The sequence below is a fragment of the Streptomyces sp. NPDC018263 genome (assembly GCF_055562575.1).
Map to the genome: position 1 here is coordinate 622631 of NZ_JBVHFA010000002.1, position 327003 is coordinate 949633.

General features: G+C 72.2%; 266 protein-coding genes, 6 pseudogenes and 1 riboswitch (1 of these 273 running past the window's edge). Of the genes and pseudogenes, 137 read left to right on the forward strand and 135 right to left on the reverse strand.

Annotated elements, in window-relative coordinates; all coding sequences use genetic code 11:
- From ACZ3HQ_RS07750 to ACZ3HQ_RS07760, 3 genes are all read right to left on the reverse strand, one after another.
- Positions 1 to 80 carry the 5' portion of a MurR/RpiR family transcriptional regulator gene (locus ACZ3HQ_RS07750; RefSeq protein WP_467508801.1) on the reverse strand. Its footprint begins 862 nt before the window's first position, so only the first 80 of its 942 coding nucleotides appear in the window; it begins with the start codon at positions 78 to 80; its stop codon lies beyond the left edge, outside the window.
- Positions 81 to 126: 46 nt separating this feature from the next.
- Entirely contained in the window at positions 127 to 1800 is a 1674-nt protein-coding gene (locus tag ACZ3HQ_RS07755; protein WP_467508802.1) for an ArnT family glycosyltransferase, read from the reverse strand.
- A gap of 165 nt (positions 1801 to 1965) precedes the next feature.
- Positions 1966 to 2631: a nucleoside/nucleotide kinase family protein gene (locus ACZ3HQ_RS07760; RefSeq protein ID WP_467508803.1), complete on the reverse strand. Its 666-nt coding sequence runs from the start codon at positions 2629 to 2631 to the stop codon at positions 1966 to 1968.
- Positions 2632 to 2735: 104 nt separating this feature from the next.
- Between ACZ3HQ_RS07760 and ACZ3HQ_RS07765 the strand changes: the two genes are divergently transcribed.
- The 3 genes from ACZ3HQ_RS07765 to ACZ3HQ_RS07775 all read left to right on the forward strand — a co-directional run bounded on the left by ACZ3HQ_RS07765 (position 2736) and on the right by ACZ3HQ_RS07775 (position 6965).
- Positions 2736 to 3476, forward strand: coding sequence for a beta-phosphoglucomutase family hydrolase (locus ACZ3HQ_RS07765; protein ID WP_467508804.1), 741 nt, complete (start codon positions 2736 to 2738; stop codon positions 3474 to 3476).
- On the forward strand, positions 3473 to 5824 hold the full coding sequence (locus ACZ3HQ_RS07770; RefSeq protein ID WP_467508805.1) for a glycoside hydrolase family 65 protein: 2352 nt from the start codon (positions 3473 to 3475) through the stop codon (positions 5822 to 5824). Before ACZ3HQ_RS07765 ends, ACZ3HQ_RS07770 begins: the two co-directional genes overlap by 4 nt.
- 172 nt (positions 5825 to 5996) lie before the next feature.
- A complete protein-coding gene (locus tag ACZ3HQ_RS07775; protein WP_467508806.1) occupies positions 5997 to 6965 on the forward strand; it encodes a lysylphosphatidylglycerol synthase domain-containing protein in 969 nt (322 codons plus the stop codon).
- A gap of 7 nt (positions 6966 to 6972) precedes the next feature.
- Here ACZ3HQ_RS07775 and ACZ3HQ_RS07780 read toward each other — a convergent pair whose 3' ends face one another.
- Positions 6973 to 7179: a hypothetical protein gene (locus ACZ3HQ_RS07780; protein ID WP_467508807.1), complete on the reverse strand. Its 207-nt coding sequence runs from the start codon at positions 7177 to 7179 to the stop codon at positions 6973 to 6975.
- Positions 7180 to 7323: 144 nt separating this feature from the next.
- Between ACZ3HQ_RS07780 and ACZ3HQ_RS07785 the strand changes: the two genes are divergently transcribed.
- On the forward strand, positions 7324 to 9162 hold the full coding sequence (locus ACZ3HQ_RS07785) for a glycoside hydrolase family 15 protein (protein ID WP_467508808.1): 1839 nt from the start codon (positions 7324 to 7326) through the stop codon (positions 9160 to 9162).
- Positions 9163 to 9171: 9 nt separating this feature from the next.
- On the opposite strand, the gene ACZ3HQ_RS07790 is transcribed toward ACZ3HQ_RS07785, so the two are convergent.
- The 5 genes from ACZ3HQ_RS07790 to ACZ3HQ_RS07810 all read right to left on the reverse strand — a co-directional run bounded on the left by ACZ3HQ_RS07790 (position 9172) and on the right by ACZ3HQ_RS07810 (position 17296).
- Positions 9172 to 11910 (reverse strand): SpoIIE family protein phosphatase, encoded by a 2739-nt coding sequence (locus tag ACZ3HQ_RS07790; protein ID WP_467508809.1) that lies wholly within the window; start codon positions 11908 to 11910, stop codon positions 9172 to 9174.
- Between the two features lie 158 nt (positions 11911 to 12068).
- The gene (locus ACZ3HQ_RS07795; RefSeq protein WP_467508810.1) at positions 12069 to 12359 is read right to left on the reverse strand and encodes a YkvA family protein; all 291 of its coding nucleotides are present in this window, start codon (positions 12357 to 12359) and stop codon (positions 12069 to 12071) included.
- Positions 12360 to 12473: 114 nt separating this feature from the next.
- Positions 12474 to 13664 (reverse strand): hypothetical protein, encoded by a 1191-nt coding sequence (locus tag ACZ3HQ_RS07800; RefSeq protein WP_467508811.1) that lies wholly within the window; start codon positions 13662 to 13664, stop codon positions 12474 to 12476.
- Positions 13665 to 13890: 226 nt separating this feature from the next.
- Positions 13891 to 15255: an FAD-dependent oxidoreductase gene (locus tag ACZ3HQ_RS07805; protein WP_467508812.1), complete on the reverse strand. Its 1365-nt coding sequence runs from the start codon at positions 15253 to 15255 to the stop codon at positions 13891 to 13893.
- A 115-nt stretch (positions 15256 to 15370) separates the two neighbouring features.
- The gene (locus ACZ3HQ_RS07810; RefSeq protein WP_467508813.1) at positions 15371 to 17296 is read right to left on the reverse strand and encodes a C40 family peptidase; all 1926 of its coding nucleotides are present in this window, start codon (positions 17294 to 17296) and stop codon (positions 15371 to 15373) included.
- Positions 17297 to 17762: 466 nt separating this feature from the next.
- Here ACZ3HQ_RS07810 and ACZ3HQ_RS07815 point away from each other — a divergent pair, with 466 nt between their 5' ends.
- On the forward strand, positions 17763 to 19718 hold the full coding sequence (locus tag ACZ3HQ_RS07815) for a DUF1996 domain-containing protein (protein WP_467509061.1): 1956 nt from the start codon (positions 17763 to 17765) through the stop codon (positions 19716 to 19718).
- A 46-nt stretch (positions 19719 to 19764) separates the two neighbouring features.
- On the opposite strand, the gene ACZ3HQ_RS07820 is transcribed toward ACZ3HQ_RS07815, so the two are convergent.
- The gene (locus ACZ3HQ_RS07820; protein WP_467508814.1) at positions 19765 to 20406 is read right to left on the reverse strand and encodes a class I SAM-dependent methyltransferase; all 642 of its coding nucleotides are present in this window, start codon (positions 20404 to 20406) and stop codon (positions 19765 to 19767) included.
- Between the two features lie 110 nt (positions 20407 to 20516).
- Here ACZ3HQ_RS07820 and ACZ3HQ_RS07825 point away from each other — a divergent pair, with 110 nt between their 5' ends.
- The 7 genes from ACZ3HQ_RS07825 to ACZ3HQ_RS07855 all read left to right on the forward strand — a co-directional run bounded on the left by ACZ3HQ_RS07825 (position 20517) and on the right by ACZ3HQ_RS07855 (position 27133).
- Entirely contained in the window at positions 20517 to 20969 is a 453-nt protein-coding gene (locus ACZ3HQ_RS07825; RefSeq protein ID WP_467508815.1) for a flavodoxin family protein, read from the forward strand.
- Between the two features lie 213 nt (positions 20970 to 21182).
- Positions 21183 to 23267 carry an acetoacetate decarboxylase family protein gene (locus ACZ3HQ_RS07830; RefSeq protein WP_467508816.1) on the forward strand — a complete coding sequence of 695 codons (2085 nt, stop codon included), beginning with the start codon at positions 21183 to 21185 and terminating at the stop codon, positions 23265 to 23267.
- A 22-nt stretch (positions 23268 to 23289) separates the two neighbouring features.
- Complete coding sequence (locus ACZ3HQ_RS07835; protein ID WP_467508817.1) at positions 23290 to 23607, forward strand: hypothetical protein; 318 nt, start codon at positions 23290 to 23292, stop codon at positions 23605 to 23607.
- A 110-nt stretch (positions 23608 to 23717) separates the two neighbouring features.
- Positions 23718 to 24971: a beta-ketoacyl-[acyl-carrier-protein] synthase family protein gene (locus tag ACZ3HQ_RS07840; RefSeq protein WP_467508818.1), complete on the forward strand. Its 1254-nt coding sequence runs from the start codon at positions 23718 to 23720 to the stop codon at positions 24969 to 24971.
- 52 nt (positions 24972 to 25023) lie between these two features.
- Entirely contained in the window at positions 25024 to 26013 is a 990-nt protein-coding gene (locus ACZ3HQ_RS07845; protein ID WP_467508819.1) for an acyl-CoA desaturase, read from the forward strand.
- A gap of 56 nt (positions 26014 to 26069) precedes the next feature.
- A complete protein-coding gene (locus ACZ3HQ_RS07850) occupies positions 26070 to 26567 on the forward strand; it encodes a hypothetical protein (RefSeq protein WP_467508820.1) in 498 nt (165 codons plus the stop codon).
- Between the two features lie 95 nt (positions 26568 to 26662).
- A complete protein-coding gene (locus ACZ3HQ_RS07855; RefSeq protein ID WP_467508821.1) occupies positions 26663 to 27133 on the forward strand; it encodes an SPW repeat protein in 471 nt (156 codons plus the stop codon).
- Positions 27134 to 27226: 93 nt separating this feature from the next.
- Here the strand turns inward: ACZ3HQ_RS07855 and ACZ3HQ_RS07860 are convergent, their stop codons facing one another.
- Genes ACZ3HQ_RS07860 through ACZ3HQ_RS07870 form a run of 3 tightly spaced genes read right to left on the reverse strand, consistent with a single transcriptional unit; the run spans position 27227 to position 29119 of the window.
- Positions 27227 to 27643, reverse strand: a complete 417-nt coding sequence (locus ACZ3HQ_RS07860) for an arsenate reductase ArsC (RefSeq protein WP_467508822.1) — start codon at positions 27641 to 27643, stop codon at positions 27227 to 27229.
- Entirely contained in the window at positions 27636 to 28739 is a 1104-nt protein-coding gene (gene arsB, locus ACZ3HQ_RS07865; RefSeq protein WP_467508823.1) for an ACR3 family arsenite efflux transporter, read from the reverse strand. Before arsB ends, ACZ3HQ_RS07860 begins: the two co-directional genes overlap by 8 nt.
- Positions 28736 to 29119, reverse strand: a complete 384-nt coding sequence (locus tag ACZ3HQ_RS07870; RefSeq protein ID WP_467508824.1) for an ArsR/SmtB family transcription factor — start codon at positions 29117 to 29119, stop codon at positions 28736 to 28738. Before ACZ3HQ_RS07870 ends, arsB begins: the two co-directional genes overlap by 4 nt.
- A gap of 80 nt (positions 29120 to 29199) precedes the next feature.
- On the opposite strand from ACZ3HQ_RS07870, the gene ACZ3HQ_RS07875 reads away from it, so the two are divergent.
- Entirely contained in the window at positions 29200 to 29643 is a 444-nt protein-coding gene (locus ACZ3HQ_RS07875; protein WP_467508825.1) for an ArsI/CadI family heavy metal resistance metalloenzyme, read from the forward strand.
- 52 nt (positions 29644 to 29695) lie between these two features.
- Here the strand turns inward: ACZ3HQ_RS07875 and ACZ3HQ_RS07880 are convergent, their stop codons facing one another.
- From ACZ3HQ_RS07880 to ACZ3HQ_RS07910, 7 genes are all read right to left on the reverse strand, one after another.
- Positions 29696 to 30685, reverse strand: a complete 990-nt coding sequence (locus ACZ3HQ_RS07880; protein ID WP_467508826.1) for an aldo/keto reductase — start codon at positions 30683 to 30685, stop codon at positions 29696 to 29698.
- A gap of 159 nt (positions 30686 to 30844) precedes the next feature.
- On the reverse strand, positions 30845 to 32071 hold the full coding sequence (locus tag ACZ3HQ_RS07885; protein WP_467508827.1) for a cytochrome P450 family protein: 1227 nt from the start codon (positions 32069 to 32071) through the stop codon (positions 30845 to 30847).
- On the reverse strand, positions 32068 to 33288 hold the full coding sequence (locus tag ACZ3HQ_RS07890) for a cytochrome P450 (protein ID WP_467508828.1): 1221 nt from the start codon (positions 33286 to 33288) through the stop codon (positions 32068 to 32070). The genes ACZ3HQ_RS07885 and ACZ3HQ_RS07890 overlap by 4 nt, the downstream gene beginning before the upstream one ends.
- Entirely contained in the window at positions 33288 to 33869 is a 582-nt protein-coding gene (locus ACZ3HQ_RS07895; RefSeq protein ID WP_467509062.1) for a GTP-binding protein, read from the reverse strand. The genes ACZ3HQ_RS07890 and ACZ3HQ_RS07895 overlap by 1 nt, the downstream gene beginning before the upstream one ends.
- 13 nt (positions 33870 to 33882) lie before the next feature.
- Positions 33883 to 34230: a DUF742 domain-containing protein gene (locus tag ACZ3HQ_RS07900; RefSeq protein WP_467508829.1), complete on the reverse strand. Its 348-nt coding sequence runs from the start codon at positions 34228 to 34230 to the stop codon at positions 33883 to 33885.
- Positions 34227 to 34634: a roadblock/LC7 domain-containing protein gene (locus tag ACZ3HQ_RS07905; RefSeq protein ID WP_467508830.1), complete on the reverse strand. Its 408-nt coding sequence runs from the start codon at positions 34632 to 34634 to the stop codon at positions 34227 to 34229. Before ACZ3HQ_RS07905 ends, ACZ3HQ_RS07900 begins: the two co-directional genes overlap by 4 nt.
- Positions 34631 to 36142 (reverse strand): ATP-binding protein, encoded by a 1512-nt coding sequence (locus ACZ3HQ_RS07910; RefSeq protein ID WP_467508831.1) that lies wholly within the window; start codon positions 36140 to 36142, stop codon positions 34631 to 34633. The genes ACZ3HQ_RS07905 and ACZ3HQ_RS07910 overlap by 4 nt, the downstream gene beginning before the upstream one ends.
- A gap of 282 nt (positions 36143 to 36424) precedes the next feature.
- Between ACZ3HQ_RS07910 and ACZ3HQ_RS07915 the strand changes: the two genes are divergently transcribed.
- Both ACZ3HQ_RS07915 and ACZ3HQ_RS07920 read left to right on the forward strand, forming a co-directional pair.
- Positions 36425 to 37279 carry a hypothetical protein gene (locus ACZ3HQ_RS07915; protein WP_467508832.1) on the forward strand — a complete coding sequence of 285 codons (855 nt, stop codon included), beginning with the start codon at positions 36425 to 36427 and terminating at the stop codon, positions 37277 to 37279.
- Between the two features lie 76 nt (positions 37280 to 37355).
- The gene (locus tag ACZ3HQ_RS07920) at positions 37356 to 40730 is read left to right on the forward strand and encodes a pyruvate carboxylase (RefSeq protein WP_467508833.1); all 3375 of its coding nucleotides are present in this window, start codon (positions 37356 to 37358) and stop codon (positions 40728 to 40730) included.
- Between the two features lie 63 nt (positions 40731 to 40793).
- On the opposite strand, the gene ACZ3HQ_RS07925 is transcribed toward ACZ3HQ_RS07920, so the two are convergent.
- Together ACZ3HQ_RS07925 and ACZ3HQ_RS07930 are read right to left on the reverse strand one after the other, a co-directional pair.
- Positions 40794 to 41243, reverse strand: coding sequence for a hypothetical protein (locus ACZ3HQ_RS07925; protein ID WP_467508834.1), 450 nt, complete (start codon positions 41241 to 41243; stop codon positions 40794 to 40796).
- A gap of 253 nt (positions 41244 to 41496) precedes the next feature.
- Positions 41497 to 42717 carry a carbohydrate-binding protein gene (locus tag ACZ3HQ_RS07930; RefSeq protein WP_467508835.1) on the reverse strand — a complete coding sequence of 407 codons (1221 nt, stop codon included), beginning with the start codon at positions 42715 to 42717 and terminating at the stop codon, positions 41497 to 41499.
- 288 nt (positions 42718 to 43005) lie between these two features.
- Between ACZ3HQ_RS07930 and ACZ3HQ_RS07935 the strand changes: the two genes are divergently transcribed.
- The 3 genes from ACZ3HQ_RS07935 (at position 43006) to ACZ3HQ_RS07945 (ending at position 46995) form a co-directional block, all read left to right on the forward strand.
- A complete protein-coding gene (locus ACZ3HQ_RS07935) occupies positions 43006 to 44097 on the forward strand; it encodes a GNAT family N-acetyltransferase (protein ID WP_467508836.1) in 1092 nt (363 codons plus the stop codon).
- A gap of 200 nt (positions 44098 to 44297) precedes the next feature.
- On the forward strand, positions 44298 to 46454 hold the full coding sequence (locus ACZ3HQ_RS07940; protein WP_467508837.1) for a discoidin domain-containing protein: 2157 nt from the start codon (positions 44298 to 44300) through the stop codon (positions 46452 to 46454).
- 304 nt (positions 46455 to 46758) lie between these two features.
- Positions 46759 to 46995, forward strand: a complete 237-nt coding sequence (locus ACZ3HQ_RS07945) for a chaplin (RefSeq protein WP_350902580.1) — start codon at positions 46759 to 46761, stop codon at positions 46993 to 46995.
- 61 nt (positions 46996 to 47056) lie between these two features.
- Here the strand turns inward: ACZ3HQ_RS07945 and ACZ3HQ_RS07950 are convergent, their stop codons facing one another.
- The gene (locus ACZ3HQ_RS07950; protein WP_467508838.1) at positions 47057 to 48217 is read right to left on the reverse strand and encodes an acyltransferase family protein; all 1161 of its coding nucleotides are present in this window, start codon (positions 48215 to 48217) and stop codon (positions 47057 to 47059) included.
- A gap of 343 nt (positions 48218 to 48560) precedes the next feature.
- On the opposite strand from ACZ3HQ_RS07950, the gene ACZ3HQ_RS07955 reads away from it, so the two are divergent.
- The 3 genes from ACZ3HQ_RS07955 to ACZ3HQ_RS07965 all read left to right on the forward strand — a co-directional run bounded on the left by ACZ3HQ_RS07955 (position 48561) and on the right by ACZ3HQ_RS07965 (position 52049).
- Positions 48561 to 49001, forward strand: coding sequence for a Fur family transcriptional regulator (locus ACZ3HQ_RS07955; RefSeq protein WP_467508839.1), 441 nt, complete (start codon positions 48561 to 48563; stop codon positions 48999 to 49001).
- Between the two features lie 36 nt (positions 49002 to 49037).
- Positions 49038 to 51278 (forward strand): catalase/peroxidase HPI, encoded by a 2241-nt coding sequence (gene katG, locus ACZ3HQ_RS07960; RefSeq protein ID WP_467508840.1) that lies wholly within the window; start codon positions 49038 to 49040, stop codon positions 51276 to 51278.
- Between the two features lie 168 nt (positions 51279 to 51446).
- On the forward strand, positions 51447 to 52049 hold the full coding sequence (locus ACZ3HQ_RS07965; RefSeq protein ID WP_467508841.1) for an Rv1733c family protein: 603 nt from the start codon (positions 51447 to 51449) through the stop codon (positions 52047 to 52049).
- Here the strand turns inward: ACZ3HQ_RS07965 and ACZ3HQ_RS07970 are convergent.
- On the reverse strand, positions 52030 to 52197 hold the full coding sequence (locus ACZ3HQ_RS07970) for a hypothetical protein (RefSeq protein ID WP_467508842.1): 168 nt from the start codon (positions 52195 to 52197) through the stop codon (positions 52030 to 52032). The two genes, ACZ3HQ_RS07965 and ACZ3HQ_RS07970, sit on opposite strands and share 20 nt — an antisense overlap.
- A 53-nt stretch (positions 52198 to 52250) precedes the next feature.
- Here ACZ3HQ_RS07970 and bla point away from each other — a divergent pair, with 53 nt between their 5' ends.
- From bla to ACZ3HQ_RS07985, 3 genes are all read left to right on the forward strand, one after another.
- Positions 52251 to 53159: a class A beta-lactamase gene (gene bla, locus ACZ3HQ_RS07975; RefSeq protein WP_467508843.1), complete on the forward strand. Its 909-nt coding sequence runs from the start codon at positions 52251 to 52253 to the stop codon at positions 53157 to 53159.
- Between the two features lie 267 nt (positions 53160 to 53426).
- Positions 53427 to 54353, forward strand: a complete 927-nt coding sequence (locus tag ACZ3HQ_RS07980; RefSeq protein ID WP_467508844.1) for a hypothetical protein — start codon at positions 53427 to 53429, stop codon at positions 54351 to 54353.
- 188 nt (positions 54354 to 54541) lie between these two features.
- Entirely contained in the window at positions 54542 to 54724 is a 183-nt protein-coding gene (locus ACZ3HQ_RS07985; RefSeq protein ID WP_467508845.1) for a hypothetical protein, read from the forward strand.
- A 12-nt stretch (positions 54725 to 54736) separates the two neighbouring features.
- On the opposite strand, the gene ACZ3HQ_RS07990 is transcribed toward ACZ3HQ_RS07985, so the two are convergent.
- Positions 54737 to 55708, reverse strand: coding sequence for an aminoglycoside phosphotransferase family protein (locus tag ACZ3HQ_RS07990; RefSeq protein ID WP_467508846.1), 972 nt, complete (start codon positions 55706 to 55708; stop codon positions 54737 to 54739).
- Positions 55709 to 56473: 765 nt separating this feature from the next.
- On the reverse strand, positions 56474 to 57613 hold the full coding sequence (locus ACZ3HQ_RS07995; protein ID WP_467508847.1) for an ROK family protein: 1140 nt from the start codon (positions 57611 to 57613) through the stop codon (positions 56474 to 56476).
- 91 nt (positions 57614 to 57704) lie between these two features.
- Here ACZ3HQ_RS07995 and ACZ3HQ_RS08000 point away from each other — a divergent pair, with 91 nt between their 5' ends.
- Positions 57705 to 58973, forward strand: a complete 1269-nt coding sequence (locus tag ACZ3HQ_RS08000) for a DUF1479 domain-containing protein (protein ID WP_467508848.1) — start codon at positions 57705 to 57707, stop codon at positions 58971 to 58973.
- 7 nt (positions 58974 to 58980) lie between these two features.
- Here ACZ3HQ_RS08000 and ACZ3HQ_RS08005 read toward each other — a convergent pair whose 3' ends face one another.
- A complete protein-coding gene (locus ACZ3HQ_RS08005; RefSeq protein ID WP_030813130.1) occupies positions 58981 to 59757 on the reverse strand; it encodes an isoprenyl transferase in 777 nt (258 codons plus the stop codon).
- A gap of 114 nt (positions 59758 to 59871) precedes the next feature.
- On the opposite strand from ACZ3HQ_RS08005, the gene ACZ3HQ_RS08010 reads away from it, so the two are divergent.
- Complete coding sequence (locus ACZ3HQ_RS08010; protein ID WP_467508849.1) at positions 59872 to 60840, forward strand: TAXI family TRAP transporter solute-binding subunit; 969 nt, start codon at positions 59872 to 59874, stop codon at positions 60838 to 60840.
- On the opposite strand, the gene ACZ3HQ_RS08015 is transcribed toward ACZ3HQ_RS08010, so the two are convergent.
- The 4 genes from ACZ3HQ_RS08015 to ACZ3HQ_RS08030 all read right to left on the reverse strand — a co-directional run bounded on the left by ACZ3HQ_RS08015 (position 60819) and on the right by ACZ3HQ_RS08030 (position 65186).
- Positions 60819 to 62204, reverse strand: coding sequence for a HAMP domain-containing sensor histidine kinase (locus tag ACZ3HQ_RS08015; RefSeq protein ID WP_467508850.1), 1386 nt, complete (start codon positions 62202 to 62204; stop codon positions 60819 to 60821). The two genes, ACZ3HQ_RS08010 and ACZ3HQ_RS08015, sit on opposite strands and share 22 nt — an antisense overlap.
- Entirely contained in the window at positions 62201 to 62872 is a 672-nt protein-coding gene (locus tag ACZ3HQ_RS08020) for a response regulator transcription factor (RefSeq protein ID WP_467508851.1), read from the reverse strand. The genes ACZ3HQ_RS08015 and ACZ3HQ_RS08020 overlap by 4 nt, the downstream gene beginning before the upstream one ends.
- 72 nt (positions 62873 to 62944) lie before the next feature.
- On the reverse strand, positions 62945 to 64297 hold the full coding sequence (locus ACZ3HQ_RS08025; RefSeq protein WP_467508852.1) for an MFS transporter: 1353 nt from the start codon (positions 64295 to 64297) through the stop codon (positions 62945 to 62947).
- Positions 64298 to 64427: 130 nt separating this feature from the next.
- Complete coding sequence (locus ACZ3HQ_RS08030) at positions 64428 to 65186, reverse strand: GNAT family N-acetyltransferase (protein WP_467508853.1); 759 nt, start codon at positions 65184 to 65186, stop codon at positions 64428 to 64430.
- A 122-nt stretch (positions 65187 to 65308) separates the two neighbouring features.
- Here ACZ3HQ_RS08030 and ACZ3HQ_RS08035 point away from each other — a divergent pair, with 122 nt between their 5' ends.
- Both ACZ3HQ_RS08035 and ACZ3HQ_RS08040 read left to right on the forward strand, forming a co-directional pair.
- Positions 65309 to 65935: a helix-turn-helix transcriptional regulator gene (locus ACZ3HQ_RS08035; protein ID WP_467508854.1), complete on the forward strand. Its 627-nt coding sequence runs from the start codon at positions 65309 to 65311 to the stop codon at positions 65933 to 65935.
- Positions 65936 to 65966: 31 nt separating this feature from the next.
- Positions 65967 to 66935, forward strand: coding sequence for a threo-3-hydroxy-L-aspartate ammonia-lyase (locus ACZ3HQ_RS08040; RefSeq protein ID WP_467508855.1), 969 nt, complete (start codon positions 65967 to 65969; stop codon positions 66933 to 66935).
- A gap of 57 nt (positions 66936 to 66992) precedes the next feature.
- Here ACZ3HQ_RS08040 and ACZ3HQ_RS08045 read toward each other — a convergent pair whose 3' ends face one another.
- The 6 genes from ACZ3HQ_RS08045 to ACZ3HQ_RS08070 form a co-directional block, all read right to left on the reverse strand.
- Positions 66993 to 67484: a peptidylprolyl isomerase gene (locus ACZ3HQ_RS08045; RefSeq protein ID WP_467508856.1), complete on the reverse strand. Its 492-nt coding sequence runs from the start codon at positions 67482 to 67484 to the stop codon at positions 66993 to 66995.
- 200 nt (positions 67485 to 67684) lie between these two features.
- Positions 67685 to 68929, reverse strand: a complete 1245-nt coding sequence (locus tag ACZ3HQ_RS08050; protein WP_467508857.1) for a cytochrome P450 — start codon at positions 68927 to 68929, stop codon at positions 67685 to 67687.
- Positions 68930 to 69073: 144 nt separating this feature from the next.
- Positions 69074 to 69229: a DUF6131 family protein gene (locus ACZ3HQ_RS08055; RefSeq protein WP_135784581.1), complete on the reverse strand. Its 156-nt coding sequence runs from the start codon at positions 69227 to 69229 to the stop codon at positions 69074 to 69076.
- A 128-nt stretch (positions 69230 to 69357) separates the two neighbouring features.
- A complete protein-coding gene (locus ACZ3HQ_RS08060; protein WP_467508858.1) occupies positions 69358 to 70431 on the reverse strand; it encodes an NAD(+)/NADH kinase in 1074 nt (357 codons plus the stop codon).
- Positions 70432 to 70519: 88 nt separating this feature from the next.
- Positions 70520 to 71359 (reverse strand): CAP domain-containing protein, encoded by an 840-nt coding sequence (locus ACZ3HQ_RS08065; protein ID WP_467508859.1) that lies wholly within the window; start codon positions 71357 to 71359, stop codon positions 70520 to 70522.
- 451 nt (positions 71360 to 71810) lie between these two features.
- Positions 71811 to 72656: a helix-turn-helix transcriptional regulator gene (locus ACZ3HQ_RS08070; RefSeq protein WP_467508860.1), complete on the reverse strand. Its 846-nt coding sequence runs from the start codon at positions 72654 to 72656 to the stop codon at positions 71811 to 71813.
- A gap of 87 nt (positions 72657 to 72743) precedes the next feature.
- Here ACZ3HQ_RS08070 and ACZ3HQ_RS08075 point away from each other — a divergent pair, with 87 nt between their 5' ends.
- Positions 72744 to 73535 carry an SDR family NAD(P)-dependent oxidoreductase gene (locus ACZ3HQ_RS08075; RefSeq protein ID WP_467508861.1) on the forward strand — a complete coding sequence of 264 codons (792 nt, stop codon included), beginning with the start codon at positions 72744 to 72746 and terminating at the stop codon, positions 73533 to 73535.
- A 54-nt stretch (positions 73536 to 73589) separates the two neighbouring features.
- Here the strand turns inward: ACZ3HQ_RS08075 and ACZ3HQ_RS08080 are convergent, their stop codons facing one another.
- Positions 73590 to 74369 carry a DUF1206 domain-containing protein gene (locus tag ACZ3HQ_RS08080; RefSeq protein ID WP_467508862.1) on the reverse strand — a complete coding sequence of 260 codons (780 nt, stop codon included), beginning with the start codon at positions 74367 to 74369 and terminating at the stop codon, positions 73590 to 73592.
- 200 nt (positions 74370 to 74569) lie between these two features.
- Between ACZ3HQ_RS08080 and ACZ3HQ_RS08085 the strand changes: the two genes are divergently transcribed.
- A complete protein-coding gene (locus ACZ3HQ_RS08085; protein ID WP_467509063.1) occupies positions 74570 to 75694 on the forward strand; it encodes an MFS transporter in 1125 nt (374 codons plus the stop codon).
- A 253-nt stretch (positions 75695 to 75947) separates the two neighbouring features.
- On the opposite strand, the gene ACZ3HQ_RS08090 is transcribed toward ACZ3HQ_RS08085, so the two are convergent.
- From ACZ3HQ_RS08090 to ACZ3HQ_RS08100, 3 genes are read right to left on the reverse strand one after another with little or no spacing between them, the layout of a single operon-like run.
- Complete coding sequence (locus ACZ3HQ_RS08090) at positions 75948 to 76607, reverse strand: hypothetical protein (RefSeq protein WP_467509064.1); 660 nt, start codon at positions 76605 to 76607, stop codon at positions 75948 to 75950.
- A 41-nt stretch (positions 76608 to 76648) separates the two neighbouring features.
- Positions 76649 to 78229 carry a glycerol-3-phosphate dehydrogenase/oxidase gene (locus ACZ3HQ_RS08095; protein WP_467508863.1) on the reverse strand — a complete coding sequence of 527 codons (1581 nt, stop codon included), beginning with the start codon at positions 78227 to 78229 and terminating at the stop codon, positions 76649 to 76651.
- Entirely contained in the window at positions 78226 to 78825 is a 600-nt protein-coding gene (locus ACZ3HQ_RS08100; RefSeq protein ID WP_467508864.1) for a TetR/AcrR family transcriptional regulator, read from the reverse strand. The genes ACZ3HQ_RS08095 and ACZ3HQ_RS08100 overlap by 4 nt, the downstream gene beginning before the upstream one ends.
- Positions 78826 to 78905: 80 nt before the next feature.
- Here ACZ3HQ_RS08100 and ACZ3HQ_RS08105 point away from each other — a divergent pair, with 80 nt between their 5' ends.
- The 4 genes from ACZ3HQ_RS08105 to ACZ3HQ_RS08120 are packed head-to-tail and all read left to right on the forward strand — an operon-like array spanning position 78906 to position 83529.
- A complete protein-coding gene (locus ACZ3HQ_RS08105) occupies positions 78906 to 80498 on the forward strand; it encodes an FAD-binding oxidoreductase (protein WP_467508865.1) in 1593 nt (530 codons plus the stop codon).
- A gap of 21 nt (positions 80499 to 80519) precedes the next feature.
- Positions 80520 to 81431 (forward strand): YegS/Rv2252/BmrU family lipid kinase, encoded by a 912-nt coding sequence (locus ACZ3HQ_RS08110; protein WP_467508866.1) that lies wholly within the window; start codon positions 80520 to 80522, stop codon positions 81429 to 81431.
- Positions 81432 to 81472: 41 nt separating this feature from the next.
- Entirely contained in the window at positions 81473 to 82738 is a 1266-nt protein-coding gene (locus ACZ3HQ_RS08115) for a glycosyltransferase family 4 protein (protein WP_467508867.1), read from the forward strand.
- A complete protein-coding gene (locus ACZ3HQ_RS08120) occupies positions 82735 to 83529 on the forward strand; it encodes a transferase (protein ID WP_467508868.1) in 795 nt (264 codons plus the stop codon). The genes ACZ3HQ_RS08115 and ACZ3HQ_RS08120 overlap by 4 nt, the downstream gene beginning before the upstream one ends.
- 8 nt (positions 83530 to 83537) lie before the next feature.
- Here ACZ3HQ_RS08120 and ACZ3HQ_RS08125 read toward each other — a convergent pair whose 3' ends face one another.
- Positions 83538 to 85463, reverse strand: a complete 1926-nt coding sequence (locus ACZ3HQ_RS08125; protein WP_467508869.1) for a glycoside hydrolase family 5 protein — start codon at positions 85461 to 85463, stop codon at positions 83538 to 83540.
- Positions 85464 to 85573: 110 nt separating this feature from the next.
- On the reverse strand, positions 85574 to 87646 hold the full coding sequence (locus tag ACZ3HQ_RS08130; RefSeq protein ID WP_467508870.1) for a SpoIIE family protein phosphatase: 2073 nt from the start codon (positions 87644 to 87646) through the stop codon (positions 85574 to 85576).
- 106 nt (positions 87647 to 87752) lie between these two features.
- Between ACZ3HQ_RS08130 and ACZ3HQ_RS08135 the strand changes: the two genes are divergently transcribed.
- Together ACZ3HQ_RS08135 and ACZ3HQ_RS08140 are read left to right on the forward strand one after the other, a co-directional pair.
- Positions 87753 to 88340, forward strand: coding sequence for a DsbA family protein (locus tag ACZ3HQ_RS08135; RefSeq protein ID WP_467508871.1), 588 nt, complete (start codon positions 87753 to 87755; stop codon positions 88338 to 88340).
- A gap of 94 nt (positions 88341 to 88434) precedes the next feature.
- On the forward strand, positions 88435 to 88821 hold the full coding sequence (locus ACZ3HQ_RS08140; protein WP_467508872.1) for an NUDIX hydrolase: 387 nt from the start codon (positions 88435 to 88437) through the stop codon (positions 88819 to 88821).
- Here the strand turns inward: ACZ3HQ_RS08140 and ACZ3HQ_RS08145 are convergent, their stop codons facing one another.
- The 3 genes from ACZ3HQ_RS08145 to ACZ3HQ_RS08155 all read right to left on the reverse strand — a co-directional run bounded on the left by ACZ3HQ_RS08145 (position 88822) and on the right by ACZ3HQ_RS08155 (position 93615).
- Positions 88822 to 89172 carry a thioesterase family protein gene (locus ACZ3HQ_RS08145; RefSeq protein ID WP_393597576.1) on the reverse strand — a complete coding sequence of 117 codons (351 nt, stop codon included), beginning with the start codon at positions 89170 to 89172 and terminating at the stop codon, positions 88822 to 88824.
- A 76-nt stretch (positions 89173 to 89248) separates the two neighbouring features.
- Complete coding sequence (locus ACZ3HQ_RS08150; RefSeq protein ID WP_467508873.1) at positions 89249 to 91759, reverse strand: ATP-dependent Clp protease ATP-binding subunit; 2511 nt, start codon at positions 91757 to 91759, stop codon at positions 89249 to 89251.
- 101 nt (positions 91760 to 91860) lie between these two features.
- Positions 91861 to 93615 carry an FUSC family protein gene (locus ACZ3HQ_RS08155; protein ID WP_467508874.1) on the reverse strand — a complete coding sequence of 585 codons (1755 nt, stop codon included), beginning with the start codon at positions 93613 to 93615 and terminating at the stop codon, positions 91861 to 91863.
- A gap of 113 nt (positions 93616 to 93728) precedes the next feature.
- Between ACZ3HQ_RS08155 and ACZ3HQ_RS08160 the strand changes: the two genes are divergently transcribed.
- Positions 93729 to 94370 (forward strand): DUF1345 domain-containing protein, encoded by a 642-nt coding sequence (locus ACZ3HQ_RS08160; protein ID WP_467508875.1) that lies wholly within the window; start codon positions 93729 to 93731, stop codon positions 94368 to 94370.
- Here the strand turns inward: ACZ3HQ_RS08160 and ACZ3HQ_RS08165 are convergent, their stop codons facing one another.
- From ACZ3HQ_RS08165 to ACZ3HQ_RS08195, 7 genes are all read right to left on the reverse strand, one after another.
- Positions 94371 to 94814, reverse strand: coding sequence for a molybdenum cofactor biosynthesis protein MoaE (locus ACZ3HQ_RS08165; RefSeq protein ID WP_467508876.1), 444 nt, complete (start codon positions 94812 to 94814; stop codon positions 94371 to 94373).
- A gap of 57 nt (positions 94815 to 94871) precedes the next feature.
- A complete protein-coding gene (locus ACZ3HQ_RS08170; protein ID WP_467508877.1) occupies positions 94872 to 95147 on the reverse strand; it encodes a MoaD/ThiS family protein in 276 nt (91 codons plus the stop codon).
- Positions 95148 to 95195: 48 nt separating this feature from the next.
- Positions 95196 to 96407: a molybdopterin molybdotransferase MoeA gene (locus ACZ3HQ_RS08175; protein ID WP_467508878.1), complete on the reverse strand. Its 1212-nt coding sequence runs from the start codon at positions 96405 to 96407 to the stop codon at positions 95196 to 95198.
- Entirely contained in the window at positions 96404 to 96685 is a 282-nt protein-coding gene (locus tag ACZ3HQ_RS08180) for a DUF6457 domain-containing protein (RefSeq protein ID WP_467508879.1), read from the reverse strand. Before ACZ3HQ_RS08180 ends, ACZ3HQ_RS08175 begins: the two co-directional genes overlap by 4 nt.
- 33 nt (positions 96686 to 96718) lie before the next feature.
- Positions 96719 to 97741, reverse strand: a complete 1023-nt coding sequence (moaA, locus tag ACZ3HQ_RS08185) for a GTP 3',8-cyclase MoaA (RefSeq protein ID WP_467509065.1) — start codon at positions 97739 to 97741, stop codon at positions 96719 to 96721.
- A gap of 359 nt (positions 97742 to 98100) precedes the next feature.
- Positions 98101 to 99129: a cytochrome d ubiquinol oxidase subunit II gene (gene cydB, locus ACZ3HQ_RS08190; protein WP_467508880.1), complete on the reverse strand. Its 1029-nt coding sequence runs from the start codon at positions 99127 to 99129 to the stop codon at positions 98101 to 98103.
- Positions 99130 to 99152: 23 nt separating this feature from the next.
- Positions 99153 to 100718 (reverse strand): cytochrome ubiquinol oxidase subunit I, encoded by a 1566-nt coding sequence (locus ACZ3HQ_RS08195; protein ID WP_467508881.1) that lies wholly within the window; start codon positions 100716 to 100718, stop codon positions 99153 to 99155.
- 313 nt (positions 100719 to 101031) lie between these two features.
- Between ACZ3HQ_RS08195 and ACZ3HQ_RS08200 the strand changes: the two genes are divergently transcribed.
- The 3 genes from ACZ3HQ_RS08200 (at position 101032) to fdhD (ending at position 105603) form a co-directional block, all read left to right on the forward strand.
- Complete coding sequence (locus tag ACZ3HQ_RS08200) at positions 101032 to 103332, forward strand: FdhF/YdeP family oxidoreductase (RefSeq protein WP_467508882.1); 2301 nt, start codon at positions 101032 to 101034, stop codon at positions 103330 to 103332.
- 167 nt (positions 103333 to 103499) lie between these two features.
- On the forward strand, positions 103500 to 104678 hold the full coding sequence (locus ACZ3HQ_RS08205; protein ID WP_467508883.1) for an MFS transporter: 1179 nt from the start codon (positions 103500 to 103502) through the stop codon (positions 104676 to 104678).
- An 88-nt stretch (positions 104679 to 104766) separates the two neighbouring features.
- Positions 104767 to 105603: a formate dehydrogenase accessory sulfurtransferase FdhD gene (fdhD, locus tag ACZ3HQ_RS08210; RefSeq protein ID WP_467508884.1), complete on the forward strand. Its 837-nt coding sequence runs from the start codon at positions 104767 to 104769 to the stop codon at positions 105601 to 105603.
- A gap of 45 nt (positions 105604 to 105648) precedes the next feature.
- Here the strand turns inward: fdhD and ACZ3HQ_RS08215 are convergent, their stop codons facing one another.
- Positions 105649 to 106584 carry a LysR family transcriptional regulator gene (locus tag ACZ3HQ_RS08215; RefSeq protein WP_467508885.1) on the reverse strand — a complete coding sequence of 312 codons (936 nt, stop codon included), beginning with the start codon at positions 106582 to 106584 and terminating at the stop codon, positions 105649 to 105651.
- Positions 106585 to 106898: 314 nt separating this feature from the next.
- Here ACZ3HQ_RS08215 and ACZ3HQ_RS08220 point away from each other — a divergent pair, with 314 nt between their 5' ends.
- The 4 genes from ACZ3HQ_RS08220 to ACZ3HQ_RS08235 all read left to right on the forward strand — a co-directional run bounded on the left by ACZ3HQ_RS08220 (position 106899) and on the right by ACZ3HQ_RS08235 (position 113837).
- A complete protein-coding gene (locus ACZ3HQ_RS08220; RefSeq protein WP_467508886.1) occupies positions 106899 to 108659 on the forward strand; it encodes an FUSC family protein in 1761 nt (586 codons plus the stop codon).
- A gap of 190 nt (positions 108660 to 108849) precedes the next feature.
- A complete protein-coding gene (locus tag ACZ3HQ_RS08225) occupies positions 108850 to 109821 on the forward strand; it encodes a Dyp-type peroxidase (RefSeq protein WP_467508887.1) in 972 nt (323 codons plus the stop codon).
- A 115-nt stretch (positions 109822 to 109936) separates the two neighbouring features.
- Entirely contained in the window at positions 109937 to 111376 is a 1440-nt protein-coding gene (locus ACZ3HQ_RS08230) for a glutamate decarboxylase (protein WP_467508888.1), read from the forward strand.
- A 163-nt stretch (positions 111377 to 111539) separates the two neighbouring features.
- The gene (locus ACZ3HQ_RS08235) at positions 111540 to 113837 is read left to right on the forward strand and encodes an FdhF/YdeP family oxidoreductase (protein ID WP_467508889.1); all 2298 of its coding nucleotides are present in this window, start codon (positions 111540 to 111542) and stop codon (positions 113835 to 113837) included.
- Positions 113838 to 113912: 75 nt separating this feature from the next.
- Here the strand turns inward: ACZ3HQ_RS08235 and ACZ3HQ_RS08240 are convergent, their stop codons facing one another.
- Positions 113913 to 114356 carry an Hsp20/alpha crystallin family protein gene (locus tag ACZ3HQ_RS08240; RefSeq protein WP_467508890.1) on the reverse strand — a complete coding sequence of 148 codons (444 nt, stop codon included), beginning with the start codon at positions 114354 to 114356 and terminating at the stop codon, positions 113913 to 113915.
- Positions 114357 to 114559: 203 nt separating this feature from the next.
- Here ACZ3HQ_RS08240 and ACZ3HQ_RS08245 point away from each other — a divergent pair, with 203 nt between their 5' ends.
- Entirely contained in the window at positions 114560 to 117196 is a 2637-nt protein-coding gene (locus ACZ3HQ_RS08245) for an ATP-dependent Clp protease ATP-binding subunit (RefSeq protein WP_467508891.1), read from the forward strand.
- A gap of 19 nt (positions 117197 to 117215) precedes the next feature.
- Positions 117216 to 117506 carry a hypothetical protein gene (locus ACZ3HQ_RS08250; protein ID WP_467508892.1) on the forward strand — a complete coding sequence of 97 codons (291 nt, stop codon included), beginning with the start codon at positions 117216 to 117218 and terminating at the stop codon, positions 117504 to 117506.
- A gap of 69 nt (positions 117507 to 117575) precedes the next feature.
- Here ACZ3HQ_RS08250 and ACZ3HQ_RS08255 read toward each other — a convergent pair whose 3' ends face one another.
- Together ACZ3HQ_RS08255 and ACZ3HQ_RS08260 are read right to left on the reverse strand one after the other, a co-directional pair.
- Positions 117576 to 118052 (reverse strand): GreA/GreB family elongation factor, encoded by a 477-nt coding sequence (locus ACZ3HQ_RS08255; protein WP_467508893.1) that lies wholly within the window; start codon positions 118050 to 118052, stop codon positions 117576 to 117578.
- Between the two features lie 43 nt (positions 118053 to 118095).
- Positions 118096 to 119511: a glucose-6-phosphate dehydrogenase gene (locus tag ACZ3HQ_RS08260; protein ID WP_467508894.1), complete on the reverse strand. Its 1416-nt coding sequence runs from the start codon at positions 119509 to 119511 to the stop codon at positions 118096 to 118098.
- Between the two features lie 224 nt (positions 119512 to 119735).
- Here ACZ3HQ_RS08260 and ACZ3HQ_RS08265 point away from each other — a divergent pair, with 224 nt between their 5' ends.
- Positions 119736 to 119813, forward strand: a complete 78-nt coding sequence (locus ACZ3HQ_RS08265) for a 50S ribosomal protein bL37 (RefSeq protein ID WP_370454205.1) — start codon at positions 119736 to 119738, stop codon at positions 119811 to 119813.
- Between the two features lie 69 nt (positions 119814 to 119882).
- Here ACZ3HQ_RS08265 and ACZ3HQ_RS08270 read toward each other — a convergent pair whose 3' ends face one another.
- On the reverse strand, positions 119883 to 121328 hold the full coding sequence (locus ACZ3HQ_RS08270; protein ID WP_467508895.1) for a sugar porter family MFS transporter: 1446 nt from the start codon (positions 121326 to 121328) through the stop codon (positions 119883 to 119885).
- Positions 121329 to 121568: 240 nt separating this feature from the next.
- Between ACZ3HQ_RS08270 and ACZ3HQ_RS08275 the strand changes: the two genes are divergently transcribed.
- The gene (locus tag ACZ3HQ_RS08275; RefSeq protein WP_467508896.1) at positions 121569 to 122573 is read left to right on the forward strand and encodes a cation diffusion facilitator family transporter; all 1005 of its coding nucleotides are present in this window, start codon (positions 121569 to 121571) and stop codon (positions 122571 to 122573) included.
- Between the two features lie 7 nt (positions 122574 to 122580).
- On the opposite strand, the gene ACZ3HQ_RS08280 is transcribed toward ACZ3HQ_RS08275, so the two are convergent.
- On the reverse strand, positions 122581 to 123870 hold the full coding sequence (locus ACZ3HQ_RS08280) for a YhgE/Pip domain-containing protein (protein WP_467508897.1): 1290 nt from the start codon (positions 123868 to 123870) through the stop codon (positions 122581 to 122583).
- 240 nt (positions 123871 to 124110) lie between these two features.
- Between ACZ3HQ_RS08280 and ACZ3HQ_RS08285 the strand changes: the two genes are divergently transcribed.
- From ACZ3HQ_RS08285 to ACZ3HQ_RS08295, 3 genes are all read left to right on the forward strand, one after another.
- Positions 124111 to 125466, forward strand: a complete 1356-nt coding sequence (locus ACZ3HQ_RS08285) for an NAD-binding protein (protein WP_467508898.1) — start codon at positions 124111 to 124113, stop codon at positions 125464 to 125466.
- Positions 125467 to 125571: 105 nt separating this feature from the next.
- Positions 125572 to 126108 carry a DoxX family protein gene (locus ACZ3HQ_RS08290; RefSeq protein WP_467508899.1) on the forward strand — a complete coding sequence of 179 codons (537 nt, stop codon included), beginning with the start codon at positions 125572 to 125574 and terminating at the stop codon, positions 126106 to 126108.
- A gap of 299 nt (positions 126109 to 126407) precedes the next feature.
- Positions 126408 to 128711, forward strand: a complete 2304-nt coding sequence (locus ACZ3HQ_RS08295; protein ID WP_467509066.1) for an FdhF/YdeP family oxidoreductase — start codon at positions 126408 to 126410, stop codon at positions 128709 to 128711.
- Positions 128712 to 128774: 63 nt separating this feature from the next.
- Here ACZ3HQ_RS08295 and cydB (ACZ3HQ_RS08300) read toward each other — a convergent pair whose 3' ends face one another.
- Entirely contained in the window at positions 128775 to 129776 is a 1002-nt protein-coding gene (gene cydB, locus ACZ3HQ_RS08300) for a cytochrome d ubiquinol oxidase subunit II (RefSeq protein WP_467508900.1), read from the reverse strand.
- 12 nt (positions 129777 to 129788) lie between these two features.
- Positions 129789 to 131324, reverse strand: a complete 1536-nt coding sequence (locus ACZ3HQ_RS08305) for a cytochrome ubiquinol oxidase subunit I (protein WP_467508901.1) — start codon at positions 131322 to 131324, stop codon at positions 129789 to 129791.
- A 213-nt stretch (positions 131325 to 131537) separates the two neighbouring features.
- Between ACZ3HQ_RS08305 and ACZ3HQ_RS08310 the strand changes: the two genes are divergently transcribed.
- Entirely contained in the window at positions 131538 to 132971 is a 1434-nt protein-coding gene (locus ACZ3HQ_RS08310) for a phytoene desaturase family protein (protein WP_467508902.1), read from the forward strand.
- On the opposite strand, the gene ACZ3HQ_RS08315 is transcribed toward ACZ3HQ_RS08310, so the two are convergent.
- The 3 genes from ACZ3HQ_RS08315 to ACZ3HQ_RS08325 form a co-directional block, all read right to left on the reverse strand.
- Positions 132956 to 133540, reverse strand: coding sequence for a hypothetical protein (locus ACZ3HQ_RS08315; protein WP_467508903.1), 585 nt, complete (start codon positions 133538 to 133540; stop codon positions 132956 to 132958). The genes ACZ3HQ_RS08310 and ACZ3HQ_RS08315 overlap by 16 nt on opposite strands.
- Positions 133541 to 133592: 52 nt before the next feature.
- The gene (gene gap / locus ACZ3HQ_RS08320) at positions 133593 to 134588 is read right to left on the reverse strand and encodes a type I glyceraldehyde-3-phosphate dehydrogenase (RefSeq protein WP_467508904.1); all 996 of its coding nucleotides are present in this window, start codon (positions 134586 to 134588) and stop codon (positions 133593 to 133595) included.
- A 94-nt stretch (positions 134589 to 134682) separates the two neighbouring features.
- The gene (locus tag ACZ3HQ_RS08325; RefSeq protein WP_467508905.1) at positions 134683 to 135639 is read right to left on the reverse strand and encodes a GlxA family transcriptional regulator; all 957 of its coding nucleotides are present in this window, start codon (positions 135637 to 135639) and stop codon (positions 134683 to 134685) included.
- A gap of 108 nt (positions 135640 to 135747) precedes the next feature.
- On the opposite strand from ACZ3HQ_RS08325, the gene ACZ3HQ_RS08330 reads away from it, so the two are divergent.
- The 5 genes from ACZ3HQ_RS08330 (at position 135748) to ACZ3HQ_RS08350 (ending at position 141660) form a co-directional block, all read left to right on the forward strand.
- Complete coding sequence (locus ACZ3HQ_RS08330) at positions 135748 to 138504, forward strand: AfsR/SARP family transcriptional regulator (RefSeq protein WP_467508906.1); 2757 nt, start codon at positions 135748 to 135750, stop codon at positions 138502 to 138504.
- A 222-nt stretch (positions 138505 to 138726) separates the two neighbouring features.
- Positions 138727 to 139461, forward strand: coding sequence for a DUF4232 domain-containing protein (locus tag ACZ3HQ_RS08335; protein ID WP_467508907.1), 735 nt, complete (start codon positions 138727 to 138729; stop codon positions 139459 to 139461).
- 246 nt (positions 139462 to 139707) lie between these two features.
- On the forward strand, positions 139708 to 139929 hold the full coding sequence (locus ACZ3HQ_RS08340; RefSeq protein ID WP_030813308.1) for a CbtB domain-containing protein: 222 nt from the start codon (positions 139708 to 139710) through the stop codon (positions 139927 to 139929).
- Between the two features lie 21 nt (positions 139930 to 139950).
- Complete coding sequence (locus tag ACZ3HQ_RS08345) at positions 139951 to 140706, forward strand: CbtA family protein (RefSeq protein WP_467508908.1); 756 nt, start codon at positions 139951 to 139953, stop codon at positions 140704 to 140706.
- A gap of 147 nt (positions 140707 to 140853) precedes the next feature.
- Positions 140854 to 141660 carry an ASCH domain-containing protein gene (locus ACZ3HQ_RS08350; protein WP_467508909.1) on the forward strand — a complete coding sequence of 269 codons (807 nt, stop codon included), beginning with the start codon at positions 140854 to 140856 and terminating at the stop codon, positions 141658 to 141660.
- Here ACZ3HQ_RS08350 and ACZ3HQ_RS08355 read toward each other — a convergent pair.
- From ACZ3HQ_RS08355 to ACZ3HQ_RS08365, 3 genes are all read right to left on the reverse strand, one after another.
- Complete coding sequence (locus ACZ3HQ_RS08355; protein ID WP_467508910.1) at positions 141620 to 142201, reverse strand: histidine phosphatase family protein; 582 nt, start codon at positions 142199 to 142201, stop codon at positions 141620 to 141622. The genes ACZ3HQ_RS08350 and ACZ3HQ_RS08355 overlap by 41 nt on opposite strands.
- Positions 142202 to 142272: 71 nt before the next feature.
- A complete protein-coding gene (gene metE / locus ACZ3HQ_RS08360; RefSeq protein ID WP_467508911.1) occupies positions 142273 to 144585 on the reverse strand; it encodes a 5-methyltetrahydropteroyltriglutamate--homocysteine S-methyltransferase in 2313 nt (770 codons plus the stop codon).
- Between the two features lie 164 nt (positions 144586 to 144749).
- Positions 144750 to 144967: riboswitch (cobalamin riboswitch) on the reverse strand.
- 70 nt (positions 144968 to 145037) lie between these two features.
- Positions 145038 to 146366 (reverse strand): amidohydrolase, encoded by a 1329-nt coding sequence (locus tag ACZ3HQ_RS08365; protein ID WP_467508912.1) that lies wholly within the window; start codon positions 146364 to 146366, stop codon positions 145038 to 145040.
- A gap of 185 nt (positions 146367 to 146551) precedes the next feature.
- On the opposite strand from ACZ3HQ_RS08365, the gene ACZ3HQ_RS08370 reads away from it, so the two are divergent.
- Complete coding sequence (locus ACZ3HQ_RS08370) at positions 146552 to 146725, forward strand: thiazolylpeptide-type bacteriocin (protein ID WP_031179489.1); 174 nt, start codon at positions 146552 to 146554, stop codon at positions 146723 to 146725.
- Between the two features lie 111 nt (positions 146726 to 146836).
- On the opposite strand, the gene ACZ3HQ_RS08375 is transcribed toward ACZ3HQ_RS08370, so the two are convergent.
- From ACZ3HQ_RS08375 to ACZ3HQ_RS08415, 9 genes are all read right to left on the reverse strand, one after another.
- The gene (locus tag ACZ3HQ_RS08375) at positions 146837 to 148768 is read right to left on the reverse strand and encodes a TOMM precursor leader peptide-binding protein (protein WP_467508913.1); all 1932 of its coding nucleotides are present in this window, start codon (positions 148766 to 148768) and stop codon (positions 146837 to 146839) included.
- Complete coding sequence (locus tag ACZ3HQ_RS08380; protein WP_467508914.1) at positions 148765 to 149517, reverse strand: ABC transporter permease; 753 nt, start codon at positions 149515 to 149517, stop codon at positions 148765 to 148767. The genes ACZ3HQ_RS08375 and ACZ3HQ_RS08380 overlap by 4 nt, the downstream gene beginning before the upstream one ends.
- A complete protein-coding gene (locus ACZ3HQ_RS08385) occupies positions 149514 to 151775 on the reverse strand; it encodes an ATP-binding cassette domain-containing protein (RefSeq protein ID WP_467508915.1) in 2262 nt (753 codons plus the stop codon). The genes ACZ3HQ_RS08380 and ACZ3HQ_RS08385 overlap by 4 nt, the downstream gene beginning before the upstream one ends.
- A complete protein-coding gene (locus tag ACZ3HQ_RS08390) occupies positions 151772 to 152890 on the reverse strand; it encodes a lantibiotic dehydratase C-terminal domain-containing protein (RefSeq protein WP_467508916.1) in 1119 nt (372 codons plus the stop codon). Before ACZ3HQ_RS08390 ends, ACZ3HQ_RS08385 begins: the two co-directional genes overlap by 4 nt.
- Positions 152887 to 155619, reverse strand: coding sequence for a lantibiotic dehydratase (locus tag ACZ3HQ_RS08395; RefSeq protein WP_467508917.1), 2733 nt, complete (start codon positions 155617 to 155619; stop codon positions 152887 to 152889). Before ACZ3HQ_RS08395 ends, ACZ3HQ_RS08390 begins: the two co-directional genes overlap by 4 nt.
- 64 nt (positions 155620 to 155683) lie before the next feature.
- The gene (locus ACZ3HQ_RS08400) at positions 155684 to 157270 is read right to left on the reverse strand and encodes a SagB family peptide dehydrogenase (protein WP_467508918.1); all 1587 of its coding nucleotides are present in this window, start codon (positions 157268 to 157270) and stop codon (positions 155684 to 155686) included.
- Between the two features lie 95 nt (positions 157271 to 157365).
- Positions 157366 to 159282: a TOMM precursor leader peptide-binding protein gene (locus tag ACZ3HQ_RS08405; protein ID WP_467508919.1), complete on the reverse strand. Its 1917-nt coding sequence runs from the start codon at positions 159280 to 159282 to the stop codon at positions 157366 to 157368.
- Positions 159272 to 161503 carry a TOMM precursor leader peptide-binding protein gene (locus tag ACZ3HQ_RS08410; RefSeq protein ID WP_467508920.1) on the reverse strand — a complete coding sequence of 744 codons (2232 nt, stop codon included), beginning with the start codon at positions 161501 to 161503 and terminating at the stop codon, positions 159272 to 159274. The genes ACZ3HQ_RS08405 and ACZ3HQ_RS08410 overlap by 11 nt, the downstream gene beginning before the upstream one ends.
- Positions 161504 to 161536: 33 nt before the next feature.
- Complete coding sequence (locus ACZ3HQ_RS08415) at positions 161537 to 162688, reverse strand: AfsR/SARP family transcriptional regulator (RefSeq protein ID WP_467508921.1); 1152 nt, start codon at positions 162686 to 162688, stop codon at positions 161537 to 161539.
- A 269-nt stretch (positions 162689 to 162957) separates the two neighbouring features.
- Here ACZ3HQ_RS08415 and ACZ3HQ_RS08420 point away from each other — a divergent pair, with 269 nt between their 5' ends.
- Entirely contained in the window at positions 162958 to 163149 is a 192-nt protein-coding gene (locus tag ACZ3HQ_RS08420) for a hypothetical protein (protein WP_467508922.1), read from the forward strand.
- 21 nt (positions 163150 to 163170) lie between these two features.
- Here the strand turns inward: ACZ3HQ_RS08420 and ACZ3HQ_RS08425 are convergent, their stop codons facing one another.
- Complete coding sequence (locus ACZ3HQ_RS08425; protein WP_467508923.1) at positions 163171 to 164148, reverse strand: DUF5996 family protein; 978 nt, start codon at positions 164146 to 164148, stop codon at positions 163171 to 163173.
- A gap of 289 nt (positions 164149 to 164437) precedes the next feature.
- Here ACZ3HQ_RS08425 and ACZ3HQ_RS08430 point away from each other — a divergent pair, with 289 nt between their 5' ends.
- From ACZ3HQ_RS08430 to ACZ3HQ_RS08445, 4 genes are all read left to right on the forward strand, one after another.
- Positions 164438 to 165544: an LLM class flavin-dependent oxidoreductase gene (locus ACZ3HQ_RS08430; protein ID WP_467509067.1), complete on the forward strand. Its 1107-nt coding sequence runs from the start codon at positions 164438 to 164440 to the stop codon at positions 165542 to 165544.
- Positions 165541 to 166146, forward strand: coding sequence for a CE1759 family FMN reductase (locus tag ACZ3HQ_RS08435; RefSeq protein ID WP_467508924.1), 606 nt, complete (start codon positions 165541 to 165543; stop codon positions 166144 to 166146). Before ACZ3HQ_RS08430 ends, ACZ3HQ_RS08435 begins: the two co-directional genes overlap by 4 nt.
- Positions 166147 to 166324: 178 nt before the next feature.
- Positions 166325 to 168184, forward strand: coding sequence for an arabinofuranosidase catalytic domain-containing protein (locus ACZ3HQ_RS08440; protein WP_467508925.1), 1860 nt, complete (start codon positions 166325 to 166327; stop codon positions 168182 to 168184).
- Positions 168185 to 168369: 185 nt separating this feature from the next.
- Positions 168370 to 169164: an SDR family NAD(P)-dependent oxidoreductase gene (locus ACZ3HQ_RS08445; protein ID WP_467508926.1), complete on the forward strand. Its 795-nt coding sequence runs from the start codon at positions 168370 to 168372 to the stop codon at positions 169162 to 169164.
- On the opposite strand, the gene ACZ3HQ_RS08450 is transcribed toward ACZ3HQ_RS08445, so the two are convergent.
- Positions 169140 to 169760: a GNAT family N-acetyltransferase gene (locus ACZ3HQ_RS08450; RefSeq protein ID WP_467508927.1), complete on the reverse strand. Its 621-nt coding sequence runs from the start codon at positions 169758 to 169760 to the stop codon at positions 169140 to 169142. The two genes, ACZ3HQ_RS08445 and ACZ3HQ_RS08450, sit on opposite strands and share 25 nt — an antisense overlap.
- Before the next feature lie 199 nt (positions 169761 to 169959).
- Between ACZ3HQ_RS08450 and pgm the strand changes: the two genes are divergently transcribed.
- Complete coding sequence (pgm, locus tag ACZ3HQ_RS08455) at positions 169960 to 171600, forward strand: phosphoglucomutase (alpha-D-glucose-1,6-bisphosphate-dependent) (protein ID WP_467508928.1); 1641 nt, start codon at positions 169960 to 169962, stop codon at positions 171598 to 171600.
- 25 nt (positions 171601 to 171625) lie between these two features.
- Here the strand turns inward: pgm and ACZ3HQ_RS08460 are convergent, their stop codons facing one another.
- Positions 171626 to 172525: an SGNH/GDSL hydrolase family protein gene (locus tag ACZ3HQ_RS08460; RefSeq protein ID WP_467508929.1), complete on the reverse strand. Its 900-nt coding sequence runs from the start codon at positions 172523 to 172525 to the stop codon at positions 171626 to 171628.
- A 186-nt stretch (positions 172526 to 172711) separates the two neighbouring features.
- On the opposite strand from ACZ3HQ_RS08460, the gene ACZ3HQ_RS08465 reads away from it, so the two are divergent.
- From ACZ3HQ_RS08465 to ACZ3HQ_RS08480, 4 genes are all read left to right on the forward strand, one after another.
- Complete coding sequence (locus tag ACZ3HQ_RS08465; protein WP_467508930.1) at positions 172712 to 173368, forward strand: maltokinase N-terminal cap-like domain-containing protein; 657 nt, start codon at positions 172712 to 172714, stop codon at positions 173366 to 173368.
- Positions 173369 to 173583: 215 nt separating this feature from the next.
- Positions 173584 to 175440 (forward strand): M1 family metallopeptidase, encoded by a 1857-nt coding sequence (locus tag ACZ3HQ_RS08470; RefSeq protein ID WP_467508931.1) that lies wholly within the window; start codon positions 173584 to 173586, stop codon positions 175438 to 175440.
- Positions 175441 to 175556: 116 nt separating this feature from the next.
- Positions 175557 to 176408, forward strand: a complete 852-nt coding sequence (locus ACZ3HQ_RS08475) for a lysozyme (protein WP_467508932.1) — start codon at positions 175557 to 175559, stop codon at positions 176406 to 176408.
- Between the two features lie 234 nt (positions 176409 to 176642).
- Positions 176643 to 177242, forward strand: a complete 600-nt coding sequence (locus ACZ3HQ_RS08480; protein WP_467508933.1) for a hypothetical protein — start codon at positions 176643 to 176645, stop codon at positions 177240 to 177242.
- On the opposite strand, the gene ACZ3HQ_RS08485 is transcribed toward ACZ3HQ_RS08480, so the two are convergent.
- The gene (locus ACZ3HQ_RS08485; protein ID WP_467508934.1) at positions 177239 to 178417 is read right to left on the reverse strand and encodes an AI-2E family transporter; all 1179 of its coding nucleotides are present in this window, start codon (positions 178415 to 178417) and stop codon (positions 177239 to 177241) included. The two genes, ACZ3HQ_RS08480 and ACZ3HQ_RS08485, sit on opposite strands and share 4 nt — an antisense overlap.
- Before the next feature lie 274 nt (positions 178418 to 178691).
- Here ACZ3HQ_RS08485 and ACZ3HQ_RS08490 point away from each other — a divergent pair, with 274 nt between their 5' ends.
- The 7 genes from ACZ3HQ_RS08490 to hypE all read left to right on the forward strand — a co-directional run bounded on the left by ACZ3HQ_RS08490 (position 178692) and on the right by hypE (position 186688).
- The gene (locus tag ACZ3HQ_RS08490) at positions 178692 to 180401 is read left to right on the forward strand and encodes a hydrogenase maturation protein (protein ID WP_467508935.1); all 1710 of its coding nucleotides are present in this window, start codon (positions 178692 to 178694) and stop codon (positions 180399 to 180401) included.
- Positions 180398 to 180985, forward strand: coding sequence for a hydrogenase maturation protease (locus tag ACZ3HQ_RS08495; protein WP_467508936.1), 588 nt, complete (start codon positions 180398 to 180400; stop codon positions 180983 to 180985). The genes ACZ3HQ_RS08490 and ACZ3HQ_RS08495 overlap by 4 nt, the downstream gene beginning before the upstream one ends.
- Positions 180986 to 181044: 59 nt before the next feature.
- Complete coding sequence (gene hypB, locus ACZ3HQ_RS08500; RefSeq protein WP_467508937.1) at positions 181045 to 181794, forward strand: hydrogenase nickel incorporation protein HypB; 750 nt, start codon at positions 181045 to 181047, stop codon at positions 181792 to 181794.
- Complete coding sequence (gene hypF, locus ACZ3HQ_RS08505) at positions 181791 to 184142, forward strand: carbamoyltransferase HypF (RefSeq protein WP_467508938.1); 2352 nt, start codon at positions 181791 to 181793, stop codon at positions 184140 to 184142. The genes hypB and hypF overlap by 4 nt, the downstream gene beginning before the upstream one ends.
- 47 nt (positions 184143 to 184189) lie before the next feature.
- Positions 184190 to 184480, forward strand: coding sequence for a HypC/HybG/HupF family hydrogenase formation chaperone (locus ACZ3HQ_RS08510; protein WP_467508939.1), 291 nt, complete (start codon positions 184190 to 184192; stop codon positions 184478 to 184480).
- Positions 184477 to 185622 (forward strand): hydrogenase formation protein HypD, encoded by a 1146-nt coding sequence (hypD, locus tag ACZ3HQ_RS08515; protein ID WP_467508940.1) that lies wholly within the window; start codon positions 184477 to 184479, stop codon positions 185620 to 185622. Before ACZ3HQ_RS08510 ends, hypD begins: the two co-directional genes overlap by 4 nt.
- Before the next feature lie 76 nt (positions 185623 to 185698).
- On the forward strand, positions 185699 to 186688 hold the full coding sequence (gene hypE / locus ACZ3HQ_RS08520) for a hydrogenase expression/formation protein HypE (RefSeq protein ID WP_467509068.1): 990 nt from the start codon (positions 185699 to 185701) through the stop codon (positions 186686 to 186688).
- Positions 186689 to 186744: 56 nt separating this feature from the next.
- On the opposite strand, the gene hypA is transcribed toward hypE, so the two are convergent.
- The 9 genes from hypA to ACZ3HQ_RS08565 form a co-directional block, all read right to left on the reverse strand.
- Positions 186745 to 187092 (reverse strand): hydrogenase maturation nickel metallochaperone HypA, encoded by a 348-nt coding sequence (gene hypA / locus ACZ3HQ_RS08525; protein ID WP_467508941.1) that lies wholly within the window; start codon positions 187090 to 187092, stop codon positions 186745 to 186747.
- A 7-nt stretch (positions 187093 to 187099) separates the two neighbouring features.
- A complete protein-coding gene (locus ACZ3HQ_RS08530; RefSeq protein WP_467508942.1) occupies positions 187100 to 187300 on the reverse strand; it encodes a hypothetical protein in 201 nt (66 codons plus the stop codon).
- A gap of 20 nt (positions 187301 to 187320) precedes the next feature.
- Positions 187321 to 187527 (reverse strand): hypothetical protein, encoded by a 207-nt coding sequence (locus ACZ3HQ_RS08535; RefSeq protein ID WP_030813382.1) that lies wholly within the window; start codon positions 187525 to 187527, stop codon positions 187321 to 187323.
- 37 nt (positions 187528 to 187564) lie between these two features.
- Complete coding sequence (locus tag ACZ3HQ_RS08540) at positions 187565 to 188149, reverse strand: DUF5947 family protein (RefSeq protein WP_467508943.1); 585 nt, start codon at positions 188147 to 188149, stop codon at positions 187565 to 187567.
- On the reverse strand, positions 188146 to 188718 hold the full coding sequence (locus ACZ3HQ_RS08545; RefSeq protein ID WP_467508944.1) for a NifU family protein: 573 nt from the start codon (positions 188716 to 188718) through the stop codon (positions 188146 to 188148). The genes ACZ3HQ_RS08540 and ACZ3HQ_RS08545 overlap by 4 nt, the downstream gene beginning before the upstream one ends.
- Complete coding sequence (locus ACZ3HQ_RS08550; protein ID WP_356431705.1) at positions 188711 to 190504, reverse strand: nickel-dependent hydrogenase large subunit; 1794 nt, start codon at positions 190502 to 190504, stop codon at positions 188711 to 188713. The genes ACZ3HQ_RS08545 and ACZ3HQ_RS08550 overlap by 8 nt, the downstream gene beginning before the upstream one ends.
- 65 nt (positions 190505 to 190569) lie before the next feature.
- Positions 190570 to 191661 (reverse strand): NADH-quinone oxidoreductase subunit B family protein, encoded by a 1092-nt coding sequence (locus tag ACZ3HQ_RS08555; RefSeq protein WP_467508945.1) that lies wholly within the window; start codon positions 191659 to 191661, stop codon positions 190570 to 190572.
- A gap of 51 nt (positions 191662 to 191712) precedes the next feature.
- Complete coding sequence (locus tag ACZ3HQ_RS08560) at positions 191713 to 193221, reverse strand: hypothetical protein (protein WP_467508946.1); 1509 nt, start codon at positions 193219 to 193221, stop codon at positions 191713 to 191715.
- 128 nt (positions 193222 to 193349) lie between these two features.
- Positions 193350 to 194018: a DedA family protein gene (locus ACZ3HQ_RS08565; RefSeq protein ID WP_467508947.1), complete on the reverse strand. Its 669-nt coding sequence runs from the start codon at positions 194016 to 194018 to the stop codon at positions 193350 to 193352.
- A 211-nt stretch (positions 194019 to 194229) separates the two neighbouring features.
- Between ACZ3HQ_RS08565 and ACZ3HQ_RS08570 the strand changes: the two genes are divergently transcribed.
- Positions 194230 to 195744, forward strand: coding sequence for a hypothetical protein (locus tag ACZ3HQ_RS08570; RefSeq protein WP_467508948.1), 1515 nt, complete (start codon positions 194230 to 194232; stop codon positions 195742 to 195744).
- Here the strand turns inward: ACZ3HQ_RS08570 and ACZ3HQ_RS08575 are convergent.
- On the reverse strand, positions 195711 to 196736 hold the full coding sequence (locus ACZ3HQ_RS08575) for a LysR family transcriptional regulator (protein ID WP_467508949.1): 1026 nt from the start codon (positions 196734 to 196736) through the stop codon (positions 195711 to 195713). The genes ACZ3HQ_RS08570 and ACZ3HQ_RS08575 overlap by 34 nt on opposite strands.
- Positions 196737 to 196944: 208 nt before the next feature.
- Here ACZ3HQ_RS08575 and snpA (ACZ3HQ_RS08580) point away from each other — a divergent pair, with 208 nt between their 5' ends.
- Both snpA (ACZ3HQ_RS08580) and snpA (ACZ3HQ_RS08585) read left to right on the forward strand, forming a co-directional pair.
- Positions 196945 to 197604, forward strand: a complete 660-nt coding sequence (gene snpA, locus ACZ3HQ_RS08580; protein WP_467508950.1) for a snapalysin — start codon at positions 196945 to 196947, stop codon at positions 197602 to 197604.
- 223 nt (positions 197605 to 197827) lie between these two features.
- A complete protein-coding gene (gene snpA, locus ACZ3HQ_RS08585) occupies positions 197828 to 198499 on the forward strand; it encodes a snapalysin (protein ID WP_467508951.1) in 672 nt (223 codons plus the stop codon).
- A gap of 64 nt (positions 198500 to 198563) precedes the next feature.
- Here the strand turns inward: snpA (ACZ3HQ_RS08585) and ACZ3HQ_RS08590 are convergent, their stop codons facing one another.
- Positions 198564 to 199433, reverse strand: coding sequence for a DMT family transporter (locus tag ACZ3HQ_RS08590; RefSeq protein WP_467508952.1), 870 nt, complete (start codon positions 199431 to 199433; stop codon positions 198564 to 198566).
- Positions 199434 to 199630: 197 nt separating this feature from the next.
- Between ACZ3HQ_RS08590 and ACZ3HQ_RS08595 the strand changes: the two genes are divergently transcribed.
- Positions 199631 to 200404: a LamG domain-containing protein gene (locus ACZ3HQ_RS08595; protein ID WP_467508953.1), complete on the forward strand. Its 774-nt coding sequence runs from the start codon at positions 199631 to 199633 to the stop codon at positions 200402 to 200404.
- 108 nt (positions 200405 to 200512) lie between these two features.
- Here the strand turns inward: ACZ3HQ_RS08595 and ACZ3HQ_RS08600 are convergent.
- Positions 200513 to 200618 (reverse strand): annotated as a pseudogene (locus ACZ3HQ_RS08600) (IS481 family transposase); the annotation flags it as partial.
- Positions 200619 to 201958: 1340 nt separating this feature from the next.
- On the opposite strand from ACZ3HQ_RS08600, the pseudogene ACZ3HQ_RS08605 reads away from it, so the two are divergent.
- Positions 201959 to 203049: pseudogene (locus ACZ3HQ_RS08605) on the forward strand (IS630 family transposase).
- Between the two features lie 1451 nt (positions 203050 to 204500).
- Here ACZ3HQ_RS08605 and ACZ3HQ_RS08610 read toward each other — a convergent pair.
- Positions 204501 to 204740: a hypothetical protein gene (locus ACZ3HQ_RS08610; protein ID WP_467508954.1), complete on the reverse strand. Its 240-nt coding sequence runs from the start codon at positions 204738 to 204740 to the stop codon at positions 204501 to 204503.
- Between the two features lie 241 nt (positions 204741 to 204981).
- On the opposite strand from ACZ3HQ_RS08610, the pseudogene ACZ3HQ_RS08615 reads away from it, so the two are divergent.
- Together ACZ3HQ_RS08615 and ACZ3HQ_RS08620 are read left to right on the forward strand one after the other, a co-directional pair.
- A pseudogene (locus ACZ3HQ_RS08615) lies at positions 204982 to 205312 on the forward strand (transposase); the annotation flags it as partial.
- 4 nt (positions 205313 to 205316) lie between these two features.
- Positions 205317 to 205463, forward strand: a pseudogene (locus ACZ3HQ_RS08620) (IS5/IS1182 family transposase); the annotation flags it as partial.
- 93 nt (positions 205464 to 205556) lie between these two features.
- Here the strand turns inward: ACZ3HQ_RS08620 and ACZ3HQ_RS08625 are convergent.
- Together ACZ3HQ_RS08625 and ACZ3HQ_RS08630 are read right to left on the reverse strand one after the other, a co-directional pair.
- Positions 205557 to 208007, reverse strand: coding sequence for a beta-glucosidase (locus tag ACZ3HQ_RS08625; protein ID WP_467508955.1), 2451 nt, complete (start codon positions 208005 to 208007; stop codon positions 205557 to 205559).
- A 2-nt stretch (positions 208008 to 208009) separates the two neighbouring features.
- Complete coding sequence (locus ACZ3HQ_RS08630) at positions 208010 to 209263, reverse strand: MFS transporter (protein WP_467508956.1); 1254 nt, start codon at positions 209261 to 209263, stop codon at positions 208010 to 208012.
- A gap of 152 nt (positions 209264 to 209415) precedes the next feature.
- Here ACZ3HQ_RS08630 and ACZ3HQ_RS08635 point away from each other — a divergent pair, with 152 nt between their 5' ends.
- Entirely contained in the window at positions 209416 to 209994 is a 579-nt protein-coding gene (locus ACZ3HQ_RS08635) for a TetR/AcrR family transcriptional regulator (protein ID WP_467508957.1), read from the forward strand.
- A 25-nt stretch (positions 209995 to 210019) separates the two neighbouring features.
- Here ACZ3HQ_RS08635 and ACZ3HQ_RS08640 read toward each other — a convergent pair.
- The 8 genes and pseudogenes from ACZ3HQ_RS08640 to ACZ3HQ_RS08675 form a co-directional block, all read right to left on the reverse strand.
- A pseudogene (locus ACZ3HQ_RS08640) lies at positions 210020 to 210432 on the reverse strand (EamA family transporter); the annotation flags it as partial.
- Positions 210433 to 210829: 397 nt separating this feature from the next.
- Entirely contained in the window at positions 210830 to 212308 is a 1479-nt protein-coding gene (locus ACZ3HQ_RS08645; protein ID WP_467508958.1) for a glutamate-cysteine ligase family protein, read from the reverse strand.
- Positions 212309 to 212392: 84 nt separating this feature from the next.
- On the reverse strand, positions 212393 to 214465 hold the full coding sequence (locus tag ACZ3HQ_RS08650) for a SpoIIE family protein phosphatase (protein WP_467508959.1): 2073 nt from the start codon (positions 214463 to 214465) through the stop codon (positions 212393 to 212395).
- A gap of 110 nt (positions 214466 to 214575) precedes the next feature.
- On the reverse strand, positions 214576 to 215400 hold the full coding sequence (locus ACZ3HQ_RS08655) for a ribonuclease BN (RefSeq protein ID WP_467508960.1): 825 nt from the start codon (positions 215398 to 215400) through the stop codon (positions 214576 to 214578).
- Complete coding sequence (locus ACZ3HQ_RS08660; protein WP_467508961.1) at positions 215397 to 215945, reverse strand: DUF488 domain-containing protein; 549 nt, start codon at positions 215943 to 215945, stop codon at positions 215397 to 215399. Before ACZ3HQ_RS08660 ends, ACZ3HQ_RS08655 begins: the two co-directional genes overlap by 4 nt.
- 38 nt (positions 215946 to 215983) lie before the next feature.
- Positions 215984 to 216844: a Rieske (2Fe-2S) protein gene (locus tag ACZ3HQ_RS08665; protein ID WP_467508962.1), complete on the reverse strand. Its 861-nt coding sequence runs from the start codon at positions 216842 to 216844 to the stop codon at positions 215984 to 215986.
- A gap of 150 nt (positions 216845 to 216994) precedes the next feature.
- Positions 216995 to 217219 carry a hypothetical protein gene (locus tag ACZ3HQ_RS08670; RefSeq protein ID WP_467508963.1) on the reverse strand — a complete coding sequence of 75 codons (225 nt, stop codon included), beginning with the start codon at positions 217217 to 217219 and terminating at the stop codon, positions 216995 to 216997.
- Positions 217220 to 217279: 60 nt separating this feature from the next.
- Positions 217280 to 217522, reverse strand: a complete 243-nt coding sequence (locus ACZ3HQ_RS08675) for a hypothetical protein (RefSeq protein WP_467508964.1) — start codon at positions 217520 to 217522, stop codon at positions 217280 to 217282.
- Between the two features lie 379 nt (positions 217523 to 217901).
- Between ACZ3HQ_RS08675 and ACZ3HQ_RS08680 the strand changes: the two genes are divergently transcribed.
- The 6 genes from ACZ3HQ_RS08680 to ACZ3HQ_RS08705 all read left to right on the forward strand — a co-directional run bounded on the left by ACZ3HQ_RS08680 (position 217902) and on the right by ACZ3HQ_RS08705 (position 224011).
- On the forward strand, positions 217902 to 218549 hold the full coding sequence (locus tag ACZ3HQ_RS08680) for a fasciclin domain-containing protein (RefSeq protein WP_467508965.1): 648 nt from the start codon (positions 217902 to 217904) through the stop codon (positions 218547 to 218549).
- Between the two features lie 96 nt (positions 218550 to 218645).
- Positions 218646 to 219902, forward strand: a complete 1257-nt coding sequence (locus tag ACZ3HQ_RS08685) for an NAD(P)/FAD-dependent oxidoreductase (protein WP_467508966.1) — start codon at positions 218646 to 218648, stop codon at positions 219900 to 219902.
- Entirely contained in the window at positions 219896 to 220627 is a 732-nt protein-coding gene (locus tag ACZ3HQ_RS08690; RefSeq protein WP_467509069.1) for a DUF1365 domain-containing protein, read from the forward strand. The genes ACZ3HQ_RS08685 and ACZ3HQ_RS08690 overlap by 7 nt, the downstream gene beginning before the upstream one ends.
- The gene (locus ACZ3HQ_RS08695) at positions 220624 to 221904 is read left to right on the forward strand and encodes a class I SAM-dependent methyltransferase (RefSeq protein ID WP_467508967.1); all 1281 of its coding nucleotides are present in this window, start codon (positions 220624 to 220626) and stop codon (positions 221902 to 221904) included. The genes ACZ3HQ_RS08690 and ACZ3HQ_RS08695 overlap by 4 nt, the downstream gene beginning before the upstream one ends.
- Positions 221901 to 223214 carry a class I SAM-dependent methyltransferase gene (locus tag ACZ3HQ_RS08700; RefSeq protein ID WP_467508968.1) on the forward strand — a complete coding sequence of 438 codons (1314 nt, stop codon included), beginning with the start codon at positions 221901 to 221903 and terminating at the stop codon, positions 223212 to 223214. Before ACZ3HQ_RS08695 ends, ACZ3HQ_RS08700 begins: the two co-directional genes overlap by 4 nt.
- Positions 223211 to 224011 carry a DUF1295 domain-containing protein gene (locus ACZ3HQ_RS08705; RefSeq protein WP_467508969.1) on the forward strand — a complete coding sequence of 267 codons (801 nt, stop codon included), beginning with the start codon at positions 223211 to 223213 and terminating at the stop codon, positions 224009 to 224011. Before ACZ3HQ_RS08700 ends, ACZ3HQ_RS08705 begins: the two co-directional genes overlap by 4 nt.
- A 72-nt stretch (positions 224012 to 224083) precedes the next feature.
- On the opposite strand, the gene ACZ3HQ_RS08710 is transcribed toward ACZ3HQ_RS08705, so the two are convergent.
- The 5 genes from ACZ3HQ_RS08710 to ACZ3HQ_RS08730 all read right to left on the reverse strand — a co-directional run bounded on the left by ACZ3HQ_RS08710 (position 224084) and on the right by ACZ3HQ_RS08730 (position 227056).
- Positions 224084 to 224827 (reverse strand): anti-sigma factor, encoded by a 744-nt coding sequence (locus tag ACZ3HQ_RS08710; RefSeq protein WP_467508970.1) that lies wholly within the window; start codon positions 224825 to 224827, stop codon positions 224084 to 224086.
- Positions 224824 to 225408 carry an ECF RNA polymerase sigma factor SigK gene (locus tag ACZ3HQ_RS08715; protein WP_164195040.1) on the reverse strand — a complete coding sequence of 195 codons (585 nt, stop codon included), beginning with the start codon at positions 225406 to 225408 and terminating at the stop codon, positions 224824 to 224826. The genes ACZ3HQ_RS08710 and ACZ3HQ_RS08715 overlap by 4 nt, the downstream gene beginning before the upstream one ends.
- Before the next feature lie 130 nt (positions 225409 to 225538).
- The gene (locus ACZ3HQ_RS08720; RefSeq protein ID WP_467508971.1) at positions 225539 to 225889 is read right to left on the reverse strand and encodes a hypothetical protein; all 351 of its coding nucleotides are present in this window, start codon (positions 225887 to 225889) and stop codon (positions 225539 to 225541) included.
- Entirely contained in the window at positions 225882 to 226511 is a 630-nt protein-coding gene (locus tag ACZ3HQ_RS08725) for an Asp23/Gls24 family envelope stress response protein (protein ID WP_467508972.1), read from the reverse strand. The genes ACZ3HQ_RS08720 and ACZ3HQ_RS08725 overlap by 8 nt, the downstream gene beginning before the upstream one ends.
- Positions 226508 to 227056 carry an RNA polymerase sigma factor gene (locus ACZ3HQ_RS08730; protein ID WP_467509070.1) on the reverse strand — a complete coding sequence of 183 codons (549 nt, stop codon included), beginning with the start codon at positions 227054 to 227056 and terminating at the stop codon, positions 226508 to 226510. The genes ACZ3HQ_RS08725 and ACZ3HQ_RS08730 overlap by 4 nt, the downstream gene beginning before the upstream one ends.
- Before the next feature lie 335 nt (positions 227057 to 227391).
- Here ACZ3HQ_RS08730 and ACZ3HQ_RS08735 point away from each other — a divergent pair, with 335 nt between their 5' ends.
- The 6 genes from ACZ3HQ_RS08735 to ACZ3HQ_RS08760 all read left to right on the forward strand — a co-directional run bounded on the left by ACZ3HQ_RS08735 (position 227392) and on the right by ACZ3HQ_RS08760 (position 231026).
- On the forward strand, positions 227392 to 227895 hold the full coding sequence (locus ACZ3HQ_RS08735; RefSeq protein ID WP_467508973.1) for an Asp23/Gls24 family envelope stress response protein: 504 nt from the start codon (positions 227392 to 227394) through the stop codon (positions 227893 to 227895).
- A 75-nt stretch (positions 227896 to 227970) separates the two neighbouring features.
- On the forward strand, positions 227971 to 228156 hold the full coding sequence (locus ACZ3HQ_RS08740) for a hypothetical protein (protein ID WP_086694531.1): 186 nt from the start codon (positions 227971 to 227973) through the stop codon (positions 228154 to 228156).
- The gene (locus ACZ3HQ_RS08745) at positions 228153 to 229106 is read left to right on the forward strand and encodes a DUF6286 domain-containing Asp23/Gls24 family envelope stress response protein (RefSeq protein ID WP_467508974.1); all 954 of its coding nucleotides are present in this window, start codon (positions 228153 to 228155) and stop codon (positions 229104 to 229106) included. The genes ACZ3HQ_RS08740 and ACZ3HQ_RS08745 overlap by 4 nt, the downstream gene beginning before the upstream one ends.
- Complete coding sequence (locus ACZ3HQ_RS08750; protein WP_467508975.1) at positions 229106 to 229678, forward strand: hypothetical protein; 573 nt, start codon at positions 229106 to 229108, stop codon at positions 229676 to 229678. Before ACZ3HQ_RS08745 ends, ACZ3HQ_RS08750 begins: the two co-directional genes overlap by 1 nt.
- Positions 229668 to 230564 (forward strand): YihY/virulence factor BrkB family protein, encoded by an 897-nt coding sequence (locus tag ACZ3HQ_RS08755; protein WP_467508976.1) that lies wholly within the window; start codon positions 229668 to 229670, stop codon positions 230562 to 230564. Before ACZ3HQ_RS08750 ends, ACZ3HQ_RS08755 begins: the two co-directional genes overlap by 11 nt.
- Before the next feature lie 153 nt (positions 230565 to 230717).
- Complete coding sequence (locus ACZ3HQ_RS08760) at positions 230718 to 231026, forward strand: hypothetical protein (protein ID WP_030813481.1); 309 nt, start codon at positions 230718 to 230720, stop codon at positions 231024 to 231026.
- Between the two features lie 22 nt (positions 231027 to 231048).
- Here ACZ3HQ_RS08760 and ACZ3HQ_RS08765 read toward each other — a convergent pair whose 3' ends face one another.
- Entirely contained in the window at positions 231049 to 233436 is a 2388-nt protein-coding gene (locus tag ACZ3HQ_RS08765) for an RICIN domain-containing protein (RefSeq protein WP_467508977.1), read from the reverse strand.
- A 74-nt stretch (positions 233437 to 233510) separates the two neighbouring features.
- The gene (locus tag ACZ3HQ_RS08770; RefSeq protein WP_467508978.1) at positions 233511 to 236156 is read right to left on the reverse strand and encodes a PA14 domain-containing protein; all 2646 of its coding nucleotides are present in this window, start codon (positions 236154 to 236156) and stop codon (positions 233511 to 233513) included.
- Between the two features lie 151 nt (positions 236157 to 236307).
- Here ACZ3HQ_RS08770 and ACZ3HQ_RS08775 point away from each other — a divergent pair, with 151 nt between their 5' ends.
- From ACZ3HQ_RS08775 to ACZ3HQ_RS08795, 5 genes are all read left to right on the forward strand, one after another.
- Positions 236308 to 237345, forward strand: a complete 1038-nt coding sequence (locus ACZ3HQ_RS08775) for a LacI family DNA-binding transcriptional regulator (protein ID WP_467508979.1) — start codon at positions 236308 to 236310, stop codon at positions 237343 to 237345.
- A gap of 158 nt (positions 237346 to 237503) precedes the next feature.
- On the forward strand, positions 237504 to 238598 hold the full coding sequence (locus ACZ3HQ_RS08780) for an ABC transporter substrate-binding protein (protein WP_467508980.1): 1095 nt from the start codon (positions 237504 to 237506) through the stop codon (positions 238596 to 238598).
- Positions 238599 to 238666: 68 nt separating this feature from the next.
- Positions 238667 to 240232: a sugar ABC transporter ATP-binding protein gene (locus ACZ3HQ_RS08785; protein WP_467508981.1), complete on the forward strand. Its 1566-nt coding sequence runs from the start codon at positions 238667 to 238669 to the stop codon at positions 240230 to 240232.
- Positions 240225 to 241190 (forward strand): ABC transporter permease, encoded by a 966-nt coding sequence (locus ACZ3HQ_RS08790; RefSeq protein WP_467508982.1) that lies wholly within the window; start codon positions 240225 to 240227, stop codon positions 241188 to 241190. The genes ACZ3HQ_RS08785 and ACZ3HQ_RS08790 overlap by 8 nt, the downstream gene beginning before the upstream one ends.
- An 80-nt stretch (positions 241191 to 241270) precedes the next feature.
- A complete protein-coding gene (locus ACZ3HQ_RS08795) occupies positions 241271 to 242212 on the forward strand; it encodes an ABC transporter permease (RefSeq protein WP_467509071.1) in 942 nt (313 codons plus the stop codon).
- A gap of 16 nt (positions 242213 to 242228) precedes the next feature.
- On the opposite strand, the gene ACZ3HQ_RS08800 is transcribed toward ACZ3HQ_RS08795, so the two are convergent.
- On the reverse strand, positions 242229 to 244073 hold the full coding sequence (locus ACZ3HQ_RS08800; RefSeq protein WP_467508983.1) for a glycoside hydrolase family 76 protein: 1845 nt from the start codon (positions 244071 to 244073) through the stop codon (positions 242229 to 242231).
- Between the two features lie 279 nt (positions 244074 to 244352).
- On the opposite strand from ACZ3HQ_RS08800, the gene ACZ3HQ_RS08805 reads away from it, so the two are divergent.
- Positions 244353 to 247634: a TIM-barrel domain-containing protein gene (locus tag ACZ3HQ_RS08805; protein WP_467508984.1), complete on the forward strand. Its 3282-nt coding sequence runs from the start codon at positions 244353 to 244355 to the stop codon at positions 247632 to 247634.
- Positions 247635 to 247723: 89 nt separating this feature from the next.
- On the forward strand, positions 247724 to 248002 hold the full coding sequence (locus ACZ3HQ_RS08810; RefSeq protein WP_467508985.1) for a glutaredoxin domain-containing protein: 279 nt from the start codon (positions 247724 to 247726) through the stop codon (positions 248000 to 248002).
- Here ACZ3HQ_RS08810 and ACZ3HQ_RS08815 read toward each other — a convergent pair.
- The 4 genes from ACZ3HQ_RS08815 to ACZ3HQ_RS08830 form a co-directional block, all read right to left on the reverse strand.
- Positions 247986 to 249011 (reverse strand): LacI family DNA-binding transcriptional regulator, encoded by a 1026-nt coding sequence (locus ACZ3HQ_RS08815; RefSeq protein WP_467508986.1) that lies wholly within the window; start codon positions 249009 to 249011, stop codon positions 247986 to 247988. The two genes, ACZ3HQ_RS08810 and ACZ3HQ_RS08815, sit on opposite strands and share 17 nt — an antisense overlap.
- A 57-nt stretch (positions 249012 to 249068) precedes the next feature.
- A complete protein-coding gene (locus tag ACZ3HQ_RS08820) occupies positions 249069 to 249905 on the reverse strand; it encodes an ATP-binding cassette domain-containing protein (RefSeq protein ID WP_467508987.1) in 837 nt (278 codons plus the stop codon).
- Positions 249902 to 250897, reverse strand: coding sequence for an ABC transporter permease (locus ACZ3HQ_RS08825; protein WP_467508988.1), 996 nt, complete (start codon positions 250895 to 250897; stop codon positions 249902 to 249904). Before ACZ3HQ_RS08825 ends, ACZ3HQ_RS08820 begins: the two co-directional genes overlap by 4 nt.
- A gap of 115 nt (positions 250898 to 251012) precedes the next feature.
- The gene (locus ACZ3HQ_RS08830; RefSeq protein ID WP_467508989.1) at positions 251013 to 252035 is read right to left on the reverse strand and encodes a substrate-binding domain-containing protein; all 1023 of its coding nucleotides are present in this window, start codon (positions 252033 to 252035) and stop codon (positions 251013 to 251015) included.
- Positions 252036 to 252443: 408 nt separating this feature from the next.
- On the opposite strand from ACZ3HQ_RS08830, the gene ACZ3HQ_RS08835 reads away from it, so the two are divergent.
- On the forward strand, positions 252444 to 254993 hold the full coding sequence (locus tag ACZ3HQ_RS08835) for a GH32 C-terminal domain-containing protein (RefSeq protein WP_467508990.1): 2550 nt from the start codon (positions 252444 to 252446) through the stop codon (positions 254991 to 254993).
- A gap of 107 nt (positions 254994 to 255100) precedes the next feature.
- On the opposite strand, the gene ACZ3HQ_RS08840 is transcribed toward ACZ3HQ_RS08835, so the two are convergent.
- Positions 255101 to 255655, reverse strand: a complete 555-nt coding sequence (locus ACZ3HQ_RS08840) for a DinB family protein (protein WP_467508991.1) — start codon at positions 255653 to 255655, stop codon at positions 255101 to 255103.
- A 169-nt stretch (positions 255656 to 255824) separates the two neighbouring features.
- Here ACZ3HQ_RS08840 and ACZ3HQ_RS08845 point away from each other — a divergent pair, with 169 nt between their 5' ends.
- The gene (locus tag ACZ3HQ_RS08845) at positions 255825 to 256745 is read left to right on the forward strand and encodes an oxygenase MpaB family protein (protein ID WP_467508992.1); all 921 of its coding nucleotides are present in this window, start codon (positions 255825 to 255827) and stop codon (positions 256743 to 256745) included.
- Here ACZ3HQ_RS08845 and ACZ3HQ_RS08850 read toward each other — a convergent pair.
- Complete coding sequence (locus tag ACZ3HQ_RS08850) at positions 256742 to 257653, reverse strand: EamA family transporter (protein WP_467508993.1); 912 nt, start codon at positions 257651 to 257653, stop codon at positions 256742 to 256744. The genes ACZ3HQ_RS08845 and ACZ3HQ_RS08850 overlap by 4 nt on opposite strands.
- A gap of 39 nt (positions 257654 to 257692) precedes the next feature.
- On the opposite strand from ACZ3HQ_RS08850, the gene ACZ3HQ_RS08855 reads away from it, so the two are divergent.
- Positions 257693 to 258223 (forward strand): MarR family winged helix-turn-helix transcriptional regulator, encoded by a 531-nt coding sequence (locus ACZ3HQ_RS08855; RefSeq protein ID WP_467508994.1) that lies wholly within the window; start codon positions 257693 to 257695, stop codon positions 258221 to 258223.
- Positions 258224 to 258305: 82 nt separating this feature from the next.
- Positions 258306 to 258845, forward strand: coding sequence for a hypothetical protein (locus ACZ3HQ_RS08860; protein WP_467508995.1), 540 nt, complete (start codon positions 258306 to 258308; stop codon positions 258843 to 258845).
- 63 nt (positions 258846 to 258908) lie between these two features.
- Here ACZ3HQ_RS08860 and ACZ3HQ_RS08865 read toward each other — a convergent pair whose 3' ends face one another.
- From ACZ3HQ_RS08865 to ACZ3HQ_RS08875, 3 genes are all read right to left on the reverse strand, one after another.
- Positions 258909 to 259328, reverse strand: coding sequence for a hypothetical protein (locus tag ACZ3HQ_RS08865; RefSeq protein ID WP_467508996.1), 420 nt, complete (start codon positions 259326 to 259328; stop codon positions 258909 to 258911).
- 69 nt (positions 259329 to 259397) lie between these two features.
- Positions 259398 to 260372 carry an SDR family NAD(P)-dependent oxidoreductase gene (locus tag ACZ3HQ_RS08870; RefSeq protein WP_467508997.1) on the reverse strand — a complete coding sequence of 325 codons (975 nt, stop codon included), beginning with the start codon at positions 260370 to 260372 and terminating at the stop codon, positions 259398 to 259400.
- Between the two features lie 89 nt (positions 260373 to 260461).
- Positions 260462 to 261979, reverse strand: a complete 1518-nt coding sequence (locus ACZ3HQ_RS08875; RefSeq protein WP_467508998.1) for a catalase — start codon at positions 261977 to 261979, stop codon at positions 260462 to 260464.
- A 220-nt stretch (positions 261980 to 262199) separates the two neighbouring features.
- Between ACZ3HQ_RS08875 and ACZ3HQ_RS08880 the strand changes: the two genes are divergently transcribed.
- From ACZ3HQ_RS08880 to ACZ3HQ_RS08925, 10 genes are all read left to right on the forward strand, one after another.
- Entirely contained in the window at positions 262200 to 262352 is a 153-nt protein-coding gene (locus tag ACZ3HQ_RS08880) for a hypothetical protein (protein WP_467508999.1), read from the forward strand.
- Positions 262353 to 264699: 2347 nt separating this feature from the next.
- Positions 264700 to 264891 (forward strand): hypothetical protein, encoded by a 192-nt coding sequence (locus ACZ3HQ_RS08885; protein ID WP_467509000.1) that lies wholly within the window; start codon positions 264700 to 264702, stop codon positions 264889 to 264891.
- 1689 nt (positions 264892 to 266580) lie between these two features.
- Positions 266581 to 267765 (forward strand): cupin domain-containing protein, encoded by a 1185-nt coding sequence (locus tag ACZ3HQ_RS08890; protein ID WP_467509001.1) that lies wholly within the window; start codon positions 266581 to 266583, stop codon positions 267763 to 267765.
- 1457 nt (positions 267766 to 269222) lie between these two features.
- Positions 269223 to 270425 (forward strand): cupin domain-containing protein, encoded by a 1203-nt coding sequence (locus tag ACZ3HQ_RS08895; RefSeq protein ID WP_467509002.1) that lies wholly within the window; start codon positions 269223 to 269225, stop codon positions 270423 to 270425.
- Between the two features lie 16 nt (positions 270426 to 270441).
- Positions 270442 to 272103, forward strand: coding sequence for an MFS transporter (locus ACZ3HQ_RS08900; protein WP_467509003.1), 1662 nt, complete (start codon positions 270442 to 270444; stop codon positions 272101 to 272103).
- Positions 272100 to 274118 carry a M13-type metalloendopeptidase gene (locus ACZ3HQ_RS08905; RefSeq protein WP_467509004.1) on the forward strand — a complete coding sequence of 673 codons (2019 nt, stop codon included), beginning with the start codon at positions 272100 to 272102 and terminating at the stop codon, positions 274116 to 274118. Before ACZ3HQ_RS08900 ends, ACZ3HQ_RS08905 begins: the two co-directional genes overlap by 4 nt.
- Before the next feature lie 39 nt (positions 274119 to 274157).
- Entirely contained in the window at positions 274158 to 275714 is a 1557-nt protein-coding gene (locus ACZ3HQ_RS08910; protein ID WP_467509005.1) for a tetratricopeptide repeat protein, read from the forward strand.
- Between the two features lie 161 nt (positions 275715 to 275875).
- Positions 275876 to 276481, forward strand: coding sequence for an LOG family protein (locus tag ACZ3HQ_RS08915; protein WP_467509006.1), 606 nt, complete (start codon positions 275876 to 275878; stop codon positions 276479 to 276481).
- A 476-nt stretch (positions 276482 to 276957) separates the two neighbouring features.
- Positions 276958 to 278895 (forward strand): S9 family peptidase, encoded by a 1938-nt coding sequence (locus tag ACZ3HQ_RS08920; protein ID WP_467509007.1) that lies wholly within the window; start codon positions 276958 to 276960, stop codon positions 278893 to 278895.
- Positions 278896 to 279394: 499 nt separating this feature from the next.
- Complete coding sequence (locus ACZ3HQ_RS08925; protein ID WP_467509008.1) at positions 279395 to 280675, forward strand: allantoate amidohydrolase; 1281 nt, start codon at positions 279395 to 279397, stop codon at positions 280673 to 280675.
- A gap of 69 nt (positions 280676 to 280744) precedes the next feature.
- On the opposite strand, the gene ACZ3HQ_RS08930 is transcribed toward ACZ3HQ_RS08925, so the two are convergent.
- The gene (locus ACZ3HQ_RS08930) at positions 280745 to 281746 is read right to left on the reverse strand and encodes a LuxR C-terminal-related transcriptional regulator (protein WP_467509009.1); all 1002 of its coding nucleotides are present in this window, start codon (positions 281744 to 281746) and stop codon (positions 280745 to 280747) included.
- Between the two features lie 314 nt (positions 281747 to 282060).
- Here ACZ3HQ_RS08930 and ACZ3HQ_RS08935 point away from each other — a divergent pair, with 314 nt between their 5' ends.
- The 5 genes and pseudogenes from ACZ3HQ_RS08935 to ACZ3HQ_RS08955 all read left to right on the forward strand — a co-directional run bounded on the left by ACZ3HQ_RS08935 (position 282061) and on the right by ACZ3HQ_RS08955 (position 285158).
- Positions 282061 to 282366, forward strand: a complete 306-nt coding sequence (locus tag ACZ3HQ_RS08935) for a hypothetical protein (protein WP_467509010.1) — start codon at positions 282061 to 282063, stop codon at positions 282364 to 282366.
- A 292-nt stretch (positions 282367 to 282658) separates the two neighbouring features.
- The gene (locus ACZ3HQ_RS08940; RefSeq protein ID WP_467509011.1) at positions 282659 to 283222 is read left to right on the forward strand and encodes a nitroreductase family protein; all 564 of its coding nucleotides are present in this window, start codon (positions 282659 to 282661) and stop codon (positions 283220 to 283222) included.
- Between the two features lie 97 nt (positions 283223 to 283319).
- A complete protein-coding gene (locus tag ACZ3HQ_RS08945) occupies positions 283320 to 283604 on the forward strand; it encodes a helix-turn-helix transcriptional regulator (RefSeq protein WP_467509012.1) in 285 nt (94 codons plus the stop codon).
- Positions 283601 to 283738 (forward strand): annotated as a pseudogene (locus ACZ3HQ_RS08950) (hypothetical protein); the annotation flags it as partial. The gene ACZ3HQ_RS08945 and the pseudogene ACZ3HQ_RS08950, both read left to right, overlap by 4 nt.
- 568 nt (positions 283739 to 284306) lie before the next feature.
- Positions 284307 to 285158, forward strand: coding sequence for a hypothetical protein (locus ACZ3HQ_RS08955; RefSeq protein ID WP_467509013.1), 852 nt, complete (start codon positions 284307 to 284309; stop codon positions 285156 to 285158).
- On the opposite strand, the gene ACZ3HQ_RS08960 is transcribed toward ACZ3HQ_RS08955, so the two are convergent.
- From ACZ3HQ_RS08960 to ACZ3HQ_RS08975, 4 genes are all read right to left on the reverse strand, one after another.
- Complete coding sequence (locus ACZ3HQ_RS08960) at positions 285124 to 285897, reverse strand: AAA family ATPase (RefSeq protein WP_467509014.1); 774 nt, start codon at positions 285895 to 285897, stop codon at positions 285124 to 285126. The two genes, ACZ3HQ_RS08955 and ACZ3HQ_RS08960, sit on opposite strands and share 35 nt — an antisense overlap.
- On the reverse strand, positions 285894 to 287489 hold the full coding sequence (locus tag ACZ3HQ_RS08965; RefSeq protein ID WP_467509015.1) for a transposase: 1596 nt from the start codon (positions 287487 to 287489) through the stop codon (positions 285894 to 285896). The genes ACZ3HQ_RS08960 and ACZ3HQ_RS08965 overlap by 4 nt, the downstream gene beginning before the upstream one ends.
- A 497-nt stretch (positions 287490 to 287986) precedes the next feature.
- Complete coding sequence (locus tag ACZ3HQ_RS08970) at positions 287987 to 291199, reverse strand: AAA family ATPase (protein ID WP_467509016.1); 3213 nt, start codon at positions 291197 to 291199, stop codon at positions 287987 to 287989.
- Positions 291196 to 292440 (reverse strand): metallophosphoesterase family protein, encoded by a 1245-nt coding sequence (locus tag ACZ3HQ_RS08975; protein WP_467509017.1) that lies wholly within the window; start codon positions 292438 to 292440, stop codon positions 291196 to 291198. Before ACZ3HQ_RS08975 ends, ACZ3HQ_RS08970 begins: the two co-directional genes overlap by 4 nt.
- A 125-nt stretch (positions 292441 to 292565) precedes the next feature.
- Between ACZ3HQ_RS08975 and ACZ3HQ_RS08980 the strand changes: the two genes are divergently transcribed.
- The 5 genes from ACZ3HQ_RS08980 to ACZ3HQ_RS09000 are packed head-to-tail and all read left to right on the forward strand — an operon-like array spanning position 292566 to position 297778.
- Complete coding sequence (locus tag ACZ3HQ_RS08980) at positions 292566 to 292856, forward strand: hypothetical protein (RefSeq protein ID WP_467509018.1); 291 nt, start codon at positions 292566 to 292568, stop codon at positions 292854 to 292856.
- Positions 292857 to 292872: 16 nt separating this feature from the next.
- Positions 292873 to 293712, forward strand: coding sequence for a hypothetical protein (locus ACZ3HQ_RS08985; protein WP_467509019.1), 840 nt, complete (start codon positions 292873 to 292875; stop codon positions 293710 to 293712).
- Between the two features lie 51 nt (positions 293713 to 293763).
- Positions 293764 to 294906, forward strand: a complete 1143-nt coding sequence (locus tag ACZ3HQ_RS08990; protein WP_467509020.1) for a hypothetical protein — start codon at positions 293764 to 293766, stop codon at positions 294904 to 294906.
- A complete protein-coding gene (locus tag ACZ3HQ_RS08995; protein ID WP_467509021.1) occupies positions 294903 to 296417 on the forward strand; it encodes a hypothetical protein in 1515 nt (504 codons plus the stop codon). The genes ACZ3HQ_RS08990 and ACZ3HQ_RS08995 overlap by 4 nt, the downstream gene beginning before the upstream one ends.
- Entirely contained in the window at positions 296414 to 297778 is a 1365-nt protein-coding gene (locus ACZ3HQ_RS09000; protein ID WP_030327095.1) for an AAA domain-containing protein, read from the forward strand. The genes ACZ3HQ_RS08995 and ACZ3HQ_RS09000 overlap by 4 nt, the downstream gene beginning before the upstream one ends.
- 65 nt (positions 297779 to 297843) lie before the next feature.
- Here the strand turns inward: ACZ3HQ_RS09000 and ACZ3HQ_RS09005 are convergent, their stop codons facing one another.
- The 5 genes from ACZ3HQ_RS09005 to ACZ3HQ_RS09025 form a co-directional block, all read right to left on the reverse strand.
- A complete protein-coding gene (locus ACZ3HQ_RS09005) occupies positions 297844 to 299019 on the reverse strand; it encodes a hypothetical protein (RefSeq protein WP_467509022.1) in 1176 nt (391 codons plus the stop codon).
- Entirely contained in the window at positions 299016 to 304280 is a 5265-nt protein-coding gene (locus tag ACZ3HQ_RS09010) for an AAA family ATPase (RefSeq protein ID WP_467509072.1), read from the reverse strand. Before ACZ3HQ_RS09010 ends, ACZ3HQ_RS09005 begins: the two co-directional genes overlap by 4 nt.
- A 242-nt stretch (positions 304281 to 304522) precedes the next feature.
- On the reverse strand, positions 304523 to 307243 hold the full coding sequence (locus ACZ3HQ_RS09015; RefSeq protein ID WP_467509023.1) for a TerD family protein: 2721 nt from the start codon (positions 307241 to 307243) through the stop codon (positions 304523 to 304525).
- Positions 307233 to 309299, reverse strand: a complete 2067-nt coding sequence (locus ACZ3HQ_RS09020; RefSeq protein ID WP_467509024.1) for a DEAD/DEAH box helicase family protein — start codon at positions 309297 to 309299, stop codon at positions 307233 to 307235. Before ACZ3HQ_RS09020 ends, ACZ3HQ_RS09015 begins: the two co-directional genes overlap by 11 nt.
- Positions 309296 to 309721, reverse strand: coding sequence for a hypothetical protein (locus ACZ3HQ_RS09025; protein ID WP_467509025.1), 426 nt, complete (start codon positions 309719 to 309721; stop codon positions 309296 to 309298). Before ACZ3HQ_RS09025 ends, ACZ3HQ_RS09020 begins: the two co-directional genes overlap by 4 nt.
- Positions 309722 to 310394: 673 nt before the next feature.
- Here ACZ3HQ_RS09025 and ACZ3HQ_RS09030 point away from each other — a divergent pair.
- The 7 genes from ACZ3HQ_RS09030 (at position 310395) to ACZ3HQ_RS09060 (ending at position 318255) form a co-directional block, all read left to right on the forward strand.
- Entirely contained in the window at positions 310395 to 310658 is a 264-nt protein-coding gene (locus ACZ3HQ_RS09030) for a hypothetical protein (protein ID WP_007387413.1), read from the forward strand.
- Position 310659: 1 nt separating this feature from the next.
- The gene (locus tag ACZ3HQ_RS09035; protein ID WP_467509026.1) at positions 310660 to 311622 is read left to right on the forward strand and encodes a hypothetical protein; all 963 of its coding nucleotides are present in this window, start codon (positions 310660 to 310662) and stop codon (positions 311620 to 311622) included.
- A 1437-nt stretch (positions 311623 to 313059) separates the two neighbouring features.
- The gene (locus ACZ3HQ_RS09040; protein WP_467509027.1) at positions 313060 to 314928 is read left to right on the forward strand and encodes a DnaB-like helicase C-terminal domain-containing protein; all 1869 of its coding nucleotides are present in this window, start codon (positions 313060 to 313062) and stop codon (positions 314926 to 314928) included.
- Positions 314929 to 315549 carry a hypothetical protein gene (locus tag ACZ3HQ_RS09045; RefSeq protein WP_467509028.1) on the forward strand — a complete coding sequence of 207 codons (621 nt, stop codon included), beginning with the start codon at positions 314929 to 314931 and terminating at the stop codon, positions 315547 to 315549.
- Positions 315550 to 315668: 119 nt separating this feature from the next.
- Positions 315669 to 316166, forward strand: coding sequence for a hypothetical protein (locus ACZ3HQ_RS09050; RefSeq protein ID WP_467509029.1), 498 nt, complete (start codon positions 315669 to 315671; stop codon positions 316164 to 316166).
- Positions 316163 to 317848 (forward strand): hypothetical protein, encoded by a 1686-nt coding sequence (locus ACZ3HQ_RS09055; RefSeq protein WP_467509030.1) that lies wholly within the window; start codon positions 316163 to 316165, stop codon positions 317846 to 317848. The genes ACZ3HQ_RS09050 and ACZ3HQ_RS09055 overlap by 4 nt, the downstream gene beginning before the upstream one ends.
- 110 nt (positions 317849 to 317958) lie before the next feature.
- Positions 317959 to 318255, forward strand: a complete 297-nt coding sequence (locus tag ACZ3HQ_RS09060) for a hypothetical protein (protein ID WP_467509031.1) — start codon at positions 317959 to 317961, stop codon at positions 318253 to 318255.
- Positions 318256 to 318498: 243 nt separating this feature from the next.
- Here the strand turns inward: ACZ3HQ_RS09060 and ACZ3HQ_RS09065 are convergent, their stop codons facing one another.
- Positions 318499 to 318996: a GNAT family N-acetyltransferase gene (locus ACZ3HQ_RS09065; RefSeq protein WP_467509032.1), complete on the reverse strand. Its 498-nt coding sequence runs from the start codon at positions 318994 to 318996 to the stop codon at positions 318499 to 318501.
- 107 nt (positions 318997 to 319103) lie between these two features.
- The gene (locus ACZ3HQ_RS09070; protein ID WP_467509033.1) at positions 319104 to 319325 is read right to left on the reverse strand and encodes a hypothetical protein; all 222 of its coding nucleotides are present in this window, start codon (positions 319323 to 319325) and stop codon (positions 319104 to 319106) included.
- Between the two features lie 144 nt (positions 319326 to 319469).
- Between ACZ3HQ_RS09070 and ACZ3HQ_RS09075 the strand changes: the two genes are divergently transcribed.
- The 4 genes from ACZ3HQ_RS09075 to ACZ3HQ_RS09090 all read left to right on the forward strand — a co-directional run bounded on the left by ACZ3HQ_RS09075 (position 319470) and on the right by ACZ3HQ_RS09090 (position 323099).
- A complete protein-coding gene (locus tag ACZ3HQ_RS09075) occupies positions 319470 to 320087 on the forward strand; it encodes a hypothetical protein (RefSeq protein ID WP_467509034.1) in 618 nt (205 codons plus the stop codon).
- A 124-nt stretch (positions 320088 to 320211) separates the two neighbouring features.
- Entirely contained in the window at positions 320212 to 320358 is a 147-nt protein-coding gene (locus tag ACZ3HQ_RS09080) for a hypothetical protein (protein ID WP_381099385.1), read from the forward strand.
- The gene (locus ACZ3HQ_RS09085; protein WP_467509035.1) at positions 320355 to 321737 is read left to right on the forward strand and encodes a hypothetical protein; all 1383 of its coding nucleotides are present in this window, start codon (positions 320355 to 320357) and stop codon (positions 321735 to 321737) included. The genes ACZ3HQ_RS09080 and ACZ3HQ_RS09085 overlap by 4 nt, the downstream gene beginning before the upstream one ends.
- Before the next feature lie 351 nt (positions 321738 to 322088).
- Positions 322089 to 323099 carry a hypothetical protein gene (locus ACZ3HQ_RS09090; RefSeq protein ID WP_360997448.1) on the forward strand — a complete coding sequence of 337 codons (1011 nt, stop codon included), beginning with the start codon at positions 322089 to 322091 and terminating at the stop codon, positions 323097 to 323099.
- A 243-nt stretch (positions 323100 to 323342) separates the two neighbouring features.
- Here ACZ3HQ_RS09090 and ACZ3HQ_RS09095 read toward each other — a convergent pair whose 3' ends face one another.
- The 3 genes from ACZ3HQ_RS09095 to ACZ3HQ_RS09105 form a co-directional block, all read right to left on the reverse strand.
- Positions 323343 to 324926: a pentapeptide repeat-containing protein gene (locus tag ACZ3HQ_RS09095; RefSeq protein WP_467509036.1), complete on the reverse strand. Its 1584-nt coding sequence runs from the start codon at positions 324924 to 324926 to the stop codon at positions 323343 to 323345.
- A 242-nt stretch (positions 324927 to 325168) separates the two neighbouring features.
- Positions 325169 to 325567: a hypothetical protein gene (locus tag ACZ3HQ_RS09100; RefSeq protein ID WP_467509037.1), complete on the reverse strand. Its 399-nt coding sequence runs from the start codon at positions 325565 to 325567 to the stop codon at positions 325169 to 325171.
- A gap of 17 nt (positions 325568 to 325584) precedes the next feature.
- Positions 325585 to 325992, reverse strand: coding sequence for a replication/maintenance protein RepL (locus ACZ3HQ_RS09105; protein WP_467509038.1), 408 nt, complete (start codon positions 325990 to 325992; stop codon positions 325585 to 325587).
- Positions 325993 to 327003 lie beyond the last annotated feature (1011 nt).

Consider the following 327003-nt stretch of genomic DNA (forward strand, 5'->3'; position numbering starts at 1 on the left):
GGCCCGCCCGAGGTGATCGCTGATGCCTGGGCGCGTGCCTGCTGCGGCGAGGACGCCGGACCGTCGACTTTGTCTCCCACGACGCATCAACATAGCTCACCGTCCGTGGTCGCCCCGCGTGTCGGGTCAGCGCCGGTACACCGTGACCGAGTGCCCCACGTCGTCGACCGGCCGGCTGGTGCGGATCAGTTCCGCCAGCCGCCCCCGCGCCTTGGCCGCGGCCGAGTCCGACACCACCAGCAGCCCGCGCACCCGCTCCGGCGGCACCGCCAGCGGCGCGCCCGCGTGGATGCGGTAGTACGCCGGGACACCGCTGCCCTTGTACACCAGCCACACCCGCTCGCCCGGGTACCGCTCCCGCAGCCGGTCCGCCAGCGCGCCGAGGTCCTGCCCCCAGTCCACGTTGGAGTCGTGCAGCAGCCGGTGCGTGTGGGCGGGCCCGCCGAACGCCTCGTTGGCGTAGGGCAGGTAGTACGGGAACGTCCGCAGCGAACTCACCGCCACCCACAGCACCAGCACCCCGGCCGGCGCCCTCACCCACCCGCGCCGCCAGAGCGTGACACAGCCCCCGGCCAGCGCCAGGAACACCGGGACGAACAGCGCGTACCGGGTGCCGAAGTTGCGCGCGCCGGTCGTCGCCACCGCCAGCAGCAGCGCGGGCGGCAGCAGCAGGTACGGAGCGGCGGGGCGCAGCCGGGGCACCGCCAGGACGGTCACGGCGCCGGCCGCGCCCAGGGCGAGCAGACCGAGCGGCGTCTTCACCAGGAGGGCCACCGGCAGGTAGTACCAGAGGGAGCCGGTGTACACCCGGCCGAAGAGGAAGCCCTCCCACGGGTAGTACTCCATGGCGAACTGCGCCCGCATCCCGGCGCCGTAGGCGGGCGGCAGCGGCAGCAGACCGCTCACCAGCGCCCGCTTGCCGGCCAGCGGCGGGATCGGCTGGGCGGGCGCGAACCCGAGGCGGGGGTCGACCACCAGATAGGCGGCCCAGACGACGGCCGGCGCCACCAGCAGCACCGTGCCCGCGCTCCGGAGCACCGACAGCACCCGGTGCCGCCGCCCGGCATCCGCGTGCGCGTGCCACACCGACCAGGCGGCCAGCAGCACCAGCAGCGGGACCGCGGGCAGCGCGCTCATCTTCGTCGCCACCGCCGCGCCCAGCGCCGCACCGGCCGGCGGCACGTACAGCCGGGGCCGGTCCCGCGCCCGCCAGGCCAGCCAGACCGAGGTCAGCAGGAAGACGGTCATCGGCAGGTCCAGGGTGGCCAGCGAGCCGTGCGCGACGACGTCGGGGCAGAAGGCGTACAGCGCGAGCGCCACCGGACCGGCCGCCCTCCCGGCCAGGTCCCGTGCGAAGGCGAACACCACCAGCCCGCCCAGCAGCGTCAGCGCGATCACCGGCAGCCGCGCCCACAGCATCAGCCGGCCGGGGTCGTTCCCCGACTCGTACAGCAGATGGCGGCCCGCGTCGCCCTGGGTGCCGGGGAAGGCGGGATCGTAGTGCGGGGCGGCCACCGCGACGCCGGCCGAGATCAGGAGCTTGCCGAGCGGCGGGTGCTCGGGGTTGTAGCGCAGCCGGTGCTCGTGCAGGTAGTCGGTGGCCGTGACCACGTACACCGGCTCGTCGATGGTGGGCGTCTGCCGGACGGCCGTGGTGACCATCGCCGCCGCCATCTGGGCCAGGAGCAGCGCCACCAGCAGCGGCACCAGCCACCGGCGGCCACGGGGGCGGGGGAGCGGTGGTGCCGGAGGCGCCGGTGCGGGGATCGTCCCGGTCCCGAGGTGTTCGCTCGCCATCATCCGCCCCACGGTGGCACGGTCCGCACCGGTCCCGGTGCCGGTCAGCCCCCCCTCGGGGCCGTGTCCGCGCACCGTTCCCGCGACCGGCGGTGCCACCGCCCGCCGGTCGATCCCGGCGGACCCTCCGCCGCGCACCCACGGATACGCGCCCCGGCGGGCGCCGGTTCAGCCCCGGCCGGACACGGGCAGCGCCGAGGCCGGTATCACCAGGTCCGCCCGGTCCCGCGTGGTGGCGATCAGGTCGGCGTTGCGCTGGTCGGTGCCGTGCACCCAGGCGACGGCCGCCGTGTGCTCCTTGCCGAACTCCACATGCCGGGCCACCAGCCGCCGTACCCGCTCCGTCTCCTCGACCTCGCAGTACCAGACCTCGTCCAGCAGCGGCCGTACCCCGGCCCACGAACCCTCTTGCAGCAGAAGGTAGTTGCCCTCGGTCACCACCAGCCGGGCCGACGGCTGAACCGGGATCGAGCCCGCCACCGGCTGCTCCAGGTCCCGCTCGAAGGCGGGCGCGTACACCACCTCGTCCGCGTCGGCGGGCGTCTCGCGCAGGCGCCGCAGCAGGGCCGCGTACCCGGCCGCGTCGAAGGTGTCCGGGGCGCCCTTGCGGTCCCGGCGGCCCAGCCGGTCCAGTTCGGCGTCGGCCAGGTGGAAGCCGTCCATCGGGACGTGCGCCACCCAGGGCGGGCCGTCCGCGTTCAGGGCGCGCACCAGGTGTTCGGCCAGGGTCGTCTTGCCCGCGCCCGGACCGCCCGCGATGCCGAGGATGGCGCGCCGTCCGTCCCTGACCAGGCCGCGGGCGCGGAGGAGAAGATCGTCGAAGGTCGGCGGCATGCAGCAGAGTGTGCCACCGGGCGTGCGCGGGGCGGCCGCCGGGCGCCCCATTTCCGCTCCGGACGGCGTGATCGCCGCGCCCGATCCGGGGAAGGGAGCAGGGTATGACTCAGCTCGGACTGCCCGACACCATCCAGGCGTGTCTGTTCGACCTCGACGGAGTGGTCACCAAGACGGCCGTCGTGCACGCTGCCGCCTGGAAGGAGACCTTCGACGCCTTCCTCCGCGACCACGAGGGCCCGGAGGCGCGGCCGTTCGACGAGGTCGCCGACTACGACGAGTACGTGGACGGCCGCCCCCGCGCCGACGGCGTCCGCTCCTTCCTGAAGTCCCGCGGGATCGAACTCCCCGAGGGCGGTCCCGACGACCCGCCGGACGCGGCCACCGTGCACGGCCTGGGCAACCGCAAGAACGAACTGCTGCTGGAGAAGATCCGCACCGACGGCGTCGAGGCGTACGAGGGCACGCTGCGCTATCTGGCCGCCGTACGCGCGGTCGGCCTGGCCACCGCCATCGTCTCCTCCAGCGCCAACTGCCAGGACGTGCTCCGCTCGATCGGCGCCGAGGACCTCTTCGACGTACGGATCGACGGCGTGGTGGCCGCGGAACGGCACCTGCCGGGCAAGCCGGAACCCGACACCTTCCTGGCCGCCGCGAAGGACCTCGGCGTGCCCCCGGAACGGGCCGCCGTCTACGAGGACGCGCTCGCCGGGATGGACGCGGGCCGTGCCGGAGGCTTCGGATACGTGGTCGGTCTCGACCGCACGGGGCAGGCCGACGCGCTGTACGCGCACGGCGCGCATATCGTCGTGAAAGACCTCGCCGAGCTGGGAGGGAAGCAGTGATCACTGAGCGGGCGTACACCGTCGAGCCCTGGCACGTGCGCGAGACCACCCTGGATCTGGACGTGCTGGCCCAGAGCGAGTCGGTGTTCGCGCTGTCCAACGGGCACGTCGGCTGGCGCGGCAACCTCGACGAGGGCGAGCCGCACGGCCTGCCCGGCAGCTACCTCAACGGCGTGCACGAGGTGCATCCGCTGCCGTACGCGGAGGCCGGCTACGGCTACCCGGAGTCCGGGCAGAGCGTCATCGACATCACCAACGGCAAGATCCTGCGCCTGCTGGTGGACGACGAACCCTTCGACCTGCGCTACGGCCGTCTGGTCTCCCACGAACGCGTCCTCGACATGCGGCGCGGGGTGCTGGAACGCACCTGCGAGTGGACCTCGCCGGCCGGCTCCACGGTCCGGGTGCGCTCCACCCGTCTCGTCTCCCTCACCCAGCGCGCGGTCGCCGCCGTCGCCTACGAGGTGGAGGCCGTCGGCCGCCCCAGCCGGGTCGTGATCCAGTCCGAACTGGTCGCCAACGAGAGCCTGCCCGAGCCCAATGGCGACCCGCGCGCCGCGATGAGCCTGCGCTCGCCGCTGGAGCAGGAGGACGGCTTCGCCTCCGGGGAGCGGCTGCGGCTGGTGCACCGCACCAAGCGCAGCGGCCTCAGGGTCGCGGTCGGCGCCGACCACGTCGTCACCGGGCCCGGCCGCACCACCAGCCGCAGCGAGAGCGGCATCGACGTCGCCCGGCTCACCGTCACCTCCGTACTGGAGCCCGGCCACACCCTCAGGGTGGAGAAGCTGGTCGCGCACGGCTGGTCGGGCACCCGCTCCCTGCCCGCCATGGCCGACCAGGTGGACGCGGCGCTCGCCGCCGCCTCCCACGACGGCTGGGAAGGACTGCTGGCCGCCCAGCGCGAGGCCCTCGCCGACTTCTGGGCCCGCGCCGACGTCGAGGTGCACGGCGACGAGGAGATCCAGCAGGCCGTACGCTTCGCCCTCTTCCACGTCTTCCAGGCAGGCGCCCGCGCCGAGCAGCGCGCCATCCCCGCCAAGGGCCTCACCGGCTCCGGGTACGACGGGCACGCCTTCTGGGACACCGAGATGTTCGTGCTGCCCCTGCTCACCCACACCGCGCCACGGGCCGTCGCCGAGGCGCTGCGCTGGCGCCACAACACCCTGGACGCCGCCCGCGAACGCGCGGCCCAGTTGGGGCTCGGCGGCGCCGCCTTCCCCTGGCGGACCATCGAGGGCTCGGAGGGCTCGGCGTACTGGCCCGCGGGTACCGCCGCCTTCCATGTGAACGCCGGCATCGCGGACGCGGTCGTGCGGTACGTGGAGGCCACCGGCGACCTCCGCTTCGAGCGCGAGGTGGGGCTGGAGCTGCTGGTGGAGACCGCCCGGCTGTGGCGCTCGCTGGGCCACCACGACCACCACGGCGCCTTCCACATCGACGGCGTCACCGGGCCCGACGAGTACAGCGCGGTCGCCGACGACAACACGTACACCAACCTGATGGCGCGGCAGAACCTGCTCGCGGCCGCCGACGCGGTGGAGCGCTACCCGGAGGAGGCGCAGCGGCTCGGCACCGACGAGGAGGAGAGCGCGGCCTGGCGGGACGCGGCCGAGGCGATGAACATCCCCTACAACGACGAACTCGGCGTCCACGAGCAGAGCGCCGGCTTCACCCGCTACCAGCGCTGGGACTTCGCCGGGACCCGCCCCGACCAGTACCCCCTGCTGCTGAACTTCCCGTACTTCGACCTCTACCGCAAACAGGTCGTCAAACAGGCCGACCTCGTCCTCGCCATGTATAGCTGCGCGTCCTACTTCGACGACGAGCAGGTCGCCCGGAACTTCGCGTACTACGAGCCGCTGACCGTCCGCGACTCCTCCCTGTCCGCCTGCTGCCAGGCCGTCATCGCCGCCCAGGCGGGCCATCTGCGGCTCGCCTACGCCTACACGACCGAGGCGGCGCTGATGGACCTGCACGACCTGGAGCACAACACCCGCGACGGACTGCACATCGCCTCGCTGGCCGGGACCTGGATGGCGCTGGTCGCCGGGTTCGGCGGCATGCGACGCGTGCTGGAGGGCCCGGCCGGGATGAGTTTCGCGCCCCGGCTGCCCGAGCGGCTGCGCAAACTCGCCTTCCACCTCCAGTTCCGGGGGCGGCGGCTGCGCGTGGAGATCAGCGGGGACAAGGCGACGTACACGCTGCTCGAAGGGCCGCCGCTGATCATCCAGCACCACGGGGAGACCGTCATGCTGGAGACCGACGAGCCCGCCGTGCGGACCGTACCCCCGCCCACCCCGCGCCCGGCGCCGGAGCAGCCGCCGCACCGGGTGCCGAAGGGGCTCTGAGCCCGCCGGGCACCCCGCCGTCCCCTCGCCGCCCCCGTACGGTCACGGCCGTATGGCCGTACGGGGGCGGCGGTGGTGGTGATTCCGCGTTAGTTTGACCTTGATTTCGCTGTGGCGTCCGGTTTCCCCGGGCGTCGGCGACGGGTGCTTCCGTGGAGGGGGAGGGGTGCCGATGACCCAGGACGCTCCCGAGGTGCTCCCCGTACCGGCCGGCCGTCCGGGGCCGCGTCCGCGGGGCCTCGTCTGGCAGGTGGGCCTGCTCGTCTGCGTCCTGCTCGTCCTCGCCTACCTCACCCAGCGGTACTGGCCCACCGTGCGCGGCGGGGCGGTGCGGCTCACCGAGGCCGATCCGGGCTGGCTGTCGGCCGGTGCGGTCGCCGCCGTGGGCACCTGGGCGGCCTCCGCGCTCGCCCAGCAGGGGGCCGTCGTCGAGCGGCTGCCCGGGGTACGGCTCGTCGCGGCGCAGTTCGCCGCCTGCGCCGCCAACCACCTGCTGCCCGCCGGGATCGGCGCCGGGGCGGTGAACCTGCGGTTCCTGCTGCGCTGCGGGCTGCCCATGAGCCGCTCCGCCGGTGCGCTGGCCGTCAAGGGCGGCGCCGGGGGCGTGTCGAAGCTGCTGCTGATCGCGGTGCTGGTGCCGTTCTGCCCGGGGCTGCTGCGCGTGCCCGAACTGCCGCTGGTCTGGCTGACCGGCGCGCTCGGCGCGGCACTGCTGGTCACCGCGGTCGTCGCCGGGCCGCTGTGGCCGCGCTGCCGCCGGGCTCTCGGCGCGGTGATGGCCGACGTACGGGCCGTGCACGCCCGGCCGGCGCGCGCTGCGGCCCTGTGGGGCGGCTCGCTCGGCTTCGCCGCGCTGCACTGCGGAGTGCTCGTCGCCGTCTCACGCGCCGTCGCGCTGCCGCTGCCCGCGCCCGAGGTGGCCCTGCTCTACCTCGCCGCCAGCGGCGCGGCCGCCCTGCTGCCCACGCCGGGCGGGCTCGGCTCGCTGGACGCGGCGCTCGTCCTCGCGCTAGCCACGTCCGGCGCGCCCGCCGCGACGGCCGCCTCCGCCGTGCTCGGCTACCGCATGCTGACCGTCTGGCTGCCGCTGCCGCCCGGCCTGCTCACCCTCGCCGTGCTCCTGCGCCGCAAGGCGCTGTGAGAGCGCTCTAGGGCAGGAGCTTCTCGATCGCCGCCGTGCCCTCCGTCTCCAGCTTGCGGCGGGCCCAGTCCAGGCTCTTCGGGGTGACGTCCCTGCCCGCCGCCATCACCAGGTCCTCCGGGGTGACGTCCCTGGCCGGGGCGGTGTGCAGCAGGGCGTCGGGCGTGCAGTGGTCGTCGATCGACCGGGACTCTTCGGGCGTGGAACTCGACATGATGCCTCCTCCTCCGGATGGGCGCATCCGTGCCGGTGCCGCCGAACGGGGCACCCTCTCACCATCGGCCGCCGGGCGCCCACGCGCATCCCGAGCGGCCTACGCTGGACAGGCAGCCGCACACCACATTGGGAGGCCGCAGCGATGGCCGAGACGCCCTTCCAGCAGGAGACCCGGCGGAGCCACCGGTACCTGCCGATCGCCGAGCACGGCCTCATCGGGGACCTGCGCAGCGTGGCGCTGGTCGGCAGCGACGGCACCATCGACTGGTACTGCTCCCCGGCCTTCGACGCCCCCAGCGTGTTCGCCGCGCTGCTGGACGCCGAGCGCGGCGGCCGGTTCGAGCTGGCGGCCTCCGTCCCGGCGCACACCAAGCAGTTCTACTTCCCCGACACCAACGTGCTGATCACCCGCTTCTTCACCGAGGAGGGCGTCGGCGAGGTGCAGGACTTCATGCCGGTCGGCACCGCCCGCCCCGGCGAGGCGGGGCGGCACCGGCTGATCCGCCGCGTGGTCTGCGTACGCGGCACGGTCCCCTTCCGCGCCCTGGTCGCACCCCGCTTCGGGTACGGCGCCGCCCCGCACACCCTGCGGGAGGAGGAGGGCCTGCTGCTGTTCGACGCCGGGGAGCGCGCCCTCACGCTCACCGCCACCGTGGCCATGGAGTGCGACGAGAAGGACGCGCGGGCCGAGTTCAAGCTCGGCGAGGGCGAGAGCGCGGTGTTCGCCCTGGACCAGGCGGGCGGCGAGATCGCCCCGCGCGGCTGCGCGCACGCCGAGGCCGAGCACGAGTTCAACGCCACCGTCGACTACTGGCGCCGCTGGCTCGCCCAGTCCCGCTACCGGGGCCGCTGGCGCGAGATGGTGCACCGCTCCGCCCTCACCCTGAAGCTGCTCACCTACGCCCCCACCGGCGCCATCGTCGCCGCCCCCACCACCAGCCTGCCCGAACAGCTCGGCGGGGAGCGCAACTGGGACTACCGCTACGTCTGGGTCCGCGACGCCGCCTTCGCCGTCTACGCCCTGCTCCGCCTCGGCTTCACCGGCGAGGCCGAGGCGTTCATGCGCTTCCTCACCACCCACATCAGCCCCGGCGACGGAGCCGTCGAGGGCCCGCTCCAGATCATGTACGGCATCGACGGCCGAACCGAGCTGCCCGAGAGGGAACTCCCGCACCTGGAGGGCTACTTGGGCTCGGCGCCGGTCCGCGTCGGCAACGCGGCGGCCCCGCAGCTCCAACTCGACATCTACGGCGCCCTGATCGACTCCATCTACCTCTACGACAAGTGGGCCCAGCCCATCTCCAGCGCCCAGTGGGACGACGTGTGCCACCTGGTGAGCTGGGTGTGCGACCACTGGGACCAGCCGGACGAGGGGGTGTGGGAGACGCGGGGCGGCCGGAAGAACTTCCTGTACTCCCGGCTGATGTGCTGGGTCGCCATCGAACGCGCCATCCGCCTCGCCAACCGCCGCGGCCTGCCCGCCGACCTGCCCCGCTGGCGCCGCTGTCGCGACGACATCTACCGCCGCATCATGGACCGCGGCTGGTCCGAGCAGCGGGGCGCCTTCACCCAGTGCGAGGACAGCGACGTCCTGGACGCCTCCCTGCTGATGATGCCGCTCGCCAAGTTCATCGCGCCGACCGACCCCAAGTGGCTCTCCACCCTCGACGCCCTCACCGAGGACCTGGTCTCCGACTCCCTGGTCTACCGCTACGACCCCGAGGCCAGCCCCGACGGCCTGCGCGGCGACGAGGGCACCTTCTCCATCTGCTCCTTCTGGTACGTCGAGGCCCTGGTCCGCGCCGGCCGCGTCGACGAAGCCCGCCTGGCCTTCGAGAAGATGCTCACCTACGCCAACCATCTCGGCCTCTACGCCGAGGAGATAGGCCGTACCGGCGAACAACAGGGCAACTTCCCCCAGGCGTTCACCCACCTCGCCCTGATCAGCGCGGCCTTCAACCTGGACAAGGCGCTGGGCTAGGGCCCTAGGTCACGGCAGCGGCTGTTCCGCCCAGATGATCTTGCCGGTCGGGGTGTAGCGGGTGCCCCAGCGGTCGGAGAGCTGGGCGACGAGGAAGAGGCCGCGGCCGCCCTCGTCGGTGCTGGCGGCGTAGCGCAGGTGCGGGGAGGTGGTGGTGCCGTCCGAGACCTCGCAGATGAGGGCCCGGCCGCGCAGCAGGCGTACCCCGATGGGGCCGCGCCCGTAGCGGATGGCGTTGGTGACCAGCTCGCTGAGGATCAGCTCCGTGGTGAAGGTCAGCTCCTCCAGGTCCCAGTCGGCGAGCTGGCGGGTCACCTTGGCGCGGATCTCCGAGACGGCCGCCGGGTCGGCCGGCACCTCCCACGTGGCGACCTGGTCCTCACCCAGGACGCGGGTCTCGGCCACGATCAGCGCGACATCGTCCGTCGGGCGCACCGGCAGCCGGTCCAGGACGATCCGGCAGGTCTCCTCCGGCGAGGCGCCCGGCGCGTGCCGCAGCGCGTCGCGCAGCAGGTCGAGCCCCTCGTCGATGTCCCGCTCCCGGTCCTCCACCAGCCCGTCGGTGTACAGCACCAGCCGGCTGTCCTCGGGCAGCTCCAGATCGGCCGTCTCGAACGGCAGCCCGCCCAGCCCCAGCGGGGGACCGGCCGGGACGTCGGGGAACTCCACCGTGCCGTCCGGCAGCACCAGCGCGGGCGGCAGATGCCCGGCCCGCGCCATGGTGCAGCGCCCAGAAGCCGGGTCGTACACCGCGTACAGACAGGTCGCGCCGGTGACGGCGGCCGCGCCGTCCTCCGGGGTCTCGTCCTGGTCGAGCCGGGCCACCAGCTCGTCCAGCAGGCCCAGCAGCTCGTCCGGAGGCAGGTCCAGCGAGGAGAAGTTGTGCACCGCCGTACGCAGCCGGCCCATCGTCGCCGCCGCGTGCAGCCCGTGCCCGACCACGTCACCCACCACCAGCGCCACCCGCGCGCCCGGCAGCGGCAGTACGTCGAACCAGTCGCCGCCCACCCCGGACTGGGCGGGCAGATACCGGTAGGCGATCTCCAGGGCGTCCTGCGCGGGCAGCGTGCGCGGCAGCAGGCTGCGCTGGAGGGTCACCGCCATGCTGTGCTCACGGGTGTAGCGGCGGGCGTTGTCGATGGACACCGCCGCCCGTGCCACCAGCTCCTCCGCCAGCGCCTGATCCTCGGAGTCGAACGGCTGCGGCTTCTCCGAGCGCCAGAAGTTCGCCACCCCCAGCACCAGGGTGCCCGCCCGCAGCGGCACCGTGATCAGCGAATGGATGCCGTACTCGATGATCTGCTCGGTACGCTCCAGGTCCTGCGCCTGCCAGCCCGGCGCCTCGCGCAGATCCGGTTCCACCACGGACTGCCCGGTCGCCAGGCTGCGCGCCTGCGGCGAGGTCGGCACGAACCGGATGCGCTCGCCCAGCGGATACAGCGGCGCGTCCTTGCGGATGCCGCTGAAGGCCGCCCGCCGCAGCTCGGTGCCCGGCTTCGGCTCCTCGCCCTTGAGCACCGGCTCGAACAGGTCCACCGTGACGAAGTCCGCGAACCTGGGCACCGCCAGCTCGGCCAGCTCCTCCGCAGTACGGCTCACGTCCAGGCTGGTGCCGATGCCCACCCCGGCGTCGTACAGCATGTTCAGCCGCTCGCGGGCCACCTCGGCGCGGCCGGACAGGGCGCGCAGCTCGGTGGAGTCGCGGAGCGTGGTGACGCTGCCGGGCGGGCCGCCGCGCAGGTCGGTGGGGCGCTGGTTGATGGCCAGCAGCCTGTCCTTGACCAGATGCACCTCGTCCGTGGCGACCCGACCCGAGGCCAGCAGCCCGGCCGTCTCGTCGTCCAGCCCGAGGTCCAGCACGCTGCGCATCTCGGCGTCCTCCGGCAGGTCCAGCAGCCGGTGCGCCTCGTCGTTGGCGAGCAGCAGCTTGCCGCCGTCACCGACAATCAGCACACCCTCCCGGACCGCGTGCAGCACCGCGTCGTGGTGCTCGTACATCCGGGTCATCTCGTAGGGGCCGAGGCCGTGGGTCTGGCGCAGCAGGCGCCGGCTGACCAGCGCGGTGCCCGCCGTGGCCAGTGCGAGCGCCGCCGCGGCCGCCGCGAGGAGGAGCGGTAGCTGCTGGTCGGCGGCACCGCCGACGTGCGCGGTGGTGATGCCGGCCGAGACCAGGCCCACCACCTTGCCGTCCGCGGCCCGCACCGGGACGACCACCTGGACCAGCGGACCTATCGTGCCGGTCAGCTCCTCGACCACCGTCCCCCCGTGCAGCGCGGGCCCGATCGTCCCCACGAACTTCTTGCCGATGCGGTCCGGGTCGGGGTGGGTGTAGCGGATGCCCCGGGTGTTCATCACGACGATGAAGTCCACGTGGGTCGCCTTGCGGGCCGCCTCCGCGCTCGGCTGGAGGATCGCCGTCGGGTCCGGCGAGCGCAGCGCGGCCGCCGTACCGGGGGCGTTGGCGAAGGAACCGGCGGCGGACAGGGAGCGGTTGCGGGCCTCCAGGCTGCTGTCGTGACGTACCTGGAGCACCTGGGCCACCACGGCCGACACGACCAGCAGCACCACGATCACCACCTGGAGCAGGAACACCTGCCCCGCCACGCTGCGCCCCGTCGCCGCGGCACGCAGAACACCAGGCGGACCGCCTTCGCCGTCACCGCCCGGAGGCCGCGCGCCCCAGGGCGCGCGCGGATGCCCGAACGAACGGGGCGCCCGCGTGTCGGGTCGGCCGGGCAGTCGCACCATGTGCCCATGTCTACACTGCCGCGCTCCGTCAGGCGAGGCCGTACCCCGAGGTGAGGGGCGTGATGGGGCCGATCCGCGCTCACCTGCGCCGATGGCCGCTCACCCGGTCGGTGGAAACCCGTACGGGATCACCCGAACCGCACCGGGCCGCCGGATGCTCAGAAGTCGCCGGGCCTGTCCGGCAGCGGGCGTGTCGCGGCGCGCATGCTGCGCAGGGCGAGCAGCAGGACGCCGATGTCGTCGAGATAGACCGGGTCGGGGAGCAGATCGGTCGGCAGCACCAGATAGAGGACGGCGCCCCAGAACACCCAGCGCGGCCCGGTGGGCAGCCCCGCGTCGCGCAGCGAGCGCCGGGCCCTGACCAGCCGCACCAGCAGGGCGACGGCGAACCCCAGCACCACCAAGGCCGCGACGGCCGCGAGCACCAGCACGATCGTGGAGTTGTCCATGGGCCCCGTCCCCTCCCGGCGCGCGGCCTGCCCGCGCCCTCTTGCTTGTGCTTCCTGCTGTTTCCTTCTGCTTCCCTCTGCTTCTGCCCGCTGCGGCGCCCGGCAGCCGCCGGGTCACACCCGGTCGCTGCCCTCTCTCTCGCGCTCCGGGTCGCGGGCGGCCTCAGGGGCGGCCCCGGAGGCGGTGTCGGGGGTCTCGGGCCGCTGCCCCCACGCCGGGAGCCGCAGCCGCTCGAACGTCCGGGTGAGCTGCTGCAACGGCGACTGGCCACGGGCCGAGGGCCGCTGCCGGGGCAGCACGGGCAACGGGGTGTCGCGGTACGCGGCCAGCGCCTCGTGGGCCTGCTCGGCGGCCTCCCGGTACAGATCCCGCGACTTCGTCATCGCCTCCAGTGCCTCCCGGTACCGCTCGACCCGGCGCCGCTCCCGCTCCAGCTCCTCCTGCGGGGTCATCAGCGTCCAGTTGTCCCGCAGACCCGCCAGCGCCTCCCCGAGCCCCTTGGGGCGCGGCCGGGACAGTGCGACGAAGTCCCGCAGGGCGGTGAGCAGTTCGGCCGGCTCGGAACCGTCCAGGAAGACGCTGCGCACGGCGTGCGCCTGCCGGTCGTATCCCGCGGGCGCCGGGTCAGGGGGCAGCAGTACGGCACCGCCGCGCGGCACCTCCACGCCGAGGTCCTTCAGCGCCCAGTTGACCGCCCGGAACTGCTGCGGGGTGGCCCGGTGCTCGATCACCCGGTGCCGCAGTCCCGGCGGCAGCAGCCGGGTCAGCGGCAGCCTGCCGCGCTCGTCCGGCGTCATCGCCTCGTGCACGACCAGATTGACGCACCATGCCTCACGGGCCGCGTCCCGCAGCCGGCGGCGCATCTCCTTGTCGTCCAGCGGCAGCGCGTTGACCTGCCGGAACCGCAGCCCCTGCACGGTCGGGTGGTGGTCCCACTCGCCGTCCTCGGACGCCGAGCCGGACTCGGGCCAGAACAGGGTGGCCGGTGAGGGCCACGCCTCCTCCCACAAGCGCTCGGCCTCCGCGACGAGCGTCCACTCGTGCCCCGGCCGCTCCGGCACGGAGACCAGGGTGAGCCGGGCCCGCACGGTGATCGTGCCCCCGGCGCGCCAGCGCGCCTCGAAGACGCGGTCGGTGGAGCCCTCGGGGACGGGCGGCTCCGAGAAGTCGTCCAGATCCCCGCTCGCCCGGCGCTCTCTCAGGGTGCGGCGTACGACGTCCTCGGGGGTGGGACCGGTGTGTCGGCCGCGGGCCGCCCAGATCGTCTGCGGGACGGGGGCGCGGTCGGTGGCGGAGTTCGACATGGGCCAATCTGCTGGTGGGGGCCGGTGCGCGTTCCAGTATCACCGGTATGCCCCGTCATCGGGGCGCCGGGTCCGGGGGCGGCGCGTCGGGCGGGGGCGCGCGCGGTCGCGTACGCCCCTGGTGCGCCTCGCGCGCGCCCCTTGGGGGCCGGGTGCGCGAAACCCCGACGAAGGCCGGGGTACGGCCCTGTCGGGGTCTCGTCGTCGTTCGGCGAGCGCTGTGAGATCAGGCGCCGCTCTCCCGGAGCATGTCCTCGCGCTCCACGAGCTTCACGCGCTCGCGGCCGTGCGGCTCACCGAGGGCGCGCTCGGCGGCGTCCAGCTTGTACCAGCCGTCCCACGTGGTGAAGCGGACTCCCCGGCCGGACAGGAAGGCGTACACGGCCTCCGGGTCCGGGGCGGACGGGGTGTGCAGCCGGCCGCTCGCGTGGTCGTCCAGCAGGTTCGCCACCGTCTCGTTGGCGTCGCCCTTGGTGTGACCGATCAGACCGACCGGGCCGCGCCTGATCCAGCCCGTGACGTAGGTCGACGTCAGGTGGGCGCCGCTCTCCTCGATGACCCGGCCGCCCTTGTCCGGGACGGTGCCCGTCTCAAGGTCCCAGGGCAGCTTGGGGAGCTTCTCGGAGAGGTAGCCGACCGCGCGGTACACCGACTGGACGTCCCAGTCCTTGAACTCGCCGGTGCCCTTGACGTTGCCGGTGCCGTCCAGCGCGGTGCGCTCGGTGCGCAGGCCGACGACCTTGCCGTCCTCGCCGAGGATCTCCACCGGGGACTCGAAGAAGTGCAGGAAGAGTTTGTGCGGGCGGTCGCCGACGTCGCGGATCGCCCAGTTCTCCAGCGTCTTGGCGACCATGTCGGCCTGCTTGTTGCCGCGCCGGGTCTCGATGGAGCCCGCGTCGTAGTCGATGTCCTCGGGGTCGACGATGACCTCGATGTTGGGGGAGTGGTCCAGCTCGCGCAGCTCCATCGGGCTGAACTTCGCCTGCGCCGGGCCGCGGCGGCCGAAGACGTGGACCTCCAGGGCCTTGTTGGCCTTCAGACCGTCGTAGACGTTCTGCGGGATCTCCGTCGGCAGCAGCTCGTCCGCCGTCTTGGCGAGGACGCGGGCCACGTCCAGGGCGACGTTGCCGACACCGAGGACGGCGACCTTCTCGGCCTCCAGCGGCCAGGTGCGCGGCACGTCGGGGTGGCCGTCGTACCAGGACACGAAGTCCGCCGCGCCGTAGGAGCCGTCCAGGTCTATGCCGGGGATCGACATCTCGCGGTCGGCCATCGCGCCGGTGGAGAAGATCACCGCGTCGTAGAAGGCACGCAGGTCGTCCAGGTTGATGTCGCGCGGGTAGTCGACGTTGCCGAAGAGGCGGATCTGCGGCTTGTCGAGCACCTGGTGCAGGGCGGTGATGATGCCCTTGATGCGCGGGTGGTCGGGCGCCACGCCGTAGCGGATCAGGCCGAACGGGGCGGGCATCCGCTCGAAGAGGTCGATGGACACGCCCGGATCGGCGGCCGTCTCGGACTTCAGCAGGGCATCGGCGGCATAGATCCCGGCGGGGCCGGCTCCGACGATGGCTACCCGCAGGGGGCGCGGCATGATCAGGTTCCCTTCGAGCGTGGACAGGCGACTCGATCAGGAAGCCTAAGTTAAGGCAGCCCTAAGTTAGTACTCGGGTCCGGTCTATGGGCTCATAAACAGCTTTTATGGGCGGTCAGGCGGGCCTGATCACCCGGTGGATCGCGGCCTCTCCGGCGCCGTAGACCGACTCCTCGCGGATGGCCGCGCCCGGACCCGGCGCGTGGATCATCGTGCCGTTGCCGACGTACAGGCCCACGTGCCGGTCGTCCTCGAAGAAGAGCACCAGGTCGCCGGGGAGCGCGGCGGCGAGCGCCACCTCCGTACCGGCCGCCGCCTGCTCGTGCGCGGCCCTCGGCAGCTCGACCCCGGCGGTGCGCCAGGCGCCCTGGGTGAGGCTGGAGCAGTCGAACGAGTCGGGCCCGGTCGCCCCCCAGACGCACGGCTTGCCGACCTGGGCGGCGGCGAAGGCGATCGCCTTGGCGGCACGGACGGCGTGGGCGGACTCGGTGGTGGGGCGGGGGGTGAAGGTAGTGGTGTTGAAGGTGCCGGGTTCGGGGGCGGCGATCGGGGCTTGGGCGGGTACGGGGCCTGCGGGCTGGAAAGCGGGGGCCGGTGCCGGGACCGCCTGGGCCGCAAGAGGCGCTGCCTGGAAGGCGGGTGCCGGAGTCGCGGGGGCTTCCGCCGGGGGCGTGGCCTGGGAGGCGGGGGCCGGGGGTGCGGGCTGGAATGTGGCGGTCGCAGCCGGGGCGGGCGACGCGGGCTGGAATGCGGGGGCCGGTGCGGGGGTTGCCTGGGCCGCAGGGGGCGCCGCCTGGAAGGCGGACGCCGGGGTGGCGGGGGCCGGGGCCGCCGGGACTGCCAGCGGCGCGGCCTGGACGGCAGGCGCATGTGCGGGAGCCGCCGGGGGCGGGGCCTGGAACGACGGGGCCGCCGGGAACGCGCCCGTTCCGTACGTCGGCGCCGGGGCCGCCTCGGCCACCGGAGGTACGGCCGGGAACGCCCCGGTGTCGTACGTCGGGGCCAGGGAGGCCGCCGCCGGGAACGCTCCCGTCTCGTAGCCCGGTGCGAACGCGCGCGTGTCGACGGCCGGCAGTGTGCCCGTGTCGGTCTGCGGTGCCGGGGCCAGATAGCTCAGTCCGCCGGTGTCGCTCAGCGGGCCGGGGATCGGGTAGGGCAGCGAGCCGGTGTCACCGAGCGCGTCCGGCATCGGGTACGTCAGCGGGCCGGTGTCCGTGACGGAGTCCGGTGCCGTCCACTGCCCCATTGCGGCGGCCGGTGCCTGCGCCGCGCCGGAGCTGGCGATCCCCGGCGCGGCAGTCTGTGGGGCGCCCGGGGCGGGCGCCTGCGGGGTGTCCCATGCCTGCGCCGGGGCGGCGTTCCAGGAGTGGCGGGACAGCAGGTCCCTGGCGGAGCCCAGCTTGCGGCGGTTGTCCGCCTTGAGGTCGGCGGGGGAGCGGCGGCTCGGCCCGGTGGCCCCCACCGGCAGCACTCCGGGGGCGCCACCGGGCGGTGTCGCCGCGGGAGGACCCTGGAGGACCGGCATACCGGAGCCGCCGGGGTCGGGTCCACCGACCGGCAGGGCGGGGGTGCTCGACGGGGGCGCGGCCGGCAGCGCCGCCACGGGCGCGGCCGGGGGAGGCGCCGCCGTCGCCGCCTCCAGTGCCGGGGCGGACGGCGTACCGCCCGTCAGCTCGGCCACCGGACGCTGCGAGGAGCCGGCGGGCAGTGCGGGCCTCTCCGGCTCGACGCTGGGCAGGCCCAGCTCGGCGGCGGTCCAAGTCCGTTCGACGGCAGGGCCGTTGTCGGGCAGGCGGTCGGCGGGGAGCGCCGCGGGCACGGTCGGTCCCGCCTTGGCACGGGCCGCGTCGAACCACTGGCGGGTCACGGCGTCGAGGGCGGGGTCCGGGCGGCTGCCGGCGCGCTTGGCGAGGGGGACGCCCCGCCTGCGCGTCGCGGCCGCCATCGCGCGGGTGGCGTTGTAGTTGCCCGTCGCGTTCTCGGCCCGTGCGTAGAGAGAGTCGATCCGCTGCCGAACCTCTTCGTGACTCTCCGGCGCCATGGCGGACGACTCCTTCCTTGCCCCGCAGGGCAGTTGGGCCGGCGCGCCCGGAAGGCGGTCGAACTCCCGCACCGGACGGGCGCTGGGGACTCCTGGGGACGGGGGAGCCGGGCGGCCTGCGGTCAACCTAGCCAACTTGTGTCACTCGTGTGAAGGTCACCGGGTGGAATGTCCGATACGTATTTGTGATGTTCGCCGCCGTGTTCGGATGGGCAGACTAGGCGCCCACGTGCCCAACTCCCCCCTACGGGTGCGCGCGTGGTCCCGCGTGCCTCATGTGGCCCCGTTTTCTTGAGAGTTCGCCATGAAATCCGGGACGGGCTGAACATATGGACGCCGCCTCGCGTACGGGTGTGGGGCGCCACATGCCCCCACCGACCACGACTCGCAGGGGACGATCTTGGAACCGAACAGGCGCAGGCGCCCGACCGGCGCACGACGCGTGACCCTCGCCGCGGTCGCGCTGATGCTCGGCGGCGGCGGCCTCGTCGCGGCGAACGTCTACGCGTCGGCCGGCGAAGGCGGCTGGAGCGGACAGGGTCCCGGCGACGCGACGGGCGCGTCTCTCCGGTCGGCCGGCATGGCCACCATCGACTGCCCCGACGTCGGCGCCCAGTTGACCGACGTACCGGAGGCGGCACGGGGGGACGTCGACCGTGAACTGGCCACGCTGGACCAGCAGATCGCGGAGGCGTACCAGCGGCTCCAGCAGTCGGCGGACGCGCTCCGCCAGGACCCCAGGGCCGCCGACGACTCGGTGATGAACCCGCTGAAGGACAAGCGGACCGCGACCCTGGGCCGGATCGCCGACGCCATCGGCCGGGCCGGGAACCGCCCCGACCAGCTCGACGCGCTCGCCCCCTGCACCCTGCGTCCCGCCGAGGCGGCGCCCGGCGGCGAGTCCGCCGCGCCCTCCACGGGCGGGGAACAGAACCAGGGCCAGGAACAAGGTGGCCAGGGTCAGAACGGCGGCACCGGTCAAGGCGGCAACGGCCCTGTCGCCGCCGACTACGCGGACATCAACTCCGTACAGCCCAACGCACCCGAGGCACCCCCCGGCGGCACCTTCCGCACCGAGTGCGGGGTCAACGAGAACGGCCTGTTCAACTCGGACAACGTGATCGTGGCCCCCGGTGTCTCCAACGGCGCCCACCACTTCCACGACTACGTCGGCAACCAGTCCAACACCGCCTTCGCCAGCGACCAGGACCTCGCGAACGCCAGGACGAGCTGCGCCGACCAGGGTGACAGGTCCACGTACTACTGGCCGGTGCTGCGCCTGCAGAACGGCACGCAGGAGCGGGACGCCGGGGCGCCGGGCGGCGGTACCGAGGGCAACGCGGGCCAGATCGTCACGCCCAAGGAGGTCACCCTCACCTTCGTCGGCAGCCCGAGCGGCAAGGTCACCGAGATGCCGCGGCTGCTGCGCATCATCACCGGTGACGCCAAGGCGTTCGTCAACGGGCCCGCCAACGCCAACGCCTCCTGGAGCTGCACCGGGTTCGAGGACCGGCAGCTCAAGGACAAGTACCCGCTGTGCCCCCCGGGCAGCGACGTGGTGCGCAGCTTCCGCTTCCAGAGCTGCTGGGACGGCCGTAACGCCGACAGCGCCAACCACCGCACCCACGTGGCCTTCGCCGACGCCCGGGGCAACTGCCCCGAGGGCTTCGAGGCCATCCCGCAGCTCGTCCAGCGGATCGTCTACGACGTGGACGCGCCGAGCCTGGGCGACGGCGGGAAGAGTACCCCGCTGTTCGCCGTCGACTCCTTCCCGGAGCAGCAGCACAAGCCGGTCACCGACCACGGCGACTTCATCAACGTCTTCGACGAGGGCCTGATGCGCACCATGGTCGACTGCATCAACTCCGGCCGTGAGTGCGGCCCCGGCGACGACGGCAAGGGTGACGACGGCGCGGGCGAGTCGTCCGAGCCGAGCGAGCGGCCCGGCGGCGGTCAGGCCACCGCCGAGCCGAGCGCGACCGCCGAGCCCGAGAAGCCGGCCGAGTCCCAGCCGGAAAAGACGGAGCAGCCGGAGAAGACGGAGCAGCCGGGTAAGACCGAGCAGCCCGGCAAGCCCGCCGACACCGCCCCGGCCGAGCAGCCCGCGCAGTCCGACCCCGTCGAGGCCCCCCGCGTCGACGCCACGACCGCGCCCGCCAACACCACCAAGAACCAGGGCGGCGCCCCCGAGCGCGACGAGTCCAGCGCCCCGGCTACGGCCGCCGCGCCCCAGGTCTCCGAGTCCGCCCCGGCGCAGGCCGCCGCCGTCACCACGCCGCCGCCCGCGAACCTGGAGCCGCAGGCGGTCGGCAGCGGTGGCCTCGCCGAGACCGGTGCCAACCTGTGGCCCGCCGCCCTCGGCGTACTGCTGGCCGCCTCCGGCCTGGTGATGCTGCTCCGCGCCCGGCGTCTGCGGTACTGACCCGAGCGCGGCCCGAGCCCCCGGTTCCCTTCCAGGGACCGGGGGTTCAGTGCGCCGTACGCCGGCAGTACAGGAAGAGATGTGGCTCCGGCCCGGCGTCGGCGTGGGCCGGTACGAAGGTGGCGTGCGCCTCGGACAGCACGGAGAACCCGGCGTCCGTGGCGAGCCGGGCGAAGTCGTCCGGGGAGAAGCTGCTCACCCGCACCGGCTGCCCCATGAACTCGGTCTCCGCGTCCGCCACGTCCACCGGCACCGTGGCGAGCACCGCGAGACCGCCCGGCCGCAGCGCCCGCGCCAGCGAGGTGAGGACGTCCCGCTGTTCGTCGCGGGACATCTGGAGCAGCGAGAAGTACACGCAGAGCGCTTCGAACGACCCTTCCTCCAGGTCCAGTTCACGGATGTCGGCCACCTGGAACTCGGCGTCCGGCACCTGGCGCTCGGCCAGCTCGACCATCACCGGCGACACGTCGACACCCAGCACCCGGTGCCCGGCCCGCGCGAGCGCCTCCGCGGTGGGCCGGCCGGTGCCGCTGCCCACGTCCAGCACCCGGCTGCCCGGCATCAGATGGTCCACCAGCCAGCTCAGCGAGGCCAGATGCGGCCCGGAGGCGGCGAACGCCTGCTCATAGGCGATGCCCAGCGTGTCGAACACGACCGCCGCCGGTGCCCGCTGCTCTTCCTCTGCCAAGACGGCTCCTCTCCACGTTCCCTACCGGTGCCCGGCATCATCGCAGCCACACCCGCGCTTCGGGCAGCCCTGTTTGCGGACCGTGGTGCGGGCAGGGCAGGGTGCGGGGCGTGCCCACCTTGCTGATCGTCCACCACACGCCGTCGCCGAACTGCCAGGAACTGTTCGAGGCCGTCGTCTCCGGGGCCACCGCGCCCGAGATCGAGGGGGTCCGCGTGATCCGGCGGGCCGCCCTCGCAGCGACCGCCTCCGACGTGCTGGCCGCCGACGGCTACCTCCTCGGCACCCCGGCCAACCTCGGCTACATGTCCGGCGCCCTCAAGCATTTCTTCGACCAGATCTACTACCCGTGCCTGGACGACACCCGGGGCCGCCCCTTCGGGTTCTGGGTGCACGGCGGCAACGACGTGACCGGCGCCGTCCGCGCGATCGAGACCGTCACCACCGGCCTGGGCTGGCGCCGCGCCGCCGAGCCGGTCACCGTCACCGGCGCGCCGGGCAGGGCCGACACCGAGGCGTGCTGGGAACTCGGCGCCGTCCTCGCGGCGGGCCTGGCCGGCTGACGCGGGGGTCGCCCGTTCGGCGGCGCCCGCGCACACCCCTCGCGGTCCCCGCCCCGCCCGGCGCCGGACCGGAAAGTCGCTGGTCCCTACACCCGGTACCGGCCGGACGAAGGTGCGGGCGCGGGACCCCTGGCCGACGATGGGCACGAGGCCGCATCCCGCCGGACGCGGTCGCATCCCGTCGTACGTCGTCTGAAATCGAGGGAGCCTCGGATGCGAGCGGACGGCCACGCACCCGGACGGCCCGCGCCCGGCGGGCAGGACGCCGACCAGCGCACCACCGAGCGACTCCTGCGCGACGGCGCCCGCGAGGTCGCCGAGGTCGCCGAGGGCGTACGCGCCGTCGCCGAACGCACCGCGGGCGCGCTGCTCGCCCCACCCCACAAGCGGGCCGCCCGCCACCCCCGTACCGGACTCACCGCCCGCTGGGCGCTGCTGCGCACCCTGACGGACCCGCGCGGCCTGGGCGCCCCCGCCGGGGCGGCCCGCAGAAGAATCGCGCGGCTGCTCGGCGCCCGCCGGGGCGGGGAGCCGCTGGCCGCGCTGATGGCCGTCACCTCGCTGCGGCTGCGCATCGCCGCCGTGCTCGCCGGCCACCCCGAACTGGCCCGCGACCCCGGCATGCGCCGCCTCACCGAGGCCCTCGGGACCAGGGGCGACCGCGAGGCCGTGCGCGCCCTGCACACCCTCTTCCAGGACCCCGGCGCCCAGCGCGCCCTCGCCGCGCTGACCCCCGTACTGGACGAACTCCTGCGTGTGCGCGCCCTGTTGGACGCCGAGCCGCCCGCTCCCGCAGAACCGGAGACCGCAGGGGGCCAGCGCACCGCCGAGGCCGTCGGCCTCACCGGCCGGGAGAAGCAGACCCTCGCCACCGAGGGCTCACTCCTCGGCTTCCTCCGCAACATCGACACCCTCGCCCCCGAGGGCCGCGTCCTCATCCAGAACGTGCGCGGGCCCGACGGAGTCGTCCGGTACGTCGTCCAGGCGCCCGGCACCAGCTCCGGGCGCCCCCGGCACGGCTCCCCGCACGATGTCGTCGGCGCCTGGCGGGAGCAGCTCACCGCCGACTCGCCGTACACCCGCGCGCTCCGGCCCGCCATCGAGGAGCACGGCATCCCGCGCGGCGCCGAACTCGCCCTGATCGGGCACGGCGAGGGAGGTACCGCACTGCTCAACCTCGCGCGGGACGCCGGGTTCTGCCGCGCCTACCGGCTCACCCACGTCATCGCGGTCGGCGCGCCGGACCCCGCCGGACGCCCCGCCGACCCCCGCACGTGGGTCGGCCACGTCACCAACGAGCACGACCTCGTCCCGGCAGCCGCCCCCGCCGACCCCCACCCGAACCGGTACGACGCCCGCTACACCGGGCCGACCCGCGCCTTCCCCGAGTCCCACCTGCTGCGCGAGTACATCGGCCATCTGCGCACCGTCGCGCCCGAGGCCCGCGCACACCTCGACGAGGCCCTCGCGCCGTACCGGGGGCCCGTCGTGCGCAGCCAGGCGTACCAGCTCAAGGACCCGGCGCGGCCGCCCGAGGGCCACCCCTTCCTCACCCTGCCGACCTCCTCGGTGCCGACGACCACCGGCCCGGTCGGCGTGCCCGTGCGCTACCAGGACAGCGCCGCCGCCCACCTCTGCTTCCCGGTCGACACCGAGGCGGTACGGGCCCTGCTGCCCGACGTGCCCTGGATACGGCCCAGCGGGATCGGCCGGCGCACCCTCGCCGTGCTCTCGCTGTACGAGCACCGCTGCTCCACCCTCGGCCCGTACACCGAGATCGCGCTGTCCGTGCCGGTGGACGACCTGTGGCGGCCCCACCCGGCCGACTTCGCCACCGACCTGCTGCGCCGCGCCGACCTGCGCCGCACCGGCCGTCATGTCCTCTCCCTCGCCGTCACCACCGAGGAGGCCCGCGTGGCCGCGCGTGAGCTGTGGGGACTGCCCGCGATACGCGCCGCCGCCGAGGTCCATCTCACCGGCCCCCGGCTCCGGCTCAGCGCGCCCGGTCTCGGCATCGCCGTCCTCGGCCGCCTCGGACCCGGAGTGCGCTGCCCCGAGCCGGACTGGGCGCTGTACGGGCGGCGCGGCGACAGCACCGTACGCACCGCGATCCGTACCTCCGGGCGACCCCGGCTGCACGCCGGGGCGGGGGTGCGGCTGCGGCTGGACACCGCCGCCGCCGAACCCATGGCCGGGCAGTTGCGCAGGCTCGGCATCGACACCGCCCGGCCGCTGTTCGTCGTGGCCTGCCCGCAGTTCATGGTCCACCGCGCCGCGGGTGCCGTCCTGCCGCGCTGAACCTCCGCCACCGGGAGCCGTCATGGTGAGCCACTCCACGCCCGCCCACCCGATCGCCGCCGAACTCCTCGACCGCATCACCCAGTTGCGCACCGACGCCGACCTGATGGACGGCTACGCCCGCCGTCTCCTCGCCACCGCCGCCGCCCTGAACGGCCGGGTCGCCGCCCCGGAGTGGGGCAGACCCACCCTCGCCCGCCAGGCCGCCGCCTGCCGCACCACCGCCCGCCAACTCCGCCTCGCCGCCGAGGCGTTGCTCAGCCAGAGCGGTCCCGGCCGGTCCCGGCCCCGCCGCCGGGCGGCCGCGCCCGCCGCGCTCCCGGCCACCGGCCGGAAATGACGCGGTACGTCAAGGACGTTGGGGCATCCGGGTGGTAGCCCGTGGCGTCCTGGGCCGAACGGGTCGTGGCGGGCGGGGGAGTACCCGGAGGGTCCGGATAATCACCGCTCATGCAGCTCGTGAACGCAGGTCAAGCGACCCGGCGCGCCCCCGTGGCCGTCACCGGACTCGGACTGGTCACCCCAGCCGGCGTCGGACAGGCGGCCGCCTGGGAGGGGCTGTGCGCCGGGACCTCCACGGCCACCGCCGACCCCGGACTCGACGGCCTGCCCGTGGCGTTCTCCTGCCAGGTGCCCGACCTGGACGCACCCCGGCTGCTCGGCCACCGGCTCAGCCGCCGCCTGGACCGCTTCACCACCTTCGCGCTGCTCGCCGCCCGTGAGGCGGTCGCCGACGCCGGACTCACCCCCGGCGACTGGGACGGCCCGCGCATCGGCATCGTCATGGGCGTCGGCACCGGCTCGATGCAGGGCTGGCAGGGCGAGTTCGACCGGCTCGCCGCCCGCGTCCCCGACCGGGTCTCCCCGCTCGCCCTGCCGCGCAGCGTGCCCAACATGGCCGCCGCCGAGATCGCCCTCGACCTCGGCGCCACCGGGCCCAACCTGGTGGTGAGCACCGCCTGCGCCTCCGGCACCAGCGCCATCGGCCTCGCCCGCGACCTGCTGCTCTCCGGCGCCTGCGACCTCGTTCTCGCCGGTGGCAGCGAGTCCGCCCGGCTGCCGATGACCGCCGCCTGCTTCGCCCAGATGCGCGCCCTGTCCCGCCGCGCCGACGCCCCGCACGAGGCGTCCCGTCCCTTCGACCGCGACCGCGACGGCTTCGTCCTCGGGGAGGGCGCCGCCGTCCTCGTCCTGGAACGCACCGCCGACGCCCGCGCCCGCGCCGCCCGGCCCACCGCCCTGGTCGCCGGGTACGGCGCCTCCTGCGACGCGCACCACTTCACCTCCCCGCACCCCGACGGCGACGGCGCCGCCCGCGCCATCCGCAGCGCCCTCTTCGACGCGGGGCTCGCCCCCGAGGACGTCGACCACGTCAACGCGCACGGCACCGCCACCCCGCAGGGCGACCTCGCCGAGCACAACGCCCTCCACCAGGTCTTCCACCGCCCGCCCCCGGTCACCGCCGTCAAGGGCGCCATCGGCCACGCGATCGGCGGCGCCGGTGCCATCGAGGCCGCCTGCACCGCGCTCACCCTGCGCCACCAGCTCATCCCGCCCACCGCCAACCTGCACACTCAGGACCCGGCCATCGACCTCGACGTCGTCGCCAAGTCCCCCCGTGCCACGCCGATGCGTGCCGCCATCAGCAGCTCCTTCGGCTTCGGCGGCCAGAACGCCGTACTGGCTCTCACCGCCGCCGAGTAGCCACCCCCGTCGGGCCCACCCGGCGCCCGAGCCCAGCCGAAAGGTCCCGCCCGTGCCGGAAGTCCCGGAAGCGCCGCAGATCCCGGACGCCGTACCGCCCCTCGGCCGGACGTGGTCCTGGCCGAACGGCGAGCAGATCCTCATCGGGGTCTTCGTCGCCGTCCCCTTCCTCGCGCTCCTCGCCGCCGTCCCGCTGGCCTGGCGCAACGGGCTCAGCCCCGCCGACGTCGTGCTCGCCGCCGTGTTCTACCTGGTCAGCGGGCTCGGCATCACGGTCGGGTTCCACCGGTACTTCACCCACGGCTCGTTCAAGGCGCGCCGCCCGCTGCGGATCGCGCTCGCCGTCGCCGGAAGCCTCGCCGTGCAGGGGCCGCTGTTCACCTGGGTCGCCGACCACCGCAAGCACCACCGGTACTCCGACCGCGACGGCGACCCGCACTCGCCCTGGCGGTACGGCCGCACGCCGGGCGCGCTCGCCAAGGGCATGTTCCACGCCCACCTCGGCTGGCTCTTCGACACCGACCACGCCTCTACGGCCCAGTACGCGCCCGACCTGGAACGGGACCCGGCGCTGCGGCTGATCTCGCGGGGCTTCGGGGCCTTCGTGGTGCTCTCGCTGGCGCTGCCCGCGCTGTTCGGGCTGCTGATCACCGGGACCTGGGCGGGCGCGGCGACGGCGTTCTTCTGGGCCGGGCTGGTGCGGATCTGCCTGGTGCACCACGTGACCTGGTCCATCAACTCCATCTGCCACGCGGCCGGTTCACATCCGTTCCGCAGCCGGGACCGCTCCGGCAACGTGTGGTGGCTGGCCCCGCTGTCGTTCGGCGAGTCCTGGCACAACCTCCACCACGCGGACCCGACCAGCGCCCGGCACGGTGTCCTCACCGGGCAACTGGACGCCAGCGCCCGGCTGATCCGCTGGTTCGAGGGCCTCGGCTGGGCCTACGACGTGCGCTGGCCCGACGCCGGCCGGGTGCGGGCGCGACGCAGTGCGGCCAAAGCGCCGGAATCGGGAACCGGGGCGCGAGAATTGCGCTCTTAGGCACCGTCAACGACCGGGATCGGCCCGGTCGCGTGGAATACGGGGAATCGAGACACATGTCCATCCGCATTCGTACGACTCCGCTGACCGTCGTCGCCCTCGCCGGGGGCCTCGCCCTGGCCGCCGTCACCCCGGCGCTCGCCGGAACCACCACCGCCCCGGCCCGGCCCGCCGCCGCGACCTCCGTCCAGGGCGACCCGCGCAACGTCACCCAGCGGGTCACCGACTTCTACGGTGCCTACATCGACGCCGTCTGGGACACCGAGGACCCGGCGAGCGGCGCCGGCGCCAAGGCGCTGCGCGACTTCTACCTCTCCGCCTCCGCCCGTAAGAAGGTCGCCGCCTGGGAGAGGAAGAACCACGCCGACGGCATCCTCTTCGCCCAGAACGTGCCCGTGAAGTGGAAGGTCGCCTACACCGGCTCCGGGATGGGCCACGCCACCAGTAGGGTCACCCTGACCTGGAGCGACGGCAAGCACCCGGAGGTCACCCGGATCGACGTCCAGTCCGACCTCACGACGCGCAAGATCACGGATCTCAAACCGGCGGAGTGAGTCCCGTTTCCCCGGGTGTGCGGCGTTTTCGGGGGGTACTCGGGTCGTGTCAAATCCACATAAAGACGTGGAGCTCCTACTCAGGAGGCGTGATCATGACGGAACGAACGCACACCTCGATGGAGACGCACCCGGACGTCCTGGAGATGCGGGAGCGCTTCGTGCTCGCGGAGCGGGCCGCCGCGACGCAGCAGGGACAGGCCGTCGAGGCGATGGCCCTGATCACGGGGCTGTACATGGCGGCCTCCCCGTGGATCGCGGGTTTCAACGGCTTCACCACCCTCGCGGTGAACAACCTGATCGCGGGCGTCGCCTACGCCCTGCTGATGAGCGGCTTCGGCCACGCCTACGAGCGCACCCACGCCCGCGCCTGGGCCGCCGCCCTCATCAGCATCTGGATGATCATCTCCCCCTGGGTGGTCGCGGGCAATGTCAGCACCACCCGCACGATCATCAGCAACGTCGTGGCCGGAGCGGTGGGTCTGTGCCTCGCCCTGATGGCAACCGCGGCGAACCGTGCCGGCGGACGCCGGGGCAACCGGGCGGCCGCGATGATGGGCCGCTAGGAGAACACACCGGCCGGGACTCGTCCGAGTACGGGTCCCGGCCGGGCGCCGTCGGGCGCTGCGGAGCGGCTATGGGGTCTCAGCGGGGGCACTTCACCGCGTAGGCCGGATGCCGAGTTCGCCGAGCAGACCGCGGATGCGTCGCTCGATGTCGTCGCGGATGGGACGGACCGCGGCGACGCCTCGGCCGGCGGGGTCGTCGAGGGTCCAGTCGAGATACCGCTTGCCGGGGAAGACCGGGCAGGCGTCGCCACAGCCCATGGTGATGACGACGTCCGAGGCGCGCACGGCGTCGGTGGTCAGCATCTTCGGGGTCTGCGCGGAGAGATCGATGCCGACCTCGGCCATCGCCTCGACGACGGCGGGGTTGACCGCGTCGGCGGGGGCGGAGCCGGCGGACCGGACCTCGACGCGGTCCCCCGCGAGATGGGTGAGGAAGGCGGCGGCCATCTGCGAGCGTCCGGCGTTGTGGACGCACACGAACAGGACGGAGGGCTTGGTCTCAGGCACGGACGGTGTCCTTCGGGGCGGGAGTGGCGGCGGTGCCGGGCTGGGGAAAGCGATCGCGGACGGCGAGGGCGACATGGACCAGGCCGATGAGGACGGGGACCTCGATGAGGGGGCCGACCACGCCGGCGAGGGCCTGACCGCTGGTGGCGCCGAACGTGGCGATGGCTACGGCGATGGCCAGTTCGAAATTGTTGCCGGCGGCCGTGAAGGCGAGGGTGGTGGCCTTCGGGTAGTCCAGGCCGACGGCTCGTCCCAGTCCCATCGACCCGGCCCACATCAGCGCGAAGTACACCAGCAGCGGCAGCGCGATGCGGGCGACGTCCAAGGGCCGGGAGGTGATGGCGTCACCCTGGAGGGCGAACAGGACGACGATGGTGAACAGCAGCCCGTACAGGGCGAACGGTCCGAGCCGGGGCAGGAATCGTGCCTCGTACCAGGTGCGGCCCCTGGCCCTCTCGCCCAGGCGGCGGGTGAGGAACCCGGCGAGCAGCGGGATGCCCAGGAAGATGAGCACCGAGCGGGCGATCTCCCACGCCGACACGTCCAGTGCGGTCTGCTCCAGGCCGAGCCATCCGGGCAGGACGGTGAGGTAGAACCAGCCCAGCACGCCGAAGGCGAGCACCTGGAAGACCGCGTTGAGAGCGACCAGGACGGCGGCGGCCTCGCGGTCGCCGCAGGCCAGGTCGTTCCAGATGACGACCATGGCGATGCAGCGGGCCAGCCCGACGACGATCAGCCCGGTGCGGTACTCGGGCAGGTCGGGCAGGAACAGCCAGGCCAGCGCGAACATCAGGGCCGGCCCCACGATCCAGTTGAGGACCAGGGAGGGCACGAGCAGGCGCCGGTCGCGGGTGACGGCGTCCAGGCGGTCGTAGCGGACCTTGGCCAGGACGGGGTACATCATCACCAGCAGGCCGAGCGCGATGGGCAGGGAGACGCCGGTGACGGTGACCTTCGCCAGGCCGTCGCCGAGGCCCGGTACGAGGCGGCCGAGTCCCAGGCCGGCGGCCATCGCGGCGATGATCCACACCGCGAGGTAGCGGTCCAGGAAGGACAACCGCACGGCGGGCACGGCGGGTCGGGGCTGCACGCTCACGAGGCGGCCCCGGCGGGCGGCTGAGCGCCGGGGCGGGTGAGGATCGCCGCGAGACGGTCGGTCATCTCCGGCAGCAGGCGGTAGTACACCCACGTCCCGCGCCGCTCGGAGTCGATGAGGCCGGCCTGCTTGAGCAGCTTGAGGTGGTGGGAGATCGTCGGCTGCGACAGGTCGAACGACGGGGTCAGGTCACAGACGCACACCTCGCCGCCAGCGCGGGAGGCGATCATCGACAGCAGTCGCAGCCGTACCGGGTCGCCCAGTGCCTTGAACACCGTGGCCAGCGTGTCGGCCTGGTCCTCGTCCAGCGGTGCGGTGAGCAGGCCGGGGCAGCACTCCCCGGCGCTCCGGCCGAGCACCACAAGCTCTTGTTTCGACATGCTTCTATGTTGACGTTTTTCGATTCAAGGCGCAAGGTTGCATCGACAGACATCGATACAGCCTGATCGGGGAGACCGGTATGTCCCGTGTTCAGCTCGCCCTCAACGTCGCCGACCTCGAAGCCTCGGTGACCTTCTACTCCAAGCTCTTCGGAGTGGAACCCGCCAAGCGCCGCCCCGGCTACGCCAACTTCGCCCTCACCGAGCCCCCGCTCAAGCTCGTCCTCATCGAAGGCGAACCCGGCCAGGACACCCGCCTGGACCACCTCGGCGTCGAGGTCCCCACCACCGACGAGGTCAGCGCCACGACCACCCGCCTCAAGAACGCCGGACTCGCCACCTTCGAGGAGGCCGACACCTCCTGCTGCTACGCCCTCCAGGACAAGGTCTGGGTCCACGGCCCCGGCAAGGAACCGTGGGAGGTCTACGTCGTCAAGGCCGACACCGACGACCTCACCAAGAGCGCCGACACGGCACCGGAGGCGTGCTGCGGCACCACCTCCGGTGCCTCCCTCGGCGAGTAGGCCGACCCGAGCAGACGGGTGGGCCGACCCCGGCCTCGGGCCGGCGCGTGCGTCAGCGGTTCACCGCTCGCATCCCCGCCTCGTCGTAGCGTTCGCCCGAGACCTCGGGCAACTCGGCGTCGATGGCGGAGAGTTCCTCGGGGGTGAGGGTGATGTCGACGGCGGCGGCGTTCTGTTCGAGGTAGGAGCGGCGCTTGGTGCCGGGGATGGGGACGATGTGCTCGCCCTGGGCCAGGACCCAGGCCAGGGCGAGCTGGGCCGGGGTGACGCCCTTCTTCTCGGCGATCTCCTTGACCTTGGCCGCCAGGCGCAGGTTGGCCTTCAGGTGCTGGTCGGTGAAGCGGGGGCTGCTGCGCCGGTAGTCGTTCTCGTCCAGCTCGTCGGGGGAGGAGAACCGGCCGGCGAGGAAGCCCCGGCCCAGCGGCGAGTAGGCGACGAAGCCGATGCCCAGCTCGCGGCAGGTCGGCAGCACCTCCGCCTCCACGTCCCGTGACCACAGCGAGTACTCGCTCTGCACGGCCGTGATCGGGTGCACCGCGTTGCCCCGGCGCAGCGTCTCCGCGCTCGCCTCGCTCAGCCCGATGTGCCCGATCTTGCCCTCGGCGACCAGCTCGGCCAGCGCGCCGACCGTCTCCTCGATCGGCACGTTCGGGTCGACCCGGTGCTGGTAGTACAGGTCGATGTGGTCGGTGCCGAGCCGCTGGAGCGAGCCCTCCACCGAGGCCCGGACATGCTCGGCCGAGCCGTCCTGGCGGCCCACGCTGGACATGTCGCCCGGTACCGCGTCGTCCATCCGGTAGTTGAACTTGGTGGCCAGGACGTACTGGTCACGGTGGCCCCGGATCGCCTCGCCGACCAGGGACTCGTTGGTCAGCGGCCCGTACATCTGGGCCGTGTCCAGGAAGTCGATGCCCAGCTCGCGGGCGCGCCGGATGGTCTCCACGCCCTCGTCCTGGTCGGCCGTTCCATAGAAGGCCGACATTCCCATACAACCCAGGCCGATCGCGGAGACTCGCAGGTCACGCAGGCTGCGCTGTCGCATGTGGGATTCCAACCTTTCGCACGCGCTCGATCGTCCGCAAGGACGACTTGGGCCCCTTCATCCATCTAGCGACGGATCTGGCCGCCCGGCATCCCGTGAGGGACGCCGGGCGGCCGGAGCGCTTGCGACGTTACGAGCTGAAGCGCGCTCGAAGTCAAGTCACCCGTTCAGGCGGACCGGAAGCTCGAACAGGTCGTTCTGGGTGACCACCGGCTTGTGGCGCAGCTCGGCCGCCGGGACCGCCAGGTCCAGGTGCGGGAAACGGGCGTACAGCGCGGGCAGCGCGACCCCCGCCTCCAGTCGGGACAGCGCCGCGCCCGGACAGACGTGCGGGCCGTGGCCGAAGGAGATGTGCCGGTTCCTGGTCTCCCGCGTGATGTCGAACTCCCCGGCGCTCGGCCCGTGCGCCTCCTCGTCCCGGCCGAGCGCGCCGTACGACACGATCAGCGCGTCCCCGGCCGGGATGACGCGGTCGCCGACCGGTACGTCCTCGGTGGCGAAGCGGATCAGCACGTGCGAGGTCGGGGTGGACCAGCGCAGCGTCTCCTCGACCACCGCCGACCAGTCCGCCTGCCCGGACAGCACCAGGTCCCGCTGGCCGGGGTGGGTGGAGAGGTTGACGACGGCGTTGACGATCAGCGAGATCGTGGTCTCGTGCCCGGCCGCGATCATCAACTGGAGGGTGGCGACGATCTCCTCGTCGGTGAGGTGGTCGCCGTCCGCCGAGGCGAGGATCAGCGCGCTGGTGAGGTCGTCGCCCGGCTCGGCACGCTTCGCCGCGACGGTCGCCGCCATCATCCCGGCCAGCTCGGTCAGGGTGGCGATGACCTCGGCGGGCGGGGTCTGGGTGGAGAAGAACTTCTCGAACAGCACCTTCAGCCGGGGCAGCAGCGCCTCGTCGATGCCCATCAGCTCGGCCACCACGTACATCGGCAGCGGATAGGCGAAGGCCGCCTTCAGGTCGACCACCCCGCCGTCGGCGGGCAGCGCGTCCAGCAGGTCCTGGGTGAGCTTGCCGATCCGCTCCCGCATCAGCTCCACCCGGCGCGGGGTGAGCGCCTGCGCCACCAGTGTGCGCATCCGGCGGTGGTCCGCGCCGTCCACGGTGAGCATCGAACGGCCCGGATTGGCCAGCCCGATCAGCGGCCAGTCCGCCGGTATCTCGCCGCGCCGCCAGGCGCCCCACACATTGATGTCCTTCACCAGGCGCGGGTCGGTCAGCAGCGCCTTGGCCTCGGCGTGCCGGGTGACGGCCCACACCGGCACCCCGCCGGGCAGCTCCACGGCCGCCAGCGGTCCGGCCGCGCGCAAGGCCGCGCTCTCGCCGTCCAGGTCGGTGACGAAGGGGTCGAGGGCGATACGGGGAATCCCGGTATCGGTGGTCATCGTGACGTGCCTCCCAGGGCAGGGGTCGAAGTGAACCGCACGGGCAGCTCGGTCAGCCCGCGCAGCCAGGGCGAGGGCCGACGGGTGAGGGACCCGGCGGGCACCGCCAGGTCGATGTCCGGCAGCCGGTCGAGGACGACCTCGATGCCGGTGCGCGCGATGACCTCGGCGACCTCCTGCGCCGGGAACGGGCAGCGGTGCTCGCCGTGCCCGAAGGAGAAGTGCGCATTGTTCCCGCCGGTCAGCGCGGAGGCGTCGGTACGCACCTGGGGGTCGGAGTTGGCGCCCTGGAGACCGAGCAGCAGCAGGTCGCCGGCGCGGACCCGGCGCCCGCCGAGGTGGGTGTCGCGCGCGGCCCAGCGGCCCGCCACGTTCTGCGTGGGCGTGTCCTCCCACAGCACCTCGTTCATCGCCTCCGCGACACTGTTGCGGCCGCCGAACAGGGAGGCCGCGAACCGGTCGTCGGTCAGCATCAGCCGCAGCGAGTTGCCGATCCAGTCGGCGGTCGGCTGGTGCCCGGCCGCCATCATCACCATCAGGTCCTGGACGATCTCCTCGGCCGTGAACCCGCTGTCGTCCGCCAGCATCCGCGAGACCACGTCGGCGGCGGGCTGCTCACCGCGCTCCGCGACCAGCCGGGCCATGGAGGAGGCGAGGTGGGACTGGCCGGCCAGCGCCCGCTCCCGGCCGTCGATCATGTCGTTGAGCGCGGTGACCAGCTCCGGCCCCTCGTCGTCCGGGAAGCCGTAGAGGTGCGCGAGGACCCGTACGGGCAGCAGGGACGAGTACTGGGCGACCAGGTCGGCCTCGCCGGAGAGGCAGACGGTGTCGATCAGCTCGTCCGCGAACCGCTCGGCCTGGCGCCTGAGTTCGAAGGGGTCGACCGACTCCAGCGCGTTGCTGATCATCGCCGCGCGCTGCCGGTGCCGTTCCCCGACCGTGTAGAGGATGGAGGGCTGGCGGTGCCCGATCATCGGCAGCAGCGGCCAGTCCTCTGGGATGTTCTCCCACTGGTTCCACAGCTCGGAGTCCCGGCTGAACAGCACCGGATCGCCGGTGACTTGGTGCAGCTCGCGGTAGCCCAGCACCAGCCACGCCGGGATGCCGCCGTCCAGCTCCACCGGGACGACGGAGCCGTGGTTGCGCCGCATCTCCCGGTACAGGCAGGCGGGTTCGGTCTGGAAACGGGGTCCGCCGAGCGGAACGGCCTCGGACATCACACCAGTTCCCCTCTGACCCCGGCGGCCGTGGCGTACCGGGCCTGCACATGGCGGACCAGGGTGATCAGGACCTCCTTGGCCGACTCACGGGACCGCGCGTCGCAGTCGACGAGCGGTACGTCCGGATCGAGATCGAGCGCCTCGCGCACGTCCGCGCCCGCGTGCACCGGGCCGCCGAAGTCGTTGCAGGCCACGATGAACGGCGTGCCGTGGTGCTCCAGGCGGTCGATGGCGTACCAGGAGTCGTCGATGCGCCGGGTGTCGACCAGGACGACCGCGCCGAGCGTGCCGGAGAACAGCCGGTCCCACAGGAACCAGAACCGCTCCTGGCCAGGCGCGCCGAACAGGTACAGCACGTTGTGCGCGTCCAGGGTGATGCGGCCGAAGTCGAAGGCGACGGTGGTGGCCGTCTTGCCGCCCACCTGCGCGATGTCGTCCACCGCCTCGCCCGCCTGCGTCATCGTCTCCTCGGTGTTGAGGGGACGGATCTCGCTGACCGAGCGGACCAGCGTGGTCTTGCCGACGCCGAAGCCGCCCACGACGACGATCTTCAGACCGTTGTCGGCGGAGGCACCCAACGGGGTGCGCGCGTCAGAGATTGCGGAGTCCAACGAGCACCTGCTCCAGGATGTCGGGGTCGGTGATGGCGGGGCGGCGCGGATGGCGGGCGCTGACATGGCCGGTGGCCAGCAGGTCGGACAGCAGCACCTTGGTGATGCTGACGGGCAGGCGCAGCTCGGCGGCGATCTCCACCACCGAGGTGGGGAACTCCGTCAGCCGCAGGATGGCCACGTGCTCGGACTGCATGCCGGTGGCCGCCGCCGACTCGGCGACGATCAGCGTGACCAGGTCCAGCGGGCCGCCGGCGCCGGTCCCGAGCCGTCCCCGGGTGATGGTGTAGAGACGGTCGGGAGCGTCGTCCCTGCCCGGTCGGCTCATGAGGAGCGGGGCGGCGCGGTCAGGTGCTCGCCGAGCTGCTCCACCAGTTCGCTCATCGTGTGGCCGACCACGCCCGGGTCGGCGTCGTCGCTGGTCACCACGGCCAGGTGGGCGCCCTCGCCGGCCTCGACGATGAACAGCACCCCGCCGTAGAACTCGGCCATCGCCGAGCGGACGCCGCCGCTGCCGTCGCCGAACTCCACGGACGCGCCGTGCGACAGCGACTGGATGCCGGCGGCGATGGCGGCGAGCTGGTCCGCCTGGTCGACGGACAACTCCGGGGTACGGCACAGCTTGAGGCCGTCGCGGGAGAGGACGAGCGCGTGCCGGGCGCCCGGAGTCTTCTCCAGCAGGCCCTCGAGGAGCCAGGTGAGCGTGTCGTCCGCGGTGGTCGGGCCGGTCATGAAGTGGTGTCGCCTTCCAGGTGCGTGTGCGGTTCGTTGGGGGGACGGTGGTCAGCGGGGGTGCCGGCCGGGTCACCGTCGCGCGGTTCGCCGGGCCGGGTGTGCGGTGCGTCGCCCCCGGGGGTCGCGCCGGGGCGTACCGCGTTGCGGAAGCTGCTGAAGCGGGCCGCGCGGACCTTGGCCTCGTCGGGACCGGGTGCGGGCCGGTCGGTGCCGCCCGGCGAGGCCGACCGGGACCGCTCGGCCTCGGCCAGCGTCCGGCCCCGACGGCGCTTGGGCAGACCGTCCACCTCCTCGGCGGGCGGCGCGGGGGCCTCGCGCACCGGGGCGGGCGGCGCGGCGGGGCGCTCGGGCGCGGGCGCGGGGGTGACGGGGGCCGCGGGTGCCGGGCTGGTGAGGATCTCCTGCGGTACGAGCATCAGCACACCGGTGCCGCCGCGCGCCGAGGGCCGGAACGACACCTTCAGCCCGTGCTTGCGGGCCAGCCTGCCGACCACCGCGAGCCCGAGCCGGGTACCGGTGAGACCGCCCAGCCCGGAGACGTCACCGCTCACCGCCTTCTCGGCACGCCGCAGTTGGACGTCGCCCATCACCAGGCCGCTGTCCTCCACGGAGACGATGACCCCGGCCGGGACCTCCTCCACGTAGACGTGGACCTCGGCGGTGGGCGGGGAGAAGTTCGTGGCGTTGTCCAGGAGTTCGGCGAGCGCGTGCATGACGCCCTCGGCCGCGTGCCCGGCGACGGCGACCTCGCTGACGGAGTGCACCCGCACCCGGCGGTAGCCGCCGATCCGGCCCATGGCACCGCGCAGGATGGACTCCATGGCGATGGGCCGCGCCCAGCGCCGTCCCGAACGCGCCCCGGTCAGCACGGCGATGGAGTCCGCCAGCCGGCCCGCCTGCGCCGTGCGGTGGTCCAGATGCAGCAGGTCGGCGAGCACGTCCTCGTCGCTGTGCCGCTCCTCCATCGCCCGCAGGTCGGCCAGGGTGGCCGTGGCCAGCGCCTGCATCCGGCCCGCCGTGTTGGAGGTGGCCGACACGGCCGCCGCCCGCTCGCGCCGGGCCTTCTCCAGCTCGCCGGAGAGCCGCAGCACCTCACGGCGCAGCCGCTCCGCCTCCCGCGCGCCCTCCTTCTCGATCCGCGCCTGCTCGGCGCTGAACTCGGCGCGCTGCGCGGCCAGTTCATCGATGAGCCGCTGCTGCTCCCTGCGGGTCTCCTGGACGTCCGAGGTCCGCTGCCGCTCCAGCCGCTCCACATCTGCCAGCGCGCTCTCCAGCCGCAGCCGGGCGCGCCGTGCGGTACCCCGGGCATGGGCGGCCACGGTCACCGCGGCACAGAGCACGACCGCTGCCGAACCCCCGGCCCACAGCAGCGCGTCGCGCGCCGGATGCGGGGCCACCGCCACGACCGCGCCGAGCGCGAGCGCCGACAGGACGGCGGCCGCGGCCAGGGCGAGAGCGGGCGTACGGAGGGCTGGGCGGTCGCCGGGGGGCGTGGGCGCGGTCATCGGTCCGGTCTGGTCCTCGCGGAAATCGGGGGTGGTCGGGAGACGAGAAACGACAAGAAACACCGTCTGGGGTGAACCGGCGGTCACTATACGAGAGTTGATGATCAAAATGGAAAGAAAGCAGCGGCCTTCCATGAAGTGGACGTGCAAACCGTGGCGTTGGCCGTGAACCGGGCGCCGGTCGCGTATCGGCCGAAGCCGTAGATCTTGACTCCCGGTTCCCGGCCCGCTGAACTGTGACCGCCCGTCCCGGCGGGCCATCGGGTGAAGGGGGAGCGGCACGTGGCGGGGGAACCGGGGGCGCGGAGCCTCCTCGTGCGCGCGGCCCGGTTCACCGGGCGCACCCTGCGCGGCGAATGGCACGCCATCGTGGTGGACCCGGTACACCGCCTCGCGCACCGCGGGCTCTCCGGGCTGCTCCTCGCCTTCGTGGCCGCGTCCGGCGTCATCTTCTTCCACGACCTGGCCCAGCACCCCGTAGGCGCCACCTGGGTCCGGCGGCTCGGCGGCGTCACCGCCGACCTCCCCCTCTGGCTCTCCCTGCTGCGCACCCCCGTCTCGCTGTACGTCCCCGCGCTCGACCTGCCGGTGTGGGCGGGCATCACCCAGTTGTTCCTGGCCTTCGCCCTCGCCGAACTCGTCCTCGGCCGCGCCCGCACCCTGGCCATCGCCTACGCCACCACCCTGGCAGGCACCCTCACCGCCCGGCTGATGATCGCGCTGGGCCCCGGATGGTGGGGGTTCGGGCTGCCCGCCGAGTGCGGAACCGTCCTCGACACCGGCCCGTCGGCGGCCGTCGTGGGCCTGTTCACCTATCTGGCCGTGGTCCGGCGCGCCCCCGTGGTTTTCACCCTGACAGGCGGATCGATGGTGTGGGAGTCCGTCGCCGTACCCAACCTCGCCGGGCGCGAGCACCTCGTCGCCGTCTCCGCCGCCCTCGTCCTCGGCCTGCTGCGCGGCCGCCGCCTCCGCCTGCCGTACGCCCGCGCGTCCGGGCCCGCACCGGCGCCGGCGCCCCCTGCCCCGCCCGCACTGCCCGTCCCTGCCCCCCGCGCCTCCGCCGTGATCCCGGCCGACCTGATGCGCGCACGTCAATGTGACGGTTTTCGCACTTCGACCGGGGCGCGCACCCCCTAGTGTTTCCGCGGAGTACGGGGGCAGTACGTGGCTGACACCATGGTGTTCGTCGCCGGCAGGCTGAAGGGAATCCCAGATGTTCCGCAAGGTGCTGGTAGCCAACCGCGGAGAGATCGCCATCCGCGCGTTCCGGGCGGGCTACGAACTCGGCGCGCGCACGGTGGCCGTCTTCCCTCATGAGGACCGCAACTCGCTGCACCGGCTCAAGGCCGACGAGGCGTACGAGATCGGCGAGCCCGGTCACCCCGTCCGCGCCTATCTCTCCGTCGACGAGATCGTGACCGCCGCCCGCCGCGCCGGTGCCGACGCCGTGTACCCCGGCTACGGCTTCCTGTCGGAGAACCCCGACCTGGCCCGCGCCTGCGAGGAGGCCGGGATCACCTTCGTCGGCCCCAGCGCCGACACCCTCGAACTCACCGGCAACAAGGCCAGCGCGGTCGCCGCCGCGCGTGCGGCCGGGGTGCCCGTGCTCGGCTCGTCCGCGCCCTCCAACGACGTGGACGAACTGGTGCGCGCCGCCGACGAGATCGGCTTCCCCGTCTTCGTGAAGGCGGTCGCGGGCGGCGGCGGCCGGGGCATGCGCCGGGTCGAGGAACCCGCCCAGCTCCGCGAGTCCATCGAGGCCGCCTCCCGCGAGGCCGCGTCCGCCTTCGGCGACCCGACCGTCTTCCTGGAGAAGGCCGTCGTGGACCCCCGCCACATCGAGGTCCAGATCCTCGCCGACGGCGAGGGCAACGTGATCCACCTCTACGAGCGCGACTGCTCGCTCCAGCGCCGCCACCAGAAGGTCATCGAGCTGGCGCCCGCCCCCAACCTCGACCCCGAGCTGCGCGACCGGATCTGCGCCGACGCCGTGCGCTTCGCCCGCGAGATCGGCTACCGCAACGCGGGCACCGTGGAGTTCCTCCTCGACCGGGACGGCAACCACGTCTTCATCGAGATGAACCCCCGCATCCAGGTCGAGCACACGGTCACCGAGGAGGTCACCGACGTCGACCTCGTCCAGGCCCAGATGCGCATCGCCGGCGGAGAGACCCTGGCCGACCTCGGCCTCTCCCAGGACCGGATCACCCTGCGCGGCGCGGCCCTCCAGTGCCGGATCACCACCGAGGACCCCGCCAACGGCTTCCGCCCGGACACCGGCCTGATCAGCGCGTACCGCTCGCCCGGCGGCTCCGGCATCCGGCTCGACGGCGGAACCACCCACGCCGGCACCGAGATCAGCGCCCACTTCGACTCCATGCTGGTCAAACTCACCTGCCGGGGACGGGATTTCCCGGCCGCCGTCGGCCGTGCCCGGCGCGCGGTGGCCGAGTTCCGTATCCGGGGCGTGGCCACCAACATCCCCTTCCTGCAAGCCGTGCTGGACGACCCCGACTTCCGCGCCGGACGCGTCACCACCTCGTTCATCGAGGAGCGCCCGCATCTGCTGACGTCCCGTCACTCGGCCGACCGGGGCACCAAGCTGCTCACCTTCCTGGCCGACGTCACCGTCAACAAGCCGCACGGCGAGCGTCCCGAAGTCCTCGACCCCGTCAGCAAGTTGCCCGCGCTCCCGGCGGGCGGGCCCCCGGCGGGCTCCCGGCAGCGCCTGGTCCACCTCGGCCCCGAGGGCTTCGCCCGCGAACTGCGCGAGTCCCCGGCGCTCGGCGTCACCGACACCACCTTCCGCGACGCCCACCAGTCCCTCCTGGCCACCCGGGTACGCACCAAGGACCTGCTCGCGGTCGCCCCCGTCGTCGCCCGCACCCTGCCCGAACTGCTCTCCCTGGAGTGCTGGGGCGGTGCCACCTACGACGTGGCGCTGCGCTTCCTCGCCGAGGACCCGTGGGAGCGGCTGGCCGCCCTGCGCGAGGCGGTGCCCAACATCTGCCTGCAGATGCTGCTGCGCGGCCGCAACACCGTCGGCTACACCCCGTACCCCACCGAGGTCACCGACGCCTTCGTACGGGAAGCGGCCGCCACCGGCGTCGACATCTTCCGCATCTTCGACGCGCTGAACGACGTCGACCAGATGCGGCCCGCCATCGACGCCGTGCGCGAGACCGGCACCGCCGTCGCCGAGGTCGCGCTCTGCTACACCGCCGACCTCAGCGACCCCGCCGAGCGGCTCTACACCCTCGACTACTACCTGAGGCTCGCCGAGCGCATCGTCGAGGCCGGCGCCCATGTCATCGCGATCAAGGACATGGCCGGCCTGCTGCGCGCCCCCGCCGCCGCGAAGCTGGTCACCGCGCTCCGGAGCGAGTTCGGGCTGCCGGTGCATCTGCACACCCACGACACGGCCGGCGGCCAGCTCGCCACCTACCTCGCCGCGATCCAGGCCGGCGTCGACGCGGTGGACGGCGCGGTCGCCTCCATGGCCGGAACGACCTCGCAGCCCTCGCTGTCCGCCCTGGTCGCCGCCACCGACCACTCCGAGCGCCCCACCGGCCTCAGCCTCCACGCCGTCGAGGAGCTGGAGCCGTACTGGGAAGGCGTGCGCAAGGTCTACGCCCCCTTCGAGGCGGGTCTCGCCTCCCCGACCGGCCGGGTCTACCACCACGAGATCCCCGGCGGCCAGCTCTCCAACCTGCGCACCCAGGCCGTCGCGCTCGGCCTCGGCGACCGCTTCGAGGAGATCGAGGCGATGTACGCGGCCGCCGACCGCATCCTGGGCCGCCTGGTCAAGGTCACCCCGTCGTCCAAGGTGGTCGGTGACCTCGCCCTGCACCTGGTCGGCGCGGGCGTCTCGCCGGACGACTTCGAGGCCGACCCCGACCGCTTCGACATCCCGGACTCGGTGATCGGCTTCCTCCGCGGCGAGCTGGGCACCCCGCCCGGCGGCTGGCCGGAGCCGTTCCGTACCAAGGCGCTGCGCGGCCGCGCCGAGGCCAAGCCGGTGCGGGAGCTGTCCGCCGAGGACCGCGAGGGGCTGGAGAAGGACCCGAAGCCCACGCTCAACCGGCTGCTGTTCCCCGGCCCGACCGGCGAGTTCGACACCCACCGCCAGGCGTACGGCGACACCAGCGTCCTGGACAGCAAGTCGTTCTTCTACGGCCTGCGCCCGGCCAAGGAGTACGCCGTCGACCTGGAGCCCGGTGTGCGGCTGCTGATCGAGCTGCAGGCGGTCGGCGAGGCGGACGAGCGCGGCATGCGCACGGTGATGTCGACCCTCAACGGCCAGCTCCGGCCCATCCAGGTCCGCGACCGCTCGGCCGCCACCGACGTCCCCGTGACGGAGAAGGCCGACCGCTCGAAGCCGGGCCACGTGGCGGCGCCGTTCGCCGGGGTGGTGACGCTCGCGGTGGAGGAGGGCGCCGAGGTGGCGGCCGGGGAGACCGTGGCCACCATCGAGGCGATGAAGATGGAGGCGACGATCACCGCGCCGAAGGCGGGCCGGGTGTCCCGGCTGGCGATCAACCGCATCCAGCAGGTGGAGGGCGGAGACCTGCTGGTCGAGCTGGCCTGAGCCGCCCGCGTCCGCTCCGGCCCCCATGCACGGGGGGCCGGAGCGGAGCGCGTACGGGCGGGATCAGCTCCAGAGCGGGTAGACCATGGTCTGCGTGAAGCCCTTCGGGCGCGCGTCGTCGTACGTGACGCTCATCCGGGTGTAGCGCTTGACGTCCGGGTTCTTCTCCCACTGGGCCGGGCGGTCCAGGCGCACGGTCACGTGGTAGGAGCGGAAGACGCCCCTGGCGCAGTACGGGTCGCAGTCGTTGACCATGTTCACACCCTCGGCCACGGCCGACTCCGAGTCCCACTTCACCCACTGGAGCCCGCCGAGCCGGCTGTTGCCGTCGCCGCAGGCCAGGATGAAGTCGGCAGGGCGCACGTTCTTCTTGAACTGGCAGTCGACGAGCACGGGCGCGGTCCGGTGTGGCACGGAGGCCGTCGGCGGGCTGGCCGACGCCGTCGTCATCGCCGCGGTGAGCAGGGCCCCCGCAGCCAGGGTGACCGTCGTTCCCACCAGTGATCCGCGCATGGTCGCTCCCACCTGTCGTGCTGTGTCCGACCGTGTGCCGACGCTACGACCGTTCGCCCGAATGCACCACTCGCGCAGGTGGGAGCGCGGGTCACCCCGTGCTGGACGGTCAGCCCGCAGAACGCGACACGGGCCCCCGCCGGGCCGGATGCGTTCAGCATGCTGAACGCCGAACGCATCCTTGGACGCCGATGACCCGTGAAGCCAAAGGTCCGGTCCAGGCCCGTCAAGAGGCAGGCACGTTCTCATGCGATCAGCACGAGCCCTCGTCCTGCCACGGGCCCCAGTCGGAGCCGTTCGGGGTCTCGTTCTGGGTCCACCACTTGGCCTTCCAGTTGTGGTGGTTGTAGGACGCCTCGTCCCCGGCGACGTACACGGCCGACGAACTCCAGGCGGCCTTGCAGGAGTTGCCGGGGTTCGGGGGCGTCGGGGTCGGGGTGGGTGTGGGGGTCGGGTTCGGCGGGGTGGCGCCGGCGAACTTCACCGAGAACTTGGCGAAGTCCCAGGCGCTCTGGGCCACGCTGGAGCACGTGCCGGACGTACGGCCGCCGTTGTCGGCCGGGGTGCACTGGCGGTCCCGGTTCAGCGACCAGAAGGTGAAGCGGTCCATGTGGTGGCTCGTGGCGAAGTCCAGCACCGTCTGGAAGTCCGCCTGGGAGAAGTACTCCCCGGTGTCGCTGCGGCCGTTCATCCCGGAGAAGCCCTCGTGGGCGTAGGCCGTGGCCTCGTCCCAGCCGAAGGTGGAGCGCAGGACGCCGTTGAAGGCGGCCAGTGCGGCGGTCTGGCTCGCCGCACCGTTGAAGCCGCCGTCGAACGGCATGATGGAGAAGTTGTTCGGGGTGAAGCCCTGGGACTTCGCCTCCAGCAGCATCTGCTTGCCGAACCATCCGGTGCCGTCCGCCGTGCCGGCCGTGGTGACCGAGACGTACAGGCCGGGGTTGTTCTGCTGGAGGATCTTGGCCGCGCCGATCTCGTTGTGGATGGCCGCCGTGTTCTCGTACTCCGGCTCCTCCAGGTCGAAGTCGATGGCGTGCAGGCCGTACTTGGAGATGACCTGCTGGTAGGCCGCCGCCGTGGCCGCCAGGTCGGCGCAGGTCTGGCCCAGCTTGGTGCCGCCGTACCCGCCGATCGAGATGGAGACGTCACCGCCCTTGGACCGGATGGTGTTGATCACGGACTGCACGGCGGTGTCCGAGGAGACCGGCGAGGTGCCGCCCCAAGTGGGCGAGCAGCCACCGCCGTTGGGCGCCAGCACGAATGCGAGCTGGAACGCCTTGAGGCCGGTCGCGTCCATGATGGCGGCCGCGTCCGGCGGGTCGTTGTCCGTCGGCATCAGATACGGGGCCGCCGCGTACCAGCGGTTGTCGAGTGCGCTCGTGGCGCCGGACGCGCTGCCCGCGACCAGTGCCGTCGTGCCGGCCGCGGCCAGCGTGACGGCGGCCGCCGCGCCCAGACATGCCCGAAGTCGTCTCACTGCGAGCCTCCAGAGGGGGTGGGGGATGGGGGAGGGCCAGACTCGTGGACGGCGCCCGGCTTGGTCTAGTCCAATGCGCGTCTTTGGACTGGACCAAACCGTCTCTTTACACGGCGGTAAGTGAACGGCCGCCCTGTGCGGGGGACTTGTCGGACTCGGCGATCTGCGCGGAACCGTGGCGGACCGTCCGTCCGGTGAGGCACCCTGGACGCTGTGCGTACTGTTTCGCCACGTTTGAGCGGCGGTGCGCGAGGGGGAGCGATCACATGAAGGGCGGGGCGAACCACGGTGGAGATCACCATTCACAGACCCGGCGAACTGACCTCCGCGCTGCGCGGGGCCTGGCACCGGGCGATGGACGAGTCACCCGAGTACGCCAACCCCTTCCTCGCACCGGAGTTCGCCATCGGAGTCGGCCGCCATCGCGGCGGCGTACGCGTCGCGGTGCTGCGCGAGGACGGTGAGCCGGTCGGCTTCCTCCCGTTCGAGCGCGGGCCGCTCGGCACCGGACGGGCCATCGGGCTCGGGCTCTCCGACTGCCAGGCGCTCGTGCACCGGCCCGGCGTCACCTGGGACGCCGCCGAACTGCTGCGCGCCTGCGGGCTCAGCATCTTCGAGTTCGACCATCTCGTCCAGGAGCAGCGGCCGTTCGCCCCGCACCTCACCGGCACCTTCGCCTCCCCGGTCATCGACGTGAAGCCCGGCGACGGCACCTACGCCGAGTGGCTGCGTGCAACCTATCCGGGGCTCGCCAAGACGACCCTGAAGAAGGAGCGCCGGCTCGGCCGGGACATCGGCGAGGTGCGCTTCGTCTTCGACGAGCGCGACCCGAACATGCTGCGCACCCTGATGCGCTGGAAGTCGGCCCAGTACCGCCGGACCGGCCGCATGGACCGGTTCTCCCGCCGCTGGATCGTGGACCTGGTGGACCACCTCTTCCACGTCCGCGAGGAGCACTTCACCGGCGTGCTCTCCGTGCTGTACGCGGGTGACCGCCCGGTCGCCGCCCACTTCGGCCCACGCTCCAGCACCGTCCTGGCCGCCTGGTTCACCGCCTACGACCCCGAACTGCACTACTACTCGCCGGGGTTGATGATGCACCTGCGCACCGCCGAGGGCGCCGCCCGCAGCGGGGTGACCCTGGTCGACCTCGGGCGGGGCGACAAGGAGTACAAGGACTGGCTCAAGACCCGCGAGCTCCGCGTCGGCGAGGGCTTCGCGTCCCGCCCCCATCCCGTCTCCGTGGCCCAGCGGGTGTGGCGCCGGCCGGTGCGCGGACTGCGCAACACCGTGCTGGCCCATCCCCAACTGCTGGCGCCGGCGGATCGGTTGCTGAAGACGGTCGGTCAACTGCGCACCCAGGGACGGCCGGGCCGCTGACCTCACCGGGCGGGGCTGTCGGGACCAAAGCACATGGTCCGGACAGCCCCGCCCCCATGTGAACGGCCGCTCCGTGTGAACGCCCTTGTGCGCGAAGGATTTGGCTTCCGAAGGCTTGCGCCCGCTTGGTTCATCCCTTAAATCAAAACATGAACTAAGCAGGGGCCGGTCTCCCGGTCCCGCAGTCGCAGGGAGCCGCAATGAGACTGAGATCCCTGGGGACAGCGCTCGCCGCCACGGCAGCACTGCTCGCCCTGCCCACCCTCCAACCACCGGCCGTCGCCGCCACGGACGCCGCCCAGGCCGGCTGCAACACCGCCAACGCCGCGCAGGGCAGGCCCGCCACCGCCTCGTCCACCGAGAACGCGGGCACCCCGGCCTCCGCCGCCTTCGACGGCGACACGGGTACCCGCTGGTCCAGCGCCTTCGCCGACCCGCAGTGGCTGCGCGTCGACCTCGGCTCGGTACAGGACCTGTGCGGCATCGACCTGAACTGGGAAGCCGCCTACGGCAAGGACTTCCAGCTCCAGAGCTCGACCGACGGCGCCAACTGGACCACCCTCAAGACCGTCACCGGCGCCACCGGCGGCACCACCTCGTACGCGGTCAGCGGGTCCGGCCGGTACGTGCGCGTCAACGGGACCGCGCGCGGCACCGCCTACGGCTACTCGCTGTGGGAGATGGCCGTGCACACCGGCACCACCGGTGTCCCGCCGGTGCAGGGCGGCGGCGACCTCGGCCCGAACGTGATCGTCGTCGACCCGAGCACGCCGAACCTCCAGCAGAAGTTCGACAGCGTCTTCGCCGGCCAGGAGTCGAACCAGTTCGGCTCCGGCCGCTACCAGTTCCTGATGAAGCCGGGCACGTACAACAACATCAACGCCCAGCTCGGCTTCTACACCTCGGTCTCCGGCGTCGGGCTCAACCCCGACGACGTGCAGATCAACGGCGACATCACCGTCGACGCGGGCTGGTTCAACGGCAACGCCACGCAGAACTTCTGGCGTTCGGCGGAGAACCTCGCCATCCGCCCGGTCAACGGCACCGACCGCTGGGCCGTCGCCCAGGCCGCGCCGTTCCGCCGCATCCACGTCCAGGGCGGGCTCAACCTCGCGCCCAACGGCTACGGCTGGGCCTCCGGCGGCTACATCGCCGACTCGAAGATCGACGGCACGGTGGGACCGTACTCCCAGCAGCAGTGGTACACCCGGGACAGCTCGGTCGGCGGCTGGACCAACGGCGTCTGGAACATGGTGTTCAGCGGGGTGCAGGGTGCGCCCGCGACCAACTTCGACAGCGGCCCGTACACCACGCTGGACAACACCCCGGTCTCCCGCGAGAAGCCGTTCCTCTACCTCGACGGCTCCACGTACAAGGTGTTCGTCCCGGCCAAGCGCACCAACGCGCGGGGCGTGTCCTGGCCGGCCAACGCGGGGACCTCGCTGCCGCTCGACCAGTTCTACGTGGTCAAGCCCGGCGCCACCGCCGCCACCATCAACACCGCGCTCGCCCAGGGCCTCAACCTGCTGTTCACGCCGGGTGTCTACCACCTGGACCGGGCGATCGAGGTCACTCGCGCCAACACCGTGGTCCTCGGTCTCGGCCTCGCGACCATCGTCCCGGACGGCGGCGTCGACGCCATGCACGTGGCCGACGTGGACGGTGTGAAGCTCGCCGGCTTCCTCATCGACGCGGGCAGCGCCAACTCCGACACCCTGCTGCGGATCGGCCCGGCCGGCTCCACCGCCGACCACTCGGCCAACCCCACCTCCATGCAGGACGTGTTCGTGCGCATCGGCGGTGCCGGACCCGGCCTCGCCACCAACTCGGTCGTGGTCAACAGCAACAACGTGATCATCGACCACACCTGGCTGTGGCGCGCCGACCACGGCAGCGGCGTCGGCTGGGACACCAACCGCGCCGACTACGGCCTGCGCGTGAACGGCAACGACGTCCTGGCCACCGGCCTGTTCGTCGAGCACTACAACAAGTACGACGTGTACTGGGCCGGCCAGCGCGGGCGCACCATCTTCTTCCAGAACGAGAAGGCGTACGACGTGCCCAACTCCGCCGCCATCACCCATGACGGCATCGTCGGCTACGCGGCCTACAAGGTCGCCGACTCGGTCACCTCGCACGAGGCATGGGGTCTGGGCAGTTACTGCAACTTCACCACGGACTCCTCCATCGTCCAGGCGCACGGCTTCCAGGTCCCGGTGAACTCCGGGGTCAAGCTGCACGACATCCTGGTGATCTCACTGGGCGGCAAGGGCCAGTACGCCCACGTCGTCAACAACACCGGGGCCCCCACCTCGGGGTCGGACACCATCCCGTCCAAGATCACGCAGTTCCCGTAGTGCGCGGGCGCGCGGCCCGGAAGGCGGGCTTCGCGGGCCGGGCCTAGGGTGACGTGCACGGCGGGCCGCGCGGCCCGCCGTGCACGGTCCCCGGCCCGGTCAGGCGTCCGAGCGGCCGGCCGTCCAGGTCAACCCCTGGGCGGCCGGGCCGACTTCACCCACCGGGAGCCTCCCGCTCCCGCCTCGGACCACCCCGGACCGGGGGCCACCGCCCGAACGGAGTACCACGGCGGGCGCACCGCCCGACCTGCCGCTGTGATGGAGGGGTCCCCAACCTCGATTTCAGTGAGGCAACCTCATGCGTATGCGCAAGCTTGCTGCAACGGCCGTTCTCGCGGGCGCCCTTGCCCTCTCCGGCGCCACGGCGGCCCAGGCGGCCGACCCCGACCCGACCACCGGTGTCGCCGCCAACAGCCCCGGCGTCGCCTCCGGCAACGTCATCCAGGTCCCGGTGGAGATCCCGGTCAACCTGTGCGGCAACACGATCGACGTCGTGGGCCTGCTGAACCCCGCGTTCGGCAACATCTGCGCCAACTCCTGACGGCGTATGCGAAGGGTGCCGGTCCCTCTCCAGTGAGGGGCCGGCACCCGGCTGCCGCGGGTCAGTCGGCCGCGACCGGCTCCTTCTGGACCGAGGGCCGCTCCTTCGGCCGCCCGCCCCGCAGCAGCAGGCGGCGCACCGGGCGCTCCACCCCCTCGAACAGCGCCCAGGACAGCCCGAGCGAGATCGCGAACGCGGCCGCGGTCACCCCGATCCCGGCCACGGCGCCGAAGCGGGGCTTGTCACCCAGGACCGAGATGCCCGCGCGCAGCACCAGCAGATGCACCATGTAGAACGCGAACGACAGCTCCCCGAGCCGCACCAGCCGCCGCCCCCGCCACAGCGTCGGCACCCCGCGCAGGTCGGCCACGGCCGCCGCCGGGATCAGCAGGGTGAACCCGGCCAGGGTGCAGGACGTGGCCGCGTAGCCCGGCGCCACCTGGGGGACGAGGAAGTAGCCGAGGATGGCCAGGGCGAGCGAGCCCTCCAGGCCGGGACCGCGCCAGCGGCCGAGCAGCACCAGCCGCGCGGTGACCGTGCCGAGCACGAACTCCGGCAGCCGGGCCAGGGGCAGCGAGTACATCGGCTGGTTCAGCCAGTGATGGGCGTCCGCCCAGGCCAGCAGCAGGGCGATCACCGCCGCGCAGCCGCCGAGGACCAGCGTGCCGCGCGCGCCCAGGCGGCGCAGCAGCCAGAAGAGGGCCGGGAAGAGCGCGTAGAAGAACGCCTCGCAGGCCAGTGACCAGCTCACCGGGTTGAGCGTCTGCCACCAGGGCTGCCACCAGGAGTGCACCAGCGACACGTTCGCCAGGGTCTGCTTCCAGGTGGGGAGCGCCGGCTTGCCCATGGCGAGGGCGATGGCGACCGCGAGCAGGGCGGTGGCCAGGTGGACCGGGTAGACGCGGGCGATCCGCCGCCGCCAGAAGCCGGGTGCCTTGTCGCCGGGCCGGGCCGACCAGGTGAGCACGAACCCGGACAGGATGAAGAAGAACGACACCCCCGTGCCGCCGGGGGTGAAGGCCCAGGAGACCAGGCGTCCGGCCTGGCCGCCGAGGTAGCCGAAGTTGTTGATGTGCAGTCCGAACACCAGCAGGGCCGCCACCCAGCGCAGTCCGGTGAGCGAGGGCAGCGCGGGTCTGATGCCGTCCGGTGGGGCCGGGGCGGTGGTCGCGTCGGGCCGTGCGGGCGGCGTCCGGGGCGTCCGGGTCGTCGCCGTGGTCATCCAATCACCTGCCGCTGGAGGTTCGCGTGGGGCATGAAGGGGACTGCTGCCCTCCGGCACCCCGACATTCACGTCATGCCGGAAACCTCACACTGCTGCCGAACGAGAGAGCCTCCGCCCTGCCACGGATGGCGGCCCCGGAGCACCCGGACGAGTGAGCGCCGCCCTGGCGGGGAACCACCACCTCGGGTTTCCGTTTTGTCTGGTACATCCCGATGCTTTGTCTGGTGCGTACCGATGCCGGCCGGTCACCTCGAGGAGTCGGACAGTCACGTTGAGAAGTCTCAGACTTGTAAGCCTCGTTTTCTTGAATCTCTCGTGTTTATGGCGGTAGGTTTCTCCCATGACCGCATCCCAGCCCCCGACCACCGCCGCCGCGGAACTGCGCGGTGCGGGCCTCCGCGTCACGGCGGCCCGTGTCGCGCTGCTGGACACCGTCCGCGCGGGCGACCACCTAGCCGCCGAGGCGATCGCCTCCCAGGTCCGCGAGCGAGTGGGTCACATCTCCGTACAAGCCGTCTACGAGGCCCTGCACGCGCTCACCGCCGCTGGTCTCATACGCCGCATCGAACCGGCCGGCAGCGCCGCCCGGTTCGAGGGACGCGTCGGCGACAACCACCACCACGCCGTGTGCCGCTCGTGCGGTGCCGTCGCCGACGTCGACTGCGCGGTGGGCCACGCGCCCTGCCTGACCGCCTCCGACGACCGGGGCTTCGTCATCGACGAGGCCGAGGTCGTGTACTGGGGGGTCTGCTCCGACTGCTCCACCGGCCGCAGCTCCTAGCGCCGCTATATCCCGCCTTTTTCCGGAAGGATCGACATGCCTCACAACGAAGACGCGATCGTCACCGACCCGAAGCCCGAGGAGAGCGGCGGCTGCCCCGTCGCGCACGGTGCCAGTGCCACCTCCCTGCACCCGGCGCTCGGCAGCGGCAACGACCGCTGGTGGCCCAAGCAGCTCAACCTGAAGGTCCTTGCCAAGAACCCGCCCGTCGCCAACCCGCTGGGCGAGGAGTTCGACTACGCCGAGGCGTTCCTCAGCCTGGACCTGCCGGCCGTGAAGCGGGACCTCGCCGAGGTGCTCACCACCTCCCAGGACTGGTGGCCCGCCGACTTCGGCCACTACGGGCCGTTCATCATCCGCATGGCCTGGCACAGCGCCGGCACCTACCGCACCCTCGACGGCCGCGGCGGTGGCGGCAGCGGCCAGCAGCGCTTCGCCCCGCTCAATAGCTGGCCGGACAACGCCAACCTGGACAAGGCCCGCCGGCTGCTCTGGCCGGTGAAGCAGAAGTACGGCAAGAACATCTCCTGGGCCGACCTCATGATCCTCGCGGGCAACGTCGCGCTGGAGACCATGGGCTTCAAGACCTTCGGCTTCGGCGGCGGCCGCGTGGACGCGTGGGAGCCCGACGCCGACGTGTACTGGGGCCCGGAGACCACCTGGCTCGGCGACGAGCGCTATACCGGCGACCGTGAGCTGGACAAGCCCCTCGCCGCCGTCCAGATGGGTCTGATCTACGTCAACCCGGAGGGCCCCAACGGCACCCCGGACCCGATCGCCGCGGCCCGCGACATCCGCGAGACCTTCGCCCGCATGGCGATGAACGACGAGGAGACCGTCGCCCTGATCGCGGGCGGCCACACCTTCGGCAAGACCCACGGCGCGGGCCCGTCGAGCGACGTCGGCCCCGACCCGATGGACGCCCCGATGGAGCAGCAGGGCCTCGGCTGGAAGAGCAGCTACGGCACCGGCAAGGGCCCCGACACCATCACCTCGGGCCTGGAGGTCACCTGGAACTCCACCCCGATCACCTGGGACGTCAACTTCTTCGCCACCCTCTTCGGCTACGAGTGGGAGCTGACCGAGAGCCCCGCCGGCGCCAAGCAGTGGAAGCCGAAGGACGGCGCGGGCGACGGCACCGTGCCCAGCGCCTTCGACCCGGACAAGAAGATCGCGCCGAACATGCTCACGACGGACCTGTCGCTGCGCTTCGACCCGATCTACGGGCCGATCTCCCGCCGGTTCTACGAGCACCCGGAGGAGTTCGCGGACGCCTTCGCCCGCGCCTGGTACAAGCTGACCCACCGCGACATGGGCCCGAAGTCGCTGCTGCTCGGCCCCGAGGTGCCCGAGGAGACGCTGCTCTGGCAGGACCCGCTGCCGCAGCCGGTCGGGGAGCCGATCGACGCGGCCGACGCCGACGCGCTCAAGGGCAAGATCCTCGACTCCGGTCTCACCGTGGCCCAGCTCGTCAGCACCGCGTGGGCGTCCGCGTCCACCTTCCGCGGCAGTGACAAGCGGGGCGGTGCCGACGGCGCCCGGGTCCGCCTGGAGCCGCAGCGCGGCTGGGAGGTCAACGACCCCGACCAGCTCGCCCTGGTGCTGCGCACGCTCGAGGGCATCCAGGAGGAGTTCAACGCCTCCGCCGGTGCCAAGCACGTCTCCCTGGCCGACCTGATCGTCCTCGGCGGCGACGCCGCGGTGGAGAAGGCCGCGAAGGACGGCGGCTTCCCGGTCGACGTGCCCTTCACGCCGGGCCGCGTGGACGCGAGCCAGGAGCAGACCGACGTCGAGTCGTTCGAGGCGCTCAAGCCCGCCGCCGACGGCTTCCGCAACTACGTCGGCAAGGGCAGCAACCCCGGCCGCGCCGAGTACGCGCTCGTCGACCGCGCCAACCTGCTGACCCTCAGCTCCCCGGAGCTGACCGTCCTCATCGGCGGCCTCAGGGTCCTGGGCGCCAACTACCAGGACTCCGACCTGGGCGTCTTCACCGAGACGCCGGGCGTGCTGACCAACGACTGGTTCGTCAACCTGCTCGACCTCGGCACCACGTGGAGCTCCACCTCCGAGGACCAGTCCACCTTCGAGGGCCGGGACGCCTCCACCGGCGCCGTCAAGTGGACCGGCACCCGTGCCGACCTGGTCTTCGGCTCCAACGCCGAGCTGCGCGCCGTCGCCGAGGTGTACGCCTCCGACGACGCCAAGGAGAAGTTCGTCAAGGACTTCGCCGCCGCGTGGCACAAGGTGATGAACCTGGGCCGGTTCGACCTCGCCTGAGTTCCCGCAGCACCCGGGAGTGCCCCCGAACCGGCCGGTTCGGGGGCACTCCCTTGTCCGCGGCACCCCGTCCCGCCTGCGGTTCTTCCACCCCGGCCGCCCGTACTGCGGGCTGGTCGGGTCAGGTGCACGATGGTGGTGTGGGCAGGCGAGAGGAGGCGGCTGCCGATGACTCGGACACCTCCGGAAACGATCACCCCGGTACGACTCTGGCGCTGGCGGCGCAATCCGCTGCGCAGACACGGCGACCTCGTCGAGGCGTGGGTCGTGCTTCTCACCTGGATCTTCGTCGTCCTGGGGGGTGCCCTCGCGGGCTGGGCCGCCGCGAGTTCCGTGGACTCCGCGCTCGCCGAGCGCCGCGACCAGGTGCACGAGGTCCGCGCGGTCCTCACCGGCCCGGCGCCGAAGACCCCGCCCTCGCGTGGCGGCTACGACGACGAACGGGTGTGGGCCAAGGTCCGCTGGACCGACGGCAGGGGAGCCGTGCACACCGACAAGGCCAAGGTGAGCCCCGGCACTCCGGCCGGGACCTCCGTCGTCCTGTGGACGGACGGCTCCGGACGTGCCGTGCCGCCGCCCGCCTCTCTGGCCGAGTCCCTGCTCCAGACCGTGCTCACCGGCGTCCTCGTCGCCCAGATCACCGGCACGGCCGTCTGGGCCGGCGGGCGGCTGGCGTGCGGCACGCTCGTGCGGCGCCGGCTCGCCGAATGGGACGAGGAGTGGAGCCGCGTCGGCCCGGAGTGGCGGCGGCTCAGCGGCGGCAGGGGCTGACGCCCGGCCTGGCGTCGGCCGGCGGTGTCCAGCTCGCGCCGTGCTGCCGGGCGAACGGCTCCGCGCACAGCAGCCGCGCCCGCCCGGCCTGGTCCAGCCGGTGGGCGCGCTCTTGGACATGAGCGGTGTCCTGCTGTTTCGCTGTCACCTGTCGGTAATCCAATTGGTCCGACGGACCAACTCCCGTGGAGGGAACCACACATGACCCGTGCCACCCCCGTCCCGCGCCGCACCCTGCTTTGTGCGGGCGCCGCCCTCACCGCCACTGCCGCCGCCACCTCCGGCGCGCCCGCCTTCGCCGCCTCGAACGGCCCGGCCACGCCGCGCCCCGAGCTGGCGGCGCTGGAGAAGCGGTACGGCGCGCGGCTCGGCGTGTACGCGCGCAATCCCCGCACCGGCGCGACGGTGGCGTACCGCGCCGACGAGCCGTTCGCCATGTGCTCGACGTTCAAGGCCATCGCCGCGGCGGCCGTCCTGCGCGACCACGGGGGACGCGCCGCGCTCGGCGAGGTGATCCACTATCCGCCGGCCGACATCCTGGCCAACTCCGAGCACACCAAGGCCCGTCAGGAGACCGGGATGGCGCTGGGCGACGTGTGCGCGGCCGCCATCCAGTACAGCGACAACACGGCCGGCAACCTCATGCTCCGCCGGATCGGCGGCCCGGCCGGGCTCACCCGCTTCTTCCGCTCCCTCGGTGACCGGGTGAGTCGGCTCGACCGGTGGGAGACCGACCTGAACACCGCCGTACCCGGTGACCCGCGCGACACCACCACCCCGCGCGCGCTTGGCCGCACTTTCGAACTGCTCACGCTGGGGCGGGCGTTGAGCGACGGCGACCGGGAGCAGCTCGTCGGCTGGCTGCGCGGGAACACCACCAGCGGCAAGCGGTTCGGCGCCGGGCTGCCCTCGGACTGGGTGCTGGCGGACAAGACCGGTACCGGCTCCTACGCCACCGCCAACGACCTCGGCGTGGCCTGGACGAGCAAGGGCACGCCGCTGCTGCTGTCGGTGCTGTCCACCAAGCCGGCGCCCGACGCGCCCGTGGACGAGGCGCTGATCGAGGAGACGGCACGCCTGCTCGCGGCCACCCTCGCGCCAGGGGAGTGACCCGCCGGTGACCGGCGGGGCCGACCGGCGCAATTCGGGGATGTCGGGTCCCGTACCGAAATCCGCCATCCGTGCTGACCTGCGCATTCGGTTCCGGCGCGACTGTGATGATGCTCAACTCATGGAAAATTGACGGGAGTTGTAAAGGCGACAAGACTCTGACCGTCCTCGCTTCCGCCTCGGGCGGGCGAAGGGACACGGGGCGCCGCGCGCCGGTTGGCGCGCGCCCTGCCACCTCCCACACCTTTGAACGGACAGAGGCTCACCTTGGCACGCTCGCAACCAGCCAGATTTCTCGCCACGGCCGCCGCGGCCTTCCTCGCGGCGACCGTCGCGCCGCTGATCGGCGCCATCGCCGCCCACGCGCAGGAGGGCGGCGACTGCTCTTCCGCCACCGTGCAGTACCGCCTGGTCGACGCCGACGGCAAGGTCGTCGGCGCCGACTGGTCCTCGCAGGGCGGGTTCCACCAGTGGGACACCGTGCCCGGCACCGTCGAGGTCCGCCTCGCGCCCGGCCAGAGCGTCGGCGCGGGGTGCAGCTACCCCGTCTCGCTCGCCGAGTACACCACCGAGGGCCCCGACTGGGCCTCCTCCGGCCGCCAGGAGATGATCGACAAGGCCACCGTCCACCTCACTGCGAAGGATGTCGCGGGCAAGGACGACGACGGCCGCGCCTGGCAGAAGCTCAGCGTCAAGGCGCCGAACTGCTTCGGCCAGATCGACCTCTACGGCGAGGACACCGCCTACGACGGCAAGGAGGGCGAGGGCCACGGCCCGCTGCCCGACGTGCGCGCCGGCGTCCTCACCCCGTATCACCTGATAGCCGCCTGGAACGGCGGGGACAAGCGGTGCGAGGCCGGTACGCCGGAGTCGGCCACCCCGAGCCCGTCCGCGCCGGAGAACTCCGCTAGCCCGGCGCCTTCCGCGCCGCCCGCCGGGGGTGCGCCGAGCGCGCCCGCCGAGGGCACCAAGCCTCCGGTGAGCCCGAAGCCCGGCGCGACGCCGTCCACCGACGCGGACGTGCCGCCGGTCCAGTCCAGTCCGCCCGCTCCCAAGTCCTCGCCCAACGGCGGTAATCCGCCGCTGGCGGAGACCGGTGCGGGTGCCCCGGTCGGCATGCTCGCGGGTGGGGCCGCGCTCGTGCTGGCCGTGGGAGCCGGAACGGTGTACGCCTCGCGCGCACGCCGTTCCTGACCCCTCCCGCGTCACCGGCGCGGAAAGGGGAGGCAGGAGGGGGAGCCGTCGGCGGACGGTTCCCCCTTTTCGGCTCCGCACGGGCTGGTTTCCCAGTACCGGCAGTAACATGATGATCTTTCTCCGGAAGTTACTCACCAGTCAACCAGGCGTCGTCCGCGCGGGCGCGCCCTCTTCCGGAGATGACCATGTCCGCTGTCGACGAGGCGTTGGAAAACGCCCGTACCACCTATGAGCAGCACGTACAGACCTGCCGCCAGTGCCGTGCCGACGGCGCGGCCTGCGCCGTGGCCAAGGTGCACCTGCGCACGTACAACAACGCCCGCCGCGACCATCTCCGGGCCACGGGCGGCGCGGCGCACAGAGGCTGAGGCTTCCGGGGCTCAGAACGGGGGTGCGTCCCCCGTCTCCAGCAGTGAGTGGCTGCTGTTCGCCGTCTCCGTCGCGGACGGGAAGAGACGGGTCCACGCGCGGACCCGTCCCAGTGCGCCCAGTCGCCAGGCGAGCCGGGCCGCGCGGCGGAGTTCCGCCGTCGAGAGCCCCAGGTCGGTCCAGGGGTCGAGGTAGGCGTCGCGCAGGCGCGGGAGCACGTCGGGTCCGTAGCGCTCGGCCGCCCGCTGGGCCGGGATGCGCAGGCTGGCGAAGGGGTGCGAGACGATGGCGTCTCCCCAGTCGAAGTAGGTGAACCGGCCCGGCTCCGGGTGGAAGAGCTGACCCTCGTGCAGGTCGGCGTGGTCGAGCGAGTCGGGCACGCCGAGCGCGTCCAACTCCGCGCACCAGTCGACGAGTCGGGGTCGCAGAGCATCGAGCCGGGCCCGCTGCTCCGGGTCCAGGGCCCGGTTACCGGCCCCCAACCGGTCGAAGGATGCGGGCACTTCGCGCACGCGCAGCCTCGGCACGCCGAGCGCGGCCAGTTCGCCGACGCGTGGCACCAAGTCCCGCTGCATCCTGGCGTACCCGCCGAGCAACTCTTCCCAGGCCCGCGGCCCCACCTCCATCTCCCGGAACAGCGGCCCTCCGTCCGGCAGCAACGACCACCCCCGGTCGCCGTCGACGGCCAGCGGCCGCAGCACATACTCCGGCACCCACCGAGCCAACGCGGCGGTCAACGGCCCCTCGAAGACACTGCCAGGCGGATTGGCCTTGAACCACACGACGGCCCGCCCACCCACCGGCACCCGCATCAGCACCGACCAGGGCCGCACCCGAACCCTGGGCACCCCCGTCACCCGCAGCCCATGCCGCGCGAGTTCCCCCTCGACCCACCCGAAGACGCCCTCCCGCCACGCCTCCTCCTCCCAAGGCGTCACCACCTCGGGGTACACCCCCCGATCCACCTCAACCATGCGCTCCATCAAGCAATCCCAGCACGACGCCCGCCCCCCGGCCAGGGAATTCCCCCGCCCGTTCCGCGCTACTAGCGCCAGACGGTGCGCTGCCCGCGCACGAGCCGCCGGTAAAACGGGGAGTTCTCCACGCGGCGCCCACCCGTTCAACTCCCGCAACTCCGCCGCCGCCCGCCCGGGCAAGCCTTGGTCATCGCCCGGACGAGGCGGGAGTCGCAGGTCTATCGCCGGTTTCTCGCCGCGCAGGCCCCACAACCACCTCCCGCCGCTCCGCCAGCACCTGCTCGCGCGGCGGGGGGCTGGCGTCCCGGCCGCCACCTGAACGGGGCGCGGCACTGCCGGTCGATCCAGCGGTTGTCGCCGCGCGGCCCGAGCGGGCAGTTTCGCACCACTCGCTCGTGCATGGCCGTCAGCCGACCGTCGCGGTCCTCCCGGACGGGATGTGGCCCGTGCGCGGATCGCAGGCCGAGCCGTGAGTTCCTAGCGCCCAGCCCGCACCCCCAGCCCTCGCGGCTCTGCCGTCGCTTGCGCCGCCGCCAGCCTGGATAAGGCTCGGCCCCCACCCGGGCGTGAACCGCCGGGCGACCTCCGAGTTCTCGGCGTTCTGCCCCCACGACCAGCTTCCGCGGCTCCGCCACCGCCCGCTCGCACGTTGTCCCTCAGCAAGTCGCGACCACGGTCCAGACGCAGCGGGAGCCGCAGGTCGATCCCCGGCGTCACGTCGCGCAGGCCCCACGACCCCCTCCGCGTCGCCGTCAGCTCGGTGAGCCTTGGTCATTGGGCGGGCGGGGCGGGAGTCGCAGAGCCATCCCCGCCTGCTCGCCGCGCGTCCCCCACAATCAGCTCCCGCAGCTCCGCCATCGCCCGCTCCCGTGCCGCAGTGAGTTCCGGGGAGGCGACCGTCGCCTCCACCGCCCCGACCGGGCGCGGTCCCTGCGCGAGTTGCCGGTCGATCGCCGTGCGCATCGCCGGAAGGCGCCCCCACTCGCCGCCCAGCACGATCAGTGCGGGGTCTGCCAGGGCCACGGCCGCGCTCAGTACGCCGCCCACCGCGCGCGCCAGTGTCTCCGCAGCGCCGGCGTCGGAGGTGATGGCCGCCTCCAGGGCCGGTACGTCGATGGCCGTCGAGTCCGGCCGGCGCAGGCCGAGCGCGGCGAAGACCTCGGTGAAGGGCATCGCCGTGCCGTCCGGGCCGGCGGTGCACACGTGGGCGATCTCGCCGGCCAGTCCCCGGTGGCCGCGGCGGACGGTGCCGTCCGTCACGACGGCGCAGCCGAGGCCCTCGCCGAGGTGGAGGTAGACGAAGTCGTCCACGCCCACGGCCGCGTGCTCGGCGTGGGCGGCCCAGTTGACGTCGTTGTCCACGAGGACGGGGCCGGTGACATGCGGGGCGAGGACGGCGGCGGGGTCGAGGGCGCCGACCAGGAAGGGGGCGTCGGGGAGGCGGACCAGGCGGCCGGTCGCGCGGTCGACGGGGTCGGCGGCGCTGACGACGGCGAGGCGGAAAGGGCCGGTGAGCCGGGCGGCCGCCTCGGCCAGCGCCCTTGCCGCCTGGTGCTCGCCCGCGTTCCGCCCGAGGTCGGCATGGGCGCGCCCCACGGTGTCGCCGAGGGCGTCCACCGTCTCGGCCCGCACGCCGCGCGGCGAGATGCTCGCCACCAGCGCGGTGCCGAGCCCCGGCGCGAGCGCGTAGTACGTACCCGAGCGTCCGCGCCCCGTCGTGCGCTCCCCGGTGTCGACCAGCAGGCCGGAGGCCGCGAGGCGCTGCACGGCGTCGGAGATGGTCGGCTTGGAGATGCCGGTGCGGGCCGCGATCTCCGCGCGGGTCAGCCGCCGGTCGGCCATCAGGGCGCGCAGCACGTTCTCGTCCGTGAGCGCGCGCAGCATCTCCAGCGAGGGCTTGGCGGGTGTCATGCGCGCCAGTCTAGTAAGGACTCTTGCCCAAAGGGGCGGCCCGGCCTACCGTGGATTTGGTAAAGAGCCCTCACCAAAGGAGCCGGGCGTCATGACCCTCACCCGCACCGACCTGCCGCACTGGGAGACGATCCCCGCCGACCTCCCCGCCGCGATCCGCGAGATCAAGGCCGCCCTGCGGGCCCGCATCGAGGCGTCCGGCCGCAGCGTGGAGGACGTCTTCGCCGCCGTGGAGCGACGCGTCGCCGCACGCGTCGCGGAGATCGAGGCGGCCGGGGACGACGTGTGGCCGGTGGTCGAGTACGCCGACATCGAGAACGGCACCGTCACCCCCGAGCAGTCGGCCCGCATCAGCGCCCGCGGCTGCCTCGTCGTACGCGGCCACTTCCCCCGCGAACAGGCGCTCGCCTGGGACGCCGGGATCGTGGACTACGTCGAGGGCAACCGCTTCTTCGAGAACTACTCCGGCCCCGGCGACGACTTCTTCGGCAGCGTCGGCTCCAAGCCGGAGATCTACCCCGTCTACTGGTCCCCGGCCCAGATGGAAGCGAGGCAGAGCGGGCGCATGGCCCGCGTGCAGTCGTTCCTCAACTCCTTCTGGCGGCACACCTCCGACGGCGTCCAGTGGTTCGACCCCGACCGTGACGCCCTCTACCCCGACCGCATCCGCCGCCGCCCGCCCGGCACCGACTCCGCCGGCCTAGGCACCCACTGCGACCCCGGCACCCTCGACCTGTGGATGACCAGCGCGTACCAACAGGCGTTCCGTCACCTCTTCGACGGCACCGTGGAGGAGTACGACCCCTGGGACCCGGCCCACCGCACGTCAGGCCCCCAGTACCCCGGCTCCACCATGTGCTCGGCGTTCCGCACCTTCCAGGGCTGGACCGCGCTGTCCGACATGGACCACGACCAGGGCGTCCTGCACACCGTGCCGATCCCCGAGGCCATGGCCTACCTGATGCTGCGCCCGCTGCTGCCCGACGTGCCCGAGGACGACATGTGCGGGGTCACCGTCAACCAGGTCTTCCCGGCGAGCGAGCAGTGGCACCCGCTGATCGTGAAGGCGCTCTCCGGCATCCCCGACGTGCGCGCGGGTGACTCCGTCTGGTGGCACTGCGACATGATCCACAGCGTGGCCCCGGTCCGGGACCAGCGGGGCTGGGGCAACGTCATGTACATCCCCGCCGCCCCCTGGTGCCCGCGCAACGAGACGTACGCCTCCTCGGTGCGCGAGGCGTTCCTCACCGGCTCCAGCCCGGCCGACTTCCCCGAGGAGCACTACGAGCGCACCTGGCCCGACCGCTTCCCGGCAGACAGTCTCAACGCCACCGGCCGCCGGGGCCTCGGCCTGGACTGACGCCCGCTCAGCGCCCGTAACGCCGCTCGCGGGCCGCGTACGAGCGCAGTGCGCGCAGCAGGTCGATCTGGCGGAACGCGGGCCAGAGCACGTCCACGAAGTGCACCTCCGCGTACGCCGACTGCCACAGCAGGAACCCGGAGAGGCGCTGCTCGCCGGAGGTGCGGATGACGAAGTCGGTGTCGTGCCCGGCGGGGGAGTACAGGTTGTCGGTGATGTGCTCCAGATCGAAGTCGGCGGCCAGGTCGCGCGGGTCGCCGCCGGCGCGGATGTGCTTGTCGAAGGCGGCCCGGACCGCGTCCACGATCTCCCGGCGCCCGCCGTAGCCGACCGCGACGTCGACCTTCAGACCGCCCCGGCCGGTCGTCGTGGCGGCGGCCTCCTTCAGCACCCGCGCGGTGTCGCCCGGCAGCAGGTCCAGCGCGCCGATGATCTCGATCTCCCAGGGAGCGTCGGTCGCGCAGACCCGGCGCACGGTCTCCTCGATGATGTCGAGCAGCGGGCCGAGTTCGGCGGCCGGCCGGTGCAGATTGTCGTCGGACAGCATCCACAGGGTGACGTGGCTGATCTCGGCGTCGGCGCACCAGTGCAGGAAGTCCGTGACCTTCGCGCCGCCGACGCGATAGCCCTCACGGACGTCCGTGTGCCCCGCGCCGCGCGCCCAGCGCCGGTTGCCGTCCAGCATGATCGCCACATGCCGGGGCCGGGGCAGGCCCTCCAACTTGCGGTTCAGCCGCCGCAGATACACCGCTTCCAGCGCCGAGCGCAGTGCCTTCCATGCCACGCCGAGATCCTTCCAAGGCCGGGGGGTGAGGTCGCAAACGATAGCGGCATTCGCCGGGGGTGTTCCGCCCGGCCGCCCTCCGGCCGCTCCCGGCAGGGGCGTTACGCTGCCGCGGTGACCAAAGGGCCGATCAGCCGACGCGGGCTGCTGCGCTCCGCCCTGCTGGGCGGACCGGCCCTCGCGCTGCCCGGCTGCGCCCGGGACGACGGCCCGCACCGGCGGCTCACCCTCGCCACGGGCGCCCCCGGCGGGCCCTACCACGCCTTCGGACACGCCCTCGCCGCCGAGGCCGCGCGCACCCCGCCGTACCCGCTCATCGCACCGGTGAGCACGGCCGCCAGCGTGGACAACCTGCGCCGGCTGGCGGCCGGTTCGGCGGACCTGGCCCTCGCCATGGCCGACGCCGCCGAGCAGGCATCGCACGGAGCGGCGCCCTTCACGGCCCCGGCCCGCGTCACCGCGCTCGCCCGCGTCTACGTCAACTACACGCATCTGCTGGCCCGTGCCGACGGCCCGGTGCGCTCCGTGGCCGACCTCGTGGGCCGCCCGGTCGCCACCGGCGCCACCGGCTCGGGGGCTCAAGTGCTCGCCGGGCGGCTGCTGCGGGTGGCGGGGCTGACGGGCGGGCACGCGGTACGGGAACGGCGGCTCGGGCTCGCGGAGTCGGTGGCCGCGCTGCGCCGGGGCACCGTGGACGCCGTGGTGTGGGCGGGCGGGGTCCCCACCCCGGCCCTGTCGACACTCGCCCGGCAACTGGATTTGCGCGTGCTGTCGTTGGAGATTGAGGCGCAGGCGCTGCGGGCCGAGTACGGGCCGGTGTACTCGGCGGTCACCCTGCCGGCGGGGGTCTACGGACTCACCGCGCCGGTCACCACCGTCGGCGTCGGCAACTATCTGCTGGCCCGCCCCGAGGTGCCGGACCGGGACGCGCGGGACGTGCTGCGGGTGGTGTTCGACCGCTGGCGGGTGCTGCTGCGCGAGGTGACCGCGGGCGCGCGCCTGGAACCCCGCTTCGCCGTCGCCACCGGCGATCTCCCGCTGCATCCGGGGGCGGTGGCGTACTACCGGTCGGTGTACGGCTGACCCGGCAGCCACAGCTCCACCAGCAGCCCGCGCGGAGTCCCGGCCCGCACGGTCAGCCGCCCGCCGCTGAGCCGGGCAATCTCGTCCGCGATGGCCAGGCCCAGGCCGGTGCCGGGCACGTTCTGGTGCTCGGGCGCCCGCACGAAGCGCCGGGTGAGCAGCGGGAGTTGGTCGTCGGGGACACCGGGACCGTCGTCGGCCACCCGCACCACCACCTGGCCGTCCCCGGCGACTTCCGCCGACACGGTCACCCGCCCGCCGGACGGTACGAACTTCACCGCGTTGTCCAGCGCCGCGTCCAGCACCCGCCCCACCGCGTCCGGCACCGCCCGCACCCGCGGACCCGGCGGCACGCCGGCCGCGGTGAGAGTCAGCTCCGAGGCGTCGAACACCGGCCCCCAGGCCGCGACCCGGGCCGCCACAGCGCCGGAGAGATCCTGCTCGATCCGCTCGGCGGAACCCGACTCCACCCGCGCCAACGCCAGCAGTCCGTCGAGGAGTTCGGCCAGCCGCTCCGCCTCGTCCAGCGCGCGGGTGTGCTCCTCGCGGCCGGGTCCCGCCGCCAGATGCGGTTCCACGTTCTCCAGTTGCAGCACCAACGTGGCCAGCGGATTGCGCAACTGGTGCGAGGCGTCCGCGACAAAGGCGCGCTGCCGCCCGATCGAGTCCGCGACCGCCTCCGCCATCGCGTTGAACTGCTCGCGGAGGCTGCGGAGTTCGGGCGGGCCGGTGTCCGACACCGCCCGCGCCTCCAGCCGGCCCGAGGCCAGCCGCGCCACCGCCCGGTCCAGATCGCGCACCGGACGCATCAGCCAGCGGGTGATCCCGGCCGCGACCAGGCCCGCCGCCGCGAAGGCCGCGAGCGCGCCGCACGCGATCAGCAGCCAGCGCACGGTCACGTCCCGGCGCGCCGCCCCGGTCGGCACGGCCATCAGCACCGCTCCGCTCACCCGCTCGTCCCGGCCCACCGGCTCGGCCAGCACCAGCCGGCGCGGGCCCCACGGCCGGACCGTCGGCAGCCGCTCGGTGGACCGGCCGGTCAGCGCCCGCCCCAGCGCCTCCCGCGCCGCCGCCGACGGCACCGGCGCCCCCGCCCGCGCGACCGTCCTGCCCGCCGTGTCCGACACCGCGACGGAGGCGCCGTACAGCCCGGCGTACCGGCGGATCTCCGTGGACAGCTCGGCGCGGTCGGCGGGGGAGCGGACCCGGTCCGCGAGGTCGGCGAACCGGACAGCGTCCGCCCGGCGTTGGAGCAGCAGATGCTCGGTGCGCCCGGCCGCATAGGACTCGGCCAGCGGGACGGACAGCAACAGGGCCGCCGCGCCCATGAGCACCATCAGCACGGCCAGCAGCCTGCGCCTCATCGCGGGCCCAGTTGATAGCCGAAACCCCTTACCGTACGCACCAGTTCGGCCCGGCCGGTCTTGGCGCGGATGCCGGCCACATGCACGTCCAGCGAGCGGGACGCGGCGAGGAAGGCGTCACCCCAGATCCGGTCGAGGATCTCCTCGCGGGAGTGCACCTCCTCCGGGCGGGCGGCCAGCATCGCCAGCACATCGAACTCCCGCCGCGTCAGCCGTACTTCCGCCCCCGCGACGGTGACCGTTCGGCCCGCCAGGTCCACCTCCACGTCCCCGGCGCGCACCGGGCCGGGACCGGCGTCCGGGCGTGGCGCCAGGGCGCCGGTGCGGCGGCGGACGGTGTCGATGCGGGCCATCAGCTCGTTCATCCGGAACGGCTTGACCACGTAGTCGTCCGCGCCCGCCCGGAGCGCCTGCACGATGTCCCGCTCCTCGCAGCGGGCCGTCACCACGATCAGCGGTGCCGAGCACACCGTGCGGAGCCGCCTGAGCAGTTCCAGCCCGTCCAGGTCGGGCAGCCCCAGGTCCAGCAGCACGAACTCGGCCTCCCGCACGTGCCGCAGCGCGTCCAGGGCGCGGGCGGCCCGGCGCACGGTGTGGCCGCGCTGGGCCAGGGCCGTGGTGAGCGCCTGGGCCATCCGGTCGTCGTCCTCGACGAGCAGGGCGTGCATGGGAAGTCCTCGTGCCGGGTGCTGACCTGGGCCGCAGCCTATGCGGCGACCCGGGTCCGGTACGGTACCGGGTCAGCCGGCCGTCTTCGCCGGGGCGAGCCCGGCACCGGTCTCCGCGTCGGCCTCGGCCCGGCTCAGCGCCGCGTCACGGGTGTCCGGCATCAGCACATAGGTGACCAGGGAGACCAGCGCGCACCCCGAGACGTACCAGAAGAACATCTGCTCGTGGCCGGCGTCCTTGAACCACAGCGCCACATACTCCGCCGTACCGCCGAACAGGGCGTTGGCCAGCGCGTACGGCAGGGCCACGCCGAGCGCGCGCACCCGCGTCGGGAACAGCTCCGCCTTCACGGCCGCGTTGATCGAGGTGTACCCGGTGACGATCACCAGCGCCAGCAGGGACAGCCCCAGCGCCGACCAGTACGAGTGCGCCGACCCGAGCGCCGTCATGATCGGGTACGTGCCCACCGCGCACCCCACCGCGAAGGTGATCAGCAGCGGCCTGCGGCCGATCCGGTCCGACAGCATCCCGGCCAGCGGCTGGATCGCCGCGAACACCGCCAGCGCGGTGAAACTCACCAGCGTGGCCGTCGACTTGGCCATGCCCGCGCTGCCGATCAGATACTTGGTGAGATACGTGGTGTACGTGTAGTAGGCCACCGTGCCGCCCAGGGTCAGCGCCATCACCAGCCCGGCCTGCCGGCGGTGCTCCCACAGCGCCTTGAGCGAGCCGCGCGCGGTGTCGGCGCCGCCGCCCGTCTCCTCGGTGAACGCCTCCGTCTCCGTCAGCCGCCGCCGCAGCCAGAACACCACCAGCGCGAACACCGCGCCCAGCACGAACGGCACCCGCCAGCCCCAGCTCTGCAACTGCTCCGTGGTGAGGGTGTGCTGCATCGTGATCAGGATCGCCAGACCGAGCAACTGCCCGCAGGTCATGGACACATACTGGAAGGACGAGCCGAGCCCGCGCCGGTTCCGGGCGGACGCCTCGGTCAGATAGGTGGCGCTGGCCGCGTACTCCCCGCCGATGCTCAGCCCCTGGAGCAGCCGCGCCAGCAGCAGCACCAGCGCGCCGAAGTAGCCCGCCTGGCCGTAGGTCGGCGCCACGGCGATCAGCAGGGCCGCGACCGACATCATGGTGACGGTGAGGGTCAGCGCGCTCTTGCGGCCGTGCCGGTCCGCCGCCCGCCCCAGCACCCAGCCGCCGACGGGGCGCATCAGGAAGCCGACCGCGAAGATGCCGGCCGTGTTCAGCAGGTTGGTCGTCGGATTGTCGCCGGGGAAGAAGGAGTCCGCGAAGTAGATCGCGAAGCTGGCGTAGACGAACCAGTCGTACCACTCCACGAGATTGCCCAGCGAACCGCCGATCAGGGCGAAACGGCGGGCGGCGGGGGTCACCGTGGGCGGTGCGGCGGACGCGGACATGGCGGCTCCAGACGAGACCGGACAGCAGGGGACGGGGCCCGCCGTCGTGGGACGCCGGACCCGGATGCCGCCCGAGCATGCGCCGCGCACCCGCCCCGGACAAGGGACGACGCGCAGATCTAACACGCCGCTAAGGAAGCGGCGCGGCCAGCCGCAGATACAGCCGGGTGCCGCCCGGCCGGAAGCCGACCCGCTCGTACACCCGCCGGGAGCCCTCCCCCGAGGACTCCAGCCACACCGACTCCGCGCCCCGCTCGAACAGCACCCCGGCCAGCGCCGAGGTGACGGCCGCCGCCACACCCCGCCCCCGGTACGCGGGCCGCGTGCCCACCCCGGCGAGTTCCGCCGTGCCCTCGGCGGGCGCCGAGCAACTGGCCGCCCCGGCGCAGCGGCCGTCCTCCGCGCGCACGAACCGCACGGCCCCGCCCCGCTCCTGCGTCCGCCGCAGCAGCGACGCCCCGTCGGCGGGCGCGGGGAACTCCGCGCCGAACGCCTCGGTCAGGGCGGCGTCGATCTCCGCGAACTCCGCGTCCGTGCAGGGGGTTTCGGTCGGAGGCAGCCCGGCGGGGAAGGTGAGGGTGGCCGGGGTGCAGACCAGGTACTCGTGCACCGCCTCGGTGGTGAAGCCCGCCCGGCGCAGCGCCGGTTCCACCTCCGGTGCCGCGTCCGGGGCGAACTCCAGCCGGGGGAGCAGTCCGCGCTTCTCGAACTCGCCCACCAGGGCGGCCACTTCGGCGTCCGTAGGGGCGATTCCGGGCAGCGGGGTCGCGTAGTTGACGTAAGGGCTGGCCGTCGCGGGGTCGAAGCCCGCCACGAAGCCGCCGGTCCGGACCGGCTCCGGGCGGCGCAGCAGGTTGGCGGCGGCGAAGTTCTGCACATCGAGGGGCACGGCACCGCACGCTGCCACAGCGAGTCCGCCCGGCCAACCGAATTCGGCCCTGGTGCCCGGGCCGGTGTAGAGGTATCGTCCAGAACTGGAAAACCCGTCCAGCGGCTACGGAGGCGGTGCCGGTGAGTTCCGAGGACGAGCATCTGCTGGCCGAGGCCGAGAAGGTCGCCGTCGCGCTGGGGCGGATGTTCCCGGGGTTGTGCGAGGTCGTGCTGCACGATCTGCGGGACCCGGACCACGCGATCCGGGTCATCGAGAACAACCTCTCCGGCCGCGCCCCCGGCGACCCCGCGACCGAGCTGGGCCTGGCCCGCATCGCGGACCCCCGCTATCCGGACGTCGTGCAGAACTACCCCAACCGCTTCCCCGACGGCCGGCCCGCCAAGAGCACCTCCATCGGCATCCGGAACAGCGGGGGCGAGTACATCGCCGCCCTCTGCCTCAACCTGGACGTCTCCGTGCTCTCCCCGGTCGCGCTCGCCCTGGCCAACCTGGTCGCCACCGGCACCGAACACGGCGCCGAACCGCCCGAGACACTGCGGGACCGGCGCGCACGGGAGCTGCGCCGGACCGTGGAGGAGCTGGCCGCCCGGCGCGGGGCCACCCCGAGATCGCTGGGCCGGGACGCCAGGCGCGAGCTGGTACGGCACCTGTACGACAAGGGCTGGTTCGACGCGCGGGACGCCGCCCGGACCATCGCCGACCTGCTCGGAGTCTCCCGAGCGACCGTCTACAACTACACCAAGTAAGCGCCCGAACCACACCCTGGGGGACCCCACCATGCCCGCCGAACCGCGCCTCACCCTCGACGACGTCCGCGCCGCCGCCGCCCGCCTGGAGGGCGTCGCGCACCGGACTCCCGTGCTCACCTCGCGCACCCTGAACGCCCGCGTCGGGGCGGAGGTGTTCATCAAGTGCGAGAACTTCCAGCGGGTCGGCGCCTTCAAGTTCCGGGGGGCCTACAACGCCGCCGCGCAGTTGCCGCCGGACCAGCTCGCCAAGGGCATCGCCGCCTTCTCCTCGGGCAACCACGCCCAGGCCGTGGCGCTGGCCGCCCGGGAACTCGGCACCACCGCCGTCATCCTGATGCCCGAGGACGCGCCCGAGTCCAAGAAGGAGGCCACCCTCGGCTACGGCGCGGCGGTCGTCACCTACGACCGCTACACCGAGGAGCGCGCCGCGCTCGGCGAGGGCCTGGCAAAGGACCGGGGGCTGGCGCTGATCCCGCCCTACGACCACCTCGATGTCATCGCGGGCCAGGGCACGGCCGCGCTGGAGCTGCTGGAGGAGACCGGGGAGCTGGACGCGCTGGTGGTGCCGGTGGGCGGGGGCGGGCTCATCGCGGGCAGCGCCGTCGCGGCGAAGTCCCTGTACCCGGCGGTGCGGATGATCGGCGTGGAGCCGGAAGCGGGCGACGACACCAAGCGCTCACTGGAGGCGGGGGAGCGCGTCACCATCCCGGTACCCCGCTCCATCGCCGACGGGCAGGTCCTGCCGAGCCCCGGCGAGATCACCTTCGCCCTCAATCAGCGGCTGGTCGACGCCATCGCGCTGGTCAGCGACGAGGAGATCGTCGACGCCATGCGGTTCGCCTTCGAACGCCTGAGGATCGTCCTCGAACCGAGCGGTGCCACCCCGCTCGCGGCCCTGCTGTCCGGGCGGGTCGAGAACCTTCCGCCGCGGGTCGGCGTCATCGCCTCGGGCGGGAACATCGACACCCGGCGCTTCGCGGAACTCACCGCGGGCTGAGCCGGGCACGGCCGCCGTGCCCCCGGCGTGCGGGGGCACGGCGCATGGCGGGGCGGGTCAGACGGTGCCGCTCGCGGCGACCGAGACCTTGGCCTTGGGGGCGCCGCTGCCGGTACCGAGGGACTCGATGCGGTCCACGATGTCCTGGCCCTCGACGACCTCGCCGAAGACGACGTGCTTGCCGTCGAGCCAGCTCGTGACGACCGTGGTCACGAAGAACTGCGAGCCGTTGGTGTTCGGGCCCGCGTTCGCCATGCTCAGCAGGTACGGCCGGTCGTGCTTGAGGTCGAAGTTCTCGTCGGGGAACTTCTCGCCGTAGATGCTCTTGCCGCCGGTGCCGTTGCCCCGGGTGAAGTCGCCGCCCTGGAGCATGAACTGCGGGATGACCCGGTGGAAGGGGGAACCGGCGTAACCGAAGCCGTGCTCGCCGGTGGCCAGCTCGCGGAAGTTCTTGGCGGTCTTGGGCACGACGTCGTCGAAGAGACGGAACACGATCCGGCCCGCCGGCTCGTCGTTGATGGTGATGTCGAAGTACACGTTGTCGCTCATGTAGATCAACCTACCGTCGCTCGGCCCCGGACGTTCGCCGGAGCGGGTCACCGCGGAGCGAGGGCGTACGGGCCGTCCAGGTCGACTCATGGCATGATGTGCGTCCGCAAACGTCGCTTAGGTGTACAAGTAGGTGCTATTGGCGCGATGTTGACCAGGTCGAGGCGCCTCGGGTGCGCGAGAGCAAACCCCGCTGGGCGCTACCAGGTCACCGGCAGGGTTCGCGGACCGCGAATCAGCCCGTCCCGCTGGAACTCGACCTCCTCGGCCGGTACGGCGAGCCGCAGCTCGGGGAACTCCGTCATCACGGCCTCGATCAGCACCTCGGCCTCCATCCGCGCCATCAGCGCGGCCAGGCAGAAGTGCGGGCCGTGCCCGAAGGCGACGTGCCCCGCGCCGGTGCGGTCGAAGTCCAGCAGATCCGGGGTGGGGAAGGCGGACGGGTCGCGGTTGGCGGCGACGTAGGCGTTGTAGACCACGTCCCCCTTGTGGATCAGATGGCCGCCGATCTCCACGTCCTCGGTGGCGATCCGGGGGATGCCGACGCCGTTGCGGTGCGGGACGAACCGGAAGAGTTCCTCCACCGCCTTCGGCAGCAGCTCCGGCTCCCGGCGCAGCCGCTCGAACTGATCCGGGTGGGTGAGCAGGGCGTACATCATGGAGCCGCTGTTGTTGCGCACGGCGTGCCCGCCGCTGACGTACACGGCCATGGCCAGCGAGATCGCCTCGTCCTCGGTGATCTCGCCGCTCGCCGAGGCCGCCGCCAGCACCCCGGCGAGGTCTTCGCGGGGCTCGGTACGGCGGCGCTCCAGCAGCGCGACCACCCGGCTCCGGGTGTCCTGCCGGGCCGCCCGGTTGCGCTCCTTCGCGTTCGCCTTGGTCAGCAGCGCCTCCGAGTTGCCGGCCCAGTTGCGCCAGTCGTCCTCGTCGGCGCCGAGGAAGGCGCAGACCACGGCGATCGGGAACGGCGTGTACAGGTGCTCCATGAGGTCGCCGGGCGCGCCCGCGCGCCGCATCCCCCGGAGCATCTCGCGGGCGGTGCGCTCGGCCCGCGGCCGCAGCCGGGCCATGCTCTTCGCGGTGAACGCCCGCGCCACCACCCGGCGCAGCACGGTGTGCCGGGGCGCGTCGATGTACTGGAGTCCGGCCGTCTGCGAGGCCACCGTCTGCGGCGCCATCGTCGTCACCGAGCGGCCCAGCAGCTCCGCGCGGGAGAAGCGGGGGTCGGAGGTGACGAAGCGGACGTCCTCATAGCGGGTGACCAGCCACGCGTGGCCCTCCCCGTAGGGCAGGCGGATGCGGGTGACCGGCTCGTCGCGCAGCAGCGAGTCCAGGAACGGGTCGGGGTCCAGCGCGGGCAGGTCCTCGACCAGCCAGGGCCGCACGGGCGGCGGAGGCGGGGAGGACGGGGGTACGGGCTCGACGGACGCGGAGTCGAAGGTCATGGCGGGTCCCTTCTCCAGCAGTGTCCGTCAGCCTCCCGCAGCCCCGTGCGTCCCGCATGCGGGGTTCCGCCACATCAGCGGTCCCCCTGGCGCACCGGAGTGCATCAGGGGGACCGCTGGGGCCGGGAGGTCACCACCGACGGGTCACCAGTAGTGCCGGCGACCGGCGACCGCGTGACCGGTGGCGCCGAGAATCCACAGGACGGCGCCGATCACGGCGAGAATGATGCCGATGGTCCACAGGATCGAGATCCCGGTGAGAAAGCCGATGATCAGGAGTATGACGCCGATCGCGAGCATGGTGTGCCTCCAGCCGTAGGAGTAGTACCTGCTCTTCTAGTGCCCCGATGCGGGACACATTCTCACCCCGGAGCCGGAAACCTGGACATCCATTCGAGCTGCTCCGTACCGCAGGGCGTTTCCGCTGGTCAGTGGTGTGGCGGGGGCTCGTCGGGGGAGCTGGGCAGCGCCAGATGACCCAGGTCGCCGGGTGGCGCCGAGCGCACCGGCCACAGCGGGGCCGCCTGTCCGTCCGCGACCGCGGCGGGGGCGTCGGTGAGGTTCATGCGCTCGCGCAGCCGCCCGTAGAAGTCCATCGGGCCCAGCCGCACCGCCCGCAGCCGCCGGGGCGAGGCGTACACGCCGATCCAGTCGCCGGGGTTCAGCACCCCCCGCACCTGGCCGTCGATGCTGACGGCGGCCTGCCCGGAGCGCTCCAGCACCCGGAACGCGATCGGCTCGTCCGGCGCCGCCAGCACCGAGCGGTCGAACGTCATGTGCGGGGCGACCGGCGTGAACAGCAGCCCCTCCATGCGGGGCGAGACCACCGGACCGCCGGCGGCGAAGCTGTACGCGGTCGACCCGGTCGGGGTGGCCACCAGCAGCGCGTCGGCGGAGTACGAGGCGAGGAGCTGGCCGGCGATGTACACGCCGACCGACACCTGCCGGTCCCGGGTCAGCTTCTCCACGACCACGTCGTTGAGCGCGGTGACGTTCAGGGCCACGCCCCAGTCGTCGCCGACCGCGCACTCCCCGCGCACCCGTGGCGGGGGCAGCATCGGGCCGCGTCCGTAGCGCACCAGGTCCGCCATGTGCGCCGGCACGCCCAGCGGGCAGGAGGCGCGCATGGTGAGCAGCATCCGGCTCTCCACCTCGTACCGGCCCTCGTACACCGCGTCCAGCGCGTCCCGCACGGCCGGGGCGGGCACCTCGGTGAGGAAGCCGACCCGCCCGAGGTCGACCCCGAGCACCAGGGCGTCGTTCTCGGCCGCCAGGCGGGCGCCGCGCAGGAAGGTGCCGTCGCCGCCCAGGGTGACGATGAGGTCCGGGTCGCCCGCGCTGTCGACCTCCTCGCGGGCGCTGTGCCGGGCGCCCTCCTGCCAGACGTCGATGTCGGCACAGCCCACGCCGTGCGCGGCGCACCACTCGCGCACCGCGTCCGCGGCGGCGAGGGCGGCCGGGCGCCCGGCGTGCACGACCAGACCGATACGGCTCACCGTCATCCCGACACCCGCCTCCAGCCGACCCGCACGAGAGCCCCATCCTCACCGGGCGGCGGACACGCGTACGGGACGCCACGCCGCCGGGGTGTCACCGGGCGGTGCCGAAGTCCTGGGTCCAGTAGCTGCCGGGCTGGGCGAGGCCCACGCCGATCTCCTTGTACGAGCAGTTGAGGATGTTCTCCCGGTGGCCGGGGCTGTCCATCCAGCCGGCCATGACCTGCTCGGGCGTCGCGTAGCCGTAGGCGACGTTCTCGCCGTAGGCGCTCCACCGGTAGCCGGCGGCGGTGAGGCGCGAACCGGGGTCGGAGCCGTCGGAGCCGGTGTGCGACATGGTGTTGTGCGCGGCCATGTCGGCGCTGTGGTCCTGCGCGGCCTTGGTCAGCGTGGAGTTGAGCTTGACCGGGGAGCAGCCGACCTTGGCGCGCTCGGCGTTGACCAGTTCCACGACGCGGGCGACATCGCCGGAGGCGGTCGCGGCGGGCTGCGGGGTGCCGGTCGCGGCGGCGGTGGCGGTCTGTACGGGGCCGGGCTGGGTGAAGACCGGGCGCGGCGTGGGGACCGAAACGGGCTTCGCGGAGGCCGGCTTGGCGGTGACCGGCTTGGCGGGCTGGGCGGCCGCGGTGGTCTTCGTCGCCGTGGGGGCCGGGCGCGCGGTGCGGTGGTGGGCGGGCGCCTGGGCGGGTCGGTGGTGCGCGGGACGGGTGCTCGGGGAAGCGGAGGGGGTCGCGGACTCCGTCCGCTTCTCCACCGGGTGCGGGGCGTGACGGGGGCTCTGCTCCGTCTGCCAGGCGGTGGCCTCGGTCTGCCGGCCGGAGTCGTCCTTCCAGTCGACGCAGGCCGCGGCGGCGGTCGGTACGCCCACCGCGCCCACGGCGACGGCGGCTATGAGCACCCGCCGGTACTGCTGGTCCTTGCGGTGCTTTCCCATGCGTGAAACCTCATTCGGTAGGCGCCGGGCGCCGCCGCGCGGCTTCCTCTTGCTGGAACCCGCCTCCCGAACAGCAAAAGACGCCCTGCGAGTCGTCATTCTTAGGACGGTCACACAAGGCGTGCAAAGAGACGCTCGCACTACCGCGCTTCGTAGACCTGGGAGCCCCTTGCCAAGGTCACGCGGGCGTGCCGACCCGGCGGCAACGGCTTCCGACGACTGCTGTGGGGCCGTCAGAACCCCTCATGATTTGCGAAAGCGAGGGTCCTGGGTGGGTGGATCGGCTCCTTCTGAGGACAGCATGATCCAAATACCCGCCAAGACGGACAAAGCGCACTTGTCGTCACGGCTCGTCACCTACTAAGGGGGACCCGTAGGTCACCGGAGCCTGTGAGGGATGTCACGGAGCGCGGACGCCGGTCACGACATCCGCCGGGGACGAGGCGCAGGCTCAGCCCGACACGTCCATCCGCTGGGTCCCCACCACCGACAGCAGGCGGAGCGACTCCTCCGACGCGGAGCCCGGCGCGGCGGTGTACAGGACGAGCCGCTGGTCCCGGTCCGGGACGTGCAGGGCATCGCAGTTGACGGTCAGGGTGCCGACCACCGGATGGCGGAAGGTCTTGGCCAGGGTCGGCAGCACGGACACCTCGTACTCCTCCCAGAGCCGGGCGAACTCCTCGCTGCCCGCCAGGAGTTCGGCCACCAGCCCGGTCACCTCGCGGGAGTCGGGGTAGCGGGCGGAGGCGGCGCGCAGCCGCTGCGCCGAGTCGCGGGCGAACTCGCCCCCGTCCGAGACGCCGTACAGCCCGCCCGGGGACGAGTCGAGGAAGACGCGGCGGATCAGATTGCGGTCGCGGCGCGGGAGCGCGGAGAAGTCCTCCATCAGGGCCGCCGCCAGGTCGTTCCAGGCGAGCACCTCGCCGATCGCCGACGTGACGATGGCGGCCGTTCCCGGCAGCCGGGTCAGCAGGTCCAGGATGCTCTGGCGCACCTCGCGCGGGGGACCGGGCGGCGGGGCCGGGGGCGCCCCGGCCAGGTGGTGCAGGTGGTCGCGCTCGGCGTCCGTCAGCCGGAGCGCCCTGACCAGGCCGGACAGCACCTCGCGGGACGGGCGCGGGCCGCGCGCCTGCTCCAGCCGGGTGTAGTACTCGGTGGAGATGAACGCCAGTTGCGCCACCTCCTCGCGCCGCAGCCCCGGCGTACGGCGGCGCGGCCCGGCGGGCAGCCCCGCCTCGGCCGGCCTGATCCGCTCGCGCCTGCCGCGCAGGAACGCCGCCAGTTCGTCTCGGTCCACGCCTCCAGTCTGCTCCGTACCGGCGACGCCGAGCCAGGTACCGCCTGTGCCTGGATGAGCGGGGCCGCGCGGCGCAGGCTCGACCATATGAACCCCACAGCGAACGACACTTCCGCCACCACCGGGCTGCTCTCCGGCAAGGCCGCCTTCGTCACCGGCGCCGGACGCGGGATCGGCGCCGCCTCGGCCCGGCTCTTCGCCCGCGAGGGGGCGCGGGTCGTGCTGGCCGCCCGCAGCGAGGACCAGCTCAAGGCGGTCACCGAGGAGATCCGCGCCGAGGGCGGCACCGCCGACTTCGTGGTGTGCGACCTGGCCGACGGGAACGCGGTGCGCGCCGCCGTCGACCGGGTCGTACAGCTTCACGGGCGTCTCGACATCGCCTTCAACAACGGGGCCGCGGGACAGGCGCCCGGCCCGCTGGACGAGCTGTCCGAGGACGAGTTCGACCGGCTCTACACCGTCAACCTCAAGGGTCAGTGGCTCGCCATGAACGCCGAGGTGGCGGCGATCCGCGCCACCTCCGGCACCGGGGCCGTCGTCAACAACTCCTCCGTCGGCAGCCTGCGCGGCAACCCCGAACTGCCGGGCTACGGCGCGATGAAGCGGGCCCTGAACAGCCTCACCGAGTCGGCCGCCGTCACGTACGGGCCCGAGGGCATCCGTGTCAACGCCATCGCGCCCGGCAACACGGCCACCGAGATGATGCGGGCCTGGGAGGAGAAGTCGCCCGGCCTCCAGGAGCGGCTCCAGGCGCACACCCCGCTGCGCCGGGACGCCCGGCCCGAGGAGATCGCGGAGGCCGCCGCGTGGCTGCTGAGCGACCGCGCCTCCTTCGTCACCGGCGCGGTCCTCCGGGTGGACGGCGGCGCCCTCACCTGAGAAGGCGGGGCGCCGGGGTCGTGGTCGGAAGGAGAGCCGGGGTCGGCGGGAGGGTCACACCTTGCGCCACCGGGCGCTGCACCAGGAGAACGCGCCGAAGGCGACCAGGCCCACCGCGATCAGCGCCAGCAGCCAGGGCCCGGCGGGCAGGTCCCGGAACGACCGCAGGGTGTCGTCCATCCCCTTGGCCTTGCCCGGCTCGTGCTGGACGGCCGCGATCAGCGCGAACACCCCCGCCACGGCGAAGACGACGCCGCGCGCCGTGCCGCCGCCCACGCCCAGGACGTCGACGATCTTCCGCACGGTTGGCGACATCTCCCCGGTGCGCAGGTGCTTGCGGAACTTCCGCATCACCGCGCGCGCCGCGATGTACACGCCCGCGCCGATCACCACCAGCCCGGCGGCCCCGACGATCCACTGGCCGCCGGGCCACTTCAGGGCCATCGCCGTCACGTCGTCGCTCTGCTGGTCCGAGGAGCCGCCGCCGCTGCCCCTCCGCCCGGCCGCGTAGGACAGCACGGAGTAGGAGACGAACGCGTAGAACACCGCGCGCGCCGCGGACATCGCCCGCTTCGACGCCTTGGTGCCGTCCGGTCCGGCGCTGCCGACCACCGCCTCCGACAGCCGCCACAGGGCCATGCCGGCCAGCGCGACGCCGACGACCCACAGCATGGCGGCGCCGAACGGCTTGTCCGCCAGCTCGGAGAGGGCGCCGCCGCGGTCGGCCTGCTTGCCGCCGCCGTCACCGCCCAGGGCTATCTGAAGGGCGATGACGCCCACGAGCAGGTAGATCAGTCCACGGGCGACGAAGCCCGCCTTCGCCGCCGCGGTCATCGCCGGGCTGTCGGCCGCTCGCCGGGCCTGCCCCCGACCGCGCTGTGCCAGAACGCTTGAGTCCATGACACACCCGATGCCCCGGCGTGTCCGCGTCACGCCCGAGCGGCGCCGACGTGCCAAGGTGAGGTGTGATCGACTCCTCCCGGCGGCGCCCCGGCCCCGGCTACCTCGCCGCGGCGGGCGTCTTCGCCGTGGGCATGATGGGCACCACGCTGCCCACCCCCCTGTACGGGCTGTACCGGGAGCGGATCGGGTTCTCCGAGCTGATCGTGACCGTGGTGTTCGCGGTCTACGCGGTCGGCGTCATCGTCGCCCTGCTGCTCGCCGGGGGCGCCTCCGACGTGCTGGGACGGCGGCCCGTGCTGGTCGTCGCACTGGTGCTGTCGGCGCTCAGCGCGGTGTGCTTCCTGCTGGAGGGCGGGCTGCCGCTGCTCTACCTCGGGCGGGTGCTGTCCGGCTTCTCGGCGGGCCTGTTCAGCGGCACCGGTACGGCCGCCGTCCTCGACCTCGCGCCGCCCGGGCGCCGGGGACGTGCCGCGCTCGCGGCGACCGCCGCCAACATGGGCGGACTCGGGCTCGGGCCACTGGTCTCCGGGCTGCTCGCCCAGTACGCGCCCCGGCCGCTCATCCTGCCCTTCCTCGTCCACCTCGCCCTGCTCGCCGTCGCCCTCGTCCTCACCCTGCTGCTCCCCGAGACCGTCCACCACGACGGAGCCCGGCCACCGCTCCGGCCGCAGGGGATGCGGGTGCCGCCCGAGGTGCGCGGGGTGTTCGGGCCCTGCGCGCTGGCCGCGTTCGCCGGGTTCTCCCTGCTCGGCCTGTTCACGGCCGTCGCGCCCGCCTTCCTCACCGAGACCCTCGGCGAGCACAACCTCGCGGTCACCGGCGCCGTGGTCTTCAGCGTGTTCTGCGCCTCCACCGGCGGCCAGATCCTCATGGGCCGCATCGGCGCCCGCGCCGCCCTGCCGTGGGGCTGCGCCGTACTCGCCGCCGGCCTGATCCTGGTCGGCACCTCCCTCCTCGTGGAGTCCCTCCCCCTCCTCCTCATCGGCGCCCTCACCGGCGGCACCGGCCAGGGCATGGCCTTCCGCGCCGGCCTCACCGCCGTCGGCGCGGCCGCCCCCGAGGAACACCGGGGCGCCACCATCTCCGCCTTCTTCGTCGTCGCCTACCTCGGCATCTCCCTCCCGGTCGTCGGCGTCGGCGCCCTCACGCTGGGCCTGGGCGTACGCGGGGCGGGGTTGGTGTTCACGGCCTGCGCGATCGTGCTGGTGGTGGCGGTGGGGGCGCGGGTACGGGTGCGTCCGCCGAGAACGCCGTAGCTCACGCTCGGCTGCGGGGCCGCAGGCCATTGGGCGCGTCCCGATCGCGGGGCCGGCCATCGCCGACTTCTACTCGCCCGAACCCTTCGCCATCCCCCGCCTGTTGCTCTTCGTCACCTCCAAGGAGGCGTCTTTCGCCACGGGCTCGGAGTTCGTCCTCGACGGGGGCCTGCTGCTCGGCCCGGCGCTCCAACCCGAATCCGGCATCGCGGCCTGAGCCGGCGTCGCGGTACGGGGCGTGCGGTCGCGTGCCTCATCGTCCCGGCGCCGGTTTCGGGACGCGCACCGTCGTCGTCACCCTGACCTGGCACGGCATGCGCGGAGTCGAGCCGAAGCCGAAGCGGACGGGTGGGTCCACCTGGACGAGCGGGCCCAGGTCGCGGCCGTCGAAGGTGGCCGTCGCCGCCGTGAGCCGGTGCAAGTCGCGGGCGCCGTACCACTCGTACCGGTTGTTGCCCGCGGAGCCCCGGGTGTGTACGCCCATCAGCAGGCGGGCCACCGGGTCGGTCAGGGCGGCGAAGGCGGGCCGGGAGGTGACCGGGGCCGCCAGGTGGAGCAGGGTGCCCAAGGCGCCCCGGCGGCCGACGGTGAAGCACAGGTCGAGCACCGCACCGGCGGCGACGGTCCACCGCGCCCCGGCGATCCGCACCTCCACCGGCACCACCCGCACCTCGTCGAAGGCGTACGTCCCCGCGATGAACTCCGCCACCCGCCGGGTCGGCGCCAGCAACGTGCGGTGGCCGTCGGCGCGTTCCAGCATCACGTCGCTGAAGGGGCCGAAGGGGGAGCGGGGCCAGTGGCCCAGGACCAGGCGGGTGCCGGAGGCCGTGCCGATGCCCGTGATCCAGCCGTCGAAGCGGAGGTCGACGGAGGTGTGCGCGGGTGGGGGCGGGGCGTTGGAGCCGGGGGGCATCACGTGCGACGGATGCCCCTGGCGGAAAGCGGTGAAACAGGTCAGACGCCCGATGGGGTGGCCCGCGACAGGATCTCGGCGGCGACGGCGAGCGCCTCGGCACGGTCCTCGGGGACCAGGCCGATGCGGGTGCGGCGGTCCAGGAGGTCGGACGGGTCGAGGGCGCCCTCGTGACGGGCGGCCCAGAGGAGTTCGGCGCGGGTGACCGGATGCCCGGGGAGCACCGGCTCGGCGAGCGCCGGGTCCCGCTCGGCCAGGGCGAGGACGGCCGGGGCCTCCGTGCCGTACCGGCGCACCAGCCGGGCGGGCGCGGGGAGGTCGCGCAGGCGCTCCGGGGCGGCGGCGCCGACCAGGGGGAGCGCGGCGGTGGGGGAGGGGACGGAGGTGAGACCGCACGCGTCCACCGCGTCCTGTGCCATCCGCCGGTACGTCGTCAGCTTGCCGCCCACCACCGTGACCACCCCGTGCTCCGAGGTCAGCACCGCGTGCCGCCGCGAGATGTCCGACGTGCGGGTCGCGGAGGGGGCGCCCGGCACCGAGGTGTCCAGCAGCGGGCGCAGCCCGGCGAACGCGCCGTCCACCTCGTCCCGGCGCACCGGCGCGTCCAGCACGGAGCCCAGCACGTCCAGCAGGAAGCCGATGTCCGTCTCCGGCACCCCGGGCACGTCCGGGATCGCGCCCTCGACCGGCTCGTCCGTGAGGCCCACATAGGTACGGCCGTCGCCCTGCGGGAGCACCAGCACGAAGCGGTTGGTCTCGCCGGGCACCGGTATGTGCAGCCCGGCCGGGAGCGCGCCGAGACGCTCGGAGCGCAGCACCAGATGGGTGCCGCGCGAGGGCCGTACGCGAAAGCCGTCGACCAGGCCCCCGGCCCATACGCCGGCCGCGTTGACCACGGCACGCGCCCTGATCTCCCCTTCCTCGCCGGTGAGTTCGTCCCGGACACGGGCGCCGGTGGAGCCGAGTGACAGGGCGCGGACGCGGGTGAGGACGCGCGCGCCGTGTGCGGCGGCGGTGCGGGCCAGGGCGGTGACCAGGCGGGCGTCGTCGGTCACCTTGCCGTCCCAGGACAGCAGGCCGCCGCGCAGCCCGGACGCGCGCACCGAGGGCGCCAGATGCCGCGCCTCGGCCGAAGTCAGCCGGCGCGGCACCGGCAGCACCTGGCGCGGGGTCCGGGCGGCCATCCGCAGCATGTCCCCGGCCCGGAACCCCGCCCACGCCAGCGACGCCTGCCCCCGTGACACCAGCGGGGTCAGCGGCAGCACGAAGGGTTGCGCGGACACCAGGTGGGGGGCCGTACGCGTCATCAGCACGCCCCGCTCGACCGCGCTCTCGTGCGCCACGTCGAACTGCCCGGCCGCCAGATAGCGCAGGCCGCCGTGGATCAGCTTGGAACTCCAGCGGGAGGTGCCGAAGGCGAGGTCGTGGGCGTCGATCGCGACCACGTCCAGACCGCGCGCCGCCGCGTCCAGGGCGACGCCCGCACCCGTGGCGCCGAGGCCCACCACCAGCAGGTCGGCCGTGCCTTCCCCGGCCGCCGTGGCCAGCTCGCGGGTGCGGCGGGCGGCGTCGAGCGACGAGCCCGGTGCCACCGTACGGTCGGCGCGGTCGCGGATGCTCATGGGGTGAGGGTCCTCTCCAGAAGGGTGCGCAGCTCGCCCAGGAAGGCGGCGGCGTCCAGCTCGGCGTCGTCCTCGTCGGTCATGGTGCGCAGCGACAGCGCGAAGGACTGCACCAGCAACAGCACGGCGCGGGCCTGGCGTCCGGGGTGCGTCACGCGTACCGAGCCGTCCGCGTGGCCCTCGCGCAGCGCGTCGGCCAGGAGCGCCAGCAGGGCCTCCTGGGTGGCGCCGCGCCTATCGAGGACGTAGGGGAGCAGCAGTTCGGGGTCGACGTCCAGGATCTTGTGGAACAGGGGATGGTCCCGGAACTCGGTGACGCCCGCGACCAGCCCGGTCACGATCCGGGCGCGGGTGTGGGGGCCCTGTGACGCGTCGGGCATCGCGCGGGTCGCCACCGCGAGCCACTCGCGGGTCATCAAGTCACCCACCAGCGTGCGCAGATCGGGCCAGCGCCGGTACAGCGTCATCCGGGAGACCCCGGCGCGGCGGGCCACGTCGGCGAGCGTGGTGCGGCGGACACCTACGGCCAGGACGCAGTCGCGCACCGCGTCGAGCACGGTGTCGGCGTCCGAACGGTTGTGACGGATGGACGTCATGTGTAACAGTGTAACGCCCCGGCGGCCGGGGGGAGATGGCGCCGCGCACACCGAACCGACCTGCTGAGGACGACCGTTCGATGGACATGCTGTGGAACGGCTGGGGCGACCCGGCTAAGGCGGCCCCCCTGCCCGACGCGGTGGCCGGACTCCTGCACGACCTGCTCGGCGTCCGCCCGAGCCCCTCGACTCCGGTCGCGCTCGCAGAGCTTGAGCTGCCCCGCCCCACGCTCGCCCCGGCCGCCCTCAAGGACCTCGCCGACGCGGTGGGCTCGGCGGACCACGTCCGCACCGACACCGAGAGCCGCGTCCGGCACATCCGGGGAAAGTCCACCCCCGACCTGCTGCGCATCCGCGCGGGCGACGTCACCGACGTACCGCAGGCCGTCGTCCTGCCCGCCTCCCACGACGAGGTGCTCGCGGTGCTGCGGGCCTGCGCCGAACACGCGGTGGCCGTCGTCCCGTTCGGCGGCGGCACCAGCGTCGTCGGTGGACTCGCGCCTCAGAAAAGGGAGTTCATCGCGCTCGACCTGCGCCGGATGGACGCCCTGCTCGACCTCGACCCGGTCTCCCGCACCGCGGTCCTCCAGCCCGGCCTGCGCGGCCCGCAGGCCGAAGCCCTGCTCGCCGCACAGGGGTTCACGCTCGGCCACTTCCCGCAGTCCTTCGAGTGGGCCACCGTCGGGGGCTTCGCCGCCGCCCGCTCCAGCGGCCAGGCGTCCGCCGGGTACGGCCGCTTCGACGAGATGGTCCTCGGCCTCACCCTCGCCACCCCCGAGGGCACCGTAGAGACCGGCCGTGCCCCGCGCTCCGCAGCCGGACCCGACCTGCGCCAGCTCGTCCTCGGCTCCGAGGGCGCCTTCGGCGTCATCACCTCCGTCACCGTCCGGGTACGGCCGCGGCCGGAGCAACGCCTGTACGAGGGCTGGCGGTTCGCCTCCTTCGCCGAGGGAGCCGCCGCGCTGCGCAGGCTCGCCCAGGACGGGCCCCGGCCCACCGTGCTCCGGCTCTCCGACGAGACCGAGACGCTGGTCGGCCTCGCCCAGCCCGACGCCATCGGTGCCGCCCTCGCCGACGGCGGCACCGGCTGCCTCGCCGTCACCGGCTACGAGGGCACCCCCGCCGACACCGACCGCCGCCGTGAGGAGGCGGCCGCCGTCCTGCGGGAGTGCGGCGGCACCCTGGTCGGCACCGAACCCGGCGAACGCTGGGCCCACGGCCGCTACGAAGCGCCCTATCTGCGCGACGCCCTCCTCGACGCCGGCGCCTTCGCCGAGACCCTGGAGACCGCCGCGTTCTGGTCCCGGATACCCGAGCTGTACACCGCCGTGCGCACCGCCCTCACCGACACCCTGACCCGCGCCGGCACCCCGCCCCTGGTCATGTGCCACATCTCCCACGTGTACGAGAACGGCGCGTCCCTCTACTTCACCGTCGTCAGCGCCCAGGGCAAGGACCCCGTCGCGCACTGGACCCCCGCCAAGCACGCGGCCAACGAGGCCGTGCTCGCGGCGGGCGGCACCATCTCCCACCACCACGGCGTCGGCACCGACCACCGCGACTGGTACGTCCGCGAGGCCGGGCCCCTCGCCGTCGACGCGCTGCGCGCCGTCAAGGCCCGGCTCGACCCGGCCGGGCTGCTCAATCCCGGCGTCCTGCTCCCCACCGACTGACCCGCGCCCGGAGGCACACCGATGCGAGAGTTCACCGCCGTGGTCAACCCGACCGCGGGCGCCTCCACTGGGGCCGCCACGCTGCTCCAGGTGGCCCGGCACCTCCGCGAGGCCGGCGCCGGCCTGGAGACCGAGTACAGCCACAGCCTCGCCCACGCCCGCGAGACCGCCCTGCGCGCCGGGGAGAGGGGCCGGATCGTCCTCGCCGTCGGCGGCGACGGCATGGCCGGCGGCATCGGGGGCGCGCTCAGCGGCACCGGCGCGGTACTCGGGCTCGTACCCGCCGGACGCGGCAACGACTTCGCCCGCGCCCTCGGCCTGCCCGCCGACCCCGCCGCCCTCGCGAAGATCCTGCTGCACGACGGGCCCCGGCGCGTCGACACCATCGAGGTCGAGTCCGCCGTCCACCCGCGCACCGTCGTCCTCGGCAGCGTCTACGCCGGCGTCGACGCCCTCGCCAACCGGTACGCCAACCAGTCCCGTCTGCTGCGCGGCGCCGCCTCCTACTACGCGGGCGGCCTGCGCGCCGTGGCCACCTGGCGCACCGCCGACTACCGGATCACCGTCGACGGAGAGGAGCAGCGGCACCGGGGCTACACCGTCGTCGCCGCCAACTCGCCCTACTACGGCTTCGGCCGCGCCATCGCCCCCGCCGCCGAACTCGACGACGGCCTCCTCGACATCGTGCTGATACGCGAGGCCCCGCGCCGCCTCTTCTTCACCCTGATGAACGAGCTGAAGACCGGCGCCCACGTCCGCCGCCCCGAGGTACGGGTCCTGCGCGGCCGGGAGCTGCGCATCGAGGCCGACCGGCCCGTGCCGTACGGGGCCGACGGCGAGGTGGAGGCCGCCCTCCCCGTCACCGTCCGGGTCCGCCCCGCCGACCTGGCCGTGCTGGCACCTTCACCCGGTCCTGGGGACACGAAGCGGTAACGTCTGGCAACCGCGCCCGTGTCGGAAGGGTCTGGACCGGCATGAAGATCTCTTTCCTGCTCCACAACGCGTATGCGATCGGAGGGACGATCACGACGACCTTCAACCTGGCCGGAGCGCTCGCCGAACGGCACGACGTGGAGATCGTGTCCGTACTCCGCAGCCGCGAACGCCCCCCGCTCACCCTGGACCCCCGCGTCCGGCTGCGGCCCCTGGTCGACCTGCGCGAGGAGCAGGAGCATCCGGCCCACCGCGAACCCGCGCGGGTCTTCCCGGCCGCCGAGGGACGCCACCGCGAGTACAGCAGGCTGACCGACGAGCGGATCGCCGCCCATCTCACCGGCACCGACGCCGAGGTCGTCATCGGCACCCGCCCCGGCCTCAACGTCCACCTCGCCCGCCAGGCACCCGACCGCGTGCTCCGCGTCGGCCAGGAACACCTCACCTGGGACCACCACTCGCGGCGGCTGCGCACCGTACTGCGCCGTGCCTACCGCGACCTCGACCTCATCACCACCGTCACCGACGCCGACGCCCGCGCCTACCGGCGCGGCACCTGGCTGCCCGGCGTCCGGGTGGAGGCGCTGCCCAACAGCGTGCCCGACCCCGGACTCCCGCCCGCCGACGGCGAGTCCCGGCTGATCGTCGCCGCGGGACGGCTCGTCCCGATGAAGGACTACGACACCCTGATCCGCGCCTTCGCGCACGTCGCGGCCGCCCGCCCCGACTGGCGGCTGCGCATCTACGGCAGAGGCGAGGAGCGCGACCGGCTGCGCGCCCTCATCCAGCGGCTCGGCCTCAGCGACCACGCCTTCCTGATGGGCGCCGCCGTGCCCATGGAGTCCGAGTGGGTGAAAGCGTCCATCGCCACCGCGTCCTCCACCTTCGAGCCCTTCGGCATGACCATCGTCGAGGCGATGCGCTGCGGGCTGCCCGTCGTCAGCACCGACTGCGCCCACGGGCCCGGTGAGATCATCCAGGACGGGGTCGACGGACGGCTCGTGCCGGTCGGTGACCCGGACGCCTTCGGCGCGGCCCTGCTGGACCTGGTCCGCGAAGACGAACGGCGCCGCGCCATGGGCAAGTCCGCCCTGGAGAACTCCCGCCGCTACGCCCCCGAGGTCGTGGTGGCCCGCGCCGAACGCCTGCTGGCCGACGCCCTCGCCGCCAAGCGGGCGGGACAGCGGCCACCCGGCGAACCGGGTGCCGGACGCAGGCGGCTGACAGCGGCCGGGCAGAGCGCCCACGACCTCGCCTACACAGCCGCCGCCAGTGCGGTGCGCACCGTGCGGGGGTGGCGGCGATGAACCCCGCGATCCGCACGGCCTGTGTGGTGGACGCCGACGGCCGCGTCACCTTCCACATCCCCCTGCCCGCACCGGACTCCGCGCACCTGCTCCTGAAGGCCCGGCCCCGCAAGGGCGTTGACGACCCCGCCGCACGCCGGCTCCCGCTGGAGCCCTCGGGCGACGGGCGGGCCCTCGCCGTGCTGGAGCCGCTGCCCGCGCTGGAGGAGGGCCGCTGGGACGCCTTCCTGGTCCGCGAACCGGACGCCGAACCCCAGCAGTTGACCTCCGGCGTGCTGGATCTGCGGGTCCTGGTCGACGGTGCCCGTGCCGACCGGCCGTCCCCGGTGGCCGTCCGCATCCCGTACCGCGCGCTGGACGGCTTCCTCGCCGTACGGGCCTGGTTGCGGCCCGCGCACGCCGAGGCCGGGCCGATCGAGGTCGGCGACCGGGCCACCACCGTCACCGCCCGCCTGCACGGCACCGAGCTGGGCGAGGGCGCCGTCGTCCGGCTGCGCGGGCGGCACAGCAGCGAGGAGCGCACCCTGACCCCCGGCGTCGACGCGGACGGCCGCGGGTTCCGGTTCACCGTCGGCCACGCCGACCTGACCGGCGTGGACGTCCGCTACTGGGACGTTCACGTCCTGCCCGCCGCCGACGCGGCCCCCGTCCGGGTGGGCCGCGTCCTGGACGACGTACCGGACCGCAAGAACTCCTTCGTGTACGCGGCCGGCACCGCCGGCGGCCGCCTGGTCCGCCCCTACTACACCGTCGACAACGACCTCTCCTTCGAGGTCACCGACCCCGGCTGAGCCCGGTGCTACGGCAGGGTCCGGCACAGCAGTGCCGCCGGGCCCTGCCGGGCGCCGAACCGGGTGGTGAAGGCGACCCCGGCCGCGTACTCGTCCACCGCGCACTGGCCTTTGTACGCGCCCTCGGCGAACTCGCCGCCCGCGCCGCCCGCGCCGTCAGGGGGCCGGTTGTCCGAGCGGTCGAACCACACGGTGCGCCCGCTGCCCGCCAGCGCCGAGCGGCCCGGTGCGCACAGCGCCGCCGACACCCGCTCGCCGCGCAGGCTGTAGCCGATCAGGAACGCGCCGGACGGACACTGCAACTTGGTGTACCCGGACGCCCAGTCGCCGCCGGAGACGAACCGCTCGTCCTTGACGACGCTCTGCGCCCCGTCCGCCGCGCGCAGCCCGGCCGCCCCCGCGTCCGTGCACAGCCCGCGCCCACCCGTGCCGCTCAGCCCGGCCAGCCGCAGCCCGTCCGGGCAGGCCGCCTTGTACGCGCCCGAGTCCCAGTCCCCGGTGCCGCGCACCCGCAGCGACTCCACCGCGTCCCCGTGGTCGGTGTTCAGCATCTTCCACACGGCGGCCGCCGGCACCGGCCCGGACTTCCCCGGTGTGTCCATCAGGTGCCGCCAGGCCGGGGCCCGCCAGTCGCCGGAGTCGAGGAGCCCGGAGCGGCGGCCGCCCTCGTCGTAGCGGAGCAGCGCCCAGTCGTCGTGCCCGTCGAAGCCGACCAGCGGCCAGTACGCGAAGTCGGCGTCGTGATCGGCGAAGTAGCCGGTGATGTTGCCGAACCAGGCGCGGGTCGCCGGGTTGGTCTCCCCGGCGCCGGCGCCGAACTCGCTGATCCACACCGGCGCGGTGTAGTGGCGGCCGGACTCCGCCACGAAGAACGCCTCGTCGGTGAGCGCCGCGTTCAACTCGTCGCGGGACAGGTCCTGGTAGCGGGCGTCGTGCGTCTCGCCGATACCGGTGGCGCCGCTGTGCCGGGGGCCGGTGTAACCGTAGAAGTGGGCCGAGTAGACCAGCTTGTGGGAGTCGACCAGGGTGTGCGAGAGGGTGCGGGCCGGGGTCAACTGCGGGCGTCCGTGCGGGAGTCCGTCGACCGGGACACCGGTCCAGTTGATGCCCTCGATCACGATGAGCAGCCTGGGGTTGGCCTCGGTCAGGATGCGGTCGCCTGCCGTCCGGGCCGCCGCGTACCAGTCGTGGGCGTCGCCCAGGCCCCAGTTGGGGTCGTCCAGGATGTCCCGGCGGACCTCGTTGTAGAGGTCGGCGCCGACCACACCGGGCACATCGGCGTAGCGGCGGGCCATGAACACCCAGTCGTCCGCCCACGCCTGAGTGGACTGGCTGCTGTTCCAGCGTTCGTTGCCGTCGATGCCGCAGCACCAGCGGGAGGTGTTGGTGTGGTTGTTCAGGATCACGGCGAACCCGGCCTGGCTGAGCGCGTCCACGACCGTGTCGTACACCTGGAGCGGGGTCTTGCCGCGCAACTGCGGGTTGGCGGTCACCGCCGCGTCCGGGACGGGGGCCGTGCGGTGGACCAGCTCGTTGGAGAAGGGCAGCCGGATGGTGTTGACGCCCAGCTCGCGGAAGTCCAGGAGCAGTCGGGCGATCGGTACCCGGTCGAGGCCGAGCGGGATGTCGTGCGCGTTCTGGCCGGCGTGGTGGTTGGCCGGGTCGTCCACGCTGCCGCTGCCGTTCCAGGAGCCCTGTGCGCCGTCCCAGTTGGCGGCCCTGAGGCGGAAGCGGTCGCCCCGGCTGTCCACGATGTACCGGCCCTGCGTCGACAGCGGGGCCGACCAGTCGGCGGCCGCCTGACTCGCGGTGTGCACCGTTGCCGAGGCCGGTGGCGGTACCGGTGCGGCATGGGCCGTGATGGTCATGCTGGAGGCGAGCAGCAGCCCGGCGGTGGTGGCGGCCAGGCGCAGGGAACGGGGAGCGGTCGGCATGGAGGCGGCCCTCGGCTGTGATGGGGGTGGAAGCGAAGTGTCCACCACGGCAGAGCCGTCACGGAAGGCGCCGGACGGCCGCTCCCGTCACAGCCGTTCACACCCAACTCTCAAGTGTGCACGGCGAGTTCGGCCCAGATGGTCTTTCCCCGGTGCTCCCGCCGGGTGCCCCAGCGCTCCGTGACCTGGGAGGTGATCGTCAGCCCCCGCCCGTGCTCGTCGTCGTCCTCGGCCTGCCGCAACTGCGGGGCGGTGCTGCTGTCGTCGGTGACCTCGATGATCAGGGCCTGGTCGCGGACCAGCCGCAGCCGGATCGGCCCCTCGGAGTAGCGGACCGCGTTGGTCACCAGCTCGCTGACCACCAGGGTCGCCGTGAACGCCAGGTCCGCCAGATGCCAGTGCCCGAGCCGTTCGTCGGTGCGTTCGCGGGCCAGCGAGACCGTCCGCGGCTCGTTCGGCAGCGACCAGGACGCCACCTGGTCGGCGCCCAGGGCGAGGGTGCGGGCGACCAGCAGCACCCCGTCGTCGGCCGGACGGTGCGGCGCCAGATCGTGCAGCAGGGCGTCGCAGATGTCCGGCAGGGGCCGGTCCCGCGGCTGCAACGCGCGGGTCAGCCGGGTCAGTTGGTCCCCGGCGTCCGGGCTCGCGTCCCGCAGTACGGCCGGGTTGCACAGCACCATCAGCGTGCCCGCGGGCACGTCGAAGTGCCCCGCGCGGTAGCGGGGCGCACCCCGGCCCAGCGCCGGGCCGACCGGTATCCGCGCGAAGGTCACCGGCTCGTCGGGCCGGGCCACGGCGGGCGGCGGATGACCCGCGCTGGCCACCGTGCACCGGTGCGCCACCGGGTCGTAGACCGCGTACAGACACGAGGTGCCCGCGCGCAGGCTGTCCAGGGACTCGTCCGGATGGCGCGACTCCTCCGCGTCGAGGCGGCCCACCAGGTCGTGCAGCCGCTCCAGCAGCTCCTCGGGCGGCAGGTCGAGCGAGGCCAGCGCGCCGATCGCGGCCCGCAGCCCGCCCATCGTGACGGCGGCCCGGATGCCCCGCGTGGGCGGCTCCCCGACCACCAGCGCCACCCGCGCCCCGGACAGCGGGATGATGTCGAACCAGTCCCCGCTGGTACTGCTCGGCAGATAGCTGTGCGCGGTCGCCACCGCGCTGTGCCCCGGCACGTGCGCGGGCCGCAGACTGAGCTGGAGGATACGGGCCACCGACCGCTCCCGCGTGTACAGCCGGGCGTTGTCCAGGCACAGCGCGGTGTGCCTGGACAGCTCGGTGGCCAGGCGCAGGTCGTCCTCGGTGAACGGCGCGGTGCCCCGGCCCCGGTAGAACCGCGCCAGACCCAGCACCCCGCCCCGCGCGGCCAGCGGCACCGCCATCCTGGAGTGCGCGCCGTTCGCCTGCGCCACCTCCTGCCCGCCCTGCCCGACGGGCGCCGTCTCGTGCTCGGCGACGAACACCGGGCGCCCTTCGGTCAGCACCTCCTTGTACCGTGAGGTGAGACCCGGCTCCATCACACAGCCGATCTCCGCCGCCCGGTGCCCGTTCGCCGCCCGCACCGACCGGAACCCGGCACAGCGCAGCAGCAGATCGCGGCCCAGTGACTCCACCGGCGGCACATCACCCCGCAGCACCGCGTCCAGCACGTCCACCACGATGGTGTCGGCCAGGTCCGGCACGCCGATGTCGGCGAGTTCCTGCGCGGTGCGCACCGTGTCCAGGCTGGTGCCGATCCGGGCGCTCGCCTCCCGCAGCACGCTCAGCCGCACCTGCGCCCGGTGCCGCTCGGTGGCGTCCACCACGCTGAGCGCCACCCCGGGCAGCCCGCCGTCCGCGTCCCGCAGCCGGAACGCCGACAGCGCCAGCACCCGGTCCGGCGCGTCCGGCGTGGCCCCGCCCGCCACCTCCACATCCCGCTGGGGCTCCCCGGTGGCCAGCACCTCGCGCAGCATGGCCTGCACCGGCTCCTGGTGCAGCCCGGCCGCCCAGTGCGTGAACGGCTGCCCCAGCGCACCGGCGAGCGGCAGCGCGCCGAACCTCCCGGCCGCGTCGTTGAAGCCCACCAGCCGCAGCGTGCCGTCGAGCACGTACAGCGGATGCGGCGAGTCGGCGAACAGCGCGTCGAGCACGGCCATGTCCAGGTCACGGCCTCGGTCCGGAGCCCTGTCGTGCGATGAGTCCACCCCTCCAGACTGCGCCGTGAGCCCCGTCGTGTCGTGCCGACCGGACCCCTCCCACCCGCCGACCGCACCGTTCGTGCCCCGCGCCCATCTGTGCCAAGCTCGGAACATGACTCCCGCGAACACGACCGGCAACGAAGGCACCACGCTGTACTACGGCGACCTGTCCGCGCCGCACGTGCTCCAGGTGTTCCTGGAGATGCGCGACCGTGCCTCCGCCCGTATGGCCAAGACGCTCCTGGACACCATCCGCAAGGGCGCCGACGACGGAAAGTACGTGGTGAAGTTCCACTTCGCCGGGACGATGGACGACACCGTGGGCGGCAACGGCGACCAGAAGGCGCTCGGCGCGCTGGCCGCCGCGAGCGACGAGGGGCAGCGGCAGTTCATCGAATACCTCGGCGCCCTCTTCGACAACCAGCCCTTCCCGCCCGCCGAGGACAAGTTCTCCCAAGGCTCGGTGCTGCTGTCGGTCGCCGGTGACGTGGACGGCCTGCGCTCGGCCGACTTCGACCGCAAGGTCTCCGACGACACGTATCTGACCTGGGCCGGCGAGTCCATCTCCACCTTCGAGACCTTCGGCCTGCCCGGCACCCCGGCCGTCTGGTACGACAAGGAGAACATCCCGGTCACCACGGTCGAGGGCGAAGTGGACACCGACCCGCAGAAGTTCCTCGCCGCGATCAAGACGTCCTGACCCGGCCGGGTGCGCGGCCCGGCCGCTGGGTAGGGAACGACCGTCCGGCCATCGGGCCGGGCGGTCGACGCGGGTGCGGGGAGGGGACGGAGCGATGACTTCCGAGCAGGAGGCCGGCGGCCGGGTGCTGGCGGTCGCGGTGTACGACGGACGGCTGCTGCTGGTGACCCAGGGGGACGGCGGCCCCTGGACGCTGCCCTCCGGCACCGCCGAACCGGCCGAGACCCCGGGCGCGACGGCCGAGCGGGTCGTCTACGAACTCACCGGGTACCTCGTCGACGGCACCGAGCCGCTCGGGCCGGCCGACGGTGAGTCCCCGGACGCCGTCCCGGCCGTGGTGTGCCAGTTGCTCACCGACTCGCCCTCCGGCGGGGCCTCGCTGCCGGCCGAACAGATCCGCTGGGTCGCCTTCGAGGAGGCCGAACGGGACGCGCTGCCGTCGGCCGTGCGCGCCTACCTCCAGGGCCACAGCCCGGTCTGATCAGCCGCCGAGGAACTTCTCGCGGTCGACCACGGCGCGGTCGATCTCGCCCTCCGCGACCGGCGCGCCCGAGCCGTCGACGGCCCGCACCACAAAGGTGAGCCGGCCGCCCGACGTGCCCGGCGCCGGTTCGGCGGAGACCGTCACGCGCCCGCCGACGGGCGTGGCCCGCAGATGCCGTACCCGTACGGCCGTGCCCACCGTGGTCCGGCCCGGTCCGGTGAACGGCTCCGCCGCCCGCACGGTCGCCGCCTCCAGCCACGCGATCAGCCGCGGCGTCCCCAGCACCGGCACGTCCCCGCTGCCCAGCGCCACCGCCGTGTCCGCCTCGGTCACCTCGTACTCAGCCATCCGACCACGCTAGCGGCCGCACACACGACAGGGGCGGTACGGAGAGATCCCGTACCGCCCCGTCAGCCGCGCGGTGTCACTCGGCGGACGGCGCCTCCTCCGGCTCCGGGTGACGGACGCTCAGGTGCAGCGAGTCGTCCCGCACGTCGGCGACGATCGTGTCGCCCTTCTCGACGCCGCCGGACAGGACCAGTTCCGCGATCCGGTTGTCCAGCTCGGTCTGGATCGTGCGGCGCAGCGGACGCGCGCCGAACTCCGGCTTGTAGCCGTGTGCCACCAGCAGCTTCTTCGCCGCCTCGGTGACCTCCAGGCCGATGCCCTGCGCCCGCACCCGCCGGGCGCTGCGATCCAGCAGCAGGTCGATGATGCGACCGAGGTTCGTCTCGCTGAGCGCGTGGAAGACGATCGTCTCGTCGATCCGGTTGAGGAACTCCGGCGGGAAGTGCCCCTGGAGCACCGACTCCAGTTCGCCCCGGATCTCGTCCACCTTGCCCTGGTGGGCGAGGATCAACTGCGAGCCGATGTTGCTCGTCAGGATGACCACCGTGTTGCGGAAGTCCACGGTACGGCCCTGCGAGTCGGTCAGCCGGCCGTCGTCCAGCACCTGGAGCAGCGTGTGGAAGACGTCCGGGTGCGCCTTCTCCACCTCGTCGAACAGCACGACGCTGTACGGCTGGCGGCGCACCTTCTCGGTGAGCTGGCCGGCCTCGTCGTAGCCGACGTAGCCGGGCGGGGAGCCGACCAGACGGGAGACCGTGTGCTTCTCCTGGAACTCGCTCATGTCGAACCGGATCAGCCGGTCCTCGTCACCGAAGAGCAGCTCCGCGAGCGCCTTCGCCAGCTCCGTCTTGCCGACACCCGTCGGACCGAGGAACAGGAAGGAACCCACCGGGCGGTCCGGGTCGCCCATGCCCGCCCGGTTGCGGCGCACCGCCTGGGCGATGGCGAGGACCGCCTCGTCCTGGCCGACCACGCGGTCGTGCAGCGCGTCCTCCAGCTTGAGCAGGCGCTCCTTCTCGCTCTCCGTCAACTGCGCCACCGGGATGCCGGTGCGGCGGGACACGATCTCCGCGATGTCGTTCTCGGTGACCGCGACCACGCCCTCGCGGCGCTCCTCGATCTGCGCGAGTTCGGTCTCGATCTCGGAGATCTTGTGCTTCAGTTCCTTGGCACGGTCGAACTCCTCGGTGGCGACCGCCTCGTCCTTCTCCCGGTTCAGCCGGGCGAGGGTGTCCTCGCGGTCCTGCACCTCCTTGGACTTGCCGCGCGAGCGCAGCCGCACCCGGGCGCCGGCCTGGTCCAGCAGGTCGATCGCCTTGTCGGGCAGGAACCGGTCCGCGATGTACCGGTCCGACAGCTCGGCCGCCGCGACCAGCGCCGCGTCGCTGAACCGGACCTGGTGGTGCGCCTCGTAGGCGTCGCGCAGCCCCTCCAGGATCTGGACGGTCTCCTCGACGGTGGGCTCGGGCACCTTCACCGGCTGGAACCGGCGCTCCAGCGCGGAGTCCTTCTCCACGTACTTGCGGTACTCGTCCAGGGTGGTGGCGCCGACGACATGCAGCTCGCCGCGGGCCAGCGCGGGCTTGAGGATGTTCCCGGCGTCCATCGAGCCCTCGCCGCCGGAACCGGCGCCGACGACCGTGTGCAGCTCGTCGATGAAGAGGATCACGTCCTGGGAGGCGGACGTCACCTCGTCGATGACCTTCTTCAGCCGCTCCTCGAACTCGCCCCGGTACTTGGCCCCGGCCACCAGACCGGCGAGGTCCAGCTCGACGACCCGGCGGCCCTCCAGCGTGCGCGGTACGTCGCCGGAGATGATCCGCTGGGCCAGGCCCTCCACGATGGCGGTCTTGCCGACACCGGGCTCGCCTATGAGCACCGGGTTGTTCTTGGACCGGCGGGACAGGATCTCGATGGTCTGCTCGATCTCCTCGCCGCGCCCCACCACCGGGTCGAGCTTCCCGGCGCGGGCGTCGGCGGTCAGATCCCGCCCGTACTCGTCCAGCGTGGGCGTGCTGCTCGGCTCCTGGCGGCCCTCCGCCTTCGCGGCTGAACCGGCGTCGCGGGCCACCTTGTCGGTGTCCACGCCCAGATTCCGGGCCACCGAGGCGGCCTGGTCGTTGCCCGGGTCGAGCAGCGCCTGGAGGATGTGCTCCGGCCCGATGTACGAGGCGCCGGTCGCCTGCGAGCGGGCGTGCGCGCCGATCAGCACGCGCTTGGCGGCCGGGGTCAGACCCGGCTCGGCCGAGGGGGTGCCGCTGCCCGAGGGCAGGGCCGCCTCCAGCTCCTTGGCCAGGTTGTCCGGGTCGGTCCCGGAGCGGGCGAGCAGCGTGCGGGACGGTTCGACCTGGGTGGCCGCCCACAGCAGATGCTCGGTGTCGAGGTCCTCGCTGCCGTCCTCGGCGGCGCGCTGCGAGGCGCGCGCGATGAGTTCACGGGCGGAGTCGGTCAGCAGCCGGCCGACCGGTACGCGCTGCACCGCCGGTGGCGAGGACGCCGTGGACATACCGAAGAAACGATTCAGTAGGTCGGAAAACGGGTCCGATGATCCGAAAGACCCGAACGCACCCATAGGTGGCACTGACATATGCGCATCAGCCTCCTCTGTCTGTCCCTCACGGGAACCCCACCTAATCACAGAGGAGTTGCGAAAGTCGTCGGCTACGGCACATCGAACTGCCGCCAGGATCAATGGTGGAGAAGCCGCGCGAGCAGCAGATACGCGCGCTGTTCGGCCGCGGCCAGGGCCGCCGGGTCGATGCCCGCCGACAGCAGCTCGCCCGCCGCCGCGTCGTCCGCCTCGCGCAACTCGACCACGCTGACGGCGAGATGGACCGGGATCACCGGATGCGGCGGCCGGGACCGGAAGGCCAGCGCCCGCTCGGCGCGCTCGGTCGCCTCGGTGCACTGCGCCAGCGCCCGCTCCACCCGTACCGCCGCCCGGTCGTGCACCACCAGCAGCGCGCACACCAGCCCGATGACGATGCCGAGCAGCGAGCCGAGCCCCCGGTCCACGACCAGCTCCTCCGGCGACTCCGGGTCGGCCAGATCGCTCAGCAGCAGCGCCAGCGGGGTCAGGAAGACCACGCCCAGGCCGTAGTTGCGCACGACCATGTACTCCATCAGGAACTCCAGCGCCACGATCACCAATGCCAGCAGCACCGGCGCCGGATGCCCGGCCAGCACCCCGAGAGCGATCATCAGCCCGAGCGCCGTGCCCAGGGTGCGCTGCACGGCCCGCTGGACCGTGGTGCGGACGTTCACCGAGTGCAGCACGGCCGCCGCCGAGATCGCCGCCCAGTAGCCGTGCCCCAGACCGAGCGCCAGCGCGGCACCGCCCGCCGCCAGCGTGCCCAGCACCATCCGCAGCGCCGGCACCAGCAGCACCGACACCGGCTTGCGCCCGCCGGGCCGCCCCCGCACCAGCACCCAGGCCCGCCGCGCCCCCGGATCGTCCGGTACCGGCGCCCGCGGCGAGAAGCGGCGGCCCGGCTCCCGGGGCAGCGAGGAGTACGCGGCCAGGTCGGCCAGCACCTGCGGATACCGCTGGTGCCGGTCGGCCAGCATGCCCGCCTGGGCCCGCAGCAGCCGGGCCAGCTCCGACGGGTCCTCCGGCGTGCCACGGGTGGAGTCGATCAGCAGCGACCAGGCCAGATCGGTCAGCCGGACACAGGTGTTGTCCTCACCCGGCCGCTTGGAGGTGGTCGGCGGCGCAAGCCCCAGCGAGTCGTACGCCTGGAGCACCGCGGCCGTCGCCCGGTGCCGGGAGCGGCCCACCCCGCCGCGCGCGGCGTCCAGCAGCTCGGCGAGCTGACGCAGCGCGGCGGCCACCGACAGGCGCTGCGGCCGGTCGGGATGGACCAGACGGCCCAGCAGCGCCAGCGCCCACGCCATCAGCGAGCCCGCCGCGGCCATGCCCGTACGGGGAAGCACCTGGCCCGGCGCGGTCGTGGCGTTGGCGGCCACCGCGAAGGAGAACAGCAGCAGGATCGCGCCCAGCCCGCCGAGCCCGGTCGCATCGCACACGTACTTGCACACGCCCGCCACCAGCGCCGTCGCCGCGACCACCACCGCCGCCCCGGCCACACTGGACCAGGGATGCGCCACCGACGCCAGCGCCGAACCGAGACCCACACAGGCCGTCATGGCGAGCGCCACCCACGCCAGCACCCATGCCCGGCGGCGGTAGGGCAGATTCCGGCCGAACGTGGTGGTGAACGCGCCGAGCATCCCGTACACCGCGAGGTCGGGCCGTCCTGCCAGCACCACCGGCAGGCCCGCGAGTGCCATGGCCAGGGCCGCGCGCACCGCGAACAGCAGCGCGCCGTCCACCCGCTGGAGGGCCAGTACCCCGCGCGGGAACAGCACATGCCCGAGGCCGGAGGTGTCCCACCGGCGCCCGCCGCCACTGCCGGCGGGGGAAGAACGGTGCGAAGGGGGCATGTTCGGTGTATACCACCTGGCCCCGCCGCAGTCCTGATCGACTTGTGGGGGCCATGGGCGGGGGATGTCATCTGCCGGGCCGGAAGCGGCGGACACGGCTAGGGTATGGCCGTATGAGCATGTGGCTGCCGTTGTCCGCGGTTCCCAGGCTCGGCGGCTGCCTCGCCGTCGGAGCGATCGTCGGCCTTGCTGTCGGCCTGACCGGCAATCCGGCGCCGCTGGCCATCCTGTCCGGCATCGCCGCCGTCGGCACCGTCTTCGTGGTCACCGGCTGGATCGTGCTGTGGCCCATGGACGCCGAGACCACCCGTGCCGACGCCCGCCGCGAGGACTTCCGGCCCGCCGTGGACGAACTGGTGGTGGTCGGCGTCTCGCTGTGCGGGCTCGGCGGCATCGTGCTGATGCTGGTCGCCCACCGCTCCGGCGCCGACACCGGGGCCGCCGCGGCCATCGCGCTGCTCGGCGTCCTGATGGCCTGGGCCGCGCTGCACCTGATGTACACGGCCCGCTACGCCTACCTGTACTACGGCCCGGCGCAGGGCGGCATCGACTTCAACTCCGATACGAAGCCCGCCTATCCGGACTTCTTCTACTTCAGCTACAACCTCGGCATGACCTACCAGGTCTCCGACACCAGCGTCTCCCACCCGCTGATCCGGGCGGTGGTGCTGCGGCACTGTCTGCTGTCGTACCTGTTCGGCATCAGCGTGCTGGCCACCACCATCAACCTGGTCGCGGGCGTCGTCACCGGCTGATCAGCAGGCGCCGACCCATTCCGTGGCGCCGTCCGTGAAGATCTGCCGCTTCCAGACCGGCACCTCGTGCTTGAGGGTGTCGATCAGCTTCCGGCACGCCGTGAACGCCTCGGCCCGGTGCGGGCAGGAGACCGCGGTGATCACCGCGACGTCCCCGATCGCCAGCAGACCCGTACGGTGCACGGCGGCCAGCGCGCGCACCGGGAACTCGGCCGCGATCTCCTCGGCCACCCGGCGCAGCTCGGCCTCGGCGGAGGGGTGCGCGCTGTACTCGAGGGACGACACTGACTTGCCGCCGTCGTGGTCGCGGACCGTGCCGACGAACAGCGCGGTGCCGCCCGCCGCGTCGTCACCGACCGCGCCGTACACCTCGTCGAGGGAGAGCGGGGTGTCGCGCAGGCCGAGCAGGCGGATGGGGGAGGGGAGCAGGGTGGGGAGCGACATGGCGTGATCCGGTTTCCGGGAGCGGGGGAACGTGAGGGTGGGCGGACGCGGGGCCGGTCAGCCGCCGGCGAAGGGCGGGAGCACCTCGACCGTGGCACCGTCCCGCAGGGTGACCGAGTGGTGGTCGCGGACGCCGACCGGGTCGCCGTCCACCAGGAAGGAGCAGACCTCCAGCACCTGCGCGAAGCGCGGCTCGTCCGCGTGGCGGGAGCGGGCCTGCTCCAGGGCCTGGGCGAGGGTTCCCGCCCGGTAGGACTCCTCCGCCGTGCCGGCCGCGCCCTTGGCCGCGGCCCAGTAGCGGATGGTGCCCGTGGATGCCGTCTTCGTCTCCATGTCCTTCGCCTTCTCGGGTGGGTCGTTTCTGAGGTGGTCGGGGGTGGGTCAGCCGGTGGGCAGCGGCAGCAGCTCCACCGCGTCCCCGGTCCCGGCGCCGCCGGGCGGGACCACGGCCAGCGCGTCGGCCAGGGCCAGCCCCCGCAGCATCGCCGGGCCGTCGTACGGCAGCGGCGCCACACCGGTGCCCGCCGTGCGCACCGGCAACAGCCGGGTGTCGCGGGGGTGGCCGGGGAGCGCCTCGGCCGTCACGGCGCTGCGCGGCTCCGGGTCGGTGTGGCCGCCGAGGGCGCGCAGCAGGGGCGCGGCCAGGGTGGCCGTACCGGCCACGGCGGCCAGCGGGTTGCCCGGCAGTCCCACCAGGTGGCGGGCGCGGCCGTCCGCCGTGGCGGGCAGCCCGGCCAGCAGCATCGGGTGGCCCGGCCGTACCGAGACGGAGTCGACCACCAGCGGGGCGTGGATCAGCCGCAGCGTCTCGTGCAGGAAGTCCACGGGCCCGGCCGCCGTGCTGCCGGTGGTGATCACGACGTCGGCGGGGGAGTGGGACACCGCCTCCCGCAGCTCCTCCAGCCGGTCCGCCACCCGGTGCCGGCCGATCACCTCGGCGCCCAGACCGCGCAGCCAGGACGGCAGCAGCGGGCCGAGCGCGTCGCGGACCCGGCCGCCGCGCGGCACCCCGGCGTCCAGCAGCTCGTCGCCCAGGACGAACAGCTCCACGCTGGGCCGCCGGTGCACCACCAGCCGGTCGTAGCCGCTCGCCGCCGCCAGGCCCAGTACGGACGGGGTGACAGTGGTCCCGGCCCCGAGCAGCGGCTCGCCGCTCGCGCACTCCTGCCCGCGCGGGCGCACGTCGTGGCCCTCGGGCAGCGGGCCGGGGGCGGTGGCGGCGAGGTGGAGCAGGCTCGTGGACCGCTCCACCTCGCCGTGCTCGCGGCGCAGCACGGCGCTCGCCCCCGGCGGCAGCGGCGCGCCGGTGGCGATCGGCACGGCGGTGCCGGCCGCGAGCGGTTCCGGCCGCTGACCGGCGAGCACGCCCCGCTCCCCCAACTGCCAGGGGCCCGGCCCGGACACGGCCCAGCCGTCCATGGCGGAGGTGGCGAACGGCGGCAGATCGGTCAGCGCCGTCAGCGGCCCGGCCAGGGCATGGCCGAGCGCGTCCTCAAGGGCGCGCGGCACACCGGGCAGCGCGCGCCCGGCGGCGGCCCGCGCCAGAGAGCGGGCCCGCTGCCAGGACGGGTGGTGCGCCGGGAGGACGGTCACAGCGCCGCCGCGCCGTTCTCATGCTCGGCGGCCCACTGCTCGGCCAGCTCGGTCACCTTGCGGTTCGCCTCCGACACCGCACCGGCGCCGCCGGCCTGGAGCCCGGCCGCGTAGCCGACCAGGAAGGAGGTGAGCGGGGCGGCCGGGCGGGCCACCTCGTGCGCGACCACCTTCGTCATGTCCAGCAGTCCGGCGATGTCGACATCGAGGTCGATGCCCAGCTCGGCCTTGGCCGCCGCGATCCATTCGTGCATCCGGTTCACTTCGTCGGTCCTCACTCGTGGTGTCGGTACGGGGTGTCGGTACGGTTCTCAGCCGCCGATGGCCGACATGGGCCGGTCGGGACGGCGGAAGTCTTCGCTGTTGATGGCGTGGCCGGGGCCCTTGACGGCGATGCAGGAGCGCCAGGCGGCCTCCAGCGCGTCGTCGTCGGCGCCCGCGCGGAGCAGGGCGCGCAGGTCGGACTCCTTGGTGGCGAACAGGCAGTTGCGCAACTGCCCGTCGGCGGTGAGCCGTACCCGGTCGCAGTTGCCGCAGAACGGCCGGGTGACGCTGGCGATGACACCCACGTACGAGTCCGTGCCGTCGATCCGCCACTCCTCGGCCGGGGCGTTGTCCTCGCGGGGTACGGGGGTGAGGGTGAAGCGCTCGCCGATCCGGTCCAGGATCTCGGCGGCGGTGACCATCTTCTCCCGCTCCCAGGCGCCCTGGGCGTCCAGCGGCATCGACTCGATGAACCGCATCCGGTAGCCGTTCTCCACGGCGAACGCGGTCAGGTCCGCGATCTCGTCGTCGTTCACCCCGCGCACCGGCACCGCGTTCACCTTGACCGGGTCCAGTCCGGCGGCGCGGGCCGCCCGCAGCCCCTCCAGCACGTCGGAGAGCCGGTCGCGCCGGGTGATGGCGGCGAACCGCTCCGGGCGCAGGGTGTCGAGGCTGACGTTGACCCGGCCGAGCCCGGCCTCGCGCAGCGCGACGGCGGTACGGGCGAGCCCGATGCCGTTGGTCGTGATGGACAGCTCGGGCGCCACTGGAAGCGCGGACAGCCGGGCGATCAGACCGGGCAGGCCCCGGCGCACCAGGGGCTCACCGCCGGTCAGCCGGACCTCGGTGATGCCGAGCCGCCCGGTGGCGATGCCGACCAGGCGGACGATCTCGTCGTCGCTGAGCAGCTCGTCCTTGGGCAGCCAGGCCAGGCCCTCGGCGGGCATGCAGTAGGTGCAGCGCAGATTGCAGCGGTCGGTCAGGGACAGGCGCAGGTCGGTGTGGACGCGGCCGAAGCGGTCCACGAGCGGCTCCGGGGCGGGACGCCGACGCGTACCGGTGACGGCGATGTCGCTGTGCTGGTCGGTGAGCGGTCGGGACACGGGCCTGCCTTCTTCCTGTGCTGCCGGTCGGCGGTCGTACGGTGTGCGGTCTCCCCGCACCGCGAGGCGGTGGCGTGCTCCGGACGGGCGTGCGGTGCGTACCGGCCGCCCGGCGCCGGGGACGCCGCCCGGCTCCACCAGGCGGAGCCGCGGCGAGACGCGTCCGCGACGCCGGCGCGGCCGGGACCCACTGCGATGATCATCACGGTCGGCGGCCCGGCCCCCGGACATCGCCACGCCGTCGGCCGCCGCCCCCCGGCCCGCGCGCTCGGCGCGGGCACGGGTCAGGCGGCGCAGGGCGCGGCATGTCATGGCGCGTCGGGTGTTCACGGCGCTACGCGGTGGACCGGCGCGTGGACGGTGACCGGGATGTGCTGCACACCGATCCGCTTGCGGAACACCCAGTAGGTCCAGCCCTGGTAGAGCAGCACCAGCGGGGTGGCGAACCCGGCGACCCAGGTGATGATCCCCAGCGTGTACGAGCCGGCGGCCGCGTTGGTCGCGGTCAGGCTCCAGGCCGCGTTCAGGCTGGACGGCATCACCTGCGGGAACAGGGCGAGGAAGAGCATCGCGGTGGACGCCACCACGCTCAGCCCGGAGGCGATGAACGCCCGTCCCTCGCGGGCGCCGAAGTTGAAGCCCAGCGACACCAGCACCGCGAGCACGGCGACGGCCTCCGCGATCAGGCTCCGTATGTTGCCGGTGTCGAGCTGGGTCCAGGTCAGGAATGCCAGCAGGAGCAGGACGGTGAGCACACCGGCGTTCTGGGCCAGGTGACGCGCCCGGCGCCGGATGCTGCCGACCGTCTTCAGCGAGGCGAACACCGCGCCGTGGAAGGTGAAGAGCACGGTGGTGGTCACGCCGCCCAGCAGCGCGTAGGGCTGGACCAGTTCGGCGAGGCCGCCGTGGTACTCGTGGTCGGCGCCGATCGGCAGGCCGTGGACCATCGCGGCGAACAGCACGCCCCACAGGAAGGCCAGCACCAGCGAGGTGACGAAGACGATCGCCTCCCAGTTGCGCTTCCAGCGCTCGCCGTCGCGCTTGTGCCGGTACTCGAAGGCCACACCGCGCAGGATCAGACAGAGCAGGATGACGAACATCGGCAGGTAGAAGCCGCTGAACATCGTGGCGTACCAGTCGGGGAAGGCGGCGAAGGTGGCGCCGGCCGCGGTGACCAGCCAGACCTCGTTGCCGTCCCAGACGGGGCCGATGGTGTTGAGCAGGACGCGGCGCTCGGTCTCCCCGCGGGCCAGCACCCGGGTCAGGATGCCCACGCCGAAGTCGAAGCCCTCCAGGAAGAAGTAGCCGACCCACAGCAGGGCTATGACGAAGAACCAGAGGTCATGGAGATGCACGGTTCCGGACTCTCTCTAACTGATCAGTAGGCGAAGGCGAGCGGCTTGTCGGCGTCCCTCGGGGAGCCTTCGAGCGTGGAGTCGCCGCCGAGCTTGATGTCCCTCAGCGGTGGCCGCTCGGAGGTGACCGGTCCGCCGCCCGCGTACTTCACCAGCAGCTTGAGTTCGACCACGGCGAGCGCGATGTACAGCAGGCTGAAGCCGATCAGCGTGATGAGCTGCTCGGTCAGCGAGACGTTCGGGGAGACCGCGTCCACGGTGCGCAGCAGACCGGTGACGGCCCAGGGCTGACGGCCCATCGCGGTGAAGATCCAGCCGAAGGAGTTGGCGATCACCGGGAAGGCCAGGGTGAGGATGCCGGCCCGCCAGGCCAAGCCGCTGGCCATCGCGCCCAGTTCGCGGTTCTTGGTGAGCATCAGCCGGGGCACGTCGAAGGAGCCGGTGCGGTGCTCGGGGGCGACCCAGAACTTCCGCCGCGTCAGCCAGAGTCCGGCCGCGCCGAGGGTGAAGGAGGTCATGCCGAACAGGATCATCGCCCGGAAACCCCAGTACGTCATGGGGACGTTCGGGATGTACTCGGCCGGTGAGCCGCCGTACGCGGCCGCCTCCGCCTTGGCGGTGTCGTTGATGCCGGGGACCGCGGAGTGGAAGTCCTTGTGCGCCAGGAAGGAGAGCAGGCCGGGGACCTGGATGTCGACACTGTTGCGCTGGTGGGCGACGTCCGGGACGGAGAAGGCGGAGAAGGGGGCCGGTGCCTCCTTGTCCCACAGCGCCTCGGCGGCGGCCATCTTCATCGGCTGCTGCTCGAACATCACCTCGCCGAGCTTGTCACCGCTGATCGCGGTGCCCAGACCGAAGACGACGGCCAGCACCAGGCCGAGCCGCAGCGACGTGCGCATGGCCGCGACCTGCTTGAGGTCGGTGGGCCGGCCCCTGCGCTGGAGCCGGGCGGCACGCCACAGGTGGATGGCGGAGATGCCCATCACGAAGGCGGCGCCGGTGAGGAAGGCGGCCGTCAGGGTGTGGGCGACCACCACCAGGTTGAGCTTCTGGAAGAGCACCGCGCCGATGTCGGTCAGATGCGCCTTGCCGTGCGCCTTGTCCAGGCTGTAGCCGACCGGGTTCTGCATGAAGGAGTTGGCGGCGAGGATGAAGTACGTCGACAGGATCGTGCCGATCGAGACCATCCAGATGCACGCGCAGTGGATCTTCTTGGGCAGCTTGTCCCAGCCGAAGATCCACAGGCCGATGAAGGTCGACTCGAAGAAGAAGGCCAGCAGGGCCTCCATGGCGAGCGGTGCGCCGAAGACGTCGCCCACGAAGCGGGAGTAGGCGGACCAGTTCATGCCGAACTGGAACTCCTGCACCAGCCCGGTGACGACACCCATGGCGATGTTGATCAGGAAGAGCTTGCCCCAGAACTTGGTGGCATGGAAGTACTTCGTCTTCCCCGTGCGGACGTACGCCGTCTCCAGGCCCGCCGTGATCGCCACCAGGCTGATGGTGAGGGGCACGAACAGGTAGTGGTAGACGGTGGTCATCCCGAACTGCCATCGCGCGATGGTGTCCGGGGCCAGTGCCAAGTACACGGCAGGTCTCCTGAATGTGAATTCTTGCTCGGTGTTCGTCGGCCAGCGTCCGTCAATTTCCTGACCGAGTCAAAGAGGGGCGGTCGATCGGGTAATAGGCGGTAGTTATCCTCGCCTCGACGGGGGCCGCGTCGCCCTCATCATGCCTGGTCAACGCCGTACGGGGAAATGTGCGATGCTTCGGACGGCGAGCGGAACCGAAAGATAAGCGGTACCTATCGCGTGATCGACACGGCCTCTTTGACTTTCCTTCGCGGAATCAAAGAAAATGCCGTTCGGCGGGATTCGTATTCACGAAAGAGGCAGACACACCATGAGCAGCAGCATCGAGGACCCGATCGACGAACTGACGGTCACGCCTCCCAAGACGTGGGCGACGGGTGTCCCGGCCGTGACGCACGCGCTGGAGTACTCGCTCAGCCAGACGTCCCCGCGGCGCACCATGCTCACGCTGCTGAACATCAACCAGGTCGACGGCATCGACTGCCCCGGCTGCGCCTGGCCCGAGGACAAGAAGCGGCACTTCAACGAGTACTGCGAGAACGGCGCCAAGCACATCAACGACGAGGCCACCTCGCGCCGCGTCACCCGTGACTTCTTCCAGCAGTACTCGATCGCCGAGCTGGACTCGAAGTCCGACTACTGGCTCAACCAGCAGGGCCGGCTCACCGAGCCCATGGTGAAGTGGCCCGGCGCCACCCACTACGAGCCCATCACCTGGGAGAAGGCGTTCGAGGTCCTGGCGAAGGAGCTGAAGCAGCTCACCTCGCCCGACGAGGCGATGTTCTACGTCTCGGGCCGCCTGAACAACGAGGCCGCCTTCCTCCTCCAGCTCTTCTCCCGGGCGTTCGGTACCAACAACCTCCCCGACTGCTCCAACATGTGCCACGAGTCCACCGGCTGGGGTCTCGGCGCCGCACTCGGCATCGGCAAGGGCAGCGTCTCGCTGGACGACATCCACCACTCCGACCTGATCTTCCTGGTCGGCCAGAACCCCGGCACCAACCACCCGCGCATGCTCGCCGCGCTGGAGGAGACCAAGCGCAACGGCGGCGAGGTCGTCGCGGTCAACACCCTCCCCGAGGCCGGCCTGATGCGGTTCAAGCACCCGCAGAAGGCGCGCGGTGTCCTCGGCAACGGCACCCAGATCGCCGACCAGTTCGCGCACATCCGCGCCGGCGGCGACATGGCCCTCTTCCAGGGCCTCAACAAGCTGCTGCTCGACGCCGAGGACGCCGCGCCCGGCACCGTGCTGGACCACGCCTGGATCAAGAAGAACTCCCGCGGTTTCGAGGAGTTCGCCGAGAACGTCCGCAAGATCTCCTGGGACGACATCCTCCTCGCCACGGGCATGACCCTGGACGAGATCAAGGAGATCCACGAGCGGGTCATGAAGAGCAAGAGCGCCATCGTCTGCTGGGCGATGGGCGTGACCCAGCAGAAGCACGGTGTCGCCACCATCCGCGAGATCGTCAACTTCCTGATGCTGCGCGGCAACATCGGCAAGCCCGGCGCCGGCGTCTGCCCCGTCCGCGGCCACTCCAACGTGCAGGGCGACCGCACCATGGGCGTCTGGGAGCAGATGTCCGACGAGTTCCTGGACGCGCTCGGCCGCGAGTTCGGCTTCGAGCCGCCCCGCCACCACGGCTACGACGCCGTGCAGGGCATCCGCGCGATGCACGAGGGCAAGGCCAAGTTCTTCCTCGGCGTGGCCGGCAACTTCGTCCGCGCCACCCCGGACAGCGAGTACACCGAGCAGGCCATGCGCAACTGCTCGCTGACCGCGCACATCTCGACCAAGCTGAACCGCTCCCACACCGTCTGCGGTGACACCGCGCTGCTGCTGCCCACCCTGGGCCGCAGCGACCGGGACATGCAGAACGGCGTCGAGCAGTGGATCACCGTCGAGGACTCGATGAGCGACGTCCACCGCTCGCACGGCAAGCTGCCCCCGGCCTCCAAGCACCTGCTCAGCGAGGTCGCCATCATCAGCCGCCTGGCGATCGCCACCCTGGGCGACAAGTACGGCATCCCCTGGAAGAGCTTCGAGGCCGACAACGACAAGATCCGTGACCGGATCTCCCGCGTCGTGCCCGGCTTCGAGAACTTCAACGCGCGCATCCGGCAGCCCGGAGGCTTCAACCTCCCGAGCCCGGTCAACAGCGACACGTTCCCGACCCCGAGCGGCAAGGCCGAGTTCTGGGCCAGCCGGTTCGAGATGCCGCACGTGCCCGCCGGCCACCTGCTGCTCCAGACGCTGCGCTCGCACGACCAGTGGAACACCATCTGGTACGCGCCCAACGACCGCTACCGGGGCATCCACAACGCCCGCCGCGTCGTCATGGTCAACCCGGCCGACCTGGAGCAGTTCGGCTTCCGGGACGGCGACATGGTCGACCTGGTCAGCGTGTGGACCGACAAGGAGCGCCGCGCGGAGTCCTTCAAGGTCGTCGCCTACCCGACGAGCCCCGGCTCCGCCGCCGCGTACTACCCGGAGACCAACGTCCTCGTCCCGCTGGACAGCGTCGCCGACATCAGCAACTGCCCGACCTCCAAGGGCGTGCTGATCCGGCTGGAGCCGTCCCGCATCCCGGCCCCCGGCCTCGCCGGCTGATCCGGCCCCCGGCTCCCCTCCCGACGGTCCGGGAGGGGATGTGTACCGCGGATGGCCCGGTACCCGCTTCCCCGGCGGGACCGGGCCATCCGTGGATGCCACCCGCACCCCGCGCCACCCTGTTGCCCAATCGCGTGACACACGCGTACAGAAAGGCACTTCACGGCATGCCCGCTTCCCGCACCGCGCACGGCTGGCTCCCGGCGGCCGGCGCGGTGTTCGCCGCAGGTTGGGGCGCGAACCAGTTCACCCCGCTCTCCTCGGTCTACCGCACACGCGAGCACTGGCCCTCCCTCCAGGTCGCCCTGATGTTCACGACCTACCTGGCCGGTTTCCTGCCCGCGCTGCTCACCGGCGCCCTCGCGGCGGGCCGGGTCGGGCGCCGCCGCGTCGTACGTCCCGCGCTGCTGCTCTCCGCCGCCGCCAGCGCGCTGCTCGCGGCCGCGGCCTTCGCCCGCCCGGCCGTCTACGCCAGCCGGCTCGCCACCGGCGTCGCGGCCGGACTGCTGCTCTCGGTGGGCAGCGCCTGGCTGCGCGAACTGTCCGCCGGCGCCGGACCCGCCCGCGCCGCCCGCCGGGTCACCTGGGCCACCGGCTCCGGCTTCGCCGCCGGCGCCCTCACCGCGGGCGTGCTCGCCCAGTGGTTCCCGCACCCCCTGATGCTGCCCTGCCTCCTGCACTGCCTGCTCGCCCTCACCGTCCTCCTCGCGCTGCGCCGCACACCGGAGACCGCGCCACCGCCCGTACGGGACGACCCCGAGGGGCCCTGGCCGGCCGCCGTCACCCACCCCCGCTTCGTCCGCGTGGTGCTCCCGGCGGGGCCGGCCGTCTTCGCCGCCTCCACCGTCGCCTACGTGGTGCTGCCCCCGCTGGTGGCCGAACGGACCTCCGGCTACGCACCCCTGTTCAGCGGACTGGTCACCGCCCTGACGCTGCTCACCGGGCTCGCCGTACAGCCGCTCGCCGAGCGCATCGACCACGCCCACAGCGCCCGCGCCACCCTCACCGCCATGGTGACCGTCATCTGCGGCCTGCTGCTCAGCGCCCTCGCCGTCCAGCACGGCTCCATGGGCCTGGTGCTGCTCGCCGCCGTCCTCCTGGGCGCGGGATACGGACTCACCCTCGCCTCCGGACTGCGCGAGATCGAACGGCTGACCAGGGCGCGCGCCAGTCCGTCCGCCCTCTCCCTGTACCACGGTGTCACCTACAGTGGATTTCTCACACCACTGCTGCTCGCCGTGACCGCAGGAGCCGCCCCCTACCCCGCCCTGCTGGCGGGTCTGGCCGCCATCGGCCTACTGTGCCTGATGATCACCGCGTGGCACAGCCGCCGGCATCTTCCCTGACACCCCGCCGACCCCACCCGACCGGCAGACACTGGCTCCAGCGGCGACGACAACCCCCGGCCCGGAGCCCGAGGAGAGGAACAAGACCATGGGACGAGTGACCGTGCGGCGTCGCGTGCTCCGCATCCGCGACGGCGCGTCCTCGCACCGCCCGGACACCCTGGCCGCGGAGGAGCCGATGGAGATCCGCGTCGGCGGCCGCCCCCTGACGGTGACCATGCGCACCCCAGGCGACGACTTCGACCTCGCCGCCGGATTCCTGGTCAGCGAGGGCGTCGCCCACGCCGAGACCGACGTGGCCGGCATCCGCTACTGCCTGGGCGCCACCGACGACGGCAGCAACACCTACAACGTGGTCGACGTCGTTCTCGGCCCCGGTGTCGAGGCCCCCGACGCCTCCCTGGAGCGCAACTTCTACACCACGTCCTCCTGCGGCCTGTGCGGCAAGGCCAGCCTGGACGCGGTACGCACGGTCGCCGCGTGGTCGGTCGCCGAGGACGATCTGCGCATGAGCCCGGAGATGCTGGCCACCCTGCCCGAGAAGCTGCGCGCCGCGCAGAAGGTGTTCGACAGCACCGGCGGACTGCACGCGGCCGGGCTCTTCTCCTCCGACGGTGAACTGCTGTGCCTGCGCGAGGACGTGGGCCGCCACAACGCCGTCGACAAGGTCGTCGGACACGCCCTGCGCTCCGGGATGCTCCCGCTGCGCGGCTGCGTCCTGATGGTCAGCGGGCGTGCCTCGTTCGAGCTGGTGCAGAAGGCGGTCATGGCCGGCATCCCGATGCTGGCGGCCGTCTCCGCGCCGTCGTCGCTCGCCGCCGACCTCGCCGCCGAGAGCGGGGTGACCCTGGTCGGCTTCCTGCGGGGCGACTCGATGAACGTCTACACCGGCGCCGAGCGCCTGGAACCGCAGCCCGTCGCCTGAGCCGTCCCGTTGGCCGCGCCCGAAACGGCGCGGCCACGGCCGGCGCTACGCGACCGGCAGCGCGGGGCCGCCGGGCAGCCGCTCCAGGGCGGCGGCCACGTCCGTATCCGTGGCGACCTCGGTCAGCGCGCGGGCCATCACCGACCCCGGCTGCTGGGACGTCGTCACCAGGCCCACCGGTACCGTCCAGTCCGGCTCCACCAGCGGCACCGCCCGCATGCCGTGCGGCACACCGAACACGTGCAGCCAGGCGTGCGGGACGACGCTCGCCCACCGGCCGGTCCTGACGTGCGCGAACAACGCGGCGACGGAGTCGGTCTCCACCCGGGGCGTCGGCTTCGCCCCGGCCTTGGCGAACACGTCGTCCAGCACCCGCCGGCCCTGCATCGACTCGTTCAGCAGGCACAGCGGGAGCCGGGCGGCCTCCGCCCAGGTCGCCGTCGACCGATGCGCCAGACCGTCGGCCGCGGTGATCAGCAGCACATAACGTTCTTCATAGAGCGGAATGGCGTGGAAATGCCCCGAAAGTTCTTCCGGGAGATACGTGATTCCGGCGTCGATCTCGAAATTCTGGAGCTGCCGGAGAATGTCCTCCGACTGGAGATCCGCTATCACTTCCACGGTGACCAGCGGATGCTCCGTGCAGAACGGACCGGTCAGCAGCGAGACGGCCGCGGACGCGGTCGGCACCGACCCGATCCGCATCCGGCCGCTGAGCCCGCAGCGCAGGGCGCCGACCTCGTCCCGCAGCGCGTCACGGTCCGCGAGAATCCGCTGCGCCCACACGACGATGCGCTCGCCCTCCGGGGTGAGCCCCTCGTACTTGCGGCCGCGGCGGACCAACGGCACGTCAAGCTCGTCCTCCAGCTTCCGGATCGCCTCGGAGAGCGCGGGCTGGGAGACGGAGCACGCCTGGGCGGCGCGGGCGAAATGGTGCTCCCTCGAGAGAGCGACGAGGTATTCGAGTTGGCGAAACAGCACGTCATGGGTGTACCCGACCGCTGACCGAAAAGCCAATCGGCGCAGCGGCCCGGCCGGCCCCGGCCCGCCCCGCCGACGGCCTCCGGGCCGCGCGGAGTGGGCTTGTGGGCCGCTCGCGCCGCATGCGGACCGTATGCGAATTCACACCGTGCCGGACTTCCCTTCGGTAATGTTCCGGCAATTCACCGAGCGTAATGCGCGAGGGCACTCGGCCCTCCTCGATTTGCTAGAGTTAGTGATCTATGAAGCGCGGTAACACCTCTCAGCTCATCGCTGGACTGGCCCGTGTTCTCTCGCCACGTGGCTCATTCGCCATGGCCAAGGTCAGCGGGGCGCTCCCTTTCGCGCTGCGGGCCGCGCTCACCATGGCGCTGCCCACCCTGCCGCTGGTGCTGCTCGGTCACCCGAACCTCGCCGTCTTCCCGGCCCTGGGCGCCTTCACCATCACCTTCGAGCGCAGCCTCCCGCTGCGCCGCCGCAGCCGGCTGTGGGTGCTCGCGCTGGTCGCCGCGGCGATGACGGCCGCCGCCGGGCTCGGCTCGCTGCTCGCCGTGTGGGTGGGCCCCTCCGGCCCCTGGAACCAGGGGCTGGCCGCCGTGGTGGGCATGGCCGCGGTCGCCGGACTCGCCAAGTTCGGCTGTGACTACGCCGGGCTGCGTGGCCTGGGGGCCGTACTGATCCTGGTCGCCTTCGCCATCACCGCCGAGGGCACGCCCGCCCTCACCGACGTACTGCCGCACACCGCGCTCACCGCGCTCGGCGCGGCCATCGCCTGGCTGGTGTGCCTGCCCAACTCCCTCCAGCCGCAGCGGCTCCAGCGGCTCGCGCTCGCCGACGCCCTGGAGTGCTTCGCCCGCGCCCTGGAGGCCGCCGGGCCGATCGAGACGTCCAAGGCCCGCCACCAGGCCATCGTCGCCGCCCTGCGCGCCTACCACGCGCTCAACGACCCAGACGACAGCGACGGCGTCCTCGGCCTCACCCGCCGTACCCCCGGACGCCCCGCCACCACCGGCTACTCCGCCGACTACGTGTGGGCCCTGCTGACCACCGACACCTGGCGCGACGCCGAGGGCGACACCGTCGCCCGGCACCTGCGCGAACAGGCCCGGATGCTCGCCGACCGCCGCTGGCACACCCTGCTGCCCCTGCCCGAGGAACTGCTGCAGCCGCACACGGACGACAACGCGCCCGGACGCCCCGCCACCGTCGTCCCCGCCCCGCCCGAAACCCGGCCGCCGACGCCCCGCACCCCGCCCGCGCACCCCGGCGGCAGACCGGCCGGGCCGCGCGGACGGCGCCGCCGCCGGGCCGCCGCCCTGCTGCCGACCGCCGTACGGACCTTCGTCGGCACCGCCGCCGCGGGCGGCATCGCCCTCTTCCTCGGCGTCGGCCACAGCTACTGGGCCGCGATCTCCGCCGCCGCCGTGCTGCACTCCATCAACGTGTGGAGCACCATGCAGCGGGCCGTGCAGCGCACCCTCGGCACCGCCATCGGACTGCTCCTGACCAGCGCCGTCCTCGTCCTGCACCCCGGCCCGGTGGCGATCGTCTGCCTGATCATCGTCTTCGAGTTCTTCCTGGAGTACGTCGTCGCCCGCAACTACGGCCTGGGCGTCGTCTTCCTCACCCCGCTCGCCCTGCTGCTGAGCGAACTCTCCTCGCCCGTCTCCGCCTCCCGGCTGCTGCACGACCGCGTGATCGGCAGCGGCATCGGCATCAGCGTGGGCCTGGTCTGCGCCCTGCTCCTGGTGCACGGCCGGGCCGCCGTCCGCATGCGGGAGGCGCTGCACCTGTGCACGGTCGTCTCCGACCAGGCCGAGCACGCCCTGCACAGCACGGCCGCCCGGCGCCGGGTGGCCCAGGTGCAGTTGGCCGCGTCCGCCGTGGAGCTGTACGAGGCGAAGGAGGCCGCGAGCGGCGAACTGCGTCCCACCGGCGTCGACCCCGCCGCCGTCGCCGCCGCCGAGCACCGCGCGTACGACCTGCTGGGCCGGCTCAGCCGCGCCGTGCTCGCCGACGACCGGGCCAGACGCGGCCGGGGGCGCAGACGCCCCGGAGCGGCCCGTCCCACCTGAGCCGCAAAGGCTCAGCTTTACTTCCCCAAACCCCTCTGCGCGGCGCCCGCGCAATGTGCGGCGCGGCGAATTCGCGGGATGCGGCGCGGCCGAAGTGAACAGGCCGCGCCGTCGGCGCGAATCCGCGCGACAAGCCGCCCGGAGCGTCTATGTTCGTCTCGCGTGCACGCTGATCAGAAAGCAGGTTTCCATGACCGAGACACAGCCTGTCGTCGTTCCTCCGGCCAGGGCGGCGGTGTTCCTCGTGGTCACCATCGACGAGGGCGGCGAGGACACCGTACGAGGCTTGCTTCAGGACGTGCAGTCGCTGCGCCGCTCCACCGGATACCGCGATCCCGACGCCCAGTTGAGCTGCGTCGTCGGCATAGGCTCCGCGGCCTGGGACCGGCTCTTCACCGGGCCGCGCCCCGCCGGCCTGCACCCCTTCGTCGAGCTGGAGGGCGAGCGCCACAAGGCTCCGGCCACCCCGGGCGACATTCTCTTCCATGTGCGCGGGCGCCGCATGGACATCGTGTTCGAGCTGGCCCGGCAGTTCGCCCAGCGGCTCAAGGGCGCCGCCACGGTCGTGGACGAGGTGCACGGCTTCAAGTTCTTCGACGACCGCGATCTGCTCGGCTTCGTGGACGGCAGCGCCAACCCCGAGGGGGAGCGCGCCGCCGACTCGGTGTACGTCGGCGACGAGGACCCGGACTTCCAGGGCGGCAGCTACGTCATCGTGCAGAAGTACCTGCACGACATGGACGCCTGGCACGCCCTGTCGACGGAGGAGCAGGAGCGCGCCATCGGCCGGTCCAAGCTCGCCAACATCGAGTTCCCGGACGACGTGAAGGCCCCCGACTCCCACGTCATGCTGAACACCATCGAGGGCAAGGACGGCCGCGAACTGAAGATCGTCCGCGAGAACATGCCGTTCGGCACGATCGGCGACGACGAGTACGGCACCTACTTCATCGGCTACGCCCGTACGCCCGACGTCACCGAGCAGATGCTCCGGAACATGTTCCTCGGCCGGCGGCCCGGACAGCACGACCAGATCCTCGACTACTCGCGGGCCGTCACCGGTTGCCTCTTCCACGTGCCGACCGTCACCTTCCTGGACGCGCTCCCGGACGCTCCGGAGAAGAAGGCGGCCGAGCGGGACATAGCCCTCAACGCCTCATAGCCTCGACCTCGCCTGAACGGACGGCACCGGCCCTCTCTCAGGGCCGGTGCCGTCCGTTTTCCCGGCCTGCCCCAACCCCCTGCCAGCGGACGCTGATCGGACCCAGGAAGCACTCATGTCGCCTCTCTCGCACGGCACTTCCCAGCAGCAGCCCGACGAATCCTCTCTCGCCGTCAACCCGTTCTCCGGGCAGGCGAACCCGGTCAGCGGAATGACCGAGGACCCGCCCAAGCACCGCCTGGCGGAACGGCCGCTGGCCCCCGACACCGCCTACCAGGTCGTCCACGACGAGCTGATGCTCGACGGCAACGCCCGGCTCAACCTCGCCACCTTCGTCACCACCTGGATGGAACCGCAGGCCGGGCGGCTGATGGGGGAGTCCCGCGACAAGAACATCATCGACAAGGACGAGTACCCGCGCACCGCCGAGCTGGAGCGCCGCTGTGTGGCCATGCTCGCCGACCTGTGGAACGCGCCCGACCCCGCGCGGGTCGTGGGCTGCTCGACCACCGGCTCCAGCGAGGCGTGCATGCTCGCCGGGCTCGCCATGAAGCGCCGCTGGACCCAGCGCAACGCCGACCGCTATCCCGGCAGTGCCCGCCCCAACCTGGTCATCGGCATCAACGCCCAGGTCTGCTGGGAGAAGTTCTGCAACTACTGGGAGGTCGAGGCCCGCCAACTCCCCATGGAGGGCGACCGGTACCACCTCGACCCGCACGAAGCCGTCGAGCTGTGCGACGAGAACACCATCGGCGTCGTCGGCATCCTCGGCTCCACCTTCGACGGCTCCTACGAGCCCATCGCCCAGCTCTGCGCCGCCCTCGACGCCTACCAGGAGCGCACCGGCATCGACATCCCGGTCCACGTCGACGGCGCCTCCGGCGCGATGATCGCCCCGTTCCTGGACCCCGACCTCGAATGGGACTTCCGGCTCCCGCGCGTGGCCTCCATCAACACCTCCGGCCACAAGTACGGGCTGGTCTACCCCGGCGTCGGCTGGGCCCTGTGGCGGGACAAGGAGGCGCTGCCCGAGGACCTGATCTTCCGGGTCAACTACCTCGGCGGCGACATGCCGACCTTCGCCCTCAACTTCTCCCGCCCCGGCTCCCAGGTCATCGCGCAGTACTACACCTTCCTGCGCCTGGGCCGCGAAGGCTTCCGCGCGGTCCAGCAGGCCACCCGTGACGTCGCCATGTCGCTGGCCCGAAAGGTGGCGGAGATGGGGGACTTCAAACTGCTCACGCGCGGCGACCAGTTGCCGGTGTTCGCCTTCACCACCGCCGACCACGTCACGTCCTACAACGTCTTCGACGTCTCCCGCCGGATGCGGGAGACCGGCTGGCTGGTGCCCGCGTACACCTTCCCGCCCAAGCGGCAGGACCTCGCCGTGATGCGGGTGGTGTGCCGCAACGGCTTCACCCGCGACCTCGCCGACCTGTTCGCCCAGGACCTCGCCCGGCTGCTGCCCGAACTGCGCGACCAGCCGCACCCGATGGTCCCGGACCACCAGGCCGGGACCGGGTTCCACCACTCGGAGAGCCGCGCGGAACGGTAACCGTCAAAAAGCTGCTCCGTACAGGCATTTGACCGTCGCCCCACGCCGCCGCGCGCCGTGGGGCGACGCCGTTCCTGGTCACCGGCGTGCCGAAGTGACCTAGGCTGGGCCCCACTCGCGTCAAGTGCACGCAGCGAGTCGGCCTGGAGCACAGGGAGTTGTGATGAGCCAAGACACGTCGGGACGGCCCACCGAAGACGCCGAGAAGCGGGCCCCGGAGTTCCAGCCCTACCACCACCCGGCGGCCGGCTGGGGAGCGGCCAAGAGCGTCACGCGCTTCCTCATACGCGAGCGCGAACTGCTCGAAGGCCCGAAAGCCATCCAGAAGATGAACCACGAGGGCAAGGGCTTCGACTGCCCCGGCTGCGCCTGGCCGGACGACCTCAAGGGCCTCAGGCTCGACATCTGCGAGAACGGCATCAAGCACGTCACGTGGGAGATGACCCACAAGCGCGTCGGCCCCGCCTTCTTCGCCGCCCACACCGTCAGCGAACTCGCCACCTGGAGCGACGCCGCGCTGGAGGACCAGGGCCGCCTCACCCACCCCATGCGGTACGACGCGGAGACCGACACCTACGTCCCCATCTCCTGGCAGGACGCCTTCGAGCTGGTCGGCAGCACCCTGCGCGGGCTCGACAGCCCCGACCAGGCGTCGTACTACACCTCGGGCCGGCTCGGCAACGAGGCGACCTTCCTGTACCAGTTGATGGCACGCGAGCTGGGCACCAACAACCTGCCCGACTGCTCCAACATGTGCCACGAGGCCAGCGGCCGGGCCATGCAGGCCGCGCTCGGCACCGGCAAGGGCACCGTCGACCTGGAGGACTGGGAGAAGACCGACGCCCTGTTCATCATCGGCGTCAACGCCGCCTCCAACGCCCCCCGCATGCTCACCTCGCTCGCCGAGGCGTACAAGCGCGGCGCGAAGATCGTGCACATCAACCCGCTGGTGGAGGCCGCCGCCACCCGCACGATCATCCCGCACGACTTCGTGGACATGGCGCTCAACCGCGCCACCCCCACCAGCTCGCTCAACCTCCAGCCGCGCATCGGCGGCGACATGGCCCTGCTGCGCGGCATGGCCAAGGCGATCTTCGCCGAGTCGGAGACCAACCCCAAGGCGCTGGACCAGGAGTTCATCGACCGGCACACCTCGGGCTTCGCCGAGTACCGCGCCGTCGTGGAGGCCACGCCCTGGGAGGAGCTGGAACTCCAGTCCGGGCTCAGCCGCGCCGAGATCGAGTCCGCCGCCCGCATCTACTGCGACGCCGACCGCGCCATCTTCAGTTGGTGCCTGGGCGTCACCCAGCACGAGCACGGCGTCGACACCGTCCGCGAGATCATCAACGTCCTGCTGCTGCGCGGCAACCTGGGCCGAGAGGGCGCCGGCCCGTCGCCGGTGCGCGGGCACAGCAACGTCCAGGGCAACCGCACCTGCGGCATCGACCACCGGCCGTCCAAGGAGTTCCTGGACCGGCTGGCGGAGGTCTGCCAGATCGACCCGCCCCGCGAGCACGGCCTGGACACCGTCAACACCATCGAGGCCATGCACACCGGCGATGTGAAGGTGTTCGTCGGCATGGGCGGCAACTTCGCCCTCGCCGCGCCGGACAGCGTCTACACCTTCGACGCGCTGCGCAAGTGCGAGCTGACCGTGCAGGTCAGCACCAAGCTCAACCGCAGCCACCTGGTGCACGGCAAGCAGGCGCTCATCCTGCCCTGCCTCGGCCGCACCGAGAAGGACAAGCAGGCAGGCGGCGAGCAGGGCACCTCCGTCGAGGACTCGATGTCGATGGTCCACCTCTCCGTCGGCATGAAGCGCCCCGCCTCCGAGCACCTGCTCTCCGAGCCCGCGATCATCGCCGGGATGGCACGGGCCGCACTGCCCGACAGCGCCACCCCCTGGGAGTGGTACGTCGAGGACTACGACCGCATCCGCGACACCATGGCCAAGGCGCTGGAGGGCTTCGAGGACTTCAACCGCCGGGTCCGGCTGCCGCTCGGTTTCCGCATCAAGCAGCCCGCCCGCGAACTCGTCTTCCGCACCCCCTCGGAGCGCGCCGAGTTCTCCAGCGCGGGACTGACCGACGTCATCCCCGAGACGGGCATGCTCAAGCTCGGCACGATGCGCTCCCACGACCAGTGGAACACCACGATCTACTCGGACGACGACCGCTACCGAGGGGTCAAGAACCTGCGCACGCTGATCTTCATGAACCAGGAGGACATGGCCGAGCGCGGGCTGAAGCTCTTCGACGAGGTCGACATCACCAGCATCGCCAAGGACGGCAGCAAGCGCAGCGTCCACGGCTACAAGGCGATCCCATACGACATCCCGCGGGGCTGCGCTGCCGGGTACATGCCGGAGATGAACGTGCTCTGCGCCATCGGCGACTACAGCACGCAGAGCGACCAGCCGCTGATGAAGAACGTCAACGTCGTGGTGACGCCCGTCGCTTAGCAGCCACGCCCGGAATGCACACCGAAAGCGGCCGGCCCTTTTCGCGGGGCCGGCCGCTTTCGGGTGTACGGCGCCTCAGGAACCGATCTCGATCGAGCGCCGGGTGGCCGCCTGGGATTTCGGCAGCCGGACCGTCAGTACGCCGTCGGAGAGATCGGCCTGTACGCCCTCGACATCGACGTCACCGGGTACCCGTACCCCGTAGGAAAAACTGCCGTCCCTGCGGCGCAGCGCGTTTCCGCCGGTGTTCTCGTCGAGCGCACCGTGAATATGCAGTTCGCGGCCGTCGACCTCGATGTTCACGCTCTCGCGGGGAATGCCCGGCAATTCGGCGCGGATGAGATAGGCGTCGCCCGCGTCCTCCTCCTCCACCAGCGGCATCCAGTGCCGGGCCGGCTCGGCCGGCTGCGCGGACTGCTCCACCAGGCGGCTGACCTCGCCCCACAACTGCTGGAGTTCCACCACGGGATCGTGGCCGGCCCACCAGGCCGACCTCGCAACGCCCGCACGTTCGCTCATGCCCGGACTCCTCTTCTCCTCGTGTGCCTCATATCGCGTGCATATAAGGAGTGTGCACAACACCGGCGTGAGCGGCAGCAAGGCTCCGGCAAACGGGTGGGGAAAGCCCGCAAAACCCTTGCGGGAGCTTGCTTCCTCGGGTTGCGAGGCCCTGGACATCGCGGTTCAGTGAAAACCTGATCCGTCGCGCACCAGGAGCTGCCATGTCGATGTCGTTCGGTTCACCGTTCGGTTCCTCCGACCCTTTCAGCGACCTGCTGAACCGGTTCTTCGGCATGTCACCGGCGTCATCGCCCCCTGCTGTGCAGCGAGTTCCCATCGGACGGCTGCTGACCGAGTCCTCGCAGGAACTGCTCAACCTGGCCGCGCAGAAGGCCGAGGAGGACGGCACCTCCGACCTCGACACCCAGCACCTGCTGTGGGCCGCGACCAAGGTCGAGCCCAGCCGCCGCATCCTCGCGCAGGCCGGGGTCGACCCCGACAAGCTCGCCCAGACGATCAGTGAGGTGCTGCCCGGCGAGTCCGGCACCCCCTCCGCCGAGCCGGGCCTCACCCCGGCCGCCAAGCGCACCCTCGCCGACGCCTTCGCCCAGTCCCAGGCGGCCGGCAACTCCTACATCGGCCCGGAGCACATCCTCGCCGCGCTGCTGGACGACGCCGAATCCGGCGCCGGACGCCTGCTGTCCGCCGAGGGCGTCGACGGCAAGAAGCTGGCCTCCCGCACCGAGCAGGCCGCCCGGCAGGACCAGGGCCGCGCCGGGGGAGGGCCGACCAGCACGCTGGACGAGTTCGGCCGCGACCTCACCGAGGAGGCCAAGCAGGGCAAGCTCGACCCGGTGGTCGGACGTGCCGACGAGATCGAGCAGACGGTGGAGATCCTCTCCCGCCGCTCGAAGAACAACCCGGTCCTCATCGGCGAGCCCGGCGTCGGCAAGACCGCCATCGTGGAGGGCCTCGCCCAGCGCATCGTCATCGGGGACGTCCCCGAGACCCTGAAGGACAAGCGGGTCGTGGCCCTGGACATGTCCGGCCTGGTGGCCGGCGCCCAGTACCGCGGGCAGTTCGAGGAGCGGCTGAAGAAGGTCATCGAGGACGTCCAGGCGTCCGAGGGCGAGATCATCCTCTTCATCGACGAGCTGCACACCGTCGTCGGCGCTGGCGCCACCGGCGAGGGCTCGATGGACGCGGGCAACATCCTCAAGCCCGCCCTCGCCCGCGGCGAGCTGCACGTGGTCGGCGCGACCACCATCGACGAGTACCGCAAGTACGTCGAGAAGGACGCCGCCCTGGAGCGCCGCTTCCAGCCCGTCATGGTGCCGGAGCCGAGCGTCGCGGAGACCGTGCTGATCCTCGAAGGGCTGCGCGACGCCTACGAGGCCCACCACCAGGTCCGCTTCGAGAACTCCGCGCTGGAAGCCTGCGCCGGGCTCTCCGACCGGTACATCACCGACCGCTTCCTCCCCGACAAGGCCATCGACCTGATGGACCAGGCCGGTGCCCGGGTCCGGCTGCGCAGCGCGGCCCGCTCCACCGAGGTCGTCGCCCGCGAGGACAAGATCGCCAAGCTCCGGCGGGAGCTGGACGAGGCCGTCGCCGGCCAGGACTACGAGAAGGCGAACGACCTCAAGGGCAAGATCGCCGAGGTCGAGGCCGAACTCGCCGGGATCGAGGAGCGCCGCGAGGGCGTCGTCACCGTCACCCCGAACGACATCGCCGACATCGTCTCCCGCCGTACCGGCATCCCCGTCTCGCAGCTCACCGCCAGCGAGAAGGACCGGCTGCTCAGGCTGGAGGAGGAGATGCACGCCCGCATCGTCGGGCAGAACGAGGCCGTCACCGCCGTCTCCCAGGCGGTGCGCCGCAACCGCGCGGGCATGGGCGACCCCAACCGCCCGGTGGGCTCCTTCCTCTTCCTCGGCCCCACGGGCGTCGGCAAGACCGAACTCGCCAAGGCCCTCGCCGAGCTGCTGTTCGGCGACGAGGACCGCATGATCCGCTTCGACATGAGCGAGTTCCAGGAGAAGCACACCGTCTCCCGCCTGGTCGGCGCGCCCCCCGGATACGTCGGCTACGAGGAGGCCGGACAGCTCACCGAGAAGGTCCGCCGCCAGCCGTACAGCGTGATCCTCTTCGACGAGATCGAGAAGGCGCACCCGGATGTCTTCAGCACGCTGCTCCAGATCCTGGACGACGGCCGGCTGACCGACGGCCAAGGCCGCACCGTCGACTTCCGGCACACCGTCATCATCATGACGTCGAACATCGGCGCCCATCTGATCCTGGCGCACCAGGGCGACGTGTCCGAGATCAAGGACGAGCTGCTGGAGGAGCTGCGCGGACGGTTCCTCCCGGAGTTCCTCAACCGGATCGACGACATCATCATCTTCCACAGCCTCACCGAGGACGACCTCTCCGAGATCGTGGACCACCTGCTGGACCAGACTCGGCGCCGGGTGAAGGCGCAGGGGATGCACCTGGAGGTCACCGAGGCGGCGAAGAAGCTGCTGATCGCCCACGGCCACCAGCCCGAGTTCGGCGCGCGGCCGCTGCGCCGCACGATCCAGTCCGAGCTGGACAACCGCATCGCCGAGCTGCTGCTCAGCGGCCAGGCCGAGCCCGGAGACACGATCGTCGCCGACGTGAAGGACGACTCGCTGCACGTCACCGTGCGCGGCTCGGGCGACACGAAGTCCGAGAAGGGCGACGAGTCCGCGGGGAAGGGGAAGAAGGCGGCGGCCAAGAAGACCGCGTCCGGCGGCAAGAAGAAGGCCGAGTCCAAGGACGCCGGTACCGAGGACGCCGACGCCGGCACCGAGGACGCCGACGCGAAGAAGGACTGACGGCGGCAAGGAGAAGCCCATGGCGCACCACCACAAGTCCAACAAGAAGGTCGAGGGCGACCCCGACCGCGGGCACGGCCGCGGCATGCCCCGCCGCCCGGACGAGACCGAACTCCAGGAACGCACCCAGGAGGACCGGCGCGACGTCGGCCTGCCGGTCCGGGAGCAGGAGAGCCCCGAACGGAGCTACGAGCAGGAGCGCGCCGAGATCGACCGTCAGGTGGACCGGGGCGAGGTGGAGACGGGTGACCTGACGCGCCGGCAGCGCGAGCAGGAGGAACCCTTCCCGCCGTCCCACTACGACGGCTGACCCCGCCGACGGCAGGAGCCCGGTCGGGCCGGACACGATGTCCGGCCCGACCGGGCTCCCGTGTTGTGCTCAGCCCTTGTCGCCGGGCGTGCCCAGGGAGACGACGACCGCGGTGGCCTCGCCGTCCGGGGCGTCGTAACTGACGGAGTCGCCGGGTGCGCGGCCGAGGAGCGCGCGGCCCAGCGGGCTGTCGGAGGTGACCAGCTTCGGGTCGCGGGCATCGGCGATCTCGCCGATGTGCAGCGTGTCCGTGGTGCCGTCCGCGAACCGGACGGTCACCGTCGTGCCCACGCCGACCTTGTCGGTGGGCACCGGGCCCGCGATGTCGGCCTGGCGCAGCCGGTCCTCGACCCGGCCGATGCGCTCGTCGAGCCGGTTGAGCTGGTCGGCCCGCTGGATCTCGTCGGCCTGGTCGGCACGGTCGCCGACCTCGTCGGAGTCCTTCAGCGTGGCGGCGACCGTCTTGCGCTCCTCATGCAGATCGGACAGTTCCTGCTCGAGCGCCTTGCGGGCGTCGGCGCTGATCGGCTCGGGGTCCCCGGTCATTCCTGCTCCAGTGCTACAGACGAAAGTGCTGGACAGAAGCACCCTACTGGCGCGAGCCCGGTGCCGGGGGAACCTCGGGCACCCAGGGCCGCTGCCACGGCGGGCTGCCCGCCACCAGCGCGTCGGCCTGGGGCGGCCCCCAGGAGCCGGGCGGGTAGGGGTGGACCGGCGGGGGATAGGTGAGGAGGGGCTGGATGATGCGCCAGCACTCCTCGACCGCCCGCTGCGGGGCGAAGTACTTGTCGTCGCCGGTCAGGGCCGCGTAAAGAAGGCGCTCGTACGGGGCCAGGGGCTTGCCCAGTTCGCGGGCGAAGATGGTGTCCAGCGGGACCAGCCGCCAGGCCGACTGCTCGTCCAGGGCGCAGAGTTGCAGACGCATGCCCGCCTCGGGGTCGATGCGCAGCACGATCTGGTTGGGGGCGACCCGGCCGGGGTCCGGGAGGAAGGCGAGCCGGGGCGGTTCGCGCAGGATGAGCCGTACCTCGGTCACCCGCACCGGGAGCCGCTTGCCCGCGCGGATGAAGACCGGCACCCCGTCCCAGCGGGAGTTGTTGATCTCCAGCCGGAGCGCCGCGTAGGTCTCCACGGTCGAGTCCGGTGCCACGCCGGGGAGTTGCTGGTAGCCGATGTACTGGCCGCGCACATACGCGTGCACATCGGCCTCCGGCATCGCGCGCAGCACCTCGATCCGCTTGTCCCACAGATCGGTCGCGCTCGGGCCGGCCGGCGGGTCCATCGCCACCAGCGCCAGCACCAGCAGCAGGTGATTCTGGATCACATCGCGCAGCGCGCCGACGCCGTCGTAGAAGGCGCCGCGGTCCTCGACGCCGAACTCCTCGGCCATCGTGATCTGGATGGCCACCACGCTGTCCCGGTGCCACAGCTCGGCCAGCGCGGAGTTGGCGAACCGCAGGTACTCCAGCTCGATGACGGGTTCCTTGCCCAGGAAGTGGTCGACCCGGAGGATCTGGTTCTCGTCCAGCACCGCCGTCAGCTTGCGGTCCAGCGCGCGGGCCGAGGCGAGATCGTGCCCGAAGGGCTTCTCCAGCGCCACCCGCGCCTGCCCCAGCAGCCGGGCCGAGGCGAGCTGGTCCACGATCGGCGCGAACAGCGCGGGCGGGGTCTCCAGATAGAACAGCGGCCGCCTGCGCCGCCCCAGCTCCTGAGCGAGCCGCACATAGGTCTCGGACGCGGTGAGGTCTCCGGCCACATAGGTGAGCCGCCCCGCCAGCCGCTCGAACACCGCCCGGTCGACCGACCCCTCCGCCTCCTCCACCGCGGTACGGACCAGGCCGGCCAGCTCCTCGTGGCTCATCTCGCGCCGGCCGACCCCGATCACCGGGCAGTCGAGCAGCCCTCGTCCCTCCAACTTGTACAGCGCGGGGAACGTCATCTTCCGCGCGAGATCCCCGGTCACCCCGAAGATCACCAGGGCGTCGGCTTCCCAGGTTCCGGCCATCGGCTGATGCTCCTCACCCCGGCGGCGGGCGCCCACGACGAACGGCGCTCCCCTTTCCCGGTCCCTCGTATCGTCCGTGCCCCGCACCCGGCGCGCGACTCGGGGCGCGCGCCCCGGCGGCTGTGCTCGCGGGGCATACCCGCATGTATGGTGTGCGGACCGCGGGGCAGGCGATCATCCGTCCCCGCGCCGAACGTGTCCGACCACGCCAGAAGGAGGCCCGCATGTCCTCGAAGCGACGCCGGAAGAAGAAGGCCCGCCGCAAGAACGGCGCCAACCACGGCAAGCGGCCCCAGTCCTGAACGACGGCCGTACCGGGCCCGGTCACCCCACCACGGGGCGGCCGGGCCCGGCCCGTTCCCCGGGCTCCCTCAGATCCGGCTGCGGTCCCCGGACCGGCGGCCGGTGTCCTTTCCGGCCGGGCCGGAGCGCCCGAACCGGGCCTGGAGGGCCGCGTCGACCTCCTCGAAGGAGCGGTCCTTCGTCTCCGGCACGAACCGGGCCACGAACAGCAGCCCGCAGAAGCAGATCGCGGCGAAGACCAGGAACGTCTCGCCCTGCCCGATCGCGGCCGCCAGCGGCAGGAACGCCTGGCTGACGGCGAAGTTGGAGATCCAGTTGGTGGTCGTAGCCGTACTCGACCCCAGCGCCCGCACCGCCGGCGGGAACAGCTCGCCGACCAGCACCCAGAAGATGGGCCCGAGGCCGCCCGCGTAGGCGGCGATGTACAGGATCATGAACAGCAGGGACAGCTCGGAGTTCCAGCCCGCGATGAAGCTCAGGCCCAGCAGCGCGACCAGCACCGCCATCCCGGCCAGCGAGACCAGCAGCAGGGTGCGCCGGCCCGCCCGGTCGATCAGCTTCGTCGCCACGATCGTCATCAACAGGTTGATGACCCCGATGAACACCGAGTAGAAGATCGAGTTGGAGGCGCTGAGCCCGGTCTTCTCGATGATCGTCGGCGCGTAGTAGATGATCGTGTTGATGCCGCCGAACTGCTGGATGACGGCCATCGTCACGCCCACGATCAGCGCCGGGCGCACCTGGGGGCCGAGCAGCGTCCGCCAGCCGGGCCGGGGGGTGTGGCCGCCGTCCCGGTGCCGCAGCCCGGTCACCACCCGTTCCGCGTCGTCCTTGGGCAGCACCAGCGTGAGCACCTCACGGGCCTCGGTCCAGCGGCCCTTGCGCACCAGCCACGGCAGCGACTCCGGCACCACCAGCAGCGCGCACAGCGTCAGCACGGACGCCGGGACCGCGCCGAGCGCGAACATCAGCCGCCAGTCACCGCTGCCCGAGAAGGCCAGGTCGACCAGGTACGACACCAGGATGCCCACCGTGATCATGAGCTGGTTGGCGCTCAGCACCCGGCCCCGGATCGCGGTCGGGGAGATCTCCGAGAGGTACACCGGCACGGTCGCCGAGGCCGCGCCCACCGCGAGCCCCAGCACGACCCGGCCGACCAGCAGTTGCCAGTACGCCGGCGCGGTCGCGGCGATGGCGGTGCCGACGATGAAGACGGCGCCCTCCAGGGCCACCGCCTTACGCCGCCCGATGCCGTCCGCGAGTCTGCCCGCGAGCAGTGCGCCCGCCATGGCGCCGATCAGCAGGACGGAGACGATGGTGCCCTGCTCGGCGGCGGAGAGGTGGAAGTCGTCGGTGATGAACAGCAGGGCGCCGGAGACCACCCCGGTGTCGTAGCCGAAGAGGAAGCCGCCGACGGCGATCATCGCGGCCCAGCGGTAGATCTTCCGCAGGCCCTCCGGGGGAACCTCGGTGACCGGCCCGTGCGTGCCCGGTTCGCGGGAGAAGCCCTGCATGTGCACGTCCTGTCGTCGTCGGTGACCAGCCGCGGCCGGCACAGCGCGGCGCGGGCAAGGTGTTCCGCGCGCGGCCCCGGCGCAAACGGCGCCCTCACCCGCGCGGCACCCGAATCGCCCGTACGGACGGCAGCGCTGGCCGGTGCCCGGCGGGCGGCGGAGGCTGGAACGCGGCACGCCGCGATCCCGGTCACGGAAGAGGGTTACTGTCCGGCTATGAGCGAACAGGGTGAACCCGGAATGGAACGACGGACGAACGCGGGCAAGGGCCCCTATCTGGACCCCCGCGTGGGCTCCGCGGGCGGTCCCGGCGCGGGCGGGTCGACCTTCACCGTCCTCGTGGCGGCCGCCGCCAACTTCGGCGTCGCGCTCGCCAAGGCCGTCGCCGGTGTGCTCAGCGGCTCCAGCGCCATGCTCGCCGAGGCCGGGCACTCGGTCGCCGACACCATGACCGAGGCCCTGCTCTTCGTCGCCCTCAAACGCAGCAAGAAGCCCGCCGACGAGGACCACCCCCTCGGGTACGGCCCCGAGCGGTACATCTGGGCGCTGCTCGCCTCCGTCGCCACCTTCGTCGGCGGCGGCGTCTTCGCCGTGTACGACGGCATCCACGCCCTCACCCACGACGAGAAGCCCGGCAACCCGCTGATCTCCTACATCGTGCTCGCCGTCGCCTTCGTGCTGGAGGGGCTGTCGCTGCGCACCGGCTGGCGGCAGGCCACCGGCCGGGCCGAGCACTTCCGGGTACCGATCCTGCGCTACCTCCAGCACACCCCGGACACCGCCGTGAAGGCCGTCGTCATGGAGGACTCCGCCGCGCTCGTCGGCCTGGTGCTCGCCGCCCTCGGCCTGCTGGGCGGACAGCTCACCGGCTCCGGGATCTTCGACGGCATCGCGTCCATCCTCATCGGTGTGCTGCTGATCGTCGTGGCGTACGTCCTCGGCCGCGCCAACACCGAACTCCTCGTCGGCCGTGCTCTGCCCAAGCCGATGCGGGAGGCCGTACGCCGGGAACTGCTCTCCGTGGAGGCCGTCCAGGACGTGATGGAGCTGACCACGCTGGTGCAGGGGCCGGGGGAGATCCTGATCGCCGCCAAGGTCGACTTCCGCGACGTCTCCACCTCCGCCCAGATCGAGTGGGCCTGCGAGGAGGCGGAGACCCGGCTGCGCACGCTGATCCCGGCGGTCAAGCGGGTCTATCTGGACCCGACCCCGCCCCGTACGAGCCCGCCGAGCGTCCCCGAGTAGCGCGCGGTCAGCCCGGCTGGGGCACCATCCGGGACAGGCCCCGGCGGTCGTAGTAGCGGGTCGCCGCGAAGCCGAACGCCAGGGCCACCACGAAGCCGATCGCGATCATGATCCAGCCCCGCCCCAGCCCGGCGTCGGCGCGGGCGTCGAAGTAGAGGATCGCCCGTACCCCGGCCGCCAGTTGGCGCATCGGCTCGAAGGCGCCGAGGAACCGGTAGAAGCCCGGCACCGCCTCCAGCGGCACGGTGGCGCCGGAGGACGGCAGCGCGAATGCGATGAAGACGAACATCGACACGAGCTGGCCCAGGCTGCCGAAGGCCGCGTTGATCGCCTGCACCCCGAGCCCGACCGTCAGCACCGCGCAGTACGAGAACACCCACAGCAGACCCGCGTGCGGGGCGTCCATGCCCAGCACGGCGATCGTCGCCAGCATGATCAGCGAGGTGGTGAGCAGCGAGAGGCCCGCCGTCATCACCATCTTCAGCACCAGCGTCTGGGTCCGGTTGATGTGGACCGTCGGGCGCCGCGAGTGCCAGGGGCCGATCTCGGTGTCCGCGTAGCCGAGCGAGCTGTCGACGCCGTTGTGGATGATGTTGCCGCCGATGAACCCGGCCAGCACCAGCAGCAGCGCGTAGTAGAAGGCGCTCAGCCCCAGCCCGCTGTGGGCGCCGATGGGATGGCCCACCTGGGTGCGCACCTCCACCGGGTCGGCGATCAGCACGCGGGTCGCCGCGCTCGCCTGCTTCACCTCGGGGGTCGCCGACAACTGCCTGCCGACCGAGACCGACACCTGGTGCGCCGCGTTCTGCGTGATCCGGCCCGCCAGCGAGGAGGCCAGGCTGCCGACGCCGGGGTTGGTCAGCACGGTCAGCGCCGGACGCGACTTCGCGTCCGCCGTGGCCAGCGCGCCCACGGTCGTGGTGAAGTCCGCCGGGATCACCAGCGCGCCGTACACCCGGCCCGACGCCAGCTCGTCCTGGGCCTTCGCCCGTGACATCGGGCGCCAGCGGACCCGGTCGTCCGAGGAGCCGGAGGAGAGGATGGAACGGGCGGCCTGCGTGCCGAGGTTGGCCTTCTGGCCCGGCAGCGGCTTGCCCTCGTCCTGGTTCACCAGGGCCACCGGCATCCGGTGCAGGCTGCCCTCCGGGGTGAGGATGCCGCCCATGTAGAGCAGTGACAGCACCAGCGCGACCAGTGAGCTGAGCACGGCGGGCATCAGCCACAGCTTCCACCGCCCCAGCAACTGCGCCGCGCTCACCCACGGTCCGGACGCGTGCGGGGGCATCCCGGAAGCCATACCACTCCAAGAGGTGCAGTCGGCGGCAACCGCCGAATGGGCTGCGGCGACGGGCCCGCACCAGCACGTTCGGCCGTCGGACCGCACCGCCTGCGGACGCAAGCCGACGATAGATCCCTGACGCCGAAACGTCCCGCCACGACACCGGCCATCTGCTCCGGATGACCGCGGGGCCCGGACCTCGTAAGGTGTCCCCCTCCAGCGCACCCGTTCCCTCCCACCGAAGGGACCGCCGCCTCCGTGATCCCAGAACACCGCCCGTACGTCGTCATCGGCGGCACCAACCTCGCCCGGCGCGTCTGCGCCACGCTCCAGGACCGCGGCCGCGCGGTCGCCCACCTCATTGCGCCCGGCGACACCGAACTGCGCGCCGCGCTGCGCGAGAGCCCCGACGGCGTCGCCATCCTCCTGCACGACGACGTGGCCGCCCTGCGCTACGCCCTCGCCGTCGCCCACCTCGCGCCCGACGCGCCCATCGTCGCCACCGTCTTCGACCGCACCGTCTCCGACGAACTGGAACGGCTGCTGCCCCAGTGCGACGCGACCTCGCCCGCCGAACTGGCCGCCCCCGCCCTCGCCGGCCCCTGTGTCGACGTCGGCGACCTCGCCCTGCGCCGGTGCGGCGACGGCGTACGGGCCGTACGGGCCCGCGGTGAACTGCCCTGCGTGGAGCAGTGGCTGCCGGACCGGCGCGGGCCCTGGCGCCGGCTGGAGAAGCTGTCCGCCCAACTGCGTCCGCACGACGCGGGCGCCCGGCTGCTGCTGATCGGCCTCTGCGGCATCCTCACCGTGCTGCTCGCCGACTGGTCCTGGATGTTCGCCCACGGCCACCCGCCCGCCGAGGCGTTCTTCCACGCCGCCCGGGTCGTCGCCGGGGTCGGCCCGGCCACCGCCGGGGAGGACGAGACCGGCTACCAGATCGCCTCCGGCCTCGCCATGCTCGCCACCCTCGTGTTCAGCGCCCTGTTCACCGCCGGGGTCATCGAGCGGATGCTGAGCCCCAAGCTGATCGGGCTCATCGGACCCCGCACCCTGCCCCGCTCCGGCCATGTCATCGTCGTCGGCATGGGCCAGGTCGGCATGCGGCTGTGCACCGAACTCCAGGCGCTCGGTGTCCCCGTCGTCGGCGTCGAACGCGACCCGCACGTCACCACCGCACGGCTCGCCCGCTCCCTGGGCATCCCCGTCATGACCGGCCACGGCGGCGACCGAGCCGTCCTCGAACGGCTCCGCCTCGGCCACGCCCGCGCGCTGGCCGCCGTCGGCTCCGACGACCTGGACAACATCGCCGTCGCCATCGCCGCTCACGGCGTCTCGCCCGCCACCCGGATCGTCGTACGGGCGGGGGAGCACGAGGCCATCGCCGAGACCCGGTCCCTGCTGCCCATGGGCACCGTCCGGGACGTCACCAGCCTCGCCGCCGCCTACGTACTCGCCCGGCTGCTGGGCGAACCGGTCACCGGGGTCGTCGCGCACGAGAACGGCATCTGCCTGGAGACGGAGGGAGAGACCTTCGTGCCCTGGCCGCTGACCGCCCGCGAACGCTGCGCGCACGTCCAGGGCGACACCGCGTCCGCCGCCGAGCCCTCCTGGTGACGGTGCCGTTCGGGGGGCGCACCGCCCCGTTGGTCGCTAGCGTGTTGCGCAGTGTCGCTAGCGTGTTGCGCAGTTCGGACCGTTCCGCCGACGGAAGGACCTCCCATGGGCCGACGCAAGGATCTCGGACTGCTGGCCGTACGCCTGGGCACCGGCGGTGTACTGGCCGCCCATGGCGCGCAGAAGCTGCTCGGCTGGTTCGGCGGCGGAGGCATCCGCGGCACGGGCGCGTTCATGGAGTCCATCGGGTTCCGCCCCGGCAAGGTGAGCGCCATCGCGTCCGGTTCGGCCGAACTGGGCGGCGGGGTCCTGCTCGCCCTCGGTCTCGCCACGCCCGCCGCCGGTGCCGCCGTGGCCGGGGGCATGGGCGGCGCCGTCTCCGTGCACCGCCCCAACGGGTTCTTCGCGACCGCGGGCGGATACGAGTACCCGGCCTACCTCGGCTACATCGCCACCTGCATCGGCGTGACCGGGCCCGGCCGCTACTCCCTGGACCGGCTCATCGGCTACCGGCTCGACCGGCCCCGGCTGGTCCTGCTCTCCTTCGCGCTGAGCGCCGCCGGCACGGCGGTCGTCGTCGCCCGCCGGGAGCAGGTGCTCGCGGCACAGCGGCGAGAGGAGACGGCACCGGTGGCGCCCTGACGGAGTCGCACATGCGGGCTTGATCCTGATTACCGCCTGGAGAATGCGGCACGGAACTCGGTCACACGACCGGATTCCGTGCCGTTCCGTGTTATCGGGGTGTCGGGGTTGTCGGGAAATCTTTTCCGGGAAGCCTTGTGAAAGAATTCCCGATTCGGGTTCGAAAACCGCGTTCGCCCTTTGTTTTCAAGGGTTGCGCGTCGCGTGGCGGGTGCTGATACCCCGACATACTCTGGCCTAAAGCTCCATACAGCGGAAGGGTGAGAGCCTTGAGCACCTTGGACGAAGAACAGTCACGGATGATGGAGGCGGAGTCGGATCTCGAGCCCCGCGTGGGCCCGATCCCCAAGGGGGAGCCGTACTTCCACCCTTACCACCACCCCGCCGCGGGATGGGGCGCCGCCAAGAGCGTGACCAAATTCCTGCTGGACGAGGGAACGCTGATCGAGGGCCCGCGGGCCATCATGAAGATGAACCACGAGAACGGTGGATTCGACTGTCCCGGATGCGCGTGGCCCGATGACACCAAGGGCCTGAAGCTCGACATCTGTGAGAACGGAATCAAGCACGTCACGTGGGAACTGACGCACAAGCGGGCCGACCGCGAGATGTTCGCGCGCCACACGGTGAGCGAAATGCACGAGTGGAGCGACTTCAAGCTGGAGGACCAGGGCCGGCTCACCGAGCCCATGGTCTACGACGCGGCCACCGACCACTATGTGCCGATCTCCTGGCACGACGCCTTCGAACTCGTCGGACGCCACCTGCGCAACCTGGAGAACCCCAACCAGGCGTCGTACTACACCTCGGGCCGGCTCGGCAACGAGGCGACCTTCCTGTACCAGTTGATGGCACGCGAGCTGGGCACCAACAACCTGCCCGACTGCTCCAACATGTGCCACGAGGCCAGCGGACGCGCGCTGACGGCGGCCCTCGGCACCGGCAAGGGCACCGTCGACCTCAAGGACTGGCAGGCCACGGACGCCCTGTTCATCATCGGCGTCAACGTCGCCTCCAACGCGCCGCGCATGCTCACCTCGCTGACCGAGGCGTACGACCGGGGCGCGCAGGTCGTGCACATCAACCCGTTCATCGAGGCGGGCGCCACCAAGGCGATCATCCCGCACGACTTCCTGGACATGGCCACCTTCCACGCCACCCGGACCAGCACCCTGGACCTCCAGGTGCGGGTCGGCGGCGACATGGCGCTGCTGCGCGGCATGGCCAAGGCGGTGCTGGAGCAGGCCAAGACCGACCCCAAGGCCATCGACAGCCAGTTCATCAACCGGCACACCGTCGGCTTCGAGGAGTACCGGGCGCTGTGCGAGGCCACCTCCTGGGAGGAACTGGAGCGCCAGTCCGGGCTCAGCCGCGCGGACATCCTCAAGGCCGCCCGGATCTACACCGACGCCGACCGCTCCATCATCAGTTGGTGCCTGGGCGTCACCCAGCACGAGCACGGGGTGGACACCGTCCGCGAGATCGTCAACCTGCTGCTGCTGCGCGGCAACCTGGGCCGTGAGGGCGCCGGTCCGTCGCCGGTGCGCGGGCACAGCAACGTCCAGGGCAACCGCACCTGCGGCATCGACCACCGCCCCGAGCCGGAGTTCCTGGACCGGCTGGCCGAGGTCTGCAAGATCAACCCGCCGCGCGACCACGGCCTCGACACCATCGGCACGCTCCAGGCGATGCACCGGGGCGACGTCAAGGTGTTCATCGGCATGGGCGGCAACTTCGCCCTGGCGGTGCCCGACTCGCCGTTCAGCTACGAGGCGCTGCGCAACTGCGACCTCACCGTCCAGGTCAGCACCAAGCTGAACCGCAGCCATGTCGTCCACGGCAAGGAGGCGCTGATCCTGCCCTGCCTCGCCCGCACGGACAAGGACCACCAGCGGGGCGGCGTGCAGAGCATGTCGGTCGAGGACTCGATGTCGATGGTGCATCTGTCGGTCGGCATGAAGCGGCCCGCCTCCAAGCACCTGCTCTCCGAGCCCGCGATCATCTCCGGCATGGCGCGCGCGGCGCTGCCCGCGAGCCCCACGCCGTGGGAGTGGTACATCGAGGACTACGACCGCATCCGCGACACCATGTCCGAAGTCCTGGACGGCTTCGAGGACTTCAACCGCCGGGTCCGGCTGCCGCTGGGCTTCCGCATCAAGCAGCCCGCCCGTGAGCTGATCTTCCTCACCGAGTCCGGGAAGGCCGAGTTCTCCAGCGCCAAGCTGCCCGACGTGGTGCCCGCGCCCGGCATGCTGGCGCTGGGCACGATGCGCTCGCACGACCAGTGGAACACCACGATCTACTCCGACAACGACCGCTACCGCGGCATCAAGAACCTGCGCGAACTCGTCTTCATGAACGAGGACGACATGCGCGAGCGCGGGATCTCGGAGTTCGACCCGGTGAACATCGTCGCCACGGCGAAGGACGGCAGCCACCGCTACCTCGACGGCTACCTCGCCATCCCGTACGACATGCCGCGCGGCTGCGCGGCCGGGTACATGCCCGAGATGAACGTGCTGATCGCGCTGTGCGACTACAGCACCCAGAGCGACCAGCCGCTCATGAAGCACGTCAAGGTGCACATCACCGCGGCGACCTGACCGGGCCCCGGCGCACGAAGGCGGGCCCCCTCCGGCCGGAGGGGGCCCGCCTTTCGGTGCGGCTCAGTGGCCGGCCGGGATGTGGTGCACCGCGATGCGCTTGCTGAACACCCAGTACGTCCAGCTCTGGTAGATGATGATCAGCGGGGCGAAGATCGCCGCGACGATGGTCATCACCGTCAGCGTGTAGGACGCGGACGAGGCGTTGGCCACCGTCAGCGACCAGGCCGGGTTCAGCGTCGACGGCATGACCTCGGGGAACAGCGTCAGGAACAGCATGGCGAACGACGCGACCACCGTGAGCGCCGAGAAGACGAACGCCCAGCCCTCGCGGCCCAGTTGGTTGAAGAACAGGGCGACGGGCAGCGCCACGAACGCCACGATCATGACGCCGAGGCTCTGGCCGTTGCCCGAGTTCGCCTGCGTCCACAGCAGGAACGCCAGCAGCAGCAGGAGGGAGGCCAGGCCCAGCACCGGCACCAGCTTGCGGGCCCGCCGGCGGATCTCGCCGTCCGTCTTCAGCGCCGCGAAGATCGCGCCGTGGCAGGTGAACAGCACCAGCGTGGCGAAGCCGCCGAGGATCGCGTACCCGTTGAACAGGTCGCCGGGGGAGCCCACGTAGGACTTCTGGCGGTCGATGGCGATGCCCTGGACCATGTTGGCGAAGACGACGCCCCACAGGAACGGGATGATCACCGAGGTCCAGAAGGTGACCTGCTCCCAACTGTGCTGCCAGCGCAGGCTGTCCCGCTTGGCCCGGTACTCGAAGGACACCCCGCGGCCGATCAGGCAGAGCACGATGATCAGCAGCGGGATGTAGAAGCCGCTGAACAGGGTGGCGTACCAGTCCGGGAAGGCGGCGAAGGTGGCGCCGGCGGCCGCGATCACCCAGACCTCGTTGCCGTCCCAGACGGGGGCGATGGTGTTGATGAGGACGCGCCGCTCGGTGCTGTTGCGGGCCATCGTCTGGGTGAGGACACCCACCCCGAAGTCGAACCCCTCCAGGAAGAAGTAGCCGACCCACAGGAGGGCGATCAGGATGAACCAGAGATCGTAGAGATGCATGGTGATCCGTCCTCAGTAGGCGATGGAGAGCGGCTTGTCCTGGTCGTCCGGGGACATGCGCAGGGTCGGGTCCTTGGTGGGCGGCCGCTCGTCGACATCGGGCCCCGGTTTGGAGTACTTGACCATCAGGCCGCCCTCGACCACCGCGAGGATCGCGTAGACCACGCTGAGCGCGACCAGCGAGCCGACCTGGGTGCCCACGCTGACATTGGGCGAGACGGCGTTCTCGGTCTTCATCAGGTGGAAGACCACCCACGGCTGACGGCCCATCTCGGTGAAGATCCAGCCGAAACTGTTGGCGAGCAGCGGGAAGCCGAGAGTCAGCGCGACGATCCGCCAGCTCCACTTGGTGAAGAAGTCGTTCATCCGGATCTTGTCGGTGATCATCAGGTTCGGTGGTTCGTCCTCACCCGTGCGGAACCTGGGTTTGACCCAGAACTTCTTACGGGTGAGGTAGAGACCGAGCAGGCCGATGGTGAAGCTGGTCATGCCGAAGAAGATCATCAGGCGGAATCCCCAGTACGTCATGAAGACGTTGGGGATGTAGTCGGTGCGGGTGCCGCCGAACTGCCGTACCTGTTCGTCCGCCCGGGTGTTGATGCCGGGGACGGCGGAGTGGAAGTCGCTCTTGGCGAGGAAGGACAGCGCGCCGGGAATCTCCAGCGCGACGTCGTTGCGGCCCTCGCCGACATTGCCGATGGAGAAGATCGAGAAGGGGGCCGGCGCTTCCGTGTCCCACAGGGCCTCCGCCGCCGCCATCTTCATCGGCTGCTGCTGGAACATGACCTTGGCCAGGCGGTCGCCGCTGAGCGCGGTGAGGATGCCGGCGACCGTGCAGACGATCAGGGCCAGCTTGAGCGAGCTGCGCATGGCCGCGATCCGCTTGCGGTTGGTGTCCTTCCCCCGCTTGGCCCGCCACAGGTGGTAGGCGGAGATGCCCATGACGAAGGCGGCGCCCGTGATGAACGCCGCCGTCAGGGTGTGGAACACCTGCACCAGGGTGGTGTCCTGGAACAGCACCCGCCAGATGTTGGTGAGCCGGGCCTTGCCGTTCGCCGGGTCGATGCGGTAGCCGACCGGGTGCTGCATGAAGGAGTTCGCCGCCAGGATGAAGTACGCGGAGAGCAGGCTGCCGATGGTCACGACCCAGATCGTCGCCAGGTGGATCTTCTTCGGGAGCCGGTTCCAGCCGAAGATCCAGAGCCCGATGAACACGGACTCGAAGAAGAACGCGACCAGAGCCTCCATCGCCAGCGGGGCGCCGAAGACGTCACCGACGAAGCGGGAGTAGCTGGACCAGTTCATGCCGAACTGGAACTCCTGGAAGATGCCCGTGACCACACCCAGCGCGATGTTGATCAGCAGCAGCTTTCCCCAGAACTTGGTGGCGTGGAAGTACTTCTCCTTCCCTGTCCGCACCCAGGCCGTCTCCAGACCGGCGACGATGCCTCCCAGGCCGATGCTGAGCGGGACGAAGAGGAAGTGGTAGACGGTCGTGACACCGAACTGCCACCTGGCAATGGTCTCCTGAGCGATTGCTAGTTCCACTACGTCCTTCTCTCGCTCGATCCGGCCGCAATCTGGATAAAAGGTATCTCCAGTGCATAGTCGCGTCGACTCGGGGAAGGGGCGCTCGGCGCCGGAATACATGCGCATTTCTTAATTGCCTCGGGCGTCGTTCCGGAGTGGACCCGGCCATGCGCGCCGGTAAGGCAGACTCGGTCCCATGACATCCGCGACACGGCCCCCGGACAGCGCCTCATGACCACGGCCGTGGTCGTCGGCGGCGGCCCCAACGGGCTCGCCGCGGCCGCGCTGCTCGCCAGGGCGGGTCTCGACGTCACGCTCCTGGAGGCGGCCGACGAGGTCGGCGGCGGCACCCGCAGCTACGAGGCCCTGCTTCCCGGCCTGCTGCACGACCACTGCTCCGCCATCCATCCCATGGCCGTGAACTCACCGGCCCTGCGCGAACTGGAGCCGGCACGGCACGGACTGCGCTGGCTCCTGCCCGACGTCGACTGCGTCCACCCCCTGGACGACGGCACGGCGGGCGTCCTGCTGCGCTCCGTCACGGAGACCGCCCGCCTGCTCGGTCCCGACGGCGACCGCTACCGGGCCCTGATCGAACCGTCGGTACGGCACTGGGACGCGCTCGCCGGAGAGGTGATGGGCCCGCTGCTGCGCGTCCCCTCCCACCCGCTGCTGCTCGCCCGCTTCGGCCTGCCCACCACCCTGCCCGCAACCGTCCTGGCCCGCCTCTTCCGTGCCCCGCGGACGCGCGCGCTCTGGGCCGGGATCGCCGCCCACGCCTTCCGCCCGCTGGGCCGCCCGCTCACCTCGGCCATCGGCCTCGGCATCCTGGTCTCGGGGCACGCCGCCGGATGGGCCGTGGCCGAAGGGGGCTCGCAGTCCATCGCCCGCGCGCTGGAGAGGGCACTGCGCGAGCACGGGGGGCGGATCGAGACGAACGTCCGCGTCACCGACCACCGTCAGCTCCCGGCCGCGGACGTGACCCTGCTCGACCTCGACCCCGCCCAGGCGGCTGCCGTCTACGGCGACCGGCTGCCCGCCCGGACCCGGTCCGCCTACCGGCGCTTCCGGCGGGGCCCCGGCGCCTTCAAGATCGACCTGGCGGTCGAGGGCGGGCTCCCCTGGACCCACGAGAGGGCCCGGCACGCCGGGACCGTCCATCTGGGCGGCACGCTGGAGGAGATCGCGCGGGCCGAGCGGGACGTCACGGCCGGCCGCATGCCCGAGCGGCCCTTCGTCCTGGTCGGCCAGCAGTACCTCGCCGACCCCGGCCGCTCGGTGGGCGACGTGCACCCGGTCTGGGCGTACGCGCATGTGCCGTACGGCTACACGGGGGACGCCACGGAGGCGATCCTGCGGCAGATCGAACGGTTCGCCCCCGGCGCCCGCGACCGGATCGTGGGCCTGCGCGCCACCACCCCGGCCGGGTTCGCCGCCGCCAACGCCAACTTCGCGGGCGGCGACATCCTCACCGGCGCGAAGACCGTCCCCCAGCTCATCCTGGGCCCCCGCCCGGCCCTCGACCCGTACGCGACCGGCCTGCCCGGTGTCTTCCTCTGTTCGGCCGCCACCCCGCCCGGGCCGGGAGCACACGGCATGTGCGGGGCGGGGGCGGCGGCCTCGGCACTGCGGTATCTGGGGGCCGCCCGTCAGATACCGAACTGAGCCTCGCCCAGGACCTCGCCGCCTATGTGGGCGGCGAGCTTCTGTGCTCTGGGCAGGTCGCCCCCGTTGCTGACGTGGACGAAGACCGTGTGGTGCTCGGTCCAGCGATCCGCCTGCGCCCGGTCGCCGTGGAACACGACCTGGACGCCGTCGTACTTCGCCGAGCCGTGCTGGTCCGCGTCCGGGTCCTCCGGCCACGAGCCCGACCACTGGACGGAGGCGGTGCCCTCGCCCAGAGCCGTCAGGAAGCGCTGATCCGCGCTCTTGGCCGGGTAGAACTCCCCGATGTTCAGCGGCAGATGCGGCTGGAGTTCGGAGTCGGCCGCCGTCGTCGGATCGAGGTCGGCCCAGACGGACTCACCCGAGGGGTCCGTCCGCACCTCCACGCGGACCGTCGTGCCGGGCAGGGCGGCGGCCATCTGCCGGACGTCCGCGACCGTCAGCAGATCGGCGGTGAGGAAGACCTCGTCGTCCCGCCGCGCCAGCAGCGTGCACAGGCGCACGGCCTGTGCGAACGCCGTCGGCTTGTCGGTGGTCCGGAACACGGGGTACGCCCTGGAGTTGCCCATGCACCGAACCGTCACACGTACCCGCCGGCCCAGGCCAGCGAGTTTCCCCCGGTCACCGCGCGAGCAGCTCCAGCGTGTCGATCACGCGGTTCGAGAAGCCCCACTCGTTGTCGTACCAGGCGACGACCTTGACGTGGCGGCCGTCGACGCGGGTGAGGGCGGAGTCGAAGATCGAGGAGGCAGGGTTGCCGACGATGTCGGAGGAGACCAGGGGGTCCTCGGAGTACTCCAGGACACCGGCGAGCGGGCCCTCGGCGGCCGTGCGGTAGGCGGCGAGCACCTCCTCGCGGGTGACGTCGCGGGCGACCGTGGTGTTCAGCTCGACGATCGAGCCGACCGGCACCGGGACCCGGATCGAGTCGCCCGACAGCTTGCCGTCGAGGTTCGGCAGGACCAGGCCGATCGCCTTGGCCGCGCCCGTGGTCGTCGGCACGATGTTCACGCCGGCCGCGCGCGCCCGGCGCGGGTCGCGGTGGGGGCCGTCCTGGAGGTTCTGCTCCTGGGTGTAGGCGTGCACGGTGGTCATGAAGCCGTGCTCGATGCCCGCCAGGTCGTCCAGTACGGCGGCCAGCGGGGCCAGCGCGTTGGTCGTGCAGGAGGCGTTCGAGACGATCGTGTGCAGGGCCGGGTCGTAGGTGTCGCTGTTCACCCCGTACGCCAGCGTCACATCGGCGCCGTCCGAGGGGGCGCTCACCAGCACCCGCTTCGCGCCCGCGTCGAGGTGGGCGCGCGCGGCCTTCGCCGAGGTGAAGCGGCCGGTCGCCTCCAGCACGATGTCCACGTCCAGCTCGGCCCAGGGAAGCTGCGCCGGCTCGCGTTCGGCGAGCACCTTGATGCGGCGGCCGTCCACCACGAGGGTGTCGCCGTCCACCTCCACCGGGCGCCCGAGCCGTCCGGCCGTCGAGTCGAAGGCCAGCAGCCGGGCCAGCCCCGCGGGTTCGGTGAGGTCGTTGACCGCGACGACCTCGAGGTCACTGTCGCGTTCGAGCAGAGCCCGCAGCACGTTGCGTCCGATGCGGCCGAATCCGTTGATGGCGATGCGCGTCATGAATGGTGTCCCTTCCGTTCGCCACCAGGTTCGCGGGCGGGGACCGTACGCGGCAGTGGCAGGAGCGCCACGGTTCACAAGGATCGCGCCAGGGCTACTCGCCCCGCGCGAACGTCCGCCGGTAGTCGCTCGGCGTGGTCCCCAGCACCCGCTGGAAGTGCAGCCGGAGGTTGGTGCCGGTGCCGAGCCCGACCTCGGCGGCGATCTGCTCCACGCTCCGCTCCGAACGCTCCAGCAGCTCGCGCGCCAGGTCGACCCGCGCCCGCGTCACCCACTGCATCGGCGTGTACCCGGTGTCCTCCGCGAACCGCCGGGAGAACGTGCGCGGCGACACCGCCGCGTGCCGGGCCAGCGACCGCAGACTCAGCGGCTCGCCCAGCCGGTGCAGCGCCCACTCCCGCGTCGCGGCGAACCGCTCGCCCAGCGGCTCCGGCACACTGCGCGGCACGTACTGCGCCTGGCCCCCGCTGCGGTACGGCGCCGCGACCAGCCGCCGGGCCGCGTGGTTGGACGCGGCCACGCCCAGTTCGCCGCGCAGCATGTGCAGGCACAGGTCGATGCCGGACGCGGCCCCGGCCGAGGTCAGCACGCTGCCCTCGTCCACGAACAGCACGTTCTCGTCCACCCGGATCAGTGGGTAGCGGGCCGCCAGGGCGCGCGCGTAGTGCCAGTGCGTGGTGGCCCGTCTGCCGTCCAGCAGACCGGTGGCCGCCAGCGCGAACGCCCCCGTGGAGATGGCCGCGAGCCGCGCGCCCCGCCCGTGCGCCGCGACCAGCGCCGCCACCACCGAATCCGGCGGGTCCTCCCGGTCCGGGAAGCGGTAACCCGGCACGAACACCACGTCCGCCCACTCCAGCGCCTCCAGGCCGTGCGCCACGTGGTACGACAGACCGTCGCCGCCCGTCACCAGCCCCGGCGCCGCCCCGCACACCCGCACCTCGTACGGCATGCTCGCGCGGGTCGTGAACACCTGCGCCGGGATACCCACGTCGAGCGGCTTGGCGCCCTCCAGGACGAGAACGGCGACACGGCGGAAACGGGAGGACGGCACGGGCAGCAGCGTACGCAAAGGCCGGCGTGAATCCCGCGCGGGGCGCCGGACAACCCCCCTATATGCTGCTGTTTTCTCCTGTACCGGCCGCCTCGGAAGGACCGCCCCGTGGAGTTCCGGCTGCTCGGCACCGTCTCCGTCGACACCCGCCGGGGGCCGCTGCCGCTCGGCCCCGCCAAGCGCCGCAGCCTGCTCGCGGCGCTGCTGCTGTCGGCGAACACCCCCGTGCCGATGGGCCGGTTGACCGCCTGCCTGTGGGACGACGAGCCGCCGAGCCAGGCACGCGGTGTCATCCAGGGCCATGTGTCCCGGCTGCGCGCCCTGCTCGCCGAGGGCGACGCGGAGGCGTACGGCGTCGAACTCCTCACCGCCGGGGACGCCTACGCGCTGCGGCTGCCGGAAACCCTGCTCGACGCCCAGCGGTTCGAGGAACTGCTCACCCTCGCCCGTGAACAGCGCGACCCCGCCGACGCGGTGCTCATGCTCGGTGACGCCCTCGCGCTGTGGCGCGGCCCCGCGCTCGGCGGCGCCTTCGCCGGACCGCCGCTCCAGGCCGCCGCGCACTCGCTGGAGGAGTCCCGGCTCTCCGCCGTGGAGCACCTGGCGCTCGCTTACGGCAGGTTGGGGGAGCATCACCGGGCCGCCGCCGTCCTGCGCACCGAGGCCGTCGCGCATCCGCTGCGCGAGTCGCTGTCCGCCGCGCTGATGACCGCCCTGTACCAGGCGGGCCGGCAGTCGGAGGCGCTCGACTGGTTCCACCGCACCCGCAGACTCCTCGCGGACGAACTCGGCATCGACCCCGGCCGTGAACTCGCCGACGCCTACGGGCTGATCCTGCGCGGCGACCCGGTACCCGAGCTGCTGGCCGCGCGTCCGAAGCCCAAGCCCGAGGCCGAACCGGTGCGGCCGCCCGTACCGCCGCGCCCCGCTCTCGTGCCCGCCGAGGCGCACGCCGACCTGCTGCCCCGCGCGCCCCGCGGCTTCCACGGGCGGGGCGCGGAACTCGCCGCGCTCGGCCGGGCCGCCGCCGGGGAGGCGCCGGTGTGCCTGGTGACCGGACCCGCCGGGGTCGGCAAGACCGCCCTCGCCCTGTGGTGGGCGCACCGCAACGCCGACGCCTTCCCCGACGGGCGGCTCTTCGCCGACCTGCACGGCTTCAGCGACACCGGCGAGCCGGCGGTGACCGAGGTGCTGCGCGAGTTCCTGCTCGCCCTCGGGGTGCCGCCGCGCCGGATACCGGAATCGGCCGCGGCCGCCGCCGCGCTCTTCCGTAGCCTCACCGACCGGCTGCGGCTGCTGGTCGTCCTCGACAACGCGCGCGACTCCGCGACCGTCCGCGCCCTGCTGCCCGGGGGCGCCGACTGCGTCACCGTGGTCACCAGCCGCCACCGCCTGGAGGGGCTCATCGCCTCCGACGCGGCCCGGCCCGTCCCCCTCGGCATGCTGGACGCGCAGGACGGTACGGCGCTGCTCGCGGGCGTCCTCGGTGAGGAACGGGTGGCCGGGGAACCGGTGGCCGCGCGCAGGCTCGCCGCACTCTGCGGGGGGCTCCCGCTGGCCCTCCGGGTCACGGCGGCCCGGCTCGCGGGCCGCCCGCAGTGGAGTCTCGCCCACCTCGCGGACGAACTCGCGGACGAGCGCGGCCGGCTGGCCCAGCTCGCCGTCGACGACACCGGGGTGCCGGCCGCCCTCCGCCTGACCGTGCAGCACCTCCCCGGCGAGGCCGCGCACCACTTCGGCCGGCTCGGCCACCATCCCGGAACCCACTTCGACCCCTACACGGCCGCCGCCCTCTCCGGCACCGACCCCCTGGCCGCCGCCCGCGCCCTCGAACGGCTCGGCGCCGCCCACCTCGTCACCGAGACCGCGCCCGGCCGCTGGGAACTCCACGACCTCGTACGCCTCTACGCCCGCGACCTCGACCCGGCGGCCGGCCCCCAGGCGCTGACCGGCGTCCTCGACCACTACATCGCCACCGCCCTCGCCGCCGCCGAGACGGCCCAGCCCGGCGGCGAGCCCTGCTTCTCGCTGCCCGGGGACTTCCGGCGCCCCTTTGCTGTGCGGGACTTCGCCGACCGTGCCGAGGCGATGGACTGGCTGGCCGCCGAGCGGGAGGACCTGGCGCGCGCGGTGACCGCCGCGCGGGCCGCCGGACTGGACGACCGGGCCTGGCGGATCATCCTCCTCCAGTGGCCCCAGGTGGTGTGGCGCTCGCGGGACAACTGGGTGCCGCTGCTGTACACGGCCCTGGAGTGCGCCGAGGCCGTGGCGGACCCGTACGCCGAGTCCCGCGTCCGTACCCTGCTGGGCTGGGTCCTCAGCGAGGAGGGGCGGCTCGCGGACGCCCTCACCCTCCTCGAACCCTCACCCGCCCTGGCCCGCCGCACCGCCGACCGCCTGGGCGAGGCCACGGCCCTCGTCAACCTGGCCGTGGTCCAGTCCGCCCAGGGCGACCTGGACGCCGCCCTGGCCAACTGCGCCCGAGCCGCCACCCTGGCCCGCGAGGAGGGCAACCCCCACACCGAGATGCTCGCCCTCCTCCACCTCTCCCGCGCCCACCTCACCTCCGGCGCCCCGGACGAGGCTCTCCACGTGGCCCGCACCGCCCTGGACCTCGGCCCCGAACACGAGGAAGCCGCCCGCACCTCCCTCCTCCACACGGTGTGCGGCGAGGCCCACCTCGCCCTCGGCCAGGAACCCGAAGCCCTCCACCTCCTGGAACGCGCCGCCGACGAAGCGGAATCCGCCGGCTTCGACGAGGGCGCGGTACGAGCCCTGGAGGCGTTGTTGCGGGTGAGCGGCCGGTCGGACCACCGGAAACGCCACGAGGAGGCGGTACGGAGGCTGGCGGGGGAGAACCTGTAGGACCGGCTGTCGCGGGATGGCCGGTGGTCGCCGCGATGCTGGTGAGGGCCGATCCGCCGACCCCCTCCGGCAGCGGGCCCGGTTCGGCGTCAGAGGGGCGTCAGCGGGACGTCAGCGGGACGGCAGCGAGGGCGGTGAGAGTGGAGATGTCAGCAGGTCAGTGGCTGGCCGGCGGTCCGGAAGGGCCGTTGTCGACGTTTCACCTCTCGGGGGAAAACCACCATGAACGCTTCGCGCCGTACGGCACTCTTCTCCGTCGCCGCTTCCGCCGCGCTCGCGCTGTCCTTGACCGCCTGCCAGAGCGGGGAGGGCACCAAGACCGAGGGGGCGTCCGCGCCCGTCGCCGGGAACACGGCCTCCGCCGCCGCTTCCGCGCCCGCCGCTGCCACGAGCACCGGCACCGGTGGCGCTGCCGCCGTGGGGACTGCGCACACGTCCGGCTCCGGTTCCTCCGGTTCTGCCGGCTCCTCCGGTGCTTCCGGTGCTTCCGGTTCCTCCGGCTCTTCCGGTTCCTCCGGGGCGAAGAAGGGCACCACCACGCCCCTCTGCCGTGCGCAGGACGTCAAGGTCAGCTCCGAGCGGCAGGACGGGCCGCCGTACACCCACATCATCCTGACCGCGCGGAACACCTCCAACCACCGTTGCGAGATGGCCGGGTTCCCGCACATCCAGTTCCTGGAGAGCCACAAGCAGGACGTGCCGTCCGTGGCGAAGAGCAAGCCGGCCGTGCCGACGGTGCTGAGCCCCGGTGACCCGGCGTTCGTGCTGGTCAAGCTGTCCGACGGCGGTGTGGACGAGGACAACGGGCTGGTGAACGCCTTCCAGTTGATCCTGGAGGGCGACTCCACCGTCATCGCGGTGGACTCCTCGGCCGGCGGCGGCCTCGCCGTCGACCCGGCCAAGGCGCTCACCGGCTACTGGACGACCGAACTGCGCAACGGGGCCGACGACTTCTGATCCGTACCCCGTGAGGACGCCCCCTCGGGAGAGGAAGATCACCCGTGGGGGCGCGGTCTTGGCCCGGCAGGGCGCACGCGGTACCGTCGGGGCGATATCGACGACGGCGAAACGGAAGCCGGTGGGAAACCGGCACGGTCGCGCCACTGTGTGCGCGCTCCCGCGAGGGACCGCGCGAGTCAGACCCGTGGCCGTCGTCCTGTGCACCACCGAGATGGGACGCGAACTCCCAGAGGAGGTACTGCCATGGCGCAGTCCGTCGCTCAGCCGACAGCCGGAAACCCCGCCGTTCCCGCCAAGCTGCCGCTGAAGGAGATAGCGCCCTGGGCGGTCTTCTTCGGTGTCCTCATGCTGGTCCTGCTGTACTTCGTCGGCGCCGAGCAGGGCGCCACCTCCGTGTTCAACGGCACGGACGTCCACGAGTGGGTGCACGACGCCCGCCACCTGCTCGGCTTCCCCTGCCACTGACGCGAGGGACGCCGCGCACCCATGAACTCCGCAACCGTGAGAAACCTCCTCGTGCGGGGCATGCTCGCCGGCCTCGGCGCCGGAGTGCTCGCCCTGATCGCCGCGTACTTCCTCGGCGAACCCGACGTGGACAGCGCCATCAGCTTCGAGGGCCACCACTCCCACGAGCACGAGGTCGAAGTCGTCTCCCGCTCGCTCCAGTCCACCGCCGGACTGGCCACCGGCGTCCTCGTCTACGGGGTCGCCTTCGGCGGCATCGCCGCGCTCGCCTACTGCTTCGCGCTCGGCCGCGTCGGCCGCTTCGGGCCCCGGGCGACGGCGCTGCTGCTGTCCGGCACCGCGCTGCTCGCCGTGTACGTGGTGCCGTTCCTGAAGTACCCGGCCAACCCGCCGTCGGTCGGCGACGCGGACACCATCGGCAAGCGCACCACGCTGTACTTCCTGATGATGCTGCTCAGCGTGCTCCTGGCCATCGGCGCCACCCTGCTCGGCAAACGGCTCGCCCCGCGCCTGGGCAACTGGTACGCGACCTTCGCCGCCGTGGCCGGCTTCGCCGTGGCCATCGGCCTGGCGTACGCCTTCCTGCCGGTCGTCAACGAGGTGCCGGAACACTTCCCGGCCACCCTCCTGTGGCGCTTCCGTCTCTCCGCACTGGCCATCCAGACAGTGCTGTGGGCCGGATTCGCCCTCCTCTTCGGCGAACTGGCCGAACGCCTGCTGAACCCCCGCCCCACGACGGAGCGCCCTGCGCCCCAGGCGGTCGCCGCCTCCCACTGAGCCGGTGACGTGACGATGAGAGGGGCCCCGGAGAAATCCGGGGCCCCTCTCATCGGCCCGGTCGAGCCAAGCCGAAATCCCGTGGAGCCCATCCACGTGGGATGGAATGATCTTCGGCGACCGCTGACGACGGGGAAGGCCGACACCGTGTACGTACCGCCATCCGCACGAGCTCTCGATGATGACGAGCGTGAACTCGTGGAGCTGGCGCGCCGCACCATTGACGCGCATACCGACGCCGGGCCCGACGAGGACGGGATTCACACGATGGGCGCCGCGGTCATGGCTGCCGACTACCGGGTGTTCGCGGGCGTGAACCTCTACCACTTCACCGGCGGACCCTGTGCCGAACTCGTGGCTCTGGGAGCCGCACGGGCCCAGGGCGCCCGCCAGATGCGCTGCATCGTCGCCGTGGGAAACCACGGGCGCGGGGTCGTCGGCCCGTGCGGGCGCGACCGGCAGGTGTTCGTGGACTACTACCCCACCATGCGCGTCATCGTGCCCACCCCTGCGGGGCTCCGGTCCGTGCTCGCCGCCGACCTGATGCCGCTGGCTCAGCAATGGACCCCGGAAGGCATGAACGGTCTCGACCCGTCGCTCGGCCAGGACCCCGAGACGGCTGGTCCCTCGATCATCCGGTTCCACCCCCGCTACCTCGAAGACGTCCGCTCCGGCGCCAAGACCAGGACCACCCGCTTCCGGGACCCGGCCCAACTCGGCCCCGCACGGCTGGTGTTCGAAAGCGACCCCGAAGTCGTCCTGCCGGCGGAGGTGACCGGTATCAGGCACTGCCCGGCCGGCGACCTCACCGACCAGGACGCCCGAGCCGAGGGACTGACGACCGCGGCCGAACTCCGGAAAGCCCTCGCGAGCCACTACCCGGAGCTGGCGGGAACCGACGAGGTCGACGTCATCACCTTCCAGGTCGACGACAGGACAGGCTCTCACCCGTGAGCGGGCGTCCCAGTCGTAGGTTCCAGCGGCCGGATCGTCCCGACAGCTCCGTTGCGGTGAGCGGGGGCGCGTCCAGGCGCCAGAACGTCTCGGCGGGCAGGTTCAGGGCGTGTACCACGGCCGCGCGGATCACCTCGGGCTCCGCGACGGCGGTTGTGCGGCCCTCGGGGAGTGAGGCCAGCCAGTGGCCGACTCGTGTGCACACCTGGTGGACCGACTCGCCGTCGGGTGCCGGGTGGTCGGGGTCGGTCAGCCAGCGGGTCAGCGCTTCCCGTTCCGTCGTGGAGACCTCGGCCAGTGTGCGTCCGCGCCATTGTCCGGCGTCCAGCGGGGCGAGTTCGGCCGCCGTCACGCCCCGCAGTCCCAGCGCCTCGGCCGTGGCCCGGCACCGTGCGCCGGGTGACAGCACCACGTGTGCCGCCTTCGGGAGTGCCCCGTTCGCTGCGGGCGCCTCGTCGATGGAGGAGGAGCCGTCGTAGAAGCGGGCTTCTCGCAGGGCGGGGCCGATGGCGGGGGAGATGAGCAGCAGGCGACTGGTCATCCGGGGAACCTCCTGATCACATGGGTTCGTCCCGGCCCCGCAGCGGGGGCCGGGACGAACGGGCAGTCGGGCTAGCGCAGTTCACCCCGCACGGTACGGGCCGCCGCCACCAGGTTCTCCAGTGACGCCCGGGTCTCCGGCCAGGCGCGGGTCTTCAGGCCGCAGTCCGGGTTGACCCACAGCCGCTCGGCGGGGATCGCCTTGAGCCCGGTACGCAGCAGCTCGGCCGCCTCCTCGGCGCTCGGCACGCGCGGGGAGTGGATGTCGTACACGCCCGGACCCGCCTCGCGGGGGTAGCCGTGCGCGGCGAGTTCGCGGGCCACCTGCATGTGGGAGCGGGCGGCCTCCAGGCTGATGACGTCGGCGTCGAGGTCGTCGATGGCCTGGACGATGTCACCGAACTCGGCGTAGCACATGTGGGTGTGGACCTGGGTCTCCGGCCGGACGCCCGCCGTGCTGAGCCGGAACGCCTGCGTGGCCCAGGCCAGGTAGGCGGGCCGGTCGGCGGCGCGCAGCGGGAGCGTCTCGCGCAGCGCGGGCTCGTCCACCTGGATCACCGAAGTACCCTCCGCCTCAAGGTCGTTCACCTCGTCGCGCAGGGCGAGCGCGACCTGCCGGGCGGTGTCGCCGAGCGGCTGGTCGTCGCGGATGAAGGACCAGGCGAGCATGGTCACCGGCCCGGTCAGCATGCCCTTGACCGGCCGGTCGGAGAGGGACTGGGCGTACGTCGTCCAGCGGACCGTCATCGGCTCGGGGCGGGAGATGTCGCCGGCCAGGATCGGCGGGCGGACGTAGCGGGTGCCGTAGGACTGGACCCAGCCGTGCTGGGTGGCGAGGTAGCCGGTGAGCTGCTCGGCGAAGTACTGCACCATGTCGTTGCGTTCGGCCTCGCCGTGTACCAGGACGTCCAGGCCGGTCTTCTCCTGGAAGGAGATCACCTCCTGGATCTCCGTCTTGATGCGCTGCTCGTACCCGGCCGTGTCGATCCGGCCCGCGCGCAGGTCGGCGCGGGCGGTGCGCAGCTCGCCGGTCTGCGGGAACGAGCCGATCGTGGTCGTCGGCAGCAGCGGCAGGCGGAGATGGGCGCGCTGGGCGGCGGTCCGCTCGGGGTACGCCTGCGCGCGGCGGGCGTCGGCTTCCGTGACGGCTTCCGCCCGCGCCCGCACGGCCGGGTCACGGGTGATGGGGGACCCGGCGCGGGACGCCAGGTCGGCCCGGTTCGCGGCGAGTTCGGCGGCGATCGCGTCCGTGCCGTGCGCCAGGCCCTTGGCCAGAGTGACGATCTCGGCGGTCTTCTGCCGGGCGAAGGCCAGCCAGCGCAGGATCTGCGGCTCGATGCCCCGCTCGGGGGCGGTGTCCAGCGGCACGTGCAGCAGGGAGCAGGAGGCGGCCACGTCGACCCGGTCGGCCAGCCCGAGCAGCGTGCCCAGGGTGGCGAGGGACTTCGACAGGTCGTTGACCCAGATGTTCCGGCCGTTGACCACACCGGCCACCAGCCGCTTGCCGGGCAGCCCGCCGACGGCGGCGAGCGCGTCCAGGTCGGCGGCCGCGGCCTCGGTGAAGTCCAGCGCCAGCCCCTCCACCGGGGCCTTCGCCAGCACCGGCAGGGCCTCGCCAAGACGGTCGAAGTAGGAGGCGACCAGCAACTTCGGCCGATCGGGGAGCGCGCCCAGATCACGGTAGGCCCGCTCGGCCGCGTTCAGCTCGGCCAGGGTGCGGTCCTGCACCAGCGCGGGCTCGTCGAGCTGGACCCACTCCGCCCCGGCCGCGCGCAGATCCGCCAGCACCTCGGCGTACACCGGGAGCAGCCGGTCCAGCAGGGTCAGCGGGTCGAAGTCGGCGGGGACACCGGGCGCGGGCTTGGCCAGCAGCAGGTAGGTGACCGGGCCGACCAGCACCGGCCGGGCGGTGAGGCCCAGAGCCAGGGCCTCCTTCAGTTCCGTGACCTGCTGGGCGGAGTCGGCGGAGAACACCGTGTCCGGGCCCAGCTCGGGCACCAGATAGTGGTAGTTGGTGTCGAACCACTTGGTCATCTCCAGCGGCGCGATGTCCTGCGTACCGCGCGCCATGGCGAAGTAGCCGTCCAGCGCGTCGGTCTCGACGGCCGCCCGGTGCCGCTCGGGGATCGCGCCGACCATCACGGTGGTGTCCAGCACATGGTCGTAGTACGAGAAGTCGCCGGTGGGGACCTCGTCGATACCGGCCTCGGTGAGCGCCTGCCAGGTGGTGCGGCGGAGGTCCGCCGCGGTGGCCCGGAGGGCGTCGGCGGTGACGCGGCCCTTCCAGTAGCCCTCGATCGCCTTCTTCAGCTCCCGGTCCTGGCCCTGACGCGGGTAGCCGTACACGGTGGACCGTGCTGCCGCGGCTGCGGACTTCGGTGTCACGGAGATCTCCTTCACGAGATGAATCCCTGAGGTCCCGGCGACGGGACGAGCACGTGAAGGGGTGACGGCCAGCCGGGCCCGGCCCGCGCGCCGCGGCGCGGTGGTCCGTCTGGTTGCGTACGCCGACCCGCCCTCGAGGTCACCGGAACTCCGTACGCGAGCGGGTCGCGCACGGGCAGTTGGCAGGTCTTCGGACTCGCGGGCGCGTCCTCCCAGGAGGACACCTACTGACCGTCGCTTCCCAGCTCCGTACGTCGGACCCAGTGCGTATGACGGCGGTCGTTCCCGCTCACCGCTGCGGGGCAGTCCCGGATTCCCACCGGGTTCCCTCTTGCGACACCCCGCCTGGCGGACGGGGCGAACCAGCTACGGGGACCAGCCTACGGGCCGTGACCGCGCGCCGCCGGTGCCGTCCGGCATCCGGATGGTGATCCGGGCCACGCGGGCCGGACTCACCTCCCCGCCGGGTCCAGTTGGGCCAGCGCGGCCGTGACCAGGGCGGCCGTGCCGGTGCCCAGGGTGAGGCGGACGCTCGGGAGATAGCGCGGGGAGTGGTTATGGGGGAGGCCGCGGAACTTCTCGGCGGGCCCGGTGCCGGGCGCCGCCGCCCACTGGGTGGGGCCGACCGAGCCGAGCATCCAGTAGGCGCCCCGGATGCCGGGCCGGCCGTGCAGATGGCCGCCCGCGCCGGTGAGCAGCGGGAAGTCCTCCGTCGCCGACGACGCGGGCCAGCCGGTGACGCGGGCGGCGCCGAAGGCGGCCTGGTGGGCGGCGCGCACGGCCGCCGTGACACCAGGGTCGGGGCGGGTGACGCCGGAGCGGGCCAGCTCGCGCACGGTCACCCGGGGTGCCGGCGCGGCCGAGGCGGCCTCCGCGCGCACCACCCGCTCCACCGCCGCCGTGCCGCGGACCAGCGCCGCCTCCGACAGGGCGCGGACGGTGACCCGCAGCTCGGCGCGGGTGGCTATGACGTTCCCGGTGCGCCCGGCGTCCCCGGCGCGCAGCGAGGACGCGGTGACCAGCAGCCGCTCCGCCGGGTCCGTCTCCCGGGCGGCGACGGCCGGGAGCCGGGTCACCGTCCCGGCCGCCGCCAGCAGCGGATCGGCCGTCAGATGCGGGGTGGCCGCGTGTCCGCCGTCCCCCTCGAAGACCACCTCCATGGTCACGCTGCCCGCCATCAGCGGCCCGTCGGCGTGCGCCACCATCCCGGCCGGGAAGGCGGCGGTGTGCTGGGCGAGGACCACGTCGGGGGCGGTGATCCGGTCGTACAGGCCGTCCTCCAGCATGGCGCGGGCACCGCTCAGCGTCTCCTCGGCGGGCTGCCCGACCACCAGCAGCGTGCCGCGCCAGCGGTCCCGGTGCTCCGCGAGCCAGCGGGCCGCGGCCGCCGCGCAGGCCAGGTGGGCGTCGTGCCCGCAGGCGTGCATCACCGGCACCGGCCGCCCGTCCGGGCCGGGCGCGGTCGCGGTGCTGGCGTACGGTACGCCGGTCTCCTCGGCCACCGGCAGCGCGTCCAGCTCGGCGCGCAGCAGCACGGCCGGGCCGTCGCCGTTGGCCAGTTCGGCGGCGACGCCGTGCCCGCCGACCCCGCGCAGCACGCGGAAGCCGTCGCCCGCGAGCCGCTCCGCGAACCGGGCGGCGGTGCGCTCCTCCGCCCCGGACAGCTCAGGGTGCCGGTGCAGGTCGAGGTACAGCTCGGCGGTGGACGGCAGCAGGGCGTCCAGACCGGGCGGCACACCACCGCACGCGGTCACGGAGGGACGGGACTGGTCGCTGCTCACGGCGGGGGGCTCCAGGGGGTCGTCGTACGGGTGTCAGCGAAGTGACAGCCATCGGTCAGGGAGTTGATGTCGGACGCGCGTAGAAAGGGAGGTGTCGGGGGGCACGCTCCTCCGGCTGGTTCAGCGCACCACCGGACGGGGCCGTCCCGGCCGGCCGCAGGTCACCTGACCCGGAAGGAGCCACCATGGCTGACAACACCCTCGCCTCCCTCGCCCAGGAGATCCTGGACCTGGAGTCGGAGACCTTCGAGATCACCGACTACTCGGACGCCAGCGAGGTCATGCTCGGTTCGTCCACGAGCTGTTCCTCCACCAGCACCTGCTCCAGCACCACCAGCACCACCTCCTGCACCGCCTGACCCAGGCGTCCGCACCCACGGTCCCCGGTCCGCCTCGGCGCGCCGGGGGCCGCCGGTGTGCGCGGGCCCCTGAGACGGCCCGCGCGCCGACGAGCAGAACGCCTGCCCCGCTCACGGGAACGGATGCGGCACCCGCCGCAACTCCTCCTCCCCCAGCGGCGCCGGGACCATTCCCGCCCGGTACGGCGCGGTACGCAGCCTCGGCATGGCCAGGGCCCGCTGCCGCAGCCAGCCGAAGTCGATCGGCAGCAGCCCCGGAGCCAGCGTGGCCACCGTGCGCAGCCCCATCCGACGCTGCTCGGGCGTGGTCTGGTCGACGGCGATCACCTCGCAGCCCGCCTCGCCCAGCAGGTCCCGCACCAGCAGTAGATCGTCGCGGAGATCGCCGGTGCGCGGGCGCCGCTCCTCCCAGCCGGCGAACAGTTCCTCCGGCAAAGCCGTGCGGGGCGGCTTGAGATAGCCGGTGGCGTGGACCCGCATCGCGGGCAGCCCGAACAGCGCCGCGTGGTCCGGCAGGCGCTTCACCAGGTCGAAGTCCTCGGCCATGGCCGCGAGTTCGGCGGGCCGCTCGGCGACCTGGCCGGGCAGGTGGGGGATGTAGGTGAGGATCTCGGAGACCGCGGACTCCACGGCCGTCTCCGGGTCGAAGGAGGCGCCCGCCGCGAAGGCCAGGGAGCCCGGCGCGTCGTCGCGGCGGACCGCCAGCCCGGTGACCACCGGTACCGGGAGGTCCACCCGGTTGTCGAAGACATGCACGTCGTAACCCTGGAGCGCGGCCCGCGCCACCATCGCCCGGACGCCCGGTGAGCGCACCGCGTCCAGGTCGATCTCGGGGAGCGGGAGGTCGCCGTACCAGCCGAGCAGGAAGGCGTCCCGCTCGATGAGTTCGAGCAGGCCGAAGAAGGCCGCCTCCTCCCAGGTGCTGCCGGTGGCGCAGCCGTTGGAGCACTCGAAGACGAAGTTGTCGGCGGCCGTGCCCGCGCTGTAGTAGACGAGCCTGGCCGGGACCAGCACCGGGCGGCCGTCCCGCAGCGACCAGCCGGTGACCCAGGGGATCGGCCGGGCCGGGTCGAAGGGCTCGACCATCGGGTCCTCGGCATAGGTGCGCGGACCGTACAGCCCGCACGTACGAGGGTCCAGGGCGCGGTCGCCCAGCTCCTCCAGCGAGGCCGTCACCACCGGTGCGCGGTGCCGGCGGTGGGTGCCCGCGTACCGCTCCAGGCCCTCCAGGAAGGCCAGGTCGCGGCTGTGGGCGAAGGAGTTGGCCTGGCCGCTCCAGGTGACGTCGGTGAGACCGGCGTACCCCCGCATGAAGACGCTGCCCGCGACCGGTGCGGTGGTGGGGGAGGTGACGTCGATCCAGGTGCCGCCGCCCAGCACCCCGCACACCGGGTTGGCCAGCGCCTTCACCGGCAGCGGATGGTCCGACGCCGGGCGCAGCCGGTACGAGCCGGGGCGGGGCCGGGGCAGCGGGCCCGGCGCGGGCAGCGTGGCCTCGGCCGCCGCACGCAGAGACGCCTCCTCGGTGAACGGACGGCAGCGCGGGCACATCGGCTCCGGCAGCAGCGGGAACGTCCGCACCCGCAGCGTCTCCAGGTCCAGCTCCGTGACCTGCGGCAGCTCGGCGTCCGGACCCTCTGCGGTGTGCCGGGCGGCGCCGGTGGCGATCAGCCGGTGCAGCGACCACACCGCGTCCACCGTGTGGTCCGGCAGCACCGGCCAGGCACCGGCCGCCGTGGTCTGCGTACCGGTCTCCAGCGCCTCCCGCTCGGTACGGGTGCGCAGCCGCTGGCGGCGCATCGCGAGGCAGGTCCCGCAGGCCGGACCGGCCGCCGGGGTGCCGCCCCAGGGGCCGAGCAGCACGGCCTGCGCGGTCAGGTGCACGGCGGCCGCGTCGGCGGGATGCCCGGTCTCGCCGAGCACGTTGGTGTCGCCGATCCGGGAGACGGCGGGCGCGGGCAGCCCGGCGGCGGTGGCGCGCGCCGCCAGCCGGGAGTGGAGGTCGGCCCGCGCGGCCTCCAGTGGGGTCATCGTCGTCGTCATGTCCGGTTGCTCCAGCGGAAGATCCGGGTGGCGACCGCCCCGAAGACCAGGGCGAACACGGCGAGGCCCGCGCAGTCCAGCGCGATGTCCCCGAGGTCGCCCCGGCCGCCCATGGCGTCGGTGAGACCGTCGTTGAGATAGTGCAGCGGCAGCACCTTGGCGGCGGTGCGCAGCCAGCCCGGCATCAGGTCGTCCGGGAAGAACGAGCCGGACAGGAACGCCATCGGCACCATCACCAGGTTGGCGATGGCCGCGACCGCCTCCGGGGTGTCCGCCAGGCTGCCGACCACCAGGCCCATGGCGAGGAACGCGGTCACCCCCAGCACCAGCAGCGGCAGCGCCGCCCACCAGGGGCCCATCAGCCTCAGCCCGAAGAACGGCAGCAGCGCGACGGCGGTGAAGAGCGCGGTCTGCGCCACCGCCACCCCCATCGCCACCGTCCACCGCGAGGCGAGCAGCGTGCGCAGCGGGGTCGGGGTGCGCCAGATCAGCCGGAGCAGGTCGTCCCGGCGCCACTGCATCAGGGCGAACGCCACCGAGAACACGGCCGCGTTGCCCACGCCCCAGGACAGCACGCCCGGCGCGATGTAGTTGATGGAGGCCAGCCCGCCGTCGACCTTGTCGCCCTGGAAGATCAGGCCGAACAGCACCAGGAAGGCCAGCGGGAAGGCGAAGGTGAAGAAGAGGGTCGTCCTGTCGCGCACGCTCGCGACATAGGTGGCCCTGGTCAGTGCGGCGTAGGCGCTCAACGGTGGTGCTCCGATCCGGTGCCGGTCAGCGAGAGGTAGGCGTCTTCGAGGGTGGGGGTGCGCACGGAGACCGAGTCGATGTCCACCAGGTCGCCGAGCGCGGGCAGCACCCGGTTGGGCACCGTCGTCTCGATGACCAGGTCACCGCCCTGCACGGTGGCCTGATCCACGCCCGCCAGCGCGAGCGCGGCTCCGGGGGAGAGCTTGTCGGCGGGCACCAGCAGGCGGGTCGGCGCGGCCAGGGCGCGGATCAGGCTGCGGGGCGAGTCCAGTGCGACGACCCGGCCCCCGGCGATGATCGCCACCCGGTCGCACAGCGCCTCGGCCTCGTCCAGGTAGTGGGTGGTGCAGATGATCGTCCGCCCCTCCGAGCGCAACGACCGCAGCAGCTCCCAGAGTTCACGCCGTGCCTCCGGGTCGAGGGCGGCGGTCGGCTCGTCCAGGAAGATCAGCTCCGGCTCGTTGAGCAGCGCGGTGGCCACCGCGAGCCGCTGCCGCTGGCCGCCGGAGAGGTGGTCGATCCGCGCGTTCTCCTTCTCGGTCAGCCCGACCCGCTCCAGCGCCGTCCTCGCGGCCTCCGGCGCCATGCCGTACAGCGCGGCCACCGTGCGCAGATGCTCGCCCGCCGTCAGCCGGGCGAAGAAGGCCGACGCCTGCGTCTGGACGCCGATCCGGGCCAGCAGGGCGATGTCGCGGGGCCAGGGGCTCTGCCCGAACACGGTGACGTGGCCGGAGTCGGCCTCCCGCATGCCCTCCACGATCTCCACCAGGGTGGTCTTGCCCGCGCCGTTCGGCCCGAGGATGCCGAAGAACTCACCGTGGCGCACCTGAAGGGAGACGCCGTCGAGCGCCGTCACCTCCCCGTAGCGCTTGCTGACGCCGTCCAGGGCGACGACGGTCTCGGTAGCGGTGCCGCGCGGGGCGGACTCCGTCCTGCTGTCGGGTGCGCTCATCTCGCCTTTCCTCAACTGAGTTGCCGCGGACGGGGTTTGCTGCCCCGGCTCGGAGGTGGGGGAGGCGGTCGCAGCCGCCCCGGAAGTACGCCGGTCCCGCAGGCGCCGGCCGAGCCCGCCCAGCGCCCACAGCAGCAGCACGGCGGCGAGCAGCGCGGGCGGCAGCGACCAGGCGAGCACCGCCAGATCGTCCGGCAGCATCGTGCGCAGCGCCGCCCCGCACAGCACCAGCAGCGCCGCGCTCTGCACCGCCGTCAGCAGCGCGAACCCGCCGTACAGCAGCCGCAGGCGCGGCGGGTACGCGGCGAGGCCCGGACCCCGCCGGAACAGCGCCCGCACCGCGAGGCCGGTGAACGTGCGGGCGCTCTCGGACAGGGCGGTGACACCGAGGGCGTGCCCGAGCGCCTTGTAGCCGTCCAGCGGGGGCAGCGGCAGCAGGTTGGCCACCCCGAGGACCGTGCCGAGCAGCAGCAGCGCCCCCAGCGCGGGGCGCGCCTCGGCACCGGAGGGGAGCAGCGCCCACACGGCGTAGAACGGCACCAGGAACAGCAGGTTGGCGAAGACGCCCGCGCACGCCGTGGCCACCTTCCGGGCCCGGCTGCCGAGGAACTGGACGTCTTCCACCTCGCAGTACAGATACGTGGCGAAGCAGATCCAGCGCAGACCGATCTCCGTGACCCGCCCGCCCCAGGCCCGCGCGAACAGCCCGTGCGCCAGCTCGTGCAGGGCCAGCCCGCACCACAGCACACAGCCGACGGCGAACAGCAGCACCGGTTGCCGTGAAGTCTCCTCCGTCTGCCGCCACAGCGTCCCGGCCTGCACCGCGACGGCGACGAACACGCCCACCGCCAGGGCGGTCAGCACCGCCAGCACGGCCGGTCGTCGCACGGGCGCGGTGAGCCGGTGCAGCCGGTCCATCAGCGCGGGCGCGTCCGCCACCATCCGGGTCCGCCCGGCCAGAATCCCGTTCGGCGGCCGCTCCGGGCCGGCCGGGGGCGCCGCCGACGGCGCGGGGGAGCCCTCCAGCAGCCCCCGCCCGTGCAGCAGCCGGAGCAACTGCCCCCACTGCGCCTCCCCGAGCCGGGCCCCGAACGCGCCCGCGTACTCGCCGCCGATCTCCTCCAGCGTGCGGGAACCGTCCAGCCGGGTGATCAGGAAGTGCTCCTTCGGCCCCAGCTCCAGCCGCCGCCCGGTACGCGGGTCCTTCAGCAGATGGATACGGGCCGCACCGCGCACCAGCCGGGGCCCCGCCACCAGATCGGGGCGCACCCTGGGGCGGCCGGCCAGGAACGTCCCGGTGGTCACCCCTCACCCCCACGGCGCCAGCCCGCCAGCGAGTCGCCCGCGTCGGCCCCGGCGCCCCGCGCACCGCCGTCCCTGAGGGCGCGGGCGAGCACGTACGACAGGAACGCCTCGTCGCGCACGGTCGTGCTCAGCCGGTTGTTGGTCATGTGCAGATACGGCGAGAGCAGCATCGGCAGCGCCTGCGCCGGGTCGGTGGGGCGCAGGTCGCGGGTGCCGTCCCAGGAGCGGAAGACCAGCTCGCCGTCGCGGGTCAGCGCCAGGGCCCGGTCGCGCAGCTCGGCGCAGTGCTCGGCCCAGCCGCGCAGGAACACCGGGAGCCGCTCGGTCCCGCCCGCCGCGACCGCCGCCCGGATGTCCCGGAAGCGGCCCGGCAGGCTCTCGCCCATCGCGGTGTACGCGCGGTCGTAGCCGTCGTCGGCGGTGTAGTTGGTGCCGGAGAACGCCCGGTTCCAGAAGGTGTGGTAGCGGTCCAGGAAGGCCAGCAGAGCCTCGTCGCCGGGCAGGAACGTGCCGGCCATCACCGTCATCAACTGGGCGGACAGCCCGAGCAGCACGGTGCGCAGATGGAGGTTCATCGAGCGGGCTGCCTCGATGACCAGGTCGCTGGAGTGCTGGAAGTGCCACTCCGCCAGCTCGATCCCGGCCGGCCCGCCGTACTTGCCGTACTCGGGCTCGTAGGGGCGGTCCTCGAAGGAGTTGTTGGGGCGCAGCAGCATCCGGCCGTCCGGGCCCAGGTACTCCGCGCGCTCCTCGTCGCCGAACTCCAGGGCGAACAGGGTCTCGTAGAGGTCGGCGAAGAAGCCGTCCCTCACCTCGTACAGCGCGGGCCGTTCGCGCAGGAACGCTTCCAGCGCGGCGTGCGCCCGCTCCCGGACCACGGGGGCGTCGGCGGCGCGGGCCGGTTTCAGGCGCAGGCGCAGATGCGGGCCCTCCAGCCAGTAGTTGATGAAGAAGTACCCGGCGAGCAGGCCCTCCTCGGTGAGGGCGTCGACCAGCGGGCGGACGCACTGGACGAGCAGCGGGCGGGGACTGGCCGCGTAGAAGACGTGCACGGCCAGCCACTCGCCGGGCGCCTGGCCGGGCAGGGCTGAGGCTTCGGTGGGAGCGGTCGTCATGGAGTGGCGTCCTCTTCGGTTCGGGCGGCCGGTACCGGCAGCAGTTCGACGGCGAGTTCGGCCACGTGCCGCCCGCGCGGTGAGGTGACGTGCAGTTCGTCCTCGGCGGGGAGCATCTCCTCGAAAACGGTCCGGAGCCGTTTCCCGGCGAGGAGCCCTTCGAGGGCGGTGAGCGAGAGCGGGCTCTCGAAGTCCACGTACTGCGGCTTGGACCCGCCGAACCAGGCCGCGCCCTGGCCGTCCGCCGTCTCCTCGTGGACGGTGGCGAAGACGCGGTCGGGCAGGCCGTGCCGGACCCGCCAGCGGTGCCAGGCGAGATACCAGTCGGCGTCGGTGGTGCCGGGCGCCCGCAGCGGCAGGTGGCCGTCGGCGACGGTCCAGGAGCGCCGCTGGAGCACCAGCGCGTGGTGGCGGACGCGGGGACGCCGGGTGACGCCGTCCGTCGCCTCGCCTGCCGGCACCCCGCGCCACACGTCCGGCACCGAGCGGGAGGTGGGCGAGAGGAGCAGCAGGGTGCGGGGGATCTCGGGGAGCACCATCGGCACCAGATAGCCGAGGTACACCGGGACGACCTCGCGGTCCAGGCGCCGGGACCGCAGCAGCAGCCGGTCCTCGGTCTCGTCGTGCACCGCGTACAGGTCGTCCAGATGGAGGCGGGCCTGCTCGGGAGCGGTGCTGTTCTCGCCGGGGCAGACGATCTCGTAGTCGGTCAGCCGGCCGTGCAGATTGAGGTTGGTGGTCGCGGCACCGGCCGTCACCTCGGCGAGGACCGCGCCGGGCGGCAGCACCGAACGCAGCGCGTTGCGCAGCGAGTTGGTGAGCCCCGGTCCGTCCGTGCCGTCGAAGCAGTGGGTGAAGCGGGTGAAGGGGAAGCAGAGACCGCCGTAGGAGTTGTTCAGCACGGCCAGCGGGCCGTCCGCGCGGCGGGCGAGCTGGAGGAAGTGGCTCTGCGGACGGAACGCGGGCGCGGCGGTGCCGAGCGCGTCGGCCATCTCGTCCACGGTCGCGTCGTCGAGCACGAACTCTTCGGCACCTTGCGGGAGTTCGGCCCAGCGCTCCCGCATCCGGGCGGTGAGCGTGGTGCGGGCCCGGTCGACAGCGGTGATCTCCGGGACGCCGAGCCAGTTCTCCTCCGGGGCGTGGCTGCCGTCCGGGAGGTGGTCGTCCTTGGCCGCCGTGAACTGGAGGTACTGGCGGAAGATGTCCTCGTGGAAGTCGTGGACCAGCCGCAGCAGGTCCTCGCAGCGGCCGCCGCGTCCGTACCGGGCGACGAAGAAGCCCTTGAGGGTGAGCTGTTGGGGCAGCGCCACGTCGAAGGCGGGCAGCACCCGGCCGATCGACCGCAGCGGCGCGGCCACCGGCTCGGCCCACTCGGCGAGCGGCGCGCTGGTGGTACCGGCGGACACATCCTCGTAGAGCAACGTCTGCGGCAGTACGGGCCGTTCGGCACCCAAGGCGGTTTGCAGAGCGGCGAGTTCGGTACGGAGATCCTTCAGCAGGGCGCGTCGGGTGGGCACATCGGCGTCCCCGTATCGCGCCACCGCCCCGGCCGGGCCCTCCAGCCGGGCGGCGACCGTGTCCGCCCACTCCACCCCCAGGCTCCGCAGCGCCCGCTGGAAGGCGCGCAGCGGGTCGGCACTGTGCACGCTCGTGTCCAGCAACGGGAGCTGGAGCATGCCCAGTTCGCGCAGCGCCGCCAGATAGTGGCCCGCCTCCTCCTCGCCGGAGCCCGTGGTGGCGGCCAGCCAGCGGGCCAGGTCGCCGTGGGTCAGGGTGCCGTCGGTGTCGCGCAGCAGCGTCAGCATCCCGTCGAGGGCACCCTGCCGGCGGAGGAAGAACAGCCGGTCCCGGGCGGCGTCGAAGCTGACCGGCGCGCTGTCGTCCCCGGCCGTGACCGCCCGCCGGACATAGCGCACCCGGTCGTCGTCCCGCGTCCAGCCCGAGGCCGGTGCCACCGGCAGGTCGGCGCGGCGGGCCGGGTCGGCCACGATCAGCTCGGCGAGCCGGGTGAGGACGACCACGTTGAGCCGGGGGTGACTCGTCCAGCCGTCGCCCACCTCCGTCAGGTCGCCGCCCTCCTCGAAACCGCCCAGCGCGACCCCGGTCAGCGTGCTGAACGGGCTGGTCTTGCAGGCGGTCCGGTACAGGTACGACAGCAGTGAACGCTCCATCTTCCGGGCCCGCTTGCCCGGCGCCGGGGTGCTGTCGGCGGCGAACGCGTCGAGCCGCTCCTCCAGCGTGGGCGAGGCCAGCAGCAGGCCCCGGCGCAGCCCGTCGTCCAGCGCCAGCTCGCGCAGCGCCGCACGGGTGCGGGCCAGGGCGCCGCCGAGCACCGACTCGCCCTCGGCGCGCAGCTCCTCCCAGCGCAGGCGCGCGTCCAGCCAGGCGGTGAGGTCCGCGCCGGTGTCGCCACCGAGCCCCGAGGCGAGGTCGCGGGCGGCGGGGAGGTCGGCGGGGAGGCGGTTGTTGAAGACCTGGCGGCGCAGGGCGAGCAGGCGGCGGCGCAGGGCCGCGTCCTCGGTGGCGCCCACGGCGGCGGAGAGGGGGTCGCTCAGGCGGGCGCCCAGGGCGCGCAGCCTGTCCTCCTCGGCGGCCGTGCGGGCGGCCCAGCCGGCGGTCTCCGGGGCGCGCAGCACCGAGACGGTCTCGGCCGGGAGACCGGCCACGCGCAGCATGAAACGGCGGTGCAGGGTCACAGTGGTGTCGGCGGCTGTGGTGGCCGGGCTCATACCGTGCTGCCCCTTTCGGGTCGGGACTCCCGCGGACCGGGCAGGAGGCGGTCGGTCGGGCGGGTCATGGGGCGACGATGTCGTAGCGGTAGTCGGCGGGCCGGGGCCGTTCCTCGCCGATCATCATGATCAGCAGCGGCACCTCGCCCCGGCCGGCCACTCCGAACTCCTCGGCGTACGACACGCAGTCGAAGCCCAGCGCGACCCCGCAGCCGGTCCCCGTGGCGGAGGCGGCGGTGTAGACGGCCTGGGCGATGGCGCCCACGGCGGCGTTGACCAGCCGCAGCCCCCGGTCGCCCACCGCGTCCAGCACCGCGTACGTCCGCGCCACCGGCACCAGGACGGCGGCCGCCTGCTCCAGGTTGTAGTTGGCCAGGAAGTAGTTCTCCTGGAGGAACGCCCCGAACTCGCCGGCCTTCAGCAGCACCAGCCCGCCGGTGTCCCGGTCGTACTCGTACAGCCCGGGCGGTACGTCGCGGACATGGTTGACGAAGACGTGGAACCGGGTCAGCGGCGCCCCGCCCGGTGTCTCCACGTCGCTGTCGAGCGTGGCGGCCGCGACGGCGGCGGCGAGTGTCACCGCCAGCTTGGCCGGGTCCAGCGGCGCGCCCGCGCTGAACCGGCCGAAACTGCTGCGCCGTTCCCGCAGCGCCCGCCGCACGGTGGTGGCCGGCGGGGCCGGGACGGGCAGCGGCACCCGCTCGCCGGGCCCGGCCGGAGCCGCGAGCGCCGGGTCCAGCCGGCCGGGGGCCGGCCGGTCGGCGGCGCCCTCCAGTGTGGCCTCGTGCACCCGGCCGACGGTCGGGAAGGTCAGCGTCCGCCGCGAACGCTCGTCCGGCACCCGCCGCACCGCCGCCCCCGGTGTCTCGGGGGCGGCCGCCTCGGGCGCGGGCGCGGCCCAGCGCAGCGGTACCACGGCGAACACCCCGTCCTCGGAGGGGTCCAGCCCCAGCAGGCGCCCGATGCGCGGCTCGTCGAACCAGAAGGCAGTGCCCAGCCGCAGTCCGTGCGCCCGCGCCCACATCCGCCAGGTCTCCAGCAGGGCGCCGATGTCCATCGTCACGGCGTGGTAGGAGAAGCTGTTGTACTTGAAGGCGTTCTGCCAGAAGGTCACGCCCAGCACCAGGAACTGGTCGGTGTCCGCCTCCGCCAAGTCGCCCAGCGCGGCCCGGACTTCGCCGGTCACCTCGCCGGACAGCAGCCGGTTCAGCCGGTGGTGCGGGGTGTCGTAGTAGTAGACGCCCGGTGTGAGGGGGCCGCTCGCGCCGCTCACCCAGTGCACGCCGATCGGGTACAGCCCGCCGCCCGACGCGGTGCCGCGCGACCAGTTGGCGTGGGTGTGGAACGGCAGCGACCCCAGGTCCGTGTTGGCCTGCACGGCCAGCCGGCGTCCGGTCAGCCCGTAGGAGTCCCGGAGCATCGCGCCCAGCAGGGGCAGCGTGAACGCGCCCGTGCCCGGCTCGCCGAACAGGCCCCGGCCCAGCGTGGCGTCGTCCGCGCAGCCGCCGTCGGGCAGCGGGAAGGAGGGCACGCCGGGGAAGTACTTGCCCTTGCGGGGCCGGTCGGCCCAGTCCGGCACGAAGTCGGCCGGCTCCATGGGGGCCCTGCCCCGCCGCATCACCGCGGTCGCGTACTCATGGGCGTATCCCATGGTCACTCCCTAAGTCAGCTCGTCTGTGGCGGGCGCCCCGGCGGTTCGGGCCGGGCGCCCCGGGATGTCGTTGGCGCGGACTGCCGCGCGGGCGGTCAGGGGAAGGGGTGCGGGGCCGGGTTGCAGTCGTCCGGCGCCAGATCCGCCGTACGCAGCCCGGCCTCCCGCAGCGCCGTACGGGTACGGGGCAGCCACGGGCCGCGCTGCCGGCTCCAGCCGAAGTCGATCGGGAGGAGACCGGGCACCAGCACCTTGGCCGTGCTCAGCCCCGACTCCCGCTGCTCCGGCGCCGTCTGGTCGACCACCACCACGTCGAAGCCGCGCGCGGTCACATCCGCCACGACCGCCTCCACGTCCGCGCGCAGATCCGCCGGGCCGGGCCGGGGACGGTCCTGGGCGAGCGAGGCGAGCGGGACACGGTCACCGTCGTCCCGGCCGCGCAGCAGGAAGTCGGTGTACCGGCCCATCTCGGGCAGCCCGTACAGCAGCGGATGGTCGTGCAGCACCCGCACCTCGTCGAAGTCGGCCGCCATCCGGCGCAGCCGCCGCTCCTCGCGGGCGGTACGGCGGCGCAGGTTCACCGAGTCCGTGGCGATCTCGCACAGGCCGCCCGCGAGCGCGTCCTCCGGGTCGAGGGAGGCGCCCGCGCCGAAGCACAGCAGCCCCGGCCCGCCGTCCACCCGCTCGGCGACCGCGGTCACCACCGGCACCGGGAAGCTGATCCGGGTGTCGAAGAACCGCGCCCGGTACCCGTACATCGCCAGCCGGTCCACCATCGCGCGGGTCGCGGGCCGGGTGCTGCTCGCCGGGTCGATCTCGGGCAGCCGCGCCCGGCCGAACCAGGCCAGCAGGAAGGCGTCGCGCTCGATGGTCTCCATCAGCCCGTGGTGCACGGCCTCGGCCGGACTCCCGCCCGAGGCGCAGCCGTTGGAGCTCTCCTGCACGAACCGGCGCCGGATGCCGCCCGGCGCGTGGTAGTACGCGACCACCTCGGGGACGAGCACCGGCCGGGCGTCCCGCAGCGACCAGCCCCACACCCACGTGATGGGCCGGTCCGGTGCGAACCGGGGCGCGCCGACCGCGTCCGCGTCGAAGGTGTCCGGGTACAGGCCGGTGACCCGCGGGTCGACCGCCGTGTCGCCCAGCTCCTCCAGCGTGGCCGTGACCACCGGCCGCCGGGCACGGGCCCGCATCCCCGCGTACCGCTCCAGCCCCTCCAGCAGCCCGACGCGCACACTCGTGCCGTACGCCCCGGTGTGGCCGCCCCAGTAGCACTCCCGCAGATAGGCACCCGAGCGGGTGGTGAAGGCGCCGACCGCCGACGAGGTGGAGGCCGAGGTCAGATCGGGCGCCACGGACGGGCCGAGCATCCCGGTCACCGGATTGGCGAACGCCTCCAGCGGCAGGTCGTACGCGGAGAGCGGCCGGGTACGGAAGCTGCCCGGCGCGTGCTCCGGGGCGGGCTCCAGCGCGATCCGGGCACCCTCCGCCGTGTCGTCCGGCCGGTCCGCGCAGGCCGGACACTCACCGTCCGGCACCAGCGGGAACCGGGCGACCCGCAGCGTCTCCAGGTCCAGCAGCCACACCCACGGATGCCGTACGGCACGCGGGTGCAGGTCGGCCGCAGAGACGAGCGCGGCCAGCGCGTCCACCACGAAGTCGGCACCCCATGGCGGAATGCCGGTCGCCAGGGTGGGGCCGCCCCGCTCCAGCGCGTCCCGCAGGAACCCGGCCCGCACCGCCTGCCAGCGCCGGGCCAGACAGCGCGGACAGCCACGGCCGCCGACGGGGGCCGCGGGGCCGACCACGGCGTGATGGCCGTAGAGGCCGACGGGGATCGCACCGGGCACGAACTGCCCCGTCTCGTCCGTGAGTTCATCGCGGACGCCCAGTGCCGTGACCACGGCGGGCCGGCCGGGGACACGGGCGGCGAGCGCGGCGGTCAGCCGTTCGCACACCTGGTCCCAGGGCGTATCGACGGCGACCGGCGCCGCCTCCGTGTCAGTGGGCACCGGAGCCGCCACCGGTGAGCAGCACCCGTACGGCGTGGATCTCGCCCGCCGCGAGGTCCGGCGCGGTCACCGGCACCGCGAACGCGTCCCGGCCGGCCGTCGCCAGGGCGTCCAGCACCCCGGCCCAGTCGGTCCCGTCCGCCCGCAACGGCACCGGCTCGCCCTCGGGGACCAGCGCCGCCGCCTCCAGGTCGGCCCACAGCGGGTCACCGAGGTCCGGCTCGGCCCCGGCGCGCCGTAGCTGCTCCGCGCCGAGCAGATCGCGCAGCGCCTCCAGCACCGCCTCGCGCGGCCGCAGCCCGCTGCCCGGCGCCCAGCGCACCGCCCCGCTCTCCGGGTCGGTACAGCGGGCCAGGGCCACGGGCAGCGCGGCCGTCCCCGCCCCGGTCAGGTCCAGCACCTCCACCGTGACGCCCAGGTTCTCCGCCGAGCGCAGCAGGAAGAGCAACTCGGCGTCACCGGTGAGGGAGTTGAGGTCCACCAGCCGTACCGGCGCCGCCCTGCGGATCACCCGGCGCAGGGCGTCATGGACCAGCGCGGAGCGCAGGGCGCGGGCCAGGGCCGCGCGGGGGGTGCCCGCCGCGCCGGTACCGGCCGAGGTGCGCTCGAACAGGCCCGCGTCGTTCCAGCCCCCCAGGGTGCGTACCGCGCCCGTGGGCACCAGCACGGTCCGCCCGTCCAGCAGCGAGGTCGCCTGCGACCACGCGGCGACCCGGTCCACGGGCACCTCCAGCCCACTGGACACGGCGAGTTCACTCGGCGCCACCCGGCTCCCGTCGCCGCCGACCCGGGGCGGCACCACGTGCTCGGCGTACACTTCGGCGCTCCGGAACAGCGCGGCGAGCCGGGCCCCGGCCACATGGTGCACGTCGATCGCGGAGACCTCCTGCACCCGGCCGGGGGAGACGCCCAGCCGTACGGTGCTCACCTTCAGCGGGGTCTGCTCCCAGTCGTCGTCGGCGTAGCCACTGAACACCCCGGCCGCCTCGCGGACCAGCACGTCCCGCTGCTCCAGTGCGGCCAGCACCCCTTTGGCCGCCGCCTCGTCGGCCGGCCCGTCGGCGGGCAGCGCCACCGGCTCGTCGTCGGCGTGCGGCACCCGCAGCGCGGACCCGTCCGGGGTCTTGGGCTCCCCGTGGGCGCAGAACGGGCAGCGGGGGTGCGGCAGCAGCGGTTCGGCCAGCACGTCCAGGGAGTCGAGGTCCTGCACGACGACCTGGTTGCGGGTCTCGGCGGGCAGCGCCTCCGTCATCAGTCGGAACACCTCGAACGACAGCAGGTTGCCGAGCATCCCCGCGAGCGGCCCGGTGGGCACCCGCGCGGGCGCCCCCAGCGGCGCGGCCGGACCGAGGCCGGACCACAGGTCGGCGCTGTCGGCGGCGTCCGAACCGGCGCCCAGCCGCAGCGCGGCGCAGGACCAGCAGCCCGGTGTCCCGGCGGTCATCACCGGCCCCACCACCGCCCGCTCCCCGAACGTCCACGCCCCGAGCAGCCGCCGTCCCTCGGGCACGCCCTCGGTGAGCAGCCGCAGCAGTTGGGCGGGCGCGCTCGCGCCGGTCACCAGCACGGTGTCCCAGCCGTCCAGGTCGGCCCAGCCCAGCGTGCCCCCGCCCAGCCGGGCCAGCGTGGGCGCGCAGCCCGCCTCGGTGAGACCGGCGACCTCCGCGTCCAGGTCGGCCGTGCCGCGGGGCTCGTGGTCGAGGGCGCCCTCCGCCGCGTCCTCGACCGTGACGGCCACCGCGGCACAGCCGTTGCGCAGCAGGCCCAGCGCGGCCCACCTCGCCATCTCGTCGCCCCCGAGCACCGCGACACGGGTGTCCCGGTAGCGGGCGAACCTGCCGTGGGCGTCGTCGGCGTAATGGTCCAGATAGTCGAGCTGATGGGCGAAACGTGCCGTCACCTGCGGTGACAAAGTGGAGCCGGTGGGTCTTGGCCCGGCATCCCGGGCGAAACCACGCGCGTAGAGTGCGCGCACGAGTTGGACCACCATGTCGCGCTGCTTGTCCCCCAGGCCGGCACAGAGTTCGTCCACCCGCCGCTCGCCGTCGAGATGGGGCACGATCAGCGCGGCGAAGCGGTACGCGGACCGGGTCACGACGTTGAAGCCGCCGTGCGCGTTGTGGAACAGCACACCGTCCGGGGTGCGGGTGAACAGGACGTCCCGGCGGATGCGCGGCCGCGAACGGGCGATCTCCTCGGGGGACGAGGGAGCAGGGGCCATGCTGGTCAACCTCCGTGAAGAGCGGGGGAGCGGTCAGCCGGCGGGCGGTGGCGACTTCTCCGCCGGGTCGTGCGGTGCGGTGGCCGGGTCGTGCCGTGCGGTGGCCGGATCGTGCGGTGCGGTGGCCGGGAGATACGGCGAGGTGGCCGGGAGGCTGGTGCCGGCCGCCTGGACGAAGAGCCGCAGCAGGTCGTGAACCCGGTAGCGGCCCGACGGGTCCTCCTCCAGCAGCCCGGCGTCCACCAGCGCGCGCAGCACCAGCGCGCCCGGCGCCGGGGGAGAGGCCCGCTCCAGCGCGGACGACGCCCCGGCGGCCCTTGAGGGCGGCACACCGGCCGCGGGCAGCGCCGGGCGCCCGCCGTACGGCTCGCCGCGCAGCACCGCGAGCTGGAGACCGCGCAGCGCCGCACCCGGCTCCACCCCCAGCTCGGAGGTGAGATGGGCGTGGATACGCCGGTACTCCGCGAGCGCCTCGGCCCGGCGGCCCGAGCGGTACAGCGCCTCGATGAGCAGCGCCGACAGCCCTTCGTGGCCGGGCTGGCCGCGTACCGCCTCGCGGGCCTCGGCGATCATCTCCCGGTGTCTGCCCAGGCGGAGTTCGCCGTCGAAGACCCGCTCCACGGCGAGCAGCCGCTCCTCGGCCAGGCGCGGCACGTGGTCGCGGTGCAGCTCGTCGGAGTGGACGTTGCCGAGCAGCGGCCCCTTCCACAGCCCTAGCGCCGCCCGCGCCAGCCGCAGCGCGGACTCCGGGTCGTCGCCGGCCGAGGCCCGGCCGAGCAGATCGCGGAAGTGGAGGAGGTCCAGGGTCTCGGCGTCCGCCTGGAGCCGGTAGCCGCCGGGCACCGCCTCGATGGCGTGGTCGGCGACCCCGTACTTGGAAAACAGACGGCGCAGTCGGAGAACACAGGTGTGCAGGGCCGATCTCCCCCCGGACGGCGGGCGGTCGCCCCACACCACGCGCTGGAGCAGCTCGCCCGGGACCACGGCACCGGGGTGCAGCAGCAGGGCGGCCAGCAGCGAGGTCGGTTTGGAGGGCTGGAGGACGACGGTGTCGTGACCGTCGGTGATGGCCAGCAGGCCGAGGACCTGGAAGCGGGGGCGGCCCGGATGCGCCGCGACGGCCTGCTGATCGGGAAGGGCGCCGTGAGGCGCGGGAAGTCCGGTCTTCACCACAGCCTTTCGCATCGCACGGTGAGTGATGCATCAACTGCCTTGCACGACAGAGCACTTGTGCACGCCAGGGGTGTAGGACGTGAACAAGTGACCTGCTGAGACGGGAACTTAGAAGCGAACCGGCCGGTCCGTCCAGTGGTTGACGCGAAACACCTGATGACGAGCGGGGGACACGGAGGCTTTGCGCCGAACGGTGTTGGCGACCGCCCTGCCAGGGCATACCCTCCCGGTGAAGCGGCGCGGCGCGCTCCCTGACGGCCGCACCCAGGGGAGGAACAACCATGCCGTGGTGGGCGCTGATCCCGGTCGTCTCGATGATTACCGGACCGGTCGTGCTGTACATCCTGAGCCGCCGCAAGCGCGACTCTGACGAGGACGACGAACGGTACGAGGAGCTGTCCCACAAGTACGACGAGCTGCTGGCGGAGAACCGGAGGCTCGAACCCCCGGCCGCCGGGGACCAGCGCGGCTGATCCCCGCGACGCCCGCCCCGCTCAGCCCTGCTGCCCCACGTGCTCGGCGTGCTCGGACGGCTGGTGCTCGCTCATGTACCAGCCGTCGACCCGCGGCCCGACCAGATCCGTCGGCCAGTCCGCGGTCTGTACGGCCGCCTCGTACACGGCGTCGCCGAACCGGACGATCGCCCCGTGCGGGTCCGGCAGCCGCCGCAGGTTCTGCCACGGCAGCAGCGCGAGCCCGAGGTCCGGATGCCAGTCGGCGCCCTCGACGCCCCAGGACCGGCCGGTGAGACCCTCCGGCTGCGGCCAGATGTAGGCGTACATCCCGATGTCCAGCGGGCTGCTGCCGTCGCCGTGGGTGTTGTCGAAGGAGAACCCCACCGACACGTACTCGTGCAACTGCGCGTTGCGCATGAACGGCGGCCCCTGGGGCTCGGGGTCCGTCCGCTTCGGGCGCCACCGGGTCGCCGACAGGTCGAAGCCGCCCCACATCACGCCGACGCGCGGCCGGTGCCCGAGGAACGGGGCCTGCCACGCCTCCAGTCCGGCCGTCGCGAGGTCGAACGCCTCCCAGATGAGCCGTGCCGAGTGCGCGTCCCACACCCGCTCGGTCCGGTCGTCCTCGAAGTTCGGCGGGGCGGCGGGGATCTCGCAGATCTGCGCGCTGCGTGGATGCGGGACGCCCAGCTTGGACGCGGCCTCGCAGAAGGCCGCGAAGAAGTCGGCGACCGACGTCCGTCCCAGCGACAGCGTCCGCGCGGCGCGGTCGGTCTCGATCACCACGTCACCGTCGAGCAGCCGGTAGTGCACCGTGAAGGTCACCCCGTTCCGCCGGTACACCGGCGTGCGCAGCCCGCGCGGGGTCACCTCCAGCACGATGTTGCCCCAGCCGACCTCGAAGGGCTCGTCCAACGAGTACTTGCCCGCGACCTGAACCACCCGGTTCACATACTCGATCATGGGGCCCAGTTCCGCGTGGTCCAGCACCGGCCACGCCTCGGGACGTTCGCTCACGGGAGCCTCCCGGCGGATCGATCCACGTGTCCTCGACGGCCGTACGACGCCGGTGCGTACCGCCTGATTTCCGGCATGCCAGTCGTACGACCGCACACCCCCCGATTCTCCCACGCACCCCGGAGCCCCGCCTCCTTCCCGCCCGTGCCGGATCGCACCCGGCGTGACACCATTACGGGACCCGATGACGGGACCCGATGACGGGACACCCCACCTCAGTACGCCAGTTCCGCGGAAGCGTCTGAAGGAGCCCAGCATGGCGTCGACCGAAGCGACCGGCGCGGCCGGGATGCAGTTCGGCATCTTCACCGTCGGGGACGTCACCCCCGACCCCACCACGGGCCGTACCCCCACCGAGGCGGAGCGCATCCAGGCCACCGTCACCATCGCGCGCAAGGCGGAGGAGGTCGGGCTCGACGTCTTCGCCACCGGCGAGCACCACAACCCGCCCTTCGTGCCGTCCTCGCCGACCACTCTGCTCGGCTACATCGCCGCGCGGACCGAGCGGATCATCCTCTCCACCTCCACCACGCTGATCACCACCAACGACCCGGTGAAGATCGCCGAGGACTTCAGCGTGCTCCAGCACCTGTCCGACGGCCGCACCGACGTCATGCTCGGCCGGGGCAACACCGGCCCCGTCTATCCGTGGTTCGGCCAGGACATCCGCCAGGCCATCCCGCTCACCGTGGAGAACTACAACCTGCTGCGCCGCCTGTGGCGCGAGGAGACCGTGGACTGGGAGGGCAAGTTCCGCAGCGCGCTCCAGGGCTTCACCCTCGCGCCGCGCCCGCTGGACGGCGTACCGCCCTTCGTCTGGCACGCCTCCATCCGCACCCCCGAGATCGCCGAACTCGCCGCCTACTTCGGGGACGGCTTCTTCGCCAACCACATCTTCTGGCCGGCCTCCCACACCCGACAGCTCGTCGAGCTCTACCGGCGCCGGTTCGCGCACTACGGCCACGGCACCCCGGAACAGGCGATCGTGGGGCTCGGCGGGCAGGTGTTCATGCGGGCCGACAGCCAGGAAGCGGTCAAGGAGTTCCGGCCCTACTTCGACAACGCGCCGGTGTACGGACACGGGCCCTCGCTGGAGGAGTTCACCCGGCAGACCCCGCTCACCGTGGGCTCACCCGCCGAGGTGATCGAGAAGATCCTGGGCTTCCGCGAGTACGTGGGGGACTACCAGCGGCAGCTCTTCCTCATCGACCACGCCGGGCTCCCGCTGAAGACCGTCCTCGAACAGCTCGACCTGCTCGGCGAGGAGGTCGTGCCCGTGCTGCGCCGGGAGTTCGCCAAGGACCGGCCCGCGGACACCCCGGCGGCCCCCACCCACGCCTCGCTGCTGCGCGCACGCGAGGACGCGACCGACGAAGGCGACGCGGAGGCGCGATGAAGATCACGATCATCACGGGCGGGCTGCGCGAGCCCTCCTCCACCCGGCTCCTCGCGGACAGGCTGGCGGCGGCCGTCACCCATGAACTCGAGGCGCAGGGCGAGCCGGTGGAGCTGTCCTTCGTCGAACTGCGCCCGCTGGCCCACCCCATCATGGACGCGATGCTCACCGGCTTCACCGGCGAGGCGCTGGACACGGCCTTCGAGACCATCGCCGGGGCGGACGGGGTGATCGCGGTGACCCCCGCCTTCAACGCGTCCTTCAGCGGCCTGTTCAAGTCGTTCTTCGACGTGCTCCCCGAGGAGACCCTCTCCGACATGCCCGTCCTCATCGCGGCCAGCGGCGGCACCGAACGGCACTCCCTCGTCCTCGAACACGCGCTGCGCCCGATGTTCTCCTACCTCCACGCGATCGTCTCCCCGCGCCCCGTCTACGCCGCCACCAGCGACTTCGGCACCCAGGACGGCGCGGCCCTCGGCGCCCGCATCACCGCTGCCGCCGCCGACTTCACCCGCCTCCTACGCGCCTGCGGCCCCCGCACCCGCGCGACCCAGGAGGACGCGGACCTGGCGACGATGCGGGGTCTGCTGGGCGGAAGCTGACCGCCCGTCCGCTCGAAGCTGTCCGCCCAAAGCAACAAATCACCACACAGGCAAAACCCTGGACAAGTCTGAAGCAACAAATCTTGACGTGTTCGATCGCGCTTCGTACGTTCCCGAGCGGCCGTGAGGGGTCACCGACTCCGCCTCCCCACCACGCGGCCGGCCGAAGGAGCAGACGATGCGCGCATCCAGATCCGCCGTGTCACCAGGTCTTCGCGGGCGCCTCGGGGCCGTCCTGTCCGTACTCGCCCTGCTGCTCGGCGCCCTCGCCGGACTCAGCGCGCCCGCCCAGGCCGCCGGGTCGGCCCCCTGCGACATCTACGGCGCCGCCGGCACCCCCTGCGTCGCCGCGCACAGCACGATCCGGGCGTTGTTCGCCGGGTACAACGGCCCGCTGTACCGGGTCACCCGCGCCTCGGACGGCGCCGCCACCGACATCGGCCTCCTGGCCACCGGCGGCTACGCGGACGCGGGCCGCCAGGACACCTTCTGCGGCGGCACCACCTGTCGCATGACGAAGATCTACGACCAGACGAGCCGCCACAACGACCTCGACCCCGGCCCGGCCGGCACCGCCGGCATGGGCGCCGACCGCGCCGCCGACGCGAGCGAACTCCCCGTCACCGCGGGCGGCCACAAGGTCTACGGCATCTGGATCTCACCCGGCGTCGGCTACCGCTCCCACGGCGCCGCCTCCGGCGTCGCGGTCGACGGGCAGCCCGAGGGCGTCTACATGGTGGCCAGCGGCACCCACGTCGGTTCCGCCTGCTGCTTCGACTACGGCAACGCCGAGCGCACCCCCGCCGACACCGGCAACGGCCACATGGACGCCGTCTCCATCGCCACCACCTGCTACTTCGCCCCCTGCACCGGCAACGGCCCCTGGGTCGAGGCCGACCTGGAGAACGGCATGTTCCAGGGCGACAACGGCTCCAACCCCGCCAACCGGGGCAACAGCAGCACCTATGTCACCGCCGTACTGAAGAACGACGGCCAGACCCGGTACGCCCTCAAGGGCGGCAACTCCCAGACCGGCGCCCTGAGCACCTGGTGGGACGGCGCGCTGCCCTCGCGCGGCGGCTACCGGCCGATGCAGCAGGAGGGCGGCATCATCCTCGGCACCGGCGGCGACAACAGCAACTGGAACATGGGCACCTTCTTCGAGGGCGCCATGGTCTCCGGCTATCCCACCGACGCCGCCGAGAACGCGGTGCAGGCCAACGTCGTCGCGGCCGGCTACTCCGGCCGGACCGACGTGCCAGGCGGCCCCCAGGGCACCATCACCGGCCCCGGCGGCAAGTGCGTCGACGTCGCCGCCGACGACACCGGGGTCAACGGCGCCGCCGTCCAGCTCTGGGACTGCCAGACCTACGCCGAGGACCAGCACTGGACCCACAACCCGGACACCTCCCTCGGCACCATCTCCCGTTGCCTCGACATCAACGGCAACGGCACGGCCAACGGCACCGAGGTCGAGCTGTGGGACTGCAACGGGGTCGGCGGCCAGAAGTGGGAGCAGCAGGCCGACGGCTCCCTGCGCAACCCCCAGTCCGGCCGCTGCCTCGACGCCCCCAACGGCACCTCGACCAACGGCACCCGGCTGCGGATCTGGGACTGCAACGGCTCGGCCGCCCAGAAGTTCTCCGTCAACGCCGGAGCACCGGTAGCCGCGCCCGGCAGCAAGTGCGTGGACGTGGCCGCCGACGACACCGGGGTCAACGGCGCCGCCGTCCAGCTCTGGGACTGCCAGACCTGGTCCGTCGACCAGCACTGGTTCCACCGCTCCGACACCTCGCTCTCCACCCTCGGCCGCTGCCTGGACATCAACGGCAACGGCACCGCCAACGGCACCCAGGTCGAGCTGTGGGACTGCAACGGGGTCGGCGGCCAGAAGTGGGTCCAGCAGGCCGACGGCTCCCTGCGCAACCCCCAGTCCGGCCGCTGCCTCGACGCACCCGACGGCACGACCGCCAACGGCACCCGGCTCCAGATCTGGGACTGCAACGGCGCCGCCGCGCAGAAGTTCAAGCTGAACTGACGGCCGCGCACCAGGGCTTCCCGGCCGGATACGGGGGAGGGGCGAACACGCGGGCGGACGGCACTTCTCCGCCCGCCGCGCCCCGCCCCCGCACACTGGGGGTGTCTTGTCGATCACGCCGGGCTCGCGACAAGGCACCCCCCAGGCGCAGCCGCCGCATCCGTACCGGAAGGAACCCCCGCACCATGCATCTCGATCTGAGCGGACGCACCGCCCTGGTCACCGGCTCCACGCAGGGCATCGGCGCCGCCATCGCGCTGGGCCTCGCCCGCGCCGGTGCCCGCGTCGCCGTCAACGGCCGCGACGAGGAACGCGTCTCCGCGAGCATCGCCGAGTTCGCCGAGCAGGCCCCGGACGCCGAGTTCGTCGCGGCCGCCGCCGACGTGTCCACCGAGGAGGGCGCCCAGCAGTTGCTGCGCGACCTGCCCCAGGTGGACATCCTCGTCAACAACCTCGGCATCTTCGGTACCGCCGACCCGCTGGAACTCACCGACGACGAGTGGCGCCGCTACTTCGAGGTCAACGTCCTAGCCGCCGTCCGCCTCACCCGGCTCTACCTGCCCGGCATGACCGACCGGGGCTGGGGCCGCGTGCTGTACATCGCCAGCGACTCGGCCATCGTCATCCCGGCCGAGATGATCCAGTACGGCATGTCCAAGACCGCCCTGCTCGCGGTGAGCCGGGGCTTCGCCAAGAAGGCCGCGGGCACCGGAGTCACCGTCAACTCGGTCATCGCCGGCCCCACCCACACCGCGGGCGTCGAGGACTTCGTCTACGAACTCGTGGACAAGGAGCTGCCCTGGGACGAGGCCCAGCGGGTCTTCATGCGCGAGTACCGCCCGCAGTCCCTGATCCAGCGCCTGATCGAGCCCGAGGAGATCGCCAACATGGTCGTCTACCTCAGCTCCCCCCAGGCGTCGGCCACCACCGGGGGCGCCCTCCGCGTGGACGGCGGCTACGTGGACGCCATCCTGCCCTGACCGGCCCGAAGACGCGCGTGCAGGCACCCGTCGAGGGGAAACTCGGGCGGCGCGGCGGGCACCACCCCCGCCCGCTCGTAGCCGCACTTGAGCGCCACCCGGCAGGACGCCGTGTTGTCCATCTGGTGCAGCAGCTCCAGCCGGGTCAGCCCCCGGTCGAAGGCCCACCCGGTCAACGCCGTCAGCGCGCGCGGGGCCACGCCCCGGCCCCGCGCCCGCGCGGCCGTCCAGTAACCGACCTCGGCCCGGCCGTCGCCGGACAGCACGTCCTTGAGCGCGATGTGGCCCAGCAACTCCCCTTCCTCGTCAGGGGAGTCGTCGGGGGAGTCGTCAGGGAGGCCGGACGAGGCAGGGGAGCCAGCCGCCACGACGGCGAACCCCAGCCGGTCACCCGTCTCCCATCCCCGTCCCTGCCCGGCGATCCACGCGAGCGCGGCCGCCTCGTCGTCCACGGCCGCCCCCGTCCAGCGCCGCAGCGCCGTGTCACCCCGCTGTACCCGCACCAGTTCCGCCGCGTCCGCCGCCCGCCACGGCCGCAGCAGCAGCGCATCCCCGCCAATCACGCGTCTCCCTTCGGCCCCTCGCCTCCCCAGCATGCTTGCACATCGGTGCGGTTGGGCAGATGAACCCGGACGCGGGCTCCCCGCCGGTGAAACAGAGCGCGCCCGTGGTGCGCGACAGTGGGTGCCGGGCCGCGTGGGTCCATTCGCCCGTACGGCCCCTGACGAGCCAAAATGGCTCCGAGCGTTCTAAGAAGCAGCGTTCGAAGAAACACTGATGCGGAGGAGCGGACCCATGGCGCACGAGCGAGCCGGCCGTCCGGCCGGTCCCGAGGACCTGGTCGATGTGGCCCGTCTGGTCACGGCGTACTACGCCCTGCACCCGGACCTGGACGACCCCGCCCAGCGGGTCGCCTTCGGCACCTCGGGGCACCGGGGCTCGTCCCTGGCGGCCGCGTTCAACGAGGACCACATCGCCGCCACCAGCCAGGCGATCTGCGAGTACCGCGCCGCGCAGGGCACCGACGGCCCGCTGTTCCTCGGCTCCGACACCCACGCCCTGTCCGAGCCCGCGGAGGTCACCGCGCTGGAGGTGTTCGCCGCCAACGGCGTCACCGTCCTGATCGACAGCGAGGACGGCTACACCCCCACCCCCGCCGTCTCGCACGCCATCCTCGCCCACAACCGGGACCGCACGGACGGCCTCGCGGACGGCGTGGTCGTCACCCCCTCGCACAACCCGCCCGCCGACGGCGGCTTCAAGTACAACCCCCCGAGCGGCGGCCCGGCCCCCTCCGACGCCACCTCGTGGATTCAGGACCGCGCCAACCAGATCATCGCGGGCGGCCTGAAGGACGTACGCCGTATCCCCTACGCCCGCGCCCTCGCCGCCGACACCACCGGCCGGTACGACTTCCTCGGCGCCTACGTCCGCGACCTGCCCAGCGTGCTGGACCTGGCCGCGATCCGGGACTCCGGGCTGCGCGTCGGCGCCGACCCGCTCGGCGGCGCCTCCGTCGGCTACTGGGGCCGCATCGCCGACGAGCACGGCATCGACCTGACCGTGGTCAACCCGCACGCCGACCCCACCTGGCGCTTCATGACGCTGGACTGGGACGGCAAGATCCGCATGGACTGCTCCTCCCCGTACGCGATGGCCTCGCTCATCGAGCAGCGCGACCGGTTCGCCCTGTCCACCGGCAACGACGCCGACGCCGACCGGCACGGCATCGTCACCCCGGACGCCGGGCTGATGAACCCCAACCACTACCTCGCCGTCGCCATCGACTACCTCTACCGCCACCGCGAGCAGTGGCCGGAGGCGACCGGCATCGGCAAGACCCTGGTCTCCTCCACGATGATCGACCGCGTCGCCGGCGACCTGGGCCGCAGGCTCGTCGAGGTGCCGGTCGGGTTCAAGTGGTTCGTGGACGGACTGCTCAGCGGGGACCTCGGCTTCGGCGGCGAGGAGTCGGCGGGCGCCTCCTTCCTGCGCCGCGACGGCTCGGTGTGGACCACCGACAAGGACGGCATCCTGCTCGCCCTCCTCGCCTCCGAGATCACCGCCGTCACCGGCCGCACCCCCTCCGAGCACTACGCCGGCCTCACCCAGCGCTTCGGCGAGCCCGCCTACGCCCGCATCGACGCCCCGGCGACCCGCGAGCAGAAGGCGCTGCTCGCCAAGCTGTCCCCGGCCCAGGTCACCGCCGACACCCTGGCCGGCGAGGAGGTCACCGCCGTCCTCACCGAGGCGCCCGGCAACGGCGCCCCCATCGGCGGCATCAAGGTCACCACCGCCAACGCCTGGTTCGCCGCCCGCCCCTCGGGCACCGAGGACGTGTACAAGGTGTACGCCGAGTCGTTCCTCGGCCCGGACCACCTCGCGCGGGTGCAGGAGGAGGCCCAGGGCGTCGTCCTCGGGGCGCTCGGCGACTGAGCCCCGGTGCGGGGGCGCGGCCGGTTCAGCGCCGGCCGTGTCCCCGGTCCGGCTCGGCCAGCACCGCTCGTGCCATCGCCGCCTCGCCCTGCGCGTTGGGGTGGGCGGGGGCCGCGGGCGAGGCGGGCCGGAGCGGCTCGATCCAGCGCACGCCGGGTGCCTTGCACATGTCGTGGCCGATCGTGGGCCCGTAGGTGTCGACGTACTCCACCCGGTTCCAGGCGGCGACCAGGCGCAGCATCAGGTTGACCCGCTTGCCGGTGTCGCGCAGGTAGGGGAAGTCGCCGCGCGCGAACGGCACGTCCGGGAAGCAGCCGGAGCCGTCGTCGGGCAGCAGGTCCGGGTAGCCGACCAGCAGCACCCGGGCGTGCGGCGCCCGCGCGCGCACGGCCCGCAGCACCCGGTCCACCTTGGGCGCCGTACGGGCGACGGCGGCCGTCAACTCGTCGTACCCGGCGGCCCGGTACGAGCGCTCGCACGGGTTGCCCGTCGGGTCGGCGGCAGCGAGCCGGGCGCAGGTGGCGATGATCGAGCCGAAGCCCACGTCATTGCCGCCGATCTGCACCGTGACCAGGTCCGTGCCCCGGTCCAGCGCGTCCAACTGGGGGCCGTTGGCGCCCTGCGCCCGCCACATCTCGGCGGTCGTCGCGCCGGAACAGCTCACGTCCTTCAAAGTGCTCACCCGGCGCCCGGCGGCCACCAGGGAGGGGTAATTCCGGTTCGACCGGGCGCAGTTGGCGTCCACCTGGTCCGGTATCAGCGGGCCCGAGGTGTACGAGTCGCCGAGCGCCACGTACTCGGTGCCGTGGCCGTGGGGCTGTGCCGCCGCCGGGACCACCGAACCGGCGACCAGGGCGCAGCCGCCGAGCAGCGCCCCCAGCCCGGCCCGCCGACGCCTTCTCGCCGTCTCTCCGCCACGCGCCATGAGATCGTCCCCCTCGGTTCCGGCCCGGCGCTCCCCGCGCCCTCGACCGGCCTTGTATACCGCCGGGCGGCCCCCGGTACCAGAAGCCGGACCATGTCAACTGCCGCACCGCAGGTCACAGTTGTCCCGGCCCCGGTGTGGAAGACTCCAGAGGTTCCGTCACCGTACGCAGGAGGGCACCGCTCGATGGCCGTCATCCACAAGACCACCCTCACCCCGACCAAGGTCGAACTCCTCGCCTCCTGGCTCCCCGGCCGCCCCTGGTACCAGGGCTCCGGCACGCCCGAGCTGGAGCGGACCGGCGGCTTCCGGCTGGACGACCCGGCGGGCGAGGTCGGCATCGAGTTCATGGTGGTCACCGACCGCTCCACCCCCGAGCCCACCGCCTACATGGTCCCGCTCACCTACCGCGGCGCACCCCTCGCCGGGGCCGAGGACGGCCTGATCGGCACCACGGAACACGGCGTCCTGGGCAAGCGCTGGGTCTACGACGGCTGTCACGACCCGGTGCTGACCACGGAGCTGCTCGCCCTCATCGGCGGCACCGCGAAGGCCATGGCCCAGAGCATCACCGACACCCCCGACCACGAGGTCACCCGCTCCCACACCGGCGAACCCCTCCCGTCGGCCACGCACGTTCCGGCCCCCGTGGACGACGCCGACGGCACTACCCTGCCCGCGCCCCTCGGCACCGTGCTGCGCGTCCACCGCGTCCTGCGCCCGGTCCCCGGCGCCGAGACGCCCGGCCGTCCCGAGGGTGCGGTCGGCCATGTGGCGACCGGCTGGCCCGGCCCGGACGGCACCCGGCTGCGCGCGGTCTTCATGGAGCTGCGTCCCGTCTGACCCGGCCCGACGCCGGTACCGCTCACCCGGCGGCACCGGCGCCCGGCCGACCGTCTGGCATGCTCTGGTCAAATCTGTCACTCTTTCGGCTGGCACGCCCGCACGGGCGTGACGCAGTGCTCGCGCAGCCCCGCCCCACGGCCGCCCCGGCGTACCCCGCCCGGCACCCGGCCACCGAGCAGGCCGGACCCCGGCCGCCGCCAAAGGAGTAGCGTGTGAGACCCACCCCCCACCGGGCGCTCGCCACCGGCGTGTTCACCGCCGCCGCCCTGATCGCCCTCTCCCTCCCCGCCGCCGCCCAGCCCGAGACGTCGGCCCCGGTCGCCGCCGCCTGCACCCCGACGCAGACGGTCGTCAACGGCGGCTTCGAGAACGGCACTTCACCCTGGACCGAGTCCTCCTCCGGGCTCATCACCAGCCGCACCGGCCAGAGCGCCCACAGCGGTACCGCGTTCGCCTGGCTGGACGGCACCGGCCGCACCCGTACCGACACGCTCTCCCAGAGCGTCACCGTGCCGGGCGGCTGCACGACCGCCACCCTCAGCTTCTATCTCCATGTCGACACAGCCGAGACCACGTCGTCCACGGCCTACGACAAGCTCACCGCCAAGGCAGGCTCCACCACCCTCGCCACGTACTCCAACCTCGACCGGGCCTCCGGCTACGTCCGCAAGACGATCGACGTCTCCTCGTACGCGGGCCAGACCGTGAACCTCGCCTTCACCGGCACCGAGGACTCCAGCCTCCAGACCAGCTTCGTCCTGGACGACATCGCGCTCGACACCTCGGGCAGCACCACCCCGCCCCCGGCCGACTCGGTGCGCACCCCGGCCGCGCCCGCCTACACCGCCAGCCTCAGCAGCGACAGCACGGGCACCGTCTGGAACGGCCACCAGAGCGCCACCTTCACCAACGCCTCCGCCACCGCGCTCGGCGAGGTCTACCTCCGGCTGTGGGACAACTACCACGGCACCTGCTCGGCGCCGCCCATCAAGGTCAGCAATGTCACCGGCGGCACGGCGGGCGACCTCTCCGTGGCCTGCACCGCGCTGAAGATCACGCTTCCGGCCCCGCTCGCCCAGGGCCAGAGCGCCACCATCGGCTTCGACCTCGGCATCACCGTGCCGGAGGGCGCCGACCGGTTCGGCCACGACGGCGCCTTCAGCTTCATCGGCAACGCGCTGCCCGTCCTCGCCGTCCGCGACGGCGCCGGCTGGCACCTGGACCCGTACACCAACAACGGCGAGTCCTTCTACTCGCTGGCCGCCGACTTCCAGGTCACCCTCGACCACCCCAGCACCCTGCTGGTCCCCGCCACCGGCACCTCCACCGACACCCCCGGCAGCAGCGGCCGTACGGTGACCACCGCCACCGCCTCCAAGGTGCGCGACTTCGCCTGGGCCGCCGGGCCGTTCAGCAAGATCTCCGGCACCTCGCCCGGCGGGGTCCCGGTCAACGTCTACTCCGTCTCCGGCATCAGCTCCACCAACGCCCAGTCGATGCTCAGCACCGCCAAGAGCGCCGTCGACGCCCACGCGGGCCGCTTCGGGGCCTACCCCTACGGGGAACTGGACGCGGTCATCGACAACAACTTCTGGTTCGGCGGCATGGAGTACCCCGGCTTCGTCCTCGACCTGGTCAGCACCACCGCCCTCACCCACGAGATCGGCCACCAGTGGTGGTACGGCATCGTCGGCGACGACGAGTACAACGCCCCCTGGCTGGACGAGTCCTTCACCGACTACGCCACCGACCTCGCCCTGGGCAAGACCGGCTCGGGCTGCTGGAGCAGCGTCTCCTGGGCCTCCAGCACCGAGAAGATCACCAACTCGATGGCCTACTGGGACGCCCACTCCTCCCGCTACTCCACCGTCGTCTACGGCTACGGCAAGTGCGCCCTGCACGACCTGCGCCGCGTCCTCGGTGACACCGCGATGGCCAAGCTGCTGAAGGACTACGCCGCCGCCCACTGGTACGGCGTCTCCACCACCGCCGAGTTCAAGGCCGCCGCCCAGGCCGCCACCAGCACCGACCTCACCTCCTTCTGGACCCAGCACCGCATCGACGGCTGACGCGCCCGCCCTCTTCGGCCCGGCCGGGGCAACTCCCGGCCGGGCCACCCACATGGCCCAAGCAGCGCCTTCGCCCGGCGGTACCCCGCGTGCGGGACGGCCCGATGGCGGGTCAGATGGATGACGTGCGAAGCGACATACTCCTCCCCAGCGGCCGCAGCTCACGCCTTGGTCTCACCGGCGTCCTCACCGGCCTCCTCCTGTTCCTGTCGCCCCCCGCCGCCGTGCCCCACTCCGGCGGGCCGACCGCCCCGCGCGGCAGCGCCTACATGGGCGTGGGCGTACGCGCCCACGACGGCGGCGCCCCCCTGGCCGCCGAGCGGTCCGCCGCCCTCCGGGTCACCCAGACCGAGGGCGTGGACGTCTCCAGCCATCAGGGCAACGTCGCCTGGTCCACCCTGTGGGGTGCGGGCACCAGGTGGGCCTACACCAAGGCGACCGAGGGCACGTACTACAAGAACCCCTACTTCAGCCAGCAGTACAACGGCCCCTACGCCGCGGGCATGATCCGGGGCTCGTACCATTTCGCCACCCCCGACACCACCAGCGGCAGGACCCAGGCCGACTACTTCGTCGACCACGGCGGCGGCTGGTCCAAGGACGGCAAGACGCTGCCCGGTGTCCTGGACATCGAGTGGAACCCCTACGGGGCGTCCTGCTACGGCAAGTCCAAGAGCGGCATGGTGAGCTGGATCAAGGACTTCCTGAACCGGTACAAGGCCCGCACCGGCCGCTCCGCCGTCATCTACACGGCCACCAACTGGTGGAAGGACTGCACCGGCAACTACTCCGGTTTCGCCTCCTCCCACCCGCTGTGGATCGCCCGCTACGCCTCCACCCCCGGCACCCTGCCGGCCGGCTGGTCCACGCACACCATGTGGCAGTACACCTCCTCCGGCAAGACCGTGGGCGACCACGACAAGTTCAACGGCTCCCTCACCAGGGTGCGGGCCCTCGCCAACGGCTGACGCCCCGGCAGCCCACCGCGTGCGCGGGACCCGGCCCACCGGCCGGCCCGCGCACCGTCACGCGACGACCACCTGCCGGGCCGGCGTACACCAGCGCCTCCCCGGCACCCGCGGCGCTACGGGCCGCCCGGCGCCCGGCGCTTGAGCGGGGGTGATCGGTGCCGCCTCTCAGGACGGTGGCACCTGAGTACCCGCACTCAGGCGTACTTCCGCCCGGTGGGGCAGGCTGAGGGCATGACGACGCCCTCACCGAAGACCCCGGCACCGCGGCTGTGGGCGGGGCTGACCGCGCTCGGCGTGACCGTCGCGTGCGGCGGGGCCGCGCTCTCCTGGTCCGGCCAGGACGGCGGCCGGCCGAGGGTGAACGACACCCGCGCGGGCGTCTCCTACGCCGTGCCCGACGGGTGGCGCCACGACCCGGCGGCGGACCGGGAGCTGCTCGGCGCGTTCTCCTCCCGCATCAGCCGCGCCTCCGAGGCCACCCCGGCCGAGGACGCCACGGTGCTGACCGGCGCCGCCGGACGCCCCGTACCGAGTGCCGAACTGCGCCGGACGGCCGAGGGCGCCGCCCGCTCCAACGCCGCGTTCTTCTTCCCGGACGCGGCCCCCACCCTCACCGAGTCCCGCAGCACCGAACTGGGCGGCCGGCCCGCGCACACCGTCGCCCTGGACGTCCCGCACGACGGGGGCACCGCCCGGGTGGAGCTGACCGTGGTCGCCGGCAACCACCCGGCCTTCCTGCTCGCCCTCGCCTCGGACGCCGACAACAGCCGCGTCCTGGCGGACGTGCACGCCGTGGAGGCCAGCGTCGCGCTGGGCGGGAAGGCGAGCTAGGCCGGCGGAGGCGCCCGCAGCGCGCCCAGTACCGCCCATGCCACCGAGACGAACGGCACCGCCACCACCGCGCCGATCACCCCGGCCACGATGCTGCCCGCGATCACGGACACCGCGACGACCAGGGGATGCAGCCGCACCGCCCAGCTCATCACCAGCGGATGCAGTACGTGCCCCTCCAACTGGCCGATGACCACGATGAGCACCAGCACCGCGGCGGCCGTCAGCGGACCGCGCCCGGCCAGCGCCACGACGGTCGCCACGCCGAGCGCGACCGGCGAGCCCACCAGCGGCACGAACGCGGCGAAGAACTCCAGCAGGGTCAGCGGCAGCGCCAGCGGCACCCGCAGGACGAACAGCACGATGCCGACCAGGATCGCGTTGGTCGCGGCGATGATGATGATGCCCCGCGTGTACCCGGCGAAGGTCCGCCAGGCCGCCCGCCCCGCCCGCTCCCACCTCGGCCGGGCCCCGCGCGGCAGCAGCCGGACGCTCACCCAGCTCCACAGCTTCTCCCCGGAGTGGATGAAGAACACCGAGGCGAACAGCGCCAGAGCCCCGCCCGTGATCACCTCCACCACCCGGCCGAGCCCGGACACCGCGCTGCTGAACAGGCGGGCCCGGTGCCGGGAGAGATAGTCCGTCACCTCCTGCTGGAGCGCGGCCAGCCGGCCCGGACTCAGCCGGAACGGCGGCTGCCGCAGCCACTCCTCGATCCGGTGCACCCCGCCCCGGAACTCCCCGCTCAGCCGCGTCGACTCGCCCGCCACCGCGTTGCCCACCAGCGCCAGCAGCCCCAGCACCAGCAGGATGCTGCCGATCAGCGCGACGGCCACGCTCAGCGGCCGGGGCATGAACCGGTCCAGCACATCGGCGAGCGGCCGCAGCACCGAGGTGACGACCAGCGCCAGGAACAGCGAGACGGCGATGAGCTGGAAGCGGCCCAGCACACCGAAAATGCCCCAGACGACGATCCCGACCAGGATCAGCCGCCACGAATAGGCCGCCGCGATCCGCAGCCAGCCCACGGTCCGCTCGGCCACCGACGTACGCGGGACCGACCGGGTCACCGAGGGCAGCCGCACGGAGTACGCCGGACGGCTGCCCGGCACCGCGCCCCGCGCGCCCGGACCGGAACGCTCGCGCCCCGTCCGCCGCCCGTCACCACCCACCACGCGCCCGCCTCGCCTCCGCACCCGCCGAGCTGACCGTCGGTCCCTTCCGACGCTACGGGCAAACCGGACACCGGGTGACGCCCACTGGGCCGCGTGGCCTACTCGCCGGCCGCCCGGCCCACTTCCGTATCCGAATCCCTGACCGACGACCGAACATGTGCTTGCCTCGAACGGCCGGGAATGACCCGGTACGAGCGGAAGTGGCCGTGAAGGGGTGAGGAAACGTTCCGATGGTCCTACATGACGCCCGGAACATGGACGAATATACGGTCTCATGGACATTTTGCTGGTCGCCAGCGCGTTCAACAGCCTCACCCAGCGCGCCTACGCCGAACTGTCGGACGCCGGACACCAGGTGGACGTCGTCCTCGCCACGCACGGTCCCGACCCCGTCCGTGCCGCCGTGTGCGAGAGACGCCCCGAGCTGATCGTCGCGCCCATGCTGAAGACCGCGCTCCCCGAGGACGTCTGGCGGGAGCACACCTGCCTGATCGTGCACCCCGGCCCGCCGGGGGACCGGGGCCCCTCCTCGCTGGACTGGGCCGTCGACGGCGAGGCCGGCCACTGGGGCGTCACCGTCCTCCAGGCCGAGGCGGGGATGGACGCGGGCGCCGTGTGGGCCGACGAGCCCTTCGCCGTACCGGACGCCGGAAAGAGCGACCTGTACCGCAACGAGGCCGCCGACGCCGCGATGACCGCCCTGCACCGCGCGGTGCGCAGGTACGCGGACGGCGACCACAAACCCCGCCCGCAGACCGGCGACTGGCCCGAGGTGATCTGGCGCGACTACTTCCGCCAGGAGCGGCGCCGCATCGACTGGGAGCGGGACGACACCCGTACCGTCCTGCGCAAGCTGCGCGGCGCCGACTCCCAGCCCGGTGTGCTCGACGAACTCCACGGCCGCGAGGTCTTCCTGCACGGCGGCCACCCGGAGGACCAGCTCCGCGGCCGCCCCGGCGACCTCCTCGCCACCCGCGCCGGAGCCGTCTGCCGCGCCACCCGCGACGGCGCCGTGTGGATTCCCGAGCTGCGGCCCCGCAAGAGCTCCGGCGACCCGGCGCCCTTCCGCCGTCCCGCCGCCACCGTCCTCGCCTCCTGGACCGCCCCGCACACCCCCGCCCTGCCCGAGATCCCGGCCCCGCTCGACCTGCCCGCCGACCGCCGCACCTTCACCGACGTCCGCTACCGCGAGCAGGGCGGCACCGGCTTCGTCGGCTTCTCCTTCCCCGGCGGCGCGATGAGCACCGACCAGTGCCGCAGACTCCTGGCCGCCTATCAGTACGCCCTCACCCGCCCGACCTCGGTCCTCGTGCTCGGCGGCGCCCGCGACTTCTTCTCCAACGGCATCCACCTCAACGTCATCGAAGGCGCCCCCGACCCCGGCGAGGAGTCCTGGCGCAACCTCAACGCCATGGACGACGTGGTCGAGGCCGTGCTGCGCACCACCGACCGGCTGGTGATCGCCGCGCTCGGGGGCAACGCGGCCGCCGGAGGCGCCATGCTGGCCCTCGCCGCCGACGAGGTGTGGTGCCGCACCGGCGTTGTCCTCAACCCGCACTACCGGCGCATGGGTCTGTACGGCTCCGAGTTCTGGACGTACACCCTGCCCCGCCGCACCGGCCCGGAGACCGCGCGCCGCCTCACCACCGAGGCGCTGCCGGTGAGCGCCGCCCGAGGGGTCCGGCTCGGCCTGGTGGACCGTCTCGTCCCCGCCGCGCCCGGCGAGTTCGCGGGCACCGTCGAGGCCCTGGCGGCCGAACTCGCCGCCGCCCCCGGCCTCGCCGACCGGATCGCCGCCAAGGCCGCCGCCCGCCAGGCCGACGAGACCGTACGCCCGCTCGCCGACCACCGGCGCGACGAACTCGCCCGGATGCACGCCATCTTCTCCGACCCCAGTGCGCCCTACCACGCCCTGCGCTCGGCCTTCGTCCGCAAGGTCCCGGCCGCCGGCACCCGCCCCCTGCGCACCGGAGACGGCCGATGACCGCCCCCGAACCCCTGCTGGTGGCCGGCGTCGGCAACATCTTCCTCGGCGACGACGCGTTCGGCCCCGAGGTGATCCGCGCCCTCGAAGAACGCCCCCTCCCGCCCGGCGCCCACGTGCGCGACTTCGGCATCCGGGGCATGGACCTCGCCTACGCCCTGCTCGGCGGCTGCGCCACCGCCGTACTCGTCGACGCCGCCCCGCGCGGGCAGCGCCCCGGCACCCTCTCGCTGGTCGAGGCCGAACCGCCGGACGGCACGGTCGTGCCCGAGGCGCACGGCATGGACCCTCAGAAGGTGCTCGCCCTCGCCACCCACCTCGGTGACGAACCGCTGCCCCGCGTCCTCGTCCTCGCCTGCGAGCCCGCCCTGCTGCCCAGCCCGGACGAGGACATCGCCCCCGGCCTCAGCGAACCGGTGCGCGAGGCCGTCGGACGGGCCGTCGACGCGCTGCACACGCTCATCCCCGTCCTGCTGGCCGACCCGGCCGCGCCCACGCCCCCGTTGGGCCGCCCGATGGAATCCGGGCCCCCGCACGCGGCTGCGCTGCCCGGCGTGGGGGCGAGCGGCGCCGAAGATCGGTGAGACCCCTGGGCCGTGCCCGGCACGGCCCGGGCCCCCGATCCCCCCGAGGAGCTGTGCCCATGTGCCGGTCCGACGTCAAACAGGCCGTCCTGGCCAAGAACGACGATCTCGCCGCCCGCCTGCGTGAGGACCTCACCGAACGGGGCGTCACGGTGGTCAACCTGCTGTCCAGCCCCGGCAGCGGCAAGACCGAACTCCTCGGCCGCGTCCTGGCCCGCGCCGTCCAGCGCGGTGTCCCCGTGGCCGCGCTCACCGCCGACCTCGCCACCGAGAACGACGCCCAGCGCCTCGCCCGCTCCGGCGCCCCCGTCCAGCAGCTCCTCACCGACGGGCTGTGCCACCTGGAGGCCGGCCAGGTCCGCGCCCGTCTCGACGGCTGGCTCCCCGGCGACACCGAGGTGCTGTTCGTGGAGAACGTCGGCAACCTCGTCTGCCCGGCCTCCTACGACCTCGGCGAGACCCTGCGGATCGCCCTGATGGCCGTCACCGAGGGCGAGGACAAGCCGCTGAAGTACCCCACCGCCTTCGGCTCCGCCCACCTGGTCGCCATCACCAAGACCGACCTCGCCGCGCCCGCCGGCTTCGACGAGGCCGCCTTCCGGGCCAACGTCCAGCGGGTCAACCCCGGCGTGGAGACGGTACGGACCTGCGCGCGCAGCGGCGACGGCGTCGACGCCCTGCTGGAGCGCGCCCTCGCCGTCCGCCACGCACCGCCCGCCCACCGGCCGCCGCTCGCCCCCGGACCGCACGGCCACGGCCACGGCGGCCACGGCCACCACCACGACCAGGCCGCAGCCCCCCTCGCATGACGGCCCCCGCGACGGGCCGGGTGCGCCGCCGTCTCACCGTGCGGGGCACGGTGCAGGGGGTCGGCTTCCGGCCCCATGTGCACCGGCTCGCCGCCGAGTTCGCCCTCACCGGGTTCGTCGGCAACACCGCAGACGGCGTCCTCGTCGAGGTCGAGGGCCCGCTGCCCGACGTGGAGCGGTTCTGCGAGCTGCTGGCCGAACGGCCGCCCCCGCTCGCCTCGGTCACCGGCATCGCCCACGAGGACCTCCCCGCCACCGGCACGGCCAAGACGTTCACCATCCAGGCCACCGCGCACACCACCGGCCGCACCCAGTTGCCGCCCGACACCGCCACCTGCGCCGACTGCCTGCGCGAACTCGCGGACCCCGCCGACCGCCGCCACCGGCACCCCTTCGTCACCTGCACCCACTGCGGCCCCCGCTTCACCGTCGCCACCGCGATGCCCTACGACCGCGCGGCCACCACCATGGCCCGCTTCCCCATGTGCCCCGCCTGCGCCCGCGAGTACGGCGACCCGCTCGACCGGCGCTTCCACGCCCAGCCCGTCGCCTGCCCCGGCTGCGGCCCCGGCCTGAGCCTCATCCCCGCCGACGGCACCGGAGCACGCCCGGCCCGCGACGCCGACGCCCTCGCCCGGGCACGGACCCTGCTCGCCCAGGGCCGGATCGTCGCCGTCAAGGGACTCGGCGGCTACCACCTGGCCTGCGACGCCACCAACTCGCGTGCCGTCGCCACCCTGCGCGCCCGCAAGGAACGCGGCGGCAAGGCGTTCGCCGTGATGTGCGCCGACCTCGCCACCGCGGAAAGCGTCGCCCACGTCACCGACGCCGAGCGGGCCGCCCTCACCGGCCCGGAACGCCCCATCGTCCTGCTGCGCGCCCGCACCACGCCCGACGGTCCCCGCCTCGCCGACGGGATCGCGCCCGGCAGCCCGCACCTGGGCGTCCTGCTGCCCTACACCCCCCTGCACACCCTGCTGTTCGGCCTCCCCGGCGACCCGCCCGGACCCCGCGTGCTCGTGATGACCAGCGGCAACCGCTCCGGCGAGCCCATCGTCACCGACGACGCCCAGGCACTGATCCGGCTCGCCGGACTGGCCGACGCCTGGCTCACCCACGACCGTGCCGTCGCCGCCCCCTGCGACGACTCCCTGCTCCGCGTCCGCGCCGACGGCAGCCCCCAACTCCTGCGTCGCTCACGGGGATACGTGCCCCGGCCGCTGACCCTCCCGGTGCCGGTGCGGCCCGCCCTCGCGGTCGGCGGGGACCTGAAGAACGCGCTCTGCCTCGGTGAGGACGACCAGGCGTGGTTCGGCCCGCACATCGGGGACATGGGCGACCTCGCCACCCTGGACGCCGCCCGCCGCGCCGAGGCCCACCTCGCCGCCCTGACCGGCGTAACCCCGCGCCTGATCGCCGCCGACCGGCACCCCGGCTACCAGTCCACGGCCCACGCCCGCCGCCGCGCCGCCGAGGCCGGACTGCCCGCACCGGCGCTGGTCCAGCACCACCACGCCCACATCGCCGCCGCCATGGCCGAACACGGCCTCGACGGCACCACCCCCGTCATCGGCGTCGCCTTCGACGGCACCGGGTACGGCGACGACGGCACGGTCTGGGGCGGCGAGATCCTGCTCGCCGACTACACCGCGTACCGCCGCTTCGCCCACCTGGTCCCCGCCCCGCTGCCCGGCGGGGACGCGGGCGTCGCCAACCCCTGCCGGCAGGCACTGGCCCGGCTCTGGGCGGCCGGCCTCGACTGGGCGCCGGAGCTGCCCAGCGTGGCCGCCTGCACCGACACCGAACGCGCGGTTCTGCACGGCCAGTTGACCCACCGAATCGCCTGCGTGCCGACCAGCAGCATGGGCCGTCTCTTCGACGCCGTGGCCTCCCTCACCGGCGCCTGCCACCGCGCGGGCCACGAGGCCGAGGCCGCGCTCGCCCTGGAGGCCCTGGCCCTCGAAGCGCGGGACGCGGACAGCGGGGAGTACGCCTTCGGCTTCACCCCCGGACCGCGGGCCGACCCCGCCCCGATGCTGCGCGCCCTCCTCGCGGACCTGCGCCGGGGCGTGCCCGCGTCCGTCCTCGCCGCCCGCTTCCACCGGGGCGTCGCCGGAGCCGTCGCCGGGCTGTGCCGGCGCGCCCGCGAGGCCACCGGCCTGACCACCGTGGCCCTGACCGGCGGGGTCTTCGCCAACGCCCTGCTGGAGGAGGACAGCACCGCCCGGCTCACCGCCGGCGGCTTCACCGTCCTGCGGCACGGCCGGGTGCCGCCCAACGACGGCGGCCTCGCGCTCGGCCAGCTCATGGTCGCGGCCCATGTGCCCCGGCCGGACCGCGCCCGCTGATCCGCCCAACCGGCCCTCAGCACACCCCAGACGAGACGGAGTGACCCATGTGTCTTGCAGTGCCCGGCAAGGTCGTCGCCATCGACGAAGGCGCCGACCCGCTCACCGGGCTCGTCGACTTCGGCGGTGTCCAGAAGCAGGCGTGTCTGGAGTATCTGCCCGATGTGCGGGTGGGGGAGTACGTCATCGTGCACGTCGGCTTCGCCCTCCAGAAGCTGGACGAGGAGTCGGCCCGCGCCTCGCTGGAGCTGTTCGAGCAACTCGGTCTGCTGGAAGAGGAGTTCGGCGACGCCTGGGAGCAGGCCGAGCGGCAGGGAAACGGAGTGGAGAACCGGTGAAGTACATCGACGAGTTCAACGACCCCGCCCTGGCGCGCCGCCTGCTGGACGAGATCCGGGCCACCGTCACCCGGCCCTGGGCCCTGATGGAGGTGTGCGGCGGCCAGACCCACTCCATCATCCGGCACGGCATCGACCAACTCCTGCCCGATGACGTCGAGTTGATCCACGGCCCCGGCTGTCCGGTGTGCGTCACCCCGCTGGACGTCATCGACAAGGCCCTCGCCGTGGCCGCCCGTCCCGACGTGATCTTCTGCTCCTTCGGCGACATGCTCCGGGTGCCCGGCACCGACCGCGACCTGTTCCGGGTCAAGGGCGAGGGCGGCGACGTACGCGTGGTGTACTCCCCGCTCGACGCCCTCGAACTGGCACGAAAGCACCCGGAGAAGCAGGTGGTGTTCTTCGCCATCGGCTTCGAGACCACCGCGCCCGCCAACGCCATGGCCGTCCACCAGGCCCGCAGGCTGGGCCTGGACAACTTCAGCCTGCTGGTCTCCCACGTCCGGGTCCCCCCGGCCGTCGAGGCGATCATGACCGCCCCCGAGTGCCGGGTGCAGGGCTTCCTCGCCGCCGGACACGTGTGCAGCGTGATGGGCACCGGCGAGTACCCCGGCCTGGCCGAGCGGTTCCGGGTGCCGATGGTGGTGACCGGGTTCGAGCCGCTGGACATCCTGGAGGGCATCCGCCGCGCCGTGCGCCAACTGGAGCGCGGCGAGCACCGGCTGGAGAACGCCTACCCGCGTGCCGTGCGCGAGCAGGGCAACCCCGCCGCGCTGCGCATGATCGAGGACGTCTTCGAGGTCACCGACCGCAACTGGCGCGGCATCGGCCCCATCCCGGCCAGCGGCTGGCGCCTCGCGGAGGCGTACCGCGCCTACGACGCCGAGCACCGCTTCGACGTCACCGGCATCCGCACCGAGGAACCCGCCGTGTGCCGGGCCGGAGAGGTGCTCCAGGGGCTCATCAGGCCCACCGAGTGCGAGGCGTTCGGCACCGCCTGCACCCCGCGCACCCCGCTCGGCGCCACCATGGTCTCCAGCGAGGGCGCCTGCGCCGCCTACTACCTGTACCGCCGCATGGAAGGCGGTCCCGCGCCGCGCGGATCGCGCGTTCCGCGTAAGGAGATGAACCCCGTTGGCTGACCTCACCGAGGCCCCCGCGATCGACCCCGCCAACTGGACCTGCCCCGCCCCCCTGCGCGACCAGGGCGTGGTCGTCATGGGCCACGGCGGAGGCGGCGCCCTGTCCGCCGAGCTGATCGACCAGGTCTTCGCCCCGGCCTACGGCAACCCCACCCTCGCCGGGCTCGCCGACTCCGCCGTGCTCGAACTGGGCGGCGCCCGGCTGGCGTTCTCCACCGACTCCTACGTGGTGCGCCCGCTGTTCTTCCCCGGCGGCTGCCTCGGTGACCTCGCCGTCAACGGCACGGTGAACGACCTGGCCATGAGCGGCGCGCGGCCCGCGTACCTCTCCACGGCGTTCGTCCTGGAGGAGGGCGTCGAACTCGCCGTCGTCGACCGCGTCGCCCGCGCGCTCGGCGCCGCCGCCCGCGCCGCCGACGTCACCGTCGCCACGGGCGACACCAAGGTGGTCGAGTCCGGCCACGGCGACGGTGTGTACGTCACCACCGCCGGTGTCGGTCTCGTCCCCGACGGCGTCGACATCCGCCCCCAGCGCGCCCGGCCCGGCGACGCCATCCTGGTCAGCGGGCCGATCGGGCTGCACGGGGTGGCGGTGATGAGCGTGCGGGAGGGGCTGGAGTTCGGCGTCGAGATCGCCTCCGACACCGCGCCGCTCGCCGGTCTGGTCGCGGCCATGCTCGCCGTCACCCGGGACGTGCACGTCCTGCGCGACCCCACTCGCGGCGGCCTCGGCGCCTCCCTGAACGAGATCGCCCGCGCCTCCGGCACCGGCGTCCGGATCACCGAACGGGCCGTGCCGGTGCCGGACGAGGTCGCCAACGCCTGCGGCTTCCTCGGCCTGGACCCGCTGTACGTCGCCAACGAGGGCCGGCTCGTCGCCTTCGTACCCCGTGAGCACGCCGACGCCGTGCTCGCCGCGATGCGGGCCCACCCGCACGGCGCCGGGGCGGCGTTGATCGGGGAGTGCGTGGCCGAGCACCCCGGCATGGTCACCGTCGCCACCGGGCTCGGCGGGACCCGCGTCCTCGACCTGCCGCTCGGGGAACAGCTTCCGCGCATCTGCTGAGCACACGGATCGGCCCCGTCCACCGAGGGACGGGGCCGATCCGCGCGTGCTGGAGATCAGGGCACCGCCTCCACGGCGGTGATCTCCAACTCCCGTCCGCCGCGCAGGTCCTGCGAGGGCTGGTCGCAGGCCGGGCACCAGAAGAACGGGGGCATGCCCACCGCGAACTCCTCCGCGCACCCGCCGCACCAGGCCACCGCCGTCACCTGCTCCACCACCAGCCGGGCCGAGGCGAGCGAGGTGCCGTCACGGGCCACCTCGAAGGCGAAGCGCAGCGCGTCCGGCACCACACCCGCCAGCTCACCGACCCGTACCGTCACCGAGGAGACGTCCCCGGCGCCGTCCGCGCGGGCGATCTCCCCGGCCTGCTCCACGATCGCGGTCGCGATCGACAGCTCGTGCACCGGTGCCTCACGGGTACCGGCGGAGCGCGCGGCGCCCGCCGGTCATCCGGTAGATCTTGATCTCGCGGATGATGCCGGGGACCTCACTCACGACCAGCAGCAGCGTCAGACCGGCGAGCACGGCGGCCTGGGCGACGAGCACCCGCCGCGCCGTCCACAGGGTCTGCTCCGTCTCCTCGACGGCTCGCGCGGCTTTTGCGATCTTCATGGCGCTCACTTTCTGCCCTCTCATCCCGGTGGGATGTTCGGCATGACGTCGAGAATGGCGTTGTGCCGCTTGGTGCGGACACCCGTGGAGCGGCGCGAGTCGGCGGTGCCGTCCTCGTGATGCCCCACCTGCTCCTGATAGGGGCCCCTGTTGCCCTCGTGCAGACCCGGCACGTGCGTCGGCGTGTCCGGCTTCACCTGGGGACGGCCCACTCTGATCCTGCCCATGATCGTCTCCTCTCCGGGCTTCACACATCTCTGGGCTTCACGAACGCTCGGTGAGCTCCGCGAAGAACCGTTCGACGGCCGGCCACACCCGGCCGCCGCCGGACAGCCCCTGCCACTCCGCGCGGACCAGGGCCACCATCCGGAAGCAGTCGTCCACGGGCACGATCCAGTGCTCCTCCTGGCCGCGCACCGTGTTGACCAGCAGCGCCTCCACCTCGGGTACCACGGAGGCGAGCGGCGGACACGCGGCGGCCAGCCCCTGCCAGGCGCCGGAGTCCACCTCCCACCGCATGGCCCCGGCAGGGCTCGGCCCCTGCGCGGTCACCGTGCCGTCGGCACGCGGCACGAAGAACACCAGCCCCACCGGCACCCCCAGCGCCGCCGTGTCGACCGGCGCGAGGCGCACCCGGCGCCGGGGCACCAGCCGGTACCGGCCGCCGCCCGAGCCCTGCTCGGCGAAGAGCACCGAGCAGGGGCCGCAGACGCAGCGGACCTCGTCGGCCGCCGCCTCGAACAGATGCGGATGCTCCTCGGCCACCGGCCCGGCACACAGCTCGCAGGTCTCGGGCCGCGCGGCCCCGGCCGGCCCGGTGCGGATCAGCCGGGCCAGTGCCCCGCTCACCGCGCCTCCTGCGGACGTTCCGCCCGGCGCGTGGTCAGCGTGGCGAGCGGCACGAACGCGGGCGGTTTCACCCGCTCGGCCGTGACCGCCTCCACCGCCCGCAGTTCCGGAGCCGCGGCCAGGACGGTCGCCCGCACCACCTCGGTGACGTCCCCGCCACCCCCGCCGCACCCCGACCCGCAGCCACCGCCGCCGGAGTCGACCCGCACACGGGCCACCTCACCCTCGACGCCCAGCCACTGAAGATCCCCGCCGCGCTCGCGTACCGCCGGCCGCAGCCGCTCCACCGCGCGCTCGGCCCGCCGCTCCGGCGGCTCGGGGTGCAGGGAGTGCAGCACCAGCAGATGCGCCACCAGCTCGTCGCCGGCCGCCCGGTCCAGCAGGGCGGCGTCCGCGCCGTCGAGCATCCGGGCCAGCGCCTCCCCGTACACCTCGGTCAGCAGGCCCACCGACTCCAGGGCCTCGGCGGACAGTGGGCCGCTGCCGGACTCCAGCCGCTCCAGCAGCTCGTCCAGCCGGGCGAGCCGGGCCTCCACCGCCGGGTCGGCGAGCCGGGCGCCGTCAGCCATGGTTCGCGCCGTAGGTGGGGGAGTGCACGACGTCCAGCGTCTTGCCCTTGCCCATGTACATGTGGACACCGCAGGGCAGACAGGGGTCGAAGCTGCGCACGGTGCGCATGATGTCGACGCCCTTGAAGTCGTCCGGCCCGTTCTCCTCGAAGATGGGCTGCCCCTGGACGGCGTCCTCGTACGGGCCGGGGGTGCCGTAGATGTCGCGGGGGCTCGCGTTCCACGGGGTCGGCGGGTACGGGTGGTAGTTGGCGATCTTCTTGTCCTTGATCACCAGGTGGTGGGAGAGGACCCCGCGCACGGCCTCGTGGAAGCCGCAGCCGATCGCCTCGTCCGGGACCTCGAAGTCCTGGAACACCTTGGTCTCGCCCGCCCGCAGCAGCTCCATGGACTCCTCCAGGAACTGGAGCGCCATCGCGGCCGCGTACGCCACGAAGTAGGGCCGGGCGCGGTCGCGTTCGAGGGTGTTGCTCCACTTCGGGATGGACCACTCCAGCGTGGTCTCCGGCAGCGACTCGCCCTTGGGGAGCTGGATGCGCACCTTGCCGTTGGCCGCCTTCACGTACCGCGTGTCGACCAGGCCGCTCAGCGCCGTCGACCACAGGCGGGCGAGGGGGCCGCCGCCGGTGTCCAGGGCGAGGTGCTTGTCCGTCTCCTGGTGGTACCAGCGCGGGCTCATGACCCAGCTGTAGTTCCCGTCGAACTCGCGCTTCTGCGGCACCGGGACGGTCGTCTGGTTCCACGGGTGCCGCATGTCGACCGGGTTGCCCAGCGGGTCGTGGGTGACGAACGGCTGCTCGTTGACCCAGTCGTCGTAGTACGAACTCCCCAGCATGATGCGCATGTTGAGGTTGATGTCGATCAGGTTGTTGGTGACCAGCTCGCCGTCGACGATGACGCCGGGCGTCACGTACATCGCCTTGCCCCACTCGTTCATCGAGGCGTAGCGGTAGTCCACGACGGCGGGGTCCTGCCAGGCGCCCCAGCAGCCCAGCAGGATGCGGCGGCGTCCGACCTCCTCGTAGCCCGGCAGGGCCTCGTAGAAGAAGTCGAAGACGTCGTCGTTCATCGCCACCGCCTTCTTGATGAAGTCGATGATGTGCATCAGCCGGCTGAGGTAGTCGGTGAAGACGCTCGGCTGCGGCATGGTGCCGACTCCGCCCGGATACAGCGTGGAGGGGTGCACGTGCCGCCCCTCCATCAGGCAGAACATCTCCCGCGTGACCCGGCTGACCCGGAGGGCCTCCTTGTAGACCTCGCCCTCGAAGGGGTTGAACGCCTTCATGATGTCGGCGATGGTCCGGAAGCCGTGGATCTCGCCGCGCGGGGCGTCGGTGCGCTCGGCGCGGGCCAGCAGCGTGGGGTTGGTCGCCTTGACCATGGCCTCGCAGAAGTCCACGAACACCAGGTTGTCCTGGAAGATCGTGTGGTCGAACATGTACTCGGCCGCCTCGCCGAGGTTGGTGATGTGCTCGGCCATCGGCGGCGGCTTGATCCCGTACGCCATCTGCTGGGCGTAGTTGGAGCAGGTGGTGTGGTTGTCCCCGCAGATACCGCAGATGCGCGAGGTGATGAACCCGGCGTCGCGCGGGTCCTTGCCCTTCATGAACACCGAGTAGCCGCGGAACAGCGACGAGGTGCTGTGGCACTCGGCGACCTCGCGGTTGGCGAAGTCGATCTTCGTGTAGATGCCCAGGTTGCCGATGATCCTGGTGATCGGGTCCCAGGACATGTCCACGAGCTGAGCGGGCTTGCGCCCCGTGGGCCGGGATTCGGTGGTCGTCATCTGCGGTACTGCCCCTCGCTGTCGGGGTGGTGCGGAGGTGGGGGGTGTGCTGCGGTGCACCGGCGTCAGGGACGCCAGTACGGGTCGTAACCGCTGGTGAGCTTGCGCTTCTTGCGCCGCCACTTGGGCTCGTGGTTGACCATCTCGTTGGTCACGCCGCGCAGCCGGCGCACGACCGCCCCGTACGGCTTGATGACCAGGGAGGACAGGGTGCCGCCGGGAGGCTCGTCCATGAACGGCATGAACGCGTCCGGAAAGCCGGGCATGGTGCACCCGATGCAGATGCCGCCGACGTTCGGGCAGCCGCCGATGCCGGCCATCCACCCGCGCTTGGGCACGTTGCAGTTGACCACGGGCCCCCAGCAGCCGGTCTTCACCAGGCACTTGGGGGAGTTGTAGTCGAGGCCGAAGTCGCCCTGCTCGTAGTACGAGCCCCGGTCGCAGCCCTCGTGGACGGTCTTGCCGAACAGCCACTGCGGCCGCAGCATGTGGTCCAGCGGGGGCGGCGGCGCGTCACCGGCGGCGTGCTGGAGCACCCAGATCAGGGTCTCCATGAAGTTCTCCGGCTGGATCGGACAGCCGGGCACGTTGACGATGGGCAGCCCGGCCGTCGACTTGTAGTCCCAGCCCAGGTAGTCCCCGAGGCCCATGGACCCGGTCGGGTTGCCGGCCATGCCGTGGATGCCGCCGTACGTCGCGCAGGTGCCCGCCGCGACCGTCGCCCACGCCTTCGGGGCGAGCTGGTCGATCCACCAGTTGATGGTCTGCGGCTGCCCGGTCGCCGGGTCGTTGCCGAACGACGTCCAGAAGCCGTCGCCCTCGATGATGTCCTGGTTGGGCACCGAGCCCTCGATGACCAGGATGAACGGGGTGTCCAGCTCGCCGCGCGCCGCAGCCCGGTAGGGGGCGAGGAAGTCCTCGCCGCCCAGGCTCGGCGAGAGCACCTTGTTGACCAGGTTGACCTTGGGCAGTCCGGGGATCAGGCCGAGGACCACGTCCTCGATGGAGGGCTGCATGGCCGCCGTCAGGGAGACGGTGTCGCCGTCGCAGCTCATCCCCTCCGAGATCCAGAGGATGGTGATCTCGTCTATCCCCTGGTGTTCCTCGGATCGTTCGATGCGCTCACGGGCCGCGGTGGTGTGGCTCTCGGTGGTCATGTCGCCTGCCTTCGCTGCGGTCGGTCGGCCGCTGGGGAGTGGGTGTCGCCGTCAGGGGCGTCCGGGGCTCGGGTCCGGCGGCGGGCTCAGGGGTCGCGGCTCGGCGCCGTCCCCGAGGGGCTCGAGTTCGTCGGGCCGGAAGTAGTGGAAACGGCCGTACCAGCCGTGGAGTTCGGCCGCCGGGTCGTCGTCGACGGTCACCGCCAGGTGCACGCTGCCGTCCACGTCGTGGAAGACCGCGGCCACCTCGGCGGTACGCCCGACCAGGAACATGTCCTGGGCGTCCGCCCCGCGCAGCCGGGGGTTCAGCCGCACCCGGCTGCCGGTGCCGAGCGGGACGCCGGCCACGCTCACGGTGTCCGTCGTCGGGGACAGCCCGGCGTCGCCGCCCTCCTGCCACCAGGCGGGCCGCGCCTCGGGGGACGCCTGCGCCTCCTTGGCCGGGGCCAGCGAGCGGATCGCGCCGTGCAGATTGGCGAACACCTCGGGCGGCATCGTGTCGACCCGGTCGAGGATGCGGGCGGCGCGCGGGTCGGTGGCCCGCGCCTCGGCCTTTTCCTCGTCGGTCAGCAGCATCGTGCGCAGCGTAAGGATCTCGTCGATCTCCGCCGCGTCGTGCAGATCGCCCGGACTCTCCGGCGCCACCTGCGGATGGTCCGGCAGGATGATCGGCGCGGACAGCAGTACGGGGCCAGTCGCGCCGTCCGCGTCCGCGCTCCCCCCGGCCGGGCCGCCCAGCACGGGAAAGGTGAAGGCGCTGCGGCACCCGCGCGCCCGGTCCCGCAGCGCGGCCGGGGGGTCGGTCTGCGAGACGAACTGAAGCCCCTCGCCGCCCAGCAGGGTGTGCGCGGCGAGCAGCGACTGCCGCAGCGCCTCGGCACGCGGGGCGCGGACGTCCGGCGCATCGCCCGCGTTCTCGGTGCGCACACACAGCCGGTACAGACCGTCCGCGAGCCTCTCCGCGGCGGCGGTGGTGTGCGCCCGTACGTGCTCGCGGCGGCGCACCACCCGCCCGGCGTCCAGTTCCCCGGTGTCGGTGGCCGGCGGCGCGGAGACCTCGGCGGTGCACGGCCCGCGCAGCAGTTCCGCCAGCGGCCAGGCCAGGTCGACCTCGTAGGGGACCGCCTCGTCGAAGCTCAGATGCGCCGTGCCGTCGTCCCCGCGCAGCGACTCGACCGGCCGGTACCGGCCCTCGCTCAGCGCCTCCACCTGCTTGCGCTGGAGCTGGAGGTAGCGCACCCGCACCCGCAGCACCGCGTCCGGAGCCGCCCGGACCAGGCACTCGGTGCGCTGGTACCAGGAGTCCGCCGAACCGGAGATGCCCTCGGCGACCGGGCCGTCCGCCTCCACCCAGGCACGGGGGAGCAGCACCCCGAACTGCCAGCGGACCCGGTTCTTCGCCGAGGAACGCCGGTAGGGATAGAGCAGATAGCCCTCGTACAGCACGGCATCCGCGACCGCGCCCACCTGCGTGAACGGATCGCCGGACAGCCCCTCGGGGTCGTCCCGGCCGGGCGCGGCGACACACGCGGTGCCGCCCTCGCCTCCCGTGTCAGCCATGCCGCCTCCTCGCCGCCGGTGCATGGGGCCATGTCTCCCACCGTGCTCGACCACCGTCACACCGCGCCCGTGGCGTCGCCCCTCAGGCGGACCCCGGTTGAGCCGGGCGGGTGACGCGCGAGGGCCGCTCAGTCGCCGGTGTCGCCCGTGTCGCCGGTGTCGCCGTGCTCGCCCCGGCCGCGCCGGGCGCGCACCACCTCCACCAGCAGCGGCACCAGGGAGACCACCACGACCAGCGCGATCAGCGGGAGGAGGTAGGCGTCGACGTGGTCGACCGACGTGCCCAGCGCCCACCCCGCCAGGACCAGGCTCTGGGACCACAGCACCCCGCCGACCGTCTGCCAGATCGTGAAGACGCCTGCCGGCACCCCGAGCGCCCCTGCGGCCGGATGCAGCACGGAGCGCAGCATCGGCACGAACCGGCCGATCACCAGCGCCTTGCGGTACCCGTACCGGGCCAGCAGGCGTTCCGCCCGCGCCACGCCCTCCTTGACCCGATGACTGGAGGTGCGGGTGAGCAGGGCCCGGCCGCCGTGCCTGCCGATGAGGAAACCCACCTGGGCGCCCGCCACCGAGCCCACGGCCGCGCACAGCATCACCTGCCACAGCACCAGCCGGGGCGGCTGCCCGCCGTGCTGGGCCGCACAGAGCACCCCGGCCGGGAACAGCAGCGTGTCGCCCGGCAGGAAGAAGCCGACGACCAGCAGCCCGGACTCGGCGAACGTCACCGCCAGCACGCCCAGGGCGCCGAAGGCGGCCAGCAGGGACGCGCTGTCCGTGGGGTTGACGGCGTTCACCCGCCCATCGCCTCCCGGCCCGCCGATCGGTCGTCCGGCACCAGTCTCACGTGAACCGGGCTCACGCGCCCGCGCATCGTCCGGCGTGCACACCCTCTGTCGTGCACCGGACACCCGCCGTAGACTCGTCGGGAGCGCGGGGCGGTTGACAGGGGGAGCCGACATGCCGGAAGCGCCGTACGGCCCGTATCAGGGGTTCACCGTTCCACCGATGCCGTCCGGGCCACCGCCCGCGCCGCCGAGCGCGTTGCGCGCGGCCGCCGTGGCCGTGCTCAACCTGAGCGGACTCGGCCTCGGCTACGCCCTGCTCCGAAGATGGGGCCCGCTGGCCCTGTGCCTGGCCGCCACCGCCGTCCTCCTCCTCTTCGTCGCCCTGCCCGCCGACGCCGACGGCCTGCCCATCGGGGTACTGGTCGGCTACCTGGTCGTCCTGCTGCTCGCCGCCGCCCACGGCGCCCGCCTGGGACTGCGCACCCCGCTGCCCCTGCGCGCGCCCGTCGCCCTGCTGCTGGGCCTGGTACTGCTCGCCGTCCCGGCCGGCGGCGCGCTCGGGTACGACGGTGCCCGCGCGGAGGCCGAACAGCAGGCGCTGCTGGGCAGGCTGGAGAAGGCCGACGACCTGGTGGCGGCGGCCGGACGGCACACCTTCGCCGCCTCCCGCTCCGACTACCGGTCGGCCCTCACCGTCTACCGCGATCTCGCGGTCGACCACCCCGGCTCCCGCGCCGCCGACCGCGTCCCCGCCCGGATGCGCGCCTACTACGCGAGCGTCGGCGCCACGTACGGCCGCGGGGAGTACTGCGCGGCCGTCGAACCCCTCCAGTTCCTCCGTACGGTGCCGCGCACCATGCCCGCCGACCGGCTCGGGTCCCTCACCCACTGGCCCGACGACCGGCTGGCCACCTCGCTCTACGAGTGCGGCAGGGCCGACCTGGGCGACGGCGGGGAAGCGTGGGTGAGCCGGTTCCGCGAGCTGCTCGCCGACTTCCCCGGCTCACCGGCCGCCGCCAAGGTGGCGCCGGCCGTCGACGCGGCCGTCCGGGGCGCGCAGCAGGCGGTCGGCGGGAACGCGCCCTGCACCGCGGTGGACCGGCTGCACACCCTGGACACCCGGCTCACCGACCTCGCCGCCTCGGCCGGCGACGCCGCCGCCGACCTGACGGCGGCCGCCGCCCGCGCCGGAAGCAGCGGGGACGCGGGCGCCTACGAGTGCGGGGTGGACCAGTACAAGGACGGCGACTTCGCCGGGGCGCGGAAGAGCATGCAGAGCTACGTCTCCGACAGCGGGAGCGGCGGCAAGCGGGACCGGGCCACGAAGATCGCCATAGCCGCCGAGGTCGCCCAGACCCTTCCGGCCGCCGGGAAGAAGCTGCCCACCACGGCGTCCGGCGGCAGCATCTCCGTCACGGTGAAGAACGACAGCCCCCACGACATCACCGTCCTCTACACCGGCCCGGTCACCGGCAGCTTCACCCTCAAGGCGTGCGGCGGCTGCACCGCGTACTACCTGACCGACACCATCAGGCCGGGGTTCAAGCCCTGCTCCGACAGCGGACGGAACTACCCGCGGCGCACGATCCGACTGCCCGTCGGCACCACGTACTTCGTGCACCAGCCGCACGGCACCGGCGCGGGCGCGCCCGCCTCCGACACCGCGAAGATCAGGTCGGGCTATGTGTACACCGAATGCGCCTACACCACGCGGACGTTCGGGTCCGGTACCTGACCGGGTCCTGCGTCCGGGCCGGGCAGGGTCCGGGTGACGGTGCCGCACAGGGCGGCGGGGCGCTGCGGGCCGCGCTCCAGCCAGTCCCGGTACGCGGGCGCCTGGTGGGCCACCTCCCAGTAGGCGTCGGCCAGTTCCTCGAAACCCCGGTCGAGGTCGGTCTCGGTACGGGCCGCGAGCAGCAGCCGCACCCCGATCGGGTCGCCGTGCAACGGGCGGATCGCCAGGTCGGAGCGGGGGTGCGCGGTGGGCTGGCTGACGGTGACCACCTCGCCGGTGGCGGCCAGCGAGTAGGCGGTGAGGTAGTCGCCGTGCAGCAGGTCCGGCTCGATCCCGGCCTCGCGCAGCACCCGGCAGATCGCGTCCCACTCGCCGTCCACCGTGGAGTCGACCATCCACCGGTCCTCGGCCAGCTCGGTGAGCCGCACCTCGCTCCGGGCCGCCGCCGGATGGTCGGCCGCCAGCGAGACGAACTGCGGCTCCCGCTCCACCAGCACCCGTACGCGCAGCCCCGGCGGCACCCGCAGCGGACTGCCCTCCACCTCGTGCACGAAGGCCAGTTCCAGCGCGCCCTCGGCGACCTGGCGCAGCAGCGCGTTCGCGGAGGCGTCCATCTGGAGCGAGGGCTCGGCCGCCGGGACCCGGGAGCGCAGCCGGCGCAGCCAGCCCGGCAGGGCACGGCTGGCGGTGGCGCCGATCCGCAGCCGGGGCCCGGCCGAGGCGCGGGCGGCGGCCGCGCGGGCCTCGGTGACCAGGGCGTCGAGTTCCCCGACCAGCGGCCGGGCGCGGCTCAGCACCTGCCGGCCCAGCGGGGTGGCGCGGCAGCCGGTGTGGCCGCGGGTGAAGAGCGGGCCGCCCAGGGCCTTCTCGATCCGGCGCAGTTGGGTGCTCAACGAGGGCTGCGCCAGACCGAGTTCGCGCGCCGCCTGATGCAGGCTGCCCGCATCGGCGATGGCGCACAGAACCCGGAAGTGCCTCACCTCTAGCTCCATGACGGGAGCCTAGGGCGGCTTTGCATGCGCACGCCAGACGCATAAATCACCGCGCACCGCCACGAGTTGCCGGTGATAGTCCGGTGCTATCGCAACTTGCCATTAGGCGGGGCCCGTTGATCCATCCAAGACTCGGGGGCAGCCGGTCGTTCACCCCCACTCGAACGACGGGTCACCCCCACACGCATCGAAAAGAGGAGCACCCCACATGTCGTCCTCCCGCATGCCCGCGAAGACCACCAGAATGATCGTCGCCCTCGGTCTCGGCGTGGCCGCCGCCACCTTCGGCGCCGCCGCCCCGGCGTCCGCCCAGCCCGGGTCCGCCGCCGCGTATGCCGGCTCGGCCCAGGAGGCGGCGAACAACCAGGCGTTCTTCGACGCGGTGCTGAAGTCCGTCGCCGAGAAGCGGGCCGAGAACCCGGGCCTCCAGGCCGTCACCGTCTACTACAACGCCAGCCAGGCGCCGAGCTTCAGCTCCCAGATATCGAGCGCCGCCTCGATCTGGAACAGCTCGGTCTCCAACGTGAAGCTGTCGGCCACCTCCGGCACCGGCGACTTCTCCTACCGCGAGGGCAACGACTCGCGCGGCTCCTACGCCTCCACCGACGGCCACGGCAGCGGCTATGTCTTCCTGGACTACGCCCAGAACCAGGAGTACGACTCGGTCCGCGTCACCGCGCACGAGACCGGCCACGTGCTCGGCCTGCCGGACCACTACGAGGGTCCGTGCAGCGAGCTGATGTCCGGCGGCGGCCCCGGCCCGTCCTGCACCAACTCCAGCCCGGACGCCAACGAGCGCGCCCAGGTCGACCAGCTCTGGGCCAACGGCTTCGCCAAGGCGCTGGCCAAGGTGAACCAGGGTCGCTGACCCCTCGGCCCGCCCGGCCGCACCCTCCGGACCGCGGATCGTCGTCCCCACGCGACGGTCCGCGGTCCGTCGCGTCCCCGGTCCGGCGCGCGATGCCGCCGATAGCTCGCCGCTATCCCAACTTGCCATCATCCGGACGTCCTTGACCTGCCCGAGACTCAAGGGCAACCGGCCGTTCACCCCCATACGGACGGCCCTCCCCACGTACGAAACGAGGACCCCCATGACGTCGTCCCGTACGTCCGCCAAGACCGTCAGATCCCTTCTCGCCCTCGGCCTCGGCGTGGCCGCCGCCGTGTTCGGCGCCGCCGCCCCCGCCTCCGCCCAGCCCGAGCCCGTCGCAGCCCCGCACGCCGGGTACACCGGCTCGGCCCAGGAGGCGGCGAACAGCAAGGCGTTCTTCGACGCGGTGCTGAAGTCGGTCGCCGAGCAGCGGGCCGAGAACCCGAGCCTCCAGGCCGTCACCGTCTACTACAACGCCAGCCAGGCGCCGAGCTTCCGCTCGCAGATATCGAGCTCCACCTCCATCTGGAACAGCTCGGTCTCCAACGTCAAGCTCGCCTCGACCACCGGCACCGGCAACTTCTCCTACCGCGAGGGCAACGACTCGCGCGGCTCCTACGCCTCCACCGACGGCCACGGCCGGGGCTACATCTTCCTCGACTACGCGCAGAACCAGCAGTACGACTCGATCCGGGTCACCGCGCACGAGACCGGCCACGTGCTGGGTCTGCCCGATCACTACAGCGGCCCGTGCAGCGAGCTGATGTCCGGCGGCGGCCCCGGCCCGTCCTGCACCAACCGCTACCCGAACGCGACCGAGCGCTCCCGCGTCAACCAGCTCTGGGCCAACGGGCTCGCCAAGGCGCTGGCCAAGGTGAACCAGGACCGCTGAGGGTCCCCCTGAAGCAAGCGGGCCGTCGTCCCCCAGGTGGACGGCGGCCCGTTCGCGTGCGGACTCAGTCGTCCGAGCCGGGCGGCGGCCGCTCGATGAGGTTCTGCACCGCACGGCTCAGCACCAGCACCCCGCCGACGATGAGCAGCGCCCCCAGCGCCTCCGGCACCAGCCACCAGCCGGTGCGGATGCGCTCGTGGAAGAGGAAGACACCCAGGGCCAGACTGACCACCGCGTCCCCGATGGTCAGCGCCGGCTGGGCGGCGGCCAGCGGGCCCGCCTGGAGTGCGTTCTCCAGCAGCAGCACCGCCGCCGCACCCGCCAGCGCGAACCCGTACGTCTGCCAGGCGGTGATGAACGCAATGAACCCCTCGTCGGCGAACGTGCCGGTGGCCGACTTCAGCAGAGCCGCCGTCAGCGCGTTGGCGATCGCCGAGCCCGAGGCCAGCAGGGCGGCGCGGCCGGTCGCCGGGCGCTCGTGCCGGGCCAGCACGGTGACCGTCACGACCGCCCCCACGCACACCACCAGTGCCGGCACCCAGCGGGTGAGCGGCGCCTGGTCACCCGCCCCGTGCGGCGCGGCCGCCGCCAGCAGCACGGCCAGGCCCACCACCACCCCGCCGACCCCCCACCAGCCGTAGCGGGGGAGGTGCCGGTGCAGCAGCGGGCCGACGATCAGCAGGGCGAACGGCAGCTCCAGGATGAACAGCGGCTGCACCAGCGCCAGCGGCCCGTTGACCAGCGCCAGGCTCTGGAACACCGCGGCGCCGATCACCCCGGCCATGCCCAGCACCCACGCCGGGCGGCGCACCAGCTCCGCCAGCAGCTTCACGCCGCCGCGTTCACTGGTGGAGGCCGCCTTGCGCTGGAACGCCGTACCCATGGCGTTGCTCGCGGCACCCGCGACGGCGAAGGCCGCGGCCAGTTCGATCACTGATTTCTCCCGCCTGCGTGAAGGCCATGAGAAGCCTACGAAAGCCCTGCCCCGCGCGCCGCCGGACCGCGCCGCGCGCACCCGTCCGCGCCAGGCTCTGGCCGAAGCTCCGGCCCGTATTCACTCGTTCGGGTTCTTTCTGGGCTGATGTCCGGGTCTGGGTGTGTGGCGCGTCGCTGGACGGAGAGAAAACGGGCATGCACGAACCGAATCCGGGCAGCCCCCTCCCCGGTCCGCGGTCCTCCGCCGCTTACGACGTGGTCTTCACCGCCGACTTCACGTCCCAGCGGCAGTGGGTGGCGGGCCGCTCCTGGGCCTATCCCGACGGCGGCCCGGTCAACCCGGGCGACGACAAACTCGACCACCTGGTCGCCGACCCCGCCTACAGCCGCTCCGGCGTCTTCCGGGCCAGACGCCGGCCGGACGGCCGGTGGAACGCCGGGCTGCTCACCACCGAGGGCAGCCCGGACGGTTTCGAGGTCCGCACCGGCGACATCCTGGAGGCCCGCGTCCGGCTGCCCCGCGAGATCGGCGCCTGGCCCGCCATCTGGACGTGGCGGGACGGCGGGCAGGAGGTCGACATCTTCGAGTACCACCCGGACAACCCCGACCTGCTGGAGTTCACCAACCACGTGCGCGGCAGCAACCGCTACTTCCGCGACGACATGGTCGGCCCCGGCGCCTGGCTCGACCTGCGCACCGAGTTCGGCGCCCGCTCGGTGGTCTGGTGGGCCAACGGCAGACGCGTCTTCGCCGACCAGCGCGGCACCGGACGCCACTGGCACGCGTACCTCATCGTCAACCTCTCCGTGTGCGCCGGGCGCTACCATCCGCCGCCCCGCCGGGAGACGTCGGAGATGTCGTACACGGTGAGCCGACTCGTGGTCCGCCGCCCGAACTCCGGCCCCGCCGCCCAGCCGCAGGCCCTCGCCGTAAAGGAGGGAGCCGACGACCAGAAGACCGAAGCCTGACGCACCGCTCCGCTCAGTCCACCGGCCAGGTGTGCACCGGGGCGTTGAGGTGCATGTAGTCGCTGCCGATGTTGTTGCGGGTGGCCCGGCCGGCCTGTCCCAGCGCCTTGTGGCCGACGCCGTAGGGGATCCGGCCGAGCTCCTTGACGTCGACGTGGACCAGCTCGCCCGGACGGTCGCGTTCATAGCGGCGGATGACCTGGCCGGTGGGCCGGGGCGCGGGCGCAGGGCGGGGATGCGCTCACCTGTCACAGCCCGCTCGGACCCCGCGGGTTGCACGTGCCAGGCACTGGCGGGGGGCCGCGCAGAGGCGGATCTGTTCAGCCTCCCGACTCGCCATGACTTGCAAAAAGCCAGCTCAGAGCCTCGCGACAGCACATGTGCGAAAGGTGGCGTTCAGGGTAAGAACCTGGTCGCCGTGTCCAGGAATGACGTATGGTTGCATCACCTCTGCGGTACTTCTGAGAGCATTCTCGAGGCCGTGTCGCAGGCGAGAGGCACAAAGCGGGGCCCATCGCTGGTTGCACAGCGACAGGCCCCTTTGGTGCCACTCTCAGTGAGCCCGACCGTCCAGATCGCGGTCGGGCTCACTTGCGAGCTCGTCCGTACGGTCGGGTCTGCTGGTCAAGACCAGAAGATGTGTAGCACCTCGCGGATGATCAAAAGAACAACCCACTTCGGAACTTGAGGCCGCTTCGGCGCCCCTGGCTTCCTGTGACGGGCTCGGTGTTCCAGTCGATCAGCCATGCATCCTCCAGGAGACCCCAGTTTGGCCTGGGTAAGGCCCTCCACCTCGGCCGAGGTGTTGAACGTGAGGGGCCTTCCTGGTCTCAGCAGTCACATCGTATATCTGGCGCCCGACGGGCGGGGTGCCGTAACCAGTAGGAGTCATCAAATCCCCACTCTTCCGGTTACGTTGCGTCTGCTCGCCGGAGTGACGACGCCTGCACTGGCTTCCGCCTCCGTGGATGCCCATGCGAGTTGCTGCATGACTGGAGCGAATCGACGGCATGCCGGTATTTCGACGCCTAGACGCTCAAGCGTCGACGCACAACCGGCTGAGCAGGGGGAACGCTTCGAAGCCGAGGGGCGGCCGTCACCATGGTCACGACCTGGGCGACTTCAGCGGCGAGAACCGCGACCAGTGACGCCCTCCAGGCCGCCGGCTACACCTCACGGCGTCGCCGTCTGGCACGAGCCGATTGCCCGCTCCCAGCCCGGCTGCCTCCGCCAGGAGTGCGAGTTCATCGTCCGGAACTCCAACGGCGCCATGTCCCCGGCACATAGGGCCGGTCTACGGCGAAATCGGGGGTCCCACGACCCGGATCACGGAATCGCTGAGCCCCCAGCAGCACCTTCAGGAGGTTTCCTGATGCTCACACCGAGGTATCAAGGGGCGTTGCCCGGACCGCAGAGCAGCACGCCCGCCCGTGCAGCTCTGCAGGGCCTCGGTACGCGCCCGTAGAGCTGGTGCTGTGACCGCATAGGTTCGCCGTGTTGGTGGTCGTGGCGGTTGGATGTGCGGTGACGTCCGATCCGACCGCTGGATGCGCGGTGGCCGAGCCTGTCCGTGTGCTCAGACTGACCGACCAGGCGGGGCAGCGGCTGCAGCAGATCGTGCGCCGGGGCAGTACAAGTTCGGTGCGTTACCGGCGTGCGATGATGCTTTTGGCCTCGGTCGGCGGGAACCGCCCGACGAGGACACCGTCCGGGATGTGATCCACCGGTTCAACGAGATTGGCCTTGCCTGCCTGGACCCTCAGTGGGCGGGAGGTCGTCCCCGCCTGCTCAGCACTGACGACGAGGACTTCATCATCCAGACGGCCATCACCCGCCCCATCAAGCTTGGCCAGCCCTTCACCCGCTGGTTCCTGCGCAAGCTGGCTGCCTACCTGCGGAAAGTCCACGGCTGGGTCATCCGCATCGGCCGCGAGGCGTTACGTGGCCTGCTCGCCCGCCGCGGCGTCACCTTCCAGCGCACCAAGACCTGGAAGCAGTCCCCGGACCCCGAGCGGGAGGCGAAGCTGGACCGGATCGAGGAGGTGCTGGACCGCTTCCCGGACCGGGTCTTCGCCTTCGACGAGTTCGGCCCGCTCGGGATCCGGCCCAGCGTCGGCTCCGGCTGGGCCCGTCAGAAATACCGGAGCGGTTGCCTGGCGCCTACCACCGCACCCACGGCGTGCACTATTTCCACGGCTGTTACTCGGTCGGCGACGATCGCTTGTGGGGCGTCAACTGCCGCAGGAAGGGCACCGCAAACACGTTGGCCGCGCTGAAGTCGATCCGCGCCGCACGGCCCGACGGTGCCCCGATCTACGTGATCCTCGACAACCTGTCCGTCCACAAGGGCAGACATCCGCCGCTGGGCGAAGAAGAACAAGGGCGAGCTGTGCTTCACGCCGACCTGTGCCTCGTGGGCGAATCCGATCGAGGCGCACTTCGGGCCGCCGAGGCAGTTCACCATCGCCAACTCCAACCACCCCAACCACACCGTGCAGACCGGGGCCCTGCCCGCCCACCTCCGCTGGCGCAACGCCAACGCCCGTCACCGCGACGTCCTGGCCGCCGAACGCAAAGAACGCGCCCGCATCCGAAGCGATAAGGGAATCCGCTGGGGCGGACGCCCCCTCATAGCCGCGGCCTGACCAACCTGGCGAATCTACGCGGTCCCAGCGCGAGATCGTGGTCGCCCCCACCACAGGCTCCCCAAGGGTGCCGCCACCCCGAGAGCAACCATGACCGCCGCAGTGACCAAATACCGCAGTTCCTGTCCCAGAACGAGTACCGAAACCGCGCCCACCACAGTTCCGAGGCTCAGGCTCAGCGCCAGCCACCACTCCTTGCGACGAAGCAGCCCCGGAACGGAGTACAACGTCACGATGGCTCCTGCCATGAACGCGAACTCGTAGAACCCCCCACCTTCGGGAAGGCTCCAACCGTCCCGGCGCCGCCCATTGCTGTGATGCACCAACCCCAGATGCACCGTCCCAGCCACTCCCCAGCACAAGGCACTGGCCCCCGCCGCGCCAATCAGTGCTCTCCACCTGTTATGCCCCACGCCGTGGATCGTAGCCGCATCGGTCAGTCTGCGTACCGCTCACAGGGCTCGGTCCCCAAGACCTCCAGCGGTCGGCATGGATGTCTGCCATCCCTCCAACTGCTCCAACTATTAACCCGGCGAACCTATGCGGTCACAGGAACTGGCGTGGCTGGCCGGTAGACATCGCAACCTCGGCTCTGCCTGGCTCGCCGACGTCGAAGGCGACCCGGAGAGAGGGGTGGCTCCGAGCCACAAGCAGCGATCGAGTCTGGCCCTAGGCTTCCTGTGGTCTGCGCTCCGGTGCCGTGCGCACGATCTGCTCCTGCCGATGTGGAAGGTGGTCGACTGGACTCTCCACACCCGTACCAGGCGACAGGCGGGCGTCGCCGCTGTGGTGGGGTGCCATGTCATCTATATCGTCTGGTCCGACAGAATTCACGTCCTCTTGACGGAAGGCTGGTCCGGGCAAGCGGAAGCGGCATCGCCACACGAGCCCTGATTGGCTGGCTCGGGCGTCGGCGCGGGATCGAGCTGGCAAGCAATGATCAACCGCCCAAAGAAGAGAGGCTCTGAGCAGCTACTGAGCCTTTTCCATCCTGACTCTGAGCTGACCAGATGAAGGGTGAGGACGGCCCCCGCTCCACCCGTTCCGCCGGCCAGACAACCCACTCGTTCGGGGTGGCGCCAAAACAACTTGCCGGAGCGCGGTTGACGACCCCACCACCGCCGGTCACTCGCCCGGGGCACTCGAACGGGCTCTCGCCGACGCCAGCTCCCTGGGCGGCACAAACAGACCACGCCGACGCCTCTCCAGGAGGCCCGTCGCCGGGCGGCAGGACCTGGCCCACCGCATCGCCCGAGAGGTCCTCGAGAGAACGCAGATCCGCACGCTCGCAAAGCGCCACAACCTCCGCTGCTGGGCCGTCCGCTTCGCCTTGGAGTTCCCACATCTGACCACCGCAGCGAGGAGTCAGCTGACTGAACGCATCACAGGGGAACTCGCCGCCCAGGCCGCCGACCTGTCTGCGAGGGAGGCAAAAACGAGAAACCCACCCTCTAAATCATCATCACCACAAAGAAAAATCCCACAAACAGGAAACCGACGAGTCCGGCAATGATCCCGTTCCGGCGAACTAAGGAAGCGCCAGTCCGATCACCTTCCCGTTCCAGATCGCGAACGGTGAAAAATGCTGCGGTGGCTAGAAGCAGGGTGATTCCCCCTATTCCGCATAGGATGAAACCCGCGATTCTGAGCCACAGCAGGACGCCACTCGCCTCGGAGGCGGCTCCGTACATCGAATACCCCCTTTTATCATCCGACCCGGTAAACCAGCCCAGCGCGCAGCATACAGCGCATCCATAACCCCAGACCATCCGCTTGCAGCAAGCCAAAAGACACGGCGCATATCGCGCCACAACACGCCACCGAGAACGTCTCGCAAAATTGACATCACTGGAGAAAAAAGTCGATTCCATCCCTAAGAGCTCGTAACACGCTCTTCTGCGTTGACCGGGGTGCAGCCAAAGTGAAGGGGTCGGCCGCCTGTACGAGGCCGTTCTGCATCGGCTCGACGACGCTGGCCTCATTGACGTCTCCCGCGTCGTCCTGGACTCCGCTCACGCGAGGGCTAAAAAGGGGCGACCATACAGGTCCGAGCCCCGTGTACCGAGGCAAGCCGGGTTCCAAGATGCACGTCATGCCAGACGCGAACGGCCTGCCCCTGGTCGTCGGCGTCTCCGCCGCGAACGTCCGCGACAGCCAGGGCCTGAAGCCACTGGTGGCCGGTCTCCACACGAAACACGCCCCCAACCGCGGCCGACACTTCAAGGCTCAACGCTTCCATGCGGACAAGGCCTACGACGTACCTCACCTGGATGATCGAGCGGACGATCTCCTGGCTGTCCGGCTACCGCCGACTCAACCCACCCTACGAGCGTTACCCCAGCAACTACCTGGCCTTCCTTGGGCTCGCCGCAGCACTCTGCTGCTACAAGCGACTCGTTCGCCTCACCACATAGGACACGTCCAAGGGGCTACCAGTCTGCCGGGCAATCCGATTTCGGTGTGCCGCCGGTTCGCGGGGTACGAACCGGCGGCACACGCGGGCGTGATCAGACCTCGAACGGGATGGTCAGGCGCCGGTCCGCACAGGAGTGGGCGGCCTCGACGAGGTAGGAACCCTCGACCGTGCGCCATCCCTCGTCCCAGACCTGGACCGAGCGTCGGGGAAGGAGGATCTCGGCCTCGACGGTCTCGCCCGCGCCCGCCTCGACGGTGGCGAATCCGGCCAGCCAGCGGTTCGGACGTTCCAGGTCGCAGCGGGCCCCGGCGGGGGTCAGATAGGCCTGGACGACCTCGCGGCCCGGGCGCGAACCGGTGTTGCGGACACGGACCTTGAGCGTGCCGAGGTCGTCACCGTCGCCCGCGGTGAACTCGGCGGTCTCGTACTCCCACGTGGTGTAGCCGAGGCCGTGGCCGAACCAGAAGGCGGGATCCGTGCCCGCCTTCTCCCAGGCGCGGTAGCCGATGAACACGCCTTCTTCGTAGGCGAGTCGGCCGTCGACGGGCTGGGTGGACAGGACTGGGCAGTCCTCCTTGCGCACCGGCCAGGTGGTGGGCAGGCGGCCGCCCGGCTCGGCCGCGCCCAGCAGCACGTCGGCGAGCGCGTCCCCGCACTCCTGGCCCGGGAACCAGCCGAGCAGCACGGCGGCCACGTCGTCCAGCCACGGCATCTCCACCGGTGAGCCGGCGTTGACGACCACGACGGTGCGCGGGTTCGCGGCCGCCACCCGGGCGACGAGCTCGTCCTGGCGGCCCGGGAGTCGCAGCGAGGAGCGGTCGACACCCTCGCTCTCCACCTTCTGCGTGGTCGCGACCACGACGACCGCCACGTCGGCCTCGGCGGCTGCCGCGACGGCATCCTCGAGCGCCGCGTCGGGGTCCTGCTCCGGCTCGCCGTAGCCCAGGGTGAAGCCGACGAACGGGAAGGGGAGGTCCGGCTTGAGCACAATGTAGCGCAGGCTCACCTCCACGCTCCGGCCTGCCGTCAGCTCCACCTCGGCCAGCGGGCGGGTCTCGGCCGTGAGGAATGCGACGGGGTCGTCGCTCGCCGGGGGCCGCACCCCGTCGAAGAGTGTCTCGCCCGCGACCTTGAGCGTGAACTGGCCCACGCCGCCCGGACCGAAGCGGTGCGCTCCGCCGACCCGCGGCGTGAAGGTGCCGGTGATCTCCACGCTGTGCAGGGCGCCGTAGTCGATGGACTCGGGTACCTGCCCGATCCAGTGGAGGCCGCCGTCGGGCAACGGGACCTCGTCGAGCACCCGGCCGTCCTCGGCCCGGGCGACCGCCCGCAGCGCGAACCCCTCGCGGGCCGGGGACAGTTCCTCGCTCGGGTCGGCACCGAGCGCGTAGCGGAGCCGCACCGACTCGGGGAGGGCTGCCCGCAGCCCGTCCAGCGGGGAGACCACCCGGTCGGGGAAGACCTGTGCGGAGCCGCCGCCCATCACCCGGGCCTCCCGGGCCGCGGCCCCGATCAGGGCCACGGCGGACAGCCGGTCGGCCGCGAGTGGCAGCAGGCCCCCCTCATTGCGTACGAGGACGAACGAGCGGCGCGCCACCTCCCGTGCGACGGCCGGGCCCCGCAGCGCCAAAGGCACCTCGGTGACCGCAGCGGGCGCGCCCTCGAGCGCACCCACCCGGGCGGCCAGCCGCAGTACGCGCCGCACTTGCTCGTCCACCACGGACTCGGCGACGTCACCCTCGCGCACCGCCTGGGCCAGGGCCGCGCCGTACACGGTCAGCGGGCCGGGCATCGCCACGTCCAGGCCGCCCTCGGCCGTGGCCACCGTGTCCCGGGCGGCCGTCCAGTCGGAGACGATGAAGCCGTCGAAGCCCCATTCGTCCCGCAGTACGCGGTTCTGCAGCGTGTCGTGCTCGGTCATGGGCGTGCCGTTGACGGAGTTGTACGCGGCCATGACGCCCCAGGCCCCGGCCCGTTTGACCACGGTCTCGAAGGGCGCCAGATACAGCTCGCGCAGGGTGCGCTCGTCCACGCGGTTGTCGACGCTCATGCGCTCGGTCTCGGCGTCGTTGGCCACGAAGTGCTTGACGGTGGTGGCGACGCCGCCCTCCTGCACGCCGGTGATGTAACCGACGGCCATCTCGCCGGTGAGCAGCGGGTCCTCCGAGTAGCACTCGAAGTGCCGTCCGCCCAGCGGGGACCGGTGCAGATTCACCGTCGGGGCGAGCAGAACGTGCACGCCCTTGCGGCGGGCCTCCTGGGCGAGCAGATTCCCCGCCCGCCGGGCGAGGGCGGGGTCCCATGTGGCGGCGAGCGCCGTCGGGCTCGGCAGGGCGACGGCCGGGTCGTCCGGCGTAAAGCCCATGCCGCGCACCCCGATCGGCCCGTCGGACATCACCAGCGAGCGCAGGCCGATCTCCGGTACCGCTGGCAGCGTCCACAGGTCCTGCCCGGCCAGGATCCTCGCCTTGGTGTCGAGGTCCAGCTTGCCGAGGGCGGCCTCGACCGCGGCCTCGCGCTCCTGGTCTGCGGGGGTGGTCATGGTCAGCGAACTCCCTTGATTCTGGTGAGCAGTACGGCGCCGGCGATGCTGCACACCGCGGCGAAGAGGAAGAGGGCCGGATAGTTCTTGCCCGCCCCGATGGCCAGGAAGACCGGCGCGACGACGGGGGCGAGGGACTGGGGCAGTGCGTTGGCGATGTTGATCACGCCCAGGTCCTTGGCGGCCGTCTCGGGGCTGGGCAGTACCCGCGTGACCAGCGCCATGTCCACGGCGAAGAACAGCCCGCTGCCGATACCGAGCACCACCTCGGCGGCCAGCGCGGTCGGGACGTTGTCGGCGGCGGCGAGGAGCAGCAACCCGGCGCCGAGCACGGCGGCCGAGGCCATGACGAAGGGCTTCAACCGGCCGAACCGGTCAGCGACCCAGCCGCCGAGCACCGCGGTCACGCTGGTGCAGCCGGTGGCGACCATCACCAGCAGGGCGACCGTCCCGGCCACATGGTCCTCGGCCACGCCGAGCCGGTCGGGCACGAAGAACGCGGTGTACGACAGCGGGGTGGCCATGCTGAACATGACCAGGAAGCGGGTCAGCCAGGCCCACCCGTAGTCGGGGTGGCGCCGTGGGTTCACCCAGAAGCTGCCGAGGAACTCCCGCACCGAGAACGGCTCGGGCCGGGACGCGGGCCGCCGGTCGGGCAGGGTCACCGCGAACGCCGCGATCAGCACGGCCCCGATGGCGTACGGGACCAGGAACTGGGCCGCGGTGCCGGAGAACGCGGCCACGCCGCCGGCGCCCGCGAGCACCGCCGCGGTCTGCCCGAATCCCATCGCGCCGGAGGCCGAGCCGCGCCGTTCCTCCGGCACCTGGTCGGGGATGGTCGCGGTGAGCGCGGCCAGCACGGCGTTGAACGAGAGCTGGGCCATGCACCAGCCGAGGAGGATCGCCGGCACCGACGGCACGAGCGCGACGACCGCGAGCCCCGCACCGCCGCCGAGCACACCGCCGATCAACCACGGGCGCCGGCGCCCGTACGACGACATGGTCCGGTCCGAGAGCCGTCCCGCGAGCGGATTGGCGATCAGCGCGAGGAACGCGCCCACGCCGAGCACCAGACCAAGCGTGCGCTCCTTCGTGGCAGGCGCCACCTCCCCGACGCGCAGCGCCATCGTCACGATGACGGGGGTCATCAACGGCAGGAAGAGCCCGAACCCGGCCGCTCCCAGGCTGACCGCGAATCCCCGCGGCGCCTTCGTCCCGACGCCGTCCCGCATGGCCGACGCGAGTGTCCGAGCCACGGCGCCACCTCCTTCCCCGCACACTCAGCCCCGTTGCCGATGTGACGTGGGCGGTAGCATGCACGTAGTTACCGAGTACTCGGTAGGTCTAGTTACACATTTGTAACCTCCGCGTTGAGTTAGGTTGAGCCGCACACGGGAGAGGGATGGGGATGACGAGCGGCAGCAGGCCACACGGCAACCGTCGAGACGAGATCGCACAAGCCGCGCTCGAAGTGTTCGCCGAGCGCGGCTACAAGGGCGCCTCGATCGCGGCCATCGCCGAGCGGGTCGGGCTGACACAGCAGGGCGTACTGCACTACTTCCCCAGCAAGCGGCAACTGCTCGCCGAGGTGCTGCGCCTCCGCGACCAGCGCAACTTCACCGAACTGCTCGGCAGGGGCGGGGCGTTGAACCTCGACATGGCCGCGGCGCTGGTGGAGTACAACACGGGTCAGCGCGGCCTGGTGCAGTCCTTCACCGTGCTGTCGGCGGAGAGCGTGACGGAGGGGCATCCCGCGCGCGAGTTCTTCGAGAAGCGTTACGCCGACTCCCGCCGGGCGTTCGCCGAGCAGATCAGGGAGGAGTTGGGCGACGAGCTGCCGGGTGGGCTGACGCCCGAGCAGGCGGCTGCGTTGATGCTGGCGGTGATGGACGGACTGCAGCTCCAATGGCTGCTGGACGGCGCGGACGAGATCGACATGGCCGGCCTCTTCCGCGCCTTCCTGGCGCTGCTGCGCCAGGAACACTGAACGGGCCACGCCGGCCTCGGACTGGCTATGCTTGGGCTGGCCGTGTTCCCGGCCGACCGTGCCGGGACTTCACGACGGCCACGGTCCCGGCGGCGCGCAGGACCGTACGGGAGCGGCGGCAGGCGGCGCGCAGCGCGTCCCAGGGCAGCGTCAGCGCCAGCCACACGAGAGCGGAACCGGCCCACCGCTCGGGCGGCATCGCCTCGTGGAAGTAACGAGGATGCCCAGCCAGAACTGGAATACCAGTGCCAGGCACTGCAGCAGCCCAAACGTGGACAGCGGCATCCGGATCGCGCCCGCGCCGAAGCGCACCAGGGGAACGGCCCCTCACGATCCCCGCGACCGCGAGCAGCGCCGCGTGCCCCGCTCCCTCGGCACCGAACGTCGACGTGCCTGCGAGCCGAGCCACTGCAGATGGCCCAGGGCGGGCAGGAACTGGCGGTGGCGGATCGCCCGTTGGCGCGTACCTGCCCCACGCCCCTTCCGGGTGTGGGGCAGGAGACAGGTGGCCGCGACAGTAAGCGGGAAAGGACCTGACAGCTTCGAAAGACACAAAGCTCCAGGTCATGGACGGTTTCCTGTCAGTAGATCCCGCCCGCTGGGCCGTGTCCCCGTGCAGTTCACGTGGGCTGGGCCAGGACGCGCGGATGTGGGCCTGGCAGGCGGCGTGGGAGTCCTCTGGCGGCGGACGCCACCGTGGGTGCAGGTCGGGGTGAACTCGCCCTTGAGCAGAGCCACTTGGCGGCGTCGCCGCATTCTCTGATACGTCTCGAACTGCTGAGCGCGGACCGGGACGGCTCCCCGGGTGAACATCCGGCGGACGCGATGCCTCGCCTCAGTCCACCGGCCAGGTGTGCACCGGGGCGTTGAGGTGCATGTAGTCGATGTACAGCTCCGTCATCCGGCGCAGCGCCTCATGGCGGCTGGCGTGTGTGGTGTCCTCCAGCCTGTGCACCGTCTCCTTCTGCCACACCGCGCCGTTGCGGGCCGTGACACACCGCTGCTCGATGATGCCGAGCAGCGGCTCCCGCCACGCCGCGTCCATGCCGGACAGCTCCAGACCCCGGTGCGCCAGCGGCAGCAGCCGCCGCAGTACCAGTTCCGGCACCGGCACCTCGCCCATGCCGGGCCAGTACAGCAGCGCCTCGATGCCGTGCCGGGCGGCGGTGTGCAGGTTCTCCTCCGCCGCCGAGAACGACATCCGCGACCACACCGGCCGGTCCTCCTCCACCAGGGCCCGCGTCAGGCCGTAGTAGAAGGCACCGTTGGCCAGGGTGTCCGCGACCGTCGGGCCCGCCGGCAGCACCCGGTTCTCCACCCGGACGTGCGGCCGGCCGTCCGCGACCGCGTACACCGGGCGGTTCCAGCGGTAGATCGTGCCGTTGTGCAGGGTCAGCTCGGCCAGCTCCGGGATGTCGCCCCGGTCCAGCGTCTCCGCCGGGTCCTGCTCGTCGCACAGCGGCAGCAGGGCGGGGAAGTAACGCAGGTTCTCCTCGAACAGGTCGAAGACGCTGGTGATCCACCGCTCCCCGAACCACACCCGGGGCCGCACCCCCTGCACCTTGATCTCCTCGGGCCGGGTGTCCGTCGCCTGCTCGAACAGCGGGATACGGGTCTCGTGCCACAGCTCCTTGCCGAACAGGAAGGGCGAGTTCGCCGCCAGCGCCACCTGCACCCCCGCGATGGCCTGCGCCGCGTTCCAGTAGCCCGCGAAGTCCTCCGGGGAGACCTGGAGATGGAACTGCGTACTGGTGCAGGCCGCCTCCGGGGTGATCGTGTCCGCGTAGGTGCGCAGCCGGTCCACGCCGTCCACCTCGATGCGCAGGTCCTCGCCGCGGGCCGCGAACACCTGGTCGTTGAGCAGCCGGTAGCGCGGGTTCTCCGACAGCGCGGCCACTCCGATGTCCGCCTGGCGCAACGTGGGCAGGATGCCGACCGTCACCAGCCGCGCGCCCACCGTACGGGCCCGGTCCTCGGCGTGGTTGAGCGCCGCCCGGATCTCGTCCTCCCAGGCGTCCGGGCCGCCCGCCGTCAGCCGGCGCGGCGGCACGTTGATCTCCAGGTTGAACCTGCCCAGCTCGGTCGACCAGGACGGGTCCGCGATGGCCTCCAGCACATCGCTGTTGCGCATCACGGGCTCGGCGTCGGCGTCCACGAGGTTCAGCTCGATCTCCAGCCCGACCCGCGGCCGGTCGCTGTCGAACCGGGACTCGCGCAGCATCTGGGCGAACGCGTCGAGGCACGCCTGCATCTTGAAGCGGTACCGGCGGCGGTCCTCGCGGGTGAAGACGAGCGCCGGGACGTCGCGTCCCATCGGCCCTCCTGGATTCCCTCCTCCAACACCTGTGCACTCAAGCCTCGCACCACCCACCCGACCCCACCACGCGACGGCTCGCCGCTACGGATGGTCCACCACCCGCGCGAGCAGCAGGGCCACGTCGTCGTGGTCGTCCGGGTGACGCAGGCCGTGCACCAGCCGGTCGCAGACCTCCTCCAGCGAGGGGCCGGGCTCGCCCAGCAGGGAGAGCAGCGTCTCCAGCCGGTCGTCGATGGCGTGCTGCCGGGTCTCCACCAGCCCGTCCGTGTACAGCACCAGCAGGTCGCCGGGCTCCATCGGGACGGTGACCGCCTCGAACGGCACCCCGCCCACCCCGAGCGGCGCCGCGGTCGGCAGGTCCAGGAACTTCGGCGGCCGGCCGGGCCGGGCCAGGGCGGGCGGCAGATGCCCGGCGTTGGCGACCGTGCACCGGTTGGCGGCGGGGTCGTACACCGCGTACAGACAGGTGACGATGTAGTGCTCCAGGTCGCAGGTGATCCGGTCCAGATGGTGCAGCACCGCCTCCGGGGCCAGGTCCAGGTCGGCGTAGGCGCAGGTCGCGGTGCGCAGCCGGCCCATGGTGGCGGCCGCGTCGATGCCGTTGCCCATCACGTCGCCCACCACCAGCGCGGTCCGGTCGTCGGCCAGGGGGATCACGTCGTACCAGTCGCCGCCCACCTCGCTAGTGGCCTGCGCGGGCTCGTAGCGGGAGGCCACTTCCAGGCCGGTGTGGCGGGGGGAGTGGTCGGGCAGCAGGCTGCGCTGGAGGGTGAGGGCGGTGTTGCGCACGCTCTGGAACCAGCGGGCGTTGTCGATCGCCACCCCGGCCCGGCCCGCTATCTCGGCCGCCAGCACCACGTCGTCCTCGTCGAACGGCAGCGGGTTGCGGGTCCGCTTGAGGTCCAGCGCGCCCAGCACCTCGCCGTGCGCGATCAGCGGCACCGCCAGGTACGAGTGCACGCCCGCCTCCGCGAGCAGCGCCTCGCCGTCCGCGTCCCGCGCGATCCGCGGCAGGTCGGCGGCCCGCACCTGCGGGATCAGCACCGGTCGCCCGGTGTGCACGCACAGCGTCACCAGCCGGTCCCCGTCGTAGGCGGCCAGGTCGCCCGGCGGGTCGGCGGCGCGCGTCGCCGCGGTCGGGTGGGCCGCCTTCAGGGCGAGCGCCCGGAACAGCTCGGGCCCGTGGTCCGGGCTGCTCATCCGGCGGCAGGCCAGCGCCGAGTCCAGTACGTCCACCGCGACCACGTCCGCCAGCACCGGCACCGCCACCTCGGCCAGCTCGCGGGCGGTGCGCTCCACCTCCAGGGTGGTGCCGATCCGCGCCGAGGCGTCCGCGATGACCGCCAGCCGTCTGCGGGCCCGGTCCGCCTCCCCGGCCGCCTGGTGCCGCTCGGTGACGTCCACGACGGAGGCCGCCGCGCCCAGCACCCGCCCGCTGGGGTCCTCCAGCCGGTAGAAGGACAGCGACCAGGCGTGCTGCTGTCCGGGATCGTTGCGCGGGCGCCCCACGTGGTACTGGTCCAGCAGCGGGGTGCCGGTGGTGAGGACCTGGCGCAGCGCCGACTCCACGGTCTCCATGTCCGTCAGCGGCAGCGTCTCGCGCAGGCTCCGGCCCACATGCTCGGCGGCCGGCATGCCGTCGATCCGCTCCAGCGCCGGGTTGACCAGCAGGTACTTAAGGTCGGGGTCCAGCAGGGCGAGGCCGATGGGGGACTGGTAGATCAGCCGCTCGCACAGCGCGAGGTCGGTCTCCACCCGCTGGAGCAGGCCCCGGTCGGCGGCGATGCCGAGCGCGTACACGTCGCCCCTGTCGTCGAGCAGCCGCATGGTGCGGAACTCGGTCAGCCGGCTGGAGCCGTCCTTGTGCCGTACCGGGAAGGCGCCCGCCCATCCCTGGCCGGTGGCCAGCACCTCGGTGAACAGCCGTACCGCCGACTCGATCCGGCCCGGCGAGACCAGCAGCCGGCCCGCCTCGGAACCGAGCGCCTCCTCGGCGGAGTAGCCGAAGAGATCCTCGGCCTGCGGGGTCCAGAAGACGATGCGCCCACGGGTGTCCAGGACCACCGCGGCCACGCTCAGCAGGTCCAGCAGGCCCGTGGGCCGGGGGTCCCCGGCGTCGTGCTCCTCGTCCGGCTGGAAGGAGTCCACTGCCATCCCGCCACCTCCACCCACCGGTACGGGCGTCGCCCGACAGCTCGGGACCGGTGTCCCTCCATGCTGCCCCCGCCGCCCGCTCACGCCCACCGCAGAGGCCGCCCGCCCCTTCAGCCGCCCTGTTCGCGCTCCCCCTCCCCGTCCTCGTCGTCGTGCGACGGCACCCAGTGGTGCTCGGTGAACCAGCGGCCGAACAGCGCGCCCCCGTACACCACGAACCCCACGCCGATCAGCCAGGACGACACCACCAGCACGGTGCCGACCGCCCCGTAGCTCAGCGCGTTGGTCACGATCAGCGGGGTGAAGACCAGCGTGGAGAAGGCGCGCAGTCCGGCCAGGCCCACCACGCTGGCGATCGCGCCCGGCAGCAGATCCCGCCAGCGGACCTGGCCGCCCAGCAGGAACCAGGGCCCCCACCAGAAGAAGAACAGCGTGGTCACCGTGGTCACGAAGGTCCGGGCGAACCCCTGGACGGTCGTCCCGGTCTGCACCTCCTGGTACAGGTACGCCATCAGCACCAGCAGCCAGGTCGCCTGCCGCCACACCCGGTGCCAGCGCCCGGCGGGCAGCCCCCAGATGCGCTCGAACCCGTTCTGCACGCTGCCGCCGAAGGACACCCCGAACACCGCGAGCATCAGGATGCTCCACGCGCTGGTGGTGCCGATGACCTCGCGCGGCGGGCTGAACACCTCGTTGAGCACCTTCGCGGACCGGCCCGACAGCCCCATGCCGTCCGACAGCCAGGACGGGAAACCACCGCGCACCAGCGGGTCGGCGGCCGCGACCACGATCAGCAGCGGGGCCAGGGTCACCAGCGCCAGGGTGGCGAACCCCATGGCCCGGTGCAGCAGTTCCAGCTCCTGGCCCCGCCGGATCAGCTTGTGCAGGGCCAGCCACTCCCAGGCACGCTCCAGCCGGCCCCCGCGCCGGCTCACGGTTCCTCCCCGGCGGGCTCCGCGGGCGGCGGGTAGGTGAGACGGCCGTCCTCGACGTGCGCGTGCTCGTTCAGCGTGGCCGGCTTCGTGTTCGTGGCCGACATGATGTGGTCCACGTCCGCGCCCGCCGCCAGCAGCGCGTCGGTGATGAGCCTGCGGTGGCAGCGCCAGGGCACCGCCTCGCTGCACATGATGGCGGGGCGGCCGTGCTCGGCCAGCTCCAGGAGTTCGTCCAGACCCTCCCGGAACTCGTCCGTGGCCATGTGGTCGGCGTAGTCCCGGAACGCCTTGACCCGCCAGGCGCCGTTGGGACTTGGCACGTCCTTGGGCGTATGCCGCCGCCCGCCCAGTTGCGGCATCCAGCGGTACTCGATGTCCGGCGGCAGCGCCTCCTCGATGGCCGACCGGTTCCACTGCGGGAACTTCCGCGACGAGGGGAACGAGCGCACATCGACCAGATGGGTGATGCCGTTCTTCCGCAGCATCGTCACCAGCTCGTCGAAGTCACGCGTGGAGTGCCCCACCGTGCGGATACGGTTCGTCATCCCGGCGCCGCCTCACCCGATCCGCCCGTCCCGCCGGTTCAGGCGTTCGCGGCCCGCACCAGCACCCGCTCCTGGGAGATCTTCACGTCCCAGTCCGGCTGCGGCACCGTCGCCGGACCCCGCGTCACCTCGCCGTCGGAGAGCCGGAACGCGCTGCCGTGCCAGGGGCAGTGGAGGCAGCCGTCCGCATCGACCTTGCCCTCGTCCAGCGGGCCGCCGGCGTGCGTGCAGGTGGCCGAGAGGGCGTTCACCGTGGCGCCGTGCCGCACCAGCACCACCGGGGTGCCGCCCGCGTCGACCCGCAGCGGCTTGTCCTCCTCCAGCGCGCTCAGCGCCGCCACGTCCGTCCACTTTCCGGTCGGCTCCTCGAACGCCGTGTGGTTGACGCCGATGCCGTTCACGTACGACAGATGGCCGCCGAGGTAGGCCGAGGCGCCGGTCAGGCCGAGGCCGACCCCGCTCAGCACCACACCGGCGCGCCTGCGGCCGGTCAGCCGGGCCACCCAGGACGCGGCCTGGAGCACGGTCGCCGCGCTGTTGAGCATCCCGTGGACCAGGCCGACCCGCTGGGGGCCGCCGAGGGTGTCGGCCCAGTCGGACGCGCCGCTCGCGGCCGTCGGCACCACGGCGAGCAGGCCGAAGCCGACGAGCTTGCGGGCCGCCACGGCACCGCGTTCGCCCGCCGTCAGGTCCAGCACCGTGGCCATGCCCCAGGCGCCGATGGGCACGTCGGTGAGCACCGGGTGCAGCGCGTGGCCCAGCCAGGTACCGGAGAGCGCGTTCTTGACGGCGGTCGGCTGCGTCACCTTGTTCACCAGTTTCGCGGCCGGGCCGGTGAGGGCGTCGAGCGCGCTGCGGTCCTCGATGGCCTGGATGACGTGCTCGATCTGCTTGGGCATGACACTCGCTCCTCATAGCGTTCGGACCGGACGGGCCGGTGTCCCGAGGGTCCTCCGGCTCGCGCTCTCATCTGGCCAGGCTGTCTCCGCCCGAGCATCTCGGGCCGCCGGTACGGCAGTTCACCGTCGTGGGTGGCCGGGTTCCCCTGTTCAGCGGGGCCATTCCCGCGGTCCCGCGCCCCGCCACTCGACCCACCCCGCGCCGACGACGTCCGCCTCCTCCACCGACGCCAGGCCCTCGGGCCCGGCCCGGCGCAGGAACTCCACGACGTCCAGCACGGTGTAGGCCATGCCGACGAACCGCTCCCCGACGCGCACCCGCCTGCCGCCGTCCGGGGCGGGCGGGTAGATCACGACGGGGATGTCCGGGGCCATGTCCCGAGCGTGGCCCAGGACCGTGGCCGCCGCATGCCGGAGTGCTCCGGGACGGGGGCGCTACTCGACCGCGGGGTCCTCCTGGGTGTGCCGTACCGCTTCCTGGACCGAACGCTCCAGCGCGCCGCGGTCCTCGCCGGTCTCGGCCGACCGGTCGGCGATGGCCGCGCACACGGCGTCGTACGCCGTGCGCCAGCGGCGCCGCTGGGCGTCGTACTCGCTCCCGGTGAGACCGGCCAGCTTGGCCCGCTCCACCTCGGCGTTCCGTTCCAGGGCGATGAGGCTGTCGGGAATGTCTGCCACGTGGGGATCGTAAGCGCGGCGGCCCGCGGGCGCCTCCCAGGTCCCCGGAACGCGGCGCTATATCCGGGGCCGGCGGCTCACCGGATTGGTCTGGATCTTTATTTCACCTGATCGGGGGAGCGACCAATCCGCTGACGCGGCAGATCCGGATTCCCGGTGTGAGGGATGAAGAGCGGTACCACCGATCGCCGGCCGGCCCGGCGCGCTTCGCACTGGGCGCGCCGCGCGGACCGCTCTTCGAAGGAGCCGGGGCGCCGACTGCCACGAGCCGCCCCGGCTCCACCGGCCCCGCATGCCTCCCCTCCGCCCCGAATCGGCTTTTCCCGCTATGACCCTCAGCCCGGCACCCGCCGCGCGCCACTCAGGAGATGACGAAGAGATGATGACCACCACCCGTACCCGCCGTGCCGCCGTCACCCTTGCCGCCGCCGCCGTGCTGCCCCTCGCGCTGAGCGCCTGCTCCTCCGGTGACAGCAAGGACAGCGGGAAGTCCGCGTCCTCGGCGCCCGCCGCCTCCTCGCCCAAGGCGAGCGAGGGCATGAGCGGCATGGACCAGCCGTTCGGCCCGGCGTGTTCGTCGGTGCCGAAGGACGGTGCGGGTTCCTTCGACGGCATGGCCAAGGACCCGGTCGCCACCGCCGCCTCGAACAACCCGGCGCTGTCCACGCTGGTCACCGCGGTGAAGAAGGCCGGTCTGGTGGACACGCTCAACAACGCCCAGGACATCACGGTGTTCGCGCCGACCAACGACGCCTTCAACAAGATCCCGAAGGCCACCCTGGACAAGGTCCTCAACGACAAGGCCCAGCTCACCAAGATCCTGACCTACCACGTCGTCGGCAAGAAGCTCGCGCCGAAGGACCTGGAGAACGGCTCCTTCGACACCCTGGAGAAGTCGAAGGTCATGACCTCCGGGATGGGTGAGTCGTACACCGTCAACGACTCCGCCAAGGTCGTCTGCGGCAACGTCAAGACCGCCAACGCCAACGTCTACATCATCGACACCGTCCTGATGCCCAAGAGCTGACCCCACCCGGCAGCGCCCGACCGCTCCGGGCCCCGGAGCGGTCGGGCGCGCAGCCCATTCCCCCTTGACGCCCCACTCCCCGGAAGGGAAAGCACGATGCGCCGAACCGCCGTCGTGGGCAGCGGAGTCGCCGGACTCACCGCCGCCCATGTGCTGCGCCGGGCCCACCACGTCACCCTGTACGAGGCGGACGACCGCCTCGGCGGCCACGCCCACACGCACGACCTCATAGCCCCGGACGGCCGCATCCACCGGGTCGACTCCGGTTTCATCGTGCACAACCGGCGCACCTACCCGAACCTGCTCCGCCTCTTCCGCGAACTCGGCGTCGCCACGCAGGAGTCGGAGATGAGCATGTCCGTACGGTGCGAGGGCTGCGGCCTGGAGTACGCCGGCGCGCGTGGCGCCCGCGGTCTGCTCGCCCAGCCCCGCAACCTGCTGCGCGCCCCCTACCTGCGCATGCTCGCCGAGGTGCCCGCCTTCCACCGGGCGGCCCGCGCCCTGCTGGAGCACGAGAGCCACTCCACGCTGACCCTGGGCGGGTTCATGGACCGGGCGGGCTTCTCCCCGTACTTCCGGGCCCACTTCATGACCCCGCTGGTCTCCTGCGTCTGGTCCTGCGACGCCGAGACCGCGCAGCACTACCCGGCCGCCTACCTCTTCCGGTTCCTCGACCACCACGGCATGCTCTCCGTCACCGGCTCACCCGTGTGGCGCACCGTGACCGGCGGCTCACGCAGCTACGTCGACCGGGTCGCGGCCGAGGTGCAGGAGGTCCGCACCAGCACCCCGGTCCGCACCGTCCTGCGGCACGCCGACGGCGTCGACATCACCGCGCGGGACGGCAGCACCGAGTCCTACGACCACGTCGTCGTCGCCGTCCACCCCGACCAGGCGCTCCGGCTCCTCGGCGACGCCTCCGCCGAGGAGAAGGAGGTGCTGGGCGCCTTCCGCTACTCCCACAACACCACCCTGCTGCACACCGACGCCGCCCTGCTGCCCCGCGCCCCGGGCGCCCGCGCCTCCTGGAACTACCTCATGCCGAGCTGCTCGGCCGGCTCGGACCGGGTACGCGTCACCTACGACATGAACAGGCTCCAGCGCCTCGACGCCTCCCAGCCCTACCTCGTCACCCTCGGCGGCGAGGACCGCGTCGATCCCGCGCGCGTGCTGGCCCGCATGCAGTACGAACACCCCGTCTACACCCCCGAGTCGGTCGCGGCCCAGCGGCGGCTGCCCGGACTCGCCACCTCCGTCACCGCGTTCGCCGGCGCCTACCACGGCTGGGGGTTCCACGAGGACGGCTGCCGCAGCGGGGTCGCGGCCGCGAAGGCGCTGGGGGTGACCTGGTGACCACGCCCGCCCTCTACCCGTGCGAGGTCCGGCACACCCGCCGCGCACCCGTCCGCCATACCCTGCGCCACCGCACCTACATGTGGCTCGTCGACACCGACCGCATACCCGAACTGCCGCCGCTGCTGCGCCCGTTGGCCCGCTTCCGGGCCCGCGACCACTTCACCGGCCGCGCCCCCTCGATCCGGGCCGCGCTCGACGGCTTCCTCGCCGAGCACGGCGTCGACCTCCAAGGGGGCCGCGTCGTGATGCTCACCCACGCGACGGTCCTCGGCCACGTCTTCAACCCCCTCACCCTGTACTGGTGCCACGGTCCCGACGGCCGCCCCCGCTGCGTGGTGGCCGAGGTGCACAACACCTACGGCGGCCGCCACGCCTACCTGCTGCACACCGACGCCGCCGGGAAGGCCGACGTGGACAAGGAGTTCTACGTCTCGCCCTTCTACCCGGTGGACGGCCGCTACCACATGCGGCTCCCGCTGCCCGGCGAACGTCTCCAGCTCTCCCTGCGCCTGGACCGGCCCGGCAGCCCGCCCTTCACCGCGAGTGTCCACGGCAGCCGCCGTCCCGCCACGCCGGGCGCGCTGCTCCGGCTCTCCCTGCGCCACCCCTGGTCGACCCTCGCCGTGTCGGCCGCCATCCGTTTCCACGGCATCCGCCTGTTCCTCAGGGGCCTGCCGGTGCAGCCGCGCCAGGTCCGTCACGACCCGGAGAACGCCACATGACCACAGCCCACCCCCGTCCCACGAGCAGGACCGGCGCAGGCCCGGTCCCGGCCCCGGTGGACGCCGGCCGGTGGCCCGACGTGGCCGCCGTACCCAGGGCGTCCCGGCCGGTGCGCACCGTCGCCGCCGCCGTCGTACGGCATGCCCTGGGCGGGCTGCCGCTCCGGGTCCGCTTCCCCGACGGCACCGTCCTGGGCCAGGGCGGCCCGCTCATAGAGGTGCGGGACCCGGACGCCTTCCACGCCCGCATCGGCACCACGGGACTGATCGGCTTCGGCGAGTCGTACATGGCGGGGGAGTGGGACGCCCCCGACCTGGTCGGCGCGCTCACCGTGCTCGCCGCGCACGCCGCCGACCTGGTCCCCGCCCCGCTGCAACGGCTGCGCCGCCTGTGGGCGCTGCGGCAGCCCGCCGCCCAGCGCAACACCGCGAGCGGCGCCCGCGACAACATCAGCCGCCACTACGACCTGTCCAACGACCTCTTCGCGCTCTTCCTGGACGACACCCTCACCTATTCCTCCGCCGTCTTCCGCGGCTTCCCCGCCGAGCACGCCCTGCTCCCCGCCGCCCAGCACCGCAAGATCGACCGGCTGCTGGACCTCGCCGAGGTCGGCGAGGGCACCCGGCTGCTGGAGATCGGCACCGGCTGGGGCGAACTCGCCCTGCGCGCCGCCGCCCGCGGCGCCCACGTCACCTCGCTGACCCTCTCCCGCGAACAGCGTGACCTCGCCCGGCAGCGCGTGCGCGAAGCCGGCCTCTCCGACCGGGTCGCCGTCGAACTGTGCGACTACCGCGAGGCGGAGGGCACCTACGACGCCATCGTCAGCGTGGAGATGATCGAGGCGGTCGGCGCCGAGTTCTGGCCCGTCTACTTCCGCACCCTCGACGAGCGCCTCGCCCCCGGCGGCCGCGTCGCCCTCCAGGCCATCACGATGCCGCATGACCGGATGCTCGCCTCCCGCGACACCCACACCTGGATCCAGAAGTACATCTTCCCCGGCGGCCTGCTGCCCTCCGTGGAGGCCGTCGACCAGACCGTGCGGGAGCACACCCGGCTCGCCGTCACCCGGCGCGACGCCTTCGGCGCGCACTACGCCGAGACCCTCAGGCTGTGGCGCGAACGGTTCACCGAGCGCGCCGAGGACGTCGAAGACCTCGGCTTCGACCACGTCTTCTGCCGCCTGTGGACCTTCTACCTCGCCTATTCCGAGGCCGGATTCCGCTCCGGCTACCTCGACGTCCAGCAGTACCTGCTCACCAAGGAGCCCACTCGATGACCGACCTCCGCACCCCCGTCCGCACCGGCGCCGCGCACCGGCTGGCCGTGCTCGTCGAAGACGCGCTCGGGGCCCCGCTGCCGGTCCGGCTGCGCGCGTGGGACGGAAGCGAGACCGGCCCGTCCGACGCCCCCGTGGTCGTCCTGCGCTCCCGCCGGGCGCTGCGCCGCCTGCTCTGGCAGCCCGGCGAACTCGGCCTGGCCCAGGCGTACGTCACCGGCGAACTCGACGTGGAGGGCGACCTCGCCGAGGGGCTGCGCGCCGCCTGGACGTCGGCGCGCGAGCGGGGCGCGCACACCCCCCGGCTCACCCTGGCGGACTGGGCCCGCGCGGTCGGGGAGGCCGCACGGCTCGGCGTCGTCGGGCCCCGTCTGCCCGCGCCCGCCACCGAGGCCCGGCTGCGCGGCGACCGGCACACCAAGGCCCGCGACCGGGCCGCGATCAGCCACCACTACGACCTCTCCAACGACTTCTACCGCCTCCTCCTCGACGACACCATGGCCTACTCCTGCGGCTACTGGACCGCCGAGGCCGGCGAGAACGCCGACCCCGCCGACGCCCAGCGCGCCAAGCTGGAGCTGATCTGCCGCAAGCTCGGCCTCACCGCCGGCTCCCGACTGCTGGACATCGGCTGCGGCTGGGGCTCGCTCACCCTGTACGCCGCCGAACAGCACAAGGCGCGGGTCACCGCCGTCACCCTGGCCCGTGAACAGGCCGCCCACGTCCGCGAGCAGGTCCGTGAGCGCGGTCTGGAGCACCTGGTGGAGGTGGTGTGCCAGGACTACCGGGACATCAGCGGCTCGGGCTACGACGCGGTCGCCACCGTCGAGATGGGCGAGCACGTCGGCGACGACGAGTACCCCGCCTTCGCCGCCGCCCTGCACCACATGGTCCGCCCCGGGGGCCGGGTGCTGGTGCAGCAGATGTCGCGGGGCGCCGACGCGCCGGGCGGCGGCGCGTTCATCGAGGCGTACATCGCGCCCGACATGCACATGCGGCCCCTCGGCGACACCGTCGGCCTGCTGGAGGCGGCCGGCCTGGAGGTGCGGTCCACGGAGTCGATGCGCGAGCACTACGTGCGCACCGTCGCCGCCTGGCACCGCATGCTGGAGCGCCGCTGGGACGACGTGGTCGCCCTCGTCGGCACCGAGACCGCGCGGGTGTGGCGGCTGTACCTGGTCGGCGGGGCGCTCGCCTTCGAGGAGGGCCGGATGGGCGTCGACCAGATCCTCTCCGTACGCCGGGACCGCGCCGGCGCCAGCGGGCTCGACCTCTCCGAGGCCGCCGACTGGTACCGGGACCTGGTGTGAGCGGGTTCGCCTGGGCCGGCTTCGCCGCGAACCTCGGCTGGGCGGCACTCACCGCGCTCGGCGTCATGGTGATCACCTTCGCCGTCGCCGTCCGCAAGGGCATGCACCGGATCGTGGACATCGCCTGGGGCGCCGCCTTCGCCGCGGTGGCCCTGGCCACGTTCGGCGCGTCGGCGGGCGAGGGCGACCTCGCCCGCCGGGCCCTGGTCACCGCCCTCACCGTCGTCTGGGGCCTCCGGCTCGCCGTCCACATCGGCCGCCGCGGCCGCGGCCACGGCGAGGACCCGCGCTACGAGGAGCTGCTCGACAAGGGGTCCGGCAACCGGAACCTGTACGCCTTCCGCATGATCTACCTGCTCCAGGGCGCCCTGGTCTGGCTGGTCTCCCTGCCGGTGCAGGCCGCCCAGTACGGGACCGGCCCGGTCTCGGTACCGGCCTGGCTGGGGACGGCCCTGTGGGCGGTCGGCGTCTTCTTCGAGGCCGTCGGCGACGCCCAGAAGGCCCGCTTCAAGGCCGACCCGGCGAACAAGGGCCGCATCATGGACCGGGGCCTGTGGCGCTACACCCGGCACCCCAACTACTTCGGCGACTTCTGCGTCTGGTGGGGGCTCTTCCTCATCGCCTGCGACGGCGGAGCCGCACCCGCCCTCGTCTCCCTCGTCGCGCCGCTGGTGATGAGCTACCTGCTGATCAACGGCAGCGGCAAGCGCCTGCTGGAGCGCCGTATGTCCGGCCGCCCCGGCTGGGCGGAGTACGCCTCGCGCACCAGCGGCTTCTTCCCGCTGCCCCCGCGCTGACGCCGGGCCACGAGGGACACGAGGGAGGGGAGCCCCGGATCGCCGGGGCTCCCCTCCCTCGTGTCCCGCCGCCTACGACGGCATGCTCAGCACCGTCACCGGGGCACTCGTCGGCTTGGCCGAGCCGCCCGCCGGCTCCACCGTCACCCCGACGCCCGAGGCGCCGTCCACCGTGCCCTTCATCAGCACCGACTGGCTGGCGCGCGCCGGGTCCATCAGGCCGGCGTCGCGCATCGTGCCGCCGTCGTCGAACCAGAGCTGGTACACCTTGCCCTTCGGCGGCTCGGGCATCCTCGACGACACGAACACCGCCCGGTCCCGCTGGGCGGAGACCACCACCGTGCCGGTGCCGCCCGCCACTCTCACCGTGCGGGACTTGGCGTCCGGCGCCGCGAGCACCCCGGCCAGCTCGGACGCCTGCCGCTCCGCCTGCGCCGCCCGCTGCTGGGCGTCCTGGGCGCGGTCGTACTGCCACACCGCGGTACCGCCGAACACGGCGGCCGCCGCCACACACGCGGCCAGCGCCCAGCGGCCCGCGCCGAGCGCCTTGCTCCGGCGCACCCGCTCCACCGGGGTGGTGCCGGGGCTGAGCTGGCGCACCGAGCCGACCCGGTGCAGCACCTCCTCCCGCATCGCCGGGCGCACCGGCACGGACGCGGCCAGCGCCAGCCGGGCCGCGGCCGCCTCGAACTCCTCCACCTCACGGGCGCAGGACGGGCAGCCGGAGAGGTGGCGCTCGAAGTCGGCGCGCTCGTCGTCGGGCAGCGCGTGCAGCGCGTAGGCACCCGTCAGCGTGTGCGGATCGGTCATGGTCACGCGGTCACCCCCAGGCAGTCGCGCAGCCGGATGAGGCCGTCGCGCAGTCGTGTCTTGACGGTGCCGAGCGGCAGCGCGAGCGCCTCCGCGACCTCCCGGTAGGTCAGCCCCCGGTAGTAGGCGAGCGTCACCGACTGCCGCTGGAGGTCGGTGAGCGTGCGCAGACAGCGCCGCACCTGCTCCTGCTCCAGCCGGGACTCCACCTGTTCGGTCACCTCGTCGTACTCCGGCGTACGGTCCAGCAGCGCCGCCTTGGTGTCACGGGCGGCGGCCGCCTCCACCGAGCGGACGCGGTCCACCGCGCGCCGGTGCGCGAGCGTCAGGATCCAGTTGATCGCGGTACCCCGGTCGGCGCGGTAGCGCGGAGCGGTGCGCCAGACCTCGACCAGCACGTCCTGGGCCACCTCCTCCGACTGGGCGAGGTCGCGCAGGACCGCCCGGACGACCCCGAGCACCGGACCGGCCACGGTGTCGTAGACCGAGGCGAACGCCTCCTGATCACCGAGGGCCACCTCGTGCAGCAACTGCTGCAAGTCCGGTTCCGCTGCCGGGTTCCTGCCGATGTAGACGGCTTCCTTCACAACTGTCCTCTCCGATGTTGCGCCGGGGCGGGGCCCCCGCGTGGTGCCGCGGGAGTCGTCCCCGCGTAATCCGAGGCCATGGCCGCCACGGATTGGTCACCCGGACGAACAACGACGACGGGTGCCGGGCTCAGACCAGCCCGGTGACGGTCACGGTGACCTTCGGCCCCGGCCGGCCGGGCAGCAGCCCGGCCAGCCGCAGTTCCACGGTCCGTACGACATCGCGGGCCACGTCCAGCGTGCGGACGTGCCCGTGTGCCACGACATGGATCTCCACCCGCCACGGCCCGGTCTCGTCCGGCCGGCTCAGCCGCACCCCGGAGGGCACCGACCGGCCGCCGTCGGCCGCGCTCGCGCCGCGCGGCAGCGCCGAGCGCAGCCGCCCGCCGAGGCCCGGCCGCAGGAACGCCACCCCCGGCACCGTCCCGACGGCCGCTACGACCTCCTCGGTGAGCGTGGTGCGCAGCGCGCGGTCAGTCATCGCCCGGCCCTTCCTCGAATCCGGCCGGATCGTCCACGAGGTCGACGATCCGGATGTCCACCGACGCGAGCCGCAGCCCCAGCCGCAGCCGGGCCGCCTCGGCCACCCCGCGCCGTACCTGCTCGGCCACCTCCTCCAGCGGCACGCCCAGCGGGGCGTGCACCTCCAGACGCACCGTCACCCCTCCCCGGCCGGAGCCGTCCGGCGGGGTGATCCGGCACGAGCCCGCGCGGACCCCGGCGACCGTCTCGGCGGCGGTCCGCAGGGTGCGCGCGGCGACCGCCTCCATCACCCACAGGTCCTCGTCCTCGTCCCCGAGCGGCACCGGGCGGCCGGGCCGCAGCTCCATCCGGACCACGTCCATCACGCGCCGGGTCAGCGACGAGGGGTCGTAGCCGGTCTCCGCCGGGGCGGTCTCCTCGCGCAGCTCCCGTACCGTCGTCTCCAGCAGCGTCAGCTCCCGGACCGCGTCCTTGCAGTACGGGCAGCCGGCGCGGTGCGGGTCGGGGTCGGCCTGCTCCCAGGCGTCCCAGACGCCGGACAGCAGCCGCCCGCAGGCGAGCCGCTCGTCGTCGCCGTCGGGCCCGGTGTACCGGTCGGGCGGGTCGGTGTGCGTGGTCATCGCCAGGCCCCCAGTGCTCGTGTCAGACAGCGTCGTGCGCGGAAGACGCGGGCGCGCACCGCCTCCTGGCTGATGCCGACCGTCTCCGCGATGAACTCGTAGGAATGTCCGTCCAGTTCGCGCAGGACCCAGCAGGCCCGCTGCTCCGCCGAGAGGTCGTCCAGCGCCCGGCGCATCCCGCGCACCGCGTCCCGCGCCTCGGTGACCCGCTCGGGGGAGTCGTGCTCCGGCGCGGCGAACTCCCCGGCCGCCTCCAGCGACGTCACCGGCCGGCGCGCCCGGAGGACGTTCAGGCAGCGGTTGGTGACGATGCGGTACATCCAGGTGCCGAAGGAGGAGTGCCGTCGGAACTCCGGCAGCCGGCGCCAGGCGCTGATGAAGGCGTCCTGCACCGCGTCCTCCGCCTCCGCGCGGTCGCCCAGCAGCCGGGTGGCGAGACCGACCAGCGCCGGGGCGTGCTCGCGCACCAGCACGGCGAACGCCTCCTCGTCGCCCTCGGCCGCGCGCACCGTCAGCAGGCCGTCGTCCGGGCGCGCCGCCCTCACCTCCCGTGCGGGGGTGTCGTCGGGCGCGCGTTCCGGTCCCGGATACGCGATCTGTCTGCGGACCCCCGACACCGGGCGGCTCCTCTCCGTTGTCCTCGCCCCTTCGACACCTCGAAGGCGGCTTTGTGACGCGGAATCCGCCGCGCCCCTTTCCTGCCGTGCCCCTCATCGGCTATTTCAGGCGCGAAAAGCCAGGTGGATGCAGGTCGTGGGGCGCGTCACCGGGCGGCGGACAGGCTTCAGCGGAGAAAATCCGGGAATCCGCGTCACATTCGTGGACCGGCCGGGTCCAACGGAACGACAACACCAGTACGGCCCATCGAGAGGACCTGGTCATGAGCGTCCAGAGCGCGTCCGCCACCGGCATCGCCGCGGCGGGCCCCACCACGAAGCAGCAGCCGGCCGGCACGGCCCTCGCGGGCGGCGCCACCGGAGCCGACGAGCCCGCCGCCACGCGCGGCCGGACCTCCATCGCCGATGTCGTCGTCGTCAAGGTCGCCGGAGTGGCCGCGCGCGAGATCCCCGGCGTGCACGCCATGGGCGGCGGCCTCTCCCGCACCATCGGCGCCGTCCGCGACCGCGTCCCCGGCGGCCGCTCCAACGTCGGCCGGGGCGTCAAGGTCGAGGTGGGCGAGCGGCAGACCGCCATCGACCTCGACCTGGTCGTGGAGTACGGCGTCCCGATCGCCGACCTCGCCCGCGAGGTACGGGAGAACGTCATCGACGCCGTCGAGCGGATCACCGGCCTCGAGGTCGTCGAGGTCAATGTCGCCATCAACGACGTCCACCTCCCCGACGACGAGGACAGCGCCCCGGAGACCACTTCCCGCGTGGCCTGACACCGTGCGGCGGCCCGGGTGAGCAGTAACAGGGCAGTGGAGCAGGGAAGAAGCACGGAAGAAGGGGACGGAGAGATGGACAGAGCGCTGGTAGGGCTCATCGCCGGCATCGCGCTGGCGTTCGCCGGCTGGTTCGGCGGCTTCGGCGCGTTCCTGCTCGTGGCCGCGCTCGGCGCGGTGGGCTACGCGGTCGGGTACTGGTTCGACCGGGGCGGGCGCGCCGGGGACCTGCGGCACGCCTTCGATCGGGGCCGCCGATGACCGCCCCCGAGCGGCGCGGCACCACCACGGTCTCCGACCGCGCCGTCCGCCGGATCGCCGGCCGCGCGGTCACCGAGGCGCTGCCCGGCAGGGCCGCGCGGGCGACCGGCTCCTCGGCCGCCGTACGCGGCGGCCGGGCCGAGATCGCGGTCGACGTCGCCCTGCCCTACCCGGCTCCGCTCACCTCCACCGTGCGCCGCGTCCAGGACCATGTCACCGCCCGCACCGGCGAGTTGACCGGCCTGGACGTACGCACGGCCCGCGTCGGCGTCACCGCGCTGACGCCGGACCGGATGACGGAACCGGACGCGACAGCGCGGGAAGCGGCGGCTCCCGGCGGCCGCGTCCCGCGCCGCTGGTGGGCACAGCGCAGGCTGCCCCTCGGCGTGCTCACCCTGCTCGCCACCCTGACCTGCGGCGCCCTCGCCACCGACCTGATCCTGGTGCACACCGGCCACCGCCCGGCCGCCCCCTGGCGCACCGGCGCCCTGCATTGGCTGTACGCGCACGGCCCCGGCGAACCCCCGGTCACCGTGGCCGCCCTCGGCTGCGCCCTGCTCGGCGTCTGGCTGATCGTCCTCGCCGTCACGCCCGGCCGACGCGGCCTGCTCACCGCCCACTCCCCGGCACCGGCCACCCGGGTCGCCGTCGACCGAGGAGCCGTCGCCGCGCTGCTCCGGGACACCGCCGCCGGGACCGAGGGCGTCGACACCGTCGCCGTACGCGTCCGGCGCCGCCGCGCCACCGTCCGCGCCGCCCTCGCCTTCGGGGACCGCGCCGCCGCCCGCGAACAGATCACCGACGCCGCGCGCCGCGCCCTCGCCGAGTGCGGCCTGCGCCGCCCGCTGCGGCTGCGCGTCGCCGTACGCCCCCTGCCGGTGTGGACCCCGCCCCCGGCCGAGACCGCGCCCACGCCCCTCGGCGCCGTGGCGCCCGCCGGAGGGAGCTGATGCGCACCGCCCTGAACCGCTGCGTCCTCGCCGCCACCGGGCTGGCCCTGCTGGCCGCCGGCACCTGGCTGGCCACCGCCGACCCCGCGCTCGGCACCCGGCTTCCCGGCTGGTGGCCGGCCCTCTCCGGCGACGTCACCTTCCTGAGCCCCGCCCGTGTCCTCGATCTGCGGAGCCGGGGATGGTGGACGCCCACCGTGATGGCCGCCTCCGTCGCCGCCACCGCGCTCGGCGCCCTGTGGTGCGCCCGCCAGCTCCGTGGCGGCGGACGCCCGCTGATCACCCTCCCCGCACCCGGCTCCACCGTGCGCGCCCGCGCCCTGGAGGAAGCCGTCGCCCGCGACGCCGCCGCCCTCGACGGCGTCGCCCGCTGCCGCGCCCGCGTCCTCGCCGGGCGCGGGCGGATCACCGTACGGCTGCACCTCTGGCTCCAGCCCGATGTCACCCCCGACGCCGTGCTGCCCGGCGTCACCCGGCTCCTCGGCCGGGCCGAATCGGCCGCCGCCCCCTGTCCCGTCCACGGCCGGGTGCGCCTGAGCGCCCGGCCCCACCAGGTACCGCATGTCCGCTGAACCACACGCCCCCGCCGCCACCCGGCCGCCCCCGCCCCGTCCCGGCGACTGGGGCGGGGCGCTGCGCCGCACGCCGCTGTCCATGTGGCGCGACGACGTCTCCGACGACGCGGCCGCCCTCACCTACTACGCCATCCTGACCGTGCTGCCCGCCCTCCTGGTCACCGTCATCGCCTTCGCGCTGATCAGCCCCGGCACGGCGGAACGGTTCATCAGCCAGGTCACCGCCTATGCGCCCGCCGAGTCCGGCGGCGAACTCCACGACGTACTGGGCCGCATGCTGCGCCCCGACGCCGCGATCTGGCCGCTGCTGGTCGCCGGGACGGCCAGCGCCATCTGGTCCGCCTCCAGCTATCTGGCGGTCTTCCGCCGCTCCCTGCACCGCATGCACCGGGTCGAGGACCACCGCTCGCCCCTGCGCAAGGCCCACCGGATCGTGCTCACCGCGCTGGGGCTGCTCGGCCTGCTCGTGGTCAGCGCGCTGGTGCTGCTGCTCACCGGGCCGGTCGCCGAGGCCGCCGGGCGCTTCTTCGGGCTGGACGCCACGGTCGCCTGGGTGTGGCGCCTGCTGCGATGGCCCCTGCTGCTGGGCCTCGCGGTCGTGCTGATCGTGATCGTCTTCCGCACCGGCCCCCTGCAGGCCAGGCGGCGCAGCCACAGCCTGCCCGGGGGAGTGCTCGCCGCCACGCTGTGGATCACGGTGTCGGGCGGCTTCGCCCTCTACACCTCGGTGCTCGGCGGCTACAGCAGGCTCTACGGATCGCTCGCGGGCTCGGTCGTCTTCCTGATCTGGCTCTGGCTGTCCAACCTCGCCCTGCTCACCGGCGCCCAGTTCACCGCCGAGCTGAGCCGGACGTCGCCCGAACCGTCCCCGTCGGCCGGCTGAGCCGGGGCGGCCCGGGTCCGGACCCCCGCGCACGGCCGGGCGCAGCGTACGGCGAACGCACCGCGACGAATTGCCGACCTTCACCGGCCGTGTTTCGTTGGGTGCTGAGCCGTCCCCGCCCCGGTGGCGGCGCCCTGGCCGGCTGGAGGAACCGTGGCCGAGAAGTTCGTGCAGATCATCGCCTTCGAGACCGACCGCATCGACGAGATGCGCACTCTGGCGATGGACATCGACCGGCGTTTCGGGGGCATGCAGCACGGCCCCACCTACCAGGCCGTCCTCAAGGACAAGAGCAAGGACGACCGTTACTACGAGGTGCTGGAGTTCGCCTCCCTGGAGGCGGCCGGCCGCAGCCGCCACGACCCCGAGGCCCGCGCCTTCGCCGAGCGCATGGCGGCCCTGTGCACCAGCCCGCCCTCCTTCATCGAGTGCGACCTGCTGGAGTCGTCCCGGCCGAGCTGACCGGGACGACTCGCGGCGGCAGCTAGCCGATCCGCCACAGATGGTCGTCGGTGCCGTTGTCGGCGAACTGCACGACCTGCGCGCTGTTCGCCGTCGACATCCGGTCCACCCCGAGGACCTTGCCGCTGTGCTTGTTCTGGAGCCGGAACCAGCCGTCACCGCTGTCCAGACGCCGCCACAGATGGTCGTCGGTGCCGTTGTCCTCGTACTGGACGACCAGCGCGCTGTCGGCCGTCGACATGCCGTCCACGCCCAGCACCTTGCCGCTGTGACCGTTGCGGACCAGGAACCAGCCGTCCCCCCGGTCGAGCAACTGCCAGGCGTGGTCGCCGGTCGGCGTGTCGTCGTACTGGACCACCCGGGCGCTGTTGGCCGTGGACATGTTGTCCACGGCGAGCACCTTGCCGCTGTGCTTGTTCCGCACCCGCCGAAACGGCGGCTCCGGGGTCCACGGGCGGCCGTCCGGCGCGGCGGTCGGGAAGCTGCTGATCCGCAGCCGCGCCGCCCCCATCGGGACCAGTGTCACCGTCTCGACGGGTGCGGTGGACCGCGCCGGGCTCGGCTGGAGCGGCGCGACCACGTGCTCGTCGTCCGCGATCCACTCGGGGATACGGCGGGCCCGCACCGTCAGCCGTACGGGGGTGCCCTCCAGGGTGAACGGGTTGGCCGGGACCGCGCCCGCCGAGCGGACGAACTCCGGCACCGCACCCGGCACCAGCCCGTAGTTCCACGGGGTGGTGGCGTGCACCTCGTACTCGGGGAAGGTGTCGTCGCCCGCGTAACGGACGTACCGCTCACCGATCCTCAGCGCGTACGTCAGCGGGCCGTGCGCCACGCTGACCGCGTTCTCGCCCCCCGCCCAGGTACGAATGGTGGTGCGCTGGGGGAGCCTCAGGGCGATGACGTCGCCGTTCGCCCAGGTACGGTCCACGGTGACGAAGGCGGGGCCCGGCTGCGCCGCCACCCCCCGGCCGTTCACCGTGAGCACCGGGTCCGGGCACCAGCCCGGCACCCGCAGGCGCAAGGGGAAGCGGACCGGGCGGCGCGTGGAGAGGGTGAGCCGGACCGTCTCGCCGAAGGGGTAGTCGGTCTCCTCGGTGACGGTGATCCGCGTGCCGCCGGCCACGGTGGCCGTCACCCGGCAGGGCGCGTAGAGGGCGGCCGCCAGACCCTGGTCCGGGGTGGCGAGCCACAGTTCCTCGGTGAAACAGGGCCAGCCCATGCCGTAGTTGTGCGGACAGCACCGGTACTGGTCGACGCCCGGCTGGAACGACTGCATGGCGAAGCCGTTCTGGAACTGCCCCTGCGTCTTCACCGCGTTGTCCAGGTCGACGCTGTTCGCGCTGGTGATGTAATGCACCGCCCTGCCCTGCGGATCGAGCGCGGCCGGCAGCATGTTGAACGCCAGCTCCTCGCAGCGGTCCGCCCACACCGGGTCCCCGGTCACGCGGGTGAGCAGCTCGTGGCTGGCCATGAACTCGACGATCCCGCACGTCTCGAACCCCTGCCGGGGATCACCGAAGCCCGCCCGCAGATTCTCGTCCCCGGCGAACCCGCCACCGGGGAACTGCCCGTACACACCGAGCACTTGCTCGTACGTGCGGTAGGTGGCACCCGTGTCCGAGGCCGAGCCGGAGCGCCGGGCGTACTGGGCCGGCTCCCGGAAGCCCTGGGCGATGTTGACGTTGTGCGGGGTGGGCAGCGGCCCTGTCCAGTCGGCGCCCCAGGTGTGCATCTTGTCGGCGAGGTCCAGCAGGAAGGCGTCACCGGTACGGTCGTGCAGCCACAGCGCGACATCGAGACCGTCGCCCCAGCGGGTGGCGATCCAACTGTGGTCGAAGGCGCCCTTGCCCTGGGCGTTCATGAAGGTCAGGAAGCGGGTCAGGAACGGGATGATCCGCTGGTCGCCCGCGTACTCCTGCCAGGTGCGCAGCGCCATCAGCAGTGGCAGGAACGGCCAGAAGTCGGGGCCGCCGTCCAGCGAGGTGCGCAAGCCGCGGGGGCCGAAGAACCCGTCAAACTGCTGGGTGGCCAGCACCGCGTCGATCCAGCGGCGCGCTCTGGCCAGCGCGTCGGCGTCCCCGGTGGCGATGGCGAGCGGGACGAAACCCCGCAGCCAGTACGGCAGTTCCTCCCAGCCGGGCTTCTCGGGGTGGACCCAGCCCGAGGAGTCGAAGTCGAGGAAGTGCGAGCGCTGGTCGTAGCGGCCGCACAACCCCTCAAGCTGGAGCCTGAGTTGGCCGGCCAGCCAGCCGCGTGCGGTGATGCTGCCCGGCGCGAGCCGGGTGAAGGCGGCCGGCGCGAGGGCGCGGGCGGCGCCGGGGGCGGCGTACGCCAGGGGGCCGGACAGTGCGGCCGAACCCAGCGCCAGCGCGCCGCCGGCCAGGAAGTGACGTCGGTCGAGGGACATGCGGGCGCTCCTGGGGGTGAGTCCGGCATGGGACGCGCGGCCCGCCCCGGCAGAGGGGCGGGCCGCGCGGTACTTCAGGAGGTGCAGGTGAGCGTGCCGTTCTCGGCGCCCTTGATCAGCGCCTCGTGCGCGGCGTGCAGCCGCTCGGTGTCTGCCTTGAGGATCTTGCGGTCATAGGTGAGCAGACCGTTCAACTCGCCCTCGACGTCCGTGATCTGGGTGTACACGGCGCCGTTGCCGCCCTTGCAGGCCGCGAGCTGCTCGACCTCCTTCAGCCGGTCGAGGTAGACGTCGGTGTACGTCTCCGGGGTCACTCCGACGTAGGTCATCTGGACCGGGAAGGCGTGTCCGGGCACCCCCAGACCGAGGCCGCCGTACTCGCCGCTGACCAGGGCCCTGCGGCCGTCCGCCTGCGGGACCTGCGGGCTCGGGTAGCCGTGGGCGTCGGCGATGTCGCCGTTGCCGCCGTCCACCGCGCCGCAGCAGTTCAGGCCGCTCATGTTGTTGACCAGCCGGGTCGGGTCGAGGGACTTGGCGTAGTCCGCGATCCGCGCCTGGTCGTACTGACCCCAGCCCTCGTTGAAGGTGACCCACATGACCACCGAGGGGTGGCTGTCGTGCTGGAGGATCATCTCCTTCAGCTCGTGCTCGTACTCGGTACGGGCCGCCGCCGACGGGTTGACCGTGTTCATCGCCGGCATGTCCTGCCAGACCATGAGGCCCAGCTTGTCCGCCCAGTAGTACCAGCGGTCCGGCTCCACCTTGATGTGCTTGCGCACCGAGTTGTAGCCGAGCTGCTTGTGCACCTTCAGGTCGTAGGCGAGGGCGTCGTCGGTCGGCGCGGTGTGCAGGCCGTCGGGCCAGAAGCCCTGGTCGAGCGTGGCCATCAGGAACACCGGCTTGCCGTTGAGGATGGTGCGCTGCTTGCCGTTCACCGTCTTGACCTCGACCGAGCGCATTCCGAAGTAGCTGCCCACCCGGTCGGTGCCGCTGCCCCGGCCCACGGTGACCTTGAGCTGGTACAGGTGCGGGTCGTCCGGGGTCCACAGGTGCGGGCGGGGCACCGGCACCGAGAAGGGCTTGGTGCCGGTGCCGCTCGCCCGGCCGACCTCGCGGTCGCCGTCATAGGCGACAGCCGTCACCGGCACGCCGTCCCGCGCCCCGCGCACGCTCACCGAGACCGAGCGGTTCGCCAGGTCGGGGGTGGTCTTCACGTCCTCGGCGCGGTCCCGGCCCACCGGCTCCATCCACACCGTCTGCCAGATGCCGGAGCTGGGCGTGTACCAGATGCCGCTGGGGTCGAGGCGCTGCTTGCCCATCGGCGGGTTCTCGCCGCCCGCCGAGTCGGTCGGGTCGTAGACGCCGACGATCAGCTCCTGGGGGCCGCCGTTCCTCTTCAGCGCGTCGGTGACGTCCAGGCTGAACCGGTCGTAACCGCCCTTGTGCTCGCCGACCTTCTCGCCGTTGACGTACACCACGGCCTGCCAGTCCACCGCGTCGAAGTTGAGCTGGAGCCGGCGCGTGCCGTGCACCTGCCAGTCGGTGGGGACGGTGAAGGTGCGCTTGTACCACATGCGGTCCTCGTGCCGTTCGATCCCGGAGAGCTGGGACTCGACGGGGTAGGGCACCAGGATCTTCTCGCCCAGCTTCTTGCCCGTGGGCGGCTGCTCACCCGCCTTGGCACCCGCGAACTCCCAGGTGCCGTTGAGGTTCTTCCACTTGTCGCGGGTCAACTGCGGCCGCGGGTACTCGGGATGGGCGTTGGAGGGGCTCACCTTGTCGGCCCACGGGGTGCGGAGCTGGTAGGTGGAGTGGTTGCCGCCCGTGCTCCAGAAGTCGGAGACCGCCACGCCGTCGGTGCCGGTCAGGCCGCCCTTGCCGTCGTAGCGCAGGTCCGCGTAGCCGCCGTGGCCGCCGACCACCGGTTCCGTCAGCGGGACGATCAGTTTGCTCGGGTCGGCGGTGTCCAGGTGCGCGGTGCCGCGGGGCCAGGCGGAGCCGCCGACATCGATGTCGAGGTGGTCGTCGAACCCGGCCGGGGGAGCCTGGAGCTGCTGGGCGAAGTCCAGCACCAGGGTCTTGCCGTCCGGCTGGATCGCCGAGTCCAGCGGGCCGTTGTAGGTGAACCCGTCCGGCAGGCTGAACGCCGCCTGCGGGATCGCCTCCTTGGCACCGCCGGGCGGCGTCCAGCGCACATGCAGGTTGGAGCCGCCGTAGTGCTCGAAGTACTCCACCTTGATGTCGTAGGCGTGACCCGCCTCCAGGGTGACGGGCGCCGAGTTCTGCTCTCGGTCCCAGTCATCCACCCAGTGGTCGATGACCTCCTTGCCGTCGACCCACAGCCGGAAGCCGTTGTCGCCGGTGATCGAGAAGGTGTGCGCGCCGGACTTCTCCGGGGTGAGCCGGCCGGTCCAGCGCACGCTCACATCGTCCTGCTGCCCGGCGCGGGCCTTCAGGCGGGGTTCGAGGTCGGGGAAGTCGAGCGAGGGGTCGAAGGCGGTCGCCTTCAGCGTGGCGAAGTCGAAGGCTCCGGAAGCCGACTGGGTGTAGTACTCACCCTTGAGGCCGTGGGCCTCGGCCGGACCGTCGGCCTTCAGCGCGTCCGGGGACACCGCTGACGCCTGGGAGGCCGCGGCGCCCGAGACCACGAGCGTCAGGGCGGTGAACGCGGAGGCCAGCCAGTGGTGCGGGCGGGACCTGCGGCGAGAGGATGGTGGCACGAGTACCTCCGGGGGGAACGGAGTTGCGGGTGCGTGCTCTGCCCGTGCTCCGGCACATCTTGTATAACGTTGGAAACAAGGGCAGTTGGCATGAGAACACGCCTCCTGCGCTCTGTCCAGGTGTCTGACACGAGGCGTGGGAGGACTGAGGATGCGCGTGAGTCTGAAGGACGTGGCCGAACGTGCGGGGGTCTCCGTGAAGACCGTCTCGAACGTGGTCAACGACTATCCGCACGTCACCCCGGCCATGCGGGCCCGCGTCCAGTCGGCCATCGACGAACTGGGCTACCGGCCGAATCTGACCGCTCGTCACCTCCGCAAGGGCCGCACCGGGATCATCGGCCTGGCCGTGCCGGAGCTCGGCAACCCCTACTTCGCGGAACTCGCCGGCGCCGTCATCGACGCGGCCGCCCAGCACGAGTACACCGTCCTGCTCGACCACACCCAGGGCCAGCGCGAGCAGGAGATCCTGGTCTGCCAGGGTTTCCGCGCCCGGGTCATGGACGGCCTGATCCTCAGCCCGCTGGAGCTGGAGACCGAGGACCTCGCCGCCCGCCGCGACGACGCCCCCCTGGTCCTGCTCGGCGAGCGCCGCTACGACCTGCCCTACGACCACATCGTCATCGACAACATCGCCGCCGCCCGCGCCGCCGTACGCCATCTGCTCGCCCTCGGCCGGCGCCGCATCGCCTTCCTCGGCGCCCGCCGGGACCACTCCCACCAGCCCGCCCATCTGCGGTTCATCGGCTGGCAGGCCGAACTCGCCGCCTCCGGCGTGGCGGTGGACGAACGGCTGGTCGCCACCACGAGCGGCTGGGGCCACGAGGACGGCGCCCGCGCCATGGCCGAACTGCTGGACTCCGGCGAGCGCCCCGACGGGGTGTTCGCCTACAACGACCCGGTCGCGCTGGGCGCGATGCGGGTGATGTTCGAGCGGGGCCTGCGGGTGCCCGAGGACATCGCGGTGGTCGGCTTCGACGACGTCACCGAGTCCCGGTACGCCGCCGTCACCCTGACCACCGTCTCCCCGGACAAGGAGGCCATCGCCCGGCTCGCCGTCGAGTCCGTCGTCGGCCGGCTCAAGGGCGACCAGAACCATGAGGCTCCGCGGGCCGCCCGGCTGCTCCAGCCCGGCTTCACCCTCGTGGAGCGGGAGAGCACCCTCGGACGCCGCCCGCACTCGTTCTGACCAGCGCAAAACCCCGTCCCCGGGCCCCAGTTGGGGCTGGTATCGGTTCGGTGTAGCCCGGCACAGGGTGTTTACACGGCACTTCCAACGATGTAAAAAGCATCCTGATCTGGTCACGGCCGGACGGCCTTCCGCAGTCCCGAAGTGGGGTAATCCGCATGAAGCCGCACTCCCGCACCATCACCAGAAACATCCTCGCCATGGGGCTCGTCGCCGGGCTGGCGCTCGTCACCGGCTGCACCAAGTCCGAGAGCGACAACAGCGACAACTCAGTCCCCGCGCAGACTTCCGGCGCGGGCGACGACGCGGGCAAGCAGGTCGCCGAGAGCGGCGGCGGCAAGACCTGCGCGATCGGCGACTACGGCGCCGACAAGCTCGACCTGAAGAACGCCACCGTCGGCTTCTCCCAGTCGGAGAAGGAGGCCAACCCGTTCCGCATCGCGGAGACCGCCTCCATCAAGGCCGAGGCCCAGAAGCGCGGCATCAAGCTGCTCACCGCCAACGCCCAGTCGCAGTTCTCCAAGCAGATCAGCGATGTCCAGGACCTCATCGCCAAGGGCGCCGAGCTGCTCGTGATCGCCCCGCTGAACTCCGACGGCTGGGAGCCGGTGCTCCGCTCCGCCCAGGCCAAGAAGATCCCGATCATCACCATCGACCGGCAGATCAACGCGGCCCCCTGCAAGGACTACGTCAGCTTCATCGGCTCCGACTTCGTCGCCCAGGGGCGCCGCGCGGCCGACCAGTTGATCGAGGCCACCGGCGGCAAGGGCGAGATCGCCATCCTGCTCGGCGCGGCCGGCAACAACGTGACCACCGAGCGGACCAAGGGCTTCGAGGACCGCGTCAAGGCCAAGGCCCCGGGACTCAAGATCGTCTTCAAGCAGACCGGCGAGTTCACCCGCGAGAAGGGCCAGTCGGTCACCGAGCAGCTCATCCAGTCCAAGCCCGGCATCAAGGCGATCTACGCCGAGAACGACGAGATGGGCCTCGGCGCCGTCAACGCCCTCAAGGGCGCCGGCAAGAAGCCCGGCGCCGTGAAGATCGTGACGATCGACGGCACCCGCAACGCCGTGCAGGGCATCGCGGACGGCTGGATCAGCGCCGTCATCGAGTCCAACCCCCGCTTCGGCCCACTGGCCTTCGCCACCCTGGACTCCTTCACCCAGGGCAAGCCGGTCGGCGAGGACATCGTCATCCAGGACAGCCAGTACACCGGGGCCAACGCCAAGGCCGACCTGAACAAGGCGTACTGAGCGCCCACTTCGACCGGGCGCCGGGCACCTCCCGAAGGTTCCCGGCGCCCCGAGCAGGCACGTCGCCCATGACCCCATGGAGAGCAGCCGTGACCGCACCACCCGACGAAGTCCTCGCCGTCACCGGCCTGACCAAGCGCTTCCCCGGTGTACTGGCCCTGGACGACGTGACGTTCACCCTGCGGGCGGGCCAGACCCACGCCCTGGTCGGCGAGAACGGCGCGGGCAAGTCCACCCTGATCAAGGTCCTCACCGGCGTGTACCGCCCCGACGAGGGCGAACTGCGCCACCTGGGCGAGCCGGTGGCCTTCTCGACCCCGCTCGCCGCGCAGCACGCCGGGATCTCCACGATCTACCAGGAGGTCAACCTCATCCCCCTGATGAGCGTGGCCCGCAACCTCTTCCTCGGCCGCGAGCCCCGCACCCGCCTCGGCCTGATCGACTTCGCCCGTATGCACCGCGAGGCGCAGGAGACCATGGCCGAGTACGGCGTCCACGTCGACGTACGCCGTCCCTTGCGCGAACTCGGCGTCGGCGCCCAGCAGATGGTCGCCCTCGCCCGCGCCGCCTCGGTCGACGCCCGCGTGGTCGTCATGGACGAACCCACCTCCTCGCTCGAACCCCGCGAGGTGGAGACCTTGTTCGGCGTCATCCGGCGCCTGCGTGAACAGGGCATCGCCGTGCTGTACGTCAGCCACCGCATGGACGAGCTGTACGCCATCTGCGACACGGTCACCGTGCTCCGCGACGGCCGCCTGGTGCACACCGGCCCGCTCGCCGAGACCGGCCGCCTCCAGTTGGTCTCCCTGATGCTGGGCCGCGAGACCAGCGAGGTCCGCGCCGAGGGCGTCACCAAGTTCACCGGCGGCCACGACGCGAGGTCCCGACCGGTGCTGAGCGCGCGCAACCTGGACCGGCGCCACCAACTCCACGACGTCTCGCTCGACATCCGTCCCGGTGAGGTCGTCGGACTCGGCGGACTGCTCGGTTCGGGGCGTACCGAGACCGCCAAGGCCATCGCGGGCGCCCTCCCGCTCGGCGGGGGAGAGGTCACCGTGGACGGGAGGCCGGTGCGCACCGGGTCGGCGGCCGCCGCGATCCGGGCCGGGATCAGCCTGCTGCCCGAGGACCGCAAGTCCGAGGGGATCGTGCCGGGCCTGTCCGTCCGGGAGAACATCGCGCTGGCCGCGCTGCCCCGCATGTCCCGCTTCGGGCTCGTCTCCGAGGCCAAGGTCGACGCCGTGGTCGACACCTTCATGAAGCGGCTGCGGATCAAGGCCGCGAGTCCGCATCAGAAGGTCGGCGAACTCTCCGGCGGCAACCAGCAGAAGGTGCTGCTGGCCCGCTGGCTGGCCATGCACCCCAAGGTGCTGCTGCTCGACGAGCCGACGCGCGGCATCGACATCGGCGCCAAGGCCGAGGTGCAGAAGCTCATCGACGAACTCGCCGAGAACGGCCTCGGCGTGCTGCTGATCTCCTCCGACGTGGAGGAACTCATCGAAGGGTCCGACCGGGTGGTGGTGCTCCGGGACGGCTCGGTCGTCGGCGAGCTGACCGGGGACGAGGTCGGCGCCGACCAGCTCCTGCGGGCCATCGCCGAGGCCGCCGAGGAGGAGGCGCCCCGCCATGACTGAACTCGCCCTGGGCGACAGGACACTGCCCGACCGGACCACGGTCGTCGGCTGGCTCCAGAACTACGGCGTGTACCTGGGCCTCGCCGTCCTGCTGCTGTTCAACGTCTTCTTCACCGACCACTTCGTCTCCGGCGAGAACTTCCGCACCCAGGCCGTCCAGGTCTCCCCGGTGCTGATCGTCGCCCTCGGCATGGCCCTGGCCATCGGCACCGAGGGCATCGACCTCTCCGTCGGCGCCGTGATGGCCCTCGCCACCTCCGTCACCTCCCTCTACCTCGGCTACGGGCCCTGGCTCGCCCTGGTGGCCGCGCTGGTCGGCGGCGCCGTCATCGGCCTCGCCAACGGCTCGCTGATCGCGTTCGTCGGCGTCCAGCCCATCGTCGCCACCCTCGCGCTCATGGTCGGCGGCCGGGGCCTCGCCCTGGTGCTGCTGCCCCAGCTCAAGGACGTGCGCGACCCCGCCATGGCCACGCTCGGCTCCGGCAGCGTGGCCGGCATCCCCTACCTCGCGCTGATCGCCGCCGCCCTCGCCCTGATCGTCGGCTTCGTGGTGCGCCGGACCACCTTCGGCCGCCGCCTCCTCGCCATCGGCGACAGCCGCCCCGCCGCCCAGCTCGCCGGACTCCCGGTGCACCGGGTGCTGATCACGGTCTACATCTGCTCGGGCGTCCTCGCCGCCGTCGCCGGGTTCCTCGCCACGGCCCGGCTCCAGGCCAGCGACCCCAGCTCCCTGGGCAACCTGATGGAACTGTCCGCCATCACCGCCGTCGTCGTCGGTGGCACCCCGCTCACCGGCGGACGCGTACGCATCGGCGGCACGGTGGCCGGCGCCGTCCTCATCCAGCTCCTGACGGCCACCCTCATCAAACACGACCTGCCCTCGTCCTGGACCCAGATCGCCCAGGCCGTGGTGATCGTGCTCGCGGTGTACGCGGCACGGGAGAGGGGGAAGCGGTGACGCCCAGCACCAAGGAACACCCCGCGGCGGCCGGACGGACCGCGCCCGCCCCCGGCGACACCGCCCGGCGCGGCGACCGGGTGGCCGCGCTCGCCCAGCGGCACGGCGCCCTGGTCGCCCTCGTCGTCCTCGCCGCCGTGGCCTCGCTGTCCTTCGACTCCTTCGCCACGGGCGACAACCTCGGCAACATCGCGATCTCCTCGTCGTTCCTCGCCACCGTCGCCCTCGGCATGACCTTCGTCATCGTCAGCGGCGGCATCGACCTCTCCGTCGGCTCCGTCTTCGTCCTCGGCGGAGTCCTCGCCGCCTGGGGCTCCCAGTACGGCACCGTCGTCGCCCTGCTGCTGCCGCTGGTGGTGTGCGCCGCGATCGGCTTGGTCAACGGGCTGCTGGTGGCCCGTACCGGACTCGCGCCGTTCATCGTCACCCTCGCCTCGATGCTCGCCGCGCGCGGACTCATGCTGGCCATCACCGACGAGGGCGCCGACACCTTCCTCGTCGACCCGGACTCCGTCTTCGCCTCCCTCGGCCAGGGCAAGCTGCTCGGCATCGGAACTCCCGTGTGGATCACGGCGGTTCTGTTCGTGGGCGGTGCCGTGCTGCTGCGGAGCACCCGGTTCGGGCAGCGCGTGTACGCCGTCGGCGGCAATGAACAGGCGGCCGCGCTGATGGGAGCCCCGGTCGCCCGCACCAAGATCAGCGTGTACACCCTGTCCGGGCTGCTGGCCGGCCTCGCCGGGGCGCTGAACGCCGCCTACCTCGCCTCCGGCGTCACCATCCTCGGCTACGGCATGGAACTGGACGCCATCGCCGCCGTCGTCATCGGCGGCACCCTGCTCACCGGCGGCCTCGGCTACGTCAGCGGCTCCCTGGTCGGCGTGCTGCTGCTCAAGGTCATCCAGAACGTCATCAACCAGATCGGCTCCCTCGACTCCGCCTACCAGCAGGTGGTCAGCGGGGCGTTCCTCGTCCTGGTCGTCGTCGCCCAGACCTGGCTGGCCAGACGGCACCGGGTCGGCTGAACGCCCCGACGCCCGCTCACCCGGCCGCGGTCAGCGCCGACAGCGCGCTCGCCTGGGTCCGCCAGTCCACCTGGTTCGGACTCCCGCCGGCCCAGCGCTGGCCGAGCCGGTTCAGCGGGTCCCGGTCCTTCGCCCACACCGAGTCGGCCTGCCGCACCAGATACGCGCGGTAGGCCGCCGAGCCGGAGGCGGACGCCAAGTCGGCCAGATGCCGGACGAAGACGCCCTTGAACTGCTTCTGGTTGTCGTCGCAACTCGCGCCGCCCACGTCGCACGACTCGGTCAGCACCCCGTCACGCGTCAGCGCGGGGCTGGACAGCGCGGCATCCGCCAGCCGCTTCGCGGTGTCGAGATAGCGGGCGTTCCCGGTCGAACGCCACAGCTCGGTGAAGCCGCCGATCGCCAGCCCCTGGTTGTAACTCCACACCGTCTGGCCGTTGTTGGCGCACCCCGAGGTGAGCCCGTCGTTCACCAGCCCCGACCCGTTGATCAGCCCGCTGCCCAGATACCAGTCACCGGCCGTCACCGCCCGCGCGCCCCACACCGTGTCCCCGCCGAGCCGCTGGTGCAGCGCCGAGGTCAGCCACAAATACAGGCCGCTGGTCACCGCGTTCTTGTACGTGCGCTCCCGGTCCCACCACACCCCGCCCCCGCAGGTGCCCGTGTCCCAGAACCCGCGCACATAGTCGGTGATGGTCACCGCCTCGTCCAGATACCGCCGCTCGTGCGTGAGGTCGTACGCCGCCACCCACGCGACCGCCCACCACGCCGCGTCGTCCACGGCCCGGCTGATGAAGTGCCCCTCCACCGGGTCCGAACTCCGCCCGCCGGCCGGGAAGACCCCCTTGTTCTGCTCGAAGGTCCGCGCCACCGCCCAGTCGTAGTCGTGCGTTCCGGTGGCCCGCGCGAAGTCGACGACCGAGGTCAGCGCCACCGCCGAGTTCCACCAACTGCTGCGCCACCAGCCCTCGTCGGTCCGGTACGACGCCATCAGGGCGTCCGCCGCGCCCCGCGCCCGGGTCGGCGCCGGGCGTGCCCAGGCGGTGCAACTCCCGTCCTGGTGCGCGGACTCGCGGCCGCAGGCACGCACCGCACCGCCGTACAGCAGGCCGCGCGGGTCGCGGGTTGCATACATCGCCGTGCGCGTCGAGGACGACCCGGAGGGCACGCTGGTCCGGCCGAGCGAGGAGCCCTCCGGCCAGCTCGCGCCCTCGTCCCACGAGCGGTCCAGCCAGACCTCGTCGCCCGCGCCACCGTTCTCCACCACGCCCCACGCCAGCCCATTGGCCTGGTCCATGTGCAGGCTGATGGTGCGTCCGTACAGGGTGGTGGCGGGCACCGGACGCTCGTCGCGGGCCGCCGTGGCGGGGTCGCCACCGTCGCAGGAGGTGCCGTCGCACACCCGGGGGCGGAACCAGTCCGTGCAGGTGACCCCGGCCGCGTCCGCACAGGCCCGGACCCAGCCGCGCCGGTGGCCGACCGGATCGGTGACGTTGTACATCAGCGTCCGGGTGCCGGTCCAAGAGGAGGGGATGCTCGCCTTCCCCAGCAGCCCGTCCCAGCTCGTCCCCCGGTCCCAGGAGCGGTCCAGCCACACCGTGTCACCCTGCTTGCCCTGGTCCACGCTGGCCCAGGCCATGCTGTCGGGCTCGGAGACATGCAGCCTCAGCAGGCGGCCGTTGACGGTCCGGTCCGGCACCGGGAACGACTCCTGGCGCGCCTTGGACGGGTCGAGGGTGTCGCAGGAGAGCGCGCACACGGCCGGCGCGGCACGGGCGGGGGAAGGCAGGGCGAGCACTCCGCCGATTGCGAGGGCGAGGGCCAGCAGTGCGCCGAGGAAACGGGGTCTGTGAACCGGCATGGCGAACCCTCCAACGTTGAACAAGCCCAGTCAGTGGCACGACAGCACCGCGGGGAAGGGCTGTACAGCATCAAAAGCAGCCACAGCCAACTACCCTGACAACGCTGTCCGTTCCGGATCTGGACACCGGAAAGCGGAGCGTGGTCTCATGCCGGGGAGCCGTGTTTACAACGTTGTATCGCCGTATCGCATCTATCGCTGTACCGCACCTGTGCTGCACCCGTCGTCTCCGCATGTCCGTCGCGCTCGTGAGAGCGCCACCGCCCCCTGGAGCGTGCCGTGCGACCACCCTTCCCCCGTACCCTCCGCCCGCCGCGCGGACCGGTCATCGCCCTCGCCCTGGCCTGCGCGGGCGTCGCGCTCGCCCCCGTCGGCGCCGACGCGGCCACCCAGGCCGCCAAGGCCCGCCCGGCCACCGTCACCGTGCCGGGCGCCCGGTTCCAGGTGCTGTCCCCGACCCTGATCCGTACCGAGTACGCCGGGGACGACAAGTTTGAGGACGGCGCCACCTTCAACGCCATCGGCCGGGGCGCCTTCACCCCGCCCGCCTACACCTCCTCCGTCAAGGACGGCGTCCTCACCGTCACCACCAGCGCCCTGACCCTCCGCTACAAGCTGGGCTCCGGACCCTTCACCGCCGACAACCTCACCGTCCGCCTGAAGGCCGGGCAGAAGCAGGTGCAGGCGAGCCCCTGGCAGCGCCCCGACTGCGCGACCGGCACCCTGTGCGAGGCCGAGGGCCAGCTCCACGACGGCCCCGGCGTCGCCACCGACCACACCGGGTACACCGGCAAGGGCTTCCTCGCCGGCTTCGACGTCACGAACAACTCGCTGACCACGGACGTACGTTCACCCGAAGCCGGCGCCTACGAGTTCACCGTCCGCTATGCCAACGCGGTCGGCTCGGACGGGCGCCGCGAGACCCGCACCCTCAGTCTCAGCGTGGACGGCGGCGCCAGCAGGACGTTCAACCTCCCCGCCACCGCCGACTGGAACACCTGGAGCGTGGCCCGGCTGCCCCTGAACCTGGGCGCCGGAACGCACACCGTACGGCTCCAGCGCACCGCCGCCGACTCCGGCAACGTCAACATCGACAGCACGGCCCTGGTGAAGCCGGGCGCCGACCACCCGGCGCGGGACCGCACCGCCGTCCCCGCCTGCGCGTTCGGCACGAACTGCGAGGCCGAGGACGGCCTCCTCGCCGGCTCCGCAGTCATCGCCACCGACCACCGGGGGAACTCCGGCGACGGCTTCGCCGCCGAGCTGAACAAGGACGCCTCCCTCACCCGCCGCGTGGTCGACGTCCCCCGCGACGGCACCTACCGCCTCCACCTGCGCTACGCCAACGGCACCGGCGGCGACGGCCGCCACGACAAGCGCACGGTGGCGGTCCGTCCCGGCACCGGCGCCCCGGTGAACCTCACCCTCGACCCCACCGACAACTGGGACACTTGGCAGACCGCCTCCACCACCGTCGTCTTGAAGGCCGGCGCCAACGACGTCACCCTCGCCTGCCCCGACGCCACGAGCTGCCACGTCAACGTCGACACCCTCGGCGTCACCGCCACGGCCGACCCCACCCCGGAGCCGCACCTCGCCCTCGGCGGCTACCGCCGCAGCCTCGACGGACTCGACGGCGACCACGACCCCAGCCCCCGCACCACGCCCGGCCTGCTGCACCGCGACGGCTGGCACCTGCTGGACGACACCCCCTCCGCCGTCTACGACGCCCGCACCGGCAAGGCCGCCCCGCGCGCCGGACACGCCGGCAAGCCCTACCAGGACGGCTACCTCTTCGGCTTCGGCCACGACTACAAGCAGGGCCTCACCGATCTCGCCACCCTCACCGGCCCGCCCGCGCTGCTGCCCCGCTGGGCCTACGGCGTCTGGTACTCCGAGTACATCGACCGCACCGCGAAGGACTACCAGGACACCATCCTGCCCGCCTTCCGCGCGGCCGGGGTCCCGCTGGACGTGCTCGTCACCGACACCGACTTCAAGGCACCCAACACCTGGAGCGGCTGGAACTTCGACCCGGCCAAGTACCCCGACCCCAAGGGCTTCTTCGACTGGTCGACCGCGCAGGGCCTGCACAACACCCTGAACGTGCACCCCAGCATCCTGGAGTCCGACCCGCAGTACGCGAGGGCCCAGCAGACCGCCAAGGGCAAGCTGAGCAAGGGCGGTTGCGCGGGCTCGGCCGGGTCCGAGTGCCGTACCTTCGATTTCGGCGACCCCGACCAGCTCAAGGCGTACCTCGAGCTGCACCGCCCCTTCGACCGTGCCGGGAACGACTTCTGGTGGCTGGACTGGTGCTGCGACGCCTCCCGCTCCTCGCAGCCCGGTGTCACCCCGGACGCCTGGATCAACCAGCAGTACGCCGGTCTCACCGCCGAGACCGCCGAGCGTCCCTTCGTGCTCTCCCGCGCCTACGGCTCCCTCCAGGCGGGCGGCTACAGCGGCGGCGTCGGGCTGCCCACCGGCCCCTGGGCCGACAAGCGCACCACGCTCCACTTCTCCGGCGACACCTCCTCCACCTGGGGCACCCTGAGCGCCGAGGTCGGTTACACACCGGGTGAGTCCGCCGCCACCGGCATGGCCGCCATCAGCCATGACATCGGCGGCCACAACGACGGGCACGGCATCGCCGGCGCCGAGACCTACACCACCGACGACGGCCGCACCCACCGCACCACCAAGCTGCCCGACGACCTGTACGCCCGCTGGGTCCAGTTCGGCACCTTCCAGCCCATCGACCGCCTGCACAGCAACCACAGCGACCGGCTGCCCTGGCAGTACGGCGACGCGGCCCGCGACTCCGCCACCAAGTTCCTGCGGCTCCGCGAGTCCCTCGTGCCGTACACGTACACCCTCGCCCAGCAGGCCGCCACCACCGGCGTCCCCCTCGTCCGCCCGCTCTACCTGGACCACCCCGAGGACGAGGCCGCCTACACCCGGGCCGGCAGCGAGTACCTGTACGGGCCCGACCTGCTGGTGGCGCCGGTCACCACACCCGGCACCAGCACCACCACCTCGGTCTGGTTCCCCGAGGGCACCTGGACCGACTACTTCACCGGCCGCACCTACACCGCGGGCAGCGGCGGCAGCACGTACGACGTGACGACCACCCTGGACACCATGCCGGTGTTCGTCCGCGCCGGGGGCATCGTCGCCACCCGCGCCGGCGACGCCGCCCACGACTCCGGCACCCCCCTGGACCAGGTCGGCGTCACCGTCGCCACCGGCGCGCCGGGCGCCTTCACCCTCTACGAGGACGACGGCGTCAGCACCCCCGCCCGCCACCGCTCGGCAACCACCCGCATCAGCTACACCGGGCACACCCTGCGCATCGCCCCCACCCAGGGCACCTACAAGGGCCTGCCGAGCCGCCGTAGTTGGACGGTCACCTTCCAGGGCCTCACCGGGCCCCCGGCCCGCGTCACCTCCAACGGCGCCACGCTCGCCCCCTCCGCCTGGCAGTGGGACACCAACACCCACACCCTGAAGATCACCACTCCGAGGACGAGCGTCCGTCAGCCGGTGACCGTCGGCTTCAACTAGCCGTATCCGAACGGCAGGAGGGCCCGCGCGAACTCCGCGCGGGCCCTCCACTACGCTCGGACAGAACGACGCCGACGGAGGGGAAGACCGTGACCGACTACCGGGACGGCGTGGTCGTCTACTGGCGGCCGCTGTGCCCGTTCTGCATCAAGCTCCGGCTCCGGCTGCGGCTCGCCCGGCTGCCGCGGACCGAGGTCAACATCTGGCGCGACCCCGACGCGGCCGCGTTCGTCCGCATGGTGGCCGACGGCAACGAGACCGTGCCGACCGTGACCGTGGCCGGCGAAGCGATGGTCAACCCCTCGATGAAGCAGATCCGCGAGGCCGTCCGGCTGCGCGCCCCGCATCTGCTCAGGCAGGCGCGCTGACCCGCTGCTCGCCCGACCCCCGCACGATCAGCCGGGTCGGCACCGTGACCGTCCGGGCGCGCGAGCGGTCGCCGTCCAGGCGGGCCAGTGCCGTGCCGGCCGCCGTACGGCCGATCTCCTCCGGGTTCTGCGCCACCACCGTCAACGCCGGTTCCAGCGCCTCCGCGAGCGCCACGTCGTCGAACGCGACCACCGCCACGTCCTTGCGGCCACTGCGGGCCAACTCCGCGACCACACCGAGGGCCACGATGTTGTTGCCCGCGAACAGCGCGGTCGGCGGATCGGGGAGGGCCAGCAGCCGGGCCGTCGCCTCGCCCGCGTCGTGCTGGTCGTGGGCGCCGGCGACCAGCAGCCGGTCGTCGGGCAGCCCCGCGTCGCGCAGCGCCTCCCGGTACCCGGCCAGCCGCTCCCGGCGGGTGTAGAGCTTCGTGGGCAGATCGCCGACGAACCCGATCCGGCGATGCCCGTACCCCACGAGATGGGCCACCCCGGCACGGGAGCCCTCGCGGTTGGAACTGACCACGCAGTCCGTCGCCAGCCCCGCCCCCGGCCGGTCCACGAACACCACCGGCAGTCCCACCGCCCGGTGTGGGCGCAAGTGGGCGTGGTCGGCGCCCACCGACGGCACCACCATCAGGATGCTGACCCGGCGGGCCAGGAACTTGTCCGTCAGCGCCCGCTCCCGGTCCGGATCGTCGGCCGAAGACCCCATCAGCAGCGTCAGCCCGCGCTCGCGCACCCGGTCCTCGATGCCACCCGCCACCGCCCCGAAGAACGGGTTGCCGAGGTCCGGCACGACCAGCCCGATCGTGGTGTCCGGGCCGCCCACCCGGATGTTGCGGGCCATCAGGTTCGGCTGGAAACCCAGCCGTGCCACGGCCGCGAGCACCTGCTCCCGGGTCCGCGCCGAGGCGGGCCCGTCCTCGTTGAGGACACGGGAGACCGTCTTGGCGCTCACCCCGACCTCGCGGGCGACGTCGGCCAGGGTGGGGCGGCGGTTCGCGGCCATGCGGGACACGTCTCCTGTGCTGGTCGGCTCCGGCCGGGAACCCCCGGGCCGTGGAAGTCAGGTGGCCTGGACCCCGGCTGCCTTCGCGGCCTCGGAGTCCGCGACGACCGTACCTCCGCTCCCGTCCACCGTGAGCGCCCCGGTCATGATGGCGACCACCTCGGCCATCGAGTACTCCGACGGCTTGATCACCGCCGCCCGGCGCCCCAGCCGGTGTACGTGGATGCGGTCCGCGATCTCGAAGACGTGCGGCATGTTGTGACTGATCAGCACCACCGGCAGTCCCCTGTCCCGGACCCGCCGGATCAGGTCGAGCACCTGGCCGGACTCCTTCACACCGAGCGCGGCCGTCGGCTCGTCCATCACCACGACGCTGCGCGCCCAGGCCACCGACCGCGCCACCGCGACCGCCTGGCGCTGCCCGCCGGAGAGCGTCTCCACGGCCTGGGTGAGCGAGCGCAGCCCGATCTTCAGATCGGCCATGTGCTCGGCGGCCTCCTGCCGCATCCGCTTCTTGTCCAGCATCCGGAAGACACTGCCCAGCACACCGGGCCGGCGCAGCTCCCGGCCCAGGAACATGTTGGACGCGATGTCCATCGAGGCGGCCACCGCGAGATCCTGGTGGACCGTCTCGATGCCGTGCGCGCGGGCGCTCTGCGGCCCGGTGAACCGGATCGGCTCGCCGTTCAGCCGGATCTCGCCCGCGTCCGGCACGATCGCGCCGGTCAGCGCCTTGATGAGGCTGGTCTTCCCGGCGCCGTTGTCCCCGATCACCGCGAGCACCTCACCGGGCAGCAGATCGAAGTCGGCGCCGTCGATCGCGGTCACCTGGCCGTAGCGCTTGATGAGACCGCGGGCCTGGAGGACGGGCGTGGGGGAGTCGGCGGCGGTCATCGGGCCTTCTTCCGGGAGATCTGGTCGACGGTCACCGCGAGGATCACCAGGACCCCGGTGATCAGCGTCTGGTAGATGGACGCGACCCCCATCAACTGGAGGCCGTTGCGGAACACCCCGACGATGAGCACACCGATGAACGTGCCCAGCACCGAGCCGCGTTCGCCGAACAGGGAGGTCCCGCCGATGACCACGGCCGTGATGCTGTCGAGGTTGTCGGTCTGCCCGGCCTGCGGATCACCCACGCCGGTACGGGAGACGAGCAGCAGCGCCGCCACCCCGTACAGCAGTCCGGCGACCGTGTACACGCCGATGGTGAGCCGGGAGGTGCGGACGCCGTTCAGCCGGGCCGCCTCCACGCTGTTGCCGAGCGCGTACACGTGCCGACCCCAGCCGGTGCCGCTCAGCGCGTAGGCGAAGAGCAGGAACAGGGCGATGGTGACCAGCGACCCGTAGGTGATGTCGGTGTGGCCGAGCGGGAAGGTGCCGCCGAGCGCGGTCAGCGGGCCCGGCAGCTCGGTGACCGTCTGCTCCTCGGAGTAGATGTGGGTCAGCGCGAACGCCACGTTGAGCATGCCGAGGGTCACGATGAACGGCGGCAGCGGGATCTTCTCCGTCAACACCCCGTTCAGCAGCCCGAATCCGGCGCACACCAGCAGCCCCAGACCGATGGCGAGCAGCGGCGGCAGCGAACCCTCGGCAGCCATCCGCGCCATCATGATGCTGCCGAACGCCATCACCGCCCCGCAGGACAGGTCGATCCCCGCCGTCAGGATGATCAGGGTCTGCCCGATGGCGAGCGTGCCCACGACCATGACCTGCTGCACGATCAGCGAGAAGTTCCCGCCGGTCAGGAACTGGTCGGTCGAGAAGGAGAAGAAGGCGCAGGCGATCAGGAGGGCGGCCAGGGGACCGGTGGTGGGAGCCGTGAGCAGTCGGCGCGCCGTGCTCGGCGCCGTGAGCCCGGCGTACGGCGTGGTCGTGGCGGTCATACGACGTCCTTGTCGAAGGGCTTGGCGGAGGTCGGGGACTCAAGGGGAAGAGCAGGGGCGGCCGGACCGGCGGGGGAGTGGCCGGGCCGGCCGCCCGGTCAGGGGAACAGTGGGCTCAGCCCCAGCAGTTGTCCAGGCCGTACGCGGTGTCCTTCGCGTCCACCCCGGACTGCGCCTTGTCGGTGATCAGGGTGACCCCGGTGTCGGTGTAACCGGACGCCTTCTTCCCGTCCTTGGCGTACGACACCACCGCCTTCACGCCCTCGGCGGCCATCTTGAGCGGGTACTGCTGCGAAGTCGCCGCGATCTTCCCGTCCTTGACCGCCTTGGTACCGGTGCAGCCGCCGTCCACGGAGACGATCAGTACGTCCTTCTCCCGGCCCTTCGCCTTCAGCGCGGTGTAAGCGCCCAGCGCGGCGGGCTCGTTGATCGTGTAGACGACGTTGATGCCCGGCTCCTTCTGGAGACAGTTCTCCATCGCCGTCTGCCCCTTGGTCTGGTCACCGGCGGTGTCCTGGGAGCAGACCACGGAAGGGTCCTTGGCGCCGACCCCGAAGCCCTTGAGGAACCCGTCGTGCCGCTGCACGCCCACCGAGACGCCCGGCGCCAGGTCCAGGGTGGCGATCTTCGCCTTCTTGCCCTTCGTCGCCGCCCTGGCGTACGCGCCGATCAGCTCGCCCGCCTTCAGGTTGTCCGTGGCGAACAGCGCGTCCACCGCGCTCTGCGGCTCCGTCGGGGTGTCCAGCGCGATCACCAGCACGCCCTTGGCGCGAGCCTTCGCCAGCGCGGGCACGATCGCCTTGGAGTCGCTCGGCGTGATCAGGATGCCCTTCACCCCGGACGCCACCATGTTCTCGACCGCGGTGACCTGGCCGGCGTTGTCGCCGTCGAACTTGCCCGCGGCCGTGAGCAGTTGGGCGCCGTTCTCCTTGGCCGACCTCTCCGCGCCCTCCCTCATCTTCACGAAGAACGGGTTGGTGTCGGTCTTGGTGATCAGCCCGACCTTGATCCCGCCCGACCCGGACTTGGACGACCCCGCTCCGGAGCCGGAGCCGCACGCCGTGAGGGCCAGGGCGAGAGCGCCCGTACACGCGGCGACTCTCAGCAGGGACAGATGCGGGCGAGCATTGCGAGACATGAGTGACTCCTGCGGGATTGCGAGCGGCGCGGCCGGCATCGGAGCATGCCGTCCCGAGGTGTCATCGTTGACTTATGTCATCGTTGACACGGCATGGCGAGGACTATGGACGGCCCCTCGGGGCGCCGTCAATGCCCTGTGCCTGTCACAAATCGGCAACGTAAGCGGCTTCTGCCACACGCCGGGAACCGGCCAACGAACGCCTGCGCGCGAACCGTTGACGCGCCTTCATGCCTGCCGCATCATCGACGCACCCGCTCGCTGTCATCGATGACATGAGTCAACGATGACATCTCCCGCCGACGCCAGGGACGACGACGGCACCGGCGGCCTGCCCACTTCATCCCGGACCCGTGCGCCCCGCGCGTCACGCTCCGCCGCGGGGCCGACCGCAGCACAGGAGATGTCATGAGCCTGGTACGTGGAGCGCGGCACGCCCTCGCCTGGCTGATCGCGGCGGCACTGTCCGCCTGCGCCCTGGCGGCCACCTCGCTCACCCCGCCGGCGGCCGCCGCCGACGCACCGCCCTACACCGAGACCTATCGCCCCCAGTTCCACTTCACCCCCGAGAAGAACTGGATGAACGACCCCAACGGTCTCGTCCACTACCAGGGCGAATACCACCTCTTCTACCAGTACAACCCGAACGGCAACTCCTGGGGCGACATGTCCTGGGGCCATGCGGTGAGCACCGACCTCGTGCACTGGAAGCAGCTCCCGCTCGCGCTGTCCCACGACGAGAAGGAGATGGTGTTCTCCGGCAGCGCGGTCGTCGACCGGAACAACACCAGCGGCTTCGGCACCCCGGACAACCCGCCGATGGTCGCCGTCTACACCAGCGCCTTCAGAGACGGCGGCAAGCAGGCCCAGTCCCTCGCCTACAGCACCGACCGGGGGCGCACCTGGACCAAGTACCAGGGCAATCCCGTACTGGACATCGGCTCCACCGAGTTCCGTGACCCCAAGGTCCAGTGGTACGCGCCGACCAGGAGCTGGCTGATGACGGTCGCGCTGTCCACCGAGCGCAAGGTCCGCTTCTACACCTCCAAGAACCTCAAGGACTGGAAGCTACTGAGCGACTTCGGCCCGGCGGGCGCGACCGGCGGCGTCTGGGAGTGCCCGGACCTCTTCCCGCTCGCCGTCGACGGCAACCCGCGCAAGGTCAAGTGGGTCCTGGTCACCAACGTCAACCCCGGTGCGGTGGCGGGCGGTTCGGGCACCCAGTACTTCACCGGCGACTTCGACGGCACCCGGTTCACCCCGGACGACGACGGCAGCTACACCCCGCCGTCCGGCACCGTGGTCCAGGACTTCGAGGAGGCCGGCTTCGGCGACTGGACGGCCACCGGCACGGCCTTCGGCGGCGGACCGGCGTCCGGCGCGGTGGACGGCCAGCAGACGGTCACCGGATTCGACGGCAAGGGCCTGGCCAACAGCTTCCACGGCGGCGACCCGAGCACCGGCACCCTCACCTCACCCGGCTTCACGGTGAGCACCCCGTACCTCAACTTCAAGGTCGGCGGCGGACGCCACCCGCACCAACCCGGCACCGCGGTGGAGCGCGGCCCCGCCCCCGAGGGAACCGTCCTCGCCGACTTCGAGGGCGGCACGTACCGCGACTGGACCGCCACCGGCGACGCCTTCGGCACCGCACCGGCCACCGGTACCCTCCCCGACCAGCAGCAGGTCTCCGGCTGGCTCGGCGACGGCCTGGTCAACACCTACCGGGGCGGCGACACAGCCACCGGCACGCTCACCTCGCCCGAGTTCACCCTGGACAAAAACTACCTGGACTTCCTCGTGGGCGGCGGCAACCATTCCGCCGCCTCCGCCGACCGCACCGCCGTCGAACTCGTCGTCGACGGCCGCACGGTACGCACCACCGCCGGCCGCGACGCCGAGGCGCTCGACTGGGCCTCCTGGGACGTCCGCGACCTCAGAGGTCAACGCGCCCGCATCCGAATCGTGGACGACAACACCGGCCGCTGGGGCCACCTCAACGTCGACCACCTCGTCCTCTCGGACACCCGCGCCCAGGGCCTCACCGACGAGACGGCGGTGAACCTGCTGGTCGACGGTCAGGTCGTCCGCAGCGTCACCGGCCCCGACAGCGAGGCGATGGACTGGGCCTCCTTCGACCTGCGCCCCTACCAGGGCCGCACCGCCCGCGTCCAACTGGTCGACCGCAACACCGGCGGCTGGGGCCACATCATGGCCGACAGCTTCACCGCCGCCCAGGCCCCCGCCCGCTCCGCCGTCGACCGTGCCTCCTGGGTCGACTACGGCAAGGACCACTACGCGGCCGTGACCTGGAACGACGCCCCCGACGGCCGGCGGTACATGATCGGCTGGATGGCCGGCCTCGACTACGCAGGCGCCACCCCCACCACGCCCTGGCGCAGCGCCCAGACCGTCCCCCGCCGCCTGACCCTCCGCACCGTCGACGGCCGCGCCCGCCTGACCAGCGAGCCGGTACCGGCCCTCTCCACCCTGTGGCGGCAGCCCATCACGACGACGGACCTCACCGTCACCGACACCACCCGCCCCCTCCCCGCCAAGGGCAAGGCCCTCGACATCGAGGCCACCTTCTCCGTCCGCGACGCCGCCCGCTTCGGCCTCAAGGTCCGCACGGGCAGTGGGGGAGAGGAGACGGTCGTCGGTTACGACCGCACGACCGGCGAGATGTACGTCGACCGCACCCGCTCCGGCGTCACGGACTTCGGCCCGTCGTTCCCCGGAGTACAGCGCGCCCCGCTGAAGCCGCGCGACGGCAAGGTCCGGCTCCGGATACTCGTCGACTGGTCCTCGGTCGAGGTGTTTGGGGGCGACGGCGAGGCGACCATCACCGACCTGGTGTTCCCCGACCCGGCCTCCGAAGGGGTCCAGGTGTTCGCCGAGGAGGGCTCGGCGAAGCTGGACCGGTTGACGGTACGGCAGGTCGGCTCGTACCGGAAGTGACGTCGTGGCCGGGCACCCTCATGCCTCGGGTGCCCGGTCGGGACGCTCGCTACGGATACGGCCGGTTGATCAACTCGATCGCGCGGCGGGCGGGCAATTGCGGGCGCTCACTGCCCCACCCTCCCGTCGATCCGCTCCCGCAACAGGTCGGCGTGCCCGCAGTGTCGCGCGTACTCCTCGACGCGGTGCACCATCAACTCCCGTACGGCGATGTTCTCCTTGCCGACCCGCGTCCCCAGGTCCGCATGCTGGGCCAACGCGGCGTCCGTTGCCGCCTGTTCACGTTCCAGATCCCGGAACGCGGCGTCCACCGCGGCCTGTTCGCCGACAGCGCCGTCGAAGTCCGCGTCCCGGACTCCGTACAGCTTCGGCAGTGGCTCGTCGTCGCTGATCCAGTTCCGCCAGTCCCGCTCCACCTCGGCGAGATGCCGGACGAGCCCGAGGAGCGACATGGTCGAGGGCGGGACCGACCGGAGCGCGAGCTGCGCCGCGTCGAGACCCTCGCACTTCATCCGCAGGGTGTGGCGGTAGTTCGTCAGGAAGTCCTGGATGGTCGCCAACTCGCCCTCAGGGCTGGGCCCTTCACGCGGGTCGTCATCCGGATCGGCCCACATGTCGGGATAGACGGTCGCCTCGGTCCATCGCGCGGGTTGCTCAGTCATGCGTCGCATGCTCGTGGTGCACCCCTCCGCCGCGCCACTGAAATTCTCTCCAAGCGACGGCGGTCCGTCCGGTGACCTGCTACCCGAAAGCGACGCAGTAACGATGCGACTGGCATCGCACGCCCCGCGGGTGTTCACTCGAGAAGAGTCGAGGGACAGGGGCACGGCGATGGTCGACCACTCCCCACCCGCGCGCACGCGACCGTACCCGGACGTCACGGCCGCGGCGGCGCCGCGCCCCGGCCTGCGCGGACGCGTCGGCGACGCCCTCTTCCGCGCGGTGGCCGGCCCCGACGGCCCGGAGAGCAGGCGCCGCGTCCACGGCACACCGGGCCCCCGCTGGTTCGCCCCCGACCGCCCGATCCGCGTGGTCCACGGCGACGCGTCCATGTTCCCCGGCGGCCTGGCCGCCCTGCTCCTGCAGTCCCTGCACCCCCTGGCGATGACGGCGGTGGCCGACCACTCCGACTACCGCAACGACCCCTGGGGCCGCCTCGCCCGCACAAGCACATTTCTCGCGTACACCACCTACGGCGCGGCGGACGACGCCCAGCGAGCCGTCGATCGCGTACGAGCCGTCCACGAGTACATCCGAGGCCACACACCGGACGGCGAGCCGTACCACGCCGCCGACCCCCACCTCCTGGCCTGGGTCCACAGCGCCGAGGCGTACTGCTTCCTCACGGCCCACCAGCGCTACGGCCAACACCCGCTGGACGCGGCGGGCCGGGACGCGTACGTGGCCGACATGGCCAGGGTCGCCACTGCCCTCGGCATCAAGAACCCCCCGACAACGGTGCGAGAACTCCACGCCCGCCTGGACTCGTACCGCCCCGAACTACGCCTGACCCCCCAGACCCGAGAAGCAGTCCACTACATCCTCCTGAGTCCACCCCTCCCCACCCCGGTCCTCCCCCCGTACCTCCTGCTCGGTGCGGCAGCCGTCTCTCTCCTCCCCGCCTGGTCCCGCGCCCAACTGGGCCTCCCGGTCCTGCCCCGCACCGAACGCTGGTGCGTGGGACCGGCCGGGACAGGGGTGACGGCATTGATCAGATGGCTCCTGCCCCCGCCACCGCATCGACGCGCCTAGCATCGGAGGGCGTCGCGTCCGGACGCAGGAACCGGCGCGGCCGGGTCCGGTGCTCGCCGGCCCTTCTCCGAGGGGTGGCCCAGGACGACGCCGGCCAGGGCGAGCGCGAGCCCGCACCACTGCTGTGCCGCCAGCATCTCTCCACCGACCGCCGTGCCGAGCAGCGTCCCGGTGACGGGGTTGAGCAGCCCGACCAGTCCGACCGTGCCCGCGGGCAGATGCCGAAGCCCCGTGAACCACGCGACGAAGGCCAGGGCCGTGGCTATCAGCGAGACGTAACCGAACGCGAGGACAGAGGTGGCGGTCAACGCCGGGGGCGGGCCCTCCACAGCAACGGCGACGGGAAGCAGCAGCAGACCGCCGGCCGTGAGCTGCCACGCGGTGGAGGCGAGCACGTCGGTGCCCTTGCCCCACCGCTTCGTCAGTACGTGACCGAACGCGGAGACCAGCATCGCGGCGGCCGAGGCGAGCAGCCCCGGCGGGCTCACGCCGTCCGCTCCGGTCAGCAGCATCAGACAGACCCCGCCGAGACCGACGGCCGCACCGAACAGCCGCCGAACGCTTGGGCGTTCGGCCACCAGCGGCCAGGCGATCAGCATCATCGTCAGCGGTGAGAGAGCCATCACGGTCGACGCGACGCTCGTCGGGAGAAGCTGCGAGGCGGCGTAGACGAGAACGAAGAAGACGCTGGTGTTCAGCAGCCCGAGCAGCGCGGACCGCCCCCACCACACGCCGCGCGGACGTTTCCTGGACAGGGCGAGCAGGACGAGACCGGCGGGCAGTGCCCGCAAGGCGGCCCCGTAGAGCGGGTGATCGGCCGGGAGGTACTCGTGGGTGACGTAGTAGTTGGCACCCCACGCCACCGGCGCGACCGCCGTCAGCGCCACCCACCGCACATTAGCTTCCATGGAAGTCAATATAGCTTCCGTGGAAGCTAAAATGGACCCATGGCACATGACGAACCCCTGGACCATGTGGCCCGCATCCAGGCCGAGTGGCACCGCGAGCGCCCCGAGATCGATGTTGTTCCGCAAGGAGTGATCGGCCGCCTGCACCGCCTGGCCGCCCGCATCACCGAGGAACTCTGCCTCGTCTACGGCCGCTACGGGCTCAGCGAAGGCGAGTTCGACGTCCTGTGCGCCCTGCGTCGAGCCGGCGCCCCGTACGAGCGGGCTCCGGGTGAACTCGCCGCCCACACCATGGTCACCACCGGCGCCATGACCAAACGCCTCGACCGCCTCGAACGCGCCGGCCTCGTCACCCGCCGCCGCTCCACCGACGACCAACGCGCCCGAATCGTCGCCCTCACCACGCCGGGCCACGACCTGATCGACGAGGCGTTCACCGCCCACATGCAGAACGAGCGCCGCCTGCTGGACCTGCTTTCCCCGGCCGAGGCAGCCGCCCTGGAGCCCCTGCTGAAGACGTGGCTGGCACGAATGGAGCCGCCGAGCACCCCGACGGACCGACACCACTGACCCGCGCCCGCCCCACCGCCGCGCCGATCTCTGCGGCTACGCTTCTCGAAGCAGCCGACGGGATCAGGACACGGGGGAGAGCGTGAACCGACCACTGCTGTTCCTCGACGTGGACGGCCCGCTCAACCCCTACGCGGCCAAGCCGACAAGGCGGCCCGACGGGTACAGCACACTCAGAGTGCCCAGGGACGGTGAGTCCCATGAGGAGGGCAGGAGCCTCCCGTCCCGGCGGCGCCCCCTGCGGATATGGCTCAACCCGGAGCACGGACGATCCCTGCTCCGCCTGGGTTACGAACTGTGCTGGGCCACCACATGGATGAACGACGCCAATCGGTGGATCGCACCGGTGCTCGGCCTTCCGGAACTTCCGTTCGTCGACTTCGGCGACGCGCTGCTCCAGGAACGCCCCGATGGAGTCCATTGGAAGACCGCCCCGCTGGTGGCCCACGCGAGCGGCCGTCCTTTCGCCTGGGTGGACGACGAACAGAGCGAACTGGACGAGACCTACGTCTCCGCCCACCATCGAGGGCCCGGGCTCCTGCACCACGTCAACCCACGAATCGGCCTACAGGAGAACGGCTTCTCCACCCTCGCCGGCTTCGCCCGGTCACTGGTGCGGTGACCGGCAACGCTCATCGGGCGGTGATCTGCGCCGGCGCGACCAGAACGCCCGGCACCCCTCCGCTCATCCGGCGAGGCCGTCGATCACGGAGCCCTGCTCGGCCTGTTCCTCGGGGGAAAGGCGGGTGATCCTCTTACCCGCTTCGGTTTCCACCAGGGTCACCGCACCGATCCAGTTGCCGTCATCCGGATACTCCCAGTTGGCCGCGTCCCCCAGGACTGCCAGAAGCTGATCACGAGGCACCAGTTCCCCGGGCTGCAGGCCCCGCCCCCCGGACGGGGACGTCCACGGCGCGACTCGACGAACCTCGATCCACCCACGATCGATGAGAGTGAGCAAGATCCCTGCCAGCTCGTTCACCGGCCGGGACTGATCGGCATCGTCGAGATCTCCCCAGACACCAGCCAGGATGTCGATCTCATACGAATTGACCATGAAGGCTTCCTCGGACTTGGTCAACGCCTGCCACTCACGCTCGCTCATTCACCGATCATCGCAGGACAGCCCGATGGTCGGTGACGGTCACAGCACTGGACGCCGAAGGCCCCCGCGCTAGGCGGACCGTTCACCGTGTGCCAGTGAACTGACGTACTCCCAGAGCTCCTCCCGCGCCTCCTCCGAATCCCCGGCCGCCCCGATCGGATACGTAGTCGGCCGGGGCCGGCGGTCGTGCCAGAACAGCCCGTCACTCTCGGTGGCCTCCGAAGCCGCACCCAGCCACACGATCGTGTCGGCCCCCTGCTCGGGGCTCCGGATGATCGGCCGGGTCGCCGCCCGGAAGACCGGCAGCCACTGCCGTACCCCCTTGGTGTCCGCCCACCCCGGATGCATCGAGTGCACATGCACACCCTGATCGTGCAGCCGCTCCGCCCACTTCTCGGTGACCACGACCTGGGCCCGCTTGGTCCGGGCGTAGAACTTCTTCGGGCTGTACCGCGTCTCCTCGGACTCGGGGTCACCGGCGGGGAGCTGCTGCCCGTACTGCCCGCCCGAGGTCACGTTGATCACGACCGAGGGCGCGGAGCGCGCGAGCAGGGGCGTCAGCTCCTCGATCAGCACCCAGGGCGCGAGCACATGCGTGGCGAACGTCAGCTCCACCCCGTCCACGCTGTACTGCCGCTCGTCCGGCATCACCCCCGCGTTGTTGACCAGCACGTCCAGCCGGTCCTCCTCCTCCAGGAACCGCGTGGTGAAGTCCCGCAGCGCGGCCAGACTGCTGACGTCGCACACGACAGGCCGTACGTCGACGTCGTCGCCCGCCTGCTCCCGCGTGAGCGCGGCGGCCTCCTCGGCCCGCTGCTGGTTACGGCCCAGCACCCGTACCGAGGCGCCCAGCCGGGCGAAGCCCACGGCGGACGCGAGCCCGACCCCGGACCCCGCGCCGGTGACGAGAACGACCTTGCCGTCCATCCGTCCGGGCCCGTCGGGCCAGTCCGGCAGCGCCTTGCGCAGCAGCAGTCCGGGCCATCCGTAACCGAGGACGACGGAGCGGTCGAGGGCGGTGTCGATCAGGGAGGTGACACTCATGGCCTCCGCAGTACCCGTACGCGCCGTCCTCACACGGCGAAGCGCCCCTCGCCCCGCGGACGGGGGGAGGGGCGCCCGGCGGGCGGCGGTCAGGCTTTGCGCTGCATGTCGCTGCGGGCCGGGTTGCCCTGGTCCGCGGCCTTCGGGTCCTTCTCGCCGGCCTTGGCACGCACCCCCTCGGCGATCCGCGCGCCGATCTTGGGGTCGATGTTGGACCAGTACTGGAAGGCGCGCTCGAGCACGGGCTCGGTGACGCCGTTCAGCAGGTGGCCCACGACGTTGTCCACGAGCCGGTCGCGGGCGTCGTCGTCCAGGACCTCACGGACGAGCGTGCCGGCCTGCCCCCAGTCGTCGTCCTCCGCGTGCGAGACGTAGGCGGTACGGGTGATGTCACCGTCGGTGTGCCAGGTCGGCGGGGTACCGAACCGGGCGGTGTCCGCGGCGGGGCCGCCCTTGGAGTTCGGGGCATAGACCGGGTCGCTGGTCTTGCGGTAGGCCATCGCGCCGTCCTTGGAGTACGTGTGGACGTCCGTGATCGGCGCGTTGACCGGGAGCTGGGCGTAGTTCGCGCCGATGCGGTAGCGATGCGCGTCGGCGTAGGAGAAGAGCCGCGCCAGCAGCATGCGGTCGGGGCTCGGCCCGATGCCCGGCACGAAGTTGTTCGGCTGGAACGCGAGCTGCTCGATCTCCGCGTGATTGTCCGTCGGGTTCCGGTTCAGCGTCATCCGGCCGACCTCGATCAGCGGGTAGTCGCCGTGCGGCCACACCTTGGTCAGGTCGAACGGGTTGAAGCGGTACTCGGCGGCGTCCGCGTACGGCATGATCTGCACGTACAGCGTCCAGCTCGGGTGCTCCCCGTCCCGGATGTGCTCGAAGAGATCACGCGTGTGGTAGTCCGTGTCGGCGGAGGCCATCTGGTCGGCCTCGTCCTGGGTGAAGAACTCGATGCCCTGGTCCGTCTTGAAGTGGTACTTGACCCAGAACTCCTCACCCGCCTCGTTGATCCACATATACGTGTGCGAGGTGTAGCCGTTCATGTGCCGCCACGTGCGCGGCACGCCCCGGTCGCCCATGAGCCAGGTGACCTGGTGCGCCGATTCGGGGGAGAGGGTCCAGAAGTCCCACTGCATGTCATGGTCACGCAGGTTGTTGTCGGCGCGGCGCTTCTGGGACCGGATGAAGTGCTGGAACTTCATCGGGTCCTTCACGAAGAACACCGGGGTGTTGTTGCCGACCATGTCGTAGTTGCCTTCGCTGGTGTAGAACTTCACCGCGAAGCCGCGCGGGTCACGCCAGGTGTCCGGGCTCCCGCGCTCCCCGGCGACGGTGGAGAACCGGGCGACCAGATCGGTACGGGTACCGGGCTGGAACACGGCCGCCTTCGTGTACGGGGTGACGTCCCCCGTCACCTCGAAGTACCCGAACGCCCCGCTGCCCTTGGCATGCGGCTGCCGCTCGGGGATGCGCTCGCGGTTGAACTGGGCCATCTGCTCGATCAGGTACGCGTCCTGGAGCAGGATCGGCCCGGCGGGTCCCACGGTGAGCGAATGCTCGTCGCTCTCTACCGGGGCACCGGAGTCGGTGGTGGTGCGGGGCGTGTCGGTCATGGTGGTTCGCGGTTCCTTTCCAAAGCGCCGGAACCGACGGGGGCCGTATGCCGGGCCGACGGTTGTATGGGCTCAGGGGTACCGGATGACCGGGGGTGGGGGGTGGCAAACGTGGGCGGGGGCGGGATGACCTGGGTGGGTGCAGTTCCGGCCTCGGCAGCGGGGGTCCGGGGCGCCGACGATTGCGGCCAGGGCTAGCTCCACGTCGTCGGTGCGCAGAGTGTTCATCCGTGAGGTGGGTGCGGCACTCAGCGCTTTCGGCTGGGACTCGGTGTTGTTGCTCGACCTGGCGATCGGCGCGCTGGGCATCGTGCGGACCTTGCCGCTGTGTCCCGGCGGCGGAAAGCCGCGCCACACGGATCGCCGGCGGTAACTGGGCTGGACGGTGGGCGAAATCCTGGCCGCATACGGGGTGGTCCTGGCAGCCGCCGTGCTACTGGCGCTCCGCGAACGCCGGGCAGGGAGTCCGCTCATGCCGCTGCGGGGGCCGGTGAACCCGGACACCTGGAAGGCCGTATCCAGCTCTCCCCTTTTTCAACCAGGATGCCGGGTTGGCGCGGTGAGGCCGCGCCTCCCGTACCTGCTGCCCGTCGCCCTCCTGGTGATGGCCCTGGCGCTGAAGGCGCCGACGTTCATGCGGGCCGGCGGGACTCCGACCTGCGGGCGGCGACCGGCCGGGCTGGCATGGCCTTCTCGGTAGCGGGCAGACCTGCCCCCTCGGCCCCCGGCACGCCCGCTACCTCGGGGAGCGGCTACCGGACGCTCCTGCCTCCACCGCTGGCTCTTGGCCGGTCGTCGTCGCTCCGGGCCACGTCTGTGCTCTCTCTGCGCGCTTGTCACTCGTGTCTCTGTGCCGGTTGTGGGGTGTTGGCCTGTGTAGGTCAGGGCCGGTTTGGCTGGTGGGTGGGGGGTTCTGTGGGTGGGGGTGGGTGGGGAGGGTGGTGGGTGTCCGGGTGGTGGGTTGGGGGAGGGGTGGTTGTGGTGGTGGGTTGGGTTGTGCGGATGGTTGTGGTGGTTGTGGTGGGTTGGGGTGGGGTGGTGGGTGCTGCGGCGGCTTTGGCTCCGGTGGTGGGTGGTGGGTCTGGTTCGTTGTCGGTGGTTTCTGCTGCGGGGTCTGCGGGGTCTGCGGGGTCTGCGGGGTCGGCTGGGTCGGCGGGGTCGGCTGGGTCTGGGTTGGGGGTTGTGGTGGTGGGTTTGGATGATTCGGGGTGGCAGGGGGCTGGGGTGTGAGCGGGGTGGGTGTGGGGTCTGAGGTGGAGTCGGCGCCGGGTGCGGGTGCGGGTGCGGGTGCGGGTGCGGGGTCTGGGGCGGGGTTGGGGTCGGTGGGTGTGGGGTTGAGGCCGGTGGGTGCGGGTGCGGGTGCGGGTGTGGGGTCTGGGGCGGGGTCTGAGATGGGGCGGGTGGTGGGTGTGGGTTCTGGGGCGGGGTCTGAGGTGGGGCCGGTGGTGGGTGCGGGTGCGGGTGCGGGTGTGGGTCCGGTGGTGGGGTCGGTGGGTGTGGAGGGTTCGGAGTATGTGAGGGGGTTGTGGGAGGGGATCGGGGGGGAGCCGGTGTGGGTGTTGGTGGGGGTGTTGGGGGTGGGGTTCTCGCCGCGGGGTGGTGGGGTGGATGAGGGGTTTGTGGGGGAGTTGGCGGAGTCGGTGTCGGGGTGGCCGGCGATTGTGGTGCATCGGGCGTCGATGACGGTGGTGGACGGGGTGCACCGGTTGTGTGCGGCGCGGTTGCGGGGGGATGAGCGGATCGCGGTGCGGTTTTTCGAGGGTGGGGTGGAGGATGCCGCGTTGCTGGCGGTGGCGGTGAATGTGCGGCATGGGCGGGCGTTGCCGGTGGGGGACCGGGTGGCGGCTGCGGAGCGGTTGGTGGTGGGGCGGCCGGAGTGGTCGGACCGGGCGGTGGCGGCGGTGGCGGGGTTGTCGGCGCGGAAGGTGGCTCAGGTGCGGCGGGAGTGCGGGGCGGTGGTGCCGGTGGTGCGGGTGGGGCGGGACGGGCGGGCGCGGGCGGTGGGTTCGGGGTCGGCGCGGGCGCGGGAGGTGGCGTGCCGGTTGTTGCGGGAGGAGCCGGGGGTGTCGTTGCGGGAGATCGCGCGGCGGGCGGGGTTGTCGCCGGCGACGGTGGCGGATGTGCGGGACCGGCTGGGGCGGGGTGAGGATCCGTTGCCGCCCCGGCAGCGGGCGGCGCAGTCCCGTACGGCGGCGTGTGGGGGCGGTCCGGAGGGGGTGGCGGTGGTGCGTGTCGCCGGCCCGGACGCGGCTGCCGGGTTGTCCGGTGCTGCGGGTGCGGGGGGTTCTTCGGCGGTGCCGGCGGGGGTGCCGGCCGCCGGGCCTGCCGGATCTGCCGGGATGTCCGGCGGCGGGGTGACCGGGGTGGCTGGGTCTGCGGGGATGTCCGGCGGCGGGGTGACCGGGTCTGCCGGGCAGCCCGGCGGCGGGGCGGCCGGTGGCGGGGTGGCCGGGGTGCAGGGTGCGTCTGCCGGGCCCTCCGGGTCTGCCGGGCCTTCCGGGTCTGCGGGGCCTTCTGGGTCTGGTGGGGTGGGGGCTGCGGGTGGTGGGGTGTCGGCGGGGGTGACGCCGTTGGTACGCGCGCACGCTCAGCCGGGCCGGCCGGTCCGGCGGTCCCGTTCCGGGGATTTGAGGAGTCCTGTTGAGCTTCTGGCGGTTTTCGATGCGTTGCGGCGGGATCCGTCGTTGCGGCTGAATGATGCGGGACGGAATGTGCTGCGGATGCTGGATGCGTGTGCGGGGGTGGTCCGGGACCGCCGGCGGGTCCTGGACGCCGTTCCCGCGCATTGCCGGCGTCCGCTGGCCGAGCTGGCCGAGGGGTATGCCGAGGGGTGGCGTGTGCTGGCGGAGGAACTGCGGGACCTGGACCTGCCGGATTCCGGCCTGGCCCACCCCTCCTCCCTGGGCGCCTGACCCCACCCAGGGCCCCCAGGGTCTTGGCGGAAGGCCATGTGTGTCCCCCTGCGCCCGTCCGCAGGGGGACCTTCCTCTTTCTTCCGGTCGTGCCCGAGCCCAGGAGGCCGTGCCCGAGCCAAGGGGCCGTGCCGGAGCTCAGAAGGCTGTGCCCGGGTGCAAGGCTGTGGCCGTTGTCGCTCCAAGAGGGTTGTGGCTGTTGTCGCGAGTGGGTCTGTGTTTCCGCTGCCGCGCCTGCCGGCGGGGATTTGCGGGGTCCGGTTCGGCCGGCGTGTGCCGTTCAGCCGGTCCGCAGTTGAACCCCCGTGACCTCTTCGGTCGTGTGTGTAGAAAAGGAGGCGTGTCCCCGGCGCCGAAAAGGGAGCTGCTCGCTGAAAAGCGGGGGAGCGTGTCCCGCCGCCTCTCACCCGGCAGGGCACCTGGACGGGGGGCCGGCCCGCTGTATGCGATTGCGCACGCCCCCCAGTTACCCCCCTTTTTTTTGCGTCGGCCGCGTCTGCGTTTGACGAGTCCCGCCTTGCCGCCGTACAGGGAAGCCGCCCCCCGGCCGGTAAGAGGGGACCTGTTCTCCGCCGCCGCAGTCCACCCGGGCGGATCTGGGCTCTGGGTTTTCTCTGCTGTGAGTGTTCAACTGTGTTCGTCCGCGGTTGAGCACTCTTTTCCCGCAGCGGTTCCCGCGTGAAAAGGCCGCCCGCGCCGGCGGCGTCGTAAAAGGCAGCCGTGCCCCGGCGCGGTGGAGGGAGTCCCCGGCCGCTGCCGATGGCTCGTCCGCGCCGCGAGGAGCCGACAGTTGAGCACTCTTTTCCCTGCGGCTCCTTGCGGCTCCTTGCGGCTCTGCGGCGGTTCCCGCGTGAAAGGGCCCGCGCCCCTGGCGTTGTCGTCAAAGGGAGTCGGGTCCCGGCGCGGTGGAAGGGAGGCCTTCCCTGCTACTGCGGAGGGCCCCGTTCTCGCCTACGGAGGGAAGCCCCCCTGTGCCCTGCCGCCACGTGCCCGTTACCGGTTCTCACCTGGCATGGGGCGGCCTTCGCCGGGGTCCGCCCGGCCCCGGTCTTCCGTGTCCAACTGCGCCCGTCCGCAATTGAACATCCTGACCCCGTCGCCCCGTCGCCCCGTGGACCGTTGTCGGTGCCCGGTGCCCGGTGCCCGGTGCCCGGTGCCCGGTGCCCGGTGCCCGGTGCCCGGTGCCCGGTGCCCGGTGCCCCCTGGCGTGTGGCGTGTTGTGTCTCTTCTCTTCGTCCTGCCCCTGCCCCTGCCCCTGCCCGTGTCCCTGCCCCTGCCCCTGCCCGTGTCCCTGCCCCTGCCCCTGCCCCTGCCCCTGCCTCTGCCTGTGTTGGTGCTGGTGTTGGCGTCTCGTGTGTTTCTGGATATCCGGGATCTCGTGGGTTTCTGGTGTTCAGGTTTTTGGTCCGTTGACGTCGCGCCTGGCTGGGGGTGAGTATTTCGTCATCGCCGGAACACCCCGGCGGGAATGACCGGGAAACAAGAGGGAGTGAACAGCATGGAGAACACCGTGGCGTTCGACGACATCGAGTTCATCGAGACCTCCGCCGAGCTGCTGGCGACGTCGTACTACGTCAACATCCAGTAATTGCTGATGCGGCCGGAGGGGCGGCCCGTCTACAGGCTGCCGCCCCTCCGCCGCATAAAAGAGGGTTTTCGTCCGCGCCATCGGGCATTGAAAGGAATGCAATGTACGACTTCACATTCGAAGATCTGGTGGGGGACGAAAAGGTCTTCTTTGCCGAGTACTTCGACAAGAAGCCCCTGCTGCGGAAGAACGCGATGCCGGGCGATGTGCGGGACATCCTGTCGGTCCGTAAGCTCGACGAGCTGCTGCACATGGAATCGATCCGGCCGCCTTACATCAAGGTCAACCACAACGGTTCCGGGGTGCCTGAGAAGGGCTACACCCGCAGTGTCGTCGTGCAGGGTGTGAACATCACCGACACGGTCGTGCCGGAGAAGATCTACGAGCTGTTCAGGGCCGGCGCGACGGTCACCTGGTGCTCGCTGAACCAGATCGTGCCCGAGCTGCGGGACTTCACCCGCGTCATCAGCGACAAGATGGCCGTGCGCACCGACGTGGTGGGGTTCATGACGCCCACCAAGAAGCGCGGCTACCTCCCGCACCACGACCCGGTCGACCTGTTCATCGTCCAGCTCGAGGGCACCAAGCGGTGGAAGCTGTGGGACCTGCCCGCCCAGCGGGACGGCGACAACGCCTCCTACACCGACGAAGAGCTCGGCGAGCCGGTCATCGAGGTCCTCCTGGAGCCGGGCGACGTCCTCTACCTGCCCTACAACACCCCGCACGCGGCCGCCGCCGAGGACCAGGTGTCGCTGCACCTGTCGATCATGATGCGGCCCCGCATGTGGAAGGACCTGCTGCGCGAGACGTTCGAACAGGCCGCCTCCAGCCCGGAGTTCAACCAGTACCCGCACATCGGTGCCCTGCGCGACGCCGGTACCGAGGCGCTGTTCCGGCAGAAGATCGCCGCTCTGGCCGCCCGGATGGACGCCCTGGACAGCGGCGCCGAGCTGGACCGGCTGGCCGACCTGGGCCGCACCATGCCGGGCAGCTCGCACGGCACCACCTTCCAGACGATCGCCGAGACCGACCGCATCACCCCGGCGGTGCTGCTGCGCCGTACGGCGGCCGTGGTGGAGTTCGGCGCGAACGACGGCGGCCGGACCCAGATGACGGTCAACGGCCACAAGATCGCGGTGCCCACCCCGGTCGCCGAGACCCTCGCCGGCCTGGAGGCCGCCGAAGTCCCGGCCGGCGACATCTTCCCCGGCGTCGACGCCGACCGCGCCACCAAGGCCGCCCAGGGCCTGACCCGCCTCGGCGTCCTCGAAGTAGCCCCCCGCTGAAACCCCGGCCCCCCGGCGGGCGGCCGCCCGGTCCCGGACCGGAGCACCGGACACGGCCCGTGACCACCGGGGCACCACCCCTGGCAGGCGGCCGCCCGGCCCCGGACCGGCACACGAGCCCACCAGGGCCACGGCCCCCGGCACACCACCCGGCCCCGCCGGCACACCACCCGGCGCCGGCCGTGTGCCGGCCGGCACCAGCGGCCTCCCACCGGCTGCTGCCGGGCCGCCGGCCCCGCCACCCGCACCAGAGCACCGGCCACCCCGGTACGCACCACCCCCCCCGGGGGGGGACTGCCCGCCCCGGTACGTGTACACCGGCCACCGCCCCGGTACCCGGTACTCCACACGCTCTCGTGAACAGGGGGGCGCCCCCCAAGGGGGGATGCACCATCCCCGTTACCGCCCACGGCAGTTGAACCCCGGACACCGCCCCGAAGGGGGAGTGCCGAGGCACGACACCGGCCCGCAAACCCCGGGGCATCCCCGGCACGTAACACCCCGCTTCCCAAACGGCAGTTGAGCCCCGCAGGGTAAGGCGCCGGCCCGCAAGCACCGGCCCCGCACCGCCGCTTAACGCCCGCTTCACAACCGGTAGTTGAGCCCCGCAGGGCACGGCGCCGGCCCGCAAACCCCGGGGTACCGCCCCCGGCACGTAACACCCCGCTTCACAACCGGTAGTTGAGCCCCTCGGGGTACGGCACCGGCCCGCAAACCCCGGAGTCCCACCCCGGCACGTAACACCCGCTACTCACCCGGTAGTTGAGCCCCTCGGGGTACGGCGCCGGGCTCGCAGACCCCGGCCCCGCCTCCGGCACGTACCACCCTTTACCCACCCGGTAGCTGATCCCAGGGGCACGGCGCCGGCTCCCGTCCACCGGGCACAGCCCCGGCCTGCAACACCCGGCACCACCTGCCGCCCCTGAAGTTGAACACCCGTCACCGTCCCTGAAGTTGAACACCCGTCACCGCCGCTGAAGTTGAATCCCGGGCACGGCACCCGCCCGCCCCCTCCGGGGGGAGGGGCACCGCACCGGCAGTCGCACCCCGAGCACCGTCCCCGGGCAGGACGAGCACCGAGCACCACCCCGTCACCTGCCCCCAGGACACCCCACCCCGCCCCACCCCTTAGGGGGACCGCACCCCGCCCGCACCCAGGGGGAGCGCACCCCGCCCGCCCCCCTTTTGGGGGACCGCACCCCGCCCCGCCACCCAGGGCACCGCACCCGCCCCATCCCCTAGGGGGACCGCGCCCGCCCCATCTCCTAGGGGGACCGCATCCCGCCCGCCCCCTAGGGGCACCGCCCCGCACCCCGCCCCCCCTTTTGGGGGACCGCACCCCGTCCGCGCCCCCCTGGGGGTGGCGTCCCGTCGGCCCCGGCCCCCCCTCTCAAGTCCCCGCACCGGCACCACAGTTCCCACCCCTGGCCCCACCCCGTCCGCTGGAGGCGAAGAGCGTGGACACATCCACGACCCCCCAAGGCTTCGAAGACCTCGTCGGAGACCGCCAGGTCTTCTTCCAGGAGTACTTCAACCGCAAGCCGCTGCTGCGCAGGGGCGCCCTGGACGGCCGGGCCCGGGATCTGGTGTCGGTGCGGCAACTCGACGACATCGTCGCGATGGAGACCGTCTCGCCCGCCTACCTGCGTATCGCCAAGGACGGCCGCGGTGTCCCCGCCAAGGCCTACACCCGGACCGTCACCGAACGCGGCGCGGCGCTGGCCGAGACGGTCGTGGCCGGGCAGGTGTACGAACTGTTCCGCTCCGGCGGCACCGTCACCTGGAACGCGCTGAACCACTTCCTGCCCGCCGCCCGCCGCCTGGCCGACCTGTTCGCCCACACCTTCGCCTGCCCGAGCGAGGTCGTCGCCTTCCTCACCCCCGCCGGCAAGGACGGCTACGCCCCCCACCACGACCCGGTCGACGTCTACGTCCTCCAGATCGAGGGCACCAAGGACTGGCGGATCTGGGAACCGCCGGCCGGCCGCCGCGCCGACAAGGCCTCCCACCGGCCCGAGGACCTCGGCCCGCCCGCCATCGAGACCACGCTGCGTGCGGGTGACGTCCTGTACCTGCCCTACGGAACCCCGCACGCAGCGGCCGCAAAGGACCAGGTGTCCCTGCACCTGTCGGTCACGGTGGAACCGCGCCGCTGGCGCGACCTGCTGGCCGAGACGGTCCGCGACCTGCTGCAGGACCCGCGGTTCGACGGCTTCCCGCCCCTGGCCCACCCCGCCGCCCCCGACACCGCCGCCGCCTTCGAAGACCTGGCCGCCCGGCTCGCCGGCCTGCTGGCCGGCACCGATCCGGCCGCCGAGACGGACCGGCTGCGCGAGACGGGCCGCGCCCGCGCCGGCGCCGGCCGGCCCCGGGAGTTCGAACGCCTGGCGTCGGCGGACGCCCTCACCCCCGCCGCCCTGCTGCGCCGCAGCCCGGTGCCGCTGGAGATCGGGCCGAGCGACGGCGCCAGGAGCGCCCTGGTCGTCAACGGCCACCGCCTGGCCGTGCCCGACGCCGTCGCCGAGGCCCTGCGCGGCCTGGAGGGCGGCCGCGCGGTGCCGGCGGCCCGTTTCTTCCCGGGCGTGGACGAAGCCCGCTCCGTGCACGTCGCCCAGGGGCTGACCCGTCTGGGCGTGCTGGAAACCGCCGACCGCAACTAGGAGCTGACACCCCACCATGACCGACACCACCCGACCGGCCCCCGCCCCCCGGGCCGCCGTCCCGGCCGCCGCCGGGGCGGCCCCTGCCTGGCGGGACGTCTACGTCCTGGCCGGCATGCGGGGGCTGTCCTTCGCCGGCGACATCGCCGCCGCCACCGCCCTGACCCTGCTGCTCCAGGCAGGCGGCGCCGGATCGTACGCGGTCATGGCCCTCCTGCTGGCCGCCGCCGTCCCCCCGGCGCTGCTCGCGCCGCTCACCGGCCGGTTCGCCGACCGCTTCGACAGCCGCCGCCTGATCGTCACGGTCGCCTCGCTGCAGATCCTGGCCTGCCTGGCGATGACACAGACCACCGCCCCCGTCCTGCTGATCGTGCTGGCGGTACTGCTGTCCACCGGGCTGGCCTTCACCCACCCGGTGTTCGCCGGGCTGCCCGCCGCGATGGTCGGCAAGGACAACGTCCCGCGCGCCTCGGCGATCTCCCAGACCACCGCGATGGCGGGCATGGTCATCGCCCCCGGCATCGCCGGCTTCCTCACCGCCCACTTCGGCGTCCGTGTCTCCCTGCTGCTGGACGCCGCCTCCTTCGCCGTCGTCGTCGCCGGCGCCCTGACCATCCGCACCCGCCTGCACCACACCACCCCCGCCGCCCAGAGCCCCGGCAGCGGGGAGAAGGCCGCCGGGCCGGTGTACCGGGTGAGCACCGACCGCTTCCTGCGTTCCATCCTTGCCGTCAGCGGCGTCGTCATGGCGGCCGCCAGCATCATCAACGTCCTCATCGTCTTCTACGTCCGCGACACCTTCGGCGGCTCCGAGGAGACCTACGGACTGATCATGTCCGCCTGGATGGCCGGCCTCGTCCCCGGCGCCCTGCTGGTCCGCCGGATCAAAAGACTCAGCCACGAGGCCCTGCTGATCGGCTCGTTCGTGTGCATCTCGGTCGGCATCCTCGCCACCGGCCTCGCCCCCGGCGCCTGGTGGATCGTGCCCTGCTACCTCATCGGCGGCTTCGGCAACGGCGCCCAGGCCACCGTCACCCACATCGTCATCAACCTCCGCGTCCCCGACAGCCACCGCGGCCGCGCCTTCGCCGCCCTCGGCGCCGTCTCCAACACCGGCCCCGCCCTGGGCTACCTCATGGGCGGCGTCATCCTCGGCTTCATCCAGCCCCGCTACGCCTTCCTCCTGGCCGGCACCTGCTCCCTGCTCGCCGTCCTCGTCTTCCACCGCGCCCTGCTGCACACCACCCACACCCCCAACCCCGCCCCCGACAGCAAGCCCGCCCCCACCCCGGCCACCACAGGCACCGCCCCCGCTCCCGCCCCGGTCTCGGGCAGTGCCCGCCCCGGCGCCACAGGCACGGCCCCCGCCCCGGCCCCGGTCTCGGGCAGTGCCCGCCCCGGCGCCACAGGCACGGCCCCCGCTCCCGCCCCGGCCTCGGGCAGCGCCCGCCCCGAAGCGACGTACACCGTCCCGGCCCCGGCCACGGACAGCGCCGCGGGCAATACCCGCGCCGATGCCGGCCTCACCGCCGCGGAACCCGCCGCCGGCACGCTCACCGCCCCGCCCGCCGGCACGGCCCCGGCCCCGCCCGCCGGCACGCTCACCGCCGCGGAGCCCGCCGCCCCGGCCCCGGCCGCCCCGTCCCGTCCCGTCCCGGACAAGGCCGCCTCCCGGTGAGCGCGGTCACGGCGTACGACGTCGACACCGATCCGGACGTCCGGCCGCAGGACGACTTCCACGCCCATGTCAACGGCCGCTGGCTGGATGCCTTCCGGCTGCCCGAGCACCGGGCGGAGGCGACCCTGCTGTCCCTGCTGGGCGAGAAGGTGCAGGACGACGTCGTCGCCGTGATCCGCGACACCGCCTCATCCGGGACCACCGGGGGCGCGGGGCGGCAGATCGCCGACCTGTACGCCAGTTTCATGGACGAGGCGGGCATCGCCGAGCGCGGCCCCGCCGCCCTGACCGCCCTCCTGGATACCGTGCGCGCGGTCACCGGCCGTGCCGAGCTGGCCCGCCTGATGGGCCGGCTGCAGCGCGAGGGGGTCGGAGGGCCGGTGGAGGCGACCGTGGAGGCCGACACCACCGGCGCCCGCGGCTATCTGCTCACCCTCACCCAGTCCGGTCTGGCGCTGCCCGGCGGCCCGGCCGCCTACCTGGAGCCCGCCCACGCCGCGCTGCGCGCGCAGTACGCCGCACATGTGGAGGCGGTCCTGGACCTGGCCGGCCAGGCCGCGCCGGGGGAGGCGGCGCGGGCGGCGGTGCGGGTGGAGTGCGCGCTGGCCGCCGCCCACACCCGCCCCGACGCCTCCGGCCGTATCCGGGCCGATGCCCTGGTGACCACCGCCGCCGACCTCACCACCACCACCGACGGCACTGACGGCACCGGCACCACCGACGGCACCACGGGCACGGCCGGCGCCGAGGAGGGTGGCGGTTTCCCGTGGGGTGCGTTCCTGGACGGCCTCGGCGACATCCCGCCCGGCGCCCGCCTCCAGATCCGCCCGGGCCCCTACCGCCCGGCGCTGGACACCTGGTGGAACACCACCAGCCTGGAGGATCTGAAGCTGTGGCTGCTGTGGCTGCGGGTGCACGAGGCGGCCCCGTTCGCTCCGGCCGCCCTGTTCGCGGAGAACTTTCGCTTCTACGGCCAGGTCCTCACCGGCTCCCGCGCGTCAAGGCCGCGCTGGATGCGGGCGACGTCCTTCGTGCAGAGCGTGCTGGGCGACGAGGTGGGCGAGCGCTACCTGCGCCGGCATCTCGCGCCCGGCACCCTGAAGGCCGCCGCCGACCTGGTGGACGCCCTGCGGGCGGCCTACCGGGACTGCCTGGAGCAGGCGGCGTGGATGGGCCCGGACACGCGGGAGGCGGCGCTGGCGAAGCTGGACGCCCTGCGCGTCGAACTCGGCCACCCCCGCGACACCGCCGGCCGTGCCGCGCTGCGCACCGACCCGGCCGATCTGCTGGGCAACGTGCGCCGGGGCCGCGCCCGCTGCTTCGACCGCCAGCTCGGCCGGCTGGGCGGACCGGTGGACCGGGGGGAGTGGAAGGTGGCGCCGCAGGCGGTCACCGCCTACTACCGGCACGGCCTGAACCAGGTGGTCGTCCCCGCCGCCCTGCTGCAGCCGCCGCTGTTCGACGCGGGCGGCGACATGACCCGCAACTTCGCCCTGCTGGGCTCGGTCGTCTGCCACGAGATGTCCCACGCCTTCGACAGCCGGGGCTCGCGCTACGACGGCGAGGGCCGGCTGCGCGAATGGTGGAGCGAGCAGGACCGGGCCGAGTACACCCGCCGCACCGCCCTCCTCATCGGCCACTACGACGGTTACGTGCCCGAGGGGCTGGACGGGGAGCACGTCAGCGGCGCCCGCACCGCGGGGGAGAACATCGCCGACATCACCGGCCTCACCGTCGCCTACACCGCGTTCGCCGCCCACCTCGCCGCCTCCTGCCTGGACCGGGCCGGACGGCAGGCGCAGACCCGCCGGTTCTTCGCCCTGTGGGCCACGATGTGGCGGGTCAAGCGCACGCCGGGCCGGATGCGCGAGCGGCTCGCCCACGACCGGCACGCCCCGCCCCAGGTGCGCTGCAACGCCGTCCTCGGCCATGTCCCGGCGTTCTACCGGGCCTTCGGCGTCACCGAGACCGACTCGATGTTCATCCCGCCCGAGGACCGGTTCACGCTGCTGTGACCGGCACGGCCGGCCGACGGCCCGTCAAGGAGGCACACCATGCCCCACACCCCCGCCCACGCCCAGGCCCGCCCTGCCGCCGCGCCCGCCGTCCAGGCCGCGCCGCCGTCCGGGGACACCCCGGCGCCGCCCGCGCGGGCCGTGCGGTCCGACGCCCGGTCCGCACCGCCCACCGCGCAGGACACGCCGCCCGCCGCGCAGGAGACGCCCGTACGGGGCACGCCCGTACGGGTCACTCCCGCGCCCGCCGCGCCCGCTGCCCCCACCGCGCCCGCCGCGCAGGACACGCCCGTACGGGACACGCCCGTACGGGACACGCCCGTACGGGACTCTCCCGTGCCGCCCGTGCCCGTGCGGGCGGTGTCCGGGCAGCCGCGGGTGCGGCCCTGCTACGCGCCGGGCGACGGGCAGGTCTGGCATCTGCTGCGCCTGGTGCCCGGCCCGGACATCGCCGTGCCCGCGGCCGCCTCCCTGCTGGCCGTCACCGTGCCCGCGGCGGCGGCCCTCCTGGACCGCCTCACCGCCGGCGGCCTGTGCGAGCGGACCGCGCCGGGCCGCTACCGCCCGCGCCCCGCCCCGTCGGCCCACCCGGCCGCCGCCCGCCCCGGCGACAGCGCCGCCCTGCGCCGCCTGGCCGGCCACTACCTGCACACCGCCCACCACGCGGACCGCACCGTCGCCCCCCACCACCCCCACCTCCCCCTCGCCCCCCTGGAGCCGGGCTGTACCCCGCAGACCTTCGCCTCCCGGCAGGCGGCGCTGGCCTGGCTGGACGAGGAACACACCACCCTGACCGCAGTGCGGGAACTGGCCCGCGACACCGGCGAGCGGTGGACGGTGTTCCACCTGGCCGCCTGCCTCAACGGGCACTATGTCCGGCGCGGCCACACCGCTCTCCAGCAGCAGCAGTGGGCGGACGCCCTGCGCGCCGCGCACGCCCTGGGCGACCCGGAGGCGCAGATCACCGCCCACCGTTACGCCGGGCAGGCCGCCAGCCGCGCCGGCCGCCACCGTGAGGCCGTGGCTCATCTGGAGCGGGCGGTGCGCATCGCCGAGCGCCACGGAAGGCCGGGTCCGCAGGCGTGGGCGTACTACATCCTGGCCTGGACCGAGGAGATGGCCGGGCAGGACGCCCCCGCGCTGACCCATGCGATCTGCGCGGCGGGACTGTTCGCCCGCGCCCAGCAGTGGACGGCCCAGGCCGACGCCCTCAACGCCGCCGGCTGGTACTTCACCCGCCTGGGCGAGACCGCCCACGCCGAGCGGTACTGCACCCGCGCCCTGGACCTCTCGCGCCGCCACCGCTACCGGGGCGGGGAAGCGGCCGCCCTGGACAGCCTGGGCCTGCTCGCCCAGCACAGCGGCCGGCACGAGGACGCCGCGGCCGCCTACCGGGCCGCCCTCGCCCTGTGCCGGGCCCTGGGCAACACCTACCAGGAGGCCGGCGCCCTGGACCGCCTCGGCGACAGCTACGCCGCCACCGGCCGCCCCGGCGACGCCCGCACCGTCTGGGAGCAGGCCGCCGCCGTGTACCGCGCCCAGCACCGCCCGGGGGAGGCCGCCTCCGTCGAACGCCGCCTCGCGGCCCTCACCTGAGAACCACGGCCGGAAACCACGGCACAGCACAGCACGGCACGGCAACGGCACCACGGCACGGCACGGCAACGGCACCGAGCACGGCACCGAGCACGCGGCAAAGGCACCACCCGGGAAATGGCGCACACGCCAGAGCCAACCGACCTCCGAAGGAATCCGAGATGTCCGCTGTCATAGAAATGCCCCCCGAAATCGAGCAGAGCGAGAAGATCGCCGTGTTCTGCGGCGCCCGCGACGGCGCCCGCCCCGCCCATCTGCTGCTCGCCCGCGAATTCGGCACCGCGCTGGCCCGCCGCGGCCTGGACCTGGTCTACGGGGCCGGCGGGGTCGGGGTGATGGGCGCGGTGGCCCACGCCGTCATCGACGCCGGCGGCGACGTCACCGGAGTGGTGCCCCGTTTCCTGCACGACCGCGAACGCGCCGACAACGCGCCGGGCGCGCTTTTCCTGGTGCGTTCCATGCATGAACGCAAAGCGCTCATGTACCGGCTCTCTGCGGGTTTCGCCGTACTGCCGGGAGGATTCGGGACGCTCGACGAGCTGCTGGAGGTGGCGACCTGGAACCAGCTCTCGCTCATGCGCAAACCCATCGTCGTGGTCAATCACCACGGCTTCTTCGACCCCCTGCTGCGCATGCTGGACCACCTCGTCCAGGAAGGCTTCCTCAAGGCGGGGGAGCGGCGCCTGATCCAGGAGGGCCGCACCGTCGAGGACGCCATCGACCTGCTCACGGCCTCCCGCGCCGAGCCGGTCCCGGCAACCGCCTGACCCCGCCCGCACCCTGCCCGAGGGCGCCCCCGGCCGCACACGCGGCCCGGGGGCGCCCTCACGCGTTTTCCCGGAAGAAAAACGTCCAGGAATGGTGTCCAACTTTCCCGGCAACAACGGCAGTTGACGCCGGCGCCCTGCCGGGGCGAATATTTCATCACCGCCGGAAAACACCGGCGGAAACCGAGACAGGTAAAGGAGTGAGCATCATGGAGAACACCGTGGCGTTCGACGACATCGAGTTCATCGAGACCTCCGCCGAGCTTCTCGCGACCTCGTACTACGTCAACATCCAGTAATCACCTGCTGCGGCCGGAGGGGCGCCCCGGATACCCGGGAACGCCCCTCCGCCGCAACATAAAAAAATACAACGGAACATGCGGGCGCGAAGACAAGAAAAACTGTCTTCGCGCCTTTTTGCTGTTCAATTCCACCACCATTGACCGGCCTTTCCTGCTGCCCCTAAATTCGGGGGCATGAAGTTCACAGACATTGATCTCCTTCCTGTTCTGGGAAAGCCGACACTGTCGGGCGACGGCCGGTTCGCCGCGGTCGCGGTGACGCGCCCCGACCTGGCCGCCGACGGGTATGTGTCCGAGCTGTGGCTGGCCGCCACCGACGGCAGCCGGCCCGCCCGCCTCCTCACCCGCGGCCCGCACGACGCCGCCCCGGCGTTCTCCCCCGACGGCCGCCACCTGGCCTTCCTGCGCCCCGGGCCCTCCGGCCCCGGCCAGATCCACCTGCTGCCCCTGGACGGCGGCGACGCCCGCCCCGTCACCAGCCACCCCATCGGGGCCGGACAGCCCGTGTGGAGCCCGGACTCCACCCGCCTGGCCTACACCGCCCGCGTGCCCGCCCCCGGCCGCTACACCGGCGCCCCCCACAGCGAGCCGCCGCGCCGCATCACCACCCTGCGCTACTGGGCGGACGGCTTCGGGTTCACCGTCGACCGGCCCCGCCACCTCTTCGTCACCGACCCCTTCGCCGACGACCCCGCCGCCGCCACCGTCCAGGTCACCGACGGCGACTTCGACCACGCCGACGTCTCCTGGAGCCCCGACGGCCGGCTCCTGGCCTTCACCGCCGCCCGCCACCAGGGCGCCGGCGACGACCTGCGCAACGACCTGTGGGTGTGCGCCCCCGACGGCAGCGGCCTGCGCGCCCTGACCGGCGGCGGCCTGATCCTGGGCTGCCCCCGCTTCGCCCCCGACGGCGCCACCCTGTGCTTCGCCGCCGAACCACTGGACGAGAACAACAACGCGTTCGCCACCATGAGTTACGGCCTGTGGTCCGCCCCCGTCGACGGCACCGCCCCGGCCCGCCGCCTCACCCACGAGGACTACCACCTCAGCTTCGCCAGCCAGATGATCCACCCCGTCGCCGACGGCGTCCTCTTCGCCGCCGACCACCGCGGCGAGGTCCACCTCCTCCTCGTCCCCTACGACGGCACCACCCCCACCCCCCTGATCACCGGGGCCCGCCAGGTCAACGCCTACGCCGCCACCGACACCCCCGACGGCCTCGTCGTGGCCGCCGTCGTCTCCAGCGCCACCAGCGCCGGCGACCTGGTCAGCCTCCGCGACGGCCAGGAACACCTGCTGACCGGCTTCGGCCCCCGCCTGACCGAACAGACCGACGTCCTGCCCGTGGAGGAGTTCACCGCCACCACCGAGGACGGCTACGACCTCCAGGGCTGGATCGTCCGCCCCCGCGGCGAAGGCCCCCACCCCGTCCTGCTCCAGATCAAGGGCGGCCCCTACACCCAGTTCGGCTACACCCTCAACGGCCCCGCCGCCCTGGACGAGGCCCTGGTCTACGCGAGCGCCGGCTACGCCGTGGTCCTGGGCAACCCCCGCGGCTGCTCCGGCTACGGCCAGGAACACGGCATGCACGTCGTGGACGACCTGGCCCGCAAGACCTCCCCCGACCTCCTCGCCCTGCTCGACACCGCCCTGCAGGCACCCGACCTGGACGGCAGCCGCGTCGGAGTGATGGGCGGCTCCTTCGGCGGCTACATGGCCGCCTGGATGGCCGCCCACCACGGCGAACGCTTCAAGGCGTTCATCGGCGAGCGCGGCCTGTACGCGGTGGACAGCTACGCCGCCTCCAGCGACGACGGCGTGAACGTCGCGATCGCCCTGTACGGCGCCGACCCCGCCCGCTGGGCCGAGAAGAGCCCGCTGACCTACGTCGACTCCATCACCAAGCCGATGCTGATCATCCAGTCCGACGAGGACCGGCACTGCCCCATGGAGCAGGCCCAGCGGCTGTTCGTCGCCCTGAAGACCCGCAACGTCCCCGTGGAGCTGCTCCTGTTCCCCGGCGAGGGCCACGACCTGTCCCGCTCCGGCCTGCCCAGCCACCGGGTGGCCCGCTTCGAAGCAGTCCTCGAATGGTGGAACCGCCACCTCTGACCGACCCCACCGGCCCCGCCGCCGGCCCGCGCGGCCGGCCCCGGGCCTTCACCGGCCCCGCGCGGCCGGCCCCGGCCAGGGCCCACCGGCCACGCCGGGCCAGGGGCCCGTCACCGGCCCCGCCGGGCTCGGCCCCGGATCGGGCCGTCACCGGCCCCCTCGGCCGGCCTCGGGCCAGGGCCTACACGGGCCACGCCGGTCCCGGGCCTTCACCGGCCCCGCCGGGCTCGGCCTCGGGCCAGGGCCCGTCACCGGGCCCGCGCGGCCGGCCTCAGGCCAGGGGACTCACCGGCCACGCCGGGTCAGGGCCGTCACCGGCCCCGCCACCCGGCCTCTGGCGCGGCCCATCACCGGCCGCCACCCGGCCCGGCCCCGGTACCCCGCCACGGGACCGGGGCCCGCCGCACCGCCCCCGGCACCGCCCCTGGCCCCGCACCGCCCCTGCCCCGCCCCTGCACCACCCCCGTCTATGCCCCGACTCAACGGATCTGGAGGACTCATGAGTCAACCAGTGGCCCACCGCCGCACCGCCCAGCCCGCCGTCGACGCCGAGCGTCTGCTGCGCCGCGTGGAGGAACTGGGCCGTATCGGCCGTGACCCGGTGACCGGCGGCATCACCCGCGAGGGCTTCAGCCGCGCCGACCGCGAAGCCCGCGCCTACGTCCTGAAGGAGAGCCGGGCCGCGGGCCTGGCCACCTCGGTGGACGCGGCCGGGAACCTCATGATCCGCGCCCGCCCGCCGGGCACCGCCCCCGCCCGCCCGGCCGTCCTGATGGGCTCCCACCTGGACACGGTCGTCAACGGCGGCCGCCTGGACGGCGCCTACGGCGTGCTGGCCGCCCTGGAAGTGGTGCAGGCGTGCGCCGAGTCGGGCGTGGAGAGCGCGTTCGAGCCGGTGGCGGCCGCCTTCTCCAACGAGGAAGGCGCCCTGTTCCCCCAGCCGTTCTTCGGCTCCTCCGTCCTGGCGGGCCGGCTCGCCGACCTGCCCCGCGAACCCCTCGACCACGACGGCCACCCCCTGCGCGGCCCCCTCGCCCTGGCCGGCGGCGACCTCGACGCCCTGGGCAGCGCCGTCTGGCCCGCCCACTCACTGGCCGCCTACCTCGAACTCCACGTCGAGCAGGGACCCGTCCTCGAACGCGCCGGCAACCGGATCGGCGTCGTCGACGGCATCACCGGCCGCACCGTCCTGACCGTCGAGATCAGCGGCAGCGCCGGCCACTGCGGCACCACCCCGATGCCGGGCCGCCGCGACGCCCTGGCCGCGGCCGCCCGCCTCACCCTGGCCGTCGAACGCCTCGCCACCACCGCAGACCTGTGCCGGGTCGCCACCGTCGGCCGCCTCGACATCCACCCCAACTCGCCCAACACCATCGCCGACACCGTGCGGCTCACCGCCGACCTCCGCGACACCGACGCCGCCCGCCTGCGGCAGGCCGAAACCGTCCTGGACCGCGAACTGCAGACCCTCGCCCGGCAGACCGGCACCCGCATCGAGACCCTCGCCCGCGTCCACTCCGCACCGGTGTCCACGGCCGCGCACCTGCGCGCCCTGATCGAGGAATCCTGCCGCGAGGCGGGCGCCCCCTGCCAGGAACTGCCCAGTGGCGCCGGCCACGACGCCCAGGTCATCGCCGACCTCACCCCCACCGCCATGATCTTCGTACCCAGCGTGGGCGGCGTCAGCCACGTACCCCACGAGGACACCCACCCCGCCGACCTGGTCCTGGGCGCCGAAGTCCTGCTGCGCACCGCCCTGAAGACCGCCCACGCCCACTGACCCCCAGGGCCCGGTGTTCAACCGCGCCACTCCGCAGTTGAACACCCCACACCCGCAAAGAAGACCGTGCTAGCCCACACTGGCCGGCAGATGCCCGTACTGCACCGCCCGCACCCCGGCCTGGAAACGGCTGCGCGCATCCAACTGCGCCATCAGCGTGTTCGCGAAACGCCGCGCCGTACGGGGAGAGACCCCCAGCTTCCGGGCGATCGCGTCGTCGGTGTACCCCTCGGCCAGCAGATGCAGCACCTCGGCCTGCTGCCGGGTCAGCCCCTCCTGCTCCGGCCCGGCCGCCGGAGTACCCAGCGCCTCCGCCGCCTGCCAGGTGTTGTCGAACAGCGCGCACAGCGCCGCGATCAGCCCCGGCGCACTGAGCACCACCGCACCCACCGACGTGGCATTGCTGTCGGCCGCCATGATCGCCACCTGCCGGTCACAGATGATCATCCGGTTCGGCAGCGACGGCACCGTCCGCACCTGACCGCCCTGGTCCATCAGCCACTCCGCGTACGCCACCGTCGCCGCGTCCCGGCGGATACTGTCCAGATAGATCGTCCGCATCTGCACCCCCCGCTCCAGCAGCCGCTGGTTCAGCGGACGCGACGCCTGCATATTCGCCTCCGTCTGCGGCCCGCCCGGCGCGAACGCCAAAAACTCGTGACGCACCTGATGGTTGAGCGCCATCAGATAGTCCCGGATCGACTCCAGCCCCCGCAGATACTGCACCCCCGCCTCGGGCACATCCTCCTGCTGCCCGGCGAACTCCGAGATCAGCCGCGCCGCCACCGCACGGCTCGCCTCCACCCGCTGCTGCTGCGCCGCCAGCTCCGCCTGCTGCCGCGCCAGCAGGATCTCGATACCCAGATGAGGGCTGACCGCATGCAGTTGCGTGGGGTCCTCGGTGGAAAAACGCACCAGCGCCAGCTCGCTCAGGCGGTCCAGCGCGTCCCGGATCTCTCCCGCCGGTCTGCCCAGCCGCGAGACCAGCCCCTCCACCCCGTCCTCGGGATGGGCCAGCATGGCCCGGTACACAGATTCGGTCTGGTGGTCGAGCCCGAGAAGATCAAGCATCTCATTCCCCCGACAGGTCTGTACGCCACCTGAATCGCTCAAGGCCGATGAGCGCGCGCCTCAACCGCTGTTAAGGAGAGGAGAGTAGTGCAGATGCGCCCGCAGTCGGCCGGATACGCACTCTCTTGGCCCAAGACTGACCGTTCCCACAAACACCCGCCCAGCGGGAAGCCGGGGGAGCCCCCAACCCGCCCGCCCCGGTGCGGTGTTCAACACAGCCGACATAGACGCCACCCCTGACTCATGCCATGTTGCACTTTCCGCTGTCCGCCGCTCACCCGGCAGACAGTTCCCACGCCGGCAGGAAACCCGCCATGTACCTCGTCCATGTCCACGTGCAGCCACCCGCGCACGGCGTCCTCCTGCCCAGCGGGACGGCCGACGCCGTGGCCGCCTGCGGCCGGGACCTGACCGGGATCGAACACGTCGTCGTCCACGCCGACACCCACCCCCACCCCGTCATCGGCGTCTACATCTCCGCCGCCACCCTCAAAGCCGCCGAGGAAACCGCCGTCACCCTGTGGCGCCGCACCCTCCACGACCACCACTGGCTGCACTCCTGGACCCTGCTGCGCGCCGAAGTCCCCCTCATCCCCATCGACGCCGACGGACCCCTGTGAAACCCCCACCCCCCACCCCCACCCTCCCTGTCCTAAGTAGGTCATGGACGGTTTGACCTGCACGTTTCCCCCTTACAGCAGCACCCGCAAAACGGCACCCTCAAAGGAGTCAGCGAACCCCGGACACCGGAGGCACACCCATGGCGGTCGGCGACACAGCTCGGGGCACAGCCGCAGCACCCCTCCCCACGCACCAGACGTCCGGCACGACCGACAACGACTCCGGCTGGCAGTAACCCCCGCCACCCGCCCCCCTCCCACCTCCCAAAAACGCCCGCCCGAAGGAACAGCCATGGACGTCATGACCGCCGTGCTGACCCGCCGCAGCGAACACCAGCTCACCGAACCCGCCCCCAGCGACGAGGAATTCGCCTACCTCCTGCGCGCCGCGGCCACCGCCCCCGACCACGGCCGCCTGCGCCCCTGGCGCTGGATACTGGTCCGCGGCGAAGGACGCACCGCCCTGGGCCGCAGCTTCGCCGACGACTACGACGGCCCCCAGCCCCGCCGCGAACAGGCGCGGACCAAACCCCAGCGCGCCCCCCTGCTCGCCACCCTGGTCTTCACCCCCCAGCACACCACCATCCCCGAATGGGAACAGCTCGCCGCCACCAGCGCCATGGCCGGCTCCCTCAGCCTCCTCCTGCACGCCCGCGGCTTCGGCAGCGTCTGGCGCACCGGCCCCTTCACCCGCTCCGAAGCAACCCGCCACACCCTCGGCCTGCACCCCGAAGAACGCCTCCTCGGCTGGCTCTACATCGGCACCCCCCACCACCCCCGCACCCCCAGACGCCGCACCCCCCACGACATCACCGACCACATCACCGTCTTCACCCCCCACCTGCTGCCCCACTGACCCCACCCCGCCCCCACACCCGCCACCACCAGGGAGGCACACCACTTCCACCACCGCTGATGCATAAAACGCATAACAGATCTCCTACGATGACCCCATGAAGATGACGCTCGGCGAACGCGTACGAGCAGCCACCGCCGCCCTCATGCACCTCACCGGCGAAAACCAGGCCGACCTCGCCACCGCCCTGGGCATCAGCCAGACCCAGATCAGCCGCCGCCAGTCCGGCAACGCCGCCTGGAGCCTGAGCGACTGCGAGGCCCTCGCCGCCCACTACGGCATCGACGTCCTCGACCTCCTCGCCGGCCCCACCCGCGCCCGCGACACCCTGGCCCCCCACCGCCACCGCACCCCCGCGGCCGCCCAGGAAACACCCCGATGACCGACTTCAACGCCATCGACGCCCTCCTCGCCGCCGCCCGCACCCCACCCGCCCTGCCCCCCGCCGACCACCGCCGCGCCCTGCGCCAGGCCCTCCACCTCACCCGCACCCAGGTGGCCCAGGCCCTGGGCGTGAGCCCCTCCACCGTCGGCGGCTGGGAAACAGGACGCGACCCCAGCGGCGAACTCCGCGAGAAATACGCCTACTTCCTCACCGCCGCCGAAGAAAAACTCCGCGCCCACCCCGAGGCACCGGCCCACCCCGAGACCGGCCCCACCGGCGAACCCACCCCAGCAGACCAGGACGAGCCCCCGCCCGCCCCCCAGCCGTGCGTCCTGTGCGGAGCCCCCGCCACCGACGAGGTCGAGGGCTACCCCCAGCACCTCCACCCCGACGACTGCACCCACCCCACCCCCACCCCACCCCACAGCCCCCACCCCACCCCAGCCCCAAACCCCCGCGCCCCAGCGCGAAGCCGCCCCCGCGCCCCGCCCCGAAGCCACCCCCGCCCGCCGGCCCGAGGCCGCCCCCACGCGCACCCCGCAAACCCGCCACACCCCCACCCCCCGCCGCCGCACCTCACACCCCCACCCCCACACCCCCGACCTCATCACCCGCGCCGTCCAGGACGCCCTCGACACCCACGCCGGCGACCTCCACGCCGCCACCGCCGAACTCCAGCGCCGCGCCATCCCCGACGCCATGGCCCTCCTCGACGCCACCCGCATCGGCGCCCGCTACGACATCGTCGGACACCCCCCGCTCCCCGACATCCTCCGCAAGAAATCCGCCCACGGCGCCGACGAGATCTGGGAAGCCCGCCCCCACTGGACCCGCCTCGACCCACCCCCCACCCCCGGCGACATCACCGCCCTCGACATCAACGGCGCCTACCTCTCCGCCCTCAAGACCCACCTCCCACTCGGCGCCCTCGAATACTCCACCGGAAACGTCCACTCCCGCCGCCGCGCCGGAATCCACCTCATCACCCCACCCGAATGGGACCACCACCCCTACCTCCCCAACCCCCTCGGAAACCGCGAGGAACCAGGCCCCGTCTGGGTCACCGAACCCACCCTCCGCCTCCTCCAGCGCCTCGCCACCGACCAGTACGGCCCCCTCTGCGACCCACCCGTCATCCACGAATCCTTCACCTCCGGCGCCACGGAACAACTCTTCGAGAAATTCCGCCAAGCCCTCAGAGACGCCCGCGAAAAAGCCATCACCGACGAAGACGAAGTCACCCTGGAATACGTGAAATCCATGTATTCTAAGTTCGTGTCCACCATGGGAGAGTCGAACTACAACAGGGCCCTCTACCGCCCCGACTGGATGCACATCATCCGCTCCCAGGCATTCGTCAACCTCTGGCTCAAAGCCCACAAAGCACACACCGCCGGACTCACCGTCATGCGCGTCATGGGCACCGACGAACTCCACATCGCCGGAAACTGGCAACAAGTATGGTTGTCGGCGGCGGCCCAGGCTTGTCCGGGCCGCCGCGCATGCGCGACGGCTGCTACATGCCGCCCAGCTTGCTGTACACCCAGTTGACGAGGTTCTGGCTGACCTCGGTCAGCCCCTTCATCTGCATGCCGTTGAGCATGTGCTTGGTGATGGTGGCCCAGTTGCGGAAGTTCCCGTGCGCCGCGGCCCGGTCGATGTTGCGGATCATCTGCGGGTCGACCCCGGCCCACAGCGAGTGGAACACCGGCAGCGTGCCGACGACCTCGGCCTCGGGCATGCGGGTGAACTTCCGCCAGATGAAGATCCGCGACGCCAGCATCGGCTCACGCTTGAGGACCTTGTAGCAGTTGTCGCCGCCGGCGAAGATCACCGCGATGTCGGTCCTGCGGTCGTCCCACAGATGGCGCCAGTACTCGAACGAACTGCGGCCCATCCACTGGGCCTCGTCGCACACCAGCACGCGGAACGTCTGCGACAGCGTCTCCTTCAGCAGGGTGTCGAATTCGATCGGCCGGGTCTGCGGTTCCCCGGGCAGCCCCAGGGCGTGAAACAGTCCGTGGCGGATGTCGCGGGGGGTCGGCCCCGAGCGCAGCTCCAGGCGGTAGGTGTTGTCGGGGGCGATCTTGCGAAGCGCCGAGTTCACCGACATCGACTTGCCGTACCCAGCCGATCCGTAGGCGACCATCATGGCCTTTGCGTCGATCGTCGCCTGGATGTCGTCCAGTGTCGTCATGAGCGTGTTGGTGGCCACCAGGTGCGCATCGAGGCGGTGGAAGTGGTCGTCGTCCTCTGCGGGCAGCCTGCCGTAGTCCATGTCGCCGCTCACACGTTCTCCTCAGGAGTGTCGTCGTCCGGCCCGCTCGCGGCCAGTGGGATCGGGCGCGCCCAGCCGTCCGGGACGGACTGGTGTGGGATGTAGCCGGGATCGGCCTGCCGCAGGTCCGTGGCGTCCGATTCGGCAAGTTCTGCCTCGGCCTCCGCCTCGGTCAGCGCACCCAGACGCTCGGGCGGGACGGCGGTGGTGACGGCCTCGAAGCGCTCGCGGCGCAGCCGTGCCGCGGCCTTCATGTCCGCGCGAAGCCGCCGCGCCTTGGCGGTGCGGGCTTTGCGGACCTTGCTGACCTGCTCCTCGCTGGCCGCCTCGGCCAGAACGGCGCTGCCCAGGTACACACCGTCCAGGCCGAAGACCTCGATGGTCATGTCGTGGTGGGGCAGGTGGCGCACCGCGACACGGACGCCGGCCTGGCCGACCATCCAGGGGGCGATGTAGTGGCGGTTGCGCCACCGCACGCCCTGCGTGGTGATGGTGCGGGTGCGTCCGTCGTCCTCGAGCCCGAAATGGGCCAGCTGTTCTGCGGCAACGTCGTGCAGGGGAGTGGGGTCGCACGACCACGTCTGCATCGGGGTGCGGCCGCCCAGCGCCCTGGGCTGGTGCTCGGTGTTCCACCAGTGCACCCACTTCAGCAGCAGTTCCACGAACGCCTCGAAGGAGAGTGCGGGCTCGTCCGGGTCTGCGGTGCGCCCGCCGGTGAGCGTCTGCCGGTGCACGTAGCGCGGCATGGAGACGAACAGCATGTCCTCGACCGCACCGTTGAGCGCCTCGATGGTGCCCTTCAGGTGCGGGCTGTAGGCGGGAAGATCGACGACGGGCACGGCGCAGGCGCCCAGGGCCGAGGCCACGGTGGCACACAGGAACTCTTTGCCGCGGTCCACCCGGATCAGGCCTGGCAGGCCGCCGGCCGGGCCGAAGGGCTCGGTACGGTCCAGGGCCATCCGCAGGGCCGCCAGCACCGCATCCGCGCTGGGTGCATGGGGCGTCACAGCCACCCCCGTGATGACTTTGGTGTGGCAGTCGATGAACCAGGTCACCCAGGGCTGCACGAGCTGGTCCTTGAGCAGCACCCGCACGGGCACACACTTGTGGTCGCCCTCCCAGGCGGCGTTGCGGTGCGCGGGAGGACGCTGTGCGAACACGTCGAAGGCCCGCCGGGCGGCCTCCCCCTTGGCGAGCCCGGCCCGCTCCCCGGGCGTCAGGTCCCGGCGCAGCGCCCGGTGGATCGTCGACAGTGACGGGGCCGCAGGCATGCGGGGATCGTCCAGGGCCCGCTGCTTGAGCTCGCGGTGGACGGCGGAGGCGTTGCCTCCCCACAGCACCAGCAGCCGCCGGATCTCGGGGGTGACGCTGAACCGTGTCCGGGATGCCGCATCGACGTGGCCGGTGGCGCGCGCGGTGGCGACCCACCGCCACACCGCCCGCTCCGAGCGGCCCACGGCCGTGGCGACCAGCTTCACGTGTGCGCTGGTCAGCTCGCCGCTCTGGTCCAGCGACAGCAACCGCGGCAGCGCGGCCAGCCGCCCCGAGCGGGCGGTGAACACCGCTTTGCCGGCACCCTGCGTGCCGGCAGAAGAGTCATTCATGCGGTCTGCTCCTTAAATGGATACGAAGCGCGGAAGGCCACAAGTGCCGTGCTTCCGCAGGGCGTTGGCGGTGTCCGGGCAGGACGGTGCGGGCGGCCCCTGGGCCGTCGCCAGGGCTGTGAGGCGGCGTCATGCCAGGGGGAGGCGGGCACGGCCCAGCCGTCAGCCAGCGCCGGGTGCGAGCATCAGCACCTTCGCCAGGAAGGGGGCGTGTTCCTCACAGCCCGGCTGCCCGAGGAGCACTCGTGCGCCGGGATACCGGGGAGGACCCGGCCCGGCCGCCCTGCTGCGGCGCCGTCGGGTGGACGGCTGCGGTCGGCGCTGAGCCAGTTCTTGTCAGCGCCGGCCGCAGGCATGCAGGGGCGCCCTGTGATGCGCCGGGAAGGAAGTACCGGGCCTGCCGGTCACCGCAACGCGGAGCCACCGGCGCCCGAAGAGGCTGTTCGGGGACTGGGAGATGGGCTCCTCGGCGACTGTGGTGGCCGGTTTGGTACTGCTCAGGTGTTTTCCAGCAGGCGCTGGATCCCGTCGTGGATGGCTGCGGTGCGTTGTTGCGGTGTGAGCCAGGCGGCCGTGGAGCCCTGGCCGGTTTTGTTGATGAGTAGGACGTTGTCGACGACCTCGGCCACCGGGAACAGGTGGCTGATGACGATGACCCTCTTGTCCTGGGCCACGCTGTCGCTCAGGACGGCGAGGGTGTCGCCCAGGCGGATGTTGTCCAGAGAGCCGAAACCTTCGTCCAGGAACAGGCTTTCCAGCTTGTTGTGGCTGGTGTTGTGGAGCTCGACGAGCGCCAGCGCCAGCGCGAGGGAGCTCTGGAAGGTCTCTCCGCCGGAGAGGGTCTCCGGGTCGCGCGCGTGATTGGTGGCGCGTTCAAGGATCTGGAAGTCATCGGTGAATGCGTAGTCACCCATGGAGATCTGCCGGAGGATCCTGCTGCCGTGCCTGAGCAGCGCATGGGTGCGCTGATCGGTGAGATAGGTGAGGAACTTCCCGTCGGTGAGCTGGTCGCTCACGCTCTTCCACACCGCGGCCTGCCGGCTGGCGGCTTCGAGGGCGGTGCCCAGCGCGTCGGCGTAGGGGATTTGGGACTGTGCGGTGCGCAGATCGGCCTTGGCCGTCTCGTGCGCGCCTTCGGCTTGGATGGTCTTGCGGCTGAGCGGGTCGAGGACGGCGGGGGCGAGCAGGTCGCTCTTCTCGGGCACCGGGAAGCCGGGGTCCGGGTCCGTCTCGTCGGCGGTGGCGCCGGCTTGGCGGATCAGCTCCTTCTCGAATGCGCGGACCTCGTCGTCGGCGTGCTGAGCGGCCTGCCCGAGAGTGCCGGTCAGACGCTGATGCAGCGAGGCGAGGGCCATGCAGTAGGTGTCGACGGCGGCCAAGTCGCCTGCGTCCGGAACGGGAGGCAGGTCGGGGGACGCCTCGGCCTCGAGAAGGCCTGTGGCATCGGTGGCCGTGTCCGCCCAGCGCTCCAGCTGTTTGATGAGCTTGCGTGTGGGGGTCTCGACGGTGCGCCGGCGGCGTGCGTCCAGGGCCTGCAGGTTTTCGCTGTGCAGCGTGAGGGCCTTCTGGGCGTCGTCACGCTCCAGTGTCCTTTGCTCGAGCCGTTCGAGGCGCTGGCCGGCCGCCTCCTTAGCGGAGGCGATGTCCTGCAGGGAGGGCAGTTGTGATGGGGAGGGCTGGGCGGGGTGGATGGAGGGCGGCAGTTCGCTGACCTCCGTCAGCACACTCGCCAGCTCGGTCTCGTACTGCAGCCGGGTCCTGTCCAGCCGTTTGCGTTCACGCTGCAGGCGGCCGCGCTGACGCTTGAGCTCGGCCCGGGCCGCCTCGTTCTCGGCCTGCGCCGCCCCCAACTGCGCCTGGGCGCTTGTGTGGGCCGCGAGGGCCTCACCCTCTGCGTCGCGCAGCGGCTGGGTAAGTGCTTTGACCGCACGGGTGATCTGCGCCCGGCCTACTGGTTCGCCCTCGGCGAGGGCATGCGCCTGAGCCGTCGTCTGCCGGCCCAGCGCGTCCAGGGCGGTGGCCGTGGCGGGAGCACCGGCCGGGTGTACCGCATCCACCAGCTCCTGCACCTGGAGCAGCGCCGCGTCCATGCGCTCGCGGGCGGCCAGGTGTCCGCGGCGGTGCTTTTCGACCTTCCGCTCGGTTCCCTTCAGCTGGGCGGCCGCTTCAGCCTTGGCCTCCACCGCCGCTTCGACGGCGTTCGAGCGTGTGGTGACCTTGCGTTTGGCCTGAGTAAGTGCCTTGCCGTCCAACAGCGGCGGGGGAGCGAAGTCGCTGGGGACGGGCTGGGTGCACACCGTGCAGGCGTCCCCGGGCGCCAGACCGGCACCCGCCGCGTGGGCCGCCTCCCTGCGCTGCAGCGCTGCGAGGTCGTCCTGGGCCGCTTCCAGAGCGCCGCGCAGCTTCTTCAGGTCGCTCTCCAGGCCGGCGCTGTGGCCGCGCTGTTCCTCCACCGTCTCGAGCGTCGCGCGCTGTGTCTGCAGATGCCCGGCCGCGGCGTTGGCCTCCTGCAGCGCTGCCCGGACGGCCTCCTGGACCTGGTCGGTGTGCGTGCGCGCCTCGCTCACCATGCGCTCGGCCCGGCCGGCGGCCTCGACGAGGGCCGCGTTGCGCTGCTCGTGCTCTTCCAGTTCCTGTCGTGCCTGCGTGTGCTCCTGTTCGTGCTCGTCATGCTGAAGCTGCTCCTGCTTCAGCCGCTGTTCGACGGCGTCCAGGCCGGCTGCACGCTCCGGCAGGCGGGACAGGACAGCGAACGCGCTGGACAGGGAGCGGAGCGTGTCACCGGCCTGTGCGGCCGTATCCAGCGCGCCCTGCGCCGCCTCCAGCTTCGCGGCCAACTCGCGTCCGGTGGTCTCCTGCTCTGCTGCCTCGGCATCGAGTTCCCTCTTCTTCCGCGCCAGCGCGGCCATCGTGATGCTCGAATCCGCAACAGCGCGCTCACGCAGCAGCCGCGCCGCTTTGTCCAAGCCCGTCTTGCGGTGCTTGTGCTCGACGGCCCGGCTCTGGGCCGCGCGCAGCGCATCCAGTCGCTCGCGCCGGCGGGCCGCGATACCCCGGGTGCGTTCCAGATCCAGCAGCGCCTGGGAAGCGGCAGCATGAGGATCCGGCAGGAGAAGCGCGCGGGCCCTGGTTCCCTCGGTGATCTGCGTATTCAGGCGCTCCAGTCGCACGCCGGCCCGTTTGCGTACACGCTCGAGCTCGTTGATGCCGAAGATGTGCCGCAGGATGTCGGCACGCATGGCCCTGGGGGCCTTGAGGAGGGCGTCGAACTTCCCCTGGCGCAGCAGGACCGTGCTGACAAAGCCGTCCCAGTCCAGCCCGATGATCCGGGTCACCGCCTGCGTCACCGCGGACTTGCCGTCGACCCGCAAGTCGGCGCTGTCGTCGGCCAGGGGCTCGAGCACGGCCTGCGGCCCCTTCTTGCCTTCCGCATGCAGGGTGCGGCGCACACTCCACTCGCGGCCGTTTGCCGAGAACTCGAACGCTACGTCCATGCTGGGGCATCCCTTGCCGATCAGCTCGTAGGCGGCCTTGGGGTCCTTGGACCACGAACACGTCCCGTACAGGGCGAAGATGATCGCCTCGAGGATGGTGGACTTGCCCACGCCGGTGTTGCCCAGGATGGCGAGCAGGCGCTTACCGGTGAAGTCGATGCTGCAGGTGCCGGCGTAGCTGCGCACGCCCGTGAGGGTGAGCCGCAAGGGCTTCATGACGCCTCCTTCCAGGGATTTTCCAGCGCGGCGCGCAGCTGTTCCTCGGCCGGGACCGGGGTCAGCGTCTCGTCGTCGAGTTCGTTGAGCAGGTGGAGGAAGGCGGTGACGGTCGACTCCGCGGCATCTGCGTCCACTCCCTCACGGGCCAGGTAGGCCCGGAACGCGTCGGGGAGTTCCGGCTCATCGCCCAGGTCACCGTCCAGGACGGCGCCTGGGGCATCTTCCCGGGCCGGGGCCGGGTTGATGAGGATCGCGTTCGGGACGATCTCGGCGATCTTCTGGCTGAGGAGCCCGTCGGGCTCCTCGCCGGTGATCACCGGTTTGAGGAAGGTCCCGTCGTACTGGTCGGCCGCGGCCTTCAGTTCCTCGAGGGTTCCGGTGAAGTGGGTCAGCCGCCGGCCGCTGGAGAGCCGGCGCGGCAACACCCGCACCGGCCGCCCCGGGTCGGCGTCGACGATCACGACGCTCTTGGTCTCGTCGGCTTCACCGAAGTCCATGGCCAGCGGGCTGCCCGCGTAGCGGGCGGCGAACTTCAGGCCCTCGATGGCCTGCGGGCGGTGGATGTGTCCGAGAGCGGCGTACGACACCACCGGAAGATCTTCGGGAGGGGTCTCGAAGGCCTCGTCCACGGCCCGTTCGCTCGGGGAGGTCCTGGCGCCTTTGACGAACACGTGGGCCATGAACAGCAGAATGTCCCGGTCGGGGTCGTACCCCTCGTGCAAGGCCTCCGTCAGTTCCCCCTGCAGGCCGCGCATCGCCTCGGCGTAGTCGGCATACGACGTGCCGGAGGTGGAATCGCGCCGCCAGAACCGGTTCGGGTGCACGAAGGGCAGGACAGCCAGCCGGATGCGCTGCTCACCGCCGCAGGCCTCGAAGGTCATCACGCCCCCGTCGTGTGCCGGGCGGAGCCGGTCGACGAAGAACAGGCCCCGGCCGCAGGAGGGACCGGTCATGAAGTGGAGGAACTCCAGGTAGTGGGGGGAGTCGTGGTTGCCGGCCACGACCACGGTGGGGGCGATGGCGGCGAGTTCGCGCAGGGCGCGCATGGCGCGGAACATGTCCCGGACGGTGGGACGGGAGGAGTGGAACAGATCGCCGCTGTGGACGATCAGGTCCGGCTGGCTCTCCTGGGCGATGGCCACGACCTCGGCAAGGACGGCGTCGAAGTCCTCGTCGCGTGGATGCCCGTGCAGGATGTGGCCCAGATGCCAGTCGGAGGTGTGGAGCAGTCTGCTCATGCCTTCATGCGCCCTTCTGGAAGCGAGGCGTAGGAGGGCACCGGTGGTGCCTTATGAGCCCGGGACTGTACACCAAAATAACTGGAGCAAAACTGGGCGTCCCGAGTGACTGCTAGCATCCCGGCATGGACGAGCATCTGATCGCTCTCGAGGAGCGCATGCAGCAACTGCAGGAGGCGGTCCGGCAGGCGCTCACGCAACACGATACTTGCCAAGTACGCCTTCTGGCTGCGGAATTGACACGCGCTCAACATGCCTGGGATGTTCTGTGCGGGCTCAGTGGCGCCCCGGACGCGGTCCGGCCGGAGTCCGCGCCGACGGTCACCGAACCCCAGCGGGACGCACCCCTGCGCGACCGGGCCCCTCACATGCCGCTCTTCGCAAATGCCTGGAGTAAAACTGGAAGCCCCGAGTGACTGCTAGCATGCGGGCATGGACGAGCATCTGGTCGCACTCGAGAAGCGCATGCAACAGCTGCAAGAGGCGCTCCGGCAGGCGCTCACACAACAGGACAACGCCCAAGTGAACGTCCTGGGTGAGGAGCTGACACGCACCCGGCACGCCTGGAATGTGTTGTGCGGGCTCAGCGATGTCCCGGAGGTGGCCCAGCCGGAGGTCCAGCCAGAGACCCGGCCCGAGCCCGCGCTGGCAGTCGTCGAGCCGAACCAGGGCGTGCCCGTACGCGACCAGGTCCACCAGGCGCTGGCCCTCCTCACCGTCCCCGCCTCGCCCAAACTGCTCAGCCAGGTCCACCAGGCGTTCTTCTCCAGCCCGCTGAACACGGCACGCATGACCACCCTGCGCCGCGACGAGGAACGCTCCTTCCGCTCCGCCCCCTACGGCCGCGCCTACTACATCTGCCCCGCGCTGACCTCCGACCTGCTCTCACCGGCCCGCGCGCTGCTCGCCCTGAGCACCTGGCCACTGGAGCAGCGCCTGGTGGGACCGCTCACCCAGCGCGTCCACTTCCTCACCTCGGCCCTGCGGCTCGCGGACGCCGCCGAACACCTCGCCGGCGAGGCCGGGATGCCGCAGCCCGTCCAGCAGCTGCTGCTGCACTACAGCCGCAACATCCACGGCGACGCCCCCCGGGGCCCGCTCGAACTGGACGCGCTGCGCCGGGCCGCCGCAGCGGAACTGGAGATCCACGCCGACGACGACGCCGACACCCGCGCCGAAGCGGCCCAGCGCGCACGTCAGCAACTCGGCGACGCGGAGCAGATCTTCGGCAACATCCTGCGCAACACCGGCCGCCTGCGCCGTACTTCGTAAACCCACCTCTGCAGACCAGCACAGCTGTGCCCTGTCCCGCCAAGGAAATCAGTGAGCTCGCTCGACGCACGACTGGGCGTATTACGCGGAACCGCTGCGCCCATCCCGCACAATGCACGCACCCTGGCGGCGCTGACCGCCAATCCGAGCTGCGACCGCCGCTCCCTGCTGGACGCGGCCGGCATCGACAAAGACGCCCTCGCCGCCCATCTGGACCTCCCGCGGCCGCTGAGAAAATCCCAGCTCGCCCTCGACTACGGCCTCGCCTTCGAACGCCAGGTCACCGCCCAGGCCGGAGCCCCTTTGGTGCCGCTGCTCCGCCAAGCCCTGGGCCTGAGCGTGCCGGAGGTGTCCTACGAGGACGTCAACAGCGTCGGCAGCGATGACGACAAGTCCCCTCTGCGGCTGCGCCGCGTCCACACCCGCTCCCGCATCCGCAGAGCAGCACACGGCAGGTCGGACCCCCGCACCCTGCTCGACCACCCCGTACTGCGTCTGACCGTCGCCGGCCACCAGGCCTACCTCGAACCCGACGTCATCGCCTTCCAGCGCGAGGGCGTCTTCTATGTCGTCGAGATCAAATCCTTCCCCGTCATCCACGGACAGCCCGACCCCATCAAGGCCACCGCAGCGCTGACCCAGGCCGCCGCCTACGTCCTGGCCCTGCGTGAACTCCTCGCCGAGGACGGTCTCCCGCCAGAGCGCGTCTCCGACACCGTGGTCCTGGTCAACCCGCGCAACTTCACCCGCCACCCCACCGCCACGCCCTTCAGCGCCCACAAGCAGATCAAGAACCTGAGCCGCCACCTCGGCAGACTGCGGCGCCTGCCCGAACTGCTGGACAAAGTTCCCCCCGACACCACCTTCGACCTGGCGCCCGGCCTCGACCAGAAACCGACCCGGCCCCGCGGTGAACTCGTTGCCGCGCTCGCCACCGTGCGGCCCAACTACACCCCCGGCTGCCGCCACCACTGCGACCTGGCCTTCCACTGCCGCATCGAGGCCCGCCACCAGGGCAAGCCCGCCGCCCTGGGCACCGCAGTCCGCGAGGACCTCGCGGGAATCGACACCATCGCCACGGCCCTGGCCCTCACCGACGGGCACCTGCACCCCTCACGGAGCCAGAAAGACCTCACCCAGGCCCTGCGCCACGCACAGCGCATCCACGCAGACCTCCAGACGGACACCGCATGATCCGCCTCACCTCACTCCTGCGCATGCGCGCCGCCTCCACCGGCAACGCCCAACGCGCCAGCCAACTGCGCCACCTCCACCTCAGCGACCAGCCGCTGATGCTGCTGGCGCTGAAACAGACCGGGCCCGCCGCACGACCGCTGGCCGTCATGCTGGGCACCGACCCGCACCGCCCCCAACTCCTGCTCGCCCCGCCCTCAGGCAGCACCACTCCCATGCTCGCTTCCCTGGCATACGCCGTCACCGCCTACATCGACGCCTGCCAGCGGCACAGCGAACACCTGCCCGCCACCTCCAGCAAGCCGGCCCGCCGCCGCTACACCGACGCCCCCCAGATCCTCGTCCCCAACCCCCAGACCGTGCAGCACCTGAAAGACCTCGGAGCCGACCTGCGGTTCCGCAGCACCGACGACCACCATCCCGGCTCCCGGGCCGTCCAGCGCCTGGGACACTGGCTCACCTATCTCACCGACCGCGCCGACCTGGCCGGCTCAGCCGCCCTCATCCCCATGACCAGCTTCCTCGGCATGCACTGGATCAGCGGCCAAAGCCCCCTTGAGGACGAGGACCTGGCCACCCTGCTGGCCTGGATCGACCCGCCCCGCCACCCCGCCTCCGGACGCGACGCCGCACTGGCAGCAGAAGACCCGGCCACCCACCGCCCGGCGGGACCAGCCACCGACGCCCCCTTCGACAACGACCACCTGGCGCCCCTGTTCGACGCCTATGCCCGTGCCCGGCGCCGGGCCCTGGACCACGAGCAGACCCGCACCCTGCAAGAACTCGACCGTCTGCTGGCCACCTACCTGCAGCCCACCTGGGATTTGATGTGGCAGGCCTACACGCTCCTGCAGGCCCTCCCCGAAGCCAAGAGCACTGCACGCCGCTGGGACCACGAACGCACCGTATTCACCGACGAATGCATCTACTTGACCCAGGACGGACGCCCCCGTCCGGCCCGCGACAATGCCATTGCCGCCGCCGTCCGCCTGGCCCGCATGGAACACGCAGCCGTCGCCTTCGCCGCCGAACGCACCGCCGACGACCCCTTCGTACGGGCAGAACTGCGCACCACCGGCAAAGCCTTCGGCGGCACCGTCACCACCATCGACGCGGAACACACCCTGCGCGGCCCCAGTGGACGTACCCAATGGCGGCCCCGGCTCACCGTGTCCACCCCGGACCCCGTGCCGATGGAACCCGGTCAGCTCCTGGCCTGCCACACCTACCGCAGCGCCCGCTACAAGATCTGCGAGGTCACCCCGGCCGACGGCGACACTCTCCTCGAACTTGAGATCACCGCCGGCATGGGCACCATGGACCGCCCCAACCACGCCGTCCTTCCCGACGCCGGCGCCTTCCTCGTCTTCACCATCGCACCCGCCCCCTACCGGATGCCCGAATTCCCCGCACGAGAGCAGACACCCTGGACCCACGGCGGGCCTCCCGCCGACCAGCCGGACCACAGCAACGAGGACGAGGACGAGGGCGAGGGCGAGGAAGAACAGTGACACCACCTCACCGGACGTCGCCGCAGCAGCAGATGGACCAGGCCGCCCGCGCCGTCCTGGAGCAACTGCCCACGCTCACCCACCGCGGACTCGTCGTGGACTCCCCGCCCGGCGCCGGCAAATCCACCCTGGTCGCCCGAGCCGCCGACACCCTCGCGCAATCCAGCACCCCCTGTCCCGTCATCGCCCAGACCAACAGCCAGGTCGACCACCTCGTGCGGCGATTCGCCCGGCACCACCCGCACCTGAGAACCGCCCGGCTCACCGCAACGGATTACACAGTCCCGCACGACCTGCAGGCACATCCCGGCATCCGCATCGGCACCCGCATCGAAGCCCTCGAAAAGACGGCCGACGTCATCGTGGGAACCGCCATGAAATGGGCCACGGTCACCGACCGCCGATGGCCATGGGCGATCATCGACGAGGCCTACCAGATGCGCTCCGACACGCTTTTGTGGACCGCCGGCATCTTCGAACGGGCCCTCTTCGTCGGAGACCCCGGCCAACTCGACCCCTTTTCCGAGGTCGCAACCGACCGCTTCCACGGCCTGTCCCACGACCCCATGAACAGCGCGGTCGCCGTCCTGCTCGCCAACAACCGCGACCTGCCCGTCCACTCCCTGCCCATGTCCTGGCGCCTGCCGCCCTCAGCCGTCCCCCCGATCAGCAACGCCTTCTACCCCTCCACGACCTTCCACGCCGGAAGCAGTGAAGCCGACCGCACCCTCACGTTCTCCCCTCTCGACATCCGCACCCCCACCGACGAGGTCATCGAACACGCCGCCCGAACCGGATGGGCACTGTTCGAACTACCGGCCCGCATCACCGGCCAGCACGACGCCGAAGCCTTCCACACCACCCTCGGCATCGCCGACCGGCTGCTGACCCGACGCGCCATCACCACCTGCGAGGCAAACCCCGAAGGCCACGCCCTGCAGCCCGGTGACATCGCCATCGGCACCGCCCACCGCAGCCAGGCCCACGACATCCGCGCGCTCCTGGCCCGCCACTACCCCCAACTGCACGGCGTCACCGTCGACACCGCCAACCGGCTCCAAGGCTGCGAATTCCGCGTCACCATCGTCCTGCACCCCCTCTCCGGCCGCGGCGACGCCTCCGCCTTCCACCTGGAAGCCGGCCGCCTGTGCGTCCTCACCTCACGCCACCGCCACGCCTGCATCGTCGTGGCCCGCGCCGGCATCGCCGAACTCCTCGACGCCCACCCCTCCAACGACCCCGCACACCCCGGAGCCGCCTCCAAGATCGCCGACGGCTGGGAGGCTAATCACGCAGTCCTCGCCCACCTGACCCAGCACACCATCTACGCTCAGGCACAGCCCCGTCGCCGGCGCGGATGAGTAGGTCGCCGCGCACGCCTGCCACATGAAGGCGGGTTGATGGGAGCGTCGTCGCTGGGGCGCCCTCAGTCCTCGTCGTCGAGGGCGTCGTCGGCTGACTCGTGGTGGACGTTGACGCCGGCTCGGCAGCGCGCGGCGCCGATCGTGTCGTGCAGCCGGGCGAACAGGTCGGGCCGGATGAGTAGATCAGCTCCCGCGACCGCGGGCATGAGTGGTTCGTAGTTTCCGTCGTGGACGAGGTGGCCGTGCCACTGGCGGCAGATCAGTGCCTCACCGGTGGCGTCGCTGAGGCTGAACCCGCAGATTCCCTCTGTGGGTTCAAGGCCGAGTGCGGCCACGACGCTGGCTGCGGGTGCGAGTACGTAGACGGGCAGGCCGAGGCCGCTCAGGGTGCGAGGGCGAGGCGTATCGATCAGGCCAGCGGTTCCAGCGTCAGTGAGGGCCGTCAAGGCCTGGTCTGCGGCACTGATGTGCTCGGCTGCTGACTCGGTTGTAAGGCCGAGTCCCAGGCGCCGCCACGGGCTGGTCCACAGCTGCCAGGAGGCCTGGCGGGCGGGTAGTGTGCCGGGCGGCGGGTCGTCGGCGAGGGCCTCCAGGCCGACGGCGATCTGCAGTTGGCGGGCGGGCTGATCCGGGTATCGGCGTGCAGGAGTGCGCTGCCGCTCGAACAAGCCGATCTGCACCCAGCCCTCGTGCGGACCTTCATCCACGCGAGCAAAGGCCATGGCGTTTCCCGGCAGGGACCGCAGGCCCGCGACCGAAGCGAAGCCGGAAGGCGGCCAGGGCTTGTCCGCTTGATGGCTCTCACTGAACCACGGTGCTGGATCAAGCGACCACGCCAGGGCCTCGGGACGAGTCAGAGGGCGGGGAATGCGGGCAAATTCGGCACGCAGGGCCGCGCGGGGGTCATCGCGCAGTCGCGCGGCCGCGCCGCGTTCGAAATTCTGGGCGTTGCCGAGATGTCCCGCTTGGGCAAGCGCGGCACGCAGGCCGGCGGCAGCGCGTTGCAGGGCGTCTTCGGCGGCGGCCTGGTCGGCGAGATAGGCGTCGGGAAGCTGGCTGCGGCGTCCATTGGTCAGAAGGTCCAGCTGCATGCGCATGAGCGTCTCGACGTCCGGAAGAGCATCGATCACGAGATCGATGACGGTCTCGCGGAGCCCGGCCGGACTGCCGGCGGCGTTTAGGCGGTCGCCCAGGTAGTGGTCGACGAGGTGGGTTGCGAACTCCCGAGGGTTGTTCATGCGCTGTCCTCGCTGGGGGAGAGGGCAGCGGCGATGGCGCGTGCGAGTGTCGGATGAGCTGCCGTTGCCGCAGGGGCAGGCGCCTGGTGGCCAGCGCGGGCCAGGATGGCGGACGCATCGGCACGGACGGACAGCACGTCACTGCCGCACAGCGTGACGAGCTGTTCGAGAAGGGCGGCATCCAGAGGTCCGTCGGGCAGGTGTCCTTGTAGGACGGTCAGGAGCCAGGTCAGGGGGCCAGCTCCGAGGTCGAAGGAGAGGACGCGTGCCAGGGCTGCCTGCGCCTGGCCGGAACGGCTGGCCAGCAGAACCGTCGCTGCGATCAGGGCGCGGCGCTTATCGCCGCGTTCGGGCAGGGCAATCGTGGCCAACACAAGTTCGCACAGTGCGGTGTCGATGTCGTGTTGGGTCGCCTGCTCCGGCACCGGGTGGTAGGCACCCTGGCCGAGACGGGCACGGCCCGGCAGACGGTGGGCGATGACGCCATACGCCGCATCCCAGCAGGCGAAAGCGCTGACAGCCGGGGGTGAAGCGAGCGGGGGCTGAACAGCGAACGCCGAGACCAGGGCCAAGCTGACACCGATAGTGCGGCTGTAGGACGCCTCGGCGACGGCCTGGGCCACCTGGTCTGCGAGGTTGCGGGCTGCGGTGGCCGGGTCCGCGGAGTGCGCCTGCTGCCACAGATCCAGCCGGTCATTGCCGCCGAAGGAACGCCATCCGCCGCCGCCTCGCATCTTGGTGTAGGCGAGCATGCCCGCCGTGGCGGCGAGAGGGCCGAAGACACCAGGATCGCTGTCCTGGCGCAAGCGGAGCCCCGAGGCGAGGTCGGCCAGCAGCTCAAGAGGGTTGGAGGCGTTCATCTCGTCGGCGATCCGGTGCAGGAACTGGGCGGCTGCGTCTGCTCCCTGACCGTCGATGACCTCCAAGAGCCGCCACCCGACCGCATTGGCCAGGGCATCCCTCGACCACCGTGGGCCCGAGGGGGCATCGTATGCCTTGCTGGTGCGGTCACGGACCGCAGCAAGCGCGCCAGCAGCACCTACTGGCAGCGTCGGGCGCTGCTGGGCGTGCAGATACGCGTCTGTGGTGGGGTGCTTCTCGGGGCCGAACCAGTCACGTGAGGTGTTGTTGGGCACGGGGCGGGGCGCCCAGGGCAAGCCGCCCTCACCGCCACAACGCTGTGCTGCTGTGCGCAGCGCAGAAGTGGGCTCGTCCCCGGCAGCCTGCGATGCGGCGATCAGTGTCTGGTCGTCGTAGGTGGAGGTGATCGCATTGGCCAGCACCGGCAGGAGACGCGATGCGCGGGCCGCGTCGTCGCCGGGCAGGTCAGCAAGCCTGGTGAGCAGAGCAACGTCCTGCCGGATACTGCGGCCATCGGGTCCAGCGGCGATGCGGAGCGCGGCCAGGACGACGGGGTCGGCCGTGTCAGCCTGCGTGGCCAGCAGCTGCCGGTGGGCCGCGCTCACCCGGCCATCGGGCAGCCCGGACTCGGCCAGCAGCACCTGGGCGCCCAACTGCGCGGCACCCCGCGGATCCAGGCGCGCAAGGAAACGCCACCACTCCTGCGGCGTTCCCGCCGTGCCCCGCCCGTCGGTGCAGTCCGCGACGAGATAGACAAGAGGCTGCGCACGCGCCAGACGCACCTGCGCCTGAACGGGGTCGGCCTGCATGAGCTGAGGCAGCGGATCCAGCAGCTCCTCGATGGTGATGTCCTTGTGACCGCCATAGGCCCCCATGTAGCGGGCGGCACGCTCCCAGCACCGCTGCGCCTCGTGCGGGTCGTCGCAGGCGAGACTCACGCGGGCCATCTCAAGCTCGAAGTCGGCGTCCTCCGCATACAGAGCACGGCGCTCGGCTTGCGCTCCGCGCAACGTGCGCATGAGCTCGTGCACGACGTCGGCCCCTGCCTGACCGACGCTCCCGGCGAGCAGGGACACCAGCTCCGTGGTGATCAGCGGGCCGGTTCCGGCCATGCCCATGAGAGAGGTGGTGGTGCCCTCGCTGACGGCTTGCAGGAAGGCGATGCCCACAGCGACATCATCGCCGCGCAGCAGGGTGACGGCGTCGTGCAACACCTGCCGCACCTGCCGGTGGATGTCCGCAAGATCGCAAGCCCGAGGGCTGCCCGTGAACGCGTGTGCATGCTGGGCAAGTTGTTCGAGCGCGACACGCACGGTGGCGGACGCGGTTTCGGCTGTGAGGATGCCCGCCTCGACGTCGCGGTGCAGGCCGACGGTGGCAAGGGTGAAGCGCAGCCAGGCACGGTAGAAGCCAACGCCGTCCAGGAGTGGGAGCAGTCGGGCGAGCGCCTGCGGATCGGCTGCATGGGCCACGGCCAGCAGTGTCAGCCACCTGTTCACCGGGCCGGACAGGCCACTGGCACGATCGGTCAGTACATCCTGTGTTGCTTTCGCGAGAACCGCGGCGATGTCCCCGGAAAAGAGCTCCTCGGCAAGGTCCGACACTGCCACACCATGGCGGAGCAGGCGCCGCGGGTCGCACGGCCCGCTGGCCCAGGCCGCGGTGGCCAGCGCGCGGGCAGACGGCAGCGCGCCGCCCGCCGTGCCATGGGCGTCCGCAAGGTGCAGCAAAAGGGCCGCGCGCCGGTCGGGCTGCTCGATGAGCTCCGCGCTCTCGAGCAACGGCTCTGGACCCAGACAGTCCACCAGCACACCCAGCACATCCTCAGGCGACGTCAGAGCCTCCTGGTCGAGGAACCGGGCCACCCGCTGCGCGAGCGTACGCGGGACCTGCCCGAGCTCGACATCGTCAGCAGCCCGGGCCGGCAACCGGATCCGTCCGCGCAACTCCGCCAGGAACACCGACTCATCGCTCTCGGATCCGTAGTGGACACGCTCATCCTTGCGTGCCTTGTCCCAGGCCGTCAGGTACGCCTCCCACGGGGCGGCACAGCCGGCCCGGTCGACCGCCGCACACAGCTGCAGGCCCCACCGCGCCGCCATCGTGGTCACACCCTCGTACATCAGGCTTGCCACCACGCGGTCGGCTCCCACCAGCGCCACCAGCACATCCGCATACGGCACCAGGGAACCTGGCAGGCCTTCGTCCTCATACGTCGCCCGCGCCCGGCTCAGTTCGACGCAGCGCACCAGTGTGGGCCAGTCGTTGCGGACCGCCGCACGCAGCGCGGCAACAGTCAGAGTGTGGACGATGGCCTGAGGAGGCTGCAGCCCGGCAATCGCGCGGGAGAGGAAATCGGGTTCGATTAGCAGAGCGAGTTCGTCATCGCGCCCCAGAGCGGCCAGCAGTTCGGGCACGTGCCGGAACGCGCGGGGATCGGTGAAGAAGCCCCGCTGGGACAACCAATCGGCCGCCCGGGACCGGACCTGATCGACCCACCTGTCGTCGCCGTCGACCCGGCGGATGAAGCGGCTGAAGCTCTCATGATGGATCTTCAGTCCGCCGATACCCGGCTGCTGCGCGACGATCGGTGCCACACTGGTTAGCGCGGCACCAAGCTGCATTCCGGGCAGCGGGAAAATCTCCTCGAGCTCCGACGCACTCACAGCGAAGTCGCAGACCGCGAGCATGCTGACAGCAGAACGCTGCCCGGGGGTCAGACCGGCCAGCAGATAAGCGTAGTAGTCGTCGAGGTCATGCGCCGACGACGGCACCGCCCGCAACCTCTCCAGAGGATCGCCGGCACCATCCGGCGCCAGCGCCGCTCCCAGGCCCGGGGCAGGACCAACGGCCTGCCGGCACAAATACGTGGCGTACAGGGCGTTGCCACGAGAGCGCTCCTCGATCAGCGCGACCGCGGCCTCCGCCCGCGCAGCGGGATCGAGCCCCTCACCGGCAGAGGAGGACGCCAAGGCCGTCAACACGCCCAGACGGTCCGCCAGAGCATGCAGTTCGGCGCGGTTGAGCGGGGCAACGGTGAGACGGGAGGCACCGTCGTCGACGGCCTCGAGGTGAGGGCCGGGCTGACTGGCCAGGACGAGCACGACACCGGGAGGCAGTTCCAGGGCGCAGAGGTCCGCGACCAGAGAGGCCGCCGGGTCCACTCGCGGACGAAAGGCGCTGCCGGTGGTGGATCCAAGAACCCGGCTGACATGGTCGATACCGTCCACGATCAGCGCGATCGGCCGGTCCGGTGCCAGGCCGCGCGCGGCAGTAACCGCGGCCGTGAGCGTCTCCGGCGTGGCCGCGTAGCGTGGCCTGACCTGCGCCAGCGCCTCCGGAACGGCCGTCCCCAGCTGCTTCAGCAGGCTGCCGATCACGACCTCGGTCAGCACACGCTGCTCACGGTCGATGTCCGCAGCGCCGAGCCAGCAGTGATGCCGCACCGCCAGCCAGGTCTCCCGCAGCGCATCCCCGAGCTGCTCACACAACCACGACTTGCCGATGCCGGGAGCACCGGTGACCACCACGACACCCCCCTGCTGCGCAGCATCCTTCACAGCCGCGACCACGCCCGTGAGCACCGTAGGGCGTCTCACCTCGGTGGCACGGTCCACGGGGTGCCCCTCACGGACCGCTCCGAAGTCGACTTCCAGACTCAGACGAGGAAGCAGGTCCTCGACCATCACGGTCCCCGCCCGGCTGCGCGCCGCTTTGGCCGCCTCGATCAGGGCCAGCGCCACCTCCTCGGGCGTGCGGTGCCGGTTCGGCGGCCGTCCGGCACCGAGTTCTTCGGTGATGCGATGCAGCAAGGCCGCCTCGGCTGGCCCGGGCTCGCGGATGTTGAGCGAACACGCCGGAAGATCCGTGTCGACGACCAGGGAGGCGCAAGCGCGGTTGAGCAGGTCATCACTGACCTGGGCGAGCATCTCCTTCCACGGAGCGTGTGCACGCAGCGCAGCGGCGTCGAAACGGAACCGTTTGCTGCTCAGGCCGTGCAGTGCAGGCCCGGGATCGGTGCTCGCGTGGACCGGGCGCAGCACCCGGGTCAGCTCGGGATCCTCCGGCTCCATGTCGCGCACCACCAGGCGGTGCGAGGCACCCGGATCCGAGGTGAAGTCGTGGTCCATAGAGGAGAAGAGCAGATCCAGGCGTAGGCCTCGCTTGTCCTTCGTAAAACTCTCCAGCGACAACGCGCGGTCATAATCCGTGTGCTTAATCTGCAGCCGCTCGCGGCTGCCGGTGCCCCACTCGCATGTGATGTCATCAAATCGGTCCCCGGTGAACATCTTCGTGTCGACCAGCAGGGAATTCGCACGTCCCACCGCCAGATCCACAAGCCGCAGCGCGGTGAGCAGGTCTTGGTAAGCGTAGCCAAGGTGTGTCGGGCGCAGCCCCATGCTCACCTCCAGCGTGCCTTGCTCACTTGGCACCCCCCATGGTGCGCGTCGCGGTCACCCTAACCTCCCTGACGTACCGGGACGGAACGGAAACCCAAGGGGAGATCGTGTGTGCAAGATCCAGCTGGCCCGGGAACACCTGGAAGGTTGGGCACCAGCAGCGGCTCTCGCACGCGAGATCGACGGCGGCGGCGGCCGCACTTACCTGGTCGTCGACGGCTTCGCGTACCAGACAGGGGGCGTCAGGCTTCGACGTCGATGCCGTAGTCGGTGGCCAGGCCCGCCAGCCCGGTGTCGTAGCCCTGCCCGACGGCACGGGCCTTCCATCCGGTCGTGTGGCGATAGAGCTCCACCGCGATGGTGACGGTCTCACCCGAGGAGAAGGGGTCAGGTGTGAAGGCCAGTTGGGTGCGGGAGGGCTGGGTGATGTCTGCTTGCCACTGGGTGTGATGGTCGAAGACTGCGGCGGGTTGGGCCTCGAGGTCGATGCTGACGATGACGGCGATGGTTGCGATGTCGTCAGGGATGAGGCCCAGGTCGGCGGTGACGGTGTCCCCGCCGACGCTGACCCCGTCGTGACTGGGGTAGTTGTAGAAGACGAGGTCGTGGTCGCTGCGTACCTTGCCGTTGCGGGTGAGGAGTACAGCGGACACGTCAACGGGTGCGCCGGTGCAGGTGACGCGGACCGTCGTCGGCTCGGTGCGGATGGCTGCGTTGGCTCCCCTCGTCCGCAGTTGCAGGGTGCCGCTCTCTTCACCGGGTAGCGGGCTGGTGGGGGAGCGGGTAGTGGCCGGGGCCAGGCTGGCACGGGTCAGCGTTGCAAGGACGCGCTCGAGGATGGGCCAGCCTTCGGTTTCCTCGCCTGGCCAGGGCCAGGTCAGACGCTGGGCGCCGAACTCCTTGGCGGTCGGCGGCTGCCCGAGTGCTTCCTGCAGCTGGAGGTGGCGCAGGCTCTCGGTGGCCAGGCGGCTGAGCTGCCACTGCCGTTGGGTTTCTTCCGGGTTGTTCACCCAGGTGTCGTGGTCGACGGGCTTGCCGCCCAGCTCCTGGTACACCCGGCGGGCGAAGTCGTAGCCGTCCTCAGTCAGTAGGCGGGTAGGCCGCTCCTGTTTTGATGGCGTCGGCTCGCCGATGGCCGTGTACAGCGCCCCCAGGTCGCCGCCCGTCCAGTGGTTGGCTGCCGTGGTCGCGAACCGCGCGAACTGGGGCAGGGTGGGGGGACGCCCCTTGGCGGCGACGAAGCGGTGATGCTGGTGGGCGACCTCCTCCAACTGGGAGCGCCAGCGGCCCTCCACGTAGGCACCGAGATACTGCTCGGCCCAGGCCCGCCGGTGCCGTGTGATGAGATCCCGTACCCGCTCGAAGCCGTCCCGGCGGGCGCCGTGACTCATGCTGGAGGTGAACGTCACCTGCCCGTACGGGGTCTCGACCGTACTGTCCTCGCTGTCCGTGATCTCCTCCTCCGGCCCCAGGAGTTGTTCGGCGGCTTGCAGTTCGCGGAAGAAGGCGGTGTCGACCGGGCATCCGGCCGCGCGCAGGGCGGCCAGCGGCCTGCTGTAGTAGCGGTCGACACGGTCCAAGGTGGTGCGGGAGTAGGGACCTTCGCACACGAACCAGGCGGTCAGGCCCACGCCGTGCCAGAACTCGGCCGCGGGACCGAGGGCTTCGGCCATGGTCTGGTGCGGGCGCGGGTTGCTGACGATGCTGCCGGGATACCGCGCAAGCGTCACCGTCTCCCACAGCCGCCCCACCCGTTTCAGGACATCGGCGGGCAGACGCTGCCGGTACAACTGAGGGGTGTACCCCTGCTCGGTCCGGTTCAGACTCATCAGATCCTGATCGACCAGCCCCCACAACGACGGCATTCCCCGTGACTGGCCGGCATGCGCCTGGTCGAAGCCCGCCCACCAGCCGCGCAGGGCCGCAGCCCGCTCCTCCACCGGAGACAGAGAAGTGCCGCCGCCGAGGAAGGCCGCGAGCATCGCATGGACCTCGTCCTCCGCGATGCCCGCCTCGGCAGCCATGCCGGCCGTCTGCGTGGCCATGCCGACGTACAGACGAGGCTCGGGCAGAGCAGTGATGATCTCCTCATCCGGGTGAGGGGGAGCCTGAAGGTAATCCAGCACAGCCAGCCAGTCGCCCCCGAAGTACGCGGAGACGACCGGCTGCAGCTCTTTGGTGAGCACCCGGCGCGCCAGGGCTGTTCCCGTCCTGGCCTTCTTGGCGAAACCAGCCATCAGCCCTTGCAACCGCTGGATCCGGTGACGTGCCGCAAGCTGCACGAGGTCGGCGGCGGCAAGGGTGTCCAGCAAACGAAGGCGGGCCTGCTGCTGTCCCACACGGTCCAGCTGGTGCCAGCCGCCGCCGAAGCGGAAGGCTTCCAGCGCGCTCTCGTCGATGCCCAGCAGCCGGTAACGCTCCTCAATGAGTGTCCAGAACCGCTGCTGTTCTGTGCGAGGGAAGATCTCTCCTGCCGCCCGCAGCCGGATGGGCTGAAGCAATGTCTCGAACAGCGGCACCAGCAGCGCCCACAGCAGCACCGTGTCCCAGTCCTCCACAGCGGTGAGGCGGGCGGTCTCATCGGCGGCCAGCGTCAGAGCGTGGCCAGGGCGTTCCCGCAGCAGATACGGCAGATTGACTGCCCCTGCCTTGACCGAGAGTTTCTGGGGCAGGTACCACGCCCCGAGCCGCTGCTGCTCCTGGACCCCGAAGGCGTTGACGCAGAAGACTTCCTCTTCCCGGGTGAGGGCCGTCACCTTGGCGGTGTCCGGCGTGTGGCGTCCTCGGCCGGGGACGACGGTGGCCACCGGCCGTCCGGCGAACCCTGCGGCCAGCAGCCTGGCCGCCAGGGCGTCGATGTCGGCGAACCGTTGCTGCTGCCCGGCCGCCCGTTCCAGGGTGAGCGCCTGCTCGGGACTGCATTCCACGGCCGGCTGCCACCAGCGTGTCGGGTCACTGGCCACCGGTCAGCCTCCGCATGGTTTCGACGAACTGCTCAAACGGCACCGGCGCAGCGGTGTTCTGCGCATAGACGGCGTAGCGCTGGGCCATCAGCTGCATCTCCCGCTCCGTTCTTCGGGCCTCCACACGGTCCAGCTCGTGCACCACGCGCTGCTCGACGCGTCCGCGCTCGTACAGCACGAACGCGTCCACACCGCCCAGACCCCCGCCGGCCCCCTCCGCGGCGCCGCCGGGGCCGGGGAGATCCCCTTCCATGGTGGTGGCGTCGATCAGCGGGACATCCAGGAGCACAGCGGGATCCATGTCGTTGTCCGCGCACATGGCCTCCAGATGCTCCTCCAGGCCGAGTTCGGCATGGCAGACCACGTCCAGGTACTGCTGGTCGGCAGCCACCGCGGTCTGGCGCAGGACGCGGACACCGCGGCCGACAAACTGGTAGAACTCGCCGAAGCTGCCATAGGGGCGCAGCGGCACGACCACGGTGATGGGCGGGAAGTCGTAGCCCTGGCCGAGCATCCGCAGCTGCACGATGCCCTGCAGATCCCCGGCGTCGGACTCGAAGCGCCGCCGGGTGGAGGCGATCGCGGAGGCGGGCATGCTGTGGTGCAGCGTGGCACTGGGGATCCCGTACTCCTCGGCGATCCGCGCGATCTGTTCAGCATGCGCCTGGCCCATCGCCGCGAACAGCACCCTCGGCTTGACGGGCGCCAGCAGCTTGGCCTGTGCATCCAGACACGCCCGCGTCACGGCCATCACCTGGCGGATCGGCGCCTCGGACTGTGCGGTGATGCGTGCCATCTTCCGCTCGTCGCCCAGCGTGGCCAGCAAAGCATCACGGCCCACGATCTGCTCGCGCCGCCCGTCCGGCCACACCGCCTCATACACCGTCGACGCCACCTCGGGAGCGAACCGGTGCACCCGCAGGTTCTTCGCCGACCCGTCCGCGACGGAGTCGACCAGCCGGTAGCGGTAGACGACATCGGCGTCGATCGGCTTGCCGTCCAAACGCTGGAAGCACGCCGACATCAGCAGTGTGCGCGCACCCTGGAAGTGGGCGAACAGCCGCTGGTAGGAGGCGCTGGCCGCGATGTGCGCCTCGTCGACGACGATGAAGTCGATGTCCTCCGCCTCCAGCTTGGCCAGCAGGTCCCCGTCACTGTCGCCCGTACCCAGCGCATGGAAGTTGGTGACCAGAATGTCCGCGGCCAGGAGCCGCTCACGGCTGACCTGGCTGATCTGCCCGCCGTCCGCGTCCAGGACGAGCGTGGCCGGCGGACGGGCACCGGGCAGCAGCGGCCCGCCCGCCAGCCCATACAGGACGTTGCCCGGTATCCCCGGATCGAGGGCCTTGGCGAAGGTGCCGCGGATGACCGAGCCCGGGGTCACCACCAGCGCCCGCCGTCGGCTGAACGACAACGCGGCCGCCACCCCCAGGGCCGTCTTGCCCGACCCCACCGCCATCACCGCAGCCGCATGCCGGCCGCCGGAGGCGTAGTAGTTCGCCAACGAGGCCAACGCCTCGTCCTGGCACTCCCGCAGCGGCGCCCGGTCCACCCTGGCCCGCACACCGGCGAAGTACGCCCCGCCTGAAGGCAGTTCGGCACCGCCAGGCGGATCGGCGGCCCGCATCGGATCGCCAGCCATGTCCGGGATCCCGATGCGAGGCACGGCAGTCACCAGCGGCGCCAGGAGCGGATCCTGCCTCAGCATCGCCTGCAACTGGGCCACACAGCGCGCCGTGTCCGTACGCACCGCATCGTAGGAGAACCGCAGAATGGTCAGGCCGGTCGCGGCCAGATCGTTCTGTCGCAGCCGGTCGTAGGTGAACGCGGCCCGGTCACTGTGGAAGGCGAACCCGTCGAGCTCGACGGCCAACTGCAGCGCCTCACCCGCGATCAGGTAGTCCAGCCGGTAAGCGCGCTCGTTGACGGTGACCGGGTGCTGACTGCGGACCCGCGCAACGATCGACGCGTCCACGGCCGGCGTGAGCACCCACCGCAAGAACGCCTCCTCCAAGTAGGAGGCAGCCGGGATCAGTCGCTCCAGGCCCGCACTCATGACGATCCACTCTGTGCCGCAGCCTCGGCAACCAGCGCCTGAGCTTTCTCCGACAGCCGGGCCGCCACATCCTCGCCCTGCCCGAAACGGGCCAACCGCCGCGCCAGCTCAAGTGCTTCCGCGAAGGCGCCCTCGCGCTCCAGCAGGCCGATCAACCGTGGCACCGAGGACACCCGCACAAACGCCGCCGGAGCATCAGTGGTGTCGAAGGACACGGCGTGCGGGGTTGCTTCCATCAACTCCAGGTCCAGCAGGGCGAACACCTCAAGCGCGGCGAGGGCCCCAGGCTCCGCACGACGTGTACTCCACAGTCGATCGACCGCGCTCTGCAGAACAAAGTGGTAGTCCCTGGCCGAGCCCGGAAGCTCCAGCGCCTCCCAGACACGGGCGATCAGCTCAGCGCCGCGCGCGTCGAACGGCACATGTCGGCTAGCCGGTGTCGCAGACGTACTCCCCTCGGCGGTCGACCACATCGGCGAGCCGTACGACTCGTCCGGACGAACCCCTGCGCCCGGCAGCGCCTCCCGCATAACACCCGGGCTCTCGGCAGAGGCAAGGCCAGGGACAGCCGCCATGCGCTCAAACCACGCCCCCACGTTCCCCCTTCACACAAAAAAGAGGCCTGCACCCTCACCTACAGCGAAGTCGCCCCACCCGCCCCCTGCGGTACTTCATTGTCGCAGCCACACTCTCTCTGCACCCCGAAAGCGGATATGTACTCCGCTCTCCGTCACCCACCCGGGCCGACTGCCGCCGGCCGAAGAACGGGAACCAGACGCCCTTGTCGCCCACTCGACCTCGTGTCCGGAGTCGGGAATTTCGCTTCACACATCTCTCGGCCAGCTGTACCAGGGACGGTGCAAGCCCTGGACGATTTCGGGTCAACCCGATTTTCCAGGTGGCCTGACCAGGGACGAACGACGTACCTGCGTTTCACGACGGTGAACACGTCAGCCTGAACGGGCGCCGATCAGGCTGGCCTTGAGAGCGTCGGCGAGGGAACCTTGAGGCATCGACGGCGGGATACGCCTCGCACCAATCCCTTCCCGAATCACCCGGGTTGGGGACCTCACCCCTACCTTCCTGGAGCTGCTCATGTCCGCCCTTCCCCTGCCCGCCGCCAGCCCCGAGCCGCCGGCGTTCTGCGCCAGCCACCTCCCTGCCCGCACCCAGCCGAGTCGGCTGGGCATCCCCGAGGTCGTGGTCATCGTCGTAGTCGTCCTGGCATCGGCCGGACTAGCCGCCGGCAACCGGCCCGTCCCGGCCGCGCTGGTCGTGGTGGCCGCCGCAGTGGCCGACCTGATCACCGGCCGCCGCTCCAGCGATGTCGCCAAGCCCTCCCGCCGCCGCAGCCGGTGACATGGGCCGCCCCACCGAACCTGTCGCCGCCGGCACCAGCCCCCGGCTGCGGGCCCTGGCCGTCTACCTGCGCCAGCTCAAGGACGACACCCGTACCACCTACGCCACCCTGTCCGAGCGCACCGGCCCACCGGGCGCGCCCGGGTACCGCGGAGCCTCCACCCTCAGCCAGGCCGCCCGCGGCACCCACCTGCCCCCGCTCGAGACCGTCCTCGCCTACGCCCGCGCTGCCGGCGACCCCGGCAGCCACTCCACGCAGAGGCGAGAAGCGACAGCCCTGAGCCTGTGGAAGGCAGCTGCAACCGAGAAGGCCCGCCCACACCTGGCCGGTCGCGGCCGACGGACCCGGCAGGTCCGCACCCCCGCCTCCCTGGGCCGGGAACTGACGCGGCTGCGCCTGAGGGCCGGCCGGCCCTCTTACCGCGCCATCGAGAAGGCAACCAAGGCCGACGGGCACCGTGTACCGCGTTCGACAGCCCACCTGATCCTCATCGGGAAGGTCCTGCCCGGCCGCGAGCAGTTGGCCGCGCTCCTGAAAGCCTTCGACGTGAGCGTGGCGGACGCCGCACAGTGGCACGCGGTCCTCGACCGCATCGAGGACCGCCGGCGACCGCCCGAGCCGCCCCGGCGAGGCAGAGGGTACGCGTGCGCCGACGCCGACCCGGCCGTGCAGGAGTACCTCGAACGCCGCGAGCGCGACGAGGAGATCAAGCGCCGTACCGGGCAGATCCATCCGGACGAGACGTACGAGGACTACGAGGAACGGATGCGCGAGAGGGCGTTCCAGCAGCAGTCCTCGGACATCTGGCTGTATGAGGACTACGACGAACCCGAGGACTACGACGAGCCGGAGGACGAGGCCCAGAGGCAAGCATGGGCCGGTGAGCAGGCCGCCTTCCGCGCCCAGCTGAAGGCATTGGTAGAGCCCACCACCCCCACGGGGCACGGTGCCGATCACGCCTGACACCTCCCGAACCACCTGCCTGTCACCCTCCCGGGCAGAACCGGCCTGATCACCCACGACACCAACCCCAGCGTTACATAATTCTGGGGCGAATGTTATGTAACGTCGGCTAGGCTGGGGGTGGCAACGTTACATTTTTAGCGGCGCGGTCGTTTCGCAGAGGCGGCCGCTGCCAAGCCAACTGCCCGACCTTCCCCTTACGATCCGCTTGCCACTTGCTCTTGGAGTCCCCGGGTGTCCTCCTCACGTTCATCCCGCACCGCCGGTGAGGCGTCTTCCGGCGCTGCCGTGCCGGGCAACCCCGCCCACACCGCTCCGCCTGCAGCCTCACAGGAGCCGCCCGACCAGGCTCCGCGCTGGGCGGGCAACTGGCCATTGAGTTTTCCCACGCCTCCCACACCATCCTCAGCGGCCAAGACAACCTCCGAAGACGCCAGCCGCCGACACGGCGATGACAGTCAACCCGAGTCAGCTGAGGGCCCGTTGTCCGAGCGGGGAACAACCTCCGCCGCCCCTGACGCGGAAACACCACACGCCCTGACGCGCACCGGCCCGGCGACGCTGCACGAGGCCCGCAGCACACTCAAGCAGCTGATCAACGCCGCCATCCAAGGGCACCCCACACCCCTGACGCGTGGCCCGCACCATGCACTGCTCACCACGCCCGCCCACGCAACCGAACTGGGCTGGGACCTCACCCAAGCCCCCACCCACAGCTTCGTGGACGCCCGCAAAAAGCTGGGGGATCTGATCCAGTACGGCGCCGAGGGCCACCCTCAGGTGCTGTGCCGCCACAAGACCCCCGTCGCCGTCCTGCTTGCCGCAGCCGCGGACGGCACCCCCACCCCGCCCGCACTTCAAGCCGAGCCAGCACCCGACACAGCGGCTCCGGCTGCAGCAGCAGCCCCGGACTCCGCCACAACACCCCCGCAAGCAGTCCAGACCCCCCTCCCGACCACAACAGCCGAAGCCGAAGTCGAGGCCGCGAAAGACCTCGCGCCCGCACCGACCACTCCTCCTGCCGAAGCGGCCGCTGCACCCACCACGCCCTCAGAACCACAGCCGGAACCGACGCCAGCAGCCCAGGACACGCCTGCACCTGCCAGTACCCCCGCCTCACGCGGCACCACCCCAGCCACACCGGCCCCGTCGGCCACCCCCACCGGCTCCCCGGCCGCTCCCACCCCCCCGACACTTCAGCACCCGCTCACACCACCGGCCGCCCTCCCCGCACCCCCCTCGGCCCCGCCCGAGCCGGGCCCGGCCCCCACTCCCGCGACGCCCGGGACCAGCCACGAGACCGTCATCCCGGCCAGTGGCCCACCAACTATCACTGCGCCACGCACCCCGCGACGCCTGGCCGCACTCGCGCAAGCCCTCGATACCGTCCTTCCCACCACCGCCCCCACCGGTGAAACCACCACACTCACACCCCTGATGGGCCTGCCGACCGGCATCCGCACCCTGGACGACGCCCTCGGCGGCCTCCAGCCCGGCCGCTTCTATCTCGTCGCCGCCGCCCCAGGCGCCGGATCCAGCCTGATCGCCACCGCCGCCGCACGCACCAGCGCCCTCGACCAGCACCAACCCGTCCTGTACGCCGCCTCTGGACTCACCCGCGCCGACATCGCCGCACGCATCGTCGCTGCACACCTGCCCGTCGACTACCGCCGCCTGCGAGCCGGCCGCCTCACCCCCACCGAGCAGGACGACACCGCGGCCCTCCACCACCACCTGGCCCAAGCCCCGCTGTACATCGACGACGGCACCGACCTGACCACCGACGCGATCGCCGAGAGCGTCCCGGACCTGCCCGGCCTGGCCCTCGTCGTGGTCGACCGTCTACAGGCCACCGAGGACCCCCGACTGCCGCTGTCCGGCCCGTCCCGGATCACCGACGCCGCCCAGGCCCTCGCCCACCTGGCCCGCACCCACGAACTCCCCGTCCTCGCCGCCGTCGACACCGACGACCCCCAGCTGATCGCCGCACTCAGCCTCGACATCACCGTCACCCTGACCCGCGACGCCGACCAGATCCACGCCACCATCACCGAACTCGACCTCGGCCCGCAGGCCACCCTCACCCTCCACGCCGACCTCGCCCACGCCCGCATCACCGACCGGGCCACCCCCTACGCCAGCCCCACCACTCCAGCGCCACCACCGACAGCGGGCCTGCACACCCCAGCACAGACCCCGCAGGCGCCCCTACAAGCTCCCACGAGCCCGCCCCCGAACCCGGCGCCCACCGAACCCACCCCTACAGCGCCCGCCACCCCAGGCAGGCCGTCGCCCCGCCGCGCTGGTCCACCCCCGCCCGAAGGCGGCTACGCCAACCGGGACTACAGCTACTTCACCGGCATGATCACCCGTGCCGTCGACGAAGCCCTCCACGACCACGACGGCGACATCACCGCCGCAACCGAAGCCCTGGTGAGAAAGGCCGTACCGAACGCCATGGCCCTGTTCGAAGCGACCCGCGTCGGCGGAAACTACGAACACACCGTCTACCCGGAAACCCTCGAATTTCTCCGGAAGAAAACCAAGGACGGCGCCGACGAAATCTGGGAAGGCCGCCACAACTGGACCAACACCCACCTCACGGACGCCCTCCACGACGGCACCCACCCCCCGATCACCGTCAACACCCTCGACACCAACGCCAGCTTCCTGTCCGCCTTCAAGACCCACCTGCCCATCGGCGCCCTGATCCACGACCCCCACGGCGGCTTCGACCCCAAACGCTCCGGCATCTACCGCCTCCCCACCCGCCCGACCTGGCACCACCCCGACCTGCCCGACCCCATCGGCAACCGCCGCGAAGACGGCCCCGTCCTCCTCGACGACGCCACCATCCGCCTCCTCATCCGCTGCGCCCGCCTCGGCCTGTGCGACGCCCCGCACATCACCGAATGCTGGACCTCCGGCGCCAGCGAAGGACTCCTGGAAAAATTCCGCCGCGTCCTGACCGAGGCCCGCACAACAGCCATCGAAACCGACGACACGGTGACCGTCGAATACATCAAAGCCATGTACTCGAAATTCACCTCCACCATCGGAGAATCAAGCGCCAACCGCGACATCCGCCGACCCGACTGGATGCACATCATCCGCTCCCAGGCATTCGCCAACCTCTGGTATAAATCCCACCGAGCCCACAGCAACGGCCTGACCGTCGTCCGTGTACGCGGCACCGACGAACTCCACGTGACCGGCGACTGGCGCACGGTCTTCACCGAAGGCCGCCTCACCACCCAGATGAAACAAAAAGACCAGTACCCCCTGCCGAGGAAGAGCGCCCGATAGATGTCGACCGACGGATGGAAGAACTTCGGCAACTACGGCGCAGACCGCGACCCCGGAAACGTCCACGGAAAAATCGCCCTCGCCCGCGCCCTCGAAGACGCCCTCGAACGCCTGATCATCGACGGCGGAATCAAATCCCCCGTCGGCACCCGCCGCGGACTGAAAGCCCGCATGCGCTACCTCACCACCACCAAAGGCGGCCCCCAAGCCCTGGCCGACGCTGGCATCCAAGCCACCCCCGCAACGATCCGCGCCTGGACCCGCGGCACCCAGCGCCCACGCCCGGCCAGCCTCGAAGCGATCGACACCGCCTACTGGAACCTGCGCGCCCACAACGTGCTCGCCAACCCCGGCGCCCTCAAACAACACCTCAACCGCAACGGTCGCGGCACCCGCATCGAGATCCACCCCGTCAGCCAGGCAGCAGTCGACGAGCCACGCCGCCGCGACAACCTGAGGATTCAGCACCGGCAGGTCCGCTACATCTGGGACGACGCCGTCGACGCCCTTGTCGCCAGCGACCTGGACACCATGGAAGACCTCTGGGACGACGTCATCGCCGAACTCGACTCCGACTGGGGCGCCTACACCTACGTCTCCTACATCGGCATCGGCGCCTGACACGACCGCTCGTAGCCGTCCTGATCGGCTCGAAGCGGTGCTCGGGTCTCGTGAGACCGGTGGTCTATGGGGGAGTGCCGGTTGAACGTCGCCGTCTGGACGTGAGGACGTGCGGGAGAGTGCTGTCCAGCGTGCGCTGGCGACTGACCGAATACTCCGGGCTCGGTGCCGACGGCCTTGCCCGGGCCTATGCAGCGGTCGGCTCCCGAGGACGTGAACTGCAGAGTCTGGAGGCCACCTACCGCAGTAACGTCGTGGAGTTCCCACCGGTTACCTACGAGCAGGTCGAAGCGGCACGCGCGGCGGCGCAGAGGGCCGAGACCGCCTTCGCCGAACTGAGCGTCAGCCAGCCGCTGACCCGGCGCGCCGTCAACGCGCTGAACAGGGCAGCAGCCTTGGACCTTCCGGCCGATACGCCCGCCGCACAGTCCCGACAGCGTTCCCGGCGGACGCAGTCGGCAGCACCAGCAACTGCCATGCCCGATGCGCAGGGCCGCCATCACGACGAACAGCATCGCCGAAACGGCATGCGTCCGATGTGCCCCCCCTGCCGCACGGCGCGTGCCGGAGCGCACGGGAAAAGAGCCTTGGCGGGTGGCCCGATACTGGCTCGGTGACCGGCCACGTGGAGACCAACGTCCGCCTCCTGCCGTGCGCGTTCGCCGCCCTGGACCGGGTGGCCGCCCGCTGGGGGACATCGCGGGACGCGACCGTGCGCAGGTTGCTCAGCGAGCACGTCCAGGCACAGGAGGACCGGGCCCCGGACGACCGGCTGACCCATATCTCGACCGTGCTGCGCTACCCGCCGCTGGGCAAGCGTGCCCCTGCTCCGCGGACGGCCCGGCCGCTGCGGCTGCGCGCGCAGCCCGGTCTGCTGGAACGGGCCCGCGCCGTCTCGCTGCGGCTGCCGGGACAGTACGCGCGCAGCCACCGCGACTACCAGGCCCGCACGCTCACCGATGCCGTGATGACGGCCATCGCGGCGGCCGAACCCATCGTGGACGACTTCCTGGAGGGCCTGTTGCCGCTGGTGCGGCAGCGGGCCGCGCTCGGTCTGTGGCGGCTGGCGACGGCCGCGACGGCCACCGGCCCGGAGAGGGAAGCCCTGGACGCAGCGCGGGAGGCCGTTGAGGACGGCTGGCCGCTGGAGGTATCGGCCGAGGACCTGGACGGCCCGGGCGACGAGGTGCCGGCGCGGATGCGGCGCGTCCAACTGGTCGCCCGGATCCTGGAGGACGAGGTGGCCTGGCACGCGCCCGGGCGCTTCCAGGTGGCGGCGAACCTCGCCCGCTCGTGGCTGAGCGGGCCCGGCGCCCAAGACGGTGAAACCCTCCTCTACCAGCAGGCACAGGACTGGCAGGAGCTGTACCAGGACACCCTGCACGCCGCCGTCGAACGCCGGATGCAACTGCTGGCGGGCACCATCGACTACGACTTCACCGGGCGCGGCGGGACCGCCGTGTGGCGCGCCGAGCGACGCGTCGAGCAGCAGGACTTCGAGGCTTGGCTGACGAGCCAGCCGACCGGCACCGCCGCCGCGCGGCTCATCACCCCGCCCGGGTGGATGCTGAGCCGGCCCGAGTCCTGGCACGCCCACACCCCAGGCCACCCTGCTGGGGAGGGCGACCTGCCGCAGCCGTACGCGCAGTGGGTGGCCGAGGGGAAGGTGCTGTGTTTCCCGTCCGAGGGCCGGCAGGTGTTCTGGCCGCTCGCACCGCACCCGAAGGCCCCGGGCTGGGCGCCGGTGCCCGGCATCGAGCCGGTGGTCGCGGCGGCCGGGCGTCTGCGTCCCGAGCAGGTCGGCACGTTCGTCGAAGCGGTCCTCATCGACTGGGCCCACGAGTTCGAGGACGACGTCTCGGGGCGGATCACGCTGTGGCTGCCGGTCGACAGAGCGGTCGAGTTCGGTCTTCTCACCGTCAAGGATCAGCACGCCCGTATGGCCGCGGCACGGGCACAGACCTTGGAGCTCATGGACGCGGTCATCGAGGAGTTCCGGCAGGACGATCCGCTGGACGTACAGCGGATCGAGCGGCTGCGCGAGGTCCGCGGCAGGAGCCGGGATTTCGGCCGCCTCGCGCGGCAGTACAACGCGCGGATCGGCTCGAAGTTCCGCACGGTGCGGCCCGTGTGGCCTTGGACCGGGGGATCGGTGGCGCACACGCTGCTGTCTGGGAGTCCGCCCTATCTGGTGCAGTGTCTAGCCCTGTGGGCCCACCGCAACAGCATCCGGATCCTGGAGGAATCCATGCAGGATGCATGGAACCTGGCGTTCGACCGGTACGGCCGCCGGGTGTGACACCCGCCGATACATACCCACGTCCCCTCGCTCCGACACTGGCTTTCTGACGGGCGAAAAGTACGCCCGTTCTCGGAAAACACACGCCCGTATTCGGAGGGGAATACCGCATGCACACCGGCCGACCACTGATCACGTCCATCGCCGCCGGCCTCGGGGGAGCGGCCGAAGCGCTCGGCGGCGCCCCGTGGTGGCAGACCGCCACGTTCTTCGTCCTGGCCCTGGCGGTCCTGGCCGTCGCCGTCGTGCAGCTGGTCTTTCCCCAGAAGTCCGAGCACCGGCTCGCCTGGTGGCGCGACCGCCGGCGCCATCAGCAGCTCCGCAGCACGAGCCCGGCGCCGCGGGGTCACCGCGCGGCGGCTCGCCGCTCCGAGGAGCCCGGAGGCCGCGCCGAGGCGGATTCCTAGAGGCGGGGGCCGGAACTGCTCGGCCCGGGCTGGAACCCCGGAGAGCGGGCGGGCTCCGGTGCGGCGGGCCGGGGGCGCGTACGCCGTGCCGGGACCGCTGGACGGAGGCCTGGATGATCTCGTCGGCCCGCTGCCTGATCTCGGCGCTGCGTTCCTCGAAGGGCGACGCCGCCGACGGGCGGAGCCAGCCGGCCTCGTCGTAGCGGGCGCGGTACGACGAGGCGTCCCCCGGGGAGTCAGGGGCTATCGCGGCCTGGACCGGGACGTCGAACGCGGTGTGGTGCAAGGTCTGGAGGGCACTGCCGAGCCGCCAGCACAGGCGGTAAGCGTGAGGGGAATGTCCCCGGGGTCGGTGTAGTCGACGTAGGTGAATCCGGCCCTGTGCTGGGGGAGATCGTCCTCGCTTCCGGCCGGCGGCTCGGTCTGGTAGGAGAGGTGGGTCGCGGGGGACGGGGCGGGGCGTCCTGGAAGAGCTGGGCCAGGGTCGTGTCCTCGAAGGCACGGATGCGCCTCGTAGAGCCGGTCCATGAGCAAGGACGCCAGACCCCGCTTGCGGAACCCGGGATGCACCTGCACTCCGACGACCTGCAGAGCGAGGTTGTCGGAGTGCAGGTAGAACTCCACGTGCCCGACCGCCTGGCCGTCCAGCACGGCGATGATCTGGCGGCCGGGCCAGCGGTGCGCCGGATCGCCTTTCCAGCCTGCGAGGTGAACGCCTACCGACGGCCCGATGGAAACCATGGCTGTCAGGCCTGCGGTGCCCGCGAGGCCCGGACCGAGACCACCCAGGCCTCCACATCACTGCTGCCGGGAACGGCGCTGAGCAGGGAGGCGGTGTCCAGTGCCACCTACTGCCGGATCTCCTGGGAGGGAGAGAGGTCAGCCCACACCCTCTGGTCGACCTCGAAGACCGCCTGCACCGTGACCGTCGCCGCGTCGGGCGCTACCGGCGCGGCCTCCTCCTGGCCAGGAACGGAGACCAGCGCCACTGTGCAGGTGACCTCGTCGCGGGCGTCCGGTTCGGACCGGGAGTCGAACCGGATCTCAGCGCACCCGCTCAGGGCACCCATCAGCTCGAGTCGGGATGCGCGCCGCGCCCCTCCACCCGTCCCCGGACCGTGCCGCCGGTGCTTGGCGCATGGGCGGAACCGGCGGAGCGAAGACGTTGTTGAAGCTGTCGAATGACGGTCGGCCACCGCGCGGTACCCTCCGGCATGGGATCAGCAGACACAGTCATCGCGGCCGTTGCCGCAGGCCTCAGCGGCGTCGCGGCAGTCGCCTCGTGGCGCTCGTCAGCGCAGGCCAACGCCACCGCCGAGGCCGTGGCCCGGATCGAACGCGACCGGTGGCACCTGGATCTGACTCCGCAACTGCGTCTGAAGCTGGAGCCGCAGGGCGGCATGCTGTATGTCCGGTTCGACGGCCCGGCCTCGCTCGGGAGGATCACCGTGCAGCTCACCGTCCGCGACGACCGTGACCGAGTACGGGATCCGGTGCTGGCGGGCGGTCCGACGGCCGAGGAGCGAGCGGAGGTCGTCTGGGGCCCGTATCGCTTCCGTCCCGGCGTCGACGGGGCCGACCAACTCGGCCGCTCGGTCACACCGTTCACCCTGGAAGCCGACGACAGAACCCGCCTGGCCGTCGACGAAAGCCCGCGCCCCCGCTGGTACGAGGGCACCGGCGGCGAGGAGCAGTGGCGCCAGCAGAACCGGACCAAGCGCATGCGCCTGTGGGCCGACTGCACGGCCGCCGGCCACAAGCCCTGGAAGCTCAGCTTCGAGGTGCCGCAAGACGGAACCTGGGCGCGGACAGGGCAGCCGGTGGGCACCTGACCTCCCGACCGGAGGCCCGCAAAAAAGATCGCTGAAGGTTTTTTGTCGGTCCGGGGTCCGCCCGTCCCCAAAGGATGAGGGAGGGGTAACAGGACCGCTCCCGCCCGGGGTAAGGATCTGGCTGGTGAACGTGTACGTCATGGTGGCGCTGGTGGTGGGAATGATGGCGGGATGGTACCTACGGGCCGTAGGGGCTACTCCAGCCGAAGCGTTCGGCGGAGCCGTCGCCGCGACGCTGCTCGCCGACCACCTGCTGGAGCGCCGCCAGTGAGCACCCCCACACCCCCCGGCCGGGAAGCGGCCACGGTCGGCGAGTGCGGGTGGACGCCCGCGCCGGTGATCGGCCTGGGCCTCAGCTGCCCTTTCTGCCGGCCACACCGCCACCCGGACCCGGCCCCGCAGCGCTGGCTCGACGGCACGGCCCGGCCCAACACCGCCCAGCTGGCCAGAGCATGCACGCTGACCGGCTACGAACAGCACACCGCGACGCTGGTCCGCGCGGCCGAGGTCACCCGGCGCGCCCGCCACCGAGCCCAGCAGCTCTTCCCCTACGGACTTGGCCCGGTCCTGGGCGACCTGAAGATCCCCGCCGACGGGGGAGGGGACATGCTGCGCGCTCTCGCCGATCTCACGCTGGACATGTTCGCCCGCCGCCGGCCTCCTCGCGTCTACCCGGTGTGTCCGTGGGGCAGCAGCGACAGCACGGGATGCGGCCGCGACGCTTTCGGCCGCCTGACGCACGATCGCTGCCGCACGCCCACCGGCCCGGTGCCCGACTGGCGCTCGAGAGCCTGGGCCATCTGGTGCTGGAGCACCGCCCAGGTCGTGGACAGCCTCCCCGCGCACCTGCTGCAGTCCCGCCCGCAGCAGGCCGTGGATGCGGGGGTGCCCCGGCACGTCGGCAAGGGGATGATCGGCCCCATCACACTGCTGATCGGACGTGACGGGCCCGCCCAGCGGGCCCGGGTCTCCAGCCAGGCGCTGAACGCCATCGTCCAGAGCCTCGCCCCCTCCGGCCTGGACTTTCTCACCGTGATCCGGCTGCTCCACCGTCAGCTGGAGATGCCGCGCGGGGGCCCCTACCTCCACGGCTGGCGCGGCTATGCATCCCGCTCGCTGTTCACCGCGGCCCTGCAGGCCCGTCACGCCAGCCTCCACCAAGGGCCCGGCGACGTCCTCGTCGAACACTTGGCCCGCTTCCTCGGCGGGCGCACCAGCCGAAGCCCCAAGCGCATCGCCCAGGGACTGCTGCAAGAGGGCTGGGACGACCAAGTGCACGGCACGGACGAACTCGAGGCCCGCCTGCGTGCCGCCGTTCACACTGCGACGTCGGCGGACACCGAACTGTGGGAGCACGAACACCGAGGGCAGCGCGTGCGGTCCATGGACAAGCTCGACCTCCGCGCGGGCGTCCAGACCGTCGACGGTGATCTGCCGGGCCATGAAGAGGAAGTCGAACGCGTCCTGGCCAAGCTCTCTGCTGCGGAGCGGAAGGTCGCCGACTGCTACGCGGCCGACCGCCTCACCTGGAAGCAGGCAGCGCTGGAAGCAGGACAGCAGCCGGACATGGGAGAGCGGGTGCGACGCAAGATCAAGCGTCTCGGTAACGAGGACCGCCGTCGCCGGAACCCCGCACCCGGGAGCCCGTGACGGCAGGAGCACCCGGCGACCGTGTCGGCTGGCGTGCCTTCGCCACATCAAGCAGCTGGCGAGACTCGTCCGCGAAGGGCACCTCGCCGCAATGCCGGCCATCCACGACTCTTGGACGGGGAAGGCCAACGAGTCCCTGTTCAAACCGTTCTACGAGGCGGCCCGCAACGCGCGTGCCGAGCTCGTCCAGGCGGGCGGCGACCCGTACAAGGCGTACAAGACGCGGCCGTCCATCGCACTGCGTCTGCTGGTGGTCAGCCAGCCCCGCCCCGGTGCGCTCTCTGGTTCTGGTTCCGAATACGCTCGAGTGCATGGACTTCCGGCAGAGCGCCGGAGGCAGGGGAGGGCACGATGGCAGCGGAATCCGAGCCTGGACAGGGCAAAAGCCGGCGGGCGGACGTGAGCTACCCGCTGATCACGAACGGCCTGGACTACCTGCTTGACGTCGTCGACCGGCTGGCCACCGATCCCGGCGAGCTGCCCGACGCCCGCGCCCTGAAGTACGCCGTCCTGCACCTCCAGGCCGCCACCGAGGTGTTCCTCAAGGCCCGCCTCCAGCACGAACACTGGACCCTGGTCTTCGCGAAGCCGGAGACGGCCACCCGCAAGGCCTTCGATAGCGCGGAGTTCGAGAGCTGCACCACCGGCGACGCCTTCACCCGGCTCACCCAGATTGTCGGTCTCGGCCTGCCGGACAAGGCCGTCGCCGCGGTGAAGAGGCTGGCTCGGGACCGCAACGCGCTCCAGCACTACGGTCTGACCGCACCTGCCGCTGCCGTCGAGGCCAGGGCCGCCGACGTGCTGAACTTCCTGTTGCCCTTCATCTCCGACCAGCTCGTGCCCGGCCTGGACAAGGCCCAGAAGGCCGACGTCGAGCAGACCATGGGCGTGGTGCGCGGCCAGGTGCGCGGCATCGAGGCCTACCTCAAGAAGCGCATGAACGAGATCCGAGCCGGCCTCCAGGACGTCCTGGACTGCACGGTCGTCTGCCCCGAATGTGCCCAGGAGGCCCTGGTCCTCAGCGAGGACCTCCCCGCCTGCCGCCTCTGCTTCAAGACCTGGGACGACCCGGAAGAGACCGCAGCCGAGTACGTCTTCCAGGTGCACGGCCTGGACCCGGTGTACTCCGACGTCGACGAGGCCGTCATCCAGATCTGCCCCGACTGTGAGTTCAACGCGATGGTCCTCGCCGAGACCGCCGCCGCCCCGGACGAACAGCGGCTCCTGTGCTTCTCCTGCGCCACCGACTTCACCGACACCAACCTCGCGTCCTGTGAGGCGGGTTGCGGGCGGGCCCTGCCGGCTGGCTCCGAGGACCTGCTGTGCCCAGACTGCACCAATTCTGCCTACGCGAGGTTCTGACAATGCACCAGCCCCACCGACAGGTCCCCGTCAGCGACTCAGCGACCCTGCGCCCCGGTACCGGCCCGGTGAATGCTGGCCTGTTCAGCTACCCGCTGCCTGCCGCCCGGCCCGGCAGCCGCTGGAGACACTGGCCTGGCAGCGCGCGGCTGTCGCCGACCCAGCGCTGTTCCGCGAGCGGGTGCGTGGACGTGCGCACCTGCAGCGGCGAGCGGCTCTCCGCTCGCATTGACTGCCCTGGTGTCAGCGCTTGATGCGGCCGCGGATGGCGAGGACGGCGAGTGCGAGAAGGACGGGCTCCATGAGGCGGGAGCCCATCTCGATGTAGGTACCGGCGGTGGTGAGGTCCTGGCCGCTGGAGCGGAAGATGACGGAGTTGAGGGTCACGTTGAGTGCCTTCTCGAAGCGTTTGCCGGTGAACCGGTCGTGCGTAGGGTTTTGGGGCTCGTCCGAGTCAATGGTGAAGGAGACGTTCCCGCCGTCGGCGGGCACGGTCCCGCTGGCTTCTTGCTTAGGAGCGTTCTGGGGGAGACCGAGTCCCATGAGCAGCAACACGGTGGTGGCCATTGCGACGAGCAGCCACCCCGCTGCGCGGGAGGCACGCAGGCCGTAGCCGGACAGGAACCAGTAGGCGTGCAGCAGGCCGCGCTCGCCGCGTGGGGTGGAATGGCGGCTGTGGCGGCGCATCTCCATCTCGCCGTAGTAGAAGTCCGCTGCTCCTGGCTCGTTCTTGGCGTCTTCGAAGGCTTTGCGTAGCCGGTAGACGGCGCTGACATCCTCGGGGTCGGGTGTGCGGGCCGGATCGCTGTGGTGGGGGCTGATCTGCCAGCGACTGGTTCCTGAGGGCTGGGTGGACAGGCCAGCGGCGTGGGCTCGCCAGTGGTGTTCCTCTGCGATGGTGCGGCGCTTGGACCACTTCACTGGCCAGATGTGTCCGCGCAGTTGAATTCCGTCGGGGACGGGGGCGAAGGTATTGCGGCCTTCAATGTGGATCTGGTCGAGGTGGAAGGCCCCGGCGAATAGGCAGTGGGTGAGGTGCACTTCTTCGGGCAAGGGCGTGGAGAGGTACTTGAAGGGGACAGCGTGGAAGGTGACTGCTGTGGGTGCAGCCAGGACAGCGTATCGGAGATCTAAGTCCGCGTAACGAAGGCGGAGTTCTGCCCGGTACTCCCACCGTGTCCCTGCGCAGTACACCGCTGCCGCGGCTATCTCCAGGGGGATGGGAGCCTCGAACACGGCTCCTTCCAGGTGCACCAGGTTGGCACACACAAAAGGCCCGAGGACAGAGGTCCTGGTGAAGGTCACGTTGCTGAAGTCTGCAATGTTCCCGAATCGCGTCCCCGATAATCGCGCCTCTGTGAACACCGAGCCCTCAAAACTGGTGACACCACCGAAGCGCGCCATAACAAAGATTGCAAGGCCCAGGAATTGTGCACGCATGAACCTTGAGTCGTACTGAAACTTGGCGTGCATGAATCTCGTCGCGCCCACAAAGACGGCGTTCTCGAAGGAGGCTTCCGAGAACTGGAAGCCTGCGAACGATGACGTGCTCTCAAACCGTGCAGCCTTGAATCGGCCGTAGTCGGTGAATACAGCACCGTCAAATTCGGCCGGCCCGGTGAAGGTGACGTCAGCGAAGTCGGCTTCTCCGTCGAACCTGGCCCCGTCGAATGGGGCGCGGCCGATGACTGGAAGGCTCGTGGTCTGGTCCCGCAGTTCGTTCAGCAGCTCGGTGAGAAGGCGATGCGTGAAGGGCGTGCCGCGGTGGTCTGTGTCAGCGCCACTGGAGAGTGTGCCGAGGTAAGCGGTGCGGTGGGCGGAGGTCAAGTGGGCCAGGCAGTTGCTGCGCCCGGGTATTCGGATGCCACGGCATCCCACGGGATCCGTTGTTGGGGCAGCGCCGTGGCCGCAGTGGGGCCACGGCGGAGGGGCGGCCGAGGGCATCACGGGCCTTTCTGTAGGGGCCGCCGGCGGGGAGGCGGCTGCCGGTGCTTCAGGGCGTACTGGTGGTTGACGCTTACGCGTACAGGTGCAGAAGGCCCCGGCATTCCCGCCGGGGCCTTCTGCGTCTAGGCGACGGCGTGCAGTCTGCCTTTGCCTGGCTTGGGCGGGCGCCGGGTGTAGCCGGGGACTTTGATGGGCAGCGACCCTCCGACGGAGAGCTGCTGGGTCATGGACTTCTCCAGCTCGGTCTGGGACTCGTAGCCGGCCACGGCGGGGTTGAGTGCGTAGCGGTGGCCGCGGCCGCCTCCGGAGCGCAGGACGATGCCGCTTTCGACGAGCAGGGCCATGGCTCGGCTCATAGAGGCCTGACCGACACCGAGGATCTCGTCGATCTCGGACTGCTTCATCCCGACGTTCCTGCCAGCGTCCTGGTGCTCGACCATGACGGAGAGGACGTCGATAGCTGTGGGGGTGAGCTGCAGCTGGTAGAGCATGCCGAACAGCCCGGTGGTTTGGAACAGCATGTCGAGTATCCCTTCGGTCAGCCGGCCTCAGACCTGGGGAACAGGCTGAGCTCGGGCGCGAGTTCGTCGGGGAACTTGGAGTCCAGTACCAGTGCCCTCAGCTCGGCCAGGAAGTCGTGCTGCTCCTGGCCGTTCCCGCTATACGCGACGCGGGGGTTGAGCTGGTAGGAGGACCTCTTGACCTTGCGGATGAGGTTCTTCTCGCACAGGGCGTCGAGAGCGTGTCCGATGGAGGTGCGCTTGACGCCGATCTCGTCTGCGATCTCCGCGTGGGTTACTCCGATCTTGCCCTTCTTCAGCCGCCCGATCATGTTGGACAGGACCGCGGCCTGCAGTTTGCTGATGATGTTGTGCATCAGGCAGTAGGGCAGGACCCTGCGCAGGAAGTAGTTGCTGACGAGTGAGTAGCCGTTGGCTCCGAGCATGTCGTGTGGCGGCCGACGGTAGACGACCGTCTTGACCTCGTGGACCGGACCTTTGCCGAACTGTTCAGCGATCAGTCGGACGAGGTCCTTGCCGTTGCCCGCGCCAACTGCCCTTACGGGTTACGACTTTTGGGATGGTGGTCCGGCGTGGCTTCCGCGCAGCGGGCGTGTCGCTTCGCCCATGATGATCCCTTCGCGTACAGGTGCTGCGACTGTACGGCTAGTTGTGGGCATCCGCATGTTACGCGCCGGAGAGTTGTCACTCATCGCAAGTTTTTGTCGGCACGCACCGACATTGACCAGTAGTGGCACCGACGGACCCGGGTGGGCGACCCGGTGGGAAGCTCCCGCAGCCCACGCGGAGAGCGCTTTGACGGTTCGTCTGATGGTCTGCGGGAGAGTGGCAGTGGCGCAGGCGTGGCGACCTGGTCGTTGGCACTGACGGGTAATGCTCACCCGTTGCTGGCATGAGTGACGAAGGGCCATGTCATTCTCACGCCGACTGTCATTTATCCCCCTTTGAAAAACCTTATTGAAGAGAATTAAAACAAAAACTTACCCCCAAAATGCCGACGCGAATAAATGTCGGCGAGTACAGAATTTCTCCGCGCTATTTCCCTTCCCTCGGGCATCAACCTCTCCGAGAGGTCCAGACCACTGCTTCTGACACGAAGAGTAGCCGTTACATAACTTATGTAACGACCCAAAGGGCGTTACATAAAGAGTCTAGTCAGATAGAGGATGGAAATCCGGAGGGCGCTCCACTACATGCCAGCCCAGCCTCATCGCTGTGCTCTTATGAGGTAAAACCGCAGTTCAGAGGAGTGGAAAAAGTGCCAAGGAGACATGAGGCCGCCACTCTACAATCATGTAACGGCCAACGGGGAGCCGGCCGTTTTCTAGCCAGCTTCTGTAACGCTGCGGAGCAGCGTTACAGTTCGTCGCGGAGCGACGGCGCAACTCTCCGTCACGTAGTGACGGCGCGTCATGTCTCCGGAGGAGACGGCGCGC

Excerpts from the sequence above, each read along its gene's own strand:
- ACZ3HQ_RS07755 (WP_467508802.1), bottom strand. The coding sequence starts at position 1,800 with ATGATGGCGAGCGAACACCTCGGGACCGGGACGATCCCCGCACCGGCG.
- ACZ3HQ_RS07760 (WP_467508803.1), bottom strand. The coding sequence starts at position 2,631 with ATGCCGCCGACCTTCGACGATCTTCTCCTCCGCGCCCGCGGCCTGGTC.
- ACZ3HQ_RS07765 (WP_467508804.1), top strand. The coding sequence starts at position 2,736 with ATGACTCAGCTCGGACTGCCCGACACCATCCAGGCGTGTCTGTTCGAC.
- ACZ3HQ_RS07775 (WP_467508806.1), top strand. The coding sequence starts at position 5,997 with ATGACCCAGGACGCTCCCGAGGTGCTCCCCGTACCGGCCGGCCGTCCG.
- ACZ3HQ_RS07780 (WP_467508807.1), bottom strand. The coding sequence starts at position 7,179 with ATGTCGAGTTCCACGCCCGAAGAGTCCCGGTCGATCGACGACCACTGC.
- ACZ3HQ_RS07785 (WP_467508808.1), top strand. The coding sequence starts at position 7,324 with ATGGCCGAGACGCCCTTCCAGCAGGAGACCCGGCGGAGCCACCGGTAC.
- ACZ3HQ_RS07790 (WP_467508809.1), bottom strand. The coding sequence starts at position 11,910 with ATGGTGCGACTGCCCGGCCGACCCGACACGCGGGCGCCCCGTTCGTTC.
- ACZ3HQ_RS07795 (WP_467508810.1), bottom strand. The coding sequence starts at position 12,359 with ATGGACAACTCCACGATCGTGCTGGTGCTCGCGGCCGTCGCGGCCTTG.
- ACZ3HQ_RS07800 (WP_467508811.1), bottom strand. The coding sequence starts at position 13,664 with ATGTCGAACTCCGCCACCGACCGCGCCCCCGTCCCGCAGACGATCTGG.
- ACZ3HQ_RS07805 (WP_467508812.1), bottom strand. The coding sequence starts at position 15,255 with ATGCCGCGCCCCCTGCGGGTAGCCATCGTCGGAGCCGGCCCCGCCGGG.
- ACZ3HQ_RS07810 (WP_467508813.1), bottom strand. The coding sequence starts at position 17,296 with ATGGCGCCGGAGAGTCACGAAGAGGTTCGGCAGCGGATCGACTCTCTC.
- ACZ3HQ_RS07815 (WP_467509061.1), top strand. The coding sequence starts at position 17,763 with ATGCTCGGCGGCGGCGGCCTCGTCGCGGCGAACGTCTACGCGTCGGCC.
- ACZ3HQ_RS07830 (WP_467508816.1), top strand. The coding sequence starts at position 21,183 with ATGCGAGCGGACGGCCACGCACCCGGACGGCCCGCGCCCGGCGGGCAG.
- ACZ3HQ_RS07835 (WP_467508817.1), top strand. The coding sequence starts at position 23,290 with ATGGTGAGCCACTCCACGCCCGCCCACCCGATCGCCGCCGAACTCCTC.
- ACZ3HQ_RS07840 (WP_467508818.1), top strand. The coding sequence starts at position 23,718 with ATGCAGCTCGTGAACGCAGGTCAAGCGACCCGGCGCGCCCCCGTGGCC.
- ACZ3HQ_RS07850 (WP_467508820.1), top strand. The coding sequence starts at position 26,070 with ATGTCCATCCGCATTCGTACGACTCCGCTGACCGTCGTCGCCCTCGCC.
- ACZ3HQ_RS07855 (WP_467508821.1), top strand. The coding sequence starts at position 26,663 with ATGACGGAACGAACGCACACCTCGATGGAGACGCACCCGGACGTCCTG.
- ACZ3HQ_RS07870 (WP_467508824.1), bottom strand. The coding sequence starts at position 29,119 with ATGTCGAAACAAGAGCTTGTGGTGCTCGGCCGGAGCGCCGGGGAGTGC.
- ACZ3HQ_RS07875 (WP_467508825.1), top strand. The coding sequence starts at position 29,200 with ATGTCCCGTGTTCAGCTCGCCCTCAACGTCGCCGACCTCGAAGCCTCG.
- ACZ3HQ_RS07880 (WP_467508826.1), bottom strand. The coding sequence starts at position 30,685 with ATGCGACAGCGCAGCCTGCGTGACCTGCGAGTCTCCGCGATCGGCCTG.
- ACZ3HQ_RS07885 (WP_467508827.1), bottom strand. The coding sequence starts at position 32,071 with ATGACCACCGATACCGGGATTCCCCGTATCGCCCTCGACCCCTTCGTC.
- ACZ3HQ_RS07890 (WP_467508828.1), bottom strand. The coding sequence starts at position 33,288 with ATGTCCGAGGCCGTTCCGCTCGGCGGACCCCGTTTCCAGACCGAACCC.
- ACZ3HQ_RS07900 (WP_467508829.1), bottom strand. The coding sequence starts at position 34,230 with ATGAGCCGACCGGGCAGGGACGACGCTCCCGACCGTCTCTACACCATC.
- ACZ3HQ_RS07905 (WP_467508830.1), bottom strand. The coding sequence starts at position 34,634 with ATGACCGGCCCGACCACCGCGGACGACACGCTCACCTGGCTCCTCGAG.
- ACZ3HQ_RS07910 (WP_467508831.1), bottom strand. The coding sequence starts at position 36,142 with ATGACCGCGCCCACGCCCCCCGGCGACCGCCCAGCCCTCCGTACGCCC.
- ACZ3HQ_RS07920 (WP_467508833.1), top strand. The coding sequence starts at position 37,356 with ATGTTCCGCAAGGTGCTGGTAGCCAACCGCGGAGAGATCGCCATCCGC.
- ACZ3HQ_RS07925 (WP_467508834.1), bottom strand. The coding sequence starts at position 41,243 with ATGCGCGGATCACTGGTGGGAACGACGGTCACCCTGGCTGCGGGGGCC.
- ACZ3HQ_RS07940 (WP_467508837.1), top strand. The coding sequence starts at position 44,298 with ATGAGACTGAGATCCCTGGGGACAGCGCTCGCCGCCACGGCAGCACTG.
- ACZ3HQ_RS07945 (WP_350902580.1), top strand. The coding sequence starts at position 46,759 with ATGCGCAAGCTTGCTGCAACGGCCGTTCTCGCGGGCGCCCTTGCCCTC.
- ACZ3HQ_RS07950 (WP_467508838.1), bottom strand. The coding sequence starts at position 48,217 with ATGACCACGGCGACGACCCGGACGCCCCGGACGCCGCCCGCACGGCCC.
- ACZ3HQ_RS07955 (WP_467508839.1), top strand. The coding sequence starts at position 48,561 with ATGACCGCATCCCAGCCCCCGACCACCGCCGCCGCGGAACTGCGCGGT.
- katG (WP_467508840.1), top strand. The coding sequence starts at position 49,038 with ATGCCTCACAACGAAGACGCGATCGTCACCGACCCGAAGCCCGAGGAG.
- ACZ3HQ_RS07965 (WP_467508841.1), top strand. The coding sequence starts at position 51,447 with ATGACTCGGACACCTCCGGAAACGATCACCCCGGTACGACTCTGGCGC.
- bla (WP_467508843.1), top strand. The coding sequence starts at position 52,251 with ATGACCCGTGCCACCCCCGTCCCGCGCCGCACCCTGCTTTGTGCGGGC.
- ACZ3HQ_RS07985 (WP_467508845.1), top strand. The coding sequence starts at position 54,542 with ATGTCCGCTGTCGACGAGGCGTTGGAAAACGCCCGTACCACCTATGAG.
- ACZ3HQ_RS07990 (WP_467508846.1), bottom strand. The coding sequence starts at position 55,708 with ATGGAGCGCATGGTTGAGGTGGATCGGGGGGTGTACCCCGAGGTGGTG.
- ACZ3HQ_RS07995 (WP_467508847.1), bottom strand. The coding sequence starts at position 57,613 with ATGACACCCGCCAAGCCCTCGCTGGAGATGCTGCGCGCGCTCACGGAC.
- ACZ3HQ_RS08000 (WP_467508848.1), top strand. The coding sequence starts at position 57,705 with ATGACCCTCACCCGCACCGACCTGCCGCACTGGGAGACGATCCCCGCC.
- ACZ3HQ_RS08015 (WP_467508850.1), bottom strand. The coding sequence starts at position 62,204 with ATGAGGCGCAGGCTGCTGGCCGTGCTGATGGTGCTCATGGGCGCGGCG.
- ACZ3HQ_RS08020 (WP_467508851.1), bottom strand. The coding sequence starts at position 62,872 with ATGCACGCCCTGCTCGTCGAGGACGACGACCGGATGGCCCAGGCGCTC.
- ACZ3HQ_RS08025 (WP_467508852.1), bottom strand. The coding sequence starts at position 64,297 with ATGTCCGCGTCCGCCGCACCGCCCACGGTGACCCCCGCCGCCCGCCGT.
- ACZ3HQ_RS08040 (WP_467508855.1), top strand. The coding sequence starts at position 65,967 with ATGCCCGCCGAACCGCGCCTCACCCTCGACGACGTCCGCGCCGCCGCC.
- ACZ3HQ_RS08045 (WP_467508856.1), bottom strand. The coding sequence starts at position 67,484 with ATGAGCGACAACGTGTACTTCGACATCACCATCAACGACGAGCCGGCG.
- ACZ3HQ_RS08050 (WP_467508857.1), bottom strand. The coding sequence starts at position 68,929 with ATGACCTTCGACTCCGCGTCCGTCGAGCCCGTACCCCCGTCCTCCCCG.
- ACZ3HQ_RS08055 (WP_135784581.1), bottom strand. The coding sequence starts at position 69,229 with ATGCTCGCGATCGGCGTCATACTCCTGATCATCGGCTTTCTCACCGGG.
- ACZ3HQ_RS08060 (WP_467508858.1), bottom strand. The coding sequence starts at position 70,431 with ATGACGGTGAGCCGTATCGGTCTGGTCGTGCACGCCGGGCGCCCGGCC.
- ACZ3HQ_RS08065 (WP_467508859.1), bottom strand. The coding sequence starts at position 71,359 with ATGGGAAAGCACCGCAAGGACCAGCAGTACCGGCGGGTGCTCATAGCC.
- ACZ3HQ_RS08075 (WP_467508861.1), top strand. The coding sequence starts at position 72,744 with ATGAACCCCACAGCGAACGACACTTCCGCCACCACCGGGCTGCTCTCC.
- ACZ3HQ_RS08080 (WP_467508862.1), bottom strand. The coding sequence starts at position 74,369 with ATGACCGCGGCGGCGAAGGCGGGCTTCGTCGCCCGTGGACTGATCTAC.
- ACZ3HQ_RS08085 (WP_467509063.1), top strand. The coding sequence starts at position 74,570 with ATGATGGGCACCACGCTGCCCACCCCCCTGTACGGGCTGTACCGGGAG.
- ACZ3HQ_RS08090 (WP_467509064.1), bottom strand. The coding sequence starts at position 76,607 with ATGCCCCCCGGCTCCAACGCCCCGCCCCCACCCGCGCACACCTCCGTC.
- ACZ3HQ_RS08095 (WP_467508863.1), bottom strand. The coding sequence starts at position 78,229 with ATGAGCATCCGCGACCGCGCCGACCGTACGGTGGCACCGGGCTCGTCG.
- ACZ3HQ_RS08100 (WP_467508864.1), bottom strand. The coding sequence starts at position 78,825 with ATGACGTCCATCCGTCACAACCGTTCGGACGCCGACACCGTGCTCGAC.
- ACZ3HQ_RS08105 (WP_467508865.1), top strand. The coding sequence starts at position 78,906 with ATGGACATGCTGTGGAACGGCTGGGGCGACCCGGCTAAGGCGGCCCCC.
- ACZ3HQ_RS08110 (WP_467508866.1), top strand. The coding sequence starts at position 80,520 with ATGCGAGAGTTCACCGCCGTGGTCAACCCGACCGCGGGCGCCTCCACT.
- ACZ3HQ_RS08115 (WP_467508867.1), top strand. The coding sequence starts at position 81,473 with ATGAAGATCTCTTTCCTGCTCCACAACGCGTATGCGATCGGAGGGACG.
- ACZ3HQ_RS08120 (WP_467508868.1), top strand. The coding sequence starts at position 82,735 with ATGAACCCCGCGATCCGCACGGCCTGTGTGGTGGACGCCGACGGCCGC.
- ACZ3HQ_RS08125 (WP_467508869.1), bottom strand. The coding sequence starts at position 85,463 with ATGCCGACCGCTCCCCGTTCCCTGCGCCTGGCCGCCACCACCGCCGGG.
- ACZ3HQ_RS08135 (WP_467508871.1), top strand. The coding sequence starts at position 87,753 with ATGACTCCCGCGAACACGACCGGCAACGAAGGCACCACGCTGTACTAC.
- ACZ3HQ_RS08140 (WP_467508872.1), top strand. The coding sequence starts at position 88,435 with ATGACTTCCGAGCAGGAGGCCGGCGGCCGGGTGCTGGCGGTCGCGGTG.
- ACZ3HQ_RS08145 (WP_393597576.1), bottom strand. The coding sequence starts at position 89,172 with ATGGCTGAGTACGAGGTGACCGAGGCGGACACGGCGGTGGCGCTGGGC.
- ACZ3HQ_RS08150 (WP_467508873.1), bottom strand. The coding sequence starts at position 91,759 with ATGTCAGTGCCACCTATGGGTGCGTTCGGGTCTTTCGGATCATCGGAC.
- ACZ3HQ_RS08155 (WP_467508874.1), bottom strand. The coding sequence starts at position 93,615 with ATGCCCCCTTCGCACCGTTCTTCCCCCGCCGGCAGTGGCGGCGGGCGC.
- ACZ3HQ_RS08160 (WP_467508875.1), top strand. The coding sequence starts at position 93,729 with ATGAGCATGTGGCTGCCGTTGTCCGCGGTTCCCAGGCTCGGCGGCTGC.
- ACZ3HQ_RS08165 (WP_467508876.1), bottom strand. The coding sequence starts at position 94,814 with ATGTCGCTCCCCACCCTGCTCCCCTCCCCCATCCGCCTGCTCGGCCTG.
- ACZ3HQ_RS08170 (WP_467508877.1), bottom strand. The coding sequence starts at position 95,147 with ATGGAGACGAAGACGGCATCCACGGGCACCATCCGCTACTGGGCCGCG.
- ACZ3HQ_RS08200 (WP_467508882.1), top strand. The coding sequence starts at position 101,032 with ATGAGCAGCAGCATCGAGGACCCGATCGACGAACTGACGGTCACGCCT.
- ACZ3HQ_RS08205 (WP_467508883.1), top strand. The coding sequence starts at position 103,500 with ATGCCCGCTTCCCGCACCGCGCACGGCTGGCTCCCGGCGGCCGGCGCG.
- fdhD (WP_467508884.1), top strand. The coding sequence starts at position 104,767 with ATGGGACGAGTGACCGTGCGGCGTCGCGTGCTCCGCATCCGCGACGGC.
- ACZ3HQ_RS08220 (WP_467508886.1), top strand. The coding sequence starts at position 106,899 with ATGGCCAAGGTCAGCGGGGCGCTCCCTTTCGCGCTGCGGGCCGCGCTC.
- ACZ3HQ_RS08225 (WP_467508887.1), top strand. The coding sequence starts at position 108,850 with ATGACCGAGACACAGCCTGTCGTCGTTCCTCCGGCCAGGGCGGCGGTG.
- ACZ3HQ_RS08230 (WP_467508888.1), top strand. The coding sequence starts at position 109,937 with ATGTCGCCTCTCTCGCACGGCACTTCCCAGCAGCAGCCCGACGAATCC.
- ACZ3HQ_RS08235 (WP_467508889.1), top strand. The coding sequence starts at position 111,540 with ATGAGCCAAGACACGTCGGGACGGCCCACCGAAGACGCCGAGAAGCGG.
- ACZ3HQ_RS08240 (WP_467508890.1), bottom strand. The coding sequence starts at position 114,356 with ATGAGCGAACGTGCGGGCGTTGCGAGGTCGGCCTGGTGGGCCGGCCAC.
- ACZ3HQ_RS08245 (WP_467508891.1), top strand. The coding sequence starts at position 114,560 with ATGTCGATGTCGTTCGGTTCACCGTTCGGTTCCTCCGACCCTTTCAGC.
- ACZ3HQ_RS08250 (WP_467508892.1), top strand. The coding sequence starts at position 117,216 with ATGGCGCACCACCACAAGTCCAACAAGAAGGTCGAGGGCGACCCCGAC.
- ACZ3HQ_RS08255 (WP_467508893.1), bottom strand. The coding sequence starts at position 118,052 with ATGACCGGGGACCCCGAGCCGATCAGCGCCGACGCCCGCAAGGCGCTC.
- ACZ3HQ_RS08260 (WP_467508894.1), bottom strand. The coding sequence starts at position 119,511 with ATGGCCGGAACCTGGGAAGCCGACGCCCTGGTGATCTTCGGGGTGACC.
- ACZ3HQ_RS08265 (WP_370454205.1), top strand. The coding sequence starts at position 119,736 with ATGTCCTCGAAGCGACGCCGGAAGAAGAAGGCCCGCCGCAAGAACGGC.
- ACZ3HQ_RS08270 (WP_467508895.1), bottom strand. The coding sequence starts at position 121,328 with ATGCAGGGCTTCTCCCGCGAACCGGGCACGCACGGGCCGGTCACCGAG.
- ACZ3HQ_RS08275 (WP_467508896.1), top strand. The coding sequence starts at position 121,569 with ATGGAACGACGGACGAACGCGGGCAAGGGCCCCTATCTGGACCCCCGC.
- ACZ3HQ_RS08280 (WP_467508897.1), bottom strand. The coding sequence starts at position 123,870 with ATGGCTTCCGGGATGCCCCCGCACGCGTCCGGACCGTGGGTGAGCGCG.
- ACZ3HQ_RS08290 (WP_467508899.1), top strand. The coding sequence starts at position 125,572 with ATGGGCCGACGCAAGGATCTCGGACTGCTGGCCGTACGCCTGGGCACC.
- ACZ3HQ_RS08295 (WP_467509066.1), top strand. The coding sequence starts at position 126,408 with ATGATGGAGGCGGAGTCGGATCTCGAGCCCCGCGTGGGCCCGATCCCC.
- cydB (WP_467508900.1), bottom strand. The coding sequence starts at position 129,776 with ATGCATCTCTACGATCTCTGGTTCATCCTGATCGCCCTCCTGTGGGTC.
- ACZ3HQ_RS08310 (WP_467508902.1), top strand. The coding sequence starts at position 131,538 with ATGACCACGGCCGTGGTCGTCGGCGGCGGCCCCAACGGGCTCGCCGCG.
- ACZ3HQ_RS08315 (WP_467508903.1), bottom strand. The coding sequence starts at position 133,540 with ATGGGCAACTCCAGGGCGTACCCCGTGTTCCGGACCACCGACAAGCCG.
- gap (WP_467508904.1), bottom strand. The coding sequence starts at position 134,588 with ATGACGCGCATCGCCATCAACGGATTCGGCCGCATCGGACGCAACGTG.
- ACZ3HQ_RS08335 (WP_467508907.1), top strand. The coding sequence starts at position 138,727 with ATGAACGCTTCGCGCCGTACGGCACTCTTCTCCGTCGCCGCTTCCGCC.
- ACZ3HQ_RS08340 (WP_030813308.1), top strand. The coding sequence starts at position 139,708 with ATGGCGCAGTCCGTCGCTCAGCCGACAGCCGGAAACCCCGCCGTTCCC.
- ACZ3HQ_RS08345 (WP_467508908.1), top strand. The coding sequence starts at position 139,951 with ATGAACTCCGCAACCGTGAGAAACCTCCTCGTGCGGGGCATGCTCGCC.
- ACZ3HQ_RS08355 (WP_467508910.1), bottom strand. The coding sequence starts at position 142,201 with ATGACCAGTCGCCTGCTGCTCATCTCCCCCGCCATCGGCCCCGCCCTG.
- ACZ3HQ_RS08370 (WP_031179489.1), top strand. The coding sequence starts at position 146,552 with ATGGCTGACAACACCCTCGCCTCCCTCGCCCAGGAGATCCTGGACCTG.
- ACZ3HQ_RS08375 (WP_467508913.1), bottom strand. The coding sequence starts at position 148,768 with ATGACGACGACGATGACCCCACTGGAGGCCGCGCGGGCCGACCTCCAC.
- ACZ3HQ_RS08390 (WP_467508916.1), bottom strand. The coding sequence starts at position 152,890 with ATGACGACCGCTCCCACCGAAGCCTCAGCCCTGCCCGGCCAGGCGCCC.
- ACZ3HQ_RS08395 (WP_467508917.1), bottom strand. The coding sequence starts at position 155,619 with ATGAGCCCGGCCACCACAGCCGCCGACACCACTGTGACCCTGCACCGC.
- ACZ3HQ_RS08400 (WP_467508918.1), bottom strand. The coding sequence starts at position 157,270 with ATGGGATACGCCCATGAGTACGCGACCGCGGTGATGCGGCGGGGCAGG.
- ACZ3HQ_RS08410 (WP_467508920.1), bottom strand. The coding sequence starts at position 161,503 with ATGGCCCCTGCTCCCTCGTCCCCCGAGGAGATCGCCCGTTCGCGGCCG.
- ACZ3HQ_RS08415 (WP_467508921.1), bottom strand. The coding sequence starts at position 162,688 with ATGCGAAAGGCTGTGGTGAAGACCGGACTTCCCGCGCCTCACGGCGCC.
- ACZ3HQ_RS08420 (WP_467508922.1), top strand. The coding sequence starts at position 162,958 with ATGCCGTGGTGGGCGCTGATCCCGGTCGTCTCGATGATTACCGGACCG.
- ACZ3HQ_RS08430 (WP_467509067.1), top strand. The coding sequence starts at position 164,438 with ATGCAGTTCGGCATCTTCACCGTCGGGGACGTCACCCCCGACCCCACC.
- ACZ3HQ_RS08435 (WP_467508924.1), top strand. The coding sequence starts at position 165,541 with ATGAAGATCACGATCATCACGGGCGGGCTGCGCGAGCCCTCCTCCACC.
- ACZ3HQ_RS08440 (WP_467508925.1), top strand. The coding sequence starts at position 166,325 with ATGCGCGCATCCAGATCCGCCGTGTCACCAGGTCTTCGCGGGCGCCTC.
- ACZ3HQ_RS08445 (WP_467508926.1), top strand. The coding sequence starts at position 168,370 with ATGCATCTCGATCTGAGCGGACGCACCGCCCTGGTCACCGGCTCCACG.
- ACZ3HQ_RS08450 (WP_467508927.1), bottom strand. The coding sequence starts at position 169,760 with ATGCTGGGGAGGCGAGGGGCCGAAGGGAGACGCGTGATTGGCGGGGAT.
- pgm (WP_467508928.1), top strand. The coding sequence starts at position 169,960 with ATGGCGCACGAGCGAGCCGGCCGTCCGGCCGGTCCCGAGGACCTGGTC.
- ACZ3HQ_RS08460 (WP_467508929.1), bottom strand. The coding sequence starts at position 172,525 with ATGGCGCGTGGCGGAGAGACGGCGAGAAGGCGTCGGCGGGCCGGGCTG.
- ACZ3HQ_RS08465 (WP_467508930.1), top strand. The coding sequence starts at position 172,712 with ATGGCCGTCATCCACAAGACCACCCTCACCCCGACCAAGGTCGAACTC.
- ACZ3HQ_RS08475 (WP_467508932.1), top strand. The coding sequence starts at position 175,557 with ATGGATGACGTGCGAAGCGACATACTCCTCCCCAGCGGCCGCAGCTCA.
- ACZ3HQ_RS08480 (WP_467508933.1), top strand. The coding sequence starts at position 176,643 with ATGACGACGCCCTCACCGAAGACCCCGGCACCGCGGCTGTGGGCGGGG.
- ACZ3HQ_RS08490 (WP_467508935.1), top strand. The coding sequence starts at position 178,692 with ATGGACATTTTGCTGGTCGCCAGCGCGTTCAACAGCCTCACCCAGCGC.
- ACZ3HQ_RS08495 (WP_467508936.1), top strand. The coding sequence starts at position 180,398 with ATGACCGCCCCCGAACCCCTGCTGGTGGCCGGCGTCGGCAACATCTTC.
- hypB (WP_467508937.1), top strand. The coding sequence starts at position 181,045 with ATGTGCCGGTCCGACGTCAAACAGGCCGTCCTGGCCAAGAACGACGAT.
- hypF (WP_467508938.1), top strand. The coding sequence starts at position 181,791 with ATGACGGCCCCCGCGACGGGCCGGGTGCGCCGCCGTCTCACCGTGCGG.
- ACZ3HQ_RS08510 (WP_467508939.1), top strand. The coding sequence starts at position 184,190 with ATGTGTCTTGCAGTGCCCGGCAAGGTCGTCGCCATCGACGAAGGCGCC.
- hypE (WP_467509068.1), top strand. The coding sequence starts at position 185,699 with ATGGGCCACGGCGGAGGCGGCGCCCTGTCCGCCGAGCTGATCGACCAG.
- ACZ3HQ_RS08530 (WP_467508942.1), bottom strand. The coding sequence starts at position 187,300 with ATGAAGATCGCAAAAGCCGCGCGAGCCGTCGAGGAGACGGAGCAGACC.
- ACZ3HQ_RS08535 (WP_030813382.1), bottom strand. The coding sequence starts at position 187,527 with ATGGGCAGGATCAGAGTGGGCCGTCCCCAGGTGAAGCCGGACACGCCG.
- ACZ3HQ_RS08545 (WP_467508944.1), bottom strand. The coding sequence starts at position 188,718 with ATGGCTGACGGCGCCCGGCTCGCCGACCCGGCGGTGGAGGCCCGGCTC.
- ACZ3HQ_RS08550 (WP_356431705.1), bottom strand. The coding sequence starts at position 190,504 with ATGACGACCACCGAATCCCGGCCCACGGGGCGCAAGCCCGCTCAGCTC.
- ACZ3HQ_RS08555 (WP_467508945.1), bottom strand. The coding sequence starts at position 191,661 with ATGACCACCGAGAGCCACACCACCGCGGCCCGTGAGCGCATCGAACGA.
- ACZ3HQ_RS08560 (WP_467508946.1), bottom strand. The coding sequence starts at position 193,221 with ATGGCTGACACGGGAGGCGAGGGCGGCACCGCGTGTGTCGCCGCGCCC.
- ACZ3HQ_RS08570 (WP_467508948.1), top strand. The coding sequence starts at position 194,230 with ATGCCGTCCGGGCCACCGCCCGCGCCGCCGAGCGCGTTGCGCGCGGCC.
- ACZ3HQ_RS08575 (WP_467508949.1), bottom strand. The coding sequence starts at position 196,736 with ATGGAGCTAGAGGTGAGGCACTTCCGGGTTCTGTGCGCCATCGCCGAT.
- snpA (WP_467508950.1), top strand. The coding sequence starts at position 196,945 with ATGTCGTCCTCCCGCATGCCCGCGAAGACCACCAGAATGATCGTCGCC.
- snpA (WP_467508951.1), top strand. The coding sequence starts at position 197,828 with ATGACGTCGTCCCGTACGTCCGCCAAGACCGTCAGATCCCTTCTCGCC.
- ACZ3HQ_RS08595 (WP_467508953.1), top strand. The coding sequence starts at position 199,631 with ATGCACGAACCGAATCCGGGCAGCCCCCTCCCCGGTCCGCGGTCCTCC.
- ACZ3HQ_RS08610 (WP_467508954.1), bottom strand. The coding sequence starts at position 204,740 with ATGTACGGAGCCGCCTCCGAGGCGAGTGGCGTCCTGCTGTGGCTCAGA.
- ACZ3HQ_RS08625 (WP_467508955.1), bottom strand. The coding sequence starts at position 208,007 with ATGACCACCCCCGCAGACCAGGAGCGCGAGGCCGCGGTCGAGGCCGCC.
- ACZ3HQ_RS08635 (WP_467508957.1), top strand. The coding sequence starts at position 209,416 with ATGACGAGCGGCAGCAGGCCACACGGCAACCGTCGAGACGAGATCGCA.
- ACZ3HQ_RS08645 (WP_467508958.1), bottom strand. The coding sequence starts at position 212,308 with ATGGGACGCGACGTCCCGGCGCTCGTCTTCACCCGCGAGGACCGCCGC.
- ACZ3HQ_RS08650 (WP_467508959.1), bottom strand. The coding sequence starts at position 214,465 with ATGGCAGTGGACTCCTTCCAGCCGGACGAGGAGCACGACGCCGGGGAC.
- ACZ3HQ_RS08660 (WP_467508961.1), bottom strand. The coding sequence starts at position 215,945 with ATGACGAACCGTATCCGCACGGTGGGGCACTCCACGCGTGACTTCGAC.
- ACZ3HQ_RS08665 (WP_467508962.1), bottom strand. The coding sequence starts at position 216,844 with ATGCCCAAGCAGATCGAGCACGTCATCCAGGCCATCGAGGACCGCAGC.
- ACZ3HQ_RS08670 (WP_467508963.1), bottom strand. The coding sequence starts at position 217,219 with ATGGCCCCGGACATCCCCGTCGTGATCTACCCGCCCGCCCCGGACGGC.
- ACZ3HQ_RS08680 (WP_467508965.1), top strand. The coding sequence starts at position 217,902 with ATGATGACCACCACCCGTACCCGCCGTGCCGCCGTCACCCTTGCCGCC.
- ACZ3HQ_RS08685 (WP_467508966.1), top strand. The coding sequence starts at position 218,646 with ATGCGCCGAACCGCCGTCGTGGGCAGCGGAGTCGCCGGACTCACCGCC.
- ACZ3HQ_RS08695 (WP_467508967.1), top strand. The coding sequence starts at position 220,624 with ATGACCACAGCCCACCCCCGTCCCACGAGCAGGACCGGCGCAGGCCCG.
- ACZ3HQ_RS08700 (WP_467508968.1), top strand. The coding sequence starts at position 221,901 with ATGACCGACCTCCGCACCCCCGTCCGCACCGGCGCCGCGCACCGGCTG.
- ACZ3HQ_RS08720 (WP_467508971.1), bottom strand. The coding sequence starts at position 225,889 with ATGACTGACCGCGCGCTGCGCACCACGCTCACCGAGGAGGTCGTAGCG.
- ACZ3HQ_RS08725 (WP_467508972.1), bottom strand. The coding sequence starts at position 226,511 with ATGACCACGCACACCGACCCGCCCGACCGGTACACCGGGCCCGACGGC.
- ACZ3HQ_RS08735 (WP_467508973.1), top strand. The coding sequence starts at position 227,392 with ATGAGCGTCCAGAGCGCGTCCGCCACCGGCATCGCCGCGGCGGGCCCC.
- ACZ3HQ_RS08740 (WP_086694531.1), top strand. The coding sequence starts at position 227,971 with ATGGACAGAGCGCTGGTAGGGCTCATCGCCGGCATCGCGCTGGCGTTC.
- ACZ3HQ_RS08745 (WP_467508974.1), top strand. The coding sequence starts at position 228,153 with ATGACCGCCCCCGAGCGGCGCGGCACCACCACGGTCTCCGACCGCGCC.
- ACZ3HQ_RS08750 (WP_467508975.1), top strand. The coding sequence starts at position 229,106 with ATGCGCACCGCCCTGAACCGCTGCGTCCTCGCCGCCACCGGGCTGGCC.
- ACZ3HQ_RS08755 (WP_467508976.1), top strand. The coding sequence starts at position 229,668 with ATGTCCGCTGAACCACACGCCCCCGCCGCCACCCGGCCGCCCCCGCCC.
- ACZ3HQ_RS08765 (WP_467508977.1), bottom strand. The coding sequence starts at position 233,436 with ATGTCCCTCGACCGACGTCACTTCCTGGCCGGCGGCGCGCTGGCGCTG.
- ACZ3HQ_RS08775 (WP_467508979.1), top strand. The coding sequence starts at position 236,308 with ATGCGCGTGAGTCTGAAGGACGTGGCCGAACGTGCGGGGGTCTCCGTG.
- ACZ3HQ_RS08780 (WP_467508980.1), top strand. The coding sequence starts at position 237,504 with ATGAAGCCGCACTCCCGCACCATCACCAGAAACATCCTCGCCATGGGG.
- ACZ3HQ_RS08785 (WP_467508981.1), top strand. The coding sequence starts at position 238,667 with ATGACCCCATGGAGAGCAGCCGTGACCGCACCACCCGACGAAGTCCTC.
- ACZ3HQ_RS08790 (WP_467508982.1), top strand. The coding sequence starts at position 240,225 with ATGACTGAACTCGCCCTGGGCGACAGGACACTGCCCGACCGGACCACG.
- ACZ3HQ_RS08800 (WP_467508983.1), bottom strand. The coding sequence starts at position 244,073 with ATGCCGGTTCACAGACCCCGTTTCCTCGGCGCACTGCTGGCCCTCGCC.
- ACZ3HQ_RS08815 (WP_467508986.1), bottom strand. The coding sequence starts at position 249,011 with ATGGCCGCGAACCGCCGCCCCACCCTGGCCGACGTCGCCCGCGAGGTC.
- ACZ3HQ_RS08820 (WP_467508987.1), bottom strand. The coding sequence starts at position 249,905 with ATGACCGCCGCCGACTCCCCCACGCCCGTCCTCCAGGCCCGCGGTCTC.
- ACZ3HQ_RS08825 (WP_467508988.1), bottom strand. The coding sequence starts at position 250,897 with ATGACCGCCACGACCACGCCGTACGCCGGGCTCACGGCGCCGAGCACG.
- ACZ3HQ_RS08830 (WP_467508989.1), bottom strand. The coding sequence starts at position 252,035 with ATGTCTCGCAATGCTCGCCCGCATCTGTCCCTGCTGAGAGTCGCCGCG.
- ACZ3HQ_RS08835 (WP_467508990.1), top strand. The coding sequence starts at position 252,444 with ATGAGCCTGGTACGTGGAGCGCGGCACGCCCTCGCCTGGCTGATCGCG.
- ACZ3HQ_RS08840 (WP_467508991.1), bottom strand. The coding sequence starts at position 255,655 with ATGACTGAGCAACCCGCGCGATGGACCGAGGCGACCGTCTATCCCGAC.
- ACZ3HQ_RS08845 (WP_467508992.1), top strand. The coding sequence starts at position 255,825 with ATGGTCGACCACTCCCCACCCGCGCGCACGCGACCGTACCCGGACGTC.
- ACZ3HQ_RS08850 (WP_467508993.1), bottom strand. The coding sequence starts at position 257,653 with ATGGAAGCTAATGTGCGGTGGGTGGCGCTGACGGCGGTCGCGCCGGTG.
- ACZ3HQ_RS08855 (WP_467508994.1), top strand. The coding sequence starts at position 257,693 with ATGGCACATGACGAACCCCTGGACCATGTGGCCCGCATCCAGGCCGAG.
- ACZ3HQ_RS08865 (WP_467508996.1), bottom strand. The coding sequence starts at position 259,328 with ATGAGCGAGCGTGAGTGGCAGGCGTTGACCAAGTCCGAGGAAGCCTTC.
- ACZ3HQ_RS08870 (WP_467508997.1), bottom strand. The coding sequence starts at position 260,372 with ATGAGTGTCACCTCCCTGATCGACACCGCCCTCGACCGCTCCGTCGTC.
- ACZ3HQ_RS08875 (WP_467508998.1), bottom strand. The coding sequence starts at position 261,979 with ATGACCGACACGCCCCGCACCACCACCGACTCCGGTGCCCCGGTAGAG.
- ACZ3HQ_RS08885 (WP_467509000.1), top strand. The coding sequence starts at position 264,700 with ATGCTGGATGCGTGTGCGGGGGTGGTCCGGGACCGCCGGCGGGTCCTG.
- ACZ3HQ_RS08890 (WP_467509001.1), top strand. The coding sequence starts at position 266,581 with ATGTACGACTTCACATTCGAAGATCTGGTGGGGGACGAAAAGGTCTTC.
- ACZ3HQ_RS08900 (WP_467509003.1), top strand. The coding sequence starts at position 270,442 with ATGACCGACACCACCCGACCGGCCCCCGCCCCCCGGGCCGCCGTCCCG.
- ACZ3HQ_RS08910 (WP_467509005.1), top strand. The coding sequence starts at position 274,158 with ATGCCCCACACCCCCGCCCACGCCCAGGCCCGCCCTGCCGCCGCGCCC.
- ACZ3HQ_RS08915 (WP_467509006.1), top strand. The coding sequence starts at position 275,876 with ATGTCCGCTGTCATAGAAATGCCCCCCGAAATCGAGCAGAGCGAGAAG.
- ACZ3HQ_RS08920 (WP_467509007.1), top strand. The coding sequence starts at position 276,958 with ATGAAGTTCACAGACATTGATCTCCTTCCTGTTCTGGGAAAGCCGACA.
- ACZ3HQ_RS08925 (WP_467509008.1), top strand. The coding sequence starts at position 279,395 with ATGAGTCAACCAGTGGCCCACCGCCGCACCGCCCAGCCCGCCGTCGAC.
- ACZ3HQ_RS08930 (WP_467509009.1), bottom strand. The coding sequence starts at position 281,746 with ATGCTTGATCTTCTCGGGCTCGACCACCAGACCGAATCTGTGTACCGG.
- ACZ3HQ_RS08935 (WP_467509010.1), top strand. The coding sequence starts at position 282,061 with ATGTACCTCGTCCATGTCCACGTGCAGCCACCCGCGCACGGCGTCCTC.
- ACZ3HQ_RS08940 (WP_467509011.1), top strand. The coding sequence starts at position 282,659 with ATGGACGTCATGACCGCCGTGCTGACCCGCCGCAGCGAACACCAGCTC.
- ACZ3HQ_RS08945 (WP_467509012.1), top strand. The coding sequence starts at position 283,320 with ATGAAGATGACGCTCGGCGAACGCGTACGAGCAGCCACCGCCGCCCTC.
- ACZ3HQ_RS08955 (WP_467509013.1), top strand. The coding sequence starts at position 284,307 with ATGGCCCTCCTCGACGCCACCCGCATCGGCGCCCGCTACGACATCGTC.
- ACZ3HQ_RS08965 (WP_467509015.1), bottom strand. The coding sequence starts at position 287,489 with ATGAATGACTCTTCTGCCGGCACGCAGGGTGCCGGCAAAGCGGTGTTC.
- ACZ3HQ_RS08970 (WP_467509016.1), bottom strand. The coding sequence starts at position 291,199 with ATGAAGCCCTTGCGGCTCACCCTCACGGGCGTGCGCAGCTACGCCGGC.
- ACZ3HQ_RS08975 (WP_467509017.1), bottom strand. The coding sequence starts at position 292,440 with ATGAGCAGACTGCTCCACACCTCCGACTGGCATCTGGGCCACATCCTG.
- ACZ3HQ_RS08980 (WP_467509018.1), top strand. The coding sequence starts at position 292,566 with ATGGACGAGCATCTGATCGCTCTCGAGGAGCGCATGCAGCAACTGCAG.
- ACZ3HQ_RS08985 (WP_467509019.1), top strand. The coding sequence starts at position 292,873 with ATGGACGAGCATCTGGTCGCACTCGAGAAGCGCATGCAACAGCTGCAA.
- ACZ3HQ_RS08995 (WP_467509021.1), top strand. The coding sequence starts at position 294,903 with ATGATCCGCCTCACCTCACTCCTGCGCATGCGCGCCGCCTCCACCGGC.
- ACZ3HQ_RS09005 (WP_467509022.1), bottom strand. The coding sequence starts at position 299,019 with ATGAACAACCCTCGGGAGTTCGCAACCCACCTCGTCGACCACTACCTG.
- ACZ3HQ_RS09010 (WP_467509072.1), bottom strand. The coding sequence starts at position 304,280 with ATGGGGCTGCGCCCGACACACCTTGGCTACGCTTACCAAGACCTGCTC.
- ACZ3HQ_RS09020 (WP_467509024.1), bottom strand. The coding sequence starts at position 309,299 with ATGAGTGCGGGCCTGGAGCGACTGATCCCGGCTGCCTCCTACTTGGAG.
- ACZ3HQ_RS09030 (WP_007387413.1), top strand. The coding sequence starts at position 310,395 with ATGTCCGCCCTTCCCCTGCCCGCCGCCAGCCCCGAGCCGCCGGCGTTC.
- ACZ3HQ_RS09035 (WP_467509026.1), top strand. The coding sequence starts at position 310,660 with ATGGGCCGCCCCACCGAACCTGTCGCCGCCGGCACCAGCCCCCGGCTG.
- ACZ3HQ_RS09040 (WP_467509027.1), top strand. The coding sequence starts at position 313,060 with ATGGGCCTGCCGACCGGCATCCGCACCCTGGACGACGCCCTCGGCGGC.
- ACZ3HQ_RS09045 (WP_467509028.1), top strand. The coding sequence starts at position 314,929 with ATGTCGACCGACGGATGGAAGAACTTCGGCAACTACGGCGCAGACCGC.
- ACZ3HQ_RS09060 (WP_467509031.1), top strand. The coding sequence starts at position 317,959 with ATGCACACCGGCCGACCACTGATCACGTCCATCGCCGCCGGCCTCGGG.
- ACZ3HQ_RS09065 (WP_467509032.1), bottom strand. The coding sequence starts at position 318,996 with ATGGTTTCCATCGGGCCGTCGGTAGGCGTTCACCTCGCAGGCTGGAAA.
- ACZ3HQ_RS09070 (WP_467509033.1), bottom strand. The coding sequence starts at position 319,325 with ATGGGTGCCCTGAGCGGGTGCGCTGAGATCCGGTTCGACTCCCGGTCC.
- ACZ3HQ_RS09075 (WP_467509034.1), top strand. The coding sequence starts at position 319,470 with ATGGGATCAGCAGACACAGTCATCGCGGCCGTTGCCGCAGGCCTCAGC.
- ACZ3HQ_RS09090 (WP_360997448.1), top strand. The coding sequence starts at position 322,089 with ATGGCAGCGGAATCCGAGCCTGGACAGGGCAAAAGCCGGCGGGCGGAC.
- ACZ3HQ_RS09100 (WP_467509037.1), bottom strand. The coding sequence starts at position 325,567 with ATGCTGTTCCAAACCACCGGGCTGTTCGGCATGCTCTACCAGCTGCAG.
- ACZ3HQ_RS09105 (WP_467509038.1), bottom strand. The coding sequence starts at position 325,992 with ATGCTCGGAGCCAACGGCTACTCACTCGTCAGCAACTACTTCCTGCGC.